The sequence below is a fragment of the Nocardia sp. IBHARD005 genome, from assembly GCF_052814245.1.
In genome coordinates this window covers 57,672-517,724 of record NZ_CP199935.1, presented here as the reverse complement: position 1 = coordinate 517,724, position 460,053 = coordinate 57,672, and the positions used below count along the sequence as shown (strand labels likewise).

Below are 460,053 nucleotides of genomic sequence, written 5' to 3'. Positions count from 1 at the left end.
TCCGACCACGCCACCTGGGCGGTTCTCGGCGGTCCGGTGATCAAGAACGGCAAGCCGGTCGACTTCGGCAGCTTCCTGATCCCCCGCTCGGACTACCGCATCGACGACGTGTGGAACGTCGTCGGCCTGCGCGGCACCGGCTCCAACACCGTCATCGTCGAGGACGTCTTCGTCCCGTCGCACCGGTTCCTGAGCTTCCGCGCGATGAGCGAGGGCCGCGCGCCCGGCCTCGAGCAGAACACCGACGCCGTGTTCAAGATGCCGTGGGGCACCATCCACCCCACCACCATCTCCACGCCGATCGTCGGCATGGGCTACGGCGCCTACGAGGCGCACGTCGAGCACCAGGGCAAGCGCGTGCGCGCGGCTTTCGCCGGCGAGAACGCCAAGGACGATCCGTTCGCCAAGGTCCGCGTGGCCGAGGCGGCCAGCGATATCGACGCCGCGTGGCGTCAGCTCTCGGGCAATGTCGCCGAGGAGTACGCGCTGCTGCTGGCAGGCGAGGAGGTGCCGTTCGATCTGCGCGTGCGCGCTCGTCGTGACCAGGTGCGCTCGACCGGTCGCGTGATCGCCTCGATCGACAAGCTCTTCGAGTCCTCCGGCGCGACCGCGCTCGCCAACGGCACTCCGCTGCAGCGCTTCTGGCGTGACGCGCATGCCGGGCGGGTACACGCGGCCAACGATCCCGAGCGCGCCTACGTCATGTACGGCACGCACGAGTTCGGGCTGCCCGTCACCGACGCCATGGTGTAGCCGATGACCCAGACCGCTGAACTCACCTACGCATCGACCTCACGCTTCGCGCAGGTCACCCCCGACCTGAAGCTGCACTACCACGAAGCCGGTGTGGGCAACGCGACGACGATCGTGCTGCTGCACGGTGGCGGACCCGGCGCCTCGGCGTGGTCGAACTTCGCCCGCAATATCCCGGTACTGGCCGAGCACTTTCACGTGATCGCGCCCGATCAGCCGGGATACGGCAAGTCCGGCAAGCCGCTCGACCACCCGCAGTACTTCGTGCACAGCTCGAACGCATTGCTCGCGCTGCTCGATCATCTCGAGATCACCGACCGAGTGCACCTGCTCGGCAACTCCCTCGGCGGCGGCGCTTCGGTGCGGTTCGCGCTCGACCACCCCACCCGCGCGGGCAAACTCGTGCTGATGGGCCCGGGCGGGCTGAGCACCAACCTGTTCGCGCCCGACCCCACCGAGGGCGTGAAGCTGCTCTCGAGGTTCACCTACGAACCGACCAGGGACAACCTGGAGAAGTTCCTGCGGATCATGGTCTTCGACCAGTCGCTGGTCACCGACGAGCTGATCGACGAACGGTTCGCGCTGGCCAGCACCCCCGAGTCGCTGGCCGCGATGAAAGCCATGGGCAAGTCCTTCGCCGGCGCCGACTTCGAGAAGGGCATGCTCTGGCGTGACGCGTACAAACTGCGTCAGCCGGTGCTGCTGATCTGGGGTCGCGAAGATCGGGTGAACCCGCTCGACGGCGCGCTCGTGGCCACCAAGGTGATCCCACGCGTCCAGCTGCACGTGTTCGGTGGCTGCGGGCACTGGGCGCAGCTGGAGAAGTTCGACGAGTTCAACCGGCTCACAGTCGATTTCCTCTGGGAGAAGCAATGAGTATTCGTGCCCTCGGCTACCTGCGCATCGAGGCCACCGACATGGCGGCCTGGCGCGAGTACGGCCTCAAGGTGCTCGGCATGATGGAGGGCACCGGGCAGCACCCCGACGCGCTCTACCTGCGCATGGACGATTTCGCCGCGCGACTGGTGATCGTCCCCGGCGAGCAGGACCGGCTGCTGGTCTCGGGCTGGGAGGTCACCGACGCTCCCGGCCTGCAGCAGCTGCGGGAGACCCTCGACAAGGCAGGCGTCACCTTCACCGAGGGCACCAAGGAAGAGCTCGGTGAGCGCCGCGTCGAGGGCATGATCCGGTTCCAGGATCCGGCAGGCAACACCCTCGAGGCGTTCTACGGCGCGCAGTACCTGGGCCGCCGCTTCGTGAGCCCCTACGGCCACAAGTTCGTCACCGCCGAACAGGGTCTCGGCCACGTGGTTCTCACCTGCACCGACGATGCCGCAGCACAGGCGTTCTACCAGGACGTGCTCGGCTTCCGGCTCCGGGACTCCATGCGGCTGCCGCCGCAGATGGTGGGGCGTCCCGCCGATGGCGACCCGGCCTGGCTGCGCTTCTACGGCTGCAACCCGCGCCACCACGCACTGGCGTTCCTGCCGCTGCCGAATCCGACCGGCATCGTGCATCTCATGATCGAGGTGGAGAATTCCGACGACGTCGGCCTCTGCCTCGACCGCGCCTACCGCAAGAAGGTGAAGATGTCGGCCACCCTCGGCCGGCACATCAACGACAAGATGCTGTCCTTCTACATGAAGACTCCCGGCGGATTCGATATCGAATTCGGCTGTGAAGGACTGGAAGTCGACGACCACGACTGGGTAGCCCGCGAATCGACCGCGGTCAGCCTGTGGGGTCACGATTTCACCGTCGGATTTCGGCAGCAGTAGAGCAGGGGCGAAGGACATGACAGAGCAGATACCGGCGATCGACGGCCGGCAGTTCCGCACCGTGCTCGGGCAGTTCTGCACCGGCATCACCGTGATCACCGCACTCGACCCCGACGGCGCGCCGATCGGGTTCGCCTGCCAGTCCTTCGCCGCCCTCTCCCTCGACCCGCCGCTGGTGCTGTTCTGCCCCACCAAGGGCTCGCGCTCGTGGGCGGCGATCGAGGCGGCGGGCAAGTTCTGCGTGAACGTCCTGTCCGAGGAACAGCAGCCGGTCTGCGCGCGCTTCGGTTCGCGGGAGACCGACAAGTTCGCCGGCGTCGGCTGGCGGACATCCGAACTCGGTGTGCCGGTGCTCGACGATTCGCTGGCCACCATCGAGTGCACCGTCGACTCCGTCGTCGACGGCGGCGACCATTACATCGTCATCGGCCGGGTCCATGCCCTCGCGGAATCGGCCGCTACCGGCGGCCGTCCGCTGCTGTTCTACCGCGGCCAATACACCGGCATCGAGCCGGACAAGACCACTCCCGCCCCCTGGCGCGCGGACCTGGACCACTTCCTCACCACCACCAGCCTCGACACCTGGCTGTGAATCCACCAGGGCGCGGCCGTTCACACACGGCCGCGCCCGATTTCAAGTGCTCATTCGTTGAGCACTTTGCGGCGGATCATGGTTCCCATGACCATCGAATTCATCACCTGCGCCGACGCGAGCGCCTGGGAATCGTGGCTTTCCGCCCATCACGACTCCGCGGGCGAGGTCTGGGTGCGGATCGCGAAGAAGAACGCCCCCGAACCATCGGTGACAATCACCGAAACCCTGGACGGCGCACTGTGTTACGGCTGGATCGACATCCACCGCCGCACCCTCGACACCCACCACTACCTGCAGCGCTACTCCCCACGTCGCGCTCGCAGCCCCTGGTCGCAAATCAACATCACCAAGGCCGAAGCCCTCATCGCCGCAGGTCGCATGCACCCCGCCGGATACGCGGCCATCGAATCAGCCATCGCCGACGGCCGCTGGGCAGGCGCTACCACCCTCAGCGCACCGCCGAACCACGCTGGAATCAAGATCATCAGGCCCTCAGGGATTTTCGCTCTCGGGCGATAGTGACGTGATGGCCTGATGATCCAACGTCCAACTGCGCGCCCTGTGCGTTCAGGGCAGCAATCACACGATCGATGACGATGTAGGGGCGGTTACGCAGCAGATCGGCGCCGACGCGGACGATCAACCAGCCTTGCGCGGCAAGGACGGCGTGCCGGTCGATGTCTTTTGTGCGCTGCGCCGGGTCGGTCCAGTGTTGCGCGCCGTCGTATTCGACTGCCACCCGCCATCTTTCCCAGCCCATGTCCAGGCGGGCAAGGAATGCGCCACCGTTGTCCCGAACCACGATCTGGGTGGTTGGTACCGGCAATCCGTGGTCGATCAGCAGCAAACGGGTCAGCGATTCCGGTGGCGACTCGGCGCCTGGATCGACCAGCGCGAGCACAGATTGCGCCCGCGCGCAGCCACGCACCCGTTGATGAACGTCGGCAAAGGCCATCGCGGTCGACGGGTCGAGACCGGTTGCTCGACACAGCGCGTCCACAGCTGGGATCGCGTGATCACGGGAAAGCCGGCAGGCAAGGTCGAACGCCGTGCGGGGCGGCGTCGTGACCGGATACCCGTCGACCTCGCACCGCTCGCCCCGACTGATCTCGGACTGCACGACAGTAATGCCCGGCACCGGACGACGATGCCGCGGCAAGGCGATCTCGACAGGCTGATCGGCATCGACAAAAGCACTCCCAAGCAGTGCTGCGGCAGACCTGCAGACCAGCACTCCCTCGCCTTTGGTCCAGTGAACCGCCGCCTTGGCCCGGCCGATCGAATCGAGTTGTCTGCCTTTGCGCGAATACACATCCGGCACGATTCGCTCGAAGTCATGACGCAACTGGTGCCGCGTAACCAAGCCCGCCGCCAACGCCCACGACCCCACGAACGGTTCTTCGAGTACCCCCATGCCGCGAGATCGTCCTCCACCCCACCGACAAACTCGATCAGCGCGGACTCAGACGCCGAGGCCACAAACACACCCCTCGTAACCACCCCAAGGTGGCCGACGGCGATGCACCGGGTTGGACGCATGATCACCAGGCCACCAGGGATTTTCGCTCTCGGGCGATAGTGACGTGATGGCCTGGTGATCAGTGGTCCAGATCAGGCAATACGCAAGGCGACGTCGCTGAGGACGGGGGCGTCGTCACGTTCGACCACGGTGACGACCGCGATCAGCTCGCCGGCCTCGCGCCATACCTTGGTGCGCAGGGTCTCGCCCGGGTAGAGCACGCCGGCGAATTTGGCCCGGAAGCCGCCGACGCGGCTCACGTCGCTGTCGAGCAGGGCATCGGTGATGGCCTTGCAGACCGTGCCGTAGGTGCACAGCCCGTGCAGGATCGGGGCGGGAAAGCCTGCGCCACGGGCGAATTCGGGATCCGAGTGCAGGGGGTTGCGGTCGCCGGACAGGCGGTACAGGAGGGCCTGCTGGGGCAACGTCGGGGTGAGCAGCTCCGCGTCGGGCGCGCGATCGGGCAGTTCGGTCCGGGCGCTCGGGCCGCGCTCGCCGCCGAAGCCGCCTTCACCCTTGGCGAAGATGGAGGACCGCACCGTCCACAGCGGTTCGCCGTCGGACCCGGTGACGGTGTGCTCCTGCACGATCACCGCATTGGCGCCCTTGTCCCAGATCTCGGCGATCCGGCCGACCGAGACCGCTTTGCCGGTAGCCGGAATCGGCTTGTGCACCAGTACTTCCTGGTGCCCGTGCACCACCTTGGCCAGGTCGATCTCGATGCCGGGGAAGCTCACCCGCGGCGGCTCGGTTTCGCCGAGGGTCGGCGCCACCGTCGCGAACGTCGGCAGCACCTGGGGTGCGCGATCGTCGAGGTAGGCCAGCTCGGCCGGGTCGGTCTGGCGCGCACCCGCGCCGAGGCCGAGGTGGTAGAGCTGCACGTCGGTGGGTGTCCAGCTGAACTCGCGCGCAGGCAGTGTCGCGCCGAGTGCGGTCGCTAGATCAATGGGCACGGTTTTCTCCTGTGTGTGCTGGGTCAGGTGACTGGACTGGGCATAGACATGTGCTCGTCGGCACTGCGTCACTGTTGATGCGGGCCGGCCGCGCGAAGATGTCACCGCTACTCATCGTCGACCTCGTCCGACGACTCGGTCGTGAAGACGTCGAGAACCGCGAGGTAGCCGACCGTGATCACCGGGCGCACGCTCATACGTTCACCCTCGCCGAACCGGCCGACTGCCTGGCGATATCGAGAACCACCAGATGGCCGACCGTGATCACCGGGCTCACGCTCATACGTTCACCTTCGCCGAACCGGCCGACTGCCCGACGATATCGAGCACCGCCAGATAGCCGACCGTGATTACGCTCATGCGCTCGCCTTCGCCGACCCGGTCGGTTCCCCGACGAATTCGAGAACCGCCGGATAGCCGACCATGATCACCGGGCTCACACTCATACGTTCGCCTTCGCCGAGTCGGTCGTCTTCCTGGCGGCGATGTCGAGGACCGCCAGGTAGGCGAAGGTGATCGCGGGGCCGATGGTGGCGCCGGGGCCCGCGTAGGTGTGGCCCATCACCGGCGAGCTGGAGTTGCCCGCGGCGTAGAGGCCGTCGATGACGGAATCGTCTTCGCGCAGCACACGTCCGGCCGTATCGGTGACCAGTCCGCCCTTGGTGCCGAGGTCGCCGGGCACCATCTTCGCCGCGTAGAACGGACCCTGCGACAGTTCGGCCAGGCACGGATTCGGCTTCACGGTCGGGTCGCCGTAGTAGCGGTCGTAGTGGCTGTTGCCGCGGCCGAAGTCCTCGTCCTTGCCGGCGGTGGCGAAGCCGTTGAAGCGCTCGACCGTCGAGGTCAGGTTGCCGACGGGCACGCCGATGCGCTCGGCCAGCGCCTCGATGGTGTCGGCCTTGACGATGTAGTCGTTCTCCATCCAGCGCGACGGAAAGCGCTGTCCCGGTTGCAGTCCGGCGAAGATGTAGCGGTTGCGGTAGCGCTGGTCGAACACCAGCCAGGACGGCACGTTCTCACCGGGGCCCGCGCCCTGACCGTACTCACCGCCGTACATCGTGTGCACCGCCTCGACGTAGGGCGCCGACTCGTTGCCGAACCGCTCGCCCCGGTCGTTGACCATGATGGTGCCGGGCAGGTTGCGCTCGGCCAGCGCGAACCAGGGCTTGCCGCCCTTGAAGATCGTCGGACCCCACCAGGCGTCCTCCATGAACCCGACCGTCGCTCCCACCGCCATACCCGCGACGATGCCATCGCCGGTGTTGGCCGCGGCACCGGTTGTCCACTCAGTGGTTATCGGCTGCCGCTGGTACTTGGCCCGCATGTCGGCATTGTGCTCGAACCCGCCTGCGCCGAGCACCACCCCGTAGCGCGCGGTGAAGGTGACCGACTCGCCGTCGACGGTGGCTGTGACCCCGGTGACCTTGCCGTCGGTGACCACCAGCTCGGTGAGCGGGGTGTTGAGCAGCACCGGCACGCCGGCGTCGAGCAGGCCCTTGCGCATGGCGGCGATGATGGCCTGGCCCATGCCGAGCAGGTGCTTGCCGGTGAACTTGGCCAGGTAGGTGCGCGCGCCGACGCGCAGTGCCCGCATCGCGCCCTTGGGGTGACGGCGGATCAGGTTGAGCCGCACGAAGTCGGCCTGCATGACGACCACGTTCAGCGGCGCCTTGGCGTAGGGCGGTTCGAGATTGGCCAGCTCCGCGCCGAGCACCTTGCCGTTGAACGGCGTCGGTTCGCACGAACGCCCCTGACCGAGCCCGCCTGGCGCCTCGGGGTAGTAGTCGGAGTAGCCGGGAACCCATTTCATCTTCAGCGGGGTGTGGTCGAGGACGAAGTCGAACGCCTCGGCGCCACGATCGAGGTAGGTGTCGATCTTCTCGGCGGGCACCACGTCGCCGATGATGCTGTGCAGGTAGGTGCGCGCGTCGTCGCGGTCGTCGGGTCGGCCGGAGGCGAGCAACGCCTTGTTGCCCGGAATCCAGACGCCACCGCCGGATCGGGCCGTCGACCCGCCGTAGTGCGCGGCCTTCTCCAGCAGCACAACGCTCAGTCCCTTGTGGGCCGCCGCGAGGGCCGCGGTCATCCCGGCGGCGCCGCTCCCGACGACCACGACATCGTATTCCCGATCACTCATGTAGAACACGTTATAGAAGGGCTCGGTCGTTGGACAGACAAAAAAGGAACTCAGTAGAACATGTTGCAGAAATCACCAGATGTAGCGTTGTATTGTCAGGTGAACGCCTGACGCTTGACCGGGAAACCGGTTACAGTTTTGGCGTCTAGATCCTTCCGACCGTGCTGCCAAGGAGGTCCGCGTGCTGCCTGACGCGGTACGAACCCGTCTCGCCGACGAACTGGCCCGCGCCGAAGATGAGCGCGTCGCCGTGTTGCCGCTCGTCGACCGGTTCCCCGACATCGATGTGGTCGATGCCTACGAGATCCAACTGCTCAACATCCAGCGTCGGCTCCGGTCCGGCGGGAAGGTCGTCGGGCACAAGGTGGGGCTGTCGTCACTGGCGATGCAGCAGATGATGGGCGTCGACGAGCCCGACTATGGTCACCTGCTCGCCGACATGCAGGTCTTCGAGGACGTCCCCGTCGACACCACCAAATTCCTGCTGCCCCGGGTCGAGGTCGAGGTCGGGTTTGTCCTCGGCGCCGACCTGCCCGGTGAGGACTGCACCGAAGCCGACGTGTTGGCCGCGACGGTCGCCTACGCGCCCGCGATCGAGTTGATCGACTCCCGGATCACCGACTGGAAGATCGGCCTGGCCGACACCATCTCCGACAACGCCTCCTCGGCCGGATGGGTGCTCGGCAAGGAACGCGTCGCCCCCGGCGACATCGACATCACCGCCATCGACGCCGTGCTCACCCGCAACGGTGAAGTCGTCGCCGAAGGCCGCAGCGACGCGGTCCTCGGTGATCCGGTGATCGCGGTCGCCTGGCTGGCCCGCAAGGTCGCGACCTTCGGGGTGCGACTCAAAGCCGGCGACATCGTGTTGCCCGGTTCCTGCACCCGCGCCATCGACGCCCGACCCGGCGACGATTTCCTCGCCGGCTTCACCGGACTCGGCTCCGTCCGCCTGAACTTCGCCTAGGCCATCCCGTGCGCCTTACCCCCGAGCCGTTCATCTCGCCGGCCTACGCCGGCCGCCCCTAGGAGGCCACCGTGTCCAACGGGAACGTCACCGCCGCGATCGTCGGATCCGGCAACATCAGCACCGACCTGCTCTACAAACTCCTGCGCTGCGAAGCCATCGAACCCCGCTGGATGATCGGCATCGACCCCGACAGTGAAGGCCTCGAACGCGCCCGCGGACTCGGCCTGGAAACCTCCGCCGAAGGCGTCGACTGGCTCCTCGCCCAGGACACCAAACCCGACATGGTCTTCGAAGCCACCTCGGCCTACGTCCACCGCGCCGCCGCACCCCGCTACGCCGAACTCGGCATCCGCGCGGTCGACCTCACCCCCGCCGCCGTCGGCCCCGCCGTCGTGCCGCCGGTGAACCTGGCCTCGCTGCTGGATGCGCCGAACGTCAACATGATCACCTGCGGTGGACAGGCCACGATCCCGATCGTCGCCGCGGTCTCGCGCGTCGTACCGGTCCCCTACGCCGAGATCGTCGCCTCGGTGTCATCGGTCTCGGCCGGACCCGGCACCCGCGCCAACATCGACGAGTTCACCAAGACCACCAGCCGCGGTGTGGAAACCATCGGCGGTGCTCAGCGCGGCAAGGCGATCATCATCTTGAACCCGGCCGAGCCGCCGATGATCATGCGCGACACCATCTTCTGTGCGATCCCCGAAGACGCCGACCACGACGCGATCACCACCTCGATCCATCACATGGTCGCCGACATCCAGCAATACGTGCCCGGCTACCGCCTGCTCAACGAACCCCAATTCGACGAGCCGTCGGTCGTTTCCGGTGGGCTGGCGAAGGTGTCGGTATTCGTCGAAGTCGAAGGCGCCGGTGATTTCCTGCCCCCGTACGCGGGCAATCTCGACATCATGACCGCCGCCGCGACCCGCGTCGGTGAAGTCGTCGCCGCCCAGATCCTCTCGGCCCGGGTGTAAGGAGCTTCGAAACCATGGTCTACTCAGCAGAACTCGACATCCGCGTCACCGACACCTCCCTGCGCGACGGGTCGCATCACAAACGGCATCAGTTCACCGCGACCGAGGTCCGTGACATCGTTTCCGCTCTTGACGGTGCCGGTGTGCCCGTCATCGAGGTCACCCACGGCGACGGCCTCGGCGGTTCCTCGTTCAACTACGGATTCTCCAAAACCCCCGAACAAGAACTCATCACGATCGCCGCCGAGACAGCCAAGAACGCCAAGATCGCGTTCCTCATGCTGCCCGGAGTCGGCGTGAAAGAAGACATCAAGATCTCCCAGGACAACGGCGCCTCGATCTGCCGGATCGCGACCCACTGCACCGAAGCCGACGTCTCCATCCAGCACTTCGGCTTCGCCCGCGACCTCGGCCTGGAAACCGTCGGGTTCTTGATGATGTCGCACACCCAGCCGCCGGAAGTACTGGCCGAGCAAGCCCGGATCATGGCCGACGCCGGCTGCCAGTGCGTCTACATCGTCGACTCCGCCGGCGCGCTTGTCCTGGAACAGGTCTCCGACCGCGTCGCCGCGGTCGTCGCCGAACTCGGCACCGACGCCCAAGTCGGATTCCACGGCCACGAAAACCTCGGCCTGGCCGTCGCGAACTCCGTCTACGCCGTCCGCGCGGGCGCCACCCAGATCGACGGCTCCACCCGCCGTTTCGGCGCGGGCGCCGGTAACACCCCCGTCGAAGCCTTCGTCGGTGTCGCCGACAAACTCGGCATCACCACCGGCGTCGACTTCTTCGCCATCGCCGACGCCGCCGAGGATGTCGTCCGCCCCGCCATGCCACAGGAATGCCTGCTCGACCGTCAGGCCCTGATGATGGGCTACGCGGGCGTCTACTCCAGCTTCCTCAAACACGCCGAACGTCAAGCCGAACGCTACGGCGTCTCCGCCGCCCAGATGCTCGTCCGCGCGGGCCAGCGCAAACTCGTCGGCGGCCAAGAAGACCAACTCATCGACATCGCCCTCGAACTCCAACGCGAAGCCTCCGTCACCGCCTGACCGCACACCTTCGACAGCGTGACCCGACACCCTCGGGTCACGCCGTTCCACGTTCCCGCCCAGTCACCCAACCGTGTTCGCGGCGACGTAGTCATCACCACCGACGTAAAACGTGTGCCCACCGGCAACGTCAACCGTGCCTGCCCGCACGATCATTCGGGCGAACTCCTCGATGGTGGGTAGCGGCCCTGCTGCACGGCGTGACTCGACACTGCTCGGGTCACGCCGTTCGAGCAGTCGGACGATGATCGTGCCGTCGATCATGTCCCCGGACACCACCGTGAAACCTACACCCCGCGAACCGAATTCGGGAATCAACTCCCGTAGCGCATCCTCGCCCGCCCGCTTACTCGCCGCGATCGGCGCGTAACCCTGCGGCACGTCACCCTTCTCCCGGAAGAAGTGCGCCTGATGACTGGTGACGAACACGATCCGCCCACCGTCGGGCATGAGCGGCAGCATCGCCGTCGCCAGGTCCACCTGCGCGTCCCGGTTGAGCCGCAGCGCGTACCCCGGATCGGCATCCCGCTCGAGCCCACCGGAAGCGTTGAGCACCAAGGTATCCAGCCGCCCGAACACCCGGCCGACCTCCTCGGCCATCATCTCCACAGCTGCCGGATCGGAGACGTCGCCACCGTGCACCGAGGCACTCCCGCCCGCCGCCACGATCCCGTCCACGACATCCTGCGCCCGCTTGTGCTTCTTCGAGCCCCGACTCCCACGACCAGGCGGCCCAGCAGCGCCTGTGGACCGTCTCCGAGGAGCTCGCCGGCGTGACGTTTCCCCTCAGCCGGGCCCTACACAGCTAGTCGGCGTCGACGCGGACCTCGTCGACAGCCGGGCCCTTGGCCGAGAGGCCGCTCACCAGCAGGGCATAGATCGCGACGATGAGGATGGGGGCGGCCAGCGGGGCCCAGATCAGCTGGACGGGGACCCAGGCCGCGGTGGCGGCGGCGATGGTGAACAGGACCGCGCCGCCGACCGAGGGGATCGTGGTGGGGACTACACCTTCGGGAGCGTGCAGGACGGCGGCATTGAGCAGGTAGGTGGTCGCGACCAAACCTGTTGCCGCTGCGGCTATTACGCCGACATCGGCGAGGGCGATGGCGGCGATGGCGATCAGGACCGCGCCGACCGAGGCCGGACGCCACCACCAGCTCGCGATCACCAGCACCAGCGCGGGCACGCCGGCGATGGGGTTGATCAGCGCGACCGCGGCAACCAGGAGCAGACCGGCCAGCAGGGCAAGGAATCTCGTCATCGGCGTACCCGTACTGCTCGGCGGTGTTCGGGGAGCAGGCGCATGGCCTGGTCGAGGCGGGTGCCTTCGGGCCAGGCGATGATGTCGACGCCGACGGTGCCCATATCCCGATACATCGAGGCGCGTTCGAGCTGCCACATCTTGGCCATGGTCGGGTCGAGGCCGTCCGCGAAAGGAGTGCCACGCAGGACATCTACCGCGACGACCACGTGGCCGCGTTTGCGCAAATCGATCAGCGACAGCGCGAACTGGGTATCGAGCAGGGTGGAGAAGGCGACCACGATCGCGCCGATCGGGACGGCGGCGTGGGGTGCGAGGGTACCGGTGGTCTCGACGTGTTCGTCACCGACGCCAAGGACGGTGTCGACGATGCGATAGAACTGCCTGCGGCCGATATCGGGGCGCAGCCAGCGGGGCGATTCACCCAGGCACACCACGGCGGTCCGGTCGCCCGATTGCAGGGTCGACTGCACCACCTGGGCCGCGCCGCGCACCGAGAGTTCCAGCGAGGCGCTGGCCGGACCGGGCGCTTGCAGGGAGGTGTCGACCATGACCACCACGTCGGCGGAGCGGTTGGTGAACCGCTGGGTGACGTAGAGCCTGCCGCGCCGCGCGCTCACCGGCCAGTTGACGGCGCGCAACTGATCGCCCGGCGTGTAGGCGCGGATGTCGGCGTATTCGACGCCGGGACCGTGCCTGCGGGTCAGGTGGGTGCCGATGCGGTCGGGCAGTTCGGTGCGCGGCAAGCGCATTCGCTGCGGATCGGCGATGGGATAGACGTAGAGTTTGGCCGCGGGCAGCTCGGTGGTCGCGATCGCGAGACCGGCCGGGCTCAGCGCGGACACCTTGACCTGCACCGGATAACGTCCCCACCGGGTGGCCGAGAGCCCGAGCCGCATGCCGGCGGGGGCACCGCCGGAATCGTGGGATTCCTCGACCTCGAGCTCGAGGCCCGGCATCGGCAGGGCCGTCATCCGTAGCAGCGCGTGCCCGCTCTCCACGAAAGCGACAGCGCTGCAACCGATCACCTCGTTCTCGAAACAGCGAACGGTGCCGCTGCCGTCGACCTGCACTCTGGTCGGCGCCTGCTGCCACGGCGCGGTGGCGAGCACTCCGAGCATCGGGGCCGCGAACACGACCAGCTGCCACTGCCCGAGCAGCACCGCGACGACCAGTGCCGCTGCCGCGCAACCGGCCAGGATGAACACCAGCGGGGCGGGCCGCCACCGGAGGTCGACCTCGACCGTTCTGGATTCGTCGCGATGCTTCATGTGCTCGTGGCGCGGGGCACCGGTAGCCGGCGGAGTAGTTCGGTGATGACGTCCTCACCGCGAATGCGGCGGACCCACATCTCGGGGCGCAGGGTGATGCGGTGCGACATCGCCGCGACCGCCAGCGCTTTCACGTCTTCGGGGATCACGTAGTCGCGCCCGAGCAGCAGGGCCCTCGCCCGTGACATCTGCACCAGATCGAGTTCGGCACGCGGGCTGGCACCGACCTCCACCTGTGGATGGCTGCGGGTAGCCGAGGCCAGCGCGACGACGTAGCTCACCACGTCGGGGTGGACAGTGACGAATTCGACCGACTGGCGCATCTCCATCAGCCCCTGCGCGTCGACGACCTGGCCCACTTGTGGTGCGGTGGAACCACGTTCGAGCCTGCGCCGGATCATCTGGGTCTCGTCGGCCTCGGAGAGGTAGCCGAGGCGCAGCTGGATGGCGAAACGGTCGAGCTGGGCCTCCGGCAGCGGGTAGGTGCCCTCGTACTCGATCGGGTTGTCGGTGGCCAGCACAACGAAAGGCTGTGGGAGCAGGAAGGTTTCACCGTCGATGCTCACCTGGCCCTCGGCCATGGCCTCCAGCAGGGCGGCCTGGGTCTTGGGCGGCGTGCGGTTGATCTCGTCGGCGAGCAGCACATTGGTGAACACCGGACCGCGACGGAAGTTGAACCGGCCCGACGCCATGTCGTAGATCGTGGAACCCAGCAGGTCGGCGGGCAGTAGATCCGGCGTGAACTGCACGCGGGTGAAGTCGAGTCCGAGCGCGGCCGCGAAAGACCGCGCGATCAAGGTCTTTCCGAGGCCCGGCAGGTCCTCGATGAGTACATGCCCTCCGGCCAGCACGGCAATCATGATGAGCTGCATCTCATCTCGCTTGCCGACCACGACACGGCCCAGCTCACGCAGTACGGCATCGGAGCGCTGGACGGTCACGTTCAACGGCATTGTCATCGGTGGCCTCTAACCCCTCACATCGTCTGCAAACGGCGCAGGATCTCATCCAGCGCTTCTTTACCCGGTGCGCGACCGGTTTGATCGCGCAGCGCGGCGTTCGCCGGATCCACCCAGCGCCACAGTTCGGGTCCGAACTGCAGCTGACCGGCGGCCTCGGTGGCCCGGCGATTCTTGGAAACCCTCAACCCGGTGGACAACTCGAACTCTTTGGCGAGCAACGGCCGCAGGTGGCGGTCCCAGTCGGCACGGGTGCCTTCGGCGCGCGCGGTGAGCATCTCGGCGCGCGCGTGCCAGCGGCCGAGCATCTCGGCCGGTCCGTTGTCGATGTATTCGGTGAGCGGTTCCTCGCGATTGACGCGGTGGCGCAGCGACCAGACCAGCATGGCGAGCGCCGCGGCCACCGGAACGGTGACAGCGAGCAGCACCGAGTCACGGTTCAGCCGAACCACCACCACTTCGATTACAGCGACCGCGAGCACGGCCGTGACAATAACCGAAGTCCTGTTCATGCTGTCACCAGCCTGCGCTGCAGGTCGGTGAGCACGATCCGCAGCAGTTGCTCCGCGCGCATTCGCTGCCATTCGAGCATCGAGTGCGGGCTGAACCGCGCCTCCTCGAACAGCGCGACCAGCTCACGGGCCGAAGCATCGTGCAGCACACCGCTTTCGAAGGCCCGGGCCAGCACTTCCATCGGGGTGTCGGAGGCCAGCGGGCGGGCGGCGCGGTCGCTGGACAGGCCGCGCTCCATCGCCACATAACAGGCGATGATGGCGGTGCGCGGGTCCTGGCCGGGGGCGTTCATCGCCGCGAGGCCCATTTCGGCGGCGCGCGTGAGGGAATCGACTTCGCTGGAGCTCGGTTCGTCGTCGATGGCCGCGGCGGGGCCCGGTTCACGGCGCGCGGCCACGGCGACGACGACCAGGCCGACCAGGGCGACCACGATCAGCACGATGGCCAGGATCGCCGCGATCACCAGGGCGGTGCCGGTGAGTTCCGTCGGTCCGGTCGTGGGGTCGGCGGCATGGGTGTCGGTTGTCGGCACGGGGCCGGAACCCTCGGTCAGCGTCTCGGCGGCCGGGCGCATCGGGCGCGCACCGGGCAGCAGGAACAGCGCGGTGACACCACCGGCGAAGATCAGCGCGACTCCGGCCACGGCGATCGGGATCAGCAGCGCCAATCTGCGCCACTGGATGCGTGGCATGGCGTCGCGTTCGGCTTCCGGCATCGCCAGCGGCAGCCGATGCTGGCTGGCGATCACGCCCGCGACCAGGATGACGATCGAGACCAGCAGCAATACCGGCATCACGGCGATGAGCAACGGCGAAGGGGCGCCGGTCGAGCTCCGCCCGGCGCCGGGCAGCGTGCCCTGTAACGCGATCGTCGCGGCGACGACCAGTGCGATCACGACAATCGCCCGCGTAATGGGCTGATTCACCCCGATCACAGCTGTACCACCAAACCCCAGAGACTGCACAAAACAGCCACATAGTTACATGCCGAGCGGTCCGCTCGAGAGTAAATCGATACTTCGGACCACTCTCCTTTTATTGTCCCCCTGAGATCAAGGGCAGTGCGAGCCTTCAACGCGCAATCAATGGCAACTCACCGAGACGGCTGGCGGTGCGCGCCAGATCAGGAATCGCGGGGACGCCCGCCGTCAGTTCGGGTGCGGGTTCGGGGGCGTGGATGGTGAACGGGAGACCGGCGTCGTAGAGAACGTCGACGAGGTTCACCAGGCGCATGGACCAGTCGGGCGGGACCTCGCGTAGTGGCGGGACCTCGCGCAGGGTCCAGTGGCGGTAGCGCTCGGTGAGGCGGAGGTAGTCGGCGGCGCTGGTGGGGGCGGCACAGATGTCGTGGAAGCCGACGGTGATGGTGTCGGTGGCGGCGTGGGCGCGGATGCTTCGGCCGTTGCCGAGGCGCACGTCGACGGCAGGCCGCTCGGGATCGGAGGAGTCACCCGGATCCGCACCGATGTGCGCGGCAGCCGGATGTCCGTCATGCGAGGGCCGAGCCGAGTCCGCCCCGGCTCGACCACGAGCGGACGCGAGGTCGACGCCGGTGGGCGCTGCTGTGAGCACGTAACGACCCGCGAGGAAGCCGGTGTCGCGGTGTGCGGTGCGGGTGCGGTAGTCGAGCGGTCCGTCGAGGGTGACGATGTCGAGGTTGGCCAGGATCTGCTCGATGGTGGGCAGGAAGTGGTCGTGGAACAGGGGGTTGGGTAGGAGGTCCGCTGGCCGGTAATTGGAGGTGACCACGAGGGTGCGGTGGTCGGCGAAGAGGGTGTCGAGCATGCGGGCGATGAGCATGGCGTCGCCGATGTCGGTGACGTGGAATTCGTCGAAGCAGACCAGGTCGGCGTCGCCGAGGAGCTCGTCGATGGCGCGTTCGATTGAGCCGAGGGTGTGGGTGGCGGTGTGCAGGGCCGCGAAGAAGGCGTGGAAGTGGAAGCGACGCTTGCGATGTGTGTCGACCGAGGCGAAGAAGCGGTCCATCACCATGGTCTTGCCGCGACCCGGGCGGCCGTGCAGGTAGATGCCGGACCGGGCCGTGTGCGGGTCGGCGGGGCGCCGGCGAAGGGCGCTGAACGCGACCGGCCATCGGTTGCCACGTCTCCGCGGGATACCGACCGGATCGAACAGTGATTCGAGCGCGTGCAGGGCCGCTAGCTGTGCGGGGTCGAGCACCACGGTGTCGGGTTCCACGCGAGCCTCCTAGATGTCCTCTACAGTTGTAGAGGACGGGCGTCGCCGACGGCCAGGAGAGGTGATGATGTCCACAGACCGGCGGGCACAGATCGTGACGGGTGCCATCGAACTCATCGCGACCCGGGGAATCCGCGCGCTCACCCACCGCGCGCTGGACACCCAGCTGGCACTGCCACCGGGTTCGACCTCGTACTACTTCCGCACGCGACAGGCTTTGATCGAGGCGGTCGCAGCGGGAATCACCGCCCGATCGCGCGCGGATTTCCTTGCCGCACAAGAGGACTTCGCGAGCGGGCAGCCGCCGGACCCAGTGCAGGTCGCACGCGATATCGCGACTTGGCTCGATCAGCTACTCGCGCATCGCCGTCACGACCTGATCGCCCGGCACGCCTTGATCATCGAGGTCCTCGCCGACCCCCCAGTGCACGCGGGCCTGGCAGGCAGCCTGTTCTCGCTGGACCGCGCCACCGATCTGTTCGACGCGCTCGGCGCCGCCGAGCCCCGCGAGTCGGCCCACGACTTCCTCGCACTGCTGGAAGGACTCGTCTTCGACCGGTTCGCGGGACTGCGCGCGGGCTCGGCGGGCACCGTCGATCAGCTCGCCCGACCGCTGGCCGAGTTCCTGACAAGTGGCCGCAACTATCAGCCCCGCCAACCGAATTCGGAATAGGGCGCGGCCGAATTCAGCGCCGCCAATCCAAGGGCAGAATATTCGATCAGGTCGGCGGGTAGATCATTCAGCGGAAACCATTGCAGGGCATAGCATTTGTCGGGTTCACGATTGAACGGTTCACCGCGCCATGCCTCGGTGCGGAAGAACAGGCCGAGCCGGGAGTCGCGACCGGGGGCGGTGACATGGGCGACATGGACAAGGCGCAAGGCGGTGGGATCGATGTCGACCCCGACCTCCTCCGCGGCTTCGCGGGCCGCGGCCGTCGCCACCGATTCGCCTGCCTCGAGTTTTCCCGAGGGCAGGTGCCAGCGGTGATCGAACTCGTCGCCGCTGCGGCGCAGGCTCAGCAGCACCTGGTCACCGCGGATCAGCAGGATGTGCACGTCGACCAGGTGGTGGGGAGTCACCTGGTCGAGCGTACGAGAGGCACGGCCCGAACGGGTTTACGACGTCAGCACCAGCCCGGAGGTGGGCACGCCGGTGCCCGCGGTGACGAGGATGCGTTCCAGGGCGTCTACCTGGTTGACCGAGGTACCGCGGATCTGGCGGACCGCTTCGGCGATGCCGTTCATGCCGTGGATATAGGCCTCACCGAGCTGGCCGCCGTGGGTGTTGAGCGGCAGGCGGCCGCCGATCTCGATGGCCCCGTCGGCGATGAAGTTCTTGGCTTCGCCGCGGGGACAGAAGCCCAGTTCCTCGAGCTGCATGAGGACGAACGGGGTGAAGTGGTCGTAGAGGATCGCGGCCTGCATGTCGGCGGCGGTCAGGCCACTCTGCGCCCACAGCTGGTCGCCGACGAGACCCATTTCCGGCAGGCCGGTCATGGCGTCGCGGTAGTAGCTGGTCATCACGTACTGGTCGGCACCGCTGCCTTGGGCGGCGGCCGCGATGATCGCGGGGCGCTGCGGGAGGTCGCGGGCGCGTTCGGCACTGGTGACCACGATGGCGACGCCACCGTCGGATTCCTGGCAGCAGTCGAGCAGGTGTAGCGGTTCGGCGATCCAGCGCGAATCCTGGTGTTGCTCCAGGGTGATCGGCTTACCGTAGAAGAAGGCGTTGGGGTTCACCGCGGCGTGCTTGCGGTCGGCCACCGCCACCGCGCCGAAATCGGCACTGGTCGCGCCGGTGACATGCATATAGCGGCGGGCGACCATCGCGACCTGCGCGGCGGGCGTGCCGAGACCCTGCGGGTAGGCCCAGCCCGCGTCGATCCCCGATGACGTCGGCGCGGCGGCCAGCGCGGGCGAGAACTGACCGAACCGGGCGCCGGAACGTTCGTTGAACGCGCGGTAGGCGACCACGACATCGGCCACCCCGGTGGCCACCGCCATCGCGGCCTGTTGCACGGTTGCGCAGGCGGCACCACCGCCATAACCGATGTGGCTGAAGAACTTCAGGCTCGGAATGCCGACCGCCCTCGCCACGGCGGCCTGGGTGTTGGTGTCCATGGTGAAGGTGGTCAGACCGTCGACATCGGCGGGTGTGAGACCCGCGTCGGCCAGTGCCGCGCTGACCGCCTCCGCGGCCAAACGCAATTCGCTGCGACCGGAGTCCTTGGAGAAGTCGGTGGCACCGATGCCGACGATGGCGGCGCGGCCCGACAGACCGGCCTGGGCAGTGGTGCTCATTTCGGCTCCAGATCAGGAAGGGCGATGACGGCGGTGGCGGTGATGTGTTCGCCGAGGCTGTCTTTGCCGTGCACGTCGATGGTGACCTGGGTGCCGTCGATCTCGGTGACCGTGCCCGAAAGGGTCAGGGTGTCACCGGAATACAGCGGGACGCCGAGGCGAAGGGCGATCCGCTTGACCAGCGCGCGCGGCCCCGCCCAGTCGGTGACGAAGCGCTGCACCAAACCGGTGTCGGTGAGGATGTTGACGAAGATGTCGCTCGACCCGCGCTCGACAGCCTTGTCGCGGTCGTGGTGCACGTCCTGGAAGTCCCTGGTGGCCAGGGCGGTGCTGATCACGAACGTGGGGTCGGCGTGGACCACCAACTGCGGCAGGGTGGTTCCCACCACGAGGGTGGTGAGTTCGACGGTGGGAGTCATCGGGGCGTCCTTTCCGGACGGGCGGAGCTTGTCGGCGACGCGGCGCGGCCTACCACAGCACACCGGGTGCCTGGGTGGCGATCGGCGGCGGGCATCACACGGCCTGCCAGTACGGCAGCACGGTGCCGTCGGCGAGCTTTTCGAAGGCGGCGCGGACGGGCTGGTCGATGGCGACATCGGCGGGGTCGATGCCACGCAGTTCACCGAGCATTCGCACACCCTCGTCGAGTTCGACCAGGGCGACCACGAAGGGCAGATCGCGACCGGGCACCTTGGGCGCGTGGTGCACGACGAAGCTGAACACCGTGCCAGTGCCCGCGGCGACCACATAGTCGGTGGTCTCCGATTTGTCTTGCCACAGTGCGGGAATGGGTGGGTGACGCAGCGTGCCGTCGGGCAGACGTTGAACGCGCAGTTCACCGGCTTCGGTTCCTGCCCAGAAGAACTCGGTATCGCGCGAGATAACCGGGCCGACCCGACCAGCCGGCGCGAGGCTGGGCGACGCTGTTGCCGGCGTCTGCCCATCTGTCGTAGCGCCGGATCCCGTCGTCACGGGATCAGCGGTAGCCGGCGCGAACTTCAGGATGCGGAACAGCATTTCGGTGACCACCTCGTCGCCGACCGACCAGGTGGTGGCGAAGGTCAGGAACCAGCCGTCGCCGAGCCCGGTTCGCTTGGGGCCCTTGAACTCCGAAAGCCTGCTGGTAACCGTCACCTCCTCCCCAGGCTCGAGGTAGCGGTGGTAGGTCTGCTCACAATTGGTCCCGACGACGGAGGTGTAGCCCGCGTCGTCGAGCAGCTGTGTCGCCAGGCCGAGTGGGTCGTCGGCGGTGCGCACCCCGCGCAGGCCGTTCATCGTCCACACCTGTGCCATGGCGGGCGGCGCGACGATGCCGGGATGGCCTGCCGCCCTGGCGGCTTCGGCGTCGACGTAGATCGGGTTGGCGTCACCCAGCGCCTCGACCCAGTGGTGAATCATCGGCTGGTTCACCGGGTCACGACCGGCACGCGGCACGGACCGGCCTGCCGCCGACAATTTCGCCAGCGCCTCCGGGATGTCTTCGGGGGTGATGCTGTCCGGCACGCGCCGCTCCTTGTTCATCGGGGGACGCGCGGCAGATCGAGGCCGGCGGTGGCGACCAGTTCGCGCATGATCTCGTTGACGCCGCCACCGAAGGTGACGACGAGGTTCTGCTTGGTGCGCCGATCGAGCCAGCCGAGCAGGTCGGCGGTGCCGGGTTCGGCCGGGTCGCCGAAGCGGCCGATGATCTCCTCCACCACGCGACCCGCTTCCTGGAGCGATTCGGTGGAGAAGATCTTGGTGGCCGAGGCATCGGCGATCACCGCGTTCTGCGCGGCGGCGGTATCGGCGGCGGCGACCTGCCAGTTCAGCAATTCGTTGAGCCGCACCATGGTTCGTACCCGGCCGAGCGCGCGACGAACCTCGGGCTCGCCGAGCAGGCCGTGCTGGGCCGACCAGTCGTGCAGGCGGTCGTAGAGCTGCTCGATCTTGCCCGAGGGGCCCAGGCTCACGCGCTCGTGGTTGAGCTGGGTGGTGATCAGCCGCCAGCCGCGGTTCTCCTCGCCGACCAGCATGTCCGCGGGCACCCGCACGTCGTCGAAATAGGTGGCGTTGGTGTGGTGGGCGCCGTCGCAGGTGATGATCGGGGTCCAGGAGTAGCCGGGGTCCGAGGTATCGACGATGAGGATCGTGATGCCACGGTGACGGGACTCGACCGAGCCGGTGCGGCACGCCATCCAGATGTAGTCGGCTTCGTGCGCACCGGTGGTGAAGATCTTCTGCCCGTTGACAATCCAGTCACCATCACTGTCGCGCACCGCGGTGGTGCGCAGCGCGGCGAGGTCGGTGCCCGCCGACGGCTCGGAATAGCCGATCGCGAAATGGATGTCACCGGCAAGGATTCCGGGCAGGAACTTCTTCTTCTGTGCGTCGGTACCGTACTTCTGCAAGGTCGGACCCACGGTCAGCAAGGTGACCAAGGGCAGCGGAACATCCGCGCGGACCGCCTCGTTGAAGAAGATCTGCTGTTCCATCGGGCCGAAACCCTGGCCGCCGAACTCCTTGGGCCAGCCGACACCGAGCCAGCCGTCGCGGCCCATCCGGCGCACCACCTCGCGGTAGGTGTCGCCGTGCCGGTCCACGGCCATCGTCGCGGCTTCCGCCGGGGTGATGAGATCGGCGAAATAGGAACGCAATTCTTCGCGCAACCGCCGCTGTTCAGCGGTCAGATCGATGAACATCTTGCTCCCAGAAGGTCGAGCCGCAGACTCGCTCCGCCGAGTAGCCGGGCGAGGTCTTTGGCCTGCGAGTAATACCGGTGCATCGGGTGCGTGATATCCACGCCGAGTCCACCGTGCAGGTGGTGACATTTCTGCATGGCGCGCGGAAGTTCGGCGGCCGCCCAGTAGGCGAGCACGTCGAGGTCTTCGTCGATGCGGTGTTGCTGCTCGGGCGAGGGATCGGGCTGCGCCAGCGCCCAGCACGCCGACTCCGCCGCGACGTGCAGCGTGCGCGACACCACGTACAGATCGGCGATCTGCTGAGCCACGGCCTGGAATTCGGCCAGCGGCCTGCCGAACTGTTCCCTGGTGCGCACATGCTCGGCGGTGAGCGTGATCGCGCCCTTCAGCAGCCCGTCGGCAACCGCGCCGATACAGGCAAGGGCGTGGCGGTGCACGCCGGGCAGCGCGTCGGGCAGCAGCTGGTCGGCCGGGATCTCGACATCGTCGAGGACCAGCGTGGCCTCCGGGATGCCCGCCGAACCGGCCACCGGGATGATCCCGACTCCCGGCGCGACCGAATCCACCAGTGCCACACCGGCATCGGTGGGCACCAGAATCCACCGTGCCTGCGACGCGTAGATCACGCCGGACTTGCGGCCGGTGATCCGCACCGTATCCCCGTCGCGCACCGCCGTGGTGGTCGGCGCGGTGGTGAACGGCGCGCCCGGTTCGGTGAGCGCGGCGGTGATCACGATGCCCTTGCCGACCTCGGCGAGCACGCGCTCGGCCAATTCGTCCGACAGCACGCCGAGCAGCGGCAGCACACCGAACCCGAAGGTCGGCAGTGCCGGCACCGCGGCGGCGTCGGTGGCCAGCTCCATGAGCATGGCCGACACCTCGAGTAGTCCCATGCCGTCGCCGCCGAACCGCTCCGGTACCGGCACGGCGAGCAGGCCGGAGTCGATCAGGCTCGGCCACAGGGCCATATCCCTGGCCGGCTCACGTTCGAGCAGGCTAACCACCACCTCGGCTACGGCGTCGGCGCTTTCGTCGCGGGTGAAATCCACGGCGTCCTCCCTCATCGAGCTAACTGTCCGCATCGCGCGGCAGGCCGAGAATCCGTTCGGCGGCCACGGTCAACAGGATCTGCTCGGTACCGCCGGCAATCGACAGACACCGGGTAAGCAGGAATTCTTTCAGAGCATCGCTGTCCAGTGAACCTTCTTGGCCGACAAGCTCCAGCGCGTATTCCGCCAGCTCCTGCCGATGCCGGACGCCGACCAGTTTGCGGACACCCGCTTGGGCGCCCGCGTCGACACCTGCCATCGTCGCCACCGCGATTCGCTGTTCCAGCAATGATCCAGCAACCGAAGAGGTGATCAGTGCGCCGAAACGGTCCTCACGCAGTTCAGTTCCCCATCCGCCGACCGGGAAACGCTCGAGCAGAGCTTCGAGCGCGCCGCCGATGCCGCCGCCACCCATCGCGACCCGTTCGGCCGACAGCGTGGTGCGCGCGATCTTCCAGCCGTTGTTCAGCGCGCCGACCAGGCAGTCGTCGGCCACGAACACGTCATCGAGGAAGACCTCGCTGAACCGGTCCTCGCCGGTGATCTGCACCAGCGGCCGCACCTGCACGCCCGCGGCGCGCATATCGACGAGGAAATAGCTGATGCCGCGATGCTTGGCCGCGGACGGATCGGTGCGGGCCAGGCAGATGCCCCAGTTCGCGGTGGAACCGAGCGAGGTCCACACCTTCTGCCCGCGCAGCACCCAGCCGCCGTCGACCTTCTCGGCGGTGGTGCGCAGGGCAGCGAGATCGGAGCCTGCGCCGGGCTCGCTGAACAGCTGACACCAGATGACCTCGCCGTGCAGGGTCGGCCAGACGAAGCGCTCGACCTGCTCCTCGGTGCCGAAGCGCAACAGCGTGGGCACGGCCCAGCCCGCGATGGCGAGGTCGGGGGCCGTCAGGTCGGCGCGGCGCAGTTGTTCGGCGATCTGCAGGCAGGTCATCGGATCGGCGGCGCGGCCGTAGGGCCGTGGCCAGTGCGGCATCACCAGCCCCGCCGCCACCAGCGCGCGCGAGCGGTCCGCCGGGCCGAGGGCGGCGATGGACGCGATCTCGGCGGCCAGCTCGGAGTCGACGGCGGCATCGCCGAGTACCCGTTCGGCGCCGGTGGTGCGGCGCTGACCGGCTCTGGTGAGCTCGGCGACGCGGGCACGCCAGCGCGCCGAACCACCGAGGAGCTGGCGCAGCGAGCTCGCCCGGCGCAGGTAGAAGTGCGCGTCGTGTTCCCAGGTGAAGCCGATACCGCCGAGCACCTGGATGGCGTCCTTGGCGTTGTCGACGGCGGCGTCCAGTGCCACCGACGCGGCGACGGCGGCGGCGATCGGGAGTTCGCCGCCACCGGAGTCGATCGCGGCGGCGGCGTCGGCGGCGACCGCGCGGATCAGCTCGGTGCGGCACAGCATCCAGGCACACAGGTGTTTGATCGCCTGGAAACTGCCGATGGGTTTGCCGAATTGTTCACGGACACGGGCATATTCGACGGCGGTGCGCAGGCACCAGCCGGCCACGCCCGCCAGTTCGGAGACCGCGAGCGCCACGAAGAGATCGGTGACATCGGCGGTGGGCGCGAAGCCGTGCGCAGCGGGGACTACCACCTCGGTGGCGCTCACCCGGGCCAGCGGCACGGTGTGGTCGCCCTGCGGCAGCGGCGTAATCGTCAGCGCCGCAGCCGGAATCAGCAACCAGCGGCAGCCGTCGACGGTGTTGGCGGGTACCAGGACCTGCGTATCGATATCGGCGCCGTAGACGAAATCCCAAGTGCCGGTGACACTCCAGCCCGCATCGGTGGCAGCCGCCTTGGCCGCCTGCTCGTCGCCGGGCACCGCGACCGCGCACGGTGCGCCTTCGGTGAGCGCGCCCTGGGTGATCAGCCCGGCCAGCGCGGTCGCCAGTACCGGACCGCCGACCAGGTCGTCGCCGGTCTGCTCGAGCATGACAGCGAGGTCGGCGACCGTGCCGCCGAGCCCGCCATTGTCCTCCGACAGCGCGACTTCGAACAGTCCGAACTCACCGAGCGCGGGCCAGTAGTCGCGCCAGGCGCCCGAACCGCCCGCCCGCATTGTTTCAATCGGCGCGACCGTACTCGCCCAGCCCCGCAGCGACGCCGCGACGGCTTTATGCTCGTCAGTGGTGGCGATGGTCACAAGAAGATCCGCCCTTCCGGCGTGGTTCCCACTCCTAGAACATGTTCTAATATCTGGGCCGGGCATAAGTCAAGAGCGCTACACTCGCGCCACGCTTTTCGCGCGGCTCGGCCGACGAAATTTCACCCAAGCGAAAGGGTTTCCACGATGGACAGTCCCGCACCAACGCCCACCGTGACCACGCTGTCCGAGGAAGAGCTCAGCTCCAGCGCGCAGCGCGACCGGCGCAAGCGCATCCTCGACGCCACCCTCGCGCTGGCCTCCAAGGGCGGCTACGACGCCGTGCAGATGCGCGCGGTCGCCGAACGCGCCGATGTCGCCGTCGGCACCCTGTACCGCTACTTCCCGTCCAAGGTGCACCTGCTCGTCTCGGCGCTGGCCAGGGAATTCGAGATGTTCGAGGGCAAGCGCAAGCCGCTGCCCGGCGACGGCCCGTCCGAACGGATGCACGGCCTGCTCACCCAGATCACCCGGATGATGCAGCGCGACCCGCTACTCACCGAGGCGATGACGCGCGCGTTCATGTTCGCCGACGCCTCGGCCGCCGCGGAGGTCGATCGGGTCGGCAAGGTGATGGACCGGGTCTTCGCCCGCGCGATGAGCGACGGCGAACCCGACGACCGTCAACTCGCGATCGCCCGCGTGATCTCCGATGTGTGGCTGTCGAACCTGGTGGCCTGGCTCACCCGGCGAGCGTCGGCGACCGATGTCACGGAACGGCTCGAGCTCACCGTCGACCTGTTGCTGGGCGATCGCGGATAACCCAGCAACCCGGCAATTCGTACTGCCGCATCATCACAAATCGCCCATCGCTGTTGACACACGTCGGCTGTGGGCCTTCCAGTAGGAAGATGCATAGCCGACGTCGCATATGCGAAACATCGCATCTACCGGCCCCGCGCGCCTCGCCCGCGCCGCCATACGCCCGGTGAGCTCGACAGATCCGGCCTCCGGTGGCAGGCCGCTGGTCCGGAATTTGCCGTAAGGTCGCGAGCAAACGAGCGGGGATGGTGCGCACAATCCGCCGCGCCGCTCGCGCGGCAAAATTGACGCAGTATTGTTTTTCGCGCCCCCTGATCAACTCCTCCCATCACTAGGTTGGATGCGTGAGCGCACAGGAACTGCCCTTGGATGTCCGCCGTGCACTGGCGTCGGTTGCGCGCGTGCCACGGCTCTTGGTTGCCTCGGACTACGACGGGACAATCGCCCCGATCGTGTCCGACCCGTCGAAAGCGTTTCCCCAACGGGAATCGGTGAGCGCGCTCCGCGCGCTGGCCGGGTTGACGAACACTACCGCAGCGGTGATTTCCGGTAGAGCGCTACGCGATCTGGCCGCGCTCTCGCGCCTGCCGGTCGAGGTGCAGCTGATCGGAAGTCACGGCTCGGAATTCGACGTCGGCTTCGTGCACGCGATCGACAACGACGCCAAACAGCTACTGACGGAGATCAATTCCGCGTTCTCCAAGATCGCCGCCGAGAACCCGGGCGTGACCGTCGAGATGAAGCCGGCCAGCGCCGCGCTGCACTTGCGTAACGCCAGCCCCGAAATCGGCAGGCGCGCACTGACTTCCGCGCGCCAAGGCCCTGCCTGCTGGGTGGGCGTGCAGGTGACCGAAGGCAAGGCGGTGATCGAGCTCGCGGTGATCCCGACCGACAAGGGCACCGCCCTCGACACCATCCGCCATCAGGAAAGCGCTTCCGCCGCGGTGTTCTTCGGCGACGACGTGACCGACGAGAAGGCGTTCCGGGTGCTGTCGGGACCCGATGTCGGCATCAAGGTCGGCGACGGCGAGACCATCGCCAAGCTGCACGTGGACTCCACCGAGGACGTGGCGCGCGCGCTGGCGTTCCTGGTCGAGGAGCGGCGCACCTGGCTGGCCGGGGCGAGCGCGCCGCGGATCGAGCGGCTGAGCATGCTGGCCAGCCCGCGCTCGGTCGCGCTGCTCACCCCCGACGCGACGGTCACCTGGTTCTGCCATCCCGAGCCGGATTCGGCGGCGGTGTTCGCGCACCTGCTCGGCGGCGCGGCGGCCGGGCACTTCACGGTGGCACCGGAGCGCCCGAGCCTGCCGCTGTCGCAGCGGTATGTGGACGGCACAATGACAGTCGAAACACGGTGGGCCAGTTTGCAAGTGGCCGACTACCTGCCGCACGACATCGCTCCCGATCGCACCGATCTGACCAGGGTGATCACCGGCACCGCGAAGGCCGTCGTCACCTTCGCGCCGCAGCCGGAGTTCGGTCAGGTGCCGGTGCGAATGGAGATCGTGCACAACGGGATTCAGGTCAGCGGCACCAATGATCCGATGGTGCTGCGTTCCCCCGGCGTGGTGTGGGAGATCCTGTCCGATGGCATCAACGAGCAGGCGCGCGCGGTGGTCGATCCGTCGCTCGGGCCGGTCGTGCTCGAATTGCGCTGCGGGACGGCCGATCTCGCACCCTCGATGACGCCGGAGCCGCAGCGCCGCCAGCTCGCCGAGCAGTACTGGTCGCAGTGGGCGGCCGGGTTGCAGTTGCCACCGCTCAAGCCGGATCTGATGAAGCGTTCGGCGCTGACGCTGCGCGGGCTGGTGCATCGCCCGTCGGGGTCGATCCTGGCCGCGGCCACCACCTCGCTGCCCGAGGACATCGGCGGCGTGCGCAACTGGGACTACCGCTACTGCTGGCTGCGTGACGCGTCACTGACCGCGCAGGCACTGGTGACACTCGGCTCGCTGACCGAGGCCGACGAATTCCTCGGCTGGGTGCACAAGGTGCTCGACACCCTGCCGGGGCCCGAGCGCCTGCACCCGCTGTACACGATCTACGGCGAGACCCTGCCGCCCGAAGCCGTGATCGACGCGCTGCCCGGTTATGCCGGGTCGCGGCCGGTGCGGGTGGGCAACGCGGCCAATATGCAGGTGCAGCTCGATGTGTTCGGGCCGATCGTCGACCTGATCACCTCGATGTCACACGAACGCGAGCGTCAGGGCATCACCTCCCCGGCCAAGGCCCTGCCGGACGCCGACTGGGAACTGGTTCGTGCGATGGTGTCGGCGGTGCAGCGTCGCTGGACCGAACCCGACCACGGCATCTGGGAGATCCGCGGCAATCCGCGCCACCACGTGTACTCGAAGGTGATGGGCTGGCTCACCATCGACCGCGCGCTGACCCTGGCCGAGCGCTTCGACCGCCCCGCCGATCCCGACTGGGTGACGCTGCGCGACACGATCGCCGACGAGGTGAAGGCGAAGGGCTGGAACGACGAGGTCCAGTCCTACACCGCCGCCTACGACGGCACCGACCTGGACGCGGCCACCCTGCACATCGGCCTGAGCGGCCTGATCGACCCCGCCGACCCGCGCTTCGCCGCGACCGTGGTGGCCACCGAGACCGAGTTGCGCAGTGGTGCGACGGTGTACCGCTACCACCACGACGACGGCCTGCCCGGCGGCGAAGGTGGCTTCCACCTGTGTGCCGCCTGGCTGGTGGAGGCCTACCTGCTGATCGGCAGGCGCTCCGATGCCGAGGCGCTCTTCGCTCAGCTCGTGGCTGCGGCCGGCCCCACCGGCCTGCTCAGCGAGGAATACGACCCGATCGCCGAGCGTTCCCTCGGTAATCACCCCCAGGCCTACAGCCACCTCGGCCTGCTCCGCTGCGCCCAACTACTCAGCCAACCGGTCAACGCCCTGGTCTAACCACCCCACAAACCCCAATTCCGCCATAACCGCACTCCCAGCCCCGAACCCGCGACCCCTGGGGAGCGGCGGCCACGAAGTGGCCGGTCCGCGGCCGGGTCGCCGGTTAGCGCTCGAAAGCGCTGAGCCGAAGGCTCTAGTCTCGAGCGCTAACCGGCGGCCCCTCAGGGCCGCGGACACGCGCGCGCCAGCGCGCCAATAAACACAGCCCCAAACCTGTCTGGGACTACCGAACAATTGATCCCGGCACATATCTACCCAGGCACTCTGCTAATCTAAAACGGTAACGATTTCCATTACGATCTAAAGCTTGCTCGCCAGGAGTGCCGCGTGAACCCTCGATTCGCCCGCTTGTTCGCCGGTCTCACTGCAGGGGTGGCGGCCGTGGTCGTCCTCAGCGCGTGCGGCACCAGCTCCACCGATTCCGGCACCCCGCAGATCGTCGCCTCCACCAATGTGTGGGGTTCGGTCGCGACCGCCGTCGCCGGACCGGACGCGCAAGTGACCTCGATCATCAGCGATCCCGCCGCCGACCCGCATTCGTTCGAGACCTCGGCCACCGATACCGCCAAGATCAGTGACGCGGATCTGGTCGTGTTCAACGGCGGGCACTACGACGAGTTCATCGAGAAGGCCATCTCGGGCAAGGACAAGCGAACCGTCGAGGCCTTCGAGCAGCGCGTGAACAAGGGCGACGAGAACGAGCACCTCTGGTACGACGTGAGCACCGTCGCCGCCGTCGCCGACCGGATCGCCGCCGAGCTCGGCCAGGTCGACGCCGCCCACGCGAGTGCCTACACCGAGCGCGCGGTCGCCTTCAAGAATCAGCTGATCGGCATCAGCACCATCACCGGCACCATCGCCACCCAGACACCGAACGCGCCGGTCGCCCAGTCCGAGCCGCTCGCGCACTACCTGCTGCTCGCCGCGACCGCACAGGACAAGACCCCGCACGAGTTCCAGGAAGCGATCGAGCAGGAGACCGACCCGGCCCCGGCCGCCGTCGCCGCCACGCGCGACCTGATCACCGCCAAGCTGGTCAAGGCACTGATCTACAACACCCAGACCGAGGACAAGATCACCCAGGACCTGCGGGCCACCGCACAGGCCGCTGGCATCGCTGTCATCGAGGTCACCGAAACCCTGCCCGCCGGAATGGATTACATCCAGTGGCAGACCGCCAACGCCAAGGCGCTCGCCGCGGCCCTGCGCTGAGGACGCCCATGACCGAGGCAACCGCACTGTCGGAAACCACCACCGCGCCCGACGCCGACGCCGTCGACGCGGCGATCCGGCTGCGCGCGGCCACCATGGCCTTCGGCGACCGCACCCTCTGGCATGACCTCGACCTCGACGTGCGCCCGGGTGAGTTCATCGCCGTCCTCGGGCCCAACGGCTCGGGCAAGACCTCGCTGCTGCGGGTGCTACTCGGCACGCTCGCCTTGAGCTCGGGCAGCGCGCAGATCGCCGGACGGCGCGCCGGGGTGGGCAATCCGGGCATCGGCTACATCCCGCAGCAGAAGACCATCGACGCCGGGGTGCAGCTGCGCGGGATCGATCTGGTGGGACTCGGCGTGGACGGGCACCGGTGGGGGCTCGGCTGGCGTGCTCGCCGCAGCCGGGCCGGGAAGGTCGCCGGCGCCATCGCCGCGGTGGGTGCCGGATCGTTCGCGCACGCGCCGCTGGAGACGTTGTCCGGTGGTGAGCAGCAGCGGTTGCGGGTCGCGCAGGCGCTGGTCGGCGATCCGTCCGTGCTGCTGTGTGACGAACCGCTGCTGAGCCTGGATATGGCGAATCAGCGGCTGGTTGCCGAACTGGTCGACAAACGCCGCCGCGAACACGACACGGCGGTGCTGTTCGTGACGCACGAGATCAATCCGATCCTGCCGCTGGTGGATCGGGTGCTGTACCTGGTCGACGGCGGGTTCCGGATCGGCACCCCCGATGAGGTGATGACCTCGGCGACGCTGTCGGAGTTGTACGGCACCGAGGTCGAGGTGTTGCGGGTGCGTGGACGCCTGGTCGTGATCGGCACCGGTGACGACATGGACGCGCTCGGCGGTACCGCCTGATGGAAAAGCTCACCAAGGTCTTTCAGCAGATGTTCGACTTCGGCACCACCGCGAATCTGATCGGCTACGACTTCGTGCAGCAGGCGCTGATGGCGAGTGCCCTGCTCGGGTTGCTGGCCGGGCTGATCGGGCCGTTGATCGTCGCCAGGCAGATGTCGTTCGCGGTACACGGGACCAGTGAGCTCTCGCTCACCGGTGCGTCGGCGGCGCTGCTCGTCGGTGTCGGGGTCGGATTCGGGGCGATCGCCGGTTCAGTGGTCGCGGCCGTTCTGTTCGGGTGGCTGGGTTCTCGTGCGCGCGAACGTGATTCGGTGATCGCGGTGGTGCTGTCGTTCGGGCTCGGCTTGTCGGTGCTGTTCCTGTGGCTCGCGCCGGAGCGGGCAGGGTCGAAGTTCTCGCTGCTCACCGGGCAGGTTGCCGGGGTCGGCTACGACGGGCTCGCGTTGCTGGTCACGTGTACCGCGGGTGTGCTCGCGGTGCTGGCGGTGGTGTATCGGCCGTTGTTGTTCGCCAGTGCCGATCCCGAGGTCGCGATCGCGCGTGGGGTGCCGGTGCGGGCACTGTCGGTGGTGTTCGCGGTGCTGCTCGGGATCACCGCCGCGTTCGGGGTGCAGATCGTCGGCGCGCTGCTGGTGCTCGCCTTGCTGATCACGCCCGCCGCGGCGGCCGCGCAGGTGACCTCGAGCCCGATGCGGGCGACCGTGCTGTCGGTGATCTTCGCCGAAATCGCCGCGGTCGGGGGCCTGCTGCTGTCGCTGGCACCCGGAGTACCGGTGTCGACCTTCGTCACCGCCATCTCGTTCAGCATCTACCTGGTGTGCCGGGTAGTCGGACATCGCAATCGGCAACTCGCCCACGCGCGCTGAACCTGGCGGGGTTTCGTCTCGGCACGAAATCTCGCCACCGATGACCGAATGGCCGCGAGCCGCGTGGACCGGCGCGCAGAATGGCCAGCATGATCGACTTCACCGTTCCGGATGATCTGGCCGCACTGCGAGATCGGGTTCGTGCCTTCGTCGTCGAGCAGATCGTGCCGTTCGAACGCGATCCGCGGCTGACCGCACATGGTCCAACCGATGAATTGCGGGCCGAACTCGTCGAACTTGCCCGTGCCGAGAAGCTGCTGACCGTGCAGGCGCCGGTGGAATACGGCGGGCTCGGCCTGCGCCATGTCGAACAGGCGCTGGTGTACGAGGCGGCGGGGTGGTCGACGCTCGGGCCGGTCGCGATGAACTGCGCCGCGCCCGACGAGGGAAACATGTTCCTGCTCGGCAAGATCGCCGATCCGGAGCAGATCGAGCAGTATCTGATGCCGGTGATCCGGGGCGAGCAGCGCTCGGTTTTCGCGATGACCGAACCCGGCGGGGCCGGGTCGGATCCCGAGCAGCTCAGCACCGAGGCGGTCTTCGACGGCGAGAACTTCGTGATCAACGGTCGCAAATGGTTGATCACCGGGGCCGACGGCGCCAAGACCTGGATCATCATGGCCCTGCTCGCCGAGAACCCGCACCTGCCCGCCGGGCCGACCCTGTTCATCACCGAAGCTGACACGCCGGGCATCGTGATCGAGCGGATCATGAACACGATGGACCGCAATTACGTCGGCGGGCACGCGGTGGTGCGGTTCGACAACCTCACGCTGCCGCCGACCGCCGTGCTCGGCCGCACCGGCCAAGCCCTGCGGTACGCGCAATTGCGGCTGGCACCCGCCCGGCTGACCCACTGCATGCGCTGGCTCGGCGCCGCCGCCCGCGCCCAGTCCATCGCGCTGGACTACGCGCGCACCCGCACCGCCTTCGGCAAGCCGATCGGCGAACACGAGGGCGTGTCGTTCATGCTGGCCGACAACGAGGTGGCGCTGCACCAGTGCAGGCTGACCATCTGGCATGCCTGCTGGCTGATGGACCAGGGGCAGCAGGCCAGGCACGAGTCGTCGATGGCGAAGTCGTACGTGTCCGAGGAACTGTTCAAGGTCACCGACCGGTGTGTGCAGGTGCTCGGGGGAATCGGGATCAGCGACGAGACGGTGGTGGAGATGTTGTTCCGGGATATGCGGGCGTTCCGGCTCTACGACGGCCCGACGGAAGTGCACAAGTACGCGATCGGCAGACACTTGCTGGCCGGTCGCTAGTACGATTCGATCCCATGAGTTCGGAATTGCTCGTCGATGTCGAAGGCGGCGTCGCCTTGTTGACGCTCAACCGACCTGCCAAGCAGAACGCCGTCACCCCGACAATGGCGGCCGAGCTGAGCGCCGCGCTACGACGCTGCGATATCGAGGACGCGATCCGCGCCGTGGTCATTACCGGCACGCCACCGGCCTTCTGCGCGGGAGCGGACCTGGCCGCGCGTGGTGGCGACGTGAGCGCGACGCTCGATCCGCCGCCCTGGCAGGTCCGCAAGCCGGTGATCGCCGCGGTGAACGGGCACGCGGTCGGCATCGGACTGGCGCTGGCTTTGCAATGCGACCTGCGGTATTTCGCTCGCGACGCGGTGTACGGGCTGAACCAGGTGCGTCGCGGGGTGCTCGCCGACGGATTCGCGCACTGGACGGTGCCGCGATTGGCCGGGCTGGCCAATGCCGCCGACATCATGCTCACCGGGCGCACGTTCGACGGTGACGAAGCCAAGTCACTCGGCCTGGCCAATGCCTCGCTGCCCGCCGACGAAGTCCTGATGACGGCGATGGCGGTGGCCCACGATATCGCCACCGGCACCGCTCCCCTGCCGGTCGCGCTGACCAAGCGGCTGATCTGGGAGAGCCTCGGCATGACGCCCGCGGTGGTCGGGCAGCTCGAATCCCAGCTCAACGCCCAGGTCTCCAAGAGTGTCGACGGTGGTGAGGCGATGGTGGCGTTCAAGGAGCGCCGCCCCCCGAACTGGACCGGCAGTGTCAGCGGCGAATGGCCGGCCTGGGACGCTCCCGGCCAGCGCGGCGAGCCTGGACTGAACTCAGAAGTTCCCGTTGCAGGAACCGGCCAGATACAGCAGCGCGAACAACAGCATGCAGATGGTGCCGAAGATGCCCGCGATATAGCCGATCACCACCTGTGAGCGGCCACTGAGCGCGCCGTAGGACGCGTCGATCTCGTTGAGTGCCCGCTTGCCGAGCACCCACGCGACCGGCCCGAAGATCCCGCAGCAGAACGGGCTGAGCAGCCCGAGGACAAGGATCAGGTTGGCCTGCGGGTGCTCGACCGTCTCACCGATCGGCTGATTAGGGATCGCCACCCGTCGAATCTTACTGTGCCGGACCGCTGCTGACGCGACTACGCAACCACCCGTACGCCCCCAAAAAATCCGCTACCCAGAAGACCCCACCCCGACCCCACCAGCCTGTCCCCGTCTTCCACACCCCACCCAACCCCACCACCGCACTCCCGACCCATAGGGACAATGCCGCGCAGTTAGGGCCTGTAATTAATTAACCCGAAATTACTCGGATTCGGTTGTGGTGTCGTGGTATTGGATGACCGATTGGGCGTCGGCGAGGGTGATTCCTGTCGGCCCGGTGGTGTGTGCGGCCAGGTCGAGCAGAGGTCGGGTCTGCTGGATCGTTGTGTGGATGGATTGCTGGGTGACGTCGAACAGCACGGCCAGGGCTCGTTGGCGTGTGGCGAACCGCAGGTGAAGTAGGGTGATGGCGACACGATCCTCGAGAGTGAGGACGGATTTGCGGCCGGTTCCGGGCGCGGCCTGGCGGGTGCCTCCGCGTCGCTGATGCAAGTGGAGTTCGCGTTGGGCGTGACGGGTCACGGTCAGTTTGTTGATGAGCGCGTCCCACTGCGGGGGAGTCAGTCCGGTCAGTGCTGGGGTGCGCAGCCAGGCGGTGTCGGGTCGAGTCGGTTGGGGTGCGCTGTCGCCATCAGCCATGATGAGGCGGACGGGTTCGGGGCCGATGGTGTAGTTCCAGTCGCCGTGCCAGTCGTGGCGGGTGATCGACACGGCGGCGAACTGGTCGTCGGTGATCTTCACACCCTTCGGGTACTCGCCCTGGTCGAGTTCGGCGTGAACCCGTAACCCGGTGCGGGTGGTGGTGGCCGCGATCGAGTTGACGACGACCTCGTGGCTCGTTAGTGGTTGTCCCCGCCAGTTCATCGAGATGTGTGAGAACAACCGGTGTTCGATTGTGTTCCATTTGGAGGTGCCGGGCGGGAAATGGCAGACCGTGACCTTCAGGCCGGTCTCGGCCGCGAACCGGGCGAGTTCGGTTTTCCAGGCCCTGGTGCGATAACCGTTGGAGCCCCCGGCGTCGGCCGTGACCAGCAGTTCGGTAGCGCCGGGATAGGCGGCGGCACCGACACCGCGCCACCAGCGGCGCACCGACTCCACGGCGAACGCAGCGGTGTCGTGGTCGGTGCCGACATTGACCCATCCCGTGTTGTTGGTCATGTCATAGACCCCATAGGGCGAGACCTTGCCCGAGTCACCGGGAAAGTCGTGGTCGTTGACCTCGACCGGATGGCCCTTGCGGCGCATCGTCTCACCGGCGTTCTTGTACTGCCCGATCAATTCCTTCTTCTTGGTGTCCACGCTGATGACCGGCTGTCCCGCCGCTTGGCGGGCCTTGACCTGCTCGTTGATGTAACGGAACTGCGCGTCACGATCCGGGCTCTGCTTGCCCTCCAACGTCTTCGCGTTGGCCTGCAAACTGAAACCCAACGCCCGCAACAGATTCCCCACCAAATCTGCCGCCGCCGGATGCCCGCGGGCCGTCAACTCGTCGGCAAGGTTGCGGGTCGACCGGATCGTCCACCGCAACGGCGACATCGGATCCCCCCGCATATCGGGCTCCACCAACTCCAACAACGCCGCGACCAACCCCTCGTCAACCACCGTCGCGGGCTTGCGGCCGCCCCCGACCCGACGAGCCCGCTCCAACGGAGCCTCCCCGGACTCCAACTCCTTCGCCCCCAGCGATACCGTCGCCTCTCGTACCCCGGCCGCACTGGCGACCAACCGGCCCCCACCCCGCCCGAGCATCCGGGCATCCGCACCCAGAAGCAACCGGCGCTGCCGCTCATTCAGGTGCGGAAACAACACCTCATACTTGAACGCGAGGTCATCGACGGTCACCACGAAATCACCCATACCACAACATCTTTCAAAATCTCGGGATGTTACGGGTTGATTAATTACAGGCCCTTAGCGGATGGATAGACCTGTCAAGCGAGTTGCCCTGTCAGCCTTGACCATTCACCAACTAGAACAGCGGAACCACTGGTAGAGAGGTTTTGTCCTCCAAGACAAACCACTCACCAGGAGTTCCGCTGCCTACTCAGTCTGCCATCAATCCTGTGTCCATGGTCGCGTCCGGGGCATTCGCGCCCGGACATGTGGGCGAGCTGACCCAGATCGTGCCCTTCGAGATGGTCGATGCCGCGTTGGAATCGACCACGACCGGCCCCACCCGAGTCCGCGAGCTGCCCTCCCGAGTCGTGGTCTATCTGCTGATCGCCGCAGCACTGTTCGCCGAGCTCGGATACACGCAGGTATGGGCGCGGATGGTCTCGGGTCTGGACGGGCTGACTGTCGCCAACCCAGGGTCCTCGGCGCTGGCTCAGGCCCGACGCCGAGTCGGGCCCGCTCCGCTACGAGAGTTGTTCGGTCTACTCGCCGGTCCAGTCACGGGCGCGACACGCTGGCGGGGATAGCTGGTCTGCGCCATCGACGGCACCTCCATGTCGGTCCCCAACAGCGACCCCAACCGTGGCGCCTTCTACCGACTACACAGCGGCGATCTCGATTCGGGATATCTGATGATTCGATTGGTGACCGTGGTGGCGTGTGGCACCCGCACCGTGATCGATGCCGTGTTCGGTAGTTTCGGTGTCTCCGAGATCGCCTACGCCCCAAGACTTTTCGCCTCGTTACGCGAGGGCATGGTGGTGCTGGCCGACCGGAACTTCGCGGTCGCGGCGTTGATCGGGGCGATCGCGGAAACGAAAGCTGACCTGCTGATCCGTGGAAAAGCAGGACACACGATGCCCATGATCGAGCGGTTAAGCGATGGTTCATGGCTCAGCGTGAAAGGACCAGTCGTGGTGCGGGTCATCGACGCCGAGATCGTCGTGGATACCGGCGGAGCCGCCCGCACGGTGCGGTACCGGTTGCTGACCACTCTGACCGACTACCGCCGCTATCCAGCGATGGAGTTGGTGCGGCTTTACCACCAGCGGTGGGAGATCGAGACTGCCTACGCCGAACTCAAATCGAGCATGCTCGGTGGTCGGGTGCTACGCGCTCGGACTCCCGCCGGAGTCGAGCAGGAGGTCTATGCGTTGTTGATCGCCTATCAAGCGTTACGGATCGCTATCGCTGATGCCACTCTCACCGATCCCGGTGTCACACCGTTGCGGGGTAGTTTCGGTATCGCTGTCAATACCGCTCGTGACCAGCTCGTTCACGCGGCCGGTGTCGTGGCTGGAACGAGCATCGACCTCGTCGGCAAGATCGGCGCGGCGGTCTTGGCCGAGCTATTGCCGCCGCGACGATCACGCCAATGCCCGCGCGTGGTGAAACGGGCATTGTCCAAACACCGGGCTAAAGGCGCCCTCGATCGCACCAACTACTCATCTGTCTCGATCTCGATCAGCTTGTGTGAGTTACCCGGGTTGACATCGACCATGGCGCCTTAACTGCGCGGCATTGCCCATAGGGAGGGACGGCCACGAAGTGGCCGGTCCGCGGCCGGGCCGCCGGTTAGCGCTCGAAAGCGCTACGCCGAAGGCGTTAGTCTCGAGCGCTAACCGGCGGCCCCTCAGGGCCGCGGACACGCGCGCGCCAGCGCGCCAATAAACACAGCGTCAAACCTGCCTGGGACTACTCAACCCAGAATCGGCACATCACCCCAGACGACGCTGTCGAGCAATATCAGCCAAAACAACCCCAGCAGCGACCGAGGCATTCAGCGACTCGACCGGACCCGCCATCGGGATGCTCAGGATCGAATCGCAGTTCTCGCGCACGAGCCGCGAGAGGCCCTTGCCCTCCGAGCCCACGACGACAACGGTCGGGACACTGCCGTCGAAGTCGTCGAGGGTGGTGTCGCCATCGGCGTCGAGGCCGACGATCTGGATGCCGTTCGAGGCCCAATCCTTCAGCGTGCGAGTCAGATTGGTGGCCCGCGCGACAGGCAGCCGGGCGGCGGCACCGGCGCTGGTACGCCATGCCACCGCGGTGACACTCGCGCTGCGACGCTGCGGGATCACCACACCCTGCCCGCCGAACGCGGACACCGAGCGGATGACGGCGCCGAGGTTGCGTGGGTCGGTGATGTTGTCCAGCGCCACCAGCAGCGCGGGCTCGGCGGTGGACTTCACCCGGTCCATCAGGTCGTCGGGGTGGGCGTAGCGGTACGGCGGCACCTGCAGGGCGACGCCCTGGTGCAAACCGTTGGCGCTGAGCCGATCCAGATCGGTACGCGGCACCTCGAGGATGGAGATGCCCATGTCGGCGGCGCGCTGCACGCTCTCCGAGAGCCGGTCGTCGTTCTCGGTGCCGACCGCCACGTACAGGGCGGTCGCGGGCACGTCGGCGCGTAGACACTCGAGCACGGGGTTGCGGCCCAGCACCAACTCGGGACCCTCGTCGGACTTGCGGCCGGCGCGCGGCACACCGGACTTGCCGGTCGGACGACCCTGTGCCGCATTGGCTTTGGCCTTCTCAGCCGCTCTGGCCCGCTTGGCGGCGGGGTGCTTGGTGCGCGCGACGGCGGGCGGGGTCGCACCCCTGCCCTCCAGCCCGCGGCGATGCTTGCCGCCGGAACCGGCGACCTGCCCCTTCTTGGTGCCGCCCTTGCGTACTGCTCCGCGTCGCTGTGAATTGCCTGCCATCAGTTCGCCTTTCCGCTCATGCCTACGCCTCGCTGGCGCTCGGCTGCGGCATGCGCGCCGCGCCCTGACACATCGATCCGCTCGCTACGCTCGCTCATGCGCCCAGCGACCATTCCGGCCCCTGCGGGGTATCGGTTACCTCGATACCCGCGGCGATGAGCCGATCCCGTGCGGCATCGGCTTCTGCCCAGTTCTTGTCGGCCCGCGCGTTCGCCCGGCGATCCAGCTCCGTGCGGACGAGCACGTCGAGCGCGCCGATCGCCGCCGAATTGTCGGCGGGGGTGTACCAGTGTTCGTCGAGCGGGTCGGCGCCGAGAATTCCCAGCATCGCCCGCACCTGACCGGCCAGTTCCGCCGCGGTCTCCACCGCACCCGCTTCCAGCGCGCGATTGCCCTCGTGCACCACGTGGTGGATTTCGGCGAGCGCCTTGGGGATTGCCAGATCGTCGTCGATCGCGGCGGCGAATCCGTCGGTCCATTTTCCGACCGGCACCTCGCCCGCTCGGTCCAGCACTCGCTGCACGAAGGCTTCGATGCGCTGATACGAGGCGACCGCGTCGTCGAGTGCCTTGTCGGAGTATTCGAGCATCGAGCGGTAATGCGCGCTGCCCAAGTAGAAACGCAATTCTACCGGGCGCACCCGGGTGAGGACATTCGGCACCGAGAGTACGTTGCCGAGTGACTTCGACATTTTCTCCCCGCCCATCGTCACCCAGCCGTTGTGCAGCCAGTAACGCGCGAAACCGTCGCCCGCCGCTTTGGACTGGGCGATCTCGTTTTCGTGGTGCGGGAAAATCAAATCCATGCCACCGCAATGGATATCGAATTCCGGGCCGAGATAGAACTCGGCCATCGCGGAGCATTCCAGATGCCAGCCGGGCCGACCGGGACCCCAGGGCGAGGGCCAGCTCGGCTCGCCGGGCTTGGCGGCCTTCCACAGCGTGAAGTCGCGGGGATCACGTTTGCCGCGGGTCGGGGTCTCGCCCTGGTGCACGTCGTCGAGGCGGTGGCCGGACAGCTCGCCGTAATTCGGCCAGCTCATCACGTCGAAATACACATCGCCATCGGCGGCGTAGGCGTGGCCGCGCTCGATCAGGCGCTGCATCAGGTCGACCATCTGGGTGATGTGGCCGGTAGCGCGCGGTTCGGCCGAGGGCGGCAGGACGCCGAGGGTTTCGTAGGCGGAGTCGAAAGCGCGCTCGTGGGTCGCGGCCCATTCCCACCACGGCCTGCCCGCTTCGGCGGCCTTGTTCAGGATCTTGTCGTCGATATCGGTGACATTGCGGATGAACCGCACGTCGTAGTCGTGCGCGAGCAGCCAGCGCCGCAGCACGTCGAAGGCGACGCCACTGCGCACATGACCGATATGGGGCTGGCCCTGCACGGTGGCCCCACACAGATACACCGAGGCACGGCCGGGGACCAGCGGAGTGAATTCCCGCATGGTCCGCGTGTCGGTGTCAAAAAGGTGCAAGGTCACGGCATTCGATCCTAGTCGGTGGGATTGTGGTGGGGTTGACCGGCCGGTTCGTGGCGCCGTGGTTTATAGAACGGCTGATCGAATCGGCGAGCAGGCACTGCGCGGTAGGAAAGATTCAGGGCCCCGTCGGGGCTACGAACATGCTGCGATCAGACAGGTGGCGATGGCGGCGACACCCTCGCCGCGGCCGGTCAGACCGAGACCATCCGTCGTGGTGCCCGACACCGAAACGGGGGCGTCGAGGAGTTCGCCGAGTACTTTTTGCGCCTCGGCGCGGCGGGGGCCGATCTTCGGGCGGTTACCGATGACCTGCACCGCGGCGTTCACGACTTCGAAGCCTTCCTCGGCCAGCAACCTGCGAACCTCGGTGAGCATGGCAGCGCCGGTGACACCGGCCCATTCGGGACGGCCGACGCCGAAGACAGCGCCCACGTCGCCGAGGCCCGCGGCGGAGAGCAGTGCGTCGCAGAGGGCGTGGGCGGCGACGTCACCGTCGGAGTGGCCCGCGCAACCATCGGCGTCGGCGAACAGCAGACCGGCCATCCAGCAGGGGCGTCCCGGCTCGATGGGGTGCACGTCGCTGCCGATTCCGACTCTCATCGGGCAACCGCCTGCTCGGCCGAGGGCCGCAGGGCGGCCGGGGATCGGTTGCCGTCGGCGAGGAGCGCCTCGGCCAGGTGTAGGTCGAGGGGGGTGGTGATCTTGAATGCCAGCGGGTCACCGGGGACGGTCTGCACGGCGACACCGAGGCGTTCGACCAGGCCCGCGTCGTCGGTGGCGCCGACGTCGGCGGCGTAGGCGCGGCGCAGCAGATCGGCGGCGAAGCCCTGGGGGGTTTGGATGGCGCGCAGGTGGGCGCGATCGGGGGTCCCGGTGACGATGCCCGCGTCGTCGACCGATTTCACGGTGTCGACCACGGGTAGCGCAGGAACCACGGCCTGGCTGCCTGCCTGGAGCTCGGCGGCCACCCGCGCGATCAGCTCCGGTGGGGTGAGCGCGCGTGCGGCATCGTGCACGAGGTAGAACGCGGCGTCGGGTGCGGCGGTGATGCCCGCACGCACCGAATCGGTGCGCTCGGCGCCGCCAATCACCACCTGCACCGGCACAGGGGGCATCGAACCGCCGGTCAGCGAGGTGGTGGTGGACAGCAGCGCGGATGCGGCCTCGACCAGTTCGGCGGGCACGACCACGACAACGCGGTGCACCGCACCGGACGCGATCAGACCGTCGACGGCCAACCGGACCATAGGTGTGCCGCCGACCGGAACGAACGCCTTCGGGGTGGGTTCACCCAGACGCACGCCACGACCGGCGGCAGGGACCAGTGCTACGACAGGTCGCACTTGTTCAATTTCTAGGAGGCCGCGGCGAGGACCTCGTCGAGCAGCGATTCAGCCTTGCCGTCGTCGGTGCCCTCGGCGAGCGCGAGCTCACCGACGAGGATCTGACGAGCCTTGGCGAGCATCCGCTTCTCACCGGCGGACAGTCCGCGGTCCTGCTCACGACGCCACAGGTCACGAACCACTTCGGCAACCTTGTTCACATCGCCGGAGGCGAGTTTCTCGAGGTTGGCCTTGTAACGGCGGGACCAGTTGGTCGGCTCCTCCGTGTGTGGCGCGCGCAGCACCTGGAAGACGCGGTCGAGACCTTCCTGGCCGACGACGTCACGGACGCCGACGTATTCAGCGTTCTCTGCGGGAACCCGAACGGTCAGGTCGCCTTGCGCAACCTTCAGGACCAGATACTCTTTCTGCACACCCTTGATGGTGCGGGTCTCGATTGCTTCGATCAGCGCCGCTCCGTGGTGGGGGTAAACGACGGTGTCTCCGACCTTAAAAATCATGTGTCCCGTGCCCCTTTCGATGTTCACAGTTTAACATGCGACTCGATAACGGCGCGATCAACTGTGCAGGTCAGGGCCACAACGAGGCCATCGCAGGGGTTGACAATACAGAATTGGTGTGCATTGTGTTGCGCCAGAACGGGTTAACCACCAGCATAGCGACCGGTTATCGCGCGCCGGGAACCCGGCATCGATCCAGCAAACGCGCTCGAGACACCGAACTGTTACTTCCGCGCCCGCGCGTCGCGGGCCCGAACGTCACTCGCGCGAAGTGAACTACTACGCTGCCTAGTTACTAACCTCCGATCCCCTGGTGGACGGAGTGAGCCCGGTCGACATGGAGGACAAACCGTGACTGCCCTGAAAGCTGTGACCGCCCTGTCGGCGCGACGTCGCATGGTGACGGTTGCCGCGCTCGCCGCTGCCGCGGGTATCGCCCTGACCGGCTGCAGTGCCGGCCAGATCACCCAGACCTCGAGGCAGGCCGCCGCCGTCAACGGCAACCACGCCACTGTCGGCGACATCGCGCTGCGCAACGTGCACATCGTGTACCCCGAGGCCACCGCCGAGCACAACAAGGGTGGCAAGGCGGTGATCGCGCTGTCGATCATCAACACCAGCGAGACCGTCACCGACGAGCTGACCAGCGTGAGCAGCGACCTGGGCCAGATCAAGATCACCGGGCCTGGCGGCGACGCCAAGTTCGTGCTGAAGCCCCAGCAGACCGTGGTCGTGGGCCCGGGCGAGACCAAGCCCGCTGCGGCCGACGATAACCACGGCGCCACCGCGGCGGCGCCGACCACCACCGCTGCCGCGCCGACCACCACCACAACGGCCGCGCCGACCGGTGCCGCCGCCGGCCAGGACACCCCGTCGATCGATCCGGTGAAGGACCCGGCCACGATCGAGATCACCGGCCTGGCCAAGGACATCGTGCCCGGCCTGACCTACAACGTCACCTTCAACTTCAAGGACGCGGGCACCGTGCAGGTGGCGGTCCCGGTCGACGCTGCCGCTGTCGCGCGCATCGAGAACGAGAAGTCCGGCCCCGCGCCCGAGGGTGCAGGCGGCGGTCACTGAGACCAGCAGTAACGAAGAGCCGTCGCGAACTTCGCGGCGGCTCTTCTCTTTGTGTCGGTCCTGGTCCGTAGGGTGCGGCCTGTGGCCAAGACCAAAGCAGTCTTCCGGTGCTCCGCGTGCACGCACGAGGTGTCCAAATGGGTGGGTAAGTGCCCTGATTGTGGTGCCTGGGGAACAGTGAACGAGGTGGCCGTTTCGGCGTCAACGGCGGCGCCGGGGCGCCGGGCGATGCTGCCCAGTACGGCGGCGGCACCGCTGTCGCAGATCGACGCCAAGGTCACCCAGGCACGGTCGACGGGGGTGAGCGAGCTCGATCGGGTACTCGGGGGCGGTGTGGTGCCGGGGTCGGTGGTGCTGCTGTCGGGTGAGCCGGGTGTCGGCAAATCGACACTGTTGCTCGAGGTCGCGTTCCGGTGGGCTGCGGCGCGCGAGGAGACCGCGCTGTATGTGACCGCCGAGGAATCGGCCGGACAGGTGCGGTTGCGGGCCGATCGGACCGGGGCGGTGCACGACCGGGTGTATCTGGCGGCCGAATCGGATCTGTCGATCGTGCTCGGGCATGTGGAGCAGGTGCGGCCGTCGCTGCTGGTGGTGGACTCGGTGCAGACCATGCTGGCGCCGGAGGTGGACGGGGTGATCGGCGGTGTCACCCAGGTGCGCGCGGTCACCGCGGCGCTGACCTCACTGGCCAAGGCGACCGGGATCGCGGTGCTGCTGGTCGGCCACGTCACCAAGGACGGGAATGTGGCGGGCCCGCGCACACTCGAGCACCTGGTGGACGTGGTGCTGCAGTTCGAGGGTGACAAGAACTCGTCGCTGCGGATGGTTCGCGGCATCAAGAACCGCTTCGGTAGCGCCGACGAGGTGGGCTGCTTCGAACTGCACGACGACGGCATCGCCTGCGTCGACGATCCGTCCGGGTTGTTCCTGCACCATCGCACCGATACCGTCCCTGGAACCGCGGTGACCGTCGCGATGGACGGCAAACGGCCGCTGGTGGCCGAGGTGCAAGGGCTCACCGTCAAGACCGAGATTCCGCAGCCGCGCCGGGCCGTGAGCGGGCTGGACTACAACCGCGTCGCCATGGTGCTCGCGGTGCTACAGAGCCGAGGACGGGTCTTCCTCGGCAAGCACGATGTGTACGCGGCGACCGTCGGCGGCATGCGCTTGCTGGAGCCGACGGCCGATCTGGCCATCGCCTTGGCCATCGCGTCCGCCGAGGCCGATATCGCCCTGCCCGCGGGCTGGGTGATCCTCGGCGAGGTCGGGCTGGCGGGTGAGGTTCGCAAGGTCACCGGGCTCGGCAGGCGCCTGGCCGAAGCCGAGCGTTTGGGGTTCACCACCGCACTCGTTCCGCCCGGTTCGGAGAAAACCAAGACCGGCACGATGCGTATCCACGAGGTCGGTGATCTGCGCTCGGCGCTGCGATTGGCCGAACTCCGCAAATCCCGCGCACCCCGCGAGGTGGTGGCCGTGGAATAACTCCGGCAACCGCCCGATTCGGCGCCGATCACCTATTACCCCGGCAATGTCCATTGACGGCGTCGGCGATCCTGCGAACACTGCAAATCAACCCAACTTGAACATGTGACCTATGGCGCACCCGCACAATGCCACCGGCGTGCGGGAGCGCGGCATCACGAGGCGAGGTTGAACGGCTCCGCGGCGCTGCGAACGGCACCGAGCTGGGCGACGACCATGTACGCGCCCGCGGGCACCGGCAGTCGGTCACCCGCGCACTGCGGCTGCGAGGTGGTGCCGAACCAGGTGCCCTTGTACGAGAGTTGTGCACCGGCCGCGAGCGTCAGTTCCGCCTGGTCGTCCTGGTTGCAGTCGTTGCTCGCCCAGAGCCTGCGCTGCCCGTCGAGGGTGTAGACGAGGAACTGTGGGCCCGCACCGAGGTCGCGCGAGCAGGCCGCCGACGAGATGTTGGTGATCACGGTGCCGAACGCGGGCTGGTCGCCGACTCGGTAGGTCGGCTGGCCGACTGTCACCTTCAGCGCCAGCGACTGATCCGAGCACGGCAGTGCCACCGGCTGGCCGGCGGCGCTCGCTGTCGTGCTCGGCGTGGCCGACCCACTGCTGGGTGCGCTCGACGCGCTGCTCGGAGTCGAGCTCGTCTCGGACGCGCTCGACTCCGCCGACGTGGTGGTAGTCGCGGCCGCGTTCTCGGCCCCACCCGAGTCCCCGCCGCGCGCGACCATGGTGACGAGCCAGATCACGATCGCGAGCGCGACGAGGATGACGCCGATCGCGAGTGCACGGCGGCGCCAGTAGATCTCCGGTGACAGCGGTCCATTCGGTTCCAGCACGCCTCAACGGTAAGCGCAGCGCGTAGAGGCGCGCTCGATGACCTCGGCGTGTCGGGGGCCGAACCGGGTGTAACTCCCGGTTCAGACCACCTCACCGATATTGCCGACGGTCTGTCGCAGGTGCACCCGACCGTCTTCGAGCTTGTAGGTGACGCTCGCGATAGCGCACTGACCAGCGGCAACACGCTGGGAGATGATCATCGATCGCTGCAAGAGCAGCTTGCTGGTCTCGACCACATGGCGTGCCTCGAGCTCGTCGACCGTATTGAGGCCTTCACGGCGTCCGACCAGGATCGACGGGGTCACCCGCTCGACCACGCTGCGAATGAACCCACCGGGCACCTCGCCGCCGTCGAGCGCGTCGATGGTGGCCTTCACGGCACCGCAGCTGTCGTGACCGAGCACGACGATCAGGGGCACATTGAGCACCTCGACGCCGTATTCGATCGAGCCGAGCACCGAACTGTCCACGACGTGGCCCGCTGTGCGCACCACGAACATGTCGCCGAGCCCCTGGTCGAAGATCAGTTCGGCGGCGACGCGGGAATCACCGCAGCCGAACAGGATCGCGTGGGGGTTTTGGCCTTTGACGAGTTTGGCTCGGTCTGCGGCGCCCTGGCTAGGATGCTGCAGAGTGTCATTGACGAAGCGCTCATTGCCTTCGCGCAACGACTTCCAGGCGCTTATCGGATTAGAACCAGGCATACCGACCATTGTGCACATGCCCTTGGTTACCAGCCAGTCCGCCACGTTACGCGTCGGCAAAGTGCGCCTGGCCGAGAGAAAACGAGAACGGTGAGTATCGACGCGCAATCCCTGCTCAGCTGGTTCGGCGACACGGCGCGGGCCCTGCCGTGGCGCGAGCCGGAGGCGACCGCATGGCACATCCTTATGAGCGAGATCATGCTGCAGCAAACCCCCGTGGTGCGGGTGGAGCCGATCTGGCGCGAATGGGTGGCGCGCTGGCCGGTGCCGTCGGCGATGGCGGCGTCGTCGCAAGCGGAGGTGCTGCGGGCGTGGGGCAAGTTGGGATATCCGCGGCGGGCGTTGCGGTTGCACGAGTGCGCGCGGGTGTTGTCGGCTGAGCACGGTGATGTGGTCCCCGCCGATGTCGACGTGCTGCTGAGCCTGCCTGGCATCGGCACGTACACCGCGCGCGCGGTAGCCTGTTTCGCCTACGGCCAGCGAGTTCCCGTGGTGGACACCAATGTTCGGCGCGTTGTCGCGCGTGCGGTGCACGGCCGGGAGCCGGGCAACCCGTCCGCGCGCGACCTCGCCGAGACCGAAGCCCTGCTGCCGATCCCGGTGCCGCGAGCCGCGACATTCTCGGCGGCCATGATGGAACTGGGCGCCCTGGTCTGCACGGCACGAAATCCCGACTGCACGCGCTGCCCGCTCCCGAGCTGCGCGTGGGTCGAGGCGGGCAAACCCGCCGCCGAGGTGGCGCGGAAGGTTCAGAAGTACGAGGGCACCGACCGCCAGGCCCGTGGGCGCCTGCTCGATGTACTGCGCGACGCGTCGGGGCCGGTCGAGCGGATCCGCCTCGACCTGGCGTGGACCCGTGATCCCGGTCAGCGCGCGCGGGCGTTGGACTCGTTGCTGGTAGACGGGTTGATCGAGCAGACCGACGAAGGGCTGTTCGCACTCGCGGGCGAGGGCGGCGCCGCCGGATAACCACCCACCGCGCCGGTAGGTGGACCGGACCGATGACGGTTGCTCGCGGGCGAAGGAAGTACCGCCGACCTCGCTGGTCGATCGCGATATTCCCGGCGTGGCCAGACCTCTACCTGATGGTTCAGCCGGTCACGCGGTGCAGGAACCGGCCGACGTGTTCGCGATACGCCTCGGGTTGTTCGTCGTGCACCAGATGCCCGGCTCCGGCGATGCGCACGTACTCCGCATCGGGATGCACCTCGGCCATCGTGCGCATCTGGCCCGGCGGTGTGATGGTGTGCTCGCCTTCGATGAGCAGCGCGGGCACCCGCAGCGACTTCCACTCGGTCCAGAAATCGCGGGTGCCCCACTCTTCGGAGATCGCCCGGAAGGTTTCCACTTCGCCGTGTAGTCGATAGCCGTCGGGCGCGGCGGTGAAGGCGCGCAGGAAGTAGGTGCCCGCGACCGGGCCGAAATAGTCGAGCACCGCCTGCTCGCCGGCGAACGGTTGCGGCCAGGAGTGGATCAGCTCGGCCCAGTGGGTGGCGGTGCGGCCGGTGAAATCGGGGGCGATGTCCTCGACGACGATCGCGCGCACCCGCTCGGGATAGGTCGCCGCGAAGACCCAACCGTGCATCGCGCCCATCGAATGCCCGACGATCACCATCGGTTCGGTGATCGCGGCGGTGCGCTCGGCCAGGTCGGCCACGAACGCCTCCGTCGTGAGCTCGGCGGGGGTGGGCCGACCGTGCCCGGCCGCGTCGACGGCGTAGACGTGCCCGTATCCGCGCAACCACGGCACCTGGTCGGCCCAGGTCCGCGCACTCCCCATCAGCCCGTGCAACAGCAGGATCGGGGCGCCGGACCCACCTTCGTCGTTCAACACACCTCCGATACTGCCCCAGCTCCGTCACATCGCCGGAGGCGAGTTCGCGGCCCGCCTCGATCTGGACTGAGTGGAGGGTGCGACGAAGGAGTACCCGGAGGGAAGATCGAGGCCCGCCAGGGCCGCGAACACCCGGCGCCAGCCGGCAGAGATACTGTCTCCATGGCTGTTGTGAAGATCAATGCGATCGAAGTTCCCGAGGGCGCGGGCCCCGAGCTGGAGAAGCGGTTCGCCGCGCGCGCGGGCGCGGTGGAGAACTCGCCCGGTTTCCTCGGCTTCCAGTTGCTGCGCCCGGTCGCCGGCGACAACCGGTATTTCGTGGTGACGCAATGGGATTCGGAGGAATCGTTCGCCGCGTGGCGTGACGGTCCGGCCCGCGCGGCGCACGCCGGGAACGGTGGCGACGGCGAGCGTCCCAAGCCGGTGTCGACGGGTGCCTCGCTGCTCGAGTTCGAGGTCGTCCTCGACGTGCCCGCGAAGGGCTGACAGCGGCGTTTCCGCTGGACATGCGGTTGCGCGTATTGACGTGGGCAGCTCGCGGCTGTCACAGTTCGAGGGAAACATCCGCGAGGGTGCGCGGTAAGCCGGTGTGAATCCGGAGCGGTCGCGCCACTGTATCCACGCACCGGGTCCCCGGTGCCGGAGAGCCAGACACCGGCACCTTCGCGCCACACTTCAACCGTGGGACGCGTATCCCTAGAGGAGGACCCGAATGGCTATCGCGCATTCACCCAGCCGGTCTACCGGCCTCGACACCCTCGCAACCGTGCTCGTCACGGTCGGCGTCGTCCTGCTTGCACTGCTCGCCCTGTACCTGGTCGGTTTCGACCAGGGGGCCGTCTCGCGTAGCGGGATGTTCCTGCACGAGCTGATGCACGACGGACGTCACCTGCTGGGTGTTCCGTGCCACTGATCGGATCACTCAAGACCCTGCTGTTGCGCGGCCTGCTGGCCGGCCTGATCGCCGGCCTGCTGGCCGCGACAGTGGGCTACTTCGTCGGCGAGCCCCAGGTGGACGCCGCGATCGCCATCGAAGAGGCCGCGGCCGCTCCCGCCGAACACGGCCACGAAGCACCAGAGCCGCAGGGCCATTCGCACGGCGACGAGGAAGAACCGCTGGTCAGCCGGTCGGGACAGAAGGCAGGTCAGTTCCTCGCGCTGGGCTTGGCCGGCATGGCGTTCGGCGCGTTGTTCGCTGCTGCGGTGAATGTGGCTCGCCGGTTCACGAACCTGTCGGGGCCCCAACTGTCGCTGACCTCGGCCGTGCTCGGGTGGGCGGCGATCGTGGCGGTGCCGTTCTTCAAATATCCGGCCAACCCACCCGCGGTAGGTAATCCGGAAACCATCAACGACCGCACGTGGCTGTGGGTCGGGGCTGTCGTACTCGGCCTGCTGGCCGTCTCGGCGGGCGTCGCGGCCTACCGTGCGCTCACCGCGTCGGACACGCTGCGGCTCATCGCCGGTGTGGGTGCGTTCGTCGTGGTCACCACCGTCGGTTACGTGCTGTTGCCCGGCGTGAACGAGGTGACCGACGACTTCCCGGCCACCCTGCTGTGGAATTTCCGGGTGGCCTCGCTGGCCGAAACCACCACCCTTTGGGTGAGTTTGGGGCTGGCCTTCGCCGCGCTCACGGAATTCGCTTCGCGGCGTAGCACTGCGGTAGTGGATCAGGTTCCTACCGCAGGGTGATCCTCGCGAGCGGCTGAGAACGGCAGTGTCGTCGTCATGACCGGCACTGCCTTTCTTGTTTCCAGCACTCGCCCCCGCGCCGTGCATGTCGCTTTCGGCGGACTCATCACCGCACTCGCGGCTGGAGTTGCCGAAGGACTGTTACGCGCCGTTCGTGGTGGCGACGAATTCGGCGCCACCGCAACGGGTTTGCTACCTCGGCTCGCCATCTACCTGGCGGTCGCCGGGGTGGCGCTGTACATGCTGAACGGCAGCCGGGTGGCCCGCGCGCTGCTGACCGCCGGCATCGGTGTGGTCGGCCTGGTCTCGCTGATCATCGAGCCACTGGCGGTCGTGTTGTCCACCGACGACTACACGACGCTGTTCGACGGCATGTCCCCCAGCTCGATCGTGCTGGCGGGCTGCCGAACCGTCCACATCCTGGCGGTCGTCATCGCGATCCCCGCCATGTACACCCCGGCCGCCCATCGTTGGTTCACCCAGCGCTGAGCCACCCAGCACAACGGCCGTCCGATGATCAGTTTCTGATTATCGGACGGCCGTTCGCGAGGTCAGGCCAGTGCCGCGTCCAGTTCGATTTCGGCCACACCGGCGAGCGCCTTGCTGACCGGGCAACCGTTCTTGGCCGCGAGGGCAGCCGCGGCGAACCCATCGGCGTCGAGCCCCGACGCACGTCCGCGCACGGTGAGCTTGATCTTGCTGATCTGGAAACCACCGGCCGGGTCGGGCGCGAGCGTCACATCGGCGTTGACGTCCAGTCCTTCCGGCGTCCCACCGGCGTTGGCGATCTCCGCCGAGAGCGCCATCGAGTAGCACGACGAATGCGCCGCCGCGATCAGTTCCTCCGGGCTGGTGCCCTCGGCCGTGTCGGCCGCCCGGCGCGGGAAGCTCACATCGAACTTGCCCACACCCGAGCTGACCAGTTCGACCTGCCCGGACCCGTCCTGCAGTCCGCCTGACCAGAGTGTGCGTGCGCTACGAGTCGGCATCGCGATCCTTTCGGTTCGAGTTTGTCTTGCATTCGAGGACGAACCTACTCGGGTGTTCACACGGTCGCGCTGGTGATTTCGTCGAGACGCTCGAGTTTGTCCGGCCAGACCTGCTTGTGCAGATCCCGGATCGCCGCGGTGGGGAACCCGGAGTGGCGTAGGCGCAGGCGGATGCCGCGCGGCTGCTTGAGGAATTCGGCGGCGACCACGGTTTCGACGCCGTCGGTGGCGGCGGTGACCCAGGTGAATTCGATGCGCCGGTTCGGCTCGAGCAGCAGGATGCGGCCGTAATGGGGGTTGCGTTTCTCGGGCGAGCCGGTGTCGAAGTAGAGGGGCTCGTTGACCGCGGGACGCATCAGCACCGATCCGGGGACGGCCAGCCACAGGTCCATGCCTTGGGTCCAGGCCGCGTAGAGCAGGCTGGGCGAGGCTTTCATCACGCGCTCGACCGTGAGCTCATGTGGCCGCGTGGACAGGTCCGGGGGGCGAACTGGCTGGTCCATCAGCCGACCTTACCGGTCATGACCGGCCGATCCTCGCATCGGGTGCGCGACAGCGTTACTCGGGATTCGTCACGGGTGCGAGCACAATGCCGCCGAGGATCAGCGACAGCAACGCGAACGGGGGTTGTCGCCCGAGCAGATCACCGCGGGCGTGTCTACGCTGGTCCACCGAATCCTCGGTGCGCCTTAGTTTCTCGGCAACAACCCCGGCATCGTCGCCGATGATGCCGGGGTTGAGGCGGTGCTCGCAGGCGCGGGTCAGGTGAGGTCGCGGCGGGTCATGAGCCAGATCGTGCCGCCTGCGAAGGCCGTCACGTAGACGGCCAGGAGAGCGAAAGATTCGCCGCGGGTGAGGATGTCGAGAACGCCGGGGTTGGCTGGGCCCTCCACCGTGCGCATCGCTCCGGCCAGCGAGCCCGCGGCCGTGCCGGGGAGCAAGTTGGTGACCGCTTCGATCGGGCCGAAGATGCCCGCCACGCCGCGGAGCAGATTCTCCACGACCAGCACCCAGACCAGCCCGAGGCCGACAGCCAGGGCGGGGCCGCGGGCGATGGCACCGATGAGGGCGCCGGCGAGGGTCCACATACCGAGAATGGCCGTACCGGTGATGATTCCGACGAGGGAATCGTCGAGCGAAGGCATGATGATCGGCTGGGATTCGCCGGCCGCGATCACGGTGGCGATGCCGATATCGACGGCGAAGGCGACCAAGACCAGAGCGAGCACCACTGCCAGCAGCGAGATCAGGAGTCCCGCCACCGCCGCGGCGCGGCTCGGCCCCTGGGTGAACACGGTTTTCCACGTGCCCCAGCCATATCCGCTGCCCACCGCGAGGGCGCCGAGAATCAGCACCAGCGCGCCGCCGAACATCGACATGCCCTGTGTGAACACCTCGGGGACGGCGGCGGGCATGAGTTGGCCGAGGAGGACGTCGCGGGGTAGCCCGTCCGACATCGCACCGTTTTCGCCGGAGGTGTAGGCGAGGTAGTTGAAGAGGTAGGCGAAGGTCAGGTTGAGCAGGATCCAGGTGCCCAGGACGATCCAGAAGGCGGGCCAGCGACCGAGGCGGACCGCTTCCGCGCGCATGCTCGCGGTGAGATCCCTTGTCATGGCGTTCATTTCGCTACCTCCACAGCTGTCATCTCGAAGAACACTTCTTCCAGGGATTTCTCGTCAACCCGCAGTTCGAGCAGGTCCGCGCCTGCCGACACGACAGCTCGCGCCACCTCCGGCGCCATCACGGCGCTGGTTTCGACTCTGATTCCATCCGCGCCCGCCCGTGCGGGGGCATCGGTGACCGCGCGCACGGCATCGAGAGCCACGTCGACGGGCTCGGCGCGCACGAACAGTGTTGCGGTGCCACGCAATTCGGCGACCGTCGACTCCGCGAGCAGGCGCCCACCGGAGATCACCCCGACGCGGTGGCAGATCTCCTGCACCTCGGTGAGCTGGTGGCTCGACAGCAGCACGGTGTGACCGTCGGCCGCGAGATCGGTGATGAGCGTCCGCATTTCGGCCAGGCCCGCCGGGTCGAGCCCATTGGTCGGTTCGTCGAGGATCAGCAGGTCCGGGTCGCCGAGCATGGCCGCGCCCACGCCCAGACGCTGTTTCATGCCGAGCGAATAGGTGCGGAAGCGGTCGCCCGCCCGGTCGGCCAGGCCAACGCGTTCGAGTGCCGTCTCGACCTCGGCATTGCTGTGGCCGCGATAACGGGCCAGGACCCGCAGGTTGTCGCGGCCGCAGAGGTAGGGGTAGAAGCCGGGGCCCTCGATGAGCACGCCGATCCGGCGCAGCACCTCCGGGTCGCCCGGAGTGCGGCCCTGGACGGTCGCGGTGCCCGCACTGGGCCGGATGAGACCGGCCAGCATGCGCAACGTGGTGGTTTTGCCCGCGCCGTTGGGGCCGAGGAATCCGTAGATCTCCCCGGCCGCGACCCGCATGCTCACCGCGTCCACCGCGAGGTGCTCGCCATAGCGTTTGGTCAACTCGGTGGTGACCACGATCGATTCGTTCATGGGACTCAGAATCCGCGCTCATGGGCTGCCGTGGCATCCGTCCTGCGGCGTGCATCGTGCTACGCCGCGCGGACTACAGCAGGTAGTCGGCAGCGCCGACGAGTATCCGGCACGAAGGGCCTGCTGACCGGCCGAAGCGGTGGCCCAGTGCGCCTCTCGCAGGAAATACGTGCGCAGGCCGACGCGGGTGACTCGGGTACGCAATAGGGTTGGACCCGTGGGAACGTCTGCGAAGTGGGAGCGTGGCTCAGTCGTTCAGGACTGGGGCCTGGCAGTGGTGGTCGCGGTGATCCAGCTGGCCGGTAGTTCCGGTGCGAATTCGCATCAAACCGGGGTGCGGTCGCTGGACGCTCTCGCGTACCTGCTGCTACTCGCGGGACCGATCGCGCTCGGTTTCCGGCGGGTGCTGCCCGAACCGGTGCTGCTGGTGGCATTGGTCGCCGCGGTGACGTATGCGCTGCGCGACTACGGTTACGGGCCGATCTTCCTTTCACTGGTGATCGCCTTCCTGTCGGCAGCCGTCACCGGATCACGCTGGCACACATACCCGGTGGTCGCGATCGGTTACCTGACGATGGTGTGGCCGTTGCCCGCCCTGCTCGGGCAGCACTCCGACGCGTGGCAGATATTCGGGCTGCTGGCCTGGATGGGCGTGCTGGTCGCGATCGCGGAGGGGGTGCGGCAGCGGCGCGCGGTGGTGCTCGCGCGCAAGCAGCGCGCCGAGGCGGCCCAGCGCGACGAACAGGCGCAGCAGGCCAGGGCGGCATCCGAGGAGCGGTTGGCCATCGCCAGGGAACTCCACGATGTTCTCGCACACAGCCTTTCGCTGATCAATGTGCAGTCGTCGGTGGCGCTGGAGCTGTTCGATCGCAAGCCGCAGCAGGCGGCCGCGGCGCTGGCGACCATCAAGACGACGTCGAAAGAGGCGCTGGCCGAGGTGCATACGCTGCTGCACGCCATTCGCAGCGGCGCGGCGGTGGTGCCGGAGTACCCGGAACATGATGGTAACGCCGATGATTCTCCTCCTCCTCCTCCGCCGCCGCGCCCCGCACCGCGGGCTCCCGCGCCGACCCTCGACGACCTCGATACCCTGCTCGAGCGCACCCGCGCGACCGGGCTCGACGTCGACACCAAGATCATCGGTACGCCTAAGAAGCTGCCCAGCGTGATCGATGTGGCGGCGGCCAGGATCGTGCAGGAATCGCTGACCAACGTGGTGCGGCACGCGCCCGGCGCGAGCGCGCTGATCACGCTGCGGTACACACCGGAATCGGTGGACATCACCGTCGACAACACCCGGCCGACCAGCAGCGCTGTTCGAACCGGGATCGGCGGCAACGGGATCATCGGAATGCGGGAACGGGCGCACGCGCTGGGTGGAGCGCTGACAGCAGGGCCACGACCATCCGGGGGGTTCCGGGTGGCGGCCAGATTGCCCGCTCGACCTGCGACTTCGGCAACCGGCGCGCGGCCCGGCCCGGCCGATTCGCGCGCGACCTCCGGAAAGGAAGCCGGCGCATGAGCGGCCACAGCCCGGATGCAGCGCCCGAGACCCGCCGAACGGACACCACATGAGCGCCCCCGACTCCCCAGGTAGCGATCGAGCCGATCTGCCCCCGATCAGTGCGGGTCCAGCGAAGATCCGGCTCCTCGTCGCCGACGATCAAGCTTTGGTGCGCGGAGGTTTCGTCGCGCTGCTCGACGCCCAGGACGACATCGAAGTCATCGGCGAGGCCGAAAACGGTGAGCAGGCAGTCCGGATGACCCGCGCCCTGGTCCCGGATGTGGTGCTGATGGACATCCGCATGCCGATCCTCGACGGCCTCGCCGCCACCCGCATGATCGCCGACGACCCCCAGCTCGCGCCGGTCCGCGTCGTCGTGCTCACCACCTTCGAACTCGACGAATACGTCTTCGAAGCGATCCGCGCCGGCGCCGCGGGCTTCCTGGTCAAACACACCGAACCCGCCGACCTGCTACGCGCCGTCCGCGTCGTAGCCGCGGGCGACGCCCTGCTCTCCCCCGGCGTCACCCGCCGCCTGCTCGCCGAGTTCTCCACCCACGCCAAACAACCACCCCCCGCCGCCTTCGCCGAACTCACCGACCGCGAACGCGAGGTGATGACCCTGGTGGCCGAGGGCCTCACCAACGCCGAAATCGGCGCCCGCCTCTCCATGTCCCCCGCCACCGCCCGCACCCACGTGAGCCGAATCCTCACCAAACTCGCCGCCCGGGACCGCACCCAACTCGTAGTCCTCGCCTACGAATCAGGCCTGGTCCGCCCAGGTTGGCAGTAATGCCACCATTGCTATATAGGATCGACTAGAACCCGAGGTAGCCCGATGGCTGCGCTCCTTGACTCCACGCGAGTACGCCCAGGTAGACGTGTATGTGGGCATGCTTGCCGAACGGGCAACCACGCTGATTGAACCGTGGTCACGCAATCTTGGCGATGGGGTGCGCGAACTCCGCTTTCACCTTCACCCGCGAGAATTCCGAATCACCTACTGGCTTGCTCCGGGTCGTCGCATCGTGCTGCTGACTGTTTTCCGCAAGACGGGAGACCGGCGATGTAACGCGGGCCAAGGCACTTCGCAAGGTATGCGAATCGGAACATGGTTGTGCCCACACAGATTTCGACAGGAGGTAACCGATCATGACTGAGCACCCATCGATGGACGACCTGCGCCGTGAGCGGATGAGCAGTCCCGGGTTCGACGCGGGCGAGTACGCGGCCGGGCGGGCCGAGGCGATTCTGGCGATCGAACTGGCCGAAGCCATTCGCGAACGGAGGCTGGAACTCGGGCTGACGCAGACACAGCTGGCCGAACGGGCCGGGCTGCGTCAACCCGAGGTCTCACGGCTCGAATCCGAGGGCGGGACACCGACTATCGGCATGCTCGAGCGTTTGGCGCACGCCCTCGAAGTCCGGTTCGTCGCGCGATTCGAGAAGGTCGACGCGGCGTAGAGGGCTATTTGCCCTGGTCTGCTTGCTTGCGTTCGGAGGCGGAGAAGCGGGCGCGGCGGGCGGCGCCCGCGGGGGCGGCTTGGGCGCGGGTGGAGTAGGCGGACAGGGCGTCGAAGGCTCCTCGGACGCCACCTGCGACCGGGGCGTAGGTGATGGCCGAGCCGGGGTCGAAGCCGAGGTTGGAGCCTACTTCGACGGCATCCATGTTGGCGCCGAGGAAGACGAAGGTCCAGTTGTAGACATCTTGCTGCTGGGTGATGAGGGACTTCACCGCGGCGTGGGTCCATTCGCGGCTGGAGTTCTCATGGCCGTCGGTGAGGACCACGACGATCACGGTGCCGGGACGTTCGTGTTCGGGGCGCTCGGCCAGTTCGGTGCCCACGCTGGTGACGAGCTTGCCGAGCGCGTCGTAGAGCGCGGTCCCGCCGCGCGGGTGCAAGCTCGGCGCCGGCACCTGAGCCAGCGGCACATTCGCATAAACCACGTCGTAGGTGGTGTCGAACTGAGCGAGTGTGACCTCGATCTCCTTCGGCACCGTGCGTTGCTGTTCGAAATAGGCGGCCAACCCACCTTCGGTATCGGCCTTGATCGTCTGCATCGAGCCCGAACGGTCGAGCAGAACGGCGATCAGTGTGCGATCGGAATCAGTCATGTGTGCGAACACCCCCGTGTCGGTTGGATAAGCAATTCCCACGGTACGCCGCGAAATAGACCCGTCGGACCGGCGAAAAGAAGTCACCAAGGTATCGCCAAGGTGCGATTTCTACCGTCACCACGATCCGGCCACTCCGCCCGAAAGGCACCACCACCCATGGGTCCAGTCCTCGCGTTCCACCGCATCTCCGACGCCGACGCCGCACGCATCACCGAGGATGCCGAAGCGGCCTTCGAATTACTTGAGGGCCTCGACCGTGCCGGCGAACCCTCAGGCGGCATCGATAAGGCCTGGGACGCCCTGCGATTCCTGCTCGAGGCGGCCGGTGTGCGGCTGGAACTTTTCGGCGATCTCGATCCGTGGGCAGGCGACGGCGAGCCGCGTATCTGGACGACCGAATTCCCGAGTTCTCGTCCGATTCGAGTAGACCGGACAGCAATACCGCGCCCGGGTCGTACGCGTGGGGACGTACGCCGGATCGGGTCTCGCGGCCGATGTCGGCCGACCTGCGACAAGAAGTCTGCAAGAGATCTTGTCCGTGCCCATTGATAGCTTTCGCGACAACCAACAACGAAAGGGGCGAAACCGTGGGTGTTTCGATGTCCTTCCAGCTGGTCAGCGAGGATGACCTGGCTCGGGCACGAGTAGACGCGGAGTGGGGGCAGACCGGGATCTTCGAGGTCGTGCAGCCCGAAGGAAAGCCGAGTGGGTCGCTCGACAAGGTATGGCACGGGCTGAGCTACTTGTTCGAGATGGCCGGCTCCGGCGTCGATTTGGTGTACTCGGCGGAGCAGCTGGATGCCGACGGACACAGTTTCGGGTGGAATGCCGATCTGGTACGGCGCACGGCCGAACAGTTACGCATAGTCACCTTCGACCAGCTCGATGCGCAATACGACCCAGCACGGATGGACGAGGCGGGCATCTATCCACGGTGCTGGGCATCGAACCCTGATGACTGGCGCAAAGACCTCGAGCACCACTTCGACGGCATGGTGACCCTGTTCGAGTATGCCGCCGACCGGAAGTCCTGCCTCGTCCAATATCTCGGCTAGGCCGGTTCGGACGGCGAAAAACCCGCCCCCTGAGATTCAGGGGGCGGGTTTTGTCGTTGTGCTGATTACTCGCCGGAGGCGGCAGTTTCAGGGGCGGTGCCCTCTGCTGCTCCGGTGAGGACCACCTCGGGCTTGTCGTCGCCCGGGGAAGTCTTGGTCAGCTTCGTTTTGCCGGTGAAGGTGAACTTGGCGTCCTCGCCGAGACCCTCGCCGTTCCAGCCTTCGACGTCGACCACGATGGTCTGGCCCGCGCCGATCTCGCCGAAGAGGATCTTCTCCGACAGCTGGTCTTCGATCTCGCGCTGGATCGTGCGACGCAGCGGACGCGCGCCGAGAACCGGGTCGAAACCGCGCTTGGCGAGCAGGCTCTTGGCCTGATCGGTCAGCTCCATCGCCATGTCCTTGTTCTTCAGCTGCTTCGAGACGCGGGCGATCATCAGGTCGACCATCATCACGATCTGTTCGCTCGTGAGCTGGTGGAAGACGATCACGTCGTCGATGCGGTTGAGGAACTCGGGCCGGAAGTGCTTCTTCAGCTCGTCGTTGACCTTGAGCTTCATCCGCTCGTAGTTCGAGCCCTCGGCGCTGGACTGGGTGAAGCCGAGGCCGACGGCCTTCGAGATGTCGGAGGTGCCCAGGTTCGAGGTGAAGATCAGCACGGTGTTCTTGAAGTCGACCGTCCGACCCTGACCGTCGGTGAGACGGCCGTCCTCTAGCACCTGCAGGAGGGTGTTGTAGATCTCCTGGTGCGCCTTCTCGATCTCGTCGAACAGCACCACCGAGAACGGCTTGCGGCGCACCTTCTCGGTGAGCTGGCCGCCCTCCTCGTAGCCCACGTACCCGGGAGGGGCACCGAACAGACGAGAAGCGGTGAAGCGGTCGTGGAACTCGCCCATGTCGATCTGGATGAGCGCGTCGTCGTCGCCGAACAGGAAGTTCGCCAGCGACTTGGCGAGCTCGGTCTTACCGACACCCGAGGGGCCGGCGAAGATGAACGAGCCCGACGGACGCTTGGGGTCCTTCAGACCGGCGCGAGTGCGGCGGATCGCCTTGGAGACGGCCTTGACGGCATCCTCCTGGCCGATGATCCGCTTGTGGATCTCGTCTTCCATGCGGAGCAGACGGGTGGTCTCCTCCTCGGTGAGCTTGAAGACGGGGATGCCGGTCCAGTTGGCGAGCACCTCCGCGATCTGCTCGTCGTCGACCTCGGCCACGACGTCCAGATCACCGGAGCGCCACTGCTTTTCGCGCTCGGCCCGCTTGGCGACGAGCTGCTTCTCCTTGTCGCGCAGACGCGCGGCCTTCTCGAAGTCCTGCGCGTCGATAGCGCTTTCCTTCTCCCGGCGAGCATCGGCGATCTTGTCGTCGAAGTCGCGCAGGTCCGGCGGAGCGGTCATCCGGCGGATGCGCATGCGCGCGCCCGCTTCGTCGATCAGGTCGATCGCCTTGTCCGGCAGGAACCGGTCGTTGATGTAGCGGTCGGCCAGGGTGGCAGCGGCGACGAGAGCGCCATCGGTGATGGAGACCCGGTGGTGCGCCTCGTAGCGGTCGCGCAGACCCTTGAGGATGTTGATGGTGTGTTCGACGGTCGGCTCGCCCACCTGCACCGGCTGGAAACGGCGTTCCAGGGCGGCGTCCTTCTCGATGTACTTGCGGTACTCGTCGAGGGTGGTGGCACCGATGGTCTGCAGCTCGCCACGGGCCAGCTTCGGCTTCAGGATCGAGGCCGCGTCGATAGCGCCTTCGGCAGCACCCGCGCCGACGAGCGTGTGCAGCTCGTCGATGAACAGGATGATGTCGCCGCGGGTGTTGATCTCCTTGAGCACCTTCTTGAGGCGCTCTTCGAAGTCACCGCGGTAGCGGCTGCCCGCGACCAGGGAGCCCAGGTCGAGGGTGTAGAGCTGCTTGTCCTTGAGGGTCTCGGGGACCTCGCCGTTGACGATGGCCTGTGCGAGGCCCTCGACGACCGCGGTCTTACCGACACCGGGCTCGCCGATCAGCACCGGGTTGTTCTTGGTGCGGCGCGAGAGCACCTGCATCACGCGCTCGATTTCCTTCGAGCGCCCGATGACGGGGTCGAGCTTGCCCTCCAGGGCCGCCTGAGTGAGGTTGCGGCCGAACTGGTCGAGCACCAGCGAGGTGGACGGAGTACCCGCCTCGCCGCGCGGACCGGCGCCCTCGACGGGCTCCTTGCCCTGGTACCCGGACAGCAGCTGGATGACCTGCTGACGGACACGGTTGAGGTCGGCACCCAGCTTGACCAGCACCTGGGCCGCGACGCCCTCGCCCTCGCGGATGAGGCCGAGCAGGATGTGCTCGGTACCGATGTAGTTGTGGCCGAGCTGCAGCGCCTCGCGCAGGCTCAGCTCCAGCACCTTCTTGGCACGCGGGGTGAAGGGGATGTGGCCGGACGGCGCCTGCTGGCCCTGCCCGATGATCTCCTCGACCTGGCTACGCACACCCTCCAGCGAGATGCCAAGGGACTCCAGCGACTTCGCCGCCACGCCCTCGCCCTCGTGGATCAACCCAAGCAGGATGTGCTCGGTGCCGATGTAGTTGTGGTTGAGCATCCGGGCCTCTTCTTGGGCCAGGACAACGACACGCCTCGCGCGGTCGGTGAACCTCTCGAACATCGCTCCCTCACTCTCCTGCTCCGACATTCTGGCAACAGACGCCGCAGTATGCTCGATACAACCTAGGGCGTCGGACCGACAACTTTCGCCGTCAGCCTGCCATGAAGCCCGGGGGTTGCGGCCCCCGCCATCCACTCTAGTTGGCAGGGGATTCCGCCGCCGCCGGTCCACCCTATTGAAGACCGGCGACAACATGGTCATTCACTCACAACGCGCACGTCGCGGCATTCGTTTCCGGTTCAGTTTTGCCTACAGCGAAATCGCGCCGGGGCGGGTTATCCGGTGAAGGGTGGGACGAATTCACAGGGCACCGCGGCCTGTCTGGCGGGGTCGAGGGCATTGAGGACGTGACCGGCCGCGCGTGGGCTGCCCGCGATGGCCAGGTGTTCGGAGTAGTCCTGCGCGCAACCGTCCTGCACGACGATCGAGGTGGCGTTCGGGCCGGGGACCAGGCCTGATGTGTGCGGTACGACCAGCTCGTCGATGGCGGAGACGATATTGGTGTAGGTGACCCTGGGGTCGTACACGCCGTCGGCGTTGAGCGCGTTCATGAAGGGCGTGCCGGTGAGCATCTGCCCGCAGGCCTGACACAGCGACGACGTGACCGCGTCGAACGCGGGACCGGCGCCGAGTGCCCGGCTGAAGTAGGCGATATCGCCCGCCCCGAACGCGTTGGTGCCGAGCCAGGGCGGCGCGATCCCGACGAGCTTGCCGACCTTGTCCGCGCCGCCGAGCCGCTTGATGTAGTAGTTGCCGACGATATTGCCCTGCGAATGGGCGATCAGGTCGACGCGCTCGGCGCCGGTGCGGGCCAGCACGCCGTCGACGAAGGCCGCGACCTCCGCCGCGCTCTGCTCGATGGGACGCATGCCGCCGATCGCCGAGAGCGGCCAGGGAAGGCCGTGGGCGCCGTAGGTGAGGGAGAAGACGCAATAACCCTCGTTGGCCAGCAGCGGGGCGTATACACCCCAGTTCGTCTGCCCTCCGCCGCCGGTGCCGTGCAGCAGGACCACCGGGTCGGGATGTTCGGGCGACGGGACGCAGGCCGGGTCGTTCGAGCCGGGTAGCGAGCCGCCCGGGTTGGTGAGCTCCGGGGGAATGCCGGCGAAGAAGTTGTAGTCGACCGGGAGGGACTGGGCCGACGCGGTGGCGGGCAGACAGGCGAACAGGGCCGCGGCCAGCACCAGGAGCGAACTACGTCGCATGAACGACTCCTCACTAGAACGTGTTCCACTTATCATGGAACACGTTCTAGTGATTGCGTGGCACTACCGGCCGGAAACCATCGACGCGGTGGCCGCCGTGGTCGTGGTCGACTTGCCCTCCTGCACGCCCGCGGCGAACAGCGCGCCGCACAGCACCAGGAACGCGGCGGCGTGCACCACCGCGCGGACGATGTTCCAGCGAACCCAGGCCGCCTCGAAATCCGCACGTACAGCGGCGGTATCGGCGATCGACGCGGGATCACCCGCCGCGACGAGCGCGTCGTTCAGCGGCACGTTCAGCCCCACGGTGACGGCGAACGCGATCACGTTGAGCGCCAACGCGATTCCGATCCAGATCAGCGTCGAGCGCTGGTCCTTACCGAGGTGCACCACAGCCGCCAACGCTGTGAAACCGACCGTGCCCATGAAGCCGAACATGAACCAGGGGTTGATGATCACGACATTGATCTTCTGCATGACATCGATCAGCGTGCGGTCGTCGGCGCGGGCCAGCGCGGGCATCACCGAGATCGCGTACGCGTAGAACACCCCGGCGATGAGTCCGGTACTGAGCAGGGCAAGCACCATGGTGGCCATCCGAACTGCGAACATGCGATGTCTCCTGACTCGTGGTCCGGAGCTTCGATCCCGCGCTCCGGTGATACGAGTAAGTCAACCGCCCAGCGCCCGTCCGCGAACATAGTTCAGGCGCTCACCGACCTACGTGAAGGTCTACATCCGGAAGTCTCGGCTTTACCCGTTCTCGGCCGCCTCGATCTGGACTGACCGGAGGGCGCGACGAAGGAGTGCCCGCAGGGAGGGAAGATCGAGGCCGACAGGCCGAGAACACGCGGCGCCCGCGCCGCAGATATCAGAGCTCGTGGTCGGAGATCAGGCCGCTCTGCATGGCCAGTGCGGCCAGCCGGGTGCGTTTCTGGTTCTGCGGCAGATTCTCCACCCCGAACTTCGCGAACAAGGCGCGCAGATGGGTTTTGATCGCGTCGATGGAGAGGAACAATTCCTCGGCGATCTGCTGATTCGACGCGGGCGTCGCGAATCCGGTGCCGTGTTTGTACGGACGGCACAGCGCGACCAGCACCGCGCGCTGAGTCTCGGTCAGTGAGCGCATCGTCGGGATGGACCCGGACGCGGTATGCGTGGCGTCGTCCACCACACCGCCGAAATCGAAGAAATGCACGAGCGTGGTCCCGACCCGAATCCGGTCGCCAGGGCTCAGCCTGCGCCGCCCGACCAGCCGCTCACCGTTGACGAAGGTGCCGTTACGGGAAAGTCCGTCATCGATGATGGTCCAGTGCGCACCGAGATGTTCGACCGCCGCGTGCAGACGCGAAACCTCGGCGTCCCACGCGAGCACGAGGTCGGCCTGCACATTGCGCCCGATGGTGACGCGCTGCTGCCCAGCCTCCAAGGCCAATTCATGCTGCTTACCGGTGTCGTCGGTATACCGCAAAAATGAGCTCACGTCGCGACACCGTCGGATACTCGAAACACCTTGCGCACGGCCATCAGTCTACGTCCCGAGCCCCCACTCCCGGCACAACCCCGACCCCTTGTTCCCCCACAAACTCGTTCCCCCACCAACGCAACCCCGCACGCCCCGACCTCGAGGAGGGGCAGGCAGGCGCAGCCTGCCGTTCGCGGCCGTCCCGTCGTTGAGGCGCCGTTGCGCAGGCGACGAAGGAGCAAGCAACGGTGCCTCAACGACGGGACCGGCGGGGCCGCGAACACGCGGCGCCCGCGCCGCCAAAAACTCAGCTCTTGCCGACTTCTTTGTTGTACGCCTCGGTGATTTCCGCCGAGATACGACCGCGGGCCGAGACCTTGTGGCCCTTACGGCGAGCCCATTCGCGAATTGCGGCGCTCTGTTCACGGTCCATGGAAACGCGGCTCTTGCCCTGCGGCGCCGGTGCACCGGCAGCCTTCACCCGGCGACGGCCACTCACACGGCGGGCGTTGGCGACCCACTCGTCCAGGCCTTCACGCAGGCGCGCCGCATTTGCGTCCGACAGATCGATCTCGTACGACACCCCATCGATAGCGAACTCGATGGTCTCGTCCGCGATGGACTCACCGTCGACATCGTCGATCAGGCTAACGGTGACCTTCTTTGCCATGAGATGAACGTCCTCTCGAAATCGTCAAGCCTGCCTCCAGGCCGAATACCCGAAGCAAGAATACCCCGAAATGCTAAATTTCCAACACGGGGTCTTCGCCCCATGAATTCACTGGTCAGCGACTAGTGGGTCGCACAATCGGGAACAGGATCGTTTCCCGGATTCCCGAACCCGTGAGTGCCATCAACAAGCGATCGATTCCCATACCGGTTCCGGTGGTCGGCGGCATGCCGTGTTCCATCGCGGTGAGGAAGTCTTCATCGAGCACCATGGCCTCGTCATCGCCTGCCGCGGCCAGCCTCGCCTGGTCGACGAAGCGTTCCCGCTGGATCACCGGGTCTACCAGTTCCGAATAGCCCGTTGCCAACTCGAAGCCGCGAACATAGAGGTCCCACTTCTCGGTGACACCGGACTTGCTGCGATGCTGACGGGTCAGCGGTGAAGTCTCGACCGGGAAGTCGCGAACGAAAGTCGGCGCGTAGAGCTTGTCGCCATACGCGTGCTCCCATAGTTCTTCGACCAGTTTCCCGTGGCCATAGCCCTTGCCGGAAGGAATTTCCAGACCCACCCGATCGGCGAGTGCGAGCAATTCCTCGACCGTGGTTTCCGGAGTGACCTCGACACCGATCGACTCCGACAGCGACGGATACATCTCGACGGTCGTCCACTCGCCACCGAGATCATATTCAGTGCCGTCGGCAAGTGTCACAAGGAGGGTGCCGAATGCCTCTTGCGCGACTTCCTGGATCAATTCCCGGGTCATCGTCGCCGAGTCGTCATAGGTGCCGTAGGCCTCGTAGGTTTCCAGCATCGCGAACTCGGGCGAATGGGTCGAGTCCGCGCCTTCGTTGCGGAAGTTCCGGTTGATCTCGAAGACCTTCTCCAGGCCGCCGACCACGCAACGCTTGAGGAACAGCTCCGGCGCGATACGCAGGAAAAGGTCCATGTCCAGCGCATTGGAATGGGTCACGAACGGGCGCGCGGCGGCGCCGCCGTGGATGGTCTGCAGCATCGGGGTCTCGACCTCGAGGAAACCACGGCGCTCGAGCGCGTTGCGCAGCGCACGGACCACATTCACGCGGGTACGGGCCATTTCCCTGGCCTCCGGACGCACGATCAGGTCGACATAGCGCGCACGGACGCGCGACTCCTCGTTCATCTCCTTGTGCGCCACCGGCAGCGGGCGAAGCGACTTGGCCGCCATCGACCAGGAATCGGCCATCACGCTCAATTCGCCGGTGCGCGAGGAGATGACCTCGCCCTGCACGAACACGAAGTCACCGAGGTCGACATCGGCCTTCCAGGCCGCCAGCGCGTCGGCACCGACACCGTTGAGGCTGATCATCGCCTGCAGCTTGGTGCCGTCGCCTTCCTGCAGCGTGGCAAAGCACAGCTTGCCGGTATTACGAACGAAAATGACGCGTCCCGCGATACCGGCCTGCAGACCGGTCTGGGTGTCGGCTTCCAGATCCGGGTAGGCGGCACGGATTTCGGCCAGCGTGTGGGTGCGCGGCACCACCACCGGATAGGCCTCACCACCCGCGGTGAGCAGCCGTTCGCGCTTGTCCCGGCGAATCCGCATCTGCTCGGGAACATCGATGTCCACAGCGGAAGTGGCGGCGCGGCCAGGTGCGGCGGGGTTAGGAGTGCTCACGTCCGACAACATTAGCGGTCCCCAAAATTGGATTTGCCCCCGCTCCCCCGCCTCCCCGCGAATTCAGCGGGCCGTCCGGAAGTTCGCCAGTCAGCTCTCGGCCTCACGTCATGCGGGTGCAACTCGGAGGTGGCAGGGGAGTTACCCATGTCCTCACGAAATCAGTGAGGCACTTCACAATTCGTGCACTGTGCTTACAGCGAAGCCAGCGCATCCAACTCACGGGCGAAATGCGGGACGCCGATGCCGACCGTCAACAACCCCGCCGACTTCAACGCCTGGTACCCGCCGATCACATCGCTGGCCCGGTGCAACCCCAACTCCTGCAAGGCGGCCGCGGCCAAACTCGACGTGTACCCCTCCGAGCAGAAAACGATCCACTCCACATCATGATCAACGGCGAGGGACAACCGTGCCGACGAGGTCGGATCCAGCCGCCATTCCAGGACATTCCGCTCGATCACCAGCGCGCCGGGGAGCGAGCCTTCGCGCACCCGCTGGGCGGCGGGCCGGATGTCGACCAGAATCGCGCCACGCTCCAGCGCCGCGGCCACGTCGTACACATACACCCGATCCAATCGCGCGCGAGCGTTCTCGAGCATCTGATCAATCGACAAACGGCTCATCACAGATCACCTTCGGGCTGGTCGGTGAGGACGGTTTTGGTTCGGCGCAACGTGCCGTGGCCGGTCACTTCGTAATACGACATCGCCGACAACGGCGGGGAATAGGCGTGCACGCTCAAGGTGGGATCCAGCGGGCCGACGGATTCGGCGGCGGCGGGCGCGCGCACCACGTCGTGCACCCAGCCGATCGGGAACGATGCCTGATCACCCGCGGCGAGCGTGCGCCTGCGTAACTCCGAACCATTCCAGCGGTATTCCGAGAGGGCACCGCTGAGCACGGTCAGCGCGCCGAGCGAGCCGGCGTGATCGTGCAAATCGGTGAATTTGCCCGGCGTCCAGCTGATCAGCCAGACATCGACCTCGTCGTCGTGGGAAAGACGGGCCGCCCAGCGTTGGTCGGCAGGCCAGATGCCGTCGGCGGGCAGGAGGTGGTCGTAGCGGCCGGAGAGCACGTCTTCGGCGCCTTCGTCGGTGAGTCGCAGCAGGTCAGCGGGACGCAACCGGGTCGGCAATGCCGAGGCGATCGCCCGGTCGAGCGGGGGCGTCGCGGAGTATTCGTCACGTGCGGACGGAAGGGAAAGGACAGAAGAACGCATGAGCGCATCTCCAGGAGGTGAGAATCGGTCGAGGGAAAACGTCAGCCTCGAACGGTCGAGGCAGATTAGCCTCGACAACACTCCTGGGTGCTCACACGGAAGATCACGAGCGATAGTTTAGCAGACACTACTTTTTGTTGCGCTCGTAGACATGGCGCAGACCGGTCAGCGTGAGGTGCGGCACGTGCTGGTCGATCGTTTCCGACTCCGGCACGATCAGCGGCGCGCCCGCCCCCGTGGCCACGACGGTGACATCGGTGCCGGCGAACGCGTCGAATTCGTCGCGGATGCGGTCGACCAGGCCGTCGACCAGCCCGGCGAAGCCGAAAATCGCGCCGGATTGAATGCACTCCATGCTGTTCTTGCCCACCACCGAACGCGGCCGCGCCAGCTCGACGCGGCGCATCGCACTGCGTTCCACCAGCGCCTCGGCCGAGATCTCCACACCGGGCGCGATCACGCCGCCGAGGAATTCCCCCTTGGCCGAAACCAGGTCGACGCAGATCGCGGTGCCGAAATCGACGACGATCGCGGGCCCGCCGAAACTACGGAAGGCGGCCAGGCAGTTGACGATGCGGTCGGCGCCGACTTCCTTCGGATTGTCGACCAGCAGCGGAATGCCTGTTCGCACCCCGGGTTCCACCAGCACGTGCGGTACATGCGACCAGTACCGCGCGAGCATGGCGCGCAGTTCGCGCAGCACCGGAGGCACGGTCGACAGCGCCGAGACGCCGGCGATCTGGTCGAGGTCGTCGCCGACCAGGCCGCGCACCTGCATCGCGAACTCGTCGGCGGTGATCAGCGGATTGGTGTGAATCCGCCAGTGCCGCACCAGTTTCGCGTGTTCACCGCTACCGGAGAACAGGCCGAGCTCGATCCCGGTGTTGCGGACGTCGATCGTCAGCAGCATTGCTCCAGCCCCCCGCCGCGCTCAGGCGAACGACAGGGAACGTGGTGAGGTGAGGCCGGAGCCCTCCGGCGCGTGCGCGGGGTCGCTGCCCAGCTCCACCGGACGGTTGCGGTCGTCGACGAAGACCACCTTGGGGTCGTAGTCGCGGACCTCGGCCTCGTCCATCTGGCCGTAGGCGATGAGGATGACCAGGTCACCGGGGTGCACCAGGTGGGCGGCGGCACCGTTGATGCCGATCACGCCCGAACCGCGCTCGCCCGCGATCACGTAGGTCTCGAGGCGGGCGCCGTTGTCGATGTCGACAATGCAGACCTGCTCACCCTCGAGCAGATCGGCGGCGTCGAGCAGGTCCTGGTCGACGGTCACCGAGCCGACATAGTGCAGGTCGGCATGGGTCACGGTGGCCCGGTGGATCTTCGACTTCATCATGGTGCGCAACATCGTCGTCGCCTTTCAGTGCGCCTGCGAGGCAGGTAGGGAGTTCGCGTCGGGGTGCCCATCGATCTGGGCGCCGAGTACAACGGGAGCGTTGTCGATCAGGCGGGTGTCGCCGAGTGTGGCGGCGACCAGCAGGCGGGCGTTGCCCGCGGTGGGAGCCGGACCCAGGTTCGAGTCACGCAGTTCGAGGTAGTCGACAGCGAGGCCGTCGACCGCGTCGAGGACCGAGCGGGCGGTCTGGACAACCGCGTCAGGGCCGAGACCGGCGGCATGGCGGCCCGCGGCGAGTGCGGCCGACAGCGCGAGCGCCGACTCGCGCTGGGTGGCGTCGAGGAAGCGGTTGCGCGAGGAGAGCGCGAGGCCGTCGGGCTCGCGGACCGTCGGGTAGGCGACGATCGTGGCGTCCATGTTCAGGTCGCGCACCATCTGCCGGATCAAGGTGAGCTGCTGGTAGTCCTTCTCCCCGAAATACGCCTCGGAGGCGTGGGTGATGTTGAGCAGCTTGGCGACAACGGTGAGCATGCCCGCGAAGTGCGTCGGCCTGCTGCCACCTTCGAGCTCGGCACCGAGCGGGCCGGGCTGGACCGTGGTGCGCATGCCGTCCGGGTACATGTCGGAGACGGTCGGCGCGAAGACCAGGTCGACGCCCTCGGTGCGGAGCAGTTCGAGGTCGGCGTCGAGGGTGCGCGGATAGGCGTCGAGGTCTTCGTTCGCGCCGAACTGCAGCGGGTTGACGAAGATCGAGACGATCACGACCTGGTTGGCGAGCTTGGCCTGGCGGATGAGCGCCAGATGACCCTCGTGCAGCGCGCCCATGGTCGGCACGAAACCGACCGTGCGCCCGGCGCCGCGCAGTGCCTTGGCGACGGTGTCGAGCACCTCGGGGTTGTGGTGCACGGTCAGGACGCCCGCCTTGAAGGCGCCGGTGGCGCGCGCGCCGCCCTGGTGGTGATGCACTTCTCGGGGTTCCATCAGTGGCCTTCCTTGGCGAGGAGCTCCAGCAGTGCCGGATCGGTGTGTGCGAGTTCGGCGGTGCGCAGCGAGTTGGCGCGGTAGGCCTCGGCCAGGCGGTCGTCGACCTGCCCGAGCGCGGCGAGGTGGGCGGCGACGGCGTCGACATCGCCGCGGGCGACCGGGCCGGTCAGCGCGGCCTGGCCGCGGCGCAGCGCGTTGTCGAGTGCGGCCGAGGCGAGGGGGGCGAGCAGACGTTCGGGCAGGCCGCCGGGCTGATCGTCGACCAGCGGCTGGCCGAGCAGGCCGGGGCCGGAGAGGGATTCGCGCAGGGCCGCAACAGCGTCGACGATGACCGTGACCAGGTGATTGCTGCCGTGGGCGAGAGCGGCGTGATAGAGCGAACGCTGGTCTTCCTCGACGCGAACCGGTTCGCCGCCCATCTCGATCACCAGTGCCTGCGCGATGGCGTAACCGACCTCGTCGGCGGCGGTGACGCCGAAGCAGGCGTTGGCGAGGCGGGCGATGTCTTCGTCGTGGCCGGTGAAGGTCATGGCGGGGTGGATCGCGAGGCCGAGCGCGCCCTGTTTCGTCAGCGGCTCGAGAATCGCGACGCCGTTCGCGCCGGAGGTGTGCACAACGATGGTGCCGGGGCGGACCACGTTCGCACCGGCGAGGCCGCGGACCAAACCCGCCAGTTCGGCGTCGGGAACCGCGAGCAGGAGTAGTTCACTGCGCTGGGCGATCTGCTCGATCGGCAGAACCTGGGCCTCGGGCAGGCGGGTACGGGCGCGATGCACCGAGGCGTCGGAGATCGCGGCGACACCGAAGACCACGTGGCCGGCTCGCTCGAGCGCTACGCCGAGTGCGGAACCCACTCGTCCCGCCGAGACGATTCCTACCGTCAGTCGTGCGGGCGCTGGGTCAACACTCGAATTCGCGCCATCAGGGTTGACACTTCTCGAGGTCAACGTTGTCCTCTCGATTGCGTTCCAGTCCCGCGGTGCGGGTACCAGACGTTCCGAGTCGAGGATAGAGGGGTTTGTGGGCGAGGCGCCATCACCCCCCACCGTGATCTAGCTCGCTGTCCCGCCTCTCCGCGTCTTCAGGCCAGATCTAGGTGGTGTGAACTGTCGCGTTGGCGGCCGGCGGTCAGGTGGGGTGGTGCGTTTGCTCGTGCCCGGGGAGTTACCCATGTTCTTGCGAAATCAGTTGTTGCGTTCTTGCGAAATCAGGTGGTGCGTTAGCGGGTGGATTCTGATTCCAGGTTGGCCATGATGTCGGCCACCGATAGGCGGGCGGTGCCTTCGGTTTCGGCGCGGCGGCGTCGGCGGGAGGTCGTGCCGACCGGCGGGGCCTTGTCGGGGAGCGTGGCCGGGGGCCGGGTGGGCTCTGGGTCGGCCGTGGCCGCGGGTGCCGCGGTGGGTTCGGCTGTCGCGACCGGGACCGGCTCGGCGGCAGCGGGTTCGGCTGTGGCGACCGGGACCTGCGCGGCGGAGGGGTCGGCGGGAGCGGGGGACGACGACTCGCCGTTGGGGGTGGGCTCGGTCGGGAGGGTTTCCATTACCTGGCGGGTGTTCGGCGAGGACAGGCGAGGCGGGGGTGTCTTTCCCGACGGGTTGGACGGCGCGGCGGGCTGCGCTGCGGCGGCCGCCTGCTGGGTTTCGGCGTATTCGTCGAGCTGGACGGCCGAGGTTTCGGCGGTGACCGGGTCGTCGTAGGGGTCGGCGAAATTGGCCGAAACTGGTTGCATGAAGACGGGTTTCAGTGCGCTGGGCGGTTGCTGCCACGGACCGAACCAGGCGGCCGTGGCATCCTCGGGGCTAACGTCGAAATCGTGGTCGGACTCGTCGAAGGCATTGAAGCCACCGGCGGGCAACGCGTCGATCCGCACGGCATCGGCCTGTAGCGCCAGTTGCTCGTCGGGTAGCGCGCCCTCGAAAAGGACCTGCAGATTCTGGCGCAGCAGGGTCAGCTCGGCGCGCAGCGCCGCGATTTCGGAGGAGTCGGCGCCGACTTCGGCCCGCACCCGCGCCTCGACACCCATCTCGTACTCACGGCGCGCGTTGATCTCGCGCTCGAGCTGCAACTCGTACACTGTCTGCAGATCGCGCACCTTCGCCTTGTCCACGGCCGCGTCCTTGCGGTAGCGGGTTGCCGCGAGCGCGCCGATCACCGCTGCCCACAGGGCTGCTACCAGGCCGATCCGGACGTACTGGACGTTTTCGCTGAAGATCAGGAAAACACTGGCCGTCAGACCGAGCAGGATGAGGAAACCGACGAAGAATTTTCCCGCGTCGTCCCGCCGTCGTCGGGGCGCCGTGCTGCGGGAGGGTGAAACCATGAGGGCCAGGGTAGCCGGAATCGGCTGGTCGGCCCACCAAAGTCCGCGGTGATTCCATTCGCAAGTTGCTATGTGGTAGCGGGGTCCTCGTGCGGGTCCTCGGGTGCCCGGCAGCAATACTCCAGCCACAAAGCCGCAGCAACCAGGGCTGAACCGGCCAGCAGACCGACCACCGCGCCCGGCGAATCGGTAGCAGCCGCTGCCACGGTCCCGCGCTGTGGGAAAACCCACAGCAGAAATCCCAGCCACACACCGGCAGCCAGCGAACCCACCTGCAGCGACGCCTTCGCCAGTGCCACACCCCTGGCGACGTTGATCGGATGCATCTGACCCGAGCCGTCGCCGATCTGATCATCGGCGATCTTGGCCTTGATCGCGAAACCGAGCGCCGCCTCGATCGCGGCGACCGGCAGCAGCGAGGCACCGGCGGCCACCGAGATCGACGGGAAGTTCGAATAGGCGAACCGGGTGGCGACCCAGGCGACCGCCGCGGCCATCACCACGTTCAGCGCGAGGTCGAGTACCCGGGTGGGTTTCAGCACGAGTCGGCACTTTCGTCGCGTAGCACCAGATCGGTGCGGACCACGCCGTCCTTTTCCGCCGGTTCGAGTCCGGCGAGCAGCTCCGCGATCGGGCGCGCGACCCCGTCGACGAGCAGATGCGCGGACGGTTCGACGGCCAGCCACGGGATGAGCACGAAGGCCCGGTTATGGGCCTGCGGGTGCGGCAGGATCAGGGTGGGGTCGGTGTCGCGGGCGATCGCCGTGCCGGTGTCGTCGGTGCACTGGACCACGTCCACGTCGAGGGTGCGCGCACCCCAGCGGATCTCGCGCACGCGGCGCGCCACCTGCTCGAGCTCCTGACCGAAACGCAGCCAGGCGTAATCGTCGAAAGCCGGATCCTCCGCTGTGACAACAGCATTGAGGAAATCATCTTGGTCGACGCCACCCCACGGCGCGGTCGTGTAGACCGGCGAAACCGCAACGACCCGCTCCCCCAGCGCGTCGAGCACGCTGCGCAGATGCGCGAGCCGATCGCCCAGATTCGAGCCGATCGAGAGCACCGCGCGAGTCATCGCCGCGACTCCGGGGCCACCGTGCGAAACCGGGTGGCCACCACGCGCACGTCGGTGAACGTGTGCGGGATCGGCGCCGACGGCTTGTGCACGACCACCTCCACCGCCTCGATCCGCGGGTCGGCCATCACGTCGTCGGCGATCTCGGAGACCACCGTTTCGATCAGATCGCGGGGCGGACCGGTCACGATCCGCACGGCCCGCTCGGCGAGGGCGCCGTAGTCGACGGTGTCGGCGAGATCGTCGGACGCGGCGGCCGCGGCGAAATCGACCCACACTGTCAGATCGACAATGAATTCCTGGCCGTCACGTCGCTCGAAATCGAATACACCGTGCCTGCCGAACGCGGTGAGCCCGCGCAGCTCGATCCGCGAAGAGGCGGCCCTACCAGCAGGCGGCGGCAGCAGAGGCCAGTTCATCGGATAGCTCCTCGGACGGTGACTCGGATGCCTGCGGCCGGGACGAGGTGAACCCCGTAGGCAGTCGCCTGGCCGGAACGGGCGGCAGCGGCGGTCACCGAGTGGCTCCTCGTGTGGCAGCAGCCCGCAATTCGGTGGCTCGGCGCCAGGCGTCGACGACGGCGATCGCGTCGAGCGAAGCGCGGACGTCGTGAACTCGCACGCCCCAGGCGCCGTGGGTGGCCGCGAGGGCGGACAGCGTGGCGGTGGCGGTTTCGCGGCCGTCGGGCGGGCGGGGGCCGGACTCGTCAGCCAGGAGGGCACCGAGGAAGCGTTTGCGGGAGGCGCCGATCAAGATCGGAAAACCGCCTGCCAGCAGTTCCGGGAGGGCAGCCAGAAGTTCCCAGTTGTGTTCGGCGTTCTTGGCGAAACCTAGGCCGGGGTCGAGGATCAGCCGGTCCGGGGTGACTCCCGCGGCGACAGCCAGGTCGACCTGGGCGGTGAGTTCGGCGCGGACCTCGGCGACCACGTCGCCGTAGTGGTCGGCGGGGCCGGTGTGCCGGTAGTCGGCGTCGGCCCGCCAGTGCATGAGGATCCACGGCACGCCTGCTTCGGCGACGACCTTCACCATGTTCGGGTCGGCGCGGCCGCCGGAGACGTCGTTAACCACCGAGACCCCTGCCGCCAGCGCGGCCTCGGCGACCTCGGCACGCATGGTGTCGACGCTGGTCGGCACACCCGCGGCGACCAGCCCGCGGATCACCGGAGCGACCCGGGCGGCCTCGGCGGCGGGATCGACCCGGTCGGCACCCGGCCTGGTGGATTCACCACCCACATCGACGATATCGGCGCCCGCCTCGTACAGCTCGACACCGTGCGCAATCGCGAGTTCGGGATCGAGGTAGCGACCGCCGTCGGAGAAGGAATCAGCGGTCACATTGACCACGCCCATGACCACACACGAACGGCGGTCACGGGCGGTCACCAGTGGCTCGCTCATTTGCGCAGGATCAGGTCCAGCGCCTCGGATCGCGAGGCGGCATCGGTCTGCAGCTGGCCGCGCACGGCCGAGGTGGTGGTGCTCGCGCCGGGCTTGCGGATTCCCCTCATGGCCATGCACAGGTGCTCGGCCTCGACCACCACAATCGCGCCGCGCGGATCCAGCCTGCGCATCACCGCGTCGGCGATCTGGCTGGTCAGCCGCTCCTGTACCTGCGGACGCTTGGCGTAGAGATCGACGACGCGGGCCAGCTTGGACAGCCCCGTCACCCGGCCGTGCGCGCCGGGGATGTAGCCGACGTGCGCGACGCCGTGGAACGAGACCAGGTGGTGCTCGCAGGTGGAGAACATCGGGATGTCACGGACCAGCACGAGTTCCTGGTGACCCTCGTCGAACGTGGTCGCCAGCACCGCGTCGGGCTCGGTGTAGAGCCCGGCGAACATCTCCCGGTAAGCACGCGCCACGCGCGCGGGCGTGTCGCGCAGACCGGGGCGGTCCGGGTCCTCGCCGACGGCGAGCAGCAGCTCACGCACCGCGTTCTCGGCGCGCACCTGATCGAACGGCCTACCGGTCGCCAGCGCCGTCAGCACCGACGGACTGGTCGCACCCAGCTCACCTGCCGGATCGAGATCCTGCTTGTTGGCCGACAACTTCTCCGCACCTCCGTGATATTTGCGGCTGGCGCCGCGGGTTCTCGGCCCTGTTCCCCGCCTCTTCCCTCCCTCCGGGCACTCCTTCGTCGCACCCTCCGCTCAGTCCAGAGGCGGGCGGGTGCGAGAACCAGAGCCGAAAGCCGGCGACCACCCGACATTCGACGGCGAGCGTAATCCGAGAACCAGTGCCGAACGCCGGTACTTGTCCGGCGTTAGACGTTCGAGCGTAGTTGGCCACCGGTCAGCGGCGGCCGTTCGGCCCTTCCCAGTCTTTGTTGTCCTGATCGGCGTCACGCACGGGCGGCTGTGGCTGGGCACCCCACGGCTGGAAGCCGTCGCTGGCGTGCCGCGGCTGCTGCTGCTCGGGCCGACCCCAGGCACTGCCCTGGTCCTGTGGCGGTTGCGGCTGCTGCTGCGGGGGCTGCTGCTGCGGGGGCTGCTGCTGCGGTACCTGCTGCTGCTCCTCGCGTGGCGGCCAACCGGGAGCCGACCATCCGGCCGGTGCGCCGTAGTCGGGCCGCGAACCGTGCGTCCCCGACTGCCGGGGGAACGCCTGGGTCGGCGCGGCGGGCAGCGGGTAACCGGCCGCGGGCGGTGCGGGCTGGCCATAAGGCTGGCCGGGGAAGCCGTTGGGCTCGACCGGCGGCACCCCGTTGGGCACCGGCACCGGCACCGGCGCTGGCTGCACCGGCGGCCACGGCTCGCCGCGCTCCACGGCCAGCTCGCCCGGCGTCTTCACCGGCGGCTTGTCCGACGGATGCCGGTCACCGAAATCGTTGAACGCGGTGATCCGCGGACGCTTCTCGACACCGGCCAGGATCGTCTCGAGATCCTTGCGGTGCAGCGTCTCGCGCTCGAGCAGCGCGGTGGCCAGCGAGTCGAGCTGCTCGCGGTATTCGCTCAGGATCGACCATGCCTCGGTGTGCGCGGCCTCGATGAGGTTGCGCACCTCCTCGTCGATCTCGCGGGCGACCTCGTGCGAGTAGTCCGACTGCACGCCCATCGAGCGGCCGAGGAACGGGTCGCCCTGCTCCTGGCCGTAGCGCACGGCGCCGAGACGGGCACTCATGCCGTACTCGGTGACCATGCCGCGGGCGATCTTGGTGGCCTGGTCGATATCGGAGGACGCGCCGGTGGTCGGCTCGTGGAACACCAGTTCCTCGGCGGCGCGGCCACCCATCGCGAAGACCAGCCGGGAGATCATCTCCGAGCGGGTCATCAGGCCCTTGTCGTCCTCGGGCACCGTCATGGCGTGACCGCCGGTGCGGCCGCGGGCCAGGATGGTGACCTTGTAGACGGGCTCGATATCGGGCATCGCCCAGGCCGCCAGGGTGTGGCCGCCCTCGTGGTAGGCGGTGATCTTCTTCTCGTGCTCGCTGATGATGCGGCTCTTGCGGCGCGGACCACCGATGACGCGGTCGACCGACTCCTCGAGCGATTCGCCGGTGATGACCGAACCGTTCTCGCGGGCGGTGAGCAGCGCGGCCTCGTTGATGACGTTGGCCAGATCGGCGCCGGACATGCCGACGGTGCGCTTGGCCAGGCCCTCGAGGTCGGCTTCCTGCGAGATCGGCTTACCCGCCGAGTGCACCCGCAGGATCGCGCGACGACCGGCCAGGTCGGGATTGCCGACCGGGATCTGCCGGTCGAAACGGCCAGGACGCAGCAGCGCGGGGTCGAGGATGTCGGGCCGGTTGGTGGCCGCGATCAGGATGATGTTGGAGCGATCGCCGAAGCCGTCCATCTCGACCAGGAGCTGGTTGAGGGTCTGCTCGCGCTCGTCGTGACCGCCGCCGAGGCCGGCACCGCGCTGGCGGCCGACCGCGTCGATCTCGTCGACGAAGATGATGCACGGGCTGTTCTGCTTGGCCTGCTCGAACAGGTCGCGCACGCGGGAGGCGCCGACACCGACGAACATCTCGACGAAGTCCGAACCGGAGATGGTGAAGAACGGCACCCCGGCCTCACCCGCGACCGCGCGGGCCAGCAGCGTCTTACCGGTTCCGGGCGGCCCGTAGAGCAGCACGCCCTTGGGGATCTTCGCGCCGAGCGCCTGGTAACGAGCCGGATTCTGGAGGAAGTCCTTGATCTCGTAGAGCTCTTCGACGGCCTCGTCGGCACCGGCCACGTCCTGGAACGTGGTCTTCGGCATGTCCTTGGTCAGCAGCTTGGCTTTGGACTTACCGAAGCCCATCATGCCGCCGCGACCACCACCCTGCATGCGCGACATCACGAAGATGAACAGGCCGACCAACAGCACCATCGGCACGATGAACAGCAGCAGCTGCGAAAGCCAGCTCTCCTGCTTGACCACGGTGTCGTACGGCGCACCGGACTTCTGCACGGCGGCAAGGATCTGCGCGGAGGTCTCCCCACCACTGGGGTATTTGGCGACGATCTTGGCGTTGTTGCTCGTGGCTTCGTTGCCGTTGTTCAGTTCGATGCGGAGCTGCTGCTCCTTGTCATCGATCTGCACGTTCTTGACGTTCGCTTTGTCTTCGAGCTGGGTCAGCGCAACGGAAGTGTCGACACTCTCCCAGCCGCGCGTGTCATCGCTGAGAAAGCTGAACAGCCAGATCATGAGCATGATGCCCGAGATGATCGCCAAAGTGCGAAACACTGTCTTGCGGTTCATAGAGCGTCGGCCGGACGGCCCAGTCCTTTCCGGTTATTTCTCCGGGTGTGCCTAGCGAAGCGTCGAGATCGGCGGGTTTCGGATGCGGACATGCCACGTTACCGCGTACGGTCTAGTTCGATACATCGCGCAGTTCGGCTGCTGGTGCAGTTGCACTGGTAAACGGCCGAAGAACGCAAGAGGTTCCCGAACGCTCCGACCGGGTTGTGGCAAGTGGCCACAATCATGTCATGCCCGCCTTATCGTGGGCGACGACACAACTACAGCGCAGGGGGTATAGACATCGTCGAGCTACGAACACCCACAGCGATTCTGCGCCACGGCGGTGGACGGCTCGTCGTCCTCCGGCCGGGTACCGACGGCGAACGTGTTCTCGACGTTCCCATTGCCGACCTGCTCAAGGTGCGCCTCAATCGGCGCGCCGACGAAGCGGTGGTGATCGAGATCTATCTGCGTTATCCCACGGCGGTCCTCACCGGTGTTCCCGCCGACCGCACTCCCCTCCCGGTGCTCATCGCCGAGCACGACGTGCCCGCCGCCCTCGGCATCGTCGACCGGATCAACGACCAGATCATGGCGACCAAGCGCATCGACGTGGCCGCGCCGGATCTCACCCCGCCCGCTCCCGAGTGGAGCAAGTCGGGTCCCACCCGCGCCGATGTCGAGCGCGCCGTGCGCCGGATGGCGCCGCGCAAAGACGCCCGATCGGCCGTCACCGCGCTGAACCGGTATGTCACCCCCGATGAATACGTCTTGGAAACCGCCATCGCCGTGGCCACCCCGCCCGCGGGATCGGGCACCGGCCTGCTCGCGGCGACCACCTCCCGGGTGCTGTTCATCTCCATCGGCAGCGGCGAGCGCTATGCCTTCGAATTGGCGGTGGCCGCGATTCTCGGCGCCCGCACCGTCGAGGGCGCGCGCTCGGCGCCGGGCGAGGTCGATACGCGCCACGGTGGATCGGGCATCGACATCAACGACGGCAATCGCACCCTGCATTTCGCGGGCGTGGATCGCGCCGATACCGAGCGTGTCACCTGCGCGGTGAACTTCGCCGTCCGCAGGCAGGCCGCCGACGGTGCCGCCGGACCCGCCGACCCGGGTGTCAACCAGCTCTACGCGGAGTGGGAATTACTGGTCGAGCGGCATTCACTCGGCATGGTCGACGACACGCAATTCCAGCGCTACGGCCGCGGGATTCTGCGCAGCCTGTAATCACCGGCGGCCGAACCGAATACTCAATTCGGTTCGGCCGCTTCGGTTTCCGCCTTCTGCTCCGGCTCGTTGAGCTCGATACGGCGCCACGGGCTGGTGGGACGGGTCCACAGCCGCACCAATTCCATCCGCCGGTCCACGCCGCCGCTCTTCAATTCCGCGAGGTCCTCGGTGGCCTGCCAGTAGGTCCAGCCGGTGAGGTAGGCGTCGCCGAACTGGCGCCAGTTGCGGTAGCGGCGCTGCGCGGGGACCAGCGCGCGCATGCAGTACTCCCACGCCACGTCGGCGTCGATGTAACCCGCGGTGAACGCCATGCGGGCCACCGCCACGACGCGGGCCAGGTCCCAGGCGTGGATGTCGTTGGGTAGTGGGCGCGATAGGTGGTCGGTGAAGCCGATCTTGATGGCCTGGGCCCAGATGTCGTAGTCGCGGACCAGCGCCTCGGGGTTGTCCATCCCCCGAAACGAACCGACCTGACGGAGAAACGCGCGCTGCTTGTCGGCACGCTCACCGAAACGGTCACGCTCACTGGCATTGACCGAGGCCATCACCAGCGGGTGCACCAGCGAATACAGCGGTCCGTGCATGCCCTCGAGCAGCTGCTCCATCGAGGCGCGGGCTTCGGTGCCGTCGGTGATGCCCCAGGCACCGGTGAGGGTGTCGATGGCGAGTTCACGGCGGTCGCCGAGCGGGTGCTCGCGTTCGGGGCCGAGCAGCATCGCGTCGTGGAAGGCGTCCCAGCGCGTGGAGTAGAAGGCACCGAGGGCGAGTGCGCGCAGTTCGTCGTCGCTCACCCCCGCGCCCGACCAGTGATCTTCTTCGCGCTCATCTAGTTCCGGGTAGGGAAAAGTGGTCAGCGCTGGTACTCCCCTGGCAGGCATGCGGCCGAGTCTAGTGCGGTGACCGCGATCACGGGCGGCCTGCGAATCTCACGTGGGTTACGAGATTTTCAGATCCGCTTATCCTTCGCCTGTCGTGTCATGGCTCACAGGTCTATGGTTCTGTCATGTGTAGAAATATCACCGTCTTGCGTGGTCTGGAGCCTGCCGCCACCGAGCAGGAGATCTACGCTGCCGCCTTGCAATATGTGCGCAAAGTCGGCGGCATCTCCGGCCTGAGTAGCGCCACCAAACCCGCCGTCGACAAAGCTGTCGCGGCCATCGCCGCGGCGACCACCGCGCTGCTGGCGGAGCTGCCCGATCGGCGGGTCCCGCCCCCTACCGAGCCGCCACTGCGCCGGATCGCCGCGCGCGAGAACGAGGTCAGCGAGACCTCGTAGAATCGGCACACTCGCAGAACTGCAACGTGTTCTACTTGACCTGCCCAGAAACGCCGCTTTCTCTGGTCGCGCCGCGATAGCCGGTGAATCGAATTCAGTAGACGCACGAGGAGAACGACCAGTGAGCGACCTCGACAAGACCGCCGCGGTGATCGAAGTACACAATCCGGCGACAGGCGAACTCGCCGGTACCGTGCCGGTCACGACGCCGGACGAGGTGGCGGCCGCGGTGCGGGAACTGCGTCTTTACCAGCCCGAATGGGAAGCGATCGGGCCGGCGGGCCGCAAGACGTGGCTGCTGAAGATGCAGGACTGGCTGATCGATAACACCGAGCACCTGGCCGCGGTGCTGCAGTCCGAGACCGCCAAGCCGCGGGTCGACGCGATCATCGATCCGGCGTTCGCGGTCGACATCCTCGGCTACTACGCGCGCCGGGCGGGCAAGTTCCTCGCCGACGAGCACCCCTCCCCGCACAGCCCGCTCGCGCGGGTGAAATCGCTGACCCTCGCCTACCGGCCCTATCCCGTGGTCGGGGTGATCACGCCGTGGAACTTCCCGCTCGCGATGCCCGCGATCGACGTGTTCCCGGCGCTGGCTGCCGGGGCCGCGGTGATCCTCAAGCCGTCGGAGGTGACGCCGCTGTCCGCGGTGGAGCTGGCCCGCGGCTGGGCCGAGATCGGCGCCCCGCCGGTGTTCAAGGTGGTCACCGGCGCCGGGGCGACCGGCGCGGCCGTCGTCGAGAACGCCGACTACATCCAGTTCACCGGGTCCACCGCGACCGGCCGCAAGATCGCGGCCACCTGCGCGGAGCGGATGGTGCCCTACAGCCTCGAGCTCGGCGGCAAGGACCCGGCGATCGTGCTCGCTGACGCCGACATCGACCGCGCCGCGCACGGCATCGCCTTCGGCGGCATGTTCAACGCCGGGCAGGTGTGCATCTCGGTCGAGCGGGTCTACGTCGAGGCGCCGGTCTACGACGAGTTCGTCGCGAAGCTGACCGCGGCGGTCGCCGCGCTGCGTCAGGGCGCCGACGGGCGCGAGTCGAAGTACGACGTCGGCGCGCTGGCCAACGAGCACCAGGTGCTGATCGTGCAGCGCCACGTCGACGACGCGGTGGCCGCGGGCGCCCGCGTGACCACCGGCGGCAAACGCACCGGCGTCGGCACCTTCTTCGAGCCGACCGTGCTCGTCGATGTGGACCATTCGATGTCGTGCGTGGCCGAGGAGACCTTCGGCCCGACGCTGCCGGTGATGAAGGTGGCCGACGAGGCCGAGGCGATCCGGCTGGCCAACGATTCGATCTACGGCCTCTCGGCCTCGGTCTGGACGGGCGACAAGGCGCGCGGCGAACGCGTGGCCAGGCAGTTGAACACGGGCGCGGTGAACATCAACGACGTGTTCTCGAACCTGTTCAATCCGGCGATGCCGATGGGCGGCTGGGGCCTGTCCGGCGTCGGCGCACGCTGGGGCGGCGCGTCGGGCCTGCGGAAATACTGCCGCGCGCAGGCGATGACGAAGCCGAAGCTGCCGACCATGAGCAAGGAACTGTTCTGGTACCCGTATGACATGAACAAGCTTGTCGTCGCGGTTGCCGCGATGCGGGCCGCCGGTGCGCGTGGGTTGCGCCGGATCGACCTGCCGACGGTGCTGCGCCTCAAGAAGAGCGAGTAGCTGTTTCCGGCTGCGACGCGCACTCGCGCGCAGCCGGATTCGCCGTCTTCGAAACTTGTTTGTGATGAATGTCACCCCCCTAACCTTCCGGTTCGCGGGCGCCGTGGTCAGCGGCACCTTTCGGCGCGCACGACAGCGAGGCGGCGCGGGCCATATCCGCGCGGTGAGTGTGAACGCCGACGCATTTTCGCTGGTCAACTGCCCAGATTCACTCCACAACCGATCGCGGTGAACAATAGGCAATCCGATGGTGCAGCTCACCATGTCAGGCCATATGCTGTGCGATACCAACCCGGTGACTGTTTTGATCCACCTCCGCGAACTTCCTTGCCCGTTTTGGCTGGATTTTCCCGACCGATTCTGATAGCAAGGTGCTATGGACCCGCATTTGCGCGATCTGCGGTATTTCGTCGCCGTCGCTGAGGAACTGCATTTCACCAACGCCGCACAGCGGTTGCACATCGCTCAGCCGACGTTGTCACGCCAGATCCGCCAGCTCGAACGCCAGCTCGACGTGGTCCTGTTCGACCGCAACCAGCGCAGTGTCGCCCTGACCGTCGCCGGTAAGGAACTGCTCGAAGGCGCACGCAAGATCCTCGAGCTGTGGGAGGTGACCAACGTGTCCCTCCAGGAAGCAGGCGAGGTGCTGCGCGTCGGAATCCAGTCCGCGCTCGGCCGCGGTCTGCTCAACGACCTCGAGAGCGCGAGCGGTCACCGCCTCGCCCTGCACGCCGCGTCGTGGAACGACCCGTCCAGTGGCCTGGCCGGTCGACAGGCCGACCTGTCGCTGGTGTGGCTGCCGCTGCCCGACCCCAACCGTTATCGCTGGCAGGTGCTGCGCACCGAGCCACGCTGGGTGCTACTGCCCGAATCGCACCCGCTGGCCGAGCTGGACAGCATCGACTTCGCCGATCTGCTCGACGAGTCCTTCGTTGCCCTGCCCACCGAGGCGGGAGCGGTCCGCGACTTCTGGCTCGGCAACGACGCCCGTGGCGGCAAGGCTGCCAAGATCGGCGCCGAGGCGGCCACCCCCGAGGACAAGCTCGAGGCCGTGAGCCTCGGCCTCGGCGTGTGTCTGCTGGCCGAGAACAATGTGCCGATGTACCGCTGGCCCGGGCTGACCGCGCGTCCGGTCGCTGGCCTCACCCCGTGTGAGCTGGCGGTGGCATGGCGGGCCGACGACACGCGCCCGACCATTCTGGAATTCGCCGGTCGCGCCGTCGACGGCGGTTTCTCCGAGCCGACACCGCAGCCGGAGCCGATCGCGGTCTGAGAGGCGCAGGCGCGTCAGCGCTTGCGCCTAGTTCGACAGTTCCAGTTGGGCGGCGAGGCCGAGCAAGGTGGCCTCGCTGCCCGGCGGACCGACCAGTTGCGCGGCCAATGGGGTGTGCGCCTCGGGGTGCGTGCCCATCGGCAGTGACGCCGCGGGCCAGCCGAGCAGATTCCACAGTCCGGTGAAGGGCGCGTAACGCGCCGAGGACACGACATTGGCGAGCCAACCGCGCCCGCTCCACTGCCGCGCCTTCGGCGGTGGCGCGGCGAGCGTCGGAGTGATCACCACGTCGAAGTCTTCGAAGAATTCGAGCAGTCTGGCTTCGGTCCGGTCGATCTGGCTGGGGCGTACCAGGCCCAGACGCCGGATCACCCGGCCGAGCGCCAGATGACGCCGGGTGCGTCGCTGGAGCAGTTCGGGGTTCGCGAGCGCGTCGGCGTCGGCCAGACCCGCGCTCGGCCAGCGCAGCAGCATCAACAGCGCCGTGTCGCCGTAGGGCAGCTCGACCGGCTGCACCTCGTGCCCGGCCACTGCCGCGCGCGCACCCGCGGTGCGCGCCGCCGCCGTCCAATGCCGATCCATGCGGACCAGTCGCGACGGCGGAGCCACGGCCAGTCCGATGCGTAGTCGCTGTGGCTTGCGTAGTTCGGCCAGGTCGGAGCGGCCCGCCAGCACCGACAGCGCCAGTGCCGCGTCCGACACCGTCGTCGCGAGCACGCCGTTCTCGGCCAGTCCCGACCAGGAATCGGCGCCGATCTGCGAGGGCACGACGTGTCTACCCGGCTTGATCCCGAAGACTCCGCACGCGGCGGCGGGCACCCGGATCGAGCCGAGGCCATCGTTGCCGTGCGCGATCGGAACGAGCCCGGCGGCTACCGCGGCGGCCGCGCCACCCGAGGATCCACCCGGTGACCGGCCGACATCGCGTGGATTGCGCGTGACACACCCTGCGGAGTCGGTACTCGCCCACAAACCGAGTTCGGGCATGGCCGTCAACCCGACAACGATCGCGCCCGCGGCCCGCAGCCGGACCACCACCGGGTGGTCGAGGCTCGCCGGCTCGGCGGAGGTGGCCGCCGAACCCGCGCGGGTCTGCTCGCCCGTCACCGCGATGTTCTGCTTCACCGCCACCGGCACGCCGGCCAGCGGCAGCTCGTCGAGGTCTGGTCTGGCGGCCAGTTCCCGCGCTTCGGCTCTCGCCCGCTCGGCTCGCACCACCGTGAACGCGTTGATCTTGCGATTCTCCGAGGCGATTCGGGCGAGCGCGTCGGCGGTGACGTCGGCGGGCGTGATGGTGCCCGCGCGGACCCGGGCAGCCAGTGCCGCAGCGGGGCCGCCGATGGGGTATTCGTCGGCAGGAGGGCGGGACGATTCCATCGTCACCTCAGCGTCCGTTACGCCGTCGTCGTCGACGGACTCCCATGCTACCGCTGTGAGGTCTTCGTTCATCTGCGGATTCGCCCCCGTCGCATGGTCGTCGAAATTCGGGTGATCAGCCTAGAGGCGCAAGTTATCATTTCTAGTACAGCTCTCCGGCGATGGCGGCGGGTGTGGCGGAATGAATTTCGCACCGATCCGCGCGAACCCTTAGGTCGGTAGATGAGCGAGAGCACCGGAAGCGGGGAACAACCCGACGAGACAGCCGGTCGGGCCACGAATGTGCGCGTCGACATGGTCGAAGCGTTCGCCACCGCGTGGGGCACCGCCGCCGAGCGCCCGCCCGAGATCGCCGAGTTCCTCCCCGACGCCGCCACCTTGCGGGCGCAGGCGCTGCACGAACTGATCCGGGTCGACCTGCGCCAGCGCTGGCTGCATCACACGGGCACCGACATCGCACGCAAGCGGCTGATCCACTACTGCGCCGAGTTCCCCGAACTCGATCGCGCGAGGCTACCCGCCGGGCTGGTGTTCGAGGAATTCGTCATCCGCAGACACAGCGGCGAGCGCATCGATCCGCGCGATTATCTGCGCGAATACCCCGAGCAAGCGGCCAGTCTGCGCGGCCTGCTCAATACCGACGAGCTCGACCAGAGCACCCATCGGTCCGACGATCTCGACGCGACGATGAACCAAACGCCGGACTCGACTCGTAATACTCAGGTGACCAGCCCGCATCTCGACCTCACCGCGACCGCCACGTCGGCCGCGACGGTCGCGCACTCGGAGCCCGGCGAGTTCGAGCCGCTGGACCGCATCGAAGTCGGCCAGCGCATCGGCGATTTCGAACTGCTCACCGGGCTCGGCGCAGGTGCGTTCGCGCGCGTCTTCCTGGCCCGGCAGACGTCGATGCAGCGGCTGGTCGCGGTGAAGATCTCCGCCGACCGCGGCACCGAACCCCAGACCCTCGCCCAGCTCGACCACGACTACATCGTGCGCGTGTTCGACCAGCGGCTGCTCGACACCGACTCGGCCCCCTCGGGTTCGCGACGCCTGCGCCTGCTCTACATGCAGTTCCTGCCCGGCGGCACCCTGCTCGGCCTGCTGCGCTGGGTCCGTGAGACCCCACCCGCCGAGCGCAGCGGCAAACTGCTGCTCGACGCGGTGGACACGGCCATGGCGGAGAAGGGCGAGATCCGCCCGACCGATTCGAGCGTTCGCTCCGAAATCGCCGCCCTGAGCTGGCCGGAAACGGTCGCCTGGCTGGGCAGGCGGCTGGCCGAGGCCCTGGATTACGCGGCCGCGCACGGGGTATTGCACCGCGATGTGAAACCGGCGAATGTGCTGCTCACCGCGGAAGGTGTCCCCAAGCTCGCCGACTTCAACATCAGTTTCAGCCGCACCGTCGCGGGCACCAGCCCGGTGGCCTACTTCGGCGGATCACTGTCCTACATGTCGCCCGAACAGCTGGAGGCCTGTCACCCCGGCCTCGCCCGCACCGCCGCCGACCTCGACACCCGCAGCGATATCTTCTCCCTCGGCGTCGTGCTGTGGGAATTGCTCACCGGCGCGAAGCCGTTCGACGACAGCACCGCCGAAGCCGAGGGCCGTGGCGACGAGACCACTCTCGAAGCGATGCTGGAACGACGAACGGTCGGCGTCGACCCGGCCGCGCTGGACCGGGTTCCGGCGGATTGCCCCACTGCCTTGCGCCGCGTCCTGCTGACCTGCCTCGACCCGGACAGATCGCGGCGCTGGGCCGATGGTGCGGTGCTGGCCAAGCAGTTCGACCTGTGCCTTGACGCCCGCGCCCGCGATCTCGTCGACCCGCCGCCGAAGAGCTGGCGGATGCAGTGGCGCAAATGGCCGCTGCTGGTGATGATCCTGGCGATCGGCGTTCCCAACGCACTGGCATCCTGGTACAACATCGTGCACAACCAGAATCTGGTGGTGAGCCGGCTCAGTGAGACCGCCCAGCAATCGTTCGTCGTGATCACCGCGGGCGTGAACGTGGTCTTCTTCCCGCTGGGCGCCGCGGTGCTCATCTACCTTGCCCGTTTCGTGCTCTCCGTGCCGCGCGGGCTTCGCCACGGCCGCCGCTACGACCCAGAGATCCTGCGCCGCACCAGGCACGACACCTTGCGCATCGGCGACCGGGTCGTGATCGTGGTGTTCTCGCTGTGGGCGATCTCAGGACTCACCTTCCCGATCGCACTGCAATTTGCCGCGGGTGACGTCCCCAGCCGCGCCGTGGTCCATTTCCTCGCATCCCTGCTGGTCTGCGGCGCGATAGCCGTTGCCTACCCGTTCTTCCTCGTGACGTTCTACCTGGTCCGCTGCATCTACCCGATCTTCCTTCGCCACGGTGAGATCAGCACCGACGACAGCACGTGGCTGCGCGCACTGAGCCGGCGCTGCACCTGGTACCTCGCGATCGCGGCCTCGGTTCCCCTGCTCGCGGTAGCGGGTGTCACCTTCCTCCCGCCCGGCGATATCCCGGCCGTGATCGTCGCCGTTCGGGTCCTCTGCGTCGGCGGCATCTTCGCCTTCGTCGCCTCCTACCTGCTCTTCCGCGCACTGGAAGCCGACTTGAAAGCCCTGGAACGCGTAGTCAGCTGACGATGCCCGGCACGGGTGAACTTCCGCGGGCCCTCGCCCGTATGCCCCGTCGTGAGCTCGACAGTCATCACCGAGGCGACCCGTCCCTCGCTCGACCGCACCGCCACCATGCATCCCACCGATCGTCGCGGGCTCGACCGGTTCGAGGCGGGCGCGCGAATAGGCGACTTCGAGCTGCTCACCGAGCTCGGGTCGGGCGCGTTCGCCCGGGTTTTCCTCGCCCGGCAACGCTCGATGCAGCGTGTGGTCGCGGTGAAGATCTCCGCCGACAGCGGCACCGAGCCACAAACAATGGCCCAGCTCGACCACGACTACATCGTGCGTGTCTTCGATCAGCTGGTGCTCGATCCTCCGGGCGACGGCTCACCCCGCCTGCGCCTGCTGTACATGCAATTCCTGCCCGGCGGCACCCTGCTCGGGCTGCTGCGCTGGGTGCGCGCGACCCCACCCGCCGAACGTAGCGGCCGGCTCCTGCTCGACGCGATCGATGCGGCGATGGCGGAGAAGGGCGAAATCCGTCCGTCGGATTCGAGCGTGCGCCGCGAGATCGCCGAACTCAGCTGGCCCGACACCGTGGCCTGGCTGGGCAGGCGCCTGGCCTCGGCGCTCGATCACGCGGCGGGCCGGGGTGTGCTGCACCGTGATGTGAAGCCGGCGAATGTACTGCTCACGGCCGAGGGTGTGCCCAAGCTCGCCGATTTCAACATCAGCTTCAGCGAAAAGGCGGGCACCAGCCCGCTCTCGTCTTTCGGCGGGTCGCTCGCCTACATGTCGCCCGAGCAGCTCGAGGCCAGCCATCCCGGCCACGATCGCAGTGCCGCCGACCTCGAAGCACGCTCCGATCTCTTCTCACTCGGCGTGCTGCTCTGGGAATTGCTCACCGGCGCAAAGCCGTTCGACGACACCGGCGCGGACGACCCAGCCTGGGGCGATCAGACCCGACTCGAAGCGATGCTCACCTCCCGGAGTGCGGGCGTGAGCAACTGCGCGCTGCGCAGGCTTCCGCCGAACTGCCCGCCCACGCTGCGCCGAGTGTTGTTGCGCTGCTTGCGAGCTGAACGAACGGACCGCTGGCCCGACGGCACGGTTCTGGCCGAACAGTTCGATCTGTGTCTCGACCCGCGCAGCCGAAACCTGGTTGACCCGCCTGCCGGTTCCTACCGAATTCGCTTGCGGCCCTTCATGATTCCGCTGATGGCACTGGCGATCGCGGTGCCCAACGCGTTCGCCGTGCGGTACAAGACCTGGCAGAACTCCGGACTGCTGGTGCAGCGGCTCGAACCCGCCGCTCGCGAAGCGCTGCACATCGTCTCGGTGGTCACCAACGTGATGGCATTCGCACTCGGCACGGTGATACTGGTCTACCTGTCCCGCCACGCGATCCTGATGCCGCGCGCATTGCGGGCCGGACGGCGCGTGAGCACCAGCGCATTGGGGCTGGCGGGCAGGCAGTCGCTGCTCCTGGGTGACCGGGCAGTTGTTGTCGCGGTGCTGTTCTGGATCACAGCGGCCGCTATTCTGCCCGCCACGGTGAAGGTCAGCACCGGTCACCTGGAGACCCGCACCACGGTGCAATTTCTGGCGTCGAACGCCATCGGGTGCGCAGTCGCGGTGACCTACGCGTTCTTCCTCATCACCTTTTACATGGTCCGCTGCGTCTACCCGATCTTCCTCCAGCAAGGCCACCGGTTCCACACCGATGCCGCAGCGCTGCGCGGACTCCTCCAGCGCTGTGGCTGGTACCTGGCGGTCGCCGCGTCCATCCCGCTGATCGCGATGGTCACCATCACCTTGCTTCCCACCGAGGATCTTCTGCCGACCCTGGTCTCGCTGCGCGCGGTCTATCTCGGCAGCGTCATCGCCTTCCTCGGCTCCTACGTGCTGTTCCGCGCGATCGAAGCCGATATCCGGGCCCTGATCAGGGTCGTCGATCCCCAGCCCCGCACGCCCCGACCTCGAGGAGGGGCCGCCGACGCAGTCGGCGGTTCGCGCCCGTCCCGTCGATCAGGCGCCGTAGGCGACGGAGGAGCAAGCAACGGTGCCTGATCGACGGGACCGCCAGGGGCGCGAACTCGAGCGCGCCAGCGCTCCAGAATTACGAGTACACAGCCGGGTTGAGGGTACCGATGTAGGGGAGGTCGCGGTAGCGCTCGGCGTAGTCGAGGCCGTAGCCGACGACGAATTCGTTGGGGATGTCGAAGCCGACATGGGCGACGTCGACGGGGGTGCGCAGCGCGTCGGGCTTGCGGAGCAGGGTGACAACTTCCAGCGAGGCCGGGTTGCGGGTGGACAGGTTGCGCTTGAGCCAGGACAGGGTCAGACCCGAGTCGATGATGTCCTCGACGATCAGGACGTTGCGGCCCGCGATGTCCTTGTCCAGGTCCTTCATGATCCGCACGACGCCCGAGGACGAGGTGGACGAGCCGTAGGACGACACGGCCATGAATTCGAGCTGGGTGGGGATCGGCAGCGCCCTGGCGAAGTCGGTCATGAAGAAGATCGCGCCCTTGAGAACGCAGATCAGCAGGAGGTCGCCTTCGGGGGAATCGGGCGGGTATCGCTTGGCGACGAGCTCGGCCAGTTCCTCGATCTTGGCTTTGATCTCGTCTTCGGTGATCAGCACCGATGCGATGTCGTCTCCGTACACGGAAGTGGGTGTCCCTTCGTGGCATCAAATGCGCGGCTGTGCTCGCACCGCCAGCGTGCCATGTTCACGCGTCACGACCAACCTGTGGTCCTTCGATCCGCCACCCACAGCCACCCCGCCCTGCCCACGCCAATTGCCCACCAGCTCGTCGATCGCCTGTAAATGGGCGTTCATGAGCCCGGTCACGCCCTGATCCGCGAGCCAGGCGCGCACGGCCCTGCGACGCAACGCGGGCGGCGCAGTGGCCAGGATCTCGATCGACAGCGTGGGTCGACCGCTGTCGGGCCCGCCACCCTCGGCCATCGCGCCGGACGAGCCACCCGTACCTCGCCTTGTGACAGCGGGCCGATCGTCGATCGTGTCGTGATCGCCAGTGGTGGCCCGACCGCCCGGTGCCCCGGCCACGACCGGACCGGGCAGCACACGCGCCGCCCGCAGCAACTCGTCGGCGTAGGCGTCGAGAACGGACCCATCGGCACGCAGCTGCTCGGCCGTGCGTACCAGCGCCTGTGCCACGCCACCACCGAGCACGTCTTCGAGCAGCGGCAACACTTCCGTGCGCACGCGGACCCGGGTGTAGCCGGGGTCCGCGTTGTGCGGGTCGTCCCAAGGTTCGATACCAAGATCAGCGCACATCCGCACCGTCTGCGCCCGGCGCACCCCGAGCAACGGCCGCCCCCACGGCGAATTCCACGCCACCATCCCCTGAATGGACCGCCCGCCCGACCCACGCGCCAACCCGAGCAGCACGGTCTCGGCCTGGTCATCGAGTGTGTGCCCGAGCAACACCGGACGTCCTTCCCGCACCGACTCCAACGCCGAATACCGAGCCGCCCGAGCCGCCGCCTCCACCCCACCGGCACGACCGACCTCGACCGGCACAACCATCGCCGCCACACAGCCGAGCGCACGCGCCTGCGCGGCGGCTCGCTCGGCGACTTCCGCCGACCCGTCCTGCAACTGATGATCGACCACGACGGCCGTCACCTGATCGGCCTCGACAACAGCGGCGGCCACCAACGCCAGCGAATCGGCCCCGCCGGACACACCAACGACGACCGGCCCTGGCCCACCCTGCCCGGCCACCCACTCGCGCACGCCCCGCCGCACGGCGAGCACCGCCGCGGTCTCCGGCAGCCGCACGCCACCCGGTCCCGTCATCTGTGCAGGCTACCCAGCTCACCAACGGACCGCCGTGAGTACCTGGGCGACTCACCGGTCACGAACCAACCGTCAACGCAGCCGACACACTCGATCCAATTGGATCGAGCCCTGCGGGACGCAGGTCGGCCCCGGATCAAGACCATCGGGATCGCAGTCGCCGACACGAGCCTGGGTACCCGGGGAGCAGATCACAGGACTCGGCGAATCCACCGCTCCGGATCGTCGACCTCGTCCAGCAACGGCAAGGTGTCCGCGTTCGTCCACACCGTGTTGAACTCCGCGACTCCCACCCGCTCGACCACCGCGTCGACGAACTTCTTCCCCCGCACGTACTGCGCGACCTTCGCGTCCACGCCGAGCAACGCCCGCAGCAGCCGCTGGATCGGATTCGAGGGCCGCTGCCTGCGTCGATCGAAGGCCGCCCGGATATCGGCGACAGTCGGCACCACCGCGGGTCCGACGGCGTCCATCACATGGTCGGCGTGCCCCTCCAGCAACGTGCCGAGCATCAACAGCCGATCCAGCGCCTCCCGTTGCGGTGGTGCCTGGACCGCACGCAACAGCCCGACCACGCCGCGGCTGTTCGGATCATCGGCGTTGTCACCATTGCGCCGAGCGCGCACCTCACCGACCAACCGGGTGAGCATCTCGCTCATCGGCTCCTCGCCGACCTCGCTCAGGATGTCCACATTGGTGCGCATATACCCGGCCAGCCAGGGCGCCGACGAGAACTGCACCCGGTGCGTCACCTCGTGCAGGCACACCCACAACCGGAAATCGCTCGGATCGACGCCGAGCGCCCGTTCGACACCGAGAATATTGGGCGCGACCAGCAGCAAGGTGCCGTCCTCGCCGGTGAACGGGTCGTACTGCCCGAGAATCGCGGTGGACAGGAACGCCAGCATCGTCCCGGCCTGGACGCCCGCGGGTTTCCCGACGAGCCTGCCGCTGTCAGCGGACTCGGTGCCGGTGAGCACAGACATCGAATCGGCGGCCGCGGCGATCCATCCCGGCCGGTCGACGATCCGCGCCTGCGGCACCGGCCGATCGTCGAGCAACCCGCTGACCTCACGCACCGGCAGTTCGGCCAGCACCGAGGCCGACGCCAACTCGGCGACGACCTGTTCGGCCGTCGCCCTCGACACGCGCGGCCCGGCGGGCGCGAGCAGCGCCCCGGTCCGCGCGGCCAGCCGCCAATCCACCGCTCCGCTGAAGCCGGAGTTCTTGCGCTCGGTCTTGTCGGTCATAACCCACCCGTTCTCTACGAGCATCCGCAGTTGCGCAGGGCACCCGCCACCGCGTCGAGCGCCGGTCTGCTCTGCTCCGGCAACCTGTCGTTCGACATGAGTGCGAAGGTGAGTACCCGCCCATCGCGGTCGAGGACATATCCGACCAACGCGCTGGCCACGCTCAGAGTTCCGGTCTTGGCCCGCACCCACCCCGCGCCCTGCCGGTTCTGCGTGACGAAGCGCGGCGCGAGCGTGCCGGTGCCGCCCGCGACGGGCAGGTAGTCCAGCATCGGCGCGAGAGCCGCTGCGCGTGGGTCGTTTTCGGGCCTTGCCTGCGTTCCGGCCGGCACTACCGCCGCGGCGCCGGTCGGCTCGGCCGCGGTCGCGACGATCGAATCGAGCAGCTTCGGCGACACCCGGTCATCGACGGAAAGCCCACTGTTGTCGGCCAAGTGCAGTCCGGTGATGTCGAAGCCGGCCGCCGACAGAGCCGCCGAGGTAGCCGCGACCGCTCCGGCGAAGGACGCGGGCTGTCCCGACGCCACCGCCAGCTCACGTCCGATGGTCTCGGCCAGCACATTGTCGGAATGAATCATCATGTCGTGCAAGCGAACTCGTAGCGGTGCCGATTCGGCCTTCGCGATCTGGGCACCGTTGCGCGCGGCCGGACCGACCCGCACGGCACCCGGGTCGATACCCAGCTCGGCAGCCAGCGCCCGGCCCGCGTCGAGCGCGGGGTTCGCGGTGCGCGGGGAATAGTCGGCCGACGGGTCGAACCGGCCCCCATCGAGCATGATCGGTTCGATCGGCGCGATCGACCCTTCCGGAATATCGATCGGATCCCATCCCGAAGCCATGGTCGGCCCGGAGTAGACCGAGGTGTCGACCACGATCGCGTTCGCCTGCCTGCCCGCGGCCCGCACCTGCGCGGCCAGATCCGAGATCCGCGCGCCGTCGGTGTAGTAACCACCGGCGGCCTGCGTGGTCAGCGTCGGATCCCCACCGGCGACCAGCACCAGCTCACCGGGCGCACCGGCGAGCACCTTGGTGACCACCCGCTGATCATCGGGCAACGTCAGCAATGCCGCCGCGACCAGCATGATCTTCGCCGTCGACGACGGAATCATCACCTTGGCCGGTTCCTGGCCCCACAGCACCGCCCCGCTGCCCGGATCGGTCACCTGACCCGCGAAAGCACCCAGATCAGGGTTCCCGACCACCGGAGCGAGTGCCGCGGCGATCCCCGCCACCGTCGGCGCGGGCGCGTCCGATCGGGCAGGCGCCACCTCGGGAAACACCTGGCCCGTATCCGGCGGCGGCGCCACGGTGAGCCCGCCGTGCCGGAATTCCGGCGTCCATGGCTGTGCGATCGCCGCGAAACCGCCCGCGATCACCAGGAGCGCGACGACCACCGCCGACAACCAGATCCAGCGGGACCCCCGGCGCCCCTGCACCGGTGATCCCGGATTGCCGCCTGTATCGACCACGACTCGTGTCTCCCTCAACGCCGTCCGGCACGCCTCGACTGCGCGACTACAGCCGCCTGCCGCACCGGTGTACCAGCACACCACACTATCCTCGTTGCGCAACGGTTCCCCAGAACGATCTGGCGATTCGGCACAGACCAGCACTCGAACGAGCAAGGAGATGGCGTGGAGTTCGACGTCACCATCGAGATTCCCAAGGGTTCTCGGAACAAGTACGAGGTCGATCACGAGAGCGGCCGGGTCAAGCTCGACCGGTACCTGTACACCTCCATGGGCTACCCGGCCGACTACGGCTTCATCGAGAACACCCTCGGCGAGGACGGCGACCCGCTCGACGCGCTGGTGCTGCTGCCCGAGTCGGTGTTCCCCGGCGTGATCGTCGAGGCCCGCCCGGTCGGCGTGTACCGCATGACCGACGAGGCCGGCGGCGACGACAAGGTGCTGTGTGTCCCCGCGGGCGACCCGCGCTGGGACCACATCCAGGACCTGGGCGACGTCTCGGAGTTCGAACTGTCGGCGATCAAGCACTTCTTCGAGCGCTACAAGGACCTCGAGCCCGGCAAGTACGTCGAGGGTTCGGAGTGGCTGGGCCGCGCCGAGGCCGAGAAGATCATCGACGAGTCCTTCGCCCGGCTGAAGGAATCCGGCCACTGAGCCGATAGACCTACGAAAAACGGGAAGTCCGAAGAGTTTTCGGACTTCCCGTTTCGCTAGGTCACATCCTTGCCCATCCCTTCGGTGGGCTTCGCGTCACCCGCGGCTTGGATCCCGCTCGACATCCGCAACGGGACTTCCTTCCAGAACAGCACGAGCAGCAGTGCGATCAGCGCCACCGCGGACGCGACGAGGAACACCGTGGACATCGAGTCGGCGAAGCCCACCTGGAAGGGCTTGGCCAGTTCGGGGTCGAGCTGCTGGATGATCGAGCTGTCCTGCAGCACCTTGCCCGCGGCCGAAGTGTCGTGTGCGAGCAGGCCCTTGGCGAGCGCGGCATCGGCCGGGTTGGTGCTCTGCGCACCTTCGATCACGGCCTGCTGGTAGGCGGGGTCGGCGGCCGACCGCTGCATTTCGGCGGTGATGTTCGGGGTGAGCAGCGAGAACAGGATCGACAGGAACACCGCCGCGCCGAGGGTGCCGCCGATCTGGCGGAAGAAGGTCGCCGACGCGGTGGACACACCCATGTCCTTGGGCGGCAACGCGTTCTGCAACGCCAGCGTCAGCGGCTGCATGAGGTTGCCAAGGCCGAAGCCGGTGACCGCCATGAACGCCATCGCCAGCCACAGCGGGCTGTCGGCGCCGAGCAGATGCAGCAGGAACAACCCGAGCGTCAGCATGATCGCGCCGATCACCGGGAAGGCCCGGTAGCGGCCGGTTTTCGAGATCAGCCGACCCGACAGGATCGAACCAATCATCAGTCCGAGCACCATCGGCAGCATCTGCAGACCGGCCTCTGTCGGCCCGGCACCGCGCACCACCTGCAGGTACTGCGGCAGCAGCAGCATGCCGCCGAACATCGCCGCACCGACGACGAACGAGATCACCACGCCGAGTGCGAAGGTCACGTTGTTGAAGATCCGCAGCGGGATCAACGCGGCGTCGCCCATGAACTTCTCGACCGCGACGAACCCGATCAGGCCGAGCGCGCCGATCGCGTAACAGCTCACCGAAGACATACTGCTCCAGCCCCATTCGCGACCCTGTTCGGCCACGATCAGCAGCGGAACCAGTCCGATCGCGAGCACCATCGCGCCCGCGAAGTCGATGCGATGGGTGGCGTGCGGCTTGCGCGGCAGGTGCAGCACCCGGGTCACCACCACCAGCGCGAGCAGCCCCAGCGGCACGTTCACCAGGAACACCCAGCGCCAGCCGGTGATGCCGAAGATGGTTTCCTGCCCGGCCAGCAGACCGCCGAGCACCGGCCCGAGCACGCTCGAAATACCGAACACCGCAAGGAAATAGCCCTGGTAACGGGCACGCTCACGGGGTCCGATGATGTCGCCCATGATGGCAAGCGCCAGCGACATGAGCCCGCCCGCGCCCAGGCCCTGGAACGCGCGGAACGCGGCCAGCTGATACATCGACGTGGCCAGTGTGCACAGCAGCGAACCGACGATGAACAGCCCGATCGCGGCCAGGAAGAACGGCTTTCGGCCGAACATTTCCGAGAGTTTGCCGTAGAGCGGCGTACTGATCGTGGCGGTGATCAGGTAGGCCGTGGTTGCCCAGGCCTGCAGCGAATAGCCGTCGAGGTCGTCGGCGATGGTGCGGATGGAGGTCGACACGATCGTCTGATCGAGTGAGGCCAGCAGCATGCCGAGCATCAGGCCGGACAGGATGGTCAGGATTTGGCGATGGGTGAAGCCGGCAGGCGATTCCACCGGGGCCGCGGTTGTCGTCACGAAACGTTCTCCGTAGTGCTCAGTGCGGGCGGCTGGGTCAGCAGGACCGGGCGGGCCGCGTCGTAGTCGTCGACGAACCGCGTCAGCAGCCCGGCGAAGAGCTCGCGATCGCCGGCCGGCCAGTTCTCGGTGATGATGGCGACCGAGTTCCGGCGCCGTGACCGGATCCGATCGGCGGTCTCGCGCCCGTGGGCGGTCACCTCCAGCACCGTTGCTCGCCCGTCGTCGGGGTCGGCGGCGCGGACCACCAGGCCGCGCTCCACCAGCTGCGCGACCTGCCTGCTCACCGTCGACGCGTCCGAACCCACCGCCTCGGCGAGCGCACCCGAGCGCATCGGTCCGTCACACACCAGCCGGAACAGCACGACGAACCCCGCCGGGTCGATCCCCGAGCGGTCCTTGATCTGGGCCATCGCCCGATCGCGCAGCCGGTGCAATCGCACGAGCTGGATCGCGATCGCGTCGATCGCGGGCTCACTCTCACTCAACACTTTTACCTTTACTTGCATCAATCAATTAGTTGTGAGATGCAAGTATGTAGGCAGAACGGTCGCTGGGGCAACCGTTTGAACTGCCTTTACTCGCCCTTGAACTCCGGCTCGCGCTTCTGGAACACCGCCGTGATCGCCTCGGTGAGGTCCTTCGACGGCAGGAACGCCGCGTTCCATGTCGACACATAACGCAGGCCGTCGGCCACCGCCGGGCCGGTCCGCTGCTCGAGCACGTCCTTGATGCCCTGCACCACCAGCGGCGGGTTGGCCGCGATCTCGCGCGCCATCGCGTGCGCGGCCGCCAGCACGGCCTCCTGATCGGCGAACACCTCGTTCACCAGACCCATCCGCTCGGCGCGAGCCGCATCGATGTCCTTGGCGGTGAAGGCCAGCTCACGCAGATTTCCCTCGCCGATGATGCCGGGCAGCCGCTGCAGCGACCCGATATCGGCGACGATCGCCACCTTCGCCTCGCGCAGGCTGAATGTGGCATCCGCGCTGGCCAGACGAATATCAGCAGCGGCGATCAGGTCGAGACCGCCGCCGATGCACCAGCCCGACACCGCCGCGACCACCGGCTTGGTGCATTCGGCTACCGACGTCACTGACGCCTGCATGCGGCGGATCTCCTTGAGGAACTCCGTGCGCGGCGCCGCCTTCGCGTCGTCGGCCAGCACCGGTGCCAGCATTCCCGCGGTCGCGGCCAGGTCGAGACCGAACGAGAAGTGCTTGCCCGACCCCGTGAGGACCACGGCGCGCACCTGCGGGTCCGCGTCGAGCTCGGCGAAGACTTCCGGCAGCTCGCGCCAGAAGTCGGGTCCCATCGCATTGCCCTTACCCGGCCCGGTCAGCGTGACCTGGGCAACGTTGTCGGCGATCTCGACGGTAAAGGCCTTCCATTCACTCATGCCCTGATTATTGCCACCGCGCCAACCCACTCACCCCCGCACCCCCGACCTCGAGGAGGGGCGGCCGCGCAGCGGCCGGTTCGCGGCCGTCCCGTCGATCAGGCGCCGTTGCGCAGGCGACGAAGGAGCAAGCAACGGTGCCTGATCGACGGGACCGGCGGGGCCGCGAACTCGAGTTCGCCAGAACTCCAAGTAACACAGCATATTTCCCGCAATCGACCTACTCTGGTTGGTATGCGCAGGTCGTCATTGCCGCCGGTCGCATGCCGGGTCGCGGAAACTCTCATCGCCCGCGGGCACCACGGCGTCATCGTCTGCCCCGAGACGCCGACCCCCACCGCGGCCGATGCCGCCCGCGCCATGGGTGCCCAACCCACGGCGATCCTCACCGCTCAGGTCTTCCTCCTGGACAACGACCCCGTCCTGCTCCTGGTAGCCGACCACCACCACGTCGACCTCGCCCGCACCGGCAACCGCCTCGACGGCACCCTCACCCCCGCCTCCACCGCCCTGGCCGAACGCATCACCGGCCAACCCATCGACGGCACAGCACCGTTGGGCCACCCCACCAACCTCCCCACCTGGGTAGACACCGCCCTGGCCGCCCACCCCGAAGTATGGGCAGCCGGAGGTCACCCGAACACGGTGTTCCGCACCAACTTCCGCGAACTGGTCCGCATCACCGCGGGTCTGCCGATCGAAATCGACTGAATCAGCCGCGGTCACGATATGGGTCGACCAGTGACGCAGGAGCCTGTGCGACATCGAGCATCGCCGCAGGAAAGCTTTCGCCTGCAACGTAATACCGCGCCCGCGTGCGACCGACGGGCGCCAGGACACCTCGCCGCACCAGGTCGCGAAGGTCACGCTGCGCTTGCTGTGTACTCAATCCCTCCGCTTGCTCATAGCGGGTCCGCCGAACGCGCCCCGCCATCGCCACATCGTGCAGGGCGGAGACCACCCGATCTTCCGAACTGGTCTCGCGCAGATAATCCGAAGCCGCATCCCACACACGTCGCGACCTCTCGACCCGAATCCTCACTGTCTGCGCCTGCTGGTGGTACGCGGTCAGATTGAACCGAAGCCACTCACCAACATCCTGATCAGGCCGGAATTCGCTGCCTCGACGAGTTAATACTCCGTAGTAGTCCCAGGTATTTCCGGGTTCACCCAGCCATGCCTCGATGGATGAGAACTCCGACGCCAGCACCCCCTCTCGCGCGATCATCAGCGTCTGCAGCGACCGTGACATCCGCCCGTTGCCGTCAGCCCACGGATGAATCGAAACCAGCTGCAGATGCGCCATCGCGGCCTTCACCAGAGGGTGTGCCGGCGAGGGTTCGTTGAGCCAATCAACCAGCTCCCTCATCAACACCGGAACCTGATCGACCGGCGGAGCTGTATAAGCCACAAGCCCTGGAGTACGAGCGCTGGTCACATATACAGGGCCTCGCCTCCACTGCCCGGCTGGCTTGTTCAACGTATGTCGATGGCCTTGCAACATCCAGTGCAGCGCATTGAGAAAACCGGCGCTGTACGCGAAGTCATCGACGTCGTGCAACGTTTGGATGTAGGTCATCATCCGTGCGTAACCCGCGGTTTCTGCACGGTTTTCCTCGGAAACGTCAACGTCACGCTCGCCAGCGAGCACGTCTTCTACGTCGATCGTCGAGACCTTGAAACCTTCGATCGAGTTCGACGCTGACACCGCGTCGGCGGTCAGGAACTTGCGCAACCCGCCCACCCAAACCGCAGGTACGCTCTGCAGCTCGTATCGCAAGTCCGCCCGCATCTGATCGACTTCAGCGAGAACATCTAGATCGGCAGCCGACAGATTCGGGGTGGGATACAACATGACGTAATGATGTCATGACGTAATGATTACGTCAATAGCGGCGACGGCGAGTTGGATCAAACAGACACAGCAGGCGCGAGAACGGGCGGGAGGCGGGCGTAAGTTGGGGCGGTGGGCGATGTGCAACCTTCTGAGACCGGACTGGTGATTCCCGATGATCTGAGCGGGATCACGGCTGAGCAGTATCGGGCTTCGATGCGCCACTATCCGGCCGGCGTCACGGTGGTGACACTCGGAGCCGAAACCGGACCGGTGGGATTCACCGCCACGTCGTTCGCCTCGCTGTCACTGGAACCACCGCTGGTGTCGTTCAACATCGCGCACACGTCATCGAGCATCTACGCCCTGAAAGCCGCGGACTCGGTGGTCATCCATTTCCTGGGCGAACACCAACAGCACCTGGCCCACCGCTTCTCCCGCACCGCCGCCGAACGCTTCACCGACCGCTCCCTATGGACCACCCTCGACACCGGCGAACCTGTCCTGCACGGCACCCCCATCTGGCTCCGCACCACCCTCCACAAACTCATCGACCTGGGCGACCACACCCTCGCGGTGGGCCTGGTAACCCGAGTCCACGACCAAACCGAAGAATCCCCCTCGGCAGCCCCCCTCCTCTATTACAACGGCAGATACCACCGCCCCACCCCCCTCGACACCTGATCGGGTCGTCAACCTGGGTGCTCCAGCTAGCGTTGATCCCGTGAGCGAGGCATACGACTGGTCGTGGTTGCGCGCCGGTGTCCCGGATATCGACCTGGACATGTATCTAGCGATGCCCGAAGACCTCTCCCGGGTGATCGAGGTCAAGGACGGCCTGCCGGTGCACCGTGACTCACCCTCGCCGAATCACATCGCCATCGCCGACGTGATCAAACAGTCCTTGCGGGAAGCGATCCGGAAACGCGGCACTGGGCAACCCTGCCTGAAGGCCAGTGGCGAACTGGACATGCTGGTCTCCGAGGTTCCGTTCAACTTCCGCCGCCCCGATGCCATCGTGTATCGCTGCATCGAAGACCCCCGCGGCAAGTGGAAAACCAAACCCACAGCAGGCGACACGCTTCTGGTCGCCGAAGTGGTATCACCGGCGACGGTCACCGCCGATTGCGTGGACAAACGAGCGGAATACGCGCGCCTGGGTATCGAGCAGTACTGGATCGTCCGCATGGAGAACAACGACGGCCGCGTGAAGTCCATCGAAATCCTCCGCCTCAACACCGCGGGCGTCTACGTCTCCACCGAAACCCGCTTCCGCTCCCACAGCCCCACCGCGATCGCGATCACGGACCCCCTCGACGTCAGCATCACCTGGGACGCCCTCGACGCGGACCTCGACTGAGACCTGTCTCGATGAGCGAGTTTCGCGTGACTGGCGTCTTCGCTGTCAGCTACAAATCGAACCCGTCCGTAGTCGGCTACGCGATCGGTGAGTTCGAAGTCGGCGCACCTGTCGAACTCCGACGAGCGGATGAGGTCATCGGCCATGGAGTTCTGCAAGCGATCGAGTTCCTCTGCTCCCCTGGAGCCCGATTCTCACTCACCTTCTCGGATGCGATCTCCCAGCACGTCCGCACCGGCGATGTCATTCACTCGATGAGTACCTGATCGACGCTATTCGCAGGCAACGCCGTCCTTGTTCCGGTCCAGTTCAGGCCGGTAGCCGGGTTCGCCGATGCGGATCGGGGCGGCACCGGCTGCCCTGGCGGCATCACAGTTCTTGCAGTGCCACTCGCGGGTGCGGCCCGGTGGATCTCGCCTGCTACCAGTTCAGCCGAGCAAGCAGGGGGCCGCGCCCTCTGCGGATGAGGCGGTGAGGGGGCGGGTTTCGGGGGTGGGGTTCCAGTGGCCGTCGGTGGCGGCGTAGGTCCAGGTGGGGCCGTTGGTGACCAAGGTGGAGACCGCTTCGATCAGGCGGTCGACGTCGGCGGCGGTGGTGCCGAGGCCGATGCTGGCGCGGAGGGCGGCGTCGAGGCCGAGGCTGGTGAGCAGCGGGTGGGCGCAGAAGCGGCCGTCGCGGACACCGATGGCGTGCTCGGCGGAGAGGTAGGCGGCGACCTTGCCGGGGGCGTAGCCGGCGATGGTGAAGGCGACGATGCCGACACAGTCGGGGCTGTCGGACCAGATGCTGACCAGGTCGACGCCGGGAATCGCGGACAATCCGTCGCGGAGACGGTCTGCCAGGAAGCGTTCGTGGGCAACGAGTTCGATGGGGTCGATCGCGGCGAGCGCATCGCACGCGGCGGCGATAGCGGCCGCGCCGAGCACATTCGGTGAACCGGCCTCGTGCCGCTGCGGCGCGCAAGCCCATTCGACCTCCGACACACCGACATCGCGCACCGCACCACCGCCTGCCAGGTACGGCTGACCCTGGTCGAGCCAGTCCCGCCGACCGACGAGCACACCCGAACCGAACGGCGCGTACAGCTTGTGCCCGGAGAACGCGAGGTAGTCGATCCCGCTCTCGCGCAGGGAGATCCGTCGATGCGGGGCCAGCTGCGCGGCGTCGACGAGGATGCGCGCACCACACAGGTGGGCGATGGTCGCGAGGCGTTCCAGCGGCAGCACCTCACCGGTGACGTTGGAGGCCCCGGTCACCGCGAGCAGCGCGGCGGGCTTGCTGCACAGCTCGGCGACGACCCGCTGAACCGTCTCCTCGACGGTGCCGGCGGCCCGCACGACCCGGCGACCGTGTTCGGTCCACGGCAGGAAGTTGGCGTGGTGCTCGATATCGAGTACCACGGTCTCCCCTGGCACGCACCCGGCCAGCAGGTTCAGCGAATCGGTGGTGTTGCGGGTGAAGACAACGACCTGGTCTTCGTCGGCATCGAGGAAGCGGGCGACCGCGCCACGGGAAGCCTCGTAGCACTCGGTCGAGATCCGCGAGGCGTATCCCGCCCCCCGGTGCACGCTGGCGTAGAACGGCAGCAACTGCGAGATCCGGTCGGTGACCTGCTTCAATGCCGGGGCACTCGCCGCGTAGTCGAAGTTGGCGTAGCAGCTGGTGCCGCCTTGAACGAGCGGAACCTGCAGGTCGGCACCGGAAACAGCGGCGATGGCACAGGTGGGGTCGATTACCGCAGTCATAACGAAATCCCGTCGGCTCAGGGACCCGCTCCAGAAGAGGTGAGGTCCGCGCTTGCCGCGCCCAATTCGGACGTCGGCCTGGTCGTCACCCGGAGCACCCCACCGCGGAGGAGGGTTGCCGACCAGCAAGCCGGGGCTGAACGCTGGTACTCGTGACCTGCCACGAGAGTGACAGACGACCGCCGAACCTGTCAACCACCCACGCCTGACTCATGTTTCAACCATCTAGGCACTCCATGATGGATACCTCCAATGATTGGGCTCCTCCACTATTTGCTAGAGTTCCCGCTCATGTCCACGAACACGAACTCCGTCCGCGGCCTGCCGCGCTACCCGGTGTACGCGCTCGGACGGCTCACCAAGGCGCTGCATGCCGAGATCGACGTCCCGTTGCGCGATCACTGGGTGCTCACCTTCATCTCCGAAAACGCCGACCTGACGCAGAAGAAAGTGGGCGACGCGCTCGGCATCGACCGCAGTGAAGTCGTCCGCCTGATCGACGCGCTGGAACGCGCCGACCTGGTCGAACGCACCCGCGACGGCAAGGATCGCCGTAAATACCGGCTGCGGATCACCGAGGCCGGGCGCAAGCAGTGCACACGCACCGACAAGCTGATCGCCGAGGCCACCGCGCGCGTGCTGCAACGCCTCGACGAAGACGAACAGCGCACGCTGCACCGGCTGGTCGTCACCGCCCTCGGTGAACTGCCGGAATCGCCGTCGTGAACAGCGCCGACGGCACGCCCTGCGCTCCCGTCCGGCAACACCCGCACCGAGTACCGTTGGCATCTGGTGACCATCCTGTTTGCCCCCAGGTAACCCACTCATGAAAAAACAGACACCACCGATGGGGGTCAACCGATGAGAGGTGGACTGAGCACGATGCTCGAGCCACACACTGAGGTACCGGCGGTCCTTCGCGACCCGTTGCTGCGCGCCGATCTCGCTGCGCCGCCGCGCACCCTGGTCGACATCCTGACCAGCACCGCCCTCGCACATCCTGACGCACCGGCCATCGACGACGGCGTTGTCGTGCTCAGCTACCTGGAACTGATCGCCGCGATCGAGGCCAGGATGGCCGAGCTCACCGAGGCGGGCGTGCGACCGGGCGACCGGGTCGGCGTGCGGATGCCGTCGGGCTCGGCCGCGCTGTACGTGACGATTCTGGCCGTGCTCTACTGCGGCGCCGCCTACGTGCCCGTCGACGCCGACGACCCGCAGGAGCGAGCCAAGCTCGTCTTCGGCGAGGCCAGGGTGAGCGCGATCGCCACCGGCGACGGTATCGAGTCGGCCACCACGGCCGCGGGCGAACACGACTGGAACACCCTGCCCGCCCCCGCCGACGACGCGTGGATCATCTTCACCTCCGGCTCCACCGGCACCCCCAAAGGTGTTGCGGTAAGCCATCGCAACGCCGCCGCCTTCGTCGACGCCGAGGCCCGCCTGTTCCTGCAGCGGGCGCCGATCGGCCCCGGCGACCGCGTGCTGGCCGGGCTGTCGGTGGCCTTCGACGCCTCCTGCGAGGAGATGTGGCTGGCCTGGCGCAACGGCGCCTGCCTGGTCCCCGCCCCGCGCGACCTGGTGCGCACCGGCGCCGATCTCGGCCCGTGGCTGATGCGCCGCGAGATCAGCATCGTCTCCACGGTGCCGACACTGGCCGCGACCTGGCCCGCGCAAGCGCTGGAATCGGTGCGGCTGCTGATCTTCGGCGGCGAGGCTGTGCCCCCGGAACTGGCCGAACGGCTGGCCGGTGCCGACCGCGAAGTGTGGAACACCTACGGCCCCACCGAGGCAACTGTCGTCGCCTGCGCCGCGTTGCTCACCGGCGAGATGCCCGTGCGGATCGGCCTTCCCCTCGACGGCTGGGATCTGACCGTCGTCGACCCGCAGGGCAACCCGGTGGCCGAAGGCGAAACCGGCGAACTCGTGATCGGCGGTGTCGGCCTTGCCCGCTACCTCGATCCAGCCAAGGACGCCGAGAAGTACGCGCCGCTGCCCGCACTCGGCTGGGAACGCGCGTATCGCAGTGGCGACCTGGTGCGCAACGACTACCAGGGCCTGATCTTCCTCGGCCGCGCCGACGACCAGATCAAGATCGGCGGCCGCCGCATCGAACTCGGCGAGCTCGACAATGCGCTACAGCACCTGCCCGGTGTCAGTGGTGCGGCTGCCGCGATCCGAACCACCAAGGCGGGCAACAAGATTCTCGTCGGCTATCTCACCGGCGCCGGTCCCGACTTCGACGTGAAGAAAGCCAGAGAGATTCTGGCCGAACAACTTCCGGCGCCCCTGGTACCGCGCCTGGCCATCGTCGCCGACCTGCCGACCCGCACCTCCGGCAAGGTCGACCGCGACGCACTGCCATGGCCGCTGCCGAGCACCGACGAACCCGCCGAGACCGGCCTGTCGGGCACGGCGGCCTGGGTGGCGAGCCTGTGGGACGCGATCCTCGGCGCCGAAGCCACCGATCTCGATGCGGAGTTCTTCGATCTCGGCGGCGGTTCGCTGTCGGCGGCGCAGCTCGTCGGCGCGTTGCGTGAGCGGTACCCGCACGTCACCGTCGCCGATCTCTACGACCACCCGCGCCTCGGTTCGCTGGTCCAGCTCCTGGACGGCAGCGCACCGGTGGCGGCCGTCGACCTGCGGGTCGTGACGCCGACACCGTTGCGCGCGCAGGTCACCCAGGTGCTTGCCACGATTCCGCTGACCACCCTCACCGGATTGCAGTGGGTCACCTGGCTGACCGTCGTGTCCGGCATCGCCGCCTGGTCGGGTTCGCTGCCCTGGTTGCCGCGCCTGTCGTGGTGGTGGATTCTGCTGGCCTTCGTGCTGTTCATCTCGCCGATCGGCCGGATGACGATCTGTGTGGCCGGTGCCCGAATCCTGCTCGCCGGGTTGCGTCCCGGTTCCTACCCCCGTGGCTCGTCGGTGCACCTGAGGCTGTGGGCCGCCGTACGTCTGTCCGAAGCCAGCGGTGCCGAAAGTCTTTCCGGTGCGCCGCTGATGGTTCCGTTCGCGCGGGCACTGGGCGCCAAGATCGGCAAGGGCGTCGACCTGCACAGCCTGCCCCCGGTCACCGGCATGCTCGAACTCGGCGACGGCGCCAGCGTCGAACCCGAAGTGGACCTGTCCGGCTACTGGGTCGACGGCGACATCGTGCACATCGGCGGCATCACCATCGGTGACGGCGCGGTGATCGGCGCCCGCTCGATCCTGCTGCCCGGCACCAAGATCGGCAAGAAGGCCGAGATCGCCCCTGGTTCGGCCGTATCGGGCAAGGTCAAGGGCGAACAGGAATGGGCGGGCTCGCCTGCCACCAAGACCGGTAAGGCACCGCGCCGCTGGCCCGACCATTCCCCCGAACGCGCCAGGCACTGGCTGATCGTCTTCGGTCTGTCGTCGATGGTGCTGGCCGCGATGCCTGTTTTCGGCCTCGCCGTCGGCGGCACGTTCATCGCCTGGTGGGTCCGCGAGGAGACCACCATCGGCGCCGCCGCCCTGCGCGGTTTCGTCATCCTGCCGTTCGCCACCCTGCTCAGTCTCGGCGCGTATGCCGTGGCAACCGTGCTCGCGGTGCGCCTGCTCAGCATCGGTTTGCGCGAGGGCTATCACCCCGTGCGCAGCCGGACCGGCTGGCAGGTGTGGGCCACCGAACGCCTGCTCGACTCCGCGCGCACCTTCCTGTTCCCGCTCTACGCCAGCCTGCTCACCCCGGTCTGGCTGCGGCTGCTCGGCGCGAAGATCGGCAAGAACGTCGAGGCGTCGACCGTGCTGATGCTGCCCAAGTTCACCGTGATCTCCGACGGCGCGTTCCTGGCCGACGACACCATGATCGGCAGCTACGAACTCGGTGGCGGCTGGCTGCGCATCGGCGAATCCAAGGTCGGCAAGCGCGCCTTCCTCGGCAATTCGGGCATGACCGCGCCCGGCCGTCGCGTGCCCAAGAACGGACTGGTCGCGGTGCTCTCGGCGGCGCCGAACAAGGCCAAGGCGGGCTCGTCCTGGCTGGGTAGCCCGCCGGTGCGGCTGCGTCGCGCGACCGAATCCAGCGACACCTCACGCACGTTCCATCCACCGCTGCGGTTGAAGCTGGCCCGCGCCTTCGTGGAGACCTGCCGGTTGATTCCGGTGATGGTGACCTTCGCCATCGGCCTGAGTGTGCTGCTCGTACTCGCCTCGATCGCTCAGCACACCGATTACCTTGTCGCAGCATTTCTTTCGGGTCTGGTGCTGATGGCCGCGGGTGCGGTCGCCGGTGCCATCGCGGTGGCCGCCAAATGGTTGATCGTCGGGCGAATCCGCCCAGTGGAGTATCCGCTGTGGAGCTCGTTCGTGTGGCGCAACGAGGTCTCCGACGCCTTCGTCGAGACCGTCGCGGCGCCGTGGTTCGCGCGTGCCGCCACGGGTACTCCCGTCATGAATCTGTGGCTGCGCGGCCTCGGTGCCACGATCGGCCGCGGGGTATGGTGCGAGTCCTACTGGCTACCGGAGGCGGACCTGGTGACACTCGGTGACGGCGCGACCGTGGAGCGCGGCTGCGTGGTGCAAACGCACCTGTTCCACGACCGCATCATGTCCATGGACACAGTGACCCTCGAAGCGGGCGCCACCCTCGGCCCGCACTGCGTCGCCCTGCCCGCCGCCCACATCGGGGCGGGCGCCACGATCGGACCGGCGTCGCTCGTGATGCGCGGTGACGTGGTTCCACCGTCGACTCGCTGGTGGGGAAACCCCATCTCGCACTGGACCGATCCCGCCTCGACGCGGGAGTCGAGGCAGCGCGGAGCCGCCTGATGCGGAGCAAGTTCTACGAGGATCCCATCGATACGTACCTGCCGCAGAACGGCAATCGCGGCTACCGCGTGTCCCGCTACGAGCTGGAACTGAGCTACAAACCGGCCAGCAACCGGCTCGCCGGACGCGCGGTGGTCATCGCGGTCACCACTACGGTGCGGCCGTGGTTCACCCTCGACATGTCGCAGTCGCTGACGGTGTCGAAGGTGCTCGTCAGCGGGTTGAAGGCGGCGAAATTCGTCCATCAGCACGGCAAGCTCGCGGTCACGCCGCAGCAGAAGATCCCCGCCGGTGGCGTCCTCGAGATCACCGTCCACTACTCGGGCACCCCCAAACCGGTGCGCGGTCCGTGGGGCGAGGTCGGCTGGGAGGAGCTCACCGAGGGCGCGCTGGTCGCGAGCCAGCCCAACGGTGCCGCCTCCTGGTTCCCGTGCGACGACCACCCGAGTTCCAAAGCGACCTACCGGATTTCGATCACTACCGACAGCCCGTTCTATGCCGTGGCGAACGGCACCCTGGTCGGCAAACAAGCCAAAGCCAGCCAGACGACCTGGGTGTACGAGATGGCCGAGCCGATGGCGAGCTATCTGGCGACGATCCAGATCGGCAACTACCGCAAGTACCGGGTCGGGGCCGTCGGCGAACCGGTGCCGATGCACGCTGTCGTCCCGGCGCGGTTGCGGGTGAACTTCGACCACGATTTCGCGCGGCAGCCCGAGATGATGGCGCTGTTCACCGAGAAGTTCGGGCCGTACCCGTTCGACGATTACACCGTGGTCGTCACCGATGACGACCTCGACATCCCGATCGAGGCGCAGGGCATGTCGATCTTCGGCGCCAACCACTGCGATGGCAAGCGCGGCGCGGAACGCCTTGTCGCACACGAACTCGCACACCAGTGGTACGGCAACAGCCTCACCCTGAAGCAGTGGCGCGATATCTGGCTGCACGAAGGCTTCGCCTGTTACGCGGAGTGGATCTGGTCGGAAGCCTCCGGTGGACCGACCGCCGATCAGCTGGCTCGGGCCGCGCGCGCGAACCTGGCGCGTCAGCCGCAGGACATCGTCGTCGGCGATCCCGGACCCAAGGACATGTTCGACGACCGGGTCTACAAGCGCGGGGCGCTCACGCTGCACGCGCTGCGGCTGGAACTGCGCGATCACCTGTTCTTCGAACTGATCAGGGAGTGGACCGCGCGGTTCCGGCACTCCTCTGTTACTACCGAGGAGTTCGTCGACCTGTCCGGTCATTACAGTGTGGCGCCGTTGCGTGGGCTGTTCGCGATCTGGCTCGGGACCAAGCCGCTGCCGCAGTTGCCGCCGCTGGGCGGCCAGGCCCATCAGAACACCAGGTAGCGCTGGGCCAGTTCCTCGATCAGTGGGTCGTCGCCGGACACCATCTCCAGCGCCTCTAGGTCGGCGGCCACCAAGATCGTGCGGGCGTCGTCCTGCTCGGGATCGGGGCCGTCTTCGTTGAGCTGACGCAACAACTTCTGCCGGACTCGGTCCTTCAGTGAATCGCCCATCTGTCCAGACTGCCTGGCGATCATCGCGCGCGCCAGCATCAGACAGGGGTGAGCCAGGTGCCCCACGGTGTATTGCGCAGGACGGTATAGACAGCGAGTAGGCCGAAGAAGGACCACACGATCACCGGGCTGAGGCCGGGCAGGCGCCAACGGTGTCCGCGGCGGGCGCGCAGGATCCAGTCGGTGACGAAGACCGCGAACACGATGGTCAGCGGCACGGCGAGCAGGTTGCTGTGCAGCGAGTCGATGATGTTGCCGTCGGTGAGGTTGTGCATCGCGCGCATGCCGCCGCAGCCGGGGCAGTACACCCCGAACAGCGCGTACACCGGGCACAGGCCGTAGGAACCCTCGACGTGCGGGTCACGGAAATGCAGCAGGGCCAGCGTGCCGATGCCCAGACCTGCGGCGATCAGCGGTGGCGTCATCCGCTGCCAGGTCGAGCGCACGGCACCCTGGTTCGGATCCGCGCCGGAAAACTCGGCCGTGACGTGCGTTTTGTCCACTCCCCTACGGTAGCGGCGGCAGATCGCCGCCGCCAGCACGCGCCGCGCGCGACCGATGCCAGATCGTGCTCTTCCGGCGTAATTTTTCTTCGATTTCGGGCGATTTCACAGTGTCAGCACGGCCGGTGACCCAGTTCACAACAAGTGGGACACTGTGACCCGCTAACACTAGCTAGCACGTCTGCTTGCACTGTACGGTGGCCTACGACACAAAGGAGTGCCGACAATGCTTGCGAAGTCGAAGATGACGCTCGCGGCAGCGCGATCCATGGTCTCTCAGTTCGAGACCGGCGCACTGACCGCACAGTTCCGCACCGCGCTGCGGACCCGCAGTTTCGCGACCGCGAAACTCAACGCCCCCATAGCCGAGCACCGGGTCGTCCCGGTGACCACCGCGGACGGAGCACAGCTCCGGGTCCACGTCTACGGTCCCGATACCGCCCCCACCCTGGTCCTCATCCATGGCTGGGCGTGCAGTATCGAATACTGGAACCCGCAGATCACCGCCTTCGCCGGCGAGTACCGCGTGGTCAGCTACGACCAGCGTGGCCACGGCGAATCCACCCTCGGCACCGCCGCCCCCAGCGAACACACCCTGGCCGACGACCTGGCCGCCGTCCTCGACGCGACGCTGCGTGGGGACGAGAAGGCCGTCCTGGCCGGGCACAGCATGGGCGGGCTCACCGTCCAGGCCTGGGCCAAGCATTACCCCGAGCAGGTCTCGCGGCGCGCGTCCGCCGTGCTGCTCGCCAACACCGCCAATGCCGCGATCCGCTGGGAAACCGACATGCTGCCGCTGCTGAACAAGCAGCTCACCGTCGCGCAGTACCCGGTCACCCTGCTCGGCGCGCCGGTGCGGATGCCGCAGCCGGTCAGCGAGTCGCTGCTGTTCGCCCCGCTGCCGATTCCCGGCGGCTGGTTAACCCAGCAGGTTCTCCGCAGTCGCATTCTCACCCCCGAGGCCACCGCCGACGAGGTCGACTTCGCGATGGGCATCTTCCGCTCCTGCCGTCCGGTCGCGCGTGGCCGCCACGCCGCCGCCATGGCCGACATGGATCTGTCGGCCGGCACCGCCAACCTGAATGTGCCGACCACCGTGATCGCCAGCGCCAGGGACCGGCTGCTCCCGCAGCGCCTTTCGCGCCCGATCGTCGACACCCTGCGCCGCACCGGCTATCTAGCCGATTTCCATGTGCTGCCGCACGGCCACCTCAGCAATGTCGAGGACACCGACGCCTTCGACGCCGTGCTGCGCCAGGTCCTGCATAGCTCCATGAACTCTCGGGCCACCCGCCGCAACGTCGCCGCCCACTGACCCGAGTCAGTTCTCCTGAGACCGATCAACGGCGATCGGCTCAGGAGTAACCGCGAAGAAGGCCCTCGACCTCGGGGGCCTTTCTCGTCGGTTCAGGGGAGCAGCAAGCCCCGATACAGTGCCCAGAGCACGAAACCTGCTCCACCGCAGACCAAGAGGGCCCATCGAGCCCGCCCACCGACGCTCGTGCCGACCAGCATGTGACGGGCACGGGCGAGCACGAAACCGAGCGCCACCACGGCGCCGAGGGCGATCAGTTGCAGTGCCGTGCGGCCGAAGTAGGTTGCGCGGGTGGTGAGGATATAGCCGAGCTGGACGACCGTGCCCACGATGCCGATCACCGTCGCGCACAACAGCACTCGCGCGGGTAGCCGATCCGGCAGCCGCCAGGACTTGACCATCCCGGTGAACCCGTAGCCGCCCAGTGCCAGGATCATGCCGAACAGCAGAGTCAGCTGCACCGCGGTCGATTCCCACCAGGACGCGGGAGCCAGCGCCTGCACCGGATTCAACTGCATGACGCACGCCATACCTGCGGGACCCTGATGCACCTCGAGGGGTGCCGATCGCGGTCATCTCGGAGTGGCTGGGGCACGCTGACAGCGCGTTCACCATGCGCACCTACGTACATTCACAGAACGATGCACTGAAGTCGGCGGCGGGCAGTGGGAGGGCCTTGTGACAAAGCGTGACAAGACTGGTTCTGCCCCAACTCGGAGCAAGAGAAGGAAGGGGCGAACTCGGAGCAAGAGAAGGAAGGGGCGGAAAGCGGCCGGTTAGGACCGCTTTCCGACTGGAGCCGCCTGGGGGAATCGAACCCCCGACCTTTTCATTACGAGTGAAGCGCTCTACCGACTGAGCTAAGGCGGCGTGCCATTTCGGCGACGCGAGTCTATCGCGGGAAGGGGTAGAACGCGAAAACGGGTGGTCAGGTGGTGCGGGCGGTGATGAGGGTGGCGGTCATGGCGGCGATGGCGAAGCGGGGTTTCACGTTGAGGTCGAGGGCTTCGCGGCAGGCCAGGACGGCGTCGATGCTGCGGAGCAGGCCTTCGGGGCGGACGTTGGTGGCGAGGGCGGTGATCTCGTCGGCCATGTCGGGGTGGGTGAGGGTGATGGGGGTGCCGCGGCCCGCGAAGCGCATGGCGAGGGCGTCGCGGTACATGCCCGCGATGTCGATGAGGGCGCGGTCGAGTGCGTCGCGGCCGGTGCGGGTGGCGCGGGATTTCTGGCGGCGCTCGAGGTCTTTGAGAACACCGGCCGAACCGCGGGTGGCCGAGGCGGAGCCCTTGCCGGTGCCGCCGGCACCGAGGGCGGTGGCTAGTTCGTCGCGTTCGCGGTCGTCGCGGTCGGCGCTCATCAGCTTGGCTTCGTCGTCGGCGGATTTCACCAGCTCGTCGGCGGCGGCGTAGGCGGCGCCGGGGCGCTCGGTCGCGATGACCAGGGCGAGGGCGCGCTTGCGTCGTTGGCGGGCGTCTTCGTCGGTGGCGAGGCGGCGGGCGCGGCCGACGTGACCGCCGCTCACCGAGGCGGCCCAGTCCGCGGTTTTCGGATCGAGTTGGTCGCGCTCGCGCAGGACCTGTGCGATAGCGGGAACGGTCGGGGTCACGAGGTGTACGTGCCTGCAGCGCGAGCGCAGGGTGACGGAGATGTCCTCGGGGTCGACGGTGGGGGCGCACAGCAGGAAGACGGTGCGGTCCGGTGGTTCTTCGACCACTTTGAGCAGGGCATTGGCGGCGCCCTCGGTGAGGCGGTCGGTGTCTTCGACGACCACGACCTGCCAGCGACCGGTACTCGGGCGGCGGGCCGCGATCTGCACGATCGCCCGCATTTCCTTGGTGCTGATGCTCAGACCCTCGGGGATGATGCGCCGCACGTCGCCGTGGGTACCGGCCATCGTCGTGGTGCACGCGTGACACTTCCCGCAGCCGACGATATCGGGATCGGTGCACTGCAGCGCCGCCGCGAAACACAGCGCCGCGACGGACCTCCCCGAACCGGGCGGCCCGGTGAACAGCCACGAATGCGTCATCGCCCCGGTGACCACACCGGCCCGCGCCGCCTTCGCGGCAGCGGCCAGCCCGGTCTCGACCACGTCCTGGCCGACCAGTCGATCGAAGACACCTGCCACGCGCTACACCCTAGCCGCGAGGTCCGACAGGGTTTCCGTACGGCCGGGCCGCCTCACAGCTGACCGCTCAATCCTCTTCTGTCCCAGCGGATTTCTTCGCCGGAGCCTTCTTGGCGGCCGTCTTCTTCGCGGCCGTCTTCTTGGCCGCGGTCTTGGTGGCCGTCTTGGTGGCCGTCTTGGTCGCGGTCGACTTCGCCGCCGCCTTCTTCGCGGGCGCCTTCTTGGCCGCCTTCTTCGCGGTCGTCTTCTTCGCCGCCTTCTTCACCGGACCACGCGCCCGGCGATCGGCCAGCAACTCGGAGGCGCGCTCGTCGGTGATCGACTCGACCTCGTCGCCCTTGCGCAGGCTGGCATTGGTCTCGCCGTCGGTGACGTACGGACCGAAGCGGCCGTCCTTGATCACCATCGGCTTGTCCGTGGCGGAGTCGTTGCCCAGCTCACGCAGCGGTGCCGCGGCCGAGGCCTGACGTCCGCGACGCTTGGGCTCGGCGTAGAGCTTGAGCGCCTCTTCGAGAGTGACGGAGAACAGCTGATCCTCGGTCGCCAGCGAGCGAGAGTCGGTGCCCTTCTTCAGATACGGGCCGTAGCGGCCGTTCTGCGCGGTGATCTCCTCGCCCGAGGTGGGATCGTTGCCGACCACCCGGGGCAGCGAGAGCAGCATCAGCGCGTCGTCGATGGTGATCTCGGCCAGATCCATCGACTTGAACAGCGAACCGGTGCGCGGCTTGACCTCCGCGGCCTTCTTGGTCTTCTTCGCCGGGGCCGCGTCCGGGTCGGGCGCGGGCGGCTCGGGCAGCACCTCGGTGACGTACGGGCCGAAACGTCCTTCCTTGGCGACGATTTCGTTCCCCGACACCGGATCGACGCCGAGCGAGCGGCCCTCCTGCGGCGTCGAGAACAACTTCTCGGCAACCTCGGGCGTCAGCTCGTCCGGCGGCAGATCGTCGGGCAGGTTCGCCCGCTGCGAGATCCGATCACCTTCGGGGTCATCGGGATTGATGACCATCCGCTCGAGATACGGACCGAAACGTCCGACACGGACCACGACATCGCGGCCCTGCTCGTCGACGAACATCTTGATCGAGTTCACTTCGCGCGCATCGATATCGTCGAGCTGCACGGAGACCATCTTCTTGAGGCCACCCGAACGCGCGACCGAGCCCTCGGCACCGTGATCGCCACCGAAGTAGAAGCTGGACAACCAGTTTCCGCGCTGCTCGCGTCCACCGGCGATCGCGTCGAGATCGTCTTCCATCGCGGCGGTGAAGTCGAAGTCGACAAGCCGACCGAAGTAGGCCTCGAGCAGACCGATCACGGCGAACGCCACCCAGGCCGGGGCGAGCGCACTGCCGCGCTTGTAGACATACCCGCGATCGAGGATTGTCTTGATGATCGAGGAGTAGGTCGACGGACGGCCGATGCCGAGGTCTTCCAGCGTCTTGATCAGCGAGGCTTCGGTGTAGCGGGCGGGCGGGTTGGTGCTGTGGCCGTCGGGGTTGAGCTCGACGGCGGTGACGCTCTGGCCCTCTTCCAGTGCGGGCAAACGAGATTCGGCGTCGTCGGACTGGCCGCCCGCCTCCTCGTCCACACTCTCGACGTAGGCCTTGAGGAATCCGGCGAAGGTGATGGTGCGGCCCGAGGACGAGAACACGCACTCCTCGCCGGTCCGCGCGGTGCCGGTGATGCGCAGGGTCAGCGTGGTGCCGCGCGCGTCGACCATCTGCGAGGCGACCGTGCGCTGCCAGATCATCTCGTAGAGCTTGAACTCGTCGTTGTCGACCTTCGAGGCCAGCTGGCCGGGCGTCATGAACGTGTCACCCGAGGGACGGATCGCCTCGTGCGCCTCCTGCGCGTTCTTGACCTTGCGGGTGTACTGGCGCGGCGTCGGCGAGACGTACTCCGCGCCGTAGAGCTGGGTCGCCTGCGAGCGTGCCGCCGCGATGGCCGACTCCGACAGTGTCGTGGAGTCGGTACGCATGTAGGTGATGTAGCCGTTTTCGTACAGCCGCTGCGCGACCCGCATCGTGCGCTCGGAGGTGAACCGCAGCTTGCGGCCCGCTTCCTGCTGCAACGTGGAGGTCATGAACGGCGGATACGGCTTACGCGTGTACGGCTTGGCCTCGGCCGAGCTGACCTCGAGCGCGGCACCGTCGAGCGCCTCGGCCAGCCTGCGGGCATAGGCCTCGTCGAGAACGACCACACCGGTGGCCGACTTGAGCCGGCCGTCGGAACCGAAGTCACGACCGGAGGCGACACGGTCGCCCTGCACCTGCACGAGGCGCGCGCCGAACGTGCGCGGATTGGCCGAATCGGACTTCTCATCGGGACCGGCGTCGAGCTTGGCGGCGATATCCCAGTACCCGGCGGAGCGGAACGCGATGCGCTCGCGCTCCCGCTGCACGATCACCCGGGTGGCGACGGACTGCACGCGACCGGCGGACAGCCGCGGCATCACCTTCTTCCACAGCACCGGGGAGACTTCGTAGCCGTAGAGGCGGTCGAGGATGCGGCGGGTTTCCTGGGCGTCGACCAGGTCGTTATCGAGCTCGCGCGTGTCGGCGGCGGCGGCGAGGATGGCAGGCTCGGTGATCTCGTGGAAGACCATCCGGCGAACCGGGACCTTCGGCTTGAGCGTTTCGAGCAGGTGCCACGCGATCGCCTCGCCTTCGCGGTCGGGGTCGGTGGCGAGGTAGAGCTCGTCGGCGTCGGCCAGCAAGCTCTTGAGCTCGGCGACCTTGGCCTTCTTATCCGGGTTCACCACATAGATCGGCTCGAAGTCGTGATCGACGTCGACACCGAGGCGCGCCCACGACTGCCCCTTGTATTTGGCAGGCACGTCGGCGGCACCGCGCGGCAAGTCACGGATGTGGCCCACCGAGGCCTCGACGGTGTAGTTACGACCCAGATACGGCGCGATCTTGCGGGCCTTCGTCGGCGACTCGACGATCACGAGACGACGCAGGGGTCGGCCCTGTTCGGCTGAACTGCGGTCTCGTGTTGCCACCGGCGAACACCTTCCTTCTTGATCCGCGCGTCGGGAGGTCCGCTCGGTGCGCGGCTGGGGCTGACAGTGATGTTCGGACATCACCATCAGTGACGTTTATACCCTGCGCACTGGGGGTAGAGGCATTTGCGGCGCTTGCCGTCGCGGGCGCTGTCCTGGGCGATGCTACCCGGAAATGACTCATCCCCCACCTCCGCATGCGGAGGTGGGGGATGAGGCGTTGTTGTGTTTCGCAGCTCAGGAGAGCGCGCGAACGCCGGTAGCCTGGGGGCCCTTGGTGCCCTGGCCGACCTCGAATTCGACCTTCTGGTTTTCCTCGAGGGTACGGAAGCCCGTGCCCTGGATCTCCGAGTAGTGGACGAAGACGTCAGCTGAGCCGTCCTCGGGCGCGATGAAGCCGAACCCCTTCTCCGCGTTGAACCACTTCACAGTTCCCTGTGCCATTCTGTTTCCTTCTCTTTCTACCGGAAACGGCGGACAACTGGGTTCGTCCACCGGGCCCGTTCCGACCGCTGTACCGTTGGTCCCCCTGCAAGGAAATCCTGAGCACGGCGTTCGCAACAACGATCCTGCTGATGGTTTGGACCTTGGATCCGTCCCTCGAACACAGAAGCTTGCGACCGAGACCCAGTGAACCATGTCTCTGAGCAATTCGACAGTCGAGTTACCGACTATTTGCAAAATTCCTGATCTTGCGAATGTGCAGGTAAGGGACAGATTGGGTGTATCCGTACTTTTGGTCTGTTTGCTTCTTGATAACCGAGTGAGCTTCTAGCAAACATGCTGTGACCCAGATCGCTACTGGGTTACGAAATCCCAGGTAGTGGTTGTCGCACACACACGTTTCACACTTCTCGTGTCGCGTGAGAGGAGGACTGGATGAATCCGACAGACCGGACCGAGGTCCGAGCGCGCGATACGAGCGAGAGCTACGGTCGATCGTTGCTGAATCGTGTCCTGACCGAAGCGGCTGCAGGCGCCAACCCGCTGACCCACGTTGCGGAGCTGCCCGCGCAGCGTGCCAGCACCACGGCGTGGCCGGAATGGGTGCCATCGGCGCTGGTCACAGCACTGGACGCGCAAGGCATCGAACTACCGTGGGAACACCAGACCCGCACGGCCGATCTCGCGGCGACCGGAAACCACGTTGTGGTGAGCACGGGAACCGCATCAGGGAAATCGCTCGGATACCAGTTGCCGGTGCTCACCGCGCTGCACGACAACCCGCGCGCCACCGCGCTGTACCTCTCCCCCACCAAGGCGCTCGGCGCCGATCAACTCCGCGCCGTCGGCAGCCTGATCCATGACAATCCGCTGCGGGAGGCGCATCCGGCGAGCTATGACGGCGACACTCCCGCCGAGGTCAGGCAGTGGGTGCGGGCCAACGCGCGCTGGATTTTCACCAATCCCGACATGCTGCACGTCGGGATTCTCCGCTCGCATCAGCGCTGGGCGCGGGTGCTGCGCAACCTGCGGTATGTGGTCGTCGACGAATGCCATGCATATAGAGGAGTGTTCGGTTCGCATGTCGCGCTGGTGCTGCGCAGGCTGCGCAGGCTCGCGCGGTTCTACGGCGCCGATCCGGTGTTTGTCCTGTGCTCGGCCACCAGCGCCGACCCGGCAGCGTCGGCGAGCAGGCTGATCGGGGCGCCGGTCGTCGCGGTCACCGAGGACGGCTCGCCACGCGGTGCCCGCACTGTCGCGCTGTGGGAACCGCCGCTGAGTGCGACGCAGGCCGGGGAGAACGGGGCGCCGGTGCGACGCACCGCTACCAGCGAGGCGGCCAAGATCATGGCGGCACTGGTCACCGAGGGAGCCCGGACGCTCACCTTCGTTCGCTCACGGCGCGGTGCGGAGCTGATCGCGCTGGATGCCCGTCGTGTGCTTGCTGAAACTGCCCCTGAACTGCAGGAACGGGTTGCCGCTTACCGGGCTGGATATCTGGCCCAGGACCGGCGCGAGCTGGAGCAGTCGCTGTCGCGGGGGACATTGCTCGGCGCGGCCAGTACCAACGCCCTCGAACTCGGCGTCGACATCGCGGGCCTCGATGCCGTGGTCATCGCCGGTTTTCCCGGGACGGTCGCCTCGTTCTGGCAGCAGGCAGGGCGAGCGGGCAGGCGGTTGCAGGGTTCGCTGGTGGTACTCGTGGCTACCGACGACCCGCTCGACACCTACCTGGTGCATCACCCGGATGCACTGCTCGACCGGCCGATCGAGGCCACCATCACCGACCCGTACAACCCCTATATTCTCGGCCCCCAGCTTCTCTGCGCCGCGATGGAACTGCCGCTCACCGACGAAGAGGTGAGCGAGTTCAGAGCTGACGAAGTACTCGCGGACCTGGCCGAACAAGGCTTGATCCGGCGCAGGCCGAGCACCCGTGGCGCGGGTGCTCGCTGGCACGTCACCGCGCATACCCACCCGCACGACGACGTGGATGTGCGCGGTGGGCTCGGGTCGCCGGTCGCGATCGTCGACGCCGAAACCGGGCGCCTACTCGGCACCGCCGACGCGGGCCGGGCCCCGGCCACCCTGCATACCGGGGCTGTCCACCTGCACCAGGGCGAGACCTATCTCGTCGACGAACTCGACCTCGAGGGTGGCGTCGCGTTCGTCAACGAGGTGGATCCCGGCTTCACCACCAGCTCCCGGCAGATCACCTCGATCACCGTCGAAGGGGTAATCGAGGAGCGGGTGCTCGGCGCGGTCACCGCGGCATCCGCGCAGGTCGCGGTCACCAACCAGGTTGTCGGCTACCTGCGGACCCTGGTGACCGGTGAGGTGCTCGACCAGGTGGAGCTCGATCTGCCCGCGCACACCCTCCACACCAAGGCTGTTCTCTATACCGTCACACCCCGCCTGCTCGCCGCCGCCGACATCTCCGACAAACAGCTGCCCGGCGCTTTGCACGCGGCCGAGCACGCGGCCATCGGCATGTTGCCCCTGGTCGCGGGCTGCGACCGGTGGGACATCGGCGGTGTCTCGATCGCCGAACATCCCGATACGGGTGCGCCGACGGTGTTCGTCTACGACGGGCAGCCCGGCGGTGCCGGCTTCGCCGAGCGCGGATTCGCCCAGCTCACAGCCTGGCTGGCCGCCACATTGAGCGTGATCCGCAGCTGCGCGTGCCAGGAGGGGTGTCCCTCGTGTGTGCAGTCGCCCAAGTGTGGCAACGGCAACAACCCCCTGGACAAGGATGCCGCCGGACGCTTGCTGGCCGCCGTTCTCGGCGAGCTTCGGGCCCATGGTGACCAGCCCGCGGACTCGTGATGTCCTGACGCATGACACGTGACCGCCGATACACCTCACTCAAAGAATGCTGGTCACTCGTCCGAATTAGCGTTGACCAGCGATGATATGTTCGCAGGCACTCAGTGTCCGATTAAAAAGGACCACGTTTCTATTAACTGGCCCATAGCCAACCGGAACCGCCGGTACCACCGCACCAATACTTTTCATTTTTTTCTGGGCGGGATCAAAGAATGCGCAAACACGCTCGGCGCTGAATTCCGAATTGGTTCGGGCGGAACATCCACCGACCAGTGATAACACTTCCTGGTCACTCATTCTCTTCTACCGGACCAGCCCGTGCCGAAGCCCGCACAGTGCGCACGCCGAACACTCCGGCCGACACATTCGCCTCGACATCGACAACAACATCCCACTGCGCGACCGCGCACCGCCGCACCCGAACCCCCATCCGCCGAGCAATCTCCCCGGCCTCCCCACATCCCGACTCCGCACCCTCCGCCAACACCCCCGCCGCGGCCAACGCCCCCAGATCAGCGGCCCCCTGCGCCCGATGCCGAGCCACCACCACCCCACCCACTTGCCCCACCAACAACGTCAGGCAGATCAACCCGGCCAACGCCACACACACGAACACCGTCGCCCCACCACGGTCCCCAGCCAGACCGCGCCACACTGCCCTGTCGCGCCTGGCCGTCACGGTTGCACTCCCGGCTCGGTGACGGCCACGGCTTCGGCGCGAAGGCGCAGGCCGGGGAGCAGTGGGGTGTTCGCGGAGACGGTGGCCACGACTCGATCGCCTTCGGCACGAAGTTCGACGGTCGCGCCAGGAGGGGCAACGGCCTTGCCCGCGGTGATCGCCCGCGAAGCGTCACCGCGAGCGGCCAACCGGGCGGCCTCGCGGGCCGCGTCGGTGCAGCGGACCTGGGTGGATCCGGCGAAGAGGGCGCCGATGCACAGGGCAACAGCGCACACCAAGGCCGCGAGGGCGATGGCGGCCTCGACCGTCACCGCGCCCGTGTCGGACCCGAAAGTGCTTGTCTCGCAGTTGTTTACACGCTCGTGTTGAGCGCCTTGTCGATGATGCCGGTCAGCGCGTTGACGATGCTGTCCCCCGTGACCACCCCATAGAGCACTGCCCCGAAGGCCGCCGCGGCGATAGTGCCGATTGCGTATTCTGCCGTGGACATGCCGTCGTCGTCGATCAGCAGACGCGTGAATCGGGTGCGGGCCTCCGTGTATACCGTGTGGACGAACGTCATCGTGATCCCCTCTCTGGTTGCACCGCGCGGCTGCTCCGCTCGGTGAAGATTCGGTGGCCTCGTCGAGGCCGGTCACAGCAGGCCTCCGTCGCCGAGCACTCGGTCGGCCAGGCCGATGACGACCGGGACGATGCCGAGACAGACGAAAGCGGGCAGGAAGCACAGGCCGAGCGGTCCGCCGATCAGCACGCCCGCGCGTTCGGCGCGCGCGACGGCGGCGTCTTCCACGGCTTCGCGGCGCTGCGTGGCCAGTTCGCCGACCGCCGCGGCCAGCGAGGCACCGGAGCGGGCCGAACGGCGTGCCATCCTGGCCAGCGACTCCACCTCGTCGGCGCCGACCGACCCGACGGCATCCGCGGCTGCCCGCTCCCATGCCGTCGCTGGGTCGGCGCCCAGCACGAGAAGGTCTGCGGCCCTGAGCAATGCGGCCTGAAGGACCGGCGGCGCTGTCGGCGCACTCGCACGCGCGGCCGCGGCCATCGGCAGTCCCGCCCGGAGACAAGCGGCCAGCAGATCGAATGCGGACGCGGACCCGAGCGGATCGACCTTCGCGGCGCCGCCGGTCGCTCCGGAGACACCGACTGGTGGCGGGCCGAGCGCACGCACCCGTCGGCTGACGGCAACCCGCCCAGGCAACAACACGATCGCCACCGCCGCCACCAACAACGCCGCCGGCGAAGCAGCACCAACCATCCCCTGCACAGCCAATCCCCTCCTCGAAGTTTGATCCACACCTGTCCACACCCGATCCGGGCCGACCCGCCGGGCACCTCGCGGTCACCCTGTGGTCTTGTCGGGCGTTCACATCTGTCCGCAGACATTCGGATCGACGGCCACTTCTGCCAACCGCTGCGAGGTGCGGTCAAGCCGTGCTCTTGCGGGTGATGACATCTGTCCACAGCAGTCCACAGCAGGCGAGGGCCGCGCCCAGCGGGAGCAATAGCTCGCCCGCCGCAGTGGTGAACAGGATGGTGAGCGGGGCCGCGCCCATCAGTTGACCCAGGCCGATCCCTACCAAGGGGAGGCCGGCCAGGACGGTGGCCGATGCTCGGGCGCCGGCGAGGGCAGCCTCGGTACGGTCTCGGAAGCGGATCCGGCCCAGTAGGTCCGATCTGGTGGCCGAGAGCAGTTCCGCCAGCGCAAGGCCGTGTTCCTCGGCTACTCGCCAAGCGGCGGCGACCCTCGACAGTTCTTCGGCGACAATCGAATCCGGCTGTACCAAGGCATCGGCGCCGGAGCCGCCGAGGCGGCTGCGGCCCGCGCTGATCGCCAATACGCGTGCGGCTTCGCCGCGCGACTCGCCTGCGGCGGATTCGGCCGCCGCGCTCGGGTGGGCGCCGACGCGGAGCTCGCCGACCACGGCTTCGAGACCGGCCAGCAAGTGTCCACATTCCCGGCGTCGTTCGCGGTCACCTCGACCGCGACGCTTCCGCGCTGCCACCGTGGCTCCGAGCATGAGAGCTGCCAGGCCGGCGCCAGGGCCGAACGCGAATGCCGTGCACCCCAATGCGATTCCTGCACACCACTCCACAGGCACCCGCCCCGCCGCACTACGCCCGCCCGCGCCGAACAGGCCCGCGAACCGCCGCTGCCCGCCCGCCACTGGAAGCACCAGCACCGCGACCGCACAACAGAGCAAAGCACTACCCACGAGCTCACCATCCTCGAGACGAAACCTGCTGCTCGGTCACTACGCGCCGACCGCCTCGAGCGGCGGCTCGACCAACGAATCCCCGCGCCCACTGATCTGATTCGGTCGCATAGGCGCCGATCTGGCGGTGAAACCAGCTCCGCGATGAGTTCGCTCATCCGAGTCGCACCTCGAGTAGTCGTTGGAGTTCGGCGGCCGCGGGGGTCGGGTGGCTGTCCGGCCGCCAGGCCGCGGCGATGTGGACACCGTCGGAATCACGTTGGAGGACACCGATTTCGAGGAGGGCGCGGGTTCCGTCGGAGCGGCGGTGGACGTGGAGGACTACCTGGACCGCGGCGGCCAGCTGGCTGTGCAGGGCGGCGCGGTCCATGCCGCCGAGAGCAGCCAGGGCTTCCAGCCGGGCGGGAACTTCCTGCGGCGAGTTGGCGTGGACTGTGCCCGCACCGCCGTCGTGGCCGGTATTGAGCGCGGTCAGCAGGTCGACGACTTCGGCACCGCGGACCTCGCCGACGACTATCCGATCGGGTCGCATACGCAATGCCTGGCGGACCAGGTCGCGGACCGTAACAGCACCTACGCCTTCGACATTCGCGGTCCGGGCGACCAGTCGCACGACATGAGGATGCACGGGGGCCAGTTCGGCGGCGTCTTCGACGCAGATGATTCGTTCGGCCGGGTCCACCGCGGCGAGCAGCGCGGAGAGGAGCGTAGTTTTCACAGCAACCGAGAAAAGACACACTTAACTCCAGTGTTGCTGACCAGCGTTTGCACAGCTCAGCTTGATATTTCGGCGCTGACAGTTCCGCGTAACCGCTCGCCGAGCGCGGCGCGTCGATGTTCCTGCCCGGTCCAGTCGAGCCAGTGGGCTACCGCTCGCCCAGCGCTGACGTGGTGCCGAGCTGCCATGCCTGTCGCGTCACCCCCTGGGGGACCACCCCCCGCCCGGCCTGCACGGAGCACCCGCACCGCCCTGTTGCTCGCGGTCGATACGACTTCCGAGGATTCCTCGGGGTGCCGGGGGCCCTCCCCCCGGTGGTCAGGGCGGCAGCGGACCTCTCAGGTGATCGCCGTGCGTACGGGTCTCCAGGCGGTTTGTTGGTCCGATATGCGTATAGCCGCGCTGAATTTATGTGCCGCTCGTCACCCCAAGGGTGTAATGATCTGGATCAAGCCGAAAAGGCAGGGAATGATGCTAGGGACAGGTCGCCCGAACGTGGGCGGCGGGACTAACGACACTCACAACTGAATATGAGGACGGCAACATGATCGCTAAACCGGTCGATGGACTTGTTTCTACGAAGCAGGCCGGGGAAATGATCGGCGTTACGCCGCAGACCATTCGCAACTGGATTCATGCGGGCCGGTTGACGGGTTTCAGGGTCGGACCGCAGCGATTTCGGATTGATGCCGAAGAACTCCCTAAGGCGGTCGAAGTAATCCAGACGAGTTACGCCCGGTGAACGATTGGGATGAATACATCAAGGCCGTAGTAGACCAAGCTCCCCCGCTGTCGGCTAGCCAGCGCGCGGCGATCGCGAACCTACTCCGAACTGGTCTAACGCCACGTAGCAGCACACCACGCAAGCGCGCCGACATGGTGCGCACGTCCGACGTAGCTGCCTGAACTTCTAGACCGTCATGGTCGCCCCCGGACCGTCAGGTCACCATTTCAGCGAAACAGCCAGCACGGCAGTCGCGACCCACCGATACGGCACGGGCGGACTGCGGTGATGTCTGCGCACATGAGGAATCTCCTCAAATAAATCACCTCCCTGCGCCCGTGGAGTAATACGGGTGGGCCGACTCGCCCTCGGTGCCGTCCCCGGTCGCTGTGAAAGACCAGCCTAGATAGCGGGATTAGCTTGCCGTACCTGGAAACGGGTACGGCTATTTCCGATTCAAGGGACCGACCCGGTTAAGGCGGACTCGGACGGGGACGGCTGGCTGTCGTACCGGTCCCTTGAAATATCCCAGTCCCGGCGGCCCCGGCCGCGTGCATGCCGAACGAAAAGACTGCCTCTACATACCCATACGGAGAGCGCGAGCGTTCAGGAGTGTTCCCGTGCTTAGCGGTACGGGGTACTCCTCACTTCCTCGCCAACCAGCAACGCCCCGCCAGAGAGATCACCACGGCGGCGGTCGGCGGCGAACCCGATTCCGTTCGGTCTCAGCCTCCAGCCGTGCCCGGATCGCGTCCACCGTGCGTTCGGGTGGAATCGGTTCGGGCCACACGATCACCCCGAACAGCACGAGCAGCGGCAGGCCGATCGCGATGGCGAAACCGAGCGCGGTCATCACCCGTCCGCCCGCATCCCGATCATGCGTATCGGCAGGGTCTCCCCGTCGCGCTGTTCGGCTGCGGTCAGCCACGCGGCCACGTTCTCCAGCGACCCCGTGACGACCACCCGGTACGGGCTGTACAACTCCCACCCGTACGGCGGTTCGTGCGCCTTGCGGATCGCTAGCGAGCGCAGCGCGGCCCGTTCGTTCAGCTCATCGAGCTGAGGTTTGATCGCGTCGCTCATCGGTCCCCCTGGTGGGTCGTGCGCCCGCCGCCGGGGAACCGGTACCGGGCCGGTTCACTACCCGGCGGCGGGGCTGAGACCAAGCTTTCCGCCGACAGGTGCCAGGTAGAACCGTTCTTCGGCTACAGCGCGTCTACAACTCCATTGCACGGCTACCGTGTGTTGTATGGAATCCGGCCCACCCCCCGCCGTCGTCGGGGCACAGCTCCGCGCGGCCCGTGAGGCAGCGGGGTTCAGCCTGACCGAACTAGCTGACCGAGTGGCCTACAGCCGGGCTGCACTGGGCCACTACGAGACCGGACGACGGGTACCTACTGCCGATGTGGTGAAGGCGTACCGGGGTGCGTGCGGCCCGCTGGACGCGGTGACGACGGCCGAAGCGCTGGGCCGTGCCGACCTGGACCGGCGGGGGTTTCTCCGCTCTGCTGCCTACAGCGCCTCACTCGCGGCCACGGCCTTGCTGCCGATGCCCGAACACGCGCGCCTGGCGGCAATCGGCGACGGCACCGGCACCGGCGCGGCTGACGTGGCTGCGGTGCGTGGGGTGACAGACGCGCTGCTGCGGTTCGATGAGGTGCGCGGCGGGGGTGCCGGTCGCACCGCCATGACGGCGTTCCTGTCCACCGATGTCTCCGCGCTGCTGCGATCCCGGTTCACCGATGCCCAGGTGCGCGCCGAAGCGTTCAGCGCGGCTGCGGAACTGGCCTACGCAATCGGGTTCAGCTCGCACGATGTCGGCGCGGACGGGGCGGCGCTGCGGTACTTCCTGGCCGCGCTGCGGTTGGCCGAAGAGTCCGGCGTGCCCGGTCAGGATGGTTTCGTGCTGCGGATCATCGCCTTGCACGCGGGCGACGTGGGCATGCCGCAGCACAGCATCGAACTGGCCGAGCGCGCAGTGTCGCGGGCACGCGGTCACGTCGATGTCGATGCGATGGCGGTATTCGATGTCGCTCTCGCTCGGACGTACGCGGAAGGCGGAGACCATCGCGCAGCGCGGGAAACACTGCGCAGGATAGAACCGTGGCTCACCCCGACCACGACCACCGAACTCCCGCGCTGGCTGTCGCTGTTCTGCCCGAACAAGGCGTCTATCGGCCGACAGGCGTCGAAAGCGTTCGCCGCGCTCGGTGATCTGAGTGAGGCCGAGCGGCACTTGCATATGAGCGTGGTTGCTTGGAACCCCGAGACGCACACCCGGATTCGCGCGCTGAGTGAAATCGAGACCGGACTACTGCGCTGGAAACTGGGACGGCACGAGGACGCGGCCCGGTTGTGGCGGACAGCGCTGCCGGTGGTGGCCGGTGTGGATTCGGACCGCACGCGCAAGGCGGTCGCGAAGGTCACCGCCGTTGCCCCGGAGGTCGCAGTCACGACCTGACCGCCTTGCCGACAACGACGAACGACCCCGGAATCACGCACGTGGCTCCGGGGTCGTCCTGTATCTGCTGGCGGGGCAGTGCTATCGCTTCCATTCCAGCTTGATGAAATTCGGATCGAAGTACGCGCCGGAGGCCCGCCGTCCCTTCGGCGCGGGCAGCACGGTCACGGTCAGTAGCTTTTCCACAATGGCACGACGGTGGCCGAGACTGAGACCGTCGGTCCGGTCGTCGTCAATGCCGAACCAGGCGGTGCGAATGTCGCGGCCCTCCAGCGCTGCCAGCGGCGAACGCATGCCCAATGATGCGAGCGTCGTTTCGATCTCAGAAACCTCCGCCTTGAGGGTCGCCGACGCGGTAGCGAGCTGGCGCGCGTCGACCTCCCCGGCTGCGAACAGACCCGCCACCGCGTCTAGGCGTTGCCGCAGCGTCGCTTGCTCCAGCCGCAGCGCCGCAACATCGACTCCCGCCGAGCCGTGTTCGTCTACTAATTCGGCCAGTTCGCCTGGACGCTCGAGCCGGGCCACCATCGTCTTTTCTACGAGGTCGTCAACCTGGCCCGCGTCCCGGCTGACATGGCTGACTGCGGTCAGCTCCCGCGCGGCGCACCGATAGGACGGTCGCCGTCCCCTGCCGGACACCCCCGCCCGTAGCTGGGCAATGCCGCAGACACCGCACAGGTACACCCCTGAGCCTAGCCAGCGCGGTGTGTTGCCCGGTGTGGTCCGGCGGGCCGGATCATTGAGTACAGCATTCGCCGCGTGCCAAATGTCCTCGCTGACCAGCGCGGGCCATTCCGCCTTGCCGACGACTTCCCCCAGGTGCGAGGACCACCCGGCGTTACGGTGGCGCTTGATGATGTCGCGGACAGCGACGGAGGTCCACGGCCCGCGCTGAGTAGCCGTCGGGACGCCGTGCCGATTGAGCTCCAGGACAATCTGGCGCAGCGACACCCCGGCCACGACCTCCTCATACATCCGCACGATCTCGCGGGATTCGTCCGGCCTGACCGTAACGCCGTCCGACTCGAAACCGTAGGGGCGCATCCCTCCGTGGAACTTGCCCGCCAGGGCTCCCTGGATACGCGCCGCCTTGATCCTCTCGCCCTTGTGCTCGGACTCGTACCGTGCCACCGCCCCAAGCTGCCGAGCGATCATCCGGCCCGATGGCGTGGTCAGGTCCCATAGGCCAGCCTGGACGGTCTGAACCTCGGTCTTGGTGCGCTCAATGAGAGTGATGAAGTGCTCCAGCTCGAGCGGCGAGCGGTGCAGGCGGTCCGGGTGCCAGGTGAGAACCATGTCGAACTGCCCTGCGTCGATCGAAACAGTCAGCCGCTCGTAGTCCTTGCGTCGCTTGCCGCTGTAGGCGGAGGTGTCGTTGTCGGTGAAAACCTCCACATGGAGAGCCACGCCGCGCTCCGTCGCCAGACGTTCGGCGAGCTTGCGACAGTCGGTTTCCTGGCGCGTAACGCCGAGCCCTTCGCCAGTGCGGTCCTGGGAAATACGCAGGTAGATGGCGATACGTAGGACGGTGATCTTGCCCTGAGTGGCAATCTTGCGGGTCATGAGTCGAAGTGTGCCACAACCAGAGTGCCGTATTTCCTGCGCCCGTGCCACCTACGACCAGGAATGCGAGGCGGGCGCGGACGATGTCGCCGAGCAGTGCGCGGGCGTCCGGTGGAATCGAGCCCGCGGCAGCCAGTGCGTCGAGGCCCTGGGTTGCCGGGCGGAGTACGCGAAGGGATAGGCATGTTCCGTCGTGGGCGACGGGGGCGAGGACGGCGTGCAGCCGGACGCCGAACGCATCACCGAGCGTGGCTTCGGTTCCGGCGAGTTTGCCGTCGACCCAGGGTTGAGCGTCGTCGAGGCGGCGGCCCGCGGCTAGCGCCAGACGCTGGGCGAGCCGGCGAACCGCAGCCTCGTCGGCGAATCGCACCTCGGTCAACTCCAGCCCGCGGCCACGGTCGACCCACACCGAATCCGGAGCAGTGACGAGCACGTCAGCGACCAGGGGATCGTGCAGTAACGGTTCGAGCAGCCCCGCGCCGGTCATCTCGGTCTGCAGCAGGCGCAGAGCCCGGAGCAGGTCGGTGTCGGCGAGCACACCGCCTGCTTCGGTGCGGATCGCGGCCGCCAGTTGCGCGGCATCAGGGACACCCGGATGCTCGGCAAGGCGCTCACGGACCCGTTCGAGGAGATCGACGGTGACAAATGTGGTCATCCCGGCGGTAGTCATGGCGCGTCGGCTCCGACCATGGCGAGGACGGCATCGGCGGCGTCGCGTAGGGGGCCGCGACGGCGCACGCTCAGACCTGCGCGCTCGAGGCGCGACGCCAGGCCGGCTTGCCCGCGAACCGCGGCAAGGAGCGGCAGCCCGAGCAACTCGGCCACTTCCGCCCCGCGTAGGCCGCCGGGGGCTGGGCCACGAACAACCAAGCCGCGGTTGGGGTTTCGTTCGCCCAGGTATGCCGAGACGACTTCGGCCGCGGCGATGGAGCGCAGCCGGGCCGGGACAATGAGGACGACCAGGTCGGCGGCGTCGAGCATCGCGTCGGCTGCGGGGCCACGCTCGGATGAGACGTCGCAGACGACGAGATCACCTGCGTCCCTGCCGGATTCGATGACCGCGCGCACAGCGGCGGGAGACAGTTCGGTGGCTGAGCATCCGATCCGCGGGCGCCGGGCCACGGACCCGGTCGGCGAATATCCGATCCCCGCACGCGCGGACATGGGCGCCGACCCGATCGGCGACCCTCCGATCCCCGCATATCCATCCCCAGGCGCCGACCCGGTCGGGTGTCCGCTCGCCGCGTGCTCGGCCACGCGGGACGAGCCCGCCGGCGAGTATCCGATTCCCGCGCGCCCGGTCGCGGTGGCCGATACGCTCGGCGACCGTCCCTGTCCGGAATCGCCTGGCCGCGCTCGCCCGCACGACAGCACCGCCAGACCGGGAGACGCGGCGGGCAACGCATTGTGCAGTGCCGCGGCGGACACCCGTCCGTCCTCGATGATCAGGTCGGGCCAGCGCAGCCCTGGCACGTTCTCCATGCCGAGCACCAGATCTATCCCGCCGTCGAGCGGGGCACCGTCGATCAGCACGGTGTCGCGACGGACCCGGCGCGCGGCCCCGCGCAACGCGGTAGCCGCGGCAAGCGTGGATGCCCCGGCGCCTCCACCCGCGCCTACCACCGCGACGACTATCCCTTCGCCCGTGCGGGATTCAGCGTGTTCGGCGAACTGTTCGACCAGCGCGACGGCGCCCGAGGGCAACGCGACAACCCGTTCGGCACCCACCGCCGTCGCCGCCTGCCAGTCGGGCACGGCCGGCTCCCCCTCGGTGACCAGGACGACGCCCGCCCGGCGCGGACAGCCGGCGACAGCAGCGGCAACAGCGGCGGCGGTATCGAGGATCACCATCCCGGCCCCTGCCCACGCATGCCTGCCGACAGGCATCACCCGTTCGTCGGTGACGCGCTCGGCGGCCGCCGCGACCCGGCGTACCTCCGCACGCAATCGATCGTCACGCACGAGCACGAGAGCGGGCGCGATATGTGGGGAGCCACTGCGCATCGGGACTGGGTTCATGCGTCTCAGCGTCGCCGAGCGAGGAAGTTGTCAACAGCCCGAAAACGCCGATTGTGGATAACTCGGGGGTGTGGAGAACTTTTGCGATCGTCCCCGGAATAGAGGACGGCCCCAGCCGGGGGGGAGGAGGCTGGGGCCGTCGGGTTCAGCCCCGGGGGGTCGGGCTGAACGCGCCTGGACTATGTCCAGGTGCCAGCAATACTACACCCATCCCCTGCTGGGGGCGCAAGTAGTATTCGCCGACATTCTTCGGCGATTCGCACCGCCCGGCGTCCCCGGGGCAAACCCTTTTCCACGGTGCGGGCAGTCGATCCTGCGGCGCGCGCAGGTCGTGCCTATTCTGTTGACGTGACGCCAGAACGCGACCAGACCTCGCCTACGGACACAAGACTCGGCACATCGGGCGCAGCCCCGGTGCCGGGCGGGCGGGTCGCCGCGTTCTTCGATCTCGACAAAACGGTGATCGCGAAGTCGAGCGCTTTCGTCTTCAGCAAACCGTTCTACGCACAGGGTCTGCTCAACCGCAGAGCCGTGTTGGAGAGCAGCTACGCACACTTTTTGTTCCTGCTTTCCGGTGCCGATCACGACCAGATGGAACGGATGCGGGCAAACCTGGCCAACATGTGCGCGGGCTGGGATGTGGAGCAAGTGAAAGCCATTGTGGCCGAGACACTTCACGATCTCGTCAACCCGCTGATCTACGCCGAAGCCGCCGATCTGATCGCCGATCACAAGATCCGCGGGCACGATGTGGTGATCGTCTCGGCCTCCGGCGAGGAGATCGTCAGCCCGATCGCGCAGGTGCTCGGCGCCTCGCACACCGAGGCGACCCGGATGGTGGTCGAGGACGGAAAGTACACCGGCGACATCGAGTTCTACTGCTACGGCGAGGGCAAAGTCGCCGCTATCGAGAAGCTCGCCGCCGAGCAGGGCTACGACCTGTCACGGTGCTACGCCTACTCCGACTCCGTGACCGATGTGCCGATGCTGAGCACCGTCGGCCATCCGACCGCGGTCAACCCCGACCGCGGGCTGCGCAAGGAGGCCGCGAGCCGCGGCTGGCCGGTACTCACGTTCTCCAATCCGGTGTCGCTGTGGTCGCGATTCCAGACGCCCTCGACCACCACCGTCGCAGCGACGGCAGCCGTCGGACTCAGCGCCGTCATCGCGGGTGCGATCAGCTATCGACTGCTGCGCAAAAGACGCTGACCTGCGACGCTCGAGCACGAATCTCCGAGCGACACGCCGAATTCGATAGGATTCGGTAATGCCTCCGAAACCCTTGATGTGAGTGCCATCACAGTGTAAGAATGGAGGCACGGAAGGACGGAAGGCCAAGACGGAGCCGGAAGAGAAGGTTTCGCCTCCCATCCCACCCTTCCCAGCACGGACACCAGGCACCCACGCGGAGCGCGCCGCGACAAGGCCGAAAGAGTTGTGGGCCTGCGAAATCCGAGCTCACGTCGGCGAACGCCTCGCACAGGTTGCGGGGATGAACCGGCGGGGTTGGGATGATCGCCGAGGCCACCGAACACAACCCACCCTGCACGCTTGGTAACCGGGTGTTCCGTGCTAGCGGGCGGTGAGGTCGAGCAATCGGCAACGCCGCCCGTTTCGATGTGTGGGGGTCCCGCTCAGCCGGCTGCCGCGTCAGCGATCGAGTTGGCCTCGCGAGCACCGTCTTCCAGCGCGCCCGCGCAGAACAACACCCAGCCGCCGACGCCTTCGGCCGTGCCCATCCCGAATCCGGCCGCCGCGTCGAGGTAGGCCTGACGGCGGCGCAACCAGAACACCTCGGGCACGCCGAGGCTGTGCGGATCGAGCCCGCTGGCCACCGCGACCAGGCGCGAAGCAGCACGCGCGACGACTCCGTCGCCGGTGCCGAACGGACGCAACGACAGCAGCTCGCCGTGCACGACCGCCGCGATCACCGGGGCGGGCGCCTTGCTGGTCTGGACAGTTTGCGCGAGCAGATCGAGCCGCTCGGCGACGCCAGGGGTGGAGCGCGGGCGGCCGAGTTCCTGCTCGTCGGTCACCAGGTCGGCGGCGGCGAGCAGGTGCAGCCGGGCCAGCGCCTGCAGGGGTGCGCGCCGCCAGGTGCCGATGAGGTTGGTGAGCGCGTCGCCGTCGAGCGCCTGGCCCACCCGCAACGCGCCGGCCAGCACCGGGTCGCTGACCTGCCCGTCGGCGGGCAGGTCGATACTCGCGCCTTCGATGGCCGCCGAGGAACGGGCGGCACGGACGGCGGCTTCGGCGGCGGTGGTCGCCCAGCCGCGCCGGTTCGACTTGTGCCGGTGCACGGCCGCGAGCGCGTCGCGCGCCTTGTCGGCGGCCTCGCGCACGCCGGGCAGGTCGACCAGGGGCTGCAGCGGATCAGTCACGGCATGGAGGTTACCGCTCGTACAGCGCGGCCCCCACGGTCACATACAACCCGCGCACCGTCGGCCAGCTGCGATCCGGCCACGGCACCTCGGCGAGCCGCTTGGCGGCCGGAGTCACCGCCCTGCGCCGCCGCGCTTCTCGCTCGGCGAGCCGTTCAGCATCGATTCGATCCACCGGCGCCTCCAACCCTGCGATCCACACCGCACCACCTCGGACAACCCCACGGTACGCCGACGTGTTGAGCGCTCGAAGAGTTTCGAGAGCCCAACTACCCAAGACCCGCCCCTCCTTCAACAACCCCACCCAACCCCACACTCCCGACCACACCGCTCAGACCAACTTGTCCCCGTCTTCCATGCCCGCCCAACCCACCACCGCACTACCGAGCACACGGCTCACACCAACTTGTCCCCGTCTTCCACACCCCGCCCAACCCACCACCACACTCCCGACCACACCGCTCACACCAACTTGTCCCCGTCTTCCACACCCCGCCCAACCCACCACCACACTCCCGACCACACCGCTCACACCAACTTGTCCCCGTCTTCCACACCCCACCCAACCCAACCACCGCACTCCCGACCCATAGGGACAATGCCGCGCAGTTAGGGCCTGTAATTAATTAACCCGAAATTACTCGGATTCGGTTGTGGTGTCGTGGTATTGGATGACCGATTGGGCGTCGGCGAGGGTGATTCCTGTCGGCCCGGTGGTGTGTGCGGCCAGGTCGAGCAGAGGTCGGGTCTGCTGGATCGTTGTGTGGATGGATTGCTGGGTGACGTCGAACAGCACGGCCAGGGCTCGTTGGCGTGTGGCGAACCGCAGGTGAAGTAGGGTGATGGCGACACGATCCTCGAGAGTGAGGACGGATTTGCGGCCGGTTCCGGGCGCGGCCTGGCGGGTGCCTCCGCGTCGCTGATGCAAGTGGAGTTCGCGTTGGGCGTGACGGGTCACGGTCAGTTTGTTGATGAGCGCGTCCCACTGCGGGGGAGTCAGTCCGGTCAGTGCTGGGGTGCGCAGCCAGGCGGTGTCGGGTCGAGTCGGTTGGGGTGCGCTGTCGCCATCAGCCATGATGAGGCGGACGGGTTCGGGGCCGATGGTGTAGTTCCAGTCGCCGTGCCAGTCGTGGCGGGTGATCGACACGGCGGCGAACTGGTCGTCGGTGATCTTCACACCCTTCGGGTACTCGCCCTGGTCGAGTTCGGCGTGAACCCGTAACCCGGTGCGGGTGGTGGTGGCCGCGATCGAGTTGACGACGACCTCGTGGCTCGTTAGTGGTTGTCCCCGCCAGTTCATCGAGATGTGTGAGAACAACCGGTGTTCGATTGTGTTCCATTTGGAGGTGCCGGGCGGGAAATGGCAGACCGTGACCTTCAGGCCGGTCTCGGCCGCGAACCGGGCGAGTTCGGTTTTCCAGGCCCTGGTGCGATAACCGTTGGAGCCCCCGGCGTCGGCCGTGACCAGCAGTTCGGTAGCGCCGGGATAGGCGGCGGCACCGACACCGCGCCACCAGCGGCGCACCGACTCCACGGCGAACGCAGCGGTGTCGTGGTCGGTGCCGACATTGACCCATCCCGTGTTGTTGGTCATGTCATAGACCCCATAGGGCGAGACCTTGCCCGAGTCACCGGGAAAGTCGTGGTCGTTGACCTCGACCGGATGGCCCTTGCGGCGCATCGTCTCACCGGCGTTCTTGTACTGCCCGATCAATTCCTTCTTCTTGGTGTCCACGCTGATGACCGGCTGTCCCGCCGCTTGGCGGGCCTTGACCTGCTCGTTGATGTAACGGAACTGCGCGTCACGATCCGGGCTCTGCTTGCCCTCCAACGTCTTCGCGTTGGCCTGCAAACTGAAACCCAACGCCCGCAACAGATTCCCCACCAAATCTGCCGCCGCCGGATGCCCGCGGGCCGTCAACTCGTCGGCAAGGTTGCGGGTCGACCGGATCGTCCACCGCAACGGCGACATCGGATCCCCCCGCATATCGGGCTCCACCAACTCCAACAACGCCGCGACCAACCCCTCGTCAACCACCGTCGCGGGCTTGCGGCCGCCCCCGACCCGACGAGCCCGCTCCAACGGAGCCTCCCCGGACTCCAACTCCTTCGCCCCCAGCGATACCGTCGCCTCTCGTACCCCGGCCGCACTGGCGACCAACCGGCCCCCACCCCGCCCGAGCATCCGGGCATCCGCACCCAGAAGCAACCGGCGCTGCCGCTCATTCAGGTGCGGAAACAACACCTCATACTTGAACGCGAGGTCATCGACGGTCACCACGAAATCACCCATACCACAACATCTTTCAAAATCTCGGGATGTTACGGGTTGATTAATTACAGGCCCTAACTGCGCGGCATTGCCCATAGGGAGGGACGGCCACGAAGTGGCCGGTCCGCGGCCGGGTCGCCGGTCAGGCGCCGGTGCGCAGGCGACGAAGGAGCAAGCACCGGTGCCTGACCGGCGGCCCCTCAGGGCCGCGGACACGCGCGCGCCAGCGCGCCAATAAACACAGGACTACCGAACACTTCTACCCCGTGAGCAGCTCCCGACCCGGGATCGCCTCGAGCAGTGCCCGCGTGTACTCCTCGCGCGCAGACGCGAACACCTCATCGGTCGTGGCCGCCTCGACCACCTTGCCCTCACGCATCACCACCACGTTGTCCGCGATCTGCCGGACCACAGCCAGGTCGTGAGTGATGAACAGATACGTCAGCCCCAACTCCGCCTGGAGGTCGTTGAGCAGGGTGAGGATCTGGGCCTGGACCAGCACGTCCAAGGCCGAGACCGCCTCGTCGCAGACCACCATTTCCGGTGAGAGGGCCAGCGCGCGGGCGATCGCCACCCGCTGACGTTGCCCGCCCGACAACTCGTTGGGATAGCGCCGCAGCACCGACGACGGCAGCGACACCTTGTCGAGCAGGTCGCGCACCACCGCTTCGCGCTCGGCGGCGGTACCGATCTTGTGTACGCGCAGCGGTTCCTCGATCGTGCGGAAGATCGAGTACATCGGGTCGAGCGAACCATAGGGATTCTGGAAGATCGGTTGCACCCGCCGCCGGAATGCGAACGCGCCCTTGCTGTCCAGCTTCGCGACGTCTTTGCCGTCGAAAGCGACTGTGCCCGAGGTCGGTTCGAGCAGGCCGAGCACCATCTGCGCGATGGTCGACTTGCCCGATCCCGACTCGCCGACGATCGCGGTGGTGGTGCCGCGACAGACCGTGAAACTCACGTCGTCGACCGCGACGAAATCCGCGGACTGCCAGGGCCGCTTGCCGCGAATCTTGAACGCCTTCGACAGGTTTCGCACATCGAGGACAGTGTCGGGTAGCGCGTCGGATGCCTTCTCGGCGACAGCTACTTCGACAGCCTGCGCGCGCACCTCGGCCCGCTGCCGCGACGACGACATCCGCGATGCCGCCAACGACGGCGCGGAGTTCACCAGCTTCTTCGTGTACGCATGCTGCGGATCACGCAGAATCTGTAGCGCCGGTCCGGATTCCACCACCTTGCCCCGATACATCACCACCAGGTGCTCAGCCCGTTCCGCGGCGAGGCCGAGGTCGTGGGTGATCAGCAGCACCGCGGTACCCAGTTCGGTGGTGAGCTGTTCGAGATGACCGAGGATCTGGCGCTGCACGGTGACGTCGAGCGCCGAGGTCGGCTCGTCGGCGATCAGCAGTTTCGGCCTGCACGACAGGCCGATCGCGATGAGCGCGCGCTGACGCATACCGCCGGAGAACTCGTGCGGATACTGGTTCACCCGCCGTTCGGCATCGGACATGCCCGCCTCTGCCAGCAGTTCCACCGAGCGTTTGCGAGCCGCGTCACCGGTGGCGATCCCGTTGGCAACCAGGGTTTCCCGGATCTGGAAGCCGATCTTCCACACCGGGTTCAGGTTCGACATCGGGTCCTGTGGGACCAGGCCGATGCCGTTGCCGCGGATCGCGACGATCTCCTTCTCCGATGCCGTGGTCAGGTCCTTGCCGTCGAAAAGGATGGAACCGCCGGTGACCTTGCCGGAACCGGGCAGCAGGTCGATGATCGCGTGCGCGGTCGTCGACTTGCCCGAGCCGGATTCGCCGACGAGGGCGACGGTCTGCCCGGGATAGACGGTGAGGTTCACCCCGCGAACGGCCGGAATCTCCTTGCCGTCGGAGGTGAAACTGACGTCCAGGTCCCGGATTTCGAGCAGTGGCTTCATCGGGTGCGCTCCTTCGGATCGAGCGCGTCGCGCACCGCGTCACCGAGCATGATGAAGCTCAGCACCGTGATGGCCAGCGCGGTCGCCGGGTAGAACAGGATCGGCGAGGTACGGATCTCGGTCTTGGCGCGGTCGATATCGGCGCCCCAGGACACGATGCTCGGTGGCAGGCCGACGCCGAGGTAGGACAGCGTCGCCTCGGTGACGATGAAGACGCCGAGCCAGATCGTGGCGACCACGATCAGCGGACTCGCCGAGTTGGGCAGCACGTGCTTCATCAGCGTGCCGAGCCGCGACACACCCAGTGCCTTGGCGGCGGTGACATATTCGCTGTTCTTGGCCTCGATCACCGCACCACGGGTGATGCGCGCGGCCTGCGGCCAGGTGAAAGCCACCAGGATCGCGACAACCGTCATGATCCCCGCGGGCCGCAGCAGTTGCAGCAGCACGATCGCGGCCAGCACCATCGGGATGGCGTAGAAGACCTCGGCGATGCGCGAGACGATGGTGTCGAGCAAGCCGCCGTAGAAGCCGGAAATCGCGCCGAGGATGCCGCCTACCAGCAGAAACAGCACCGCCGACGCGATGCCGACGGTGACCGACGCACGCGCCCCGTAGATGGTGCGCGCGAAGACATCACAGCCCTGCTTGTCGAATCCGAACGGATGACCCTCGCGCGGGCCGTCCATGCCGAATTCGCCGAGGCACAATCGCGGGTCCTGGTCGGTGAACAGCGAAGGCCACACCACCACGAGCATGACGAACACGATCAACACCACCGAGACTCCGAACACGGGGTTGCGGCGCAGCCGCCGCCACGCGTCGCCCCAGATGCTGGTCGGGGTGCCTTTGTCGAGAACGCGGTCGGTGGCGAGCACTTCCACCTCGTCGGCGGGGGCCACGAAATGCTGTTGCTTGTCATGCATAACGGATCCTCGGGTCCAGTGCGGCATAGAGCAGGTCGATCACGAGATTGACGAGCAGGAACAACACCACCAGCACCGTCACGAACGACACCACGGTCGGCGGCTCGCCGCGGATGATCGCCTGGTACATGGTGCCGCCGACGCCGGGAATGTTGAAGATGCCCTCGGTGACGATCGCGCCCGCCATCAGCGCACCGAAATCGGCACCGAGAAAGGTGACTACCGGGATCATCGAATTACGCAGAATATGCACGGTCACCACGCGTCGGCGCCCGAGTCCCTTCGCCGTCGCGGTGCGAACGAAATCAGCGGATTTGTTCTCCGCCACCGAGTTCCGGGTCAGCCGCAGGACATAGGCGAACGACAGCGAACCGAGTACGAACGCGGGCACGATCAACTCGCTCAGGCTCGCTTTACCCGTGACGGTGACCGGGGCGATCCCCCACTTCACACCGAGCAGGAATTGCGCGAGATAACCCACGACGAACACCGGCAGCGCGATGATCACCAGGCTCGCGATAAGCATCGTCGAATCGAACAGCTTGCCTTTTCGCAACCCGGCGATCAATCCGAACACGATGCCGAATACGCCTTCGATCAGCACCGCGAGAAACGCGAGTTTGATGGTGATCGGGAAGGCACGTTCGAGTTCTTCGCGCACCGGACGACCCGAGAAGGAGGTGCCGAAGTCCAGCGTGAGGATCCCTTTCAAGTAATGCAGATATTGCATGATGAAAGGCTGATCGAGGTGATAACGGGCGCGCAGTACCGTCTCGGCGGCCGGCGTCAACTGTTTCTCGCCTGCCAGCGCCTTGATCGGGTCACCCGGAATCAGAAAGACCATTGCATAGATGAGCAGCGTCGCGCCCAGGAATACCGGGATCATCTGGAGCAGACGCCGAACTACGTACCAAGCCATCGCTTCCTCCGAAAACGACCGGGGCCGAGCCACTTCGCAGTGACCCGGCCCAGCTGTCGAGTTCTATTTCTCGATGTTCTCGAAGTCGAACAGGCCGTTCCAGGTGAGCTCGGCCTTGGTGACCTTGTCCGAGCGACCCGCGTTGGCGACGTAGTCGAACACCGGGATGTCTGCCATCTCCTTGATCATGATCGCCTGCGCTTGCGCGATCAGCTTGTAGGAATCCGCCTGCGTCGGGGCGGCGAGGGCGGCGTTGAACAGCCGGTCCACCTCGGGATTGTTGTAGTTGACGTTGTTGGTCTCGGAGAAGCTGTAGTACTGCGAACTGAGGAACTGCATCATCGTCGGGTAGTCGCCCTGCCAGCCATAGCGGAACGCGGTACCGATCGTCTTGGCGTTCACCGCGTCACGGATGTTCTTGAACGTCGGCATCGGGTTGGCGACAGCGTCGATGCCGAGGGTGTTCTTGACGCTGTTGGCGACAGCTTCGATCCAGGCCTGGTGACCGCCGTCGCTGTTGTAGGTGATCTGGTACTGACCCGACCACGGCGAGATCGCGTCGGCTTGGGCCCATAGCTTCTTGGCCTGGTCGGGGTTGTAATCGAACACTTCCGAACCCGGCAGGTTCGCGTCGTATCCGGGCAGGGTCGCGGCGGTGAAGTCGCGCGACGGCGTGCGCGTGCCGTTGAAGATCTTGTCGATGATCTGCGGGCGATTGATCGCCATCGAGATGGCCTTGCGACGCAAAATGCCTTCCTCGCCACCGAAATGCGGCACGGTGGTCTGGATGCCGATGTGCTGGTTCTGCGCGGTCGGCTTGGTGATAGCCCGGTCGCCGAGGTCGCTCTGGTACGTGGTGATCGCGCTGTCGGGGATGGTGTCGAGCGTGTCGAGATTTCCGGCCTGCAGATCCGCGTACGCGGTGTCGTAGGACTGGTACATCACGAATCGGAGGCCCTTGTTCTTGGCCGGACGGCCACCGGGATAGTCCGGGTTGGGTGTGAGATCGATCTTGACGTTGTGTTCCCACGAACCGAACGCGTAAGGGCCGTTGCCGATCGGCTTCTCACCGAATGCCTTCATATCCTGGAAAGCGGCATCGGGCAGCGGATAGAACGGCGCGTAGCCGAGTGCGCTCTCGAAGTCGATCGAGGGCGACTTCAACTCGACGGTGAAGGTGCGGTCGTCGACAACCTTCAAGCCCGACATCGTCTTGACGGTGGGATTCTCGGCGCTCACCTCGTCGAACCCGGCAATCGGGCTGTACACATAACTTTGCAGCTGCGCGTTGTCGGCGAGTGCGCCGTAGTTCCACGCGTCGACGAACGATTTCGCGGTGACCGTGGTGCCGTCGGTGAACTTCCAATTCGGCTTGATGGTGATCTTGTACGACTTCCGATCAGCCGTCTCGATCTTCTCGGCCACCTCGTCGTGGGCCACACCGTTGGCGTCGTAGTATTTCAGCCCGGCGAACAAACGGTCGACAACGCGGCCGCCCATGTTCTCGTTGGTATTGCTGGGCACCAACGGATTCTGCGGCTCGCCCGCATTGGTGGTGACGATGCTCGAATCAGCACTGTCGTCGGACGAGCACGCGGCGAGACCGAGGCAAGTGGTCGCCAGTCCCGCCGCGACCAGCGCGGTCGCTCTGATGAATCTCAACGCTCTCTCCCGGTTCAATTCCGTGGCTAACGGTCGGAGGTTAGCGGCTCCGGCTGGATTTTTCAGCGATCCGAGCCATTTTCAGGTCACATGTATCAGTACGGTTACTCGCTGGAAACGCAGGAAAAATTGCCGAGCCCCTCGTCCTCTGCAGAAAAATATGAACAAATATCGGAAACCATCAGCTGAACCGTTGAGTAAAAACGATAGCTCGCGACCGGCCGGTCTGTCCGCGAAGTCATTGGATGAACTAGCCCTGTTGACCGCCGCGAAACATCGCCGGGACAACGAGCCACCGCGGCGCGGGTCTGTTGACTACTGTCTAGACAGCCGGGCCGCACCCCGGCAACCGACCCGACCGCACCAGGCATGTGAGGCTGAACCGACGTGACCGAAACTGCTGCAGGACAACAGGACTCGTTTCCGCCGAGTGCGGAATTCGTCGCCGCCGCCAACGCGGACGCCACGCTCTACGACCGTGGCCAGACCGACCGCGACGGCTTCTGGGCCGAACAGGCCAACCGGCTGCACTGGCACAAACCCTTCACCGAGGTCCTCGACTGGGCCGGCGCCCCGGTGGCGCGCTGGTTCGGCGACGGCGAACTCAACGTCGCCTATAACTGCGTCGACCGCCACGTCATCGACGGGCACGGCGACCAGGTCGCTATCCACTGGGAAGGCGAACCCGGCGACTCGCGCGAGATCACCTACCGCGAACTGCTGGAGGAAGTCTCGCGGGCGGCGAACTACCTGACCGAACTCGAGCTGACGGCAGGCGATCGCGTTGCCATCTACATGCCGATGGTGCCCGAGGCGATCGTGGCGATGCTGGCATGCGCGCGGCTGGGACTCACGCACTCGGTGGTGTTCGCGGGATTCTCGCCGAGCGCGTTGCGTCAGCGGGTCGACGATGCGCAAGCCCGATTGATCATCACCACCGACGGTCAGTGGCGGCGCGGGAAACCGGCACCGCTCAAAGAGGCCGTCGACGAGGCGCTCGCGGCCAAGGGCGACGTGCCGTCATCGGTGGAGCACGTGCTGGTGGTGCGCCGGGTCGGCACGGAGGTGCCCTGGACCGACGGGCGCGATCTGTGGTGGCACGAAACCGTCGCCGCCGCTTCGCCTTCCCACGAAGCCCAGCCCTTCCCCGCCGAGCATCCGCTGTTCATCCTCTACACCTCCGGCACCACCGGAAAACCCAAGGGAATCCTCCACACCACCGGCGGATACCTCACCCAGACCTCCTACACCCACCACAACGTCTTCGACCACAAAGCCGGACAAGACGTCTACTGGTGCACCGCCGACATCGGCTGGGTCACCGGACACAGCTACATCGTCTACGGCCCACTCGCCAACCGCGCCACCCAGGTCGTCTACGAGGGCACACCCAACTCCCCCGACGAACACCGCCACTTCCAGATCATCGAAAAATACGGCGTCACCATCTATTACACCGCGCCCACCCTGATCCGCACGTTCATGAAATGGGGCCGCGAGATCCCCGACGCACACGACCTGAGCACCCTGCGACTGCTCGGCTCCGTCGGCGAACCGATCAATCCGGAGGCGTGGCGCTGGTACCGGGAAGTGTTCGGCGCCAACAAGACTCCGATCGTCGATACCTGGTGGCAGACCGAGACCGGCGCCATCATGATCTCCCCGCTGCCCGGCGTCACCGCCACCAAGCCCGGCGCCGCGATGGGCCCGCTGCCCGGAATCTCCGCGACCGTCGTCGACGAAGAGGGCAATCCGGTGCAGCTCGGGGAGACCGAGGCCAACGGATACCTCGTGCTCGACAAGCCGTGGCCGTCGATGCTGCGTGGCATCTGGGGCGACATGGATCGCTACCGGTCCACCTACTGGGAGCGCTACGCCGAGCAGGGGTGGTACTTCGCGGGTGACGGCGCCAAGCTCGACGCCGACGGTGACCTGTGGGTGCTCGGCCGGGTCGACGACGTCATGAACGTCTCCGGGCATCGCATCTCCACCGCCGAGGTCGAGTCCGCGCTGGTCGGGCATCCGGCTGTCGCCGAGGCCGCCGTGGTCGGTGCTACCGACGCGACCACCGGGCAGGGGATCGTCGCGTTCACCATCCTCACCGGCGAGGCCGCGGGGTCGGCGGGGCCCGAGCTCGTCGCCGAGCTGAAGGCGCAGGTGTCCAAGGAGATCAGCCCGATCGCGCGGCCGCGCGAGATCCACATCGTGCCGGAACTGCCGAAGACACGCAGCGGCAAGATCATGCGCAGGCTGCTGCGCGACGTCGCCGAGGGACGCGAGCTCGGCGACACCTCGACGCTGGTCGATCCTGGCGTTTTCGAGGCCATTCGCACCGGGAGCAACTGACGCGCACCCGGCCGGTGGCGCCCGATGTCACCGGCCGGGTCCATTAAGATCGCGGACAGGTGTGCCGGGAAGTCTGGTCGGCATGCGGTCGTGAATCGAGTCGATGAGCGCCCGCAGCTCAGTCGACCCCTGCCGGGAGGCTTGCCCTTGATCACACGCGTCCGCTCCGAGCTCACCCGTTATCTCCGCACCGAGACCGTCGGCGGTGCGCTGCTCCTCGTGGCCGCCGCGGTGGCCCTGATCTGGGTGAACTCACCGTGGGGCGCGAGCTATCAGACCATGATCGACACCCACCTCAGCATTTCCGCGCTGCACCTGGACCTCACCCTGGCCGACTGGGCCAAGGACGGATTGCTCGCGATCTTCTTCTTCGTCGCCGGGCTCGAGCTCAAACGCGAGTTCGCCGTCGGCGAGCTGGCCGACCCGAAACGGGCCGCGCTGCCGATCATCGCCGCAGTGGGCGGGGTGATCACCCCGGCCGTGATCGCGCTGGTGGTCGGCCACGGCGTGCCCGGCATGGACAAGGGCTGGGCCATTCCCGTTGCCACCGATATCGCCTTCGCACTCGCGATCCTCGCGATGACCGGCTCGCGGGTCCCCACCAGCGCCCGGGTATTCCTGCTCAGCCTGGCCGTGGTCGACGATCTGCTCGCCATCATTCTCATCGCGGTGCTGTTCACCGCCTCGCTGTCGCTGCTGTGGCTGGCCGCGGCGATCGCCTGCTGCGGTGCGTGGGCGCTCGCCCAGAAGCTGCGGTTGCACACGCCGCTGTTCTACCTTCCGGTCGCGCTCGTGTGCTGGTACGCGCTGCACGAGGCGGGCATCCATCCGACGCTGGCCGGTGTCGCGCTCGGGCTGCTCACCAGGGTGCGCAAGGATCCCGGCGAGAAAACCGCGCCCGCGACGCATCTCGAGCATGTGGTGCAACCGATCTCGGCCGGGTTCTGTGTGCCGCTGTTCGCACTGTTCGCCTCCGGTGTGCCGCTCAACGGAGCGGTGTTCGGATCGCTGTTCACCGACCGGCTGGCGCTGGCGATCATCCTCGGGCTCCTGCTCGGCAAAACGATCGGGATCTTCGGGGTGAGCTGGGTCGCGATCCGGCTCGGCTGGGTGAAACGGCCAGCAGGACTGGAGTATCGCGACATGTTCGCCCTGTCGGTCCTCGGCGCGATCGGGTTCACCGTTAGCCTTCTGGTGGCGGAACTCGCGCTCGCCGACGTCGGCACCGATGCCATCGATCTTGCCAAGGCCGCCGTTCTGGTGACCTCGATGGCAGCATCGCTGATCGGATCGGCGCTACTGTTGCGCCGAGGACGTGTGCACCAGGCGCGCCGCGATGCAGACCAGTTACCACAGGGAGAAGGGTCGACGAAGTGAGTTACACCCAAGGCGGACATGACGGTCGGACGGTCACTTCGATCCCGTTGACCGACGCCAATCCGCCCGGATCGGCGAGCATCGGCAGCCTCGTGCGCGATGCCACCGAGCAGATGTCGACGCTGGTGCGCGCCGAGGTGGCGCTGGCCAAGGCCGAGGTCACCGGTGAGATCAAGAAGGGGCTCACCGGCAGCGTCTTCTTCATCCTCGCGCTGGTGGTGCTGCTGTTCAGCTCATTCTTCTTTTTCTTCTTCGTCGCCGAACTGCTCGACATGTGGCTGTGGCGCTGGGCCGCGTTCCTGATCGTTTTCTTGCTGATGGTGCTCACCACCGTCTTGCTGGCATTGCTCGGGTGGCTCAAGGTACGGAAGGTGCGCGCGCCGGAGAAGACGCTCGGCTCGCTCAAGCAGGCCGCCGAGGTTCTGCCTGCCGCGTTCACCCATCGTGACGTGACTGCTTCGCTGGAGAAGTCGAGCAACCGATGACGCACCGGGCGGGCCCGGTCGCAACAGCCGTGCCCGCCCACTAGGCTCGATCGGCGTGTCGTCCAACTCATTCCCGGATCCCTCCAGCGTCCGTTTCGATGGACCGTGGACCCACCGGGACGTGCACGCCAACGGAATCCGCTTCCATGTCGTCGAAGCAGTTGCCGCCGAAGCCGACGGTACGGACCGCTCCGAGGCGCCCTTGGTGTTGCTGCTGCACGGTTTCGCTGATTTCTGGTGGTCGTGGCGGCATCAGCTGACCACGCTCGCCGACCACGGGTACCGCACCGTCGCCGTCGACCTGCGCGGCTACGGCGATACCGACAAACCACCGCGTGGCTACGACGGGTGGACCCTCGCCGGTGACATCGCCGGACTGGTCCGGGCGCTCGGACACACCGAGGCCACCCTCGTCGGACACGCCGAAGGTGGACTGGTCTGCTGGGCCACCGCGGTGCTGCATCCGCGGCTGGTCCGCCGGATCGCGCTGGTCAGCTCGCCGCATCCCGCCGCGCTCAAGAGCGCTGTGTTGCGCGACCCGGCGCAACGTGCCACCTGGCTGCCCGATTTCCTGCGGTATCAGCTGCCGCGCTATCCCGAAAACCTGCTCACCCGGCGTGGTGGCGCCGAGGTGGAACGGCTGCTGCACGATCGAGTCGGTGAGTCCTGGTCGCGCAGTGCGGAATTCGTCGAGACCGCGTCGCGGATGCGGCATGCGATCCGGATTCCCGGAGCCGCGCACAGTGCGCTGGAGTACCAGCGCTGGGCGTTTCGCAGTCAGTGGCGACCCGACGGCAAGCGGTTCATGGCGACCATGCGCACGCCGATCGACATCCCGGTGCTGATGCTGCGCGGAGAACACGATCCCTACCTGCTGGACGCCACGTTCCACCGCGGGGCGGAATTAGCGCCCAATCGGACGCTGGTGTCGATTCCGCATGCCGGGCATTACGCGCACCAGGAGAACCCGAGCAAGGTCAACGAGGTGCTGACCACGCGCTGGCGCGAGCAGAACGGCGTGAACGGGTCACCACCGCACGACGACCTGGTCTCTCCCTGAGCTGTTTCGGAGCGCTGGCGCGCTCGAGCGGGGCCCTGGCGACTCCGTTAGGTAGGACACATCAGGGTTGCCCAGCCCAGGGTGTGCGCGGGGGTGGTGACACATCAGGATTGCCCGCCCCGGGTCGTTTGGTGGCTGTGTTTTTGGAGCGCTGGCGCGCTCGAGCGGGGCCCTGGTGGCCCCGATCTTCCCTCCCTCCGGGTACTCCTTCGTCGCACCCTCCGGTCAGTCCAGATCGGGGCGGGCCCCTTTGGGTAGAGACATAAGGGGGTTACCCGCCCAGGCTGTATGCGGGATGGCGACACATCGGGGTTACCCAGCCAGGCTGTATGCGGAAGTGGCAATAGCTCCGGGAGGGTGGTCAGCTCAGTACGCAGGCGCCTGTGTTTACTGGGGTGCTGCTCGGGGCGGCTGCGGCTAATTCGGACGCGACCTCGTGCAGGGTCAGGACGTACCCGGTGTCGTCGTCGGTGACGGCCGCGCCGAAGACCACGCCGAGTAGTTGTCCCTCGGCATCGACCAGCGGTCCGCCGGAGTTGCCGGCGCGGACCTGGCCGCGGACGGTGTACACCTCACGCTCGACGGTGCCGTCGCGGTGGATGGTCGGGCCGGTGAGGTCGAGGGTTTCGCGGACGCGGGCGGCGCTGGCCGTGTACGGCCCGCCACCGGGGTAACCGAGCACGATCGCGCTCTCGCCCGAACTCGCGGGCTCCGGTGCCTGGTTCAGGACCGGCGAGGTGAGCCCCGGTACGGCCAGAACCGCGATGTCCTTGGACGGATCGAACAGCACAACGGTCGCATCGAGCGCGCCGCGCGCAGTATCGACCGACACCGTGTTGGTGCCGGCGACGACGTGGGCGTTGGTCATCACGCGTTCCGGCGCGACGACGAAGCCCGAACCCTCGAGCGCCCGCTGGCAGCTGGGTGCGGTGCCGCGGATGCGCAGCACGCTCTGCTGCAACGACGCCGCAACCGGACTCGCCAGCACCGAAGGATCCGGCGGTTCGACGGCGGCGATCGGCGCTCGGCCGAACGGGCCGATCACATCGGGCAGCCCGGACGTGTCGAGCAGCTTGGAGAATTCGTTGGGTACCCTGCGCAACCAGTCCGGCGCGACGGAGTTGACATCGGCGAGAACCTTGGACCCGTTGATCGCGGCGGCGACGGCGGGCTGGGACGCGGTAGCCAGCGGCAACGCGAGCAGCCAGGCCGCGACCAGCACGGTCACCGCCTGCAACACCGCCCCGACGACGCTGTCCACGCCGCGCGCGACCGGCTGCCGGATGCTGGTGCGCGCGGCCCGGCCGAGCACCATGCCCGCGACCTCGCCGACGATCACCAGCAGCACGATCAGCAGGATGCCGCCGAGCACCCGGCTGCGACCCTCACTGAGGTGTTTGAGGATGTGCGGTGCGATCAGAATGCCCGCGACCGCGCCGAGCGCGACGCCGAAGAACGCCAGCGCCGACGCCACCGCGCCCTGCCGCCACCCGGTGGACGCGGCGACCAACGCGATCAGCACCACCGCGATGTCGAGCCATACCGAGGCGCTCATACTTGCACCTCGCCGGCGCTCGGCTCCAGCATGACCGCCATGGCGGCTGCACCGATCTGCCGCTCGCTCACAGGGTCATTCCGACCGCAGCCAGCGAGCTCTCCAGGTCACGCACGTCGCCCCGATCCCAGTTTCGTTCCCACCCAGCGGATTTGATGATGCCGGCGAGAATACCGCCGGTGAGTCCCCACACCAGCATGCCGTCGACTCCGAACGCGGGGCTCTGGTAGCCGAGACTGCCACGCACCATGAATCTGTGTGCCGGATCTAGCAATTCGGTGAGCGGCACACGCACGACACGCTCGGTTTCGCCCTGATCGACAACGCGGACCGCGCTGGGTGCTCGCCAGTAGCCGAGCACCGGCGTCACGTCGAACTTCGACGGCGGGACGAACAGTTTCGGCAGCAGCGCGAACGGCTGAACACCCGCGGGGTCGAGACCGGTTTCCTCGGCGGCCTCGCGCAGCGCGGTGCCCACCGGGCCGCCGTCGCCGGGATCCTCGGCGCCGCCGGGGAACGCGATCTGGCCGCGGTGCTGGCGCATGGTCGAGGCGCGCTGGGTGAGCAGGACATCGGCGTCGGCGGGCAAGCCGCCAGGTGCTGACTCGTCGGGGTCGGGCGAGCCGCCGAACAGCACGAGGACGGCGGCCTGGCGTGCTTTGCCGGTGATCGACATGGCCCGGCGCAGCGCTCGGGAGGTAGCGAGAGTGTCGTCGGCGTCGTGGCCACCGGATCTGATCGCGGTGCGCAGCCACGAGGGAACGCCGGAATCGTCGAGCCTCGCTACATCGTTCACGCCATCGCCTTCGATCCGCACGCCACTGTTACGTCCTCTGTCATACCGTGACCCCGAGCTTCGCGGCTACCGTATCCGCGATGTCGGCCACGTCGGCAAAGGTACGCACCTCCACACTCGCGATGGTGCCGTCGGCCCGCACGAGCACCGAAACGGGCAGTACCGCGGGCGCACCGACCGCACTGCGCACTGCGGCCTGCGGATCCTCGACACCGGGCAGGGTGATGCCGAGTCCGCTCAGCCGAGACAGCGCCTTCGCCTCGTCGGGATCGCTGTGCACGGTCATGACCGTGAGTGCCGAGCCCGCCCGCTGCGCGAATTCCTGCAGGTGGGGCAACTCGGTGGCGCAGGGGCCACACCAATACGCCCAGAGGTTGAGCAGCGCGGGCTTGCCGGCCAACGCAGCGGCGAGGTCGATCGGCTTGCCATCGGCCAGGCACGTCGATTGGAGGCCCGCCAACGGTCCTGCCCCGGCTTGCCGTCCCGATCCGTTCGACGGTGGCCGCGCCGCCGTGGTCGGCTGGGGCCCCGACACAGACGCCTGCGTTGCCGGGCATGGCGCGAGCCCCGCAGCCGCCCGCTCCTCGGGCGACACGCCCGACGTCTGTCTCGTTGTCGGCGAAACAGTGCCGGTGGTCTCGGAACCCTCGCGCGGCCACAGCGCCACCGTCGCCGCGGCGACCAAGATCACCGCGGCGAGCATCCAGCGCAAGGCGGGCCGCCGCAGCAGCGAGGGTTCGCTCACAGGCCGACCATGTTCAGCAGGTGTTCGCGCTCCGGGCCCTTCACCAACTCCGCGGCCACCGCCGGATCGGTCGGACCGAGCCCGAACGACGGGCAGTCCTCGGCGAGCACGCACGCGCCGCAGGCCGGTTTGCGCGCATGGCACACCCGACGCCCCTGGAAGATCACCCGGTGCGAGAGCATCGTCCAGTCCTTGCGCTCGAACAGCGCGCCGACCGCGTGCTCGACCTTGACCGGATCTTCTTCGCCGGTCCACTTCCAGCGGCGCACCAGCCGACCGAAGTGCGTGTCGACGGTGATGCCCGGCACCTCGAACGCGTTGCCGAGGATCACGTTGGCGGTCTTGCGCCCGATCCCCGGCAATTTCACCAATTCGTCCAGAGTGTGAGGCAACTCACCGTCGTATTTTTCGACCAGCGCCTGACCGAGGCCGATCAGCGAACTGGTCTTGTTCCGGTAGAAGCCGGTGGCCCTGATGTATTCCTCCAGTTCCACCCGGTTGGCCTGCGCGTAGTCGTAGGCACTGCGGTACTTCGCGAACAGCGCCGGAGTGGTGAGATTCACCCGCACGTCGGTGCACTGGGCGGACAGGATCGTCGCGACCGCCAGTTCCAGTGGCGTGGTGAAGTCGAGCTCGCAGTGCGCGCCGGGGAACGCCTCGGCGAGGGTGCGGTTGATCCGGCGGGCGCGCCGGACCGTTCCGATCCGCGTTTCCGCAGCTATCGCACGGTTCTTGCGCTTACGGGCAGCCGAAATGCCGGCGGGTACGGCAGCCGTAACCGCTGCCGGATCGGCATCGCCGGCGGCGGCGGGGGCAGGGGAAACGGGCACTGTTTCACCATACGGAACCGCTACGACAACATTGCCCGGCCGGTTTGCCCGCTGTGTTCCATCTGAGACCTGAACCGTGTTTACTGCCAGTCATGCAAGGACTCGCTGTGGTGCTCTTCCCAGTGCTGTTGATGCTGTTCGCGCTGGGGATGGAGCGGGTCGAGAATCGGCTCCGCAAGCTTCTCGAACCCGACGAAGAGGTTCAGCAGTACCTGGACAGCGCCAGCAACGCCGAAGTGAAAGAGCTGACGAAGCTCGGCCTGCCCGCCGCCGTGGCGCGCGTGCGCAAGCGCCGTTCCCGAACCTCCGAAATGGACGTAGCCAGGGCGAGCTGAGACGTGCGCCCGTCCATGGACTGAGCTCTCATTCCACGTAGCCAGGGCGAGCTGAGACGTGCGCCCGTCCATGGACTGAGCCCTCATTCCACGTAGCCAGGGCGAGCTGAGACGTGCGCCCGTCCATGGACTGAGCCCTCATTCCACGTAGCCAGGGCGAGCTGAGACGTGCGCCCGTCCATGGACTGAGCCCTCATTCCACGTTGCCCGGGCGAGCTAAACGATCGATTCACAGAGCGCAATTCACTCTTTACGTGGTGTCTGTCACTGCGGTGCCAGAATGCCGCGTAGACTGCGCGGTTGGTCGATTCGCTCGACCAGGTTCGCAAGCCATATCCCATAAGGAGCACATTCGTGGACGAGGCCCTCGCCAGAGCAGGCATCTTCCAAGGCGTCGAGCCCACCGCGGTGGCCGCGCTCGCCAAGCAGCTGCAGCCCGTAGATTTTCCGCGCGGCCACGTCATCTTCAACGAGGGCGAACCCGGCGATCGGCTGTACATCATCACGACGGGCAAGGTGAAGATCGGCCGGCGGTCCCCGGACGGCAGGGAAAACTTGCTGACCATCATGGGTCCGTCCGACATGTTCGGTGAACTGTCGATCTTCGACCCTGGCCCGCGTACCTCGACCGCAACCACGGTCACCGAGGTCCGCGCCGTGACGATGGACCGCGACGCTCTCAAGTCGTGGATCGATCAGCGCCCCGAGATCGCTGAGCAGCTGCTGCGCGTGCTGGCACGACGCCTTCGCCGCACCAACAACAACCTCGCCGACCTGATCTTCACCGACGTGCCGGGTCGCGTCGCCAAGGCGCTGCTGCAGCTCGCACAGCGTTTCGGCACCCAGGAAGCGGGCGCGCTGCGCGTGACCCACGACCTGACCCAGGAAGAGATCGCCCAGCTGGTCGGCGCTTCCCGGGAAACCGTCAACAAGGCGCTCGCCGACTTCGCTCATCGCGGGTGGCTGCGCCTCGAGGGCAAGAGCGTGCTGATCTCGGATTCCGAGCGTCTGGCACGTCGCGCTCGCTGACTGTTCCGCCTCCCCGCGAATTTTGGCCAGACTCAGGTGCGGGAAGAGGGTGCGGGCGGCCAGACTGGGTGGGTGGCGGGGTTAGCCCGTGCCCGGTGAGTTACCCATGTGCTTGCGAGATCTGTCGAGCCGCTGGGACGTCGGGGTTTTCGAACGCTTTCCGATCGCAGGCACCTTTGGGCCTGCGATCGGAAGGCGTTCAACTTTGTTCGGCCCGCAGGTATTCCAGCTGCGCCCGCACAGAACTGCGCGCGGCGGGCCACAGCCGTTTGTCCACATCGGCGTACACCTTGCGGACCACCGCGAAAGCGCCCGCGTCGGAACCCAGTTCGACCAGCGCGGCCCGCACCTGATCGAGCCGCTCGCGCCGATGGTCGAGGTAGTACTGCGCGACCGGCGCCACGTCGGGATGATCGGGCCCGTGTGCGGGCAGCAATGCCCTGCCCGCACCGAGCTCACGCAGCTTTTCCAGCGACGCGAGAAAGCTCGCCAGCGCGCCGGGAGCTGATTCGAGCACGGTGGTGCCACGGCCGAGGACCGTGTCACCGGTGAGCACCGCGTCATCGAGCAGCAGGCTGATCGAATCGGTGGTGTGCCCCGGCGTGCCGAGCACCGTGATCCGCAGGCCCGCTGCCTCGATCACCTCGCCGTCGGCCAACGGCATGACCGCCCCGCGCAGATACGCCGGATCGGCCGATCGCACCGGCGTCCCGGTGGCCTTCACCAGGTGATCGATACCGCCGGTGTGATCGTGGTGGTGATGGGTGATCAGCGTCAGCGCGATGCGGCCGCCGGTGGCCTCGACGATGTCGGCGGTGTGTTTCTTGTCCTTCGGTCCCGGGTCGACGACCACGTAGAAGTCGCTGTCCGGGCCGCGTAGCAGCCAGGTGTTGGTGCCGTCGAGCGTCATCTGACCGGGATTGTCGGCCAGTAGTACCGATGCCGTCGGGGTGACCTGCCTGACCTGGCTGTACGCGGGGTGTTCCAGTGCCATGACGGCTGCCTATCCGACCTCGACGATCAGTTCCACCTCGACGGGTGTGTTCTTGGGCAGTTCCGAGACGCCGACGGCCGAGCGCGCGTGCACGCCCGCCTCGCCGAACACCTCACCGAGGAACTCCGATGCGCCGTTGATCACGATCGGCTGATCACTGAATCCGGGCGCCGAGGCGACGAATCCGACGACCTTCACGATCTGCACCACTTGGTCGAGCCCGACCAGATCGTGCACGGCCGCGAGCGCGTTCAGCGCGCACAGCCGAGCGGCCTCCTTGGCCTGCTCCACATCCACCTCGGCCCCGACCTTGCCGACCGCCGACAATTCACCGTCGACGAAGGGCAGCTGGCCGGAGGTGTACACCAGCGAACCGGTGCGCACGGCGGGAATGTAGGCCGCGACAGGGGCGGCGACCGGCGGCAGCGTGACGCCGAGCCGGTCGAGCGCGTCCTTCCACGCGGTGGCCACGGCTACTTCTGCCGCTTCAGGTAGGCAACGTGCTGTTCGCCGGTCGGTCCGGGCAGCACCGAGACCAGCTCCCAGCCATCGGATCCCCACTGATCGAGGATCTGCTTCGTCGCGTGCGTCAACAGCGGCACGGTCGCGTACTCCCAACGGGTGACTTCACTCATGGTGTGAGTTTAGGACTCACCCCGAACGCTCGGGAGAAACGGGTTATAGGCTCGGCGACGTGGGAGCACCAACAGCAGAGCCGGTTTCGTCGGTTCCCGAACCGTCGACCGGATGGCCACAGCGCGCGGCCAAGGCACGCTTGCATTACGTGACCGGCAAAGGAGGCACCGGCAAGTCGACCGTTTCGGCCGCACTCGCACTCGCGCTCGCCGCGGGGGGACGCAAAGTGCTGCTGGTCGAGGTCGAGAGTCGCCAGTCCATCGCGCAATTGTTCGATCGGCCACCGTTGCCGCCCACCGAGACCCATATCGCCAGCGCCGACGGCGGCGGCGAAGTGACGGCGCTGGCACTGGACATCGAGTACGCGTTCCTCGAATACCTCGACATGTTCTACAACCTCGGGTTCGCGGGCCGGGCGATGCGCCGGATGGGCGCCATCGAGTTCGTCACCACGATCGCGCCCGGTCTGCGCGACGTGATCCTCACCGGCAAGATCAAAGAGTGCGTGGTCAGGGTCGGCAAGGACGGCAGGCCCGCCTATGACGACATCGTCGTCGACGCGCCGCCGACCGGCCGGATCGCCGGCTTCCTCGACGTCACCACGGCCATGGCCGAGATCGCCAAGGGCGGCCCGATCGCCTCGCAGGCCGAGGGCGTGTCCACTCTGCTGCACTCCGATCAGACGATGATCCACCTGGTGACGCTGCTAGAGGCGCTGCCGGTGCAGGAGACCGCCGACGCGATCGCCGAACTCACCGCCGACGATCTGCGGATCGGCACGGTGATCGTCAACCGGGCGGCCACCGCCGAACTCACCCCCGCCGAGCGCGACACGGCCGTGGCGGGCGAGCTCGACACCGACGCCATCGCCGCAGGCCTGGCCAAGGCCGGGATCACCCTGTCCGAATCCGACTTCGACGGCCTGATCGCCGAAACAGTCGACCACGCGATCGTGCTCACCGCGCAGAACGCGAGCGCCGCCGAACTGGCGCAGATCGATGTCCCCCAGCTGTCGCTGGCCGCCCTCGGCGACGGCATCGACCTCGGCGGCCTCTACGAACTGGCCGAACAGCTATCCGCGCAGGGAGTCCGATGAGCGAGCACGTTTCCACCCCGCCCTTATTGGACGTTGCCAAGATCATCGCCGATCCGAACGCCAAGGTGATCGTGTGCTGCGGGTCCGGCGGGGTCGGCAAGACCACCACCGCGGCCTCGATCGCGCTGCGAGCGGCGGAATCGGGCCGCAAGGTGGTGGTGCTGACCATCGATCCGGCGCGCAGGCTGGCGCAGTCGCTCGGCGTGGCCGAGTTGGACAACACCCCGCAGCGCGTGGAACTCCAGCCCGAGGTGCCCGGCGAGCTGCACGCGATGATGCTGAACATGCGCCGCACCTTCGACGACATGGTGCTCGAGCACACCAGCGCGGACAAGGCCGAGCAGATCTTCGCCAATCCGATCTATCAGACGGTGGCGTCCTCGTTCGGTGGCACGCAGGAGTACATGGCGATGGAGAAGCTCGGCCAGCTGGCCGCGCGCAAGGAGTGGGACCTGATCGTGGTCGACACGCCGCCCTCGCGCAACGCGCTGGATTTCCTCGACGCGCCCAAGCGGCTCGGCACCTTCCTCAACGGCAAGATGATCCGGTTGATCATGGCGCCGGGACGCGGTGTCGGCCGGATCGTCACCGGGGCGATGAGCCTGGCGATGCGCGGGGTGTCGACCGTCGTCGGCGGGCAGATGCTCAAGGACGCCTCGACGTTCCTGCAGTCGCTGGAATCGCTGTTCGGTGGGTTCCAGGACCGGTCCGAGCGCACCTTCGCGATGCTGTCCAGGCCGGGCACCCACTTCCTGGTGGTCGCCGCGCCCGAGCCGGACGCGCTGCGCGAGGCGTCGTTCTTCGTCGACCGGCTCTCGACCGAGAAGATGCCGCTGGCCGGTCTGGTGCTGAACCGGACGCACCCCGCGCTCTCGGAGCTGTCCGGTGATCACGCGCTGACCGCGTCGGACCAGCTGGCCGATTCGGACCCGCTGACCGCCTCGGTGCTGCGTATCCACGCGGATCGGGTGTCGACGGCAGCGCGGGAGCGGCGGCTGCTGCATCGCTTCACCGGTGCGCATCCGCGCGTGCAGATCGTCTCGGTGACGGCGCTGCCCTTCGAGGTCTCGGACCTCGATGCCCTGCGCGCGGTCGCCGATCAGCTGACAGGTACCCCGGCTTCGGCCTGATCGATTCAGACAAATCCGCTATAGCTCACAATCCGGTAACACTCACGAACGGCGCCGATTCCGCAAACCACGCGGTCTCGGCGCCGTTTGTGATAACGGTCCGGTCTCGTCTGCTAGATAGCTACCTGGTGCTGCCGCTGGGCGTTGAAGAATTCGGCCCACGACGTCACGTCGGGATGCTGTTTGAGCAGCGCACGCCGCTGCCGCTCGGTCATCCCGCCCCACACACCGAACTCGACCCGGTTGTCGAGCGCATCAGCACCACACTGCATCAGCACCGGGCAATGACGGCAGATCGTTGCCGCCTTGCGCTGGGCCGCACCGCGAACGAACAGCTGATCAGGGTCCACTTCCTTGCATCGCGCCTGGGCAACCCAAGCGATCCTTGCCTCGGCCTGCTCTACATCCAGTCGAGCGATGGGGGTTGTGATGTGCATTTGATGTGCCCCTTTGCAGTCCGAACACCGTTGTGCGGCGCTCCAGAATCGCGAGCGCGGATCACAGCAACCCAACTACCGCTGCGTCCCGCACCACATTCCACTTTGAGTGTTAGCTCTATCACACTGGGTTCTCAATCTAGGTAAAGGTATGGCGGTTACGCAAGACCGCCCCCCGATTTTTTGGTACGGGCGTCCATTCAAATCCGGCCAGAACGGCGCAGTAGTGCTGTTCACCGGCGTGGCCGGTCGCGACACGCCGATGTGATCATTTTGTTGACACGCCCGAGCAACCCCCCTGGCACCGCCCGGACATTCAGGGCGAACCAAGCAGTCGAGCAGCACAGCAGTGAACCTCGCCACGCCACCCCTTAGGCTGGGCTCGTGCCGATCACTCAAACGCTCGCGAGGCTGGCCGGCAGCTGCGCGCTGGCCGCCGTGCTTGTCGCTGGGCTGTTGTTTCCCTTGGCCGGTGGATTCGGGTTCATCTCCAACCGCGCCGCCGATGCCGTCGACAATGTCTCAGCCGAACTGGTGGAGGGCACCGTCCCCGCCGTGTCGACCATGGTCGACGCGAACGGGTCGCCGATGGCGTGGCTCTACGAGCAACGCCGCTTCGAGGTACCGAGCGATCGCATCTCCAACAACATGAAGCTGGCGATCGTGTCCATCGAGGACAAGCGCTTCGCCGACCACAAGGGCGTGGACTGGCAGGGCACGCTGCGCGCGTTCCTCACCAACACCTCCTCCGGTGCGGTACAGCAGGGCGCCTCGACCCTGGACCAGCAGTACGTGAAGAACTTCAACCTGCTCGTGGTCGCCAAGACCGACGCCGAACGCCGCGCCGCGATCGAGACCACGCCGGCGCGCAAGCTGCGCGAGATCCGGATGGCGCTCACGCTGGACCGCGAGCTGTCCAAGGACGAGATCCTCACCCGCTACCTGAACCTGGTGCCCTTCGGCAACGGTTCCTACGGCGTCCAGGACGCCGCCCAGACCTACTTCGGCATCGACGCGTCCCAGCTCGACATCACCCAGTCGGCGATGCTGGCCGGCATGGTGCAGTCCAGTTCCAAGCTGAACCCCTACACCAACGTGAACGGCGTCACCGACCGCCGCAACACCGTGCTCGACACGCTGATCCAGAACATCCCGCACCGCGCCGAGGAGTTCCGCAAGGCCAAGGCCGAACCGCTCGGCGTGCTGCCCGAACCCAAGGGTCTGCCGCGCGGGTGCATCTCGGCCAACGACAAAGGCTTCTTCTGCGACTACGCGCTGCAATACCTGGCCGAGGCCGGGATCAGTCGCGAACAGATCGACAAGGGCGGCTACCTGATCAAGACCACCCTCGATCCGGTCCTGCAGGAATCGGTGAAGCGTTCGGTGAACGAGCAGGCCGACCCCAACCTCGACAACATCGCCGAGGTCATGTCGGTGGTCGCGCCCGGTCAGGATTCGCACCCCGTTCTCGCGATGGCGTCGAGCCGCACATACGGCCTCAATCGCGACGCGAACGAGACACTGCTCGGCCAGCCGTACTCGCTGGCCGGTGACGGCGCAGGCTCGATCTTCAAGCTGTTCACCACCGCCGCCGCGATGGAGAAGGGCCTCGGAATCGCCGCTCAGGTGGAAGTACCGGGCACCTACGCCGCCAGGGGCATGGGTTACTCGAACTCGCCGGGCTGCCCGGCCGACTCGTGGTGCGTCAAGAACGCGGGCAACTACCCGGGCTCGATGTCGGTGACCGACGCGCTCGCGACCTCGCCCAACACCACCTTCGTGAAAATGATCCAGGACGTCGGCGTCGAGGCCGCGGTGGATATGGCTGTGCGCCTGGGCATGCGGGCCTACACCGAACCCGGCACCTCCGGCCACGGCAACTCGAGCCTGGCCGACCACATCAAGAACAACAACATGGGCTCGTTCACCCTCGGCCCGTTCTCGATCAACCCGCTCGAGCTGACGAATGTGGCCGCCACGCTGGGCTCGGGCGGCAAGTGGTGCCCGCCCTCGCCGATCAAGGAAGTCCTCGACCGCAATGGCAAGACCGTTCCGCTCACCCAGCAGGCCTGCGAGCAGGTGGTCGACCCTGGCCTGGCCAACACCCTCGCCAACGCGATGAGCAAGGACGACACCAGCGGTACCGCCGCGGGCGCGGCGCGTGCCGCGAGCTGGTCGGCGCCGATGTCGGGCAAGACGGGCACCACCGAGAGCCACCGTTCCTCGGCGTTCCTCGGCTTCACCAACTCGCTGGCATCGTCGGTCTACGTCTACGGCGACAGCCCGACCCCCGGCGAGATCTGCTCGTTCCCGCTGCGCAACTGTGGCGCCAGCGATGCCTCCGGCCTGTTCGGCGGTAACGAACCGGCCCGCACCTGGTTCAACGCGATCAAGCCGCTGATGGACCGATATCCGCCTGCCGCGCTGCCGCCGCTGGACGACAAGTACGTCCGTGGCGCGAACAACTCCCAGGTACCCGATGTCGCGGGCAAGTCCCAGGGCGAGGCCACCTCGATCCTGTCCGGTGCCGGCTTCCAGGTCTCCGCGGTGACAGGGGCGGGTTCGCAGGCCAAGGGCACCGTGATGGGCAGTTCACCGAACGGCTCGGCCATTCCGGGCTCGGTGGTCACGATCTACATCAGTGACGGGACCGTCCGGGTGCCCGCGCCGACGACTCCCCCGCCCGCCGCGCCCGCACCGGTGATTCCGGGGCTGCCGCAGATTCCGCGCCTGCCACCGATCCCCATTCCGGTGCCGCGCTAGTCACACGAGCAAGGCCGCCGTCCGATTCGGACGGCGGCCTTGTTCGTTTCAGAGCCGGGCTTTGACCGCGGCGGAGATTCGCGAACCGTCGGCCTTGCCGCCGGCCAGCGCGGTGGCGGCCTTCATGACCTGGCCCATCTGCTTCATCCCAGGGCGCGCACCGAGCTCCTCGGCAACCTGGGCGATCGCGGTATCGGCGACCTGCGCCACCTCGGCGTCGTCGAGCTGAGTCGGCAGGTACTCCTCGATGATCTGTTCCTCGGCGCGCTCGTTCGCGGCCAGTTCACCACGACCGTTCTGCTCGTAGATCACGGCCGCTTCGTTGCGCTTCTTCGCTTCCTTCTGCAACAGCGACACGACATCGGTATCGGAGAGTTCGTGCGCCTCCGTACCGGAGACCTCGGAAGTCTGGATAGCGGCGAGCAGCATCCGCAGGGTCGCGAGACGCAGTTTGTCCTTGGCTTTCATCGCGGTGGTCATATCCGCGCGCAGCTTGGCTTTCAGTTCCGACATGCGGTTTACCGTAGTCGTTCGCTGTGCGCAGGCCCATCACATTTCCGTCGCGGTGACATTCGCGCCAGGGGCGCGGCTTCTCTGCCCTGCTCCTTCGTCCCTGCACTCAGTGCGGAATCGGGCGGGCCGAGAAAAATTCCAGACCGTTTGTGCGGAAACACACGCGCCGATCCGGGAGGGGGTCGCCTATGCTGGGCAAATGCCCGTTATCTCGACGTCCGCTGTCCGCCGAACCGCGTTGGGAGCCGCCGGGGCCGCCGTCGCAGGCATCGGCTACGCCACGCTCATCGAACGGAACGCGTTCGTCCTGCGTGAAGCCACGATGCCGGTGCTCGCGCCCGGTTCACCGACGTTGCGCATTCTGCACGTCAGTGACCTGCACATGATGCCGGGCCAGCAGCTCAAACAACAGTGGCTGCGCGAACTCGACCGGCTCGAACCCGACCTGGTCGTGAATACCGGCGACAATCTTTCCCATCCCAAGGCCGTGCCCGCCGTGGTGCAATCTCTCGGTGCGCTGCTGGCTCGACCGGGTTTGTTCGTGTTCGGTTCGAATGACTATTTCGCGCCGGTGCCGAAGAATCCGCTGAAGTATTTCAAGAAAGATCACCGTCGCGTCTACGGGGATCCGCTGCCGTGGAAGGACCTGCGCGCGGCATTCACCGAACGCGGCTGGCTCGACCTGACCCACACCCGCCGTGACCTCGAGGTGGCGGGTATCCGCATCGCCAGTGCCGGCGTCGACGACCCGCACCTGCAGCGCGACCGCTACGACACCGTCGCGGGCGCACCGAACCAGCTGGCTCAGCTCAGCATCGGTGTCACGCACTCGCCCGAGCCGCGGGTGCTCGATCGTTTCGCCGAAGACGGCTATGACCTGGTGCTGGCCGGTCACACGCACGGCGGGCAGCTGGTCGTTCCCGGTTACGGCGCGCTGGTCACCAACTGCGGCATCGACAAGTCCCGCGTGAAGGGTGCCTCCCAGTGGGGTGAGCACACCCAGCTGCACGTCTCGGCCGGTATCGGCACCTCCCCGTGGGCGCCCTACCGCTTCTGCTGCCGACCCGAAGCCACGCTGCTGACCTTGGTCGGCGCCCAGCCCAAGCGGCCCTCCGCCGACACCGGCTTCGGCATTTCGACCTCGGAGGCCGTAGCCCGCTAGGGTCTGGCTCCGAACGACATTGTCATTGAGGTGTCATCAGGAGAGACGACCGTGAGCAGTGGACCCGACGATCCGACCGTATCCGGCGGGACCGGCGCACCGAACCAGCCCGACCAGCAGTGGCAGCGGCCCGGTCCGCCGGATCCGGCGGCGGAACAGCCGACTCCGGGCGCACCTGATCCCACCGCGGTGTGGACGCCGGGCAGCACCGGCCTTCCGCCGACTCTGCGCTGGGACGGCTCCGGCCCACCACCCGGGCTTCCCGAACCCACGCAATGGGCACCGGCGGGTCCGCAGGATTGGCAGGATTCCGGCAACCCTCCCGCGGGACAGCAGGTTCCGCAGCCAGGACAGGCCGACCCCACCCCGCTGCGCGGGCCGGCACCGTGGTCTGAGGCGAATCCGCCTGTGGGTCAGCCGGGTTCGAACCAGCCTTGGCAGCCCGGTACGAATGCACCTGCCGGACAACCTGGCCGGCAGTGGCACCCCGGGAGCCCGCAGCCGGACAGATCGATAGCTCCCGGCGCGAATTTTCCTGGTGGACAACCCGGTTCGAATCAGCAGTGGCAACCGGGCCTGAATCCGCCTGCCGGACAACAACCTCCGGGCCAGTGGGGCGCGCCGGTGCCTCCTGGTCAGCAGTGGGGCGTTCCCTCCGCCGGTACGCAGCAGCAGTGGGGCGGTCCGCCGAATCCGCCCGATCAGCAGCAGTGGGGCGGTCCGCCGAATCCGCCCGGTCAGCTGCAGTGGGGCACACCGGCGGGGCAGGCCGATCCGACCAGGGTCGGCGCACCGGGCCTGCAGCAGCCCGCCCCGCAGCAATACGGCGAAGTCCCCCCGCTGGACCACCGCGGCGTCCAGTCCTACGGTCAGCCCTTCCCACCCGGTCAGAAATCCGGAAACAAGGCGGCGATCTGGGCCGCGGCGGGCATCGCGGCGCTACTCCTGGTCGGAGGCACGATCACCGCGGTCGCGCTGACTCGCGGCGACGACGCACCGACCACCACCGCGGGCGCCACACCGTCGATGGTCAGCGCCCTGTCCACCACCCCTAAGCCGACCTCGTCGAGCAAGCCCGAACCCAGCACGACCACCCCCGCCCCCACGGGTGCCGCGTCGAACCGCAAACCCCTCATCGAGGGCTACCAGGTAGTCGCCTCCCCCGACCGTGGCGCCGCCTACGACGTCCCGGCGGGCTGGACGGTCGCCACCGAAACCACCATCGGCGGCGTCGGCGAACCTCCCGGCGACTCCGTGATCGGCAAGGGCTACGCCTCCGACGGCCGCGACTACTGCCCCAACTCCACCCGCACCATGTCGCTGCTCACCGGCTCCAAGAACGCCGACAACGCCGCAGCGGGTGCCGAACTCGGCACCAAAGCCGCCCCCCTCGCCTACCAGGGCTCCCGAGGCACCCCCGGCCCCGCCCAGCCCCTGAAGTCGATCGACGGCAGAACCGAGGGCATGTTCACCGAGACCACCGGCACCGTCCCCGCCCCCAAACCCGGCTGCGCCGCCACCTACTCCGTCTACACCTACGCCTTCAAAGGCGCCAAGGACGGCAGCTTCGTCATGGTCATGATCGCCGACACCGGCGTCCCCGGCGCCATCGACGCCGCCGAAGCCAAGCGCATCTTCAGCTCCATCAGATCCCTCGACTAACCCCCACCTGACCAGCCAATTTAACGTTTCACGACCGCACGTTGTAAGCTACTTCAGGTTCGCCTCACGGGGTGTGGCGCAGCTTGGTAGCGCGCTTCGTTCGGGACGAAGAGGTCGCAGGTTCAAATCCTGTCACCCCGACGTGTTGGTTGAGACACAGAAGAGCCCCTGATCAGGTCACTGGTCAGGGGCTCTTCGCTTGTCTGTGGGGGTTTGCGGTCGAGGGGGTTCGGCCAGCAGATGGTGATGGCCGTGAGGGAGATCAGGCCGAGGATGAGGGCCAGGATGGTGGGGCTCATGGGGTCGCCCTTCCGGGGTGAGCGGAGTGGGGAGCGCGGCGGTGGGCTCGTGGTTCGAGTGTGGGGGTCCGCGTGACGGGTGGGGTTGCCTGCGTGTTCGGGGTTGGTTGAGAAGTTCTCCCATCGCGAGGCTCGGCGTGGTGAGGGTGCCGGTGTGAGCAAGGGATAACGTGGCGCTTACTTTCTGTCACTTGATAGAAATTGGCGGTCGATAGCGTATACACCCATGTCGACAAGGGTGGATGCACCGGGCGATGGGTCGGGACGGCCGTTGCGTGACGTCGTGTATTCGACGTTGCGGGGCGAGTTGATGAACGGCGACATCCGGTTCGGGGAGCGACTCACCGAACCGAAACTGTCGACCAGGTTCGGGATCTCCCGCACGCCGGTTCGGGAGGCGCTCACGATGCTCTGCTCCGACGGGCTGTTGCAGCGTGCGGAGTTCGGGTTCAGCCCGGTGCGCCCGAGTGTGGCGCGCATTCGCGATCTCTACGAGCTGCGGCTGACCCTGGAACTGGGTGGGATGACGCGCGTGCGGGCGGATCCGCGGATCACCCACGACACGGCGCTGCTGCACGCCGAACAGGAGAAGTGGCTCACCCTGCGGGCCGACCCGCCCGCCCAGGAGCCGGGTTTCGTCGTCGTCGACGAGGAATTCCACGTCGCGCTGCTGACCGCGGCGGGCAATGCCGAGATGGTGCGCGCCCTGGTGGCGGTGAACTCCCGGATCCGGCATGTGCGGATGTACGACTTCATGATCAACAACCGCATCGAGACCACGATCAGCGAGCACCTCGGCATCCTCGACGCGGTCCTCGCCGATGACCTCACGCTGGCTCAGCAGCTTTTGCACACCCACATCGGCGATTCGCTGGATGTGGTGCTCGAGCGTATTTCGCGGGCCGTTGCCGCCATGTCCCTCAGCGAATAGAGCTCCTAGTGATCACAGGAGCGTCAATGTCTGTCACCCCGACCGCGCGGGTCGCCGCCGCCTACGCACGGATCGCCGAGGTGGATCGGCCGGAGATCTGGATCACGCTGCGTGCGCAGGAGGATCTGACGACCGAAGCCGTTCACCTGGAACGCCGTGTCGCCGCGGGCGAGAAACTCCCGCTGGCGGGTCTGCTCCTCGCGGTCAAGGACAACGTCGATGTGGCCGGGTTGCCCACCACCGCCGCCTGTCCCGAATTCGCCTATACAGCAACGGAAACCGCCTCCGCTGTGCAGAGGCTGACGGCGGCGGGCGCGCTGGTACTCGGCAAGACCAACCTGGACCAGTTCGCCACGGGGCTCGTCGGCACTCGCAGCCCTTACGGCGCCGTCCGCAATGCACTGCATCCCGAATTGATCTCGGGTGGTTCGAGTTCCGGCTCAGCGGCGGCGGTCACGCTCGGTATCGCCGACCTCGCCATCGGCACTGATACGGCGGGCTCGGGCCGCGTGCCCGCCGCATTTCACGGAATCGTCGGCATCAAGGCCACCCTCGGCGTGATTCCCACCCATGGCGTCGTCCCCGCCTGCGCCGACTACGACGCGGTCACCATATTCGCCGCCGACCTCGACCTGGCCGTCATCGCCACAAAGGTTATGGCGGGCAGGGATTCTCGCGACCCGCGTAGTCGCGAATGGCCCGCTGACGTCCGCCTCGCGGTATCCGCCGAGCCCAAGATCGCAATCCCCCGGCCCGAAGATCTCGAACCGCTCAGCCCGGCCTACCGCACAGCCTTCGCCGAAACTGTTGCGGCCCTGCGCAGTCAAGGGCTACACAGCATCGAAATCGACATCTCACCACTTCTCGACGCAGCCCGCCTGCTCTACGACGGCGCGATAGTCGCCGAGCGATACGCGGCGGTCGGCGAGTTCGTCGACAAGGGCGCCCACGGCCTCGACCGAACAGTCGCTGGAATCATCAGCGCCGCAAAAGAACTCGACGCACATGCCTTCGTCCATGATCTGGACACCCTCGCCCGAGCACGCACCACCGCGGCGACACTGCTCGCCGGCTTCGACGGTCTCCTGCTCCCCACCACCACCGAACACCCGTCGATCGCCGAAGTCGACGCCGACCCACTCGCGATCAACCGCCGTCTGGGCACCTACACAAACTTCTGCAACCTCCTCGACCTCGCCGCCGTCGCGGTCCCCGGGACACCAACCACCGACGGCCTCCCGTTCGGCGTGACAGTCGTAGTCCCGGCCTTCGCCGACCAACTCGCCGTCGACCTGGCCGCCCGCATCACCGGCACCCCCGCACCACTACTCGTGGAATCCGTTGTGCCCCTAGCGGTTTTCGGCGCACACCTGCGCGGCCAGCCCCTGCACTGGCAACTCGAACACCTCGGTGCCCGCTTCGCGGGCGAGATCACCACCAGCGACGCCTACCGTCTCACCGCCCTCGACACCACCCCACGCAAACCCGGACTGGTCCGCCACGGCGACGGACAGGGCGCACCGATCCTCGGCGAACTGTTCCTGGTCTCCCCAGCCGGCCTCGGCCGATTCCTCGCCGAACTACCGCCGCCGATGGCCCTGACCAGCATCGAGCTGTCCGACGGACGCCCGGTGGTCGGCTTCGCGTGCAGCTACGACGCCGCCGTCGCCGCCACCGACATCACGCGGTACGGGAGCTGGGTGGCGTATCTACGGAATCGATGACGTCGATTCCGAGCTCGGCGAGCAGGCCCGTCACGCGATGACCGATGTCGTCGCGGATGGGCCGCACCTGCTCGACCGCCAGCCCGGCCGGATCCTCGATGATCCATTCCTCGTAGCGCACCCCCGGCACCAGCGGACACGTGTCGCCGCAGCCCATCGTGACGATCACGTCGGCGGCGCGGATGATCTCCTCGGTCCACGGCTTCGGATACTCGCGCGAGATATCGACGCCGACTCCGCCATCACCGCCACCGCGGACGGATTGAGCTGCCCACTCGGCACCGACCCACCCGACCAGGCCACCGCCCGGCCCAGCGCCAGCTCCTCGAAGAAGCCGAGTGCCATCTGCGAGCGGCCCGCGTTGTGCGTACACAGGAACAGCACCGTCGGGCGCGGCTGGGCCACCTTGCCCTCGACCTTGGCCAGCGCCTGCAAGCGCTGCCGCCCGAATCGCTCGGCCAGCAACGGTAAGTACAGGGTCACGGTCGCCCTCGCGGCGAAATTCTCGTAGGAGGAATGCAGGAAACGATGGATCGTCTCCAGCTCGAACATTGTCGCGAATTCTTCGCGCAGCCGCACCTCAGCACGGTCGAGCGCGTCGGAGTGCTCCGCAATATCGACCACCCCACAACCCTTACCCGAATCCGGGCCATACGCAAACGGCCGGGCCGATCACCCCTCGATCAGACCGGCCCGGTCGTATACCCGACGACACGTCATGGAACATCCTCGGCCCAGCCCGTCGGTGTGGTTACCGTCGGCAGTGCGTCTTCAGCGTCTGGAAGAGCCACCTTCTGGTCTGCACCGCCGGGTCCGGCCGATCACCCCTCGAGACCGATCGGACCCGGTTGTTCCGGTGTCTGAAGCAACAATGCGGTGTCGGTCCTTAGAGCTTCTTAAGAACAACTTGTCGGCGAACGCGCGTCTTCGGCGATGATGGAAGTACCGACGCAAGGAGAACGACGATGGAAACCGCGATCGTCTGGTTGCTGGCAAGCATCCTGTACTGGTTCAGCAACTTCTGACCACTGACACCGACCCACGAAAGAGCCCGGAACCAGGCCCTTCGCCCAGCCATGACACGAGGCAGGTACTCCTTTCGCGGTACCTGCCTCGTGCGTTGCGCGGATCACATCGAACCGTCGGAATAGTTCACCGACGGCCGTGGTTGAACACCCTGTCGACGTCCGAACAGCCCCGGGCCTCACCCCTTTGTCGCTACGAGCGACCACCCGCCGAGAGGCGCTTGTGGGGCGTCGGCCCCAGCGAACGCCGCCAGGTCACCCTCATCGACCTGGCGGCGTTTGTCTTATCCGGGTCGCGGGCCCTGCGCGCGTGCTCGAGGATGGGCCTATGACATCGGATGGGCGGTTGCGGCGGGGGCTGGGGTTGGGGGATTCGGTGGTGGTGGGGTTGGGGGCGATGGTGGGGGCCGGGGTTTTCGCGGCGTTGGGGCCTGCGGCGGGGGTGGGTGGTTCTTGGTTGCTGGTGGCTTTGGGGGTGGCCGCGGTGATCGCCTATTGCAACGCGATGTCGTCGGCGCGGTTGGCCGCGCTGTATCCGGTGTCCGGGGGGACGTATGTGTACGGGCGGGAGCGGTTGGGGGCGTTTTGGGGGTACTTGGCGGGGTGGGGGTTCGTAGCAGGGAAGACGGCGTCGTGCGCCGCGATGGCGTTGACGGTGGGGAGTTACGCGTGGCCGGAGCAGGCGCACGCGGTGGCGGTGGGGGCCGTGGTGGTGGTGACGGGGATCAACTATGTGGGGGTGCAGAAGTCGGCGTTGGCTTCGCGCGTGATCGTGGCGGTGGTGCTGGCAGTGCTGGCGGTGGTTGTTGTGGCCGGGGTCGGTGGGAGTCATTCGGGGGCAACGGTTCTCGACAAGGAGATCGGGCCGTATGGGGTGTTGCAGGCGGCGGGGTTGTTGTTCTTCGCGTTCGCGGGGTATGCGCGAATCGCCACACTCGGCGAGGAGGTGCGTGCGCCGGAGAGGACTATTCCGCGGGCGATCATGCTCGCATTGGCGGTGGCGTTGGCGGTGTACGCGCTGGTCGCGGTGGCGGCGTTGCTGACGCTCGGGTCAGGAGGGCTGGCGGCGGCGCGTGATCCACTCGCACAGGTCGTCGCGGCGGCGGGGGCCGGCTGGTTGGCGCCCGTGGTGCGCATCGGTGCGGTGCTCGCGGCGGCGGGTTCGCTGCTGGCGTTGATCTTGGGTGTTTCGCGGACTTCGCTGGCGATGGCGCGCGATGGCCATCTGCCCAGCGGGTTGGCCCAGATCCATCCGAAATACGCTGTCCCACATCGGGCCGAGCTCGCGGTGGGTGTGGTGGTCGCGGTCCTCGCGGCGACGGTGGATCTGCGGGCCGCGATCGGGTTCTCGTCGTTCGCGGTGCTCGCGTATTACCTCATCGCCAACCTGTCGGCGGCCACACTGACCGCCGCCGAGGGCAGGCCGCGGCGCTGGGTTCCGGCGCTCGGCGCGGTGGGTTGTGTGGTGGTCGGGTTCGCGTTGCCGATCGGGTCGGTGCTTGCCGGGCTCGGGGTGCTCGCGGTTGGTGCTGCAGTGTATGGGATTCGCGGTTGATTCGGCGGCCACGCTATACGGGTTACGGTGCGTGTCGGGGGCTACTCTCGCCCGCATGCGGCACATCACGGGCGTTTTCGCAGGAACGATCGCTGCGGTGCTGGCCTCGGCGAGCTTGTTCGCCGTTCCGGCCCACGCTGCGCCGAGTACGACCTGCGAGGTGACATCCGGTCGCGACTTAGAACGAGCCGAACCCGAACAGGTCGGGCTGGATTCGGCGAAACTCGAAGCGGCACTGCAGTTCGCCGCCACACGCAACCGGCTCAACGTCCAGATCTTCCGGCACAACTGCCTCGTCGGTGAAGGACTGCGCAACGACAAGACCGGCAATACGCCGTGGAACATCTGGAGCGTCACCAAATCGGTGGTGTCGATACTGGCCGGAATCGCTTCCGACGAAGGCAAACTCGATATCGGCGCGCCCATCGACCGCTACTTGCCGCGCGGTCTCGGCGATGCGGTGCACCGCTCGATCACCGTCGAGAATCTGCTCACGGAAACCTCGGGGATGAAGGTGGGTGTGCTGTCGGAGGGCATCACCGCGGTGATCCCGATCGACCCGCACTCGGCGGTGCAGGCCCTGTCGATGGAGTTGACCAACCCGCCCGGTACCACGTTCAGCTACAGCCAGCGCAATGTCGACCTGCTGTCGTATGTGATCGAGCTGGCCGTCGGCGAACCGCTCCAGCAGTTCGCGCAGCGGGAATTGTTCGACCCGCTCGGCATCCCGCGCACCGACTACTACTGGGCGAGTGACCGATCCGGCCACACCTACGGCTATGCCCACCTCATGCTGCCGCCCAACGACCTGGCCAAGATCGGGCTGCTCGTCTCGAACGAGGGCCGCTGGGGCCCCGACCGGGTGATCTCGGCGGACTATCTGCGCAAAGCCCGCACCCCGTCGAAGGCGAACAGCTGCTACGGCTACCTGTTCTGGCTCGGCGCCAACTGCGGCGAATCCCCCGAATTCATGCCCGGCGACACGTTTTTCATGTCCGGGCTAGGCCTGCAGAACGTCTTCTTCCTGCCGAGCCTCGACATGACGGTGATGTGGACCGGCCCCTTCGGCAACCAGACCGCACACGGCCCGAGCGGCGTCCTAGCGCACGCCGAAGAACTGCCCCACGAATTCTTCCGCCGCCTGTTCGCCGCCATCACCGACACACAGGTGCCGATCGCCGAACCCTACGTAGAGCCCCCACTCGAATTCGACGCAGGCAAGCTCATCGACGCCAACATCCTGCTGGCCGTCTTCGGCATCGGCCCCGGCGCCTACCCCGGCTGCACCGTCTTCGACTGCCTCAACCAACCCCTGGCACCCCCGTTCGCCAGCATCCCACCCGGCTGCGCCATCCTGGCGTGCGTCGGCCACGACCCACGCACCCCAGGAATCCGCTGAGCTGGTGCGCTCCCCACGAGGGATTACCCCGCCGCCCAACCACACCCCAAGACCGCCCTACCAGTCCCGCCCAACCACACCCCAAAGGCAGATCTACCGCACTCCCAGCCACACCGTCCACCCAGGTCCGCCGGGCTACCGCACTCCCAGCCACACCGTCCACCCCGGTCCGCCGGGCTACCGCACTCCCAGCCACACCGTCCACCCCGGTCCGCCGGGCTACCGCATTCCCAGCCACACCGTCCACCCAGGTCCGCCGGGCTACCGCATTCCCAGCCACACCGTCCACCCCATATCCGCCATGACCGCACTCCCAGCCCCGCACCCGCGACCCCTGGGGAGCGGCGGCCACGAAGTGGCCGGTCCGCGGCCGGGCCGCCGGTTAGCGCTCGAAAGCGCTGAGCCGAAGGCTCTAGTCTCGAGCGCTAACCGGCGGCCCTCAGGGCCGCGGACACGCGCGCGCCAGCGCGCCAATAACACAGCCCAAACCTCCTGGGACTACCAAACCCCGGAGGCGCAGTTTCGAACTATCAAAGGTTCTCGAGCAGCACTTCCGCAATCTGAATCGTGTTCAAAGCAGCGCCTTTTCGCAGGTTGTCACCCGAGATGAACAGCGCGAGACCGCGACCGCTCGGCACACCCGGATCCTGGCGGATGCGCCCGACGAGGGAGTCGTCCTGGCCCGCGGCGGCCAGCGGGGTCGGCACGTCGACCAGGCGCACGCCCGGCGCCTTGGCCAGCAGTTCCTTGGCCTGCAGCACCGAAAGCGGTTCGGCGAATTCGGCATTGATCGACAGCGAGTGCCCGGTGAAGACCGGAACCCGCACGCAGGTGCCGCTCACCAGCAGATCGGGCAGCCCGAGAATCTTGCGACTCTCGTTGCGCAGCTTCTGATCTTCGTCGGTCTCGAAGGAACCGTCGTCGACCAGGGCGCCGGCCAGCGGGATCACGTTGAAGGCGATCGGCGCGACGTAGTTGTTCGGCGCGGGGAACTCGGCGGCCGAACCGTCGTGCACCAGCTTCTCCCCATCAGCGGCCACCGCGCGGATCTGCGAGGCGAGCTCCTCCACACCGGCGAGCCCGGACCCCGAAACTGCCTGGTACGACGACACGATCAGGCGCTGCAACCCGGCCACGTCGTGCAGCGGCTTGAGCACCGGCATCGCGGCCATGGTGGTGCAGTTCGGGTTCGCGATGATGCCCTTGGGCAGGTTGCGGGTGGCCTCGGGGTTGACCTCCGACACCACCAGCGGCACCTCGGGGTCCTTGCGCCAGGCCGAGGAGTTGTCGATCACGATCACACCGGCCGCGGCGAAACGCGGGGCCTGCACACGCGACATGGTGGCACCGGCCGAGAACAACGCGATGTCGAGGCCAGCGGGATCAGCGGTCTCGGTGTCCTCGACAACGATCTCGCCCCCACGCCAGGGCAGTGTCTTGCCCGCGGACCGAGCGGAGGCGAAGAACCGCACCTCGTCGGCCGGGAAGTTGCGCTCTTCGAGCAGCTTGCGCATGACGGCGCCGACCTGACCGGTCGCACCGACAACACCTACACGTACACCCATTGCTTAACGCCCCGTTCCGCCGTGGACGACAGCGGCCTCGTCGCCGCCGAGATCGAATGCCCTGTGCAACACCTGGACCGCTTCGTCCAGTTCGGTATCACGCACCAGCACCGAGATCCGGATCTCCGAGGTGGAGATCAGGTCGATGTTCACGCCCGCGTTGGCCAGTGCCTCACAGAAGGTGGCGGTGACGCCCGGGTGCGACTTCATCCCGGCGCCGACCAGCGAGACCTTGCCGATGTGATCGTCGGAGAGGATCTCGGCGAAGCCGATCTCGTCCTGGCGCGCGGTGAGCATCTGCACCGCGCGGACCAGATCGGTCTTGGGGCAGGTGAAGGTGATGTCGGTCTTGCCCGTGTCGACCTTGGAGATGTTCTGCAGCACCATGTCGATGTTGATCTCGGCATCGGCCACCGCGCGGAACACCTTGGCCGCGTAGCCCGGCTCGTCCGGTAGGGCGACGACGGTCACCTTGGCTTCGCTGCGGTCGTGCGCGACGCCGGTCAGGATTGCCTGCTCCACGGGAATGTCCTCCATCGATCCGAAAACAGTGGTGCCGATCTTGTCGGTGTAGGACGACCGAACATGAACGGGAACGTTGTAGCGGCGCGCGTACTCCACGCAGCGCAGCATGAGCACCTTCGAGCCGCAGGCCGCCATCTCGAGCATCTCCTCGTAGGAGATCTTGTCGAGCTTCTGAGCGTCGGGCACGATGCGCGGGTCGGCGGAGAAGATGCCGTCGACGTCGGTGTAGATCTCGCAGACATCGGCTTTCAGCGCCGCGGCCAGCGCGACGGCGGTGGTGTCGGATCCGCCGCGGCCCAGTGTGGTGACGTCTTTGCTGTCCTGGCTCACGCCCTGGAAGCCCGCCACCAGCACGATCTGGCCCTCGGCGAGGGCCTCTTGCAGGCGGCCAGGGGTCACGTCGATGATCTTGGCGTTGCCGTGCGCGCCGGTGGTGATCACGCCGGCCTGCGAACCGGTGAACGAGCGAGCCTCGGCGCCGAGAGTATGAATAGCCATGGCCACCAAGGCATTAGAGATGCGCTCGCCCGAGGTGAGCAGCATGTCCATCTCGCGAGCAGGCGGCGCCGGGGCCACCTGCTCCGCGAGATCGAGCAACTCATCGGTCGTGTCGCCCATGGCCGAGCACACGACGACTACGTCGTGGCCCTGCTTCTTGGTCTCCACGATCCGTTCAGCGACGCGCCGGATCCGCTCGGCGGTAGCCACCGAGGATCCTCCGTACTTCTGAACTACGAGAGCCACAGCAGGTCCTTCACGATCGAGTGTCAGGTTGGTATCAGCGTCCAAGAGTACCGGCCGCGGGCCACCGGTTTTGCTGCTACCTACCCTGGCTGTGGAAAACGACACAGGCTTGTCACCTGTGGATAACCACCGGATTCAGCTCCGATCGAACCAGGTGACCTGCGCGCCGTTGTCGAATTCCTTGCGCTGCACCGCGGTGAAGGATGTCGGTTTGAAGACGCCGGTGAAGGCGGGGATGCCCTCGCCCGCGACGACCGGGTAGCTCTTGATGATCAGCTGGTCGATCTCGTCGAGGAGCTGACCCGCGAGCTTCCCGCCGCCACACAGCCAGATGTCGAGGCCGTCCTCCTGCTTGAGTTCGCGCACCAGCTCGACCGGATCGCCGTTGACGATCTCGACGTTGGGTGCGTCGACCGGGCCGAGCGAGGACGAGAAGATGTACTGCTTCATGTGCGCGAACGGGCTGAGGATGCCCGCGTCGTAGGCCGCCGCGTAGGTGCCGCGACCCATGAGCATGGTGTCCCAGTTCGTGTTCGGCGTGTCGACATCCATGCCGATGCTCGTGCGCAGGTGGGTCGGGATGGCTTCGGGGAATTCGGCGCCGAGCGCCGCCGCGTAGGTGTCGGTGACCGGGTAGAACTCTGCCTCCCCGCCGGGGCCCGCGATGTAGCCGTCGATCGAGACGCCGATGAAGTAGACAAGCTTTCGCATGGTTACCGCCTCAGTTGTTGTACTCTGATTGAAGTGGTTTCAACGTAGTACTACACATGGAGTGGTGTCAAGTGCGTACCAACCCCGAACGACGACAAGCCCTGCTCGACGCGGCCATCGAGGTGCTCGCCGATGAAGGCGCCCGTGGCCTCACCTTCCGCGCGGTGGACAAACAGGCCGCCGTCCCCGCGGGCACGGCGTCGAACTACTTCGCCAATCGCGACGAGCTGCTGACCCAGGCAGGCATCCGCTTCTACGAGGTGGTGCAGCCGAGCGAGGAGACGATGGCCCTTGTCAGCGACGGCCCCAAGAACATCGCGAACATCACCGCACTGATGAAAGAGGTGGTCGGGCGCATCGAATCGCATCGCAAGGCCTATCTCGCGCTGCTGGAACTCCGCCTCGAGGCCACCCGGCGCCCCGAACTCCGCGAGGTGCTCACCGAACGCGTCCGCGCCGACATCGATTTCAACGTGCGCAACCATCTGGCATCCGGTCTGCCGGGCGACGCGGAGTCGGTGCTACTGCTCTATCTGGCGCTCAACTGGCTCATTGTCGAACACCTCACACTGCCCGGAATCTTCACCGAGGAACAGAGCATGGCGCTGATCGAAACGGCCGTCGAGCGGGTGATTAGCAGCTGAACCGGTCGCATGTCCAGACCATAGACGTGTTGACGATCACTAGTACGACTGTGCACAATCGGGCGCGAAAGCTGCGGGGGTTCGGAGGATAGACACAGATGCGCTCGAAGATCGACATCCGATTCACCGTTGACGCCGAGATCGACCAAGTGATGGACGCACTACTGGCCGTTGACCTGATGTCGGAGTGGTCGACCTCGCTCAGTGATGTCCGGGTCGGCCCGCGTGATACCGACGGCAGGCCACGCCGGGTCTTCGCCACCGCCCACTTCATGGGCAACTCCGACGCCCAGGTGCTCGAATACTCCTGGGAGCAGTACCGGTCGTCGTGGCGGGTCGTCGACAGCAGTCGCGGTTCCAAGGGCGGCGGCTGGATCGAGCTGCTGGACACTCCCGAGGGCACCGAGGTCGACTACCACGTGGAGCTCTCGCTCCCCTTGCCCATTCCGGGCATCCTGTTCAACCGCTCGCTGCGCAAGCTGCACGAGGAAACGGTCGCGAACTTCATCGACTTCGCCGAGCGGTACCCCGCGGTCGGGGGCTTCGCGGCCGGCTAGTCCGCCGTCCGCGAAACCATCGCCTCGTCGATTTCCTGTCCGCGCGAATCCCGGTCAGGGGTGCGACCATTGGCCCTGATGGTCGTCCTCCTCGTCACGCGAATCGTTGCCGGGAGTGCGACCATTGGCGCATGATCGGAAATCGACGGGTCCGGTTCCAGCCCGTCACCGAAGAGAACTCGGTGACCCAGCTCGAACTGTTCTTCGACCTGGTGATCGTCTTCGCGTTCACAATGGTCACCGCACTGGCCGCCGAGGAGACGACCGCGGCGAACATGCTGCGAGCGACACTGGTCCTGGCCCTGATGTGGTGGCTGTGGATCGCGTATTCCTGGCTCGGCAATGTGGTGCGGGCCGACGAGGGCATCACACGGGTCGCGATGTTCGTCGCGATGGGCGGCGCGTTCCTGTCCGCGCTCACCATTCCTGAGGCCTTCACCGATCTACCCGGTGGCTGGTCCGGTCCGCTGGTCTTCGCGGTGGCCTACCTGATCGTGCGACTGGTGCACGTCACGGTGTTCTGGATGATCAGCGCCGGAGATCCGCAGCTGCGCAAGCAGTTGCTGCGCTGGGCGCTCGGCTCGATCACCGTCGGCACCACGCTGCTGGTCGTCGCCGCGATGACGACCGGTCTCACCCAGATCCTGCTGTGGCTCGCCGCGATCGTCGGGGACATGCTGTGGACCTGGGCGGCCGGCACCGACTGGCGGCTCAATTCGGCCAAGCACTACGCCGAACGGTACGGGCTCATCATCATCGTGGCGCTGGGCGAATCCATCGTCTCGATCGGCATCGGGGTGGCCGGGTTGCCCATCTCCTGGCCGATCGCACTCGGTTCCATGCTCGGCCTGGCGATCTCGGGCCTGCTGTGGTGGTTGTACTTCGACGTCGCCGCGATCTCGATGGAACACGCCTTCGCCCATGCCAAGGACGCGCGGCAGATCAAGATCGCCCAGAACACCTACATGTACGGGCATTTCCCGATGATCGTCGGCATCATCGGCCTTTCGCTCGGGTTGAAGAAGGTGCTGTACTACGTCGGCGACTCGTCGCATCACACGCTCACCGACCCGCTGTACGGCATCCCGCTCGGCGCGCTCTACGGCGGTCCCGCGCTGTTCCTGCTAGGCATCACGTTCGCGAAATACTATGCGACCAAGTCACTGTCGTCCGAACGCGTCGTGGTCGCCGCGTTGCTGTTCGCGCTCATCCCGTTCGCCGCGTATCTGCCCGCGCTCGCCTCACTCACCGTGCTGTGCGCGCTGCTGGCCGCGCTGGTGATCTTCGAGACCCTGCGATTCGCCCAGCCGCGCGACCAGATCAGACACGCTTGATCTGACTGAGGTGGTGGCGCACGCCGTGCTCGGCGGGCGTCACCCCACGGTGCGACGGCGGAACCCGCACCCCGGCGCGCACGGCGTCGTTGATCTGGTCGAGGTTCTCCCGCAGCATGTCGGCGACGAGTTCGTCGGTGCGTGGGTCGTCGAGCAGCTGGCGCAGCATGCGGTAGACCGTGTCGGCGACGAGCCGGATGATGTCGTCGTGGAACGGGACGTAGCGCAGTTTGCCGGTCTGCGGGTCGTTCTTGATCAGGTCCATGATCAGCTGGTCGACCTCGGCGTGGTTCTCCTCGAGCGCGGCGGCGATGTTCTGGGTGTAGTGGCCGGCGCGCAGGACTTTGGAGACCTCGTCGAGGATCGCGATCGTCATCGGGCGCTTGATGACGTCGACGATCGTGCCGACGAACCGGTTGACGATCGTCGCGGTGACCCGCTCCCCCAGTGCCCGATCGGCGACCCGGCCGAGCCGGATCACGATCACCACGATCCGCAGCAGCCGGAAACCGCGGAACAGCGGGCTGGTCACCGGGATCATGCCGACGATCTCGTACCAGTAGATGAACGGGTACGACCACGGCCAGCCCGCCCGCCGCCAGCGCCACAGGAACTCGACGAGGAAGATCGCGCAGATCGACGTGTCGACGATGACGATCGCGTGATAGGTCGGTTCGCTGACGTCGAAGAAGGTGATCCACACGACCAGTACCACCGAGATGATCGCGAGGATCAGCATGAAGATGTCGGTGCGCAGCGTGGGCGTCTTAGAACGTACGTCCGGCAGGGCCTCGACCCGTTCGATCCCCGGTGAAGCCACTGTTGCTCCTGATCATCTGGCGGTCGGCGCCGCGTAGGTCGCCATTGGCGTTGCCCACGCTAATTGGTTGACCGGTGCCGCGAGTGATAGTCGCGGACGCCGGGTGGCAGCGTGTTCAGCCGCGCAGGATGGCCTCGATATTGCGTTCGGCCAGCGCGGTGATGGTCAGGGACGGGTTGACGGTGGCGGTGCTGCCGGGGATCGCGGCACCGTCCATCACATAGAGGCCGGGGTGTCCGTGGACGCGGCCGAAGGCGTCGGTGGCCTTGCCGAGGACCGCGCCACCGAGCGGATGCGCGGTGAACTGGGCGTTGGCGTCGTAGCCGAGCGCGCCGTATTCGGCGACCGCGCCTGCACGGTCGGCGATCCGGCGGTCGACCGCGCGGGCCGCACCGGCGACCGCGTGCTGGGTGGCCGTCGACCAGTTCAGGCCGACGCCGCCCGTCGCGGCGTGATAGCCGAAGCGCGCGCGGGTCGGGTCGAGGACCATGCCGAGCGAGGCCAGCGCGCCGGTCTCGAACGGAATGCCGGGGATGTACCAGTTCTCCAGGGTGAGCGGCACGCTGGATTCGTCGTAGATCCGGCTCGCGCTCGGCACACCTTGGCCGTGGCCTGCGATGGCGCTCGCGCCGCGGGCCAGCACTACGTCACCGTTGGTGCCGAAACCGTCACCGATGTGCTCGTTGAGGTTGGGCAGTGTCCCGGTGGCCTGGGCCCGGACCAGCAGTTCCGAGGTGCCGATCGAGCCGGCGCCGAGGAACAGCTTGTCGCAGGTCAGGTTGCGGGTGCTCAGCACCTGACCGCTCGGTGCCAGCTTCGACACGGCGACCACGAACTTGCCACTGGCCTCCGTGGCGATGGCGTCGACGCGGTGGCCGGGGAAAACCTGGGACTTGCCGGTCCCGCGGGCATAGCGCAGGTAATTCTGGTTGAGATCGAACTTGGCGCCGTTGGAGTTGCCGAGGTTCGAGCGGGCCGAGGTGGCCGAGGCACGGGAGTTTCCCGCGAGCTCACTGCGCAGCACGTCCCAGGTGAAGATGGAATCGTTGGGCAGCGGCTGGTAACCGGCCGCGCGGACCTGGTCGTCCCAGGCGCGCGAGTGCGCGAACGGCGAGGAGTGGTAGATGTCGGCGGGCATCGTGTCCAGCCGCAGCATCTGGCGCACCCGCGGGTAGTAGACGCGTTCCAGCTCGCCGTAGTCGACCACACCACCGAAGACCTGGTCGAAGAGCCTGCGTTGCGGCGCGACCATCGCCCCGGTGAAGATCACCGATCCGCCACCGACCGCGGCGGCCCGCCACACATCGATACCGGAATACTCGGTCACATCCAGCACCCCGCCGAACGCGCTGAAACTCATCGGCACCTTGGTGACGCCGGTGAAGCTGGTGCGATGCCAGAACCCGCGGCCATCGGGCAGATCGTCGCCGGTGAAGATCTCCCGCCACGGGTCGTTGGGCCAGTGCGAACCGCGCTCGAGCACGGTGTTGGCGATTCCGGCCTCGGCCAGGCGCAGCGCGGTCACGGCAGCACCGAAGCCGGATCCGATGACAATGGCAGGCGAGTGCGCCGGCGCGTCCGGAATCGGGGCGAAGATCTCCGGCACCCAGGACCGGAACATCGCCTCGCGCGGATCCGCCGAAGCGGGCGCGCCTGTCAGCGTCGTTCCCACGGCACCGGCAACAGCCGCCAGTCCCGTCGCCTTGAAAAAGGCACGTCTGTGCACCAGGCCACCTCCCTCATCACGCATGGCCGACGCGAAGAATACCCCGCAAACATGACGAATCGCCCGGTAGTACCCACATTTATCGCATGTCACGACACCGCGTGCGGCCAGGCGAGAACTCAGCTGGTGAGCAGGCGTACCACCGCGATCGTTCCGACCACCACAATCACCCCGCGCAGCACATTCGGTGGCAACTTCCGGCCCACCTTCGCACCCAGCTGCCCGCCGATGATCGAACCGACCGCGATCAGCGCCACCGCCTGCCAATCCACCTCGGCGACCACGATGAAGATCACCGCCGACACCGCGTTCACGATCAGTGCCAGCACGTTCTTCACGCCGTTGAGCCGCTGAATGTCCTCGTGCACGAAGACCCCGAGCAAACCGATCAGCAGCACGCCCTGCGCCGCCCCGAAATACCCGCCGTAGATGCCGGTGGCGAACACCGCGACCAGCAGGATCGGGCCACCGTGCTCCGGCGCCGCCGACGCACCGCCCGCACGGCGCTGTTTCACCCACGCGGCCAGTCGTGGCTGCACGACAACGAGGATCAGCGCCACGATGATGAGCACCGGGACGATCGCCTTGAACGCCTCTTCCGGCATCGTCAGCAGCAGGATCGCGCCGGTGATGCCGCCCAGTAGCGACGCGGTGCCCAATTGCAGCAGTCGCGACCGCTGTCCCCGCAGTTCGCGCCGGTACCCGACGACCCCACTCACCGAGCCGGGGACGAGCCCGATCGTGTTCGACACATTCGCTGTCACCGGTGGCAACCCGAACGCCAGCAGCGCGGGAAAGGTGATCAGCGTGCCCGATCCGACGATCGTATTGATGCCACCCGCCGCGATACCCGCGGCGAAGATGGCCACCTGTTGTAACCAAGTCATCCGAATTCCTTTGGGACGTCTCGTCGGACGCGCAGGTCCGTACAAGCGTGCGTTATGGGGGAAACCGTACTGGTCAACTGGTGAGTGAATGGCAGCGGACTTGATTCACCGAATTGGTCCGGGTCGCTGACAAGCGAGGGTGGGCACGCGGTAAGCTCGCAGGATCATGCTGCAGCGGGCTCTTCTTCTCGGCCGCCGCGACGGGTTCTGATACGGACCGGCTCTCGTCGCGGGGTTCCAACGCGCCGGTCGACCCGCTCCCATCAGGGAATCCACCACACCCACGGAGAAACTTGCATGTCCTCGGCTGACGCATTCGTATCCGCTTCGCGCACCATTTCGGCCCCCGGCAAACCCGCACCGGCCGACCAGCCCGCCTGGAACACCCAGAAGAACTCCTCGATGCCGTCGTTCCGGTATCGGCCCTTCGCCGAAGAGGTCGAGCCGATCACGGTGCCCGACCGCACCTGGCCCGACAAGATCATCGATCGCGCGCCCGCGTGGTGCGCCGTCGACCTGCGCGACGGCAACCAGGCCCTCATCGACCCGATGAGCCCGGCCCGCAAGCGCCGCATGTTCGACCTGCTGGTGCGGATGGGCTACAAGGAGATCGAGGTCGGTTTCCCGGCCGCGAGCCAGACCGATTTCGATTTCGTCCGCGAGATCATCGAAGACGGCGCGGTCCCCGCCGACGTCACCATCCAGGTCCTCACCCAGTGCCGCGCCGAGCTGATCGAGCGCACTTTCGAGGCCTGCGCGGGCGCACCGAACGTGATCGTGCACTTCTACAACTCCACCTCGATCCTGCAACGCCGCGTGGTCTTCCGCGCCGAGCGCGACGCGGTGAAGAAGATCGCCACCGATGCCGCGAAGCTGTGCCTGGAGATCGAGAAGCGCTACCCCGACACCGAGTGGCGCTACGAGTACAGCCCGGAGTCCTACACCGGCACCGAGCTGGATTACGCCCGTGAGGTCTGCGACGCGGTCTCCGAGATCATCGCGCCGACTCCCGAGAAGCCGCTGATCCTCAACCTGCCCGCGACCGTCGAGATGGCCACACCGAACGTGTACGCCGACTCGATCGAGTGGATGCACCGCAATCTGGCCCGTCGCGATTCGATCGTGCTGTCGCTGCACCCGCACAACGACCGTGGCACCGCCGTCGCGGCCGCCGAGCTGGGCTACCAGGCCGGCGCCGATCGTATCGAGGGCTGCCTGTTCGGCAACGGTGAGCGCACCGGCAACGTCTGCCTGGTGACGCTGGGCATGAACATGTTCTCGCGCGGTATCGACCCGCAGATCAACTTCTCCGATATCGACGAGGTCCGCCGCACGGTGGAGTACTGCAATCAGCTGGCCGTCGCCGAACGTCACCCCTACGGCGGCGATCTGGTCTACACCGCGTTCTCCGGCAGCCACCAGGACGCCATCAACAAGGGCCTTGACGCGATGAAAGCCACTGCCGACGCGCAGAGCGCCGACGTGTCCGACATCGTCTGGGAGGTCCCGTACCTGCCGATCGACCCGAAGGATGTCGGCCGCACCTACGAGGCCGTGATCCGGGTGAACTCGCAGTCCGGCAAGGGCGGCGTGGCCTACATCATGAAGACCGATCACGGGCTGGTGCTGCCGCGTCGCCTGCAGATCGAGTTCTCGCAGGCCATCCAGACGATCACCGACGGTGAGGGCGGGGAGGTGACGCCCAAGGAGATGTGGGACGTCTTCGCCACCGAGTACCTGAACCCGATCATGCCGCTCGAGCGGATCAAGCAGAAGGTCACCGCCGCCGAGACCGACGGTGGGGTGGACTCGATCGTGGCGACCGTGAAGGTCGAGGGCGCCGAGCAGGAGATCAGCGGTTCCGGCAACGGCCCGCTGGCCGCGTTCGTCGACGCGATCGCGACCGTCGGCTTCGATGTGCGGGTGCTCGATTACAGCGAGCACGCCATGTCCGCCGGTGACGATGCGCAGGCCGCGGCCTACGTCGAGGTCGCGATCGGTGAGAAGGTCGTGTGGGGTGTCGGCATCGCCACCTCGATCACCACCGCCTCCCTGCGCGCCGTCGTCTCCGCAGTGAACCGCGCCGCACAGTAGTTCATGCAAGGTCGGCCGGGTCCGCGAACCAGCGAACCCGGCCACACCGCACACCTGAATTCCGCCATGCCCGCACTCCCAACCCCGCACGCGCGACCCCGAGGGAGCGGCGGCCACGCAGTGGCCGGTCGCGGCCGGGCCGCCGGTTAGGCGCCGGTGCGCAGGCGACGAAGGAGCAAGCACCGGCGCCTAACCGGCGGCCCCTCAGGGCCGCGACTCGAGCGCGCCAGCGCTCCAATAAACACAGCGTCAAACCCGCCTGGGACTACCAACCAGGGGATGTCGTAGCCCTGCCGAACCCCAGCGCGACAGCACCCGACCATGCACACCGTGTTAGCGTTTTAGGGCATATTCAGCGCCGAGCTTTCCTGCTCGTTCAGCGAGCAAGTGGGGGAACTGTGACCAACAACGACCATAATCCGACCTCTCCGCCGTGGCTGCAGAGTCCGTCGGCTGACGTGTCCGAAGCTGCGTCCGGTCCCTCCGGTGTGCAGACCGCGACCGAGGACGCCATCGAGCCCGCGGACACCGCCGCCGAGCCGACCGGTGAACTCGGCGATCCGTCGACCGGTGAGCAGCCCGTCGCCGAGCCCGGCCATGCCGCACTCGCCGACCAGACCGTGTACCAGCCCGCCGGTTTCGCGCCGCCGGGTCAGTTCGCGCAGGGTGCTCCGTACTCGGTGCCCGATCCGTATCAGCACAATGGCGCGCCGCCGATGAACGGCCCCGAGCAGCAGCCGTGGCCGGGGCAGCCGGGCGAGCAGCCGTGGCTGCCTGGTCAGCCGGGCGAGCAACAGCCCTACCCCGGCCCGCACGCGACCGGCGAGCAGCTTCAACCGGGCATGCCGCCGCAGTACCCCGGCGCCGAACAGCAGCCGCAGTATCCGGGTGCCGAGGGCCAGCCCTACCCCGGTCACGAACAGCAGCAGCAGTTCCCGCCTCAGGAGCAGGGGCCGCAGTCCGAGCCCATCTACAGCTGGGCGCCTCCGCCGCCGCCGATGTACCAGCAGCCGATGCAGGGTGGGATGCCCCCGGGTCAGCAGCCTGAGCAGCCGGGACAGTTCCCCGGTCAACCGGGGCAGTTCCCCGGTCAGCTCGGCCAGCCGGGTCCGGCGGGTCCGCCGCCCGGCCAGCAGTGGCAAGGCGGTCCGCCCCCGCAGCAGCAGCCGTTCCAGCCGCAGCACATGCAGCAGCCCGGCCAGCCCGGCCATTCGGTCAACGATCTGAACCTGCTCAAGCGCGCGCGTAAGTCGCCGCGCAGCGGATGGCGCAAGGCCGTGCACAAGGTGTCCGGCGGTGCGATCAACCCCGGCGAGTCGGCGGCCGATGTCGTCTTCCGCGATCTCGGCGAGCGGGTCAACCAGCCCGTGCGCGGCGATTACCGGATCGCGATCCTCTCGCTCAAGGGCGGCGTCGGCAAGACCACCACCACGGTCGGTCTCGGCTCCACCTTCGCCTCCCAGCGCGGTGACCGGGTCATCGCCATCGACGCCAACCCCGACCTGGGCACGCTCGCCCACCGGGTGCCGCGCCAGACTCGCTCGACGGTGCGCAACCTGCTCGAAGACCAGCAGATCACCCGGTACTCGGATGTGCGCGCACATACCTCGCAGGCCCCGAGCCGACTGGAAGTGCTTGCCTCCGAACAGGATCCGGCCGTGTCGGAGGCCTTCAGCGAGGCCGACTACCGCAAGGCCATCGGCATCCTGCAGTCGTTCTACAACATCATCCTCACCGACTGCGGCACCGGTCTGATGCACTCGGCGATGTCGGGCGTGCTGGATATGGCGAGCTCGCTGGTGCTGGTCACCTCCCCCGCCATCGACGGCGCGCGCAGCGCCTCGGCGACGCTGGACTGGCTCGACCACCACGGCTACTCCAAGCTGGTCGAACGCACCGTCGTCGTCGTGAACGCGTCGCGGCGTGGCGCGTCCACGGTGGACCTGGACCAGCTGCGCAAGCTGTTCCTCGACCGCACGCGCGCCGTGCAGATCGTCCCGTTCGACGACCACCTGGCCGAGGGCGCCGAGATCGACCTCGAACTGGTCAGCAAGCCGACCAGGCGGGCCCTGCTCGAACTGGCCGCGATGGTCGCCGACGACTTCAGCTACCACGGTCAGCAGCAGCAGCCGTATCAGCCGGGCCAGCCCTACCCGGGCCAGCAGTACCAGCCAGGCCAGTTCTGACCTAGCGCGAATCTTGTGTAACTGAAACATCGGGGGAGGGGAACATGTCCGAAGAAGCAGCGGCGCGCCATGTCGCGGGAGTGGCGGCAGGCGCGGGGTTGGGCGGTCATCGCGCGGCCTACACGCCGGCCGTGATGGCGTGGGGGCGGATTCGCATCATCGGCATCGTCACCGGGGTGGCGATCGCGGCGACGGTGTTCGCGATCGTCGCAGGCAAGACCGATCTGGTGTGGTTCACCGGACTGTTCGCCATCGCCTCGCTGCCCACGTTCCTCCTGGTCGCCGCGCAGGCGTGGTGGCACGAGCGCTCGACCAAGGGCAATCGTCTCGCCCTCTACGACCATGGCCTGGTCGCGGTCGTCGGCGGTCGCACCAGCGTCGCGCGCTTCGACTCGACCACGGTGCTGCAGAAGATCGTGCGCAAGCGCAAGAACGGCGGGCCGATCATCACGGTCTACAGCTACACGCTCACCGATCTCGCCGGCCAGCGCTTCGACATCCAGAGTTCGTTCGTGCAACCCGATCAGTGGGGCCCGTGGATTCAGCAGTCGGTCACCCAGGCCCAACTGCCGAAGGCACTCGCCGCCGTGCACGCCGGCCACCGGCTCGATTTCGGTGATATCTGGCTGACGTCGAGCGAGATCGGTGCCCGAAACAAGCGCGTCCCGTGGCAGCAGGTGCAGTCGTTGAACACGGCCCACGGATACGCCGAGATCAGCGTCGAGGGTAAGTGGTTCGGCCTGAACTCGACCTCGGTCGCCGATATCCCCAACTTCTTCGTCCTGCACGCGCTGGTCGAGCAGTTACGCGGGTCCGTCAGCGCGCGATGACCGCGCGCACCGCGGCCTCGAACGCGTCGAGCACCGTGGCGATGGCCGGGCTGCGGTGCGCCTGCGGGCGGGTGACGATCTCGTAGACCCTGGCCGCGCGGACCCCGGCCAGCGGTAGAACCGACAGGTCGGGGTGGGCGACGGCGTAGCGCGGCATCAGCGCGACACCGTAGCCGGAGGCGACGAGCGTTTCGATCACCCGGAACTCGTTGAGCCGCTGTGCGATCCGTGGCCGCACCCCGGTGACGGTGGCGATGGACTCGAGCACATCGTCGACCGGGAACCCGCCGCGCACACTCACCCAGGTCTCTTCGGCGAGTTCCTCCGGACGCACCGACGAACGCCCGGCCAGTGGATGATCCCGCGCGACAACGACATCGATCGGCTCGCGCATCAGCACCCGCGCCGACAGCCGCGATCCGGCCAGCGACGGCGCGCGTTCGTCGCGATGGGTGAGCACGATGTCGTAGTCGGCCAGCAGTTTCGATGCCGCACTCGGTGGCAGGTCCTCGTCACCCGCGACCAGTTCGACCCCGCTGGTGGCCAACGTGGCCAGCACGGGTGGCAGCAGCAACGCGGCCCCGGACGGGAACGACGCCACCCGCACCTGTCCGCGCGGCGAGCCCCGATAGTGCGCCATCTCCGCGGTGGCCCGCTCCATCGCGGCGAGCACGTCGTCGGCCCGCAACACCAGCGCCTGCCCGGCGTCGGTGAGCCGCACCCGGCGCCCGTCCGGCTCGAGCAGCGCGACCCCGGCCTCCCTGGCCAGCACCTTCAGCTGCTGCGAGACCGCCGACGGCGTCATCGACAGCACCTCGGCGACGGACGTGACCGTGCCACGGTCGGCCAGCTCGCGCAGAATCCGCAATCGCTCGATCGAGAACATGAAGCAAAACTACGTTATCCATCCATATTTATTCGATTGTGCTGATCTTTAGCGGCCCGCACGATAAGGGCGTGACCTCCCGTGATCGCCTGCTCGGACTGACCGTCGTTGTGCTCTGGGGCCTGAACTTCCTGGCCATCCGCATCGGCCTCGACCACTTCCCGCCCTTCTTCTTCGTCGCACTGCGCTTCGCCGTCATCGCGATCCCGGTGCTGATCTTCATCCCGCGCCCGGCCGTGCGCACCCGCTGGCTGCTGCTCTACGGCACCGGCTTCGGCACCCTGCAGTTCGCGTTCCTGTTCACGGCGATGCGCACCGGCATGCCGACCGGTCTCGCCTCACTGGTGCTCCAGTCGTCGGCGCCGTTCACGGTGGTGCTCGGCGCGGTCCTGCTGCGCGAGCGATTGCGGCCCGTGCAGGTCGCCGGTCTCGCGGTCGCCGTACTCGGCATGGTCATCATCGGCGCCGACCGCATGGCCACCGCCACCCTGCTCCCGGTTCTGCTGACGCTGGCAGGCGGCCTCGGCTGGGCATTCGGCAATATCGGCGCCCGCCGAGCCGGTGCCGACTCCCCCGGCTACAACCCTCTGCACCTGACCCTGTGGATGTCGGTGGTTCCTGTGGTGCCGATGCTGGCGCTGTCGATGGCTGTTGAGGGGCCTGGAACAGGTTTGCGCGCGATCGGCACCGCGTTCTCCGCCGACGGCCTGCCCGCGCTGGCCGCACTCGCCTACATCGCCGTCCTCTCGACCGTCTGCGGATCCAGCCTGTGGACCTACTTGATGAGCCGCTACCCCGCGGGGACGGTGGCGCCGTTGTCGCTGCTCGTGCCGGTCGTCGGCATCGCCGCGGCCTGGACGGTCCTCGGCGAGGAGCCCTCGGTGGCCGCGCTGATCGGCGGGGCGGTCGTGATCGCGGGCGCCTTCGCGGCGACCACCGGCCGCGGCATCGGGAAAACACCAGCGCCCGCCCCCATCCCCGAATTGGCTCGAGCCTGAACCCGAATTCAACCCGCGATCGCGCGAGCTCTGGCTAGCATGTGATCGGTCGCCGATGCGTTTCCGTGCGACCGGTCGGTTTCGAGCTCGCGAACGACGCACAGGTCGATAAAGCTTGGTCTTCGCCGCGCTCTAGAGTGGTAGCAAATCCCAGGCAATACTCGAGCAAGGCAGCTGAACAGCGTATGGCGGAACAGCGGTGGCCCGTGTCGCGAAGGAACCTTCTTCGCGGCACGGTCGCAGCGGGGGTGATATCGGCGGGGGCCGTAGCCGGAGCGCCGGGATTCGCCGCGCCACCCGGCCGTCGGGTCGCGGTACTCGGCGGCGGTGTCGCCGGACTGACCGCCGCCCACGAATTGGCCGAGCGCGGGTTCGAGGTCACCGTGTACGAGGCGCGGGCGCTGGGCGGCAAGGCGCGCAGCGTGGGCGTGCCGGGCACCGGCCGCGACGGCAGGCCCGATCTGCCCGGCGAGCACGGGTTCCGCTTCTTCCCCGGCTTCTATCAGAACCTGCCCGACACGATGCGCCGAATTCCGTTCGCCGGCAACGCCGACGGCGTGTGGAACAACCTCATCGCGGTGCCGGAGGCCAGGTTCTCGCGCCGCGACGGCGACGACATCCTGCTCGCCCTGCCCAACAGCATCACCGCCGCACAGGTGACCCCGGATTCGATCAGGGAAACCCTGGCCGCCACCATCACCACGATCTCCAAGATGTCGCCCACCGAAGGCATGTACTTCGCCAACCGGCTGATGGTGTTCAACACCAGCTGCGATGCCCGCCGATTCGGTCAGTGGGAGCACACGTCCTGGTACGACTTCGTGCACGGGCACGAGCGTTCGCGCGAGTTCCGCGCGATCGTGTCCAGGTCGCTGACCTCGATCATGGTCGCCGCCAAGGAGAACCTGGCCAGTACCCGCACCATCGGCAGCATGGGCGAACAGTTCCTCGGCAACCCGCTCGGCCTCGGCAACGACGGCGGCCTCGACCGCGTGCTCAACAACACGACCAACACCGCCTGGATCGACCCGTGGGTGCGCCACCTCCGTGACCTGGGCGTTCGGTTCGAACTCGGCGCACGGGTCAGCGAACTCGAGGTGCGCGACCGACGGATCCGAGCTGCTCGAATCACCGATTCCACCGGGGCACGCACGGTCGACGCCGACTATTTCGTGGTGGCGCTGCCGGTGGAACAGGCCAGGAAACTGTGGTCGTCGCACGTGCTGGCCGTGGCACCGGAACTCGCCGCGACGGAGCGGCTCTTCGTCGATTGGATGAACGGAATACAGATCTATTTCCGTGCGCCACTGCGTATTTCACGCGGACACACCGCCTATGTCGATTCGCCCTGGTCGCTCACCTCGATCAGCCAGAATCAGTTGTGGACCGACAAACTGCCGTCTTTCGGCGACGGGTCGGTGGCCGATTGCCTTTCGGTGGATATCTCCGACTGGAATTCGCCCGGAATGCTCTACGGCAAACCCGCCACCGAATGCACCCACGAGGAGATCTTCCGCGAAGTCTGGGAGCAGTTGAGCAGCCATCTCAACGATCGCGAACAACTGCTCCGCCCCGCCGACGTGCATTCCTGGTTTCTCGATCCGGGAATCACCTGGCAGGGCAGTCGCAACGCGAATGCCGACCCGTTGCTCATCAATACCGCGGGTTCGTGGGACGCCCGCCCCGACCCGCACGGCTCGATCGAGAACCTGTTCCTCGCCGGTGATTATGTGCGCACCGATGTCGACCTGGCGACCATGGAGGGCGCCAACGAGTCGGCCCGTGCCGCGGTGAACGCGCTGCTCGACGTGGCGGGCTCGTCGGCACCGCGCTGCCGTGGCTTCCGTCTGCGCCGCACCCCCGAACTCGAACCCCTGCGCGCCCTCGACACCGACCGCTACGCCCGTGGCCTGCCCAACCTGTTCGACGGCCCCACCTGACCCGCGAGCACTGAATCGCACGTCACACCCGTCCCGCACGGGGCGCGTAACACCGTGTGGCACCCTCCCGCACGCGGCGCGTAACACCGCGTAACACCGCCCACATAGACTCGCGGCGTGGCAGACATCTCGGTGCGTGGGCGCTTGGCCTTACGAGCAGCGGCGGCAGCGTCGTGGGCTTCGCAGAAGGCGGGTCGCGGTAAGGGTTCGATGATCGGCGGCCTGATCGCGTTGAAGATCGATCCGTCGATCATGACGCAGCTCGGGCGCGGTCGGCGAACAGTGCTGATCACCGGCACCAACGGTAAGTCGACCACCACCCGGATGACGACCGCCGCGCTCGGCACGCTCGGCGATGTCGCCACCCAGGCCGACGGCGCCAATATGGACGCGGGCATCGTGGCGGCGCTCAGCCTGCATCCGGGCGTGTCGCTGGCCGCGATCGAGGTCGACGAGCTGCACCTGCCGCACGTGAGCGACGCGCTCGACCCCGCCGCCGTGGTGCTGCTCAATCTCAGCCGCGACCAGCTCGACCGGGTCGGCGAGATCAACATGATCGAACGCAAGCTGCGTGCCGGCCTGTTGCGTCATCCCGACGCGGTCGTCATCGCCAACTGCGACGACGTGCTGGTGTCCTCCATCGCCTACGACCATCCGAAGGTGGTGTGGGTGTCGGCGGGCAGCGGCTGGGCCGTCGACGCGACGAGTTGTCCGCGCAGCGGTGAGCCGATCGTCTGGGAAGGCGAGAACTGGCGCTCGACCGGTGCGGATTTCCACCGCCCGCAACCGGTGTGGTGGCTCGAAGGCGAAGACCTGTGTGGCCCTGATGGTTTCCGCGCTCCGCTGCACCTGGCGCTGCCGGGTCGCGCGAACCGCGGCAATGCCGCGCAGGCCGTGGCCGCCGCGGTCGCGATGGGCGCCGAGCCCGCGAAGGCGACCGATGCCACCGGCACCGTGCGCGAGATCGCGGGCCGCTACCGCACCGTCACCGTCGGTGAGCACGATGCCCGGCTGCTGCTGGCCAAGAATCCCGCGGGCTGGCAGGAAGCGCTGTCGATGATCGAGCCGTCCTCGGCCGGTCTGGTGATCGCGGTGAACGGTCAGGTGCCCGACGGCGAGGATCTGTCCTGGCTGTGGGATGTGCGGTTCGAGCACTTCGAAGGCGTGCAGGTGGTCGCCTCGGGCGAGCGCGCCACCGACCTTGCCGTGCGTCTCACCTACGCGGGCGTCGAGCACACGCTCGTCCCGGATCCCCTGCGCGCCATCGCCTCCTGTCCCGCAGGCCACGTCGAGGTGCTGGCCAACTACACCGCGTTCCGCGATCTCAACCGTGACCTGGAGGCCCGCAAATGAGCGAGTCAACGATTCGTATCGGCCTCGTCCTGCCCGACGTGATGGGCACCTACGGCGACGGCGGCAATGCCCTGGTCCTGCGCCAACGCCTGCGGATGCGGGGCTACGACGCCGAGATCATCGACATCACCCTCGCCGATCCCGTCCCGGATTCCTTCGACATCTACACCCTCGGCGGCGCCGAGGACTCCGCGCAGCGGCTGGCCACCCGCCACCTCCAGAAGTACCCCGGCCTCCAGCAGGCCGCCGCCAAGGGCGCACCCGTGCTCGCCATCTGCGCCGCCATCCAGGTGCTCGGCAACTGGTACGAGACCTCGGCGGGCGAAAAGGTGGACGGCGTAAGCCTTTTCGATGTCACCACCTCCCCCCAGAAGGTTCGCGCCATCGGCGAAGTAACCACCACCCCACTGGTCCCCGGGCTCACAGCATCCCTCACCGGTTTCGAAAACCACCGGGGCGGAACGACTCTCGGCCCCGATGCCACCCCGCTCGCCCGCGTCACCCGTGGCGTCGGCAACGGCGTCGGCGACGGCACCGAGGGCGTCGTCCAGGGCTCGGTCTTCGGCACCTACCTGCACGGCCCAGCCCTGGCCCGCAACCCCGAACTGGCCGACCTCCTCATCGCCAAGGCCCTCGGCATCCCCGCCGCCGACCTCGCCCCGCTCGACCTCCCCGAAGTCGATCGTCTCCGCAAGGAACGCCTGCGCGCCTGAGTCAGCAGCGCAGGGAATCGACCTCGTACTGGAGGCAATACGGGTCGCGGGTGACAAGCGTCAGCTCCTCACAACGAGCCTGGGCGACCAGAATTCGGTCGAAGGGGTCACGATGGATCATCGGCAGACGGGCCGCCTCGATCGCATGGCGCGCATCGATGGCCAGCGGCAGGAACCCGCCGCCCACTACCCGTTCGGGTAGGTCGGCAGGACCTGCGAGCTTTCCCGACGCCTGCTTCATCGCGATCTCCCATACCGATGCCGCACTGACATAGACATCAGGATCGTGGTCGAGCCGCTCTCGCAGCTCTGGATCGAGCGTCGAGTCGTCGGTCAACCACCACAGGATCACATGGGTATCCAGCAGCAGGCTCATGCGCCGAAGTCGCGCGCGATATCGGCGTTGGTCTCCGGCGAATCCCAGTCAGACGACAACTCCACCCGACCACGCAGCGAACCACGCCCGGTGCGATTGACCCGGCGGCTCAACGGCACCACCTTGGCGACCGGAGTGCCAGCACGACTGATCACGATTTCCTCCCCCTGCTCCACCCGCTCGATGATGCGCGACAGGTTCGTCTTCGCGTCGTGAATATTGAACTGTTCGGCCGCGTTCCCTGCCATGACACCTCCTTAGCTAAGAGGTTAGTCCTATGGCGGCACTGTGTCCACAGGCCCGCTGCCGCACCTCGCCATCGCCGACACGAAGTCCTCGCCGACACCACATCTACGCGGGGCCAGCGCGATGGCGACGATGCGCGGGGTCTTCGCGATGCGGGCGAAGTCGGCGCCGGTGAGCGAGAGCCCGAGGCCGAACATGATCACCGCCAGCGCCAACGGCAGACCGACTGATACCAGTGGAGAGTTCATAGCCACACACTTCTCATCGAGCAGTCCGAGCCGAGGTACCGACCGGATTGAGACGCTCTGGTCTCAAAATCGAAGCGTAGCTAGCTGTGACGCTCGTCGCAGCGAAATCGACCGGGCATTATCCCGTCCAGGCGACGGACTCCGGGACGGCGGCATGACTGCCGGCGCAGAGGTCGTGGACGAAGCGCATCTTCTCCAGCACTCGATCGGGCAGTACGAAGGGATACAGGTCGTCGTGGCCCATCGAGCGGTTGACCATGTTCAGCGACCAGGTCAGCGGCAACCAGAGCTCGATGATCTTGTCGAACCCGGCGCGACCGATCTGCGGGCGGTCAAGGGTCGCGCCCGCGGGGGCGAGGCCGAAGGCCGCCGCGGTATCGAGGGTGTCGCGGATGTGCAGGTAGTGGGCGAAGGTCTCGGCCCAGTCCTCGGCGGCGTGCATGGTGGCATAGGAGGAGACGTAGTCGCGCTTCCAGCCGCGGGGCGCACCCTGGGAATAGTGACGATCCAGTGCCGCCTGGTAGTCGGCGAACGGATCGCCGAACAGAGCCCGGAAGCGTTGCAGCGCCGCGTTATCAGCGACCAGAACGGGGAAGTAGTAGTGCCCGATCTCGTGCCGGAAGTGGCCGAGCAAGGTGCGATACGGTTCGGCCATCTCGATCCGCAACTGCTCGCGATGCGGGTCGTGCGCCTCGGCGAGGTCCAGGGTGACCACCCCGTCGATATGGCCGGTGAGCACGCCCTTGGTGCGGCTGGACAGCAGGTCGAAGGCCAGCCCGTGCCCGGGGTCTTCGTCACGGCCGACGATCGGCAGGCCAAGTTCGACCAGTTCGAAGATCAACCGGCGTTTCGCCGCCTCGGCCTCGGCGAACGCGGCGAGACCGCGGGTGTCGGAATCGTTGGGCCTGGTCCTGGTCAGCCGGCACGACACACAGAGCGCCGGACCAGAGGCATCCCGGTCGACGAGCCAATTGCATTGCGCCACATGCAGGTTGTCGCACAGGCGGAAGCGATCACTGTCGACGACGCCCGCCGCGTGATCGACCGCGGCGTCGCCCGGCGGGTCACCGATCACCACCAGCGTGCGGTCGGTCAGGCTGAAACCCAGTGCGCTGCGGCAGGATAGGCAGACCGAGTTCTCGAAAGCCAGCTGCTGACCACAATTCGGACAGACGAAATCACGCACGGACTACACCTCCACCGGAGCTACATCGACCGACACTTTGATTGTGGACTGCTTCGCATCGGTGTAGATGATGCCACGCAGCGGCGGAACGTCCTGGTAATCGCGGCCCCATGCCACCGTCACGTACCGCTCGTCGGCGAACTGGTCGTTGGTGGGGTCGAAGGCGATCCAGCGGCCGGTGCGATCGGTGCCGTCGGTGCCGGGCAGCCACACCGCGGCCCAGGCGTGGGTGGCATCGACGCCGACCATGCGTTCCTTGCCAGGGGGCGGGTCGGTGGCGAGATAGCCGGAGACATAGCGGGCGGCCAGACCCTGCGAGCGCAGGCAGGCCGCGCCGATCCGGGCGAAGTCCTGGCAGACACCTTCGCGGGCGGCGAAGACGTCGGCCACGCTGGTGCTCACCGTGGTGGAGCCGGACCGATACTGGAAGTCGTCGTGGATGCGGGTGTTCAGCTCGGTCACCGCTTCGAGCAGCGGCCTTCCCGGTGCGAAACTCCGCGCGGCGTAGTCGATTACGTCGGGCGTGATCTCGGGCGGGAGCAGATCGAGGGTGAATTCGACGGCGAGCGGTCCGGTGGCTGTGCTCGGACGCGCCGACTCCCACGGCAGGTCGACGCCCGGCAGGCCCTCCGGGTGTTCGCCGTCGACGTCCACCAAGGACTCGCCGGTGACTTCGAGATTGCGGTGCTCGGAGGTCACATGGAAATACGTCGTGGTGTTGCCGTACACATCGGTGCCCACCGAGCGGTCCGAAGGCACGGGGTCGATGTAGATCTCGTGCTCGAGCAGGCGCTGGCCCGGGTATTCGCGTGGGGTGAGGTACGCGCGACCGTAGGAGCTGGTCACCTCGTCGGAGTAGCTGTAGGTGGTGCGGTGCACCACCATGTATCGCCGGGTCATCCGACCAGCCTTGTGTTGCCACCGATGCGGTGCACTGCCGCGTATCGCGCACTCATCCGACCAGCCTCGTGTTGCCACCGATGCGGTGCACTGCCGCGTATCGCGCACTCATCCGACCAGCCTCGTGTTGCCACCGATGCGGTGCACTGCCGCGTATCGCGCACTCATCCGACCAGCCTCGTGTTGCCACCGATGCGGTGCACTGCCGCGTATCGCGCACTCATCCGACCAGCCTCGTGTTGCCACCGATGCGGTGCACTGCCGCGTATCGCGCACTCATCCGACCAGCCTTGTGTTGCCCCACAGGGGCTGAATACCGAGCGGGACAGTGAGTTTGGTGGTTTCGAACGATTCGGCCAGCTTGCGCAGTCGCAAGTGCACCCCCTCCAGCAGTTCCACCAGCTCGGTTCGTACGCCGTCGTCGTCGGTGTGTTCCAGGTCGGCCGGGTCGATGCGGCGCAGCATGCGCTGGGCATCGGCGAGCAGCCGCTGCGAACGCGAGGCGCCGGAACCGCCGGGTAGCGCTTGGAAATCGGCCTCCAGGCGGTCGAGCTGATAGACCAGCGAGCGCGGATTGCCCGGATCGAACAGCAGCAGTCCGGCCAGCGCGGCCACATGCGCCGAACCGCGGTGGCGGCGACGGTAACTCACCGCCGACTCGGTCGCGGTGAGCACGGCCTCGGCGACCACCCCTTGCACCTCGGCCGAACTCCGCCGCCCCAGTGCGGCATTGATCAGCGAGGTCACAGCGAGCCCACGCTCGATCCGTTTGCCGATATCCATGACGTACCAGCCGGTGTCGCGCACCAGCGACTCGGCGCCGATCCCCGACAGCGACAGCAACGCCGCCAGCGTCAGCGAATGCACCGCCGACAGCGCCGTCTCCTGTTCGGTACTGGCACTGCGAAATTCGGCCAGCGCTCGATCGACGGCACCGATGATCATCCAGGTGTCACCGGAGAGCTGATCGCGCACCGCCCGCGCGGCGGACCCGTAGTGGTCCACCGCGTACGACAACGATCCGGCCAGCTCACGATCGCCGGTCAACGAGGCCAGGTACCCGAACCCCTCCGCGGAGGCTCCCGCGACCGCCCGCCGCGCGGCCACACCATCCTGGCCACTGGAATCCATTGCGCGATGGGTGAACTGGCCCTGCGTCTGCCGCGAACGCGCGAGAACAGGCTCCGGCCCGGGCACCGGCTCCGCCCCACGCTCCGGGTTGACACCGGTGGTCCGTAGCGCTCGGGCCAGCGCACTGGTCCCCGCCCGCTCCCACGGCGCCTCCGTTTGATCATCCTCGGATTCGTGTTCCGCCTCGTCCACCACGGACTGATCGTGCCCAGCCGTCTGGCTCTGCCCCGCCGACTCGCTCGGCCCCGCCGACTGGCTCGGCCCCGCCGACTGGCTCGGCCCCGCCAACTGGCTCGGCCCCGCCGACTCGCTCGGCCCCGCCGACTCGCTCGGCCCCGCCGACTCGCTCGGCCCCGCCGACTCGCTCGGCCCCGCCGACTCGCTCGGCCCCGCCGACTCGCTCGGCCCCGCCAACTGGCTCGGCCCCGCCAACTGGCTCGGCCCCGCCGACTGGCTCGGCCCCGCCGACTGGCTCGGCCCCGCCGACTGGCTCGGCCCCGCCAACTGGCTCGGCCCCGCCGACTCGCTCGGCCCCGCCGACTCGCTCGGCCCCGCCGACTCGCTCGGCCCCGCCGACTCGCTCGGCCCCGCCGACTCGCTCGGCCCCGCCAACTGGCTCGGCCCCGCCAACTGGCTCGGCCCCGCCAACTGGCTCGGCCCCGCCAACTGGCTCGGCCCCGCCGACTCGCTCGGCCCCGCCGACTCGCTCGGCCCCGCCGACTCGCTCGGCCCCGCCGACTCGCTCGGCCCCGCCGACTCGCTCGGCCCCGCCGACTCGCTCCGCCCCGCCGACTCGCTCCGCCCCGCCAACTGGCTCGGCCCCGCCAACTGGCTCGGCCCCGCCAACTGGCTCGGCCCCGCCGACTCGCTCGGCCCCGCCGACTCGCTCGGCCCCGCCGACTCGCTCGGCCCCGCCGACTCGCTCCGCCCCGCCGACTCGCTCCGCCCCGCCGACTCGCTCCGCCCCGCCGACCGCGATGCGATCGGATCAGATACCGACGCGTGCGGTGTTGCGTCCGTCGATGCTTCGACGGTCGATGTGGATCGCGGCGACTTCTCCGCTAGGTCGCTCGTGGAGTCTTCGGCTTTCCTGGGCGAATCCTGCTGCCCAGCATCTTGATTCGAGGTTCCCGCAGCGGCGGTTTCGGTGGACCGCACCGCTACCAACTGGCCGATTCCGTTGGGCAGCACCGACTGTGGAGCGACGGTGCCCGTGGTGATCGACAGTGCGCGCATGAGGATCGGCAAGGCTTCGGCCCCGTCGAGCCAGGGGCGGTAGCGGTAGTCCTGGTAGACGTCGTGAGTGGCGGCGAGCAGGCGCACCACCGACTCGGCGCGTTCGCTGTAGCGGCCCATCCAGAACAGGTCGTTGAGCACCCGCGGTGAGCTGATCGCCTCGACGACCGGTACCGCCCTGCGCAACCGTTCCTCGTGCGGCGCTTCGGAACTCACGGCGGGCACGGTGGCCGGGGCCGCGCGGACCCACACGTCCTTGGCGGCCACCTTGATCACACTGCGGGTCGGTTCGAGCCGCATGCGCTGCTGGCCGAGTCCGCCCGACATCGCCGTGTAGCTGCCCCGCCTGGCCAGCGAGAACAACCGCATGCCCACCGGTGCGGGCGCCAATCCCGCCGGGCCGTCGACCGCGGGCGCGACCGAGAACTCGGCGGGTTCCTGCCCGACCCATTTCCACCGCTCGACCTCGATCCGGGCGGCCAGGTCGGTGCGTTCGGCCGCCGACAGGCTCGGCCCGAAGATCGTCGAGCCGTCGACGGCGGAGCGGATCACCAGGTCACCGACGTGCGAAACCAGGTGCGCGCGCTCGTTGCCGTCGCCACCCCAGTAGGTGGGGGTGGCGTCGAGCAGCAGGTCCTCGCCGAGGACCGAGCGGGCGATGCGCGGCAGGAACGGGCTCAGCGCGGGCGATTCCAGCAGCCCACTACCGAGGGTGTTCACCACCGTCACCGCCCCGCGGCGCAGCACCTCGACCAGCCCGACCACACCGAGGCGCGAATCGGGTCGCAGGTCCAGCGGGTCGGAGAACTCGGCGTCGACGCGCCGCAGCACCACATCGACCCGTTCCAAGCTGCCGAGCGAGCGCATCCACAGCGCGCCGTCGCGCACCACCAGGTCGGAGCTCTCCACCAGCGGAAAACCGAGCATCTGCGCGAGATATGCCTGGTCGAAGGCGGTTTCGGAATGTGAACCCGGGCTGAGTACGACGACGACCGGCTCTTCCCCGTCGGCCAGCTCCGGCGCCGCCTCTTCGAGCATCAAGCGCATGGCCCGCGCGAACGGGCTCAGTGGTCGCGGCCCCGCGTGCTCGAAAGCCTCGGGAATCGCCGAGGCCACCACACGGCGGTCGGCCAGGGCGTACCCGGCACCAGAGGGAGCTTGCGCCCAGTCGGCGAGCACCCGGAACTGCCCGTCGCTCCACCGGCTGATGTCGCAGGCATGCAGGAACAGCTGGTGGGTGCCGGGGATCGTGATGCCGTGCGCGGCCCGCACATACCCGGTACTGCCGAACACCACCTCCGCGGGCAGCAGGCCCGAGCTCAGCAGCCTGCGCGGGCCGTACACATCGGTGAGCACCTCGTCGAGCACCAGCGAGCGCTGCACCAGCCCGGTTTCCAGGCGGGTCCAGTCCTCGGCGGAAACCAGCAGCGGGATCGGGTCGAGGCGCCACGGTTGCGGGATCGAGGTGTCGTCATCGCCGCCGAGACCGACCTCGGTGTAGGTGACACCGTCGTCCTCGATCTGTCTGCGCACCCGGTGATCGATCCGATCGATCCCGCCGATCCCCTGATCGATGAAGTCGGCCGACAGCTCCGACCACATCGATCGCACCCGCCCACGCCCATCGACCAACTCGTCGTAGTAGCCCGTGGTCGGCCTGCCGCACTCGTCGAAGCGCGCACCCGCCAAGCTGTCAGCCCGATACCGCGCGAACTGCTCGGCGACCTGAGCGCGCACGCCCGATCCCTGCCGATTCCCGTCCCTGAGCGCTTCATCGCGCTGAGCCACCGAGCCTCCTGTGTTTATTTGCGGCTGGCGCCGCGGGGTTTTGCGGCCCTGATTGTCCCGATTCTTCCCTCCTCCGGTCAGTCGCTGCGCTCCTTCCCTCCGTCAGTCCAGAATCGGGACGGCCGCAAAACCCAGAGCAACCGACTTCCACCGGTTACCGCACCGACTTCGTCCACGCCCGACCAGCCAGTCCGCGCCCGGCGGTCCGACCAACGCGCGGCCGACTGTCGCGCCCTCGGTACCGCAGTTTTCGAAACCTCCCGGCTACTGGCCCCACACTGTTCGCGCGCGGCGTAGGTCCAGGATGCCTGGCGCTCCGACATCGGTCGACTGTGCCGCGATCTTCGCACGGAGTTCGGCGGGATCCATCGGGTTCACCGTATGTCCGGCGGCCTCGAAACGGCGATTGCGGCGCGACTGGGCGGCGACGGCGTTGACGGGTGCGTCGTCGTAGGCGCGGCCGCCGGGGTGCACGACGTGGTAGGTGCAGCCACCGCGGGAGATGCCCGTCGCGCCGTCTACCAGGTCGAACACCAGGGGCGCGTCGACGGTGATCGAGGGGTGCAGTGAGTTCGGCGGCTGCCAGGCGCGGTAGCGCACGCCTGCAACCTGAACGTCGGATTTGTCGGTGGCCAGCAGCGGGACCGGCATGCCGTTGCAGGTCAGTAGGTATCGGCCGCGGTCGGCGCCGACCAACCGCACCTGGAGGCGTTCGACCGAGGAGTCGACGTAGCGAGCAGTGCCCTGGCCGGTGGTCTGCTCACCGAGGGTGAGCCACGGTTCGATCGCGCCGCGCAGTTCCAGCTCCGCCTCACCGATCATGGCGGTGCCGATGCGGGGGAAGCGGAATTCGGTGAAGGGGTCGAGCCAGGCGGTGTCGAAGTCGACGCCCGCCGCGCGCAGGTCGGCGGCGACCTCGGCGATGTCGTTCATCAGGAAGTGCGGCAGCAGGTAGCGGCCGTGCAGGTTGGATCCGTGGCGGATCAGCGGCGCGCGCAGCGGCTTGTCCCAGAACATCGAGACCAGACCGCGCACCAGCAGTGACTGCACCATCGCCATCTGGAAATGTGGCGGCATCTCGAAGCCGCGCAGTTCCAGCAGCCCGAGCCGTCCGCGAGCCGAGTCGGGGCTGTAGAGCTTGTCGATGCAGAACTCGGCGCGGTGGGTGTTGCCGGTGAGATCGGTGAGCAGATGCCGCAGCGCACGGTCGATATGCCAAGGGGCCGAATGTATTTCGTACGGCGTGGGGCCGGGGGCCTGCTCGGCGGTGAGCCTGGCGACCTCGGCGAAGGCGATCTCGAGTTCGTAGAGCGCGCCCTCGCGACCCTCGTCCGCGCGGGGCGCCTGCGAGGTCGGGCCGACGAAACGACCCGCGAACAGGTACGACAGCGCGGGGTGGCGCTGCCAGTAGGTGAGCATGGAAACCAGCAGGTCGGGGCGGCGCAGCATCGGCGAGCGCGCCGGGGTGACCCCACCGAGGGTGATGTGGTTGCCGCCGCCGGTCCCGCCGTGGGTGCCGTCCACGTCGAAGGATTCGGTGCTCAGCCGGGCGAGCCTGGCCTGCTCGTAGAGGGTGTTCAGCACCTCGGCCTGCTCGGCGAACGAGCTGGTCGCCATGATGTTCACCTCGATCACACCGGGGTCGGGCGTCACCGAAAACGTCTGTAGCCGTGTGTCACTCGGCGGGGCGTAGCCCTCCAGCACCACCGGCTGCCCGACCGCCACCGCCGCCGCCTCGACCTTGGCGATCAGATCGAGGAAGTCGTCGAGTTCGGTCACCGGCGGCAGGAACACACGCAGCCGACCCTGCCTGACCTCGGCGACCAGCGCGGTCGTCGGCGTGAAATCGGCAGGCTCCACCGCGGCGGGCGGCTCGACCCGTTCCGCGCTCAGCGGTGTCTGGTAGAGCGGGTCGCTGTCGGGCAGGATCGGCGGCGCATGCCAGGACACCGACCCGATCGGAAGGCGCAGTCCGGCAGGCGAATCGCCATCGGCCAACACAATCCGGCCGCGACCGTCCTCGGCCCGTCCACGGCGCAGCTGCCAGTCGGCACTGGCCCAGCCCGCGCCGTCGGCCCGCCGATGAATCGGCAGCACATACGCCGACGGCTGATCGACCGACTCCTCCAAGCTCTCCAGCAATACCCGCCGCACCTCGGGCGAGTCCTCGGTCGGGTCGATATCCGCGGGCGGCGGATCGCCGTACGGCGCGCTCACGGTCGCCGCCAACCGGGCCAACGGATCCTCGAACGCGGGCCGCACCTGCACATCCGGCAACCCGAGGGTGGCCGCGATCTCGGCGATCAACGCCCTGGCCGCACCGATGCCGGCCGCGGGCGCCCGGTCGGGAATAACCCCGGCGGCGGAGTTGCTCGGTTGCGAGCGGGTCAACTGGATGGGCGGGTGAACCGACGGCGGCGCAGCTCCCTTGTCCTTTTTCCTGCGAAGTTTGTTCTTCCTCGCCGCTTTTCGCAGTTCGGCCTTCGCCTTCTCGGCCGACTCCTTCGCTTGCTTCTTCGACACCTTGGCCTGCTTCGCCGGGCGAACATCGCCACCGGCGTCGGCGCAGGCCTGCTGGCTCTCCGCGGCGCGGCGATGTTCGGCGGCGACCAGCTCGACGGGCTCCTCGATCAGCGGCGGTCCGTCGTCGCACTCCACCACATCGAAACTGTCCGCCGCCTCAGGGGGCTCTGCCGCCGCCGCGAGATCGCCCGCATCGGCGTAGTCGATCATGTCGAGCAGACCGGCACCGCCCGACTCGCCGTTGCGCCGCATATCGTCATCATCGGCAAGCCCCAGCGCGATCACCGCGGCAGCGACTTCGTCACCACCGATCCGAGCACGCGCATCGAAGACCGCGACCATGTCGGCCGCGGGGCGGCGCGCATCGAGCACCGACACCGCGTCGGCCGACCCGAGCACGTCATCGTCGGCGACCGCGCCGGGCTCGTCCGCCATCCCCAGCGCGACGACAGCATTCGCGACCTCGGCACCGGCCGGTGCGTATCCGTTCGAGTGGGAGGGCTCTGCCGTTTCGGTGGCAACCCGCGTCGGCGGCGTGTGCCGCGACACCGGTGTCCACGGGTCGGTGAGCAGGTCCTGACGCTGCCAGATCGGCTCGCCATCGGCGCGCCAGGCGATCGCGATCTCCCAGCGGGGCAACGGTTCTCCGGGATACCACTTGCCCTGGCGGTACTGCACGATGCCGGTCGGCGCGTAGATCGCGCGGAGGCGGTCGGCGAGGTCGACGGCGCGCTCCCGTTTGTGCCTGCCGTCGGCGTCGGTGGTCCACTGGGCGCTGACCTGGTCGTCGATGGAGACGAAGGTCGGCTCGCCGCCCATGGTGAGACCGACATCGGCCGCCGCCATTCGCGCGTCGATCGCAGCACCGGAGGCGACGATACGTTCCCACTGGGAATCGGTGTAGGGCAGCGTGACTCGCGGATCCTCGTGGATACGGCGAACCACATTGCTGAAGTCGAGGGTGGCCTCGGTGATCCCGGTGGCCCCGGTGATCGGGGCGGCGGCGCCGGGATGCGGGGTGGCGGCGAGCGGGATGTGGCCTTCGCCCGCGAACAGGCCCGAGGTGGGATCCATGCCGACCCAGCCCGCGCCGGGCAGATACACCTCGGTCCAGGCGTGCAGGTCGGTGAAGTCGGCGGCCGGGCCCGACGGGCCGTCGAGCGAGGGCACGTCGGAGGTGAGCTGGACCAGGTAGCCGGAGACGAAGCGGGCGGCCAGCCCCAGCTCACGCAGCACACCGACCAGCAACCAAGCCGAGTCGCGGCAGGATCCGAGCGCGGTGCGCAAGGTGTGATCGGGCGTTTGCACACCCGCCTCCATCCGCACGGTGTAATCGACCGAATTGCGCAACGCGTAGTTGAGTTCGACGAGATAGTCGATGGCCCGGATACGGCCCTGCGGCCGGTGTACCCGCGCCCAGTCCCGCAGCAACTCCCCCGGCCCGCTGCCCGGCTCCGTCTCGTCGACACGCCGCAGATAGGGCGCGAGATCCTCGGCGAGTGCGGTGTCGTACTCGAACGGGAAGAACTCGGCGTAATCCTCGATGAAGAAGTCGAACGGGTTGACCACCTCGAGGTCGGCGATCAACCCCACGGTGATCGACAACTCCTTCGTCGGATTCGGAAACACCAGGCGCGCAACGAAATTGCCGAACGCGTCCTGCTGCCAGTTGACGAAGTGCTCCGCCGGTGACACCTCGAGGGAATACGCCTCGATCGGCGTCCGCGAGTGCGGCGCGGGGCGCAATCGCACTTCGTGCGGATGCACCTCTACGAGACGATCGAAGGAGTATGCCGTGCGGTGCTCGAGTGACACCTTGATGCCCATTCACCAAGTGGACCACACACCCCCGACACCGCGCGGGCCGACGAAACCGGAGTTTCCCGACCGGCACCCCTTTCGAAACACCGCGGTAATAGCTGGTGTCAGCCCCGCGGGTCACCGGGCCGAGACCCATGGCACCAGCCGCTAAGCTGGCACCGTGAGCTACGACCACATCCTGCTGCCGTCCGGCGTCGCCAGCTCTGTCGACGAGATCGACGCGTACCTGGCCGCCCAGGAAGGCCTGACCGAGTCCGAACCGATCGCCGAGATCGCGGCCGAGCTGAACGCGCGCAACGCCGAACTGCCGGTGGACGACTCGTTCCTCAGCGTCGAATCCGTCGGCGGCCCCAGCGGCGACACGCTCTACATCCCCTCGCCGTACGACGCCATCGGCTTCGTCCGCAACCTGCTCTTCGACCTCGCCACCCCGCGCGGCTACGCCGTCTACGATCCGCAGCTGAGCTGGATCATCGACCCGGCCGACCACATCCCGATCAACGTCACGCACGGCGGCGCGGGCGAATTCCCCTATCTCACCGAGGAATTAGCGCACCAATGGGTCGCCGGGCTCGCCGCCCCCAACCCGTACCTCATCGTCGAAGAGGGCGAACAGCGCTACATCCAGACCTACCGCGACCCGAGTGGCCCCTACACCCTCGAATATCGCGACGGCGCCCCCGACCGGCATTTCGGCACGACCCTCGACGACCCGGCGCAGGTCGCCGGCATCATCTGGGACTGGGCCAACGGCAAGCCCGCCACCACCGACGGTGTCACCTGGACCCGCGTCGAGCTCTGATCCTCGTACGGCCGCGACGGCGGCAACCACGCCTACCGCCGTCGCGCCTGGTCCTACAGCGTCCGTCGGCCGGAAAGCGCCCGGCCGAGGGTTAGTTCGTCGGCGAATTCCAGGTCGCCACCCATCGGCAGCCCGGAGGCCAACCGGGTGACGGTGAGCCCGGGGAAATCGCGTAGCATCCGCACGAGATAGGTGGCCGTCGCCTCGCCCTCGGTATTCGGGTCGGTCGCGATGATCACCTCGCTCACATCGATGCCGTCTTCCTGATTGCCGATGCGGGTCAGCAGCTCCCTGATCCGCAGCTGATCGGGCCCGATGCCGCTGAGCGGATCGAGCGCACCACCGAGCACGTGGTAGCGACCACGGAACTCGCGGGTGCGCTCGATCGCCTGCACATCCTTGGGTTCCTCGACCACACAGATCATCGTGCGGTCGCGGCGTGGGTCGGCACAGATCCGGCACAGCTCACCATCGGCGACGGTGCCGCACGAGACGCAGAACTGAACGCCGTCGCGCACCTTCTGCAGGGCGGCCTGCAGCCGGTCGATATCCGGCGGCTCCACCTGCAGCAGATGAAAAGCGATGCGCTGTGCGCTCTTCGGACCGACGCCGGGCAGTTTGCCCAGCTCGTCGATCAGATCCTGAACCGGCCCCTCATACATCAGAAGTCGGGCAGACCGGGCAGCGAACCGCCGCCGAGGCCCTGCGACAGTGGGCCGAGGCGCTCGGCCGCGAGCTGCTGCGCGTTGGCCATCGCGGCGTTGATCGCGCCGATGACCAGGTCCTGCAGTCCGTCGACATCGTCCGGATCGACCACCTTCGGGTCGATCGTCAGCGCGATCACCTCACCGCTGACCTTGATCGTGGCCTGCACCAGACCGCCGCCTGCCTGGCCGGACACCTCGGTCTCGGCGAGCTCGGCCTGCGCCTGCATCACTGCCTGCTGCATCTGCTGAGCCTGGGCGAGCAGTGCCTGCATATCGAACTGACCATCACCGGGTTGCACAACACTCCTGTGTCTTTGGCGGCTGGCGCCGCGGGGTTTTCGGCCCTTGGGGCCTCACACCCGAGCGACGATACTGCGCCTTCGGCATTCCGTCTCGCCCCTCTGGTGCGAGGCGGCCGAAAACCGTGGGGGTGCGTCGGGTGCAGAGCTCTGGCCGCGTGCGGTTGCCAGTCTAGTCGTGGAGAACGGTCGCTGAAACGATGGCTCCGCCGGGGATTCGAGCATACGATCAGGCAAGGTCTGGCAATGACTCAGCAATCTCTAGGAGATCAGATGAATGCTTCCCGTGTGCGCCTGGCGTCGGTTTCGGCCGTGCTCGCCCCTGTCGCTAGCCTGCTACTTCTCTCTCCCGCCGCCGTATCAGCCGATTCGGGGGCCGCGATCAACGACTACGGCAACGGCTGCGTACTCGATCCAGGCAATCGCGCGGCGACCATCGATTCGTTGCGTCTGCGCTGCAGCGTCACCCAGCAGGACCAGATCTACCGTGACGCGCAGGCGGGGGCGGTGGCAACGGGCCTCACCAACGGCTGGTTGACGCGCCCGCCGCAGCTCGAAGCGGCCGGACCGGCGCTGTGGATCGGCAAGGTGTTCCGCACCGGGCCGGACGGCGGCTCACTGACCAATCGGATCACCGGCGCCGGAATCGAGGCCTTCCCCGCCGATGTCTATCGAGCGCCGTCGATCCTCGACGGTGCCCCCACCTGGGCGCTGAACTACGCGCCGTCACCCACACCGCAGGTCTACGACGAGATCCGCGAGGTAACCCCGGGGGTCTGGTTCGGCTATTCGTGGTGGCGTGAGGGCGCTTGGCCGCTGATCGCCGCCTTCGTCTTGGCCCCCGCCTGATCAGGTCTTGACCGTTACCAGACAGTGAGTGTTGGTAAAAACCCATGTCAGGAATCCGACATTGAAGCTGTGCGGTTACTTCGGGTACGCGAGGCTCCTCAAATTGGACCTTCTTGAAGGGTTTGCGCGGCCTCGGCAATCTAGATGCCGGGAGCCCATCCGACCTCGGACCCGTGTACTGCCTTGAACTGAATCGCCTTCTTCCGGAGCATCCTGATGAGAACCTCCGGAGAGGCCGGTGTCACGATGGCGTCCGATTCCGTCACTTCGATCAAGTACCGACCGGCGGCGAACCCCCTGGCGATGTCGATCCAGCTGACGTAGGCGGGCTGCACCGGTCGCCCGCTTCGAAGACCTGACTCGATGACAACCTGACCCTCCGCAGATCTACGCAGGCGCAACAGCTTTCGGATGCGCTCATCTTCGGGGAGCCGTCCATCGTTCGATTGCATCCACGTAGTGACGTTTTCGTCGCCGCGGACGCGGGGGGTGTAGCCGTGCATGGCTCCCGCACCGCCGGGAGGAGCGGGCGGGAGGGTGGCGGCGAAGTATGTCAGCGCGTCATCCGGGCGGCATGCTGTCAACCTGAACACCCGTCCGTCAGCGGCAGCTGGTCGCTGAAATAGCACGGCCCCTGCTGTTTCCGTCAGCGCGACATGGGAGCGCAGAACCTGACCACTTTCGGTCAGTGTTCCGTACCCGCATACTCGAACTGTTGAAGTGGCCAGGGTGTGTAGTGCCACCCGCAGTGATGCCTCGAGCCCATTTTCGTACTTGCGCACGAGTCCCGATGTCACGAGCGCGTATTCATCCTGATCGCGTGGTGTCTCGACCACCTGCATCGGATCGGGATACTCGTATTCGTCGAACTCGGTCTGGGTCTTCCATAGCCACGCGAACTCGTCAGGACCCAGGTCCCAAGAAGGAGGTTTGGTCACGTAGTGGTCCCATCGGACGCAGGAGAGGTTTCAGCCGGAGTGGATTCATTTGGTGCCCAACCATATTCAGCGAAGAGGTCATCCAGCATGGGCGCCTCGCCAGTCACCGCAGATGTCGATGGTTGCGTATCCGACGTCTCGGAGGCTTCGGCCGTGGACGTGGCTGCACCGCTTGCCGATGTAGCCAACGTGGGTACATCGCTCGCGGGGGAAGCGGGCGAGGACGCGGCGTTCGACGAGGCAGTTGCAGCTGCGGTGGTTCCACTGTTGGGCGTACCAGGAAGATCAGACCCGGCCGACGACGACTCCACAACCGGGGTAGGCACCGGGCGAGGGCGGGCGAGGGGAACGTCACGGGCTTCGCCGAGCTCCGGATTTTCCCCGAGGACGCCGGAATTTGCGGAGATACCCGACAGCCAGTCGGATTGGATGCCACGCAAGTAGTCGGGTGCGTACTTTTCCGCGTCGCCGTCTCCGCCGCCACCACGACGCCCGGCACCCGCGCCAGGCCCGCCCATCGGGTGACCAGCTGTTCTGCCAGCCGTACTCGCACCAGGAGATCCAGCTCCGCCTGCCGGGCCCGAGCGGCCAGAGTTCGGGGTACCCGCGATTGGCGCTGCACCAGTGCCGCCAGGGGTTCTCGGCGAGCCAGTCGTGAGCCCACCTCCTGGGGTGCCAGCGCCCCCGGCACCACCTCCGGATGGGCTCCCACCTGTGCCGACCGGGTTTCCCCCTGTCCGCGCTCCAGCTTCTTGACCGGCTGTCGGTGCTGCCGTGGACGCAGCAGCGGTCTCGGACCCGGACTCAGAGCCTGCCGAGCCGGTCTCCTCGCCCTGCGAGGCAGCCGCTGATCCGTTGCCGGACGGATCGCCAGTTGTCGGAGTGCCCTGCACTCCAACTTCTCCAGTCGCGGGATCGCCGGTAGCGGACCCGCTCGGCGAGGATGCCGGAGCGCCACTCGACGGTCCAGATGTCCCACCGGCTCCGTTGTCGCCGATAGACGCCACTGTCGTGTACGACGGCACGCCGTTTCCAGTGGGCGGGTAGTTCGGGGTGTAGACATTGTTCATCGCGGCTACCGCTGCAAGGCGAGCCTGTTCGGCGGCCTTTCGGTGTTGCGTCATGTACTCCGGACTCACCAGACCCGGTAGGACGGACTGGAGAGGATCGTCGGGATCGATCGTTCCCATCACCGCCACAGGTGGCGGAACGGCCGCCCGAGTAGCTTCGGCCGCCGCCACAACCGTGCCCATGCGGTCCGCCATCGTTCCGAAGACTTGGGCGATCTGGTTGGCGGCCTGCGCGTGCCGAAGTGCTGCGGCCAGGCCCGCGTCACCACTATTTCCGTCCCATTTGCCCTCGCCGAAGATGCGATTGAGGGCGAGTGTGGTGAACGAGGAAAGGTTCGCGAGCTCGGAAAACCCATCGTGCCAGGCTTGCCGCAGCGTCGACATACCGGTGACGTTCATGCCCGACCTACCGTTGACCGAGTCGTAGATCTTCTGGTGTTCCCAGTTATCGAAGAAATCCAGCGCTCCCTGGACGAAATCCGGATCGGTACCGGCCCCGAGGTCGGCGAGGGCCTGGTCGCTACGGCTGGTGCGGCCTATCGCCTGTTCGAGCGCTTGTTTCGCGTTCAACAACTGTGTGAGCTGCGCCGGTCCGATGGTTCCGAGTCCAGGGATCGGACTGACATCCAATCCGGCGGTTGGATCTTCTTCGCCTGACATCGACTATGCCCTCCCCAAGGTCCCGACCGGTGCAGTCGGAGTCGACATAGGCTACCGCGCGCCACTCAGTACCCCTGTCCCTTCGTCAGTGCCGATAACGTCGAACCCCGGTCGCTGTTAGAGTTGCCGCGTTCATGCGCCGGATCTACTCGCCACTGACCTGGGGGTTTTCATGGGGACGCTAAGCCTGAATCCACCGACGTAGTGGGGAATCGAAGGGCTGGTGAATTGGCGAAAGTGTCCTCTGACCTGGAAAGATTGGTGTTCTCGACGCAACAATCAGATCCAATTCAGAAAGACACTTTCAGTGCGATTGTTCCACACCTTCGCCGAGGACTCGGCACGCTTCGATGACGACAACCTGATCTCGGTGGCCGGGTTGGTACCGGTGATGGCATTGGCCGAGCAAACGGGCCTGACCAGCATGTTGGCCGATAAAGTCGCGATCGCTTCGCCGCGGATCAAGTCCGGTTCGGCCAATCCCGCGCCGAAACTGGTCACCCTGATCGCTGGGATGTGCGCTGGCGCGGACAGCATCGACGACATCGACCTGCTGCGCAGCGGCGGTGGCAAGAACCTGTTCGGCGGCGTGTATGCGCCCTCGACCGTGGGAACCTTGTTGCGGGAGTTCACCTTCGGGCACGGCAAGCAGTTGGAGTCGGTGCTGGGTACCCACCTGGTGGCGCTGGCCGGCCGGGTCGATCTGCTGCCCGGCGCCGCGGTGCGGTGCTTCGTCGATATCGACTCGTTGCTGCGTCCGGTCTATGGCCACCAGAAACAGGGCGCGTCCTACGGACACACCAAGATCGCGGGTAAACAGGTTCTCCGCAAAGGGCTTTCGCCTCTGGCTGCCACAACCAGCACAGACCTCGCCGCTCCGGTGATCGCCGGGATGCGGTTGCGGGCGGGCAAGACCGGTTCCGGCAAAGGGGCTGCGTCGATGGTCACCGCCGCGATCAACACCGCCCGCGCGGCCGGGGCCACCGGGCAGATCCTGGTGCGCGGCGACTCGGCTTACGGCAACCGCAAAGTGGTGCGTGCGGCGTTGCGCGCGGGCACGCAGTTCTCGCTTGTGATGACCCGCAATCGCGCGATCGATCGCGCGATCGGCGCGATCGCCGAGGACAGGTGGACGCCGGTGAACTATCCCGGCGCGGTCCGCGACCCCGATACCGGTGAGTGGATCTCTGATGCCGAGGTCGCCGAAATCGATTACACCGCTTTCGCTTCCACCAAGGACAGGGCCACCGCGCGGCTGATCGTGCGGCGGGTGAAAGACGCCCGTTACCCCGATGCGTTGTTCCCGGTCTGGCGGTATCACCCGTTCTTCACCAACTCCGGCGAAGCCACCGCCGAGGCCGACATCACCCACCGCAAACACGCCGTCATCGAGACCGTGTTCGCGGACTTGATCGACGGACCGCTGGCCCATATCCCGTCCGGGAAATTCGGGGCGAATTCTGCCTGGGTGCTTTGCGCGGCGATCGCGCACAATCTGCTGCGCGCTACCGGGGTCCTCGCTGGCGCACAACTGGGCATGGCTCGCGCGGCGACCTTGCGCCGCAAGATCGTCAACATTGCGGCCCGTCTGGCCCGCCCCCAGCGCCGACCGGTCCTGCACCTGCCCAGCCATTGGCCCTGGATCGATGCATGGCTCATGTTGTGGCACAACACGATCGGCTACTCACCCCCACCACCGGCCATCAACTGACCAACCCGGCCAACCGGCCCGAACCGAGATCCACGTGGAAAAGCTGGGCAGACCAGCGGCTACTCCACACCCGAAACACGCTGGTCCACGCGCCTGCGGCGCGCGGACCAGCCCGACAACCGGGTCGGTGGATTCAGGCTAAGTGTTGATCTCGAAGTACTGGGAAAGCTGGGAGCGACTTTGCACGGCCTGGCCGCGCGCGCAGAGCAGGTAACGCCGAAGCGGCCCATGGGACCGGCGAGCAACCCGGCGCTGGCTTCTGTGGCCGCAGGCGAGCAGATCACCACCGACCTGGTCCGCAATACCTTGCTGCCAGCGGCTAAAGAACGTCTCGGGGAAACCGGTGATGTGATGGTCAACGTGGCCACCGAATACAAGAACAGCGACGACAGCCGTGCCGCCGCGATCGCTGCGACATACGGCGCGGCGACCGGCGAGTGGACGGCGTAACCGCATGGATCCGCGCACATGGGTCGCGACGGCCCAACCTGCCACGCTGCTCGAGCTCGGCGACGCCTGGATCGGCGTCGGGACTGAGCTCGAAGGCTTGTTCCAGGAATATCAAACGGCTGTCACCACAGTCGACGGCGCCTACTGGGAAGGCCAGACGGCCGATGCCGCGCAGGCCCGCGCTCAATCCGACTACAAGACGATGCAGCTGCTCGCCGACAAGCTGGAGGCGATCGGTAACCGGGCAAAGCAGGGCTACGAGGAAATCAACGCACCTCTGCTGCGAGCTCGTGGCGCGATCATGGAGGCCGAGCGGCGCACCTATCAGGTCTCCGACAAGCTCGCGCTGTCACTCGAGAAAGCGACCGACGAACAGGCCAAGGAGCTAACGAACCTGCAAACCGAGTTGAACGAGGCGGTACGCAGTGCGATGCAAGCCGACATCACTCTTCGTGACGCGCTGAACGTGGCCGGCGCCGAACTGCGCGTGGCATTCGTATCGGCGGCCGCGCTCGGCTCGCAACAAGCTCGTTCCGACGGTCAGCAGCTGGTCGACAACCCAGCGAGCTTGAGCCCGGAAGCCCAGCAGCGCCTCATCGAGGCAGGTCAGCTCACACCTGAACAGCTTGCGGCATTGCAGCGTGGTGACTCCTCGACGATCCCGGCCTCGCAGATGGAGTACCTCAACGAGCTGGGCCGGAGCATGGACGGCAAAAGCCCGAAGGAGATCGAGCAGATAGTGAGTAAGCTGCCGCCCGAGACTCAGAAGGCGATGGCCAACTCGTTCCAGATCATGTCGAACCAGAACATCAACGCTGGGCCCGTCTCTGCCAATGACAAGGAGCTTCCAAACTCTGGCAAGGGCGGTCTGGCCGTACTTCCGTCGAAAATGCAATCCTCGCTCACGAGAAGCGATCTCGTCACCAAGGAATCAAAATACTTCATCAATGAGCAGGTCAGCCTCAATGGCGTTGCAGATAACAAGGCGATCGCCAAGCTTGTCGGTGCCGGCGACCCCCAATATATGACCGGAACCGACGTCGATCGAAAACTCCTCGATGTCGGTTCGAGGTACTTGGCAGGATTAGAAGACTACAAAGATGACTCGCACGCCCAATTTGGTGGCACGCGTCTGCAGATCGACGGCGGTGCCGGCGACCCCTACGACATCGTAGGCGACTTTTTCACCACTGCTGGGCAAGACAAGGCAGCGGTCGAGGAGCTGCTGACGGGCAAAGACCTGGTGACGGGTGGTCTGCGTTCGACAGACGAAGTGCGGGAACAGCTTTTCGAGAACCTCACAACCCATTCGTGGACTGATAAAGGCGCGGCGCCCGCGACATTGTTCCAGTTCAACCCCGGTGACGCGACGATCGAAAATCGGAATGATCCAGCCGACGTACTCGCAGCGGAGCGTCACGGCAAGATCATGAGCTCGGCAGCGGAGTACCTGTCCGGTTCGGGCGATCCAGGCAAGCGCTGGGAACAGCTGACGAGCCTTGGCAGTGAGGGCACCAATACACTCGGCGAGCGCAATCCTGAACTCACGAGGGCGCTAGCTACTGGGCTTTCTCCGCATATCGAGACAATGTCGGGCGGCTTGTCGCCGAATACGGCAGGCTTCGATGTACCGCGCGTTCTCAACGACTCCGATGAAGTCACAACATGGCTGGACCCCGACGGCAACGGCTCTTATCGTGGATCTAGCAACATCTTTTCCATACTCAGCACCGACACCGAAGACGACGCTGATACCGGCAGAAAAAATTCGCAGGAAATATTGCTGGATGCTGCCGGTAATTCGATTGCAAGAAATATGCAGGAATACGCAACCGATCCGTCAGCTCCGGGCTCATCGTCCAAATTGGCCACAATTGGGCGTCTAGACGCCTTGGTCGTCAGCGGCCACAACGCTGCTGAGCAGGCTGTATCGTACGGCGATCACGGCGACGCCGTCGCCGCGCATGAAGGTAAGGCCAAGGCGATTGACCCATTGCAAACCCTTATTGAGGAAATTCCCCTCGGTGGGTATGTAGGGGCTGGCATCGAAGAGGTGAAACCATTCATGTTCGGTGACGGACCCAAGTTGGAAGAGCCTAAAACTGAGACGGCGCCGAATTTTGACAGAGTCAATCACGCCGTTCTAGCTCGAATGTCGATTTCGCCCGAGATGCAAGATCGATATGGTGACCTGTTCGATGGTGGTCAACTTCGGTCATGGGAGACTATAAGGACCTCGCCCAACGGAGACAATCTGGCCGCCCAGTCAGCAGAGTTGTTCGACGCGATGGATCGAGCGGAAGGGAACTCGACGGCCATGGAACGAGCATACCGTCAGATCCTAGAAGGTGCGCCGCAGGTGGAGAAACCTGAAGAAAAGAAGGAGGGCTAGACAGTCGTGCGCGTGGGAAGATCTCATCTAGTACCGATTTTTATATGCACGACTATCCTGATCGTGGGCGCAGCGGCATATATAGCGGACCGCAAACCTCCTCGTACGCAGCCTGAACCTACGTCTAATCACGTGTGGTCAGCAGGCGAAAAGATCGATCTGACTAGCCGCGGAGCCGAGCTGGTTCGCGCGACTATTGAATCTGCGATGATCGGAAGTTCTGCCGGGCTTCAATTTGCCTATCCTGGGTATAGGGAAGCGCGGGTCGATGCGGACCCGCAGAGTGATACCCGACATCGTAATGGGTCTGACCAGCAGTATCAGTCGTGGCGGGAGGGAAGTAAGGCTTCCCACTACGACTACCTTGCAAATATTTCGCATAGCGGTCGATTCATAGAAGCGAAGGTTTGCGAGTACTCTATTCCTGATCCCGCCACTCGAAATTTACCAAGACTCGCAGCCGGGTTCGCCGTATACAAGATCAGTCTGGAGAATCCGTCAGAGGCGGACCCCGGACAGGCGGGGAATTATGCCGATGCGGAGAGATCGGGCCGCAGGACGCCGGACTGGAATGTGTTCGGAAATTGGCGAATCACTAAACTTAATAGTACCGGAGAATCCGAAACGGAGCCCGATTGTCGAAACTGGTTCAAATCGCAAGTTCCGGGCTTGATAATCGGCGAGTATGTAGGTTTTTCAGGACTGCCCGTGAGGCTAGCTGACGGTTTTGAGATTGTTCGTGAGCCTGTCAAACCACAGTATCCAAAGTGGCTACGCCCCGATTGAACCGTCACTGATCATTCAGGGAGTGCGGCCTCGATGATCTCAGCCGTCCTTTGCATTTGTTCGCAGGCATTCCATTCAGTTTGCCCCACGCTGCTGACATCGATTGATAGCGCCGAATCTGGTCCGTCCATCGTCATTGCGCACGACCCCATACCTTCGCCCCGATACGAGATTCCGGCGTGCGAACCGACCCGAACATCGTTTACGGTTGTTCGTTCGGCTTCCTTCTCGCGTACTTCGGATACTGAAATGTTCGTGGAAAGTATGGTCAAATGCGCGACCGCGAGTTGCTGCTTTCGTACAGGCTCGATCCTTTCGAACGTACAGCCAATAAATGCCCATCCATCGTGTACTTGGTCGATGCGTTTCCTAGTCTCGGGACTGTATCCTGCCTCTGAGACCGTTTTATCGGACACCTCAAAGCATGGATCGAATTTTACCGGTGACCGCTTATTTGGCGGCTGGCTAGGTGCTTGGCTGACGGTGACCAACAAGTCGCTACGCGGCGTGGTTAGCTCGAGATTCGAGGGGGGCTCCGCACTTGATCCGCAGCTTGCAACCAGGAAGGTCAATCCGCAGAGCGTGTACTTACTCATCCTCACGCGGGGCCTCCCGGCAAGGACGCCTCGGCTACGCGAATTCTCGCGCTGTTTACCATGTCTGCATCCTCGAGTCGGCCACCAGCACATAGGAATGCCTCTTGGAGTCGCACAGCTCCGTCGACGAGCTTGTCGATGACCGCGATTCCATCGGTTGCCTTGTCGGAGAATCCTTTCGCGAGCGCATCGGCGGTCGGAATATCCCCGAACCCGGACGACTTCGAAGCGGTCTGGAGATGCACGCGAACCGCCTGAAGTCCGGCGATCATTCGGTCGTACAACGCCACCAGCTCGTCGACTGCATGCGGATCGAAGTTCAGCGTGCCCGCAGCCCGTGCCGCAGCGGTCAACGCCGCAGTCTGCGCTTGCCCGTAGTCGAGTTCGATGCCAGCCATGCCCCGCCCCTCGTAGGATGTCGATCGGCAGTTTACCGGAGATGAGTCTCTAGCCGGTAGACGATCTGTTCGGCCAGGGCCGGTGAGACCGGGCCGCGTGCGGTGTCCGCCGAGCCATTCTTGACCCTCCCCCCGCTGGAGGGTGTTCTCTGGACTCCATGACAGCAACCGTGGCGATCGGCGAGTTCGCCCGCCTCACCCTTCTGAGCGTCAAGACGCTGCGGTACTACCACGAGATCGAGCTACTCGAGCCTGCCTCGGTGGACGTCGGCACCGGCTATCGCCGATATTCCACCGACCAGGTGGAGCGAGCTCATCTGATCCGGCGGCTGCGCGATCTGGACATGCCGCTCCCCGAGATTCGCACCGTGCTCGCCGCGGCCGATCCCGCCGAGCGCGACGCCGCGCTGCGGGCGCATCTGCTCAGGATGGAGGCGGCGCTGGATCGCACCCGCGAGGTGGTGGTCTCGCTGCGCGCCCTGCTCACCGCACCCCCACCACCGATCGAGGTCGACTATCGGACAGAGCCCGCTTTCACGGCGCTCACGTTCACCGACCAGGTCGAGCGCACTGCCATCGCCGACTGGTGTGGCATCGCGTTCGAGCAGTTGTACACGACCCTGATCGAGTCCGGCATCGCCCCGGGAGGTGTTGCGGGAGCGACCTATTCGAACGAGTTCTTCACCGACGACAACGGCGCCGTCACCGCGTTCGTGCCGCTACCGCCCGGCGCGGAGTTCGTCCCCACCGGTGGCTTCGCCGTTGTCGAATTCCCCGGCCGCCACTTCGCCGTTGCCGTTCACGACGGCCCGTTCGAAGACTTCGACCGCACCTATGGCGCACTCGGCAGCCACGTTGCCGAGCACGGCGCCGCACTGCCCGACGAACCGGTCCGCGAGCGCTATCTCGTGGGACCCGACACCACCGATAACCCGGCCGACTACCGCACCGAGGTGTGCTGGCCGATCACCGAAGGAGAAATCTGATGACCATCGCCCTGGCCAACATCACCATGGACTGTCACAACGCCACCGCCCAGGCCGAGTTCTACGCACAGCTGCTCGACGTGCCCGTCGACCCGGAGGCGTCGCAGTTCTTCGCCACTGTCGGCAAGTCCGCCGGTTTCGCCCCGACCCTGATGTTCATTCAGGTCCCCGACAAGACTCCCGGCAAGAATGTGGTCCATCTGGATTTCCACACAGCCGAATGGGCCGACTACATCGAACGCGCGATCAGCCTGGGCGGCAAGCACATCGGCGACTTCGATGAATACGGCATGCAGTGGACCACCCTCGCCGACCCCGAAGGAAACCTCTTCGACATCGGCAAGGACTGATCAACTCCCGCGAACGGAGTTCAGGCCAGTTCGCGCGCGAGGTTGCCGAGAACCTCGGCCTGGATCTTCTTCAGGCCGAGCGGGGCGAAGATGCCCTCGAAGATGCCCGAGATGCCGCCCGCGCCCTGCCAGGTGGTCTCGATGGTGACCTTCGAGCCGGTGCCGTCGGGGGTGACGGTCCAGGTGTTGACCATGGTGGAGTTGGCGTCGCGTTCGGTGAGCACCGAATCCACGACAGTCACGGTCGCGCGCACGTTGCGTGAGCGCTTTTCGGTGGCCTGCAGGGTCCACTCCACCACAGTGCCCGCGCCGTTGCCGCCTTCGACAACCTTGTAGTCGCGGTAGTGCGAGGAGAGAATGCGCGGCCGAATCGTCTCGTAATCGCCGATCGCTGCGAACGTGCGCTGCGGATCCGCGGCGACGACGACCGAACTGCTGGCGCTGACCTGTCCCACATTTGCTCCTTTGCTGGGGGTATGGCGATATCTCGACCGGGTTACATCCTGCCCTGTCCCCCACCGCTTCACCCGACAAGGTCGGGGCGGTGCGGGAGCAGTCAACGCTGCGGTCTGCGCTTGTCCGTAGTTCGATGCCAGCCATGTGCCCGCCCCTCATTGGATGTCGATCGGCAGTTCGACCCGAGATCAGACCGCCGATGCGGTCAGAGTCCTGGCCAGGTTGAGCACCCAGGTTCACGTCGTGACGGGGTGAAGCATGCCCTTCAGTGAAAGCGCGTCAAGTGTGTCGGTGGGTCGCGGTAGCCTCGATTCGTGCAGCTCCGATACAACTTTCGTGTCTACCCGACACCTGGCCAGTCGACCGCGCTGGCCCGGGCGTTCGGGTGCGCGCGAGTGGTATTCAACGACGGGCTTGCCGCCCGTCGAGCCGCACGAGCAGCGGGCTTGCCCTATATCAAGGACTCAGCCCTGCAAACCCAGGTGATCACGACCGCGAAGACCACACCTGAGCGGGCGTGGTTGAGCGAGGTGTCCTCCGTGGTGTTGGTGCAAGCCCTTGCCGACTTGCACTCCGCCTACCGCAACTTCTTCGCCTCGGTTACCGGCACACGCAAGGGACCCAAACTCGCCCGGCCGAAGTTCCGGTCGCGCAAGGACAACCGGCAGTCGATCCGGTTCACCCGCAACGGATTCAGCCTCCGACCCAACGGCCGGTTGTACGTGGCCAAGATCGGCGAACTCATGGTCGCGTGGTCGCGGGAACTGCCGTCAGTTCCATCCTCGGTCACGATCACCAAAGACAGCGCAGGCCGGTACTTTGCTTCGTTCGTCATCGTGGTGACCGACGAGCTGTTGCCGCAGACGGGCACCGAGGTGGGTATCGACCTGGGTTTGGCGACGTTCGCGGTGCTCTCGGACGGCAAAACGATCGCCTCGCCGCGATTCCTGCGGCAGGCCGAACGCCGGTTACGCAAGGCCCAGCAATCGCTGTCGCGCAAGGACAAAGGCAGCAAGAACCGAGACAAGGCACGCACCCGGGTCGCTCGCGCGCATGCGAGAGTGGCAGATACGCGCCGGGATTGGGCGCATAAGCACTCGACGACGATCATCCGCGACAACCAAGCGGTGTTCATCGAGAACTTGAGCATCAAAGGTCTCGCGCGGACTCGATTGGCGAAATCGGTACATGATGCCGGGTGGGGCATGTTCACGTGCATGTTGGAACAGAAAGCAGCCCAGTACGGGCGGTACTTCGCCAAGGTCGATCGTTGGTTCCCCTCGACGCGGATGTGTTCGGTGTGCGGGGTGGTCAGCGACAAGAAGCCGTTGCATGTGCGTGAGTGGATCTGCAAGTGCGGAACCATCCACGACCGCGATCTGAACGCGGCACGAAACATTCTCGCGGCCGGGCAGGCCGAGAGGTTAAACGCTTGCGGAGGGGCTGTCAGTCTTCCCGTCTAGCGGAAGCGAGCCCCGGTGAAACAGGAACCCACCGAGAGCGGCCGACTGTCGCTGGTAGGAATCCCGGCCGTTCACAGCCGGGAGGATGTCAACTGTCCCACTGTTGACACGCAACATTTTCTCGCGGCGCGCAAGTATCCGGTGGCCGGACCGTCATGGTCGTACTAGCGTCAAAGGGGTGGCAGTGAGTCTTTTGGGTAGGGCTGGTCACGAACCGGCCACACACGAGTCCGGATATGCCGCGCATCGAGCGGGCGTGGAGCGACTGCTGGAGAGCTATCGCGCCATCCCACCCGGTGCCGTCGTCCGGCTGTCGAAGAAGACATCGAACTTGTTCCGGGCCAGGGCGGCACCCACCGCGCCCGGTCTCGACGTGTCCGGCCTCGGGCAGGTGATCGCGGTAGACCCGCAAGCCCGCACGGCCGACGTCGCCGGCATGACCACCTATGCGGACCTGGTGGCGGCCACCCTCCCCTACGGGCTGGCGCCGCTGGTGGTGCCCCAGCTCAAGACCATCACCCTGGGCGGCGCGGTGACCGGTCTCGGCATCGAATCGACCTCGTTCCGCAACGGTCTACCCCACGAATCCGTGCTGGAAATGGACATTTTGACCGGCTCCGGCGAGATCGTCACGGCGACACCGACCGGCGAGCACGCCGGCCTGTTCCACGGTTTCCCCAACTCCTACGGCACGCTCGGATACTCCGTCCGGCTGAAGATCGAGCTCGAACCCGTGCTGCCGTTCGTGGAATTGCGGCATGTGCGCTTCCACGACCTGCGCGAATTGGAAGCCGAACTCGATCGGATCGTCGTCGAACGGCGTTTCGAGAACGAGGATGTCGACTACCTCGACGGCGTGGTGTTCAGCGCGAACGAGAGTTACCTGACCCTCGGTCGCAAGACCGATGAGCCGGGCCCGGTCAGCGACTACACCGGCATGGACATCTTCTACCGCTCCCTGCAGCACACCGATGGCGTGAAACGGGACCGGCTGACCATCCACGACTACCTGTGGCGCTGGGACACCGACTGGTTCTGGTGCTCGCGCGCGTTCGGCGCCCAGAACCCGAAGATCCGCAGGCTCTGGCCGAAGTCGCGGCGCCGCAGCAGTTTCTACTGGAAACTGGTCGCGCTCGACCGCAAGTACCACATCGATGACCGCAGGCAGGCCCGCAAGGGCAACCTCCCGCAGGAACGCGTCGTGCAGGACATCGAGGTGCCGGTGCAACACACCGCCGACTTCGTCGAATGGTTCCTGCGGGAAATACCCATCGAGCCGATCTGGTTGTGCCCATTGCGCTTGCGTGCGCTCGACGACGCGCCGGCCACGGACGGTGCCCGTCCGTGGCCGCTGTATCCGCTCGAGCCACAGCGCACCTACGTCAATGCCGGATTCTGGTCGGCGGTGCCGACCGAGCGAGGTCAACCGGAAGGGGCGGCCAACCGCGCCATCGAGAAGATCGTGTCCGCGTTCGACGGACACAAGTCGCTCTACTCGGACTCCTACTACGACGAGGCCGAGTTCGCCGAGCTCTACGGCGGCGACACCTATACCGAACTGAAGACCCGTTACGACCCGGACCAACGACTGCTGAATCTGTATTCGAAGGCGGTGCAACGTAAGTGACGACATTCAAGGACCGATCCGAGGTATTGGCAGAGCTGGGGACCCGGCTCAACATCGCCGAGGTCGTCGAGAGCCTCGTAGACGGCGACATCCCCGTCCGCCTGACCGCCTACGACGGTAGCGCGACCGGCCCGGCGGACGCGCCCTACACCCTCGAGATCAAGACCCCGCGCGGCATCAACTACCTGGCAGGCGCCCCCGGCGACCTCGGCATGGCGCGCGCCTACATCGCCGGTGACATGACCGCCGAGGGCGTGCACCCCGGTGACCCGTACGACATCTTGAAAGCCATGCAGGACATGAAGTTCCATCGTCCTTCGGCACTGTCGCTGGTCACCATCGCCCGCTCGCTGGGCTGGGAGCGGCTCAAGCCGATCGCACCCCCGCCGCAGGAGACGCTGCCGCGGTGGCGCCGGATCGCGCTGGAAGGCTTGCGCCACTCCAAGACTCGCGACGCGGAGGCGATCCACCACCACTACGACGTCTCCAACAAATTCTACGAGTACGTCCTCGGCCCGTCGATGACCTACACCTGCGCGGTGTACGGCGATGAGAACTCGACGCTCGAACAGGCGCAGGAGAACAAGTACCGCCTGATCTTCGAGAAGCTGCGGCTGCAGGAAGGCGACCGGCTGCTCGACATCGGCTGCGGCTGGGGCGGCATGGTTCGCTACGCCGCACGCCGCGGCGTGCGGGTGATCGGGGCGACGTTGTCGGCCGAACAGGCCGCCTGGGCTCAGCAGAAGATCGCCGAGGAAGGTCTCAGCGAGCTCGCCGAGGTCAGGCACAGCGACTACCGCGACATCCCCGAGGGCGAATTCGACGCCGTCTCCTCGATCGGCCTCACCGAGCACATCGGCGTGCACAACTACCCGTTCTACTTCGGCTACATCAAGGACAAGCTGCGGGTGGGCGGGCTGTTCCTCAATCACTGCATCACCCGCCACGACAACTCCCGCACCACCAAGGCGGGCGACTTCATCGACCGCTATGTCTTCCCCGACGGGGAGCTGATCGGGTCCGGCCGCATCATCTCCGATATCCAGAACGTCGGCCTCGAAGTGCTGCACGAGGAGAACCTGCGCGAGCACTACGCGCTGACGCTGCACGAATGGTGCAAGAACCTGGTCACCAACTGGGACGCGGCCGTCGCCGAGGTCGGCGAGGGCACCGCGAAGGTGTGGGGACTGTATATGGCAGGCTGTCGACTCGGCTTCCAGCGCAACGTGATCCAGCTGCACCACGTGCTCGGCGTGAAGCTCGATTCGGACGGCAGCTGGGATGTCCCGTTGCGCCCCTGGTGGCAGCCGTAGATCGCTGAACGCGGCCCGGGGCACCCGGGCCGCGTCAGGCGAGTAGTTCGTCGAGGAAGTGACCGGGCAGCTCGCGCAGGATCGGATGCTCCCGCCCGTCATGGGATTGCGTGCGCAACACGTGCAGCAGGCCGACCACGCCCGGCCCCGCGTCCAGCAGCGGTCTGGTCCAGCCCAGTTCGGCGCAGGTGCGCAGGACCGGCAGCACCAGCCCGGTCGCTTCCCCGACCCAGCCCGCCGACGCGAGGCACTCCGCGAGCAGCAGGGTCGCGTCCAATTCCGCGCGGGGACGGCCTTGGTCGAGCGTTTTCGCGTAGATCACCCTGGCGTGGCGGGCGGCGCGATCGTCGGCCCGCAGCCGCTGTTCGGCCAGCAGGATGCGGATATCGGCGATGGCGCGTGCCTCGGCGATCAGCGCCCCGGCGCCCTTCTTGCGGCGCGCACCGTTTCCGGAGGTGTCGGGGACGAAGCTGTCCTCGCCGGTGGGGAATCCGAGCCTGGACCGCTCCGCCCGCACATGGGCATCCAGGCGGGCCAATCCGTTCTCCGCGGCCACTCGCGCGCCTTCGTCCAGGCGCGCCGAGGCCGTGTACTGGTCGCCGAGCGCGGCCTTCACCCTGGCCCCGATCACGAAGGTCGCGATCAGGAAGTCGACCGGACCGACCCGGGTGACCAGCTCGTGGCTCTCGTCGAGCAGCCGATCGGCCAGTGCCAGATCACCACGGCGATAAGCTAATTCGCCGAGCAGGGCGGCCGCGATCCGTGCGGCGTCCGAGCGCGGCCCGGCCTTGGTCCGCGCAGTCTCGTACGCCTGCTCGAACGAAGCGGTGGCAGCGGCGATCTCGAGTTGCTCGTAGGCGGCGTCGCCCCGCGCGCACAGGCCGAAGACCGGGCCGAGCGGGTCCTTCGACTGTGCGTGATAGCCGGCGGCCCAATCCTGCAGCTCGGTCACCGCGTCGAAGTCGAATTCGCACAGCCGAACGAACGACATCAGATTGGCGGCGGTCGACACCGTCCAGGCGGGCAGGTCGCCGGGTTCTTCCAGGATCGCGGCCAGGCTGTCGGCCACCTCGGCGGTGTCATCGTGGGCCACCCGGTCGGCGGCGCCCAGCACCGTCGCCACGCAGCGCTGTTCGGTCAGTTCCGGCGCACCGGGCGCACTGCGAGCCAGCAGGTTCGACAGCCTGCCGAGCGCGCTGCGGGCCGTCCCCGTCTGCTGCATGTTCATATTCGCCCTGGCCACGGCCATCAACAGCTTCGACCGTGAGGTCACCTGCTGCACAGGCAGTTTCGAGACAGTGCCGAGCAGGGTGGCGAGCCGGGAACCGTCGATCAGGTCCATGCCGCCGCTTTCGAGCAGGTCGGCGGCGAGTTTGAGATCGGTCGCCGCCAGTGCGTGATCCACCGACTTACGCAGCAGTTGATGCTCGGCGTACCAGCGAGCGGCCTTGCGGTGCAGCGATTTCGAACGTCCGGGATGTTCGCGGTCGAGCCGGGCGCGCAGGTGCTCGGCGAACAGCGGTTGCATGCGGTACCACTCCGGATCGTGCTGGATCCGATGGAGGAACAGCTCACGCTGCTCGGCCTGCGCCAGCATCGCGGCGCCATCGGCGACGTCGGCGAGCACCCCGGCCAGCGAACCGTTCACCCGCTCGACCACCGAGATCGCCATCAGGAACTCCAGTTGCTCCGGCGCCAGCGCGTCGAGCACGTTCTCGGCCAGATACTCCCGCATCCCGTGCCCGCCCTCGGCGAGCGAGGCGAGCAACTGGGTCGGGTCGGCTTTACTCCGCAGCGTCAGGCTCACCAGCTGGATCGCGGCGGGCCAGCCGTCGGTCGCGACGTGGATCTGCTCGACCTGCTCGTCGGTGAGCGCGAAACCGTTGCGTTCCACCAGGCTCTGGCGGGTCTCCGATTCGGTGAGCCGCAACGCGGCGGCGTCCAGTTCGACCAGTTCGTCGCGCACCCGCAACCTGCTGATCGGCAGGCCGGACTGATCGCGGCTGGTGATGACGAACCGCACGTGGTGGCAGCCGTTGTCGAGCAGGGTCGCCATCGCCCGTTGCACGCCGGGGTCGCGCACGCGGTGCCAGTCGTCCACCACGACGACCACCGGTTGCCCGCTCGCGTGGATCTCATCGATCAGGGTGGCGATCACATAGGCGCCCGCGTCGGCGGGCCGCTCCTCCAGCACCTGCTCGAGCCCCGCGCCGACATCGGGGCGCACCCGGCGGATGGCCTGGATGAGATGGGCGAGGAACCAGATCTCGCTGTCGTCGTCCTGATCGACACCCAGCCAGGCCACCGGAATATCGCGCGTGGCCAGATCCGCGCGCCACTGCGTGGCGACGGTGCTCTTGCCGAAACCGGCGGGCGCGTGGATCAGGGCGAGTCGGCGCTGGCCGCCCTCGCGCAGCACATCGAGCAGCCGCTGGCGGGGGAAAGGTTCGCGAGCAGGCGTCGGCGGGCGGAACTTGGTGGCCGCGGTCGGTGGGAAGGTACCGGTCGAACTACTCGGCATGGGCACCGAGGCGCCCGCGGGCTGCAGGGTCAGGGGCCAGCTGCGACGGCCGGTGACGGATTTCAGGGCCTCCGGTGTGTCGGCGGTCGTCTCCTCGGCGCCGAGCAGTGCCATTTCGTCGGGCATCTGGCCGTGGGCGAGCTGGACCTCACGCAGCATTTCGCCGAATTCGTGGGCTGAGCCCGGACGATCGGCCGGCTCGGGGGACATGGCGCGTTCGATCACCGAGGCCACGTCGCCGGGGATGTCCTGGGCGCGCAGGTCGGGGACGTTCTGGGTAGTGATGCGCAGGAACTGGGCGACCACCTTCTCGCCCGCCTGGCGCTCGAATGCGGCGTGGCCGGTCAGCAGGGCGAACAGGGTCGCGCCGAGGCCATAGATATCAGACTGAACGGTCGGTTCATTGCCCTTGAGTACTTCCGGCGCGGTGAACGCGGGCGAGCCGGTGATCAGGCTGCTCGACGTCTGGAACCCGCCGGGGATCCGGGCGATGCCGAAGTCGGTGAGTTGCGGTTCCCCGTAGCCGCTGAGCAGCACGTTCGCCGGTTTCACATCCCGGTGCAGGATGCCCGCCCGATGCGCCGACTCGATCGCCGCGGCCAGCTTCACCCCCGCTCGCAAGGTATCCGACCAGGTCAGTGGGCCGCGATCGTGGATGAGGCGCTCGAGCGAGCCGCGCGAGCAGTACGGCATCACGATCAGTGGGAGTCCGGTCTCGGTCACATCGACCTGCAGGATGTCGACGATATTCGGGTGACCCGACAGCCTGCCCATCGCCTGTTCCTCGCGCAGGAACCGTTCCCGGCTCTCCACATCGATCTCCGAGGACAGCACCTTCACCGCGACCACGCGATCCAGCGCAGGCTGCAATGCCCGGTACACCACGCCGAATCCGCCGCGCCCTATCTCCTTGGCTCCCGTGAGCCCCATGGCATCGAGTTCGGCGATCACGGCCTCGTCGGGCAGCCCCGGCGCCGCCGACCGCTGCGTATTCGACCCGACCGGCGCCTCCTCCGACAGCCCGCGCTGCATACGCGTCTGCTCCGGATCCATGTGACCACCTCTCACCATCGGCGTCACCGGCGTTTCGGTCGGTATGCGGGGCCGTCACCGACATCACCGCACATATCCAAGCTAGCGCGATCCGGCGACTATCGGGTGGAGATTCGACGCTGTGGCGGCAACGGTTGTCCCAACCGCCCGTTCAGCGCACGGCGAGCGCGATCAGCTGCGTGCGCTGTTCGGGCGCGAAGTTGTCGTCCGCGACCAGCACCAACGTGCGTTCACCCGACGGCAAGTGCGGACCCCATGTCATTCCTTCGATGTTGCCGACCGCCTCGATCCCCAGGTCGGTGAGGTCGGCGACGAGCCGTTTCGCGACCGGGCGAGCGCCCGCGATCGGCGCGTCGAGCACGTTGCTCGCGACCGTCGTGTCGATCTCGAAGATCCGTACCCGATTTCCCACGCCCTTGGCGAAAGCCCGCTCCACCACCAGAAATCGAGTCGGATCGAGCGCATCCTCGACCAGGATCGCTGTTACCCCGTTGGTCACCTGTCCCGGCTCCGGCCGGGACTCGGCGAACACCGGTTCCATCGGATACGCGTACTGCGCCAGCACCGGCCCGATCCTGGCCTGCACGGTGATCCGCGTCGTAGCCCCTGCCGTCGTCGTGGCCCCCGGCCCGTCCTCGCGCAGCGGCCCCTCCATCGCGGTCACGATCAACGCCCCACCCGCCGCAAACGTCGCCCCCTCGAGCGCCTGATTCTGCCGAGGCCCCGAATCAGGCTGCATCCGTAAGTTTTCCGGAATCGGCAACTGGGCCACAAAAGTTCCGTCGGGCCGCACAATCTGCACAGACGGATCCGCGAGCGGGCCCGACCGTTCGCCTTCCTGGGTCCACAAGTAATCACCCGTCCACGGATCGACCCGAATATCCTCCGGATCCACCGACTTCGGCGGATATACCGTCCCGGCCGCCAGCCGCAAAGGCGAAGTACTGGTAAAACTCACCGGCCCGACACCCATGTCACCCACTGGAATCCGCGCCGTATAAATCCGGGCAGGCCCCTTATCCGACCGGTCATCACTGATCAATACATATTCCCCACTGGCTGCCAGATAGTCGATCCCCGACAACCCGCCGACCACCGTCCCCCGAAAATCCAGATCATGTTCCACAACCCGCTCCCCCAACACCCGAACCTCAGCCACCGGCAGAGCCTGCGCCCCCGGGGCGGCCATCCCCATCACCATCGCCCCGACAACACCGACCGCTATACGAAGTCCCATGTCCACGTATGTTATCCACCCAACCACACACACGGGTGAACACCAGGCACACGAACGACGACTCGACGAAGTCGCCACGCCCTGGCCACCCGATAGCACACGCTCCCCGACTAAATCGGTTTCAGCAGAGCCCAATTTCTCGGTTGCTAACGCTTGGGTTACACAGTGTCACATTGGTATCGAATCGCGAGAGCCCCTCCTCCGGCGCCGCCGGTCGAACGGCTCAGAGTCGTCCGAGAAGTAATGTGGAACACAGATCGCATGTACTGTGACGGCCGCCGGGTTCCGTTGCTAGCGGACTTCCACCGATGTTCGCTGGATGAATGCCAGCAGTTGCAAGAACCTCTTGAGACAACGCCACAATTGCCAGCACATCGGCGAGCAGTACCACCGCGCATGCGGCCGCCAACACAGCAGTAGAGTCGACGGTAGGAACTCGGGCGACGGGGAGCGCCGGGGCAGCAATGGGGGGAGCAGTAATGACGTATCCATCGGGGCAACAGAATCCGGCGCCGTGGGGGCAGCCCGGTGCATACGGTCCCGGGCCGAGTGCCTATGCGCAGGAGATCGCGCCGCTCGAACCGCCACCGAAGTCCAAAGCCGGGTGGTTGGTCATCGCGCTGGTGGCGATCGCCGGGTTGATCGTCGGTACCGGGCTGCTCATATCGGTCGGTCGGGAGGGGGTCGCGGGTACCGCAGTGGCCGCGTCGGCGAATGCGAAGGCCCCGGCCACCACCTCCACGAAACCGACGACGACGACGGCGAAACCGAGGCCCAAGCCGGGTGCGCGGTTGAGCTATGCCGACTACGAAGGTCCGTGGAACTTCAAGATGGGCGGCGTCGAAATGCATGCCGACTGGGTGGAGGGGCGCGATCACGACGGGTGCGCGGCGATCGAAAAGGGCGGCAGGCTCACCGGTCTCGGGTGTCAGTACGCCGCGGAGATGGTGCTGTCCGCGGAAGGCGGCGGCGTGAAGATCACCCAGTTCGTGCTGGGCATGCGCGATGCCGCCGCCGCCGAGGCCGCCGCCTCGCAGATCGAGCAGAAGGACCTGAACGTGCGGCCAGGCACCGTGATCGACGACTTCGCGACCGGCAAATGGAAGGCGGGCGCGGAGAAGGAATTCGTGGTGGTCACGCTCGCGACCGCGACTTCGGCGGTCGATTCGGCACTCGTGGAGAAGTATCTGAAGTACCGCCACACCGACATCATCGGGGCGATCCTGTTCCGTTAGCGACTCTTGCGCCCCTCCTCGAATCAGCGAAGACTTAACTCCTTGATGGGCGCCGCCGTGGGCCGTGCAGGCTTCCACACGGTGGACCACGACATGACCGCTCATCACCCGAGCAGAAGCGAGATGTCATGTCCGCGCTGGTACGTATGAGTTTCGACGCGCCCGAGGAAACCCGGCCGTTCGAGCAAGGTAAAGGTCGTCTCGACCTGGTCAACCTCGAAGGCGGTCCGGTCGGCCGTGCTGTTTTCGAACCGGGGTGGCGATGGAGCGACCACGTGAAGCCGATCGCGGGCACCGACAGCTGCCAGGCCCCGCACATCGGCTACTGCCTGTCCGGACGGCTCGTGGTCGAAATGGACGACGGTGAACGGCAGGAATTCGGCCCCGGCGATGTGATGATCGCGGCCCCCGGCCATGACGCGTGGGTCGTCGGCGACGAGCCGTGCGTGATGCTCGACTGGCAGGGCTTCGCCGACTACGCCAAACGCTGACAACGAACGAACGCCCGCCACCTCAGTGAGGTGGCGGGCGTCGGCGAACCGGCGCGAAACCGGAACTACCTACTTACTTGCGCAGCGAGGCCGGGACCTCGAAACGCGGGCCGAACTTCGCGGCCAGCTCGTCGGCGCGGGCCACGAAGGCCTCCTGGCCACCGGGGTAGCCGACGATGAACTGGTGCGAGCCACCCGACCAGGCCGGGAAGCCGATGCCGAAGATCGAGCCGATGTTCGCGTCGGCCGTGCTGGTGAGCACGCCTTCGTCGAAGCACTTCTGGGTCTCGATGGCCTCGGCGAACATCATCCGGTCCTTGAGGTCCTGGAAGGTGACACCCTCCGGGAGCTCACGGCTCGAGTTGAAGATCTCACGCAGGTCGTCCCACAGGCCGGTGGCCTTGCCGTCGACGTAGTCGTAGAAGCCCGCACCGCCCAGCTTGCCCTTGCGGTCGTACTTGTCGACCAGGGTGTCGAGGACCTTGGCGGTCTCCGAGGAGGCCGCGTTCAGCTCGCCACCCGCGGCGACGATGGCCGCCTGGGTCTCCTTGTAGATCTTCTGCATGGTGGTGAAGTTCAGCTCGTCGCTGAGCTTCAGCGGCGCGGCCGGGTAGCCCGCCTGCAGACCGGCCTGCTCGACGGTGGCCGGGTCGACACCCTCGGCGACCATGGAGATGGCCTCGTTGATGAAGGTACCGATCACGCGCGAGGTGAAGAAGCCACGGCTGTCGTTGACGACGATCGGGGTCTTCTTGATGGCGAGGGTGTAGTCGTACACCCGGGCCAGCGCCTCGTCGGAGGTGTTCTTGCCCTTGATGATCTCCACCAGCGGCATCTTGTCCACGGGGGAGAAGAAGTGGATACCGATGAAGTCCTCGGAGCGCTTCACACCCTCGGAGAGCAGGGTGATCGGCAGGGTCGAGGTGTTCGAGCCGAGCAGCGCGTCGGCGTCGACGATGTCCTCGATCTCCTGGAAGACCTTGTTCTTGAGCTCGGGGTTCTCGAACACGGCCTCGATCACGAAGTCGACGCCCTTGAAGTCGGCGGCGTCCGCGGTCGGGGTGATGCGAGCCAGCAGCGCGTCGGACTTCTCCTGGGTGGTCTTGCCACGCGAGAGTGCCTTGGCCTCGATGGCCTCGGCGTAGCCCTTGCCCTTCACGGCGTTGGCGAGCTCGACGTCCTTGAGGACGACCTCGTACCCGGCCTTGGCGGAGACGTAGGCGATGCCCGCGCCCATCATGCCCGCGCCGACAACACCGATCTTCTTGATGTCACGCTTGGGCACATCCTCGACCGACGGACGCGAGCCGCCACCGTTGATGTGGTTGAGGTCGAAGAAGAACGCCTGGATCATGTTCTTCGCGACCGGGCCGGTCAGCAGGCTCGTGAAGTAACGGCCCTCGATGGTCAGCGCGTTGTCGATGTCGACCTGCGCACCCTCGACCGCGGCGGCCATGATGGCCCGCGGCGCCGGCATGTTGGTGCCCTTGATCTGCTTGCGCAGGTTGGCCGGGAACGCGGGCAGGTTCGCCGCGAAGGCCGGGGTGGACGGGGTGCCGCCGGGGATCCGGTAGCCCTTCTTGTCCCACGGCTGGGCCGCTTCGGGGTTGGCCGCGATCCACGCCTTGGCGGCGGGCAGCAGCTCCTCGACCGAGGACACGACCTCGTCGATCAGGCCGATTTCCTTGGCCTTGGTGACGCGGTGACGCTGGCCCTGCAGCAGCACCTGCATCAGCGCGTTCTGCAGGCCGAGCATGCGCACGGTGCGGACAACGCCACCGCCGCCGGGCAGCAGACCCAGGCTGACCTCGGGCAGGCCGATGGCCGAACCCTTGACGTCGGCCGCGATGCGGTAGTGGGTGGCCAGCGCGATCTCCAGGCCGCCACCGAGGGCAGCGCCGTTGATGGCGGCGACGACCGGCTTGCCGAGCTGCTCGAGGCGACGCAGCGGTGCCTTGACGTCGGTGACCATCTGGATGACCTCGGCCGCGTTTTCCGGGCCGACCTTCATCATGTTCTTCAGGTCGCCGCCGGCGAAGAAGGTCTTCTTGCCCGAGGTGAGGATGACACCGGTGATGTCGTCCTTCTCGGCCTCGAGCCGATCGACGGTGGCTTTCATCGACGCGAGGTACGCGTCGTTCATGGTGTTGGCGCCCTGGCTGGGGTCGTCGATGGTGAGGACGACCACGCCGTCGGCGTCCTTCTCCCAGCCGATGATGTTGTCAGTCATAAGTTTTCGTTCTCTCCTGTGAGAAGTGAAAGTCGGTGGGGATCAGACGCGCTCGATGATGGTGGCAACACCCATGCCGCCACCGATGCACAGCGTGATCAGGCCGTAGCGGGCGTTGCGACGCTCCAGCTCATCGAGCACCGTGCCAGTGATCATCGCGCCGGTGGCACCCAGCGGGTGGCCCATCGCGATCGCGCCACCGTTGACGTTCAGCTTCTCGTCCGGAACGTTGAGGTCCTTCTGGAACTTCAGCACCACGGAGGCGAAGGCCTCGTTGATCTCGACGAGGTCCATGTCCTCGATCGTCAGACCGGCCAGGGCCAGCGCCTTCTTGGCGGCCGGGGTGGGGCCGGTCAGCATGATGGTGGAGTCCGCACCGGAGGTGGCGGTCGCGACGACGCGGGCACGCGCGGTCAGGCCGGAGGCCTTACCCGCGTCCTCGTTGCCGACCAGCAGCAGGGCGGCGCCGTCGACGATGCCCGAGCTGTTGCCACCGTGGTGGACGTGGTTGATCTTCTCGATGTAGGTGAACTTCTGCAGCGCGACAGCGTCGAAGCCACCCATCTCACCGATACCGGCGAAGGCCGGGTTCAGCTTGCCGAGGTCGGCGGCGGTGGTGCCGGGACGCATGTGCTCGTCGTTGTCGAGCACGACGAGGCCGTTCTGGTCCTTGACCGGCACGATCGACTTGGCGAAGTAGCCGCCGGTGGTCGCCGCGGCGGCCAGGTCCTGCGAGCGCACGGCGTAGGCGTCGACATCGTCGCGGGAGAAGCCCTCGATGGTGGCGATCAGGTCGGCCGAGATGCCCTGGGGCACGAAGTAGCCGTCGTAGTTGGTGGCCGGGTCGAGCGCCCAGGCGCCGCCGTCGGAGCCCATCGGCACGCGCGACATCGACTCGACGCCACCGGCGATCACCAGATCGTCGAAGCCCGAGCGGACCTTCTGCGCGGCCAGGTTCACTGCCTCGAGGCCGGAAGCACAGAAGCGGTTGAGCTGGAACCCACCGACGGTGTCGGGCAGGCCTGCGGCGGTCACGGCGGTGCGGGCGATGTCCATGCCCTGGTCACCGACGGGCGTCACCACGCCGAGGATGATGTCGGAAATCCGATCCTCGTCGAGGTTCGGGAAGCGGCCACGCAGCTCCTGGATCAGACCAACAGTCAGATCGATCGGCTTGACCGAGTGCAGCGAGCCGTTCTTCTTGCCGCGGCCGCGCGGAGTGCGGATGGCCTCGTAGATGTAGGCCTCTGTGGTCATATCGGAGTGTTTCCTTCCTTGGGGTGCGGTGGCCGCACGAACGCCATGACCGATCGCCTCGGCGCCGTACAAATCCCGGCAAGCACCAGCGGAGCATAGAGCCATGCCCCTCCGGTGATCCCGGCCACCCGTTCATACTACCGTGGTGTGCGAACTCCGGTTAACTTAACGCGGTACGGACGGTGACTGTCAACCATCCAGACTCTTTGCTCCGAACTGTTCACGTAGCAACGCCAGAGCGACCTCGTCCGGGTCTTGACGGTCACCGGGAGCCACCGGCACCGCGGCGGCGGCCAGCATCTCCCGTTCTTCCTCTGGGGTCGGCGGGGCGAGAACGGCGGCGCTGCGCGCGGAATCGGCACCGGAACGGAACTCGGACCCGTCGTCCGGACCGGGATCATCGGGTAAGTCAGGGAAATCGGGCGGCGGGATGTCATCGTCGGAGGGCCGGTTCGCCCGGCCCGACGACGGGTTACCCCCCGCCTGACTCGGCCGCGAGAACTTCGGCCGCCCCGCGGGCTTGCTCTGCGGACTTCCCGTCCCCCGTGCCACCCCGGCCTTGGCGGCGGGCGCGGATCGCGGCGCCGGTGCTCCGGTCTCCCAGCGCACATCCAGTTCACGCCCGAGCACAGCTCGCACAGCTGAACGCACCGCATCGATATTGCGCGGATCGGACAACCGCTGCGCCAACGGCGCACTCTGATGCGCGAAAACGATCACGTCGCCATCGACCCGCGACACGGCCGCCCCCGACAACAATGCCTGCAAAGTGGCACCGAACTCCCGCACCCGGCCCTTGATCTCCGGCCACGCGGCGTCGACGATGCCGACCAGATCCTCGGTGGGCGCCGGCGGCTGCGCCGCCCTGACCTGCGACTGCGCCTGCACTGGTGCAGCCTCGACCGGCGACGACACATCGGCGTCAGCGAGCTCGGGTTCCGGCTGAGCCGACGAATCCGCCTGGGGTGCTGCCGCTTCCGGTACCGGTTCGACCTCAGCGCGGCGTGAGCCGGTTTCGGGCGGCGTTCCCGAGAACTGCCCGGGGCCAGAGCTTTCCGATCGAATCGTTGCGCCGGACTGCGCGGAGCTGCCCGTTTCGGCCGGGGGAACATCGGCTGAAAGTCGTTGGGGGCCAACCTTTTCCGAAGGATCACCGCTGGCGCCTTGCCCGGAACCGACTGATGGTGCGGGCTGCCCGGCAGACACAGGCGATGCGGACTGCCCGGCAGACACAGGCGATGCGGACTGCCCGGCAGACACAGGCGATGCGGACTGCCCGGCAGACACAGGCGATGCGGACTGCCCGGCAGACACAGGCGATGCGGACTGCCCGGCAGACACAGGCGATGCGGACTGCCCGGCAGACACAGGCGATGCGGACTGCCCGGCAGACACAGGCGATGCGGACTGCCCGGCAGACACAGGCGATGCGGACTGCCCGGCAGACACAGGCGGTGCGGACTGCGCGGGCGGCTCGGACACAGTGCGGGCCTGCACGGGCGGCGCTGACTGCGTGGGTGTGGGCGGCGCGGGCGACGGCGGTGCGGACTCAGTGAGCGGCGCGGGCTCAGTCGACGCCACGCTCGGTGCGGGAATCGCCTGCGCCGTGGCGGGGGGCTTCTGTTCCGCGACAACGGGGCTCGCGGCGACGGGTGCCGGCGAACCGCCGGTCGCCGCTTCCTTCTCGGCGCGGGCGGCGGCGAGAAGTTCCGCGCCGCGACGGCCGCTCGACGAGGGCGCGGACGGACGTTCGGCGGGTGGCTCACCCGCGGCGGGGCCAGGACGGGCCGGAGCGGAGACCGATCCACCGGCGAATCCGCGTTCCAGGCGTTCCAGCCGTTGCAGGGTCGCCGACTCGGTGTCGGAGACCGAGGGCAGGAGCATGCGGGCGCAGATCACTTCGAGGAGCAGGCGCGGGGCGGTGGCGCCGCGCATCTCGCCGAGGCCCTCGTGCAGGAGTTCGGCGTAGCGGGTCAGGGTGGCGGGGCCGAGACGTTCGGCCTGGTCGCGCATCCGTTCCAGCACGTCGCCAGGACCGGAGACCAGGCCGCGGTCGGCGGCATCGGGGACCGCACGCAGCAGGATCAGGTCGCGCAGTCGTTCGAGCAGGTCGACGGCGAACCGCCGCGGGTCGTGGCCCGCTTCCATCACCTGGTCGACGGTATTGAACAGGGCGGCGCCGTCATTGGCGGCCAGCGCGTCGATGGCGTCGTCGATCAACGCCACATCGGTGACGCCGAGCAGCGAGACCGCGCGCGGGTAGGTGACACCGTCGGGTCCGGCACCCGCGAGCAGCTGGTCGAGCACACTCAGGCTGTCGCGTGGTGAACCACCACCGGCACGGATCACCAGCGGATACACCGCCTCCTCCACCGGCACGTGTTCCTGCTCGCAGATCTTGCCGAGCAGTCCGCGCATGGTGGCGGGCGGCAGCAGACGGAACGGATAGTGGTGCGTGCGTGAGCGAATCGTCGGCAGCACCTTGTCGGGCTCGGTGGTGGCGAAGATGAAGATCAGGTGGGCGGGCGGTTCCTCGACGATCTTGAGCAGCGCGTTGAAACCGGCCGTGGTGACCATGTGCGCCTCGTCGACGATGAACACGCGATAGCGCGATTCGGCGGGCGCGTAGAACGCGCGGTCACGCAGCTCACGGGTGTCGTCGACACCACCGTGACTGGCCGCGTCGAGCTCGATGACGTCGAGATTGCCCGACCCGCCGGGCCCGAGCGCCACACACGACGAGCAGGTACCGCACGGTGTCGAGGTAGGTCCGTCCACGCAGTTCAACGATCGCGCAAGGATGCGAGCCGACGAGGTCTTACCGCAGCCACGCGGCCCGGAGAACAGGTACGCGTGGCTGATCCGTCCGGTATCCAGCGCTGTACTCAGCGGGTCGGTGACGTGCTCCTGACCCACTACTTCCGCGAATGTCGCCGGTCGATACTTCCGGTACAGAGCCACGACCCACAGGCTACCGAGAGCGTCCGACAGGGTTTATCGGCGGCTGGCACTGTGCGGTAACGCGGTAACGAAGCAATGACCAAGTTGTGATGCAAATCACATTGAATTGGGCGGTCTGAAGCGTAGGAGCAAAGCGGTCCTGTAGGTGCAACAGCCGAGCTATCGACTGCCATCCGAGCGGCTAATCCACCATCGACCAATCCGTCGATCCTGGTTGCACCAGAAATACGTACCTATTCCCTGATTGACGGCCTCTTACTGGATGTAACGAAACCATGAACGGTCGTGACAGCGGCGCAAGTGTCTGGCTACCGTGGGTCTCGGCAACTTCGGTGGCCAAACCTTCATCAGGTTGGTGACCCCGGCCGGTCCCTCATCCCGACCGGGGCACAACCTTCGCGCACCGATCGCTCCCCCACCGCATCGACCGGAGGAACGTTTCACCGTGCTGTCGTGTGATGACATCGCAACCGCCTGGCTGGCCCACACCGACTTCGCTGGCGACAATGCCGCGGTCGGGCTACTGAGCCGGGCGATCAGCCCACAAGACTTCGACATCAAACGCGACTCGTTACCCGTCGCGGCCGCGGCCGACCCGGCGACAGCCGACGCCATCCTGCAACTGCTCGAACGCGGGCAGGTACCAACGATGGCGGCCATCCGCACGCTCACCGCGCAGAACGAGATGCGCCGCGAGGCCGAGCGGATCGAGCGGCTCGGCCGTCGTGCCCAGCGCAGCATCGACGAGTTCGGTCGCATCCTCGCCCGCCTCGCCGCCGCGCACTGGACCGACCACAATATCGGGCCGACCAGGCGCGACATCCTCGCCGATACCGAGGTGTGCGAGCTCATCGCCGAACGGGTGGGTGCGATAGCGCCGTCGGCGGTCAAGCATCTGTGGCTGATCGAACGGGCGCAGCGCGCGGGCTGGATCGCCTCGAACGCGAGCCCGGGTTCGCTGTGCCCGGCCCGGCGCTGGCACACCGCGAAATACGGAAATCGGGTCTCGCAGAAGCCGGTCAATATGGTCGGCAAGCTGGTCGCCGGCTTCGTCGTGGAACACACCGCCGACCGGGGCAAGCCGCCGAGCTGGGCGGTGCTCGCCCGCGACGCGCGCGACGATCGCGGCCGCCGCGTGTTCTTCGATGTGGCCGACGCGCATGCCCAGCGCCGCTGGCTCACCACCGCCGAATGGCTCTCGGACGGCGATGACCTGCCCGTTCCCGGCAAGCGCGGCGCGCGGGCACTGGCCAAGGAAAACCGGGCCTAGCAACCGCCACCCGGGGTGAGTGTTCGGTAACTTTCTCGCAACGCATTCACGCGTGAAAGGAGTTGCCGTGCCCGCAACGATCGACCCAGCGGCCACTGCCTGGCTGCTCGCGGCTACCGCCATGGTGCTGTTGATGACGCCGGCACTTGCCGTCTTCTACGGCGGGATGGTGCGCTCGACCGGCGTGCTGAACATGCTGATGATGAGCTTCATCGCAATCCCGCTGGTCACCGTGGTCTGGCTGGTCGCCGGCTACAGCCTCGCCTTCGGCGACGACGCGGGCGGTGGCCTGATCGGCAATCTCGAGCACCTCGGGCTGGCCGGGATCAACCCCGGCTCCGTCCGCGGCACCATCCCGGAGCTGTTGTTCGTCACCTTCCAGCTGACGTTCGCCATCCTGACCGCCGCCCTGGTCTCGGGCGCCATCGCCGACCGCGCCAAGTTCGCGGGCTGGATGGTGTTCGTTCCGCTGTGGACGCTGGCGGTGTACGCGCCGATCGCGCACTGGGTGTGGGGACCCGACGGCTGGCTGCTGAATTTCGGCGCGCTCGACTACGCGGGCGGCCTGGTGGTCGAGATCGCCTCCGGTGCTTCGGCCTTGGCCTTGGCCCTGGTCCTCGGGCCGCGGATCGGTTTCAACATCGATGCGATGCGTCCGCACAACCTGCCGTTCGTGTTGCTCGGCGCCGGTCTGCTGTGGTTCGGCTGGTTCGGTTTCAACGCGGGCTCCGCGCTGGGCGCCACCGGCACGGCGGCGGCGGTTTTCCTGAACACCCTGGTCGCGGGCAGCCTCGGCATGCTCGGCTGGCTCCTCGTCGAACAGCTCCGCGACGGCAGGCCGACCACCTTCGGCGCCGCCTCGGGTGTGGTGGCCGGTCTGGTCGCGATCACCCCGTCCTGCGGCGTGGTGAACACCCTCGGTTCGGTAGTCGTCGGCTTGGCCGCCGGTGTGGTGTGTGCCTTCGCGGTCGGCTGGAAACACAAGGCGGGCTACGACGATTCGCTCGACGTGGTCGGCGTGCACTTCGTCGGCGGCATCGTCGGCACCGTCCTGATCGGCCTGCTGGCCACCCAGGTGATGACCGGCGGCGTGAACGGCCTGCTCTACGGCGGCGGCTTCGCCCAGCTCGGCAAGCAACTCGTGGCGGTACTCGTGGTCGCGGCCTATGCCTTCGCGGTCTCGTGGGTGCTCGGCAAGAGCATCGACAAGATCATCGGCTTCCGGGTGAGCAAGGAAGACGAAACAGCGGGCATCGACTTCGCCCTGCACGCCGAAACCGCCTATGCCGAAGGGGTGCACGGCAGTTCACCGCGACGCTTCGGCGAAGGCCACTACGGCAGCTAGCTGACCTCATTCGCTGGTGCCAGCCAGGTGTTGCATTGGAAGTTGCGGTTCTTCGTGTAGCCCTGGTTGTACCAGTTGCCGTTGTGGTCCGGGGTTCCGTGATCGCGGTGGCGGCCGTTGCCGTCACCGCGGTTGTAGTTGTGTTTCACCGCCGCGTAGCCCTCCTGCGAGGTCCAGGAGCCACCCGCCTCGGACGAACCGATATACATGCCGCCGAAACAGCTGGCCTGCAATTCCTTTCGTCGCGCGGTCTCCAACCCGCTCGTCGACATCGTGCCCTGATCGCGCCGCTGATTCGAGGCTGCCTGCAGCAGACCGGTGAGCCCCTGGACGTGGTGGCCGTACTCGTGCGCGTAGACCGATAGCGCTTCCATCGGCGGATACGGCGTGTTGTGCAGGACCAACCCCGCCGTCGACATGTAGATCGTGCTCGACGCACTGCAGTAGAACGCGTCGGCGGTGGAAGTACCGCACGGCGACGACAGCTGTGAAGGCTGTTCCGCGACAACCAGACCCGGGCTCTTGAACGGCAGATTCGCCGCGGCCAGATTCGGCCGCCACATCTGATCGAGGCAGACCTGCGCCGCCGCGAAGAAGGCCTTGGCCACTGCCGCGTTGGTCGACCAGCGTGGCAGATCGCAGTCCATGTTGGTCAAGCCCGCGTCGTCGTTCTTGAACAACGGATGCTGATCGAGAGCGATAACAGGTTGCGGCCCTGCGGGTTTGGTTGTGGTCGGGGCCGCACTGCGCGATGTCGTCGCTCGCGCCGTCGTCGGATTCGTGGTCGGCACCGGCGAATTCGAGCTGTAGGTGAAACTCGGCGGCGTCGTCTTGGCGACCGAGCCCGGCGAGCTCTGATCGGACAGCGTCACCGCGGCAATCAGCAACCCGATGACCCCGAACACGGTCAACACCGTCAGCACCGCACCGACCGCCCCCGATCCACCCCCACGCGGCGGCGGATACCCCTGCGGCGCATAGCCGTACGGCGGCGGCAACGGCCTACCGTAGGGCGCCATCGCGGGCCGGCCATACGGTGGCATCTGCCCGCCGTAGGGCGGCGGCATCTGCCCGCCATACGGCGGCGGCATGGGCCTGCCATAGGGCGGCTGAGGAGGAGGCGGGGGATACATCAATCACCTGACAACTGATCACGCACGGACATGGGTAACTCACCGGGAACGGGCCAACTCACCCCGCACCACACCGTCGGCCGCCAACGCTACCGGTGTGGCACACGAGTCCGGCCAGAAGGCCCGGAGAGGCGGGACAGCCTTAGTTCACTTCGCTCGCGGACACTGTGAAGGTGTTGCACTGAGCTGTGAGGTTGCGGTTGAGGCCCGTTTCGAACCACTGGCCGCCGTGCTCGGCGGTGCCGTGGTCGCGCATGTCGCCGGGGCCGTCACCGCGGCCGTAGGAATCCTTGGTGGCGACCGTGACCTGCGACGAGGTCAGCGCACCGCCGCCCTTCGAGGAGGCGATGAACATGCCGTCGAAACAGTTGGCCTGCAACTCGACTCGGCGCGAGAGCTCCAGGCCCTTGGCCGAGCGGGCGCCCGCATCGACACGCTCGCTGTTGGCCTTGCGCAGGATGCCCGACTGGGCCTGCACGTGGTGGCCGTACTCGTGCGCGAACACCGACAGGTACACGACCCAGTTGTCGCGGAACTGCTCGGTCTGCAGCTGGCTGATCGGCATGTAGATGGTTTTGTTCGCCGGGCAGTAGAAGGCGGCGAAGTTACTCGTCGATCCGGTGCACGGGGTGCTGATGCCGTCGGTGGTCGCGGTGATGTTGAGCGTCGGCGACTCGAAGGGCAGATTGTTCGCCGCCAGTAGCGGTTTCCACGCCGATTCGAGGCACGTCGCGGCCGATTCGAAGAAGGCGCGTGCCTTGTCGACCTGGGTGCCCCACGGCGCGTAGTTGCACGATGCCGGGACCAGGGTGCCGTCGGAGTCGGTGAGCAGCGGGTTGTCGCCGGTCGCGGCCGGCGCGGTACCGGGCGTAGGGGTGTAGGTGGTGGTCGGTTTGGGGCCGATCGCGCCGATGCCGAGGTCTACGCCGGTGTTGACAGCGTATTTCACCAGGCCGCCGACCAGCAGGAAGATGACCACGAGGATTGCCGAGGTGAAGCCACCACCGCGCTTACGCGGCGGCGGAGTAGGCCTGCCCGGCGGGCCGTAGGGCATGGGCGGCGGGCGATATCCCGGCGGCGGACCATACGCCGGACGCTGCCCGTAACCCTGTGGATAACCCTGAGGCTGTGGATAACCGGGCTGCCCGTATCCCGGTTGTGGCCGATATCCCGGGGGCGGACCATAGCCAGGGGGTGGTGGAACCGGTCGTCCACCTGGGCCGTTCGGCCCATAACCGTACGGTGGTTGAGTCACTCCCCCGTACCCCCCTCGTCTCATGAGTCGTCGACAGCCGCTGACGCAGAATAGCAAGCTGTCTAGAGTAAGCACCCATGCTGACTTTTCGGGGGGGCGCCGCGGGCGCGCTGCTGCTCGCTGCGGCGGGTTTGCTCGTGGCCGCGCCGGTAGCCCACACGCAGCCCGAGACCACCGGTGTTTCGATCACCGCCGACCTCACGCTCACCGAAACCGGTGTGCTCGAGGTCATCGAAACTGTCTCGGTGCCTGCCGAGGGAAATTTCACGATGTCGCTGCCGCTGCGCCTGAAGGTCGGTGACGATGTCGAGCGGGTCTTCAAGGTCACCGATGTGACCGCAACCGGTGCGGGCACCGCGACCACCGTGAACGACCAGTTCGTCGTCGAGGCCAAGCCGGGCGAATCGAAGTTCACGTATACGGTGCACAACACCGTCTCCGATATGCCCGGCACACAGGTGTTCCACTGGCTGGGCGTACTCAACGCCGACATCGCCGTGCTCGACGTCTCGGTGATCAGCCCGAGTTTCCAAATGGGCATCGTGGACTGCAAACTCGGCGCCGCGGGCAATGCCAAGCCGTGCGCCGATGTCCACACCGAACCCGACGGCGTGCTCTACCTGCACCAGACCGACCTGCGCAAGGGCGATGCCATCGACCTCACCTTGCAGATGCCCCCCGGCACCGTGCCCGCGAATGCCGATGTGCGCGGCGGAGGTACGGGTCCGTTCGCCTTCACCACGCCCGTGCTCGCCGCATTCGGCGCTTTCCTGCTGGCCTTGGCGGGCATGGTCGCCTACGTGCTGCTGGCGCGCAAGCGCGCCGCCGCCGCGGTCGCGGGCAGCGATGCCTTCGATCCGCTGATCCAGCAGGGCGGCCGCGTCGAGTTCACCTCCCCCGATGGCGTGCTCCCCGGCGAGGCGGGCCTGATCATCGACGAACACGCCGACCCGGTCGACATCGCCGCCACCGTCGTCGATCTCGCCGTCCGGCGCTATCTGTGGATCACCCCGGTGAACGCGCGTGGCGAGGACGATTGGCGGATCAGCCGCGTCAACGCCCCCGACGACCAGTTGCGCGACTACGAACGCACCGTCTACGACATGCTGCTCCCCGAGGGCACCGACACCGTCGCCGTCCGCGAACTGCGCGCCCCCGGCCGCCTGCACCTGGAAACGATCCGCACCGCCATGCGCAACGACGCCGTCGCCACCGGTGCCTTCGCCGACCCGAAGCAGCGTGCCCTCCCCCGCTGGATCGGCGCCGCCCTGATCGCCCTCGGCCTGATCATCACGGTCGCACTCGCACTGACCGCGGGCCACGCCCTGGTAGGCGTAGCCATCGCCCTGGCAGGCGGCGCGGCGATGCTGCTCCCCAACTACCTCCCCACCCGAACCCCCCTCGGCGACACCGTCGCAGGCCGAATCCGCGCCATGCACCGCGGCCTCGACACCGTCACCCGCGACCGCATCCCCGCTATCGACCAGGAAACGATCTTCTCCCGCGCCCTCCCCTACACGGTGATCAGCGGCCGAGCGGACAACTGGATCCGCACCTTCCGCGACATGAACCCCGCAGCCGACTCACAACCGGGCCTCTACTGGTTCGCCGGCTACGACCGAGACCCCAATCTCCACCGCTTCGCCTCCCAATTCCCCTTCTTCATCACGGCTTTGGAAGGCGCTTGCAGTTCCGCCGCTCCGCGGATTTAGCGGGGAGCGGGGAGCGCTTCTGTCAGCTCCCGGCCTTGCGTCATGTGCGCAACGGCTGGGAGGTGGTTGGGGAGTTACCCGTGTTCTTGCGTGATCGGTGGGTTCGGGACGGACCTAAACCCGGCGGATAGCCGCCAACGGGTCGGCGTACAGCGCGCTCAGCGAAGTAACCACCGCGGCGAATTCCTGTACCTTCCCGCCGAATCCGCTGATCCGGATATCGGTAGCGGCCAACTGGGTGCTCTGCGAGAACGCCCGGGCCACATGTCCCAGCGCGGGCCGATATCCCGTAAAAGCCTGGCCGCCCAGCACAACTCGGTCCGGGTTCAGCATGTCCCGAACCAGCGCGACCGTCTGCCCGAGCATCGTGGCCCGCTCGGCGAGCAATTCCCGTGCCGACTCGGACCCGGACTCAGCCGCCCGATACAGATCGTTGATCGTCGTCCCAGCGGTCCCGTTGTGCGCCGGAATGATTCCGCGACCGACGGCCCGAGCTTGCAGCGCCCGATCACCGACGGTCACTTCCAAGCACCCACGCCGCCCGCACGTGCACTGCACGTCGGACCCCGTCGGCAGATGCGCGATCGACCCCGGCCCGTTGCTCGGCGTATGGACCCGACCGTCGAGAGTGACGGCGATGCCCGCGGTCTCACGAACATAGAAGTAGAGGCTGCTGCCGTGCTCGGCAGCGGGAAGTTCGGTATCGGGCTCGGGGCGGCGCGCATCGAAGGTCGGCAGCAGCAGCTCCGAAGCCGCCATCGCCTCGACGTGCCGTGCGACGGAAACCGGCAGCTCGAGCACATCACCGAGCACCTGCCCGATCGGCGCGCCCTTCCATTCCAGCTTCGGATGGTCGACCACACCGCTCTGCGGATCCACCCGCCCACCGATGGCGACACCCGCCCACAGCGGGGTCCGCCGATGCCACCGCTGCAGGAACGCCTTGGCGCTGCGAGCGACGGTGGTGACCGCGAATTCCTGCCCGGTCTGCGGAGTGGCGATGGCAAGCCCGCCGAGGATCCGCCCCCGCAGGTCAGCGGCGACGATTTTCGTTGCCTCGGCACCGATATGGATGCCGAGCGTCAGGTAGGCGTCGTGATCGATCTCGAACGGCACCCGCGGCCTGCCGACAGCACCCGCGGCGGTCAGATCGGGCCGCTCACGCAGCAGACCCGCCGAAAGCAGTGATGCCACTTGCCGATTCACGGTGGCGATGCTCAAACCCGTTGCGCGCGCGGCATTGTCACGCGAAACCGGACCCGATGCCGCGGTTCGTAGCACCGCGGCGGCGGGATTGTCGCTACGCCGCAGCTCCGGCGGCACAACGGGGCGGGAAACACGAGGACGACCGGCGCCCGCACGGAAGGCGGGGCGATCGATGATGGGAGCAGACATAGGAAGTTCCTTGCTGAAATCCCGTTGTCCCAACGGGATTGCCTACACGTATGACGTGGCAGCCAGGGAGCCGGAAAGACTCAGCCGCAGGAGCAGGAACGACACAGTTCACGCGTCAACGGCAACCGCAAGCCCAGAGCGGCGGTCACGTAAGTGACCCGCTGAGTGGTGAGGTGGTTACCGGACATAACAATCAAGTTAACACCGAATCCGAACCCATCCAAGCCAAACCGGCGAATTGTGCCGTGTAGCACAGCGAATCCCCAGTTCAGAGCGTTGCGTCGCCCGCGTAATGCAGCGCGTGTCGGCCCGAGACGGCAAAGACCCCTCCCGGAACCAGGGCTCCGGAAGGGGTCTGAATACCCGCGTTGCTACTTGGCCGGGGGCGTGAAAGGGGCGGAGATGGTGGTGAAGTACTGGATCGCAGCACCGATCGCGAACGGGGCGGTCACGAAGATCTGGCCGCCGATGACACCCAGGAAGCCGACAGCGGCGGCACCGGCGACGCAGCCGGCGAGGGGGCCCGCGCCGAACAGGGTCAGCAGGGCACCAGTCAGGACCAGGCCGGCCGCAGCACCGGCGATGCAACCGATGGCCGCGCCGCCGAGGCCACCGACGAGGGTGCCGATGGTGGCGCCCATGGAGATGGTGGAGGTCAGACGGCTCCAGGCAGCCTGCTCACGCTCGTACTCGGTCTTCCAGGGAGCCTTGTCCTCGTAGGGGAGTGCGACGGGCTTGTAAACAGCCTTGGCCGGGTCCAGCTGCGGGGTCAGGGTGGCGGTGTTGCCCGAGATCTCGGCCGCGATCGGGAGCTCGTACTCGTCGAGGCGGAAGCTCAGCGGGGTGCCGGTGACCACGGTGCCGTTGGCGGCCTTGATCTTGAAGACACCGTCTTCGACGACGAGCGAGCCCGCATCGGTGGTGATGACGGCCTTGGACTCGTCGACGACCTCGGCGGAGTAATTGATCGCAGCGGCTTCCTGCTCAGCCGGAGCCGCGACAGAGGTACCCGCGGAAACACCGGTTGCCATCGTCAGGAGTGCCGCAACCACGGCGAGCTTCCTCATCTTCATAAACTTGCCAATCCCTCATCTTGGTGGAGCTGTTCGAGTTGCAAGCTTCGAGCAGATCCACCCACAGGACGAGGGAAAAAAGCAGCGAGATCTTAACTATGAATTCATTTCGAAGCTTTGGCCGCGGCTTTGGCCTGCTTCTTGAATTCCCTTACTTCCGACAATGTTTCAGCGTCGACGACATCGGCGACCGAGCGCCGTGACCCCTCGTCGCCATAGGATCCGGCCGCTTTTCGCCAGCCGTCCGGCTGCACGCCACGTTGTTTGCCGAGCAGCGCGAGAAAGATCTTCGCCTTCTGCGCCCCGAACCCCGGCAGGTCCTGCAACCGGCGCAGCACCTCCTTGCCATCGGGGTCGTCCGCGGTCCAGATCCGCGCCGGTACACCGTCGTAATGCTCGATCACATACTGGGCCAGTGCCTGGGCGCGCCGCGCCATCGACCGCCCGTAGCGGTGAATCGCGGGCGGGGTCGCCGCGAGTTCCTCGAATTCGGCCGGATCCGCTTCGGCGATGCGGTGCAGATCGAATCCGCCCATGCGCTCGGCGAGTTTGCGCGGCCCACGAAACGCGTGCTCCATCGGGTATTGCTGGTCGAGCAGCATCCCCAGCAGTAGTGCGAAATCGTCGGTGCTGAGCAGTTCGTCGGCCTCGGATTCCTGCGCGAGGCACAGCGTGCGAGTCATACATTCATCGTGACACACTTCACCAGTAGCCTCTGAGTCCATGCTCATGAGGACTGCTCCCACTCTGGCGGTGCGTATGACCGATTACACCCCACGACCGGCCCGCTTCGACCAAGCGGCCCGGGATCAGCTGATCGACGCCCATGATCTGGACCTCGCCCAACCCGGTATGCGCGCGCTCGGCGCCTGGAGTCACGCCGCGCTGGCGCTGCGGCCCGGCGAGAGCGCTCTCGATGTCGGGTCGGGGACCGGATCGGAGGTGTTCACCTTCGCCGAAGTACTCGGGCCCCATGGCACCGCGGTCGGCGTCGAGCCGGATCCGAATCTGCTGGCCTCGGCGCAGCGCCGTGCGGTCGAGTCCGGGTCGAGCGCGGCGTTCGTCTCCGGCGATGCCTACGGCCTGCCGTTCGGCAACGGCACCTTCGACGCGGTGCTGTGCGAGCGGGTGTTCCAGCACCTCACCGCGCCCGCGCGGGCGGCGGCCGAGATCGCCAGGGTGCTGCGGCCCGGTGGTCGCGCGGTGGTGGTGGACTGCGATTGGGCGACCGCGATCGTCCATCCGGGCGACCCGCGGGTGGTGAGCGCGGTGATCGACACCCTGATCTCCTCGACCACCAATCCGCTGTCGGGCCGTCGGCTCGCCGGACTGCTCAGCGGCACCGGGCTGGTGGTCGACGAGATCGGCTCGCACGCACTGGTCCAGGACCGCACGGTCGGCGCGGGTGCCCTGGTGCGCCGGATCGCGGACCTGACCGTCCTGCGCGGGGTGATCACCCCGGCCGACCGCGACCAGCTCCTCGCCGACCTACAGGCCGGCGCCGAACAAGGCGACATCCACATCTCCGTCACCCTGTTCGGCGCCCTTGTCCACAAACCGACTCGAGGCCAGCCCGCGTAAAACCTTCCTTGGTACGTCCACACCTATGTGTCCCTACCAAGGGCGGGGCCCGCCCTGATCTGGACTGACCGGAGGGTGCGACGAAGGAGTACCCGGAGGGAGGGAAGATCAGGGGCCCGAAGGGCCCCGCCTCGAGCGCGCCAGCGCTCCAAAGACTCAGCCCTTCAGGAGCTTTTCCGTGGCGGCGAGGAGCACGCAGGTCGCGAGTCCGTCCATCGCCTTCTCCAGTTCCGGCAGTTGCGGGAAGCTGGGGGCGATGCGGATGTTCTTGTCCTCGGGATCCTTGCCGTACGGGAAGGCAGAGCCCGCGGCGGTGAGCGCGATGCCCGCCTCCTTGGCCAGGGCGATCACCCGGGACGCGGTGCCGTCGAGCACGTCGAGGCTGATGAAGTAGCCGCCCTTCGGCTCGGTCCACGACGCCACCTTCGAGGCGCCGAGGCGGTCTTCCAGGATGCGGCGCACGAGCGCGAACTTGGGTTCGAGCAGCGCGCGATGCTTCTGCATGTGCTCACGCACGCCCTCGGCGTCGGTGAAGAAGCGCAGGTGGCGCAGCTGGTTGAGCTTGTCGGGGCCGATGCTCTTCTTCGCGGCGTGCGAGAGGTACCAGTCGACATTGGCCTGCGACGATCCGAAGAAGCTCACGCCCGCGCCCGCGAAAGTGATCTTGGAGGTCGACGCGAACACCAGCGGACGGTTCGGGTTGCCCGCCGCCGCGGCCAGACCGAGTACGTCGACAACCGGGGCCGCGGTGTCGGTGAGCGGGTGCACCGCGTAGGCGTTGTCCCAGAACAGGCGGAAGTCCGGCGCCGCGGCGGGCATCGAAACCAGTTCGCGGACAATCTCTTCGGAGTAGACGACACCGGTGGGGTTGGAGTAGTTCGGCACCGCCCACAGGCCCTTGATCTGCGGATCGCCGGCCAGCAGCGTCGCGATGGCGTGGGTGTCGGGGCCGTCGTGGCGCATCGGGATGGTGATCATCTCGATGCCGAGCGCCTCGGTGATGGCGAAGTGACGGTCGTAACCGGGGGCCGGACACAGCCATTTGATCGGCTCGTCGTCGACCCAGCGGCGCGGGGAGTCGGGGGTGCCGTAGAGCATCGAGAACACGATGATGTCGTGCATGATCTCGAGGCTGGCGTTGTTGCCCGCCAGCAATCGCTCGACCGGGATGCCGAGCAGTTCGCCGAAGATCGCGCGCAGTTCCGGCAGACCGGTGAGGCCGCCGTAGTTGCGGCAGTCGGTGCCCGAGCTGTCGCGGAAGTCGCCGTCGCCCGGCAGGGAGAGTAACGACGAGGACAGGTCGAGTTGTTCCGGCGAGGGCTTACCTCGGGTGAGGTCCAGCGTGAGCTTCTCGGTCTCGAGCGTCGCGTAGTTCGCGGTCTGGGACTCGTGCTCGGACACGAGTTCCTCGTGGCTCATCAAACCGATCTGCGTTTGCCGGGGCATCCTGGGCAGCCTTTCGAAGCAGCAAGGGGGGTGCACGCTGTGCGTGCTGACACCCGCAACGTTACCCGGCGGTTGCTCGGAATCGGCGGGGTATCCGGGCCCGGATCAGGCTCGCACGCTGCGAAGGTGCGTAGGCCGATCAGTCGGAGGCGGGTCCCCTGAAATTAAAGGGGACCCCGCGCACCCGGCAGAGCCCGTTGACCCTTGCTGCCTTCCGGCCCTGGGGGAGTTCACAGGATGCTCGCCGCGCGGGATCCGTCGGCCAGTGTAGCGGTAGTTCTCGCTACTAGCGATTCCGGTCTTCGAACAGCAGGTCGGCGGCACGGGTGAGGACCTCGACGCGAGTGCGGCCGCCGTGATCGGCTGCCAGGAAGTGGCTGCCGATGGTGGCGCAGAAGGCGAGCAGGCTCCTGGCTTCTACCTCATCGGGATCTTCGCAGAACACGCCGATCGTCTCGCGCAGCAACGCCATTCGCGCGTTGTCGACCCGGCGCAGGCGTTCGGCGACGTCGTCGTCGCGGCGGGCCCAGTCGCGGATCGCGAGGTCGATCGGGAGCAGTCGATTGCTGGAGAACGTGAGCAGCCCGGCCACCCGCGCCTTGGTTTTGGGGTCGAGACCCGCGTGCTCGACCCGCTCGAGCACCTGGTCGGTCGCCTCGCTCTCCCACACGTCGAGCATCGCGGTGAGCAGTGCGTCGCGGTCGGCGAAGTAGCCGTAGAACCCGCCCTTGGTCACGCCGATGCGTTTGGCCAGCGCCTCGATCCGGACGGCGTCGACGCCCGAGGACGCCAGCACGGCCAGACCTTCCTCGACCCATCTGGCCCGGGGAGTTCGCGCGGTACCCACGACGTGTTCCACCTCATATCCATCCAGCGACGACCACACCCGACCAGTCGATCCTCGAGTGTACGCAGCCGTATAACCACCGCGCTGACGGTGACGCTGGCTACGATCTATCCGATATCGGCAGCGGGGGGTTCGGTGTTCCCCATGAACTGGAGAGGGGGGCCCGATCGTGACCGGCCCGAATCAGCGACCACCCGGCGACGGTGTGCCGCCGTCCGACCCTACCGTCGCGTGGTGGGAACGACCAGGCGACGGCGCAGGTCAGAACCCCGCACAAGCCGACCCGACGGTACTGCGCGGCAATATCGGCGCGCCCGGCCCGTACACCGCACCGCCGGCGCCCTATCAAAGCGGCGCGAACCCCCAGCCCTATATCCCGCCGCCCGGGCCCTACCAGAGCGGCGCGAACCCACAACCGTTCGCACAGCCTCAGCAGTTCGCGCAGCCTCAGCAGTTCGCACAGCCGCAAGCGGGCGCGTATCAGGCGCCGCGGCCGCAATGGGGCGCACCGCCGCGGCCGCCTTCCTCGGGCAACAAGGCGGTGTGGTGGATCGTGGGTGGCACCATCGTCGCGGTGGGCGTTCTCGTGATCGGGCTGATCGCGTTCACGGCCAACAAGGTCGAGGACAACCCCTTCGGACCCGATCCGGATAAATGGGCGGGCAGCTACGTCTTCAAAGACGGCAAGAACGCTTGCGACCTGGTCGATCTCACCGTGCTGAACCAGTGGGCGTCCACTCGCGAGACGACCACCCACACCGAGCGCGGACCGTCGGAGTACATCGGTGGCGGCTCCTACGACTGCGACGCCAAGAACAAGGAGTCTGGCCGCAACGCCAACGAAGCGAGCTTGGGGCTCGAGGTCGAGTTCAAGACCGAGAGCGAGAGCGAGTCCGACTATTCACGCTGGAAGGGCTACGACACCAAGACCACCGGCAAGGACTACGACCACGGTGCGGTGAGCGGTCTCGGCACGGAGGCCTACTACGCCAGCGAGCAGCGCATCTACGGCTCCATCCCGAACGACTACTCCATTGTGGTGGCCGCGCACGACAGCAACATCTCGGTGAAGGTGGAGATCGAGGTGTCGACGATGCGCACCGTCGACAAGGCCGCGATGCGCACCGCCGCCGAGACGCAGGTCCGCAAGGTGCTGGCGGCTTTGAAGAAGTAGCAGGTCAGAACCGGTCGCGGGGGCCCGGTTTGGCATCGACCCCCTGCGACCCGCTATGCTGCTCCACGGAGGATTCGCCTAGTGGCCTATGGCGCTCGCCTGGAACGCGGGTTGGGTTAACGCCCTCAGGGGTTCAAATCCCCTATCCTCCGCAACAGCAGGGCCCTGATCGGTTCGCCGGTCGGGGCCCTGTTCGTTTAATCGGTGGATCTGTCAGTGGGCTTCCGTAGAGTGAGCCCCGATGGTGCGGGAGACCCCCACCACACCCACATACCGTCGTCGCCGCCCCAACACACATGTGCGTGCCGACACCGTGCGAAGCATGATGACGCTGCGCAGTGGGTACCCAGCCTTCGCGCCGGTCCGAGTTCGGACCGCGCCGGTCGATGCCGTCAGCGGTATCGACCGCACAGAAATCAGAAAGTAAAAGAACGAAGTGAATACATCACCAGAAACGAGCATCGGACGCGACGCGTCCGGGCCGATCCGGCTGATGCTGCGTGACCGCACAGCCACCACGGGGCCGATCGACGGCGCCTGGTGGCCGCGAACCGACCAGCCGATGACCGAGTTGCACCAGTTGGTGACCGCCGTCGGACCGCGGATCGGCAAGCTGGCGCGGCTCGGATTCGACTGGACCACCAGTGAATCCGGTGACAGCACAGCCGCCAACGAACAGGCCGCGCGCATCATGCACGTGGTCGGCAGCAACGGCGCCGCGCTCGCGCTGCTGGTCATCCCCGCGGCCACCGAGGCACCCGCCGCCCGCAGCCAGATGCGCTGGGCGGCAGGCAAACCGCGCATCCAGGACCCGGCGCCCGCCGACACCGCGGCCGACGGGCCACGCACCCTCGTGCAGATCTAGGCACGCACGCTCGTCGGAGTTCATCGGTCGCTGGTGAAGGACGGATCGAAGTCGCGCGGCGCACCGCGGCGGCTCAGCAAGCGGTCGAACCATTCACCCAGGATGACGCCGGCGGCCAGCGCGCAGCCGACACCGAACGCAGCGAGGATCTGCCCGAACCCGAGCAGCGTTTCGTCCTCGAGCAGGGCATACAGCCCGCGATACACCTTCAGACCCGGCAGCAGCGGCGTGATGCCGGCCGCCGCGACGACCAAGGGCGGCGTGAGCGCGCGACGCGCCATCAGACCACCGGCGAGACCGATCAGGATGGCCGCCAGCCCCGACGACACCACCGGCCCGAAGCCGATGTCCTGCGCGCCGAGGAAGGCCATGGTGCCGCCCGCACCGCTGAGCCCGGCCGCGAACAGCGCCCGCCGCTCGGCGTAGCAGGCCAGCGCGAAGGCGATCGCCGCGACCGCGCCTGCCGCCAGTTTGATCGCCAGATACTCGGTATCGCTGCCCGCACTCGCCGCGATCTCCGGCACCGCGATGCCCATCATCGTCGAAATCCGCAGGGCGAGACCGATGCCCGCGACGATGCCGCCGGTCATCATCACCACTTCGAGCATCCGGGCAGCCGCGGTGATCGGCGCGCCGGTGATGGCGTCCTGCACCGAACCAACCAACTGCTGACCCGACAGCAGCACCGTGATGCCCGCCGCGACGATCAGCGCCGCATCCGATCTCCAGTGATCACTGATCGAGGCGAGCGCGATGGCAGGGATAGTGGCGATGACACCACCGATCATGTGCTGGAAGAACATCGGTAACCCGAGCTGATGCAGGAACCGGTTCACCACATCGATCACCGCGGTGGTCGCGAAACTGATCGCGGCCAGGACGAACCCACCACCGAGCAGCACCGCGATCGCCGCCGCCAGCAGCGACCAGCCCGCCGTCGACACCCAGCGCGGGTAGGGGTGTCGCGAGGAGATCAGCTCGTCGAGGGCGGCGTGCGCCTGGTCGACGGGGACGATCTGGCTGCGGATGCGGCGCGTGAGCCGGTCGACCGCGGCCAACCGCGTGAAGTCGAGCGAACGGTATTTCACCACGCGCATATCGCTGGCCGGTGGCAGGCTCGGCCCGCGATCGGCCCAGATGCGGATCGCGTCGAAGGTGACATCGATATCGCAGCTGTTCAGGCCGTAGGTCGAGGCGATGAAGCGGACCTGCGCGGAGGTGTCACCAACACCGGTGCCCGCGGCGAGCACCACCTCGCCCACCCGTACCGCGAGGTCGAGTACCTGCGACACCTCGGCGTCGTCACCGAGGTCGATCGGTTGCAGCGGGGTGGGTGCGGCGACGATGTTGTCGGCGGTGGCACGCTGCGACGGCAACACGAACGGCCTGCGCAACCGCCACCATCGATGCAGACCGGGGCGCTCGAGAATCGTGTCGCCGTCGCCTTCCGCCAAGGGGTCCGCACTCATACCTCGACGGTAATGGCGATCGCAGGACCTTCGCCGTCTCGCAATCAGTTCGTCAACGTGTCGGGTCCGGATTCGGCAGGCGAGGAGCTCGTGGCGAGGGTCGAGGTCGAGCCGTAGGGTCAGATGTCGTCGATCAATCCGGTGCTGTAAGCCATCGCCGCCAGGTGCTGCAGACAGCGCGGACCGCATCCGTTGTGCTGAGTCAGCACGAAACGGGCCTGCTGGAGCGAAGAAATGGAAGAATCGGCCACACAGTCGGCATGTGCGGCGCGCCAGTGCTCTTCGCGACGGAGGGTGGCTGTCCGCGATGTCGGCGGGTCTGGTGCGGATGTGTCCAGCAGGGTGTGACGGGAGGGGCAGGCAATGGAGGCGATGACTGTATGAACACCGGGACGGGGAAGGTGATCCAGGAGCGGCGCAGGCTGCTCGGGCTCTCGCAGCCCGCGCTGGCCACCGCGATCGGGGTGAGCTCGCGCCAGATCACCAGGTACGAGTCCGAGGAGCAGTCGCCGACGCTGCCGGTGGCGGTCCGATTGGCCGACGCCTTGCAGGTCTCGCTGGCGGAGCTGGCCGGCATCGTGGACAACCGCGTCGATCTGGCGGGTCGCTGGTGGGCAGCCTGGCAGAAACCGGCGAATCACCCGGACGAGGTCGAGGTAGCGGCGGTGACCATCCGGCACGAGGGCGACCATCTGATGCTCGACTCGGCCCCTGAATCGCCTGCGCCCGAGTCGGATCCGGGCACTCAGGTGCGTGGCGAGATGCGCGTATGGGAGGGCGAGGCGCTCACCGGCTGGGTGCGCGGTATGGATATCGCGTTCCCGGTGGGCACCATCTACTACTCGCTCCATCCCCAGGGTGCTCACGCCGTCGGCTCGTGGACGACGAAAGCGGGCCCCGACGGTCTGGTGCGCGGCTGGAGCGTCCTCGCGCGGGAGAAGTCCGATGCCGAAAAGCTGCTGGCGGAAATGTTGCGCACCGACGGCAGTGTCGAGTCGTGGCCCGGCCCCTCGCGCTCGGCCTGAAGCCGTCGCCGGATCTCGGCGACGCTCGGGCGCCCGTGGTCTTCGGGCGGCAGAAGTAGTAGGTAGCGGCTCAGCGCCCCGAACACGAACAGCCCCAGAGCAATCCACAGAAAGATCTCCATCGGTTCCCCTCCGAACGGGTCAGTGCTTGCACGAGTGGCGCGTATTGTGGTCACCAAGCCGCCACGAAAAGTATGGTCGCCGTCAAGACCTTTTGGACAGCAAAAAGCGTCTACAAACGTCTACAGTTCTCTACGATGAGTCCATGTCCAGTCGGGGCGAGCAGGGGAACGGCATCGTCGGAGCTCGGTTGCGGCGACTGCGGGAAGAGGCGGGATTGTCGCTGGCCGCGTTGGCCACGCGCGTTCCGTACAGCAGGGCGGCGCTCGGCCACTACGAAACCGGCACGCGAGCAGCCTCTTTCGAGGTGATCGCCTGGTACGAGCGGGTGCACGCACAATCGACGCCCGCGCTGCCCGTCACTCGTCGACGTGATCCGCGGGCTGCCGATGCGGCGCTAGCGACGGCGATCGCCGCCGCACACCGAACGGGCCCGCTCATCGAGATCGGGCGACCGCACCAGGGCGACAGCGGAACCGGGTACTTCTGCCCGTTCCGGATCGACGGTGTGATCGAGGGCGAAGCCGCCGGCACAGATCCGGCGACGGCTTTGCACTCGGCACTACTGGCGGTGGGTGCCGAGCTGAACCGGGCGCGAAACTGCGCCGACCCCGGACGAATTCGGTGAAACCGGGCGCGGATCAGCGGTGCGCGGCAACGACCGCGTCGAGCGACTCGGCGAGCAGTTGCAGGTAGCGGTCGGGATCGGGCACCACCCGCGAATCGGAATGCACTGACAGTGTGACGGTTTCGCCGATGCCGTGGACGCCGTGGGTCAGGTGCATGACGCTGCCGAGAGCGGGGAAACCGCCGGTGAACAGGACCGGGGCCCCTGCGAAGGCGAGGTCACCCGGGCCGCGGTACACGCTGGAGACAACGGTGTTGCCGTCCAGCGTCGCGGGCACGTTGTCCAGGTCGGCACGGTCGACATCGCGTACCGCCAGGACAGCGGGGACCACCTCACCGACTCGATCCTGCGCGGAAAACAGTGGATGCAGCGCTCGTTCGCGCCGGACGGCGAGTTCATCGGCGATGAGATTCGCGCGAATGCGCAGGTCGGGTTCGTTGATATGCAGGTCGATGGACAGTCCGCGGTAGTTGTTGCGCGCCGCGCTCGGCGCCGGAAGTGCCATCGGCACGGCCGTCCCCAGCCGTTCCGGTCGCTCACCGCGCTGGGCGAGGTAGTCGGTCAGCGCACGCGAAATCGCCGTCAGTGCAACAACAGTGACGGTTTTGCCCGGTATGCGGAGGTCGTCCACATCGACGACCAGCATTCGCACCGTGTGGTCGACGACCGCGGCGGCCGGGTTCAGTGCGCACGGCGCGAATCCGGTTGCGGCCGCGGGCACCTCACCCGCGGCCGTCCGGTCCGCCAATTCCCGCTGTGCCAGGTACGCGGCCCGCCCGCGCCAGACCGTGGTGGCCAGCTGAGCCGGAAAGCGCAGCACTCCAAGCACTCTCGGATCTACCCGTCGGGAAATCCATCCACAGGGTTGTCCACAGGAATCCACCGGGTGTGTGGGAGTTCTGGCAGGTCCGACCGGGTGATATGCCGAGTTGTCCACAGGCGCACCGGGTGTGCTGTGGACAACAGCGTCATCCACAGCCATCCCGAAGAGCGCTCGTGCGATAGCGGCGGCACGGGTGCCGTCGGCGAGCGCGTGCGAAAGCTGCAGCACCACCACCACAACGGGCTCCGCCGACCTCGGCGCAGCGCGGACCGCCCGGAAAACGTGGATGCGCCAGGGATATTCGGTCGCGACGACACCGGTTCCCAGGAGTTCGCCCAGATCCGCGAGCAGCGCGTGCCATGACAGGCCGTCCGGCCGGTGGTGCACGAATTGCTGGGACGTGAATTCGGCCGGAACCCAGCGCGGATAGCCGAGATCGCCCGGTATCTCCTGTAACCGGATCCGCAGATCCGGAATCCGCGCGGCACGCGCGGCGACGAAAGCGCGGAGTTCGTCGGTGGCGGTATCGGTTTCGGCGAAGGAGTAGAGCAGGAACACATCGTTGGTGGTGCGGCGCGACAGCCAGAACATCGTCGCGTCACGCGCGGCCATCGTGGTCATCCGGCCACGATAGGCCAACCCGCCGAGGTCATTGAGAAGGCCCCGAGTCCGCTCGACTCGGGGCCGGTATTGCCCATTCGAGATGCATGTGGCGGCTCAGCCGCGCGCGAACTCTCCCGCGGTGACATCGGCGAGAAAGGCTCGCCACTGCCTCGGACCGAAGGCCAGCACGGGTCCGCGGCCGCGATCCTTGGTGTCGCGAACGGCGATATCGCCGCCGGCGAGAAAGGCTACTTCGACGCAGTTCCCATCGGGTCCGCTGTAGGTGCTCTTCCGCCACACAGCGTCGGTCACGTCAACTTCCACGGCACTTGCTCCTTTGTTCATCGAGAAGAAGGGATAACTCCTGGAATCGTTGCAACATTCCGAAATCCGGCACGACCGATGAGTTACTTCGTGGCACACAAGGCACTGCCACACGGCGCGCGCAACCGACCGGCACGAACCAGCGCATCGAGGCGTTTCCGCCTCCGGGGGCTGCCCCCGCGGAAGAAACACTAGCAGGTCTTCCGCAATGTTGCGGAAGAGAATTTGCTTTCCCATATCGTTTTGCCAAGCTTGCGAAGCTTCACGTTTGCGGGGGCATTGCCAGGCTGCTTACCCATTCCTGATCCGGTTGACACATCGGAGATTTACTTCCATGTGATTAGTCCGTGATACGTCAATTTCTCGAGCGCCTCAGCAGTCACATGAGCACCATCTGGGGCAGGCGTGGATCATGGGGGAATGATCTCCCGTGACCGTGACACCGCAGGTCGTGCCCGTAACGACCGCCCCCGCGACCGACTCGGCCGACCGCTGCCTCCCGGCAGCGCCGGAGTCGCCCGAATTCCCGACGATCTCGAGCTCGGGCCCCAGCAAACTCTCACCTTCGCTCAGCAACTGCTGGACGACGGATTGGCATTCAATGCCCACGAGGTATTGGAGGCGGCATGGAAGAACAGGCCGGTTGCCGAGCGGATGCTCTGGCAGGGGCTGGCCCAATACACCGTCGGCCTCACCCACATCCAGCGGGGCAACGCCAAAGGCGCGGGTACGCTGCTGCGCCGCGCGAGTGAGCGGCTCGGGTCGTATCCGGCGAATGCCCAGCAGCACGATGTCGACCGTGCCGGGCTCATCGCGCACGCGCAGGAGCTGCTCGTCGCGCTCGATACCGGTGACACCATCGCCGAGGATCGGCTGCGGACGCGGCTGCGCCGGGAGCCCACCTAGGATCGAGGCGTGCCAACGAGTCGAGGCGCGGGCCGCTACGCGCCGAGCCCTTCGGGCGAGCTGCACGTGGGAAACCTGCGTACCGCGGTGCTCGCCTGGCTTTTCGCGCGAACCTCGGGGCGCGAGTTCCTGCTTCGCGTCGACGATCTGGACCGGGTTCGGCCGGGTGCCGCCGAGCGCCAGCTCGACGACCTCGCCGCGATCGGCATAGATTGGGACGGTCCCGTGGTCTACCAATCCGAACGGCTGCCGAACTACGCGGCCGCTGTGGCCGAACTGACCGCGGCCGGGCGCACCTATGAATGTTTCTGCACCAGACGCGAAATCCAGCAGGCCGCCACCGCGCCGCACGGGCCGATGGGCGCCTACCCCGGCACCTGCCGTCAGCTGAGCCGAGCCGAGCGCGCGGCCAAGCGGGCCGAGGGACGCACCGGCGCAGTGCGATTGCGCGCCGAGGTGACCGAGTACGAGATCACCGATCTGCTGCACGGCCGATATCGGGGCGCCGTCGACGATTTGGTGCTGCGCCGCGGCGACGGTATTCCCGCCTACAACCTCACCGTCGTGGTCGACGATGCCGCCCAAGGCGTTGACCAGGTGGTTCGCGGTGAGGACCTACTGCCGTCCACTCCGCGTCAGGCCTATCTCACGCAGCTGCTCGGACTCACCGCCCCGACCTACGCCCACGTACCGCTCGTGCTCAACGACGAGGGCAAGCGGCTTGCTAAACGTGATGGGGCCGTGAGCCTTTCGGATCAACGTGCCCTGGGTCACACCCCCGAGGACGTCGTGGCGGCGATCGCGGAGTCACTCGGATATTCCGCACGAACCACCGCCGAGCTACGCGAAGTTTTCGACCCCGCACGCATCCCTGAGAAACCGTGGATACTCGAGCCTATCGGGTTGTTCCGACCAGAGGGATGTCCGTAACGTACGCATTGACCGATCTAGAAGATCAAAACGAGGACTGAGATTATGACCAGCGGTGGTTACGACCCCAACCAGTACCCGCAGGGCGGTCAGCCCGGCGGCTACGGCCAGGACCCCTACGGCCAGCAGCAGCCGCAGCCCGGCTACGGCCAGCAGCAGCCGTACGGCCAGCCCGGACACGGCGGCGCACCCCAGCCCGGTTACGGCCAGCCGGACCCCTACGGCCAGCAGCAGCCGGCCTACGGGCAGGACCCGTACGGTCAGCAGCAGGCTTACCCGCAGCAGGGCCAGTACGGTCAGCAGCAGGGCTTCGGCGGGGTGCAGGCCGCAGATCTGGGCACTCGCTTCGGCGCGCGAGTCATCGACCAGCTGATCGTCAGCATCCCGCTCACGATCGTGCTCGTGCTCATCCTCGGCAGCGGCGGCGGCTTCCAGCTCATCGCCGGTGTGATCACCGCGCTGGCAGTTTACGGCTACTACGTGGCCATGGAGGTCACTCAGGGCGGCCAGACGCTGGGTAAGAAGATCCTCGGCCTGCGTGTGGTCGCGCCCGGCGGTGCACCGAGTCTGACCCCGGAGCAGTCGCTCAAGCGCAACGCGTTCGTGGCTCTCTACGCGATCCCTTGCGTCGGCCAGCTGGCCTTCGTCGGCCTGTCGATCTACATTGCCGTCACCATCAGCAACGACCCGAACAAGCAGGGCTGGCACGACAAGTTCGCCGGCGGCACGCAGGTCATCAAGGGCTGATTTCCCGCACCTGACGAAAACAACAGAGGCGCTTCCGTATTCCGGAAGCGCCTCTGTTTCGTTGTGAGATCAGTAGGTCGTGGACGAGTCGAGCCCACCGGCTATGCCGAGTACCACGAAGAAAAGAATGTAGAGGGTCCAGCCCACGATCGCGGCGACACCGATCCAGATGCCCGCCTGCGCCATGCCCTTACCTTCGCCGCCGCGCTCCTTGATCTGGTTGAGCGCCATCACGCCGAGGATGATGCCGACGATCGCGCCGATGCCACAGCTGCACAGGCCGATCAGCGAGGAGACCAGCGCGCCGATCGCCAGCCCGTTGGTGCCCTGCGGCTGCGGGTACTGCCCGTACGGCTGGTAGGCACCCGCGGCCGGATAACCGCCGTACGCAGGCGGCTGCCCGTAAGCGGGCGGCTGCTGCGGATACTGCGGCTGACTTGGCTGCGGGTACTGCGGGTACTGCGGCTGCGAGGGTGGCGGCGCCGGCTGCTGCGGATACTGCGGCGACGACGGGTAATTGGGAGGCTGCGACGGCTGGGCGGTCGGATGCTGCGGCACCGAACCCGGCACGCCGGACTCCGGCGACACGCCGGAGCCGCCGTACTGCTTCCACCACTCGTCGGAATCGCCGGGATTCGTCATGACGACAGCGTATTCCATCTGCGTCCATTGAGCGCTGGCGCGCTCGAGGCCGGGGCCCTTCGGGCCCGCCCTTGGTAGTGACACATCGGGTTAGCCGACCAGGGCGGGTTTGCCTTGGGAGAATGGGGGCCGTGACTGATACAAACTCGCTCGACAAATCAGCTGAATCTGGGCACCCCGCGCCCGACCATGCGGCATTCGCCCAGGTTGCGCGGGGGTTCTATCCGGTAATCGTCGCCATGTTCACCGCGACGCTGATCATCTCCAATATCTGCGCCACCAAGGGTGTGGAGTTCTTCACCGACAGTTCGGTGATGCTCGGCCCGATCCAGGTCCTGCCGATCGCGACCGACGGCGCCTTCTTCCTGTTCCCGCTGGCCTACATCCTCGGCGACGTGCTCAGCGAGGTCTACGGCTTCCGCGCCACCCGCCACGCCATCTACACCGGCTTCGCCGCGCTGCTACTGACCGTCGGCTGCTTCGCCGTGGCCATCCAGCTCCCCGCCGCCGGGTTCTACGAAAACCAGGAAGCCTTCCGCACGGTCCTCGGCACCACCCCCCAGCTGGTGCTCGCAGGCCTCGCCGGCTACTTCGTCGGCCAGCTGCTGAACTCGGCCACCCTGGTGCTGATCAAGGAACGCACCAAGGAAAAGCACCTGTGGGCCCGCCTGATCGGCTCCACCGTCGTCGGCGAGTTCGCCGACACCCTGATCTTCTGCTCGATCGCCGCCACCGCCATCGGCATCAACACCTGGCAGTCGTTCATCAACTTCGTCATCGTCGGCTTCCTCTGGAAGACCCTGTGCGAGATCCTGGTGCTGCCGATCACCTACCGCGTCATCGCGATCCTCAAGAAGACCGAACCGACCTACGCCCCCGCAAAGGTCGACGCACTCCACGACTAGCCACACCCCACCCCACACCGCCCCCAGCCACACCATTCACCCCAAAACCACACCGCCCCCAGCCACACCATTCACCCCAAAACCACACCGCCCCCAGCCACACCATTCACCCCAAAACCACACCGCCCCCAGCCACACCATTCACCCCAAAACCACACCGCCCCCAGCCACACCATTCACCCCAAAACCACACCGCCCCCAGCCACACCATTCACCCCAAAACCACACCGCCCCCAGCCACACCATTCACCCCAAAACCACACCGCCCCCAGCCACACCGTCCACCCCAAAACCACACCGCCCCCAGCCACACCGTCCACCCCAAAACCACACCGCCCCCAGCCACACCGTCCACCCCAAAACCACACCGCCCCCAGCCACACAGTCCACCCCAAAACCACACCGCCCCCAGCCACACCATTCACCCCAAAACCGCACCGTCCCCCAGCCACACCGTTCACCCCAAGACCGCCATGACCGCACTACCAACCCCCACCCGCGACCCCTAGGGACAATGCCGCGCAGTTAGGGCCTGTAATTAATTAACCCGAAATTACTCGGATTCGGTTGTGGTGTCGTGGTATTGGATGACCGATTGGGCGTCGGCGAGGGTGATTCCTGTCGGCCCGGTGGTGTGTGCGGCCAGGTCGAGCAGAGGTCGGGTCTGCTGGATCGTTGTGTGGATGGATTGCTGGGTGACGTCGAACAGCACGGCCAGGGCTCGTTGGCGTGTGGCGAACCGCAGGTGAAGTAGGGTGATGGCGACACGATCCTCGAGAGTGAGGACGGATTTGCGGCCGGTTCCGGGCGCGGCCTGGCGGGTGCCTCCGCGTCGCTGATGCAAGTGGAGTTCGCGTTGGGCGTGACGGGTCACGGTCAGTTTGTTGATGAGCGCGTCCCACTGCGGGGGAGTCAGTCCGGTCAGTGCTGGGGTGCGCAGCCAGGCGGTGTCGGGTCGAGTCGGTTGGGGTGCGCTGTCGCCATCAGCCATGATGAGGCGGACGGGTTCGGGGCCGATGGTGTAGTTCCAGTCGCCGTGCCAGTCGTGGCGGGTGATCGACACGGCGGCGAACTGGTCGTCGGTGATCTTCACACCCTTCGGGTACTCGCCCTGGTCGAGTTCGGCGTGAACCCGTAACCCGGTGCGGGTGGTGGTGGCCGCGATCGAGTTGACGACGACCTCGTGGCTCGTTAGTGGTTGTCCCCGCCAGTTCATCGAGATGTGTGAGAACAACCGGTGTTCGATTGTGTTCCATTTGGAGGTGCCGGGCGGGAAATGGCAGACCGTGACCTTCAGGCCGGTCTCGGCCGCGAACCGGGCGAGTTCGGTTTTCCAGGCCCTGGTGCGATAACCGTTGGAGCCCCCGGCGTCGGCCGTGACCAGCAGTTCGGTAGCGCCGGGATAGGCGGCGGCACCGACACCGCGCCACCAGCGGCGCACCGACTCCACGGCGAACGCAGCGGTGTCGTGGTCGGTGCCGACATTGACCCATCCCGTGTTGTTGGTCATGTCATAGACCCCATAGGGCGAGACCTTGCCCGAGTCACCGGGAAAGTCGTGGTCGTTGACCTCGACCGGATGGCCCTTGCGGCGCATCGTCTCACCGGCGTTCTTGTACTGCCCGATCAATTCCTTCTTCTTGGTGTCCACGCTGATGACCGGCTGTCCCGCCGCTTGGCGGGCCTTGACCTGCTCGTTGATGTAACGGAACTGCGCGTCACGATCCGGGCTCTGCTTGCCCTCCAACGTCTTCGCGTTGGCCTGCAAACTGAAACCCAACGCCCGCAACAGATTCCCCACCAAATCTGCCGCCGCCGGATGCCCGCGGGCCGTCAACTCGTCGGCAAGGTTGCGGGTCGACCGGATCGTCCACCGCAACGGCGACATCGGATCCCCCCGCATATCGGGCTCCACCAACTCCAACAACGCCGCGACCAACCCCTCGTCAACCACCGTCGCGGGCTTGCGGCCGCCCCCGACCCGACGAGCCCGCTCCAACGGAGCCTCCCCGGACTCCAACTCCTTCGCCCCCAGCGATACCGTCGCCTCTCGTACCCCGGCCGCACTGGCGACCAACCGGCCCCCACCCCGCCCGAGCATCCGGGCATCCGCACCCAGAAGCAACCGGCGCTGCCGCTCATTCAGGTGCGGAAACAACACCTCATACTTGAACGCGAGGTCATCGACGGTCACCACGAAATCACCCATACCACAACATCTTTCAAAATCTCGGGATGTTACGGGTTGATTAATTACAGGCCCTTAAGGCGCCATGGTCGATGTCAACCCGGGTAACTCACACAAGCTGATCGAGATCGAGACAGATGAGTAGTTGGTGCGATCGAGGGCGCCTTTAGCCCGGTGTTTGGACAATGCCCGTTTCACCACGCGCGGGCATTGGCGTGATCGTCGCGGCGGCAATAGCTCGGCCAAGACCGCCGCGCCGATCTTGCCGACGAGGTCGATGCTCGTTCCAGCCACGACACCGGCCGCGTGAACGAGCTGGTCACGAGCGGTATTGACAGCGATACCGAAACTACCCCGCAACGGTGTGACACCGGGATCGGTGAGAGTGGCATCAGCGATAGCGATCCGTAACGCTTGATAGGCGATCAACAACGCATAGACCTCCTGCTCGACTCCGGCGGGAGTCCGAGCGCGTAGCACCCGACCACCGAGCATGCTCGATTTGAGTTCGGCGTAGGCAGTCTCGATCTCCCACCGCTGGTGGTAAAGCCGCACCAACTCCATCGCTGGATAGCGGCGGTAGTCGGTCAGAGTGGTCAGCAACCGGTACCGCACCGTGCGGGCGGCTCCGCCGGTATCCACGACGATCTCGGCGTCGATGACCCGCACCACGACTGGTCCTTTCACGCTGAGCCATGAACCATCGCTTAACCGCTCGATCATGGGCATCGTGTGTCCTGCTTTTCCACGGATCAGCAGGTCAGCTTTCGTTTCCGCGATCGCCCCGATCAACGCCGCGACCGCGAAGTTCCGGTCGGCCAGCACCACCATGCCCTCGCGTAACGAGGCGAAAAGTCTTGGGGCGTAGGCGATCTCGGAGACACCGAAACTACCGAACACGGCATCGATCACGGTGCGGGTGCCACACGCCACCACGGTCACCAATCGAATCATCAGATATCCCGAATCGAGATCGCCGCTGTGTAGTCGGTAGAAGGCGCCACGGTTGGGGTCGCTGTTGGGGACCGACATGGAGGTGCCGTCGATGGCGCAGACCAGCAATCCCCGCCAGCGTGTCGCGCCCGTGACTGGACCGGCGAGTAGACCGAACAACTCTCGTAGCGGAGTGGGCCCGACTCGGCGTCGGGCCTGAGCCAGCGCCGAGGACCCTGGGTTGGCGACAGTCAGCCCGTCCAGACCCGAGACCATCCGCGCCCATACCTGCGTGTATCCGAGCTCGGCGAACAGTGCTGCGGCGATCAGCAGATAGACCACGACTCGGGAGGGCAGCTCGCGGACTCGGGTGGGGCCGGTCGTGGTCGATTCCAACACGGCATCGACCATCTCGAAGGGCACGATCTGGGTCAGCTCGCCCACATGTCCGGGCGCGAATGCCCCGGACGCGACCATGGACACAGGATTGATGGCAGACTGAGTAGGCAGCGGAACTCCTGGTGAGTGGTTTGTCTTGGAGGACAAAACCTCTCTACCAGTGGTTCCGCTGTTCTAGTTGGTGAATGGTCAAGGCTGACAGGGCAACTCGCTTGACAGGTCTATCCATCCGCTAAGGGCCTGTAATTAATTAACCCGAAATTACTCGGATTCGGTTGTGGTGTCGTGGTATTGGATGACCGATTGGGCGTCGGCGAGGGTGATTCCTGTCGGCCCGGTGGTGTGTGCGGCCAGGTCGAGCAGAGGTCGGGTCTGCTGGATCGTTGTGTGGATGGATTGCTGGGTGACGTCGAACAGCACGGCCAGGGCTCGTTGGCGTGTGGCGAACCGCAGGTGAAGTAGGGTGATGGCGACACGATCCTCGAGAGTGAGGACGGATTTGCGGCCGGTTCCGGGCGCGGCCTGGCGGGTGCCTCCGCGTCGCTGATGCAAGTGGAGTTCGCGTTGGGCGTGACGGGTCACGGTCAGTTTGTTGATGAGCGCGTCCCACTGCGGGGGAGTCAGTCCGGTCAGTGCTGGGGTGCGCAGCCAGGCGGTGTCGGGTCGAGTCGGTTGGGGTGCGCTGTCGCCATCAGCCATGATGAGGCGGACGGGTTCGGGGCCGATGGTGTAGTTCCAGTCGCCGTGCCAGTCGTGGCGGGTGATCGACACGGCGGCGAACTGGTCGTCGGTGATCTTCACACCCTTCGGGTACTCGCCCTGGTCGAGTTCGGCGTGAACCCGTAACCCGGTGCGGGTGGTGGTGGCCGCGATCGAGTTGACGACGACCTCGTGGCTCGTTAGTGGTTGTCCCCGCCAGTTCATCGAGATGTGTGAGAACAACCGGTGTTCGATTGTGTTCCATTTGGAGGTGCCGGGCGGGAAATGGCAGACCGTGACCTTCAGGCCGGTCTCGGCCGCGAACCGGGCGAGTTCGGTTTTCCAGGCCCTGGTGCGATAACCGTTGGAGCCCCCGGCGTCGGCCGTGACCAGCAGTTCGGTAGCGCCGGGATAGGCGGCGGCACCGACACCGCGCCACCAGCGGCGCACCGACTCCACGGCGAACGCAGCGGTGTCGTGGTCGGTGCCGACATTGACCCATCCCGTGTTGTTGGTCATGTCATAGACCCCATAGGGCGAGACCTTGCCCGAGTCACCGGGAAAGTCGTGGTCGTTGACCTCGACCGGATGGCCCTTGCGGCGCATCGTCTCACCGGCGTTCTTGTACTGCCCGATCAATTCCTTCTTCTTGGTGTCCACGCTGATGACCGGCTGTCCCGCCGCTTGGCGGGCCTTGACCTGCTCGTTGATGTAACGGAACTGCGCGTCACGATCCGGGCTCTGCTTGCCCTCCAACGTCTTCGCGTTGGCCTGCAAACTGAAACCCAACGCCCGCAACAGATTCCCCACCAAATCTGCCGCCGCCGGATGCCCGCGGGCCGTCAACTCGTCGGCAAGGTTGCGGGTCGACCGGATCGTCCACCGCAACGGCGACATCGGATCCCCCCGCATATCGGGCTCCACCAACTCCAACAACGCCGCGACCAACCCCTCGTCAACCACCGTCGCGGGCTTGCGGCCGCCCCCGACCCGACGAGCCCGCTCCAACGGAGCCTCCCCGGACTCCAACTCCTTCGCCCCCAGCGATACCGTCGCCTCTCGTACCCCGGCCGCACTGGCGACCAACCGGCCCCCACCCCGCCCGAGCATCCGGGCATCCGCACCCAGAAGCAACCGGCGCTGCCGCTCATTCAGGTGCGGAAACAACACCTCATACTTGAACGCGAGGTCATCGACGGTCACCACGAAATCACCCATACCACAACATCTTTCAAAATCTCGGGATGTTACGGGTTGATTAATTACAGGCCCTAACTGCGCGGCATTGCCCCTAGGGAGCGGCGGCCACGAAGTGGCCGGTCCGCGGCCGGGTCGCCGGTTAGCGCTCGAAAGCGCTGAGCCGAAGGCTCTAGTCTCGAGCGCTAACCGGCGGCCCTCAGGGCCGCGGACACGCGCGCGCCAGCGCGCCAATAAACACAGCGTCAAACCTGCCTGGGACTACCAAACCCCCGTAGTCCCTTATCCCCCCGACGCCCCGGTAGTCCCTTCCCCCTGACGCCCCGGTAGTCCCTTCCCCCTGGCGCCCCGTACCCCCGGTAGTCCTTTCCCCCGACCCCTACTCCCCCGCACACCTGCCTCCCCGACCTCTACTCCCCCGGCACCTTGATCCGCCCCCGCCACTGCCCCAGAAACTCCTTCTTGAACTCATCGAAGTACCCACCCTCGATGCTCCCCCTGATCCGGTCGACAAGCCGAATCGTGAAGCGCTCGTTGTGAATTGTGCACAGCGTCGCCGACAGCATCTCCTTGGCCTTGAACAGGTGATGCAGGTAGCCGCGGGTGTAGTGGGCGCAGGTGTAGCAGTCGCAGTTCTCGTCGATCGGGGTGAAGTCCCGGCGGAACCGGGCGGTGTTGATGTTGAAACGCCCCTCGTCGACATAGATCGCGGCGTTGCGCGCCACCCGCGACGGATTGACGCAGTCGAAGGTGTCCGCGCCGTTCTCGATCGCGGTGAACATGTCCTCCGGCTCACTGATCCCCAGCATGTGGCGCGGTTTGTCCTCGGGCAGCTCATCACTGCACCACCCGACGATCGTGCCGAGATTGTGCTTTTCCAGGGCTCCGCCGATGCCGTAGCCATCGAATTCCGAGCCGCGGATTCCCCGGATCGTCTCCAGCTCACGACAAGCCTTGCGCCGCAGGTCTTCGTACTGCGCACCCTGGATCACCGCGAAGAGCGCCTGATAGGGCCGATGACCGCGCACGGCGGTGAGCCGTTCGTGTTCGTCGATGCAGCGCTGCGCCCACTCGTGCGTGCGCTGCAACGACTTCTCCTGATAGCCACGGGTATTCATCAGCGTGGTCAGCTCGTCGAAGGCGAACATGATGTCGGCCCCCAACTCGTGCTGGATCCTCATCGACACCTCGGGCGTGAAGCGATGCTTGGAACCGTCCAGGTGCGAACGGAAGGTGACCCCGTCGTCGTCGACGGTGGCCAGCCGCTCCTTGCCCGCCGCGATCACCTGGTCGGACCGGATATCCACGGCCTCCATGGCGAGGACCTTCTTGAACCCGACTCCCAGTGACATCACCTGGAACCCACCGCTGTCGGTGAAAGTGGGCCCGGACCAGTTCATGAATTTGCCGAGCCCACCCGCCTCGTCGACGACATCGGCGCCGGGCTGCAAGTACAGGTGATAGGCATTGGCCAGCAGCGCCTGTGCCCCGATCTCCTTCATCGTCTCCGGCAGCACGGCCTTCACCGAAGCCTTCGTCCCCACCGGAATGAAAGCGGGCGTGGCGATCTCACCGTGCGGGGTGGAGATCATCCCGGTCCGGCCATGCCTGCCCCCGTCGAGGCGGGTGCCTACTTCGAAGGCGAACTCACTGCTCTCTGCCACGGGCCCATCGTGCCAGGGTGAGAATGATGCGTCTGAACTGGGCGTTATACGGGTTGCGGCAGGCCAGACCCTGGACTTATTGGGCGGCCGCGAACTGGGCGTTGTACAGGTTGTAGTACGGTCCGCGCTCGGCGAGCAGCCGCTCGTGGGTGCCGTGTTCGACGATGCGCCCCTTGTCCATCACGACGATCAGATCCGCGTCACGAATCGTCGAAAGCCGATGCGCGATCACGAAACTGGTGCGATCGCGACGCAGGGCCGCGGTGGCGTGCTGGACCAGCGACTCGGTGCGGGTGTCGACCGAGCTGGTCGCCTCGTCCAGGATCAGGATCGACGGCTTGGCCAGGAACGCGCGGGCGATCGTGATCAGCTGCTTCTCGCCCGCGCTCACCCCGCCGCCTTCTTCGTCGATGACCGTGTCGTAACCGTTGGGCAGCGAGTGCACGAACCGGTCGACGTAGGCAGCGCGGGCCGCGGCCTGGATGTCGGCCTCCGATGCCGTCGGGTTGCCGTAGGCGATGTTCTCGCGGATGGTGCCCTTGAACAGCCAGGTGTCCTGCAACACCATGCCGATGCGCGAGCGCAGATGGTCGCGGGTGATGGTGGTGATGTCGACGTCATCGATCGCGATGGTGCCCGCGTCGAGTTCGTAGAAGCGCATCAGCAGGTTCACCAGCGTGGTCTTGCCCGCGCCGGTCGGGCCGACGATGGCGACCACATGGCCGGGATCGGCGACCAGCGAAAGCCGTTCGATGACAGGCGTTTGCGGGTCGTAGCCGAAGGACACCGCCTCGAACTCCACCCGCCCGCGATCCACCGGACGCGAGTTCTCCACCAGCGGATCGGGGCTCTGTTCCTCGGCATCGAGGATCTCGAAGATCCGCTCCGCCGAGGCGACGCCGGACTGCAGCAGGTTCGCCATCGCACCGATCTGGGTGAGCGGCTGACTGAACTGGCGCGAGTACTGGATGAACGCCTGCACCTCGCCGAGCGACAGGTTGCCGGTGGCCACCCGCAGCCCGCCGACCAGCGCGATGAACACGAAGTTCACGTTACCGAGGAACATGATGGCCGGCATGATCAGGCCGGAGATGAACTGCGCCTTGAAGCTCGCGTCGTAGAGCTTCTGGTTGCGCTGATCGAATTCCTCGCCGACCTCGCGGCCGCGACCGAACGCGGTGATGATCTCGTGGCCGGTGTAGGCCTCTTCCACCGAGGAGTTCACCTCGCCGGTGAATTTCCACTGGTTGACGAAGTGCGGCTTGGATCGCTTGGCGATCTGCGCGGTGACCACGATCGCGGCGGGCACGGTGAGCAGCGCGATCAGCGCCAGCAGCGGCGAGATCCAGAACATCATGATCAGGATGCCGATCACGGAGAACAGCGAGACCAGCAGCTGACTCATTGTCTGCTGCAAGCTCTGCGAGACATTGTCGACATCGTTGGTGACGCGGCTGAGCACGTCACCGCGCGGTGCGGTGTCGAAGTAGCGCAGCGGCAGCCGGTGCAGCTTCTGCTCCACCTCGTCGCGCAACCGCTTCACGGTCCGGTTGATGGCGATATTGAGCAGATAGCCCTGCAGCCAGCCGAATACCGCGGCGGCCACATACAGCACGAGCACGAGCATCAGCACGCGGCCGACGGCGTCGAAATCGATGCCGGTACCGGGGATGACGTTCATCGCCGAGAGCATGTCGGCGCGGGTGTTCTCGCCCTGCCTGCGCAGCAGCTCGACGGTCTGGTCCTTGGTGAGCCCGGGTTCGAGCTGCTTGCCCACGAAACCGTCGAACACCAGGTTCGTCGCCTTGCCGAGCAGATACGGGCCGAGCGTATTGAGCACCACGGAGGTGATCACTAGCGCGACGATCACACCGACGGTGAACTTCTCGGGAGCCAGCCTGCCCACCAGTCGCTTCAGCGACGGACGGAACGACTTGGCCTTCGAACCCGGAGCTCCGGGTACGGGTCCACCTGGCCTCATCGGGCTTCCTCCACGCTCAGCTGGGACTCGACGATCTCGCGGTACTCCGAGCAGCGCTGCATCAAGTGGTCATGGGTTCCGATGCCCGCCATCGCGCCGTCTTCGAGGACGACGATCTGGTCGGCATCGCGAATGGTCTGGATGCGCTGGGCCACGATGATCACCGAGGCGTCGGCGGTCTCGGGCTTCAGCGCGGCGCGCAGCCGGGCGTCGGTGGCGACATCGAGCGCGGAGAACGAATCGTCGAACAGGTAGATGCGCGGCTTGCGCACCAGCGCGCGGGCGATACACAGCCGCTGGCGCTGACCGCCCGACACCGTGGTGCCGCCCTGGGCGACCGGGGTGTCGAGCCCCCGCGGCATCTCCCGCACGAAATCGGCAGCCTGGGCGACCTCGAGCGCGTGCCAGAGTTCTTCGTCGGTGGCCTCTGGCTTGCCGTAGCGCAGGTTGGTCGCGACGGTGCCGGAGAACAGGTAGGCCTTCTGCGGCACCAAGCCGATGCCACCGCGCAGGAGTTCGAGGTCGAGGTGGCGCACATCGGTGCCGCCGAGATAGACCGCGCCGTCGGTGACGTCGATCAGGCGCGGGATCAGGTTGATCAGCGTGGTCTTGCCGGCGCCGGTCGAACCGACGATGGCAGTGGTGGTACCGGGCGTGACCTCGAATCGGATTCCGCGCAGCACCGGCTTCTCCGCGCCGGGGAAGGCGAATTCCGCGAACTGCAGGTCGACCGTGGCCGGGTCGCCCTTGAACAGCTGGGGCAGCCGCGGTGGGCGGACCGAGGACTCGGTCTCGAGCACCGCACCGATCCGATCGGCGGAGACGGCCGCACGCGGGGCCATCATCGCCAGGAACGAGGCCATCATGACGGCCATCAGGATCTGCATGACATAGGACAGCATCGCGGTGAGCGAGCCGATCTGCATCGTGCCGTCGTTCACATGGTGACCGCCGAACCAGATCACCCCGACGGCGGTCAGATTGCTGATCAACATCACGGTCGGGAACATCAGCGCCATCAGCTTGCCCACGCGCAGCGAGGCGTCGGTGAGCGCGGTGTTGGCCATCCCGAAGCGCCAGATCTCCTGCCGCTCACGCACGAACGCGCGCACCACCCTGATGCCGGTGATCTGCTCGCGCAACACCCGGTTGACCCCGTCGATGCGTTCCTGCATCTGCCGGAACCCCGGCACCATCCTGGCCACGATCGTGCCCATGGCGATGGCAAGGGCGGGCACCGCGATCAGCAGCAACCACGAGAGCCCGCGATCTTCACGCACCGCCATGATCACGCCACCGACGCACATGATCGGCGCCATCACCAGGATCGTCACCGACATCACGATGAGCAGCTGGACCTGCTGGATATCGTTGGTCGAGCGGGTGATCAGCGACGGCGCGCCGAACATCCCGACCTCCCTGGCCGAGAACGTCTCCACCCGGTGCAGCACGCCACCGCGCATATCCCGACCGGCACCCATCGCCGCCTGCGCGCCGAAATACACCGACGCCGACGAGGCCACGATCTGCACGCAGCTCACCGCCAGCATCCACAGACCGGTGGTCCAGATGAAACCGATGTCGCCCTTGGTGACACCGTCGTCGATCAGGTCGGCGTTGAGACTGGGCAGGTAGAGCATCGCGATAACCGAGATCAGCTGGAGTACGAGGACACCCGCCAGCTGGGCGCGGTACGGGGCCAGGTAGGTCCGCAGCAGGGTGATCAACATGATGGTCGAAGGCTACAGCGCACGGGTGACCAGCGCCGAGCACTTTTACCCACCCTGTGGATAACTCTCAGCCTGTGGATAACTCAGGCGCCGGCGGGTGTGCGCGGCTCGCGACGTGCCCACGCGCCGGGGTCGGCGACCAGCTCACCGATGAAACCGGGCAGCCGGTCCGCGGCGATATCGGCGATGGAGACATTCTCCAGCACGGCCCGGATATTGACCCGCAGCGCGATCCACACCTGCTGCAAGGGTTCCGCCGCACCGGGATATCGCACATCCTCGGGCCGCTGCCCGCGCACCGACGCCAGCGGCGACTCCACCGCGCGGATCACATCGGCCACCGAGATCTCCGTCGCGGGCCTGCCGAGGCGATACCCGCCGTCGGGCCCGCGCCTGCTCAGCACCAGCTCGGCACGGCGCAGTTCGGCCAGCACCGTCTCGAGCACCTTCGGTGGGATCTGCGCGGCGGCGGCGATGGCCTCGGACTTGACGACTCCGTCGGCCGCGGCGAGCTCGAGCAGCGTTCGCACCGCGTAATCGACCTTGGCGGTGATATGCACGGTGTCGAACTTACGCGGTCCTGCCCGCGGTCAGTACCGAGGTTGCCGCGTCGAGGAGAGTCTTCTCGACCACCTCGTCGGTGGCGCCCGGTACCAGCTCCGAGGACAGCAGCGCCACCCCGAGCACCTCGATCGCCGCGGCGGCGCGCAGTGTCGAGCCCTGGGTCGGGTCGGGACCGGCCAGCCACAGCCGCAGCTCACGAGTGGGTTCCATCAGGTCGGGGTAGCGGGTGGCGATGGCGTTGACGATGGCCGCGGTGTCGCGCACGCAGAGCGCGCCCGCGTCGCGGTGGCGGATCATGCCGCGCAGATAGGTGCGCAGGACCGCGCGGATACCCTCGTCGTTGTAGGGCACGGCCTCGATGTCTTCGACGATGCCGCGCATGTGGTCGATGATCGGATCGATGATCGCGAGGAGCAGATCGAGCTTCGAGGCGTAGTGGTAATAGAGCGAAGCCTTTGTGATTCCCACCACATCCGCCACCTCGCGCAGGCTCGTCTGTTCGAAACCCTTGGCGGCGAACAGCGCAACCGCCGCATCGCGGATCGCCTGTTTGGTACCTCCACCTGCGGTGACGGTGTCGGCGATGTCTCGGGCGGGCATGGCGGCAATCCTCCCATGATTCGGTGTGACGCATCCGGAGCCCCCAAATATTGAGGTTGCTCCTCCACTTATCCACTAGGTAGTCTACCTACCGCACGGTAGGCAGAAAACGATGTTGTGGAGGCGGGTCCCGCAGGGATGGCCCGCGAGTGCTGTCTACGAGCCATGCCACCCACCCGTTCTTCGCGCTAGGAGCACCCGCGTGTCCGTATACCTGTACAGATGGGGAAAGTTCGCTTTCCGCCGTAAATGGATTGTCCTGCCGGTCTGGCTACTGCTGTTCGTGCTGCTCGGCGGCCTCGGCGCCACACTGAGCAAGCCGATGTCCAACGACTTCAGCATGCCCGAGCTCCCGTCGGCCCGGGCCAACGAGATCCTCGACCAGCACTTCCCCGGCATGTCCGAGCAGTTCAAGTTCGACGCCGTGTCCGGCACCTACGTGATCGGCGCACCGGAGGGTCAGAAGCTCACCGACCCGGCCAACCGCGCCGCGATCGACGCGTTCATCGCCAAGCTCAACAATCTCGATATCGTCGATCACGACAAGAAGCTGAGCAGCCCCATCGAGCTCACCGACAAGATGGGCTGCCTCGACAACCCTGACCCGTCGAAGTGCTCGTCCGCTCCGCTCAATGTGCTGAGCGAGACCGCGCCCGGCTCCGTCGGCGTGCTCAGCGTCCCGTTCACCATCAAGGCCGTCACCGACGTGACCGACGCCGAGCGCGCTGCCGCGTTCGATGTCGGCGCCGAAGCCCGCAACGCGGGCCTGACCGTCGAGCTCAGCGGCTCGATCGCGACCAAGCAGGAACAGCCGAGCGGCAAGTCCGAACTGATCGGCATGGGTGTCGCGCTGATCGTGATGGTGGTGGCCTTCGGCGCCCTCGTCGCCGCGGTCGTACCGATCGTCACCGCGATCGTCGGCCTCGGTGCCGCGACCTCGGTGATCATGCTCGGAACCTCGGTGATGGAGGTGCCGAGCTTCACCACCTTCCTGGCCTCGATGATCGGTATCGCGCTGTCGATCGACTACGCGCTGTTCATTGTCTCCCGGTACAAACACGAACTGGCCGTGCGCGATTCGGCCGAGGAAGCCGCGGGCACCGCGCTCGGTACCGCCGGTTCGGCCGTGGTCTTCGCCGGTCTCACCGTCATCATCGCGCTCGGCGCGCTCAGTATCGTCGGCGTGGAGTTCCTGACCTTCATGGGTCTGGGTGGCGCTATCGCCGCCGCGTTCGCCGTGCTCACCGCCGTCACCCTGATGCCGGCGCTGATGGGCGCCTTCGGCAAGTCGCTGTTCAAGCCGAAGCTGCCGATCGTGGCGCAGCACGACCCCGATGACGACAACTCGGTGACCAACGGTCAGCGCTTCGCCCGGCTGATCGCCAAGGCCCCGTGGGTCGCGCTGATCCTGTCGGTAGTCGTGCTCGGTGGGCTCGCCGCGCCCGCCGCCGGCCTGAACCTGGGCCTGCCCGGTGAAGACAGCATGCCGAAGACCTCGACCGTCCGTAAGGCCTACGACCTGCGGACCGAAGGCTTCGGCGAAGGCAGCAACGGTGTGCTCATGGTCGCCGCCGACCTGAGTGCGACGCCAGAGGGCGAGCGCGATGCCGCGGTCGGCGCGCTGCGCGCCAAGCTCGAGTCCTACGACGGCATGGACTACGTCACCGAGCCGCAGTGGAGTGAGAACAAGCAGGGCGCCATCCTCAACGGTGTCCCGAAGTCGGGGCCGAACAATCAGGACACCAAGGACCTGGTCGCCGAGGCACGTGGCGCGGAAGCAGATCTGAACGCGCAGTACGGCATGGCATACGGCATCACCGGCACCACCGCCATCTACGCCGATGTCGACCACGTGTTGCTGAGCAAGATCCTGCCGTACCTGGCGATCGTGGCCGGTGCCGCGTTCATCCTGCTGATCCTGGTGTTCCGCTCGATCCTGGTCCCGCTCACCGCGGCGCTCGGCTTCCTGTTGTCGATGGCGGCCACCTTCGGCGCGACCGTGCTGATCTTCCAGGAGGGCGCGTTCGGCCTGATCTCGGATCCACAACCGCTGGTCAGCTTCTTGCCGATCATGTTGATCGGCTTGGTGTTCGGTCTGGCGATGGACTACCAGGTGTTCCTGGTGACCCGCATGCGCGAGGAATTCGTGCACGGCAAATCGCCCAAGGAAGCGATGGTCGCCGGTTACCACCATGGTGCCCGCGTGGTGACCTCGGCCGCGATCATCATGATCTCGGTGTTCGGTTCCTTCATCATGGAAAACGATGTCACCGCGAAGTCGTTCGGTTTCGCGCTGGCCGCCGGTGTGGCGATCGACGCGTTCATCGTCCGCATGGTGATCGTGCCCGCACTGCTGGTGATCATGGGCAAGTGGTCGTGGTGGATGCCGAAGTGGCTCGACCGCATCGTGCCCGATATCGACGTCGAAGGTGCGAAGCTCGAGCAGCTGCGCGCCGAGAGCGCCCACACGGTGAAACACCCGGTTTCGGTCGGCTGATCCGCCACTGAACAACACGGCCCCGCAATCCGCCTACCGGATTGCGGGGCCGTGTTGTTTCGGCATCCAGGCTGGACCGGTGCTTGATATCGCGGTTGCTGGGCAGCAGACTCAAGTCTAGTTCGACCCGGCTATACCTCCGATCCGCGCTCCGCACCGATCCACGAGGAGAAGAACCGTGTCCATCTATCTCTACCGGTGGGGCAAGCTGGCCTTTCGCCGCAAATGGATTGTGCTGCCCGTCTGGTTGCTGTTCTTCATGGTGCTCGCAGGGCTTGGTTCCTCGCTGCAGAAGCCGATGACCGATGACTTCAGCATGCCGAACCTGCCCTCGGAGCGGGCCACCGAAATCCTCGACAAGCACTTCCCCGGTATGTCCGAGGGCTTCGCTTTCGACGCGGTGACCGGCACATATGTCGTCGGGGCGCCGACCGGGCAGAAGCTCACCGACCCGGCCAACCGGGCGGCGCTCGAAGAGCTGATCGGCAAGCTGGGCCAACTCGACATCGTCGACCATGCCAAGCCGATCGAGAATCCGATCGCCGCGACCGAGGAAATGGGTTGCCTTACCGCGCAACCCGATCCATCCAAGTGCATCGCCGCGCCGCTCAATGTGCTGAACAAGACCGAACCCGAAACCGTCGCGTTCATCAGCGTCCCATTCACGATCAAAAACTTCGCCGATGTCACCGCCGGCGAACGCGAGGCCGCCTACAACGCGGGTGACACCGCCCGCGCCGCCGGGCTGACGGTCGAGATCAGCGGCACCATCGCGACGGAACAGCAGATGCCCAGCGGCAAGTCCGAGATGATCGGTATGGCTGTGGCATTGGTGGTGATGATCGTGGCCTTCGGCGCGATCGTCGCCGCGTTCGTGCCGATCATCACCGCGATCGTCGGACTCGGCGCGGCGACTTCGCTGATCTTCCTGTCGACCTCGGTGCTGTCGGTGCCGAGCTTCACCACGTTCCTGGCCTCGATGATCGGCATCGCGCTCTCGATCGACTACGCGCTGTTCATCGTCTCGCGCTACAAACATGACCTGGCGGTACAGGATTCAGCCGAGGAAGCGGCCGGTACCGCATTGGGGACGGCGGGTTCGGCGGTGGTGTTCGCCGGGCTCACCGTCATCATCGCGCTCGTGGGGCTGAGCATCGTCGGGGTCAGATTCCTGACGTTCATGGGTCTGGGCGGTGCCATCGCGGCCGCGTTCGCCGTACTCACCGCCATCACCTTGATGCCCGCGTTGCTCGGTGCCTTCGGCAAGGCGCTGTTCAAGCCGAAGCTGCCGCTGATCGCCCAGCACGATCCCGAGGACGACACTGTCGTCACCAACGGCACCCGCGTGGCCAGGGTGATCGCCAAATTCCCCTCGATCATGATGCTGCTGGCCATCGTGGTGCTCGGCCTGCTCGCCGCACCGGCGCTCAACCTGAACCTCGGCCTGCCCGGCGAGGACAGCCTGCCCAAGTCGACGACCGTCCGTCAGGCCTACGACCTGCGCACCCAAGGCTTCGGCGAGGGCAGCAACGGTGTGCTCCAGGTCGCCGTGGACCTCAGCGATACCCCCGCCGACCAGCGTCCGGCGGCGCTGGATGCCTTGCGCGACAAGCTGCAGTCCTACCCCGACATGGATCTGGTCACCGAGCCCCAGATGAGCAAGGACGGGGCGGGCGCGCTGATCAACGGCATCCCCAAGACCGGACCCAACGCGCAGTCGACGAAGGATCTGGTGCAGTCGGCGCGCGATGCGGAATCCGATCTGCACGAGCAGTACAACATGTCGTACGGCATCACCGGAACCACCGCGATCTACGCCGACATCGACCATGTGCTGTTGAGCAAGATCGTTCCGTATATGGCGATCGTGGCGGGCGCCGCGTTCATCCTGCTGATCCTGGTGTTCCGCTCGATCCTGGTCCCACTCACCGCCGCGCTCGGCTTCCTGTTGTCGATGGCGGCCACCTTCGGCGCGACCGTGCTGATCTTCCAGGAAGGCAAGCTCGGGCTGATCCAGGATCCACATCCGCTGGTCAGCTTCCTGCCGATCATGTTGATCGGCTTGGTATTCGGCTTGGCGATGGACTATCAGGTGTTCCTGGTGACCCGCATGCGCGAGGAATACGTGCACGGCGCCGATCCCACCGATGCCGTGATCAAGGGCTATCACCACGGTGCGCGCGTGGTGACCTCGGCGGCGATCATCATGATCTCGGTGTTCGGTTCGTTCCTGCTGGAATCCGATGTCACCGCCAAGTCGATGGGCTTCGCGCTCGCGGCGGGTGTGGCACTCGACGCGTTCGTCGTCCGGATGGTGCTCATTCCCGCTGTGCTTGTGCTGCTGGGCAAGTGGGCCTGGTGGATGCCGAAGTGGCTGGACCGGATCGTGCCCGATATCGATGTCGAGGGCGCGCGGGTGCGCGAGATCCAGGCCGAACGGCGGGAGATCGCGCCGGCGCAAGTCTGAGCACCGATGGCCGGGGAACTCTGGTTCCCCGGCCATTTCTCTATTGACTCGGTTGTGGCACTTGGCATTCGGTGACGCGCGGATTCAGCCCGATGTAGTTCGCAGGCCCCGCGGCGGCGGTGACCGCGATGGTCGCCCAGTCCGAGCATTCCCGGGGCAGGTGAGCGAAGTGGTGCCGCTGACCAGCGGCGAGCAGCCCGACGGCAATCCAGCCGAGCACGACGAGAACCAGAAGCTTTCCCCCGAGCCCGATCCCGGACTTCGCGGGTGGCGGCTGTCGCCCGCGCATAATCATCGTTCCTTCCCGGATTCGGTGTAACCCAGTCTATTACGCGAGGAAGACACCGCAGGCCGGACGCAGGTGAATACCTGACGACAGATCGTGCCCGCTGTCGAACTGGCGACCGTTACCGGGGGGTCGCGCCCGCTCCCGCACTGTGGCTTGCGGCATTCGCGCCGAGCCGCGACAGGCGGGCGGATGCCGTGCCTGATCGCGTTCGCCCCTCGCCGCCGCGGCCGGTTTCGCCACCCCGGTCACCTTCCGGCACCGTTTCGCGCGAGCCGTGCGAACCATACCGGCGCACTTTCCAGGCAAGAAAAAGCCCCCCACCTGTGTGAACAAGTGAGGGGCTTTGGCGGTGGCGGAGGGATTTGAACCCTCGGAGGGGGGTTACCCCTCACACGCTTTCGAGGCGTGCTCCTTAGGCCGCTCGGACACGCCACCGCCGACTACGGTACCGGAGTGGGTGGGAGATTGTTAAATCGGCTGGTCAGCGTTGGTTTTTGAAGAACGTGTCGAGGAGCGTCACGCACTCCGGTTCGAGGATGCCGCCGCGGACTTCGGGACGGTGGTTGAGGCGGCGGTCGCGGACCACGTCCCAGAGCGAGCCGACGGCACCGGTTTTGGGTTCCCACGCGCCGAAGACGACCTTGCCGACGCGGGCAAGTACCAACGCCCCCGCGCACATGGTGCACGGTTCGAGGGTGACGGCCAAGGTCGCGCCTTCGAGGCGCCATCCGTCGCCGTGGACAGCGGCGGCCGCGCGCAGGGCGAGCACTTCGGCGTGGGCGGTCGGGTCACCGAGGGCTTCCCTGGCGTTGGTGGCGCGGGCGAGTTCGCGGCCTTGCGCGTCGAAGACAACGGCGCCGACCGGCACATCGCGCGGGTCGGCGCCGGCTGCGGCCGCCAGGGCGGCGCGCATCATGTCTTCGTCGGTCACCTCGGCATTTTGTCCAGGGCGGCGGCGAACTCGTCGGCGAAACCGAGGCTCTGGGCGATCAAGCCGAGCTGCTCGTCGGGGTAGAGATCAGTGTCGGCGAGAATCACACTGAGTACCGGTTCGGCGAGGCCGAGGTCGGCCAGGACGCCCAGGTCGCCCTCTTCCCACGGTTCGACGTCGTCGAGGTCGTCGGGGTCGATGTCGGGGATCTCGACATTGAGGGCGTCGAGAACGTCGGCGGCGATGTCGTAGTCGATCGCCGCGGTGGCGTCGGAGACGAGCAGGCGGGTGCCGCTCGGCGCCGGACGCAAGACGATGAAGAATTCGTCGTCGACGTCGATCAAGCCGAACACCGCACCTGAGCTGCGCAAAGCCTTCAGTTCGGTCTCGGCCGCCGACAGATCGTTGAGGGCATCGGAGCTGAGCGGACTGACCCGCCACGTGCCTTCTTCGCGGACCACGGCCACTGCGAACCCTTCGACGTCGAAGTCGTCATCCGACGTCGCCCTGTTGGTGCCCGAGCGCTGTGCTGCCATGGACCAAACGGTAGTCTGTCCCACCCCTAATGATGAACTCGTGTGCCAATCTGTTCCGATGAGCATCGACCAGCGTGGGGCTGTTTGCGTCCTCGGGACCGGCCTGATCGGCGGTTCACTGCTGCGCGCCGCCGTCGCATCGGGGTACCTGGCGTTCGGCTACAACCGCTCCGAATCCGGGGTCGCCGCGGCGTGTCATGACGGATTCGACGTGTCCGGCGACCTGTCCGCGGTGCTGGTCCGGGCGGCCGAAGTGGACGCGCTGCTGGTGATCGCGGTGCCGATGCCCGCCGTCGAATACCTGCTGGCCGACATCGCCGCGCTCGCGCCCGGGTGCCCGCTGACCGATGTGGTGAGCGTGAAGGGGCCGGTGCTGGCCGCGGTGCGAAAGCACAGGCTCGAAGCAATGTATGTGGGTGGTCATCCGATGGCCGGGACAGCCGAATCCGGTTGGGCTGCAACCGATTCCGATCTTTTCCGGGATGCGGTGTGGGCCGTCGGGGTGGACGAGGGCACGCGGGTGGAACCGTGGTCACGGGTGGTGCGGCTCGCGTTGGATTGTGGGTCGGTGGTGGTTCCGGTGCTCGCCGGGGAACACGATCAGGCCGTCGCGCGGATCTCGCATCTGCCGCACGTGCTGGCCGAAGCGCTGGCAGCGTCGGGGGCCGCTGGCGGGAAGCTGTCGCTCGGTCTGGCGGCGGGTTCGTTCCGCGACGGAACCCGCGTCGCGGGCACAACCCCAGACCTCGTGCGCGCCATCTGCGAACCGAACGCGACCGCGCTGGGACGGGTGCTCGACGAGGCCATCGAGACACTCGTCACTGCCCGCGACTCCCTGCGCGCGGACGGTCACCTCGGCGCACTCGTCGAGACGGGTTTCCGCGGCCGCACCGCCTACGACGACCGCACGACCTGGGACATCACCGGCATCACGCCCGGCACTGGCGACTGGCTAGGCGAACTTCATCGCGCGGGTGAGAACGGTGGAGTCCTTCGCTCATTGTGAAGGTCGAACCGCGTGCCGGGGGTTCGGCGAACCGCCCCCTCGGTTGCACCGGACCAGTGCCGCGAGCGCTTCCGGGTGCGCGCGGTCACGACGACACCGCTGCGCGCGAACAACCGCTTTGTCAGGCGCGTTCGGCCAGTCCCGGGTAGTCGAGGACGAAGCCTTCCGGGTCGACCGTCAGGGTGGCGCTGGAGACCGGGGACAGGACGTTGATGCCGTCGGCCGCGCTCGAATAGGTGAGCTCGGCCTCCTGCACCAGCAAGTCGGGTAGTCGTACGTAGACGACCGGGACCTGGACGTCGCCGACGGCGTGCTGGAGGCTGAACCGGCGGATCGGCAGGGTGTTGAAGAACGGGCTCAACACCACGTCGACGTCGAGCGCGCCGCCGAAAGTGGAGCGCACGTGGGTGCCGCCGGCGTCGACGAGCCAGTAGTTCTCCTCGTCCCGCGAGATCGAGGCATGACGTTCACCGGCCGCGGTGGTGGTGCGCAGCGACAACCGCCGCGTGGCGCCCGCCTCATCGGTGACCAGATCGTAAGACGCGCTGAACGCCGGGTGCTCGTCGCCAGCACTGCCGATCAGTCGCCCCGCCGCCCTGATCCGATTGCCGTTCACCGTCACGCGCACCGATTCCATGCGGGAGTTGTCGTGGGCACGCCAGGTGAGCACCGCGGGCCACCGGGAGGCCGGTTTGATCTCGGTGGGGCCGTCGGCCGGGCCCGGGGCTGGGGTCGTCACCTCTCTACGGTAAGCGACACCAGCCCCGCCGCTACCCAACACGAGCGCATCACACCAGCGAATCCCGCCATGCGGCGTGCAAGCCGGCGAAGCGCCCCTGGCCCGCGATCAGCTCGGTCGGTGCGCCGTCTTCCACGATCCGGCCACCGTCGAGCACCAGCACCCGGTCGGCAATTGCCACGGTGGACAGCCGGTGCGCGATGATCACGGCGGTGCGGTCGCGCAGCAGCGTCTCCAGGGCGTGCTGAACCAGCCGCTCACCGGGGATATCCAGGCTGGAGGTCGCCTCGTCGAGCACGATCACCGCCGGATCGGCCAGGAACACCCGCGCGAACGCCACCAGCTGACGCTGCCCCGCCGAGAGCCTGCCGCCGCGCGTCCGCACGTCGGTGGCATACCCGTCGGGAAGTCCCGCGACGAACACGTCCAGCCCCACCGCCCGCGCGGCCGCGGCGACTTCGGCATCGGTCGCGTCGGGCCTGCCGAGCCGGATGTTGTCGGCGATGGTGCCGGAGAACAGGTAGGCCTCCTGCGTGATCATCACGACGTGCCTGCGCAGCTCGGCATCGGCCAGGTCGCGCAGATCCACCTCGTCGAGCGTGATGACGCCACCGCTCGGGTCGTAGAACCGGGTGAGCAGTTTGGCCAGCGTCGACTTGCCCGCGCCCGTGGCACCGACCAGCGCCACCACCTGTCCGGCCGGGATCGCCAGGTCGAACTCCGGCAGCACCGAGGTGGTGTTGTAGCCGAACCAGACCTTGTCCATCCGCACCGCGCCGGTCGCGCCAGCCAGGGTGGCCGGGCGTTCGGGTTCGGCGACGGCCGGTTCCTCCTCGAGCACACCGGAGATCTTCTCCAGGGCCGCGGCGGCGGACTGGTAGGAGTTGAACACCTGCGCGAGTTCGTCGAGCGGACCGTAGAACTGGTCGAGGTAGAGCAGGTACGCGGCGAGCACACCGATCGCGAGGTTGCCCTCCATCACCTGCCAGGCGCCGACCAGCAGCACGATCACCGTGGTCAGCTTACCGATGAAATTGGACAGCCCGACGTAGTCGCCCATCCCGCGAACCGCGGTGGTGGTCGCCTGCTGGTACGCCGAGTCCTCGACGCCGAGGACCTCCTCGTTGCGGTGTTCGCGACGGAACGCCTGCACCGCGCGCATGCCGCTCATCGATTCGACGAACTGCACGACAACGCGCGAGATCGCGCCACGCGTGCGCCGATAGCCCGCCCGCTGACGCCGCTGCGCCCAACGCGTCACCAGCACCAGCGGCACGAACCCGATCAGCACGATCGAGGCGAGCAGCGGGTCGAGCCAGATCAGCAGCGCCGCGATGGTCACCACCGAGATCACCGCGCTCAGCGCCTGATTCAGCGCGCCTTCGAGCAGCTCCTGCAGGGCTTCGATATCACTGGTGAGCCGAGTGACGACCTTGCCCGAGGTGTATTTCTCGTGGAACGACACGCTCAACCGCTGCGTGTGCCGGAACGCGCGCACCCGCAGGTCGAACAGCACCCGCTGACTCAGCGACCCGGAGGCCCGCAAGAAGGCGAAGGTGGTGAGCCCCGACAACACCGTCACCGCGACGAACCCGGCGACGGTCGCGATCATCGGCGTCCAATTGCCCTGGCGGCCTTGGCTGATGCCGTGGTCGAGCCCGTAGGCGATGAACAGCGGCAGCGAGACCTTGGCGGCGTTGTCGAGCAGGATCAGGACGAAGGTCGCGATCGCCTGCTTGCGGTAGGGCCGCACCAGATCGAGGAGCAACCGCCGGGATCGCCCGGCCAGCACCAGGTTTCCGGTTCCGGTGACGGTGTCGTCTTCCTTGGCGATACCTCGCCAGTCGGCGGCCAGATCGGATTTCTCCTCCGGCACTGCCTTGTCCGGTGTCACGGTCTCGGTGCTCATGCCTCACCTCCCATCAATTCGCGGTAGTGGCTGCTCGTGCGCAGCAGTTTCTCGTGGCTGCCCTCGGCGACGATGCGCCCGTCGGCGAGCAGGGCGACGCGATCGGCCAGCGCGGCGGTGGACGGCCGGTGCGCGACGAGCAGGGTGGTCGCCCCGGAGAGCACCGCGCGCAGTCGATCTTGCACGCGCTCTTCGGTTTCCACGTCCAGCGCCGAGAGCGGATCGTCGAGGACCATGATCCGGCCGCTCGCCGCGGTCTCGCCGGTGAGCACGGCTCTGGCCAGGGCCAGACGCTGACGCTGTCCGCCGGACAGACTCATGCCCTGCTCGCCGATGCGGGTGTCGAGTCCCCACGGCAACGCGTCGACGAACTCGCTCGCCTGCGCGATATCGAGCGCCTGACGCACATCGGCATCGGTGGCGCGCGAGTCGCCCAGTGCCACGTTCTCGCGCACGCTGGCCGAGAACAGCACCGGTTCCTCGAAGGCCACCGTCACCACCCGGCGCAGCTCGGCCAGTCGCAGGGTGGCGATATCGACGCCGTCGATGGTGATCGAACCGCCGCTGACGTCGTAGAGCCGGGGAATCAGCTCGAGCAGCGCGGTCTTACCGCTGCCCGTCGCGCCGACGAGCGCGACCGTCTCCCCCGGCCGAATCCGCAGCGAGATCTCTTCCAGCACGGTGTGTTCCGGGCCGTCGCCGGATCGCGGGTAGGCGAAGCGGACACGGTCGATGACCAGTTCCCCGTGTAGCGCGGTGGGTAGTTCCACCGGGTGCGCTGGGTCGGCGATGTCGAGCGGGGTGTCGATGATCTCCCAGTAGCGGTCGGCCGCGGTGCGTGCCTCGAACAGCTCCGACAACAGGAAGCCGAGCCAGATGATCGGCCACTGCAGGAATGTGGCCAGCGTGATGCTCGCGACGAGCGTGCCCATCGTCATCGACCCGTGCACCACCGAGTACCCACCCACCCCGAGCGACAACGCGATCGATACGGTCGGCAGGGTCACCAACGCCGCCCACAGCGTCGCATCGAGGCGCACCTTCTCCATTTCGGTGCGCTGCAGTTCGCGCGACAGCGCGGTGAAACGCGAGCCGAAGAACCGGCCACGACCCAGCGCCTTGAGCACCCGGACGCCCTGCGCGGATTCCTGAGCGATGGTGGCCAGGTCGCCGGACTGGTCCTGCGAACGCCGCGAGGCCACCTCGAACCGGCGGACGAATCGCGTGCAGAACAGCGTCAGCGGCAGCGACGTCACCGTGAAGATCAGTCCCACTTGCCAATTCATCGCGAACAGCACGATCAGCCCGGTGGGCATGATCACCCCGTTGACGATGAGGAACGGGCCTGCGAAAGCGACGAACCGCCGCAGCACCGACAGATCGTCGATGGCGCGCGAGAGCAGCTGACCCGACTGCCAGCCGTCGTGGCGGCCGATCGAGAGGGCCTGTAGCTGCGTGAAAAGCTTGGCGCGCATGGTGATTTCGAACATCGTCGAAGGCTTGGACACCAGCCATCGCCTGCCCCACATGCCGAACGATTCGAGCGATCCGAGCAGAAAGATCAGTGCCACCGGGGCCAGCAGACCGACGAAATCCCGCCGCGCGATCGGCCCGTCGATCACCCGCGCGATGACGAGCGGAATCGCGATCGCGGTGCTCGCGGTGACGATCGCCAGCGCGTTGGCCAGCAGCAGCGGCACCCGGTATGGCCGGAGAAAGGGCAGAAATCGCCACAGCGACACCATTCCCCTGCTCGACCGCGGCGCTGGCCGCTCCGATCTGTCGGCCTCCGATTCGGCGGCCGCCAGCTCTGATGTGACAGACAAAACTCCCCCTTGATGCCCGGTTGGCTGGTTGGTTTCCGCCAACGGTCGCCTGGTGATGTTCGCACCGGGGTCCGACAGGTTCGGCCCTTCAAGAGTCCCAGAGCACCCCCACTCCCGGCCACCGATTTTCCTCTCGGCGACACCCCCCACGTCCACCCCCTCCGCGACCGGGCGCCGCACACCGCTTCCGTGCTCGACACCGAGCGAGCCCAACGCCCAACCGAGGGGAGCACTCGGCCCTCTGGAGCGCTCGTTCGCGGTCGGCCCGCAGTTCAGTGGCCCGATACAATGCGGCAGGCGCGAATATCGGCCGCCGAACAGCGGGTCGATCATGGGCCGCGAACTCGAGCGCGCCCGCGCTCCAAAGACACAGGGGTCGTTGATGCGGATGGTCGGGTTGTTCGCCGGGATCGGCGGGCTCGAACTCGGTCTGAGCAGGCATGGCTGGGCATCGGAGCTGCTGTGCGAGATCGACCCCGGCGCCCAGGGCGTGCTCGCCGCTCGTTTCCCCGATACTGACCTGCACGGCGACATCACCCGCCTGCGTTCCCTCCCCGCGGGCACCGAGCTCGTCGCGGCCGGTTTCCCCTGCCAGGATCTCTCGCAAGCCGGGCGCACCGCGGGCATCACCGGTCGACGATCGGGCCTGGTGGACGAGGTGTTCCGGCTGGTTCGCAGGCAGCGCGGGCCGCGGTGGTTGTTGATCGAGAATGTCCCGTTCATGCTGCAGCTGGGTCGCGGTGCGGCCATGCGCCACATCACCGCGGCGCTCGAGGAACTCGGGTACGCCTGGGCGTACCGGGTCGTCGACGGGCGCGCGTTCGGCTTACCGCAGCGGCGTCAGCGCGTGCTGATGCTCGCTTCGCGCACCGAGGACCCCCGCCAGGTGCTGTTCGGCGACGACGCCGGCCCCCGCGACTACGGCGACCCTGACCGCGATCCGTGTGGTTTCTACTGGACCGAAGGTGTGCGTGGCCTCGGCTGGGCGGTGAACGCGGTGCCGACCCTCAAAGGTGGTTCCGGGCTCGGCATCGCCAGTCCGCCCGCGGTCCGGCTGCCCGCGGGCGAGATCGTGACGCCGGGGATCGTCGACGGTGAGCGATTACAGGGCTTCGACGCCGACTGGACCGCCCCCGCCCTCGACGTTCCTGGCGTTCGCCACGGTCATCGCTGGAAACTGGTGGGCAACGCGGTGAGTGTGCGGATGGCGAACTGGGTCGGTGAACGCCTGGCCGCACCGTCGGATCCGCTGACCGTGGGCGAGCCGATCGCCGCGGGCCAGCCCTGGCCGAGCGCCGCCTGGGGTCACGCGGGCGTCGTGCACCGCGTTCCCCTCTCGACCTGGCCGGTCCACGAGCCCTACGAGGACCTGAAGAACTTCCTCACCGAGCCTCGCTTGCTCTCCCCCCGCGCGACCGCGGGATTCCTGCGGCGCACCGAGATGGGAAACCTGCGCTTCCCGCCCGGATTCCTCGACGATGTCCGCGACCACCTCGACCGCATGGGCGGCTGGGCGGCATGAGCGCGCGGCGGGCCGCCGGCCGGGAATCACCCGAGGAGGCGGCTGCCTCGTCGCCACCGCCCGCATCAGCTGCGCGCAGGCTGGTGACCGACGCGGCGACAAGCGCGCGTATGTCGAAACAGCGACGCGCGAACACCGCTCCCGAGCTGGCACTACGCCGAGAATTGCACCGCGCGGGCCTGCGCTATTTCGTCGACCGCCCGCCCGTCACAGGCCAGCGTCGTCGCGCGGATGTGGTGTTTCCCCGGCTGCGCATAGCCGTCTATGTCGACGGATGCTTCTGGCATCGATGCCCTGAGCACGCGACCGATCCGAAGAACAACGCGCAGTGGTGGGCGGACAAGCTGGCAGGCAATGTCGCCCGCGATCGGGCCACCGATGCCGCGTTGACGGCGGCGGGCTGGCAGGTCGTGCGGGTGTGGGAGCACGAGGATCCACACACGGCAGCCGAGCGGATCACCTCACTGGTGGAGCGATCCAAGCCCGGCTGACCTGCGATTATTCCTAGATTTTCAGCGACGCCGCGGCGTGCGTTCGGTGCGAACTCGCACCCGTGCGCGCGACGCATCCGTAGCGACGAAGCCGGACACGGCCAGCGCCAGGATCGTGGCGAAACTTGCCAGCGCGATCACATAGCTCATCGAGGACCTCTCCGTTGATTACCAACACCCTGCACGGTGAACCTGACAGCAACCTGTGCGTGCCTGTGATGGGTGATGAAACCACGTCCGCGCTCTCGATGCGCGCCTGGTAGGGGCGTCGAGGCCGGACACGCACAATGGTCGGTGTGACCGAATCCGCACGGCACACCCGTGGCTACTCGTTGCTGATTGCCCTCGCGATCGCGATCGCGGGCCTGTGCTATTCGTCCTGGCTGCTGGAATTCGCGCTGCCGATCGACACCGATCCGGTCAACGACTTCCTCAGTGAACTCGATGCCGAGGGCAAGCCTTATCGCGAGGTGTTCGCCACCGCCGATAAGGTGGCCGGCCTGTTGCTGATCCCGGCCACGCTGGGTGGACTGCTCGTTTTCCAGCGCCGCAGGTTGACCACGATCGGCTGGACAGCCCTGTTGTGTTTCGGCGCGTCCACGATCGCCGACGCCCTGCTCCCGCTCCAAGACTGCGCCCCCGCCGACAGCACCTGCGGCGGCGACAGCGGTGTTCCCGCAACTACACCAACCCCACGCGCTCACGAGCACGCTGGCCGTCACCTCGATCGCGGTGGCGGCGTTCGCGTTCAGCGCCGCCGCCTACCGCTACCACCGCTGGCGAATCCTGCGCGAGTTCGGCGTCGCCGTGCTGGTCCTCGGGTCGGCGGCGACCATCTGGATGATGGTCGCCGACAACCTGTCCGGCTACTACGCACTCGGCATCGCCCAGCGAATCCAAGTCGGCACCATGTCGCTGTGGCTACTCGCCTTGGCCACCGCGGTGCTCATCGAGGCACGCGAGTGGACTACTTGACGGTGATCTTCACCGTGTAGCCGTCGATCTTCGCGGGTAACTTGGTGGTGTCGACCGCGAGCACCTCGCCGGTGTCCTGCACGCCGTTGGGCAGCGTCTTGGGCTTCAAGCCGAACGGTGGCTGTTCGCCCTGGCCGGCGGCCAGGCCGAAGTCGCTGTCGTTGGCGATGTAGATGGTCTTGCCGCCGTCCAGGGTGGCGATGCCTTCGATCTTGTCGTGACCGAAGAACCGGCCCTGCTCGTCGAGCGCGGCGACCAGCGCGGAGAGGTCGAGGTTGCTCTTCTTCGCGACGGGGGTGACGCCCGCCTTGGTCAGCGCGGCGACGGCATCGGCGGTCGGGGTGACACCGATCAGCGTTTCCAGCGGCTTGCCATCGATCAGCAGGCCGCCCTTCTCGGCGGCATAGGTCGCGCCGGGCACGGTGGACTGCGGGCCGACATCGGTCGCGCCCGCGATGTCGATGGTCCAGATCTTCTTGTCCGACTTGGGTGCGAGGTTGCCGTCGCGCTCGTCGACCAGGAAGGTGGTGGCGCTGAGCGCGGTGATCTCCGAGACCGCGACCTTGGACTGCTTCGGGTTCTCCAGCGGGTACAGGAATTCCTTCTGCGCCTTGGTCTTCAGGTCGACGGTCACGATGCGCGCGAACGGCACCTCCTTGGCCGAACCACTCAGACCGGGGGTGTTGAGCGCGCTCTGCACCACGCCGACCAGGGTGCTGCCGTCGGGGGTGATGGTCAGCCCCTCCATGCCCTGATTGGGAGTGCGCAGCGCGATCTCCTTCGGCAGTCCGTTGCCGGGTGCGAGCCGCTCGATCTCTTTGCCCTTGGCGTCGAAATGCACCAGGAACGGACCGTATTCGTCGGAGATCCAGAAGGTGCCGTCGGCCAGTGCGACCAGGCCTTCGGGGTCGATGCCGTGATCGGTGGGCGGCACGACGTTGCCCTGTAGATCCTTGATGGTCTCGCCGGTGCTGGCCGCGGTGTCGACCTGGCCGTTGAACGGTGCGCCCGACGCGCTGTGCAGCTCGATGCTCGACTGCAGCACGGCCCTGGTGCCGACCAGTTTGAACCGGCCGATCTTCGGCACGAAACTCGGTGTCGGCGAGAGCTTTTCATTCTTGGCCGGACCGTCGACGTTCGGGCCGCGGTCGGTGAGTCCGTAGAACTCGTCGGTGCTGCCCGGCACCGAGGTCCATGCCGAGCCGAAACCACTGCCCTGCACCGTGGTGCCGCCGAACTCGCCGAGCACCGGAATGTCGGTGGTGTAGAGGCGAACCGCGTCGGTGGTGGTGACCGTGAACTGGTCGAGACCGGTGTAGCCGGCGCTCGGGGTGTAGACGTAGGCACCGTCGGCGCGGCGGGTGATGTTGCCGTGCTCGGGCTCGAGGCTGACCCCGAGCACCGCGCTGGTACCGGCCTTGGCGACCAGGTCGTCGAGCGAGATCACCAGCGGCTGGTCCTTGCTCGCGGTGAAGCGGGCATCGGGATCCGGCGATGAGCAGCCCGCCACAACGGCGGCAGCGCACAGAGCGGCGGTGAGAGGAAGGAGGCGTAGACCTGGACGTGCGTTCACTTGGCATGCATACCGCCGTGAGCCGACCAGCAGACGACCGGCAAATGAATTGTCCTCCACCGCTCGATGGACCATTCTGGCGACCATGACCACAACTCGGGTGAACATTTCCTCAGCCTCCGATTTCGAAGATGTCGTCGGGTATTCGCGGGCGGTACGGGTCGGCAACCAGGTCGTCGTCAGTGGCACCACGGCCGCCGTCACCGGTGGGGGTGCCGTCGGCGGCGACGACATCGGCGCTCAGACCCGTGAGGTCCTTGCCCGTATCGCCACCGCGCTGGAGCAGGCCGGGGCGAGCGTGCGCGACGTGGTGCGCACGCGCATTTTCGTCACCGATATCGCCCGCTGGCCCGAGATCGCGGCCGCTCATGCCGAGGTGTTCGGCACGATCCGCCCCGCGGCCTCCATGTACGAGGTCACCGCGCTGATCGCCCCCGAGCTGCTGGTCGAGATCGAGGCGGACGCGATCATCGCTGACTGAATCGTCACACGAGCCCGCTCCGGCGATCCGGCGTCGGCAGCCGAAAATGCCGAGTTATCCACAGGTGCAGAGTTATCCACAGGCCGGTTTAGACGCCGCCGTTATCGCCCATGCGCCGGAGTCCGGAGCACTACTGTCGAATCTGTGACCAGCGAAACGGCTACTCCCACCGATCTGCTCGATCAGGTCGCCGCCTCCACCGCGCGCTTCGACACCGCGATCGGCACGCTCACCGATGCGGACCTGGCCGAACCCTCCCTGTTACCGGGGTGGACCCGCGGTCATGTGCTGGCCCATATGTCACGCAATGCCGACAGCCTGCTGAATCTGCTGCTGTGGGCCCGCACCGGCATAGAGATGCCGCAGTATCCGAGCGTCGCCGTCCGCGATGCCGACATCGAGGCGGGCGCACCCCGCCCGCTGACCGTTCAGCACGCCGACTTCACCGCCACCGCACACCGCTGGCAGGCCGTCGCCTCCACCATGCCCGCCGCCGACTGGCAGGCCGAGGTCCGCAATCGCCAGGGCGGCACTCTCACCGCCGACCAGATCCCCTGGATGCGCCTGCGCGAGACCGAAATCCACCACGTGGACCTCGACATCGGCTACACCCCCGCCGACTGGCCCGCCGCCTTCGTCGCCCGCCTACTCCCCGAAACCGTCGCCGATCTCTCCGCCAAACTCCTCCCCGAAGCCACCCCCACCTTCGACATCCAGTCCACCGACATCGATTTCATCGCCACCGTAGGCCCGGGCCGCCCGCACCACACCGTCCTCGGCCCCGCCACCGCACTCTTGGGTTGGCTGGTCGGCCGCACCTCCGGCAGCGACCTGACCGGCCCACTGCCTCCGCTCCCAGCCTGGAAATAGTCCGACCACGCGGGGTCACCTCACGAAAAAATCGACCCCGTATCAACTGATACGGGGTCGATTTCGGTGCGCCCGAAGGGATTCGAACCCCTAACCTCTTGATCCGTAGTCAAGTGCTCTATCCGTTGAGCTACGGGCGCATGGTCTTGCATCTTCAGTTGTACCCAGCGAACTGGGTGTGGCGGAGGCGAGAGGATTTGAACCTCCGGTCCCCGTGAAGGGACAACTCATTAGCAGTGAGTCCCATTCGGCCGCTCTGGCACGCCTCCTGGAGCCTTCTCTTTCGAGGGCACCGGTCCTTGTCGAACCGCCGGGAATGAAGATTACACGAGCAGTCGTAGTAGTCCAAAACGCCTGGTCAATCAGCGTAAATTGCTGTCGAACCAGTCGTAGATACGAGTCTGGGAATCGATGCGAATGGCCGCGGCCGCGTCGTCTTCGGGGTCGGGGCGATCGGCGCGGTGGCTCAGGCCGGGATAGGAGATAGTGAGACTGGCCACATTCGCCTTGGCCGTGGCCTCGCGCAGGCGTTCGACCGCCTCGGGAGGGGTGGCGGGGTCGTCGGCGCCGAACAGGCCGAGCCAGGGGGCTTGGAGGTCGGCGGCGACATCGATCAGGGCGGCGTTCTGATCGGGGAGCGGTTCGGTGATGCCGGGGGCGGACACGCTCACCGCGGCGCCGATCGGGCGGGTGGCGGCGACGAGGAAGGCGGCGGTGCCCGCGCTGTCGAAGCCGAGGACGCCGATGGTGTCGGGGAACACTCCGCGGCCGGTGAGCCAGTCGAAGCCGGCATCGAAGTCGTCGAAGAGTTCCTCGCCGAACACCTCGTGCACGTGCGGGTCGGCGATGCGGTCGAACAGGTGTGGCGCGACGACGATCCAGCCCTCGGCCGACAATGCCCGCATCAGGTCGAGCAGCCGGGGGGAGAATTCACGGGATTCGTGCAGGACGACGATGCCGCCGCGGGCCACCCGTTCGGGCTCGACCACCGTGATCGGCACGGCAGTGCGTCGCGCGACGGCGGCCGTGTCGACATCCACCGGCCGCAAGGGGGCGACGTCGTCATAAGTGCCCGGCATAAACCCAGCGTAGGCGGCAGAACTGGACTTGGGTAGGCCTAGCAGGTCGCGGCGGGCAGATCATCGTAGGGTGGAGGCGTGACCGCGCACATCCGCCCCGACCTCGCCACCATCCCGGCCTACGTGCCCGGCCGTAACCACCCCGATGCGGTGAAGCTCGCGTCCAACGAGACCACCTTCGGTCCGTTGCCGAGCGCGACCAAGGCGATCGCGGAGTCCGCCGAGCTGGCCAACCGCTATCCGGACAATCAGGTCAGCGAGCTGCGCGCGGCGCTGGCCGAGTTCCTCGGCGTCACCGTCGCCAATGTCGCGGTCGGCTGCGGCAGTGTGGCGCTGTGCCAGGAACTGGTGCAGATCACCTGCGACGCGCCCACCGATGAGGTGGTGTTCGCGTGGCGCTCGTTCGAGGCGTATCCGATCGTCACGCAGGTGGGCAATGCGACGGCGGTACCGGTGCCACTGGCCCCGGGCTACCTGCACGATCTGGACGCGATGGCCGACGCGGTCACCGAGCACACCAAGCTGATCTTCGTCTGCAATCCGAACAACCCCACCGGCACCGCGCACGGGCGCGCCGAGTTGGAACGGTTCCTCGATCGCGTGCCCGCGCACGTTCTCGTCGTGCTCGACGAGGCCTACTACGAGTACCTGCGACTGACCCCCGAAACCCGCCCCGACGGCGTCGAGATCGGTCGCACCAGGCCGAATGTCGTTGTGCTGCGCACCTTCTCGAAGGCCTACGGCCTGGCCGGGCTGCGCGTGGGCTACGCGGTGGGCGCTCCCGAGGTGATCGCCGCGCTACTGAAGGTGCATATCCCGTTCAGCGTGAACCGGGTCGCGCAGGTCGCCGCGATCGCCTCGCTGCAGGCGCGCGGTGAACTGCTCGATCGCACCGATGTGCTGGTGACACAACGGCACCGGCTGCGTGACGCGCTGCTGGCCGCCGGCTATGAGGTGCCGCCCAGCGAGGCCAATTTCGTGTGGTTGCCACTGGGCGCGCGCAGTATCGAGTTCGCCGAGGCGAGTGCCCTTGCGGGCGTGCTGGTTCGGCCGTTCGCCGGTGACGGTGTGCGGGTGACGGTCGGCGATCCGCACGAGAACGAGCAGTTCCTCAGCTTCGCCACCGCACCCGAAACGGCGGCCCGATTCCGTTAGTCCCGGACATGGTCAGCATCCCTTGACGTCGGTTTGCGGTGGGATTACCGCGAATTCGAGCACACTGCCAGCACACCGGTCGTAGGCTGGCTCGAAGCTGATTTCGGTATTCGAACAGGACGAATATGCACGCGGCGACGACCGACCGATTACCTGGTCGGCGCGCCACCGGTCGAGTGAATGTGTTCTCGGCGGGCAATCTTCCCGCGTCGGAGGGTGCACCCGCACGGCCACGCACCCCGCTGCCCGACCGGAGATTTACCGTGAACCAAGGCTCTCGCCCCGCTGCCTGCGAAACATTCACCCCCACAGTCTCTTTGGCAGGCGACATCGAAGTCGCCGCGCCACCCTCGGCCGATCTGGATCGCCGGTTGCGTGACTGCGACGAGTTCTTCCGCTATCCCGAACTCGGGCACCTACCCACCCAGCGTCGCCTCGGCGCGCTCGCCGAATTACGCGATACCGGCACCTACACCCAGACCGCCGAGGAGATTCTGATCGGCGCGAAATTGGCGTGGCGCAACCACTCTCGCTGCGTGGGCCGCAAACATTGGCGATCGCTGAAGCTGCTCGATGCCCGCCGAGTTACTTCTGCGCGGGAACTTTCCGAGGTGTGCTGGCAGCATCTGCGACTGGCCACCAATGGCGGCGCGATTCAGTCGATGATCACGGTCGGCCCGACGTCCGAACCCGGCGGTGGTGCCTACCGGGTCGAGAGTTCGCAGCTGATCCGCTACGCCGGTTACCGCAATGGCGACGGCACCGTCACCGGCGATCCGGCCAATATCGCGGCCACCGAGCAGGCGCTGGAGCTGGGCTGGCGTGGGGCGCGAACGCCGTTCGATGTGCTGCCGGTGCTGATCAGCACCCCTGCCGAGGGCGTGCGGTACTTCGACGTTCCGCGCGAGCTGGTGCGCGAGGTCGACCTGATCCACCCCGACTACCCGTGGTTCGCCGCGCTCGGCCTGAAATGGCATGCGCTGCCCGCTGTTTCGAACATGGATCTGGATGTGGGTGGGGTCTGCTATCCCTTCGCCCCGTTCAACGGCTGGTATGTCGGCACCGAGATCGGCGCGCGCAATCTCAGCGACACCGATCGCTACAACATGCTGCCGCTGATCGCCGACATGATGGGCCTGGATACGTCATCGGTGCGGACGCTGTGGCGGGACAAGGCGCTGATCGAGCTCAACCATGCTGTACTACACAGTTTCCGGGTATCCGGCGTGCACATGGTGGACCACCACACCGTGGCCAAGCAGTTCTGCGATCATGTGCAGCGCGAGGAAGCGGCCGGACGCGCGTGCCCGACCGACTGGAGTTGGGTCAATCCGCCCATCTCGTCCGGGCTGACACCCACCTTCCACCGCTACTACGACGCACCCGACCTCGATATTCGACCCAACTTCGTCCGCCGGGACTGAACGCCAGCGGCGGTTCGGCGTGGTCGGACCAGCGACTGGTTTCGCACGGCGGCAGGCGAGCGTAGGGTTCTCGGTACGGGCCGAATCGCCCTGGTCCGGCTCGTTTCGACGAGCGAGGGAGACCGAGATGAGCACCGCGTCCAGTTCGGGATTCGATGCCGATGCACTGCGCCGCGGAATCGAAAGCCGCGATGCCGCAACACTGCTGACGCTCTACGCCGACGATGCCGAGATTCGCATGGTCGACCACCGCGACCAACCCAGCCATCCCCGCGTGATGCACGGCCGCTCGGCGATCAGCGCGATGTTCGACGACGTGTGCGCCAGGGAGATGACCCACTCCCTCGACAGTGTCCTGATCGACGGCGACCACATCGCCTTCGTGGAATCGTGCCGCTACCCGGACGGCACCCGCGTCCTGGCGCACTCGATGGCCAACCTGCGCGACGGCCGCATCGTCGACCAGACGTCGATCCAGGCGTGGGACGGAGAGTAGTCAGCGCCTTCCGGCGCGCCCAGCCTGATCACGAAAGAACATGGGTAACTCAGCGACAACAGCAAATTCGACCCACCGACAAGCCCCCGGCCGCGTCCCCACCTCCCCGGGTACCTGAATCTGGCCTGAATACCCGGAGAGGCGGAACAGCGGAGACGGAGGGATTTGAACCCCCGATGGTGTTACCCATGCTCGCTTTCAAGGCGAGTGCATTCGGCCGCTCTGCCACGTCTCCCTGCCCTGGATCGTAGCTGATCCGCAGATCGGTGGCGGCGTGGGTTCTCGTGCATGGCGCATGCGGGTGGAGGATTACCACCATGTATGCGATTCAACTGAATGGGTTCGGTGGGCCGGAGGTTATGGAGTGGGCCGTGGCGGTCGATCCGGAGCCGGGGCCTGGTGAGGTGCTCGTGGAAGTTGTTGCAGCGGGGGTTAATCGGGCCGATGTGATGCAGCGGAAGGGGTTCTATCCGCCGCCTGCCGGTGCCAGTTCGGTACTCGGGTTGGAGTGTGCGGGGACGATTGTGAAGTTGGGGGCGGGGGTCGAGGACTGGCAGGTCGGGGATCGGGTGTGTGCGCTGCTGGCAGGGGGTGGGTACGCGCAGTTGGTGGCGGTGCCGGTTACGCAGCTGTTGCCGATTCCGGCGGGGATGGATGCTGTCGCGGCCGCTGGATTGCCGGAGGTGGCGGCGACGGTGTGGTCGAACCTGGTGACGACGGCGGGTGTGCAATCGGGGCAGCTGGTGCTGATTCATGGTGGCGGTGGTGGGATCGGGACGCACGCGATCCAGGTGGCACGGTGGCTCGGGGCGCGGGTCGCGGTGACGGCCGGGTCAGACGAGAAGTTGGCCAAGTGCGCCGCGCTCGGGGCGGAGATCTTGATCAACTATCGGACCGAGGACTTCGTGGCGGTGGTCGCGAACCAGGGTGGCGCCGACGCGATCCTCGACAATATGGGCGCGAAGTATCTGGAGCGGAATGTGGCGGCGCTCGCGCCGCACGGGCAGCTGGTGGTGATCGGGATGCAGGGCGGCGTCAGCGGGACACTGAATATCGCCGCGCTGCTGAGCAAGTGGGGCACCGTCCACGCGACCAACGTGCGCAGCCGGCCGAGATCGGGGCCGGGAAGCAAGGCCGAGATCGTCGCGGCGGTCCGCGCGCAACTGTGGCCGCGGGTGGTCGCGGGCGAGATCGTGCCGGTGATCTCCGCCGAATTGCCGGTCACCGAGGCGGCCCGCGCGCACGAGATGCTCGACGAATCGCAGACCTTCGGCAAAGTGATTCTGCGGGTGCGGGAGTGAAACTTCGCTGAGCGGACACAAATCGCGGTAATAGTCGAAAATTCGACCTTTTCGACAAGAAGTGAACGACCAGCGCAGGTTATTCGAGCGAACTGAGGACGCGGCCGAGCTGGTCGATCTCGTAGCGGGTCGTATAGGGCGCCAGACCGATCGTCACCGCACCGCCCTCATCGTTCACACCGAGCGCGTCGAGCAGCCTGCTCCCGCCGTGTACACCGCTGACCGTGCCGATCCTGGCATCGGCCAGCTTGGCCGCCACCTTCTCCGCCTGCATCCCGGCCATGGTGAAACTGACCGTCGGGATGCGGGTGGAGGCGCGGCCGATCACAGTGAGGTTGTCGACCTTCTCCAGCACCTGCATGAGGTGGTCGAAGAGCTGGTCGTGGTAGTCCTGCAGCGAGGTGATCGACATCTCGAGGCGCTCGCGGCGGGTGCCGGCGGCGCGTTCGTCGAGTCCGGCGAGGAAGTCGATCGACTCGGTGAGCCCGGCGAGAAGCGCGTACTGATGCCCGCCCACTTCGAGGCGTTCAGCACCCTTGGCATAGGGGTTGAGGGACATCGAGGGGATGCGGTCGAGGAATGCGGGGTCGCGGAAAACCAGCGCACCCACCTGCGGGCCACCCCACGACGGTGCGCTCAGCGCGACCACGTCGGCATTGAGTTCGTCGATGTCGATCAGCGCGTACGGTGCCGCGCCGAACGCGTCGGCCACCAGCAAGCCGCCCACGTCGTGCACGCGGTCGGCCGCCACCCGGACACCGGGCGCCGAACCCACGATCGGCGAGGCCGCGGTGAGCGCGACCAGGCGCGCGGTGGGGCCGATCAGCTCCTCGAACTGCCATGACGGCATCTCACAGGTCTCGATCTCCACCTCGGCCCAGCGCACATGCGCGCCGTACCGGTTGGCGATGCGCAGCCACGGGGCCACGTTGGCCTCGTCGTCCAAGCGGGAGAGCACGATGCCGGTACCGAGCCCGAGGCGTGAGCTCAGCGATTCGGCCAGCCAGGCCAGCAGTACCGCGCGATCGGGACCGAGCACGACGCCGGCCGGATCTCCACCGACCAGATCGGCGACCGCTTCCCTGGCGGCGTCGAGGATCGCGCCGCTGCGCGATGCCGCACCGTGGCGGCCGATATGGGAAAACGAGGAGGTGCGGAAACCCGTTGAGACGGCACGCGATACCGAATCGGGAACCAGCATCCCCGCCTGCGGGTCCAGATGGATCCAGCCGTCGCCCAGGGACGGTATCAGGCCCCGAACCCTCGCGACGTCATAAGTCATGGTGGCCACTTTAAGGGCAGGGAGCCTCCCGGTGTAACCGCGTAGGGGTTTTAGCGCGAACCCGACACACACGCAATGATGGGGATATGACGCACTCGGAGGATGTCCCCGAATCCATCGTCGTGATCGGTCCCGACGGCCGTCCACTGACCGTGCCCGCCGACGCCGACAACGGGTCGGCGTTCACCGCGCAGGTCGTTCCCGACGACGAGAAGGCCGCGAGCGAGTCGGAGTCGCTCACCGACATGGTCGAGCAGCCCGCCAAGGTGATGCGCATCGGCACGATGATCAAGCAGCTGCTCGAGGAGGTTAGGGCCGCACCGCTGGACGACGCCAGCCGCACGCGTCTCAAGGAGATCCACAAGTCCTCGGTCCGCGAGCTCGAACAGGGCCTGGCCCCGGAACTGCGCGAGGAACTCGAACGCCTCACCCTGCCCTTCACCGACGACTCGGTGCCATCGGACGCGGAACTGCGCATCGCCCAGGCTCAGCTCGTCGGCTGGCTGGAGGGCTTGTTCCACGGCATCCAGACCGCGCTGTTCGCCCAGCAGATGGCCGCCCGCGCCCAGCTCGAGCAGATGCGCCAGGGTGCGCTTCCGCCGGGAATGCACGCGGCGGACTCCAAGGCAGGCGGCCATGTGGGCGGCGGTCAGTACCTCTAAGACCCCGCAGCGGCCAGCGGCCGAAACCGCCGAACACCCGGCGGCGGTCCCCGGCCGCAACCGCCGAAGGCGGGTTCGCGGCCCCGCCTCGATCTGGACTGACCGGAGGGTGCGACGAAGGAGTACCCGGAGGGAGGGAAGATCGAGGCAACCAGGGCCGCGAACACCCGGCGCCAGCCGGGAAACAACACTGTAAGGTCGGGGACCGTGCCCGCCGCTGCCGCTCGTCCCGAATCGGTCTCCGATGAGGCTGACGTGCGTACCGAAGAGAGCCCCGTGCATTCCGAAGACACTCCCACCGGCGCAGAGCTAGCCGAAGCCGCCGCTGCCGAGCACACCACCGACGCGCCGCTGCTGGTGAAGACGCCGATGGTGTCGGATTCGCAGACCTTCGGGCGTGCGTTCAAGGACATGCGCGACGGTCTACATCAGCGCGAGCTGTGGTTGTCGCTGGGCTGGCAGGACATCAAGCAGCGCTATCGGCGTTCGGTGCTCGGTCCGTTCTGGATCACCATCGCGACCGGTTTGCAGGCGCTGGCGATGGGGCTGCTGTATTCGACGCTGCTGGATCAGCCGATCAGCGAATACCTGCCGTATGTGACTGTCGGTCTGATCGTGTGGAACGTCATCAGTGCCTCGATTCTCGAGGGCTCCGATGTGTTCATCGCCAATGAGGGACTGATCAAACAGTTGCCCTCGGCGCTGAGCGTGCACGTCTATCGCCTGGTCTGGCGCCAGTTCCTGTTCTTCGTCCACAATGCGGCGATCTACGCGGTGCTGGTGGTGGCGTTCTCGATCTGGCGTGATCTGGACTTCTCGATCCTGCTGGTGATCCCCGCGATCCTGCTGCTGTTCCTCAATGCCATGTGGGTGACGATCGTGTTCGGCATCTTCTCCACCCGCTACCGCGATATCGCCCCGATCCTCGGCTCGATGACGCTGATGCTGTTCGTGCTGACCCCGGTGATGTGGTCGACGAAGGCGCTGGAGAACTCGGTCGGCGGCGCGGGTGACCGAGCCAAGCTCCTCGAGATCATCCCCACCTACCACTACCTGGAAATCGTGCGCGCTCCCCTGCTCGGTGAGCCCTCGGAATGGCATCACTGGGCGGTGGTCATCGCTATCACCGTCGTCGGCTGGGCCGTCGCGATCCTGGCGCTCAAGCAGTACCGTGCCCGCGTCCCGTACTGGGTTTAGGAGCAGTTCTCGATGAGCCGTGTGAGTATCGAAACCCATGAGGCGTGGGTCGAGTTCCCGATCTTCGACGCCAAGTCGCGGTCGCTGAAGAAGGCGTTCCTCGGCAAGGCGGGCGGCGCTATCGGGCGCAACAGCTCCGATGTGGTGGTGGTCGAGGCGCTGCGCGACATCAACCTGTCGCTCAAAGAAGGCGACCGGGTCGGCCTGGTCGGCCACAACGGCGCGGGCAAGTCGACACTGCTTCGCCTGCTGTCGGGCATCTACGAACCCTCGCGCGGCAGTGCGCGCATCCGCGGCCGGGTGGCCCCGGTGTTCGACCTCGGCGTCGGCATGGACCCGGAGATCTCCGGCTACGAGAACATCATCATCCGCGGCCTGTTCCTCGGGCAGACGCGCAAGCAGATGATGGCCAAGATCGACGAGATCGCCGATTTCACCGAGCTGGGCGAATACCTGTCGATGCCACTGCGCACCTACTCCACCGGCATGCGGGTGCGGCTGGCGATGGGTGTGGTGACCTCGATCGACCCCGAGATCCTGCTGCTCGACGAGGGCATCGGCGCGGTCGACGCGGAGTTCATGAAGAAGGCCCGCACGCGGCTGCAGTCGCTGGTCGCGCGGTCGGGCATCCTGGTGTTCGCCAGCCATTCCAATGAATTCCTCGCCCAGCTCTGCGATACCGCGATGTGGATCGACCACGGTCAGATCCGCGAACAAGGCGGGATCGAGGAGGTTGTGCGAGCGTATGAAGGGCCCGAGGCGGGTAATCACGTGGCACAGGTGCTGCGCGATCTGGAAACCGAGGGCGCTGACGGCGCGGCGGGCGAGAAGAAGCTGGAGCAGAATCAGGTATGAGCGGTCAACGTGACGAGGCTGCCCCGGCTGCCGTGCCGGGTGGGTTCAGCATGACCGACCGCCTCGAGGCGACCGCGGCACCCGTCGAACCCGCCGCCGCCCCGGCCGATGACGCGGTGCTGCCCGACGAACCGGCGCCCGCGCAGATCGTCGCGCTGGCTGACGACGCGGAACTGCCCGCGGGCGCCGAACCAGCCGACATCACGACCGACACCGGCCCGAACGCGCGGATCATCGCGGTGGTCGTCACGCACAAGCGCCGTGAGCTGCTCGCCGAGTCGTTGAAAGTGCTTGCCTCGCAGTCACGTCCGGTCGACCATCTGATCGTCGTCGACAACGCCAACGAGGACGCGGTGGCCGAGTTGGTCGCGCAGCAGCCGATCGAGGCCACCTACCTGGGCTCACGCCACAACCTCGGCGGCGCGGGCGGTTTCGCGCTCGGCATGCTGCACGCGCTCACCCAGGGCGCGGATTGGGTGTGGCTTGCCGATGACGACGGGCGCCCCGACGGGCCCGAAGTGCTTGCGACACTGATCGATTGCGCGCGCAGGCACAACCTGGTCGAGGTGTCGCCGGTGGTCTGCGATATCGACGAACCGGATCGTCTCGCGTTCCCGCTGCGCCGCGGTGTGGTGTGGCGGCGGCTGCGTTCGGAGCTCGGTGACGAGGACTTCCTGCCGGGTATCGCCTCGCTGTTCAACGGCGCGCTGATCTCGGCGAAGGCCGTCGACCTGATCGGCGTGCCGGATCTGCGGCTGTTCGTGCGTGGCGACGAGGTGGAGGTGCATCGCCGCTTGGTCCGCTCCGGGCTGCCGTTCGGCACCTGCCTGCAGACCGCCTACCTGCATCCCAACGGCGCCGAGGAATTCAAGCCGATCCTGGGCGGGCGCATGCACACCCAGTACCCGGACGATCCGGTCAAGCGCTACTTCACCTATCGCAACCGCGGCTACCTGATGTCGCAGCCCGGTATGCGCAAGCTGTTGCCGCAGGAGTGGATCCGGTTCTCCTGGTTCTTCCTGGTGACCCGACGTGATCCGGCGGGTCTGCGTGAATGGTTCCGGCTGCGCTCGCTCGGCCGCAACGAGCAGTTCGGCAAGCCGGACAGCTAGGGCAGCCTGACGGGGAGGCCCGGAGTGAACTGCGGCCCTCGATCACCTTTCTCTCCCGCGATGGTCAAACGATGGTTGGCGCGAATCGACGGCAGTAGCTGACCGCAGGGACACTGTCACGGCGCGGACTCAACCGCGATCAAGACCGGTCCGTTACGGCGATAGACCTCCGTGACGCGGTCATTCCCGGACTGAGCCTCGGTCTCGAATCGCCATCCGGTCACACAGACCATGTCTGTACCTGCACCAGACCCTCCGCGTGAAACATGACGTACGTCACATCAAGTTCGTCATGTCACGGAGGAATTATGACAACCGAACCTGCGATGGTGCGCGGCCGACTGTGTCGTTGCAGTCCACCAACCACGCTAGAGAACGATATGAACGACCGCCGCAACAGGCGGCCGCGCATGGGCAGGACCGTTGCCGGTGGTCTGTTCGTCGCCGCAGCCTGGCTGGCATTGGGCGCAACGACCGGCACACCCCAGGCCGACGCCGCGCCGACCGCAGGCCCGAGCAATGGGGTCACGCAGAAACCGGTGAAGCCGGCGAAGCCGACCGGGGCATCGAAGCCGGCGAAGCAGACCGGAGCAACAAAGCAGACGAAGCAGACCGGAGCAACGAAGCCGGCGAAGCAGACCGGAGCAACGAAGCAGACCGGAGCAACCGGTAGGTCTGATGCAACCGGAAAGACCGCAACCACCGGAAAATCCAAGAAAGCAACCAGCCCCACCAACGAATCCAAGGTAGCCGGAACAACCAGGAAGACACCCGGTGACCGGTCGAATCGGTCTGTCATACAGCAAGGTAAGCGCGCGCTCGACCAGGCTTCTGACGCGCGATCCGACGTGCGCCAGGTAGCTGGTCGCGAACCGCTCCCGGAAGGGAAGTCTCGACCGGGAGCAGTCATCGGCGCGGTCCGTAATGGCGCCGGAGCGGCCACGAACGGGCTCCGGGCGTCGGGTCCAGCCGCCGCTCGCTATACCACCGTCCGCGACAGCGTCGAGAAAGCCGCCAAGAAGATGCCCGGCGGGCGGGTTGCGGGTCAGGCCGCGGCGGCCTCGGGCCGTGGTATCGCAATGGTTGCCCAGCGTGCGGGACATTCCGGCAGCCGCGTGGCCGGCGCAACACCGAACCCGGTGAAAAATGCGGTGGCCCGGATCACTCCTGGGGGTGCAGGCCGGGTGCCCGGCCAGATCCAGGGCGCTGTCCAGGCCGGTCGCGACGCCTATCGCGCCGCCAAGGTAGCCGATCAGCTGGCCGGCCCACGCGCGAAGATCTACAGCAACGGCTTGGCGGCCAAGGATGCCCGCAGCCGGGTCCGCAGTGGCGAGGGTGGCCGGATCGCGGCCGCCCGCGACTATGCCTCCGCCCGCACGGCTCAGTTCGGTGGTGCGGTCGACCTCGCCCGAGCAGCCAAAGATAGCCGTAAGGGAATTCCTGCCGCAGTCCGGACCGCTGACCGCGCCGAGCGCGCCTACAGTGGCGTGGTACGCCCCGCGGTAACACGGATATCCACCAAGGCCCAAGGTCCCGCACGCACCGTGACCCGCGCGGCGAGCGGGACTGCCGCCCGTCTCGGCGGGGCAGTGTCAAGCGTTACCCGGCGAGGCAGTAACAGCACAAATGGCGCGGTCGCTGCACCCAAGGGATCCAAGGTGCAGCGTGGGAACCCCAGGCTCAACCAGGCCGCTACAAGTAAGCCTGTTACTACGGGGCTGAAGTATCTGGGTCGCGCAGGCGTCGCCGGCACACTCGTGGCGGGGGGATATGAGCTCTCCCGCGGTGCGCCGGTTCCGGAAACGGTCGGCAAGACCGGCGGTGCATTGGCGGGCGGTCTCGCCGGGGCCAAGATCGGAGCAGCCGTCGGGTCGTTGGGCGGACCTGCCGGTGCCGTCGTCGGCGGGGTGGCCGGTGCTGTGGTCGGCGGGGTTGTCGGATCGAAGGCCGGTGCAAAGATCGGGGGCGCGATACGCCGAGCGTTTGATTGATTCAAAGAAGGCCGGTCCGCCCACGAACGAGTGGGCGGGCCGGCCTCGTTCTCGTGGTTCTTCCCGGTGACCCGGCGCGACCCGGCCGGGCTCGAGGAATGGTTCCGGCTGCGCTCGCTCGGGCGCAACGAGCACTTCGGCAAGCCGGACCAGGCCCGGGCTAGTTCCTTCTGGGAACGACGCGCCGTTGCGGCCTACGCTGCGGATCGTGACCTCGAGAAAGAGTTTCGCATCCGCCGCCGCGACCGTGCTCGCGGGCGCCGCGCTCTGTCTCGCCGCACCCGGCACCGCCAAGGCCGCCGACCCGTGCCAGCTCGGCTGGTCCAATGTCGGCCCACGCTCCTGCGTGATGAACGAACTACGGACCGCCCCGGTGGCGACCCTCGGTCACGGCGTCTGCATCGGCATCCTGAACGTGGCGGGCACGGCGTTCGACGGCCCGCTCATGGCCCCGAGCGTGGCACCCGGCGCCACCAACAGCATCGCCCTGCGCGTGTCACAGGGCTTCTCCCCACTCGGCAACTGGGCGCCCACCCTGCTTGCCTGTGATGTGAACGTCATCGTCGACTGGAAGAACCTGGACAGCGGCGCCGCCGGCTCGGTGACCCGCTTCATCCCGGCTGGCAGCACCAGCACCTACCCCGTGCAGGACCTGATGGTCGGCACGGGTCCCGGCCGGGTCCAGCTCACCATCCGCACCGACAAGGCCAACATCCCACAGTCGACGGAGGTCTTCGTGCGCTGATCCTCGCCGCTGGTCGGGGCGTGATCGTAGCGGCCGGAAAATAGGTTGCGGGGTCCCGCCGTGGTCGGGCAGTGTGGATTCGAACGTTGGAGAGGAGGTGGATGTCCGTGAGTACACACGTGTGGATTGCCGTGACCGGGGGGCGTGAGTGCGCGCCCGCCCAGGTCGCTCCGGACATCACCTCTGCTCGCTGAACCCGTCGTTCGGGTTCGGCACCCGACGAAGGATTCCCCATCATGGTCGACTACGACCTGCTCGTCCCTTACGGCTGGACCGAAGCCGTAGCTGCTGAATATCTGCCGCTGGTCGGCGATCTCGTTCCTGCTCGCATCGTGCGGATGGATCGCAGTGAATGCGATGTGGTCACGCCGAGCGGACCGGCGAGAGCCTCCTGCCCGCGCGACATCACCGGACTGTGTACCGGTGACTGGGTCGGTATCGATGCCGAAGCCACTGTGCGACAACTGCTCCCACGGCGCTCGGCGATCATGCGATCGTCGGTGTCCGGGCGTTCGGTGGCTCAGGTGCTGGCCACCAATGTGGATACCGTGCTGATTTGTTCGGCCGCCGACGGCGATGTCGATCTGGGGCGGATCGAGCGGATGCTCGCGCTCGCGTGGGAGAGCAACGCTCAGCCGGTGGTCGTGCTGACAAAAGCCGATGCAGCGGAATATCTTCCGCTCGATGAAGTGCGTGCGGTGGCGCCTGGCGCAACGGTTGTCGCCGTGAGTGCCGCTGCCGCGGTCGGTCTCGAGGTGCTCACCGCGGTGCTCAGCGGCACGGTCGCCCTGATCGGACCGTCCGGGGCGGGCAAGTCCACCCTCGCCAACGCACTACTCGGCGCGGAAGTGTTCGCCACCAACGCCGTTCGCGCGGTGGACGGCAAGGGAAGGCACACCACCGTGCATCGCGAACTGCGACCGCTCCCCGGCGGCGGCACCCTCATCGACACCCCCGGCCTGCGCGGCATCGGCCTCTACGATGCCGCCGACGGCATCGGCAAGACCTTCAGCGACATCGAATCCCTCGCCGCTGATTGCCGTTTCGCCGACTGTGCCCACGAAACCGAACCCGGCTGCGCCGTCCAAGCCGCCCTCGCCGACGGCACCATCACCGAACGCAGGCTGACCAGCTATCGCAAGCTGGCCAGGGAGAACGAGTGGATGGCCGCCCGCACCGACAAACGCCTGGCCGCCGAACGCGAACGAGTGTGGCGAGATATCTCCAAGCAGCACCGCAAGCAATATCGCGAACGCGGCCGTCGCTGAGGTCACCGCTCGGCCTGTCGTAGATCACGACATCATGGCGCGGGCTACGGTGCTGCGGTGATCCGAATCAGGGTCGCTACGGCAAGCCACCTCACCTCGGCCACACCGCCGATAACGCGTGCTGGACAATTGATCACCAGGCCACCAGGGAGACATCGCCCGAGAGCGAAAATCCCTGATGGCCTGATGATCTTGATCTGACGTGTTCGTTTCGGGATACGGTGGCCTGGGCGAGGTCGATGAGGTAGTCGATGGTGCCGGAGTCGGAGCCGAAGTGGCTGCCGGCGTAGTAGCGGTAATTCACCATGAGGCGGCCGTCGTCGACAGGTACCGCGAGCGCGGGCGGGTCTCCGCTCGTGACCAACTGTGGTCGATCGACAGCAGGCCGCCGATCGTGCGCAACTCGCTGCCGGACAGGGCCAGGGTCCAGCGGTTCTCCGGACCGTGGCCGAGGTATTCCTTGACATAGATCGTCCGGAATCGCGCGGTGATCACCCGGCCGTCCGGCAGCAGGATGAACGGCACCTCGCCTTCGGCGTACAGGCCACCGGGCTGCGGATCGTCGCGGAGTTCGGTGTGCCACATATCGTTGAGTCGCGGTGCGGGCCAGCCTTTTTCGGCGGCCTCCGCACGCAGGGACGACCAATGCTCGGCACGGCGCCGCTCGTAGGCGAAGTCGATGACCTCGGCGCCGAGATAGCGCTCCACTGTCGTGAACACATCCGGGCCGGCCTGGTTGGGCTCGTTCACCGGCACTCCGGCTGCGCGCGCTACCTCCTGCAATCCGGCCAGGAGGGCGGCGCCCGCACCGGTGCCGCGCGCCGTCTCGGTGATCGAGAACTCCGAGATCCGTAGCCCGCCCGGCCCCCACGCGGCCGGTTGGAACAAGTCGTAGGTCGCGAAGCCAACTGGTGTTTCGGCGTCGACGATCAGCAGCACCGGCCGCCCGGCTTGTTCGGCTACCCGCCGCACGCGACGCACGATATCGGCCGGACGGCGCACCTCGAAGTGCGCGTGCAATTCGGTGAGCAGTCCGTCGGCCGCCTCCGCGTCAGCGGCGGAGGCGGGCCGGACGAAACGGGTCATAACTCAGCTCGGGTCGATGCCGTACAGACGCGCCCAGTTCTCACGACTCGTGAGTTCCGGTACGGCACTGCGGTATTCGGCCTGCAACGCGGGCAGTTGCTTGCGGAGCTTGCGCAGGGTGCGGTAGGTGCGGATGAGCAGGGCGCGGGCGCGGGCCTTGTCGCGACGGCGCACGCGGACGCCGGACTGGGAGGCATCGGTGACGACCACGTGGTCGAACAGGCCGATGTGCCACCAGTGCGCGTCCTCGCGGGTGACCCCGATGATGCCGGGCTGGGTGCGGCCGGTCCACTGGGCGATCGCGCGCTTGATCAGCACCAGGGTGACGCGGCTCGGTTCGCCGCCGGCCCGGCGCACGGAGATCTCGGCGGAGTTCACCGGCGGGGTGGCCGCGGGGTGCTTGATGGTCTCGGGGTAGTCGTTGCGAGTGCTGCGGGCGGCGGCCAGCGCGTCGATACCGCCGTCGCGCAACGCCTTCGGGCCCTTCATGAAGTCCTCGATGCCCTGCAAGGTGGTGTGCACGAGGCCGTACTGCATGGCGACGAGGTGCTCGGCGATGGAGCGGAAGAACTCGCGCGTGATCGCCTTGCCGTCGAGATCGGTGTGCAGGGCGCCGACGATGAGCGAGTTACGGGTGGAGAAGTAGCGCGCCCAGTCGTCGTAGTCCTTCCAGTAGAAGTCGGCGTGCCAGACGGCGGCGTTGGGCAGGGTGACGGTGACGAAACCGTGCTCGCGCGCCCGGATGCCGTACTCGACGTCGTCCCACTGGAAGAAGATCGGTACCGGCAGGCCGATCTTGGCGACTACCTCGGCCGGGATCAGGCAGGTCCACCAGGCGTTGTAGCCCGCGTCGACCCGACGCTCCTGGTTCTTCTTGAGCATGGAGGTGTTGCGCAGCGCCTTCGGCACCTTCTGGCCGTGCTCGAGCTCGTGCAGGTGCACTTCCTCCGCGCCGACATTGAGGTAGTCCGGGTTCAGGAGGAACAGCATCTGCGCGCCGACCAGGGTCGGCTCCACGGTCAGGTTGGCGAACGCCTGCAGGCGCAGGACGGTCTCGGGCTCGCAGAGGATGTCGTCGTCCATCAGGATGACGTCGGCGTGCTCGTTGGCCGCCGACACCTCGTACAGGCCACGGGTGAAGCCGCCCGCACCGCCGAGGTTGGGCTGACGGATGTAGCGCAGCTTGTCGCCGAAATCGGGACGGACCTGCTGGAACAGCGGACGGTCTTCGACCAGGTCGGTGCCCTGGTCGACGACGTACACCGCGTCGATCGCGGCAAGCACGGTCGAGTCCGAGGCCAGCGCGGCGACGGTGTGCGCGCAGTCCTCGGCCCGGTTGAAGGTGCAGATCGCGATGGCGACCGGGCGCACCTTCTCGGGCGCCTGCGCGGTCCAGGCGAGCTCGGTGATCGCGAGTTCGCCCCCGACGGCATCGAACTCGAGCCACAGCGCGCCACCGTCGACATACTGATCCAGCGGCGCGGTGAGCGAGACGTACCCGCTGCTGGTCGCCACCAGCGAGGCGATGATCCGGCGGTGCCCGGCGATATCGGAGGCGACCAGACGCACATTGGCTTTCCCGCCGACCGTCAGCTGAGCGCCGACCGACACCTCGGTGACAGTGGTCCAGCGCTGCCAGTAGCTGGCGGCGAGCCGACCGAAGTAGGTATTGGTATGCGCGGTCGCACCCTTGGGCAGGTGCAGCGAGTGCCGCTCGCGGACCGCGGCACCCCCCTTGACGACGGCATAGAGGTCGTCGCTCACCCGCGCCGACGGTCCGGTGAAGATGCCTCGGGCCAGCACGAGCCGCTCGGGCGCTGAGTGTTCGCCCCGCAGCGATGCGGGCGCGGCCTCGCGCCGATCGTTCGATTCGGTCACGGCTTTGGTAGCCGACTGCTCCATGAAGTCCTCGAAATTCTCGGTATCGACTGCGCCGGCGCAGGGAGTCACGTGAAAGTGGGCGTCGCGGCGGGCGGGGCGAGGATATCAATCGCCCGGCGCCCTCGCGTGGTCAGTGAGGTGTAGCCGCACCCCGCGCGTGTTGCTCACCGCTTGCCGATGAGCCGGTGAAAACGAACTTGCTGTAGGCCCAATAGCGGAATACGACCGCCATGGTCTGGCCGATAACGGTGGCGGAAATGTTGTCCGCCAGCGGTGACGACAGGTCGAGCACATAACGGGAAAACCCGAGGCAGCCGAGTTGCAGGAGGATCGCTGCCACATTGACGATCGCGTACAGAAGATATTCCCGACCGGGGCTGTCGGACTTGCGATGGGAGTAGGTCCACCACTTGTTCCCGAAGTAGGTAACCACCGTCGCCACCACGATCGCGATGATCTTGGCGAGCAGCGGCGAGTGATAGAGCACACCCTCGGAGAGGGAGAATCCCCCATCCCAGAACACCAACAGGTTGTAAGTCCCCGCGTCGACGAGAAACCCGATCGCCCCGACAACAAGGAACGCCGCACCCTGCCGCAACCCCGCTACCACCTTCGACACGAAGGGAACAGCAGGCGGTTCAACTGATTGCGACACGCCCCTGACGGTAGCCAACCACCACCCCGACCCCTAGGGAGGGTCGGCCACGAAGTGGCCGGTTCGCGGCCGGGTCGCCGGTTAGCCGCCGTTGCGCAGGCGACGAAGGAGCAAGCAACGGTGGCTAACCGGCGACCCCTCAGGGCCGCGAACACGCGGCGCCCGCGCCGCCAATAATGCTGTAGCCTCCCGGTGTCCCACTGCTGCCTAACTCCGAGGATTGACCCGGGTGGACTCCACCGAGCTTCGCATTGCCGCCGTGGTCCCCTGCCACAATGAAGAGGCCGCGGTCGCCAAGGTCGTCGCCGACCTCAAAGCCGCCGTGCCGGGGATCGTCGTCTACGTCTACGACAATCTGAGCACCGACCGCACCGCCGAATGTGCCCGCGAGGCCGGGGCGATCGTGCGCTACGAGAACACCAAGGGCAAGGGCAATGTCGTGCGCCGCGCCTTCGCCGATATCGAGGCCGACGTCTATCTGATGATCGACGGCGACGACACCTACGAGGCGTCGGCTGCTCCGCTGATGATCAAGACGCTGCTCGATGGCCCCTACGACCACATTCTCGGCGTGCGCAAGCAGGACGACGCCGATGCCAGCGCCTACCGCAGCGGTCACGAGACCGGCAACAAGGTGCTCAACGGCGTGGTCGGCAAGGTCTTCGGCGAGAACGTCGAAGACATGCTGAGTGGATTCCGGGTGTTCTCGCGCCGGTTCGTGAAGAGCTTCCCCGCCGTGTCGCGGGAATTCGAGATCGAGACCGAGCTGACCGTGCATTCGCTGCACCTGCGCGTGCCGCAGACCTCGGTGTCCGTCGGTTTCCGTGACCGCCCCGCAGGCAGCGAATCCAAGCTGCGCACCTACCGCGACGGCACCAAGATCCTCGCGCTGATCCTCGGCCTGGCCCGCCACGAACGCCCGGTCGCGTTCTACGGCCTGTTCGGCACCCTGGCCTGGCTGATCTCGGTCATCCTGACCGTGCCGATCGTGATCGAGTTCTACAACACCCACGAGGTGGCGCGGTTCCCGACGCTGTTCCTTGCCTTCACCCTGCTGCTGCTCGGCAGCCTGGCCTGGACCGCCGGGCTGATTCTCGACGGTATCCGCCGCTCGCGTCATGAGACGGCGCGACTGGTCTACCTGCGTTACACGGCCGCCGGGGTTAGCGAGGACGTCGCGGCCGGTGAGCGTCGGTGACCACTACTACCGAGCCGGAGACGACTGCCGAACTCAGCAAGACCCCCGCGCGTAAAGATCGGGCGCTGGCGCCGGTGCGGGCGCTGACCCAGCGCTTCGGCGCCGCGACGGTCGCGTTCGCGATGGTCGCGACCGTGTTCGGTGCCGTGTTCGCCGTGCTCACCCCCGCCTTCTGGGGCCACGACGAGATCACCCAGTTCGGCCGCGCCTACCAGGTCGCGCACGGCGGCGTGTTCCCGCAGCGCATCGTCGACGATCGCGGTGTGGCCTACGGCGGGCAGATTCCGGTCAGCGTCGACACGCTGATGGGCTACGCGTTCCGCGACTACAACGACAACCCCGAAGAGCCCGACGCGATGGTGGCCGACCCCGGCGCCTACGACCGGCTCGGCTCGGCCGAGATCTCCTCGGCGACGCGGCAGATGTGGTTCACCAACACGGCCGCCTACTCGCCGGTGCCGTATGTGCCCGCGGCCGTTGGCATTCGGCTGGGCGAGGCGCTCGGCCTCAATGTGGGTGGCATGTATTTGCTGTCGCGGTTCGCTGGGCTGGTGGCCTATCTGGCGGTTGCCGGATTCGGTCTCTACGCGCTGCGCGAGCGGCGTAGCCAGTGGCTGGTATTCACCGTCGCGGTGCTGCCGATCGCGCTGTTCCAGGCGGGCACTGTCACCGCGGATACGCTCACCAACGCACTCGCCATCATGGTCTCGGCCCTGCTGCTGAAAGCGCTGTTCGTCGGTGATCGATTGCGCCCGGTGGAAACCGCCGCGCTGCTCGCCGCGACAATCGCGCTGCCGCTGAGTAAGCCGACCTATGTGCTGCTGGCGATGCTCGTTGTGGTGGTGCCTGCCGACCGGCTCGGTTTCGCCGGAAAGCTGAAATTCGTCCCGTGGGCATTCGCGGTGACGGGTGGAGTACTTTTTCTCGCCTGGACGAAGATCGCGGCGCCCACCGGCGAGGGCATGGGCCTGATGCGCCCGCCGCACCAGTGGGGCCAGGTACGCCCCGGCGATCAGCTGAAGGGAATCCTGAGCGACCCGGTGCAATTCGTGCACGTCTTCGGCGAGAGCATCGCGCTGCGCGATCATCGCTGGTTCAACCAGTTCTTCGGTGAACTCGGTTTCGCGTATGTGGACGTGCCTGCGATTTCGATGTTGGCGTGCCTGCTCGCCTTCGCGGTGAGTTTCGGCATCATCGACCGAATGAGCACTGCCACAGCCACTTTCCGTCGTACCCTGATCGTGGCGCTGACGGTGCCCGCGAGTGTGGCGATGATCTACGTGACGCTGTACATGTCGTTCACGCCGGTCGATTTCTATCTCATCGACGGTGTGCAGGGCCGGTATTTCGTGCCGCTGGCGATCCTGGGGCTGGCTGTACTCGCACGGATCGTGCCGCTGCGGCTGACGAATTCCGAGGGCGTAATTCCGGCCCGCGGGACGGCGATCACTGTCGCTTGCGCGTCTACCTTCGCGCTGATCGCCACCGCCGCAACGTATTACACCGTCGTCTGGGGATAATTCCCCAGACGACGGCGGGGATTACAGCGTCTTCTCGCCCGCGGCCGCGTAGGCGCGTTCGGTATCGGCCTTTTTCGGTCGCCACCAGTTCTCGTTGTCGCGGTACCAGGCGACGGTGTCGGCCAGGCCGGCCCGGAAGTCCGCGTAGCGCGGTGCCCAGCCCAGTTCCGCGCGCAGCAGGGTCGCGTCGATGGCGTAGCGCTGGTCGTGGCCTGGGCGATCCGTCACGTGATCGAAGTCGGTGGGCTCGCGATCGAAAGCTTGCAGGATGAGCTGGACGACGGTCAGGTTATCGAGCTCGCCTTGCGCGCCGATGAGATAGGTCTGCCCCGTGCGGCCGCGCTCGAGAATGTCCCAGACCGCGCGATTGTGGTCGTCGACGTGAATCCAGTCGCGCACCTGATGGCCTGCGCCATACAGACGCGGACGCACACCGTCGATCAGATTGGTGATCTGGCGGGGGATGAATTTCTCCACATGCTGATACGGGCCGTAATTGTTCGAGCAGTTCGACAGGGTCGCGCGGACCCCGAAAGACCTGGTCCAGGCGCGTACCAGCATGTCGCTGCCCGCTTTGGTCGCCGAATAGGGGCTCGACGGGTTGTAGGCGGTGGATTCGGTGAAGCCCGGCTCGTCGGGGGTGAGGTCGCCGTACACCTCGTCGGTGGAGACGTGGTGGTAGCGCACATCGTGGCGGCGCACCGCTTGCAGCAGCGAGTAGGTGCCGACGATATTGGTCTGCACGAACGGCCACGGCTCGGCCAGGGAGTTGTCATTGTGGGATTCGGCCGCGAAATGCACGACCGCGTCCACCCCGCTGACGAGGTTGTCGACCAGATCGAGATCGGCGATATCGCCGTGCACGAATTCGATCCGGTCGGCGACCGGATCCAGCGACGCCCGATTGCCCGCGTAAGTGAGCGCGTCGAGCACGGTCACTTGGACATCCGGGCGCGTGGCCACGGTCTGCTGGACGAAATTTGCACCGATGAACCCGGCCCCGCCGGTTACGAGCACTCGCACTCGGTCAACGATACGTGCATTCCGTCGGCCTTCAGGACGAAAGTGCCGCCGTTATGCGTTGCTGGAACGTCACTGACCTGTGACTCGGCCTATATTTGCACAGTGATCTCCGTCACATTACCTGAAGGTAAGTTAAGACTCAGGGTTGGTTTTCCTGAGAAAAACCCCGGTCAACGCTCAGGTTTCTAGCAGCGCACCAGCATCGGAGTATCAACGGTGAACAAAACTTGAACTAACAGTCACAGCAGGTTCACCTCTGGTTAGCTGCGGCAGCTTTTGATCTACGAGTCCCCTCCGCACGCTCCAAACTTGAGGTTCACCAAAATGCTGATGAGGAAATTCGCCGCCACGTCGGCGCTGCTGATCGCTGCCATGGGCGTCACCGCCGGCACTGTCAACGCCGCGCCGGTCGAAGAGGCCGCCCCGATCAACTACACCGCCGAGGTTGTCGACGGTTCCAAGTCCGTCATCACCACCGACGCCGGCTCGATGGTCGTCGAAGATGGTGTCTTCAAGATCAAGGCTGCCAACGGCACCACCGTTGCGGGCACCGAGCTGAAGTTCAAGGTCGACGAGTTCGAGTTCCCGATCGCCGCCGATATCTCGGGTAACACCGCGACCCTGACCCCGACTCTGGACCCGGCCAAGGCTGTCTACAAGCCCGTCGCGCTTCCTTACGAGGACAAGGCTCCCTGGAAGACCGAGTACGAGCGTGAGCAGGCTGCCTGGAGCCGTCTGACCTCCACCATCTCCATGGGCGCCACCATCGGCACCCTCGTCGGCGGCATCGGTGGCGCCGCCCTCGGCTGCGTCGTCGGCGCCGGCGTCGGCTTCGTTGCGACTACCCCACTGCTGCTGATGTTCGGTGCAGGCCCGCTCGGTGGCTGCCTCGTCGGCGCATCGTTGACCGGCTTCATCGGCGTGGTGGCCGGCCAGCTGTTCGTGACCGGGCCGGTCGCGATCGCTGCTGCGATCCAGTACTTCACCACGATCAACCAGCCCTTCACCCCCCCGGCCAAGTAATTTCGCCGTAGGACGAAGGTAAAGCGGCCCCCGCCCGGAGAAATCCGAGCGGGGGCCGCTGTCGCGTTTCCGGACCAAGGGCCCAGGGGCCTACGACACCGCAGGCCCCCCGGCCCGAGTCGGCTCGTCCGGCCGATCGCGATCAGGACCGTCCGAGCCGGTTCAGTGGCCTATGCCGTACGGGCCCGCTGGGCCGGTTCCACCGCGGCGCGAACGAACTTCGCCACCCGGCCCAACGCCGAACGACTCTCCGGCATGCTCGGCAGGATGCTCATGAACGCGTGCACCTGCCCACGCCACAGCTCCAGGGTGTTGGGCACGCCGGCCGCGGTGAGCCGATGGACCATCAGTTCACAGTCGTAGCGCAGCAGTTCGTCCTCGGCGGCGATGAGCAGGACCGGCGGCAGCCCGGCCAGATCGGCGTTGACCGGCGACAGCGCGGGATCGAGCGGACCTTCGTGCTCGGCGCCGAGCCGCACGACCGCCTCCAGACCCGAGAGCGGGATATAGGCATCCCGGCTGACGTTCACATACCCCTGCTTCGCCCGGTAATCCAGATCGAGCAGCGGACTCAGCCCAACGAGGCCCGCAGGCAGCGGCAGCCCGATATCCCGAGCCCGCAGCGCGGTCGCGAAGGTCAGGAACCCACCGGCCGAATCACCGGCGAACACGATGCGCGACGGATCGGCGCCGTGACGCAGCAGCCAGCGGTAGGCGAGCACACAGTCGTCGATCGAGGTGTCGATCGATTCACCGGGCAGCTGCCGGTATTCGACATTGAGGACAGGCAGCCCGGTGCGCCTGGCCAGCCCGGCCACGACCGCACGGTGCGTCTGCAACCCGCAGACCGCGAATCCGCCGCCGTGCATGTACAGCATCGCGCCGTGGCGCAGCGCGCGCGAGGCGCCCGCGGGCCGCACCATCTCCATCCGGAACCCGCCGAGCTGGATCTGCTCGCGTTCGATGCCGTGCGGTTCGGGCCGCAGCCGCGACAGCAGGTCGACCGCGACGGCGCCGACCGGAATGGTGGCCCGGTTGATGGGCACGGTGCGCAGCAGCGGTCCGATCAGGCCGAGGCAGGCGCCCATCAGGACACGCGAGGAGGTGCTGGTCCGGCCGGAGTTGACGACGATGCTCGGCTCCGGCCCACTCGGGGTGCTGATCGGTGCCACGGGCGCGAGCCCACCCATCACGCCGGTGATCTTCGTGGTTACCATCGCGCACCTACCTCACAGCTGGCGCGTCGACCCCTGACCAGGCGTAAACCCCCGGATCGGATGTCGGCGCTGACATCTAACACAGTGATGTTTCACACATCGACGCTCACATAATCAGATGAACGACATATCTGTCTCAGTTATCGCCCGACACGCCAGGCCACGAAACGTTCGTGACCAATTCGTCGACGTGTCGGAACCTCCCCGTCTCCGCGGCGGACAGGACTGGCAGACTTGCCACCTATGCGCGGAATCATCTTGGCGGGCGGCACCGGCTCACGGTTGCACCCGATCACGCGCGGGGTGAGCAAGCAGCTCGTCCCGGTCTACGACAAACCCATGGTCTACTACCCGCTGTCCACCCTCATGCTGGCAGGGATCGACGACATTCTGGTGATCACCACGCCGGAGGACGCCGACGCGTTTACCCGGTTGCTCGGCGACGGCAGCCAGTTCGGCGTCGCGATCAGCTATGTGGTGCAGCCCGAACCCGACGGCCTCGCGCGCGCCTTCGTACTCGGGGCCGATCACATCGGCACCGAACCGGCCGCGCTGGTCCTCGGCGACAATATCTTCCACGGCCCCGGTCTCGGCGCCAGCCTGGAACGCTTCCACGACATCGACGGCGGCGCGGTGTTCGCCTACTGGGTGAAGGACCCGACCGCCTACGGCGTGGTGGAGTTCGATCAGGGCCGCGCGGTCTCCATCGAGGAGAAGCCGAAGGTCCCGCGCTCGAACTACGCCATCCCCGGCCTCTACTTCTATGACAACGACGTGGTCGAGATCGCCCGCGAGCTGAAGCCCTCGGCACGCGGGGAGTACGAGATCACCGATATCAACCGCGCCTACCTCGAGCAGGACCGGCTCAGCGTCGACGTCCTGGCCCGCGGCACCGCCTGGCTCGACACCGGCACCTTCGATTCCCTGCTCGATGCCGCCAATTACGTGCGCACCATCGAGGAACGTCAGGGCCTCAAGATCGGCGTGCCAGAGGAAGTGGCGTGGCGGCGCGGGCTGATCTCCGACGAACAGCTGTGCAAGCTCGCCGAACCGATGGTGCGCTCGGGCTACGGCCGCTACCTGCTCGACCTGATCGACCGCGGAAAAGACTGGTAACGCATGGAGTTTCGTGAACTGTCGATCCCCGGCGCCTGGGTGGTGACGCCGCGCCTGCTCGGCGACGACCGCGGCATGTTCTGTGAGTCGTTCAAGGCCTCGGAGTTCGAGAAGGCCACCGGGCGCCCGTTCGAGTTGCACCAGGTGAACACCTCGGTCTCCGCGGCCGGGGTACTGCGCGGGATCCACTACACCGACGACCCGCCCGGTCAGGCCAAGTATGTGACCTGTGTGCGCGGTGCGTTCCTTGACGTGGTGGTCGACCTACGGCCGGGCTCGCCCACCTTCGGCCGGTGGGACAGCGTGCTGCTCGATGACGTGTCGCGCCGCTCGGTGTTCCTGTCCGAGGGCCTCGGCCACGCCATCCTCTCGCTGGAGAACCGCTCGACGGTGACCTACCTGTGCTCGCTCGAGTACTCCCCCGAATTCGACAGGGACATGGACGCCTTCGACCCGCGCCTCGGTATCGCATGGCCGACCGAGGGCCGCGACGGTCGCCCGCTGACCTACGTTCGCTCGGCGAAAGACGAAGCAGCCCCGAAGTTCTCCGCCTGATTCACGTGAAACGCGCAACGGCACCACCTGTGCGAGGTGGTGCCGTTGCGCGTTATCCGATCAGGCGACCGGTTCGAGAACCTTCGCCTCGACGACCGGTGCGTCCTGGGCATGCTTGCGGAACCGGGGCAGGAACACCGTCAGCGCGACCAGTGCGCCGACGATGGTGACGCCCGCCGCGAACTCGAGGCCAGGCCGGTAGGTGTCGAGCATCTGCTGCGGGGTGGCGCCCCCACCGTGCCCACCGGAGGTGACGATGGCGGTGGTCACCGCGAGCACGATGGCCGCGCCGACCTGCATCGAGGTTTGCAGCACGCCTGCCGCCAGACCCTGCTCGTCGTCGTCGATACCGCTGGTTGCCTGCACATTGATGGCCGGGAACCCGACCCAGCCGATGCCGATCAGCAGGATGGCGGGCAGCAGCATGGTGAGGTAGCCGGGCGCGGTGTCGAGCCGCAGGAACAGCAGGTAGCCGATGGCCATCACGCTCAGGGTGACCGCGATGACCGGCCCGGTGCCGAAACGGTCGATCAGCTTCTCCGAGAAGAACGCGGACCCGACGACCATGATGCCGACCGGCAGCAGCGCCATCGCCAGCTTCAGCGCCGACCATTCCAGGGTGTCCTGCAGGTACAGGGTCACGATGAACTGCCAGGAGAAGTACGAACCGGCGACCGCGATGATGGCCAGGCTGGCTCGCACCAGCGAGGCCTTGCGCAGAATGCCGAGGCGGACCAGCGGGTGCTTCACGCGCTGCTCGGTGACGACGAACGCGGCGAAAAGGGCGATCACGGCGACGAACGAACCGATGGTGCGAGCCGAGGCCCAACCGACTTCCGGCGCGGTGACCACGGTGTAGACCAGCAGCAACATGCCCGCCGTCGACAAGAGCGCGCCGAGTAGATCGTGTCCGCCCTCTTCGGCCTTACCGTCCTTCGGCACCAGCGCGAACGCGGCGATCAGTGCGGCGACGGCGATCGGGACGGGCAGCAGGAAGGTCCAGCGCCAGCCGACGCCGGTCATCAGGCCACCGAACAGCAGGCCCATAGAGTAGCCGCCCGCGCCGAAGACGGTGTAGATCGACAGCGCCTTGTTGCGCGCTTTTCCTTCGGCGAAGGTGGTGGTGATGATCGACAGTCCGGTCGGCGCGGTGAACGCGGCGGCCAGGCCCTTGATGAAACGGGTGACGATCAGGAGGGCGGGATCGCTCACCAAGCCGCCGACGAGTGACGCGACGGCGAACACCGCGAGTGCGATGAGGAAGACCTTGCGGCGGCCGAGCAGGTCGGCGGTGCGTCCGCCGAGCAGCAGCAGGCCGCCGTAACCGAGGATGTAGCCGCTGACGAGCCACTGCAGGGTGGAGGTGGACAGATCGAGTTCGGCGCCGATGGACGGCAGCGCGACGCCGATCATCGAAACGTCGAGGCCGTCGAGGAAAAGGACGATGCACAGAGTGATCAGCATGCCCCAGAGCCGGAGGTGCCATCTGGTGGGATCGGTCGCCTGATCTGCGGCCGAGAGCGTTGCTGGCGAAGTCATGCGGAGGACATTACATGCGCACGCATTAATTGCCAAAACATAAAATGCCGTTGCATGAACATGTGCGGACCACTAAGATGGGCCCATGTCGAACCCAGCCCCCACAGCAGCTGGACGCAGCGAAGCACGCCCCGAGCTTGTCTCGCCCATGTCGAACCCAGCCCCCACAGCAGCTGGACGCAGCGAAGCACGCCCCGAGCTTGTCTCGCCCATGTCGAACCCAGCCCCCACAGCAGCTGGACGCAGCGAAGCGCCCACCGAGCTGGTCGGTCAGTGGCGTGAACTACTCGGCAGGCATGCCGCTGTGAGTTGCGCGCTGGAGAAGGCGCTGCAACGGGACCACGAGATCGGCCTCAGCGAATTCGAGACGCTGGACCGACTGGTCGACGCGGCGTGTCAGAAGTACCGCATGACAGAGCTCGCCCAGGACATCTACCTGAGCCAGAGCGCGCTGTCGCGCGCTGTGGCCCGGCTGGAACGCGACGGCCTTGTGGAACGCAGCATGTGCGATCTCGACCGTCGCGCCATCTTCGTCAGACTCACCGACAAGGGCAGGGAGGTCTACGACCGAGCCCTGCCCACCCACCGTTCGGTGCTCGCCGGTTCGTGGGACAGCCCTACAGCGTGCCCGTAGCCGCTGCGCTGATATCGGCGAAAGCACCGCGGTAGCGGTCGAATTCGCCCGGTTTGTCCAGATAGGTGCTGCCCGCGAGGGTTTCCACGTAGACCACCGGCGGCTCCGGCCGATCCACCGAATCGTCGACCCCGAAATCCAGGATCACGAACCGGCCCGATTCGAGACCGGCGTGATAGCCGCAATCACCGGGAACCACCTGGATGCGCACCGTGTCACGCTCGGCCAGCTCCCGTAATCGCGCGAGCTGGCCCGCGCGCACGCGGTCGTCACCGATGGAGCGGGTGAGCACCGACTCGGCCAGCACCACGTCCAGCCGCAACGGGGCATCGGCCCTGCTGATCAGGGCCTGCCTGGCAGCCAATACCCGCAGCCTGCGCTCCAGCGCTGCCTCGGTGAGCTCGGGAATCGTCTGCTCGAGCAGCGCCTTCGCGTAGTCCTCGGTCTGCAACAGTGCCGGGACCAGGCTGTCCTCGTAGAGCGAGAGCCCCGACGCGGCTTCCTCGAGGCCGATGTAGACCTCGAATCCCTCCGCGATCACGTCGCCGTAGCTCGTCCACCAACCCCTGGCTTTGGTTTCGCGAGCCAAGGCGGCCAGCGGTTCGACCAGATCGGCCGGCGCGCCGTACACCTTGCACATGGCCTCGACGTCGAGGCTGCGCAACGACGTCTGCCCCGTTTCGATCCGCCAGATCTTCGCTTCCGACCACTCCAGTTGCGCCGCCGCGGTTCTCGTTGTCATCCGCGCCCGATTGCGCAGGTCACGTAAGTGCCTGCCCAACTGCCTGCGCGGCATGGTGGAACCCGTGACGCCCTGCGGTGAAGCCATACTTCCCCCCTGTATCCGAACTCCGGTCTCCGGACAGAACTTTCGGAGACCGCCCTACGCAGCCGACATCTCGTCGGGATCTGCGTACGGATTGTTTCACAATGAATCGGACGCTGCGCAAGACCTATTTTTTCTTGCGGAACCGCCAGAACTGCACCGCTCGAACGTCTTCGGAGAGCTGACTCACCGGCTCGGCGACATCGGACAGCGCCTGGAACAGGCCGTCGGCCAGGTCACTGATGTGTTCGACGCGACCTGCCAGCCGGGCGGCGTTGTCGGCGAATTCGAGCATCAGGCGGACAGCGGCGGCGATGGTGAGCCCCAGCGGGACGGCCACCAACGCGGCGAGCACGCCGAGAACAGCGGAGACCTTCCACATCAGCATCGTGAACGCGACCGGCAGGCCGATGCCGAAGGAAACGACGCTCAAGACGTAGGCCAGCGGCAGCAATGTCCTGGTCGCGGGCCTGCGGAACTGCACATCGAGCAGGGAACGGGCCGCCTCGGCGGCCCACTGTTTGGCCGAACCCGTACTGCGGAACGGCTCTTCGAACCCCGCGTCGCGCGCCAAGTCCGCCGGGTAGGAGTCGTCGCCGACTCGACCCGACCGCTTGCCGCCAGCCGCTTTCCAAGAGAGCCAACGGGATTCGGCGTCGAATTCCTCGGCATCCTCGTCGTTCGACTCGGGAGTGCCCGGCGCTTCGGTCATGCTCCGAATCCTGCCCTCTTTCTGCCCCTACGCCAACCTGGGCGGCACCCTACCTGTGATAGCGAAGGCGGTCGGACTGAGACGAAGCAGACACTCACGAATATTTTTCGGTAACGGCGTAACGACTCGACTACCCCGCACCGATACGCCCATGAACGCAGGAACAGAGCTCTTCGGGGAATGGAGAACACAGTGCGCACGACGTTTCCGACCACCACAACGGCCGCCGACAAAGGTGCCGCCGCGCAGGAGTACGCCGCGCGTGGATGGACGGTTGCCGAAACAACCAACGGCCTGTGCTTGATCACCGATGACGACGTCTCGGCCATCGAGATCGCCGGCGAGATGGCTGGTACGGTCCGTCGCTTCCTGCGCGCCAACAACCTGTCCGGCCCCGTGATCGAGATCCCGGGCGCGCAGCGTCGCGAAATCCACCTGGTCACCGGCGTCCGCAAGGCCGCCATGGCGATCGAGGCCATGCGCGAGGCAGGCGTGATCGTGTACACCGACGGTGCCAGCATCCCGCTGCCGCCGACCCAGCTGGCCGCTGGCTGCGCCTCCTGGGGCGTCGCGCCCACCGAGGCTCGCTGGATCCCGCCGGTCGTCGCCCTCGGTGCGGCCGTGCGCTCGGCGATGGCACGCAAGCAGAAGACCGGCAAGCGCCCCGCGCTGACCCTGGCCAGCTGACCTGAACCAGCCGACACCCGCGACCCGCGACGCCTCCCCGACGTCGCAGCTCGCGGGTTTTCGGCGTTTCCGGCCATCGCCCGCCCGCGTGGGCGTAAGCATGAGTCATGGCTCCACGTTCGCTGTCGCATCGGTCCGCTGTGCGGACCTGCCCGCTGTGTGAGGCCGTCTGCGGTCTCACGATCACCCTCGACGACGCCGACCGGGTGCTGTCGGTGCGCGGTGATCGCGACGACCCGTTCAGCAAGGGCTTCCTGTGCCCGAAGGGCGCCAGTTTCGGCAAGCTCGACGACGATCCCGACCTCGTCACCGCCCCACTGATCCGCGAGGGTGACGGGTTCCGCGCCGCGGGCTGGGACGAGGCGTTCGACCTGATCGCGGCCGCGTTCGCCGAGATCCCCCGCGGCTCGGCAGCCGTGTACCTGGGCAATCCGAACGCGCACACCGTCGCGGGCGCGCTCTATCTGCCCGTCCTGATCCGCGCGCTGAGCACCCGCCACCTCTACACCGCAAGCTCCGCCGATCAGATGCCCAAGCAGGTCGCGGCCGGGCTCATGTTCGGCGACCCGCTGACGGTCCCGGTCCCCGATCTCGACCGCACCGATTACCTGCTGATGCTCGGCGCCAATCCGCTCGAATCCAACGGGTCGCTGTGCACCGCGCCCGACTTCCCCGGCCGATTGAAGGCTCTGCGGGCTCGCGGGGGCAAGCTGGTTGTGGTCGATCCGCGCGAAACCAGAACCGCGGCGCTGGCCGACCAGCACCTGTTCATCCGGCCGGGCGCCGACGCCTATCTGCTGTTCGGGGTGGTGCACACACTGTTCGACGAAGGTCTGACGGACGTACGCGTCGACGTCGCCGGGCTCGACGAGCTGCGCGCGGCCGCCCTCGACTTCCCACCCGTTGCGGTGGCCGAGCGCACCGGCATTGCGGCCGACACCATCCGCACACTGGCCCGCGAACTCGCCGCCGCGCCCACATCGGCCGTCTACGCGCGGATCGGCACCTGCACCGCCGAGTTCGGCACGCTCACCCAGTGGCTGGTCGACGCCGTCAACACCCTCACCGGCAACCTCGACTCCCCCGGCGGCGCCATGTTCGCCGACGCGGCGGCGGGCGGGGTGCAGCGCAGCAAGCCCTTCCGGCTCGGCCGCTGGACCAGCCGGGTGCGAGAACTGCCCGAGTCCATGGGCGAGCTGCCCGTCGCCACTCTCGCCGACGAGATCGAAACCCCCGGTGCGGGGCAGATCAAGGCGCTGGTGACGGTGGCGGGCAACCCCGTGCTTTCCGCGCCGAGCGGTGCGCGACTGGACAAGGGCCTGGCTGGGCTGGAGTTCATGGTCAGCGTGGACAGGTACGTCAACGAGACGACCAGACACGCGAACGTGATCCTGCCGCCGCCGCGCTCGGTGCAGTCACCGCACTTCGATTTCGCGCTGCTGCAGTTCGCGGTGCGCAACTACGCGCGCTACTCGCCGCCGCTGGTCCCGCTGGGCGAGCGGCCATCGGAATCGGCCGTGGTTGCCCGCCTCGCGGCCGCGGTGAGTGGTCAGCCCCATGCCGGGACGGGCGCGGCGAGCCCGATCGCGATGGTCGACGAACTCGTCATCGCCGCCACCCTGCACAAGGCCGACATGAGCGACCGGCGCGAGGAGCTGACCGGGGCGGACACCACCGAACAGCGCCTCGACCTGATGCTCAAACTGGGCCCGTACGGTGCGTGGAACGGCGGCGAACTGAGCCTGAAAACCCTCATGGACAACCCGCACGGCATCGACCTCGGTCCGCTGCGACCCCGGCTGCCCGGTGTCTTGCGCACCGCGTCGAAGCGGGTGGAGCTGGCACCGCCGCAACTACTGGCCGACGTCACGCGCCTGCGCGCCGGACTGGCGAGCGCCGCACCCGCGATGGTGCTGATCGGACGACGGCAGCTGCGCTCCAACAACAGCTGGATGCACAACATCGCCGGCCTTGTCGGCGGCTCCAACCGCTGCACCCTGCAGGTCCATCCCGACGACGCGACCCGCCTCGGCCTCGGCGAACAGGCCGAGATCACCTCGGCGGCAGGCTCGTTGACGGTGCCGGTGGAGCTGACGCCGACGATCATGCCCGGCGTGGTGAGCCTGCCGCACGGCTGGGGCCACGGCGCGAGCACCACCCAGTCGGTCGCGCTGGCGCATGCCGGGGTGAATGCCAATGTGCTGACCGATGATTCGGTGGTCGACAAGGTCAGCGGCACCGCCGTGTTCAACGGTGTACCGGTGACGGTAGGACCGGCCTGATCGGTCCTGACCTGGAAACCGTTGCGCAAACTCGGCTTTCGTCCCATTCGCAACAATGGACACGCCCCGCTGCCAGTGAGAGTCCCCTAGACTGAGTGAGATTGCGGTCACAGCGGGGGTTTCGTCTAGAAGCCCGCATCAACCGGTACGGCTAGCAGAGGGGGCCCGATGCCCGAAAATTTCGTCGGCAGCGACGGAGAACACGAGCTACAGGACACGTTGGGCACCTCGGACAGGGCCGAGCGCTTCTACGACGACCAGGTGATCGACTATCTGAACCCCACGATGGTCGATTTCGTCGCCCGCATGGACATGGCCTTCATCGCCACCTCCGATTCACACGGCGAATGTGACTCGAGCTTCCGGGCCGGAACCCCCGGATTTCTGCACGTGATCGACGATCGCACGATTGCGTACCCCGAGTATCGGGGTAACGGGGTGATGGCCAGCCTGGGCAATATCCTCGAGAACCCGCACGTCGGGATCCTGATGATCGACTTCGTTCGCGACCTCATCGGCCTGCACATCAACGGGAGAGCCCGCATGGTCGCCGACGGCGAGCTGCGCGACACCGTCACCGACCTGCCATCGGCCGAGCGGGGTAAATCCTCGCAGGCATGGGTGGTCGTCGATGTCGAAGAGGCCTATATCCACTGCCGCAAACACATTCCGCAGATGGTGCCGGTCGCACGGGATCAGCGCGAATGGGGCACCGACAACGTGCGCGCCAAGGGTGGCGACTACTTCGGGGTGAAGGCGGGCAAGCGTGCCCCGGCCATCGCCGAGGCCAGCTGACTTATTTGATCTTGAAGATCACTACTCGTTGCACGATGAAGTTGATGACGGTTGCGGTGCCCTGTGCGATCACGAAAGCCAGGGGCTGCCGCCACCACTCCTCGGGCAGCGAGAAGAAGAGCGCCTGATTGATCCCCCACTGCACCGCGAACGTCACCGCGTAGAGCGCGACCACCGCGAAGAACCTGGCCCTGCTCGGCGCCGCCTTGAACGTCCAGCGCCGGTTGATCAGGTACGCCGTCGTCGTGCCCGCGACGAAACTGATCGCCTTCGCCAGGCCGACCGGCCACCCGAGCAGATTCAGCAACAGGCTGTAGATGCCGTAGTCGACAACAGCCGACAAACCACCGGTCAGCGTGAACCGCACGATCTGCGTCTTGAGGTCTACATCGGTCCCGCCGGGCTCGTCGACCAGGGGAATTTCGGCGGGCAGCGGCAGATGCGGTTGGGCTTGCACGTGAGAAGCGTACGAGACCGGCGCACTGTCCTGCCACGTATACCCGCCATGCATGTAGCCTCTTAGCCGATGTCTGAGAACATTTCGACCACCAACGATGACGCGTTCGCGCTCCCTACGCGCACCCGCAAGCTCACCGGTTGGGGTCGCACCGCACCCACCTCCGCCGAAGTGCTCTCGACCAGCGATCCAGAACTGATCGCCAAGGCCGTGAGCATGGTCGCGCAGGACAACGACTCCAAGCCGGCGCATCTGCGACGCGGCGTGATCGCGCGTGGCCTCGGCCGCTCGTACGGCGATCACGCCCAGAACGCGGGCGGGCTCGTCATCGATATGCCCGCGCTCCACCGCATCCACCGCATCGACCGCGATTCGCGCCTGGTCGAGGTGGACGGCGGGGTGAGCCTGGACCAGCTGATGAAGGCCGCGCTGCCGTTCGGCCTGTGGGTTCCCGTGCTACCCGGTACTCGCCAGGTGACCATCGGCGGCGCCATCGCCTCCGATATCCACGGCAAGAACCACCACAGCGAAGGCAGCTTCGGCAACCACGTCCGCTCGATCGACCTGCTCACCGCCGACGGTGCGGTGCGCACGATCTCGCCGAGCTCCGACGCCGAGCTGTTCTGGGCGACTGTCGGCGGCAACGGCCTGACCGGCATCATCCTGCGCGCCACGATCGAGATGGCGCCGACGGAGACCGCGTACTTCCTCAACGACGGTGTGAAAACCTCGACGCTGGACGAGACCATCGCGGTCCACAGCGACGGCAGCGAGGCGAACTACACCTACTCGAGCGCGTGGTTCGACGTGATGAACCCGCTGCCCAAGCTGGGTCGCTCCTGCCTGACTCGCGGCCGCCTGGCCACGGTCGACGAGCTGCCGAAGAAGCTGCAGAAGAATCCGCTGAAGTTCGACGCGCCGCAGCTGCTGACGGTGCCGAACATCTTCCCCAGCTGGTCGGCCAACCGGCTCTCGCTCGGCGCGGTCGGCGAGGCGTACTACGCCATGGGCGGCACCTACACCGGCAAGATCCAGAATCTGACGCAGTTCTACCACCCGCTCGACATGATCTCCGAGTGGAACCGGGCCTACGGACCCGCCGGTTTCCTGCAGTACCAGTTCGTGGTGCCGACCGAGGCCGTCGAAGAGTTCAAGCGGATCATCATCGACATCCAGGCGTCCGGGCACATCTCGGCGCTCAACGTGTTCAAGCTGTTCGGTGAGGGCAACGCGGCACCGCTGAGCTTCCCGATGCCCGGCTGGAACATCTGCGTCGACTTCCCGATCCGGCGCGGGCTCAACGAGCTGGTCACCGATCTGGACCGGCGTGTGATGGAGTTCGGCGGCCGGCTCTACACCGCGAAGGACTCGCGCACCTCCGCCGAGGCGTTCCACAAGATGTACCCGCGGATCGACGAGTGGATCAAGGTCCGCCGCAGCGTCGACCCGAATGGCGTGTTCATGTCCGATATGGCCAGGAGGCTGGAGCTCCAGTGATCAACGCAGTTGGCAACCCGCAGACCATCCTGCTCTTCGGTGGCACCTCCGAGATCGGTCTCGCGATCTGCGCCGAGTACCTGCGCAAGAGCCCGGCCCGGATCATCCTGGCGAACCTGCCCGGCGATCCGCTGCTCGAGAACGCCGTCACCACGCTGAAGGCCGCCGGTGCGACCCAGGTCGACGTCATCGACTTCGACGCGCTCGACACCGATGCGCACCCGAAGGTCGTCGATGCGGCGTTCGCCGCCGGTGACGTGGATGTCGCGATCGTGGCGTTCGGTGTGCTCGGCGACGCCGAGGAGCTGTGGCAGAACCAGCGCAAGGCGGTGATGACCGTCGGCATCAACTACACCGCCGGTGTGTCGGTCGGCGTGCTGGTGGGCGACAAGTTCAAGGCACAGGGCCACGGCCGGATCATCGTGATGTCCTCGGTGGCCGGTGAGCGCGTTCGCCGCTCCAACTTCGTCTACGGCTCGACCAAGGCCGGCCTTGACGGCTTCTACCTCGGTCTCGGCGAAGCGCTGCGCCCGTTCGGCCCGCGCGTCACCGTCATCCGCCCGATGCAGGTGCGCACCTCGGCGACCAAGGCCCACTGGGCAGCCACCGGCGCCAAGGAAGCCCCGCTCACCGTCGACCCGGAAGACGTCGCCAAGCTCGCGGTCAACGCCTCGGAGAAGGGCACCGAGATCGTCTGGGCCCCCGGCGAGGCCCGCTTCCTGATGTCGGCCCTGCGCCACGTGCCGCGCCCGATCTTCCGCAAGCTCCCGATCTGATCGTTTGCTGCTCGCGACTGCCGCTTCGTCCTCGCGCGAAGCGGCAGTTTTCGTTCCGATCTCGCCGCCGCAGATCAACGCGCGAACCCCTACAAGCCCGGGCGACTTCGACGGCTGACGGTACCCTGAGTACATGACTGCAGCATTCGATGACATGCCCCTGCAGGATCTCGTCCGCTATCTGACCGAGGCAGAGCAACGGGAACTGCGGCCGGTGGTGCTGCGACTGGTGACCAACCATGAATCCTCGGAAGTAGCCGCTGAACGGACATTTCCCCGGCGACACTTGTCCTTCGCCGGGTCCATCGAAGCCGAGCCCGACTTTGCCTCGACATCGCAGGAGGTTCTCCGTCGCGAGCTCGGCGGAGAAGGGTGATCATCTGCGATACCGGTCCTCTTTGGCAGTCGCCAACAAACGTGACATCGATTATCAGACCTGCCTCGAAGTATTGATCTCCGAACCGGGGCCACTAATCGTTCCAGCGATGATCGTGACCGAGGTGTGCTACATGCTCGGCAGGGTCGATCCGGAGTCGGAGGCAAATTTCCTTCGCTCGATCGCGATCGGCGAACTCCGAGTTGAAGCACACACTCTCGACGACTACCGCCGAATAGCCGACCTGGTGATCCAGTATCGCGGCTTTCCGCTCGGTGCCGCTGACGCATCCGTCGTCGCTGTCGCCGAGCGACTCAAGGTCACAAGGATCGCGACGTTGGACCATCGGCACTTCCGTCAGGTGGTGCCCAGCCATTGCAGCGCCTTTGAACTGGTTCCGGCGGAGTCCCAGCTGGCGCGCACCCGCTGACTGGGTCCGCGGTTCGGCTGTTATCAGCCGGGGTGGGCTCCACTAGGCTGACGGCCGACCGTGGAGCACAGTGGAGCCGGAGGATTGCGCGCCGATGACGACCAATGACGAGGTGCGGGCGGGGCGCAGGATCTGGACCGGGGTCGGCGAAGGGGCTGCCGCCGCGGGGGTGGCGCTGGTGGTGGCCGTGGTCGGGCTGTTCGCGTTTTCGGCGGTGCAGTGGCCTGCGTTCAACTCCTCCAATGTGACTCGCGCGTTGACCACGGTGGGGCAGGTTGTTTCTGTTGCGCTGCTGGTGGTCTCGGTGCTGTTGATCCGGCTGCGGAAGTGGCCGGTGGTGGCGAAACTGCTTTCCTGGGTGGGGATTTCGAGTTTTGTGACGGTCACGCTCGGGATGCCACTAGCAGCGACGAAGCTGTATCTGTTCGGTGTTTCGGTGGATCAGGAATTCCGGACCGAGTATCTGACCCGGCTCACCGACAGTGCCGCGCTGCGCGATATGACCTATGTGGATCTGCCGCCGTTCTATCCGGCCGGGTGGTTCTGGATCGGCGGGCGCGTGGGGAACGTGCTCGGGATGGACGGCTGGGAAGTGTTCAAGCCGTACGCGATCGGGCTACTCGCCATTGCCGCGGCGGTGGCGCTGGTGTTGTGGATGCAGTTGGTGCGGGCCGATATGGCGGTGGGCGCGGCCGCCGCGGTGACGGCGATGACAGTGGCCTATGCCTCGCCCGAGGCGTATGGCGCGGTGCTTGTGCTGTTCATTCCGCCGGTCCTGGTGTTGGCGTGGGGTGCGTTGCATCGCCGTTCTGGCGGATGGGGCGCGGTACTCGGGACCGGGGTGTTCCTCGGGGTGGCCGCGTGTTTCTACACGCTGTACCTGGCGATCGCGGCGTTCACCGTGGTGATCATGGCGGTGGTGTCGGCCGCGCTGGCGGTCCACTCGCAGCGGGCGGCTGGGCGGCGGGCAAGCCGGGTGGGCAGCGCGCGGGCTGGTTCAGCGGCAATCGCGCCCCCGACGCCTGACGCCGGTGCGCCCGTCGCTGCCTCGGCCCCGGCCGGAGCTACCTCGGCCCCGGCCGAAGCTACCTCGGCCCCGGCCGAAGCTACCTCGATGAGCGCGCCACCTGCCTGGCGTGCCGCGATCGCGCCGCTGACCAGGCTGGCGGCAATCGGCGGCATCGCCATCGTGCTCGCCCTTGTCGTGTGGGCGCCCTATCTGCTGAAGATGCTGTCGGGCGCGAAGATGCCGTCCGGCAACGCATTCCACTATCTGCCCGAATCCGGCGCCCAGCTCGCGTTCCCGATGCTCGAGTTCTCCCTGCGCGGGGCTTTCTGCATGCTCGGTGTGTTGTGGCTGGTGATTCGGGCCGGATCATCCAGGCGCGCACAGGCACTGGGCATCGGCGTCGTATCGATCTACCTGTGGACGCTGCTCTCGATGGCGGCGACCGCGGCAGGCACGACCCTGCTGTCCTTCCGGCTCGAGCCGGTCCTGCTCGCATTGCTCGCGGCCGCAGGCGTTTTCGGCTTCGTCGAAGGCGCGAGGGCCGTCTACCAGGCGTTGAACGAGCCCGCCCCCCTGCGAACCGCAGCGGCAGCGATCGCTGTCCTCGGCGCTCTCGCCTTCGCCCAGATGATCCCCACCGTCCTCACTCACGAAATCGACACCGCTTACACCGACACCGTGCCCACCGACGTACCGAACGCCGACGGCACCTTCGGGGAACGCGCCGACAAACGCAAGCCCTCCGCGGTCGCGTACTACCACGCGGTCGATGAGGCCCTGCTGGCCCAAACCGGCCGCCCCCGAGACGAATCCGTCGTCCTCACCGCCGACACCACCTTCCTGGCCTTCTACCCCTACTGGGGCTTCCAGGCCCTCACCTCCCACTACGCGAACCCCCTCGCCGACTTCAAGGCCCGCGCAGCGACCATCGCCGACTGGAGCAAGCTCCCCAACTCCACCGCCCTGGTCGAAGCCCTCTCGAAGTCCCCCTGGCGCGCCCCCGACGCCTTCCTCTTCCGCAACGACGGCGACAACTACACCCTCCGCCTAGCCGAAGACGTCTACCCCAACGACCCGAACGTCAAGCGCTACACGGTCTCTTTCCCCAAATCCCTCTTCACCGACCCCGCCTTCACCCCCACCGAAATCGGCCCCTTCACCCTGATCACCGTGCGCCGCGGATAGCGGCTATCACGAATCATCCTCGGTGGCCAAGGGAAAAGCCCCGTCTTCTCCTGGCTCGATACGTCGTGCTGTCCCCACCTTGCTGATTCCCTTGTCGAACGACCCGATTGATGAATCGGGATCAGCCTCAGCGAGAGCGACAAGGTAAGCATCGGCGAACGACAGCCGATGATGCTCGTACACTTCGACAGCCCTGATCAGTACGGCAGGGTCGTCGGTAGAGATATTGCGGGAGCCGATGATTGCCCGCGTCAATGCGGCCACCTCGGGTCTTGGCACCCGGTAGACGCTCTGCAGCACGTATACCGTTTCCGCCACGATCAAGTCCGGCAGGTAAAACTCCTCGGATCGCCCGAGAATGGCGGTCGCACGCCTTCCCATCTCGGGCGGATCCTGCGTGAAATGCCGGACCAGGATGTTGGTATCCAAGTAGACAGTCACCCCTCCTGATCCTCCCGCCACTGCTGCGTCCAGGCGGTTTCCTGGATTTCTTCCCAGGAGCGACCTCGAACCTGCGGCGGGACCGGCACACTACCGGCGAGGTCGAGCAGGTCGGGTGTTTTGGCGAGCACGACAACGTTGCCCTCCACCCGGAAATGAACGTTGTCGCCTGTATGTAACTCCAACGCCTCGCGTACCGCCTTGGGGACTGTGAGCTGCCCCTTGGATGTCATCCGAGCCAGCGCGTCCATGTCGATCTCCTTACCTAGGTGACAAAGTAAGGATAGCGCGGTCAAGCCATGGTGTTGATGTCCAGTTGCTATCCGTGAACTGTGCCGCCACGCGCGTATCCGCTTGGATGCGCGCTGCTGGGCAAGACGATGGGGATCGTGTCCGATCCGTGCCGGAACCCGGTGTTCATCCCGCTCGACGGCACTACACTGACGGGTGCGGCACGGTCGCCGCCGGCGGATCACACAACCCCCCCCCCCCCCCCCCCCCCCCCCCGGCGGCTGGCGTTGGAATCAGATCCTGCACGTCACGGGTCCCGGCGACCCGCTACCGGAGGAGGACGTATGTCCGATCCGTTGCACACGAGGGTGTGCCTCACCGGCCTGAACTGCACCTGCCCGAGCATCAGCGTTTTCCTGGTACCCGAGCCGCTGGTACTTGGCGGGCAGATGATGCACCTGCTCGAACAGGCGCCGGTCGCCGGGCGAATACCCCAACCCACCCGCGACACCGAGCTGATCGACCTGATCCAGGCCGTGCGCACCCCGCTGGACACGCGTGGGCTCGCGCGCGCCCAGCAGATCGCGTTCTCCGGGCCGCGCCACGATCCGCCGGTCGCGCGGGAGGTGCTGCACGACCATCTCATCGAAGAACCGGCGCCGTGGGGGCTCGACGTGGACGATCCGGCCGAACTGATCCGGCTGGCGATGCTGCCCGAGCGCCGGATCGGGGTGCGCCGGATCGACGATTTCCAGGCGCACGCGATCCGTCAGGCGATGGAGGCCGTCTACCGGCATTTCGAGATCGACCAGCGCATACCGTTGATTTATCACGGCTTCGCCGACCCACGCGACGGCTGGTTCGCGCTGCGCGCATCGGCGGCGTAACTGACACGTGTGTCGATCGACACCCGGTAGCCACTGGTGTGCGGGACAGCGATAGACCACAATATGTCCGGTCAGTGTCAACAAACCGCGCGGTCGGTGTCGCGGGGCGAGAACGCTGCGAAATGTTGGAAGCTCGGCCGACCGAAATCAGGTTTGGTAGCGCTGATCGGTACGGATGCAGAGGTATAGCTATGACGCTCAGCCGACCGGAGCGGATCGACCTTCTCTTGACCCGCCCGCAACGCCAGGGTCGTGACCCGGAGCCGCGCGAGCAGCTCGGATCGCTCGGCGAGATAGAGCGGGTGGTCATCGACGCCACCATCGCCCTGCTCGCGCCGGGCCAGAAATTCGCACTCCTGTGGTCACTGCAGGTCGGCGAGCAGACCGTCGCCGGAGTGCAGATCAAAGAGCGCGACGGAACGGTCACCAACCTGATGCCGCCCACCGAGGTGCTCGAATACCTCGCCGATCACAAGCGCATGTCCTACAACCCGGACACCGGCGCCTGGCTCAGCGCCGAGATCTTCATCGCGGGCCCCACCCGGTACAAGACCAACTACTCCACCGTCGCCATCGCGGACTGGATGCCGGAGGTCTCGGCCGACGACCTCGCCGCCGAATTCGCCGCCTTCCCTCGCCCCGACGCCGAGATCCCCGACTGGGCCAGATCCCAGCTCGACTGGGCCGCCCGCCGCACAGGGTGAGGCGTGCGCCGCTGAGGAACGCCTGTCGCGGCTGCGCCCATTAGGAGCGGCGCCAACCGGCGCACAGGTTCGATGGTTAGCATCAGTCCCCGTGCGACCGGACCGATCTGAACGAGCGTTCTCCCGATACCGCCTGATCGCCCTTGTCTGTGGGCTGCTCGGGTTCGTGCTTGCCCTGCTCGCACCGCTGTTGCCGGTGCGCCAGGACCGCGCGAGCCTGGACTGGCCGCAAACGGGCGCGACCAGCGTCGAGGCACCGCTGGTGTCGTATGTGCCGCAGCGTCTCGATGCGCAGCTGCCGTGCACGATGCTGAGTGGGCTGCCCGGTCCCGGCGCGGAGAACCCGACCACGACCACCCTGTTGACGACGATTCCGACCGCCTCCGGCAAAGCCGACCGCGGGCTGAGCGTCACCGTGCGCGACGGCGTGGTCGGTGTGCAGGCGCGCGATGTGCCGATGCTGTCGGCGCCGATCGCGGAGATCGGCGAGTGTGAGCGGATCAGCGTCGTCTCGACCATCGAGGCGACGACCGTCGAGTTCGTCGGGGCGGCGCGCCAGGACGGCACCCCGTTCCGCAACACCGTCACCGTCGACAAGCGCCCACAGATCGTCGGCGTCTACACCGACCTCGACGCGGCGGTACTCACCGGCGCCCGGCTGCACGCCGATATCGACTCCCGCTTCACCTCGACGCCGACGACGCTGAAACTGGCGGCGATGATCGGCGCCGCGGTCTTCACCCTCCTCGCGCTGATCGCGCTGCACCTGCTCGACACCGCCGACGGCCGCCGTGCCCGCCGCTTCCTGCCCCGGCACTGGTGGCGGATCACCCCGACCGACGTGGTGGTGGTCGTAACGCTGCTCGGCTGGCATGTGATCGGCGCCAACACCTCCGACGACGGCTACATCCTCACTATGGCGCGCGCGTCGGGCCCGTCGGGCTACATGGCCAATTACTACCGCTGGTTCGGCGTGCCGGAGGCACCGTTCGGCTGGTCCTACGAACTGCTCGCCTGGATGACGAAGGTCTCCGACGCCAGCCCGTGGATGCGCCTGCCCGCGCTTGCCGCCGGACTGGTCTGCTGGGCGGTGATCAGCCGGGAAGTGCTGCCCCGCTTGGGTGCTCGCGTGCGCCGCGACAAGGTGGCGCTGTGGACAGCCGGCCTGGTGTTCCTGGCCTTCTGGCTCCCCTACGACAACGGCCTTCGCCCCGAACCGCTGATCGCGGCAGGTGCCCTGCTCACCTGGTGCCTCATCGAACGCGCCATCGCCACCGCACGACTGCTGCCCGCCGCCTTGGCGATCCTGGTCGCCGCGTTCTCGCTGGCGGCGGGCCCGACCGGCCTGATCTGTATCGCCGCCCTGATCGCGGGCACCCGGCCGGTCATGCAGATCATCATCAAACGCGCGCAAGGTCTGCGACCGCGCCGGATCGCCGCCGACAGTGAGTTCGACGCCGCAGACGACCAGCCGTCGACCGACGCGACCAGCGCCGGCAGTGCCGCGAAGACGGACGACGCGGCTGACTCGAGCAGCTCGGCAAGCCCCGGCAAGGCGACAGGCTCAGCGAATCGGCTCTCGCTGGGCACCAAGATCTTCCGTTACGCCGCATTGCTTGCCCCCGGTGTCGCGGCGGGCACGCTGGTGCTCATCATCGTGTTCGCCGATCAGACGCTGGCCACCGTCATGGAAGCCACCCGAGTCCGCACGCTCGTCGGCCCGAACGTCGCCTGGTTCGACGAACGCACCCGCTGGGACTCCCTGTTCATGCTCTCCCCCGACGGCTCACTGGCCCGCCGGTTCGGCGTCCTGGTGATGCTGCTGTGCCTGCTCGTCTGCATCCTGCAGGTCTTGCGCAAGGGCCGCATCCCCGGCACCGCACGCGGGCCATCGGTGCGCATCCTCGGCATCGTCTTCGCCGCACTGCTGCTGATGATGTGGACGCCGACCAAGTGGACCCATCACTTCGGTGTCTACGCGGGCCTGGCGGGTTCGCTGGCGGCCTTGGCCGCGGTGGCGGTCGGCACCAACGGAATTCGCGCTCCACGCAATCGCTCGCTGTTCGCGGCGGCTGTCCTGTTCCTGCTCGCGATGACCTTCACCGGCTCCAACGGCTGGTGGTACGTGTCCAGCTACGGCGTGCCGTTCTGGGACAAGGCGCCGATGGTGGCCGGCAAGGGCGTATCGACGGTGTTCCTCGGACTGAGCATCCTCGCCCTGCTCGTCGCGCTGTATTTCCACCTGCGCGCCCCCTACCGAACCCCCTCCGACACAGGACGTTTCGACCGCTTCGCGACCATGCCGCTGACCATCGCGGCGGCACTGCTGGTCCTGTTCGAGGTGGCCTCGATGGCCAAGGGTGCCATCACCCAGTACCCCGCCTACTCCATCGCGAAGTCGAATATCAATGCGCTGCAAGGCAATACGTGCGGCCTCGCCAATGACGTGCTGGTGGAATCGAATACGGCCGATTCGCTGCTCACCCCCTACACTGGCGACCCCGCCGACGGACTGAACGCCGAATCCACCGGCTTCACTGCGGACGGCGTAGCCGACGACCTCACCGCCGATGCCGACGAAACCGTGCTCGGCGGCGCCAACTCGGTCGACACCGATTCCGCCAACAAGACCACCAAGACCACCGGTGCTGGCACCGGCGGTGGCACCAGCGCCGAACCCGGAATCAACGGCAGCACCGTCGCCCTCCCGTTCGGCCTCGACCCCGCCCGCACCCCGGTCCTCGGCTCCTTCCAGGACGGCGTGCAGCAGCAGGCGAAGCTGACCTCGCAGTGGTACCGCGTCGACCTCAGCGACAGCGTGCGCGACGATCCCGCCTATCAGGCCCTCGTGGTCACCGCGGCCGGGCGGATCCGCTACGTCGACACCGACGGCGTCGTGCACTACGGCCAGGATCTGCGCCTGGAATACGGCACCCGCGCCGCCGACGGCTCCGTCGCGATGACCGGTTCGGTCGCGCCGATGGATATCGGGCCCGCCCCGTCGTGGCGCAACCTGCGCGTGCCGATCGATCAGCTGCCCGTCGGTGTGAACGCGGTGCGCCTGGTCGCCACCGACAACGACATCACCGGTAAGCAGTGGCTCGCGGTCACCCCGCCGCGCCTGCCGAAACTGTCCACCCTGGACTCGGTGGTCGGCCGGACCGATCCGGTGCTGCTGGACTGGCACGTCGGCCTCGCGTTCCCCTGCCAGCGCCCGCTCGAGCACCACGACGGCGTCGCCGAGGCTCCGCGGTGGCGCATCCTGCCCGACCGGGTCGGTTCGGACGCGTCCAACGCCTGGCAGGACGACATCGGCGGCGGCCCGCTCGGGTGGACAAATCTGCTTCTGAAGGCCGAGACTGTGCCCACCTATCTCGACCATGATCTCGGCCGCGACTGGGGCTCGCTGGAGCGGTTCACGCCGTATCAGCCCGCTGCGCCCGCCGAGATCGAGGTGACGGTGATCGATCAGTCGGGTCGAGCGAAGGAACCGGCAATTCGGGCACAGTGACGTGCGTTACAGACACTGGCAGCGCAAGGGCAGTGACCAGGCACTGGTGCATGTCACATACGAAACACTCAGTGCCCGTTAGGGTTTCGATAAGGTGAAGCACCTGTAAATGACAGCGTAAAGGTCCTGTGCCTGCACGTTTGAGCACGTACGCTGGTGGGTATGACAGGAGCCTTCGATGACATGGATCTACGAGATCTCGTCGAGTTGCTCAGCAACGACGAGAAACAAGAACTACGACCGGCCGTCATGCGGGTACTGGAAAGACTGCCTTCACAAGAGGTATTACGCCGCGACCTGAACCGTCGCATGCTCAACGTCTGACCCCTGTCCCCCATACGACCGAAAAGGCGCGGACCACGTTACGTGATCCGCGCCTTTATTTTTGGCGGCTGGCGCCGCGGATTCTCGGCCCTGAGGCCTCGATCTTCCCTCCCTACGGGTACTCCTTCGTCGCACCCTTCGGTCAGTCCAGATCGAGGCGGCCGAGAACTTCAAGACTTCCGTGGCTAGAAGACCCGCAGTGGTCCGGGGCTCCACAGGCCGTTGCGCGGTGTGGTGCCGGTCACGAGCTCGGCGGGCGTGGCCTGCGCGTACTGGTCGTAGCGTTCCAGCGAGCCCCAGTCGCGGGCCCAGTCGTCCTTCAGGTAGGTCGGGATGGTGACGCGGGCAGCCAGCATCTGCGACATGCCGAGCGGACCACCGAACTCCTGCGCCTGCCAGGTGTCGGTCGACGAGATCGCCAGCGGACGGTCCGGCAGGATCCGGTAGTTCGGCACTTCGGCCACGCCGTTGCGGTGCGCGAACGGACGCTGGCACGGGAACTGCAGGCCGACGGCCCAGTCCAGCAGCACCGGCTGGTCGCGGCCGATGAACGTGTCGAGGCTCTGCAACTCGGGCACCCGCGGTGGGGTGAACGCCAGCCACTGATCGCCGATCAGGATCGGATCGTTGACCACCACGCGCACCGCGTTCACCTCGTTCGGGAGGTCGGCCAGCGGCACGCGCAGGTTGCGCCACGACGGCGCGGGGCCGATATCGCGCGGCTGGTAGGCGCCGAGCGTGGTGACGCTGCCATCCGGGTTACGGGTGCCGTATTCGACGAACAGCGCCTGGCCGTACTTGTCGGAACCGGAGTCGTCCTTGGAGGCGATGCGACCGGCCGCGCTGATCACGACCAGCGGCGAGTCGTCCGAGCGGGCGGGCAGACCGTACCAGGCCGATTCCAGGTGGGCGGGCTGCTGCACGCCCTCCTGGTAGGAGCCGAGAATCGGGGTCTGAGCCGGATCGAGGCCGAACGGCAGCGCCACGGTCGAGCCGTTCACGCCGCGTGCGCCCTCACCACCGCCGGTGCCCGCGCTCTCGCCTTCGGCGAAGGCCGCGCCGACCGACTGGTTGCTGGTGTTGCCGGTGCCCGGCTTCACCTCGACCGCGTCGGCCGACAGGTCGCCCGGCACGCCGTTGGGGGTGAACCCGACCGAGCCGGTGCCCGCCAGGGGGTCGTTGGGGTCGGTGAACGGACGGGCCGGGTCGACGATCGGGTCGAGCCTGCCACCGTTCGGGTCGGATTCGACCAGCACGTCGTTGGCCAGGCCACACGAGTTGTCGCTCAGCGCGTCGATATTGGAGCGGCCGAGCGAGTAGCCGGGGTACTGCTGGGTCGCGCCCTTGACCAGCGATGCCACCTCGAACAGCACCATCAGCCCGACCACAATGGTCAGCGGGATGGCAGCGAACTTGCGAATCCTGTTGCCGCGCTTCGTTTTCGCCGACGGCACCGGCTTCACATAGTCCTCGCGCAGCGCGTACCAGCCGACCAGCGCCAAGGCCAGGCCGAACAGGACGAGCATGACTGTGTTCGAGTGGATGCCGCGCAGCGAGATGGTCTTGTCGAACCACGGCACGCCGTAGCTGGACACGTACCAGTAGCCGTTGATGCCGGAGAACGACAGCGCGAGCACGAACAGCAAGCCGGCCAGGAAGATCGCCCGGTTCTTGCGTGAACGCAGCGCGCTCTGCGACACCGCCACCGCGGTCACCGCCGCGAGCCCACCCGCGATGCCCGCGTAGGCACCGAAGTGGTGGGTCCACTTGGTGGGGTTGAACATCATGAAGAAGATCGTGCCGAAGACGATCCCCATCAGCCGCCAGGTCGGACCCGACGCGATTCCCGGCACCTGACGGCGGCGCAGCAGCACCAGCAGCGTCGTGAACAGGCACAGCAGCATCACCAGGAACGCGAAACGGCGAGCCAGCGAGCCGTCGACGGTCTCGACGAACATGTAGTAGTAGCGCAGGTAGTCCTCGTACCAGGCCAGGTTCGGGCCGGTGGCCTGACGGACCCGGTTGGCTTCCTGGATGCCGGCGAAGGTCTGGTCGCCGTAGACGACCGTGAGCACGAGCAAGCCCGCCGACGCGATCGGAGCCAGCAGCGGGAGCGTGCCGAACTCGCGATGACGGCGCACGATGATCCGCACCAGCGGCCGGATACCGGCCAGCAGCGCGGCCACACACATCAAGCCGGTGGGCGCGGCGGCGAGGGTGAAGGCCGCGATCAGCACCGCGATGCCCGCGGGCAGCAGGCGGCCGGTGGCGATGGCACGTTCGATGGAAACCCAGGTGAGCAGCGCGCCGAGGGCGACGATCGGCTCCGAGCGCAGGCCGTTGTCGAACGGCAGCCAGAACGCCAGGAACACCAGGCCACCGGTCCACAGCGCCACCTGAGAGCGCTTCACGGCATTGCCGAGGCGCGGCACCACCTCGCGGCTGATCACCATCCAGCACAGGATCGCGCAGATCAGCGCGGGCACGCGCACCCACGGGCTGGCCGTGGAGATCTCCGCGAACACCTGGATGACGTAGTAGTACCAGCCGAACGGGGCCTCGGGGACGCCGTACCAGCGGAAGTAGTTGGCTGTATAGCCCGCGTCGGGGGCCACGCGCACCATCGACAGGATATAGCCGTCGTCGGAGGTATTGGCGCCGACGAAATGCCAGACCAGCAGCGTGCCGACCACCGCACCGTCGGCCCAGGTCGGCTTGAGCCAGTTGCGCGGCAGGAATCGGCGGTGCCCGCGCCCGTCACTGCCGTCGAGACGGCCGAGCGCGGCGAGCGCCAGCAGCGTGCACAGCACGGCCGCGATGATCGCGACCAGCTTGATCAGCGACGGGCTCGACGAGAAACGGGTGTCGATCGTCGAGGTCAGCGAAAGGCCCTGCGGCACCTCACCCTTCAGATCGGTGAACACGCCAACGATCTGCGGCCGCAGGTCACCGGCGAGCTGCCCCTGCACGGGCACCTGCACGGTTTCCACCGCACCCGGCTGACCGGCGATCGGCCGCTCGACCTGCTTGGTCAGCCCCGCGAACTCCGCGGTCGTGCGGTTCTGATCGGAACTGATGACGATCGCCGAACACCCGTCCATCGCCGACCGGTCCGCCGAGGCGACCACCGCGTTGCGATCCACCACATCGACCGAGGTGCCGGAAACGCGCACGAACAGCGCCTCCAAGGCCGCGCGATCGCCCTGCGGGGGCGCGGTCGCCAGCAACATGCCGCCCTGCTCGGGCAGCGACGACACGGCACTACACGGAATCGACACATTCAGATCGATCGGCACCTGCGACATCAGTGGTGCAGCCACATTCGCGAGCGAGCCGTTCTGCGGCCAGTTCAGCTGCGCGGTCGTCTGCGTGACCGGCAAAAACGGCGTGGCCACCGCGAACAGGGCACCGAGAATCCCGGCGACCATCGCGATCCATCGCGCGATCCGGAAGTCCTTCGCAGTGGCCACCGGTTCGGCAGGAGGCTTGGTGAGAACAGCTGTTGCGGCGTCTGGCACGGTTCGACATGCTATCTGCCCCCAGGTACTCGCGAGGGGTTGCACGCCGAGCCGGGAATTTTCCTGGTGTGACTATGCACCACTGGTGTATAGTCACACCACATGGTCAGCAGGGGGCGGCACCCGAAAAAGGCGATCAACACGGCTCTCTCAGCGCTCGACCTCGAGCATTTCGAGGTCGAAGAAATACACCGTGGACACCGTTGGGGCTTCGTGCGCCACCTGGCAACCGGTGACACGATTGCCATCTGGTCGACCCCGCGCGTACCCGAGGACAACGCCGACGCCATCCGCCGGTTCGCGCGCGGGCACACAGAGAGGAAGGAATCGCCATGAGTCGCCATGAATTCACACTGGTGCTCGATCACACGCCCACCGACGACGAACTCGACGCGCTCTTCGAAGCGGGGCTCGACGACTCAACTCCCGAGTTCGGCCCACGCACCGCCCCCGTACTACACCTGCACCGCGATGACGAGTCGCTCGCGTCGGCGATCATAAGCGCAGTGGGCCAGGCCGAGGTCGCTGGTTTCGCTGTGGTCGGCGTACGGACCGAGAACCTGGTGACACTCAAAACGATCGCAGCGAGAACCACCCGAACCTACGAGAGCGTTCGCCGTCTCGCTAATGGTGACCGCGGGCCCGGAGGCTTTCCCGCGCCGATGAGCGGTGACGGTTACGCGCTGTACTCGTGGACCGAAGTCGCCCGCTGGTTCGCCGAGCACTATGGAATCCCCGACACCACAACTCGCTATGACCGAATCATCGCAGCCGCAGATCATTTGGTACGCGCCCGCCATCTACTCGGTGGCGATACCGGACAACTCTCGGCCCTGGCGAGCTGAGCTCCATCACCAGCAGTTCCGTTGTCGACGCTGTCCGCACGGCACTCCGACCACCGAGCAGCTGTAGGGATGCACAGCCGGTCACCCTAGACTCGACTCCATGACCAAGGTGAATCTCGAAACCAATTACGGACCGATCGTGCTCGAGTTGGACGACCAGGCCGCGCCGAACACGGTCGCCAACTTCGTGAACTACGTGAACTCGGGCCATTACGCCGGCACCGTGTTCCACCGCGTCATCCCCGGTTTCATGGTGCAGGGCGGCGGCTTCGAGCCCGGCCTGAAGCAGAAGCCGACGCAGGCGCCGATCCAGAACGAGGCCACCAACGGCCTGAAGAACGACAAGTACACCGTCGCGATGGCCCGCACCAACGACCCCCACTCGGCCACCGCCCAGTTCTTCATCAACATCTCCGACAACGCCTTCCTCAACCACACCGCCCCCCAGGGCCAGGGCTGGGGCTACGCCGTCTTCGGCAAGGTCACCGACGGCACCGAGGTAGTCGACAAGATCGCCGCCGTCTCCACCGGCAGCGCGGGCCCCCACCAGGACGTCCCCGTCGACGACGTCATCATCGAATCCGCTTCTGTCGCTTAATCCTTCGACGTAGCGATTCGGGCCGCCACCGTATTCACCGGTGGCGGCCCGATTTCACATCTCCCAGAGCGCGGCGATCGGCATTGCGCGAAACTTCGGACCGAAGGGCAGCGTCTGCGTTCCCGTGTAGAGGACGACGCCTGCGAGCAGGTCGTCGCCGAGTCGGTCGTGGAGATAGCGCAGCCCACGGAAGTCGTCGCCAGAGACCGTATCGGCAGCCTTCACCTCGATTGCGACGACCTGGCCGCGTCGGTTCTCGAGGACTATGTCGACCTCGACCTGATCTCGGGTTCGAAGGTGGAACATTTCGACATCCTCCTCAGACCAGCTGAGCTGGCGGGCGATCTCCGAAACAACGAAATTCTCGAGCAAACCGCCCGCGTGAGGACCAGGTTTGCTCAGCGTTTGGGTGGACATTCCGCACTGATGGGCTGCGATACCCGAGTCCACGATCATTACTTTCGGCGTCGCGACGGCACGAGTCGTCAGATTGCGCGACCACGGCGGAATCCGCTTGACGACAAAGACTTCCTCAAGCAGGCCTACATACCGTTGAACGGTCTGATGCGACAACCCGAGTTCGGTGCCGATCGTCCGCAGCTGCAGCAGCTGACCTGAGCGGGCCGCAAGCAGTTTGACCAGCGCACGCATCTCCGGCGCACGCTGTATCTCGGCGAGCTGCATGACATCGCGGTTGATCAAGTCGGCGATATAGGAAGCGAAGAACTGCGCTCGCCGCTTCCCGTTCCGCGCTACCGCTTCTGGAAACCCGCCACGCGACAGCCGCTCCATATAGCCGGCACGCGACTCACCCGATTGATGGTAAGCGCCAAGAATACCTTCTCCAATGAAGGCGCGGTCGACGAATGAATCTGTGCCACCGTCTATCTCGCCTTGCGACAACGGCCACAGCTCGATTGTTTCCATCCGGCCGGGAAGTGTGTCGGGGACCGAACGTAGTCCCATGACCCGCGCCGATCCAGTCAGGAGGAAGTGCCCCGGTCGACCGTCCTCATCGACAGCCGCCTTGATGGACAACAGCAGCTCAGGGACGCGTTGCACCTCGTCGATGATCAGCGGGCGACTCTGCCTGACAAAGCCCGACAGATCGAACTCGGCCGCCTTACGCGTCTGCGGATCGTCGAGGCTGAGCCACCTGGCGCCGAGTGAGCGACCAAGGTCGGCAACCAACGTGGACTTGCCGCTCTGCCGCGCGCCGATGACCAGAACGACACGTGTATCAGACAGTGCCTCCTCGATTGCGTGGCCGGCCCGACGGGAAATGATGCGACCGAGAGGCGAGTGCGGCATGCGTGATGTCATCTAGACATAAACCCATCTCATAGGTGACATTTCCTGGGGATTCTCAACTACAAAACAGAGCACAATGTACCATCTGCCGCGTGGGTAGTGGACCATCTGCCGCAGGGGTGGTGGACCATCTGCCGCAGGGGTGGTGGACCATCTGCCGCCAGGTTCGGGCAAGCACCGACCCTGCTTGGGGTAGTACACCCTGTACCCGCCCGGCAAGTCACCGATATACCTTGGAAAGACGGCCCGGAGATGAAACTCACGGCGCAATGCCGCCAGATCGTCGCTGATCAAAGCTGGATTCGACCGGCCACAGGGCGCGCGGTATTGTGCCCTGACTCATCAAAGTTCTTGGGGGAACACGTGAAAGACCTCGTCTATTCAGTGCTGGGCGTAGTAATGGGCGCCTTCTTGGTTTTCGGCGGAATCGCCACACTCAACAGCGGCGCCGACTGCGACGGCAAGGCCATGTCGGCGGGCCAGATCTGTGTGACGACCAGCAAGGGCTCATCGGTGGAGCGCGACGCCGCCGAGCAGGAAGCCCAGAACAAGCGCACCGGGTGGCTGCTGATCGGCGGCGGCGCGGTGATGAGCATCGGCTCCGCGTTCTGGCTACGGAGCAACCTCCGGTCGCGCCGGGCTCGCCGCAACGCTGCCGCACCGCAGGGTTACCCGCCCGTCGGCGGCCCGCCGCCCGCCCCTAACGGGCTGCCACAGGCGCAGGGCCAGTGGCCACAGGCCGCACCCGCCCCGTATGGGTCGCCGCAAGCCCAGGGCCAGTGGCCACAGGGACCTCCCGGGTACGGCGCACCCACTTATGCGCCGCCGCACGCCCAGAACCAACCGCACGCCGGGTACAGCGCGAACCCGAACTACCCGCGGTGATGGGTAATCCGCGAGCACACCGGCGACATCGATCTCACCAAGGTTGTTGTGCAGCTGACCGATTCGCCCCGCCGATATGCGATGGGACCGTCGTCCTGATGTCGGGGCAACGACCACCTGCTGCGGAACCTCACCCGAGCCGAGTGACCTCATGCGTACGGAATAGCTCGGGGCAGAACCGGATTCGGCGGTGCTGACGCCTTGATACGGTTCAGTACAGCCGGGGTACGCCAGGGCTGTCAGTCCTCGCTGTTGGCGAAGTTCGCGGCGAAGTCGGGGTCGGCTGACACGATCAGGTGGTTAGTGTCGTCTGCCAGCCACACATCCGCGAAATAGCCGGACTTCGACCACGCGAGCATCCCCGCGATCATCGCGATGGGAAAGCAGCCGGGTACGGCTAAGAAGCCCAGGGGTATGTACAGCCACTCGATGTGTGCGAGTATCGCGACCGCGAGGGCGACGAGCGACAATGTCACGATCAGTAGCGCCGACAAAGCAATTCGGCGGTAGCGCCTGACCTCATACACGCAGTATTCGCACGCCGGACATTCGAACCGAAGCCGGGCTACCGGCACAGACTGCACCGGCTGCCGCCACGGTAGCTGCACATACCGGAAGAACTCCCGGATCGTCGGCATCTGCGATCCGGGTCCGTGGGAATTCACTATGAAGGAACGGCTTTCGACAGCTGGTAGACCATGTTCGCTGCACACGTCGGGCAGGGGCTCGACCAGAATCAGTTCCAGCGGCGCAGTCGTGAGAATGGGGACCCAATCCGGGTCAACCACCGTCTCGAACAGCACTTCTTTCCGCTCGCTCACCGGAGCCAACCGTTCTCTCGGCGATCCCGGAAGTAGTCGTCATCCTCATCTGGTTCGTCTGGGGTGACGATCCGATCGCGGTTGGGCTTGCGTGTTCCCGCGTGCACGGTGCCTGCCGTTGGCGAGGAGCTTTCCGGCGTCGCCGCTGTGTATGGTTGCGTTGGTGGGGACTGTTCGGCCGGCTGGTTGCGTAGTTGCTCCAGTTGGGCCTCTCCCTGTGCAGCGAGCCGTTGCCGCTCCTCCTCGGGCATATCAGCGAATTGTTGCATGGCCGCAGGCAGGGTCTGATCAAGTATCAAATTGAAGGCATCGCTGTGCATCAGGTCTCGCGCACTGCTCCGCCCCTCCAGAATTGCTCGAATCTGATTCTTCAGACCCGGATCCGCAGTGCCGTTCATGATCGTTCGAAGTGCGATGGACAGTTGCCGTGACACTGCGACATCGCCGCGGGCCAGATCATGCAGAGGCTCTGGTGTGCTCATCGTCAGGCTCCCAGATGGTCGTAGGAACTCTGCGGCAACGTCGGAAGATCGCCCGACTGTACGCCACCTATTCCTGCGTAGATCAGCGCAGCGCTACCCTCCAATGCGATATAGAGGCCAGACAACTTCTGAACCAGAAGATTGAACGCGGCAATCGCCCTCAGCGTGGTCAAAGTGGCGGCTGCCACCAGTGCGGCGGTGGCGACAATGCCCACACCCGTGACGCCGGCAAGTTTTGCCGCTGCCAATTCGATAATAGCCATGGCACCGAGATCCAGTACGCTCTGCACACCGTCGCCGAGTGTCTTAGCGCCGTAGTAAGCAGCATTCGCGAAATTCTTTATTTCGTCTGCGATATCGTTCAAGGATTCCACCTGGGCTGCGATCGCCGTAGATAATCCTGAAAAATATTCCTGAGCACTCGACGCCGCGTTTCCATCCCAACTCGGATCAACTGCCGCTGCCGCACTCTTGACCTCGTCGGCGAAGCTGGAATTGTACGCAGCGAGATTCTCAACCGCTATTCCCGCTTTCTGCAACGCCTCCCAGTCGCCGGATATTTTCTGCGAAAGCCATTCTACCGGATCTGCACCGAAGACATTCTTGCACCACGTACATGCCCAATAGGTCGGGGAAATCTCATTAGAGGTCACGATGAACTCGAATTTGTCATTCATCGGGTCTTCGGGTGAGGGCTCAGCGAGCTTCTCCACAGGAGTGCCTGCCATTATTTCCCTCCCGGGTAGATGCGATCGAGTTCTTCGGCGCGCGCCTTGTCTGTTGTCCGATAGACTTGGGCGACCTTGGTCAGTTCGGTTGCCGCGTCTGCGGACAGTTTGCCGATGGCCTCGTAGTTCGGCTTGAGTTTCTCGTATGCCGCACTGATGGCACCGAGACCGACACGGATCAGACCACCATCGCCCCAAACCGTATTGTCTGCCACCACCCACTTGTCGATGTAGGCCGTAGCGCTCGCATTTCCCTCTGCCAACGTCTGTAAGCGCTTCGAAAAGCTGTCTACTTCGTCCGGATTGACCTGAAACTTGTCTGCCATCGAATACCTCCTCCGCTCGCGGCGCTCCCGCCGACAGTTGATTCCGCCGAGGATTGCATGGCTGAATCCTGTATGCAACCAACCATCGGATGCATGGTGTTGGACGTCCCCGCGGGCCGATCGGTTCCACTTTGTGATCCAGGTCACCAGACGGGTGGGGTGACGTCGTACACCCGCGGGTATGCGACGGTAGGGTGTCGACTCGAGCAGGGGTCAGGATTCGGAGACGGATTCGATGGAACCGATCGGGCCTCTCGTGCGTCCAAAGCTAGTGAGATGGTTTCGACGAGCGGGGAGTGTTGTGCGAGGCGCTGATGTGATGCGGGCGGCCGTTGGCGCTGGTGTGGTTGTGGCTGCGGTCAGCGGGTGCGGTGGGGGTGCGGAGAAGGGGTCTGCGCAGCCGACTACTCGGGATTTGGACTCGATCGTTGTGTTCAATGTTTGTAGTCAATTGGAGGATGAGGCACTGGCCAGTTCAGGACTCGACCCGGCTACGAAGCGGACGTTGACTGATCCTCCGACCGGGCCGTCGGCCTGGCGTGTGTGCAACTGGCAACCGGCCGACGATCGGTATGGAGTCGGGCTTCGAAAAATTGGAGTCTTCTCCACCAGCCACACGCTCGACGACGCGCGGGTCAAGGAGGACATCGTCGACGTACAGGACACCATGGTTGTCGGCAGACCAGGCCTGACCTTCCGGGAGAAGAACGACCCAGACGGCTGCTTCGTAGCGTTCGCCGCGGAGCAAGGCATGTTCGAGGTACGCGTGTCCTGGATCAGCAATGAGGGGCCGCGCATCGGCGACGTGTGCGATATGGCAGCAAAGTACGCGGCGAACCTCGCGCCGCACCTTCCGAAGTAGGGGGCGGGCAACATGTCAGACCAAGCCACATATTGGCGGAACTTGAAGCAGCAGGCCGTGGCTGGCAACTTTCGGATGGAAGAAGGACTCGGTGAGTCCTTGCGGGCCGCCTGCGAGCAGTACGTAAAAGAGCTACAGCTACTGAAGGACGATACGAAGGATCTCGAGCATCTCTCAGGTTGGGGCGGCCTCGACACAGCCATCCTCCTGAAACAGAAGTTCGAAGCAAAAGCTGTCACAGGTAGCGGGGACGACCCGAACGATTCGGCCGACAAACGCCTCGCCTCGCACGTCGAGATCGCCCAACTTATGCGCGACACCTTCGCCGCCGCAATCGGCAAGTTCCAAGCCGTCGACCAGCAGAACGCCGCTGGTATCGCCGCGACCGGGGAGGGAATCTGATGCCCGCACCACTGCTTGCCATCGCCGCAATCGGCGCCGTTGCCGAGTTGGGCCGCCAGATCCACAACAGTTACAGCACCGCGTATGAAGAGGCCAAGGCTCGTGGCGAGCTCGGTGTCGCCGCGAATAGCGCATGGGCAGGTGACCGTTCGACCATCCTGTCCGAACGCGGCCGGCTCGAGACGGGTTTCGACGGCAGCTTTGCCAAACCCGTGCTGACCGGCAAATTGGATGGATTTTCCGCCCTTTCACACCAGCAGATCTGGGATGCGTTGAACGGCAGTGGTTCTCAACCTGGTGTCGACGCTGGAGAGATCAATGCCGGCGCCGATGGTTGGCGACGCCTCGTGACCGGCATGACGAATGCCGTGACCCAATTCAATACCCGCATCGACACCGCGATCAGGGACGGCTGGGACGGCACCACGGCCAACGCCGCGATCGACGGAGTGCGCACCTACTCCAGTGAAGCGCAGAAGCTGCCGACGACGTTTCAGATGGTCGGCAACGGAATCGACCTGATGCAGGGCGCGCTGGCGCAGGCGAAGATGGCGATCCCCGAACCCTACGAGGTTCCCTGGGACGAAGTGCTGCTCGCCAAGATTCCTGGCAGCGATTTTCTCAAGTCCGATCAGTACCAGGCCGACGAAGCCGAACGTGCCGCGCAGGAAATCCTGGAACGCGTGTACAAACCGCAGGCTGTGGTCGCCGACGAGAAGACTCCGGTGCTCGCCGTGCCGAAGAACCCGCTGGGCGACGGGAATGTTCCCGGTGGCGACAACAACAACGGTGACGGGTCCCGTGGGGGCTCGACCAACGGTAACTCCAACGGCTCCACTCCCGGTGGCGATCAGAGTTCTCCTGCGGCAACAACTCCGCAGTCGACCAACCCGACAACTGACACCCCCGAAGATGATTCGTCTACAGATGATTCGTCAGGTGACGAAACATCGCCTACAGCAACAACACCCACCGCCACTCCCAGCACCGAACCGGCCTCGACCCCGCAGAGTCCGACGGCCGCACCCGGTGCCGGAACACCTGGCAGCGGTGCTCCGGGCGGTGGCGGATCACCTGGTGGCGGTTCACCGGGAGCGGGCGGGGCAGCGCAGGCGCCGGTCGCCGGTCGTGGTGTGCCCGGTTCGCCGTCGGCGGGGATGCCCGCGGCAGCTTCAGCGGGCAAGGGTGCTGGTGCCGGTGGGCGTGGCATGTCCGGCATGCCCGGCATGATGGGCGGCGGCGGACGCGGCGGCGGGAAGGACGACGAGAGCGAACACAAGATCCCCGACTACTTGATCCAGGATCGCGAGTCCGAACTCATCGGCCAACTCCCACCGACGCTGCCGCCGGGTGGTGTCATCGGCGCATGAGCCACGAAATGCGCTGGCAGCTCAATAGTCTCGCGTTCAATATCGCTGTCGAGGCGAACGATCGCGACCGGCTCCCCTACCCCTTGCGCTACCGTGCCAAGTTCCCGGAAACCGCCGACGAATACGCCCGCAGGCGCGCGGAAAGCGCGCAACGGTTACAGCAGATATACGACGATTCTCTGCATCGCACGCTGGAAATCCTGCTGGAACCGCAGGTGCGAGTAGAGGTTCTGGGATTTCACGGGCCAGGGCAGAAACAGATGGTAGGCATCCACGCAGGCATCGTCGGCACGGAAGCTGTTGTGGCAGTTCAGCATTCCGATCGCGATAGCCGTGGTGGTGGCGACATCGCGATCGGCCGCTATCCGGCCGGTTCGGTAGCGGCGGAGATCGTCACCGCACTCCCCCGATGTACCGGTGGTACCGAACCTCGCTTCGAAGGCAGGCGCGGCGACCTCGACACCGCAGTGCACGCCCGCCACCCGACCAGGCTGTCCCCCATCGAAAAGGTTCAGCGCTTCCTCAACCGCCCCCGAATCGGCACCGGCGCGATCACCGTCTACCCCGGCTTCGAGATCGACGCCCGCCCCACCGATGACGGCGTCGCGTTCCAATGGTTGGACTACCCAAACGATGGCCGCTACCTGATGCAACACCACGACGCCGAGAACTTCACCGTCATCCCCGGCCCCACCGACGAAATCACCCGCCGACTCCACACCCGGATCAACACCATGGCGCAACGAGTTCGACCGACCCGCTGAGATGCACGAGCAGATCACAGCAGCGGAGTACGACACCTGGTCCGGTGAGCAGTGCGCGGGCATCGAGATCGTGGACGGGATGGTCGTTGTTCGCCCCAGTGCGTCCAAGCGGCACAACCGGCTGGGTCGGATTCTGGCAAACGCGTTGGATGCGGCGGCCGGACCGGGCTGGAACGCCGACACCGACTTCGACGTCCGGCTTCAGGATGTTCCACTCACCAATCGGCGCCCCGATGTGGTCGTCTACCGCGCCGACACCATCGACCTCACGCCAACACGACCGGAACACGTGCTGATGGTCGTAGAGGTTGTCTCGCCCGGGTCGGAGACCACCGACGGGATCGTGAAGCTGGATCAGTACGCCAGAGCAGGCATCGCCTTCTACTGGCGAGTCGAGCAGGCCGCGACCGGTGTCCCGCTGATCTACACCTACATCCTCGACCCCGCGACCGGGTCATACCGGACAGGTGACATGTTCACGGGAGTGGTCACGGCGTCGGCGCCTTTCCCGTTGGAGATCGACCTCGGCAAGATCTGAGCTCAGGACACCCAGGCCTTCAGAGGTTCGGTGTCGAGGGTGATGCCTACCGGGTTCGGGATGGGGACTTCGGCGCCGAAGGGCTGGATCAGGATTCGTTCGTATTCGCCGTTGACGGGGTTGCTGCGGACTACGACGCAGCCCTTTTCGCGGTCGATCAAGAGATAGATCGGGATGCCGGTTCGGGCGTAGGCGCGGGGCTTTTCGCAGCGGTCGCGGCGGTCGGTGTCTTGGTCGTGGGAGGTTACCTCGACGACCATCAGGACCGGAGCAGGGTCAGCCCACTCCGACTGACCTGCGAATACTCCAGTCGGCGCTAATGTGCCGTCTGGGCGTGCTCGGCCAGTGCGGTAGGAGTCGATCTTCAAGCCGCGTTCCGGAAAGAGCCACAGTTCGGGCCGAAGCACAAGCAAGGCGCGCATCAGCCATTCGAGCACGCAGGCATGGTCGCCGTCCGGCACCCCTTTCGCGGCCGACTTCCCCTCGACGTACTCCAGCCGAACGCTCTCCGAGCCATAACCGGCAACGCGGGCACGTTCTTCGAACTCCCCGGTCGTCATGGGCAGCTCAGGCGCTGCAATCTTTGACTCCGCCGTCATTGCAGCGAGGTCGGCGAGAAATGACTCGGCATCGTCGAACGTGCGGTACCTGCCTGCTTCTAGGTCTGCGTCCGCTTCACGCTCAGCGGCACGATTGCCATCCGACCAGCTGCCCATGCCCTCATTATCCAGCTCGGCATAAAACGGGCCGCCTCGGAAGTTTCCGTGGCGGCCCGTTCGGGGGTTCGGGCTTACAGTGGCAGGACGTGGTGCTTGCGCGGGTTGCGCTGGATCTTCTTGTCCTGGAGCAACTTCAACGCTCGGCGGAGTTCGAGGCGGGTGGTGGCCGGTTCGATGATGGCGTCGATGAAGCCGCGTTCGGCTGCTACCCAGGGGGTGGCGACGTTGGCGTTGTAGAAATCGATCAGGTTTTGGCGGATCGCGGCGCGCTGGTCTTCGGGGGCCGCGGCGATCTGGGCGGCGCCGAGGAGGCTGACGGCGCCCTCGGCGCCCATGACGGCGATGCGGGCGGTGGGCCAGGCGAGGTTGATGTCGGCGCCGAGCTGCTTGGAGCCCATCACCGCGTAGCCGCCGCCGTAGGACTTGCGGACCACCAGGGTGATCTTGGGGACCGAGGCCTCGACGTAGGAGAACAGGAAGCGGCCGCCGCGCTTGATGACGCCGACCTTTTCCTGTTCGACGCCGGGGAGGAAGCCGGGGGTGTCGACGACGAAGATCAGCGGGATCTCGAAGGCGTCGCACAGGCGGACGAAGTGTGAGGCTTTGTCGGAGGCGCGGGCGTCGAGGGCGCCTGCCGCGGACAGCGGCTGGTTGGCGACGACACCGACGGTGCGTCCGTCGATACGGGCGAAACCGGTGATGATGTTCTGGCCGGTCTCGGCGCTGATCTCCTTGAACTCACCGTCGTCGAAGATGCGCAGCAGAATCTCGTACATGTCGTAGCCGGCGTTGTCGGAATCGGGCATGAACGTGTTCAGTTCGCGGTCGGAGTCGGTGATCTCCGGCTCGAGACCGGGGTTCACCACCGGCGGCAGTTCCTGGCAGCTGCTCGGCATGTAGCCCAGGTACTCGCGCACCCAGGTGAAGGCCGCTTCCTCGTCCTTGGCGACGTGGTGGATGTTGCCGTACTGGGCCTGCGTGCGCGCGCCGCCGAGCTCCTCGAGGCTCACGTCCTCGCCGGTGACCTCTTTGATGATCTTCGGACCGGTGACGAACATGTGCGCGGACTCGGTGGCGACCACCACATCGGTGCAGATCGGCTCGTACACCGCGCCACCGGCGCAGTTACCGAGGATCACCGACACCAGCGGAACCATGCCCGACAGCGGCTCGAGATTGGTCGCCATCCAGGCGTACCAGGCCAGCGAGCTGATCGCTTCCTGCACACGCGCGCCACCGGAATCGTTGATGCCGACCATCGGGATGCCGACCTTGGACGCGTACTGCATCAAGCCGCACAGCTTGCGACCGAATGCCTCACCGACCGAACCGCCGTACACGGTCTGATCGTGGGAGAACACCGCCACCGGGCGACCCTCGATCTTGCCGTGGCCGATGACGACACCGTCACCGTAGAGCGCGTTCGCGTCGCCGGGCTTGCGCACCAGCGCGCCGATCTCGACGAAGGTGCCGGGATCGAGCAGCTGGTTGATCCGGTCGCGGGCACTGGGAATGCCCTTGTGCGCCCGCTTCGCGATGCCCTTCTCGCCCGCGGGCTCTTTGGCGAGCTCGAGCCGCTCGTGTAGATCGGCAAGCTTTTCGGCGGTCGTGCTCACTGACTTATTCTCCCTTTGCGGAAATCGCGGCCAGTTTGGCGGCGAGGTCGGCACCGATCTGGCCGATCCGCGGTTCGTCGACAATCTGTAGGTGGTCGCCCGGAATGTGGACGACCTCCAGGTTGGGAACGTACTCGTCCCAGCCACCGTTGGGCTTGCGATCAGCGAACCGAGGCTCGAGCTCGATGGCGCCGTCGTGGTAGCGGTCGGCAAGGTAGAGGACGACATCGCCCTCGTACTTGCGCGGCTGCACCTGCTGCAACGCTCGGTTCTCGATCCAGGAAGTGCGCTGGTGTTCGAGCACGCCGCCGGGGATCTTCGCACCGGAGAGCTTGATCAGATCGCTGATCATCGAGAACTGCTCGGCGTCGGAAGCCGCGGCCAGTTCCTCGATCTGGTCACGGTCGAGCTCGGCGGGGACGTTGTAGGTCTTCTTGGCGAAGGCCTGGTAGCGCTCGAGGCGACGCACGCGCTCCTCGGGGCTGTTGTCCTCGTCCTCGACGGTCATCGCCAGGTCGATCAGGCCGACATAGCGAACATCGGCACCTTCTTCGCGCAGCAGCTGCCCCACCTGCATCGCCAGCACGGCGCCCAGCGACCAGCCGTACAGCACGTACGGTCCGTCACCCTGGAGTTCGCGCAGCTCCGGCAGGTACTGACGGGCTCGGTCCTCGATGGACCCGTCGACCCGTTCGATGCCGTACATCGGGGTGTCGGCGGGCAGCCGCTTCAGCAGCGGCTCGTAGACCAGAGTGTTGCCACCGGCGGGGTGGAACACGAACACCGGGGTGGCGTCGGAACCCTCGACGCGGGCGCGCAGCGGGCGGATGAAGCCGTCCACATCGGCGCCGCTGTCTTGCAACCCGCGGACGATATCGGCGAGCTGCTCGATGGTCTCGCAGTCGAGCACGTCATCGACGGTGATCTCCGCGCCGACCCGCTCGGTGAGGCGGGCCGCCATCTTCTCGGCGACCTCCTCTTCGAGGATCGGGAGGGTGTTGAAGATGCCCCCCGGCGAGGTGCCGGTGACGACTGCCCAGGTGGCGTAGGTCAGGCGCTCAGCCGCGTCACGTGGCGGAACGTTGTCCTCGTCGCCAGCCGCATCGGCGAAGTAGTCGATATCGGCGACGGCTGCCTGCTCCGAAACCGCTTCGGCGGCAGTGTCGTTGGCAGACGCAGCCGCTTCGGCAGCAGTCGCGACATCGGCGACAGCACCTGCTTCGGCATCAGCCGGAGCGCTGGCGTCAGTCGGCGTGGCATCCGAAACCGATTCGACCGCCGCAGCTTCCGACCCCAGCTCGGCACCGGCCTGCTTCGCCACCGCCAGCGGATCCGCACCCGCGGCGATCGCGGCCCGCGCGGCCTCGACGAAGTTGGCGTCGACACCCAGCTCGACATCCTCACCGGCGGCCTTGGCGGCGGCCTGCTTCTCCGCCATCGCCTCGACCTCGTCGCGATGCTCGATCGCGTAGCGCAGCACCTTCGACACCTCGTGGAGGCTGGCGTCGCGCACGGCCGAGATCTGCAGCTGCGGGATGTCGAACTCGTATTCGACGCGGTTCTTGATGCGCATCGCCATCAGCGAGTCGAGGCCGAGTTCCATCAGCGGGATCTCCATCGGGAGGTCCTCGACGGCGTAGCCCATGGACTCGGCGACGATGACGCACAGCCGCTGCTCGATGGTCTCGCCGCTGTCGGGGCTCCAGCGGTCGCCGGTGGCGATGGCGATCTCGGCGGCGGTCGGCGCGGCTTGCTCGGCCGGAACCGCCACGGCGGCAACGGGTTCGGGGAGAGCGGCACCGGAGGTGACGACCGCGTCGAACAGCAGGGTGAACCCGGCCGCGGACTTGGCGTGCACCTGGACCGACGCACCACCGAGGTGCGGAGTCAACGTGGTGGTCAGCGTGCCCGCGGTGGGCAGCGCGGCGTGGGGATGGGAAACCGAGACCGCGACATCGGAAAGAACCTGTGCGGCAGCGGCTTTCACCAGCGCGGCCAGGTCGCTCACCGAGGCGGCCTGAATCTCCCAGGCGTGGCGGCCGTCCGGCATGGCGACGTGCGCACCGGGCACACGAGTGTTCCCGCCACCCGAGGACATCGAAACCTTGGGCCAGTACTCCTTGCGCACGAACGCGGTGCGCGGCACGTCGGCGTAATCACCTTCGGGCAGCAGCGAACTCAGGTTCACGGCATGGCCGTGCACGTAGAGCTGGGCGAGCGCGCCGATCACACCGGCGGACTCGTCTTCCTTGCGCTTGAGCGTCGGGATGAGCTGCGCGTCGTGCACGCCCGCCGCGAAGGTGGTGCCAAGAACCTGCATCAGCGCAACGGAATTGGGCGCCAGCTCCAGGAACGTGGTGTGCCCGGAGTCGACGGCGGCCTTGACCGCGTTGGTGAAGTACACGCTGTGGCGCATGTTCTTCACCCAGTAGGGCTCGTCGTGGATCGGCTCGGAACCGGGCTTGAAGTACAGGCCCTCGTGCACCGTGGAGTACAGGCCGATCTTCAGCGAGGTCGGCTCGATGCCTGCCAGTTCGGCGGCGAGTTCGCCGAGCAGCGGGTCCATCTGGGAGGTGTGGCCCGCGCCGCGGGTCGGGAGGATGCGGGCGAACTTGCCCATCGCCTCGACCTCGGCGACGATCGCCTCGACCTGCTCGCGCGGGCCGCCGATCACGGTGTTGGTCGGCGCGGCGTACACCGCGCACTCCACGTCGGGGTACTTCGGCAGCAGCAGCGCGACATCGTGGGCGCTGAGTTCGACGAGTGCCATATTGCGCACGTCGTCCTCGGTGATCATCTGCTCGCCCTCGCCCATCAGGCGCGAACGGGCACAGATCACGCGCACCGCATCTTCGATCGCCAGACCACCGGCGATGTAGGAGCCGGCCACCTCACCCATCGAATGGCCAACCACCGCAGCGGGTTCCGCGCCGTGGGCACGCAGCACCGCGGCGAGGCCGAGCTGGATGGTGAAGATGCCGACCTGGCAGGTGCCGACGTCGTAGTCCTGCTCGTCGTCGAGGATCATCTCGCGGATCGAGTACCCGGCCTCGTCCTGCACCAGCTCGTCGACCTCGTCGACGGTCGTGCGGAAGATCGAGTTCTCGCCGTAGAGCTGCTTGGCCATCTTGCGGTGCTGGGCACCGAACCCGGCGAACACCCAGACCGGACCGTTGGACGCGGGCGAATCGGCGGTGAACACACCGGCGCCCGGCTTACCCTCGGCGATGGCGCGCAGACCGGTGACGGCCTCTTCGTGGGTCTTGGCCAGCACCACACCGCGCGAACGCTGGTGGCTGCGCTTGGCCAGCGAGCGGGCCACGTCGGCCAGCGGCACGTCCTTGCCCGCGCCTTCGAGCCAGTCGGCCAGCTCGGCGGCGGCGCGCTTACGACGCGACGGCAAATAGGCGGAAACAGCCAGGACCACGGGCAACGGCTCGTCGCGCTCGCCGTCCCATTCGACGAACGGCTGCACCGGCTCGACAGCGGCCTCGGTGATCGCGACGGCCTCGGCGACCACACCGGTGGTCTCCTCGCCCTCGACCTCCTCGGCGGCGACCTGCTCGGCGGTCACGTCCTCGGCCACCGGGGCCGACTGCGAACCTGTGGTCTGTAGACCGATCGGTGCGAATGTCGGCGACGCCGCGCACTTTCCGACGTACTCCTGCAACACCACGTGCGCGTTGGTACCACCGAAACCGAAGCCGGAGATGCCGACGGTCGCGACGCCGCTGTAGCGCGGGTACTCGGTCGCCTCGTCGACGACCTTGAGGTTGGCCTGCTCGAACGGGATGTACGGGCTCGGGCCCGCGTAGTTGATGCTCGGCGGAATCACGTTGTGCTGGAACGACATCAGCACCTTCGCCAGACTCGCCGCGCCCGCGCCGGACTCGAGGTGACCGAAGTTGGACTTGGCCGAACCGAGCAGGGCCGGCTTGTCGGCGTCGCGGCCACGGCCGATCACGCGGGCCAGCGCCTCGGCTTCGATCGGGTCGCCGATCGGCGTGCCGGTGCCGTGCGCCTCGATGTAATCGACGGTGTTGGGAACGATGCCCGCGTCGCGGTAGGCGGCGCGCAGAACGTCGGCCTGCGCGTCGGGGTTGGGCGCGAACAGGCCGTTGGAGCGGCCGTCGGAATTCACGGCGGAGCCCTTGATGACGCCAAGGATGTTGTCGCCGTCGCGCTCGGCGTCGGCCAGGCGCTTGAGCACGACCATGCCCGCGCCCTCGGAGCGGACCATGCCGTCGGCATCGGAGGAGAACGCCTTGATGTGCCCGTCCTTGGCGACGGCACCGTTCTGGTCGAAACCGAGGGTGATCACCGGGGCAAGGATCATGTTCACGCCACCGGCGAGCGCCACCTCGGCCTCACCGCTGCGCAGCGCGCGCACGGCCTGGTGCACGGCCACGATGGTCGACGAGCAGGCGGTGTCGACGGTGACCGACGGGCCACGGAAGTCGTAGAAGTAGGAGACGCGGTTGGCGATGATGCCGGTCGAGCCGCCGAGCAGCGCGTATCCCCGGGACGAGGCGGGCGCATCGGGATCGGTGTCGCCGAGACCGAGCGAGGCGATCATCTGGAAATCGTTGGTGGACGAGCCGACGAACACGCCGACCTGCCCGCCCTTGAGGTCACTGGCCGGGATGCGCGCGTGCTCGAGCGCCTCCCAGGTGAGCTCCATCATCAGCCGCTGCTGCGGGTCGACCTGCTCGACCTCGATCGGCGACATCGCGAAGAATTCGGCGTCGAAACCCTTGATGACGTCCTGATCCAGGTAGCCGCCGAGGGTGTTAGCTTGGTCGATGGTCTTGGCCACGGACGGGTCGGTCAGGAACTCCGACCAGCGACCTTCGGGCAGCTCACGGATCGCGTCACCGCGGCCGATGATGAACTCCCAGGTCGACTCAGGAGTGGTACCCGCACCCGGCAGACGCGTAGAAAGACCGACGACCGCGATGTCGTGCGCTTCGGAGGGCGCGAACGCGGCGGTGTAGTCCGAGGAATCCTCGGCAGGCGGCTCCGGCTCACCGTGCACGATGACCTCGGCCAGCGAGGCGATCGTCGGGTGCTGGTAGACCACCGTCGGGGTCAGCACCACACCGGTGAGGTCCTCGATGTCACCACCGAGAGCGAGAGCATCGCGCGAGGCGAGCCCGAACTCCTCCATCGGCCGGTCGACGGTGATCGCGTCGACAGACTGACCGGTCGCGTCGGCGACCCAGCGGCGCAGCCATTCGCGCAGCTCGGCTACCGAAAGCTCACCGCCGGTCGAGGAGGTCGCGTTGTCACCGGAAGCAGTCATCGCACGGTCATCATTCTGGGCGCCATCGTTGTCACCGGAAGCGGTCGTCCTGGGACGATCACTGTTCTGGGAGCCATCGTTATGAACCATCAGTCCTCAAGCTACCTGTCTGTGTGCAGGGCGCGCCGTGGAACTCCACGCCCGGCATGCACAGGGCATACCGGGCGTCGTCTCCGTGTCGAGCCAATTACTCTTCCGGTGCATCGGGGAAAGCCTGCTGGGTGTAACCACCGCGCAGCGTTCCCTCGAGGTAGGCGGCCTTGCAGGCGCGCCGGGCGATCTTGCCGCTGGAGGTTCGCGGGATGGAACCGGCGGGCACGAGCAGGATGTCACGAGCGGTGACGCCGTGGCGCATCGAGACCGCGGCACGCACCGCGTCGGCGATCGGGCCGGGGTCGGCCTTACCGGCGCCGGGACCACGTTCGGCCACGACCACCAGCTGCTCGGACGCGTCGTCGACGTCGAACTTCAGGCCGGAGTGGCTGTCGGCGGCGAAGACCTCGGCGGGCAGCTGATTGGCAGGCACCGCGAAGGCCGCGACGAAACCGGGGCGCAGCGCCTTGGAGGCCTCCTGTGCGGAGTACTCCAGGTCCTGCGGGTAGTGGTTGCGTCCGTCGACGATCACCAGGTCCTTGACGCGACCGGTGATGTAGAGCTCGCCCTCGAAGTACACGCCGAAGTCGCCGGTGCGCATCCAGTCGGCATCGGGATGAGTGCCGTCGGTGTGCCCGCCCGCGACGGGCTCGGTGACCTTGTTGCGGAACGCCTTGGTCGACTCGGCGGGGCGACCCCAGTAACCGATGCCCATGTTGTTGCCGTGCAGCCAGATCTCGCCGACCTGCCCGTCGGGCAGCTCGCGACCCTGCGCGGTGTCCGCCGATTCCGGATCCACGATCGCGGCCCACTGCGACAGCCCGACGTAACCACACGACACCTGCGCGATGGCGGCCTCGTCGGACTGGTCCACGCGCACCATGCGGCCCGCGTTGAGCTCGTTGCGATCGACGTAGACGTATTTGGCCTCGTCCTCGGCGCGAGTGGCCGAGACGAACAGCGTCGCCTCCGCCATGCCGTAGCACGGTTTGATCGCGGTCTTGGGCAGGCCGAACGGTGCGAACGCCTCGTTGAACTTCTTCATCGACGAGACCGTCACCGGCTCGGACCCGTTGATCAGGCCGATCACATTCGACAGGTCGAGCGACTCGCCCGCCTTGGGCACACCGCGCGCGGCGGCGTGCTCGAACGCGAAGTTCGGCGCGGCCGCGAACGTGCCCGCACCGTCGGAGACGGCGGCCAGCTCGTTGATCCAGCGCGAGGGACGACGCACGAACGCGCTCGGCGACATGATGGTGATGAACTTGCCGCCGACCGCGGGCAGGATCACCGTGAGCAGACCCATGTCGTGGAACAGCGGGAGCCAGGTGACACCACGCGAGTTCTCGTTCATGTTCAGCGACTTGATCATCTGCAGCAGGTTGGTGGCGACCGCGCGGTGGGTGATCTCCACACCGGCGGGCACCCGGGTGGAACCCGAGGTGTACTGCAGGTAGGCGATATCGCCGACCGCGGTGTCGGGGCGCACCCAGGAGTCACCGAGGGTGTCCGGGATGGCGTCGACGGCGATGATGCGCGGGCGCTGCGCGGCGGGCAGCGAACGGAAGAACTGGCGCACACCGGCGGCCGAGGAGGTCGCGGTGAGGATCGCCGACGGCGCGCAGTCGCCGAGGACGGCGTGCAGGCGGTCGGTGTGACCCGGCTCGTCGGGATCGAACAGCGGCACCGAGATGGTGCCCGCGTAGATCGCCGCGAAGAAGGAGATCACGTAGTCAAGGCCCTGCGGCGCGAGGATCGCGACCCGGTCGCCCGGATTGGTCACCTGCTGCAGCCGAGCAGCCACCGCGCGCAGCCGGACCCCGAACTCCTGCCAGGTCAGCTCGTGCACCTCGCCGTCGCGTTCCCGCGAGTAGTCGATGTAGCGGTACGCGAGCGTATTCGCATCGTTACGGGTGTGCTTCTCGACGTGATCGACCAGGGTCCGACCCTCGGGAATGATGATATTCCCGGTCTCGTCCAGGTAGTCGTCGAAAGTCTCTTCCATTCCTTCTTCTCCTTGCGAGGACGCGATGACAAGCTCTGCGGCCTCGACTCGCTATATCGCCACCGGCCATCGAACTCGCACGAACGTGCATCGTCGACAACCCTGCGGATTTTCGAGCGGTCTGCGCGGTGACCGCTATCGGCTAGATGTTCTCAAACCAGAGTCATGTTACAGAGAACCCCCGCTCAGTCCTCCCGCAGCAGCGGAATGACAGGCGCGAAAGCATCCATCTGGGTGGGGAAGATGCCCACATACGACATCGAAGTGAGTTGCCGCACACGCTTGACCTGTTCGGCGATTTCCTCGAACGTGCCGATCGCGATGTAGGGCGAGCTCAGGATCTCCTCAACGGTCAGTTCGACGTCGACTTCGAGGTCGGGATGCAGACCGCGTTCGATCGCCCGCAGCGCCATCTCAGCGGTCTTCTCCCGGTCGTCGGTGATGACGATAGCGGTGATGGCCCAGTTCAGCTCGATGTCGGCGAACCGGTCACCGGCAGCGGCCTTGACGATGTTGACCTTCTCGATCGTCTTCTCGAGCGTAATGCCCGAGAGCAGGCCCTTGCCGTTCTTGGTGGTCTGCGGGACGACCGAGACGATATCGGCGTGCTTGGCCGCCAGTGCCAGCATCTTCGGACCGCCACCACCGGTGCACAGCGGCGGGCGCGGGCCCTGCCGCGGGCGCGGGGTGCCCTTGATGCCACGCACCTGGTAGTGCTTGCCCTCGAAATTGCACTCCTGGCCGCGCAGCAGCGTGTCCAGGATGGTCAGCGACTCGTCGAGCTTCTCCAGCCGGACGCCGGGGCGCTCGAACGGGATGCCCGCGTTGTCGAACTCTTCCTTGATCCAGCCCGCGCCGACACCGACCTCGAGGCGCCCCTTGGACAGGACGTCGAGGGTGGCCAATTCCTTGGCGACCACGACCGGATGGCGTAAACCGTTGGCCAGCACCGAGGTGCCGAGGCGGATCTTGCTGGTGGCCTGCGTGAGTGCGCCAAGCGCGGCGATCGGGCCGACCTGATCGCCCAGGTGATCAGGAACGAAGAAGGTGTCGTAACCCATCTCCTCGGCTTCCTGCGCCGTCTGGACGAACTTGCGCGCGCCGCCCTCCTGCTTGTTGCCCTCTCCGGCCGCTCCGAAGCGGAACGGACGCAGCGGCGTACCCAGCGCGGTCAACTCACCGACGGGTGCGGCAGCTTCGGTCATGAACTCTTCGCTCCTGGCTGGTGTGTACTCGGGCGCAATTCCCAGCGCACTTTACAGCGTGCGAGCGATCCGGCGTGCGGATGTCACAGCGAGGCATGATCCATGGCAATCACGCACCCACTGTGACTGTGACAACTCCGTTACGAATGTGGCGGATGTGGCGCGTTCTCGATGAGCCCCGCGGCCCAGTTGACCGTCCACTGGGTGGCCGTGGTGCCGTTGGCGTCCACTGTGTTCGAGGCGTACAGCGCGTGCACCGGGTTGCCCGCGGAGCGGACCAGCGCCGCGAGACTGCCCAGCGCGTTGGCCGGATTGAGCGCCTGGCGTGGTGCGTCACAGATGATGTCGCCGGGCGCGCAGATGGAGTTCACCTTGGGTGCCAGCGTGCCGAAACCACCGGGACGCGGACCGGTCATGCTGATGCCGGGCACGTTGACCCCCTCGAGCGCCACCTCGGCGCCCTCGCCCGCGGGCGGCGGGTCACCGATCTCGGTGGGCTGACCGGGACCGGTCGCGGTGCGGCGGCCGTCGGCGATCACTGTCACGCCGAGCACATTGGCCTCCGGGATCGGCCCGTTGCCCGCGCCGATCTGGGCGGCCACGTCACCGGCGATCACCGCGCCCTGGGAGAAGCCCGCGATGACGAAGTTCGTCAGCGGGCATTCCTTGTGGCGCTGAGCCAGGACGCCGGTCGCTCGCGCGGTGCCCTCGGTGCGGCTGTTGTTGTAGGAAGCCTGGCCGTCGGGCGGGAACGCGATCGGGTTCGAGAACTGGGCCACGTAGGGAACCGTGTACACCTCGAGCCGGTTGTCCGGGAACTGCGCGCGCAGGGGCCCGGAAACGCTGAGCATCAACGAGATCGGGTTCGCCTGCGGGTTGTACGGATCGTCGGTGGCCGACGACTCCCAGGTGCCCGGAATCGAGAGCAGCATCACATCGGGGCAATCCGCCGACTGCGACGTGGGCGGCGGCGGGCCGGGCGGCGTCGGCGGCGGCTCTTTCAACCGGCCCGCGAGCAGGTACCAGAGCAGCACGATGACGATGATCGCCAGGACGAGCAGCGCCAGCACGGTGAAGCACCCCGCAGGCCAGAACCTGCGGGAGCGTCGCGTCGGTCGGGGCGTCACTAGCAGTAGGTCGAGTTCGCGGCAGCGATGTAGATCTGTGCTGCCTTGTTGACGTCCATCTTCGACGCGTCGAATGCCGGGTCGGTGCCCGCCATCGCGGCGACGAAGGTGGCGACGTCGGCGTCACTGGCCCCGCTGCCCTTGGTGGAGCAGATGTAGGTCGCGGTGGTCAACGCGGTCGTCTGGTCGCCCGGGGTGATTCCGTTCTTGGCCAGCTCGTCGAGGAACGCCTTGTCCTTGCCGGTCGCCGGCGCGGCGGCGCTGGTCTGCGGGAGGGGCGTCGGCTCCTCGGCAGACGGGCTCGGCTCCGGTGCGGTGCTCGACGGCGCCTCGGCGGGCGGCTCGATGACCACGGGCGGCGTCGTCGTCGCCTTCGCGGCGACGCTGCTGGAGAGGGTGGGCGTCTGCGACGCGGTCGAGTCGTTGCCGCCACAGGCGGACAACAGGGCGACGGCAGCCAGGGCCGCGACCGATCCGGCTACCTTGCCAGGGATCCGATGCATGAAGATGTCTTTCCTCGATCGTTCGTCAGGGAAGCGGTCGCAGACCAGGCTAGCCGGACAATCGGCAATGCCGGGCCCCACTGGGCGATGCTCAGAGAGTTCTCAGCCCGAGCTCACACCCCGTGAACTTCGGATTTGCCGTCTCGCACCACGATGAACCCGGTTTGAAAGTTCTGCTGGATTCCACCGGGAACGGTGAACTCGTCGCTCACCGGATAGCCGAGCCTGCCGTTCTCGAACCCCTGCGCACCCCAGGCGTCGGCGAGCGCGCCGTTACGCACCGACCAGGCACCCGAGAGCGGACTCCAGTAGATATTGCCGCCCTCGAACCGGCTGTAGCGCCCGAGATCCTTCAGCGGCGCCTCCTCGGCGACCGGGAACCCGAGCGGGCTGTTCTCGAAGCCGAGCTGGCTGTACTTGTCGAGGATGAAGCCATACACCCGGTGCGCGCCGGTGGCCGGACTGTAGAACATCGGACCGTGTTCGAACGCCTGTACCGAGCCGTCACGGCTGGGTGTGGGCGCCTCGGCGGCCACCGGATAGCCGGCGGGACCGCCCTCGAAGCCCTGCTTGCCCCACTCCTCGAGGAACGCGCCGCGCATCACCTGCGCGCCGGTCTGCGGGGTCCAGTAGATCGAGCCGCCTTCGAAGGTCTGCATGCGCCCGCGCCCGTCGGGCAGGCCGAGCTCGCCTCCGGTGGGCATGCCGAGCGGCGAGAACGCGCCGCCGACACCGGCGTAGGTACCACCGATGCGCCCGCCCACCGCGTGCGTGCCCGCCGTGGCGGAATGGAACACCCGACCGTTCGCGAAGTCCTGCACCATTCCGGTGCCCGCCGGGTATTCCGCGGTCAGGCAGTTGCCCAGCCAGTTCGCCGCTTGCGCGACCCCGGCGATCGCACCGCCCAGCGTGCAGGTCGAGCCGCCGGGATCGGTACCGAGCGCCGCGGCCGCCTGCGACCACGACTGACGCATCTCGAAATCCCAGTAGGGCCACGTGTGCGTGCCGGCGGGACGGTAATTCGCCTGCACCGGGATCGCCAGCTTCTCGAGCTTGGCGACGAAGTTCTGGGTCGACAGGCGCGAGAGGATCTCCAGGCCGGTGCCCGCCCAGTTCTCGCTCATCAACGGCACGTCACTGAGCCGATCGTGCGAGCCGGCCAGACCGCTGCCGCTGGAGACGTACATGCTGACGCCTTTGAGCTTGTCGGCCAGCTGATACGGGTCGTGCGCAGCCCACTCGGGGCTGCCGGGCGGACCCCACATCGCGCCCGCGTCGAAGCCGCCTGCGTCCTTGTTGGCGAAGGTGATCGCCTGCGGCATACCGAGTGTCGTGGTGGTGAGCAGGCCCGAGTAGGAGGCCACGTATCTCATCAGCCCGGGGTTGCGGCCCGCGAGGTTCATCGCCGCCGTGCCGCCCATCGAAAGACCTTGTACCCCACGCACATCCGTGGTTCGCCAGTCACGCTCGAGGATCGGGGGGAGCTCCTTTGTCAGGAATGTCTCCCACTTGTAGGTGACGCCGTTGTCGGGGGCGAGCCAGTCCGAATACCAGCTCGACTGGCCGCCGACCGGTAGCACCACGTTGACGTTCTTGTCGGCGTAGAAGCCCTCGGCGTCGGCGTCTTTGGTCCAGCCGTTCTCGTCGTCCTGCGCGCGCAGACCGTCGAGCATGAGCAGCATCGGGAACTTCGCCTCGGGACGCACATTCCAGTCCCGCGCCAACAGCATCTGGACCTGGATCGGGGTCTTCATGGCGGCCGAGTACACCCACAGCGCCACCCGCCGATCCGAGAGCCAGTCCACCCGCTGCACCCCGGACACCGCCGGTTGCGCCTGCGCGGGAACGGTGACGGCTGGTGCGAGCAGGGCCGCCGTCATGGCCGCGATGCCGAGGATCCGCCGCATCGGCGCTGAGACACTCTTTACCGTCATCACACGCGACCCTCCATCATCCCGGAAATGGGGACACAGCCTCACCGTCGGTTGTACCGCAACAGGCAGCGATAACTGGGGAGGACACGCGAGCGGCGGACACCGCAAAAAGACCGGCCCACCCTGGGGGTGAGCCGGTCTTCGAGTTGTTGCTGAGCGGAAACTACTAGGCGCCCAGTGCGTTCAGGATGTGCGGACGCGCCTTCCACAGCTCGTCTTCCCAGTACTTCCACGAGTGGGTACCGGCGGCGCCGATGTCGTACACGGCATTGATGCCAAGGGTGTTGAGGCGACGCTGGAAGGCCAGCGTGCTCACGAACGAGATGGCCTCGATGGCCATCGCGTTGCCGGTGTTGTAGACGCCACCGAGACCGGCCGGCTTGTCGTGCTGGGCGGGCAGGCCGTTGGCCGAGGAGATGAACATCGGCAGGCCGCGCAGCTCGGGCGCGAACACCATCGGGTCCATCCGCAGCCACGCCGAGCTCCACGGCGCGGCCATGGCGTCGACGTTGAAACGACCTGCGTCGAGCATCATCACGCGGATGGCCTCACGCATGCCGGGGGCGCCCCAGTTCAGCGGGCCCGAGAGCGAGGACGCGTGCTTGAACTGATCGCGGTTCAGTGCGGCGAGGCGCAGCGCGGCCGGACCCGACATCGACAGGCCGAGCACCGCGTTGTTGCTGCGGGACACGCCGTAGCCCTCGAGGAAGGCGGGGAGCTCTTCGGTCAGGAAGGTCTCCCACTTGTAGGTGGTCTTCTGGCCGTTGGTGTTGCTCGCGGCGGTCCAGTCGGCGTACCAGCTGGACTGGCCACCCACCGGCATCACCAGGGTGACATTGTCGTTGCCGAACTGCTGCATCGCGTTGGTCTCGAACGACCAGGCGTTGCGGTCGTCACGGGCGCGCAGACCGTCGAGCAGGTAGAGCGCGGCGTTGCCGCCGTTCTTCGCCCACTGCACCTGGACCTTCACCGGGCCCATCTTCGAGGGCACCATGAGTTCTTCGTAGCCACCGGCCGGTGCGCGCAACGCAGGTGCCGACACCGGCGCGGCGAGCGCGGTCGGGGCCGCTCCCGCGGCGATCGGCAGCACAAGGGCTGCGGCGCCGACAGCTAGAATTCGGTTACGCCAACCACGAGATGCCGGGGCGACGGCCTTGCCGAAACGCATGTGAATTCCGCTCTCTTTCTGCTGTTATGGCATGCCAGACGCGTCTGCCGCTCCCGACCCGGCCCCGACAGTCCGGTCGATCAGACGGATGAAACAACGATCTGGTCACACTTACGCTCGCTGGAGGATATTCGACCCGCGAATTAACCGCAAGGGCAGTGACTTTGGCGGCTGGCGCCGCTGGGTTTTCGGCCCTGTGGGCCTCGAATCCGAGGGGCGATACTGCGCCTTCGGCGTTCCGTCTCGCCCCTCGGATCCGAGGCGGCCGAAAACCCGTGGTGGTTGCGTATGTGCGTGGCGTGGTCGTCTTATGAACGTAATGTTCAGTCGCCGCAGTGGTCGGGCATACGAAACCGGCGCCGCAAATTTTGCGGCGCCGGTTTGTGGTGTCAGCCGATGTTGTTCGACAAATCCGGAATCATTCGCAGCGCTTCGTCATTCCAGTTGTTCCAGGCGTGGATGCCGAAGGCGGGGAAAGAGTAGGTGACGTTACGGGCGCCCAGTGTCGCCATCCTGACTTCGAATGCCTTGGTGTTGGCCAGTGCCAAGGCTTCCAGCGCCATCCCGTTGACGGTGTTCCCGTTCGGGCCGTCGGTATTGGTCGGCAAGCCCGAGCCTGCCGCTATCCACAGCCGGGTGTTGTTGCCTACCAGGTTGGGTGCGAACACTAACGGATCCATCCGCAGCCACTGTGGGCCCCACGGCGGCGCCATGGCGTCCACGTTGTAGCCGCCCGCGTCGATCATCGCGAGCCGGATGGCCTCGCGCATGCCGGGGGCAGAGATGTTCAGGTAGCCCGAATACGCACCGGCGAAGGAGAACTGGTCCGGGTGGTAGGCGGCCAGCGTCAGCGCGGCCGAGCCGCCCATCGACAGGCCGAACACGCCATTGCGGAAGCGGTTGAAGCCGAGCCGGTCGGCGAGTGCGTTGCGCAGGTCGCCGGTGAGGAACGATTCCCACTGGTATCGGTAGCTTTTTCCCGGCCCGCCCGACAGCACGTTGCCCGCACCGGAACCCGAGGCAGGCGCTCCGTTGCCAGGGATACCGAAGAAATCACTCGGCGCGTTCCAGTCGGCGTAGAAGCTGGACATGCCACCCACCGGCATCACCACATTGATATTCGCCGCGGCCAGCGCATTGGGGATATCGGTTTCGATCTCCCAGCCGTTGAGGTGCTCCGGTGCGCGCATACCGTCGAGGACGTAGACGACGCGGTCCAGGTTGCCGTTCGCGGCGCGTAGCACGCGCGATTTGATCGGGCCCATCCCGGAGTCGACCCAGAAGTCGAAGGCATTGCCGTTGAAGCCGGCCGAAGCGGGCGCGATCCCCCCGGTGACGGCCGTCGCGATCGGAACGAGTAGAGCCATGGATACGCCCGCGGCCCAGCGCCGAGCCCACGAACCAGGGGCTGCGGTCTTCACGGGCCCACGCTTGCGGCGCAGTGTTCGCATTCGACTAGACCTTTCTCGCAGACCGAATGCGCAAATACCGAGCTACGCAGTCGGATCCCTCATCGGACGTCGAGAGAGACCAATCCAGGACAAAACGGACGATTCAACCTCGACGCATGCTCACTGTGTATAAATCGGTGACGAATGGTCTACATGTTGCTGGAAAGTGACCCCGAGCACAACTCCTGGTGATCTGCCGGACATTGATTCGTCGCCGCGTGTGGCTCAGATCGTGACGAAAACGAGAAAAACCGCCCGGCGCTGACGAGGCACCGAGCGGTCTTTCTGGGTCTAGCGGGGTTTACCTAGCCGATGTTCGCGGAAAGGTCCGGGATCATGCGGTTGACTTCGGTTTCCCAGTTGCGCCAGTTGTGCACGCCGGTGATCGGGAAGTCGAAGTGGGCGTTGCCGCCGCCGAGGGTGGCCATGCGGACCTGGAACGCGCGGCTGTTCACCATCGCGAGCAGTTCGAGCGGGACACCCTGGACGATCTCCATCGGGTTGGACACATCGCCCCCACCGGGGATACCGCTGGCCGCGGAGACCCAGACGCGGGTGCCGTTGGCGACCAGGCGCGGAGCGAACACGAACGGATCCATGTGGAACCACTGCTGGCCCCACGGCGGCGCCATCGCGTCGATGTTGAAGCCACCGGCCGAGATCATCGCAACACGCATAGCTTCACGCATACCGGGCGCCGAGATGTTCAGGTACCCGGAGAACGAGCCCGCGAAGCTGAACTGGTCGGGGTGGTAGGCGGCGAGCGTCAGCGCGGCGGAGCCACCCATCGACAGACCGAACACGCCGTTGTTGTTGGGGTTGAAGCCCAGGCGTGCCGACAGCGCGTTGCGCAGGTGGCTCGTGAGGAAGGTTTCCCACTTGTAGGTGTTCTTCTTGCCCGCCACCTGGGCGGGCGCGATCGACGAACCGGTCATCGCCGAGCCGGTCGCGGCCGAACCGGTGGAGCTACCGCCCGAACCGGCGTCGATGCCGAAGAAGTTGCTCGGCGCGTTCCAGTCGGCGTAGAAGCTGGACTGGCCGCCGACCGGCATCACGACGTTGATGTTGGCGTTCGTCAGCGCGCGGGCGACATTGGTGTCTTTTTCCCAGCCGCTGAGGTCGTCGCCCGCACGCATACCGTCGAGCGCGTACACGACCCGATTGGTGTTGCCATCGGCCGCGCGGAAGATCCGCGACTTGATCGGGCCCATCTCCGAGTCGACCCAGAAGTCGAAACCTGTGGGGTCGAAGGCCGCCGTCGCGGTGCCGGTGGGACCGGCCACCGCCGCACTGATCGGCAGCAGTACAGCCAGGGAGACAAGCACCGATCGTTTGAGCCAGCCGGTTCCCCGGGCTCTGAGACGTCCGCCACGCATTCTGTTATGGGCCTTTCCTCGAGCGGTTCGCGCGGAACCGCAGTTGCAATGACCGCCGACTAGATACCGGCACACCAGTGCGCCGACGGGTCTCGTTCCTCAGTGACCATATCGCTACATCGATAGCCTGGCGTTACCGAAAAGTGATTTAGCGGCGAACGCCACTGTGAAAACCCAGGCCGAGGGGTTTCAGCGAGGCGGTTCGGGGAACGGGTCCACGAGTCCGCACCGCTGGATTTCGTACTTGGGCACCCGGTCGATGCGGTATTTCGCGAACGTCATGGCGTGGCGCAGGTTGTGTTTGAACCGGTCGAACGTCATCGGATCTCGGGTGGAGATCATCAGCGCCTGGGTTTGCGGGCACGACATGGCCGTGCGGGCCTGGGTGACCCATTCCTCGTCCATGTACCAGGGCATCCACGGATGGATGTCTACCATGCCGGAATCGGCCACCACCCAGTCCGGGTACAGGCTCTTGTCGTGGCCGATGCGGCCGTCGGCGAGCCGGTCCGAATGCGCGGCCAGCGGGTAGGCCAGGCCCATCGGGTCGATCACCCGCACGTCGAGGGGCACGTTCATGCTCGTCATGCCCAGGTTCAGGAAGTAGACCGTGTGCCCGGAGCCGCCCTCGGGGATCGGTTGCGGGGGCGGGTCGAGGTACCAGAACGTGAAGGCGGGCGAGTTCAGCAGCAGGCCACCGTTGGGGTTGGCGGCGATGTCGTTGACCATGGCGCGCATGCGCGGGTAGTCGAGGTAGTCCTCGGCCAGGATCGGGTGGTCCTTGCCGGTATTGAGCACGTAGTAGATGCGCTCGTCGACGATGCCCGAGGAGCGGATCTTGGTGCCGGTCGTGATCGCGGTGGTGCTCGCCGCGTACAGCGACCAGCCCGCCGTGCCGAGCAACGCGATCAGCAGCACCGCGATGGACCAGCCGGAATTCCGCAACCGCGCCGGGATCGGGACGACGGCCACCGGCAACAGCAGCAGGAACAGCTGGGTGAGCAGCATTCGCCCGTGCATGAAGTCGCCACCGACGCGCACCGCGTACACGGTGAGCAGCAGACCGCTGGCCAGCACCATCACGACCACCGCGCTCGGCGAACGCAGCCACACCCGCACACCCGCCACCGTCAACCGCGGCAGCGCGAAGCCACGCGCGATCCCCGCGACCACACCGGCGATCAGCAGCACGAGCAGCGGAATCCACAGGTAGTACGGGCCGACCAGGTCCCACAGATAGGTGACACCCTGTCCCCACTTTGCACCGCCCGCGTCCTTGGCGACCGCGGTGTTCGGGTAGGGCAGGCCGTAGTAGCCCATCCGCCAGATCTGATACCCCACCGGCACGATCCCGGCGACGAACACGATCAGCGCGCGCAACGCGATCGGCCCGAACCGGAACTGCGGCAGCGGCGCGAGGAAGATCATGCCGAGCGCGAGCACGCCGATCAGCGTGGCCTCTGGGCGAACGAGCGGCGCGAGCCCGGCCAAGAAGACCAGGCCCAACAGGCTCGGCACGCGAACGACAGCGGCCTGACTCCAGCGGATCATCAGCCACCACAGCAGCCCGGCCCAGCAGATCACCAGACCGCTCTCCAGCCCGGAGGTGGCGTAATCACGCGCGGGCGGCAATGCGATGTACACCAGCACACCGGCCGGAATCAGCAACTGACCACTGGTTCCGCCCCACAGCCGCGCGGTGCCGAGCATCGCGAACACCACCGCGAGCACCGAAACCACCAGCGCCACGCCGAGCACCACGTACTCGAGGCGGGCCTGGGTGAGCCAGGAGAAGAACCAGACCAGGTAGGTCCACGCGGTGCTGGTGTTGGCCTCGACCCGCTCGTCGGCATTGAAGACCGGGCCGTTGCCCGCGAGCAGGTTGCGGATCGTGCGCAGCACGATCAGGCCGTCATCGGCGATCCAGCGCCGCTGCCACGCACCCACCGTGAACAGCACGGCGGTGACTACCACCCCACCGACAAAGATGGCGCGGGACAGCACCGGGAAACGCGCGTCAGGACGCGGCGACTCGTCGTCGCGTAGCTGCTCGTCTTCGGTTGAATCCTGCTCCGCTACCAGCATCTCGTCAGGTGAGATAGACAGCGACACCTACCGCTCCGATCCAGGCAATAGCGAGGAACTGCAGGATGCGGTCCCCCAACGCGATCTCTTCGGGTTCACCGGCCCCGCCACCATCGACGTCGACCGCGTAACGCAGGATTGCGATGGTAAACGGGACCATCGAGATCGAATACCACTGGGTGTCTCGAGCCGAGTCCTGCTGGAATGCCCAGAGGCCGTAGAAGACTACGACCGCGGTGGCCGCGAGTGTCCAGATGAAGCGCAGGTAGGTCGGGGTGTAGTACTCCAGCGACTTGCGGATCTTGGCGCCGGTGTCGAGCGCATACTGCAACTCGGCGTACCGCTTGCCCGCCGCCATGAACAGCGAACCGAACGCCATGACCAGCAGGAACCACTGCGACAGCGCGATATCGGCGGCCGCGCCACCGGCCACGGCGCGCAGCAGGAAGCCCGAGGACACGATGCAGATGTCGAGCACAGCCTGGTGCTTGAGACCGAGGCAGTAGGCGAGCTGGATGCCGATGTAGACCGCCATCACCACGGCCAGCTGCCACGACGCCAGGAACGAACCGGCGATCGAACCGATCAGCAGTACCGCCGCGAGCGCGTAAGCCAGGTTGACAGGAACCACGCCCGCCGCGATCGGCCGGAAGCGCTTGGTCGGGTGGGCTCGATCGGCGTCGACGTCGAGTGAGTCGTTGACCAGGTAGATGCCCGAGGCCGCCATGCAGAACACGATGAACGCGATCGCGACGTGCAGGAGAATCCCCCCGTCGCCGACCGCTTCCGGTCCGGCGGCGAGCGGCGCGGCGAGCACCAGGACGTTCTTGACCCACTGACGTGGGCGCATGGCCTTGATGACACCACCGAGCAGCGTCTTCGGCGGGCCATTCACAACACCCTCGTCAAGGACGGCGGCGGACGGTTCTTCGCTCATCTGGGCCAAAGTTCTTTCAGTTGCGGTCACTGTGTTCCATTCTGGCGCTCACAAGCCCTGCGTGGTCACGCAAGCTTCCGCCTCCGGGCTTTGAGCTCGCCGCCAGGGCGGAGTCTCTTTTCGGCGGCTAGCACGGCAGCAGCCGACGCGGCCCCCAAAGCGGAACCGGCGATCACGTCGGAAGGGTAATGCACCCCGAGCACAACCCGGGACAGCAGCATCGGCGGGACGATCACCGCAGGCAAGGGTAGCCCGGTCAAGCGGCCGAGCAACACCGCCGCCGCCGTGGTGGAGGTGGCGTGCGAGGACGGGAAGCTCAACTTGCTCGGCGTCGACACGTTGACCTGCACCGACGGATCGTTGGGTCGCGGACGCCGGACGATCCGCTTGATCACGATCGACGCGGCGTGCGCGCCGACCGCGCCCACCGCGACCCCCGCCCACTGACGCCGGCGTGGCTTGTCGACCAGCCAGCCCGCGGCGGCGATGCCGACCCAGCCGAGCGCGTGCTCGCCGAAGTGCGACATGCCGCGCGCCGCGGAGACGACGGCCGGGCTGGTGCCGATGGTGTCCTGCACGGCGTTGAGGATCGCGACCTCGACCGGGACCTCCACGTAGTCGCCGCTGCAATCGCAGCCGCCGCAGCAGCCTTCCTCGGCCATTTCCACTTCGGGCAGTTCGGTGTTGGTCACTTCGCGGTTCCGTTCAGGCTGTCGTCTTCTCGGCGTTCCCGGGGCTCTACGTGGTTACGCTCGCTGCCGCCTCCGAGCCCGTCGTGAAGGCCGAAGGTCTTCTCCCACGCCACCGTGCTGGTGAGCTCGGCGTGCGCGGCCCGGTAGCGCTGCTGCATCTCCGGGAAGCGGGCGGTGAGTTCCTTGCGCAGGCGCATGGCTTCCTTGAGCAGGTCGCGGGCCTGGCGCGGGTCACGCTTGCGGTAGACGACGCCGCGACCGTCGGCGGTGGTCACGGTGACACCGTCGACCTGCGAGAGCAGGTACCAGCGCGCGTCCAGCGTCGGCACGTTGAGCTGCGGCGTCTCATAGGCGGCCGGGTCGGCCTTGCGGAAGTTGTGCACCACACCCTTGGCCAGGCGCGCGACCTTCGCGAGGGGGTTGCCCGGTTCGCCGACCGCGCCGACGCCGTGGCGGTTGGCCAGCGGCAGTTCGGTGGACGAGGGCACGACGACCGCGTCCGGGAACTCCTTGCGCATGCCGTGGATCTTGCCCAGCGCGGTGGGGAGCAGGTCGAACAGACCCTCGGGACCGGCCAGGAAGTCGCGGATCGCCTCGTTCTGGATGGCGACCGTGGAGTATTCCAGGCACAGCAGGTGCTTGAGGGTGGCCTTGATCGTGTTGACGATCATCGGCTTGCCGTCACCGGGCAGGTGCAGGGAGGCGACGACGAGGCGGTTGCGCAGGTGGAAGTAGGCCTGCCAGTCGATGGCGTCGTCCTTGTCGGACCAGGCCATGTGCCAGACGGCCGCACCGGGCAGGGTGACGGTCGGGTAGCCGGCGTTGCGCGCGCGCAGGCCGTACTCGACGTCGTCCCACTTGAGGAACAGCGGCAGCGGCTGACCGATCTCCTCGGCGACCTGACGCGGGATCACGCAGGTCCACCAGCCGTTGAAGTCGACGTCGATGCGCCGGTGCAGCAGCTTGGAGTTGTCGCGGTCCTTGAGCGGGTACTTCGAGAAGTCGTGGTCGTATTCGACATTCGGCGCCGAGGACCACATGAAGATCGAGCGGTCGACGACCTCGCCCATGCTGTGCAGGTGCGAACGCTCCTGCAGGTTCAGCATCTGCCCGCCGACCAGCAGCGGCGACTTCGCGAACCGGGAGAACGCGAGGGCACGCAGGATCGAGTCGGGCTCGATCTCGATGTCGTCGTCCATGTAGACGATGTACTCGGCGTCGGTCTTCAGCGCCTCGTACATGACGCGGCTGTACCCGCCGGAACCACCGAGGTTGGGCTGGTCGCAGATGGCGAGCCGGTCACCGAGGGTCGCGGCGGCTTCGGTGAAACCGGGCTCGTCGACGACCTTGCGGTTGCCCTGGTCGGCGACGATCACCGCGGCGATGTTGCTGAGCACCAACGGATCCGAGCCGAGCGCGCTGAGCGTCTTGACCAGGTCGGTGGGCCGGTTGAACGTGGGCATGCCGACTGCGATCGAGCCCGTGCCGGGCGCTTCCTGCGGTGCGTACCAACCGCCGGACAGCAGCGTGACGGCCGTGTCGGTGGTGATGTCGAACCAGATCCAGCCGCCGTCCTCGAACGGGCCGAGATCGGTTTCGAACTCCACGTCCACCGAGTCGGCGGCTGTGTCGAATTCGCTGTCCCCTCCGTGGTTACGCTCCGCTTCCGCCTCCGGGGCCTGAGCTCGCCCGGCAAGCGCGACGGCGAACTCCTTGCCCTGCACGTGAATTCGCGAACCGTCGGCCTTGGAGCGGTAGACGTCGACCCGGCCGTGCCCGGCCAGTTCCAGGCGAAGGACCACCGACTTCAGCACACTCCAGCGACGCCAGTAGCTCGCGGGCAGCGCGTTGAAGTAGGTGCAGAACGACACCTCCGACTCCGCGCCGATCGACAGCTCGGTGCGGCTGGTGGCGTGCGCGCGACGGGCGTTGGTGGTGGATTCCTCCAGGTAGAGGGTCCGCACGTCGAGGGGCTCACCCGGGCGAGGCAGGATCACCCGCTGTAGCAGCGACTTGGCGCGGGTCTCGTCCGTCGTCGCTACCGGCGCGGGCGGTGCGCTCACGGCGGGTGCTTTCCGGCGTACTCGGGTGCCCTGCGCGGTGGCGCGGGCTGCCTTCTCCGGGCGCTGCTCGCTCACGCCTGATCCACCAGGGGTGCGCCGGACTCGAGATGCGGGCGCAGCACGTTCTCGAACATGCTCAGCGCCGCACCGATCGCCATGTGCATGTCCAGGTACTGGTAGGTGCCCAGACGGCCGCCGAACAGCACCTTCTTCTCGGCGGTTTCCTGCTTGGCCCGCTCGCGGTAGGCCAGCAGCTTGGCGCGGTCCTCGGGGGTGTTGATCGGGTAGTACGGCTCGTCGCCGGTCTGTGCGAAGCGGGAGAATTCGCGCATGATGACCGTCTTGTCGGCCGGGTAGTCGCGCTCGGGGTGGAAGTGGCGCGGCTCGATGATGCGGGTGTAGGGGACGTCGGCGTCGTTGTAGTTCATGACGCTGGTGCCCTGGTAGTCACCCTGGGAGAGCACCTCGGTCTCGAAATCGATGGTGCGCCAGCCCAATTCACCTTCGGCGTAGTCGAAGTAGTGATCCAGCGGGCCGGTGTAGACAATCGGGGCATCCGGGCTGGCGGCGACGATCTCGTCCCGCACGTCGAACCAGTCGGTGTTCACCCTGACCTCGATGAGATCGGAGGTGGCCATGTTCTCCAGCCACTTCGTGTACCCCTGCTTCGGCAGACCCTCGAAGGTGTCGTTGAAGTAGCGGTTGTCGAAGTTGTAGCGCACGGGCAGGCGGGTGATGTTGCCCGCGGGCAGCTCGCGCGGGTCGGTCTGCCACTGCTTGGCGGTGTAGTCGCGCACGAACGCCTCGTAGAGGGGACGGCCGATCAGCGAGATCGCCTTCTCCTCGAGGTTCTGCGCGTCACCGGTCTCGACCTCGGCGGCCTGCTCGGCGATGAGCGCCTTGGCCTCTTCCGGGGTGAAGTAGCGGCCGAAGAACTGCGAGATCAGGCCCAGCCCCATCGGGAACTGATACGCCTGGCCCTTGTGCATCGCGAACACCCGGTGCTGATACCCGGTGAACTCGGTGAACTGGGTGACGTAATCCCAGACCTTCTTGTTCGACGTGTGGAACAGGTGCGCGCCGTACTTGTGGATCTCGATACCGGTCTCCGGATCGGGCTCCGAGTAGGCGTTGCCACCCAGGTGGTAGCGGCGGTCGATCACCAACACCCGCTTGCCGAGCACATTCGCGGCACGCTCGGCGACGGTCAACCCGAAGAAACCGGAGCCGACCACGATCAGGTCGTACTGGTTTGCCGGGGCGTTGGAATCTGCGTTGACGGAGTTACCCTCAGACGATGCGGCGGTCACGGGTGCCCAGCGTATCGGAAGACCACCGTTTGTCCCGGCGGAGTCTCCAACCACGCCCTGACCAGGGCCGATTCATCCCGTTGGAGGGTGACCGACCCCGAGGACACCGTCAGTACCCGTCCGGCGGGTATCCGCCCGGGCGCCCAGCTCGGATCCAGCGGCCCGTGGGCGGTGCCGCAGCCAGCGCCAGAATCAGCAGGGGAAGACCGCAGCCTGGCAAGGCGACAAAGATCTCGGGAATGGGGTCGCCGGTATTGCTCATGCTGACCGCCGCCGAGACGCCGAAAACGACGAACAGGAGCGAGGACATGATGATCACGAGCACCCGGCCCACGGGCTTGCGGCCGAACAGCAGAATCGAGCCGCCAAACCAGAGGACTGCCACACCGCCACCGACGATGTACGGCACCGTCACGCTGTAGAAACGGATTCCGGCGTGGTCCATGAGGACCATCAACCGCCACGGCTGGATCGCGGTGGTCAACCCTACTGCCAATGACGCCAGCAACGCGATGACCGCAGCAGTGATCGCCGTCCCGCCGCCCGCTCGCGGCTGTCCGTAGCCCGGAATGTACTGATGGGGCGCGGCCCCGGTCGCCTGCGCGCGATAGCCGTTGTGTGCGTAAGCCTGTGGTCCATAGCCGTATTCAGGCGTTCCGTAGGGCTGGACAACGTAACCCGGCTGACCGCCATAAGGTGCGGCGTCGAGCCCTGGTTGCGGGGACCCGGCGTATTGGTCAGCTCCGTAACCGGGCCGCGCATATCCCGCCGGTCTCTGCCCCGAGTACGGGTCGTAGCCCTGTTGTGGGCCGTGCGGGTACCCCATCGAATCCTCTCCTGACGGCGGTTCTGACACCTGCCGTTCCGTGCGTCGGCATCGCAGCCACTGCTGCTTGCCGAAAGATGGCGCCGCCAGTCAGTACTGCGGGTATTGCTGATAGCCGCCCGGCCGCCCGTCGCGGATCCAGCGGCCGGTGGATGGGGCGACAGCGAACAGGAAGATCAGCAGCGGTACCGCGCCGACCACCACACCGCCGATCAGCACGAACGCCGCCTCCTCCCCCGCAGCGCCATTGTCGGTCACCAGGGGGATCACGGTCGAGAGCACGCTGAACACCAGGCCAAGCCCGGACAGGATGATAAGAATCACCCGGCCTGCGGTCTTGCGGCGGAACAGCAGGATGGCGCCGAGCAGCAACAGCAGTGCTGGTGCCGAGCCGATTGCGAGGGCGGTTGCCACATCCTCCCGGCCCGCTTCGTCCCTGGCACTCGTGGCATCGGTGCTCAGAAGAATCGCCAAGCCGAGCCCAAGGCCGCCCAGGGAGATCAACGACAGCAGCAGTGCGATCACCGCGGCAGTGATCGCGGTTCCGCCGCCGGCCCGGGGCTGACCGTAGCCTGGGTACGGTGCGTAACCGTAAACTGGTGCGCCATAACCATATTCAGCGGGCGGACCATAGCCCGGCTGGCCGCCATACGGGTCGGGTGCGTAGCCGGGTTGCGCGTACCCCTGCCCCGCGTACGGGTCTTGGCCCTGCTGTGGGCCGTACGGATACCCCATGGTTGTTCCCCCTCCTGGCGAGCTGTACCTGTAGCCGCTATCTTGTGTCCCGGCCTCGCAGCACCATCCGCGGTAATGCTGACCTGCTGAAACTATACGTTCGGTCCGACGACATCTTCCGGGCGAGCGAGCGTGTAGGCCGCCGTCCACGGCAGGGCCGCGGACAACAGCACGAGCCCACCGAACAGCGCGCCCGAAAGTGCCGCCGCCCAACTGTGATTCACGATCGCCGTCACCGCACCGGGTACCCCACCGAAACCGATCAGAATCGAACGAACAACGGATTCGTCGGCGAACCAGTGGATCCCATACCCCGAGTCGTAGTTCACGAGCGTGGCGAGCAGGCCGAGCAAACCGAGGACGAGCTGCGCGCCGGCGGCGACCACGATCACCCACCGCCCGGTCTCATCCCGGCGCGCCAAAAGCACGCCACCGTAGATGTACGCGAACACCGACACCAGCGCGCCGAGCGTGGCGAAAAGGGTCAGCGAGTCGTCGAGCTCGCCCGGATCGCTCAGAAACGACCGAACGAGAACCACGCCCCCCACCAGGTTCGCCAACGCGGCGATACCCGCGAGGCACACGGCCACCATCGCCACCACCTCGCCGCTCTTCGACTTCGTCTCCAGCACGACCATCCCCCGACCGTATCCCGTATCGCCACAATGGGCGCAGCCGCAGCGCTCCTCAGCTGCGCACGGCCGGAGCAAAGGCGGCGGTACGCCCAATGGGCGCAGCCGCAGCGCTCCTCAGCGGCGCACAGCCGGAGCGAAGGCGGAGGTACGCCCAATGGGCGCAGCCGCGCAGCGCTCCTCAGCTGCGCACGACCGGAGCGAAGGCGGAGGTACGCCCAATGGGCGCAGCCGCGCAGCGCTCCTCAGCTGCGCACGGCCGGAGCGAAGACGGAGGTACGCCTAGCGCGTCGTGGTCCAGCGCCGTGTCGGCTCGCTCAGACTGAGCGCGAGGATCACCACATTGACCACCAACCAGAAATCCAACGGCCCGAACCGCCAGCCGTGACTGGCCCCGTTGAGCACGATGACCAGCAACGTCGCCCCCGCCATCACCGCGGCCATGGTGAGCAGCACGCGCCTGCCGAGCATCCGCCGCCGCAACAACAGCACCGCCCCGAGCAGGTAGACCACCCCGAGCCCGCCGACGATCCCCGCGCCCACGTAATCGAGGTCGATCTCTCGCCCGAACGCCCGCAGCACAGCGGTCGCCGTGCCGACGAAGATTCCCGCCCCGCCGACCAGCACTCCGAGCCAGCCTGCGATCAGCGCAGTCACCGCACGCGAAGGCCGCTCGGGCCGCACCTGTTCCACCACTGTCCCCGCTATGTGTCGACGTCGCCGTCAGTTATACGGCGGAACGCCCGATCGAGCACTGTGTGGGCGATTGTCACCTCACTACCCGATCGGGCGCCCGTCAACCGCTCAGGCGGGATGAGCTGCGACGTAAGCCCGGAAGGCGTCGAGGATGTATTCGGTCACGCCTTCGCCGTGCACGTCGTAGTTGCCCCGGAAGCGCGGGTCGGCGACGTACATCTCGCCGAGGCCGAGCAGGTATTCGTTCGACACCGTCTTGCCCTGCGTACCGACAACGAGGAAGGCGCGGTGCCGGGCGACGATCGCCTGGACGACGTCACCTTCCACGGGAAGGCCCGCGGTGAAGGCCTTTCCGAAGTCGGTGGCGATGTCGAGCTGGGTCTGCTGGAAGCCTTCCTTCTCGGCGTCGGTCAGCGAACGCCACCAGCGATCACCGCTCTCGTAGGCCTCCTTACCCCAGCGCTCGGTGACTTCGTCTTTGTACTGCGTGTGGTCGAAACCGTCGAAAACCTCTGCGGCCATGAGCGGTTCACCTCTTTCTGTCTTGTGCAAAGTGGTCGACACCGACTCGATCTGCCGCGCCACCCGATCCTGCTGCTGCCGAAGCAGGTCCAGGTGGGTCCGCAGCGCGCCGGCGGTGTCCTGTTCACCGGCGAGGACTTCGGCGATCACGGGAAGGCCGAGGCCGAGTTCGCGCAGCAGCAGAATTCGCTGCAGTCGAACGAGAGAGGTCTGGTCGTAATAGCGATAGCCGTTGGCTCCGATCCGGCTCGGCTCCAACAGCCCGAGCTGCCCGTAGTGGCGCAATGTACGGCTGGTGGTGCCCGCGGCCTTCGCGAGGTCCTGGATGGACCATTCACTCACCATGACCTGCTCCTTTCTCGTCGGTACCTCCACTCTGCAAGTTGACGCTACGTCAAGGTCAAGACACGAAGCCGACTTCGACCTCCACCGTGTCGCGCTCGGTGTACATCGACGCCGGTCCCGTCGAGCTCCCCACCAGTTGCCGCACGTATGCGCGCTGCGCTCCGAGCGCGACACCCGTCGACGTCGACGGTCGAGGCGCTGCGCGGCTGACCGGTCAGCGATTCAGACTCGAGTCGTCGCCGACACCAATTCCGGCGCAACCGAATTCACGTTCGACTCGGCATCACTGCGCCGTTCGGCCGAAACGGATCCGGTACTGGCAGGCAATACTTGTTCTCCCGCAACACGTTCGGAGCCGCCATCCACCGGCTTGGACGGCAACTGCCCGAAGACGGTAGCCGCGAGAGCGACGCCGAGACCGACGATCTGAAGCGTGGTGAGCGCCTGTCCCAGCGCGATCCAGCCGATCACCGCGGCCGACACCGGGCTGAGCAGGCCGAGGAATGCGACCGAAGTCGCTGGTACGCGCGAGATTCCGCGAAACCACAGCCAGTACGCCAGCGCGGTGCCGATGATGCCGAGGTAGAGGTAGCCACCGATAGCCTCTCCGTCGAGCGCGGGCGGGGCACCTTCGATGAGCAGGGCCAGCGGCGCGATGAACAGCCCGCCCGCGGTGAGCTGCCAGCCGGTCATCACCAGCGGGCCGACACCATCGGGACGTCCCCATTTCTTGGTGAGCACGGTTCCCGCCGCCATCGAGGCCGCACCGGCGAGACCGGCGAGCACGCCGATCAGATCGAGTTCGGCGCTGCCGCGGAGCACGACCAGCGAGACACCGAACACGCCGACGACACCCGCGATCACCTTCCGCCTCGCCGGGGCTTCAGCCAGCAGCACAGCGGCGAATCCGAGCGCGAACATCGGCGCGACCGCACCGAGCACACCGGCGACACCACCCGGCAGCCGATATGCGGCCAGGAACAGCAGCGGGAAGAACGCGCCGATATTGAGCACGCCGAGCACCGCTGCCCGGCTCAGCCACTTGCCGTGCGGCAGCACCCTGGTCAGCGCGAGCAGCACCAGTCCGGCGGGGAGCGCGCGCATCAGCGCGGTGAACAGCGGCCGGTCGGGGGGCAGGAGTTCGGTGGTCACCGCGTAGGTGGAGCCCCACACGATCGGGGTGAGAGCGGTGAGCGCGAGGGTGCCCGCGTAGCCGGTGGAGCGGGTTGCGGTCGTCATGTTCACTCCTGATTGATAATCTCAACATTGAAATATCTACTCGCCGATGTATCTCTACGTCAAGTAGATGAACGTTAAGAGTTTTAACCGAGAGGGAAATGGGATGCGCGACGCTGTCGACCTGATCACCGAGCACTGGAACGTCGAGCGCCCGGATGTCGACGTGTCACCGATGGCGATCATCGGCCGGATCACCCGGCTCTCGCGCGTCCTCGAGCAGGACCTGAAGCGCTTCTTCGCAGGTCACGGCCTGGAATTCTGGGAGTTCGACGTGCTGGCCACGCTGCGTCGCTCCGGCGGCGAGACCGGCCTCACCGCGGGCGCGCTCAACCGTGCCGCGATGGTCACCTCGGGCGCCATCACCAACCGCATCGACCGGCTGGCCGCGAAGAACCTGGTCCGGCGCGTCCCCTCCGCCGATGATCGCCGCTCGGTCTTCGTGCAGCTCACCGCCGAAGGACGCGAACTCGTCGACCGGCTGCTGCCGCTGCACGTGGCCAACGAGCAGCGCCTGCTCTCCGCCCTCGGCGCCACGGACCGCGAGCAGCTAGCCGACCTGCTGCGCACACTCGCCGTCGCACTGAACGACACCACGCTCGACTGACCCAGGACTGCCCTGAGCGTTCACCAATCTCGGTCGAATTTTCGACCGTTGGCCGGATTTGTGAACGCTCAGCGCAGGTCCTGCCTACTCCCCGTCGTACAAGCCAGGCGCGGCGCCGGGACCGTACGCGTGGCCCATTCCACTGCCGGGCGCGCCCACCGTCGCGGCCGGATTCACCGGCCCGTGAACGGGCTCACCCCTGACCTCGGCGTCCGAGGGAAACTGCACGCCCTGCGGACCACCAGGCGAAACAACCTGGGGCAAACCACCTTCCGGTGTCTTCAGCTTGGGCCGCCCGGAAGCCGTCGCGGGCAACTGATCACCGGCGTCGGGGACCAGCTGGAGCAGCGTGGAGAAGTCGACGACCTGCGCGCCGAGCGTCTGCGTCGCGACGATGACACCGTTCGTGTACATCCGATACGTGCCTGCCCGTTGCGGCAGCAGCATTTCCGGGCCGATCGGCGCACCCACCGCACTGCCGGCACCGCCGATGCGCCGGTACTCGGTGTCGATCACCGACTCACCCGCCAGCGCCTCGATGGTCAGATCCGGCGGCGCCGGTACGACGGGAACCACTGGGGCCGGGGCGGATTCGACGAGTTCACTCGGCGCCGGTCCGACCGCGAAGGTTTCGATATCGGCGGGCCGACCGCCATCGGGAGCCGCCGAGTATTCCGAGCGCAGGATCTGCCCGTCACGTAACAACACCGTGCCCGTGGTGGCGGCGACGGCCTCGGTGCTGCGCGAATCCTCTTTCACTGTGCCGGGATACGCCTGGCAGTCGGTGGTGTCGCAGGTCTGTGCGTAGTCGTAACGGCTCTCGGCGAGAGCGTAGGAACGGGCCGCGATCGCTTGTGCGCGTAGGGCTTCGAAACCACCCTGGTCGGCCCAGTTGGCTTGCATTTCCGCGGGCAGGACGCCGGCGAGGTAATCGTCGAGGTCCACCTGGTTGACGGTGCGATAGGACTCGCCTTCGAGCGCCACACCGAGCGCGCCACGATAGGCGGTGCCCCCGCAGAGGGTCAGGTGTTCCTCGGCCGGCCTGCCCGCACCGGCGCCGACCGGATAGACGAATGGATCGTCGGTCGCGTCCTGCCACAACACTTCTCCGTCGCAACCCGCGGTCACGACCACATTCGCCCCGCCGTCGGGCAGCGGCGTGAGATGGGCCGCGTCGCCGGGGCCGATCGTGCGGCCTGCGACCTGCGCACCGGCGGCGGCGAAGGTGTCGAGAGTGGCGTCATCCTGGGCCTGGAGCCGGACGCCGATCGTTGTCGGCCCGATTTGCCCGAGATCTGCCCCGGGGTAGTAGTGGCCGAGAATCTCCTCGGCCGACCAGCCCGCCCGCGCGTTGTCGAAGGCGCCGACCTGGCTCATGCCGCGGCCGTGTCCCACGCCGACGGTCGGGGTGATCTGACCGGGCAGGATCTGCCACAGCCCGATGGCCCCGGTCAAGGCCAGCACAGTACCGCTGACCAGTACCGGCAGCGGCACGGTCCAGATGACCGGCACAACCCGGCGACGGGTGCCACGGCCGCTATTGCGGGTGATCTTGGTGTCCGCTCTCATACTGCGCTCCCACGGTTTCGCGGTTCGACCGGCGGAGCTCGCGTCGGCATGTCGTCGTCACCGAGCGGGATCCGAGGGCTACATTCGAGCAATCACATAATCCTCAAGTTGAGGTTGAGATGTGTGACGTATGTTAACTAGTGTGATGCGTGAGGTTTGAGGAAGCAAGCATCACATGCGCGGAAAAACACGAGCTCGACCCTGATAGGAGTCGCACGTGCGATACCGAAAGCCGAAACGTTCCTACGTGCTCCCGGTGGTCACCACCCTCGTTGTCGCCGCCCCGGTCGGCGCGTTCGCTCTCAGCGACTCGACCGACTACCGCAGCGCGAACGATTCCCAGGTCGCGGCCGTGCCGACGCAGCTGGCCGAGGTCGCGCTGACCTCGGTTCCCGACATCACCGTCCCGCTGCGTGACCTGACCGGCCTCGACCTCCCCGACCTACACCTCTCGGACCTGCGCATGTTGCAGTTGCCGGCCTCGATCCCGATCCCCCCGGGATTGCCGGTACCCCCGGGCGTGGCGCTGCCCACCGAGATCCAGCTGCCGCAGCTGCCGACGAAACCGCAGCCGACACAGCAGGCCGCACCGGGCGCCGCGACACCTGGGGCCCCCGGGGCTGCCAGCACGCCCGCGCGCCCACCGGTTCCGAGCACGTCGGTCCCCACCGCGCCCCCTGCTCCCCCGGCAGCGGCACCCCAAGCCCAGCCCGCCCCGGCCGCGCCCGCTCCGGCCGCGCCTCCTCCTGCGGCGCCGATGCCTGGAGCAGCAGCCCCTGCCCCAGCAGCGCCTGCACCGGCGCAAGCAGCTCCGGCCCCAGCCCCCGCTGCTCCCGCACCGGCGCAAGCAGCTCCGGCCCCAGCCCCCGCTGCTCCCGCACCGGCGCAAGCAGCTCCGGCCCCAGCCCCCGCTGCTCCCGCACCGGCGCAAGCAGCTTCAGCGCCGGACGCACCCGCTGTTCCCGCACCTGCTCCAGCACCCGCAGCCCAGCCACCCGCCGCGGCCGCACTTCCCATCGGCGCTCCGGTCTCCCAAAGCCGTTCCGCCGGTGCGAAATTCATCGCCGACCCGGAGAACCTCGAACCCGGCACCACCCCCGACACCCCCGCCCTGTCCCCCGGCGCGGTCGGCTCAGATGTCATCGACCAGGTGGGCGCACAGGTCAAGGAACTCACCCAGGACACCCCGTTCAGCATGGTCGCGATCACCGCTCGCGACCTGGCGAACACCACAACCAAACTCCGTGCCCGCCAGCTCGACGGCAACTGGGGCCCCTGGTACGACGCCGATCCGCTCGACACCAGGGCCACCGATCAAACCCCCGCCGGCGCGCCGACCGGCACCGAACCGATCTACGTCGGCGAGACCACCGCGGTGCAGATGCTGGTCACCCGCAAGCCCGCCGCGGGCCCCGACCACGACCCAGCCCACCTCACCGAGGCCGCGCTCAAGGCCATCCTGATCAATCCGGGCCGGGCCGCGATCGATGCCGCGCTCAATGACGTGGCCGCGGCACTGCCCGGTGGCGGACCGAAGGTCATCACCCGCGCGCAGTGGGGTGCCGACGAATCGATCCGCTGCCAGGAACCCACCTACGACGACGGCCTCGGCGGCATCACCGTGCACCACACGGCCGGTCGCAACGACTACAGCCGCTCCGAATCGGCGGGCATCGTCCGCGCGATCTACGCCTATCACGCCGAAACGCTGGGCTGGTGCGACGTCGGCTACAACGCGATGGTCGATCAGTACGGCCAGATTTTCGAGGGCCGCTACGGCGGCCTCGACCGTGCGGTGCAGGGCGCGCACGCGGGCGGTTTCAACGAGAACACCGCCGGTGTGGCGCTGATGGGCAACTACGAGACGGAGGAGCCGAGCAACGAGGCGATCAACGCGATCGGCAAGTTCATCGGCTGGCGGTCCAAGCTCGCCGGGATCAATCCCAAGGGCTCGACCACGATGTACTCCGAGGGCACCGAGTTCACCCCGTACGCCTACGACGAAGCGGTGGACCTGCCGGTGGTGTTCGCGCACCGCGATGTCGGCAACACCGACTGCCCCGGCGACGCCGCCTACGCGCTGATGGACCGCATCCGCGGGATCGCGGCGGGCAATTCCGGCACCTACACCTCGCCCCCGACGGTGAATCGTCCGCCGAGCCAGCAGGCCCGCGCACGGCAGGGCAATATGGCCGAGCTGGGTGCGATGGTCGACAAGTTCCTCGGCCTGTCCGGCGACAACGCGATCGCCAAGCACTGGGTGGCCAAGGGCGGGGTCGACGGTCCGCTCGGCGCGCCGCAGTCGGACCTGATCGCGGGCGCGCAGGGCCGTCAGTACGCGAAGTTCGCCAACGGTTTCGTCTATTCGGGCGAGGGCGCTGAGGTGTTCGAGGTGGTCGGCGCGATTCTCGACCGCTATCTGAGCCTTGGTGCCGACTCGGGCGTACTCGGCCTGCCGACCACCGGGTCGTACCTGGTCCCGAATGGTTTTCGTACCGATTTCCAGCACGGTTCACTGGTGCTCAACGAGCTCACTGGCATCGTCACGACGTTCTGGAAGACCTACGACGAGACCTACAAGCAGGAAATGAACGGACAGCCGAAGCCTGGCCAGGCACAGACCGCGCCGACGCTCGAACTCGCGGTTCCGGCCGGCCCGCAGGTACCCGCCGAACCACAGGCCCCGGCTGCTGTACCGGTCCCCGTCGAACAGGTACCGGCAGACCCGCCGGTCCCCGAACCCGCCCCGGCCGGCTAACCCCCGGTCACGGCGAAGAACGGCCGGTGCACCTCCGAGCGAGGGCACCGGCCGTTTTATTCGCGGGAGGTTTTACCGGGCCTTGGCGGTGGACCTTGCTGCTCAGGTAAAACCGAGCCCCGGGCGGTGGACCTTGCTGCTCAGGTAAAACCGGGCCCCGGGCGGTGGACCTTGCTACTCAGGCAAAACCGGGCCCCGGGCGGTGGACCTTGCTACTCAGGCAAAACCGGGCCCCGGGCGGTGGACCTTGCTACTCAGGCAAAACCGGGCCCCGGGCGGTGGACCTTGCTACTCAGGCAAAACCGGGCCCCGGGCGGTGGACCTTGCTACTCAGGCAAAACCGGGCCCCGGGCGGTGGACCTTGCTACTCAGGCAAAACCGGGCCCCGGGCGGTGGACCTTGCTACTCAGGCAAAACCGGGCCCCGGGCGGTGGACCTTGCTACTCAGGCAAAACCGGGCCCCGGGCGGTGGACCTTGCTACTCAGGCAAAACCGAGCCCGGGGCGGTGTACCTTGCTGCTCAGGCAAAACCGGGCCCGGGGCGGTGTACCTTGCTGCTCAGGTAAAACCGAGCCCGGGGCGGTGTACCTTGCTGTGTTTATTGGAGCGCTGACGCGCTCGAGTCGGGGCCCTTCGGGCCCCCGATCTTCCCTCCCTCCGGGTACTCCTTCGTCGCACCCTCCGGTCAGTCCAGATCGGGGCGGGCCCCTCCGGGTAGAGACATACATGGAGTTACCCGGCCCAGCGTGGTCTGCCGGAACGACATACCGGCATCACCCAACCCAAGGTGGTTCGGCCTATCGCCACCAGCGCTCGAGGACCATCGCTACCCCGTCGTCTATGTTGCTTCCGGTCACCTCATCGGCGGCCGCCCGAGCTTCGGGGTGGGCGTTTCCCATTGCCACTCCGTGCCCGGCCATCGCCAGCATCGGCACATCATTGGGCATGTCGCCGAACGCCACGATCGACGAATTCTCCACGCCGATGCGGCGGGCGACCTCGGCCAGCCCGGATGCCTTCGTCACCTGCGGTACCGCGAGCTCGATCAGGCCGCTCTCGGTGGAGTAGGTGATCTCGGCGCGGTCGCCGATGAGCGGGGCGAGGGCGGCGCGCATCTCGGAACTGCGGGCTGTGCTGAGCCGGATGAGCATCTTGATCGCGGGGGAGTCGATCACTTCGGCGTGCGAGACGACGGTGTCGTCGGGGTTGAGCCAGGCGTGTTCGTAGGTCGGCGAGCTCACGAACTGCTGTGTCACGGCGTCGTGCGCGCTGGCCCCGACCCGCTCGGTCGCCAGCCCACAACCGGGTAACGCGTGTTCGGCGATCTCGGCCAGCCAGCTCAAGGTTTCCACGTCGAGGGTGTGGCTGGACAACACCCGATCGGTGGCGCTGTCGTAGATGACCGCACCGTTTCCGCAGATCGCGAGCGGTGCGTACCCGAGTTCGCTGACGACCGGTTCGATCCAGCGCGGCGGGCGGCCGGTGGCGAGCACGAAGGTGGCGCCGTCGGCGACGAGCGCCCCGACGACGGCCTTGGTGCGCGCCGAGACCTTGTCGGAATCGTCGATCAACGTGCCGTCGACGTCGCTGGCCACCAGCTGCGGTTTCGGGTGCAGGTGCGTCATCCCATCTATCCTGCCGCACGTCGCCACGCGGGGACGCCGGACTGTCCCTATGATCAGGGCCTGATTACCCGATCCAGAGGGGACTGATGACCGGCTTCTTGTTGCGGCGCACACTCAACTACGTTGTGCTCCTTCTGCTGGCATCGTTTCTGACGTTCAGCCTCGCATCACTCACGTTCAACCCGCTCGAGAGCCTCGAGCAGCGTAACCCGCGCCCGCCGCAGTCGGTGATCGACGCGAAGGCCGAGCAGTTGCATCTCGACGAGCCGATCCCCCAGCGCTATCTCACCTGGCTCGGCGGCGTCGTGCAAGGGGATTTCGGGACCACCCTGGCCGGGCAGCCGGTGAGCGAGGAACTGGGCAGGCGGGTGGCGGTGAGTCTGCGGCTGCTGATTCTCGGTTCGGTCATCGGCACCGTGCTCGGCGTGCTGATCGGTGCCGCCGGCGCGATCAGGCAGTACAGATTCAGCGACTATTTCTCGACGGTGCTGTCGCTGCTGATCCTGTCGACACCGATATTCTTGCTGGCGACACTGCTGAAATACGGTGCGCTGCAAATAAATACGATGACCGGTACGCAGATCTTCCTCTATACCGGCGAGACCTCGGCCACCCAGATCACCGGGTTCTGGAACCAAATGGTCGACCGCGCACAGCATTTGGTGCTTCCGACACTGGCACTCGCGCTGGGCGGCATGGCCGGCTACAGCCGCTACCAGCGCAACGCCATGCTCGACGTGTTGCAGAGCGATTTCATCCGAACAGCGAGAGCCAAGGGCCTGACCCGCAATCGGGCCCTCTACAAACACGGCCTACGCACCGCGCTCATCCCGATGGCCACCCTGTTCGCCTACAGCCTCGGCGGATTGATCACCGGCGCCACTTTTGTGGAGAAGATCTTCGGCTGGCACGGCGTCGGTGAATGGCTGATCGACGCGATCAATGCCCAGGACCTCTATGTCGTGGTGACGGTGACGGCGTTCGCCGGTTTGGTCGTGCTGGTCTCCGGTCTGCTCTCCGATGTCGTCCTTGCCCTGCTCGACCCGAGGGTGCGTGTCTCATGACCGATACCGAACTCATCGTCGTCGGCGCACCCGAGGTCGCCGCGGCCGGGCGCCGCAAACTGGTGTGGCGCCGTTTCCTGCGCAACAAACCCGCCGTGGTCGGCGCGGTGATCCTGCTGCTGCTGGTGGCCAGTTTCGCGCTGCCACCTTTGCTGCCGTGGGACTACCAGCAGATGGACTACAAGGCGCTGATGCGGCCGCCGAGCCTCGAGCACCCGTTCGGCACCACCCAGATCGGCCAGGACGTTCTCGCCCAGACCCTGCGTGGACTGCAGAAGTCGCTGATCATCGGCTTCTGTGTGGCGCTGTTCTCCAGTGTCATCGCCGCGACCGCGGGTGCGGTGGCCGGGCTGCTCGGCGGCTGGACCGACCGCGCCATCATGTGGTTCGTCGACCTGCTGCTCGTGGTGCCCAGCTTCATCATCATCGCGCTGTTCGCGCCGCGCACCAAGGGTTCCGGGTCGATCGCGATCCTGATCGTGCTGCTCAGCGTGTTCGGCTGGATGATCGCCGCGCGCATCATCCGCGGCCTCACCCTGAGCCTGCGTGACCGTGAATTCGTCCGCGCCGCACGGTATATGGGAGCGCCGACCCGCACTGTGATCCTTAGCCATATCGTCCCGAACATCGCCTCGATCCTGATCATCGACACCACCCTGGCCGTCGGCTCGGCGATCATGGCCGAAACCGGTTTGAGCTTCCTCGGTTTCGGTGTGCAGCCACCGGATGTGTCACTGGGTTCGCTGATCGCGGCGGGCACCAAATCGGCGCTCACCTACCCGTGGTTGTTCCTGTTCGCCGGTGGTCTGCTGATCACGATCGTGTTGTGCGCCAACCTCGTCGGCGACGGTCTGCGCGACGCGTTCGACCCCGGCGCCCGCGGCGCGCGCAAGGCCCGCAAGGAGGTCGCCGAGCACAAGGACGAGGCGCAGGTGGAGTTGAAGAAAGCCGAGAAGCGATGACCGCGTCGACCGCACCCCTGCTCGAGGTCACCGACCTGCGGGTCTCGTTCCCCGGCGAGGAAGGCCGTGTCGAGGCCGTGCGCGGGGTGAACTACACCGTCGCCGACGGCGAGGTGCTCGCCATCGTCGGTGAGTCCGGTTCGGGCAAGTCGGTGTCCTCACTCGCGGTGATCGGCCTGCTGCCCGAACAGGCACGGGTGCAGGGATCGGTGCGCCTGCGCGGCCGCGAACTGCTCGGCCTCGGCGACAAGCAGATGTCGAAGCTGCGCGGTTCCTCGATCAGCATGGTCTTCCAAGATCCACTCTCCGCACTGACCCCGGTGTACCGGGTGGGTGAGCAGATCGCGGAAGCTCTTCTCGCACACGGCAAGATGGGCCGCAAGGAAGCCGGCGAGCGGGCCATCGAGCTGCTCGAACTCGTCGGCATCGCCGATGCCAGGGCCCGTTCCAGGGCCTTCCCGCACGAGTTCTCCGGCGGTATGCGCCAGCGCGTGGTGATCGCCATGGCCATCGCCAACGATCCCGCCCTGATCATCTGCGACGAACCCACCACCGCGCTCGACGTGACGGTGCAGGCCCAGATCCTCGCGTTGCTGCGTAAGGCACGCGATATCACCGGCGCGGGCGTCATCATGATCACCCACGACATGGGGATCGCCGCCACCGTCGCCGACCGGGTCGCGGTGATGTACGCGGGCAAGATCGTCGAAACCGCGCCTGTCGCTGAGCTTTTCGCCGCTCCCAGGATGCCGTACACCGTCGGCCTGCTCGGCTCCATTCCGCGCATGGACGGCCCGCCGCGCACGCCGCTCATCCCGATCCTCGGCGCACCCCCCGCCATGCACGCCCTGCCGCCCGGCTGCTCGTTCGCACCGCGCTGCCCGGTCGCCATCGCCGACTGCACCGCCGCCGAACCCCCGCTGGAGAAGGTGAGCCCCGGCCACTCGGCCGCCTGCATCCGCACGGCCGAAGTCGGCACCGAACAACTCTTCGAGGCTTACCGCAAGGAGATCCCGGCCCCGGCGCACCCCGACCGCACCGACGAAAACGTGGTCCTGCGCGTCACCGACCTGGTGAAAACCTTCCCGCTCAGCTCCGGCGTGCTGCTGCGCCGCCGCACCGGCGAGGTCCGCGCGGTCGACGGCATCAGCTTCTCGGTGCGCGCGGGCCGCACCCTCGCGCTGGTCGGCGAATCCGGTTCGGGCAAGTCGACCACGCTGTCGCAGATCATGGACCTGGCCCGGCCGCAGTCGGGCAGCATCGAGGTGCTCGGCAACGACGTCGCCACCCTCACCAAGGCGCGCACCCGCGAGATCCGCCGCAAGATGCAGATCGTCTTCCAGGACCCCAGCGCCTCCCTCGACCCGCGCCTGCCGATCTTCGACGTGCTCGCCGAGCCGCTGCGCATCGACGGCTGGTCTCGCGAAGAGGTCAACCGGCGGGTGCCAGAGTTGTTGCGGCAGGTCGGATTACGTCCCGAGCACGCCGACCGCTACCCCTCGGATTTCTCCGGCGGCCAGAAGCAGCGCATCAGCATCGCCCGCGCATTGGCTCTCGACACCCAGCTGCTGGTACTCGACGAACCCGTCTCGTCGTTGGACGTGTCGATCCAGGCGGGCGTGCTCAACCTGCTGCGCGACCTACAGGCCGAGCACGGACTGTCCTACCTGTTCGTCTCCCACGACCTGTCGGTGGTGCGCAATCTCGCCCACGACATCGCGGTGATGCTGCAGGGCAAGATCGTCGAATCCGGCCCGGCCGAGCAGGTTTTCGCCGATCCTCAGCACGAATACACGCGCTCGCTCATCGCGGCCGTACCGGAACCCGTCGTCTGATCGGAGCCGCCATGAGAACCCGTCGAATGCAAGCAGCCCGTAGTGCCCGAATGCGCTGTGCCGCCATGGTGGTGGCGGCCGGGATGATCGTGGCGGGCTGTGGGGGTGGCGGCGACGAGTCGGCGGCCGGGCTGAGCGACGCGCTCGGGTCGACCAGCGACGTCAACCCCAAGAGCACCGATGAGCTGCGCGAGGGCGGCAACCTGCGCCTGGCGACCACCGACTACCCCGCCAACTGGAACATCCTGTCCAATGACGGCAACAACGGTGAGATCGGCGAAATCGTTCGCGCGATGCTGCCGCGATCGTATGAGATCGACGCCGCAGGCCAGCTCAGCGTCGACACCGACTTCTTCACCGAGATCACTCTGAACAGCACCGATCCGATGCGGGTGACGTATTCGATCAATCCGGAGGCGGTCTGGTCGGATGGTTCGCCGATCACCTGGGAAGACCTCGCATCCCAGGCCCACGCACTGAGCGGGCGCGACAAGAGCTACCAGATCGCGATCACCAACGGCTTCGAATTCGTCGAGAAGGTGGAGCGCGGCACCGACGACCAGCACGCCGTCCTCACCTTCAGCAAGCCCTACGCCGACTGGCGCGGTCAGTTCTCCGGCAACTCCGCCCTCTACCCGAAGTCGGTGACCAGCACCCCCGAGGCCTTCAACACCAGCCTCGCCGATGCCATCACCCTCACCGCGGGCCCGTTCATCGTCAGCGCCACCGACCGAGGTCAGGGCCGAATCACGTTGGGCCGCAACCCGAAATGGTGGGGTGCGCAGCCGGTCCTCGACACCATCACCTACAGCGTGCTCGACCACACGTCCTGGGTGCAGGCGCTCCAGAACAACGAGCTGGACCTGGTCCGCCTCACCACCATCGACGACGTGAAAACCGTCCGCGGTACCGAGGGCCTCGTTGTCCGCCGCGCGCCGGGTAATCGTTGGCGCCACATCACTTTCAACGGTGCGCCCGGCTCGATCCTCGCCGATCCCGCTGTCCGCGTGGCGATCTCGAAGGCCATCGACCGCCAGGGTATCGCCACCGCCATTCAGAACGGTCTTGTCGAGAACCCGCAGCCGCTGAACAACCACATCTTCCTCCAGGGCCAAAAGGGCTACCAGGACAACAGCCTCGGCTACGACCCCGAAGCGGCCGCCCGCGAACTCGACTCCCTCGGCTGGACCCGCACCGGCGACACTCGCGCCAAAGACGGCCGCACCCTGGTCATCCGCGACGTCATGTACAACGACCCCACCTGGGTCCAGATCGCCCAGATCATCCAGCAGAACCTGGCTGCCATCGGCGTGCAACTGACCGTCGACACCAAACCCGCCGCGGGCCTTTTCACCGACGTGATCCAACCGGGCGACTTCGACGCCGCCCAATACATCTACCAGGGCGACCCCTTCCCCCTGAGCAGCATCCGCCAGATCTACTACTACGACCCCACCGACCTCCAAGCCAACTATGGCCGCATCGGCTCTCCTGAACTCAACGCCCTCATCGAACACACCCTCACCGAACTCGACCCTGCAAAGTCCATCGACCTAGCAAACCAGGTCGACCGCAAGGTCTTCGAAGAAGGCCACTCCCTCCCCCTGATGCAGTCCGACGGCAGCGTCGGCGCCCGCACCACCCTCGCCAACATCGGCTCCCCCGGTTTGGCAACGTACGACTACACGAAGATCGGATTCACGAAATGACCACAGCTACTTACGCCAGGCGGTTGCGCCGGGCTGGTTTCCGCATCGCGGTGCCTGTTTTCGCCTTGACGTTGGTGCTGGGTGGTTGTGGCTCCGATGTCGACGTCCAATCTGGCTCGAGCGCGATCGGCGTGATCAATGACATCAATCCGCAGGATCGCGACGCATTGCGTGACGGTGGCAATCTCCGATTGGCGCTGACCAGTTTCCCCGCAACTTTCAACAACCTCCACGTCGACTCCGACGGCGAGATCAGCGACCTCACCGGTTGGGCGCTGCCAGGCACGATCAATTCCGACGCGGCGGGCAATCTGACGATTGACCACAACTACTACACCGATGTCGAACTCACTAACACCAACCCGCAGCAGATCAAATACACGATCAACCCGAAAGCGGTCTGGTCGGACGGGTCCCCGATCACCTGGGAGGATCTGCGGTCTCAAGCAAACGTGTTGAGCGGGCGCGACACCGCCTTCAAGATCGCGGCGAGCCAGGGCTACAGCAGCGTCGAGAAGGTCGAACGCGGCGTCGACGACCGGCAGGCGATCGTCACCTTCGCAGAGCACTACGCGGAGTGGAAGGGCCTGTTCAATCCGCTGTACCCACGCCAGCTCACGGCATCGCCACAGGCATTCGACGACTTGTACCGCAACGATATGCCGCTGTCGTCCGGGCCGTTCATCATCACTTCGATCGACCGCGCACAGCAGCGGATCGTGCTGAGCCGCAACCCGAAATGGTGGGGTGACACCCCCAAGCTCGACACCGTCACCTACAGCGTTCTCGACAATTCAGCGCGCCTGAATGCGTTGCAGAACAACGAACTCGACGTATCTACCTTGTCTGGTGTCGAAGAGGTCAAAACCGCGACGAATACGCCCGGCATCAAGGTTCGCCGCGCGCCCGCGAACAGGTTCTCGCACTTCACCTTCAACGGTGCGCCCGGCGCGTTGCTGTCCGATCCGAAGCTGCGGATCGCGATTTCGAAGGGCATCAACCGGCAGGCGATCGCTACGGCCATCCAGAACGGTGTGGTCACCGACCCGAAGCCGCTGAACAACCACCTTTTCCTGGTCGGCCAGCAGGGCTACCAGGACAACGCCGAATCGGTCTCCTACGATCCGGCTGCCGCTGCTCGCATGCTCGACGAGCTGGGCTGGAAGCTCAACGGCGACGTGCGTGAGAAGGATGGTCGCAAGCTGGAGATCCGCGATGTCATGTACCAGGCCGATACCTGGACCCAAATCGCGCAGATCGCCCAGCAGAATCTGGCGGAGATCGGCGTGAAGCTGATCATCGAGACCTACCCCGGCAATGGCTTGTTCACGACCGTCATCGACCCCGGCAACTTCGATATCGCCCAATTCAGCTGGTCGAAGAGTATTTTCCCACTCGGTGCGTTGCCCCAGATCTACGCCTACGATCCCGCGAACCCGCTGAGCAACAAGGGCCGTATCGGTTCGCCCGAACTCAACGCGCTGATCGAGGAGGTCATCGGCGAACTCGATCCCGAAAAGGCGATCGAACTGGCGAACAAGGCCGACCGGATGATCTTCGAGGAGGGCTTCTCCCTTCCCATCGTGCAATCCGCGGGCGCGGTCGCGACGCGAGACGGCCTCGCCAATTACGGTGCAGAAGGGCTGGCGTCCTACGACTACACCAAGGTCGGCTTCGTCAAGTAGACAAACCGTCGTGCCACACTCGTGCAGCGAATTTGAGGAAAGGAGCGGTCAATGCGAATTCGTTCGATGACCACCCGCCTGGCAATCCCCCTCGTCATCGTCAGTTTGATCGCTGCCGGGTGTGGCTCGGGCGATGACATCGCGGCAGACGGTGACGCCGCGCTCGGCACCACCAACGACATCAACCCGCGCGACGTCAGCGAACTGCGTGACGGTGGCAACCTTCGACTGGCGATTACCTCGCTGCCGGAGAACTGGAACGGCCTGCACACCGATGGCAACACCGGAAACACCGGCTCGATGCTGCGTCCGATGATGCCGCGCGCGTTCAAAACCGATGCGGCGGCGAACCTCTCGGTGAACACGGACTTCTTCACAGACGTCGCGTTGACCAACACCGAGCCGCAGCAGGTCACCTACACGATCAACCCCAAGGCGGTCTGGTCCGACGGCGCGCCGATTACATGGGAGGACCTTCGGTCCCAGGCTGCGGCGCTCAGCGGTGCCGACAAGTCGTTCCTGATCGCCAACAACAGCGGCTTCGATCGGGTCGACAAGGTCGAACGCGGTGTCGATGACAAGCAGGCTGTCATCACCTTCAAGCAGCACTACGCCGAGTGGCGCGGACAATTCGCGGGCAACTCGGTTCTCTTCCCGAAGTCCGTCACATCGAGCGCCGAAGCGTTCAACAACAGCCAGGTCGAGGCTCTCACGCTGTCGTCCGGACCGTTCATCATCCAGTCCGTCGACCGAGGACAAGGCCGGGTCGTCCTCGGCCGCAATCCCCGATGGTGGGGTGACACACCGAAACTCGACACCATGACCTTCAGCGTTCTCGATAGTGCAGCGTTCACTCCCGCACTCCTGAACAACGAGATCGATGCGGTAGGAATCGCCAGTCGCGACGATTTGAAGGCGGTGAGCAGTACACCTGGCATCGCGATCCGACGGGCGCCAGGCAACAACTGGGGTCACTTCACCTTCAACGGGGCGCCCGGTTCCGTACTGGCCGACCAGGGTGTACGAGTCGCGATCTCGAAAGCGATCGACCGGCAGGGTATCGCCAATGCGATCCAGAACGGGCTCGTCCTGGATCCCAAACCGCTGAATAATCATGTCTACCTGCAGGGCCAGGACGGGTACCAGGACAACAGCCTCGGGTTCGACCCGACGGCCGCGGCGCAAGAGCTCGACGCCCTCGGCTGGAAGCTCAACGGGGATGTGCGCGAAAAGGACGGCCGGAAGCTCGAGATCCGCGACGTTATGTACAACGACCCGACCAATATTCAGACCGCGCAGATCATCCAGCAGAACCTCGCGCAGGTCGGCGTCAAGTTGACCATCGAGACAAAGGCAGGTGCCGGCCTGTTCCCTGACGTCCTCGCGCCGGGCAATTTCGATGTAGGACAGTGGTTCTATGCTGGCGATGCCTTCCCGCTCAGCAGCCTGACGCAGATCTACGGCTTGTACCCGGATGATCTTCAGGCCAATTACGGCCGCATCGGCTCTCCCGAACTCAACGCCCTCATCGAGCAGACAATCTCTGAACTCGACCCGGTCAAGGCCAAGGAACTGGCCAACCAGATCGATCGAAAGGTATTCGAGGAGGGACATTCCCTGCCGCTCATGCAATCCGCCGGCAATCTCGGAGTACGCGACAACCTCGCAAACTTCGGTGCGGCAGGCCTCGCTTCCTACGACTACACCAAGATCGGCTTCGTGAAGTGAGCACGGAAGTTCTCCTGAAGTGAGTACCGGCCCGGCAAACGCACTCACCTATCCGCTGCTCGTCACGAGCGGCACCCTCGCGGTCATCGCCGCGTGGGTGCCGTTCGCCGATATCGATCAGCTGAGTGCGCTCGCCGTGGTCGCTCTCGCCGTACTCGCTTACACCGCTTATCAATTGGGCCTTGCGTTCGGTGTTCTTCCGGCCGGGCTGGTAGCGACCGGCACGGTGCGCGGTAGGCGGGTTCGGCAGCAGTATCGACTGGTCAGCCGGTCGTGGTTGGAGATCAGCAGTGGGGACCGCGTGGTGTGGCAACCGGTGTTCTATGACCCGGCGCTGTCGACGCTCACCCCGACCGACCTGGAACTGACCGGCCGATCCATCGGTGATGGGAACACGCGTTTCTACCCCTCGGGCCGGGTCCGTACGGCCGAGCCGCCGGGCAAACTCATCGATAACCCCTCCCGCCCCACCGATCCACCCGCCTACGGCATCCCGCGCCGCCTGATCCTCGACATCCAACCCGCGATCGGCGCACCCCTCGTCGGCCTGCTCTGGGTCTACGTCATGAACGGCGGCCTCGGCGCGTTCGTCGCCACCACAACGGTCGCCGCCGCCACCTTCACCTGGCTCTCCGCCATCCGAGGCTCCGACCCCAGCTGACCTTTGACTTCTCAGCAAGTCCATTTTGCGCTGTGTTCATTCAGAATGAACACAGCCGGTAAGTGAACTCAGTTATCGGTCCGACCTGCCGGAATCACTCCACGAACCGCTGTTCGTGCTCGCCAAGAACCCCACTGATCATCGCGATGAGTCGCTGGTGTGACCGATCGAAGACACCCCGCATGTCGCCGGCCAGACGGACCTGCAGTTGCGGGTCCTGGACCAGCGCTCTGACCTGCGCGAGTTCAGATGAATCGAGGAGAGCCGCGATGGCGTTGCCAATCCTGTGGGCGCCCGCCAGCGCAGTGTCGTAGTCATACATCTCGACTAGGTCGAAACGGCTCACATACAGCTCCTCGAGGAGTTGTGCCGAATCACTCCATTCGAGCATCGTCCGCAGGTCGACCGCATCCTTCGTACTGGTCCAATGCCGGTCGTACCATGCGACCAGTTTCAATAGCACCTGCGCAGCGATCGAAGGAATGCGAACCATCAGTTGGCCAGGGAGCAAGACCGACTCGGCGGACCCGAAAGCTTCACGAAATCCCAGCGTGTTCATCGTGAAATCGCCCGGCCAGGCGACAGTCCGGTCGGCGCGTTCGATGGCACCACACGGGATGATGTCGACGGGAATGCCACCGATGGCGATCCGATGCGAGCGTCGACCTCGGGCGCCGAACATCGACCCGAGCTGCCACACTTCGTCCCAGTCGGCAACGCCGACGGCGATGTCCACGTCATGGGTTGCCCGTTCGGGAGTCGCACCGGTAATGCTGTGCGCCAACATATTCCGGGCCGTAGCGCCGACGACTAGGAATTCGGCCCCGGTCCGGCTTGCGACAGCATCCAATTCTCGAAGGACTGTTGCGGCCAAGTGGATCTCAGGATCTGTCGATTTCGACAAGTCGAGGGTCACCGTTTCTGATCCTTTCAGCATGAGCGCGTTGGCGAGAATCGCCAGATGTCCACATGTCGGCATAGATCAAAGTGCTGGGCACCAACGGATCGAGCGGTTCGGTCGGCCGCCAAAACCGCTGTCGAATAATCACATTCGGTTCGCCATCGACTCGGCGCCACCGACGCTCGGCGGCCAGCGCTCGGGGCAGGGCGTCCACATAGAGGATGCCGGTCGTCGAGCGGAGCTCGGAATCCAGTTGCGAGCCCGCCGCTTCACCCCCTAATTGCGCCCTCTCGTCGACAAGTGCGGACCTCGCTTCCAGCCACCAACCGTTGGAGTTGTCGACGAAATCCGCCAGGGTTATCCGTGGCACAACAGCGATAGAAAAGGCCTCTGTCCAGCGGTCCAGCAGCTCGCGCCCATTCAGAAGCTGCCGTCGACCGTCGACCGTCGCCACATAGCCACCGCGTTCCAGCTCGTTCACGACGATCTGCGTGGTGCCGAGAGACACCCCACTGCGCTCTCCAATGGAACGCAAAGGCGTGTTGATCGCATCGCTCCAGCTGAGCAGCGTGAACAGCACCTTCGCTCCGGCGGGACTGAACGCCCGAGGCGCGCGCGCATGGGCTGGTCTCGCCGTGGATCGCCCGGAATTGCCCACGACGGACACATACAGCGATGGCCACGCGAGAGTCATATTGCCGACCGTGTCTACGAAGTCGATTTCGCGGTGCTGCAGAACTTCTGCCGCCTCGCGCGAAATGTGCGGCGCTACCAGGAGCAGGGGTAGCTCGGTCGACCGCAGCGCACGCGCGATCGAACTGGTGATTCGTCGACGGATTTCAACGGCATACGTTCGATCACCGCGAGCGCCTGCATCGAGTCGTGCGATCAGATCGGAGCCAGAGTCAGGCTGCTCAGTGGTTTCCAACGTCTCGAAGGAAACTCCCCGGGCATCGAGATGGCTCCTCGCCGCATCCAGGATGTTCATCATTCCTTGCTGTTCATTCAGGGTGAACATGGGTAAATAATGAACGATCGAGTCACGACGCGCAAGCCCGAACGACAACCCGCGCCGCTGCCCCAGGGGCTGCCGGGCGATTAATGGTCTGACCACTCGACCTCCTGACCTATCGGGTGCACGATGTGGGTATGGCATGGACTCCCGTGGTGAAGCGCTCGGTTTCCGGTGATGTGTTCGAGCAGATCGCCGCTGAGGTGCTGGGTGGGGAGTTGGTGGCGGGGAGCACGTTGCCGGGTGAGCGGCAGCTGGCCGAGGCGTTGGGGGTTTCGCGGCCCGCGGTGCGGGAGGCGTTGCAGCGGTTGGCCGCGGCCGGGCTGGTTGCGGTTCGGCAAGGTGAGGCGACGACGGTGCTCGATTATCGGCGGAGTGCGGGGCTGGAAGTGCTTCCGCGACTGTTGCTTCGGGGCGATTCCATCGATCCGGCGGTCGCTCGCAGCATTCTCGAGGCGCGGCTGCACAACGGGCCGAAGATCGCCGAGCTCGCCGCGGCGCGGGTGCGATCGCGAGGAACGGCCGATCCGCTTGTCGACGGCGAATTGGCGCTGTTGCACGAATCCGTCGATTCGCTTGTCGCCGAATCGGACCCACTCACCCAGCAACGGATCGCCCTCGAATTCTGGGACCACATCCTCGATCTCGCCGATTCGATCGCCTTCCGGCTGATGTATTCCATGCTGCGCGCCGCCTACGAACCCGCCTTGGCCGCGCTGGCGCCGATCATGTCCGCTGAGGTGGGCAATGCCGACGCCTATCGAGACCTGGCCGCCGCGATCGCCGCGGGCGCGCCGGAACGGGCCGCCGACACCGCTCGAGCACTGCTCGAGCCGGCGACCACCGCCCTGATCCATGCCCTCGACGGGGCGTGATTCACCCGAGGAAGCACCATGAAGAACGACCGTCCGACAACGACGTCGCACGACACCGCCGCGCCTGACGCTGCCGACGACCGCCACACCACCGACCAGGTGAATGCCGACCCGACGCACACCGAGGCCGCGTGCTCAGCTACCCCCGCACCGAACGGAACCCGTGCCGCCCGCTCGATCCGCCGCAGCTTGACGTTGCGCGCAGCGGCACAGGAGTTCCTTCGGCACCCGTCCCCGTGGATGATCGCCACGGTATTCATCGCCACGCTGGCAGCCCGCTGCGCGATCGGCGACTGGCAACTCACCGACGCCCTGGTTCCCCTGGTGATTCTGGCCGCGTTCCCGGTGATCGAATGGATCATCCATGTCACCGTGTTGCACTGGCGCCCAAGACATCTCGGCCCGCTGACCCTCGACAGTGAGCTGGCCCGCAAACACCGCGAGCATCACGTCGACCCGCGCGACATCCCGCTGATCTTCATCCCGCCGAAGTCGCTGTTGCTCACGATCCTGGCCCTGGTCGCGATCGCCCTGCTCGCCTTCCCCCGTACCGGCCTCGGCCTCAGCTTCCTGCTCACCATCACCACGCTCGGCCTGCTCTACGAGTGGACCCACTACCTCATCCACACCGACTACAAGCCGAAACATGCTCCGTATCGGGCTATTTGGCGCAACCACCGCCATCACCACTACAAGAACGAGCACTACTGGTTCACCGTGACCACCTCCGGCACCGCCGACCGGCTACTCGGCACCGCCCCGGACCCGGCCACCACACCGACATCCCCCACGGCGCGCAACCTCCACGCCGGCTAGATCCGACCGCCCCACAGCCCGGCTCGCATCGTCACGCGAGCCGGGCTTTCGCTTGTCCACCGGCGCGACCGTTGACAAAATACCCTAGGGGGGTATGGTAAGGATCAAGCGCGAAACGAGGAGAGTTCCATGAGCACCACCACTGTCACCGTCAACGGCATGACCTGCGGCTGCTGCGTCAACAAGGTCCGCGACAAGGTCGGCGCCCTGCCCGGCGTCACCGGAGTCGATGTCGACCTGGCCGCGGGCACGGTGGCCGTCGCGGGGACCACACCCGAACGCACCGCCCTCGCCGACGCCGTCACCGCGGCCGGCTTCCACCTCGCAGACTGAACCGGATCGGAGCAACGGCGATGAACGCAACAGGCAAGTTCGCCGGATTCACCCTCGGCCTCGCGGCGGTCTTCGGGATCGCTCTGGCCGCGGGCGCCCTGGTCGGTCCGGAACCTTCCGAACCGGCCGGGCACGGCGAGCACTCGACCGCGGCGGCACCGTCCGCCGATCTGCCCGGCGGCCTCCTGGTCACCGATCAGGGCTACACACTGGCGCTGGACGAGACGAACACCACCACCGCGGCGCCATCGCAGATTGCCTTCCGCATCCTGGACGCCACCGGCGCCCCGGTCACGAAATACCAGGCCAGCCACGACAAGGATCTGCACCTGATCGTGGTGCGGCGCGATATGGCCGGGTTCCAGCACGTGCATCCGGTGCTGGATCCGGCCGGAACCTGGACCGTCCCGCTGAATCTGAGCCGGGCCGGTGACTACCGGGTCTTCGCCGACTTCACCCCGGCGGGCGGGTCGAACCTGACGCTCGGAGCGGATCTGCGTGTCGCGGGCAACTACGACGTGCAGGCACTGCCCGCCCCGGCCGCCACCGCGCAGGTCGGCGAGTACACGGTCGCGCTGAACGGCACGGTCACCCCGGGTACGGCGTCGAAGGTGACACTCTCGGTCAGCCGCAACGGCACTCCGGTCACCGACCTTCAGCCCTACCTCGGCGCCTACGGTCACCTGGTCGCACTCCGGGCCGCCGACCTCGCCTACCTGCACGTTCACCCCGAAGGCTCACCCGGCGACGGGGTGACGCCCGCCGGGCCTGGCATCGACTTCGTGGTGACCGCGCCGAGCGCGGGCGACTACCGCCTGTTCCTCGACTTCCAGCACCAGGGCGTGGTGCGCACGGCCGAGTTCACCGTGCGGGTCGCCACGCCGACCGCCACCGGCGTGAGTAACCCCGCCCCGACCAGCGCACCGGCCGACCACGGCACACCCGGCCACGGCCACTGACCACACCCAGCGCCGACCATCAGCCGGGCCATCAGGGACCGGCCGCCCGACAACCCCAACCGCGCGGCCACCCGGGAATCGGATCACTGCCGGACCCGCCTGGCCCACCCGCAACCTCTCAGCAAGAATTGATATCAGGAACGAAGGAGCACCCCATGACCACCGTGACACACCCACCGGGCACTGGCCAGGTAGAACTGGTGATCGGTGGCATGACCTGCGCATCCTGCGCGAACCGGATCGAGAAGAAGCTCAACAAGCTCGACGGGGTCACCGCCACGGTCAACTACGCCACCGAGAAGGCGCGCGTCGACTTCACCGGTGACGTCTCCCCCGAGGAACTGATCGCCACCGTCGAGCAGGCCGGCTACACCGCGGCACTGCCCGCGCCGAAGCAGGCCGAGCCTGCCGAGGACGCTCCCGCCGAGGCCGACCCCACGGCCTCGCTGCGCACCCGTCTGCTGGTCTCGCTGGTGCTCACCGTTCCGGTGATCGCGATGGCGATGATGCCGGCGCTGCAGTTCACCAACTGGCAGTGGCTCTCGCTGACCCTCGCGGCACCGGTGGTGATCTGGGGGGCGCTGCCGTTCCACAAGGCGGCGTGGACGAACCTGAAGCACGGCACGGCCACCATGGACACGCTGGTGTCGATGGGCACCCTCGCCGCATTCGGGTGGTCGCTGTTCGCGCTGTTCTGGGGCACGGCGGGCACACCGGGGATGAAGCACCCGTTCGAATTCACCATCGCGCGGATGGACGGCACGGGCAGCATCTACCTCGAAGCCGCGGCGGGCGTGACCACGTTCATCCTGGCCGGGCGGTATTTCGAGGCACGGTCGAAGCGACGGGCAGGCGCGGCATTGCGGGCGCTGCTCGAGCTGGGCGCCAAGGAAGTCGCGGTGGTCCGCGACGGAGTCGAGACCCGAATTCCGGTGGAGCAGCTGGTTGTCGGTGACGAGTTCATCGTGCGGCCGGGCGAGAAGATCGCCACCGACGGTGTGATCACCGAAGGCACGTCGGCGGTCGACGCGTCCATGCTCACCGGTGAGTCGGTGCCGGTGGAGGTCGGCGTCGACGACGCGGTCACCGGTGCCACCGTGAACGTCGGCGGCCGACTCGTGGTGCGCGCCACCAGGATCGGCGCCGACACCCAGCTCGCCCAGATGGCACAGCTGGTCGAAGACGCGCAGACCGGCAAGGCGCAGGCGCAGCGGCTGGCCGACAAGATCTCCGGCATCTTCGTCCCGATCGTCATCGCACTCGCTGTCGCCACGCTCGGATTCTGGCTCGGCACAGGCGGTTCCATCGCCGCGGCCTTCACCGCGGGCGTCGCGGTGCTGATCATCGCCTGCCCGTGCGCCCTCGGCCTGGCCACCCCCACCGCGCTGATGGTCGGCACCGGACGCGGCGCGCAGCTCGGCATCCTGATCAAGGGCCCCGAGGTGCTGGAGTCGACCCGCAAGGTCGACACCATCGTGCTGGACAAGACCGGCACCGTCACCACCGGCAAGATGACCCTGCTCGAGGTGATCCCCGCCGAGGGTGAACTGGACACGCAGGTGCTGGAACTGGCTGGTGCGCTGGAGGATTCGTCGGAGCATCCGATCGCGCAGGCGATCGCCAAGGGTGCGCGGGACAAGTCCGGCACACTGCCGCCGGTGGAGGGTTTCGCGAATGTCGAGGGCCTCGGCGTGCAGGGTGTGGTCGACGGGCACGCGGTGATCGTCGGCCGGGCGCGACTGCTGGCCGACTGGTCACAGCCGCTGCCCGAGAAGCTGGAAACCGCTATGGCGGAAGCGGAATCGGCGGGCAAGACCGCGGTGGCCATCGGCTGGGACGGCAAGGCGCGCGGCGTGCTCGTGGTCGCCGACGCGGTGAAACCCACCTCGGCGCAGGCCATCGCCCAGTTCCGTGAGCTCGGTCTGACCCCGATCCTGCTCACCGGTGACAATGCCCGCGCGGCCCGCACCATCGGCGACGAGGTCGGCATCGACGAAGTCATCGCCGAGGTGCTGCCGCAGGACAAGGTCGACACCGTCAAGCGGCTGCAGGCGCAGGGCAAGGTCGTCGCCATGGTCGGTGACGGCGTCAACGACGCGGCCGCCCTGGCCCAGGCCGACCTCGGCCTGTCCATGGGCACCGGCACCGACGTGGCCATCGAGGCCAGCGACCTCACCCTCGTCCGCGGCGACCTCCGCGCCGCCGCCGACGCGATCCGCCTGTCGCGGCGCACCCTGGCCACGATCAAGGGCAACCTGTTCTGGGCCTTCGCCTACAACGTGGCCGCCATCCCGCTGGCCATGGCGGGCCTGCTCAACCCGATGCTCGCCGGCGCCGCCATGGCGTTCAGTTCGGTCTTCGTGGTGAGCAACAGCCTGCGGCTGCGCCGGTTCGAGTCGACCGCGCAGTAGGCCCGACCGATAGCGGCGGGATCAGAACAGGGTTTGCCGGTCTGCCGAGATGAAGAAACCGTGACCGCCGACGTCGCAGCGGACGCCCTGTTCGGTGCAGGTGCAGGCGGCGCCGCGGACGATGATGGTGTCGCCGTAGTTCAGGGTCTTGCTCGATGTCCGACCCCATTCGAAGGAAGAATCGACAGCAGGAGCGGATTCGTTTCCTTCGCTCATGGAACCGTGACCCACCCGAGGTGAGCCCGTGACCACAGCTCAGCACGTCTGGTACGCCGCGTACGGCTCCAATATGCACGCGCGGCGGTTCGCCTATTACCGCGAAGGCGGCACCCCGCCCGGAACCGACCACACCTATCCGGGGTTCCGTAACCAGGCCGCACCGGTCGCCATCGCCGCGCTCACCCTGCCGGGGACCCTGTATTTCGCCTGGCGGAGCCCGGTCTGGACGGGTGGGGTCGGGTTCTATGCCGCGCGTCCGGCGGCGGGCTGGCCGACCGGTGCGGCGGCGCGGGGGTATCTGCTGACCGTCGGTCAGTTCGGTGATCTGCTGGCTCAGGAGATGTATCGAACACCGGCGACCGACTTCGATCCGGCGCCGGTCCTCGCCGACGGTTCGGTGCGGCTCGGGCCGGGACGGTACGAGACGGTCGTGCACGCGGGCACGCACGACGGGATTCCCGTCCTCACCTTCACCTCACCGTGGGATCCGGAAACCGTTGCCCTGCAACGTCCCTCGGCTCGCTATCTGACGATGATCGCTGCCGGGCTAGCCGAATCACACGGCTGGGATCTGAATCGCGTCGTCGAGTACCTGCGGGTGCGGCCCGGGATCGCCGGGCACTGGGACGAGGCCGACCTGCGTGGCGCGTTACTCGGCGGCACCGGGCTGGAGCCGCCCTAGATTTTCGTCGGACCGATCGCGGGTACTCCCTCGTTGCGGGACGTCGACCACCGGGAGACACGCATGGAGTGGTTCACGGCACCGGAGTACTGGCAGGGCAGGCTGATCTTCCAGCGTGGTCTGGCAGTGCTGTACGCCCTCGCGTTCCTGGCGGCGGCGCGGCAATTCCGCGCGCTGCTCGGCGAGCGGGGGATGCTGCCCGTGCCGCGCTACCTGGCCCGGACCCCGTTCCGCCGGTCACCGAGCCTGTTCCACCTGCACTACTCCGATCGGTTCTACGCCGTCCTGGCCTGGTCGGGGGCGGCACTGGCGGTGGCCATCGCGCTGGGGGCCGCGGATCTGGCGCCGCTGTGGGCGTCGATGCTGCTGTGGTTGGTGCTGTGGGTGTTGTATCTGTCGATCGTCAATGTCGGGCAGACGTGGTACTCCTTCGGCTGGGAATCGCTGCTGCTCGAGGCGGGATTTCTGGCGATCTTCCTCGGCAACGACACCGTCGCGCCGCCGCTGCTGGTGCTGCTGGCCGCGCGCTGGCTGCTGTTCCGGGTGGAGTTCGGGGCCGGGCTGATCAAGATGCGCGGCGATCGGTGCTGGCGTGACCTGACCTGCCTGTACTACCACCACGAGACCCAGCCGATGCCCGGCCCGCTGAGCTGGTTGTTCCACCATCTGCCCCGGCCGTTGCACCGGGTGGAGGTCGCCGCCAATCATGTCGCACAGCTGATCGTGCCGTTCGGGCTGTTCGCGCCACAGCCGGTGGCGAGCGTCGCGGCGGGCATCATCATCGTCACGCAGCTGTGGCTGGTGCTCTCGGGCAATTTCGCCTGGCTGAACTGGGTAACCCTGTTACTGGCGACGACCGCCGTCAGCGCGTACCCGGTGCTGCCGAACGCGCCGCCGGTGGCCGAGCCGCCCCGATGGTTCATCGGCGCGGTGCTCGCTTACGTCGCGATGGTCATCGTGCTGAGCTACTGGCCTGCGCGCAACCTGCTCTCCACGCGGCAGGCGATGAACGCCTCGTTCGACCCGTTGCACCTGGTCAACGCCTATGGTGCGTTCGGAAGTATCACACGGGTCCGCGAGGAGATCGTGCTGGAGGGCACCGACGCCACGCACCTCGAGCCGGACACGGTGTGGCGCGAATACGAGTTCAAGGGCAAACCGGGCGACCCCCGGTACCGCCCACGCCAGTGGGCGCCCTATCACCTGCGGCTGGACTGGCTGATGTGGTTCGCCGCCCTGTCCCCCGCCTACGCGCGATCGTGGGCACTGCCGCTGGTGATCCGGCTGCTCGACAACGACCCCGACACCCTGCGCCTGCTGCGGCACTGCCCGTTCCCCGACGCACCGCCGCACTACCTGCGCGCCCGGCTGTACGAGTACCACTTCAGTACGCCCGCCGAACTGTTCCGCGAGCGGATCTGGTGGCGCCGAACCCTGATCGGCGAGTTCCTGCCGCCGCTGAGCAAAGAACGCCTCGAACGGCGCCGGCAATAAGAAAAGCCCGGCACGATGGCCGGGCTTTTCGTTGAGCGGATGACGAGATTCGAACTCGCGACCCTCACCTTGGCAAGGTGATGCGCTACCACTGCGCCACATCCGCGTGCCTTCCGAAGCCGTTCCGGCAACCGCCGGTGACTTCGTCGTGCGAGTACGAACTTTAGCGTGAAACTCCCGAACTACGAAATCCGGGCTCACACACCGGCCAGGGCAGCTGTGCGATCCGGTGCCGACGGGGCTCGTTAAGCGCGCGACAAGCTATCGAAAGACATTGTGCGGGAGGGTTTTCCCAACAACGGGAGGATCGCCATGAAAGTCTCCGCACTACTCGCCACGTCCCTCGTGGCGGTGGCGCTGTCAGTCGTCGGCGCCGGGTCAGCACAGGCCGATGACTTCGTCGGCACCGACAATTTCGCCGACAACTACTCGGCTACCGACTACCCGCAGTCGTGCCTGATCGTGCAGAACCACATAGGCGATATCCTCACCGTCCGGATGGACTACCCCACCGGGTACGGCCACTGGGAGGTCGCCCCGGAAGAGGTCGGTTGGCTCGACTGGGGCGACTACCCGGTGACCTCGCCGAGCGGACACTGGCAGCTGCATGTGTACCCACCTGTGCAGAACTCGTGGGTCTTCGATGCCGGTGCTACGCGCGGCGGGAGCTGCAACGGGTCGTGGATCTTCACCGCGAGTTGACCGCCCGTTCTGCGGGGGGATTCGTTGCGGGGGAAAGTTTTTCGTAGGGCAGCGACAGCTGCGGGAATCATGGGGAGAAAACAGCATGAAGACTCTGGGGATGATCGCGGCGGGCGTTGCGGTGACGGCGCTGACCGTGTTGGGGGCCGGGCCCGCGCACGCCGACTTCACCGACCCGGTGGAGTACACCGACAGTGGGGAGAACGTCGAGGACGAGGGGTTCGCGGAGTATGCGGTCAACCGCGCCGAGCCGAGGTCCTGCCTGGTGGTGCAGAACCACACGGGCGGGCGGGTGACGGTTCGGTTGAACTACCCGACCAGCGGCGGGAAGTGGAAGTTCAACCACGATCAGGTCGGCGTGCTGATGCGCAACGGCAAGGTGGTGACCTCGCCGTCCGGGAATTGGAATGTGCGGACGAACCCGCCGATCAGGTTCAACTGGGTCTACGACGGCACCATGAACAACCGCAGGGGTTGCAACGGGTCGTGGGTGCTCACCATGAACTGAGCCGAGGGGTCCGGTGCGCCGCCACGCACCGGACCCGCCCGGTCTGCTCGGCCCTGACGTGCCGCCTGCGACGACGGGGGCGAAGGCGGCGCGGTGGGCGGCGGCCCAGGGTGGCGTAGCTGTGGGGTGGGCTGCCGAGGACGTGTGCGATGTCGTCGGTGCTCAGTTCGTTGTGGCCGTCGCGGATGAAGGCTTGGCCGGTCAGTGAGCCTGCCACGAAGGCGGGCGGCACGCCTGCGGCGATCATGAAGGTGCGGGCGTCGGCTTCGGCGAGATCGGTGACGGCGGGCGGTCAAGGATCTCGACTCAGCTGGCAAGCATCCAAACCCCGACGCCCTAGGTCAGGATTCCGGGGTCTGGCCTTTCGCTGACTTACGCGCAAGGCGTTCGGCGGCTTCGGCGTCGTCGAGGGCGGTTGCCTCTTCGAGGGTCGGGGCACCGCCACCGAGTCGTTTCGGGACCCAGTAGGCGCCGGGCTCGTGTTCGTAGGATTCCTGGAGGTCGGCCAGCATTTCCTGCATGGTGGAGCGGAGCTGTGCGGTGAGGTCGGCGGCGGGCTCGTAGGGCTGGATGGGGGTGCCGACGGCGATGGAGATGGGTGTGTTGGTGCGGCCGAGCCGCTTGGGGAAGCCCTTGGTCCAGACGCGCTGAGCGCCCCAGATGGTGATCGGGATGATCGGGACGCCGGCTTCCAGCGCCATGCGGGCCGCGCCGGACTTGAATTCCTTGATCTCGAAGCTGCGGCTGATCGTGGCCTCGGGGTAGACGCCGACGAGCTCGCCGTCGCGCAGGTACTGCACCGCCGATTGGTAGGAGTCGGCGCCCGCGGTGCGGTCGACCGGGATGTGCTTGAGGGTGCGCATGATCGGGCCGGAGATGTTGTTGTCGAACACCTCCTGCTTGGCCATGAACCTGATGTAGCGACGAGGGGTGCGAACGGGCAGACCCGCGTAGGTGAAGTCCATGTAGCCGGTGTGGTTGACCGCCAGCACAGCACCGCCGGTGGCGGGGATGTTCTCCGCGCCCTTGACGGTGAACTTCAGACCTTCGAGGAAGAACAGGGTTCGGGCCACGCCGATGATCGAGAAGTAGAGGGGTTCCACAAGTACGCAAGCGTAGTCGTAGATCTCCCCATCGGCAGGGGTGCGCTCGGTGGGCGCGGTCACCGTAGAATCGCGGCGTTGGCCCGCGCAGCCAATCCGCTTCGCGCACACCGGTCTACACCCGGCGAGTCCGCTCGCCCCGACAGTCACCGCCCGCATCGCACGCGGGTGCCACGACCTAGGAATTGAGGAACGTCGAAGTGGAACGCGCCCAGTTGCCCCCGATCGCCGCTGCTCGTCCGCGCCGCGCCTCCGCGCTGGTCGCCGGACTCACCGTCACTGCGGCCCTGATCACCGGGTGTGACTCGGTGTCGGGCATCCCGGGAGATCCGGTCGAGGCAACCACCACCGCGCCGACCACCACCACCACGCCGACAACTACGGCGACCCAGGCCATCGCACCCGGCGAACCGGCGCCGAGCAGCCCGCTCCCCGCCGACGCGCCACAGGTCGGCGCGGTCGCGGATCACGACGACGCCGTCGCCGCCGTGCGCCGCTGGGCCGCCGACCTGCACACCGGCACGATCGAAGAACTCCAGGACAGCTGCTGGACCATCCCGCCGGGCACCGTCGCCGAGATGTACGCCGACCCGCAGTCGGTGCTGGCCGCCCTCGCCGAACCGGGCACCGCGACCGCCGACACGGTGACCTGGCGTAGCCGAACCACCACCGTCAGCGTCGACCGTGAGTCCGTCGCGTCCGGATATGCCTGCGGACGGGTGTCCGCGGCGGGCGTCGAGCCCGGTTACGACGACGCCGACGCGCGCCACACCGTCCGCCGCTACCTCGCCCGCGCCACCGGCAAACCCCTCAACGCGGCCGATATCGAAGCAGACCATCCACTGACCTGCAAGGCCTCGCCCGCCAACTGGGATCCCGAGGGCACCGGCAACCCGGTAGCAGCCCCCTTGACAGGCGACTCGGGCAAAGTAGGCAATGTCACCTCCTACACCGGCGACGAGCTACGATCCGACCAGGTTCGTGGCGACTACCTGGCAGTTCACGTCCCTGTGGCCACCTCACCGGGGGGCACGCGGACGCGCACTTTCACGGTTGTCGCGACCGCTGAGGGCTATTGCATCGGTGACGTAACGATTTAGCCACTACCCTGGTTGGCTGGTACGCCGAAGCAGTCAGGGGGCCCGAGGCGGTAGCTCGCCATTGATCCGGCGAATCAGATCCTGGTAGGAGGAAACAGCTCGTGCAGATCACCAGCGTCGGACATGCCGGCTTCCATATCCGAACCGAGGCCGGGACGATCCTGTGCGATCCGTGGGTCAACCCCGCGTACTTCGCGTCGTGGTTCCCGTTCCCGGACAACTCTCAGCTCGACTGGGAGGCTCTCGGCGATGTCGACTACCTGTACGTCTCGCACCTGCACCGCGATCACTTCGACGCCGCGCACCTGGCGAAGTACGTCAACAAGGACGCCACGATCCTGCTGCCCGACTACCCGGTGCTCGACCTGCGCCGTGAGCTGGAGGCGCTGGGGTTCACCAAGTTCTTCGAGACCGAGGACTCGGTCAAGCACACGATCACCGGGCCGAAGGGGTCCGTCGACATCATGATCGTGGCGTTGCGCGCGCCCGCCGACGGTCCGATCGGTGACTCCGGCATTCTCATCTCCGACGGTGAGACCACCTGCTTCAACATGAACGACGCCCGACCGGTGGATATGGACGTCATCCACGACGCGTTCGGCGATATCGACATCCACCTGTTGCAGTACTCGGGCGCGATCTGGTACCCGGCGGTGTACGACATCCCGGCGCGGACCAAGGCCAACTTCGGCAAGCAGAAGCGTCAGCGCGGGATGGATCGCGCCCGCTCCTACATCGAGCAGGTCGGCGCGACCTGGGTGGTGCCCTCGGCCGGTCCGCCGGTGTTCCTCGACTCCGAGCTGCGCTACCTCAACGACGATCGCGGCGACGAAGGCAACATCTTCCCTGATCAGATCGTGTTCCTCGACCAGATGACCATTCATGGCAACGAAGGCGGGATCCTGATGATCCCCGGTTCGGTCGCCGATGTGCGTGGCAAGGCGCTCGACCTCACGCACCCGTTCGACCCGGATCGGATCTACGGCGACAAGGCCGCCTACATCGCGGAGATGGCGCAGCGTTTCGCGCCGGTGCTGGCCGCGGAGAAGGCGTCGTGGGAGACCGGCGAGGGTTCGCTGCTCGAGCCGTTGCGCGAGCTGTTCGAACCGATCATGAAGCAGAGCGCGCTGATCAGCGACGGCATCGGCTACCCGGTGGGCCTGGTGGTCGGCGCGGAGACCATCGTCTTGGACTTCCCGCACCGCACCGTGCGCGCGCCGCTGGAAGGCGAAGGCCGCTACCGCTACGGCTTCCGGATCGCCCCGGAACTGGTGCGCACCGTGCTGCGCGACAACGAGCCGGACTGGGTGAACACGATCTTCCTGTCCACCCGCTTCCAGGCCTGGCGCATCGGCGGCTACAACGAGTTCCTCTACACCTTCTTCAAGTGCCTCACCGACGAGCGGATCGCCTACGCCGACGGCTGGTTCTCCGAGGCACACGACGACTCCGCCGTCACCGAACTCGACGGCTGGGAAGTCCAGCGCCGCTGCCCCCACCTCAAGGCCGACCTCTCCAAATTCGGTGTGGTGGAAGGCAATAACCTCACCTGCAACCTGCACGGCTGGCAGTGGGACCTGGAATCGGGGCGCTGCAAGACCTCCAAGGGCCACGAGCTGCGCTCGCGCAAACTCTGAGACAAACCCTGAAGGGGCGGCCGGTATTTCAGGTACCGACCGCCTCTTTTTCGTTCTGCACCGCCTTGATCCAGTAGTAATTGACGACCGGGACGATCAGTTCGACCGGGATCATCACGATGTAGAACGCGTGCGGCAGGCCTTCGGCGGCGATGGACAGGAAGCGGGCGAAACCACCGATGAAGAAGATGGCGCCGAGGAGATTGATCGGAATCGCCTTGGTTTCCACGTCTTTCGCACACCAGATGTAGGCGATACCGAACGCGGCGAACAGCACGGAGTAGAAGCGCAGATCGGAATCGATCGTGGCGTTCACCTCGCCGCCACCGATGATGGTCGCGGTACCCCAGAACAGGTGCGATAGCGCGATCAAGGTGCTGCCCACACCGAAGACTACGAGCCAGATCTGCAGTGCTTTTCGCATCGTGCCACCTCTTATTAAACTTCAGTCTAATAACTGACCTCATGGTAGGCCTGCCCGATCACGCCGGTCAAGGGCTTACGATCGGCTCTGTGCCGCCACGTCGTCGACTGTCTCCGGAAGAACGACGGAACGAGCTGATGGACGTCGGGGTACGGTTGTTCCAGGAAACCCCGTTCGACGCGGTGACGCTCGACGATGTCGCCGCGAGCGCCGACGTATCCCGGGCGTTGATGTATCACTATTTCCCGACCAAGGGCGACTTCTTCGGCGCCATCTGGAAACGCGCGCACGACGAACTGCTCGAAACCGCCCGGATGGACGGCGAGCGCCCGGTGCGCGAGTTGGTGGAGCACTCGTTGCGGGCCCACCTGGACTTCTACTCCCGGCACGCGGCGCTGGTATACATCGCAAACCGCAGCGCGATCTCGACCGATCCCGCTGTGCGCGGACCCGTTTCGGACGACCTCACCGCTATCTGCACACGGATTCTCGCCGCCTGCGGCGCGACAGGGCGGGCCAGAGATCTGGCGGGCGCCGCGCTGGCGGGATGGATCGCGTTCGTGCGGGAGGTCGCCATCGAATGGCTGTTGCACCAACGGATCAGCGGCGACGATGTACTGGCGCTCTGCATGGACACGCTCGACGGTGCTGTCGGACCCCATCTGGATCTGGGGGCGCCACCGATCGGCTGACCTGTTCGTTCGCCGACGGTCGTGGCGCGGGGCTCAGGATTCGGCGGGCTCTGCCACGTGGCGGGCGCATTCGAGGATGCGCAGGGTTTCGACGGCGCGGGCAACAGCACTCATCCTCGTCCTCGACGAACAGCTCCTGCGCCGACCCCCACACCCGCACCCCGGGATGCTCGGCGCGGGCCTGCGCGGCCCGCTCCGGCGACGAGGTCACCACCGCGGCCACCCGCATTCGCGGATCGGCGGCGATGAGCGGGGCGTGGAACACCGACCCGGCCAGGCCGTATCCGACTACCGCTACGCCGAGCTGGTGCATCGCCCACCTCCCGCATCGTCGCGACATCGCGCCGTTCTCAGCGTACCGGCAACCGATCGACCAGCTGTCGAAGTGCCGTGCCCGCCAACCCGCAGTACTCCGCCGGACTATCGCTGGAGGCCTCGACGGTGACCTCGATCATCTCGCGGTCGGCGCCGGGGTACAGGTAGCCGCGCGCGCAGCGACCGGTGATCACCATTTCCACACCATCGAGCGTTTCCCGCTTCTGCTTGGCCGTATCGACTCGACGTTGCATCTCGACAGTGATCGGGACACGCCCGTCCCATTTGCACGTGTGCGCGTCGTCGACTGTCGGCTTCGCGGGTAGCGGCCCGATCGCCTGCTCGACCGACTCACGGTCGAACAGCCCGCAAGCCTCGAGCACCGCTACCGACTTCGAGTGATCGCCCGGCAACCGGGGCGCCGAGCCGAGCGTGCGGGCGAGCTTGCCGACGAGTTCGTCGGACGCCGGACCGCACACCTTGGTGGTGCCATCGATCTTGTCCGTCGACGGCTCGCTGACCGACACCGAGATGCCGTTGGCTGGGTCGTCCCGACTCGCGATCGAGCGAGCACAGCTGAACTTGCCGCCGCGCAGGATCGGTATGCCGTCGACTTCGGTGTCGGAGAAGAACGTGGTGCCTGGTGCGGCGATCTGCGAACCGAGATGGAGGAAGATCGAATACGACGTGCGCGCGCCTGCCACGCAGCCCCAGTCCGCGATCGGGGTGAGTTGCCATTCGGCCTCGGGTATCGCGCTCGGCTGCACCGAGATCGGCCCGTCGATGATCTGGTCCAACCAGGCACACGAGTCGACGGTGCGCAGTTCGGCGATGCTCAGGCCGGTACCTGGTCGCTGCGCGGAATCATTGGCGGCGAGCACCGCGACACCACTCACCGCGACAACGACGCCGACGACGGCGGCCAGACCGGTCCAACGGCGTCGCTGTCGGCTCATGCCGTCCCAGCGACGACGCATGACGGCCACAGCGCTTGCAGCGGTGCCGATGAGTCGCTTCGAGCGCGGAATACGCCCGAGCTGATCTCCCGTCGGTGCGGCGGCAAGAAGTTCGGCTGCCTGCCGCCGGTTCTCCTCGATCCCCGCGAGTACCGGCGCGGGCCAGCTCGGGCCGCCAACCGACCCCAGGTACTGCAAGATCTGGCCCGGCGTCGGCCGTTCCGCGGGTGATTTGCGGACGCAACCCCAGATCAGCTCCCGCAGTTCCATGGGCACCGCGTCCAACGCGGGATCGCGCTGCGCGATGTTGAACAGCGTGTACGGCACCGACGGTGCGGTGAACAATGCGCGCCCCGAGGCGGCGAACGCGATGACCGAACCGAGCGCGAAAACATCGGCGGCGGCCGTGGGATCGGTGCCGATGGCCTGTTCGGGAGCCAGGTAGTCGGGCGGACCCGACACCCGCTCCGAAGCGGTGATCGCCGACACGTCGGTGGATGGGGTGAGCCCGAGATCGCTGAGCCGCAGACCATCGCGCGTCAGCCAGACCGCGTCGGGACGCACCGCACGATGAATCCAACCGGCGCCGTGCACGGCGGCCAGTGCACGGGTGAGCAGCGAGGCCAACTGCCGGACCACTGGCACCGGCATCGGCCCGTGCGCGGCTATCACATGGTCGAGCCGGATACCGGGCTCGAATGCACTGGCAAGCCAGGGTGATTCGTTGTCGGTGTCGAAATCGAACACCTTCGAGACGGCGGGATGATCCACTCGTGCGGCCGCGACAGCGCTGTGCCGCAGTCGGATTCGAAAGCGCGCGTCGACGGCGGTTCCGGTCTGTATCCGCCGGATCAGGTAAAGCTCGTCATCCGGGCCCGCACCGAGGTATGCGCGGAAAGTCGGTTCGGCGGAAGGCATCTCGGCCAGCAGCCGGTAGCGACCGATTCTCTGGGGGTCTGCCGATGGCATCGGTTCGAAGATCATGATGGCGGCAGCTTCGCTAGAACGGACTCGAGAAGCGGGATCGCGCGACCGCAGGCGCCGTCGCGTTTGGCGGTACCCCAGAAGTGCAGGTCGATGGAGAGCACTTCGGCCTTAGCCGCGACTGTCGGGCGCATCATGACGGTGAGGTAGCAACGCCACCCGAGGTCTTCGACGTAAACCGTGCGGTTCGCGATCTGTTTGGTGGCCTTGACCTTTCCACCGATCTGGTCCGGTCTCGTCTTCTCGTAGAAGCCGAAGTTCATGTACCAGTCGCGGCCGGACACGGTGCAGGCATGCGCGGTGGAGGTGTCCAGCTTGGCGGGATCACCCACGGCGGCCAGGTTCACCCGCCGGTCGAGCAACCCACAGGGTTCGACGCGGAAGACCGAATCGGCGGACAGCTGCTTCAGCGGCGGATTCACCGAGAGTCTGCGGACCACCGCGGCCAGCACCCGCTCGGCGACCGGACACGTATCGCCCTTGTCCGCCGAGGCGTTCAGCGCGATCGTCAACGGCGTGCCGCTCTGGGTGACCACATACCTGCCGCAGAGTCTGGCTTCGTTCCGGTCGCCGAGCACAGGCATCCAGCCGATAGCCGTCCCGGTCGGTGGCTTGTCGCTCGCGCTGAGAGCGAAGTTGAGGTCGACACGCACCGCGCGGCCACTGGATTCGACCAGCCCCGTTGCACAACCGAAGGTGTCGACGGTGACGGCCCCCGAGTGCTTCCCCAGGTCGCCGATGACGTCCGGAGCGAGCAACGCGCATGGATCGAGCAGCCTGGCCTCCGCGGGGGTCAGGGCCAACGGCGGGTCGGCCATCGGTACGGCCTCGCCTTCCATCCCGGTCCCCCATGCGAAGGCCGCGGTCAGCACGAGCGCCGCGACCGCGCCGACCACTGTCGCGATGCGCGCGGGAGTGAACCGTCGCGACACCGAGTCGGCGGGCACGACCGGGACCGTGCGAGCGGTGCCGTCGGCCCAGGAGATCGCTTCCTCGGTGTATTCCGAGATCCGCTTACGCACCCGCGAGGACCAGACCGGTTCGACCGTGATCCGCCCGGCCGCCTCGAGCAACTGATCCGGGGTCGGGCGCTGGGCCGGATCTTTAGCCAGACAGGCGTCGACGATGGCGCGGAACGGTTCGGGCACCCCGCCGGTGTCGGGTGTGGTGTAGAGGACGTTGTAGAGGATCTGCGGTGTCGACGTACCCTGGAACGGGCTGGCGCCGGTCGCGGCCATGGCCAGGATGACCCCGAGCGAGAACACGTCGCTCGCCGCGGTGAGCGGTTGGCATTCGGCCTGCTCCGGCGACATGTACGCGGGCGAGCCGATCACGGCGCCGGTGGCGGTGAGCGCCACGTCGTCTTCCATCGCACGGGCGATGCCGAAATCGATCACGCGGGGACCGTCGTTGGTGAGCAGCACATTGCTCGGTTTGAGATCTCGATGCACCAGGCCGGTGCGATGGATCTCCAGCAGCGCCATCGCCAAGCCGGTGAGCAGCAGCTTCAGCGCGCCCGGCGTGAATGCGCCGTCCCGTGCGACCGCTTCCTGCAGGGACGGACCCGCGATGTACTCCGAAGCCAGCCACGGACTCTCGGCATCGGCATCGGCATCGACCACGCCGGCAGTGTAGGCGCCGGTGACCTGCTGGGAGGCGACGACTTCCCGATGGAATCGAGCGCGGAATTCCGGGCTGCCGGTCAGGTTCCGATGGATCTGCTTGACCGCGATCAGGCGACCGTCGGGCGCGCGACCGAGCAGCACCTGCCCCATCCCGCCGCGGCCGATCACCGCGAGCATCTGGTACCGACCGAGCCGGTCGGGGTCGTCGGTGGTCAACGGCTCCATGCTCGTCACTGCGAACCCCCCATCACCTGGTATTGCGCGGCGGCCAGCTGCCGGACGTCGGATTCCTGATTGCTGCGCACGACCGCGATGGTGTCGCCGTGCGGCACATGACATTCGAAGCGGATCGCCTCGACCGAGGCCGTGTCGGGGCGCAGCGCACGCACGCACCGCACGACGGGCAGGCCGGGAACACCGCCCATCGCGACGTACCGGTCACCGAGCACGTCGTCGCGCAGGTAGTCGAGCATGGCAGGCGTCTTCTCCGCACCGTCCATCTTGTACAGGAACTTATTGTGCGAGACCGCGATCGCGCTGACACCGAGCGCGCGAAACGCCGCGGAGCGCGGACCAGGTCTGCCGACCATCAGCGCGAAGGCCCGCGGGGGGTAGACCGCGAACTCCATGCTGTCGGGCAACTGGTAACCGGTCGACACGAGCCGCGGCAGTAGCCGGTTCGGATCGAGCTTCAGATTCGGCAGGTCCGCGATCGGGGTCGGGGTGAAGCCGTCGAACTCGGTCAGCTGTGCGGTGTAGACCCGCTGCGCCAGGTCGACCAGCGCGGCTTCGTTGGGTTCGACGATCTTGGCGAAGAGCCGGATGACGTGGTTCTTCCAGACCAGCCAGCTACCGATAGTCGGCACGCCGGGACGCCAATGACTCAGCGCGGCGGGGAAACCCGGCAGCGGCAACCCTACGTTGCCCTCGTTGGCGCCGAAGTCCGCGGCAGCCATCGCCTGGGCGGCCCGCAGCGCGGTCGGCTCGTCGGCGAACGCGAGCACGGTGATGTTCAGCGACTTGTAGGCGCTGTCGTTGTTGAGCTGATCATTGCCGGCGATGGCGCCGAACCCCGCGAACAGTTCGAACTCGTGCAGCGCCGCGCGCTGCACACCCGACAGCATGTCGTCGGCGATGCCGAGGTGGCTGACCTGCACGCCACCGCCGCGACCAGAGGCCAGCTCGGGATCGATGCGGTCGGCCGACACGATCCGCTCGCCCAGACGCAGCGACTCGACGAGGATGCCACGGCCCAGGCTCGGTCCGTCGTCGAAGTCGCCCTGAGTGGGTTGCGCGGAATACTCGCCGATATCAACGCCTGTTTCGTTCCCACACGCGGTGCCGACCAGGCATACGAGGGCGATGAGCGCCGCGAGACGACGCGGTCTGAACAACATGCCTACCCCCTCGGGCGCGGTTCGAACCGCGCCCGCTCCTCCCGAACTCAGATGTCAAGCTAGCACTGTGCGCGGCGGTTCGCGTATTGGATCACGGTACGGGCAGTCGGCCGACGATGCCTTTCACCGCGGCTTCCGCTGTCGGACAGATCTGTTCCGATGTCCGATACGGATCGGACACCTCCACCGAGATGACTTCGACGTGGCTGTCGGCGATCGTCCGGAACAAGTACAGCCGACTGCACGCGTTGCGCGAGCCGATGACGTCCACCGCGGACGGGGAGAGGGCGGTGACGCCGTCGCCGAGGTCGACCGGTTGGTGCTGGAAGCCGAAATCGGTCCGCCTCGGCTGTGACAACGTGACCCGCAGATGCCCGTCACCGTCCCACTCGCACCCATGCGCACCGATCAACCTGGCCGGACCGGCAGCGGTCAGGATCTTCGAGTCCGGCTGTCCCACCAGCGCACACGGATCGAGCGCGGACAGCGTTCGCCCGTCGGCCGGGTCGCGGGGCAGCGAAGCCATCGAGGTCGCGAGCCGATCGAGGATGTACTCGGACAGGACACAATCGTCGGTCTCCGATGATTCGACGGTCAGGCCCCAGCGAGCCGATTGATCGCCGTTGTCGAGCCCGACCGCGCATCCCGCACCGCGGTCGAGCAGCGGACGACCGGCGATCTTGCGCTCCGTGGCGGTGAAACCGTCCATCGCAGCTCCGATTTCGACGTTCAGACTGCCGACGACCGAGACGCCGCTGCATCCCCAAGTCGAGGTGGGCTGCCAGTTCCACGCCGCGATGTTCATTCGGGCACCGCCGACCACTTCGGCGGGCAGGCTGTCGCCCAGAGACTGCCGCAGCCAGGCGCAGGTGTCCGTCCCGCGTACCTGAGCCAGGGTCGGAAACGCCACTGGCTCGACATCGGGTGGCGCAGCGGTGGTTTCGGGGCCGCGAGTGAGGACGACCGTGGCTGCCACGATCAGGGCGATCACGCAGACCGAGGCCGCCGCGACCCATCCGGCCCGACGACGCTTCTGCGGCTTCCGGTCCGGGACCGCCGGTCGGGCGGACGGAATGATCTGGGTGGCGTCCGGATCGGCGGTGTAGGCCGCCAACTGCGCTGCACGAGACCTGATCTCGGTGTCGATCGCCGCGGTCCACGGGCTGGCCTGCACCGGAAGCACACCCAGATGGTCGAGGATCTGACCCGGCGTCGGCCTGCGGCGCGGATCTTTGCTCAGGCAGGCCTGGATGAGCCCACGCAGTTCCGGCGGCAAGCGGTCGAGGTTGGGTTCGGTGTGCACGACATTGAACAAGGTTAGGGGGGCTGAGGTGGCGGCGAACGGGCTCGCGCCGGTAGCGGCCATGTACAACAGGCCGCCGAAGGCGAAGATATCGCTGGCGGCGGTGAGCTGTTCGCCGTTTGCCTGTTCAGGTGACATGTACGCGGGCGAACCGACGACAGCGCCTGCTTCCGTGCGCATTCCGCCCGCTTCCGCGGTGTAGGCGATGCCGAAGTCGATGACGCGGGGACCATCGGCCGCGAGAATCACGTTGGCAGGCTTGAGATCCCGGTGGATCAGGCCGGTGCCATGGATCGAATGCAGGGCCGAGGCCAGGCCGGATGCCAGGGTCCGCAGAGACGGCACCGGCAGTGGACCCGCGGACCTGATCGCGCTGTCGAGTGGGACGCCAGGGATGAATACCGAGGCCAACCACGGAGTCGGACCGGTGAGTTCGAAATCGATGAGTGCGGCGGTGAAAGCGCCGGAGACGCGCATCGACACGCGGATCTCCCGTTCGAAGCGGGCACGGAACTCGGGGTCGCCCACCAGGTGCGCGTGAATCTGCTTCACCGCGACGAACCGTCCGTCCGGGCCGACGCCGAGCAGCACTCGCCCCATGCCGCCCGCGCCGAGTACACCGAGAATGCGGAAACGTCCGACGACGGCCGGTTCGTTCACTGACAGCGGTTCGATCAACGTCCATCCCTCCCAGACCGGCGCTGCCGCCGTTGCCACCCCGCGGTGTCGCGCAAAACCTAACATTCGGGCGGCAGGATCAGCGAGTGGTCACACTCGCCACCACCACCACGAACCAGCGCCCGTTCGCCAGAACCTTGGTGTCCACCGTCGGGTCATTGATCCACTCACGACTGCCGAAGCCGCGACGGGCGAACCTCTTCGTCACCGGTGATGCCGGTGAGAAGATCTTCCACCAATCGGTGCAGGTATTCGGTTGTCGCCGGTTCACCGAGGGCCAGCACCTTGACCCAGAGCGCGCCGATCGCCGGGTAGAAGAACTGGTGTGCCGCGATATGCTCGCGCAGTTCACCGCGGTCGTGGGCGCGGTCGAGGATGACCTGTTCGCGGCGGAGGCGGTCGGCGAGGAATTCTCTTGCCACGGCGGTTATTTCGGGGTTTCCGCGCATGACTGTGCCGGCTACCAGCTGGCGGCCGATCTCGGTTTCGAGGATGCGAGCGATGCCTGCCAGTGCCGCGATCAGGTCCCCGCGCAGTGTCCCGGTGTCGGTGTCGGGGAATTCGGTCGCGCGACCTTCCCGGACGGCGGCGCCGAGCAGTGCGTCTTTGCCGGGCCACCAGCGGTAGATGGTGGTTTTGTTGACTCCCGCCGCGACGGCGATGCCTTCGATGGTCATGCCTTCGTAGCCATGTTCGGCCAACTGGTCCAGCGTCGCCGCGTAGATCGCTTGGGCTCGACGGGGTGCCGACATTGTGCCTCCTCGGTTGAAACCAATATACAACGCAACGGTGCGTTGCATTACGGCATGATCGCGCTTACATTGGATGACATGAGCGAGAACCTGAAACCGTCCGAAACCGTCCTTCGATCCGTCGATCCCGTGACCGGGAGTCAGGTGGCGGAGTTTCCGGTGACCACCGCTGACCAGGTCGCCGAGGCGGTCGGGAACGCGCGTCGGGCCGCGACCGCATGGGCCGCGCTGTCCGTAGACGAACGGCGTACCGAACTGCTCCGATTCAAACGGCTGATTCACGCGCGGCGAAACGAGATCCTCGCGCTGCTCACCCGCGAGAACGGCAAGGTCGCCGCCGACGCGGAGATCGAACTGACGCTGACGCTGCATCATCTGGACTGGGCGGCGCGCCATGCCGGGCGAGTGCTGCGGCCGCGCGGCGTGCGGTCCGGGCTGATGATGCTCAATCAGGCAAGCCGGATCGAGCGCAAGCCGTATGGCGTGGTGGGGGTGATCGGTCCCTGGAACTACCCCATGTACACGCCCATGGGTTCGATTGCCTACGCGCTGGCCGCGGGCAATGCGGTGGTCTTCAAGCCCAGCGAGTTCACGTCGGCGATCGGGCAGTGGCTCGCCGATACGTTCGTCGCCGCCACCGGTCGAGATGGGCTGTTCGCCGTGGTGCACGGATGGGGTGCGACCGGTGCTGACCTGTGCCGCTCCGGCGTGGACAAACTCGCGTTCACCGGATCGGCACCGACCGGCCGCAAGGTGATGGCCGCCTGCGCCGAAACCCTCACCCCGGTCCTGATGGAACTCGGCGGCAAGGACGCGGCGATCGTGGCCGCCGACGCCGACGTGCGACAGGCGGCGCAGGCGCTGCTCTGGGGTGCGACGATGAACTCCGGGCAGTCCTGCGCCGGGGTGGAGCGCGTGTATGTGGTGGAGGCGGTGGCATCGCGGTTTCTCGACGCCATCGCGGCGGCGGCAGGTTCGGTCGAGGCAGGACGAGACTACGGGCCGGTGACGATGCCCGGACAGATCGCGACGATCGCACGACACATCGACAGCGGTTTGTCCGATGGCGGCAGCGCGCTGGTCGGCGGTCGCGATTCCGTGCGCGCGCCGTTCGTGGATCCTGTTGTCCTGGTGGATGTTCCGCAGTCGTCAGCGGCTGTGCGCGAGGAGACTTTCGGGCCAGTGGTTACGGTGAATCGCGTACCGGATGTCGACGCGGCGATCGCAGCGGCCAATGCCGTGGAATACGGGCTCGGCGCGGTGGTGTTCAGCAAGCGCGATGGTGAGTCGATCGCCGCACGACTCGACGTCGGGATGGTCAGCATCAACGACGTCATCAGCTATGGCGCGGTACCCGCGCTGCCGTTCGGCGGAAACGGCGGGTCCGGGTTCGGGCGCATCCACGGCGAACCCGGACTGCTCGAGTTCACGACACCGAAAGCTGTGACGCGCAGGCGGTTCCGGTTGCCGGTCGAGGTCTCCGCGCACGGACGGCGACGACGCGACGAGTGGGCGCTGACCGCGATCTCGCGGTTGGTCGGGAGGCGCTGAACAGGCTCTATCGCCCCGCCCGGCCTGCGACGACCACCGCGCACAGCACGATCACGCAGCTGACGATCGCAGTGGGCGAGAGCTTTCCGTCGAAAGCGTCGAGCAGCACGGCGACGACGAGCTGGCCCGCCACCGAGGTGAGGCCGAGCAGCAGGACACCGATCATCCCGACTGTGACCGCGGCCAGGGCAATGAAGGCGACACCGATCAGGCCGCCGGTGTAGAGCCAGAGGTCGGTGGGGAATTCGGTGGGGAGGCCGGAGCTGGCGAGGGTGTAGAGGTCGAGCAGGAGTAAGGCAGTCAGACCTACGCCGAAGTTGATCAGGGTGGCAGTGAACGGGCCGCCGGTGGCGGCCACTCGGCCGTTGACCGCTTGTTGCCAGGCCAGGCCGATGCCCGCGAGGGCAGGCAGGACGATCAGAAGGACGGGGATGGCCGGGAGACCGGTGGCAACCGGGGTCGCGGCGGAATCGCCGCCGGCCGAGAGAACGACGCCGGTGATGCCGAGCCCGGCGGCAACGATGCGCCACGGGGTGATCGGGGTTCGGCCGTTCGGGGCGAGGCCGAGGCGGTCGACCATGAGGCTGCTGAGGAGTTGACCCGCGACCACCGCGACAGTGAAGGCGGTGACACCGATCGCGGCGACGGTCAGGCCCTGGGCGGCCACGAAGAACGCGCCGCACAACCCGCCGAGCAACTGCCACGGCGGCAACCTGCCCTCCGAGACCGCGGTACGCACCTTGGTGACACCCGCTCGCAGCGCGGGGCTGACAGCGAAAGCGATCAGCACAGCGATGAGCCCGGTGCCGAAGCTGATAGTCGCTGCCGCGATCCCATCAGCCAGCCGGGCCCCTAACGCGCCGTTGATTCGCCCCTGCATCGCGACACCAGCCCCGATACAGAACCCGAACGCCAGCCCGACGCTGCTCCGCCTCCCCGACAAGCTCATCCGCCTCACCGGGCCTTTGCGGATCGTCCGGGACCTCGACGGTTGGCAGTCGGTGTCACGTTATGTGCGTCCTTGATGGGAGGTGGTTGGGGAGTTACCTATGTTCTCACCCGTGATCAGGGGTTTCGTTCTCAGTCGTACCAGGGGCGGCGACGTGACGCGGTGGCAACCAGGTCGGTGTCACCGCGGCGGCGACCAACAGCACCGATCCGAGAAGTGCGATAGTTGTCGACATCGCGAGCCACTGTGTCGCGGCCGCGACGAAGGCGAACACACCAAGCGCGACGATCTCGGAGAGCAGCCCGGACACCGAGGTGACGGTAGCCCTGGCCGGTCCCTCGATCGCATCCTGAAGCCGCGCACCTACGATGACCTCGGCATTGAAGTCGATGCCGTAGGCGATGCCGATGCCGATGAATCCCACCCAGACCAGTACCGGGCCCGCTGCCACCCCGACCGCCAACGCGCCTGCGATGAACAGGATTCCGGCGCCGAACAGAGCGATGGCCAACGTTCGAGACGACACGACCTCGGTCCGGCCCGCCAGCAGCGAACCGATCAGCGAGCCCGCGACGGTGATGCCGACCAGCAGTGCCGAGGTGCTGGTCGAAGCGCCTCCGGAGACCGCGAGCAGGCCGAAGTATTCGTCGAAGGCGGTGACGCCGTAGAGGAGGGCGCCGAGCAGGACACCCCGCCGGACCCTTTGGACGTGCAGTGCTTCGGAGAGACCGGTTTGGAGCATGGAGAGATATCGCGAGGAGGTGGATCCATGCGAATTCGACTGTGCTGCACCAGCCGATGCCACGCCCGGTTTGACGTGCGGGCCGAGCGGGCCGGGTGCGGGCTCGTCGTCGAGATCGTCGACGGCGGTGGCGGAGATGGCGACGGGCGCGCTGGGCAGAGCCAGCGCGGTCAACGTGTGCACGAGACCGACACCGACGCTGACCCAGCCGACCAGCGCGTAACCGCCGATGGCGAACAGCGGTGCGGCGGCGAGGATCGCCACCAGCACGGTGCTCTCCTGCGCGCCGCGCGTCCATCCCATGATTCGCGCGTAGGCGGACGGTTCACCACGGGCGACCAGGTCGTCGTAGATCAACGCCTCGAAAGTTCCCGATTCCAGTGCGCCCGCGATACCCCAGACGACGAAGCCGAGCGCGAAGCCGACGAACGAAGGCACCAGCATCCACAGGGCGAAACACGCGGCCTGCAACACACAGCTCAGGACGAGCAGGAGCCGACGCGACACCGTGTCGGCCCAGGCACCCGATGGCACCTCGAGCAGGAACGCCGTCACCGACCAGATCGCCAGCAGCAGCGAGATCTGTGCGGTACTCAGCCCGTAATCGGCGAAGAGAACGCCGTAGAGGGCGTAGATCGGTAGCAGGTCACGCGTGCCCTTGAACAGGACCGCGCGCACCGTGAGGTCGCGGACACCGGTCGGTTCACGCGTCAACCAGGCCACCGCGTGCCGGAGCGGGGAAGATCAACAGCCGTAGACGAGCATTCGCATGGGTTCTATCGTTCGCGTCGCGACCGGCCTGGTCAAGCGATTATCCGAGGGGGATCCAGCCGTTGGCGGCGAGGGAGTCGTCGTCGTCGATGGCGCTCACCAGGGGGCGGCCGTCGTTGAGGTCGTTGATGAGTTCGGACACCGGGTGGGAGTCGCTGTAGTGGTAGCCCTGGGCCAGAGCGAAGCCGAGTTCGGTGAGGACGGCGGCCTGGTATTCGGTTTCCACGCCCTCGGCGATGACCTGGAGGTCGAGCGATTTGCTCAGTGCGGCGATGACGCTCAGCAGCGGCGGGGCGGGGGAATCGGAGCGGATGGCGGCGACGAAGGACTGGTCGACTTTGAGGATGTCGCTGGGGATGGTGGCCAGGCGGCTCAGCGAGGAGTAACCGGTGCCGAAATCGTCGATGGCGATGCGCACGCCACGGTCGCGCAGGGTGTGCAGGTTGGTGATCGCGGTCTGGGATTCGGCGGCCAGCTCGCTCTCGGTGACCTCGAGGACGAGCTGGTCGGCGGGCCAGCCGGTATCGGACAGGATGGTCGCGACCCGCTCGGCGTATTCGGTTTCGGCCAGTTCGAGGCCGGAGACATTCACGTTGAGGGTGAGGTTCAGCGAGGCGAAGCTCTCCTGGAGGCGCGCGGCGTCGGCGCAGGCGCGGCGCAGGACCAGCTCGTCCAGGTCGGAGATGAGGTCGTATTCCTCGGCGACGCGGATCAGACCCTCGGTGGTGACCTCGGGTTGCGCGCTCGACGACCAGCGCAGCAGCGCCTCGACGCCGACCGCCTGGCCGCCGTCCTCGGTCAGGCTGACGATCGGCTGGTAGTGCACGTCGAGCGCACCGCGGTCGATGGCCTCGCGCAGTTCCACCGCCAGCGGGAGCTGACGCGACGATTCGAGCACCGTGCGGTTGCGGCCCGCCTGCTTGGCCCGGTACAGGCCGACGTCGGCGCGGCTGACCAGCAGCGAACCGGACTCACCCGGCTGCCAGGAGGTGACACCGGCCGAACAGCCCATGGTCACCGCGGCGCGCAGTTGTTCGGTGAGCAGGATCGCGGCCTGTTCGGTGGTCCCCGGCAACAGCAGCGCGAACACATCGCCGCCGAAACGGGCCAGCACCTGGCCGGGAGCGAGCAGGTCGAGCCAGGTATCGGCGACCCGCTGGAGGACGGCGTCGCCCGCGCGGTGGCCGAGGTGGTCGTTGATCTTCTGGAATCGGTCGAGGTCGACGAGTACCAGGGCCATGCCCTGACCGCCGCGACCGGCCGCGTCGATCGCCGGGTTGAGCTGTTTTTCGAAACCACGCCGGTTCAGCAAGCCGGTGAGCACATCGATATCGGCTTCCGACGCCATCCTGGTGAGGATGCCGACCACCACGCCCGCGCCGAAGGTGACCCCGGCCGGGATCAGCCCGGACCACCACGGCAACCCGCGCGTGGGCAACACCAGCAGACACAGCACCATCGCGAAGCCGATATGCGCGGCGGCCTGGGTCCAGGCGAAGAACAGTGCCGCGTCACAGGCGACGAAGACGAAGAACGAGGCCAGGGTGATGGCGCCGACGATGTTGGGGAAGTCGTAGACCGCGATCGCGACGAGCACGGTCGCGGTGGCGAGGTAGGCGTGGTGCAGGCGGTGTGGCATCCGCGGGCCCCACACGAGCAGCGTGAGCCCGAGCAGAACCGAGATGGCCGCCGCGGTGCCGACCACCGCGCGATTACCGTCGGTGCCCGGCGCGACGGCAGTGATCATCAGGCCGAGGACACCACCGAGAACGTAGAACGCCCCCGTTGTCCTGGCCATGACCTTTGCCGTCGCCAACGCCGATGCCGCCCGCACCCGGGTTCGGGTATCGCCGCGCGCCCCGATTCCTCGCACGAGCACCAGCCTAGATGTTGATGGGTCAGGGTGTTTGCGACATCCGGCAAATGGATCTCAGCAAACAATGAGCATCTTACGGCGTCAGTACATCCGTACCGACGAACGGGACCAGCGCCTCGGGCACGCGCACCGAACCATCGGCCTGCTGGTGGTTCTCCAGGATCGCCACGATCCAGCGCGTGGTGGCAAGCGTGCCGTTCAACGTGGCCGCGACCTGCGCTTTTCCGTTCTCGTCCCGGTAGCGGACCGAGAGCCTGCGCGCCTGGAATGTGGTGCAGTTCGAGGTGGAGGTGAGCTCGCGGTAGGTCTGCTGGGTGGGCACCCAGGCCTCGCAGTCGAACTTGCGCGCCGCCGAGCTACCCAGATCGCCGCCCGCCACGTCGATCACCCGGTACGGCACATCGATCGCGTCCAGCATCTCGCGTTCCCACGCCAGCAGCCGCTGATGCTCGGCTTCGGCCTGGTCAGGGGTGGTGTAGACGAACATCTCCACCTTGTCGAACTGGTGCACGCGGATGATGCCGCGGGTGTCCTTGCCGTAGCTACCGGCCTCCCGGCGGAAGCACGACGACCAGCCCGCGTACCGCTTCGGGCCCGCGCTCAGATCGAGGATCTCCTCGGAGTGGTAGCCGGCCAGCGGCACCTCCGAGGTACCGACGAGATAGAGGTCGTCTTCTTCGAGGTGATAGACCTCGGCCGAATGCTGGCCGAGGAAACCAGTGCCCGCCATGATTTCCGGGCGAACCAGCACCGGCGGAATCATCATGGTGAAGCCGTTGGCGACGGCCTTCTGCGCGGCCAGCTGCAACAGGCCCATCTGCAGCAGCGCGCCGTAACCGGTCATGAAGTAGAACCGCGAGCCCGACACCTTCGCGCCGCGCTCCATGTCGATCAGGTGCAGTGCCTCGCCGAGCTCGAGGTGATCCTTGGGCTCGAAGTCGAAAACCGGTGGGGTACCGACGGTTTCGAGCACGACGTAATCGTCCTCGCCACCCGCGGGCGCACCTTCCCCGACGACGTTGGAGATCGCGCGCTGGGCGGCGTCGAGGTCGGCGTCGGCGGCGTGCTGGGCGAGTTCGGCCTCTTTGACCTTGGCGGACATGTCGGTGGCGGCGGCAAGCAGCGCGGGGCGCTCCTCTTTGCTCGCCTTGCCGATCACCTTGCCCATGGCCTTGTGCTCGGCGCGCAGGTTGTCGGCGGTGGCCACGGCGGCCCGGCGCGCGGCGTCGGCTTCGAGCAGGGCGTCGACGAGCGCGGGGTCCTCACCGCGGGTCCGCTGCGAGGCACGGACGGCTTCCGGGTTCTCGCGCAGGAATCGGAGGTCGATCATGAGAAAACAGCCTAGTTGTTTACGCAACCCTTAATCGCTCGGCCTATGCCAATCGGGCATCGCAGGGGCATAGTTGCGGTGTGAGTACCTCTTTCGACACCGCCGTCATCGATACCGCGCTCGCCGATCTCACCCAGGGGGAAAAGACCTGGGCCGCGACAGACCTGCGTCGCCGCCGCGAACTGCTCGACGAACTGCACGCGCTCACCGCCCGCGACGCCGAGGCCTGGGTCGCCGCCGCCCGCACCATCAAGAAGCTCGACGCCGACAGCCCGCTGCTCGGCGAGGAGTGGATGTCGGGCCCGATGACGATGCTCGCAGGCGCGCAGGCGCTGAGCGAGTCGATGGCCGCGCTCGAGAAGGGCGCGAGCCCGCTCGACGGTGTCGAACTCACCACCGCGCCCGGCGGCCGGGTGGCCGTGCCCGCGCTGCCGCACGGCATCTACGACAAGCTGCTGCTGAGCGGGTTCAGCGCCGACGTGTGGCTGAAGCCCGGTGTCGACGCCGCGACCGCGCGTCGCAAGGCGGGCCTGGCCCAGCGCGACCCCGCGAGGACCAACGGTGTCGGCGCGGTACTCGGCGCGGGCAACATCATGTCGATCGCGCCGCTGGACACCCTCTACGAGCTCTACGCCAACAACCGGGTCGTCGCGCTCAAGCTCAACCCGATCACCGATCCGCTGCTGCCGGTGTTCCAGGCGATCTTCGCGCCGTTCATCGAGCTCGGTGTGGTGCGCATCCTCACCGGCGGCGCCCCCGAGGGCGGCTACCTGGTGAACCACCCACTGGTCGCGCACGTGCACATGACCGGCGGCGCACCGACCCACGACGCGATCGTGTGGGGCCCCGGTGCCGACAAGACCGGCGAACCCATCCTGGACAAGCCGATCACCAGCGAACTCGGCGGTGTCGCGCCGTGCATCGTGGTTCCCGGTGACTGGGCGGCCGCCGATCTGAAGTTCCAGGCCGAGCACGTGGCCACCCAGCGCCTGCACAACGGTGGCTACAACTGTGTCGCCGCCCAGACCGTGGTGCTCGCCGCGGACTGGCCGCTCAAGGAGCAGTTCCTCACCGAACTGCGCGCCGCGATCGACAACGCCCCCGCGCGCACCGCCTACTACCCGGGCAGCGCCAACCGCGTCGCGGGCGCACTCGAGACCTACCCGAACGCGGCCCGCGCCAACGGCCGCCTCCTGGTCGAGAACCTGCCCGCCGGCGACACTCCCCTGCTGCGCACCGAGTACTTCTCACCCGTTCTCGGCGTGGTCGAACTGCCCGGCACCGGGGCCGAATTTCTCAGCAACGCGGTCAATTTCGCCAATGAGGAACTGATGGGCACCCTGGGGGCCAACATCATCGCCGCCCCTGCCACCATCGCCGAGCTCGGCGCGAAACTCGACACCGCGATCGAGAACCTGCGTTACGGCACCGTCGCCCTCAACGCGTGGACCGGTCTCGCGTTCCTCACACCGCGCGCCAGCTGGGGCGCCTACCCCGGCCACACCCTCGACGACATCCAGAGTGGCATCGGCGTCGTACACAACGCCTTCCTCCTCGACGACGTCGAACGCACCGTGGTCCGGGGCCCCTTCCGCCCCGCGCCGCGTTCGATTCTGCGCGGCGAATTCGCCCTCACCCCGAAGCCGCCGTGGTTCGTCTCGAACAAGACCGGTACCGGCACCGGGCGCAAGCTGACCGATTTCTACGGCGACGGCAAACTGCGCCGCATACCGGGCATCTTCGTGTCAGCTCTGCGGGGCTGACCCGGCAGTCCGCCACGACAAATACACTCGTCGACGATGTCGAAGAAGCAGAGCAACCCAGCCGAGGGCAATCGAGCCGAAGGGCGCGCCGCGCCCAGCCGCGGCGGCGCCTTGCACCTGTCCGCGACGAAACTGCGTTGGGGGCTGCTGATAGGCGCCCTCGGGGCGGTCGTCGCGGCCATGGTCACCATGGCCGTGACAGGCTTCGACACCGACAAGGTGGCCGCGCACCAGCCCGGCGCCGAACCGGTGGTGCGTGACAAGGAGTTCAGCAGCGCCGCGCAGGGCGACTGCCTGACCTGGTCGAAATCCGACCGCAGCGACCTCGTGAAGGTGGGCTGCGCCGACAAGCACCTCTTCGAGGTGGCGGGTGTCATCGACCTCAGCGCCTATCCCGGACGTGAGTTCGCCGACGGCACCCGTCACCCCGATTCGCTGCGCATGACCGAACTGCGGGACGAACACTGCGTGACCGCCGTCCAGAAATACCTGGGCGGGCGGTTCGACCCGCGCGGCAAGTTCATGGTGAACGTGATGTCGCCGAGCCCCGCGGGGTGGCAGCACGGAGACCGGACCCTGCGGTGTGGCGTCCAGGTCGCCGCCACCACCGCCAGCCCGGCCACCACGGGCAGCTTGGCCGACAGCGATCAGTCCAAGATCCATGCCACCGGTACCTGCCTCGGCATCAATCAGAATCTGCCCACCGACCCGGTCGACTGCGCCCAGCCGCACTCGGTGGAAATCGTCGGCACCGTCGACCTGGCCACCGCCTTCACCGGCGGACCCCCGTCGGAGGCAGAGCAGGACAAGTTTGTCGAAGCCGAATGCAACCGGCTCGCCGGCGACTACCTCGGCAGCCCCGACGCCATCCGCAACAAGACGCTGACCCTGTTCTTCGACTATCTGGAGCCCGCCAGCTGGCTCGCCGGCAGCCAGAAACTGGACTGCTGGCTCGGAAAAGGTGCCGACCGCGAGGGTTTCGCGCCGATCGTCGGCTCGGCCCGCGGCGAGATCCTGATCGACGGACAGGCACCGGTGCCCCCGCCGAACTCCGGACGCTCCACGCCGGCTCCGCTGCCGGGCGCCGCGCCACTACCGCCGCAGCCCCAGCCGAGGTGACGTTGTCCGAGCGTATGCCGCAGTGGCGTTTCGAGGAGCTGGTCGGCGATGCCCTCGACCAGATCCCGGCGGAGCTGTCCAGTGCCATAGACAACGTTGTTGTGCTGGTGGAGCCCCGAAACGACGAGGAACCTTCACTGCTTGGGCTGTACCACGGGATCGCCCTCACCGAGCGCGACAGCTACTACGCCGGATCGTTGCCGGATACCATCACGATCTACCGAGAGGCTATTCTCGACATCTGCAACACCGACGACGAAGTGGTCGAGGAAGTCGCGATCACCGTGATCCACGAAATAGCACACCATTTCGGGATTGACGACGACCGGTTGCATGAGCTGGGATGGGGTTAGCGAAACTGGGCGGGGATTCGATGGAACCGAATGAACCGCTCTCGCGTCCTAGTACTCGTAGGGGGAATTCTCGTGGTTCCCGATAGCCGCCACCAGAAGGAGTCGGGTCATGGTTGGACACGTTCTCATTGCACCTGAAATCGTCCTCGCCGCGTCAGCGGAGCTGGACCTGCTCGCCGAGCGCCTCGCCCTCGCGGCCGGGCTCGCCGGGCCGACCACGCATGTGCTGCCGTCCGGCGCCGAAGAGGTGTCGCTGCTCGCGGCGTCGCACTTCAACACCGCCGCTGGCAAGCACGACGGTTCGGTCGCCCAGGCGATCCTCGAGCTGCATCACGCGGCCGCGACGCTGCGCTCGCAGCTGACCACGAATATCGGGGAAGAGCTGGTCCGCGCGGCGGCGATCAACGCCATCCAGGTGTAGTCGCACCGAACCTGTCGACGATCATTTACTCAGGGGAGAAACAAGCATGACCGCAGGGATCACCGGGGTGTTCTGGCTGCCTCGTATGGCCGAAATGAACTCCACCACCCTCAACGCGGGCGCACACGCGATCCCGATCAGCGCCGCCGCCACCTCGTGGGGCACGCTGGCCGCCGCGTGGGGCGACGCCGCCTTCACCATCACGCGCGTGATCGCGGAGGTCGGTGTCGGCCTCCAGGGCGTCAACGGTCTCGCCGTGCTCGCCCGTCTGGCCCCGTTCGCGGGCTGGGCAAGCCAGCAGGGCATCGCGTCCGCGGCGCTCAGTGCCAAGTGCGCGGCCAACGCCACCGCCTACACCGTCGCCTCGATCGCGATGCCGAGCCTGCCCGAGATCGTCGGCACCAACGCCGCGGTGGCCGCTTCGGCCAACCCGCCCGGCATGGTCTCCGGTGCCTTCGAGGTCGCCGAGGTCGCGCGCCACGCGATGGACATCCGCGCCGCGCTGGTGATGGAGACCTACGAGGCCGCCACGTCGGCCACCGTCGCCGTTCCCAGCGAGTTCACCATGCCGCCCGCCATCGCCAGCGGTGCGGGCTCCGCCTCGCAGGGCGACTTCGGTGGTGGCGATCCGCTGCAGACCGCGGTCGCCGCGGCGCAGGCCTTCGTCACCAACCCCGGCGTGGTCAGCGCGGCCACCCAGGCGGCCAACACCGCGGGTGGCGTGCTCACCGGCGGTGTCAGCACGGTCGGCAATATCGGCGCTTCCGCGATCTCGGCGGCCACGGCCACCGTGCCCGCGGGCACCGCCGTCGCGCCCGCGATGGCGGGTTTGGGTGCCGCCGGTGCCGCGGTCGGTGGCATGGCCACCACGTCGGCCGGACTCGGTGGCGTCAGCGCGGGCTCGCTGAAGCTGCCCGAGGGCTGGGGTGCGCCCGCCGCGCACGCGTCCGCGAGCGCTCCGGTCTCGGAATCGGTCGTCAACCGGGTCGAGAGCGCACCCGTGCGCAACACCGGCACCGGCGGCGGTAACCCGCTGATGGGCAACCGGCAGAAGGGCGAGGAAGACGACGAGCACGATGGCGTCGACTACGTGCGCACCGACGAGTTCACCGATGGTCGCTACGCGGCCGAAGGTGTGATCGGCGCCGACCTCGCCGGATCGGCCAAGTGACGGTTCTCGGCTCGGGCAGCGGAGGTTCGCTGCTCGGCGCCGTCGTGCTCTCGCTCGACGACATGCAGTTCCTCCTGGAGAAACTGGAATTCGACGAGATGCCCGTGGTGCTCGACGCCTTGGGCCGCTATGACAACGTCACCGCGCATGACGCCGCCATGAACGTGGCACAGGCCGCCCTGACCGAACGCGAGCTGCTGTTCGGCGAGGTGGTGGCACCCGAGCTCGCCGAACGGCTGCGGGTGCTCTACCGGCCGCAGTGGATCATCGCGCTGCGGTGGGTGGTGGCCGGCCAGGTCAACCGATTCTGTCTGGCGCAGGGCGACGATCGTGCGGTCGTCGCCCTGCGCGGGCCGGAGTCCTACGTCATCGACGACGCCGGTCTCGATCTGCCCGGCGCGGTGCTGCAGGCACTCGGGCCGGTCGAAGCCCTCGAGCTGTACGGCATGAACGCTCCCACCGAACAATTGGCGCCGATCTTCGGCGACACCGGTGACGCGGCCGCCACCGCGAAGCGCCTGAGCAAGGTGGGCAATCCGGCCACCGACGCGCAGGCACTGGCCTCGGCGCTGGTGGAGATCAACTCCTACGCCGAGATCGTTGGCGTGGCCTACGGTGACGGCACCCGCGATATCCAGGACAACCACATCGCCGTCTTCAACACGCGCGCAGGCAGATTCATCATCACCGCCAGCGTCGCCGACGACGGGGTGAAGTGGTCGTCCATCGCCAGCGGCACCAACGCCCGCCTGCGCACCGCGGTAGCCGACCTCATCGAGTCCTTACCGGTCCGCACCGAATTCCCTACCGCGACAGCCAATAACCTGGCTTGACCTGGGCCGGGTCTCGTCGAACCCTGTCTTCGGACTAAAACATCGGGGTGCGACGAAGGAGCACGTTCTCGGCGCGCCTCCGCCTCTGGACTGAGTGGAGGGTGCGACGAAGGAGTGCCCGGAGGGAGGGAAGAGGCGGAGTTAAGCGCCGAGAACCGCGGCGCCAGCCGCAAATAGACACCGCCAGCCGCTAATAATTTCAGCCCATCGGGTCGTCGGCGGACGGGTTGGCTTGGACGGTGAACGGTGGGGTGAATTTGCCCCAGCGTAGGCATTCCCAGCCGCCGTCTTCGGTGGGGAGCAGTTCGATGGTCTCGGTGTTGTCGAGGTGGTTGTTCGTCGTGAACGGCGGCGCCACCCCGGCCAGCGCCTTGCCGATCAGGCGCATGGCGGCGCCGTGGTTCACCACCACCACGTCACCGTCGGCGTCGCCGGTCAGGAATTCCTCGCGCAGGCCGCTGAGGACGGGCAGGATGCGGGCCAGCACTTCGTGACCGGATTCGCCGCCGGGGGCTCTGACGTCGAGCTCGCCGAGGTGCCAGCCACGATAGATCTGCTGGAAGAGTTCGTGCGCTTCCCGGTCGGAGCGGCCATGTAGCTCGCCCACCTGCACCTCGTACAGGCCGTCGAGGACGTGTGCCGGTGTGCCGGTGGCTTCTTCGATGTGGCTTGCGGTCTGGCGGGCGCGCAGCGCATCCGACGACACCAGGACCTGGGGCGCTCGCGCCAGGCCGGCGCCGAACGCTTTCGCCTGCGCCACACCACGTTCGGTCAGCGGCAGGCCCGGCACCGCGGTGTCGAGGATCTTCGCGACATTGCCCTCGGTCTCGCCGTGGCGCACCAGAATCAGTTTCGCGCGGGTAGTCATAGGTCCGCGACCCCCTTTCGCAATTGCGTCAACCATTCCGCGGCCGGTTCGTCCGACGGCGGCGGTGAGCCGATGGCCGCTGCCGCAGGCCATGATCCGAGGAAGCGGACATGGGCGGTGCGGTGCAAGGCTTTCAATGTTTCGGCCACCGCCGGGTCGTCGATGTGTCCGACGCAGTCGAGGTAGAACCGGTAGGTGCCCATGCCGGTGCGGGTCGGTCGCGATTCGATGCGTGTGAGATCGACTCCACGCGTGGCGAATTCGGCGAACGCGCGCATGAGTGAACCGGGCTCGTTGGGCAGTTCGAGGACGACGGAGGTCCGGTCGGCGCCGGTGGCGCCGGGTGCCACGCCCGGCTGGGTAACCAGGACGAAGCGGGTGATGGCCTGGTCGTGGTCGGCCACGCCGCCTGCCAGGGTTGCCAGGCCGAGTCGTTCGCCCGCCAGCGCGGTCGAGATCGCGGCGTCGGCGGTGCCTGCCGCGACGTCTTCGGCGGCGGCCGCGTTGGACGCGGAGGTGAACGGGCGCGCATCGGGCATGGTGCGCGCCACCCATTCCCTGACCTGTGCCGCTGCGACCGGATAGGCGGCGAGGGTGCGCACGTCGGCCAGCGAGGTTCCGGGCCGCGCCAGGATCGTGAAAGTCACCTCGAGCTCGGTTTCCGCCATGATCTGCAGACGCGGTCCGATGGCGAGGGAATCCAGGGTCGCCGGGATCGAGCCCTCCACCGAACTCTCGATCGGCACCACCGCGCCGTCGACCTGTCCGGTCCGGATCAGGTCGAGCGCCGCCCCTTGGCTCGGCGCGGCGACCCGCTCGACCGGCCCATCGAAGGCCCCCGAGTTCTCGAACTTCGCCAGAGCCATCTCGGTGAAGGTCCCGGACGGCCCGAAATACGCAATACGCGGCACACAGAAAGATTAGCTGTGTTTTATGAGCGCTGGCGCGCTCGAGCGGGGCCCTTCGGGCCCCTGATCTTCCCTCCCTCCGGGTACTCCTTCGTCGCACCCTCCGCTCAGTCCAGATCAGGGCGGGCCCCTTAGGTAGAGACATATCGGGGCTACCCGGGCGTTGGCTCAGGAATCCAGTACCCGCAACGCTTCGGTGATTGCCTGTTCGTTGGGGGTTTCGATGGCTAGGAGGACGGTGCGGGTGGCCTCGATGGCGGCGGGCTTCAGTGACTTCAGGAAGGGCAGGTCGGGGGTGGTGAGGGCGGTGGGGATGTCTTCGCCGCAGAGGGCCGCTACGGTGCCCGCGACCACGGCAAGGGCGCGGGGGCCGCTGGTGGTGCGGGCGGTGAAGCCGTGGTCGGCGTGGGCGATGCCGGCCAGGAAGGCGGTGAGTTCGGGGTCGGGGATGTCGACGTCGACGGGGGCGGGGGAACTGCCGTGGGGGCGGACCAGGTCGGCCACGAGGCTGCGCCGGGCGGGGGCCGACAGGTTCAGCAGGACGGGTTCGGCGGGGGCGGCATGGTCATCGCCGTGGTCGTCGTGCGTCATCGGTCCACCGTATCGGCTCGATTCATCGTGGTGTCCTCTTGCGCGTCGGGCGTTTGTAACTTAGCTTAGGTTTACCTAATCAATCGTTCGCGGAGGTTGTCATGCCGAGCCCCACCACGATCCTCTCGCCGAGCACCGCCGAGCGGGTGCGAAGTGCGTGCGCTCATGCCGAGACAGCGGTGCTCGCGCTCCCCGGTATCGACCCCGTCCCCACGACGCTGCACCACCTGCGCCGCTGCGGCGACGCGGTGATCGCGGTGCCGGCGTCCTCGCTCGCGGCGGCGCTGGCCGCCACGGCCAACGAGACCTCCGCGGTACTCGAGCTCACCGATCACGCGCCGCTCCCGCTGCGTGAGCCGGTCAGGGCGCTGGTGTGGTTGCGCGGATGGGTGCGCCAGGTACCCGAGCAGGCACAGCGCGCGCTCGCCGTCGAAATCGCCAAGGAGTACCCGCATCCGGGCCTGCTCGATGTCGGGCACGGCGTCACGCTACTGCGGATCGTGGTGAACTCGGCGGTGCTGGCCGACACCGCGGGCGCCGAATCCGTCGACCACGCCGACCTGCGCGCCGCCTCGGCCGACCCGTTCTGCGAGCTGGAAAGCGCCTGGCTGCAACACATGTCGGAGGATCACGCCGACATCGTCGCCCAGCTGGCTCGCCACCTGCCGACCCGGCTGCGCGGCGGCCTCGTGCACCCCCTCGCCATCGACCGCTACGGCCTCACCCTGCGAGTCGAGAGCAACGACGGCGACCACGACGTCCGCCTGCCCTTCCCCACCCCCGCTCACGACATCGAATCGCTGAGCCGCGCGGTCCGCGTCCTCGCCGGCTGCCCGTTCCTGAACGGCCTTCGCCGCATCTGACTGTGTTCTTGGAGCGCTGGCGCGCTCGAGCGGGGCCCCTGGTGGCCCCGATCTTCCCTCCCTCCGGGTACTCCTTCGTCGCACCCTCCGGTCAGTCCAGATCGGGGCGGGCCCCTTTGGGTAGAGACTTATAGGGCTGTACCCACTCTGGATCGGTTAGCCGCGTCTCACTTCGCGTCGCCTGGCCCGCCGGGAACCGGCTTCGGCGTGTTCGCTGTTTACACTGCGCGGCATGCGTGTCGATCCTCCCCAGACCGAGCTGAGCAAGCGGGACAGGTTCGGGCTGCGCGTCGAGATCGCGGTCGTTCTGCTCGTGACCTTCGGGTTGAGTGGGATCAGTGCCGGTCTGTCCCTGCTCGATTCGGCGTTGTCGCCGGGTGGGGTCGGTGGGCGGACGGTGGCGCTGAACGCGTCGCGGTCGAACAATTCGTTTCTCGATCTGCTGTTCCAGCTCGTCGGGGTGACCCGGCTGATGGCGTGGGCGGCGCTGGGGCTTTACCTGTTGTGGCGCAGCGGGATCGGACCCCGGCTGATCGGGCTGGCACGGATCCGGCGTGGCGATATCGTGGCTGGTCTGGCGCTGGCCGCGGTGATCGGGTTGCCGGGGCTCGCGCTGTATCTGATCGCGCACGCGATGGGGGTGAGTGTCACCATCGTGCCGAGTTCGCTGTCGGAACACTGGTGGCGGCTGCCCGTGCTGATCCTGTCGGCGTGTGCGAATTCCGTCGCCGAGGAAGTAGTGGTGGTCGGCTATCTGATCACCCGGCTGCGCAGGCTCGGCTGGTCGGAGAACTCGTCGCTGGCCGCGTCGGCGCTGTTGCGTGGCAGTTATCACCTGTACCAGGGGATCGGCGGGGGGCTCGGCAATATCGTGATGGGCCTGGTCTTCGGCCGCTACTGGCAGCGGACCAACCGCCTGTGGCCGCTGATCCTGGCCCACGCGACAATCGACGCTGTCGCCTATCTCGGCTACAACGTGCTGCGCGGGCGCGTCGGCTGGCTGCCATGACACTGACCGCTTAGCGCACCAGCAATCGCCCAGACGCATCCATTCCTGCCATGACACTGACCGCTTAGCGCACCAGCAATCGCCCAGACACATCCATTCCTGCCATGACACTGACGGCGTGTCGCGGCGAGTTTCACCACATCACCGCGTTTCGCGCTAACAGTGGCCCTCGCGCGGGGTATCCCAGTAGTGACCGAGCGCGCAGAACCGGCTCGCGCTCCCCACGATCAGTAGAGTTTGACGGTGATGAACGGCGACGATCCCCGCGAGGACCCCCGTAGACGCCGGGTGCCGCCGACGTCCGGCCGCCCCGGCGGCCCCTCGGTGCCCCCACAAGGTCGTCCCCTGCCACCGCAGGGTCGCCCGGTGCCCGCCGATCCGCGCTACGGCCGTCCGCCCGGCAACGATCGGCGCCCGCATCCGGAGGACGGGCCGACGGTTCGCTACAACCCGGCACCTCGGCGCGGCGCGTCGCACGTCGAACCCACCCAGGTGCTGCACCGCGGCAACTCCGGCGACCAGCCGCTCGCCTATTCCCAGCTGCCGTACGAGCGCGAGAAGCCGCGTCAGCCAGCACCGCCACCACGTCGTGAGCAGGTCGGGCACGCGCCGACCCAGCGACCGGTCCCCCATCACGACGGTCTCCCGCCCCGGCGCACTCCCCCGCCCGTCGACCTGGGCAGGCAGCCGCGGCCGCCGCGGCGCAGGCGCAGACGTCACCCGTTCCGGTGGTTGACGGTGATCATCGTGCTGTTGATCGCCGGCCTGATCGCCGCGGTCGTGCACCTGGACAACTCGCTCACCCGCATCACCGCGCTGCCCTCCTACAGCGACCGTGTGAGCAATACCCCCGGCACCAACTGGCTGCTGGTCGGCTCCGACGGCCGCGGCGACCTCTCGACCGAGCAGGAACAGGAGCTGGCGACCGGCGGCGACACCGGACCCGAACGCACCGACACGATCATGATGGTGCACATCCCGTCCGCCGGCCCGACCACGATGGTGAGCCTCCCGCGCGATTCCTACGTGAACATCCCCGGCCACGGCAAGGACAAGCTGAACGCGTCGTTCGCGCTCGGCGGCGCTCCGCTGCTGGTCCAGACGGTGGAGGAAGCCACGGGCGTGCGGATCGACCACTACGCGCAGATCGGTTTCGGTGGTTTCGCGAGCGTGGTCGACGCGATCGGCGGGATCGAGATGTGCCTGGACGAGCCGATCGTCGACCCACTGGCCGGGCTCGACCTGGCCGCGGGTTGTCAGAAACTTTCCGGCCCGCAGGCCCTCGGATTCGTGCGCACCCGCGCGACCCCGACCGCCGATGTCGACCGGATGAACCGCCAGCGGATGTTCATGGCGGCGCTGTTGAAGAAGGCGACGGGCATGGGCACCCTCGCCAATCCGTTCGCCTTGTGGCCCATGGCAACCGGGGTCGCGGGTTCGCTGAAGGTCGACGACGGCGACCACATCTGGAACCTGGCCGCGCTCGGCTGGGCGATGCGTGGCGACACCGTCACCACCAGCGTCCCGATCGGCGGATTCGACGACACCGAGGTGGGCAACGTGTTGCTCTGGGACAAGTCGAGGGCCTCCGGGTTCTTCGAGGCGCTCGCCACCGATCAGCAGATTCCGGAGGAGCTGCTCACGCGGTAACGTCGTGGGTATGCCCGAGAACCTGTCGTTCACCGAACTCCTGCGTGACCAGGTAAGAGCCGGTCTGACCGCGGCTCATCAGTATCTGGCCGCCGCCGTCTATTTCGACGCGCAGGATTTACCCGAGCTGGCCGGGCAAACCTACGCGCGCTCGACCGCGAACCACGGGCACGCGATGCGCATGGTGCAGTACCTGCTCGACCGCGATGTGCCGATCGCGATCGGTCGGCTCGACGAAGTGCGCTCGGAATTCGATTCCCCGCGCGCCGCGATCGCCTTTCTGCTCGACCGTGAACGGGTCACCACCGAGCAGATCAGCGCACTCGCCGCGGCCGCGCGCGACACGAATGATTTCCTCGGCGAACAATTCATGCAGTGGTTCCTCGGCGAGCAGGTCGACGATGTCGCCGGAATGACCACGCTGCTCACCGTTCTCGACCGCCAGGACAACCTGTTCGATGTCGAGGAATTCATCCGCCGCGAACTGCGTGGCACGGTGCGCGTAGATGCCACCGCACCCCGAATGGCCGGTGCGAGTTAGGAAATGCTTGGTTAGGGAATACTGTCCTCAATAAGGCTGCACTTGGATGACAACCCCTATGACCAGCATTAATGTTGCCAACATGTCGATTCATCCGGAAACCCCGCGTAGCAAGTTCCACACTCTGCTCCAAGACCAGATCCGGCATGAGTTCAATGCCGAGCACCAGTACATCGCGATCGCGGTGTGGTTCGACAACAACGACCTGCCGCAGCTGGCCAAGCGTTTCTACGCGCAGTCGGTGGAAGAACGAAATCACGCGATGATGATCGTGCAGTATTTCGTCGACCGCGACATCGCCGTGGAAATCTCGGGCATCGACGCGGCGAAGTCGAAGTTCGAGTCCGCCCGTGAGCCGATCGAGCTGGCGCTGGCCCAGGAGAAGACGGTCACCGACCAGATCGTGCAGCTGGCGAGCACCGCCCGCGAAGAGGGCGATTACCTCGGCGAGCAGTTCATGCAGTGGTTCCTGAAGGAACAGGTCGAGGAAGTAGCGCACATGACCACGCTGCTCAATATCGCCGATCGCGCCGGGTCGAACATGTTCGACCTGGAGGCGTTCATGTGGCGTGAGCTGAGCACCCCGAAGGAAGCCGCAGGCGCACCGTCGGTCGCGGGCGGCAGCATCTAGCCAGAACACAGAGGGATTCGGCTCGCGGGCAGCGAGCCGAATCCCTCATGCACGTTCACCAGCCGAACGCGGCTGGTTTCGAGTTCAGCGCAGGGTGACCTGACGCGAACGCAGACCATCACGCGAACGACGTTCTTCGCTGGTCATCGGCTCCGCGCTGGCCAGCGCTTCGGCCAGGCGAGCACCGAATTCCCGTGCCGCGCCTTCCCATTCGGCCGGGTGCCGCTCGGGATCGAGGTCGAACACCGGCACCAGCAGGCCGTGTGTGCGGAACGAACCGGCGAAGCGCGAACCCTCACCCAGGTGCAGGCCACCGGTGGCGTGCACGCGAGCCAGGGCCAGCATCAGCGCGTCTTCGTCCTCGGGACGCACCCAGCGCACATGCGCCTTCTCGCCCGCGTCGACCCACCAGGCCGCGCCGACCGAATCCGGGCCGAGGTCGAGGCGCGCCGAGGGCATGATGGCCTGCTTGGCCTGCTCGATCGTCGCCGCCACCTGCGGATCCGGGGTGACACCCTCGGGCACCCACCAGTCGAAGTCCTTGTGCACGGTGAGCTCGAGGTCGGCACCGGGATCGATGACATCGGCAAGGCGCGGACCACCGTCGACGGCGTCGGCGGAGTTCAGCGATTCGCCGGGTTCGGCCGACTGGGTCCACAGGATCGCCGCCGCGATATCGCCCGACGGGTCGTCACCGCGGAACTGCATCTGCGTGCCGACGAAGCCGACCGGCTCCTCGCCCGCCCGCACCAGCGCGGCCACGGCGCCGGGCAGCACCGTCGCCAGGGTGACCTCACGCTGCGCGGCCACACCGGGCGCGAGCTTCAAGGTCGCGGTCGCCGACGGCACGAACTCCCGCAGCGCCACCAGATCACATTCGGCGGCAAGCCCCTCGAACGGCCGTGTCACGGCCGCGGATGCCTGCTCCTGCGCCGCACGCCGCTGCGCGAGACGCTGAGCCCGATTACTGTCGGGCTTCGGACTGTTCCGCTTGCTTTTACCCACGCGTGGAGTTTATGGCCGAGCAGCAAGTTCGCTTACCGCGCCCCCTGCCCAGGCTCGGCGAGGGCCGCGGACGGTCAGACTCCGGCCAGTAGAGCTTTCGTGCGGCCGGGGTGGTTGGTCGCGACCCAGCTGACGCCGAGGTCGGCGCACAGCGTCACGTCTTCGGGATCGTCGACGGTCCAGCAGTAGGTGGCCCGGCCCGCCGCGGCGGCCTTGTCGACGAGCTCGGGATGCTCACGCAGGGTTTTCACCGACGGGCCGACAGCGGTCGCGCCGACCGTGGTGGCCGCGCCCCCGCCGAGGAACCGCGATGATTCGCCGAGCAGCACCGTCGGCAAAAGTGGTGCGGCACGGCGGATCCGCCAGACCGCGGTGGCCGCGAACGACATCACCACCGCGCGTGAATGATCGGCCGAGGCAGGCGTGGCGATGCCGAAACGCTGCAGTTCGGCGAGCACCTTGTTCTCCACCAGGGCGCCGTAGCGCACCGGGTGTTTGGTCTCGATGAACAGTTTCGTCGGGCGGGTGCGCCAGTCGAGGACGAGTCCGATCAGGTCGCTCAGCGCGAGCACGCCCTGCGGCTGTTCCTCGGTGCCGAAGTTCATGTCGCGCAACTCGTCCAGCGTCAGTTCACTGACCAGGCCGGTGGCGTCGGCGGTGCGGTCGACGGTGCGGTCGTGCACGCAGACCAGGTGGCCGTCGCGGGTGAGCCGGACGTCGCATTCGACGCCGTCGGCGCCCTCCTGCAGCGCTAGCTCGTACGCGGCGAGGGTGTGTTCGGGGCGTGCCGCCGACGCGCCACGATGCGCCACCACGAAGGGTGCGCGATTGTTCTGGCTCACTTGGCCACGACCTCCTCCTGCGTATTCTCGCCTGTCCGGACAGAATCCGCGCGTTCGACCTCATCGTGCCCGACGCCGGCGCGCGCCGCGTCATCGCGCGCCGCGACAGCGCCCGGCGCCACCAGCGCGATGACGACCTCGGCGGGATCGGCGGCCATCACCCAACGATGCGCCGACCTGATCCCCCCGCGCAGGTCACGGCCCTCCAGCGTGCGCACCATCCACAGCGTGAGCACCGCGAACCCAGCCGCGCACAGGTTGGTGAAACCGGTGAACGAGACACCGTCGGCTTCGGCCTGCAAGGTCGAGGCGTCGCGCCACAGCGTCGCCGCGATCAGCAGCAGCCCGCTCAATGCCCAAGCGGCCCACCAGATCCGCACGGCGCGGTGCGAACGAGGATCGGGGTCGGCTCCGAGTAGTTCGGTGAGGAACACGCCGGGCCAGATCAGATTGACGCCCGGCACAAGGCATCCCGCGATCAGCGACCACCGTCTGCGCGGGTCACGCCTGCCATAGGCGGTGAACACGATCGTGCGCGCTTCGATCAGCCAGGCGACCAGCGACACGGCCGTCACCAGCGCGCAGATGGGCGCGATGATGCCGAACACCAGCACCGTCGCGTCGGAGATCCACAGCAGCCAGCTGGGAATGAGCCGGGCGCGGTTCTGCAACAGGATCAGGTAGCGGCCGTATTCGGCGAGGCCGGCGAGCAGGAACGCGAACATGGTCGCGAGCAGCAGGCGGTCGCGCCTTGCGGCGATGCCGCGCAGCGGGCGCTCGGGTGTGCGGGCCGTGGACGGCGGCGGATCGAGCAGGCCCCAGCGCGGGGTCTTGGTGTAGCGGGGGGTCGGCCCGAGCGGGGCCGGGATGGTCGAGCCCGCTTTACGGGTGCGGTGGTCGGGTCGGCGCGCGACCCAGCGGTAGTTGCGCTGGGTGGCCGGTGCGTCGACCCTGCCGGGCGAGAGCAGCACCCCTCGGCAGCGCGGGCACCAGTGCATCGGCGCGCCCTGCACGGCCCACCGCGCACCACAGCGTGCACATGGTTGCACCACCGAACTCACCCGCGCACCCCGCTTCCGGACTAGTAGATCTTGGCTTCGTGGTCGCCGTCGGCGACCACCGGGCGGCCGGTCTGCTGCCAGGCCACCATGCCCCCCGCGACGTTGACCGCTTCGTATCCGATGTGGGCGAGATACCGGACGACTTCGATGGACCGGCCGCCCTGTCTGCACACGATGTAGAGCTCGGCGTCGATATCGAGCTCGCCGAGGCGGGCAGGCACGTCGACCATCGGGATGTGGATCGCGCCCGGCGCGTGCCCGAGGTTCCATTCGTCGGGTTCGCGCACGTCGAGCAGCTGCGCGCCCGGCGCCGGGTCCGCGTGGTCGAACGCGGCGGGTACCGCACCCACCGGCACGGTGGGGACATCGGAGCTCGTCACGCCTCGATCCTGCCATGCCGCGCGGATCGCCGGGCGAGCCTGTGCGAGGACGAGGTGTTGGGCGGGCCCCAGCTACCGTTCAGCACACATGCAACAGGAACCGGCTGCCGACGACGCCGACTCCCCGGGTGGATCCAGCCGGGAACGACCGATCCGGGACTCCCCTCCATGTCATCCCGGAGCGGTCGTTCGCCGCTGACGTCGGGATTCGTGGAGTGTTCTGTCCCGACATCTACTTGGACGCAAGCGGGACCGATTCGGTTCCATAAAAACGAGAACAATAGAGAAAATCTTAAATCCTGGGATCTGGGCGGCCCGATCGGTAGCCTGAGCACATGAACGTGAGCAGGGGGCTACTCGACAGTTTCGACATCAACGGCTTGAATACCGCTTTGTCCGAATCCACGTGTCTAGGGGTAGAAGTGGACGCCGCGGCGGGCCGGCTGCAACTCGCTCTGGAGGTGCTGACGCTACCCACGGATGGACAACCGCCGATCGACACGAAAGTCCTGCTCACCTTCGCCGGAGTCACCCGCGTCGCGGCCTCCCTGCGCATCCAGCGCTGGGACGATGTCGACGCCCGCGTGCTTCCCCTGACCCTCGACCAGCTCGACGAGGCCATCGAGAGCTTCGGCGGCGGTGGGCTGCACGGGTGGGAGTTCATCGACCTCGACGACAGCGGGTGGACGCTGTGGAGTGAGCTGCTCAGTTTCGACACCGTGCTCGATCAGCGCATCGCCGCTCATGTCATCGAGTTCTCCCAGGAGGAGGGCATCGATCCGCGTGAGCTCGATGTGCGGGTGTGGTTCGACAAGATCGCCGTGACCGACACCGCGGGGCGCGAGATCCCGATGAAGGAGTTCATCGAGGGTGGGCGGCGCTGGTGGGACGCGCATGCCACCGGCGATGTCCGGACGACCAAGGCCGACATCGCGCCGCCGCTGTAATTTTGGAGCGCTGGCGCGCTCGAGAATTTTGGAGCGCTGGCGCGCTCGAGCGGGGCCCTTCGGGCCCCTGATCTTCCCTCCCTCCGGGTACTCCTTCGTCGCACCCTCCACTCAGTCCAGATCAGGGCGGGCCCCTTCGGTAGAGACATACCGGGGCTTCGGGGAATTGGGGGCAAGGTGCGCGAGTTGCACGGGGCGGGTGTACGAATGATGGTTGGTGTTGTCGTCCGAACTGGGCGCACACAGCCCGACACACGGAAAGGGACATTGTGGCCGTTTACACGCTGCCGGAACTCGATTACGACTTCGGCGCACTGGAGCCTCACATCTCCGGTGAGATCAACGAGATCCACTACACCAAGCACCACGCTGCCTACGTCGCAGGCGCCAACAAGGCGCTCGAGCAGCTCGAGGAAGCCCGCGAGTCCGGCGACCTGGCTGCCATCCTGCTGCTGGAGAAGAACCTGGCCTTCCACCTCGGTGGCCACTACAACCACTCCGTCTGGTGGAAGAACCTCTCCCCCAACGGCGGCGACCAGCCGGACGGCGACCTGGCCGCGGCCATCGCCGACCAGTTCGGCTCGTTCGACAAGTTCCGCGCGCAGTTCACCGCTGCCGCCAACGGCCTGCAGGGCTCCGGCTGGGCCGTCCTGGGTTACGACACCCTCGGCCAGAAGCTGCTGACCTTCCAGCTGTACGACCAGCAGGCCAACGTGCCCATCGGCATCATCCCGCTGCTGCAGGTCGACATGTGGGAGCACGCCTTCTACCTGCAGTACAAGAACGTCAAGGCCGACTACGTGACGGCGTTCTGGAACGTCGTCAACTGGGCCGACGTGCAGGACCGCTTCGCTCGGGCCGTCGGCCAGGGCAAGGGCCTCATCTTCGGGTGAGTTAGGCCTTTCAACGGGCCCGCATGCGATTTTTCGCATGCGGGCCCGTTGTCGTTTTGCCCAATTAGCACTCTTTGGTACTTGTGTGCCAGACGGGTTAGGGGCTATCCCTGTCATATACGGGCACAGTCGCCCCCGGTAGTCGGGAGGCCATCATGAATACACAGGGTCCGATCGGGATCACGCCGTTTCAGGCGCGTGGGCGATTGAGCGGGTTCGTGGTTTCGGGGCGGTGGCCGGATACCACCAAGGAATGGGCACAGGTGCTGGTGCTGGCCGTGCGGGTGGCGTCGATGCCAGGGCTGCTGGTGACCACCACCGTGTTCGGGGTGCGCGAGGAGCTGCCCGACGATCCGGAACCCGGCACGGTGGGACTGGTGATGGCGGAAGGGCCGGTGCTCGGGGACGAGGCGATCGAACCCGGTCGGTTCGCCGCACACGTGCCACCGGCGCTGCTGATGCTGCATCCGCCCTCGGAGACCCGTCCGTCGCTGCCCGAATGCGCGGGCGCGGCCTCGGGCTGTGTGCTGCTGCCGGGCGTGCCGCATCTCGGTTTGGAGCATCGCGCGGCGTGGGCTGAGGCCGAACTCGACGGCACGATCACCTCGCTGGTGAGCCGGGTCGGGATGGATCTGATCAGTGATCCCGACACCGCTGTGCTCGCAATGCTGCTGGCGGCCTGAATCTTTCGCTTGGATCGGGGTCGGCGAACGGCTGGCAACGGGTCCGCGTGCGACTGAAATCAGGGAAACCGAACTATCCCCGCCGCATACCCAAACTTATTGTGCCCATTGAGATTTGGGTTACCAAGAGTTGGCATACCGGGAGCAACCGGGCTACTGTGGACAACAGCGAAGGGGAGTAGCCCGCAATCGCCCAGTCGACATACTGATCGTCCGCCGAAACTCGGTGCGGTCCGGCTGTGCGAACCGGCCAGCACCGGTGGGCGAGACCTTCGGCCACGAACCGATCCGTAGACCGGTGTGGCTGGAGGCGCACCCGTCTTTCAGCCGCAGGCCGGAGTATTTTCCTGGGAGCTGACTCATGATCGCTACGATCCTGCTGAGCTTCGGCGTGCTCTTCCTCGCCGAACTTGGCGACAAATCGCAACTCATGGCGCTGACCTTCTCGCTGCGCTACCGCTGGTGGGTGGTGCTGGCAGGCATCAGCGTCGCCAGCGTGGCCGTGAACCTCATCGCTGCGGGCGTCGGCCATTTCCTCGGCACCGCGCTTCCCGCGAACGCCATCGCCGTCGTCACCGCGCTCACCCTGCTCGTGGTCGGCCTCTGGACGCTGCGCGACGCACTGACCAGCACTGACGACTCCGAAGAAGCTCCCGCGCCGCCGAGCGCACGCAACGCCTTGCTGGTCGTCATCTCCGCATTCGCCCTCGCCGAACTCGGCGACCGCACCATGTTCGCCGCCGCCGCCCTCGCCTCCAGCAACAACTGGCTGGCCGTCTGGATCGGCTCGGTCGCCGGCATGGTCGCCGCGGGTGGACTGGCGATCCTGGTCGGCAGGATCGCGGGCAAGCACCTGCCCGAGCGCGGCATCGCCATCGCTTCGGGCCTGCTGTTCCTGTTCTTCGCGGGCAAAACCGTGCTCGACGCGTTCGTGCCCGCGCTGGGTGGTTGGGGTTCGGTGGGGGTCGCCGTGATCGCACCCGCGCTGGTCGGCGTCGGTGTCGCCGTCTGGCGCAAGGGCGTGAAGTCCGCCGACCGCGAGCTCGCCGACATCGCGGGCTGAGGACGCGAAGCGGAGCTGGCGAGGGAGGGCGCTCGTCATTCCCCGACCTCGGGTTGAGCGAAGGCGTTGCCGTAGAGCGTGCCGGAGCGCTCGGCCAGTGCGATCAGCTGATCCTTGATGCCGCGCAGACTGTCCGGGTCGTCGGCGGCGATCCGGCCGGTGACCATGGCGCCGATGGCGGCGGCCAGGGTCGCACAGGCGAACTGCTGCTCCTCGGATTCGGCGCCGAGCATGGTGGCAACCACCTCGACGAACCGATGCTGCAAGGCCATCCGCGCCTCGATCGCCGACGGGCCGACCGCGTAGACCTCCACCAGGAACAGGCGGGCCGAGGCCGGGTCGTCGATCATGTGGTCGAAGTAGGCGGTGAGGATGCGGTCCATTCTGGTGAGCGCGTCGGCGTCGGCGCAGTCGGCGATCACCGTCTGGAGTTTCTCGGCCAGCGCGCCCGACACCCGATCGAAGGCCGCGTTGAAGCAGTCCGCTTTCGAGCGGAACAACTCGTAGAACGTTTCCCGTGAAACCCCGGCCCGCTTGAGCACGGCCGCGACCGGCGTGCCGACGTAGCCGCCAACGGTCATCGCCTCGCCCATCGCGACGAGAATGCGCTCACGCTGAGAGGCGATGACCTCTTCCCGCGGCAGGTGGTGCCTGCCACGCGGAAGTTGTTGCCGCAGTGTCGAATCGCTCATGCTTGCCGTTCCATTCTGCGGGGTCGGGCCGGCTGTTCGGTGGTGAAGGGGGCGTCCTCGGTACGGGCGATATCGATGGCGCGGGCCAGGCGGTCGCCCTGCACCCGCTGCACGACCAGCTGGGCCAGTGGCCGAAACGGCCGGACCAACGCAACCCACCAGGGTGAGACGACGGTTTTGCGTCGTCGCGCGATGGCGCGTTCCAGCGCTTCGACCGCGGGTCCGACCGGTGAGATCCCGGTCAGGCTGGTCTCCCCCAGCACGGTGCGCGCGGCGGCGGTGCCGAATCCGCGCACCGTCATGTCGGTATCGATCCCGGCGAAATAGCTGACCCCCACCTTCGCCCCGCTCGACCGCAGTTCCGCGCGCAGCGTGGCGCCGAGCGAGGCCACCGCCGCCGCTGAGGCGCTGTAGGCCCCGCCGAGCGGCAACTGCACAGACGTGGAGATCGACGACATCATCAGCACATACCCGCCCGGATGCGAAAGATGCGCGCCCGCCGCCGACACCGTGTAGGCGACCCCGAGCACATTCACCGCGAGGGTCTCCTCGAGCACCGACGGATCCCCGCCGATCATCGCCATCTGCTTGGCGACCCCCGCATTGGCCACCAGCACATCGAGCCCGCCGAGTTCGGCGACCAGCGCCTCGACCACCCGCTCGACCTGCGCCCGATCGGCCACATCGCAATACCGCCACGGCACACCGCCGCATTCCGCGGCCACTTCGGCGAGCAGTTCCGGTTCGAGCCCGAGCAGGGCGACATGGGCGCCGCGAGCGGCCAATCGCCGAGCCAGCGCGGCACCGATCCCACGTGCGGCCCCGGTGATCAGGACCTTGCGTCCGGCCACGGAAGGACCGGCGAACGATCTCATGGCGGCACGCTACCACCGGCAAACACCGGTGTTCACGACGATTTCCATACTGCCCGATATGGGTGTTCCAGACCACACCCCCACGCGCTAAGGTGCCCCTATTGGCAAGCGGCACAATAAGCCGCGACCCATAGAGTTCTAGGCGTACCCCGCCCAGCGAACAACTGGGGTGCGACGAAGGAGCACGTTCTCGGCGCGCCTCCGCCTCTGGACTGACCGAAGGGTGCAACAAAGGAGTACCCGTACGGAGGGAAGAGGCGGAGTCAATCGCCGAGAACAAGCGGCACCAGCCGCAAATAAACACAGAGAGGACCATCAGTGGAGATTTCGGGTTCCGCCGCCATTGTCACCGGAGGCGCGTCCGGCCTCGGTGCCGCCACCGCCAAGCGGCTCGCCGACGCGGGCGCCACCGTCTTCGGCCTGGATGTCCCCCAGTCCATCGAGCGCGCGGGCGACAACGTCCCCGCCGGCGTCACCCTGATCGCGGCCGACGTGACCAGCGGTGACGAGGTCGCCGCGGCGATCGCCACGATCACCGAGGGCCCGGCGCCGCTGCGCATCGTGGTCAACTGTGCCGGTGTCGGCTGGGCTGGTCGCATCCTGTCCAAGAACGGCCCGCACGACCTGGAGCTGTTCCGCACCGTCATCACCGTGAACCTGCTCGGCACGTTCAACGTGATGCGCCTGGCCGCCGACGTCATCGCCAAGACCGAGCCGGTCGACGAGTACGGCCAGCGCGGCGTGGTCATCAACACCGCCTCGGTCGCGGCCTTCGAAGGCCAGGTCGGCCAGATCGCCTACTCCGCCTCCAAGGGCGGCGTCCACGCCATGACCGTCCCCGCCGCCCGCGACCTCGCGCAGTTCGGCATCCGCGTCAACACCATCGCCCCCGGCATCATCGACACCCCGATGCTCGCCGGCGTCACCCCCGAATACCGCGCAGGCCTCGAAGCCGGCGTCCCCTTCCCGTCGCGCCTCGGCCGCCCCGACGAGTACGCCCAGCTCGTCGAGTACATCGCGAGCCACGACTACCTCAACGGCGAGACCATCCGCATGGACGGCGCGCTGCGCATGGCCCCGCGCTAGAAGTCGCCTATTCGACGGCGTCTTGCTCACCGAGCAAGGCGCCGTTCGTCTTTCGTCGACGCACCCGCATGGCTGCCAGGTGAATCGCCTCGCGAATGATCTCGACCTCGACGGCACGGGAGCTGGCTGCCTCCTTGATGATGGCAAGATCCTGCGCCTCGACATACACCACCACGCACTGCAATGTCATGCCAGCATGCTACCCAGTTCATAACTAGTTCTGATATCGTCAGAACATGAGTGTGACGGCGAAATGGTCCGACTTCCTACGAGACCCGAATCGGATCGTCGAGGAGATGGAAGCGAATGGGGATGTGATCCTCGTTCGCCGTTCAGCGCCTTCCGTGCGGCTCTCAAACGCCGAAGTCTCTGCTGCGAGCAACGACACACTGTCCGCGATCATGCAACTGCTGGCCGTCACGCTCGATGACGAGATGCTGGATCGCATGGTCGATCGCCTCGCCCTGGTCTTTCCGTGGATCGAACTGCTGCCCGGTGCCTCTCGGGTCGAGTTCGTGGGCGAATTCCTCAGCTTGGCTCGGGGCGGGTTGGCCGTCGGTCGCGTCGACCGACTCGGCACAACGCTCGAAGCCTGGAAAGAGACTGCCCGCGCCTACGCCGACCCCCAGATCAGCGTCGACGGGTCCGACCTGCACTACCTGGAAACTCCAGAGCCGACACCGGCTCCGGAGGCGCGCGGGTGAGCAGGAAAACCGATGTACCTCGACCGAGCGCTGTATGACGGCGCACCCCAAGGGGACCGACTAGCTCGGTCAGACTGGGCGGGTGAAGGTGACCAGGGAGCGGCCCGGGCCGTTGTAGTCGGGGATGGGGCCGGTGACGGTGAAGCCGAGGCTGCGGTGGAAGTCGATCGAGGTGTAGTTGGCGGGGGATGTTATCGCGGTGACGGTGGTGCGGTTGTCGGAGCGGGCGATGGTGAAGAAGGTTGTGTAGAGGGTTCGGCCGAGGCCGGATTTGCGGGCGTCGGGGCGGACGGCGACGAAGTGGATGTAGGCGGTGTATGGGTCGGAGGGTGAGCCGAAACCGACCAGGAAGCCCGACATTCCGTTGTCGTCGGAGGCGATGAGGCTGGTGCGGTGGAAGTGGTCGAGGAACATCCTCGGGAGGTTGTGGACGGCGGCTCGGCCCCACCAGTTGTCGACTACGCCGATGATTGTGTCGTAGTCGTCGGGTCTTGCCCGACGAATTTCGTGCCCCACCATCTCCCCATGGTGACACCGTTCCGCCTCCCCGCGACTTTTACCGGTCGCAGGGAGGCGGGAAGGTCAGTTGCCGGGCCGCCGGTCGAGATGTGGTGGCGTGATGGACGTTCCCGGTGAGTTACCCATGTTCTCGCGAAATCAGTTGTTCTTTCAGACCGTGCGGGTGAGCCGTTCGGTGAGCAACTGGGCGAAGCGGGCGGGGTCCTTGAGTTCGCCGCCCTCGGCGAGAACCGCTGTGCCGTAGAGAAGTTCGGCGGTTTCGGCGAGTTCGGGGACCTTGCCTTCGTCGACGTCGGACTTGCGGGCGTCGTAGGCGTCGCGCAGGCCCGTCACCAGGGGGTGGGTCGGGTTGAGCTCGAGGATGCGCTTGGACTCCGGCAGGGCCTGGCCCGAGGCACGGTACATGCGCTCGAGCATGGGGGTGAAGTCGTAGACGTCACCGACCAGGCAGGCGGGCGAGGTGGTGAGGCGGTTGGTGAGGCGGACCTCCTTGGCCACCTCGGTCAATGTGGCGCCGAGCCAACCGAGCAGGTCGCCGAAGTCCTTGTCCTGCTGTTCGCGCAGGGCTTCGGTTTCCTTCTTCTCGTCCTCGGTCTCCAGGTCTACCTCGCCCTTGGCGATGGACTGGAACTTCTTGCCCTGGAAATCAGGGACCGAGCCGACCCACATCTCGTCGACGGGATCGGTGAGGATCAGCACCTCGCGGCCCTTGGCCGTGAAGGCCTCCAGGTGCGGCGAGTTCTCCACCTGCGCACGACTTTCGCCGGTCATGTAGTAGATCGAGTCCTGCCCGTCCGTCATCCGCTCCACGTACTGCGCGAGCGTGGTGAGCTCGGACTCCGAGGCGGTGGAGGCGAAAGACGAGACGGTGAGCAGGGTTTCGCGATTGTCGGTGTCGGAGAGCAAGCCCTCCTTGAGGACTCGGCCGAACTGCGCCCAGAAGGTCTGGTACCTGGTCTGATCCTCGGCGCCCTGCATGTCCTTGACCGTCGAGAGCACCTTCTTCACCAGGCGCTTGCGGATCATCTGGATCTGGCGGTCCTGCTGGAGGATCTCGCGCGAGACATTGAGCGAAAGATCCTGCGCGTCGACGACTCCCTTGACGAAGCGCAGGTACTCCGGCATCAGCTCTTCGCAGTTGTCCATGATGAACACCCGGCGCACGTAGAGCTGCACACCGCGCTTGTGCTCACGGGTGAACAGGTCGAACGGCGCGATCGACGGAATGAACAGCAGCGCTTGATATTCGAAGGTGCCTTCGGCCTTCATCGGGATGATCTCGAGCGGCTCATCCCAGGCGTGCGAGACGTGGTGGTAGAACTCCTTGTACTCCTCCTCGCTCACCTCGCTGCGCGGCCGCGTCCACAACGCCTTCTGCGAGTTGAGGATCTGGTCCTCGACAATGGTCTTGTCGACCTTGTCCTCACCCTCCCCCTCGGTCACCGTGCGCTCGACCTGCATGCGGATCGGCCAGGCGATGAAGTCGGAGTACTTGCGCACGATCTCGCGCAGCTTCCATTCCTGCGTGTAGTCGAACAGGTGATCGTCTTCGTCGGCAGGCTTGAGCTCGAGGGTCACCGAGGTGCCCTGCGGTGCGTCGGCGACGGTGTCGATGGAGTAGGTGGAGCTGCCCGCGGCGGCCTCCCAGCGGGTGCCTTCGGTCTCGCCTGCCTTGCGGGTGGTGAGGACGACCCGGTCGGCGACCATGAAGGTGGAATAGAAACCGATGCCGAACTGGCCGATCAGCTCCTCGGCGGCGGCATCGGACTTGGCCTCGGTCAGCTTGCGGCGCAGGTCGGCGGTGCCGGATTTGGCGAGGGTGCCGATCAGGTCGATCACTTCGGCGCGCGACATACCGATGCCGTTGTCGCGGACGGTCAGGACGCGCTTTTCCTGGTCGACGTCCAGCTCGATGTGCAGGTCGGCGGTGTCTGCTACCAGGTCTTTGTCCTGGAAGGCGGCCAGTTTGAGCTTATCGAGTGCGTCGGAAGCGTTCGAGATCAGCTCCCGGAGGAAGGTGTCTTTGTTGGAGTAGACCGAATGGATCATCAGCTCGAGGAGCTGGTGGGTTTCGGCCTGGAACTCGAGGGTTTCGACGTGCTGCTCAGTCACGCCCCCGATGGTATTACCGTCCGAAATCGGCCAGTGAGGGAACCTCGGCAACTGCCCGCTTCGACATCCACTCGCGCAGCACCTGGGTGGCGCGCACGTCGTCTTCGTTGTAGACGAACAGGCGGGTGCGCTGGGACATGTCGATGGCGTCGTCGTAGCCGACGGCGCGGCGGTACCAGCCCATCGACGCCTCGCCGCCCGCTTCCGGATCACGCCAGCCGAATCCGGCCACGGGCGCGATCTTCTTGAGTCCCTTGCCGTTCGGGCAGATGAACTGCTCGGTGACGGCCTGGAACATGTCGACCCATTCCTTGGAGTCGACGAACGCGCGCACTTCCTCGTGGGTCGGGACGCCGGAGCGGCCCGCGAATCGGCGGGCCGATTCGTAGAGCCACTTGTCCTCGGCGGTACGCGAATAGCAGTAGGCGGCAAAGGTTTTGCCCGCGGCGTGCGCTTCGGAACGACGCTCCATCAGCCAGGTCCAGAACTCGCCGAACGAGCGGCCCTCGTCCTCGGTGGGCAGCGGATCCCAGGTGACGAACGGGCGGTAGACGTCGTCGAGCAGGGTGCCCCACAGGTAGGCGCCGTCTTCCTGGTAACTCTCCAGGTCGACGTCGATCTCCACGTCGGCGCGACGCACGCTCACCTGCTCGAACCGGCGCACCAGCGGGGCACCCTCGATCCAGGCGCGGGCGGTGACGACGGTTTCGGCGAACGGTCCGTGCTGCCAATCGTCGGGGTCATCGCCCTCCCACGCGGCCAGTTCGTCGACCGTCTCGATCCCGTGCAGGCGCAGCACGTCGGCGCGCGAACCCGGTGCGACCAGGCTCACATCACGCATCTGCGTCAGCGTCGCCTCACAGCTGGCCTCGCCATCAGGTCCACGCACCCACCACGGGCACTGCCTGCACTCGGGCACCTTCGACGGTTGGGTCGGCAGTTCGCCGCGCACCACCGCGATACGGTCGGCGTAGCGCTGGTCGTAGTCGGCGAGCACGCTCGTCAGGTCGTGCACCAGGATGCGGTCGGCGACCAGGCCGATCGCGCCACCGATCAGGGCCGGACTGGCCATGCCGTAGCGCTGCAACATGCGGTACAGGTGGGCGAGGCGCTGCTGGTCGCGCGGCTGCGGACGTAGTTTCACGTGCTTGTCGCGGCGGGGCTGCCAGCGGAACAGGTCCGAGGTCAGCGGGTGGAAATCGGCCGGGTCGGGCCTGCGCGGGTCGGTGACCTTGTGGTTGACCACGATGATGGGGATATAGCCGCCGCGATCGTCGTCGCGCAGCAGGATCTCGACACCGCCACGTCGACCGGTATCGGCTTCCTGGGGCAGCAGTCCGCCCCAGATGCGGGGAGCGCCCGCCTCGATGGCGGCCATCGTCGCCGCGGCCTTGGCCCCACCACGCAATTGCGGGTCGATCACCACCCAGTCGGCGGGGGCGGCCGCGACCAGTTCGTCGCGGATCCTGGTGCGATGAGCGGTGGCGGCGTCGCGGCGCTGCTGCACGCCCGGATCCTCCCGAACCTCGGCGAGCACGCCCGGATTCTCGGCATCGAGGCGCAGCCGATGCCTGCAGCCGATCAGCGAGCGCGCGTCCAGGAAGGCGATGCGGAAATCCGCAGCGGAAGCGGGGACCGGGCTACGCACCGGCCCGCCGTCGAAGTCGTCCTCGGCTGCACGCACGCAAGCAGTATGGGCCTTACCCCCGACACAATGCCCAATCGCTACCCTGCGCCCACTACGCTACGAAGAACGGCAGGCCGCTCGGCGGTGCTGCCTCATGACTTGGCGAGCATGACGGAGGGCCTGATCCCATGGGGTTGTTCAGCAAGCGGAAGCGGCGGCCGAGCCGACGCGCTGAGGCGAAAGCACTCAAGCACAAAGCCGTGGTGGAGGCGAAGCTGGGCGCCAAGAACGAGCGCAAGGCAGCCAAGGCGGGCGAGCGCGTGAACCGCCGCACGGCCAAGGCGCAGGCACGCACGGCCGACAAGGTCGCCAAGGCACAGATCGCGACCCTGCAGGCCGAGGCGAAGGCCGCCGAGAAGGCCGCCGCGAAAGCCGACCGTGAACTCTTCAGCGCGAGCCAGATCCGCAAGTACATCGGGGTGGCCCGGGTCCTAATCCCCGTGCTCGCCCCGCTGGCCTACCGCGGCGCCACGATGGTGCGCGCGCAGCTCGACGCGCGCAAGGCGCAGCAGCTCGGGATCGGCATGGACCAGCTGAGCGAGTTCAGCGGGCACGGCGCTCGCCTGCAGGCCCGCATCACCAACACCGAGGAAGCCCTCGACAAGATCGCCGCCGACAAGGCGGGCGACGCAGGCACCGAGAAGTTCGTCGAAGCGGCCCGCTCGCGCATGGCCGACCTGAACGTGGCCGTGCGCACGGCCGAGCAGATGCCCGCCGCGCGTCGCAAGGCCGTGCACGCGTCGATCTCGGCCGAGCTGGCCGTGCTCGAGAACGACGTGCTCGCCCGCCTCGGCGTTCGCTGATCCTGCCGTGACCACGCCGCAGCTCACCTCCCGCTTACGCGGTGGTGGCTGCGGCGTACTCGTGGGCGGGCTGGCGGTGGCCGCGCACGGGATCGGCGGCGGCGGCGTGCCACGGTCGGCGGAAATCGCACTGCTGCTGCTGGTTTCGCTGACCGCCGGGATGTTCGCCCATGGCACCTGGCCACGCAGGCACTCGTACCGATTCGCGAAGGCACGTCGGCCCGCGGCGATGCGCACGACCGCCGCGTTGATCGGTGGTCAGTGGGCCGGGCACTTCGCGCTGTCGGCGACACTGGACCATCACGGACTACTGCACCCACCGAGTCTGCCGATGATCGCCGCGCACCTGGTGGCGGCGGGTGCTTGTGCCGCACTGATTCTCGTGGCCGAGCGGCTGTATCTCGTTGCGTCGAGCGTGGTTCGGGCTGTGCTCGGCCGTCCCTGCGCTGTTGTCCACCGAGCCGTCCGCTGGGTCGCCCCGCTCGCCGTCTGGCGCGGGGCTCGTCCGAAGGGTGCGCGATGTCCGCGCGCACCGCCGTTGCTCGCCTGATTCGCGACCCCTTCAGAATTCTTCGGACGACAAGGCATTCCATGCACAACTTCATCACCCGTAGCACCGGCACCGCCGCTCTCGCGGCGGGTTTGGTGCTCGCCGCCTGCGGTTCGGCGGCCGCGCACGTGACCGTCGACGCGCCGGGCGCCGCCCAGGGCAAGTACACCGTCGCCACCTTCAAGGTGCCGACCGAATCCGATACCGCGTCCACCACCGCGCTGCGCGTCAACGTGCCGAACCTGAAAAGTGTTCGGACCGAGCCGATACCGGGCTGGACGTCGAAGGTCGAACGCAATGACAAGGGCGAGACAGTCGCCGTCGCCTGGTCCGCCGATCCGGGTAACCCCGGCGTCGGGCCCGGCCAGTTCCAGCGGTTCGTGCTCTCGCTCGGGCCGCTGCCGACCCAGGACACCGTGAACTTCCCCACCCAGCAGACCTACAGCGACGGCAAGGTCGTGGCCTGGGACCAGCCCAGCACTGGTGGCGCCGAACCCGAACACCCCGCGCCGACGATCACGCTGACCGCGAAGGGCGGTGCCGAGGGCGGCCATCACCAGGTCGCTTCGGGCGAGACCGCCGAGTCGGAGACCGACACCGTGGCCCGCTGGATGGGCGGCGCGGGCCTTGCCCTCGGCTTGTTCGCGGCGGCCCTCGGCCTCGGCCTGGTGATGCGCTCCCGGCGGTCGTCGTGACACGCGCCCCGGCGATCGATCCACTCGCCGTTGGCGATTCATCGCGTCGGTCCCGGCGGATGCTCGTCGCGCTGTGCGCCGTGCTCTTCGCCTGCGTGTTCGCGGCGGCAGGCCCGGCGAGCGCGCATTCCGGCGCGGTGAGCAGCGTTCCCGAGAACGGCTCGACCATCGAGACCGGACCGGCGCGGGCCAGCGTCACCTTCAATGAGGAACTGCAGCAGAACTTTCCGTCACTGACCGTGGTCGGTCCGGACGGCAGGCTGTGGTCCAAAGGCACGGTGCTGGTCGAAGGACGAAGTGTCAGTGTGGAAGTGGGTGAGCTCGGGCCGGTCGGTGAGTACACGATCGCGTTCCGGGTCACCTCGGCCGACGGCCATCCGGTGAGCGGGACAAGGACTTTCACGCTCAGCAAGGCAGGTACCGGCACGCCGGGCGCACGCCCCGGTGAGGACAAGGCCGGCGACGGCGGCGACGGCGGTGTGCCCGTGTGGGTGTTCATCGTCGGCGGCGTGGTGCTGTTCGGCGCCGGCCTCGCGGTGGCGCTGCTCAGCGGCCGATCCGGTCGCAAGAAGTAGTCGACGATGACGACCGGTCGCCGGGTACCCGGTGTCGCGCTGCGGCAGTGGCGTGTCCTGGTGCCGGTCGTCGTCGCCGCGCTGGCCGGGGTGGTGCTGGCGTGGATACTGCGCCGGTCCGGCGGGTTCGCGTGGGTGGCTTTCGCGCGCGTGCTCGCCGACTGCGCGGGCGCGGTGGTGATCGGCCTCGCCGCGCTGCCCCGGCTCAACGACCGGCTGACGGTCACGTGGCGACCACTGGCCGCCCTCGCCGGTGTCTGGTTCGCCGCGGAGTTCACCGTGCTGTTGTGCGAGGCCGCCGAGATCGTCGGTGTCGCCGTGACCCAGCTCGACGCGGGCGATTTCCTCACCTTCCTCGGCCGGCTCAGCGGCGGCCAGATCGGCATCGCGATCCTGTTCTGCACCGGCGCGATCGCCTGCTACGCGGCACTGGCCTTCCGTCGGCCCGATACCGCGTCGGCCGATCTGGTGCTCGTGTTCGCGGCGGTCGCGCTGTCGCTGCGTCCGATCACCGGACACATGTCCCAGCAGATGTTCGGTTCGGTACTGGCCGCGATCCACGCGCTGGCCGCGGCCTGCTGGCTCGGCCTGCTGCTGGCCATGGTCCTGGTCCTGCGCACCCGCGGTGAATGGGCCGTAACTCTGCCCCGCTACTCCACGTTCGCCGCGCCCTTGGTGGGCATCATCGCGATCACCGGCCTGGTCAACGGGGTGGTGCGACTCGGCGGCATCACCCCGCTGCTGACCAGCGGCTACGGACGGATCCTGCTGGCCAAGCTCACCATCCTGTGCGGCCTCGTGGCACTGGGCTGGTGGTGGCGCCGAACCTGGGTCCGCAAGGCCGCCGACCACCGCGTCACGGCCGAGATCTCGCTGCGCAACGCGGCAGCCGAAGTGCTCGTGATGGCGGTGGCGTTCGGCCTGGCAGCGACGCTGGCGGTCACCGCATAGTCACCTCGGTCACGTTGCCATTTGACGCCGATAGGCACCGATTAGGCTGGCCCCATGACCGAAGTGAGGATTGTTGAGAACGGCGCCGCGCCCGCCGAGGCGGCGTTCGCGTTCATCAACGACTACCGCAATCTGCCGAAGTTCTGGTACGGCATCGAATCCTTCACGCCTGTCACCGCGCAGACCGATGGCGTCGGCGCGAAGTTCGACGGGAAGATGAAACTGGGCCCCGCGTCGCTGACCTCCCGCATCGAGGTCGTCGGCTGGGAAGAGGGCCGGTTGATCGCCACCAAGTCGATCAAGGGCATCGAGATCGTCTCGACCTTCAAGTTCATCCCAACGGGCGCGGACACCTGCACGGTCGACGCGCTCATCGACTTCTCCGTCGGTGGCGGCATCGCGGGCAAGATGCTCGGCAAGACCATCGAGCCGTTCGTGAAGATCGCTGTCAAGCACACCACCGACGCCCTCATCCGCGAGATCGAGAAGACCTACCGCGAACAGCAGGCCTGACATGAGCGGCGCGGCACCGGCGACGTTCACCCAGCGCACCGCCTACGAGCAGCGCCACGGGCGGGCCTGACACAATCTGATCATGACCGAATCAGCGAATGTTGTGGCCACCGCCGATCTGGCCGACGAGATCGGCCCCGAGATCCGTAGCTGCGATACGCAGTTCATCCAGTTCGGCGGCCGCGCCGAATTCGCGGGCCGGATCACCACGATCCGCTGCTTCCAGGACAACCTGCTGGTCAAGCAGACCCTGAGCGGGCCGGGCGAGGGCAAGGTGCTCGTCGTCGACGGCGGCGCGAGTGTGCACACCGCACTGGTCGGCGACATCATCGCCGGGCGTGGCGTGGACAACGGCTGGGCCGGCGTGATCGTCAACGGCGCTGTGCGTGACTCCGCGATCCTGCGCACCCTCGACATCGGGGTGAAGGCGCTGGGCACCAACCCGCGCAAGAGCACCCAAACCGGCACCGGCGAGCAAGACGTCCCTGTCGAATTCGGCGGCATCACCTTCGTCCCAGGCGAGATGCTCTACAGCGACTCCGACGGCGTAGTAGTGCGCGCCGAAGACTGAACCCAGCCCCATAACCGCACTACCAGCCACACCGTCAACCCCAGCTCCGCCATGACCGCACTACCAGCCCCGCACCAGCGACCCATAGGGAGCGGCGGCCACGAAGTGGCCGGTCCGCGGCCGGGTCGCCGGTTAGGCGCCGCGGAGATGCGACGAAGGAGCGATTCCGCGGCGCCTAACCGGCGGCCCCTCAGGGCCGCGGACACGCGCGCGCCAGCGCGCCAATAAACACTACTAACTCCCGGACACCCGCACCTTGTTCCCCGCGAGAACAACCACATCGCCGATCTCTAGCTGCCGACCCCGGCGTAACTCCACTTCGTCGTTGACGCGCACCAAACCCTGCGCGATCACCGTCTTGGCCTCGGAACCCGAATCGATCAGGTTGGCCAGTTTCAGGAATTGCCCGAGCCGGATGACAACGTCATCGATCGGCACATCAACTGGTTCCGACATGCGCTAATACTTACCCCGTGGCGCGAAACCGGTCACCACCGGCCCCGGCGTTGCCTGCGGTGACGAACACGCCGCAGTCACCCCGGTATGGATCCGGCTCGTTTGGACGCACACTGGATCGGTGACTCCCACACAGGCCGAGCAGCACCCGACCGTCGAGGACCGCACGCCGGTGCCCCATCGCGCGCACGGCAGGTTGTCCGAGGTACCGCACATCGCCGGATTGATCCTCGGGGTGTTCGCGGTGCTGTTGTTCCTGTGGAGCCTCTCGCCCAGCCTGCGGATCCTCACGCAGGCGCCGCGCCACTATGTCGACACCTACTATTTCGACGCCCCCGACACCAGCCTCGTGTGGGCGCTGGTGGTCGGCTTGCTCGCCGGGGCGACCGCGGCCCGCAAGCGGATCGCCTGGTGGCTGCTGGTCGGGTATCTGCTGCTGTACGCGGTGGCGAACATCCTGGAGTTCTTCGGCGAAGACGATGTCGACGCGCTGGTCGCCTTCATCGTGCACGCGGTGGTCATCGGGATACTGCTGGCCGCGCGTCAGGAGTTCTACACCCGGGTGCGGCCCGGCGCGCTGTGGAAGGCGCTCGGCGTGCTGGTGTCGGGGTTCGCGCTCGGCTGCCTGCTCGGCTGGGGACTGGTCGAGCTGTTCCCCGGTTCGCTGCCCGCGGGCGTGCAGCGTCCGCTGTGGGCGGTGTTTCGGGTCACCGCGGCCGTGCTGGTGAACAACGAGCACTTCGACGGGCATCCGCGGGCCTGGGTGAACTTCCTGCTCGGTCTGTTCGGCGCGATCGCGCTGCTGGCCGCGGTGATCGTGCTGCTGCGCTCGCAACGCGCCGACAACGCGATGACCGGTCTGGACGAGTCGGCCCTCCGCGGGCTGCTGGCGAGCAGCGATGTGGAGGACTCGCTCGGCTACTTCGCGACCCGCCGCGACAAGGCGGTGGTGTTCGCGCCGAACGGCAAGGCGGGGATCACCTATCGCGTCGAGTTGGGTGTGTGCCTGGCCAGTGGCGATCCGATCGGCCCGAAACAGGCCTGGCCGCAGGCAATTCAGGCGTGGCTGGAACTGGCCGACCGGTTCGGCTGGCAGCCCGCGGTGATGGGCGCGAGCGAGGTCGGTGCCACCGCGTACCGCAAGGCGGGACTGTCGGCGCTGCGGCTCGGCGACGAGGCGATCCTCGACACCCGCACGTTCTCGCTGGCGGGCCCGGAGATGAAGCAGGTTCGCCAGGCCGCGAACCGGTTGCGCAAGAACGGTTTCGGCGTGCGGGTGCGCAGGCACCGCGACATCCCCGCCGCCGAGTTCACCGAGATCGTCGCCCGCGCGGATGCCTGGCGCGACACCGAGACCGAGCGCGGCTTCTCGATGGCGCTGGGCCGCCTTGGTGATCCACTCGACGGTGACTGCCTGCTCGTCGAGGCCGTCGACCACGATGACCGCGTGCACGCCATGCTCTCACTTGTCCCGTGGGGCCGCACCGGCGTCTCGCTGGAGCTGATGCGCCGCGACCCACAGAGCCCGAACGGCGTGATGGAGCTGATGATCTCGCAGCTCGCCCTGAACTCCGACCAGTACGGCATCACCAAGGTGTCGCTGAACTTCGCGGTGTTCCGTTCGGTGTTCGAGGAGGGTGGCCGGATCGGTGCCGGTCCGATCCTGCGGGCCTGGCGCGGTGTGCTGCTGTTCTTCTCGCGCTGGTGGCAGCTCGAGGCGCTGTACCGGTCGAATGTGAAGTACCACCCGCGCTGGGTGCCGCGATTCTTCCTGTTCGAGGAACGCAGGCAGCTGCCGCGGGTGGCGACGGCGAGCGGGCTGGCCGAAGGTTTCCTGCCGCGCATCGGCAAGGCGCCCGACGCGGGCGTGCACACCGGCACGAGGGCGGCCGTCCCCGCGACCGTCACCGGCCTGCACGCCGACGGCAGCGCGCCGGACACACCGGAGACCGACGACGCCGAGCAGGGTCCGCGCAGGCCGGAGCAGGTGCGAGTGCGGCTGGACAAACTCGACCGGCTCACCGCGGCCGGCATCGACCCCTATCCCGTGGCCTATCCGCCGACCCACGACATCGCCGAGGCGCGGCGCTGCCCCAAGGGCACCACGGTGCGCATCGCGGGCAGGCTCTTGCGGATTCGCGACTACGGTGGCGTGATCTTCGCGTTGGTGCGCGATTGGACCGGCGAGATCCAGTTGGTGATCGATCGCGAGCGGGTCGGCGCCGATCGCAGCAACGAGTTCACCGAATTCTTCGATCTCGGCGATCTCATCGAGGTGAGCGGGCAGATCGGCACCAGCCGCAAGGGTGAGCTCTCGCTGCTCGCGCAGGACTGGCGGATGAACGGCAAGTGCCTGCACCCGCTGCCCGACAAGTGGCGTGGCCTGGCCGATCAGGAGGCCAAGGTCCGGCAGCGCTATGTGGACATGGCGATCAATCCCGAGGCCCGCGAGGTGATGGCCAAGCGCAGCGCGGTACTGCATTCGCTGCGCGATTCCCTGTTCGTCTGGGGTTTTCTCGAGGTGGAGACGCCGATCCTGCAACAGGTGCACGGCGGCGCCAACGCGACCCCGTTCCGCACCCACATCAACGCCTACGATCTCGACCTCTACCTGCGCATCGCCCCCGAGCTGTACCTCAAACGGCTGTGCGTCGGTGGCATGGAGAAGGTGTTCGAGATCGGCCGGACCTTCCGCAACGAAGGCGTCGACTTCAGCCACAATCCCGAGTTCACGATCCTGGAAGCCTATGAGGCGCACAGCGATTACCTGCAGATGATGCACCTGTGCCGTCGGCTGATCCAGCACGCGGCGATGGCCGCCAACGGGGCCGAGGTGGCGTTGCGCCCCAACGACGACGGCGGCTACGACACCGTCGACATCTCGGGCGAGTGGCGGGTCAAGACCGTGCACGGCGCGGTCTCCGAGGCGATCGGCTCCGAGGTGACCGCGCGCACCGAGCTGACCCGGCTGCGCGAGCTGTGCGACGAGGCGGGCGTGGCCTACCAGCACGGCTGGGACGCGGGCCAGGTGGTGCTGGAAATGTATGAGCACCTGGTGGAATCGCAGACCACCTACCCCACCTTCTACCTGGACTTCCCCACCTCGGTCTCGCCGCTCACCCGCTCGCACCGCAGCATCGACGGGGTGACCGAGCGCTGGGATCTGGTGGCCTGGGGCGTCGAATTGGGTACTGCCTACAGCGAACTCACCGACCCGGTGGAACAGCGGCGCAGACTCACCGAGCAGTCGATGCTGGCCGCGGGCGGCGACCCGGAGGCGATGGAACTCGACGAGGACTTCCTGACCGCACTCGAACACGCGATGCCGCCCACCGGTGGCCTCGGGATGGGGGTGGACCGGGTGGTCATGCTGATCACCGGACGCAGCATCCGCGAGACACTGCCGTTCCCGTTGGTGAAACCGCGGTGAAAACGGGACCGAAAGCCGCAGCGAGACCGCTAGTCTCGGAGTTGCGGCACCGGGAGGATGTCGGGCAACCAACACATCGGATGGGGATTACATGTATCTGGACTTGCTGACCACGGCCGCGCTCGTCGATCCGCACATGCTCACCAGCAGCTTCGACACCCTGGCGAGTTCGGACGCTGTCAACACCGCGATGGAACTCGCGGCGAAGAAGAAAAAGAAGAACAGCACTTTCCTGATCATCGGCGGCATCTGCTGCCTGGTCATCGTGGTGCTGATCGTCGGCGGCATCTACCTGCTCAAGAACAAGAAGAAGGGCGACCAGCCGCCGCACAACGGTGGTCAGCCGCCGTTCAACGGCCCGCAGGGTGGTCAGCCGCCTTACGGCCAGCCGCCTTACGGCCAGTCCTGACCTGACCGAGGACTCGCGGCGATACCCTTCGACGAGCCATCCCGCGAGTCCTCGAGCGAACGTGTAGCTCTCCACGACCGGGCTGTTCCCGCTGTTGCGGATACGGCAGAGTGTGTGGGCGTGCAGCTGATACTCGTGCGTCATGCCCAACCCGAACGCGTAGTCGGTGACACCGCCGCCGCGGACCCCGGCCTCACCGAGATCGGCAGACTCCAAGCCGACCGCGTCCCCGCCGCGCTCGCCGCCCACGACATCACCCGCGTAGTCAGCAGCCCCCAGCGCCGCGCCCGCGACACCGCACTCCCCACCGCGACCGCCCGCGACCTGCCCGTCGACATCATCGACGACCTGGCCGAGTACGACCGCGACCTCCCCGCCTACATCCCCATCGAGGACGCGAAAACCGAGTTCGCCGACGCCTACGCCCGCATCAAAGCAGGCCACCTCCCCGACCAGATCGACGGCCCGGCCTTCACCGCCCGAGTACTGGCCGCGGTCGAGAATCTCGTAGCCACCACCGCACCCGCGGACACCGTCGTAGCCTTCGCCCACGGCGGCGTCATCAATGTCCTCCTGGCCGACATCCTCGCCCTCCCCCGCCCGCTCACCTTCCCCATCGACTACTGCTCGATCACCCGAATCCTGTATTCCCGCACCGGCACCCGCACAGCCGCCACCATCAACGAAAACGGCCACGTCTGGAACCTGCTCCCGAGATCGCTGTCGCGAACCACACCCTAGCTCCGCCACGACCACACTCGTGCACCCCAATGCCCCAGCCTTACCGCACGAACAGCCACACCCCACACCCCAAATCCGCCGCACCCACACCCCCAACCACACCCCACACCCCAGGTCCGCCGCACCCACACCCCCAACCACACCCCACACCCCAGGTCCGCCGCACCCACACCCCCAACCACACCCCAGGTCCGCCATGACCGCACCCCCAGCCCCGCACTCCCGACCCCTGGGGAGGGACGGCCACGAAGTGGCCGGTCCGCGGCCGGGTCGCCGGTTAGGCGCCGCGGAGATGCGACGAAGGAGCGATTCCGCGGCGCCTAACCGGCGGCCCCTCAGGGCCGCGGACACGCGCGCGCCAGCGCGCCAACAAACAGAGAGCCCGGCACCGCCGAAGCGATACCGGGCCCTCACCGAACGACTCAGGCCTGCTGAGCGATCCAGTTGTGCATCCAGGAGATGGCGGTCTGCCCGCCACCCACCGAGTAACTGCCGTACAGGGTGTGCGCCTGCGAGCGGTAGAACTGCTCCAGATCCTTGGCCCGCTTCTGGTTGGCCGCGTCGGTCAGCTGCGCCCCCAGCGTCGGGATACCACCGAGCGACATCAGGTCGTTCACGATCGCGCCTGCCTCGAGCTGGTAGCGCCACAGGTTGGCCGGGTTCGCATCCGAACTCTGGGCCAGGAACCCCGCGAACCGGGTCACGAAGTCGTCGGTGGCGGTCGCGCAGTACAGATCCTCGACCGCGCAGACGGTGCGCGTGCGGTCGCTCAGCCAACCGAACCCACCCGGCCGAGCACCACCGGCACCGGCGCCCGCGGCGAACGGGCCGACCTGGATATCGGTCGGCGAACGGCGCGGATCGGAGATGAGGCCGACGGCGGCGATCCGGTCCTGCGGGATCGGGCTGATGCCCGTGCCGATCTCGGCGGCCAGATCGCCTGCGGCGTCGGCACCCTGGCTGTAGCCGACGATGGCGGCCCTGGTGTTGCCGCAGGAGGCAAGCTTGGCGCTGATCAGGCCGCGGGCGGCGTCGACCGCCTGCTTCTTGGAGTTGCCGTAGACATCGCCCTCCCAGGGGAACGCGGTGGCGGCATAGGTGACGTAGTCGACATCGGTGTTTCTCGGTAGACCGTTGGTGACACCGGCGAGCATGCCGGGTCCAGGGTCCTTCTCGTGGCCGGTTTCCCAGGTGCCTGGAATGGCGACCACGTACAGACTCGGGCAGGCGGGCGCCGCGTTCGCGCTCGTGCTGCCGACAACAATTCCGGACATCATCGCCGCGGACGCTCCCAGAGCCGCGACAACCTTCTTCAACTGCATACCGCTCCAGTTCACCCTTGCTCGTCGATGTGAGAGCAACCCCGATTACGGACGTTGTGGCCCCAGACCTCGCCGCGAATCACAATAGGCGTCCGAGCCATCCCATGCCACACGACCTCTCGATCTGGTGACTGTTCGCTCGCGAAACTCACACCTCCAGGTCTTCTTCGATGCCCTTGAGCTTGTGCCGCGCCAGCGCCAGATTGGCCCGGCCGCGATCGAGGGCGAGGTAGAGGAACAGCCCTTTGGACTTGCGCCCCGTCATCGGGCGGATCAAGTGGTACTGCGTCCCGAGGGTGATGAGGATGTCCTCGATGTCCTCGTTGAGGCCGAGCTGCTCGATGGTCCGCATCTTCGCCCGCACCACCTCGGTGTTGCCCGCCGCGGCGACCTGCAGGTCGAGCGCCTTGGTGCTGCTGAGCATTCCGAGCGCCATCCCGCTGCTGTAGTCGACGATCGCGGCGCCGACCGCGCCGTCGATCACCATCATGTCCTTCAGAGCCAGATCCATATTCGACATGTCGTGCCTTTCATTCGTCGATCTTCACCTGGTCGTTCCCAGGCGAGTGCGCCGCCGCCAGATGGCCGGCGATGGCGCGAGCTACCGGTCGCGACTCCAGATGGAGCCGACCGACATTCACTTCGGGTCCGGCGAGCACGGTCAGCGAGGTGTAGCCTGCGGCGTAGATCACCACCTGCCCCTCGGTTCCGTGCACGACGACCTCGCTGAAACCGCCGCCGTGCGCGGTGTTCGCCAGCCGGTACGACAGCGACAACTGCGCGGCCGACAGCGCGGCCATGCCCGCGGGTTCCAGATGAGCGGGCAGGTCGTGTTCGATCAGCAGTCCGTCGCTGGACGCCACCAGTGACCCCGTGAGCTGAGGTAGCCGCTCGCGCAACGACTTCAGTTCGCCGAGCACAGCCGGATAGTGTTCGGGCACCCTGGGTTCGGGTGCGGTCATCGCCACCTTGGTCAACCTTCCCCTCCATTCACCGAGCAGTTTCTTCCGCACGGTCACGCAAGCTCCTCCAACGCCGCCCTGAGCCGGATGAGTGTTTCGCGGTCGAGGGGTTGCCAGCGTTCGGGTTCGGCTGTGCCTGCCTTGGTTCCGCGGTGCCGGGCGGTCGCGGTCGCTTCCTCGTCGATCGCGTGCCTGCCCTGTCGTGCACCCGTCTCCTGCTGGAGACGGGTCGGTCCCGCGCTGCCGGGAATGCGTTTGGGCAGCGCGGGCACGGATGTTGTCGACAGTGTCGAGGTTCGGTGGCCGGCCGGGTCCGGCGCGAGGGCGAGGTGGCGCCCGCGCTGTGGTTGTTCGGTCCGGACGGGCTCCGGTGCTTCGATCAGGCCCGCTGTGGTCAGGTCGCGGACAGCGACGAGGCAGCCGTAGGTGGTGCGGCCCAATTCGCGCGCGATGTCGGCGATGCTGCGGCGGGTATCGGCGGCTGCCAGGACTTCGGCCTGACTTCCGGTGAGTACCACCTGGTTTCGCTTGATGCGGCGGGCCGGTACCACCGGGACCATCGTGACGAGGTCGGCCGTCCA

The 460,053-nt window shown here is 66.9% G+C and carries 419 protein-coding genes, 8 tRNA genes, 1 other RNA gene, 7 pseudogenes and 1 riboswitch (2 of these 436 running past the window's edge); of the genes and pseudogenes, 198 read left to right on the top strand and 237 right to left on the bottom strand.

All coding sequences use genetic code 11. From position 1 onward, the window contains the following. From hsaA to ACTWPB_RS02390, 5 genes are all read left to right on the top strand, one after another. On the top strand, nt 1-753 hold the 3' portion of the coding sequence (gene hsaA, locus ACTWPB_RS02410; RefSeq protein WP_446224104.1) for a 3-hydroxy-9,10-secoandrosta-1,3,5(10)-triene-9,17-dione monooxygenase oxygenase subunit. The gene continues 411 nt to the left of window position 1, outside the view; the window shows 753 of its 1,164 coding nt (coding positions 412-1,164); the start codon falls outside the window, past its left edge; the stop codon is at nt 751-753. A gap of 3 nt (nt 754-756) precedes the next feature. Then, nucleotides 757-1,629, top strand: a complete 873-nt coding sequence (hsaD, locus tag ACTWPB_RS02405; protein ID WP_446224103.1) for a 4,5:9,10-diseco-3-hydroxy-5,9,17-trioxoandrosta-1(10),2-diene-4-oate hydrolase — start codon at nt 757-759, stop codon at nt 1,627-1,629. Continuing rightward, nucleotides 1,626-2,531 (top strand): iron-dependent extradiol dioxygenase HsaC, encoded by a 906-nt coding sequence (hsaC, locus tag ACTWPB_RS02400; protein ID WP_446224102.1) that lies wholly within the window; start codon nt 1,626-1,628, stop codon nt 2,529-2,531. Before hsaD ends, hsaC begins: the two co-directional genes overlap by 4 nt. Before the next feature lie 16 nt (nt 2,532-2,547). Next, nucleotides 2,548-3,123 (top strand): 3-hydroxy-9,10-secoandrosta-1,3,5(10)-triene-9,17-dione monooxygenase reductase subunit, encoded by a 576-nt coding sequence (gene hsaB / locus ACTWPB_RS02395; protein WP_446224101.1) that lies wholly within the window; start codon nt 2,548-2,550, stop codon nt 3,121-3,123. Nucleotides 3,124-3,210: 87 nt separating this feature from the next. Further along, nucleotides 3,211-3,645 (top strand): YdeI/OmpD-associated family protein, encoded by a 435-nt coding sequence (locus ACTWPB_RS02390; RefSeq protein WP_446224100.1) that lies wholly within the window; start codon nt 3,211-3,213, stop codon nt 3,643-3,645. Here ACTWPB_RS02390 and ACTWPB_RS02385 read toward each other — a convergent pair. The 3 genes from ACTWPB_RS02385 to kstD all read right to left on the bottom strand — a co-directional run bounded on the left by ACTWPB_RS02385 (nt 3,611) and on the right by kstD (nt 7,735). Next, entirely contained in the window at nt 3,611-4,540 is a 930-nt protein-coding gene (locus ACTWPB_RS02385; RefSeq protein WP_446224099.1) for a DUF559 domain-containing protein, read from the bottom strand. The two genes, ACTWPB_RS02390 and ACTWPB_RS02385, sit on opposite strands and share 35 nt — an antisense overlap. A gap of 197 nt (nt 4,541-4,737) precedes the next feature. After that, a complete protein-coding gene (locus ACTWPB_RS02380) occupies nt 4,738-5,598 on the bottom strand; it encodes a MaoC/PaaZ C-terminal domain-containing protein (protein WP_446224098.1) in 861 nt (286 codons plus the stop codon). A gap of 442 nt (nt 5,599-6,040) precedes the next feature. Next, nucleotides 6,041-7,735, bottom strand: a complete 1,695-nt coding sequence (kstD, locus tag ACTWPB_RS02375; protein ID WP_446224097.1) for a 3-oxosteroid 1-dehydrogenase — start codon at nt 7,733-7,735, stop codon at nt 6,041-6,043. Between the two features lie 181 nt (nt 7,736-7,916). On the opposite strand from kstD, the gene ACTWPB_RS02370 reads away from it, so the two are divergent. The 3 genes from ACTWPB_RS02370 (at nt 7,917) to dmpG (ending at nt 10,731) form a co-directional block, all read left to right on the top strand. Further along, nucleotides 7,917-8,702 carry a 2-keto-4-pentenoate hydratase gene (locus ACTWPB_RS02370; protein ID WP_446224096.1) on the top strand — a complete coding sequence of 262 codons (786 nt, stop codon included), beginning with the start codon at nt 7,917-7,919 and terminating at the stop codon, nt 8,700-8,702. Nucleotides 8,703-8,773: 71 nt separating this feature from the next. Further along, nucleotides 8,774-9,682 (top strand): acetaldehyde dehydrogenase (acetylating), encoded by a 909-nt coding sequence (locus ACTWPB_RS02365; RefSeq protein WP_446224095.1) that lies wholly within the window; start codon nt 8,774-8,776, stop codon nt 9,680-9,682. A gap of 14 nt (nt 9,683-9,696) precedes the next feature. Then, nucleotides 9,697-10,731 carry a 4-hydroxy-2-oxovalerate aldolase gene (gene dmpG / locus ACTWPB_RS02360; RefSeq protein ID WP_446224094.1) on the top strand — a complete coding sequence of 345 codons (1,035 nt, stop codon included), beginning with the start codon at nt 9,697-9,699 and terminating at the stop codon, nt 10,729-10,731. A gap of 63 nt (nt 10,732-10,794) precedes the next feature. On the opposite strand, the gene ACTWPB_RS02355 is transcribed toward dmpG, so the two are convergent. Further along, nucleotides 10,795-11,409 (bottom strand): SDR family oxidoreductase, encoded by a 615-nt coding sequence (locus ACTWPB_RS02355; protein ID WP_446224093.1) that lies wholly within the window; start codon nt 11,407-11,409, stop codon nt 10,795-10,797. Between the two features lie 11 nt (nt 11,410-11,420). On the opposite strand from ACTWPB_RS02355, the pseudogene ACTWPB_RS02350 reads away from it, so the two are divergent. Then, nucleotides 11,421-11,540 (top strand): annotated as a pseudogene (locus ACTWPB_RS02350) (short-chain dehydrogenase); the annotation flags it as partial. Here the strand turns inward: ACTWPB_RS02350 and ACTWPB_RS02345 are convergent. The 6 genes from ACTWPB_RS02345 to zapE form a co-directional block, all read right to left on the bottom strand. After that, nucleotides 11,537-11,992 (bottom strand): hypothetical protein, encoded by a 456-nt coding sequence (locus ACTWPB_RS02345; protein ID WP_446224092.1) that lies wholly within the window; start codon nt 11,990-11,992, stop codon nt 11,537-11,539. The pseudogene ACTWPB_RS02350 and the gene ACTWPB_RS02345 overlap by 4 nt on opposite strands. Then, on the bottom strand, nt 11,989-13,263 hold the full coding sequence (locus tag ACTWPB_RS02340) for a DUF58 domain-containing protein (protein ID WP_446224091.1): 1,275 nt from the start codon (nt 13,261-13,263) through the stop codon (nt 11,989-11,991). Before ACTWPB_RS02340 ends, ACTWPB_RS02345 begins: the two co-directional genes overlap by 4 nt. After that, nucleotides 13,260-14,222 carry an AAA family ATPase gene (locus ACTWPB_RS02335; protein WP_056818940.1) on the bottom strand — a complete coding sequence of 321 codons (963 nt, stop codon included), beginning with the start codon at nt 14,220-14,222 and terminating at the stop codon, nt 13,260-13,262. The genes ACTWPB_RS02340 and ACTWPB_RS02335 overlap by 4 nt, the downstream gene beginning before the upstream one ends. Before the next feature lie 17 nt (nt 14,223-14,239). Further along, nucleotides 14,240-14,734 carry a hypothetical protein gene (locus tag ACTWPB_RS02330; protein ID WP_446224090.1) on the bottom strand — a complete coding sequence of 165 codons (495 nt, stop codon included), beginning with the start codon at nt 14,732-14,734 and terminating at the stop codon, nt 14,240-14,242. Continuing rightward, entirely contained in the window at nt 14,731-15,660 is a 930-nt protein-coding gene (locus ACTWPB_RS02325) for a DUF4129 domain-containing protein (protein ID WP_446224089.1), read from the bottom strand. Before ACTWPB_RS02325 ends, ACTWPB_RS02330 begins: the two co-directional genes overlap by 4 nt. 145 nt (nt 15,661-15,805) lie before the next feature. Continuing rightward, on the bottom strand, nt 15,806-16,930 hold the full coding sequence (gene zapE / locus ACTWPB_RS02320; RefSeq protein ID WP_446224088.1) for a cell division protein ZapE: 1,125 nt from the start codon (nt 16,928-16,930) through the stop codon (nt 15,806-15,808). A 64-nt stretch (nt 16,931-16,994) separates the two neighbouring features. On the opposite strand from zapE, the gene ACTWPB_RS02315 reads away from it, so the two are divergent. Beyond that, a complete protein-coding gene (locus ACTWPB_RS02315; protein WP_446224087.1) occupies nt 16,995-17,603 on the top strand; it encodes a TetR/AcrR family transcriptional regulator in 609 nt (202 codons plus the stop codon). Here the strand turns inward: ACTWPB_RS02315 and ACTWPB_RS02310 are convergent. From ACTWPB_RS02310 to ACTWPB_RS02280, 7 genes are all read right to left on the bottom strand, one after another. Continuing rightward, nucleotides 17,576-18,013, bottom strand: a complete 438-nt coding sequence (locus ACTWPB_RS02310) for an NUDIX hydrolase (protein WP_446224086.1) — start codon at nt 18,011-18,013, stop codon at nt 17,576-17,578. The genes ACTWPB_RS02315 and ACTWPB_RS02310 overlap by 28 nt on opposite strands. A gap of 36 nt (nt 18,014-18,049) precedes the next feature. After that, nucleotides 18,050-19,234: a lipid-transfer protein gene (locus tag ACTWPB_RS02305; protein WP_446224085.1), complete on the bottom strand. Its 1,185-nt coding sequence runs from the start codon at nt 19,232-19,234 to the stop codon at nt 18,050-18,052. Further along, on the bottom strand, nt 19,231-19,653 hold the full coding sequence (locus tag ACTWPB_RS02300) for a MaoC family dehydratase (protein ID WP_446224084.1): 423 nt from the start codon (nt 19,651-19,653) through the stop codon (nt 19,231-19,233). Before ACTWPB_RS02300 ends, ACTWPB_RS02305 begins: the two co-directional genes overlap by 4 nt. Before the next feature lie 94 nt (nt 19,654-19,747). Next, nucleotides 19,748-20,737, bottom strand: coding sequence for a bifunctional MaoC family dehydratase N-terminal/OB-fold nucleic acid binding domain-containing protein (locus tag ACTWPB_RS02295; protein ID WP_446224083.1), 990 nt, complete (start codon nt 20,735-20,737; stop codon nt 19,748-19,750). A gap of 14 nt (nt 20,738-20,751) precedes the next feature. Next, nucleotides 20,752-21,915 carry an acyl-CoA dehydrogenase family protein gene (locus ACTWPB_RS02290; RefSeq protein ID WP_446224082.1) on the bottom strand — a complete coding sequence of 388 codons (1,164 nt, stop codon included), beginning with the start codon at nt 21,913-21,915 and terminating at the stop codon, nt 20,752-20,754. Continuing rightward, a complete protein-coding gene (locus tag ACTWPB_RS02285; RefSeq protein WP_446224081.1) occupies nt 21,900-22,979 on the bottom strand; it encodes an acyl-CoA dehydrogenase family protein in 1,080 nt (359 codons plus the stop codon). The genes ACTWPB_RS02290 and ACTWPB_RS02285 overlap by 16 nt, the downstream gene beginning before the upstream one ends. Before the next feature lie 4 nt (nt 22,980-22,983). Beyond that, nucleotides 22,984-25,107: an acyl-CoA dehydrogenase family protein gene (locus ACTWPB_RS02280; RefSeq protein ID WP_446224080.1), complete on the bottom strand. Its 2,124-nt coding sequence runs from the start codon at nt 25,105-25,107 to the stop codon at nt 22,984-22,986. Between the two features lie 147 nt (nt 25,108-25,254). Between ACTWPB_RS02280 and kstR the strand changes: the two genes are divergently transcribed. From kstR to ACTWPB_RS02245, 7 genes are all read left to right on the top strand, one after another. After that, entirely contained in the window at nt 25,255-25,869 is a 615-nt protein-coding gene (gene kstR, locus ACTWPB_RS02275; protein ID WP_378908636.1) for a cholesterol catabolism transcriptional regulator KstR, read from the top strand. A gap of 344 nt (nt 25,870-26,213) precedes the next feature. Next, a complete protein-coding gene (gene otsB, locus ACTWPB_RS02270) occupies nt 26,214-28,784 on the top strand; it encodes a trehalose-phosphatase (protein ID WP_446224079.1) in 2,571 nt (856 codons plus the stop codon). A gap of 330 nt (nt 28,785-29,114) precedes the next feature. Next, nucleotides 29,115-29,999, top strand: coding sequence for a metal ABC transporter solute-binding protein, Zn/Mn family (locus tag ACTWPB_RS02265; protein ID WP_446224078.1), 885 nt, complete (start codon nt 29,115-29,117; stop codon nt 29,997-29,999). Nucleotides 30,000-30,094: 95 nt separating this feature from the next. Continuing rightward, entirely contained in the window at nt 30,095-30,856 is a 762-nt protein-coding gene (locus tag ACTWPB_RS02260) for a metal ABC transporter ATP-binding protein (RefSeq protein WP_446226213.1), read from the top strand. Then, nucleotides 30,856-31,722, top strand: a complete 867-nt coding sequence (locus tag ACTWPB_RS02255; protein ID WP_446224077.1) for a metal ABC transporter permease — start codon at nt 30,856-30,858, stop codon at nt 31,720-31,722. The genes ACTWPB_RS02260 and ACTWPB_RS02255 overlap by 1 nt, the downstream gene beginning before the upstream one ends. Before the next feature lie 89 nt (nt 31,723-31,811). Then, a complete protein-coding gene (locus tag ACTWPB_RS02250; protein WP_446224076.1) occupies nt 31,812-32,987 on the top strand; it encodes an acyl-CoA dehydrogenase family protein in 1,176 nt (391 codons plus the stop codon). A gap of 14 nt (nt 32,988-33,001) precedes the next feature. Beyond that, nucleotides 33,002-33,910 carry an enoyl-CoA hydratase/isomerase family protein gene (locus tag ACTWPB_RS02245; protein WP_446224075.1) on the top strand — a complete coding sequence of 303 codons (909 nt, stop codon included), beginning with the start codon at nt 33,002-33,004 and terminating at the stop codon, nt 33,908-33,910. Here ACTWPB_RS02245 and ACTWPB_RS02240 read toward each other — a convergent pair. Both ACTWPB_RS02240 and ACTWPB_RS02235 read right to left on the bottom strand, forming a co-directional pair. Next, nucleotides 33,809-34,087, bottom strand: coding sequence for a DUF4190 domain-containing protein (locus ACTWPB_RS02240; protein ID WP_446224074.1), 279 nt, complete (start codon nt 34,085-34,087; stop codon nt 33,809-33,811). The two genes, ACTWPB_RS02245 and ACTWPB_RS02240, sit on opposite strands and share 102 nt — an antisense overlap. Before the next feature lie 204 nt (nt 34,088-34,291). After that, nucleotides 34,292-35,947, bottom strand: a complete 1,656-nt coding sequence (locus tag ACTWPB_RS02235; RefSeq protein ID WP_446221582.1) for an ISAzo13 family transposase — start codon at nt 35,945-35,947, stop codon at nt 34,292-34,294. A 212-nt stretch (nt 35,948-36,159) separates the two neighbouring features. Here ACTWPB_RS02235 and ACTWPB_RS02230 point away from each other — a divergent pair, with 212 nt between their 5' ends. Together ACTWPB_RS02230 and ACTWPB_RS02225 are read left to right on the top strand one after the other, a co-directional pair. Next, nucleotides 36,160-36,510, top strand: coding sequence for a transposase domain-containing protein (locus ACTWPB_RS02230; RefSeq protein WP_446224073.1), 351 nt, complete (start codon nt 36,160-36,162; stop codon nt 36,508-36,510). Then, on the top strand, nt 36,511-37,494 hold the full coding sequence (locus tag ACTWPB_RS02225; RefSeq protein ID WP_446226212.1) for an IS4 family transposase: 984 nt from the start codon (nt 36,511-36,513) through the stop codon (nt 37,492-37,494). A gap of 207 nt (nt 37,495-37,701) precedes the next feature. Here the strand turns inward: ACTWPB_RS02225 and rlmB are convergent, their stop codons facing one another. The 5 genes from rlmB to carD all read right to left on the bottom strand — a co-directional run bounded on the left by rlmB (nt 37,702) and on the right by carD (nt 42,014). Next, on the bottom strand, nt 37,702-38,691 hold the full coding sequence (rlmB, locus tag ACTWPB_RS02220) for a 23S rRNA (guanosine(2251)-2'-O)-methyltransferase RlmB (protein ID WP_446224072.1): 990 nt from the start codon (nt 38,689-38,691) through the stop codon (nt 37,702-37,704). 94 nt (nt 38,692-38,785) lie between these two features. Then, the gene (gene cysS / locus ACTWPB_RS02215; protein ID WP_446224071.1) at nt 38,786-40,171 is read right to left on the bottom strand and encodes a cysteine--tRNA ligase; all 1,386 of its coding nucleotides are present in this window, start codon (nt 40,169-40,171) and stop codon (nt 38,786-38,788) included. 132 nt (nt 40,172-40,303) lie between these two features. Next, nucleotides 40,304-40,771 carry a 2-C-methyl-D-erythritol 2,4-cyclodiphosphate synthase gene (gene ispF, locus ACTWPB_RS02210; RefSeq protein ID WP_446224070.1) on the bottom strand — a complete coding sequence of 156 codons (468 nt, stop codon included), beginning with the start codon at nt 40,769-40,771 and terminating at the stop codon, nt 40,304-40,306. Then, nucleotides 40,768-41,514, bottom strand: a complete 747-nt coding sequence (gene ispD / locus ACTWPB_RS02205; protein ID WP_446224069.1) for a 2-C-methyl-D-erythritol 4-phosphate cytidylyltransferase — start codon at nt 41,512-41,514, stop codon at nt 40,768-40,770. The genes ispF and ispD overlap by 4 nt, the downstream gene beginning before the upstream one ends. 11 nt (nt 41,515-41,525) lie before the next feature. After that, nucleotides 41,526-42,014: an RNA polymerase-binding transcription factor CarD gene (carD, locus tag ACTWPB_RS02200; RefSeq protein ID WP_019044685.1), complete on the bottom strand. Its 489-nt coding sequence runs from the start codon at nt 42,012-42,014 to the stop codon at nt 41,526-41,528. A 351-nt stretch (nt 42,015-42,365) separates the two neighbouring features. Here carD and ACTWPB_RS02195 point away from each other — a divergent pair, with 351 nt between their 5' ends. Next, on the top strand, nt 42,366-43,094 hold the full coding sequence (locus ACTWPB_RS02195) for a hypothetical protein (protein ID WP_446224068.1): 729 nt from the start codon (nt 42,366-42,368) through the stop codon (nt 43,092-43,094). An 81-nt stretch (nt 43,095-43,175) separates the two neighbouring features. Beyond that, the gene (radA, locus tag ACTWPB_RS02190) at nt 43,176-44,576 is read left to right on the top strand and encodes a DNA repair protein RadA (RefSeq protein ID WP_378962695.1); all 1,401 of its coding nucleotides are present in this window, start codon (nt 43,176-43,178) and stop codon (nt 44,574-44,576) included. 155 nt (nt 44,577-44,731) lie between these two features. Here the strand turns inward: radA and ACTWPB_RS02185 are convergent, their stop codons facing one another. Both ACTWPB_RS02185 and ACTWPB_RS02180 read right to left on the bottom strand, forming a co-directional pair. Next, nucleotides 44,732-45,406, bottom strand: coding sequence for a hypothetical protein (locus ACTWPB_RS02185; RefSeq protein ID WP_446224067.1), 675 nt, complete (start codon nt 45,404-45,406; stop codon nt 44,732-44,734). A gap of 81 nt (nt 45,407-45,487) precedes the next feature. Beyond that, a complete protein-coding gene (locus ACTWPB_RS02180; protein WP_446224066.1) occupies nt 45,488-46,111 on the bottom strand; it encodes a carbonic anhydrase in 624 nt (207 codons plus the stop codon). A gap of 90 nt (nt 46,112-46,201) precedes the next feature. Here ACTWPB_RS02180 and ACTWPB_RS02175 point away from each other — a divergent pair, with 90 nt between their 5' ends. Next, nucleotides 46,202-47,080: an A/G-specific adenine glycosylase gene (locus tag ACTWPB_RS02175; RefSeq protein WP_446224065.1), complete on the top strand. Its 879-nt coding sequence runs from the start codon at nt 46,202-46,204 to the stop codon at nt 47,078-47,080. A 121-nt stretch (nt 47,081-47,201) separates the two neighbouring features. On the opposite strand, the gene ACTWPB_RS02170 is transcribed toward ACTWPB_RS02175, so the two are convergent. Continuing rightward, the gene (locus ACTWPB_RS02170; RefSeq protein WP_446224064.1) at nt 47,202-47,945 is read right to left on the bottom strand and encodes an alpha/beta fold hydrolase; all 744 of its coding nucleotides are present in this window, start codon (nt 47,943-47,945) and stop codon (nt 47,202-47,204) included. A 162-nt stretch (nt 47,946-48,107) separates the two neighbouring features. On the opposite strand from ACTWPB_RS02170, the gene ACTWPB_RS02165 reads away from it, so the two are divergent. The 4 genes from ACTWPB_RS02165 to ACTWPB_RS02150 all read left to right on the top strand — a co-directional run bounded on the left by ACTWPB_RS02165 (nt 48,108) and on the right by ACTWPB_RS02150 (nt 50,123). Further along, nucleotides 48,108-48,431: an antibiotic biosynthesis monooxygenase family protein gene (locus tag ACTWPB_RS02165; protein ID WP_446224063.1), complete on the top strand. Its 324-nt coding sequence runs from the start codon at nt 48,108-48,110 to the stop codon at nt 48,429-48,431. A 226-nt stretch (nt 48,432-48,657) separates the two neighbouring features. Continuing rightward, nucleotides 48,658-48,858 (top strand): CbtB domain-containing protein, encoded by a 201-nt coding sequence (locus ACTWPB_RS02160; protein ID WP_019044677.1) that lies wholly within the window; start codon nt 48,658-48,660, stop codon nt 48,856-48,858. Beyond that, the gene (locus tag ACTWPB_RS02155; protein ID WP_446224062.1) at nt 48,849-49,634 is read left to right on the top strand and encodes a CbtA family protein; all 786 of its coding nucleotides are present in this window, start codon (nt 48,849-48,851) and stop codon (nt 49,632-49,634) included. Before ACTWPB_RS02160 ends, ACTWPB_RS02155 begins: the two co-directional genes overlap by 10 nt. Before the next feature lie 36 nt (nt 49,635-49,670). After that, nucleotides 49,671-50,123 carry a hypothetical protein gene (locus tag ACTWPB_RS02150; RefSeq protein WP_446224061.1) on the top strand — a complete coding sequence of 151 codons (453 nt, stop codon included), beginning with the start codon at nt 49,671-49,673 and terminating at the stop codon, nt 50,121-50,123. Between the two features lie 62 nt (nt 50,124-50,185). Here ACTWPB_RS02150 and ACTWPB_RS02145 read toward each other — a convergent pair whose 3' ends face one another. The 4 genes from ACTWPB_RS02145 to ACTWPB_RS02130 form a co-directional block, all read right to left on the bottom strand. Continuing rightward, on the bottom strand, nt 50,186-50,623 hold the full coding sequence (locus ACTWPB_RS02145; RefSeq protein WP_446224060.1) for an OsmC family peroxiredoxin: 438 nt from the start codon (nt 50,621-50,623) through the stop codon (nt 50,186-50,188). A 56-nt stretch (nt 50,624-50,679) separates the two neighbouring features. Further along, nucleotides 50,680-51,126: an SRPBCC family protein gene (locus tag ACTWPB_RS02140; protein ID WP_056818993.1), complete on the bottom strand. Its 447-nt coding sequence runs from the start codon at nt 51,124-51,126 to the stop codon at nt 50,680-50,682. Nucleotides 51,127-51,384: 258 nt separating this feature from the next. Continuing rightward, nucleotides 51,385-52,245, bottom strand: a complete 861-nt coding sequence (locus tag ACTWPB_RS02135) for an ABC transporter permease (RefSeq protein ID WP_446224059.1) — start codon at nt 52,243-52,245, stop codon at nt 51,385-51,387. Further along, nucleotides 52,242-53,141: an ABC transporter ATP-binding protein gene (locus ACTWPB_RS02130; RefSeq protein WP_446224058.1), complete on the bottom strand. Its 900-nt coding sequence runs from the start codon at nt 53,139-53,141 to the stop codon at nt 52,242-52,244. The genes ACTWPB_RS02135 and ACTWPB_RS02130 overlap by 4 nt, the downstream gene beginning before the upstream one ends. 217 nt (nt 53,142-53,358) lie before the next feature. Here ACTWPB_RS02130 and ACTWPB_RS02125 point away from each other — a divergent pair, with 217 nt between their 5' ends. The 4 genes from ACTWPB_RS02125 (at nt 53,359) to ACTWPB_RS02110 (ending at nt 56,109) form a co-directional block, all read left to right on the top strand. Then, nucleotides 53,359-54,663 carry a sensor histidine kinase gene (locus ACTWPB_RS02125; RefSeq protein WP_446224057.1) on the top strand — a complete coding sequence of 435 codons (1,305 nt, stop codon included), beginning with the start codon at nt 53,359-53,361 and terminating at the stop codon, nt 54,661-54,663. Between the two features lie 49 nt (nt 54,664-54,712). Beyond that, on the top strand, nt 54,713-55,438 hold the full coding sequence (locus ACTWPB_RS02120) for a response regulator (protein WP_446224056.1): 726 nt from the start codon (nt 54,713-54,715) through the stop codon (nt 55,436-55,438). 100 nt (nt 55,439-55,538) lie between these two features. Then, complete coding sequence (locus tag ACTWPB_RS02115) at nt 55,539-55,805, top strand: type II toxin-antitoxin system RelE/ParE family toxin (protein ID WP_446224055.1); 267 nt, start codon at nt 55,539-55,541, stop codon at nt 55,803-55,805. After that, nucleotides 55,798-56,109 (top strand): helix-turn-helix domain-containing protein, encoded by a 312-nt coding sequence (locus ACTWPB_RS02110; protein ID WP_446224054.1) that lies wholly within the window; start codon nt 55,798-55,800, stop codon nt 56,107-56,109. Before ACTWPB_RS02115 ends, ACTWPB_RS02110 begins: the two co-directional genes overlap by 8 nt. Before the next feature lie 4 nt (nt 56,110-56,113). Here the strand turns inward: ACTWPB_RS02110 and ACTWPB_RS02105 are convergent, their stop codons facing one another. After that, nucleotides 56,114-56,761 (bottom strand): vWA domain-containing protein, encoded by a 648-nt coding sequence (locus ACTWPB_RS02105; RefSeq protein WP_446224053.1) that lies wholly within the window; start codon nt 56,759-56,761, stop codon nt 56,114-56,116. 159 nt (nt 56,762-56,920) lie between these two features. On the opposite strand from ACTWPB_RS02105, the gene ACTWPB_RS02100 reads away from it, so the two are divergent. Both ACTWPB_RS02100 and ACTWPB_RS02095 read left to right on the top strand, forming a co-directional pair. Further along, the gene (locus tag ACTWPB_RS02100; RefSeq protein ID WP_446224052.1) at nt 56,921-57,313 is read left to right on the top strand and encodes a DUF1877 family protein; all 393 of its coding nucleotides are present in this window, start codon (nt 56,921-56,923) and stop codon (nt 57,311-57,313) included. Nucleotides 57,314-57,351: 38 nt separating this feature from the next. Beyond that, nucleotides 57,352-57,819, top strand: coding sequence for a DUF1877 family protein (locus tag ACTWPB_RS02095; protein ID WP_446224051.1), 468 nt, complete (start codon nt 57,352-57,354; stop codon nt 57,817-57,819). 65 nt (nt 57,820-57,884) lie between these two features. Here ACTWPB_RS02095 and ACTWPB_RS02090 read toward each other — a convergent pair whose 3' ends face one another. The 19 genes from ACTWPB_RS02090 to ftsH all read right to left on the bottom strand — a co-directional run bounded on the left by ACTWPB_RS02090 (nt 57,885) and on the right by ftsH (nt 77,072). Beyond that, nucleotides 57,885-60,452: an ATP-dependent Clp protease ATP-binding subunit gene (locus tag ACTWPB_RS02090; RefSeq protein WP_446224050.1), complete on the bottom strand. Its 2,568-nt coding sequence runs from the start codon at nt 60,450-60,452 to the stop codon at nt 57,885-57,887. 275 nt (nt 60,453-60,727) lie between these two features. After that, nucleotides 60,728-61,657: an esterase/lipase family protein gene (locus ACTWPB_RS02085; RefSeq protein ID WP_446224049.1), complete on the bottom strand. Its 930-nt coding sequence runs from the start codon at nt 61,655-61,657 to the stop codon at nt 60,728-60,730. A gap of 63 nt (nt 61,658-61,720) precedes the next feature. Beyond that, nucleotides 61,721-62,269: an anthrone oxygenase family protein gene (locus ACTWPB_RS02080; protein WP_446224048.1), complete on the bottom strand. Its 549-nt coding sequence runs from the start codon at nt 62,267-62,269 to the stop codon at nt 61,721-61,723. Between the two features lie 259 nt (nt 62,270-62,528). Then, nucleotides 62,529-63,140, bottom strand: a complete 612-nt coding sequence (locus ACTWPB_RS02075; protein ID WP_446224047.1) for an FHA domain-containing protein — start codon at nt 63,138-63,140, stop codon at nt 62,529-62,531. A 289-nt stretch (nt 63,141-63,429) separates the two neighbouring features. Then, nucleotides 63,430-63,792 (bottom strand): histone-like nucleoid-structuring protein Lsr2, encoded by a 363-nt coding sequence (locus ACTWPB_RS02070; protein ID WP_067454241.1) that lies wholly within the window; start codon nt 63,790-63,792, stop codon nt 63,430-63,432. A gap of 115 nt (nt 63,793-63,907) precedes the next feature. After that, entirely contained in the window at nt 63,908-65,374 is a 1,467-nt protein-coding gene (lysS, locus tag ACTWPB_RS02065; protein WP_446226211.1) for a lysine--tRNA ligase, read from the bottom strand. 266 nt (nt 65,375-65,640) lie between these two features. After that, complete coding sequence (locus ACTWPB_RS02060) at nt 65,641-66,063, bottom strand: rhodanese-like domain-containing protein (RefSeq protein ID WP_446226210.1); 423 nt, start codon at nt 66,061-66,063, stop codon at nt 65,641-65,643. A gap of 8 nt (nt 66,064-66,071) precedes the next feature. After that, entirely contained in the window at nt 66,072-66,668 is a 597-nt protein-coding gene (locus tag ACTWPB_RS02055; RefSeq protein WP_446224046.1) for a cysteine dioxygenase, read from the bottom strand. A gap of 127 nt (nt 66,669-66,795) precedes the next feature. After that, nucleotides 66,796-67,578 carry a type III pantothenate kinase gene (locus ACTWPB_RS02050; protein ID WP_446224045.1) on the bottom strand — a complete coding sequence of 261 codons (783 nt, stop codon included), beginning with the start codon at nt 67,576-67,578 and terminating at the stop codon, nt 66,796-66,798. A 21-nt stretch (nt 67,579-67,599) separates the two neighbouring features. Then, the gene (panD, locus tag ACTWPB_RS02045) at nt 67,600-68,019 is read right to left on the bottom strand and encodes an aspartate 1-decarboxylase (RefSeq protein ID WP_378918468.1); all 420 of its coding nucleotides are present in this window, start codon (nt 68,017-68,019) and stop codon (nt 67,600-67,602) included. A gap of 12 nt (nt 68,020-68,031) precedes the next feature. Further along, the gene (gene panC, locus ACTWPB_RS02040; RefSeq protein ID WP_446224044.1) at nt 68,032-68,988 is read right to left on the bottom strand and encodes a pantoate--beta-alanine ligase; all 957 of its coding nucleotides are present in this window, start codon (nt 68,986-68,988) and stop codon (nt 68,032-68,034) included. Next, on the bottom strand, nt 68,988-69,938 hold the full coding sequence (locus ACTWPB_RS02035) for a Rossmann-like and DUF2520 domain-containing protein (RefSeq protein WP_446224043.1): 951 nt from the start codon (nt 69,936-69,938) through the stop codon (nt 68,988-68,990). Before ACTWPB_RS02035 ends, panC begins: the two co-directional genes overlap by 1 nt. Nucleotides 69,939-70,210: 272 nt before the next feature. Further along, entirely contained in the window at nt 70,211-71,311 is a 1,101-nt protein-coding gene (locus ACTWPB_RS02030) for a DUF6779 domain-containing protein (protein ID WP_446224042.1), read from the bottom strand. A 68-nt stretch (nt 71,312-71,379) separates the two neighbouring features. Continuing rightward, a complete protein-coding gene (locus ACTWPB_RS02025; protein WP_446224041.1) occupies nt 71,380-71,853 on the bottom strand; it encodes a DUF3180 domain-containing protein in 474 nt (157 codons plus the stop codon). Further along, nucleotides 71,847-72,386, bottom strand: coding sequence for a 2-amino-4-hydroxy-6-hydroxymethyldihydropteridine diphosphokinase (gene folK, locus ACTWPB_RS02020; RefSeq protein ID WP_446224040.1), 540 nt, complete (start codon nt 72,384-72,386; stop codon nt 71,847-71,849). Before folK ends, ACTWPB_RS02025 begins: the two co-directional genes overlap by 7 nt. Further along, a complete protein-coding gene (gene folB, locus ACTWPB_RS02015; RefSeq protein WP_446224039.1) occupies nt 72,383-72,805 on the bottom strand; it encodes a dihydroneopterin aldolase in 423 nt (140 codons plus the stop codon). The genes folK and folB overlap by 4 nt, the downstream gene beginning before the upstream one ends. Nucleotides 72,806-72,899: 94 nt before the next feature. Beyond that, nucleotides 72,900-73,784 carry a dihydropteroate synthase gene (gene folP / locus ACTWPB_RS02010; protein ID WP_446224038.1) on the bottom strand — a complete coding sequence of 295 codons (885 nt, stop codon included), beginning with the start codon at nt 73,782-73,784 and terminating at the stop codon, nt 72,900-72,902. Beyond that, nucleotides 73,781-74,395, bottom strand: a complete 615-nt coding sequence (gene folE / locus ACTWPB_RS02005; RefSeq protein ID WP_446226209.1) for a GTP cyclohydrolase I FolE — start codon at nt 74,393-74,395, stop codon at nt 73,781-73,783. The genes folP and folE overlap by 4 nt, the downstream gene beginning before the upstream one ends. A gap of 283 nt (nt 74,396-74,678) precedes the next feature. Continuing rightward, nucleotides 74,679-77,072 (bottom strand): ATP-dependent zinc metalloprotease FtsH, encoded by a 2,394-nt coding sequence (gene ftsH, locus ACTWPB_RS02000; protein WP_446224037.1) that lies wholly within the window; start codon nt 77,070-77,072, stop codon nt 74,679-74,681. Between the two features lie 225 nt (nt 77,073-77,297). Between ftsH and ACTWPB_RS01995 the strand changes: the two genes are divergently transcribed. After that, on the top strand, nt 77,298-78,284 hold the full coding sequence (locus ACTWPB_RS01995) for a hypothetical protein (RefSeq protein WP_446224036.1): 987 nt from the start codon (nt 77,298-77,300) through the stop codon (nt 78,282-78,284). Nucleotides 78,285-78,307: 23 nt separating this feature from the next. Here ACTWPB_RS01995 and ACTWPB_RS01990 read toward each other — a convergent pair whose 3' ends face one another. Next, complete coding sequence (locus tag ACTWPB_RS01990) at nt 78,308-79,165, bottom strand: DUF1266 domain-containing protein (protein WP_446224035.1); 858 nt, start codon at nt 79,163-79,165, stop codon at nt 78,308-78,310. 125 nt (nt 79,166-79,290) lie between these two features. Here ACTWPB_RS01990 and ACTWPB_RS01985 point away from each other — a divergent pair, with 125 nt between their 5' ends. The 3 genes from ACTWPB_RS01985 to ACTWPB_RS01975 all read left to right on the top strand — a co-directional run bounded on the left by ACTWPB_RS01985 (nt 79,291) and on the right by ACTWPB_RS01975 (nt 82,508). After that, nucleotides 79,291-79,563 (top strand): DUF2277 domain-containing protein, encoded by a 273-nt coding sequence (locus ACTWPB_RS01985; protein WP_056819053.1) that lies wholly within the window; start codon nt 79,291-79,293, stop codon nt 79,561-79,563. A gap of 121 nt (nt 79,564-79,684) precedes the next feature. Next, complete coding sequence (locus tag ACTWPB_RS01980; protein ID WP_446224034.1) at nt 79,685-81,235, top strand: aldehyde dehydrogenase family protein; 1,551 nt, start codon at nt 79,685-79,687, stop codon at nt 81,233-81,235. Between the two features lie 376 nt (nt 81,236-81,611). Beyond that, nucleotides 81,612-82,508, top strand: coding sequence for a LysR family transcriptional regulator (locus ACTWPB_RS01975; RefSeq protein WP_446224033.1), 897 nt, complete (start codon nt 81,612-81,614; stop codon nt 82,506-82,508). 27 nt (nt 82,509-82,535) lie between these two features. On the opposite strand, the gene ACTWPB_RS01970 is transcribed toward ACTWPB_RS01975, so the two are convergent. Next, on the bottom strand, nt 82,536-83,885 hold the full coding sequence (locus ACTWPB_RS01970; RefSeq protein ID WP_446226208.1) for an amidase: 1,350 nt from the start codon (nt 83,883-83,885) through the stop codon (nt 82,536-82,538). Between the two features lie 222 nt (nt 83,886-84,107). Between ACTWPB_RS01970 and ACTWPB_RS01965 the strand changes: the two genes are divergently transcribed. Together ACTWPB_RS01965 and ACTWPB_RS01960 are read left to right on the top strand one after the other, a co-directional pair. Further along, nucleotides 84,108-86,504, top strand: a complete 2,397-nt coding sequence (locus ACTWPB_RS01965) for a protein kinase domain-containing protein (RefSeq protein WP_446224032.1) — start codon at nt 84,108-84,110, stop codon at nt 86,502-86,504. Between the two features lie 51 nt (nt 86,505-86,555). Next, nucleotides 86,556-88,550 carry a serine/threonine-protein kinase gene (locus ACTWPB_RS01960; protein ID WP_446224031.1) on the top strand — a complete coding sequence of 665 codons (1,995 nt, stop codon included), beginning with the start codon at nt 86,556-86,558 and terminating at the stop codon, nt 88,548-88,550. 49 nt (nt 88,551-88,599) lie between these two features. Here the strand turns inward: ACTWPB_RS01960 and hpt are convergent, their stop codons facing one another. The 4 genes from hpt to dacB form a co-directional block, all read right to left on the bottom strand. Further along, on the bottom strand, nt 88,600-89,151 hold the full coding sequence (hpt, locus tag ACTWPB_RS01955; RefSeq protein WP_101464749.1) for a hypoxanthine phosphoribosyltransferase: 552 nt from the start codon (nt 89,149-89,151) through the stop codon (nt 88,600-88,602). A 24-nt stretch (nt 89,152-89,175) separates the two neighbouring features. Next, nucleotides 89,176-90,312 carry a tRNA lysidine(34) synthetase TilS gene (tilS, locus tag ACTWPB_RS01950; protein ID WP_446224030.1) on the bottom strand — a complete coding sequence of 379 codons (1,137 nt, stop codon included), beginning with the start codon at nt 90,310-90,312 and terminating at the stop codon, nt 89,176-89,178. Nucleotides 90,313-90,503: 191 nt separating this feature from the next. Further along, a complete protein-coding gene (locus ACTWPB_RS01945; RefSeq protein WP_446224029.1) occupies nt 90,504-91,562 on the bottom strand; it encodes a zinc-dependent metalloprotease in 1,059 nt (352 codons plus the stop codon). Between the two features lie 14 nt (nt 91,563-91,576). Beyond that, nucleotides 91,577-93,031 carry a D-alanyl-D-alanine carboxypeptidase/D-alanyl-D-alanine endopeptidase gene (gene dacB, locus ACTWPB_RS01940; RefSeq protein ID WP_446224028.1) on the bottom strand — a complete coding sequence of 485 codons (1,455 nt, stop codon included), beginning with the start codon at nt 93,029-93,031 and terminating at the stop codon, nt 91,577-91,579. A 165-nt stretch (nt 93,032-93,196) separates the two neighbouring features. Between dacB and ACTWPB_RS01935 the strand changes: the two genes are divergently transcribed. Further along, on the top strand, nt 93,197-93,685 hold the full coding sequence (locus ACTWPB_RS01935; RefSeq protein WP_266297542.1) for an inorganic diphosphatase: 489 nt from the start codon (nt 93,197-93,199) through the stop codon (nt 93,683-93,685). A gap of 56 nt (nt 93,686-93,741) precedes the next feature. Here the strand turns inward: ACTWPB_RS01935 and ACTWPB_RS01930 are convergent, their stop codons facing one another. The 3 genes from ACTWPB_RS01930 to ACTWPB_RS01920 all read right to left on the bottom strand — a co-directional run bounded on the left by ACTWPB_RS01930 (nt 93,742) and on the right by ACTWPB_RS01920 (nt 96,829). After that, on the bottom strand, nt 93,742-95,430 hold the full coding sequence (locus ACTWPB_RS01930; RefSeq protein WP_446224027.1) for an MDR family MFS transporter: 1,689 nt from the start codon (nt 95,428-95,430) through the stop codon (nt 93,742-93,744). Continuing rightward, complete coding sequence (locus tag ACTWPB_RS01925; RefSeq protein WP_446224026.1) at nt 95,427-95,921, bottom strand: MarR family winged helix-turn-helix transcriptional regulator; 495 nt, start codon at nt 95,919-95,921, stop codon at nt 95,427-95,429. The genes ACTWPB_RS01930 and ACTWPB_RS01925 overlap by 4 nt, the downstream gene beginning before the upstream one ends. Nucleotides 95,922-96,007: 86 nt before the next feature. Beyond that, the gene (locus ACTWPB_RS01920; RefSeq protein ID WP_446224025.1) at nt 96,008-96,829 is read right to left on the bottom strand and encodes a crotonase/enoyl-CoA hydratase family protein; all 822 of its coding nucleotides are present in this window, start codon (nt 96,827-96,829) and stop codon (nt 96,008-96,010) included. Nucleotides 96,830-97,063: 234 nt separating this feature from the next. Here ACTWPB_RS01920 and ACTWPB_RS01915 point away from each other — a divergent pair, with 234 nt between their 5' ends. Next, the gene (locus ACTWPB_RS01915; protein ID WP_446224024.1) at nt 97,064-97,540 is read left to right on the top strand and encodes a YbaK/EbsC family protein; all 477 of its coding nucleotides are present in this window, start codon (nt 97,064-97,066) and stop codon (nt 97,538-97,540) included. A gap of 1 nt (nt 97,541) precedes the next feature. Here the strand turns inward: ACTWPB_RS01915 and ACTWPB_RS01910 are convergent, their stop codons facing one another. Next, on the bottom strand, nt 97,542-98,684 hold the full coding sequence (locus ACTWPB_RS01910) for a Fic family protein (RefSeq protein WP_446224023.1): 1,143 nt from the start codon (nt 98,682-98,684) through the stop codon (nt 97,542-97,544). A gap of 195 nt (nt 98,685-98,879) precedes the next feature. On the opposite strand from ACTWPB_RS01910, the gene ACTWPB_RS01905 reads away from it, so the two are divergent. From ACTWPB_RS01905 to ACTWPB_RS01895, 3 genes are read left to right on the top strand one after another with little or no spacing between them, the layout of a single operon-like run. After that, nucleotides 98,880-99,347, top strand: coding sequence for a flavin reductase family protein (locus ACTWPB_RS01905; protein WP_446226207.1), 468 nt, complete (start codon nt 98,880-98,882; stop codon nt 99,345-99,347). Between the two features lie 40 nt (nt 99,348-99,387). Then, nucleotides 99,388-100,023, top strand: a complete 636-nt coding sequence (locus tag ACTWPB_RS01900) for a Uma2 family endonuclease (RefSeq protein ID WP_446224022.1) — start codon at nt 99,388-99,390, stop codon at nt 100,021-100,023. Nucleotides 100,024-100,049: 26 nt separating this feature from the next. Beyond that, a complete protein-coding gene (locus tag ACTWPB_RS01895) occupies nt 100,050-100,289 on the top strand; it encodes a hypothetical protein (protein ID WP_446224021.1) in 240 nt (79 codons plus the stop codon). Nucleotides 100,290-100,295: 6 nt separating this feature from the next. Here ACTWPB_RS01895 and ACTWPB_RS01890 read toward each other — a convergent pair whose 3' ends face one another. Both ACTWPB_RS01890 and ACTWPB_RS01885 read right to left on the bottom strand, forming a co-directional pair. After that, a complete protein-coding gene (locus tag ACTWPB_RS01890) occupies nt 100,296-100,358 on the bottom strand; it encodes an excalibur calcium-binding domain-containing protein (RefSeq protein WP_446226206.1) in 63 nt (20 codons plus the stop codon). A 93-nt stretch (nt 100,359-100,451) separates the two neighbouring features. After that, the gene (locus ACTWPB_RS01885; protein ID WP_446224020.1) at nt 100,452-101,768 is read right to left on the bottom strand and encodes an aminotransferase class V-fold PLP-dependent enzyme; all 1,317 of its coding nucleotides are present in this window, start codon (nt 101,766-101,768) and stop codon (nt 100,452-100,454) included. Between the two features lie 43 nt (nt 101,769-101,811). Beyond that, nucleotides 101,812-101,926, bottom strand: a riboswitch (SAM riboswitch). 133 nt (nt 101,927-102,059) lie between these two features. On the opposite strand from ACTWPB_RS01885, the gene ACTWPB_RS01880 reads away from it, so the two are divergent. The 3 genes from ACTWPB_RS01880 to ACTWPB_RS01870 all read left to right on the top strand — a co-directional run bounded on the left by ACTWPB_RS01880 (nt 102,060) and on the right by ACTWPB_RS01870 (nt 107,917). Continuing rightward, nucleotides 102,060-102,494 carry a MarR family winged helix-turn-helix transcriptional regulator gene (locus ACTWPB_RS01880; RefSeq protein WP_446224019.1) on the top strand — a complete coding sequence of 145 codons (435 nt, stop codon included), beginning with the start codon at nt 102,060-102,062 and terminating at the stop codon, nt 102,492-102,494. Nucleotides 102,495-102,650: 156 nt separating this feature from the next. Further along, nucleotides 102,651-106,562: a Pls/PosA family non-ribosomal peptide synthetase gene (locus ACTWPB_RS01875; protein WP_446224018.1), complete on the top strand. Its 3,912-nt coding sequence runs from the start codon at nt 102,651-102,653 to the stop codon at nt 106,560-106,562. Next, nucleotides 106,562-107,917: a M1 family metallopeptidase gene (locus tag ACTWPB_RS01870; RefSeq protein ID WP_446224017.1), complete on the top strand. Its 1,356-nt coding sequence runs from the start codon at nt 106,562-106,564 to the stop codon at nt 107,915-107,917. Before ACTWPB_RS01875 ends, ACTWPB_RS01870 begins: the two co-directional genes overlap by 1 nt. Here ACTWPB_RS01870 and ACTWPB_RS01865 read toward each other — a convergent pair. Further along, on the bottom strand, nt 107,902-108,087 hold the full coding sequence (locus ACTWPB_RS01865) for a hypothetical protein (protein WP_446224016.1): 186 nt from the start codon (nt 108,085-108,087) through the stop codon (nt 107,902-107,904). The genes ACTWPB_RS01870 and ACTWPB_RS01865 overlap by 16 nt on opposite strands. A gap of 38 nt (nt 108,088-108,125) precedes the next feature. Continuing rightward, the gene (locus ACTWPB_RS01860; protein ID WP_446224015.1) at nt 108,126-108,590 is read right to left on the bottom strand and encodes a DUF2752 domain-containing protein; all 465 of its coding nucleotides are present in this window, start codon (nt 108,588-108,590) and stop codon (nt 108,126-108,128) included. A gap of 226 nt (nt 108,591-108,816) precedes the next feature. Here ACTWPB_RS01860 and ACTWPB_RS01855 point away from each other — a divergent pair, with 226 nt between their 5' ends. Then, a complete protein-coding gene (locus tag ACTWPB_RS01855) occupies nt 108,817-109,905 on the top strand; it encodes an alpha/beta fold hydrolase (protein ID WP_446224014.1) in 1,089 nt (362 codons plus the stop codon). A gap of 92 nt (nt 109,906-109,997) precedes the next feature. Here ACTWPB_RS01855 and ACTWPB_RS01850 read toward each other — a convergent pair whose 3' ends face one another. Then, nucleotides 109,998-110,423 (bottom strand): hypothetical protein, encoded by a 426-nt coding sequence (locus ACTWPB_RS01850; RefSeq protein ID WP_446224013.1) that lies wholly within the window; start codon nt 110,421-110,423, stop codon nt 109,998-110,000. On the opposite strand from ACTWPB_RS01850, the pseudogene ACTWPB_RS01845 reads away from it, so the two are divergent. Beyond that, nucleotides 110,403-110,685: pseudogene (locus ACTWPB_RS01845) on the top strand (tyrosine-type recombinase/integrase); the annotation flags it as partial. The gene ACTWPB_RS01850 and the pseudogene ACTWPB_RS01845 sit on opposite strands and share 21 nt — an antisense overlap. A 14-nt stretch (nt 110,686-110,699) precedes the next feature. Here the strand turns inward: ACTWPB_RS01845 and ACTWPB_RS01840 are convergent. The 4 genes from ACTWPB_RS01840 to ACTWPB_RS01825 form a co-directional block, all read right to left on the bottom strand. Beyond that, nucleotides 110,700-110,775 (bottom strand) — tRNA-Thr (locus ACTWPB_RS01840). A gap of 58 nt (nt 110,776-110,833) precedes the next feature. Continuing rightward, complete coding sequence (locus ACTWPB_RS01835; RefSeq protein WP_446224012.1) at nt 110,834-112,033, bottom strand: DNA polymerase III subunit delta'; 1,200 nt, start codon at nt 112,031-112,033, stop codon at nt 110,834-110,836. Nucleotides 112,034-112,100: 67 nt separating this feature from the next. After that, entirely contained in the window at nt 112,101-115,037 is a 2,937-nt protein-coding gene (topA, locus tag ACTWPB_RS01830; RefSeq protein WP_446224011.1) for a type I DNA topoisomerase, read from the bottom strand. A 237-nt stretch (nt 115,038-115,274) separates the two neighbouring features. Continuing rightward, on the bottom strand, nt 115,275-115,481 hold the full coding sequence (locus ACTWPB_RS01825; protein ID WP_019044597.1) for a cold-shock protein: 207 nt from the start codon (nt 115,479-115,481) through the stop codon (nt 115,275-115,277). 435 nt (nt 115,482-115,916) lie between these two features. Here ACTWPB_RS01825 and ACTWPB_RS01820 point away from each other — a divergent pair, with 435 nt between their 5' ends. Next, nucleotides 115,917-118,307: a DEAD/DEAH box helicase gene (locus tag ACTWPB_RS01820; RefSeq protein ID WP_446224010.1), complete on the top strand. Its 2,391-nt coding sequence runs from the start codon at nt 115,917-115,919 to the stop codon at nt 118,305-118,307. 289 nt (nt 118,308-118,596) lie between these two features. Here the strand turns inward: ACTWPB_RS01820 and ACTWPB_RS01815 are convergent, their stop codons facing one another. The 6 genes and pseudogenes from ACTWPB_RS01815 to ACTWPB_RS01790 form a co-directional block, all read right to left on the bottom strand. Next, entirely contained in the window at nt 118,597-118,986 is a 390-nt protein-coding gene (locus ACTWPB_RS01815) for an Rv3654c family TadE-like protein (RefSeq protein WP_446224009.1), read from the bottom strand. Beyond that, nucleotides 118,983-119,297, bottom strand: coding sequence for a TadE family type IV pilus minor pilin (locus ACTWPB_RS01810; protein ID WP_446224008.1), 315 nt, complete (start codon nt 119,295-119,297; stop codon nt 118,983-118,985). The genes ACTWPB_RS01815 and ACTWPB_RS01810 overlap by 4 nt, the downstream gene beginning before the upstream one ends. A 41-nt stretch (nt 119,298-119,338) precedes the next feature. Continuing rightward, on the bottom strand, nt 119,339-119,548 hold the full coding sequence (locus tag ACTWPB_RS01805; RefSeq protein ID WP_446224007.1) for a DUF4244 domain-containing protein: 210 nt from the start codon (nt 119,546-119,548) through the stop codon (nt 119,339-119,341). Nucleotides 119,549-119,620: 72 nt separating this feature from the next. After that, complete coding sequence (locus tag ACTWPB_RS01800) at nt 119,621-120,241, bottom strand: type II secretion system F family protein (protein ID WP_446226205.1); 621 nt, start codon at nt 120,239-120,241, stop codon at nt 119,621-119,623. A gap of 169 nt (nt 120,242-120,410) precedes the next feature. Continuing rightward, nucleotides 120,411-121,199: a type II secretion system F family protein gene (locus ACTWPB_RS01795; RefSeq protein WP_446224006.1), complete on the bottom strand. Its 789-nt coding sequence runs from the start codon at nt 121,197-121,199 to the stop codon at nt 120,411-120,413. 154 nt (nt 121,200-121,353) lie between these two features. Next, a pseudogene (locus ACTWPB_RS01790) lies at nt 121,354-121,920 on the bottom strand (CpaF family protein); the annotation flags it as partial. A gap of 541 nt (nt 121,921-122,461) precedes the next feature. Here ACTWPB_RS01790 and ACTWPB_RS01785 point away from each other — a divergent pair. Then, nucleotides 122,462-122,659 (top strand): excisionase family DNA-binding protein, encoded by a 198-nt coding sequence (locus tag ACTWPB_RS01785; protein WP_446224005.1) that lies wholly within the window; start codon nt 122,462-122,464, stop codon nt 122,657-122,659. A 664-nt stretch (nt 122,660-123,323) separates the two neighbouring features. Here ACTWPB_RS01785 and ACTWPB_RS01780 read toward each other — a convergent pair. Then, on the bottom strand, nt 123,324-123,494 hold the full coding sequence (locus ACTWPB_RS01780; RefSeq protein ID WP_446224004.1) for a hypothetical protein: 171 nt from the start codon (nt 123,492-123,494) through the stop codon (nt 123,324-123,326). After that, nucleotides 123,494-123,724, bottom strand: a complete 231-nt coding sequence (locus ACTWPB_RS01775) for a hypothetical protein (RefSeq protein WP_446224003.1) — start codon at nt 123,722-123,724, stop codon at nt 123,494-123,496. Before ACTWPB_RS01775 ends, ACTWPB_RS01780 begins: the two co-directional genes overlap by 1 nt. Nucleotides 123,725-123,890: 166 nt before the next feature. On the opposite strand from ACTWPB_RS01775, the gene ACTWPB_RS01770 reads away from it, so the two are divergent. Further along, nucleotides 123,891-125,102, top strand: coding sequence for a helix-turn-helix domain-containing protein (locus ACTWPB_RS01770; RefSeq protein ID WP_446224002.1), 1,212 nt, complete (start codon nt 123,891-123,893; stop codon nt 125,100-125,102). An 81-nt stretch (nt 125,103-125,183) separates the two neighbouring features. Here the strand turns inward: ACTWPB_RS01770 and ACTWPB_RS01765 are convergent, their stop codons facing one another. The 3 genes and pseudogenes from ACTWPB_RS01765 to ssd all read right to left on the bottom strand — a co-directional run bounded on the left by ACTWPB_RS01765 (nt 125,184) and on the right by ssd (nt 128,684). Then, on the bottom strand, nt 125,184-126,665 hold the full coding sequence (locus ACTWPB_RS01765) for a recombinase family protein (RefSeq protein WP_446224001.1): 1,482 nt from the start codon (nt 126,663-126,665) through the stop codon (nt 125,184-125,186). After that, a pseudogene (locus tag ACTWPB_RS01760) lies at nt 126,652-127,320 on the bottom strand (ATPase, T2SS/T4P/T4SS family); the annotation flags it as partial. The gene ACTWPB_RS01765 and the pseudogene ACTWPB_RS01760, both read right to left, overlap by 14 nt. 11 nt (nt 127,321-127,331) lie before the next feature. Beyond that, nucleotides 127,332-128,684, bottom strand: coding sequence for a septum site-determining protein Ssd (ssd, locus tag ACTWPB_RS01755; protein ID WP_446224000.1), 1,353 nt, complete (start codon nt 128,682-128,684; stop codon nt 127,332-127,334). A 414-nt stretch (nt 128,685-129,098) separates the two neighbouring features. On the opposite strand from ssd, the gene ACTWPB_RS01750 reads away from it, so the two are divergent. After that, nucleotides 129,099-129,893 carry an HAD-IB family hydrolase gene (locus ACTWPB_RS01750; RefSeq protein WP_446226204.1) on the top strand — a complete coding sequence of 265 codons (795 nt, stop codon included), beginning with the start codon at nt 129,099-129,101 and terminating at the stop codon, nt 129,891-129,893. A 425-nt stretch (nt 129,894-130,318) separates the two neighbouring features. Here the strand turns inward: ACTWPB_RS01750 and ACTWPB_RS01745 are convergent, their stop codons facing one another. The 7 genes from ACTWPB_RS01745 to ACTWPB_RS01715 all read right to left on the bottom strand — a co-directional run bounded on the left by ACTWPB_RS01745 (nt 130,319) and on the right by ACTWPB_RS01715 (nt 138,768). Continuing rightward, nucleotides 130,319-131,065 (bottom strand): oxidoreductase, encoded by a 747-nt coding sequence (locus tag ACTWPB_RS01745; RefSeq protein WP_446223999.1) that lies wholly within the window; start codon nt 131,063-131,065, stop codon nt 130,319-130,321. Between the two features lie 10 nt (nt 131,066-131,075). Further along, entirely contained in the window at nt 131,076-131,240 is a 165-nt protein-coding gene (locus ACTWPB_RS01740) for a hypothetical protein (protein WP_266297608.1), read from the bottom strand. A 462-nt stretch (nt 131,241-131,702) separates the two neighbouring features. Further along, nucleotides 131,703-133,358 (bottom strand): ISAzo13 family transposase, encoded by a 1,656-nt coding sequence (locus tag ACTWPB_RS01735; protein ID WP_446221582.1) that lies wholly within the window; start codon nt 133,356-133,358, stop codon nt 131,703-131,705. Nucleotides 133,359-133,596: 238 nt separating this feature from the next. Then, complete coding sequence (locus ACTWPB_RS01730) at nt 133,597-135,270, bottom strand: dipeptide ABC transporter ATP-binding protein (RefSeq protein WP_446223998.1); 1,674 nt, start codon at nt 135,268-135,270, stop codon at nt 133,597-133,599. Beyond that, nucleotides 135,267-136,196, bottom strand: coding sequence for an ABC transporter permease (locus ACTWPB_RS01725; RefSeq protein ID WP_446223997.1), 930 nt, complete (start codon nt 136,194-136,196; stop codon nt 135,267-135,269). Before ACTWPB_RS01725 ends, ACTWPB_RS01730 begins: the two co-directional genes overlap by 4 nt. Continuing rightward, nucleotides 136,189-137,115 (bottom strand): ABC transporter permease, encoded by a 927-nt coding sequence (locus ACTWPB_RS01720; protein ID WP_446223996.1) that lies wholly within the window; start codon nt 137,113-137,115, stop codon nt 136,189-136,191. The genes ACTWPB_RS01725 and ACTWPB_RS01720 overlap by 8 nt, the downstream gene beginning before the upstream one ends. A gap of 63 nt (nt 137,116-137,178) precedes the next feature. After that, nucleotides 137,179-138,768 carry a peptide ABC transporter substrate-binding protein gene (locus ACTWPB_RS01715; RefSeq protein WP_446226203.1) on the bottom strand — a complete coding sequence of 530 codons (1,590 nt, stop codon included), beginning with the start codon at nt 138,766-138,768 and terminating at the stop codon, nt 137,179-137,181. 396 nt (nt 138,769-139,164) lie between these two features. On the opposite strand from ACTWPB_RS01715, the gene acs reads away from it, so the two are divergent. From acs to ACTWPB_RS01695, 4 genes are all read left to right on the top strand, one after another. Further along, nucleotides 139,165-141,123, top strand: a complete 1,959-nt coding sequence (gene acs / locus ACTWPB_RS01710; protein ID WP_446223995.1) for an acetate--CoA ligase — start codon at nt 139,165-139,167, stop codon at nt 141,121-141,123. 147 nt (nt 141,124-141,270) lie between these two features. Further along, nucleotides 141,271-142,500, top strand: a complete 1,230-nt coding sequence (gene nhaA / locus ACTWPB_RS01705) for a Na+/H+ antiporter NhaA (protein WP_446223994.1) — start codon at nt 141,271-141,273, stop codon at nt 142,498-142,500. Beyond that, nucleotides 142,497-142,985 carry a phage holin family protein gene (locus ACTWPB_RS01700; RefSeq protein WP_446223993.1) on the top strand — a complete coding sequence of 163 codons (489 nt, stop codon included), beginning with the start codon at nt 142,497-142,499 and terminating at the stop codon, nt 142,983-142,985. The genes nhaA and ACTWPB_RS01700 overlap by 4 nt, the downstream gene beginning before the upstream one ends. Before the next feature lie 55 nt (nt 142,986-143,040). Continuing rightward, nucleotides 143,041-144,045: an alpha/beta fold hydrolase gene (locus ACTWPB_RS01695; protein WP_446223992.1), complete on the top strand. Its 1,005-nt coding sequence runs from the start codon at nt 143,041-143,043 to the stop codon at nt 144,043-144,045. 361 nt (nt 144,046-144,406) lie between these two features. On the opposite strand, the gene ACTWPB_RS01690 is transcribed toward ACTWPB_RS01695, so the two are convergent. The 4 genes from ACTWPB_RS01690 to nth form a co-directional block, all read right to left on the bottom strand. Further along, nucleotides 144,407-145,600: a MarP family serine protease gene (locus tag ACTWPB_RS01690; RefSeq protein ID WP_446223991.1), complete on the bottom strand. Its 1,194-nt coding sequence runs from the start codon at nt 145,598-145,600 to the stop codon at nt 144,407-144,409. A 67-nt stretch (nt 145,601-145,667) separates the two neighbouring features. Continuing rightward, complete coding sequence (locus tag ACTWPB_RS01685; RefSeq protein ID WP_446223990.1) at nt 145,668-146,396, bottom strand: NUDIX hydrolase; 729 nt, start codon at nt 146,394-146,396, stop codon at nt 145,668-145,670. A gap of 40 nt (nt 146,397-146,436) precedes the next feature. Beyond that, on the bottom strand, nt 146,437-147,099 hold the full coding sequence (locus ACTWPB_RS01680; RefSeq protein WP_446226202.1) for a TlpA family protein disulfide reductase: 663 nt from the start codon (nt 147,097-147,099) through the stop codon (nt 146,437-146,439). A gap of 38 nt (nt 147,100-147,137) precedes the next feature. Continuing rightward, entirely contained in the window at nt 147,138-147,896 is a 759-nt protein-coding gene (gene nth / locus ACTWPB_RS01675; protein WP_446226201.1) for an endonuclease III, read from the bottom strand. 167 nt (nt 147,897-148,063) lie between these two features. Between nth and ACTWPB_RS01670 the strand changes: the two genes are divergently transcribed. Both ACTWPB_RS01670 and ACTWPB_RS01665 read left to right on the top strand, forming a co-directional pair. Next, nucleotides 148,064-148,306: a hypothetical protein gene (locus tag ACTWPB_RS01670; protein WP_378918598.1), complete on the top strand. Its 243-nt coding sequence runs from the start codon at nt 148,064-148,066 to the stop codon at nt 148,304-148,306. Nucleotides 148,307-148,660: 354 nt separating this feature from the next. Further along, nucleotides 148,661-149,335: a Crp/Fnr family transcriptional regulator gene (locus tag ACTWPB_RS01665; protein ID WP_040703546.1), complete on the top strand. Its 675-nt coding sequence runs from the start codon at nt 148,661-148,663 to the stop codon at nt 149,333-149,335. Nucleotides 149,336-149,534: 199 nt separating this feature from the next. Here the strand turns inward: ACTWPB_RS01665 and ACTWPB_RS01660 are convergent, their stop codons facing one another. From ACTWPB_RS01660 to ACTWPB_RS01650, 3 genes are read right to left on the bottom strand one after another with little or no spacing between them, the layout of a single operon-like run. Further along, nucleotides 149,535-150,329, bottom strand: a complete 795-nt coding sequence (locus ACTWPB_RS01660; protein WP_446223989.1) for an MBL fold metallo-hydrolase — start codon at nt 150,327-150,329, stop codon at nt 149,535-149,537. A 9-nt stretch (nt 150,330-150,338) separates the two neighbouring features. Beyond that, the gene (locus ACTWPB_RS01655) at nt 150,339-150,800 is read right to left on the bottom strand and encodes a RidA family protein (RefSeq protein ID WP_446223988.1); all 462 of its coding nucleotides are present in this window, start codon (nt 150,798-150,800) and stop codon (nt 150,339-150,341) included. A 2-nt stretch (nt 150,801-150,802) separates the two neighbouring features. Beyond that, nucleotides 150,803-150,964: a DUF4177 domain-containing protein gene (locus ACTWPB_RS01650; protein WP_266297640.1), complete on the bottom strand. Its 162-nt coding sequence runs from the start codon at nt 150,962-150,964 to the stop codon at nt 150,803-150,805. A gap of 59 nt (nt 150,965-151,023) precedes the next feature. Between ACTWPB_RS01650 and ACTWPB_RS01645 the strand changes: the two genes are divergently transcribed. Both ACTWPB_RS01645 and ACTWPB_RS01640 read left to right on the top strand, forming a co-directional pair. Then, nucleotides 151,024-152,061, top strand: coding sequence for an ArsA-related P-loop ATPase (locus ACTWPB_RS01645; RefSeq protein WP_446223987.1), 1,038 nt, complete (start codon nt 151,024-151,026; stop codon nt 152,059-152,061). Beyond that, nucleotides 152,058-153,191 carry an ArsA family ATPase gene (locus tag ACTWPB_RS01640; protein ID WP_446223986.1) on the top strand — a complete coding sequence of 378 codons (1,134 nt, stop codon included), beginning with the start codon at nt 152,058-152,060 and terminating at the stop codon, nt 153,189-153,191. Before ACTWPB_RS01645 ends, ACTWPB_RS01640 begins: the two co-directional genes overlap by 4 nt. Nucleotides 153,192-153,304: 113 nt before the next feature. On the opposite strand, the gene ACTWPB_RS01635 is transcribed toward ACTWPB_RS01640, so the two are convergent. After that, nucleotides 153,305-153,628, bottom strand: coding sequence for a WhiB family transcriptional regulator (locus ACTWPB_RS01635; protein ID WP_056821932.1), 324 nt, complete (start codon nt 153,626-153,628; stop codon nt 153,305-153,307). Between the two features lie 384 nt (nt 153,629-154,012). Between ACTWPB_RS01635 and ACTWPB_RS01630 the strand changes: the two genes are divergently transcribed. Continuing rightward, the gene (locus tag ACTWPB_RS01630; protein WP_446223985.1) at nt 154,013-156,391 is read left to right on the top strand and encodes a penicillin-binding protein; all 2,379 of its coding nucleotides are present in this window, start codon (nt 154,013-154,015) and stop codon (nt 156,389-156,391) included. A gap of 48 nt (nt 156,392-156,439) precedes the next feature. Here the strand turns inward: ACTWPB_RS01630 and ACTWPB_RS01625 are convergent, their stop codons facing one another. After that, nucleotides 156,440-156,904 carry a GatB/YqeY domain-containing protein gene (locus ACTWPB_RS01625; protein ID WP_446223984.1) on the bottom strand — a complete coding sequence of 155 codons (465 nt, stop codon included), beginning with the start codon at nt 156,902-156,904 and terminating at the stop codon, nt 156,440-156,442. A gap of 199 nt (nt 156,905-157,103) precedes the next feature. Between ACTWPB_RS01625 and ACTWPB_RS01620 the strand changes: the two genes are divergently transcribed. The 5 genes from ACTWPB_RS01620 (at nt 157,104) to atzF (ending at nt 162,682) form a co-directional block, all read left to right on the top strand. Next, nucleotides 157,104-158,066: a metallophosphoesterase gene (locus ACTWPB_RS01620; protein WP_101464816.1), complete on the top strand. Its 963-nt coding sequence runs from the start codon at nt 157,104-157,106 to the stop codon at nt 158,064-158,066. Between the two features lie 51 nt (nt 158,067-158,117). After that, nucleotides 158,118-159,728, top strand: a complete 1,611-nt coding sequence (locus tag ACTWPB_RS01615) for a hypothetical protein (protein ID WP_446223983.1) — start codon at nt 158,118-158,120, stop codon at nt 159,726-159,728. 67 nt (nt 159,729-159,795) lie between these two features. Beyond that, nucleotides 159,796-159,869: transfer RNA gene (locus tag ACTWPB_RS01610), tRNA-Pro, on the top strand. Between the two features lie 384 nt (nt 159,870-160,253). Further along, nucleotides 160,254-160,958, top strand: a complete 705-nt coding sequence (locus ACTWPB_RS01605; protein ID WP_446223982.1) for a GntR family transcriptional regulator — start codon at nt 160,254-160,256, stop codon at nt 160,956-160,958. 26 nt (nt 160,959-160,984) lie between these two features. After that, complete coding sequence (gene atzF, locus ACTWPB_RS01600) at nt 160,985-162,682, top strand: allophanate hydrolase (protein WP_446223981.1); 1,698 nt, start codon at nt 160,985-160,987, stop codon at nt 162,680-162,682. Here atzF and ACTWPB_RS01595 read toward each other — a convergent pair. Beyond that, a pseudogene (locus tag ACTWPB_RS01595) lies at nt 162,639-163,306 on the bottom strand (arsenate reductase ArsC). The gene atzF and the pseudogene ACTWPB_RS01595 sit on opposite strands and share 44 nt — an antisense overlap. A gap of 729 nt (nt 163,307-164,035) precedes the next feature. Here ACTWPB_RS01595 and ACTWPB_RS01590 point away from each other — a divergent pair. Next, nucleotides 164,036-165,262, top strand: a complete 1,227-nt coding sequence (locus ACTWPB_RS01590) for an APC family permease (RefSeq protein ID WP_446223980.1) — start codon at nt 164,036-164,038, stop codon at nt 165,260-165,262. 55 nt (nt 165,263-165,317) lie between these two features. Continuing rightward, nucleotides 165,318-166,661, top strand: coding sequence for a serine hydrolase domain-containing protein (locus ACTWPB_RS01585; protein ID WP_446223979.1), 1,344 nt, complete (start codon nt 165,318-165,320; stop codon nt 166,659-166,661). 530 nt (nt 166,662-167,191) lie between these two features. Here ACTWPB_RS01585 and ACTWPB_RS01580 read toward each other — a convergent pair. The 3 genes from ACTWPB_RS01580 to ACTWPB_RS01570 form a co-directional block, all read right to left on the bottom strand. Further along, nucleotides 167,192-168,226 (bottom strand): aspartate-semialdehyde dehydrogenase, encoded by a 1,035-nt coding sequence (locus tag ACTWPB_RS01580; protein ID WP_446223978.1) that lies wholly within the window; start codon nt 168,224-168,226, stop codon nt 167,192-167,194. 3 nt (nt 168,227-168,229) lie between these two features. Next, nucleotides 168,230-169,495 carry an aspartate kinase gene (locus ACTWPB_RS01575; protein ID WP_446223977.1) on the bottom strand — a complete coding sequence of 422 codons (1,266 nt, stop codon included), beginning with the start codon at nt 169,493-169,495 and terminating at the stop codon, nt 168,230-168,232. 135 nt (nt 169,496-169,630) lie between these two features. Continuing rightward, a complete protein-coding gene (locus tag ACTWPB_RS01570; protein ID WP_446223976.1) occupies nt 169,631-170,206 on the bottom strand; it encodes a dihydrofolate reductase family protein in 576 nt (191 codons plus the stop codon). 71 nt (nt 170,207-170,277) lie between these two features. On the opposite strand from ACTWPB_RS01570, the gene ACTWPB_RS01565 reads away from it, so the two are divergent. The 3 genes from ACTWPB_RS01565 to ACTWPB_RS01555 all read left to right on the top strand — a co-directional run bounded on the left by ACTWPB_RS01565 (nt 170,278) and on the right by ACTWPB_RS01555 (nt 172,741). Then, nucleotides 170,278-170,850, top strand: coding sequence for a TetR/AcrR family transcriptional regulator (locus ACTWPB_RS01565; protein WP_446223975.1), 573 nt, complete (start codon nt 170,278-170,280; stop codon nt 170,848-170,850). A 98-nt stretch (nt 170,851-170,948) separates the two neighbouring features. Then, on the top strand, nt 170,949-171,407 hold the full coding sequence (locus ACTWPB_RS01560) for an SRPBCC family protein (protein ID WP_446223974.1): 459 nt from the start codon (nt 170,949-170,951) through the stop codon (nt 171,405-171,407). 131 nt (nt 171,408-171,538) lie between these two features. Further along, the gene (locus ACTWPB_RS01555; protein ID WP_446223973.1) at nt 171,539-172,741 is read left to right on the top strand and encodes a low temperature requirement protein A; all 1,203 of its coding nucleotides are present in this window, start codon (nt 171,539-171,541) and stop codon (nt 172,739-172,741) included. Here the strand turns inward: ACTWPB_RS01555 and ACTWPB_RS01550 are convergent. The 3 genes from ACTWPB_RS01550 to ACTWPB_RS01540 all read right to left on the bottom strand — a co-directional run bounded on the left by ACTWPB_RS01550 (nt 172,728) and on the right by ACTWPB_RS01540 (nt 176,174). After that, a complete protein-coding gene (locus ACTWPB_RS01550) occupies nt 172,728-173,561 on the bottom strand; it encodes an ion transporter (RefSeq protein WP_446223972.1) in 834 nt (277 codons plus the stop codon). The two genes, ACTWPB_RS01555 and ACTWPB_RS01550, sit on opposite strands and share 14 nt — an antisense overlap. Before the next feature lie 115 nt (nt 173,562-173,676). Beyond that, complete coding sequence (locus tag ACTWPB_RS01545; protein WP_446223971.1) at nt 173,677-175,287, bottom strand: GMC oxidoreductase; 1,611 nt, start codon at nt 175,285-175,287, stop codon at nt 173,677-173,679. A gap of 119 nt (nt 175,288-175,406) precedes the next feature. After that, entirely contained in the window at nt 175,407-176,174 is a 768-nt protein-coding gene (locus ACTWPB_RS01540) for a sulfite exporter TauE/SafE family protein (RefSeq protein ID WP_446223970.1), read from the bottom strand. Between the two features lie 297 nt (nt 176,175-176,471). Here ACTWPB_RS01540 and leuA point away from each other — a divergent pair, with 297 nt between their 5' ends. The 3 genes from leuA to ACTWPB_RS01525 all read left to right on the top strand — a co-directional run bounded on the left by leuA (nt 176,472) and on the right by ACTWPB_RS01525 (nt 181,284). Beyond that, nucleotides 176,472-178,268 (top strand): 2-isopropylmalate synthase, encoded by a 1,797-nt coding sequence (leuA, locus tag ACTWPB_RS01535; RefSeq protein ID WP_446223969.1) that lies wholly within the window; start codon nt 176,472-176,474, stop codon nt 178,266-178,268. 488 nt (nt 178,269-178,756) lie between these two features. Next, complete coding sequence (locus ACTWPB_RS01530) at nt 178,757-180,454, top strand: nucleotide-binding protein (RefSeq protein WP_446226200.1); 1,698 nt, start codon at nt 178,757-178,759, stop codon at nt 180,452-180,454. Between the two features lie 44 nt (nt 180,455-180,498). Further along, nucleotides 180,499-181,284: a DUF6585 family protein gene (locus ACTWPB_RS01525; protein ID WP_446223968.1), complete on the top strand. Its 786-nt coding sequence runs from the start codon at nt 180,499-180,501 to the stop codon at nt 181,282-181,284. Here ACTWPB_RS01525 and ACTWPB_RS01520 read toward each other — a convergent pair. Further along, on the bottom strand, nt 181,271-182,170 hold the full coding sequence (locus tag ACTWPB_RS01520) for a LysR family transcriptional regulator (RefSeq protein WP_446223967.1): 900 nt from the start codon (nt 182,168-182,170) through the stop codon (nt 181,271-181,273). The two genes, ACTWPB_RS01525 and ACTWPB_RS01520, sit on opposite strands and share 14 nt — an antisense overlap. A gap of 71 nt (nt 182,171-182,241) precedes the next feature. Here ACTWPB_RS01520 and ACTWPB_RS01515 point away from each other — a divergent pair, with 71 nt between their 5' ends. From ACTWPB_RS01515 to ACTWPB_RS01500, 4 genes are all read left to right on the top strand, one after another. Next, complete coding sequence (locus ACTWPB_RS01515) at nt 182,242-183,168, top strand: EamA family transporter (RefSeq protein ID WP_446223966.1); 927 nt, start codon at nt 182,242-182,244, stop codon at nt 183,166-183,168. A 185-nt stretch (nt 183,169-183,353) separates the two neighbouring features. Beyond that, the gene (locus ACTWPB_RS01510; RefSeq protein WP_446223965.1) at nt 183,354-185,108 is read left to right on the top strand and encodes a hydroxysqualene dehydroxylase; all 1,755 of its coding nucleotides are present in this window, start codon (nt 183,354-183,356) and stop codon (nt 185,106-185,108) included. A 117-nt stretch (nt 185,109-185,225) separates the two neighbouring features. Further along, complete coding sequence (locus ACTWPB_RS01505) at nt 185,226-186,461, top strand: MurT ligase domain-containing protein (protein WP_446223964.1); 1,236 nt, start codon at nt 185,226-185,228, stop codon at nt 186,459-186,461. Then, nucleotides 186,458-187,174: a type 1 glutamine amidotransferase gene (locus tag ACTWPB_RS01500; RefSeq protein WP_446223963.1), complete on the top strand. Its 717-nt coding sequence runs from the start codon at nt 186,458-186,460 to the stop codon at nt 187,172-187,174. Before ACTWPB_RS01505 ends, ACTWPB_RS01500 begins: the two co-directional genes overlap by 4 nt. A gap of 1 nt (nt 187,175) precedes the next feature. Here the strand turns inward: ACTWPB_RS01500 and ACTWPB_RS01495 are convergent, their stop codons facing one another. From ACTWPB_RS01495 to ACTWPB_RS01465, 7 genes and pseudogenes are all read right to left on the bottom strand, one after another. Continuing rightward, nucleotides 187,176-187,550: a type II toxin-antitoxin system VapC family toxin gene (locus tag ACTWPB_RS01495; protein ID WP_387217828.1), complete on the bottom strand. Its 375-nt coding sequence runs from the start codon at nt 187,548-187,550 to the stop codon at nt 187,176-187,178. Further along, nucleotides 187,547-187,798 (bottom strand): type II toxin-antitoxin system Phd/YefM family antitoxin, encoded by a 252-nt coding sequence (locus ACTWPB_RS01490; protein WP_446223962.1) that lies wholly within the window; start codon nt 187,796-187,798, stop codon nt 187,547-187,549. Before ACTWPB_RS01490 ends, ACTWPB_RS01495 begins: the two co-directional genes overlap by 4 nt. 114 nt (nt 187,799-187,912) lie before the next feature. Then, nucleotides 187,913-188,044, bottom strand: a pseudogene (locus tag ACTWPB_RS01485) (bile acid:sodium symporter family protein); the annotation flags it as partial. A 118-nt stretch (nt 188,045-188,162) separates the two neighbouring features. Next, nucleotides 188,163-189,230, bottom strand: coding sequence for a zinc-binding metallopeptidase family protein (locus ACTWPB_RS01480; RefSeq protein ID WP_446223961.1), 1,068 nt, complete (start codon nt 189,228-189,230; stop codon nt 188,163-188,165). A gap of 3 nt (nt 189,231-189,233) precedes the next feature. After that, nucleotides 189,234-190,130 carry a transglutaminase family protein gene (locus tag ACTWPB_RS01475; protein WP_446223960.1) on the bottom strand — a complete coding sequence of 299 codons (897 nt, stop codon included), beginning with the start codon at nt 190,128-190,130 and terminating at the stop codon, nt 189,234-189,236. Nucleotides 190,131-190,406: 276 nt separating this feature from the next. Continuing rightward, nucleotides 190,407-194,285: a circularly permuted type 2 ATP-grasp protein gene (locus ACTWPB_RS01470; protein ID WP_446223959.1), complete on the bottom strand. Its 3,879-nt coding sequence runs from the start codon at nt 194,283-194,285 to the stop codon at nt 190,407-190,409. Nucleotides 194,286-194,549: 264 nt separating this feature from the next. Next, on the bottom strand, nt 194,550-198,635 hold the full coding sequence (locus ACTWPB_RS01465; protein WP_446223958.1) for a transglutaminase family protein: 4,086 nt from the start codon (nt 198,633-198,635) through the stop codon (nt 194,550-194,552). 154 nt (nt 198,636-198,789) lie between these two features. Between ACTWPB_RS01465 and ACTWPB_RS01460 the strand changes: the two genes are divergently transcribed. Beyond that, a complete protein-coding gene (locus tag ACTWPB_RS01460; protein WP_446223957.1) occupies nt 198,790-199,431 on the top strand; it encodes a hypothetical protein in 642 nt (213 codons plus the stop codon). A 53-nt stretch (nt 199,432-199,484) separates the two neighbouring features. On the opposite strand, the gene recR is transcribed toward ACTWPB_RS01460, so the two are convergent. Together recR and ACTWPB_RS01450 are read right to left on the bottom strand one after the other, a co-directional pair. Further along, nucleotides 199,485-200,093, bottom strand: a complete 609-nt coding sequence (gene recR / locus ACTWPB_RS01455; RefSeq protein WP_446223956.1) for a recombination mediator RecR — start codon at nt 200,091-200,093, stop codon at nt 199,485-199,487. Beyond that, on the bottom strand, nt 200,093-200,437 hold the full coding sequence (locus tag ACTWPB_RS01450) for a YbaB/EbfC family nucleoid-associated protein (protein ID WP_378915243.1): 345 nt from the start codon (nt 200,435-200,437) through the stop codon (nt 200,093-200,095). Before ACTWPB_RS01450 ends, recR begins: the two co-directional genes overlap by 1 nt. Before the next feature lie 273 nt (nt 200,438-200,710). On the opposite strand from ACTWPB_RS01450, the gene ACTWPB_RS01445 reads away from it, so the two are divergent. After that, nucleotides 200,711-201,286 (top strand): hypothetical protein, encoded by a 576-nt coding sequence (locus ACTWPB_RS01445; protein ID WP_446223955.1) that lies wholly within the window; start codon nt 200,711-200,713, stop codon nt 201,284-201,286. A gap of 140 nt (nt 201,287-201,426) precedes the next feature. Here the strand turns inward: ACTWPB_RS01445 and ACTWPB_RS01440 are convergent, their stop codons facing one another. Together ACTWPB_RS01440 and ACTWPB_RS01435 are read right to left on the bottom strand one after the other, a co-directional pair. Further along, nucleotides 201,427-202,224 (bottom strand): ESX secretion-associated protein EspG, encoded by a 798-nt coding sequence (locus tag ACTWPB_RS01440; RefSeq protein ID WP_446223954.1) that lies wholly within the window; start codon nt 202,222-202,224, stop codon nt 201,427-201,429. Next, nucleotides 202,221-203,678 carry a hypothetical protein gene (locus ACTWPB_RS01435; protein ID WP_446226199.1) on the bottom strand — a complete coding sequence of 486 codons (1,458 nt, stop codon included), beginning with the start codon at nt 203,676-203,678 and terminating at the stop codon, nt 202,221-202,223. Before ACTWPB_RS01435 ends, ACTWPB_RS01440 begins: the two co-directional genes overlap by 4 nt. Before the next feature lie 583 nt (nt 203,679-204,261). Here ACTWPB_RS01435 and ACTWPB_RS01430 point away from each other — a divergent pair. From ACTWPB_RS01430 to ACTWPB_RS01420, 3 genes are all read left to right on the top strand, one after another. After that, nucleotides 204,262-205,665, top strand: coding sequence for an IS1380 family transposase (locus ACTWPB_RS01430; protein ID WP_446223953.1), 1,404 nt, complete (start codon nt 204,262-204,264; stop codon nt 205,663-205,665). Nucleotides 205,666-205,845: 180 nt separating this feature from the next. Next, complete coding sequence (locus ACTWPB_RS01425) at nt 205,846-206,115, top strand: hypothetical protein (protein ID WP_446223952.1); 270 nt, start codon at nt 205,846-205,848, stop codon at nt 206,113-206,115. A 4-nt stretch (nt 206,116-206,119) separates the two neighbouring features. Further along, entirely contained in the window at nt 206,120-208,507 is a 2,388-nt protein-coding gene (locus tag ACTWPB_RS01420) for a TPR repeat region-containing protein (RefSeq protein ID WP_446223951.1), read from the top strand. A 797-nt stretch (nt 208,508-209,304) separates the two neighbouring features. On the opposite strand, the gene ACTWPB_RS01415 is transcribed toward ACTWPB_RS01420, so the two are convergent. After that, nucleotides 209,305-209,889 (bottom strand): DUF3558 family protein, encoded by a 585-nt coding sequence (locus tag ACTWPB_RS01415; protein ID WP_446226198.1) that lies wholly within the window; start codon nt 209,887-209,889, stop codon nt 209,305-209,307. 2 nt (nt 209,890-209,891) lie between these two features. Continuing rightward, on the bottom strand, nt 209,892-210,287 hold the full coding sequence (locus tag ACTWPB_RS01410; protein WP_446223950.1) for a hypothetical protein: 396 nt from the start codon (nt 210,285-210,287) through the stop codon (nt 209,892-209,894). A gap of 158 nt (nt 210,288-210,445) precedes the next feature. On the opposite strand from ACTWPB_RS01410, the gene ACTWPB_RS01405 reads away from it, so the two are divergent. Both ACTWPB_RS01405 and ACTWPB_RS01400 read left to right on the top strand, forming a co-directional pair. Beyond that, entirely contained in the window at nt 210,446-211,273 is an 828-nt protein-coding gene (locus ACTWPB_RS01405) for a MerR family transcriptional regulator (protein WP_446223949.1), read from the top strand. After that, entirely contained in the window at nt 211,273-211,623 is a 351-nt protein-coding gene (locus ACTWPB_RS01400) for a VOC family protein (RefSeq protein WP_446223948.1), read from the top strand. Before ACTWPB_RS01405 ends, ACTWPB_RS01400 begins: the two co-directional genes overlap by 1 nt. 20 nt (nt 211,624-211,643) lie before the next feature. Here the strand turns inward: ACTWPB_RS01400 and ACTWPB_RS01395 are convergent, their stop codons facing one another. Then, nucleotides 211,644-212,078, bottom strand: a complete 435-nt coding sequence (locus tag ACTWPB_RS01395) for an SRPBCC family protein (RefSeq protein ID WP_446223947.1) — start codon at nt 212,076-212,078, stop codon at nt 211,644-211,646. A 315-nt stretch (nt 212,079-212,393) separates the two neighbouring features. Here ACTWPB_RS01395 and ACTWPB_RS01390 point away from each other — a divergent pair, with 315 nt between their 5' ends. The 3 genes from ACTWPB_RS01390 to ACTWPB_RS01380 all read left to right on the top strand — a co-directional run bounded on the left by ACTWPB_RS01390 (nt 212,394) and on the right by ACTWPB_RS01380 (nt 216,482). Then, nucleotides 212,394-213,542: an RNA-guided endonuclease InsQ/TnpB family protein gene (locus ACTWPB_RS01390; protein ID WP_446223946.1), complete on the top strand. Its 1,149-nt coding sequence runs from the start codon at nt 212,394-212,396 to the stop codon at nt 213,540-213,542. Nucleotides 213,543-213,726: 184 nt separating this feature from the next. Continuing rightward, nucleotides 213,727-215,169, top strand: a complete 1,443-nt coding sequence (locus tag ACTWPB_RS01385; protein ID WP_446223945.1) for an FAD-binding oxidoreductase — start codon at nt 213,727-213,729, stop codon at nt 215,167-215,169. Next, nucleotides 215,166-216,482 carry a class I SAM-dependent methyltransferase gene (locus tag ACTWPB_RS01380; protein ID WP_446223944.1) on the top strand — a complete coding sequence of 439 codons (1,317 nt, stop codon included), beginning with the start codon at nt 215,166-215,168 and terminating at the stop codon, nt 216,480-216,482. The genes ACTWPB_RS01385 and ACTWPB_RS01380 overlap by 4 nt, the downstream gene beginning before the upstream one ends. A gap of 34 nt (nt 216,483-216,516) precedes the next feature. Here the strand turns inward: ACTWPB_RS01380 and ACTWPB_RS01375 are convergent, their stop codons facing one another. Further along, nucleotides 216,517-220,056 (bottom strand): protein kinase domain-containing protein, encoded by a 3,540-nt coding sequence (locus ACTWPB_RS01375; RefSeq protein WP_446223943.1) that lies wholly within the window; start codon nt 220,054-220,056, stop codon nt 216,517-216,519. A 151-nt stretch (nt 220,057-220,207) separates the two neighbouring features. Next, nucleotides 220,208-221,251 carry an esterase-like activity of phytase family protein gene (locus tag ACTWPB_RS01370; protein ID WP_446223942.1) on the bottom strand — a complete coding sequence of 348 codons (1,044 nt, stop codon included), beginning with the start codon at nt 221,249-221,251 and terminating at the stop codon, nt 220,208-220,210. A 521-nt stretch (nt 221,252-221,772) separates the two neighbouring features. Here ACTWPB_RS01370 and ACTWPB_RS01365 point away from each other — a divergent pair. Together ACTWPB_RS01365 and ACTWPB_RS01360 are read left to right on the top strand one after the other, a co-directional pair. Next, nucleotides 221,773-222,528 (top strand): hypothetical protein, encoded by a 756-nt coding sequence (locus ACTWPB_RS01365; protein WP_446223941.1) that lies wholly within the window; start codon nt 221,773-221,775, stop codon nt 222,526-222,528. Nucleotides 222,529-222,656: 128 nt separating this feature from the next. Beyond that, entirely contained in the window at nt 222,657-223,019 is a 363-nt protein-coding gene (locus ACTWPB_RS01360) for a cupin domain-containing protein (RefSeq protein ID WP_446223940.1), read from the top strand. 73 nt (nt 223,020-223,092) lie between these two features. Here the strand turns inward: ACTWPB_RS01360 and ACTWPB_RS01355 are convergent, their stop codons facing one another. The 3 genes from ACTWPB_RS01355 to ACTWPB_RS01345 form a co-directional block, all read right to left on the bottom strand. After that, nucleotides 223,093-225,249 (bottom strand): 3-hydroxyacyl-CoA dehydrogenase NAD-binding domain-containing protein, encoded by a 2,157-nt coding sequence (locus ACTWPB_RS01355; protein ID WP_446223939.1) that lies wholly within the window; start codon nt 225,247-225,249, stop codon nt 223,093-223,095. 42 nt (nt 225,250-225,291) lie between these two features. Next, a complete protein-coding gene (locus ACTWPB_RS01350) occupies nt 225,292-226,506 on the bottom strand; it encodes an acetyl-CoA C-acetyltransferase (protein WP_446223938.1) in 1,215 nt (404 codons plus the stop codon). A 189-nt stretch (nt 226,507-226,695) separates the two neighbouring features. After that, nucleotides 226,696-229,467 (bottom strand): DNA polymerase III subunit gamma and tau, encoded by a 2,772-nt coding sequence (locus tag ACTWPB_RS01345; RefSeq protein WP_446223937.1) that lies wholly within the window; start codon nt 229,465-229,467, stop codon nt 226,696-226,698. Between the two features lie 445 nt (nt 229,468-229,912). Here ACTWPB_RS01345 and ACTWPB_RS01340 point away from each other — a divergent pair, with 445 nt between their 5' ends. Further along, on the top strand, nt 229,913-230,737 hold the full coding sequence (locus tag ACTWPB_RS01340) for a hypothetical protein (RefSeq protein ID WP_446223936.1): 825 nt from the start codon (nt 229,913-229,915) through the stop codon (nt 230,735-230,737). A 67-nt stretch (nt 230,738-230,804) separates the two neighbouring features. After that, on the top strand, nt 230,805-232,082 hold the full coding sequence (locus tag ACTWPB_RS01335) for an ammonium transporter (protein ID WP_446223935.1): 1,278 nt from the start codon (nt 230,805-230,807) through the stop codon (nt 232,080-232,082). Here ACTWPB_RS01335 and ACTWPB_RS01330 read toward each other — a convergent pair. Then, nucleotides 232,079-233,173 (bottom strand): neutral zinc metallopeptidase, encoded by a 1,095-nt coding sequence (locus ACTWPB_RS01330; protein WP_446223934.1) that lies wholly within the window; start codon nt 233,171-233,173, stop codon nt 232,079-232,081. The genes ACTWPB_RS01335 and ACTWPB_RS01330 overlap by 4 nt on opposite strands. Before the next feature lie 184 nt (nt 233,174-233,357). Then, complete coding sequence (locus ACTWPB_RS01325) at nt 233,358-234,269, bottom strand: neutral zinc metallopeptidase (protein WP_446223933.1); 912 nt, start codon at nt 234,267-234,269, stop codon at nt 233,358-233,360. A gap of 278 nt (nt 234,270-234,547) precedes the next feature. Between ACTWPB_RS01325 and ACTWPB_RS01320 the strand changes: the two genes are divergently transcribed. Beyond that, entirely contained in the window at nt 234,548-236,182 is a 1,635-nt protein-coding gene (locus tag ACTWPB_RS01320) for a DUF2207 family protein (protein WP_446223932.1), read from the top strand. 114 nt (nt 236,183-236,296) lie between these two features. Here ACTWPB_RS01320 and ACTWPB_RS01315 read toward each other — a convergent pair whose 3' ends face one another. The 3 genes from ACTWPB_RS01315 to ACTWPB_RS01305 form a co-directional block, all read right to left on the bottom strand. Continuing rightward, a complete protein-coding gene (locus ACTWPB_RS01315) occupies nt 236,297-237,577 on the bottom strand; it encodes an ROK family protein (protein WP_446223931.1) in 1,281 nt (426 codons plus the stop codon). A gap of 371 nt (nt 237,578-237,948) precedes the next feature. Next, a complete protein-coding gene (locus tag ACTWPB_RS01310) occupies nt 237,949-238,650 on the bottom strand; it encodes a hypothetical protein (protein WP_446223930.1) in 702 nt (233 codons plus the stop codon). Between the two features lie 104 nt (nt 238,651-238,754). Next, nucleotides 238,755-239,333 carry an HhH-GPD-type base excision DNA repair protein gene (locus ACTWPB_RS01305; protein WP_446223929.1) on the bottom strand — a complete coding sequence of 193 codons (579 nt, stop codon included), beginning with the start codon at nt 239,331-239,333 and terminating at the stop codon, nt 238,755-238,757. 40 nt (nt 239,334-239,373) lie between these two features. On the opposite strand from ACTWPB_RS01305, the gene ACTWPB_RS01300 reads away from it, so the two are divergent. Then, on the top strand, nt 239,374-240,231 hold the full coding sequence (locus tag ACTWPB_RS01300) for a methyltransferase domain-containing protein (protein WP_446223928.1): 858 nt from the start codon (nt 239,374-239,376) through the stop codon (nt 240,229-240,231). A gap of 156 nt (nt 240,232-240,387) precedes the next feature. Here the strand turns inward: ACTWPB_RS01300 and ACTWPB_RS01295 are convergent, their stop codons facing one another. The 3 genes from ACTWPB_RS01295 to ACTWPB_RS01285 all read right to left on the bottom strand — a co-directional run bounded on the left by ACTWPB_RS01295 (nt 240,388) and on the right by ACTWPB_RS01285 (nt 242,536). Further along, nucleotides 240,388-241,677: an aminotransferase class I/II-fold pyridoxal phosphate-dependent enzyme gene (locus tag ACTWPB_RS01295; protein ID WP_446223927.1), complete on the bottom strand. Its 1,290-nt coding sequence runs from the start codon at nt 241,675-241,677 to the stop codon at nt 240,388-240,390. A gap of 165 nt (nt 241,678-241,842) precedes the next feature. Further along, nucleotides 241,843-241,937: signal recognition particle sRNA small type (gene ffs / locus ACTWPB_RS01290), an RNA gene on the bottom strand. 26 nt (nt 241,938-241,963) lie between these two features. Then, a complete protein-coding gene (locus tag ACTWPB_RS01285) occupies nt 241,964-242,536 on the bottom strand; it encodes a TetR/AcrR family transcriptional regulator (RefSeq protein ID WP_446223926.1) in 573 nt (190 codons plus the stop codon). 157 nt (nt 242,537-242,693) lie between these two features. Here ACTWPB_RS01285 and ACTWPB_RS01280 point away from each other — a divergent pair, with 157 nt between their 5' ends. The 3 genes from ACTWPB_RS01280 (at nt 242,694) to ACTWPB_RS01270 (ending at nt 244,563) form a co-directional block, all read left to right on the top strand. Then, nucleotides 242,694-243,698, top strand: a complete 1,005-nt coding sequence (locus ACTWPB_RS01280; protein WP_446223925.1) for a hypothetical protein — start codon at nt 242,694-242,696, stop codon at nt 243,696-243,698. 67 nt (nt 243,699-243,765) lie between these two features. After that, a tRNA-Ser gene (locus ACTWPB_RS01275) sits at nt 243,766-243,850 on the top strand. A gap of 284 nt (nt 243,851-244,134) precedes the next feature. Then, nucleotides 244,135-244,563, top strand: coding sequence for a DUF5994 family protein (locus ACTWPB_RS01270; RefSeq protein WP_446223924.1), 429 nt, complete (start codon nt 244,135-244,137; stop codon nt 244,561-244,563). 20 nt (nt 244,564-244,583) lie between these two features. Here ACTWPB_RS01270 and ACTWPB_RS01265 read toward each other — a convergent pair whose 3' ends face one another. Next, nucleotides 244,584-246,032: a threonine/serine ThrE exporter family protein gene (locus ACTWPB_RS01265; RefSeq protein ID WP_446223923.1), complete on the bottom strand. Its 1,449-nt coding sequence runs from the start codon at nt 246,030-246,032 to the stop codon at nt 244,584-244,586. Between the two features lie 119 nt (nt 246,033-246,151). Next, nucleotides 246,152-246,283, bottom strand: coding sequence for a hypothetical protein (locus tag ACTWPB_RS01260; RefSeq protein ID WP_378946472.1), 132 nt, complete (start codon nt 246,281-246,283; stop codon nt 246,152-246,154). Nucleotides 246,284-246,412: 129 nt separating this feature from the next. On the opposite strand from ACTWPB_RS01260, the gene ACTWPB_RS01255 reads away from it, so the two are divergent. Together ACTWPB_RS01255 and ACTWPB_RS01250 are read left to right on the top strand one after the other, a co-directional pair. Further along, nucleotides 246,413-247,057, top strand: a complete 645-nt coding sequence (locus ACTWPB_RS01255) for a helix-turn-helix domain-containing protein (RefSeq protein WP_446223922.1) — start codon at nt 246,413-246,415, stop codon at nt 247,055-247,057. A gap of 265 nt (nt 247,058-247,322) precedes the next feature. After that, nucleotides 247,323-247,805, top strand: a complete 483-nt coding sequence (locus ACTWPB_RS01250; RefSeq protein ID WP_446223921.1) for a helix-turn-helix domain-containing protein — start codon at nt 247,323-247,325, stop codon at nt 247,803-247,805. 13 nt (nt 247,806-247,818) lie between these two features. Here the strand turns inward: ACTWPB_RS01250 and ACTWPB_RS01245 are convergent, their stop codons facing one another. Beyond that, the gene (locus ACTWPB_RS01245; protein ID WP_446223920.1) at nt 247,819-249,249 is read right to left on the bottom strand and encodes a WS/DGAT domain-containing protein; all 1,431 of its coding nucleotides are present in this window, start codon (nt 249,247-249,249) and stop codon (nt 247,819-247,821) included. Between the two features lie 96 nt (nt 249,250-249,345). Beyond that, nucleotides 249,346-249,555 (bottom strand): DUF397 domain-containing protein, encoded by a 210-nt coding sequence (locus tag ACTWPB_RS01240; protein WP_378915183.1) that lies wholly within the window; start codon nt 249,553-249,555, stop codon nt 249,346-249,348. A gap of 420 nt (nt 249,556-249,975) precedes the next feature. Between ACTWPB_RS01240 and ACTWPB_RS01235 the strand changes: the two genes are divergently transcribed. From ACTWPB_RS01235 to ACTWPB_RS01225, 3 genes are read left to right on the top strand one after another with little or no spacing between them, the layout of a single operon-like run. Further along, nucleotides 249,976-250,461 (top strand): DUF309 domain-containing protein, encoded by a 486-nt coding sequence (locus tag ACTWPB_RS01235; protein ID WP_446223919.1) that lies wholly within the window; start codon nt 249,976-249,978, stop codon nt 250,459-250,461. Nucleotides 250,462-250,470: 9 nt separating this feature from the next. Continuing rightward, nucleotides 250,471-251,391 (top strand): tRNA glutamyl-Q(34) synthetase GluQRS, encoded by a 921-nt coding sequence (gene gluQRS, locus ACTWPB_RS01230; protein ID WP_446223918.1) that lies wholly within the window; start codon nt 250,471-250,473, stop codon nt 251,389-251,391. 45 nt (nt 251,392-251,436) lie between these two features. Continuing rightward, nucleotides 251,437-252,138, top strand: coding sequence for an RDD family protein (locus tag ACTWPB_RS01225; RefSeq protein ID WP_446223917.1), 702 nt, complete (start codon nt 251,437-251,439; stop codon nt 252,136-252,138). 69 nt (nt 252,139-252,207) lie between these two features. Here the strand turns inward: ACTWPB_RS01225 and ACTWPB_RS01220 are convergent, their stop codons facing one another. Then, nucleotides 252,208-252,780 carry a DUF4190 domain-containing protein gene (locus tag ACTWPB_RS01220; RefSeq protein ID WP_446223916.1) on the bottom strand — a complete coding sequence of 191 codons (573 nt, stop codon included), beginning with the start codon at nt 252,778-252,780 and terminating at the stop codon, nt 252,208-252,210. Between the two features lie 122 nt (nt 252,781-252,902). Between ACTWPB_RS01220 and ACTWPB_RS01215 the strand changes: the two genes are divergently transcribed. Next, on the top strand, nt 252,903-253,685 hold the full coding sequence (locus ACTWPB_RS01215; protein WP_446223915.1) for a queuosine precursor transporter: 783 nt from the start codon (nt 252,903-252,905) through the stop codon (nt 253,683-253,685). Between the two features lie 553 nt (nt 253,686-254,238). Here the strand turns inward: ACTWPB_RS01215 and ACTWPB_RS01210 are convergent. The 8 genes from ACTWPB_RS01210 to ACTWPB_RS01175 all read right to left on the bottom strand — a co-directional run bounded on the left by ACTWPB_RS01210 (nt 254,239) and on the right by ACTWPB_RS01175 (nt 265,640). Next, nucleotides 254,239-255,894: an ISAzo13 family transposase gene (locus ACTWPB_RS01210; RefSeq protein ID WP_446221582.1), complete on the bottom strand. Its 1,656-nt coding sequence runs from the start codon at nt 255,892-255,894 to the stop codon at nt 254,239-254,241. Between the two features lie 54 nt (nt 255,895-255,948). Then, on the bottom strand, nt 255,949-257,283 hold the full coding sequence (locus tag ACTWPB_RS01205) for an IS4 family transposase (protein WP_446223914.1): 1,335 nt from the start codon (nt 257,281-257,283) through the stop codon (nt 255,949-255,951). A gap of 183 nt (nt 257,284-257,466) precedes the next feature. Continuing rightward, nucleotides 257,467-259,122, bottom strand: coding sequence for an ISAzo13 family transposase (locus ACTWPB_RS01200; RefSeq protein WP_446221582.1), 1,656 nt, complete (start codon nt 259,120-259,122; stop codon nt 257,467-257,469). Between the two features lie 389 nt (nt 259,123-259,511). Continuing rightward, nucleotides 259,512-260,765 (bottom strand): tRNA guanosine(34) transglycosylase Tgt, encoded by a 1,254-nt coding sequence (gene tgt / locus ACTWPB_RS01195; RefSeq protein ID WP_446223913.1) that lies wholly within the window; start codon nt 260,763-260,765, stop codon nt 259,512-259,514. Between the two features lie 76 nt (nt 260,766-260,841). Next, a complete protein-coding gene (locus tag ACTWPB_RS01190) occupies nt 260,842-262,746 on the bottom strand; it encodes an ABC transporter ATP-binding protein (RefSeq protein ID WP_446223912.1) in 1,905 nt (634 codons plus the stop codon). Next, nucleotides 262,743-264,476 (bottom strand): ABC transporter ATP-binding protein, encoded by a 1,734-nt coding sequence (locus ACTWPB_RS01185; protein ID WP_446223911.1) that lies wholly within the window; start codon nt 264,474-264,476, stop codon nt 262,743-262,745. Before ACTWPB_RS01185 ends, ACTWPB_RS01190 begins: the two co-directional genes overlap by 4 nt. Before the next feature lie 83 nt (nt 264,477-264,559). Beyond that, on the bottom strand, nt 264,560-265,036 hold the full coding sequence (locus ACTWPB_RS01180) for an RrF2 family transcriptional regulator (RefSeq protein WP_446223910.1): 477 nt from the start codon (nt 265,034-265,036) through the stop codon (nt 264,560-264,562). 10 nt (nt 265,037-265,046) lie between these two features. After that, a complete protein-coding gene (locus tag ACTWPB_RS01175) occupies nt 265,047-265,640 on the bottom strand; it encodes a TetR/AcrR family transcriptional regulator (RefSeq protein ID WP_446223909.1) in 594 nt (197 codons plus the stop codon). A 202-nt stretch (nt 265,641-265,842) separates the two neighbouring features. Here ACTWPB_RS01175 and ACTWPB_RS01170 point away from each other — a divergent pair, with 202 nt between their 5' ends. Then, nucleotides 265,843-268,137 (top strand): MMPL family transporter, encoded by a 2,295-nt coding sequence (locus ACTWPB_RS01170; RefSeq protein WP_446223908.1) that lies wholly within the window; start codon nt 265,843-265,845, stop codon nt 268,135-268,137. A 178-nt stretch (nt 268,138-268,315) separates the two neighbouring features. Beyond that, nucleotides 268,316-270,604 carry an MMPL family transporter gene (locus ACTWPB_RS01165; RefSeq protein WP_446223907.1) on the top strand — a complete coding sequence of 763 codons (2,289 nt, stop codon included), beginning with the start codon at nt 268,316-268,318 and terminating at the stop codon, nt 270,602-270,604. A 40-nt stretch (nt 270,605-270,644) separates the two neighbouring features. Here ACTWPB_RS01165 and ACTWPB_RS01160 read toward each other — a convergent pair whose 3' ends face one another. From ACTWPB_RS01160 to ACTWPB_RS01145, 4 genes are all read right to left on the bottom strand, one after another. Beyond that, nucleotides 270,645-270,893: a hypothetical protein gene (locus ACTWPB_RS01160; RefSeq protein ID WP_446223906.1), complete on the bottom strand. Its 249-nt coding sequence runs from the start codon at nt 270,891-270,893 to the stop codon at nt 270,645-270,647. 344 nt (nt 270,894-271,237) lie between these two features. Then, nucleotides 271,238-271,328 (bottom strand) — tRNA-Ser (locus ACTWPB_RS01155). 46 nt (nt 271,329-271,374) lie between these two features. Then, nucleotides 271,375-271,809 (bottom strand): nucleoside deaminase, encoded by a 435-nt coding sequence (locus ACTWPB_RS01150; protein ID WP_446226551.1) that lies wholly within the window; start codon nt 271,807-271,809, stop codon nt 271,375-271,377. Between the two features lie 11 nt (nt 271,810-271,820). Further along, on the bottom strand, nt 271,821-272,360 hold the full coding sequence (locus ACTWPB_RS01145) for a tRNA adenosine deaminase-associated protein (RefSeq protein ID WP_446223905.1): 540 nt from the start codon (nt 272,358-272,360) through the stop codon (nt 271,821-271,823). A gap of 58 nt (nt 272,361-272,418) precedes the next feature. Here ACTWPB_RS01145 and ACTWPB_RS01140 point away from each other — a divergent pair, with 58 nt between their 5' ends. Next, entirely contained in the window at nt 272,419-273,366 is a 948-nt protein-coding gene (locus tag ACTWPB_RS01140) for a prephenate dehydrogenase (protein ID WP_446223904.1), read from the top strand. Nucleotides 273,367-273,487: 121 nt separating this feature from the next. Here the strand turns inward: ACTWPB_RS01140 and ACTWPB_RS01135 are convergent, their stop codons facing one another. The 3 genes from ACTWPB_RS01135 to ACTWPB_RS01125 are packed head-to-tail and all read right to left on the bottom strand — an operon-like array spanning nt 273,488 to nt 278,173. After that, nucleotides 273,488-274,105 carry a putative glycolipid-binding domain-containing protein gene (locus ACTWPB_RS01135; protein WP_378915151.1) on the bottom strand — a complete coding sequence of 206 codons (618 nt, stop codon included), beginning with the start codon at nt 274,103-274,105 and terminating at the stop codon, nt 273,488-273,490. 49 nt (nt 274,106-274,154) lie between these two features. Then, nucleotides 274,155-276,014, bottom strand: a complete 1,860-nt coding sequence (locus ACTWPB_RS01130) for an ABC transporter ATP-binding protein (RefSeq protein WP_446223903.1) — start codon at nt 276,012-276,014, stop codon at nt 274,155-274,157. Next, the gene (locus tag ACTWPB_RS01125; RefSeq protein ID WP_446223902.1) at nt 276,011-278,173 is read right to left on the bottom strand and encodes an ABC transporter ATP-binding protein; all 2,163 of its coding nucleotides are present in this window, start codon (nt 278,171-278,173) and stop codon (nt 276,011-276,013) included. The genes ACTWPB_RS01130 and ACTWPB_RS01125 overlap by 4 nt, the downstream gene beginning before the upstream one ends. Before the next feature lie 55 nt (nt 278,174-278,228). On the opposite strand from ACTWPB_RS01125, the gene ACTWPB_RS01120 reads away from it, so the two are divergent. Continuing rightward, nucleotides 278,229-279,362 carry a DNA cytosine methyltransferase gene (locus tag ACTWPB_RS01120; protein ID WP_446226550.1) on the top strand — a complete coding sequence of 378 codons (1,134 nt, stop codon included), beginning with the start codon at nt 278,229-278,231 and terminating at the stop codon, nt 279,360-279,362. Continuing rightward, a complete protein-coding gene (locus ACTWPB_RS01115) occupies nt 279,359-279,853 on the top strand; it encodes a very short patch repair endonuclease (RefSeq protein ID WP_446223901.1) in 495 nt (164 codons plus the stop codon). The genes ACTWPB_RS01120 and ACTWPB_RS01115 overlap by 4 nt, the downstream gene beginning before the upstream one ends. A gap of 21 nt (nt 279,854-279,874) precedes the next feature. Here the strand turns inward: ACTWPB_RS01115 and ACTWPB_RS01110 are convergent, their stop codons facing one another. Beyond that, nucleotides 279,875-280,003: a hypothetical protein gene (locus tag ACTWPB_RS01110; protein WP_446223900.1), complete on the bottom strand. Its 129-nt coding sequence runs from the start codon at nt 280,001-280,003 to the stop codon at nt 279,875-279,877. Between the two features lie 137 nt (nt 280,004-280,140). Here ACTWPB_RS01110 and ACTWPB_RS01105 point away from each other — a divergent pair. Together ACTWPB_RS01105 and ACTWPB_RS01100 are read left to right on the top strand one after the other, a co-directional pair. Further along, nucleotides 280,141-280,440: pseudogene (locus ACTWPB_RS01105) on the top strand (DUF998 domain-containing protein); the annotation flags it as partial. An 82-nt stretch (nt 280,441-280,522) separates the two neighbouring features. Further along, nucleotides 280,523-280,828 (top strand): DUF998 domain-containing protein, encoded by a 306-nt coding sequence (locus ACTWPB_RS01100; RefSeq protein ID WP_446223899.1) that lies wholly within the window; start codon nt 280,523-280,525, stop codon nt 280,826-280,828. On the opposite strand, the gene ACTWPB_RS01095 is transcribed toward ACTWPB_RS01100, so the two are convergent. Continuing rightward, a complete protein-coding gene (locus tag ACTWPB_RS01095) occupies nt 280,821-282,401 on the bottom strand; it encodes an esterase-like activity of phytase family protein (protein WP_446223898.1) in 1,581 nt (526 codons plus the stop codon). The two genes, ACTWPB_RS01100 and ACTWPB_RS01095, sit on opposite strands and share 8 nt — an antisense overlap. An 85-nt stretch (nt 282,402-282,486) precedes the next feature. Here ACTWPB_RS01095 and ACTWPB_RS01090 point away from each other — a divergent pair, with 85 nt between their 5' ends. After that, on the top strand, nt 282,487-282,882 hold the full coding sequence (locus ACTWPB_RS01090; protein WP_378915138.1) for a Rid family hydrolase: 396 nt from the start codon (nt 282,487-282,489) through the stop codon (nt 282,880-282,882). Nucleotides 282,883-283,026: 144 nt separating this feature from the next. Further along, the gene (locus ACTWPB_RS01085; protein ID WP_446223897.1) at nt 283,027-283,752 is read left to right on the top strand and encodes a maleylpyruvate isomerase family mycothiol-dependent enzyme; all 726 of its coding nucleotides are present in this window, start codon (nt 283,027-283,029) and stop codon (nt 283,750-283,752) included. A gap of 67 nt (nt 283,753-283,819) precedes the next feature. On the opposite strand, the gene ACTWPB_RS01080 is transcribed toward ACTWPB_RS01085, so the two are convergent. From ACTWPB_RS01080 to ACTWPB_RS01070, 3 genes are all read right to left on the bottom strand, one after another. After that, nucleotides 283,820-283,892, bottom strand: a tRNA-Arg gene (locus tag ACTWPB_RS01080). A gap of 39 nt (nt 283,893-283,931) precedes the next feature. Continuing rightward, a tRNA-Ser gene (locus tag ACTWPB_RS01075) sits at nt 283,932-284,021 on the bottom strand. A gap of 93 nt (nt 284,022-284,114) precedes the next feature. Further along, on the bottom strand, nt 284,115-284,831 hold the full coding sequence (locus tag ACTWPB_RS01070) for a dienelactone hydrolase family protein (protein WP_446223896.1): 717 nt from the start codon (nt 284,829-284,831) through the stop codon (nt 284,115-284,117). A gap of 78 nt (nt 284,832-284,909) precedes the next feature. Here ACTWPB_RS01070 and hisC point away from each other — a divergent pair, with 78 nt between their 5' ends. The 3 genes from hisC to ACTWPB_RS01055 all read left to right on the top strand — a co-directional run bounded on the left by hisC (nt 284,910) and on the right by ACTWPB_RS01055 (nt 287,906). Continuing rightward, nucleotides 284,910-285,986, top strand: coding sequence for a histidinol-phosphate transaminase (gene hisC / locus ACTWPB_RS01065; RefSeq protein WP_446223895.1), 1,077 nt, complete (start codon nt 284,910-284,912; stop codon nt 285,984-285,986). A gap of 317 nt (nt 285,987-286,303) precedes the next feature. Further along, entirely contained in the window at nt 286,304-287,410 is a 1,107-nt protein-coding gene (locus ACTWPB_RS01060) for a nitric oxide synthase oxygenase (RefSeq protein WP_446223894.1), read from the top strand. 127 nt (nt 287,411-287,537) lie between these two features. Next, the gene (locus ACTWPB_RS01055) at nt 287,538-287,906 is read left to right on the top strand and encodes a nuclear transport factor 2 family protein (RefSeq protein ID WP_446223893.1); all 369 of its coding nucleotides are present in this window, start codon (nt 287,538-287,540) and stop codon (nt 287,904-287,906) included. 150 nt (nt 287,907-288,056) lie between these two features. Here the strand turns inward: ACTWPB_RS01055 and ACTWPB_RS01050 are convergent. After that, a tRNA-Ser gene (locus tag ACTWPB_RS01050) sits at nt 288,057-288,141 on the bottom strand. Between the two features lie 82 nt (nt 288,142-288,223). Between ACTWPB_RS01050 and ACTWPB_RS01045 the strand changes: the two genes are divergently transcribed. Further along, nucleotides 288,224-289,207: an NAD(P)H-quinone oxidoreductase gene (locus ACTWPB_RS01045; protein ID WP_446223892.1), complete on the top strand. Its 984-nt coding sequence runs from the start codon at nt 288,224-288,226 to the stop codon at nt 289,205-289,207. A 79-nt stretch (nt 289,208-289,286) separates the two neighbouring features. Here the strand turns inward: ACTWPB_RS01045 and ACTWPB_RS01040 are convergent, their stop codons facing one another. Further along, complete coding sequence (locus tag ACTWPB_RS01040; protein WP_446223891.1) at nt 289,287-290,489, bottom strand: cysteine desulfurase-like protein; 1,203 nt, start codon at nt 290,487-290,489, stop codon at nt 289,287-289,289. Between the two features lie 86 nt (nt 290,490-290,575). Between ACTWPB_RS01040 and ACTWPB_RS01035 the strand changes: the two genes are divergently transcribed. The 4 genes from ACTWPB_RS01035 (at nt 290,576) to glfT1 (ending at nt 294,315) form a co-directional block, all read left to right on the top strand. Next, nucleotides 290,576-291,151 carry a bacterial proteasome activator family protein gene (locus tag ACTWPB_RS01035; protein ID WP_446223890.1) on the top strand — a complete coding sequence of 192 codons (576 nt, stop codon included), beginning with the start codon at nt 290,576-290,578 and terminating at the stop codon, nt 291,149-291,151. Between the two features lie 369 nt (nt 291,152-291,520). Next, nucleotides 291,521-292,348, top strand: coding sequence for a galactan export ABC transporter permease subunit Wzm/RfbD (wzm, locus tag ACTWPB_RS01030; protein WP_446226549.1), 828 nt, complete (start codon nt 291,521-291,523; stop codon nt 292,346-292,348). A gap of 12 nt (nt 292,349-292,360) precedes the next feature. After that, on the top strand, nt 292,361-293,203 hold the full coding sequence (gene wzt / locus ACTWPB_RS01025) for a galactan export ABC transporter ATP-binding subunit Wzt/RfbE (protein WP_446223889.1): 843 nt from the start codon (nt 292,361-292,363) through the stop codon (nt 293,201-293,203). Next, nucleotides 293,200-294,315 carry a galactofuranosyltransferase GlfT1 gene (gene glfT1 / locus ACTWPB_RS01020; RefSeq protein ID WP_446223888.1) on the top strand — a complete coding sequence of 372 codons (1,116 nt, stop codon included), beginning with the start codon at nt 293,200-293,202 and terminating at the stop codon, nt 294,313-294,315. The genes wzt and glfT1 overlap by 4 nt, the downstream gene beginning before the upstream one ends. 295 nt (nt 294,316-294,610) lie before the next feature. Here the strand turns inward: glfT1 and ACTWPB_RS01015 are convergent, their stop codons facing one another. After that, on the bottom strand, nt 294,611-295,114 hold the full coding sequence (locus ACTWPB_RS01015; RefSeq protein WP_446223887.1) for a hypothetical protein: 504 nt from the start codon (nt 295,112-295,114) through the stop codon (nt 294,611-294,613). Between the two features lie 280 nt (nt 295,115-295,394). Here ACTWPB_RS01015 and ACTWPB_RS01010 point away from each other — a divergent pair, with 280 nt between their 5' ends. The 3 genes from ACTWPB_RS01010 (at nt 295,395) to rsgA (ending at nt 298,319) form a co-directional block, all read left to right on the top strand. After that, on the top strand, nt 295,395-296,306 hold the full coding sequence (locus ACTWPB_RS01010) for a hypothetical protein (protein ID WP_446223886.1): 912 nt from the start codon (nt 295,395-295,397) through the stop codon (nt 296,304-296,306). Nucleotides 296,307-296,514: 208 nt separating this feature from the next. Further along, nucleotides 296,515-297,051, top strand: coding sequence for a hypothetical protein (locus ACTWPB_RS01005; RefSeq protein WP_446223885.1), 537 nt, complete (start codon nt 296,515-296,517; stop codon nt 297,049-297,051). Nucleotides 297,052-297,287: 236 nt separating this feature from the next. Then, complete coding sequence (rsgA, locus tag ACTWPB_RS01000; RefSeq protein WP_446223884.1) at nt 297,288-298,319, top strand: ribosome small subunit-dependent GTPase A; 1,032 nt, start codon at nt 297,288-297,290, stop codon at nt 298,317-298,319. A gap of 133 nt (nt 298,320-298,452) precedes the next feature. Here rsgA and ACTWPB_RS00995 read toward each other — a convergent pair whose 3' ends face one another. The 4 genes from ACTWPB_RS00995 to ACTWPB_RS00980 form a co-directional block, all read right to left on the bottom strand. Continuing rightward, nucleotides 298,453-298,626 (bottom strand): hypothetical protein, encoded by a 174-nt coding sequence (locus ACTWPB_RS00995; RefSeq protein ID WP_446223883.1) that lies wholly within the window; start codon nt 298,624-298,626, stop codon nt 298,453-298,455. Beyond that, nucleotides 298,620-299,405, bottom strand: a complete 786-nt coding sequence (locus ACTWPB_RS00990) for a GNAT family N-acetyltransferase (protein WP_446223882.1) — start codon at nt 299,403-299,405, stop codon at nt 298,620-298,622. The genes ACTWPB_RS00995 and ACTWPB_RS00990 overlap by 7 nt, the downstream gene beginning before the upstream one ends. A 3-nt stretch (nt 299,406-299,408) precedes the next feature. Beyond that, the gene (locus tag ACTWPB_RS00985) at nt 299,409-301,307 is read right to left on the bottom strand and encodes a glycosyltransferase (protein ID WP_446223881.1); all 1,899 of its coding nucleotides are present in this window, start codon (nt 301,305-301,307) and stop codon (nt 299,409-299,411) included. Between the two features lie 109 nt (nt 301,308-301,416). After that, nucleotides 301,417-301,941: a GtrA family protein gene (locus ACTWPB_RS00980; protein ID WP_446223880.1), complete on the bottom strand. Its 525-nt coding sequence runs from the start codon at nt 301,939-301,941 to the stop codon at nt 301,417-301,419. Between the two features lie 229 nt (nt 301,942-302,170). Between ACTWPB_RS00980 and ACTWPB_RS00975 the strand changes: the two genes are divergently transcribed. After that, complete coding sequence (locus ACTWPB_RS00975; RefSeq protein ID WP_446223879.1) at nt 302,171-303,139, top strand: glycosyltransferase family 2 protein; 969 nt, start codon at nt 302,171-302,173, stop codon at nt 303,137-303,139. Next, a complete protein-coding gene (locus ACTWPB_RS00970) occupies nt 303,136-304,659 on the top strand; it encodes a DUF2142 domain-containing protein (protein WP_446223878.1) in 1,524 nt (507 codons plus the stop codon). Before ACTWPB_RS00975 ends, ACTWPB_RS00970 begins: the two co-directional genes overlap by 4 nt. A 21-nt stretch (nt 304,660-304,680) precedes the next feature. On the opposite strand, the gene rfbB is transcribed toward ACTWPB_RS00970, so the two are convergent. Then, nucleotides 304,681-305,682, bottom strand: coding sequence for a dTDP-glucose 4,6-dehydratase (rfbB, locus tag ACTWPB_RS00965; RefSeq protein ID WP_446223877.1), 1,002 nt, complete (start codon nt 305,680-305,682; stop codon nt 304,681-304,683). A gap of 324 nt (nt 305,683-306,006) precedes the next feature. Here rfbB and ACTWPB_RS00960 point away from each other — a divergent pair, with 324 nt between their 5' ends. Further along, complete coding sequence (locus ACTWPB_RS00960) at nt 306,007-306,705, top strand: hypothetical protein (protein ID WP_446223876.1); 699 nt, start codon at nt 306,007-306,009, stop codon at nt 306,703-306,705. Between the two features lie 170 nt (nt 306,706-306,875). On the opposite strand, the gene ACTWPB_RS00955 is transcribed toward ACTWPB_RS00960, so the two are convergent. Then, entirely contained in the window at nt 306,876-307,922 is a 1,047-nt protein-coding gene (locus tag ACTWPB_RS00955; protein ID WP_446223875.1) for an alpha/beta hydrolase, read from the bottom strand. Nucleotides 307,923-308,165: 243 nt separating this feature from the next. On the opposite strand from ACTWPB_RS00955, the gene rfbA reads away from it, so the two are divergent. Both rfbA and ACTWPB_RS00945 read left to right on the top strand, forming a co-directional pair. Continuing rightward, a complete protein-coding gene (gene rfbA / locus ACTWPB_RS00950; protein WP_446223874.1) occupies nt 308,166-309,038 on the top strand; it encodes a glucose-1-phosphate thymidylyltransferase RfbA in 873 nt (290 codons plus the stop codon). A gap of 3 nt (nt 309,039-309,041) precedes the next feature. After that, nucleotides 309,042-309,593, top strand: a complete 552-nt coding sequence (locus tag ACTWPB_RS00945; protein ID WP_446223873.1) for a dTDP-4-dehydrorhamnose 3,5-epimerase family protein — start codon at nt 309,042-309,044, stop codon at nt 309,591-309,593. Nucleotides 309,594-309,653: 60 nt separating this feature from the next. Here the strand turns inward: ACTWPB_RS00945 and ACTWPB_RS00940 are convergent, their stop codons facing one another. Next, entirely contained in the window at nt 309,654-311,132 is a 1,479-nt protein-coding gene (locus ACTWPB_RS00940; protein ID WP_446223872.1) for an MFS transporter, read from the bottom strand. A 211-nt stretch (nt 311,133-311,343) separates the two neighbouring features. Between ACTWPB_RS00940 and ACTWPB_RS00935 the strand changes: the two genes are divergently transcribed. Next, complete coding sequence (locus ACTWPB_RS00935) at nt 311,344-311,766, top strand: MarR family winged helix-turn-helix transcriptional regulator (RefSeq protein WP_446223871.1); 423 nt, start codon at nt 311,344-311,346, stop codon at nt 311,764-311,766. Here the strand turns inward: ACTWPB_RS00935 and ACTWPB_RS00930 are convergent. Then, nucleotides 311,750-312,595: a helix-turn-helix domain-containing protein gene (locus tag ACTWPB_RS00930; protein WP_446223870.1), complete on the bottom strand. Its 846-nt coding sequence runs from the start codon at nt 312,593-312,595 to the stop codon at nt 311,750-311,752. The genes ACTWPB_RS00935 and ACTWPB_RS00930 overlap by 17 nt on opposite strands. A gap of 124 nt (nt 312,596-312,719) precedes the next feature. Beyond that, on the bottom strand, nt 312,720-313,304 hold the full coding sequence (locus tag ACTWPB_RS00925) for a DUF4282 domain-containing protein (protein ID WP_446223869.1): 585 nt from the start codon (nt 313,302-313,304) through the stop codon (nt 312,720-312,722). A 192-nt stretch (nt 313,305-313,496) separates the two neighbouring features. On the opposite strand from ACTWPB_RS00925, the gene ACTWPB_RS00920 reads away from it, so the two are divergent. The 3 genes from ACTWPB_RS00920 (at nt 313,497) to ACTWPB_RS00910 (ending at nt 317,068) form a co-directional block, all read left to right on the top strand. Further along, nucleotides 313,497-313,991, top strand: a complete 495-nt coding sequence (locus ACTWPB_RS00920) for a hypothetical protein (protein WP_446223868.1) — start codon at nt 313,497-313,499, stop codon at nt 313,989-313,991. A 107-nt stretch (nt 313,992-314,098) separates the two neighbouring features. Then, entirely contained in the window at nt 314,099-316,273 is a 2,175-nt protein-coding gene (locus ACTWPB_RS00915) for a molybdopterin oxidoreductase family protein (protein WP_446223867.1), read from the top strand. Between the two features lie 168 nt (nt 316,274-316,441). Continuing rightward, nucleotides 316,442-317,068: a pyridoxamine 5'-phosphate oxidase family protein gene (locus tag ACTWPB_RS00910; RefSeq protein WP_446223866.1), complete on the top strand. Its 627-nt coding sequence runs from the start codon at nt 316,442-316,444 to the stop codon at nt 317,066-317,068. A gap of 1 nt (nt 317,069) precedes the next feature. Here the strand turns inward: ACTWPB_RS00910 and ACTWPB_RS00905 are convergent, their stop codons facing one another. Continuing rightward, on the bottom strand, nt 317,070-317,525 hold the full coding sequence (locus ACTWPB_RS00905) for a GtrA family protein (protein WP_446223865.1): 456 nt from the start codon (nt 317,523-317,525) through the stop codon (nt 317,070-317,072). 69 nt (nt 317,526-317,594) lie between these two features. Between ACTWPB_RS00905 and ACTWPB_RS00900 the strand changes: the two genes are divergently transcribed. The 5 genes from ACTWPB_RS00900 (at nt 317,595) to ACTWPB_RS00880 (ending at nt 322,798) form a co-directional block, all read left to right on the top strand. Next, a complete protein-coding gene (locus tag ACTWPB_RS00900; protein ID WP_446223864.1) occupies nt 317,595-319,022 on the top strand; it encodes an FAD-binding protein in 1,428 nt (475 codons plus the stop codon). After that, a complete protein-coding gene (locus ACTWPB_RS00895) occupies nt 319,019-319,798 on the top strand; it encodes a decaprenylphospho-beta-D-erythro-pentofuranosid-2-ulose 2-reductase (protein ID WP_446223863.1) in 780 nt (259 codons plus the stop codon). The genes ACTWPB_RS00900 and ACTWPB_RS00895 overlap by 4 nt, the downstream gene beginning before the upstream one ends. Before the next feature lie 133 nt (nt 319,799-319,931). Next, nucleotides 319,932-320,174, top strand: coding sequence for a hypothetical protein (locus ACTWPB_RS00890; RefSeq protein ID WP_446223862.1), 243 nt, complete (start codon nt 319,932-319,934; stop codon nt 320,172-320,174). Further along, a complete protein-coding gene (locus ACTWPB_RS00885; protein ID WP_446223861.1) occupies nt 320,122-320,604 on the top strand; it encodes a type II toxin-antitoxin system VapC family toxin in 483 nt (160 codons plus the stop codon). Before ACTWPB_RS00890 ends, ACTWPB_RS00885 begins: the two co-directional genes overlap by 53 nt. A gap of 94 nt (nt 320,605-320,698) precedes the next feature. Beyond that, nucleotides 320,699-322,798 (top strand): arabinofuranosyltransferase, encoded by a 2,100-nt coding sequence (locus tag ACTWPB_RS00880; protein WP_446223860.1) that lies wholly within the window; start codon nt 320,699-320,701, stop codon nt 322,796-322,798. 6 nt (nt 322,799-322,804) lie between these two features. On the opposite strand, the gene ACTWPB_RS00875 is transcribed toward ACTWPB_RS00880, so the two are convergent. Together ACTWPB_RS00875 and ACTWPB_RS00870 are read right to left on the bottom strand one after the other, a co-directional pair. Next, entirely contained in the window at nt 322,805-323,239 is a 435-nt protein-coding gene (locus ACTWPB_RS00875; RefSeq protein ID WP_446223859.1) for a PIN domain-containing protein, read from the bottom strand. Further along, nucleotides 323,236-323,490 carry an AbrB/MazE/SpoVT family DNA-binding domain-containing protein gene (locus ACTWPB_RS00870; protein WP_446223858.1) on the bottom strand — a complete coding sequence of 85 codons (255 nt, stop codon included), beginning with the start codon at nt 323,488-323,490 and terminating at the stop codon, nt 323,236-323,238. The genes ACTWPB_RS00875 and ACTWPB_RS00870 overlap by 4 nt, the downstream gene beginning before the upstream one ends. Nucleotides 323,491-323,814: 324 nt before the next feature. Here ACTWPB_RS00870 and ACTWPB_RS00865 point away from each other — a divergent pair, with 324 nt between their 5' ends. The 4 genes from ACTWPB_RS00865 (at nt 323,815) to ACTWPB_RS00850 (ending at nt 328,896) form a co-directional block, all read left to right on the top strand. Beyond that, entirely contained in the window at nt 323,815-324,357 is a 543-nt protein-coding gene (locus tag ACTWPB_RS00865; RefSeq protein WP_446223857.1) for a hypothetical protein, read from the top strand. Between the two features lie 191 nt (nt 324,358-324,548). Continuing rightward, complete coding sequence (locus tag ACTWPB_RS00860) at nt 324,549-325,061, top strand: hypothetical protein (RefSeq protein ID WP_446223856.1); 513 nt, start codon at nt 324,549-324,551, stop codon at nt 325,059-325,061. 91 nt (nt 325,062-325,152) lie between these two features. Then, nucleotides 325,153-328,572 carry an arabinosyltransferase domain-containing protein gene (locus tag ACTWPB_RS00855; protein WP_446223855.1) on the top strand — a complete coding sequence of 1,140 codons (3,420 nt, stop codon included), beginning with the start codon at nt 325,153-325,155 and terminating at the stop codon, nt 328,570-328,572. 183 nt (nt 328,573-328,755) lie between these two features. Continuing rightward, entirely contained in the window at nt 328,756-328,896 is a 141-nt protein-coding gene (locus tag ACTWPB_RS00850; protein WP_165610232.1) for a hypothetical protein, read from the top strand. Nucleotides 328,897-329,081: 185 nt separating this feature from the next. On the opposite strand, the gene ACTWPB_RS00845 is transcribed toward ACTWPB_RS00850, so the two are convergent. Then, nucleotides 329,082-332,414, bottom strand: a complete 3,333-nt coding sequence (locus tag ACTWPB_RS00845) for an arabinosyltransferase domain-containing protein (protein WP_446223854.1) — start codon at nt 332,412-332,414, stop codon at nt 329,082-329,084. Nucleotides 332,415-332,746: 332 nt separating this feature from the next. On the opposite strand from ACTWPB_RS00845, the gene ACTWPB_RS00840 reads away from it, so the two are divergent. Both ACTWPB_RS00840 and ACTWPB_RS00835 read left to right on the top strand, forming a co-directional pair. Next, a complete protein-coding gene (locus ACTWPB_RS00840; protein ID WP_446223853.1) occupies nt 332,747-333,259 on the top strand; it encodes a hypothetical protein in 513 nt (170 codons plus the stop codon). Between the two features lie 100 nt (nt 333,260-333,359). Continuing rightward, the gene (locus ACTWPB_RS00835; RefSeq protein WP_427904962.1) at nt 333,360-333,857 is read left to right on the top strand and encodes a peptidylprolyl isomerase; all 498 of its coding nucleotides are present in this window, start codon (nt 333,360-333,362) and stop codon (nt 333,855-333,857) included. A gap of 54 nt (nt 333,858-333,911) precedes the next feature. Here ACTWPB_RS00835 and ACTWPB_RS00830 read toward each other — a convergent pair whose 3' ends face one another. Beyond that, nucleotides 333,912-335,180 carry an ATP-binding protein gene (locus ACTWPB_RS00830; RefSeq protein ID WP_446223852.1) on the bottom strand — a complete coding sequence of 423 codons (1,269 nt, stop codon included), beginning with the start codon at nt 335,178-335,180 and terminating at the stop codon, nt 333,912-333,914. 387 nt (nt 335,181-335,567) lie between these two features. On the opposite strand from ACTWPB_RS00830, the gene ACTWPB_RS00825 reads away from it, so the two are divergent. Next, on the top strand, nt 335,568-336,053 hold the full coding sequence (locus tag ACTWPB_RS00825; RefSeq protein ID WP_446223851.1) for a hypothetical protein: 486 nt from the start codon (nt 335,568-335,570) through the stop codon (nt 336,051-336,053). A gap of 239 nt (nt 336,054-336,292) precedes the next feature. Here ACTWPB_RS00825 and ACTWPB_RS00820 read toward each other — a convergent pair whose 3' ends face one another. Genes ACTWPB_RS00820 through ACTWPB_RS00805 form a run of 4 tightly spaced genes read right to left on the bottom strand, consistent with a single transcriptional unit; the run spans nt 336,293 to nt 338,410 of the window. Then, nucleotides 336,293-336,874, bottom strand: coding sequence for a hypothetical protein (locus tag ACTWPB_RS00820; RefSeq protein WP_446223850.1), 582 nt, complete (start codon nt 336,872-336,874; stop codon nt 336,293-336,295). Beyond that, nucleotides 336,871-337,356, bottom strand: a complete 486-nt coding sequence (locus ACTWPB_RS00815; RefSeq protein ID WP_446223849.1) for a hypothetical protein — start codon at nt 337,354-337,356, stop codon at nt 336,871-336,873. Before ACTWPB_RS00815 ends, ACTWPB_RS00820 begins: the two co-directional genes overlap by 4 nt. Before the next feature lie 2 nt (nt 337,357-337,358). Then, the gene (locus tag ACTWPB_RS00810) at nt 337,359-338,084 is read right to left on the bottom strand and encodes a WXG100 family type VII secretion target (RefSeq protein ID WP_446223848.1); all 726 of its coding nucleotides are present in this window, start codon (nt 338,082-338,084) and stop codon (nt 337,359-337,361) included. Next, complete coding sequence (locus ACTWPB_RS00805) at nt 338,084-338,410, bottom strand: type VII secretion target (protein ID WP_446223847.1); 327 nt, start codon at nt 338,408-338,410, stop codon at nt 338,084-338,086. The genes ACTWPB_RS00810 and ACTWPB_RS00805 overlap by 1 nt, the downstream gene beginning before the upstream one ends. Before the next feature lie 235 nt (nt 338,411-338,645). On the opposite strand from ACTWPB_RS00805, the gene ACTWPB_RS00800 reads away from it, so the two are divergent. The 5 genes from ACTWPB_RS00800 to ACTWPB_RS00780 are packed head-to-tail and all read left to right on the top strand — an operon-like array spanning nt 338,646 to nt 342,346. Next, nucleotides 338,646-339,272: a DUF3558 domain-containing protein gene (locus ACTWPB_RS00800; protein WP_446223846.1), complete on the top strand. Its 627-nt coding sequence runs from the start codon at nt 338,646-338,648 to the stop codon at nt 339,270-339,272. A gap of 42 nt (nt 339,273-339,314) precedes the next feature. Then, entirely contained in the window at nt 339,315-339,674 is a 360-nt protein-coding gene (locus ACTWPB_RS00795) for a hypothetical protein (protein ID WP_446223845.1), read from the top strand. Beyond that, a complete protein-coding gene (locus tag ACTWPB_RS00790; protein WP_446223844.1) occupies nt 339,674-341,044 on the top strand; it encodes a PPE domain-containing protein in 1,371 nt (456 codons plus the stop codon). Before ACTWPB_RS00795 ends, ACTWPB_RS00790 begins: the two co-directional genes overlap by 1 nt. After that, a complete protein-coding gene (locus ACTWPB_RS00785; protein ID WP_446223843.1) occupies nt 341,041-341,808 on the top strand; it encodes an ESX secretion-associated protein EspG in 768 nt (255 codons plus the stop codon). The genes ACTWPB_RS00790 and ACTWPB_RS00785 overlap by 4 nt, the downstream gene beginning before the upstream one ends. A 1-nt stretch (nt 341,809) precedes the next feature. Further along, nucleotides 341,810-342,346: a Uma2 family endonuclease gene (locus tag ACTWPB_RS00780; RefSeq protein ID WP_446223842.1), complete on the top strand. Its 537-nt coding sequence runs from the start codon at nt 341,810-341,812 to the stop codon at nt 342,344-342,346. 2 nt (nt 342,347-342,348) lie between these two features. On the opposite strand, the gene ACTWPB_RS00775 is transcribed toward ACTWPB_RS00780, so the two are convergent. The 22 genes from ACTWPB_RS00775 to ACTWPB_RS00670 form a co-directional block, all read right to left on the bottom strand. After that, a complete protein-coding gene (locus tag ACTWPB_RS00775) occupies nt 342,349-343,062 on the bottom strand; it encodes a Uma2 family endonuclease (protein WP_446223841.1) in 714 nt (237 codons plus the stop codon). Nucleotides 343,063-343,136: 74 nt separating this feature from the next. Then, nucleotides 343,137-344,681: an acyl-CoA carboxylase subunit beta gene (locus ACTWPB_RS00770; RefSeq protein WP_446223840.1), complete on the bottom strand. Its 1,545-nt coding sequence runs from the start codon at nt 344,679-344,681 to the stop codon at nt 343,137-343,139. A gap of 4 nt (nt 344,682-344,685) precedes the next feature. Further along, nucleotides 344,686-349,983, bottom strand: a complete 5,298-nt coding sequence (gene pks13, locus ACTWPB_RS00765; protein ID WP_446223839.1) for a polyketide synthase Pks13 — start codon at nt 349,981-349,983, stop codon at nt 344,686-344,688. Between the two features lie 187 nt (nt 349,984-350,170). Beyond that, the gene (gene fadD32 / locus ACTWPB_RS00760) at nt 350,171-352,081 is read right to left on the bottom strand and encodes a long-chain-fatty-acid--AMP ligase FadD32 (protein WP_446223838.1); all 1,911 of its coding nucleotides are present in this window, start codon (nt 352,079-352,081) and stop codon (nt 350,171-350,173) included. Nucleotides 352,082-352,266: 185 nt separating this feature from the next. Then, a complete protein-coding gene (locus ACTWPB_RS00755) occupies nt 352,267-353,286 on the bottom strand; it encodes an LLM class F420-dependent oxidoreductase (RefSeq protein ID WP_446223837.1) in 1,020 nt (339 codons plus the stop codon). Nucleotides 353,287-353,426: 140 nt separating this feature from the next. Beyond that, a complete protein-coding gene (locus ACTWPB_RS00750; RefSeq protein WP_446226548.1) occupies nt 353,427-354,419 on the bottom strand; it encodes a cutinase family protein in 993 nt (330 codons plus the stop codon). Next, nucleotides 354,413-354,916, bottom strand: a complete 504-nt coding sequence (locus ACTWPB_RS00745) for a DUF732 domain-containing protein (protein WP_446223836.1) — start codon at nt 354,914-354,916, stop codon at nt 354,413-354,415. Before ACTWPB_RS00745 ends, ACTWPB_RS00750 begins: the two co-directional genes overlap by 7 nt. Nucleotides 354,917-355,029: 113 nt before the next feature. Continuing rightward, entirely contained in the window at nt 355,030-356,850 is a 1,821-nt protein-coding gene (locus ACTWPB_RS00740) for an alpha/beta hydrolase-fold protein (RefSeq protein WP_446223835.1), read from the bottom strand. A gap of 166 nt (nt 356,851-357,016) precedes the next feature. After that, the gene (locus ACTWPB_RS00735; protein ID WP_446223834.1) at nt 357,017-358,018 is read right to left on the bottom strand and encodes an alpha/beta hydrolase; all 1,002 of its coding nucleotides are present in this window, start codon (nt 358,016-358,018) and stop codon (nt 357,017-357,019) included. A gap of 389 nt (nt 358,019-358,407) precedes the next feature. Further along, entirely contained in the window at nt 358,408-359,469 is a 1,062-nt protein-coding gene (locus ACTWPB_RS00730; protein ID WP_446223833.1) for an alpha/beta hydrolase, read from the bottom strand. Nucleotides 359,470-359,774: 305 nt separating this feature from the next. Next, nucleotides 359,775-360,845, bottom strand: coding sequence for an alpha/beta hydrolase (locus ACTWPB_RS00725; protein ID WP_446223832.1), 1,071 nt, complete (start codon nt 360,843-360,845; stop codon nt 359,775-359,777). A gap of 189 nt (nt 360,846-361,034) precedes the next feature. Then, nucleotides 361,035-362,930, bottom strand: a complete 1,896-nt coding sequence (zomB, locus tag ACTWPB_RS00720) for a flagellar motor control protein ZomB (protein WP_446226547.1) — start codon at nt 362,928-362,930, stop codon at nt 361,035-361,037. 4 nt (nt 362,931-362,934) lie between these two features. Beyond that, complete coding sequence (locus ACTWPB_RS00715; protein WP_446223831.1) at nt 362,935-363,867, bottom strand: decaprenyl-phosphate phosphoribosyltransferase; 933 nt, start codon at nt 363,865-363,867, stop codon at nt 362,935-362,937. Between the two features lie 65 nt (nt 363,868-363,932). Beyond that, nucleotides 363,933-364,529 carry a phosphatase PAP2 family protein gene (locus tag ACTWPB_RS00710; RefSeq protein ID WP_446226546.1) on the bottom strand — a complete coding sequence of 199 codons (597 nt, stop codon included), beginning with the start codon at nt 364,527-364,529 and terminating at the stop codon, nt 363,933-363,935. Between the two features lie 26 nt (nt 364,530-364,555). Then, nucleotides 364,556-366,622 (bottom strand): glycosyltransferase, encoded by a 2,067-nt coding sequence (locus ACTWPB_RS00705; protein WP_446226545.1) that lies wholly within the window; start codon nt 366,620-366,622, stop codon nt 364,556-364,558. Nucleotides 366,623-366,693: 71 nt separating this feature from the next. Next, nucleotides 366,694-367,932, bottom strand: a complete 1,239-nt coding sequence (gene glf, locus ACTWPB_RS00700; RefSeq protein WP_446223830.1) for a UDP-galactopyranose mutase — start codon at nt 367,930-367,932, stop codon at nt 366,694-366,696. Between the two features lie 109 nt (nt 367,933-368,041). After that, nucleotides 368,042-368,758 (bottom strand): hypothetical protein, encoded by a 717-nt coding sequence (locus ACTWPB_RS00695; protein ID WP_446223829.1) that lies wholly within the window; start codon nt 368,756-368,758, stop codon nt 368,042-368,044. A gap of 90 nt (nt 368,759-368,848) precedes the next feature. Next, nucleotides 368,849-369,283, bottom strand: coding sequence for a hypothetical protein (locus ACTWPB_RS00690; RefSeq protein ID WP_446223828.1), 435 nt, complete (start codon nt 369,281-369,283; stop codon nt 368,849-368,851). Nucleotides 369,284-369,585: 302 nt separating this feature from the next. Continuing rightward, the gene (locus tag ACTWPB_RS00685) at nt 369,586-370,131 is read right to left on the bottom strand and encodes a hypothetical protein (RefSeq protein WP_446223827.1); all 546 of its coding nucleotides are present in this window, start codon (nt 370,129-370,131) and stop codon (nt 369,586-369,588) included. A gap of 276 nt (nt 370,132-370,407) precedes the next feature. Continuing rightward, nucleotides 370,408-370,782: a hypothetical protein gene (locus tag ACTWPB_RS00680; protein WP_446223826.1), complete on the bottom strand. Its 375-nt coding sequence runs from the start codon at nt 370,780-370,782 to the stop codon at nt 370,408-370,410. A gap of 147 nt (nt 370,783-370,929) precedes the next feature. Further along, a complete protein-coding gene (locus ACTWPB_RS00675) occupies nt 370,930-371,688 on the bottom strand; it encodes a MerR family transcriptional regulator (RefSeq protein ID WP_446223825.1) in 759 nt (252 codons plus the stop codon). Nucleotides 371,689-371,910: 222 nt separating this feature from the next. Beyond that, a complete protein-coding gene (locus tag ACTWPB_RS00670) occupies nt 371,911-372,927 on the bottom strand; it encodes an EamA family transporter (protein WP_446223824.1) in 1,017 nt (338 codons plus the stop codon). Between the two features lie 103 nt (nt 372,928-373,030). Here ACTWPB_RS00670 and ACTWPB_RS00665 point away from each other — a divergent pair, with 103 nt between their 5' ends. Then, the gene (locus tag ACTWPB_RS00665) at nt 373,031-373,531 is read left to right on the top strand and encodes a MarR family winged helix-turn-helix transcriptional regulator (RefSeq protein ID WP_446223823.1); all 501 of its coding nucleotides are present in this window, start codon (nt 373,031-373,033) and stop codon (nt 373,529-373,531) included. Between the two features lie 84 nt (nt 373,532-373,615). Here the strand turns inward: ACTWPB_RS00665 and ACTWPB_RS00660 are convergent, their stop codons facing one another. Continuing rightward, entirely contained in the window at nt 373,616-375,100 is a 1,485-nt protein-coding gene (locus ACTWPB_RS00660; RefSeq protein WP_446223822.1) for a SpoIID/LytB domain-containing protein, read from the bottom strand. Nucleotides 375,101-375,317: 217 nt separating this feature from the next. Here ACTWPB_RS00660 and ACTWPB_RS00655 point away from each other — a divergent pair, with 217 nt between their 5' ends. Next, nucleotides 375,318-377,858 carry an N-acetylmuramoyl-L-alanine amidase gene (locus ACTWPB_RS00655; RefSeq protein WP_446223821.1) on the top strand — a complete coding sequence of 847 codons (2,541 nt, stop codon included), beginning with the start codon at nt 375,318-375,320 and terminating at the stop codon, nt 377,856-377,858. Nucleotides 377,859-378,655: 797 nt separating this feature from the next. Here ACTWPB_RS00655 and ACTWPB_RS00650 read toward each other — a convergent pair. Beyond that, the gene (locus tag ACTWPB_RS00650; RefSeq protein ID WP_446223820.1) at nt 378,656-379,483 is read right to left on the bottom strand and encodes an HAD family hydrolase; all 828 of its coding nucleotides are present in this window, start codon (nt 379,481-379,483) and stop codon (nt 378,656-378,658) included. Nucleotides 379,484-379,569: 86 nt separating this feature from the next. Here ACTWPB_RS00650 and ACTWPB_RS00645 point away from each other — a divergent pair, with 86 nt between their 5' ends. From ACTWPB_RS00645 to ACTWPB_RS00615, 7 genes are read left to right on the top strand one after another with little or no spacing between them, the layout of a single operon-like run. Further along, on the top strand, nt 379,570-380,547 hold the full coding sequence (locus ACTWPB_RS00645) for an ABC transporter permease (protein WP_446223819.1): 978 nt from the start codon (nt 379,570-379,572) through the stop codon (nt 380,545-380,547). Next, a complete protein-coding gene (locus tag ACTWPB_RS00640) occupies nt 380,544-381,509 on the top strand; it encodes an ABC transporter permease subunit (RefSeq protein WP_446223818.1) in 966 nt (321 codons plus the stop codon). The genes ACTWPB_RS00645 and ACTWPB_RS00640 overlap by 4 nt, the downstream gene beginning before the upstream one ends. Beyond that, on the top strand, nt 381,506-383,344 hold the full coding sequence (locus ACTWPB_RS00635; protein WP_446223817.1) for an ABC transporter ATP-binding protein: 1,839 nt from the start codon (nt 381,506-381,508) through the stop codon (nt 383,342-383,344). The genes ACTWPB_RS00640 and ACTWPB_RS00635 overlap by 4 nt, the downstream gene beginning before the upstream one ends. 11 nt (nt 383,345-383,355) lie before the next feature. After that, nucleotides 383,356-385,053: an ABC transporter family substrate-binding protein gene (locus tag ACTWPB_RS00630; protein WP_446223816.1), complete on the top strand. Its 1,698-nt coding sequence runs from the start codon at nt 383,356-383,358 to the stop codon at nt 385,051-385,053. Further along, nucleotides 385,050-386,738 (top strand): ABC transporter family substrate-binding protein, encoded by a 1,689-nt coding sequence (locus ACTWPB_RS00625; protein ID WP_446223815.1) that lies wholly within the window; start codon nt 385,050-385,052, stop codon nt 386,736-386,738. The genes ACTWPB_RS00630 and ACTWPB_RS00625 overlap by 4 nt, the downstream gene beginning before the upstream one ends. Nucleotides 386,739-386,789: 51 nt before the next feature. After that, nucleotides 386,790-388,466 carry an ABC transporter family substrate-binding protein gene (locus ACTWPB_RS00620; RefSeq protein ID WP_446223814.1) on the top strand — a complete coding sequence of 559 codons (1,677 nt, stop codon included), beginning with the start codon at nt 386,790-386,792 and terminating at the stop codon, nt 388,464-388,466. A gap of 19 nt (nt 388,467-388,485) precedes the next feature. Then, nucleotides 388,486-389,127 (top strand): hypothetical protein, encoded by a 642-nt coding sequence (locus ACTWPB_RS00615; protein WP_446223813.1) that lies wholly within the window; start codon nt 388,486-388,488, stop codon nt 389,125-389,127. Between the two features lie 94 nt (nt 389,128-389,221). Here ACTWPB_RS00615 and ACTWPB_RS00610 read toward each other — a convergent pair whose 3' ends face one another. Together ACTWPB_RS00610 and ACTWPB_RS00605 are read right to left on the bottom strand one after the other, a co-directional pair. Further along, nucleotides 389,222-390,043, bottom strand: a complete 822-nt coding sequence (locus ACTWPB_RS00610) for a hypothetical protein (RefSeq protein WP_446223812.1) — start codon at nt 390,041-390,043, stop codon at nt 389,222-389,224. Further along, on the bottom strand, nt 390,009-391,046 hold the full coding sequence (locus ACTWPB_RS00605; protein WP_446223811.1) for a type IV toxin-antitoxin system AbiEi family antitoxin: 1,038 nt from the start codon (nt 391,044-391,046) through the stop codon (nt 390,009-390,011). The genes ACTWPB_RS00610 and ACTWPB_RS00605 overlap by 35 nt, the downstream gene beginning before the upstream one ends. Nucleotides 391,047-391,177: 131 nt before the next feature. Between ACTWPB_RS00605 and ACTWPB_RS00600 the strand changes: the two genes are divergently transcribed. From ACTWPB_RS00600 to ACTWPB_RS00580, 5 genes are all read left to right on the top strand, one after another. Continuing rightward, nucleotides 391,178-391,915, top strand: coding sequence for a FadR/GntR family transcriptional regulator (locus tag ACTWPB_RS00600; protein WP_446223810.1), 738 nt, complete (start codon nt 391,178-391,180; stop codon nt 391,913-391,915). A gap of 18 nt (nt 391,916-391,933) precedes the next feature. Then, nucleotides 391,934-392,731: a sterol desaturase family protein gene (locus ACTWPB_RS00595; RefSeq protein ID WP_446223809.1), complete on the top strand. Its 798-nt coding sequence runs from the start codon at nt 391,934-391,936 to the stop codon at nt 392,729-392,731. A gap of 129 nt (nt 392,732-392,860) precedes the next feature. After that, nucleotides 392,861-393,064, top strand: a complete 204-nt coding sequence (locus ACTWPB_RS00590) for a heavy-metal-associated domain-containing protein (RefSeq protein ID WP_446223808.1) — start codon at nt 392,861-392,863, stop codon at nt 393,062-393,064. 20 nt (nt 393,065-393,084) lie between these two features. Next, the gene (locus ACTWPB_RS00585; protein WP_446223807.1) at nt 393,085-394,023 is read left to right on the top strand and encodes a hypothetical protein; all 939 of its coding nucleotides are present in this window, start codon (nt 393,085-393,087) and stop codon (nt 394,021-394,023) included. A gap of 155 nt (nt 394,024-394,178) precedes the next feature. Next, the gene (locus ACTWPB_RS00580; protein ID WP_446223806.1) at nt 394,179-396,434 is read left to right on the top strand and encodes a heavy metal translocating P-type ATPase; all 2,256 of its coding nucleotides are present in this window, start codon (nt 394,179-394,181) and stop codon (nt 396,432-396,434) included. A 21-nt stretch (nt 396,435-396,455) separates the two neighbouring features. Here the strand turns inward: ACTWPB_RS00580 and ACTWPB_RS00575 are convergent, their stop codons facing one another. After that, nucleotides 396,456-396,650: a DUF6636 domain-containing protein gene (locus ACTWPB_RS00575; RefSeq protein WP_446223805.1), complete on the bottom strand. Its 195-nt coding sequence runs from the start codon at nt 396,648-396,650 to the stop codon at nt 396,456-396,458. Nucleotides 396,651-396,678: 28 nt separating this feature from the next. Here ACTWPB_RS00575 and ACTWPB_RS00570 point away from each other — a divergent pair, with 28 nt between their 5' ends. Further along, nucleotides 396,679-397,335 (top strand): histone deacetylase, encoded by a 657-nt coding sequence (locus tag ACTWPB_RS00570; RefSeq protein WP_446223804.1) that lies wholly within the window; start codon nt 396,679-396,681, stop codon nt 397,333-397,335. A gap of 63 nt (nt 397,336-397,398) precedes the next feature. Continuing rightward, nucleotides 397,399-398,829, top strand: coding sequence for a lipase maturation factor family protein (locus ACTWPB_RS00565; RefSeq protein ID WP_446223803.1), 1,431 nt, complete (start codon nt 397,399-397,401; stop codon nt 398,827-398,829). Between the two features lie 34 nt (nt 398,830-398,863). Here ACTWPB_RS00565 and ACTWPB_RS00560 read toward each other — a convergent pair. Continuing rightward, nucleotides 398,864-398,935, bottom strand: a tRNA-Gly gene (locus ACTWPB_RS00560). A gap of 206 nt (nt 398,936-399,141) precedes the next feature. Here ACTWPB_RS00560 and ACTWPB_RS00555 point away from each other — a divergent pair. Both ACTWPB_RS00555 and ACTWPB_RS00550 read left to right on the top strand, forming a co-directional pair. Then, nucleotides 399,142-399,531: a hypothetical protein gene (locus ACTWPB_RS00555; RefSeq protein ID WP_446223802.1), complete on the top strand. Its 390-nt coding sequence runs from the start codon at nt 399,142-399,144 to the stop codon at nt 399,529-399,531. Between the two features lie 85 nt (nt 399,532-399,616). Then, complete coding sequence (locus ACTWPB_RS00550; RefSeq protein ID WP_446223801.1) at nt 399,617-400,039, top strand: hypothetical protein; 423 nt, start codon at nt 399,617-399,619, stop codon at nt 400,037-400,039. Here the strand turns inward: ACTWPB_RS00550 and ACTWPB_RS00545 are convergent. Further along, a complete protein-coding gene (locus tag ACTWPB_RS00545; RefSeq protein WP_446223800.1) occupies nt 400,026-400,286 on the bottom strand; it encodes a hypothetical protein in 261 nt (86 codons plus the stop codon). The genes ACTWPB_RS00550 and ACTWPB_RS00545 overlap by 14 nt on opposite strands. A gap of 94 nt (nt 400,287-400,380) precedes the next feature. Further along, nucleotides 400,381-401,142 carry a lysophospholipid acyltransferase family protein gene (locus tag ACTWPB_RS00540; protein ID WP_446226544.1) on the bottom strand — a complete coding sequence of 254 codons (762 nt, stop codon included), beginning with the start codon at nt 401,140-401,142 and terminating at the stop codon, nt 400,381-400,383. A 200-nt stretch (nt 401,143-401,342) separates the two neighbouring features. Here ACTWPB_RS00540 and ACTWPB_RS00535 point away from each other — a divergent pair, with 200 nt between their 5' ends. After that, nucleotides 401,343-402,242, top strand: a complete 900-nt coding sequence (locus ACTWPB_RS00535; protein ID WP_446223799.1) for a hypothetical protein — start codon at nt 401,343-401,345, stop codon at nt 402,240-402,242. 101 nt (nt 402,243-402,343) lie between these two features. Then, nucleotides 402,344-403,879, top strand: a complete 1,536-nt coding sequence (locus ACTWPB_RS00530) for a Rieske 2Fe-2S domain-containing protein (RefSeq protein ID WP_446223798.1) — start codon at nt 402,344-402,346, stop codon at nt 403,877-403,879. A 28-nt stretch (nt 403,880-403,907) separates the two neighbouring features. On the opposite strand, the gene ACTWPB_RS00525 is transcribed toward ACTWPB_RS00530, so the two are convergent. Beyond that, nucleotides 403,908-404,303 carry a DUF4345 domain-containing protein gene (locus ACTWPB_RS00525; RefSeq protein ID WP_446223797.1) on the bottom strand — a complete coding sequence of 132 codons (396 nt, stop codon included), beginning with the start codon at nt 404,301-404,303 and terminating at the stop codon, nt 403,908-403,910. A gap of 137 nt (nt 404,304-404,440) precedes the next feature. Between ACTWPB_RS00525 and ACTWPB_RS00520 the strand changes: the two genes are divergently transcribed. Then, nucleotides 404,441-404,995, top strand: coding sequence for a TetR/AcrR family transcriptional regulator (locus ACTWPB_RS00520; RefSeq protein WP_446223796.1), 555 nt, complete (start codon nt 404,441-404,443; stop codon nt 404,993-404,995). Here ACTWPB_RS00520 and ACTWPB_RS00515 read toward each other — a convergent pair. From ACTWPB_RS00515 to ACTWPB_RS00490, 6 genes are all read right to left on the bottom strand, one after another. Then, a complete protein-coding gene (locus ACTWPB_RS00515) occupies nt 404,904-405,308 on the bottom strand; it encodes a Gfo/Idh/MocA family oxidoreductase (RefSeq protein WP_446223795.1) in 405 nt (134 codons plus the stop codon). The genes ACTWPB_RS00520 and ACTWPB_RS00515 overlap by 92 nt on opposite strands. A 37-nt stretch (nt 405,309-405,345) precedes the next feature. Beyond that, nucleotides 405,346-407,250, bottom strand: coding sequence for a protein kinase domain-containing protein (locus tag ACTWPB_RS00510; RefSeq protein WP_446223794.1), 1,905 nt, complete (start codon nt 407,248-407,250; stop codon nt 405,346-405,348). After that, nucleotides 407,247-409,100 carry a serine/threonine-protein kinase gene (locus ACTWPB_RS00505; RefSeq protein ID WP_446226543.1) on the bottom strand — a complete coding sequence of 618 codons (1,854 nt, stop codon included), beginning with the start codon at nt 409,098-409,100 and terminating at the stop codon, nt 407,247-407,249. Before ACTWPB_RS00505 ends, ACTWPB_RS00510 begins: the two co-directional genes overlap by 4 nt. A gap of 5 nt (nt 409,101-409,105) precedes the next feature. Further along, a complete protein-coding gene (locus ACTWPB_RS00500; protein ID WP_446223793.1) occupies nt 409,106-410,272 on the bottom strand; it encodes a DUF7373 family lipoprotein in 1,167 nt (388 codons plus the stop codon). Nucleotides 410,273-410,363: 91 nt separating this feature from the next. Continuing rightward, nucleotides 410,364-412,253, bottom strand: coding sequence for a protein kinase domain-containing protein (locus ACTWPB_RS00495; protein ID WP_446223792.1), 1,890 nt, complete (start codon nt 412,251-412,253; stop codon nt 410,364-410,366). A 167-nt stretch (nt 412,254-412,420) separates the two neighbouring features. Next, nucleotides 412,421-413,005 (bottom strand): TetR/AcrR family transcriptional regulator, encoded by a 585-nt coding sequence (locus ACTWPB_RS00490; protein WP_446223791.1) that lies wholly within the window; start codon nt 413,003-413,005, stop codon nt 412,421-412,423. On the opposite strand from ACTWPB_RS00490, the gene ACTWPB_RS00485 reads away from it, so the two are divergent. Next, entirely contained in the window at nt 412,982-414,556 is a 1,575-nt protein-coding gene (locus tag ACTWPB_RS00485) for an aldehyde dehydrogenase family protein (RefSeq protein WP_446223790.1), read from the top strand. The genes ACTWPB_RS00490 and ACTWPB_RS00485 overlap by 24 nt on opposite strands. 7 nt (nt 414,557-414,563) lie before the next feature. Here ACTWPB_RS00485 and ACTWPB_RS00480 read toward each other — a convergent pair whose 3' ends face one another. The 4 genes from ACTWPB_RS00480 to serS all read right to left on the bottom strand — a co-directional run bounded on the left by ACTWPB_RS00480 (nt 414,564) and on the right by serS (nt 420,224). Then, nucleotides 414,564-415,505, bottom strand: a complete 942-nt coding sequence (locus tag ACTWPB_RS00480) for a DMT family transporter (RefSeq protein ID WP_446223789.1) — start codon at nt 415,503-415,505, stop codon at nt 414,564-414,566. Between the two features lie 106 nt (nt 415,506-415,611). Beyond that, nucleotides 415,612-416,970: an MFS transporter gene (locus ACTWPB_RS00475; protein ID WP_446223788.1), complete on the bottom strand. Its 1,359-nt coding sequence runs from the start codon at nt 416,968-416,970 to the stop codon at nt 415,612-415,614. An 88-nt stretch (nt 416,971-417,058) separates the two neighbouring features. Continuing rightward, a complete protein-coding gene (locus tag ACTWPB_RS00470) occupies nt 417,059-418,891 on the bottom strand; it encodes a putative bifunctional diguanylate cyclase/phosphodiesterase (protein ID WP_446223787.1) in 1,833 nt (610 codons plus the stop codon). Nucleotides 418,892-418,967: 76 nt separating this feature from the next. After that, nucleotides 418,968-420,224, bottom strand: a complete 1,257-nt coding sequence (gene serS, locus ACTWPB_RS00465) for a serine--tRNA ligase (RefSeq protein ID WP_446223786.1) — start codon at nt 420,222-420,224, stop codon at nt 418,968-418,970. Between the two features lie 80 nt (nt 420,225-420,304). Between serS and ACTWPB_RS00460 the strand changes: the two genes are divergently transcribed. The 6 genes from ACTWPB_RS00460 (at nt 420,305) to ACTWPB_RS00435 (ending at nt 425,884) form a co-directional block, all read left to right on the top strand. Next, nucleotides 420,305-421,987, top strand: coding sequence for an aldehyde dehydrogenase family protein (locus ACTWPB_RS00460; RefSeq protein WP_446223785.1), 1,683 nt, complete (start codon nt 420,305-420,307; stop codon nt 421,985-421,987). A gap of 36 nt (nt 421,988-422,023) precedes the next feature. Then, nucleotides 422,024-423,106 carry a septum formation family protein gene (locus ACTWPB_RS00455; protein WP_446223784.1) on the top strand — a complete coding sequence of 361 codons (1,083 nt, stop codon included), beginning with the start codon at nt 422,024-422,026 and terminating at the stop codon, nt 423,104-423,106. Between the two features lie 14 nt (nt 423,107-423,120). Continuing rightward, on the top strand, nt 423,121-423,459 hold the full coding sequence (locus ACTWPB_RS00450) for a metallopeptidase family protein (RefSeq protein WP_378915270.1): 339 nt from the start codon (nt 423,121-423,123) through the stop codon (nt 423,457-423,459). A gap of 109 nt (nt 423,460-423,568) precedes the next feature. Beyond that, nucleotides 423,569-423,880, top strand: a complete 312-nt coding sequence (locus ACTWPB_RS00445) for a PE family protein (protein ID WP_446223783.1) — start codon at nt 423,569-423,571, stop codon at nt 423,878-423,880. Between the two features lie 46 nt (nt 423,881-423,926). After that, entirely contained in the window at nt 423,927-425,051 is a 1,125-nt protein-coding gene (locus tag ACTWPB_RS00440; RefSeq protein ID WP_446223782.1) for a PPE family protein, read from the top strand. After that, complete coding sequence (locus ACTWPB_RS00435; RefSeq protein ID WP_446223781.1) at nt 425,048-425,884, top strand: ESX secretion-associated protein EspG; 837 nt, start codon at nt 425,048-425,050, stop codon at nt 425,882-425,884. Before ACTWPB_RS00440 ends, ACTWPB_RS00435 begins: the two co-directional genes overlap by 4 nt. Before the next feature lie 199 nt (nt 425,885-426,083). On the opposite strand, the gene ACTWPB_RS00430 is transcribed toward ACTWPB_RS00435, so the two are convergent. From ACTWPB_RS00430 to ACTWPB_RS00420, 3 genes are all read right to left on the bottom strand, one after another. After that, complete coding sequence (locus tag ACTWPB_RS00430; RefSeq protein WP_446223780.1) at nt 426,084-426,752, bottom strand: histidine phosphatase family protein; 669 nt, start codon at nt 426,750-426,752, stop codon at nt 426,084-426,086. Continuing rightward, the gene (pheA, locus tag ACTWPB_RS00425; protein WP_446223779.1) at nt 426,749-427,663 is read right to left on the bottom strand and encodes a prephenate dehydratase; all 915 of its coding nucleotides are present in this window, start codon (nt 427,661-427,663) and stop codon (nt 426,749-426,751) included. The genes ACTWPB_RS00430 and pheA overlap by 4 nt, the downstream gene beginning before the upstream one ends. 165 nt (nt 427,664-427,828) lie before the next feature. Continuing rightward, the gene (locus tag ACTWPB_RS00420; protein ID WP_446223778.1) at nt 427,829-428,251 is read right to left on the bottom strand and encodes a hypothetical protein; all 423 of its coding nucleotides are present in this window, start codon (nt 428,249-428,251) and stop codon (nt 427,829-427,831) included. Nucleotides 428,252-428,352: 101 nt separating this feature from the next. On the opposite strand from ACTWPB_RS00420, the gene ACTWPB_RS00415 reads away from it, so the two are divergent. The 5 genes from ACTWPB_RS00415 (at nt 428,353) to ACTWPB_RS00395 (ending at nt 432,945) form a co-directional block, all read left to right on the top strand. Next, on the top strand, nt 428,353-429,114 hold the full coding sequence (locus ACTWPB_RS00415) for a DUF2470 domain-containing protein (RefSeq protein ID WP_446223777.1): 762 nt from the start codon (nt 428,353-428,355) through the stop codon (nt 429,112-429,114). A 232-nt stretch (nt 429,115-429,346) separates the two neighbouring features. Continuing rightward, entirely contained in the window at nt 429,347-430,123 is a 777-nt protein-coding gene (locus tag ACTWPB_RS00410; protein ID WP_446223776.1) for a CPBP family glutamic-type intramembrane protease, read from the top strand. 246 nt (nt 430,124-430,369) lie between these two features. Further along, on the top strand, nt 430,370-431,773 hold the full coding sequence (locus ACTWPB_RS00405) for an LCP family protein (RefSeq protein WP_446226542.1): 1,404 nt from the start codon (nt 430,370-430,372) through the stop codon (nt 431,771-431,773). Between the two features lie 10 nt (nt 431,774-431,783). After that, entirely contained in the window at nt 431,784-432,314 is a 531-nt protein-coding gene (locus ACTWPB_RS00400) for a ferritin (protein ID WP_446223775.1), read from the top strand. An 82-nt stretch (nt 432,315-432,396) separates the two neighbouring features. Then, nucleotides 432,397-432,945, top strand: a complete 549-nt coding sequence (locus ACTWPB_RS00395) for a ferritin (protein ID WP_446223774.1) — start codon at nt 432,397-432,399, stop codon at nt 432,943-432,945. Nucleotides 432,946-433,029: 84 nt separating this feature from the next. Here the strand turns inward: ACTWPB_RS00395 and ACTWPB_RS00390 are convergent, their stop codons facing one another. From ACTWPB_RS00390 to ACTWPB_RS00375, 4 genes are all read right to left on the bottom strand, one after another. Further along, nucleotides 433,030-433,950: a DUF5926 family protein gene (locus ACTWPB_RS00390; RefSeq protein ID WP_446223773.1), complete on the bottom strand. Its 921-nt coding sequence runs from the start codon at nt 433,948-433,950 to the stop codon at nt 433,030-433,032. Between the two features lie 74 nt (nt 433,951-434,024). Beyond that, nucleotides 434,025-434,792, bottom strand: coding sequence for a glycerophosphodiester phosphodiesterase (locus ACTWPB_RS00385; protein WP_446223772.1), 768 nt, complete (start codon nt 434,790-434,792; stop codon nt 434,025-434,027). Next, the gene (locus ACTWPB_RS00380) at nt 434,789-435,853 is read right to left on the bottom strand and encodes a DUF4328 domain-containing protein (RefSeq protein WP_446223771.1); all 1,065 of its coding nucleotides are present in this window, start codon (nt 435,851-435,853) and stop codon (nt 434,789-434,791) included. The genes ACTWPB_RS00385 and ACTWPB_RS00380 overlap by 4 nt, the downstream gene beginning before the upstream one ends. Nucleotides 435,854-435,873: 20 nt before the next feature. Further along, the gene (locus tag ACTWPB_RS00375; RefSeq protein ID WP_446223770.1) at nt 435,874-436,233 is read right to left on the bottom strand and encodes a rhodanese-like domain-containing protein; all 360 of its coding nucleotides are present in this window, start codon (nt 436,231-436,233) and stop codon (nt 435,874-435,876) included. Nucleotides 436,234-436,568: 335 nt separating this feature from the next. Here ACTWPB_RS00375 and ACTWPB_RS00370 point away from each other — a divergent pair, with 335 nt between their 5' ends. From ACTWPB_RS00370 to ACTWPB_RS00355, 4 genes are all read left to right on the top strand, one after another. After that, the gene (locus tag ACTWPB_RS00370; RefSeq protein ID WP_446223769.1) at nt 436,569-437,180 is read left to right on the top strand and encodes a hypothetical protein; all 612 of its coding nucleotides are present in this window, start codon (nt 436,569-436,571) and stop codon (nt 437,178-437,180) included. 269 nt (nt 437,181-437,449) lie between these two features. Further along, nucleotides 437,450-438,073, top strand: coding sequence for a superoxide dismutase (locus ACTWPB_RS00365; RefSeq protein WP_446223768.1), 624 nt, complete (start codon nt 437,450-437,452; stop codon nt 438,071-438,073). 155 nt (nt 438,074-438,228) lie between these two features. After that, nucleotides 438,229-438,756 (top strand): peptidase, encoded by a 528-nt coding sequence (locus ACTWPB_RS00360; protein WP_446223767.1) that lies wholly within the window; start codon nt 438,229-438,231, stop codon nt 438,754-438,756. A 361-nt stretch (nt 438,757-439,117) separates the two neighbouring features. Further along, nucleotides 439,118-439,819, top strand: coding sequence for a TMEM165/GDT1 family protein (locus ACTWPB_RS00355; protein ID WP_446223766.1), 702 nt, complete (start codon nt 439,118-439,120; stop codon nt 439,817-439,819). 35 nt (nt 439,820-439,854) lie between these two features. Here ACTWPB_RS00355 and ACTWPB_RS00350 read toward each other — a convergent pair whose 3' ends face one another. Continuing rightward, complete coding sequence (locus ACTWPB_RS00350; RefSeq protein ID WP_446223765.1) at nt 439,855-440,511, bottom strand: TetR/AcrR family transcriptional regulator; 657 nt, start codon at nt 440,509-440,511, stop codon at nt 439,855-439,857. Next, the gene (locus tag ACTWPB_RS00345) at nt 440,508-441,386 is read right to left on the bottom strand and encodes an SDR family NAD(P)-dependent oxidoreductase (RefSeq protein ID WP_446223764.1); all 879 of its coding nucleotides are present in this window, start codon (nt 441,384-441,386) and stop codon (nt 440,508-440,510) included. The genes ACTWPB_RS00350 and ACTWPB_RS00345 overlap by 4 nt, the downstream gene beginning before the upstream one ends. A 318-nt stretch (nt 441,387-441,704) precedes the next feature. On the opposite strand from ACTWPB_RS00345, the gene ACTWPB_RS00340 reads away from it, so the two are divergent. Next, nucleotides 441,705-442,472 (top strand): SDR family NAD(P)-dependent oxidoreductase, encoded by a 768-nt coding sequence (locus tag ACTWPB_RS00340; RefSeq protein WP_446223763.1) that lies wholly within the window; start codon nt 441,705-441,707, stop codon nt 442,470-442,472. 7 nt (nt 442,473-442,479) lie between these two features. Here ACTWPB_RS00340 and ACTWPB_RS00335 read toward each other — a convergent pair whose 3' ends face one another. Next, entirely contained in the window at nt 442,480-442,662 is a 183-nt protein-coding gene (locus ACTWPB_RS00335; RefSeq protein ID WP_446223762.1) for a hypothetical protein, read from the bottom strand. 46 nt (nt 442,663-442,708) lie between these two features. On the opposite strand from ACTWPB_RS00335, the gene ACTWPB_RS00330 reads away from it, so the two are divergent. Then, entirely contained in the window at nt 442,709-443,176 is a 468-nt protein-coding gene (locus tag ACTWPB_RS00330) for a hypothetical protein (protein WP_446223761.1), read from the top strand. 69 nt (nt 443,177-443,245) lie between these two features. Here the strand turns inward: ACTWPB_RS00330 and ACTWPB_RS00325 are convergent, their stop codons facing one another. From ACTWPB_RS00325 to ACTWPB_RS00315, 3 genes are all read right to left on the bottom strand, one after another. Further along, a complete protein-coding gene (locus ACTWPB_RS00325) occupies nt 443,246-443,695 on the bottom strand; it encodes an N-acetyltransferase family protein (RefSeq protein WP_446223760.1) in 450 nt (149 codons plus the stop codon). 150 nt (nt 443,696-443,845) lie between these two features. Beyond that, nucleotides 443,846-445,807: a molecular chaperone HtpG gene (gene htpG, locus ACTWPB_RS00320; RefSeq protein WP_446223759.1), complete on the bottom strand. Its 1,962-nt coding sequence runs from the start codon at nt 445,805-445,807 to the stop codon at nt 443,846-443,848. Between the two features lie 13 nt (nt 445,808-445,820). Beyond that, nucleotides 445,821-447,455 carry a TM0106 family RecB-like putative nuclease gene (locus tag ACTWPB_RS00315; protein ID WP_446226541.1) on the bottom strand — a complete coding sequence of 545 codons (1,635 nt, stop codon included), beginning with the start codon at nt 447,453-447,455 and terminating at the stop codon, nt 445,821-445,823. Nucleotides 447,456-447,622: 167 nt separating this feature from the next. Here ACTWPB_RS00315 and ACTWPB_RS00310 point away from each other — a divergent pair, with 167 nt between their 5' ends. The 7 genes from ACTWPB_RS00310 to rraA all read left to right on the top strand — a co-directional run bounded on the left by ACTWPB_RS00310 (nt 447,623) and on the right by rraA (nt 452,152). Continuing rightward, nucleotides 447,623-448,297, top strand: a complete 675-nt coding sequence (locus ACTWPB_RS00310) for a DUF6474 family protein (protein ID WP_446223758.1) — start codon at nt 447,623-447,625, stop codon at nt 448,295-448,297. 7 nt (nt 448,298-448,304) lie between these two features. Continuing rightward, nucleotides 448,305-448,847 (top strand): hypothetical protein, encoded by a 543-nt coding sequence (locus tag ACTWPB_RS00305; protein ID WP_446223757.1) that lies wholly within the window; start codon nt 448,305-448,307, stop codon nt 448,845-448,847. A gap of 41 nt (nt 448,848-448,888) precedes the next feature. Beyond that, on the top strand, nt 448,889-449,542 hold the full coding sequence (locus ACTWPB_RS00300) for a YcnI family copper-binding membrane protein (RefSeq protein WP_446223756.1): 654 nt from the start codon (nt 448,889-448,891) through the stop codon (nt 449,540-449,542). A 59-nt stretch (nt 449,543-449,601) separates the two neighbouring features. After that, nucleotides 449,602-450,117, top strand: coding sequence for a copper resistance CopC family protein (locus ACTWPB_RS00295; RefSeq protein ID WP_446226540.1), 516 nt, complete (start codon nt 449,602-449,604; stop codon nt 450,115-450,117). A 6-nt stretch (nt 450,118-450,123) separates the two neighbouring features. Further along, nucleotides 450,124-451,068, top strand: a complete 945-nt coding sequence (locus tag ACTWPB_RS00290) for a copper resistance D family protein (RefSeq protein ID WP_446223755.1) — start codon at nt 450,124-450,126, stop codon at nt 451,066-451,068. A gap of 54 nt (nt 451,069-451,122) precedes the next feature. Beyond that, nucleotides 451,123-451,581 (top strand): SRPBCC family protein, encoded by a 459-nt coding sequence (locus ACTWPB_RS00285; RefSeq protein WP_446223754.1) that lies wholly within the window; start codon nt 451,123-451,125, stop codon nt 451,579-451,581. An 82-nt stretch (nt 451,582-451,663) separates the two neighbouring features. Then, nucleotides 451,664-452,152 carry a ribonuclease E activity regulator RraA gene (rraA, locus tag ACTWPB_RS00280; protein ID WP_446223753.1) on the top strand — a complete coding sequence of 163 codons (489 nt, stop codon included), beginning with the start codon at nt 451,664-451,666 and terminating at the stop codon, nt 452,150-452,152. Nucleotides 452,153-452,386: 234 nt separating this feature from the next. On the opposite strand, the gene ACTWPB_RS00275 is transcribed toward rraA, so the two are convergent. Continuing rightward, a complete protein-coding gene (locus tag ACTWPB_RS00275) occupies nt 452,387-452,608 on the bottom strand; it encodes an RNA-binding S4 domain-containing protein (protein ID WP_446223752.1) in 222 nt (73 codons plus the stop codon). A gap of 121 nt (nt 452,609-452,729) precedes the next feature. Here ACTWPB_RS00275 and lysX point away from each other — a divergent pair, with 121 nt between their 5' ends. The 3 genes from lysX (at nt 452,730) to ACTWPB_RS00260 (ending at nt 457,188) form a co-directional block, all read left to right on the top strand. After that, on the top strand, nt 452,730-456,038 hold the full coding sequence (gene lysX / locus ACTWPB_RS00270; protein WP_446223751.1) for a bifunctional lysylphosphatidylglycerol synthetase/lysine--tRNA ligase LysX: 3,309 nt from the start codon (nt 452,730-452,732) through the stop codon (nt 456,036-456,038). Nucleotides 456,039-456,129: 91 nt separating this feature from the next. After that, the gene (locus ACTWPB_RS00265) at nt 456,130-456,447 is read left to right on the top strand and encodes a hypothetical protein (RefSeq protein ID WP_446223750.1); all 318 of its coding nucleotides are present in this window, start codon (nt 456,130-456,132) and stop codon (nt 456,445-456,447) included. Nucleotides 456,448-456,567: 120 nt separating this feature from the next. Next, the gene (locus tag ACTWPB_RS00260) at nt 456,568-457,188 is read left to right on the top strand and encodes a histidine phosphatase family protein (protein ID WP_446223749.1); all 621 of its coding nucleotides are present in this window, start codon (nt 456,568-456,570) and stop codon (nt 457,186-457,188) included. A 422-nt stretch (nt 457,189-457,610) separates the two neighbouring features. Here ACTWPB_RS00260 and ACTWPB_RS00255 read toward each other — a convergent pair whose 3' ends face one another. From ACTWPB_RS00255 to ACTWPB_RS00240, 4 genes are all read right to left on the bottom strand, one after another. Then, complete coding sequence (locus ACTWPB_RS00255) at nt 457,611-458,510, bottom strand: cutinase family protein (RefSeq protein WP_446223748.1); 900 nt, start codon at nt 458,508-458,510, stop codon at nt 457,611-457,613. 148 nt (nt 458,511-458,658) lie between these two features. Further along, a complete protein-coding gene (locus ACTWPB_RS00250; protein ID WP_378914985.1) occupies nt 458,659-459,030 on the bottom strand; it encodes a hypothetical protein in 372 nt (123 codons plus the stop codon). A 10-nt stretch (nt 459,031-459,040) separates the two neighbouring features. Next, entirely contained in the window at nt 459,041-459,529 is a 489-nt protein-coding gene (locus ACTWPB_RS00245) for a roadblock/LC7 domain-containing protein (RefSeq protein ID WP_446223747.1), read from the bottom strand. Then, nucleotides 459,526-460,053 carry the 3' portion of a hypothetical protein gene (locus ACTWPB_RS00240; RefSeq protein ID WP_446223746.1) on the bottom strand. The gene runs 405 nt beyond the window's last position, so only the last 528 of its 933 coding nucleotides appear in the window; the start codon falls outside the window, past its right edge — the gene reads right to left on this strand; the stop codon is at nt 459,526-459,528. Before ACTWPB_RS00240 ends, ACTWPB_RS00245 begins: the two co-directional genes overlap by 4 nt.

Excerpts from the sequence above, each read along its gene's own strand:
- ACTWPB_RS00395 (WP_446223774.1), top strand. The coding sequence starts at position 432,397 with ATGTCGATTCATCCGGAAACCCCGCGTAGCAAGTTCCACACTCTGCTC.
- ACTWPB_RS02105 (WP_446224053.1), bottom strand. The coding sequence starts at position 56,761 with ATGACTGATTCCGATCGCACACTGATCGCCGTTCTGCTCGACCGTTCG.
- ACTWPB_RS00400 (WP_446223775.1), top strand. The coding sequence starts at position 431,784 with ATGCCCGAGAACCTGTCGTTCACCGAACTCCTGCGTGACCAGGTAAGA.
- ACTWPB_RS01370 (WP_446223942.1), bottom strand. The coding sequence starts at position 221,251 with ATGGGGATGGCCGCCCCGGGGGCGCAGGCTCTGCCGGTGGCTGAGGTT.
- ACTWPB_RS00490 (WP_446223791.1), bottom strand. The coding sequence starts at position 413,005 with ATGTCGGCACCCCGTCGAGCCCAAGCGATCTACGCGGCGACGCTGGAC.
- dmpG (WP_446224094.1), top strand. The coding sequence starts at position 9,697 with ATGGTCTACTCAGCAGAACTCGACATCCGCGTCACCGACACCTCCCTG.
- ACTWPB_RS01210 (WP_446221582.1), bottom strand. The coding sequence starts at position 255,894 with ATGGGTGATTTCGTGGTGACCGTCGATGACCTCGCGTTCAAGTATGAG.
- ACTWPB_RS02335 (WP_056818940.1), bottom strand. The coding sequence starts at position 14,222 with ATGACAATGCCGTTGAACGTGACCGTCCAGCGCTCCGATGCCGTACTG.
- ACTWPB_RS01295 (WP_446223927.1), bottom strand. The coding sequence starts at position 241,677 with ATGCCCCGGCAAACGCAGATCGGTTTGATGAGCCACGAGGAACTCGTG.
- ACTWPB_RS01225 (WP_446223917.1), top strand. The coding sequence starts at position 251,437 with ATGACCAGCGGTGGTTACGACCCCAACCAGTACCCGCAGGGCGGTCAG.
- ACTWPB_RS01855 (WP_446224014.1), top strand. The coding sequence starts at position 108,817 with ATGCTTGCGAAGTCGAAGATGACGCTCGCGGCAGCGCGATCCATGGTC.
- ACTWPB_RS01620 (WP_101464816.1), top strand. The coding sequence starts at position 157,104 with ATGCCCGTTATCTCGACGTCCGCTGTCCGCCGAACCGCGTTGGGAGCC.
- ACTWPB_RS02080 (WP_446224048.1), bottom strand. The coding sequence starts at position 62,269 with ATGTTCGCAGTTCGGATGGCCACCATGGTGCTTGCCCTGCTCAGTACC.
- ACTWPB_RS01870 (WP_446224017.1), top strand. The coding sequence starts at position 106,562 with ATGCGGAGCAAGTTCTACGAGGATCCCATCGATACGTACCTGCCGCAG.
- ACTWPB_RS00735 (WP_446223834.1), bottom strand. The coding sequence starts at position 358,018 with ATGCGTTTCGGCAAGGCCGTCGCCCCGGCATCTCGTGGTTGGCGTAAC.
- ACTWPB_RS00800 (WP_446223846.1), top strand. The coding sequence starts at position 338,646 with ATGGAACCGATCGGGCCTCTCGTGCGTCCAAAGCTAGTGAGATGGTTT.
- ACTWPB_RS02290 (WP_446224082.1), bottom strand. The coding sequence starts at position 21,915 with ATGTTCATCGATCTGACCGCTGAACAGCGGCGGTTGCGCGAAGAATTG.
- ACTWPB_RS00310 (WP_446223758.1), top strand. The coding sequence starts at position 447,623 with ATGGGGTTGTTCAGCAAGCGGAAGCGGCGGCCGAGCCGACGCGCTGAG.
- ACTWPB_RS02160 (WP_019044677.1), top strand. The coding sequence starts at position 48,658 with ATGGCTATCGCGCATTCACCCAGCCGGTCTACCGGCCTCGACACCCTC.
- ACTWPB_RS01495 (WP_387217828.1), bottom strand. The coding sequence starts at position 187,550 with ATGAGCCTGCTGCTGGATACCCATGTGATCCTGTGGTGGTTGACCGAC.
- ACTWPB_RS00715 (WP_446223831.1), bottom strand. The coding sequence starts at position 363,867 with ATGAGCGAAGAACCGTCCGCCGCCGTCCTTGACGAGGGTGTTGTGAAT.
- ACTWPB_RS00935 (WP_446223871.1), top strand. The coding sequence starts at position 311,344 with ATGTCGAACCCAGCCCCCACAGCAGCTGGACGCAGCGAAGCGCCCACC.
- ACTWPB_RS01660 (WP_446223989.1), bottom strand. The coding sequence starts at position 150,329 with ATGGCACTGGAACACCCCGCGTACAGCCAGGTCAGGCAGGTCACCCCG.
- ACTWPB_RS01300 (WP_446223928.1), top strand. The coding sequence starts at position 239,374 with ATGCTCATGAGGACTGCTCCCACTCTGGCGGTGCGTATGACCGATTAC.
- ACTWPB_RS00830 (WP_446223852.1), bottom strand. The coding sequence starts at position 335,180 with ATGACATCACGCATGCCGCACTCGCCTCTCGGTCGCATCATTTCCCGT.
- ACTWPB_RS00355 (WP_446223766.1), top strand. The coding sequence starts at position 439,118 with ATGATCGCTACGATCCTGCTGAGCTTCGGCGTGCTCTTCCTCGCCGAA.
- serS (WP_446223786.1), bottom strand. The coding sequence starts at position 420,224 with ATGATCGACCTCCGATTCCTGCGCGAGAACCCGGAAGCCGTCCGTGCC.
- ACTWPB_RS01500 (WP_446223963.1), top strand. The coding sequence starts at position 186,458 with ATGAGCGAGTCAACGATTCGTATCGGCCTCGTCCTGCCCGACGTGATG.
- ACTWPB_RS00755 (WP_446223837.1), bottom strand. The coding sequence starts at position 353,286 with ATGACCGAAGCTGCCGCACCCGTCGGTGAGTTGACCGCGCTGGGTACG.
- ACTWPB_RS00890 (WP_446223862.1), top strand. The coding sequence starts at position 319,932 with ATGACTGCAGCATTCGATGACATGCCCCTGCAGGATCTCGTCCGCTAT.
- rlmB (WP_446224072.1), bottom strand. The coding sequence starts at position 38,691 with ATGGCAGGCAATTCACAGCGACGCGGAGCAGTACGCAAGGGCGGCACC.
- ACTWPB_RS00545 (WP_446223800.1), bottom strand. The coding sequence starts at position 400,286 with ATGATCGCCGCAGGCGTGCCGCCCGCCTTCGTGGCAGGCTCACTGACC.
- ACTWPB_RS00585 (WP_446223807.1), top strand. The coding sequence starts at position 393,085 with ATGAACGCAACAGGCAAGTTCGCCGGATTCACCCTCGGCCTCGCGGCG.
- ACTWPB_RS00730 (WP_446223833.1), bottom strand. The coding sequence starts at position 359,469 with ATGCGAACACTGCGCCGCAAGCGTGGGCCCGTGAAGACCGCAGCCCCT.
- ACTWPB_RS01130 (WP_446223903.1), bottom strand. The coding sequence starts at position 276,014 with ATGAGCACCGAGACCGTGACACCGGACAAGGCAGTGCCGGAGGAGAAA.
- ACTWPB_RS02030 (WP_446224042.1), bottom strand. The coding sequence starts at position 71,311 with ATGGTTTCACCCTCCCGCAGCACGGCGCCCCGACGACGGCGGGACGAC.
- ACTWPB_RS01560 (WP_446223974.1), top strand. The coding sequence starts at position 170,949 with ATGCGCTCGAAGATCGACATCCGATTCACCGTTGACGCCGAGATCGAC.
- ACTWPB_RS01990 (WP_446224035.1), bottom strand. The coding sequence starts at position 79,165 with ATGCCTGCCAGGGGAGTACCAGCGCTGACCACTTTTCCCTACCCGGAA.
- ACTWPB_RS01525 (WP_446223968.1), top strand. The coding sequence starts at position 180,499 with ATGTCCGAAGAAGCAGCGGCGCGCCATGTCGCGGGAGTGGCGGCAGGC.
- ACTWPB_RS00870 (WP_446223858.1), bottom strand. The coding sequence starts at position 323,490 with ATGGACGCGCTGGCTCGGATGACATCCAAGGGGCAGCTCACAGTCCCC.
- ACTWPB_RS02150 (WP_446224061.1), top strand. The coding sequence starts at position 49,671 with ATGACCGGCACTGCCTTTCTTGTTTCCAGCACTCGCCCCCGCGCCGTG.
- ACTWPB_RS01035 (WP_446223890.1), top strand. The coding sequence starts at position 290,576 with ATGACGCACTCGGAGGATGTCCCCGAATCCATCGTCGTGATCGGTCCC.
- ACTWPB_RS00405 (WP_446226542.1), top strand. The coding sequence starts at position 430,370 with ATGAACGGCGACGATCCCCGCGAGGACCCCCGTAGACGCCGGGTGCCG.
- ACTWPB_RS01330 (WP_446223934.1), bottom strand. The coding sequence starts at position 233,173 with ATGCCGCCGCCGTATGGCGGGCAGATGCCGCCGCCCTACGGCGGGCAG.
- ACTWPB_RS01570 (WP_446223976.1), bottom strand. The coding sequence starts at position 170,206 with ATGCGAAAGCTTGTCTACTTCATCGGCGTCTCGATCGACGGCTACATC.
- ACTWPB_RS00835 (WP_427904962.1), top strand. The coding sequence starts at position 333,360 with ATGACCAAGGTGAATCTCGAAACCAATTACGGACCGATCGTGCTCGAG.
- ACTWPB_RS01245 (WP_446223920.1), bottom strand. The coding sequence starts at position 249,249 with ATGACCACGATGGCCGCGCGTGACGCGACGATGTTCTGGCTGTCGCGC.
- ACTWPB_RS00940 (WP_446223872.1), bottom strand. The coding sequence starts at position 311,132 with ATGACTTCGCCAGCAACGCTCTCGGCCGCAGATCAGGCGACCGATCCC.
- ACTWPB_RS00550 (WP_446223801.1), top strand. The coding sequence starts at position 399,617 with ATGAAGACTCTGGGGATGATCGCGGCGGGCGTTGCGGTGACGGCGCTG.
- ACTWPB_RS02390 (WP_446224100.1), top strand. The coding sequence starts at position 3,211 with ATGACCATCGAATTCATCACCTGCGCCGACGCGAGCGCCTGGGAATCG.
- ssd (WP_446224000.1), bottom strand. The coding sequence starts at position 128,684 with ATGAACCCAGTCCCGATGCGCAGTGGCTCCCCACATATCGCGCCCGCT.
- ACTWPB_RS00620 (WP_446223814.1), top strand. The coding sequence starts at position 386,790 with ATGCGAATTCGTTCGATGACCACCCGCCTGGCAATCCCCCTCGTCATC.
- carD (WP_019044685.1), bottom strand. The coding sequence starts at position 42,014 with ATGATTTTTAAGGTCGGAGACACCGTCGTTTACCCCCACCACGGAGCG.
- ACTWPB_RS01720 (WP_446223996.1), bottom strand. The coding sequence starts at position 137,115 with ATGGCTTGGTACGTAGTTCGGCGTCTGCTCCAGATGATCCCGGTATTC.
- ACTWPB_RS02245 (WP_446224075.1), top strand. The coding sequence starts at position 33,002 with ATGAGTTCGGAATTGCTCGTCGATGTCGAAGGCGGCGTCGCCTTGTTG.
- ACTWPB_RS01235 (WP_446223919.1), top strand. The coding sequence starts at position 249,976 with ATGATCTCCCGTGACCGTGACACCGCAGGTCGTGCCCGTAACGACCGC.
- ACTWPB_RS01015 (WP_446223887.1), bottom strand. The coding sequence starts at position 295,114 with ATGACAGACCGATTCGACCGGTCACCGGGTGTCTTCCTGGTTGTTCCG.
- ACTWPB_RS00825 (WP_446223851.1), top strand. The coding sequence starts at position 335,568 with ATGGGCGCCTTCTTGGTTTTCGGCGGAATCGCCACACTCAACAGCGGC.
- atzF (WP_446223981.1), top strand. The coding sequence starts at position 160,985 with ATGTCTGTCACCCCGACCGCGCGGGTCGCCGCCGCCTACGCACGGATC.
- ACTWPB_RS00945 (WP_446223873.1), top strand. The coding sequence starts at position 309,042 with ATGGAGTTTCGTGAACTGTCGATCCCCGGCGCCTGGGTGGTGACGCCG.
- ACTWPB_RS01320 (WP_446223932.1), top strand. The coding sequence starts at position 234,548 with ATGCTGACTTTTCGGGGGGGCGCCGCGGGCGCGCTGCTGCTCGCTGCG.
- ACTWPB_RS02050 (WP_446224045.1), bottom strand. The coding sequence starts at position 67,578 with ATGCTGCTGACGATCGACGTCCGCAACACCGGGATCGAGCTCGGCCTG.
- ACTWPB_RS02110 (WP_446224054.1), top strand. The coding sequence starts at position 55,798 with ATGACTGAGCACCCATCGATGGACGACCTGCGCCGTGAGCGGATGAGC.
- ACTWPB_RS02235 (WP_446221582.1), bottom strand. The coding sequence starts at position 35,947 with ATGGGTGATTTCGTGGTGACCGTCGATGACCTCGCGTTCAAGTATGAG.
- fadD32 (WP_446223838.1), bottom strand. The coding sequence starts at position 352,081 with ATGGAAGAGACTTTCGACGACTACCTGGACGAGACCGGGAATATCATC.
- kstR (WP_378908636.1), top strand. The coding sequence starts at position 25,255 with ATGGACAGTCCCGCACCAACGCCCACCGTGACCACGCTGTCCGAGGAA.
- ACTWPB_RS01635 (WP_056821932.1), bottom strand. The coding sequence starts at position 153,628 with ATGCACATCACAACCCCCATCGCTCGACTGGATGTAGAGCAGGCCGAG.
- ACTWPB_RS00645 (WP_446223819.1), top strand. The coding sequence starts at position 379,570 with ATGACCGGCTTCTTGTTGCGGCGCACACTCAACTACGTTGTGCTCCTT.
- ACTWPB_RS00960 (WP_446223876.1), top strand. The coding sequence starts at position 306,007 with ATGCTGATGAGGAAATTCGCCGCCACGTCGGCGCTGCTGATCGCTGCC.
- ACTWPB_RS01735 (WP_446221582.1), bottom strand. The coding sequence starts at position 133,358 with ATGGGTGATTTCGTGGTGACCGTCGATGACCTCGCGTTCAAGTATGAG.
- ACTWPB_RS01915 (WP_446224024.1), top strand. The coding sequence starts at position 97,064 with ATGCGCAGGTCGTCATTGCCGCCGGTCGCATGCCGGGTCGCGGAAACT.
- ACTWPB_RS00555 (WP_446223802.1), top strand. The coding sequence starts at position 399,142 with ATGAAAGTCTCCGCACTACTCGCCACGTCCCTCGTGGCGGTGGCGCTG.
- ACTWPB_RS00450 (WP_378915270.1), top strand. The coding sequence starts at position 423,121 with ATGCCGCAGTGGCGTTTCGAGGAGCTGGTCGGCGATGCCCTCGACCAG.
- ACTWPB_RS01510 (WP_446223965.1), top strand. The coding sequence starts at position 183,354 with ATGGCGGAACAGCGGTGGCCCGTGTCGCGAAGGAACCTTCTTCGCGGC.
- ACTWPB_RS00805 (WP_446223847.1), bottom strand. The coding sequence starts at position 338,410 with ATGGCAGACAAGTTTCAGGTCAATCCGGACGAAGTAGACAGCTTTTCG.
- ACTWPB_RS01220 (WP_446223916.1), bottom strand. The coding sequence starts at position 252,780 with ATGACGAATCCCGGCGATTCCGACGAGTGGTGGAAGCAGTACGGCGGC.
- panC (WP_446224044.1), bottom strand. The coding sequence starts at position 68,988 with ATGGAACCCCGAGAAGTGCATCACCACCAGGGCGGCGCGCGCGCCACC.
- ACTWPB_RS01465 (WP_446223958.1), bottom strand. The coding sequence starts at position 198,635 with ATGGGCATCAAGGTGTCACTCGAGCACCGCACGGCATACTCCTTCGAT.
- ACTWPB_RS01580 (WP_446223978.1), bottom strand. The coding sequence starts at position 168,226 with ATGGGTGTACGTGTAGGTGTTGTCGGTGCGACCGGTCAGGTCGGCGCC.
- ACTWPB_RS02330 (WP_446224090.1), bottom strand. The coding sequence starts at position 14,734 with ATGAACAGGACTTCGGTTATTGTCACGGCCGTGCTCGCGGTCGCTGTA.
- ACTWPB_RS00915 (WP_446223867.1), top strand. The coding sequence starts at position 314,099 with ATGGCTCCACGTTCGCTGTCGCATCGGTCCGCTGTGCGGACCTGCCCG.
- wzt (WP_446223889.1), top strand. The coding sequence starts at position 292,361 with ATGAGCCGTGTGAGTATCGAAACCCATGAGGCGTGGGTCGAGTTCCCG.
- ACTWPB_RS02255 (WP_446224077.1), top strand. The coding sequence starts at position 30,856 with ATGGAAAAGCTCACCAAGGTCTTTCAGCAGATGTTCGACTTCGGCACC.
- ACTWPB_RS00410 (WP_446223776.1), top strand. The coding sequence starts at position 429,347 with ATGCGTGTCGATCCTCCCCAGACCGAGCTGAGCAAGCGGGACAGGTTC.
- ACTWPB_RS02100 (WP_446224052.1), top strand. The coding sequence starts at position 56,921 with ATGGGTCCAGTCCTCGCGTTCCACCGCATCTCCGACGCCGACGCCGCA.
- ACTWPB_RS02230 (WP_446224073.1), top strand. The coding sequence starts at position 36,160 with ATGGTCGCGTCCGGGGCATTCGCGCCCGGACATGTGGGCGAGCTGACC.
- ACTWPB_RS01360 (WP_446223940.1), top strand. The coding sequence starts at position 222,657 with ATGTCCGCGCTGGTACGTATGAGTTTCGACGCGCCCGAGGAAACCCGG.
- ACTWPB_RS01405 (WP_446223949.1), top strand. The coding sequence starts at position 210,446 with ATGACAGCAACCGTGGCGATCGGCGAGTTCGCCCGCCTCACCCTTCTG.
- ACTWPB_RS01650 (WP_266297640.1), bottom strand. The coding sequence starts at position 150,964 with ATGAGTGAAGTCACCCGTTGGGAGTACGCGACCGTGCCGCTGTTGACG.
- ACTWPB_RS00520 (WP_446223796.1), top strand. The coding sequence starts at position 404,441 with ATGGACGTCGGGGTACGGTTGTTCCAGGAAACCCCGTTCGACGCGGTG.
- ACTWPB_RS00630 (WP_446223816.1), top strand. The coding sequence starts at position 383,356 with ATGAGAACCCGTCGAATGCAAGCAGCCCGTAGTGCCCGAATGCGCTGT.
- ACTWPB_RS01070 (WP_446223896.1), bottom strand. The coding sequence starts at position 284,831 with ATGCCGGGCACTTATGACGACGTCGCCCCCTTGCGGCCGGTGGATGTC.
- ACTWPB_RS01310 (WP_446223930.1), bottom strand. The coding sequence starts at position 238,650 with ATGAAGATGAGGAAGCTCGCCGTGGTTGCGGCACTCCTGACGATGGCA.
- ACTWPB_RS02180 (WP_446224066.1), bottom strand. The coding sequence starts at position 46,111 with ATGCCTGGTTCTAATCCGATAAGCGCCTGGAAGTCGTTGCGCGAAGGC.
- ACTWPB_RS01910 (WP_446224023.1), bottom strand. The coding sequence starts at position 98,684 with ATGTTGTATCCCACCCCGAATCTGTCGGCTGCCGATCTAGATGTTCTC.
- ACTWPB_RS02300 (WP_446224084.1), bottom strand. The coding sequence starts at position 19,653 with ATGACTCCCACCGTCGAACTCACCACCCTCGTGGTGGGAACCACCCTG.
- ACTWPB_RS01010 (WP_446223886.1), top strand. The coding sequence starts at position 295,395 with ATGGTTGCCCAGCGTGCGGGACATTCCGGCAGCCGCGTGGCCGGCGCA.
- ACTWPB_RS01175 (WP_446223909.1), bottom strand. The coding sequence starts at position 265,640 with ATGCCCGCCCGAGACATCGCCGACACCGTCACCGCAGGTGGAGGTACC.
- ACTWPB_RS00580 (WP_446223806.1), top strand. The coding sequence starts at position 394,179 with ATGACCACCGTGACACACCCACCGGGCACTGGCCAGGTAGAACTGGTG.
- lysS (WP_446226211.1), bottom strand. The coding sequence starts at position 65,374 with ATGCGGATTCGCCGGGACAAGCGCGAACGGCTGCTCACCGCGGGTGGT.
- ACTWPB_RS01670 (WP_378918598.1), top strand. The coding sequence starts at position 148,064 with ATGCAAGGACTCGCTGTGGTGCTCTTCCCAGTGCTGTTGATGCTGTTC.
- ispF (WP_446224070.1), bottom strand. The coding sequence starts at position 40,771 with ATGAGAGTCGGAATCGGCAGCGACGTGCACCCCATCGAGCCGGGACGC.
- ACTWPB_RS00595 (WP_446223809.1), top strand. The coding sequence starts at position 391,934 with ATGAAGAACGACCGTCCGACAACGACGTCGCACGACACCGCCGCGCCT.
- ACTWPB_RS02115 (WP_446224055.1), top strand. The coding sequence starts at position 55,539 with ATGCTTGCCGAACGGGCAACCACGCTGATTGAACCGTGGTCACGCAAT.
- hsaC (WP_446224102.1), top strand. The coding sequence starts at position 1,626 with ATGAGTATTCGTGCCCTCGGCTACCTGCGCATCGAGGCCACCGACATG.
- ACTWPB_RS00665 (WP_446223823.1), top strand. The coding sequence starts at position 373,031 with ATGCGCGACGCTGTCGACCTGATCACCGAGCACTGGAACGTCGAGCGC.
- ACTWPB_RS01865 (WP_446224016.1), bottom strand. The coding sequence starts at position 108,087 with ATGGGCGATTCACTGAAGGACCGAGTCCGGCAGAAGTTGTTGCGTCAG.
- ACTWPB_RS01120 (WP_446226550.1), top strand. The coding sequence starts at position 278,229 with ATGGTCGGGTTGTTCGCCGGGATCGGCGGGCTCGAACTCGGTCTGAGC.
- ACTWPB_RS00255 (WP_446223748.1), bottom strand. The coding sequence starts at position 458,510 with ATGCAGTTGAAGAAGGTTGTCGCGGCTCTGGGAGCGTCCGCGGCGATG.
- ACTWPB_RS02085 (WP_446224049.1), bottom strand. The coding sequence starts at position 61,657 with ATGCGACGTAGTTCGCTCCTGGTGCTGGCCGCGGCCCTGTTCGCCTGT.
- ACTWPB_RS00815 (WP_446223849.1), bottom strand. The coding sequence starts at position 337,356 with ATGAGCACACCAGAGCCTCTGCATGATCTGGCCCGCGGCGATGTCGCA.
- ACTWPB_RS00745 (WP_446223836.1), bottom strand. The coding sequence starts at position 354,916 with ATGCATCGGATCCCTGGCAAGGTAGCCGGATCGGTCGCGGCCCTGGCT.
- ACTWPB_RS01985 (WP_056819053.1), top strand. The coding sequence starts at position 79,291 with ATGTGTAGAAATATCACCGTCTTGCGTGGTCTGGAGCCTGCCGCCACC.
- ACTWPB_RS00605 (WP_446223811.1), bottom strand. The coding sequence starts at position 391,046 with ATGTTCACCCTGAATGAACAGCAAGGAATGATGAACATCCTGGATGCG.
- ACTWPB_RS01265 (WP_446223923.1), bottom strand. The coding sequence starts at position 246,032 with ATGAGTGCGGACCCCTTGGCGGAAGGCGACGGCGACACGATTCTCGAG.
- ACTWPB_RS00480 (WP_446223789.1), bottom strand. The coding sequence starts at position 415,505 with ATGAGCTTGTCGGGGAGGCGGAGCAGCGTCGGGCTGGCGTTCGGGTTC.
- pks13 (WP_446223839.1), bottom strand. The coding sequence starts at position 349,983 with ATGACTGCTTCCGGTGACAACGCGACCTCCTCGACCGGCGGTGAGCTT.
- ACTWPB_RS00300 (WP_446223756.1), top strand. The coding sequence starts at position 448,889 with ATGCACAACTTCATCACCCGTAGCACCGGCACCGCCGCTCTCGCGGCG.
- kstD (WP_446224097.1), bottom strand. The coding sequence starts at position 7,735 with ATGAGTGATCGGGAATACGATGTCGTGGTCGTCGGGAGCGGCGCCGCC.
- ACTWPB_RS01880 (WP_446224019.1), top strand. The coding sequence starts at position 102,060 with ATGTCCACGAACACGAACTCCGTCCGCGGCCTGCCGCGCTACCCGGTG.
- ACTWPB_RS01410 (WP_446223950.1), bottom strand. The coding sequence starts at position 210,287 with ATGGCTGGCATCGAACTCGACTACGGGCAAGCGCAGACTGCGGCGTTG.
- ACTWPB_RS00850 (WP_165610232.1), top strand. The coding sequence starts at position 328,756 with ATGGATCTACGAGATCTCGTCGAGTTGCTCAGCAACGACGAGAAACAA.
- ACTWPB_RS01975 (WP_446224033.1), top strand. The coding sequence starts at position 81,612 with ATGGACCCGCATTTGCGCGATCTGCGGTATTTCGTCGCCGTCGCTGAG.
- ACTWPB_RS00455 (WP_446223784.1), top strand. The coding sequence starts at position 422,024 with ATGTCGAAGAAGCAGAGCAACCCAGCCGAGGGCAATCGAGCCGAAGGG.
- ACTWPB_RS00695 (WP_446223829.1), bottom strand. The coding sequence starts at position 368,758 with ATGGGGTACCCGCACGGCCCACAACAGGGCTACGACCCGTACTCGGGG.
- ACTWPB_RS01150 (WP_446226551.1), bottom strand. The coding sequence starts at position 271,809 with ATGATGCGCGCCGCCCTGGCGGCCGCAGCCGGCGCCGACCCGCGCGAT.
- ACTWPB_RS02165 (WP_446224063.1), top strand. The coding sequence starts at position 48,108 with ATGGCTGTTGTGAAGATCAATGCGATCGAAGTTCCCGAGGGCGCGGGC.
- ACTWPB_RS01415 (WP_446226198.1), bottom strand. The coding sequence starts at position 209,889 with ATGAGTAAGTACACGCTCTGCGGATTGACCTTCCTGGTTGCAAGCTGC.
- ACTWPB_RS00515 (WP_446223795.1), bottom strand. The coding sequence starts at position 405,308 with ATGCACCAGCTCGGCGTAGCGGTAGTCGGATACGGCCTGGCCGGGTCG.
- ACTWPB_RS02345 (WP_446224092.1), bottom strand. The coding sequence starts at position 11,992 with ATGACGAGATTCCTTGCCCTGCTGGCCGGTCTGCTCCTGGTTGCCGCG.
- ACTWPB_RS02250 (WP_446224076.1), top strand. The coding sequence starts at position 31,812 with ATGATCGACTTCACCGTTCCGGATGATCTGGCCGCACTGCGAGATCGG.
- ACTWPB_RS01945 (WP_446224029.1), bottom strand. The coding sequence starts at position 91,562 with ATGACCGACAAGACCGAGCGCAAGAACTCCGGCTTCAGCGGAGCGGTG.
- ACTWPB_RS00625 (WP_446223815.1), top strand. The coding sequence starts at position 385,050 with ATGACCACAGCTACTTACGCCAGGCGGTTGCGCCGGGCTGGTTTCCGC.
- ACTWPB_RS00640 (WP_446223818.1), top strand. The coding sequence starts at position 380,544 with ATGACCGATACCGAACTCATCGTCGTCGGCGCACCCGAGGTCGCCGCG.
- ACTWPB_RS00995 (WP_446223883.1), bottom strand. The coding sequence starts at position 298,626 with ATGGTGAATTACCGCTACTACGCCGGCAGCCACTTCGGCTCCGACTCC.
- ACTWPB_RS01625 (WP_446223984.1), bottom strand. The coding sequence starts at position 156,904 with ATGTCGGAACTGAAAGCCAAGCTGCGCGCGGATATGACCACCGCGATG.
- ACTWPB_RS00445 (WP_446223783.1), top strand. The coding sequence starts at position 423,569 with ATGGTTGGACACGTTCTCATTGCACCTGAAATCGTCCTCGCCGCGTCA.
- ACTWPB_RS01420 (WP_446223951.1), top strand. The coding sequence starts at position 206,120 with ATGGATCCGCGCACATGGGTCGCGACGGCCCAACCTGCCACGCTGCTC.
- hsaD (WP_446224103.1), top strand. The coding sequence starts at position 757 with ATGACCCAGACCGCTGAACTCACCTACGCATCGACCTCACGCTTCGCG.
- wzm (WP_446226549.1), top strand. The coding sequence starts at position 291,521 with ATGGTGTCGGATTCGCAGACCTTCGGGCGTGCGTTCAAGGACATGCGC.
- ACTWPB_RS02385 (WP_446224099.1), bottom strand. The coding sequence starts at position 4,540 with ATGGGGGTACTCGAAGAACCGTTCGTGGGGTCGTGGGCGTTGGCGGCG.
- ACTWPB_RS00740 (WP_446223835.1), bottom strand. The coding sequence starts at position 356,850 with ATGACGGTAAAGAGTGTCTCAGCGCCGATGCGGCGGATCCTCGGCATC.
- ACTWPB_RS01520 (WP_446223967.1), bottom strand. The coding sequence starts at position 182,170 with ATGTTCTCGATCGAGCGATTGCGGATTCTGCGCGAGCTGGCCGACCGT.
- ACTWPB_RS00370 (WP_446223769.1), top strand. The coding sequence starts at position 436,569 with ATGAACGTGAGCAGGGGGCTACTCGACAGTTTCGACATCAACGGCTTG.
- ACTWPB_RS00925 (WP_446223869.1), bottom strand. The coding sequence starts at position 313,304 with ATGACCGAAGCGCCGGGCACTCCCGAGTCGAACGACGAGGATGCCGAG.
- ACTWPB_RS00840 (WP_446223853.1), top strand. The coding sequence starts at position 332,747 with ATGAGTCGCCATGAATTCACACTGGTGCTCGATCACACGCCCACCGAC.
- ACTWPB_RS01555 (WP_446223973.1), top strand. The coding sequence starts at position 171,539 with ATGATCGGAAATCGACGGGTCCGGTTCCAGCCCGTCACCGAAGAGAAC.
- ACTWPB_RS01090 (WP_378915138.1), top strand. The coding sequence starts at position 282,487 with ATGACCACAACTCGGGTGAACATTTCCTCAGCCTCCGATTTCGAAGAT.
- ACTWPB_RS00900 (WP_446223864.1), top strand. The coding sequence starts at position 317,595 with ATGTCTGAGAACATTTCGACCACCAACGATGACGCGTTCGCGCTCCCT.
- rraA (WP_446223753.1), top strand. The coding sequence starts at position 451,664 with ATGACCGAATCAGCGAATGTTGTGGCCACCGCCGATCTGGCCGACGAG.
- ACTWPB_RS00670 (WP_446223824.1), bottom strand. The coding sequence starts at position 372,927 with ATGACGACCGCAACCCGCTCCACCGGCTACGCGGGCACCCTCGCGCTC.
- ACTWPB_RS01920 (WP_446224025.1), bottom strand. The coding sequence starts at position 96,829 with ATGAGTGAATGGAAGGCCTTTACCGTCGAGATCGCCGACAACGTTGCC.
- ACTWPB_RS01305 (WP_446223929.1), bottom strand. The coding sequence starts at position 239,333 with ATGACTCGCACGCTGTGCCTCGCGCAGGAATCCGAGGCCGACGAACTG.
- ACTWPB_RS02055 (WP_446224046.1), bottom strand. The coding sequence starts at position 66,668 with ATGCGTTCTTCTGTCCTTTCCCTTCCGTCCGCACGTGACGAATACTCC.
- ACTWPB_RS02315 (WP_446224087.1), top strand. The coding sequence starts at position 16,995 with ATGATGTCCACAGACCGGCGGGCACAGATCGTGACGGGTGCCATCGAA.
- ACTWPB_RS01730 (WP_446223998.1), bottom strand. The coding sequence starts at position 135,270 with ATGAAGCCACTGCTCGAAATCCGGGACCTGGACGTCAGTTTCACCTCC.
- zomB (WP_446226547.1), bottom strand. The coding sequence starts at position 362,930 with ATGCTGGTAGCGGAGCAGGATTCAACCGAAGACGAGCAGCTACGCGAC.
- ACTWPB_RS01250 (WP_446223921.1), top strand. The coding sequence starts at position 247,323 with ATGTCCAGTCGGGGCGAGCAGGGGAACGGCATCGTCGGAGCTCGGTTG.
- ACTWPB_RS01375 (WP_446223943.1), bottom strand. The coding sequence starts at position 220,056 with ATGGATCCGGAGCAGACGCGTATGCAGCGCGGGCTGTCGGAGGAGGCG.
- folB (WP_446224039.1), bottom strand. The coding sequence starts at position 72,805 with ATGAACTGGCCTCTGCTGCCGCCGCCTGCTGGTAGGGCCGCCTCTTCG.
- ACTWPB_RS00880 (WP_446223860.1), top strand. The coding sequence starts at position 320,699 with ATGACGACCAATGACGAGGTGCGGGCGGGGCGCAGGATCTGGACCGGG.
- ACTWPB_RS01800 (WP_446226205.1), bottom strand. The coding sequence starts at position 120,241 with ATGGTTGGTGCTGCTTCGCCGGCGGCGTTGTTGGTGGCGGCGGTGGCG.
- ACTWPB_RS02340 (WP_446224091.1), bottom strand. The coding sequence starts at position 13,263 with ATGAAGCATCGCGACGAATCCAGAACGGTCGAGGTCGACCTCCGGTGG.
- ACTWPB_RS01325 (WP_446223933.1), bottom strand. The coding sequence starts at position 234,269 with ATGCCCTACGGCCCGCCGGGCAGGCCTACTCCGCCGCCGCGTAAGCGC.
- ACTWPB_RS01490 (WP_446223962.1), bottom strand. The coding sequence starts at position 187,798 with ATGGCAGGGAACGCGGCCGAACAGTTCAATATTCACGACGCGAAGACG.
- ACTWPB_RS01885 (WP_446224020.1), bottom strand. The coding sequence starts at position 101,768 with ATGACTGCGGTAATCGACCCCACCTGTGCCATCGCCGCTGTTTCCGGT.
- ACTWPB_RS00590 (WP_446223808.1), top strand. The coding sequence starts at position 392,861 with ATGAGCACCACCACTGTCACCGTCAACGGCATGACCTGCGGCTGCTGC.
- ACTWPB_RS01255 (WP_446223922.1), top strand. The coding sequence starts at position 246,413 with ATGAACACCGGGACGGGGAAGGTGATCCAGGAGCGGCGCAGGCTGCTC.
- ACTWPB_RS01125 (WP_446223902.1), bottom strand. The coding sequence starts at position 278,173 with ATGATCGACCCGCTGTTCGGCGGCCGATATTCGCGCCTGCCGCATTGT.
- ACTWPB_RS01365 (WP_446223941.1), top strand. The coding sequence starts at position 221,773 with ATGACGTATCCATCGGGGCAACAGAATCCGGCGCCGTGGGGGCAGCCC.
- panD (WP_378918468.1), bottom strand. The coding sequence starts at position 68,019 with ATGTTGCGCACCATGATGAAGTCGAAGATCCACCGGGCCACCGTGACC.
- ACTWPB_RS00360 (WP_446223767.1), top strand. The coding sequence starts at position 438,229 with ATGAATACACAGGGTCCGATCGGGATCACGCCGTTTCAGGCGCGTGGG.
- glfT1 (WP_446223888.1), top strand. The coding sequence starts at position 293,200 with ATGAGCGGTCAACGTGACGAGGCTGCCCCGGCTGCCGTGCCGGGTGGG.
- ACTWPB_RS00635 (WP_446223817.1), top strand. The coding sequence starts at position 381,506 with ATGACCGCGTCGACCGCACCCCTGCTCGAGGTCACCGACCTGCGGGTC.
- ACTWPB_RS02120 (WP_446224056.1), top strand. The coding sequence starts at position 54,713 with ATGAGCGCCCCCGACTCCCCAGGTAGCGATCGAGCCGATCTGCCCCCG.
- folK (WP_446224040.1), bottom strand. The coding sequence starts at position 72,386 with ATGACTCGCGCGGTGCTCTCGATCGGCTCGAATCTGGGCGATCGGCTC.
- recR (WP_446223956.1), bottom strand. The coding sequence starts at position 200,093 with ATGTATGAGGGGCCGGTTCAGGATCTGATCGACGAGCTGGGCAAACTG.
- ACTWPB_RS00420 (WP_446223778.1), bottom strand. The coding sequence starts at position 428,251 with ATGACGCACGACGACCACGGCGATGACCATGCCGCCCCCGCCGAACCC.
- ACTWPB_RS00865 (WP_446223857.1), top strand. The coding sequence starts at position 323,815 with ATGTCCGATCCGTTGCACACGAGGGTGTGCCTCACCGGCCTGAACTGC.
- ACTWPB_RS00275 (WP_446223752.1), bottom strand. The coding sequence starts at position 452,608 with ATGTCGGAACCAGTTGATGTGCCGATCGATGACGTTGTCATCCGGCTC.
- ACTWPB_RS00295 (WP_446226540.1), top strand. The coding sequence starts at position 449,602 with ATGCTCGTCGCGCTGTGCGCCGTGCTCTTCGCCTGCGTGTTCGCGGCG.
- ACTWPB_RS01825 (WP_019044597.1), bottom strand. The coding sequence starts at position 115,481 with ATGGCACAGGGAACTGTGAAGTGGTTCAACGCGGAGAAGGGGTTCGGC.
- ACTWPB_RS01770 (WP_446224002.1), top strand. The coding sequence starts at position 123,891 with ATGGAATCCGGCCCACCCCCCGCCGTCGTCGGGGCACAGCTCCGCGCG.
- ACTWPB_RS01585 (WP_446223979.1), top strand. The coding sequence starts at position 165,318 with ATGCGGCACATCACGGGCGTTTTCGCAGGAACGATCGCTGCGGTGCTG.
- ACTWPB_RS01640 (WP_446223986.1), top strand. The coding sequence starts at position 152,058 with ATGAGCGAGCACGTTTCCACCCCGCCCTTATTGGACGTTGCCAAGATC.
- ACTWPB_RS00345 (WP_446223764.1), bottom strand. The coding sequence starts at position 441,386 with ATGAGATCGTTCGCCGGTCCTTCCGTGGCCGGACGCAAGGTCCTGATC.
- rfbA (WP_446223874.1), top strand. The coding sequence starts at position 308,166 with ATGCGCGGAATCATCTTGGCGGGCGGCACCGGCTCACGGTTGCACCCG.
- ACTWPB_RS00985 (WP_446223881.1), bottom strand. The coding sequence starts at position 301,307 with ATGGAGCAGTCGGCTACCAAAGCCGTGACCGAATCGAACGATCGGCGC.
- leuA (WP_446223969.1), top strand. The coding sequence starts at position 176,472 with ATGTCCTCGGCTGACGCATTCGTATCCGCTTCGCGCACCATTTCGGCC.
- ACTWPB_RS00810 (WP_446223848.1), bottom strand. The coding sequence starts at position 338,084 with ATGGCAGGCACTCCTGTGGAGAAGCTCGCTGAGCCCTCACCCGAAGAC.
- ACTWPB_RS00725 (WP_446223832.1), bottom strand. The coding sequence starts at position 360,845 with ATGCGTGGCGGACGTCTCAGAGCCCGGGGAACCGGCTGGCTCAAACGA.
- ftsH (WP_446224037.1), bottom strand. The coding sequence starts at position 77,072 with ATGAACCGCAAGACAGTGTTTCGCACTTTGGCGATCATCTCGGGCATC.
- tilS (WP_446224030.1), bottom strand. The coding sequence starts at position 90,312 with ATGACGGGACCGGGTGGCGTGCGGCTGCCGGAGACCGCGGCGGTGCTC.
- ACTWPB_RS00790 (WP_446223844.1), top strand. The coding sequence starts at position 339,674 with ATGCCCGCACCACTGCTTGCCATCGCCGCAATCGGCGCCGTTGCCGAG.
- ACTWPB_RS00430 (WP_446223780.1), bottom strand. The coding sequence starts at position 426,752 with ATGACTACCCGCGCGAAACTGATTCTGGTGCGCCACGGCGAGACCGAG.
- ACTWPB_RS01805 (WP_446224007.1), bottom strand. The coding sequence starts at position 119,548 with ATGACGTTCGTCCACACGGTATACACGGAGGCCCGCACCCGATTCACG.
- ACTWPB_RS01205 (WP_446223914.1), bottom strand. The coding sequence starts at position 257,283 with ATGGTCGCGTCCGGGGCATTCGCGCCCGGACATGTGGGCGAGCTGACC.
- ACTWPB_RS00330 (WP_446223761.1), top strand. The coding sequence starts at position 442,709 with ATGAGTGTGACGGCGAAATGGTCCGACTTCCTACGAGACCCGAATCGG.
- ACTWPB_RS00265 (WP_446223750.1), top strand. The coding sequence starts at position 456,130 with ATGTATCTGGACTTGCTGACCACGGCCGCGCTCGTCGATCCGCACATG.
- ACTWPB_RS00250 (WP_378914985.1), bottom strand. The coding sequence starts at position 459,030 with ATGTCGAATATGGATCTGGCTCTGAAGGACATGATGGTGATCGACGGC.
- ACTWPB_RS01315 (WP_446223931.1), bottom strand. The coding sequence starts at position 237,577 with ATGTCTGCTCCCATCATCGATCGCCCCGCCTTCCGTGCGGGCGCCGGT.
- ACTWPB_RS01965 (WP_446224032.1), top strand. The coding sequence starts at position 84,108 with ATGAGCGAGAGCACCGGAAGCGGGGAACAACCCGACGAGACAGCCGGT.
- ACTWPB_RS00440 (WP_446223782.1), top strand. The coding sequence starts at position 423,927 with ATGACCGCAGGGATCACCGGGGTGTTCTGGCTGCCTCGTATGGCCGAA.
- ACTWPB_RS01995 (WP_446224036.1), top strand. The coding sequence starts at position 77,298 with ATGTCATGCCCGCCTTATCGTGGGCGACGACACAACTACAGCGCAGGG.
- ACTWPB_RS00505 (WP_446226543.1), bottom strand. The coding sequence starts at position 409,100 with ATGGAGCCGTTGACCACCGACGACCCCGACCGGCTCGGTCGGTACCAG.
- ACTWPB_RS01190 (WP_446223912.1), bottom strand. The coding sequence starts at position 262,746 with ATGAGGCCAGGTGGACCCGTACCCGGAGCTCCGGGTTCGAAGGCCAAG.
- ACTWPB_RS01905 (WP_446226207.1), top strand. The coding sequence starts at position 98,880 with ATGCGCCACTATCCGGCCGGCGTCACGGTGGTGACACTCGGAGCCGAA.
- ACTWPB_RS02260 (WP_446226213.1), top strand. The coding sequence starts at position 30,095 with ATGGCCTTCGGCGACCGCACCCTCTGGCATGACCTCGACCTCGACGTG.
- ACTWPB_RS01400 (WP_446223948.1), top strand. The coding sequence starts at position 211,273 with ATGACCATCGCCCTGGCCAACATCACCATGGACTGTCACAACGCCACC.
- ACTWPB_RS00335 (WP_446223762.1), bottom strand. The coding sequence starts at position 442,662 with ATGACATTGCAGTGCGTGGTGGTGTATGTCGAGGCGCAGGATCTTGCC.
- ACTWPB_RS01145 (WP_446223905.1), bottom strand. The coding sequence starts at position 272,360 with ATGGCAGCACAGCGCTCGGGCACCAACAGGGCGACGTCGGATGACGAC.
- ACTWPB_RS01540 (WP_446223970.1), bottom strand. The coding sequence starts at position 176,174 with ATGACTTGGTTACAACAGGTGGCCATCTTCGCCGCGGGTATCGCGGCG.
- ACTWPB_RS00775 (WP_446223841.1), bottom strand. The coding sequence starts at position 343,062 with ATGGGCAGCTGGTCGGATGGCAATCGTGCCGCTGAGCGTGAAGCGGAC.
- ACTWPB_RS01780 (WP_446224004.1), bottom strand. The coding sequence starts at position 123,494 with ATGACCGCGCTCGGTTTCGCCATCGCGATCGGCCTGCCGCTGCTCGTG.
- ACTWPB_RS01055 (WP_446223893.1), top strand. The coding sequence starts at position 287,538 with ATGAGCACCGCGTCCAGTTCGGGATTCGATGCCGATGCACTGCGCCGC.
- ACTWPB_RS00685 (WP_446223827.1), bottom strand. The coding sequence starts at position 370,131 with ATGGTCGTGCTGGAGACGAAGTCGAAGAGCGGCGAGGTGGTGGCGATG.
- ACTWPB_RS00290 (WP_446223755.1), top strand. The coding sequence starts at position 450,124 with ATGACGACCGGTCGCCGGGTACCCGGTGTCGCGCTGCGGCAGTGGCGT.
- ACTWPB_RS01605 (WP_446223982.1), top strand. The coding sequence starts at position 160,254 with ATGTCGACAAGGGTGGATGCACCGGGCGATGGGTCGGGACGGCCGTTG.
- ACTWPB_RS00990 (WP_446223882.1), bottom strand. The coding sequence starts at position 299,405 with ATGACCCGTTTCGTCCGGCCCGCCTCCGCCGCTGACGCGGAGGCGGCC.
- ACTWPB_RS02090 (WP_446224050.1), bottom strand. The coding sequence starts at position 60,452 with ATGTTCGAGAGGTTCACCGACCGCGCGAGGCGTGTCGTTGTCCTGGCC.
- rsgA (WP_446223884.1), top strand. The coding sequence starts at position 297,288 with ATGGTCGACTACGACCTGCTCGTCCCTTACGGCTGGACCGAAGCCGTA.
- ACTWPB_RS01725 (WP_446223997.1), bottom strand. The coding sequence starts at position 136,196 with ATGCATGACAAGCAACAGCATTTCGTGGCCCCCGCCGACGAGGTGGAA.
- ACTWPB_RS01680 (WP_446226202.1), bottom strand. The coding sequence starts at position 147,099 with ATGCTCGCCGCGGTGATCTTGGTCGCCGCGGCGACGGTGGCGCTGTGG.
- ACTWPB_RS00415 (WP_446223777.1), top strand. The coding sequence starts at position 428,353 with ATGCCGAGCCCCACCACGATCCTCTCGCCGAGCACCGCCGAGCGGGTG.
- ACTWPB_RS02070 (WP_067454241.1), bottom strand. The coding sequence starts at position 63,792 with ATGGCAAAGAAGGTCACCGTTAGCCTGATCGACGATGTCGACGGTGAG.
- ACTWPB_RS01445 (WP_446223955.1), top strand. The coding sequence starts at position 200,711 with ATGAATGCTTCCCGTGTGCGCCTGGCGTCGGTTTCGGCCGTGCTCGCC.
- ACTWPB_RS00660 (WP_446223822.1), bottom strand. The coding sequence starts at position 375,100 with ATGAGAGCGGACACCAAGATCACCCGCAATAGCGGCCGTGGCACCCGT.
- ACTWPB_RS01775 (WP_446224003.1), bottom strand. The coding sequence starts at position 123,724 with ATGAGCGACGCGATCAAACCTCAGCTCGATGAGCTGAACGAACGGGCC.
- ACTWPB_RS01475 (WP_446223960.1), bottom strand. The coding sequence starts at position 190,130 with ATGACCCGGCGATACATGGTGGTGCACCGCACCACCTACAGCTACTCC.
- ACTWPB_RS01820 (WP_446224010.1), top strand. The coding sequence starts at position 115,917 with ATGAATCCGACAGACCGGACCGAGGTCCGAGCGCGCGATACGAGCGAG.
- ACTWPB_RS01215 (WP_446223915.1), top strand. The coding sequence starts at position 252,903 with ATGGGGGCCGTGACTGATACAAACTCGCTCGACAAATCAGCTGAATCT.
- ACTWPB_RS00500 (WP_446223793.1), bottom strand. The coding sequence starts at position 410,272 with ATGTTGTTCAGACCGCGTCGTCTCGCGGCGCTCATCGCCCTCGTATGC.
- ACTWPB_RS00780 (WP_446223842.1), top strand. The coding sequence starts at position 341,810 with ATGCACGAGCAGATCACAGCAGCGGAGTACGACACCTGGTCCGGTGAG.
- ACTWPB_RS02285 (WP_446224081.1), bottom strand. The coding sequence starts at position 22,979 with ATGAGGGAGGACGCCGTGGATTTCACCCGCGACGAAAGCGCCGACGCC.
- ACTWPB_RS00675 (WP_446223825.1), bottom strand. The coding sequence starts at position 371,688 with ATGGTGAGTGAATGGTCCATCCAGGACCTCGCGAAGGCCGCGGGCACC.
- ACTWPB_RS02130 (WP_446224058.1), bottom strand. The coding sequence starts at position 53,141 with ATGAACGAATCGATCGTGGTCACCACCGAGTTGACCAAACGCTATGGC.
- ACTWPB_RS02145 (WP_446224060.1), bottom strand. The coding sequence starts at position 50,623 with ATGCCGACTCGTAGCGCACGCACACTCTGGTCAGGCGGACTGCAGGAC.
- ACTWPB_RS01590 (WP_446223980.1), top strand. The coding sequence starts at position 164,036 with ATGACATCGGATGGGCGGTTGCGGCGGGGGCTGGGGTTGGGGGATTCG.
- ACTWPB_RS01765 (WP_446224001.1), bottom strand. The coding sequence starts at position 126,665 with ATGACCCGCAAGATTGCCACTCAGGGCAAGATCACCGTCCTACGTATC.
- ACTWPB_RS01350 (WP_446223938.1), bottom strand. The coding sequence starts at position 226,506 with ATGACCACAGAGGCCTACATCTACGAGGCCATCCGCACTCCGCGCGGC.
- ACTWPB_RS00650 (WP_446223820.1), bottom strand. The coding sequence starts at position 379,483 with ATGACGCACCTGCACCCGAAACCGCAGCTGGTGGCCAGCGACGTCGAC.
- ACTWPB_RS01690 (WP_446223991.1), bottom strand. The coding sequence starts at position 145,600 with ATGAGCGCCTCGGTATGGCTCGACATCGCGGTGGTGCTGATCGCGTTG.
- folP (WP_446224038.1), bottom strand. The coding sequence starts at position 73,784 with ATGAGCGAGCCACTGGTGACCGCCCGTGACCGCCGTTCGTGTGTGGTC.
- ACTWPB_RS02140 (WP_056818993.1), bottom strand. The coding sequence starts at position 51,126 with ATGGACCAGCCAGTTCGCCCCCCGGACCTGTCCACGCGGCCACATGAG.
- ACTWPB_RS00325 (WP_446223760.1), bottom strand. The coding sequence starts at position 443,695 with ATGGTGGGGCACGAAATTCGTCGGGCAAGACCCGACGACTACGACACA.
- ACTWPB_RS01785 (WP_446224005.1), top strand. The coding sequence starts at position 122,462 with ATGATCGCTAAACCGGTCGATGGACTTGTTTCTACGAAGCAGGCCGGG.
- ACTWPB_RS00285 (WP_446223754.1), top strand. The coding sequence starts at position 451,123 with ATGACCGAAGTGAGGATTGTTGAGAACGGCGCCGCGCCCGCCGAGGCG.
- ACTWPB_RS01045 (WP_446223892.1), top strand. The coding sequence starts at position 288,224 with ATGTATGCGATTCAACTGAATGGGTTCGGTGGGCCGGAGGTTATGGAG.
- ACTWPB_RS00930 (WP_446223870.1), bottom strand. The coding sequence starts at position 312,595 with ATGGCTTCACCGCAGGGCGTCACGGGTTCCACCATGCCGCGCAGGCAG.
- ACTWPB_RS00785 (WP_446223843.1), top strand. The coding sequence starts at position 341,041 with ATGAGCCACGAAATGCGCTGGCAGCTCAATAGTCTCGCGTTCAATATC.
- ACTWPB_RS01040 (WP_446223891.1), bottom strand. The coding sequence starts at position 290,489 with ATGACTTATGACGTCGCGAGGGTTCGGGGCCTGATACCGTCCCTGGGC.
- ACTWPB_RS00910 (WP_446223866.1), top strand. The coding sequence starts at position 316,442 with ATGCCCGAAAATTTCGTCGGCAGCGACGGAGAACACGAGCTACAGGAC.
- ACTWPB_RS00860 (WP_446223856.1), top strand. The coding sequence starts at position 324,549 with ATGACGCTCAGCCGACCGGAGCGGATCGACCTTCTCTTGACCCGCCCG.
- ACTWPB_RS00955 (WP_446223875.1), bottom strand. The coding sequence starts at position 307,922 with ATGGTAACCACGAAGATCACCGGCGTGATGGGTGGGCTCGCGCCCGTG.
- ACTWPB_RS01435 (WP_446226199.1), bottom strand. The coding sequence starts at position 203,678 with ATGTCGACGCTGCGGCAAGCCTGGCACGATGGGTTTTCCGAGCTCGCG.
- ACTWPB_RS00575 (WP_446223805.1), bottom strand. The coding sequence starts at position 396,650 with ATGAGCGAAGGAAACGAATCCGCTCCTGCTGTCGATTCTTCCTTCGAA.
- ACTWPB_RS01200 (WP_446221582.1), bottom strand. The coding sequence starts at position 259,122 with ATGGGTGATTTCGTGGTGACCGTCGATGACCTCGCGTTCAAGTATGAG.
- ACTWPB_RS01110 (WP_446223900.1), bottom strand. The coding sequence starts at position 280,003 with ATGAGCTATGTGATCGCGCTGGCAAGTTTCGCCACGATCCTGGCGCTG.
- ACTWPB_RS02305 (WP_446224085.1), bottom strand. The coding sequence starts at position 19,234 with ATGAGCACCACTGCCCAGGCCGGTCTGTCGGGCCGCGCCGCCATCGTC.
- ACTWPB_RS01140 (WP_446223904.1), top strand. The coding sequence starts at position 272,419 with ATGAGCATCGACCAGCGTGGGGCTGTTTGCGTCCTCGGGACCGGCCTG.
- ACTWPB_RS00510 (WP_446223794.1), bottom strand. The coding sequence starts at position 407,250 with ATGATCTTCGAACCGATGCCATCGGCAGACCCCCAGAGAATCGGTCGC.
- ACTWPB_RS00710 (WP_446226546.1), bottom strand. The coding sequence starts at position 364,529 with ATGGCCGAGGAAGGCTGCTGCGGCGGCTGCGATTGCAGCGGCGACTAC.
- ACTWPB_RS00525 (WP_446223797.1), bottom strand. The coding sequence starts at position 404,303 with ATGCGAAAAGCACTGCAGATCTGGCTCGTAGTCTTCGGTGTGGGCAGC.
- hsaB (WP_446224101.1), top strand. The coding sequence starts at position 2,548 with ATGACAGAGCAGATACCGGCGATCGACGGCCGGCAGTTCCGCACCGTG.
- ACTWPB_RS01850 (WP_446224013.1), bottom strand. The coding sequence starts at position 110,423 with ATGCAGTTGAATCCGGTGCAGGCGCTGGCTCCCGCGTCCTGGTGGGAA.
- ACTWPB_RS02135 (WP_446224059.1), bottom strand. The coding sequence starts at position 52,245 with ATGAACGCCATGACAAGGGATCTCACCGCGAGCATGCGCGCGGAAGCG.
- ACTWPB_RS01115 (WP_446223901.1), top strand. The coding sequence starts at position 279,359 with ATGAGCGCGCGGCGGGCCGCCGGCCGGGAATCACCCGAGGAGGCGGCT.
- ACTWPB_RS01875 (WP_446224018.1), top strand. The coding sequence starts at position 102,651 with ATGCTCGAGCCACACACTGAGGTACCGGCGGTCCTTCGCGACCCGTTG.
- ACTWPB_RS01355 (WP_446223939.1), bottom strand. The coding sequence starts at position 225,249 with ATGACTGACAACATCATCGGCTGGGAGAAGGACGCCGACGGCGTGGTC.
- ACTWPB_RS01970 (WP_446226208.1), bottom strand. The coding sequence starts at position 83,885 with ATGGAATCGTCCCGCCCTCCTGCCGACGAATACCCCATCGGCGGCCCC.
- ACTWPB_RS01160 (WP_446223906.1), bottom strand. The coding sequence starts at position 270,893 with ATGCGCGGGCGACAGCCGCCACCCGCGAAGTCCGGGATCGGGCTCGGG.
- ACTWPB_RS00350 (WP_446223765.1), bottom strand. The coding sequence starts at position 440,511 with ATGAGCGATTCGACACTGCGGCAACAACTTCCGCGTGGCAGGCACCAC.
- ACTWPB_RS00600 (WP_446223810.1), top strand. The coding sequence starts at position 391,178 with ATGGCATGGACTCCCGTGGTGAAGCGCTCGGTTTCCGGTGATGTGTTC.
- ACTWPB_RS00565 (WP_446223803.1), top strand. The coding sequence starts at position 397,399 with ATGGAGTGGTTCACGGCACCGGAGTACTGGCAGGGCAGGCTGATCTTC.
- ACTWPB_RS01185 (WP_446223911.1), bottom strand. The coding sequence starts at position 264,476 with ATGTTGATCACCCTGCTGCGGACCTACCTGGCCCCGTACCGCGCCCAG.